At 34.2% G+C, this 461,373-nt stretch carries 401 protein-coding genes, 3 tRNA genes and 2 pseudogenes; 190 read left to right on the top strand and 216 right to left on the bottom strand.

Annotation, left to right across the window (positions count from 1 at the left end):
- The first annotated feature begins 276 nt into the window (after positions 1-276).
- The 14 genes from V7719_RS02025 (at position 277) to V7719_RS01960 (ending at position 17,841) form a co-directional block, all read left to right on the top strand.
- Positions 277-900, top strand: coding sequence for a GNAT family N-acetyltransferase (locus tag V7719_RS02025; protein ID WP_335728187.1), 624 nt, complete (start codon positions 277-279; stop codon positions 898-900).
- Positions 897-2,081, top strand: a complete 1,185-nt coding sequence (locus tag V7719_RS02020) for an argininosuccinate synthase (RefSeq protein ID WP_335728186.1) — start codon at positions 897-899, stop codon at positions 2,079-2,081. The genes V7719_RS02025 and V7719_RS02020 overlap by 4 nt, the downstream gene beginning before the upstream one ends.
- A complete protein-coding gene (argC, locus tag V7719_RS02015; protein WP_335728185.1) occupies positions 2,078-3,055 on the top strand; it encodes an N-acetyl-gamma-glutamyl-phosphate reductase in 978 nt (325 codons plus the stop codon). The genes V7719_RS02020 and argC overlap by 4 nt, the downstream gene beginning before the upstream one ends.
- Before the next feature lie 72 nt (positions 3,056-3,127).
- Positions 3,128-3,928, top strand: a complete 801-nt coding sequence (gene proC, locus V7719_RS02010; protein WP_335728184.1) for a pyrroline-5-carboxylate reductase — start codon at positions 3,128-3,130, stop codon at positions 3,926-3,928.
- On the top strand, positions 3,925-5,052 hold the full coding sequence (locus V7719_RS02005; RefSeq protein WP_335728183.1) for an aspartate aminotransferase family protein: 1,128 nt from the start codon (positions 3,925-3,927) through the stop codon (positions 5,050-5,052). The genes proC and V7719_RS02005 overlap by 4 nt, the downstream gene beginning before the upstream one ends.
- A gap of 1 nt (position 5,053) precedes the next feature.
- Positions 5,054-5,989, top strand: a complete 936-nt coding sequence (locus tag V7719_RS02000) for an acetylornithine carbamoyltransferase (RefSeq protein ID WP_335728182.1) — start codon at positions 5,054-5,056, stop codon at positions 5,987-5,989.
- A gap of 1 nt (position 5,990) precedes the next feature.
- A complete protein-coding gene (gene argB / locus V7719_RS01995) occupies positions 5,991-6,767 on the top strand; it encodes an acetylglutamate kinase (RefSeq protein WP_335728181.1) in 777 nt (258 codons plus the stop codon).
- Positions 6,764-7,828, top strand: a complete 1,065-nt coding sequence (locus V7719_RS01990) for a M20 family metallo-hydrolase (protein WP_335728180.1) — start codon at positions 6,764-6,766, stop codon at positions 7,826-7,828. The genes argB and V7719_RS01990 overlap by 4 nt, the downstream gene beginning before the upstream one ends.
- 44 nt (positions 7,829-7,872) lie before the next feature.
- The gene (gene argH / locus V7719_RS01985; RefSeq protein ID WP_335728179.1) at positions 7,873-9,147 is read left to right on the top strand and encodes an argininosuccinate lyase; all 1,275 of its coding nucleotides are present in this window, start codon (positions 7,873-7,875) and stop codon (positions 9,145-9,147) included.
- A gap of 526 nt (positions 9,148-9,673) precedes the next feature.
- Complete coding sequence (locus tag V7719_RS01980; RefSeq protein WP_335728178.1) at positions 9,674-12,994, top strand: chemotaxis protein CheB; 3,321 nt, start codon at positions 9,674-9,676, stop codon at positions 12,992-12,994.
- An 85-nt stretch (positions 12,995-13,079) separates the two neighbouring features.
- Positions 13,080-16,187, top strand: a complete 3,108-nt coding sequence (locus V7719_RS01975) for a sigma 54-interacting transcriptional regulator (protein ID WP_335728177.1) — start codon at positions 13,080-13,082, stop codon at positions 16,185-16,187.
- Positions 16,188-16,558: 371 nt separating this feature from the next.
- Positions 16,559-16,828 carry a hypothetical protein gene (locus tag V7719_RS01970; protein ID WP_335728176.1) on the top strand — a complete coding sequence of 90 codons (270 nt, stop codon included), beginning with the start codon at positions 16,559-16,561 and terminating at the stop codon, positions 16,826-16,828.
- 45 nt (positions 16,829-16,873) lie between these two features.
- The gene (locus V7719_RS01965) at positions 16,874-17,104 is read left to right on the top strand and encodes a hypothetical protein (protein ID WP_335728175.1); all 231 of its coding nucleotides are present in this window, start codon (positions 16,874-16,876) and stop codon (positions 17,102-17,104) included.
- 446 nt (positions 17,105-17,550) lie between these two features.
- Positions 17,551-17,841 (top strand): HU family DNA-binding protein, encoded by a 291-nt coding sequence (locus tag V7719_RS01960; protein WP_335728174.1) that lies wholly within the window; start codon positions 17,551-17,553, stop codon positions 17,839-17,841.
- Positions 17,842-18,248: 407 nt separating this feature from the next.
- Here V7719_RS01960 and V7719_RS01955 read toward each other — a convergent pair whose 3' ends face one another.
- Together V7719_RS01955 and gltB are read right to left on the bottom strand one after the other, a co-directional pair.
- The gene (locus tag V7719_RS01955) at positions 18,249-19,715 is read right to left on the bottom strand and encodes a glutamate synthase subunit beta (RefSeq protein WP_335728173.1); all 1,467 of its coding nucleotides are present in this window, start codon (positions 19,713-19,715) and stop codon (positions 18,249-18,251) included.
- Between the two features lie 3 nt (positions 19,716-19,718).
- Positions 19,719-24,218: a glutamate synthase large subunit gene (gene gltB / locus V7719_RS01950; protein ID WP_335728172.1), complete on the bottom strand. Its 4,500-nt coding sequence runs from the start codon at positions 24,216-24,218 to the stop codon at positions 19,719-19,721.
- 440 nt (positions 24,219-24,658) lie between these two features.
- Between gltB and V7719_RS01945 the strand changes: the two genes are divergently transcribed.
- Genes V7719_RS01945 through V7719_RS01935 form a run of 3 tightly spaced genes read left to right on the top strand, consistent with a single transcriptional unit; the run spans position 24,659 to position 27,257 of the window.
- A complete protein-coding gene (locus V7719_RS01945; RefSeq protein WP_335728171.1) occupies positions 24,659-25,645 on the top strand; it encodes an outer membrane beta-barrel protein in 987 nt (328 codons plus the stop codon).
- Positions 25,646-25,671: 26 nt separating this feature from the next.
- Positions 25,672-26,010, top strand: a complete 339-nt coding sequence (locus tag V7719_RS01940) for a P-II family nitrogen regulator (protein ID WP_335728170.1) — start codon at positions 25,672-25,674, stop codon at positions 26,008-26,010.
- Positions 26,011-26,015: 5 nt separating this feature from the next.
- Positions 26,016-27,257, top strand: a complete 1,242-nt coding sequence (locus V7719_RS01935; protein ID WP_335728169.1) for an ammonium transporter — start codon at positions 26,016-26,018, stop codon at positions 27,255-27,257.
- Between the two features lie 178 nt (positions 27,258-27,435).
- On the opposite strand, the gene V7719_RS01930 is transcribed toward V7719_RS01935, so the two are convergent.
- The 5 genes from V7719_RS01930 to V7719_RS01910 are packed head-to-tail and all read right to left on the bottom strand — an operon-like array spanning position 27,436 to position 34,312.
- Complete coding sequence (locus V7719_RS01930) at positions 27,436-30,015, bottom strand: phosphoenolpyruvate carboxylase (protein WP_335728168.1); 2,580 nt, start codon at positions 30,013-30,015, stop codon at positions 27,436-27,438.
- Positions 30,016-30,019: 4 nt separating this feature from the next.
- Positions 30,020-31,138, bottom strand: a complete 1,119-nt coding sequence (gene leuB / locus V7719_RS01925) for a 3-isopropylmalate dehydrogenase (protein ID WP_335728167.1) — start codon at positions 31,136-31,138, stop codon at positions 30,020-30,022.
- Between the two features lie 8 nt (positions 31,139-31,146).
- Complete coding sequence (gene leuD, locus V7719_RS01920) at positions 31,147-31,737, bottom strand: 3-isopropylmalate dehydratase small subunit (protein ID WP_335728166.1); 591 nt, start codon at positions 31,735-31,737, stop codon at positions 31,147-31,149.
- A gap of 1 nt (position 31,738) precedes the next feature.
- Positions 31,739-33,136: a 3-isopropylmalate dehydratase large subunit gene (gene leuC / locus V7719_RS01915; RefSeq protein WP_335728165.1), complete on the bottom strand. Its 1,398-nt coding sequence runs from the start codon at positions 33,134-33,136 to the stop codon at positions 31,739-31,741.
- Positions 33,137-34,312 carry a 2-isopropylmalate synthase gene (locus tag V7719_RS01910; RefSeq protein WP_335728164.1) on the bottom strand — a complete coding sequence of 392 codons (1,176 nt, stop codon included), beginning with the start codon at positions 34,310-34,312 and terminating at the stop codon, positions 33,137-33,139.
- Positions 34,313-34,459: 147 nt separating this feature from the next.
- On the opposite strand from V7719_RS01910, the gene V7719_RS01905 reads away from it, so the two are divergent.
- The 5 genes from V7719_RS01905 to V7719_RS01885 all read left to right on the top strand — a co-directional run bounded on the left by V7719_RS01905 (position 34,460) and on the right by V7719_RS01885 (position 40,508).
- Positions 34,460-36,007, top strand: coding sequence for a hypothetical protein (locus tag V7719_RS01905; protein WP_335728509.1), 1,548 nt, complete (start codon positions 34,460-34,462; stop codon positions 36,005-36,007).
- Between the two features lie 84 nt (positions 36,008-36,091).
- Positions 36,092-37,108, top strand: a complete 1,017-nt coding sequence (locus tag V7719_RS01900; RefSeq protein ID WP_335728163.1) for an XdhC family protein — start codon at positions 36,092-36,094, stop codon at positions 37,106-37,108.
- Complete coding sequence (locus V7719_RS01895; protein WP_335728162.1) at positions 37,109-37,690, top strand: nucleotidyltransferase family protein; 582 nt, start codon at positions 37,109-37,111, stop codon at positions 37,688-37,690.
- 110 nt (positions 37,691-37,800) lie between these two features.
- Positions 37,801-38,262 carry a (2Fe-2S)-binding protein gene (locus V7719_RS01890; RefSeq protein WP_335728161.1) on the top strand — a complete coding sequence of 154 codons (462 nt, stop codon included), beginning with the start codon at positions 37,801-37,803 and terminating at the stop codon, positions 38,260-38,262.
- A gap of 11 nt (positions 38,263-38,273) precedes the next feature.
- The gene (locus tag V7719_RS01885) at positions 38,274-40,508 is read left to right on the top strand and encodes a xanthine dehydrogenase family protein molybdopterin-binding subunit (RefSeq protein ID WP_335728160.1); all 2,235 of its coding nucleotides are present in this window, start codon (positions 38,274-38,276) and stop codon (positions 40,506-40,508) included.
- 13 nt (positions 40,509-40,521) lie between these two features.
- On the opposite strand, the gene V7719_RS01880 is transcribed toward V7719_RS01885, so the two are convergent.
- Positions 40,522-41,289 carry a zinc-dependent peptidase gene (locus V7719_RS01880; RefSeq protein WP_442969042.1) on the bottom strand — a complete coding sequence of 256 codons (768 nt, stop codon included), beginning with the start codon at positions 41,287-41,289 and terminating at the stop codon, positions 40,522-40,524.
- 412 nt (positions 41,290-41,701) lie between these two features.
- Between V7719_RS01880 and V7719_RS01875 the strand changes: the two genes are divergently transcribed.
- The 10 genes from V7719_RS01875 (at position 41,702) to V7719_RS01830 (ending at position 53,038) form a co-directional block, all read left to right on the top strand.
- Positions 41,702-41,923, top strand: coding sequence for a hypothetical protein (locus V7719_RS01875; RefSeq protein ID WP_335728159.1), 222 nt, complete (start codon positions 41,702-41,704; stop codon positions 41,921-41,923).
- 163 nt (positions 41,924-42,086) lie between these two features.
- Complete coding sequence (locus V7719_RS01870) at positions 42,087-42,560, top strand: nucleoside deaminase (protein ID WP_335728158.1); 474 nt, start codon at positions 42,087-42,089, stop codon at positions 42,558-42,560.
- Between the two features lie 3 nt (positions 42,561-42,563).
- The gene (locus V7719_RS01865; RefSeq protein WP_335728157.1) at positions 42,564-43,976 is read left to right on the top strand and encodes an FAD binding domain-containing protein; all 1,413 of its coding nucleotides are present in this window, start codon (positions 42,564-42,566) and stop codon (positions 43,974-43,976) included.
- Complete coding sequence (locus V7719_RS01860; protein WP_335728156.1) at positions 43,969-46,302, top strand: xanthine dehydrogenase molybdopterin binding subunit; 2,334 nt, start codon at positions 43,969-43,971, stop codon at positions 46,300-46,302. Before V7719_RS01865 ends, V7719_RS01860 begins: the two co-directional genes overlap by 8 nt.
- Positions 46,303-46,308: 6 nt before the next feature.
- Entirely contained in the window at positions 46,309-46,878 is a 570-nt protein-coding gene (locus V7719_RS01855; RefSeq protein ID WP_335728155.1) for a GNAT family N-acetyltransferase, read from the top strand.
- A gap of 13 nt (positions 46,879-46,891) precedes the next feature.
- Entirely contained in the window at positions 46,892-48,232 is a 1,341-nt protein-coding gene (gene allB / locus V7719_RS01850) for an allantoinase AllB (RefSeq protein ID WP_335728154.1), read from the top strand.
- The gene (gene alc / locus V7719_RS01845; RefSeq protein WP_335728153.1) at positions 48,229-49,227 is read left to right on the top strand and encodes an allantoicase; all 999 of its coding nucleotides are present in this window, start codon (positions 48,229-48,231) and stop codon (positions 49,225-49,227) included. The genes allB and alc overlap by 4 nt, the downstream gene beginning before the upstream one ends.
- A gap of 5 nt (positions 49,228-49,232) precedes the next feature.
- Entirely contained in the window at positions 49,233-50,636 is a 1,404-nt protein-coding gene (locus V7719_RS01840; protein WP_335728152.1) for a urate hydroxylase PuuD, read from the top strand.
- Positions 50,637-50,641: 5 nt separating this feature from the next.
- Entirely contained in the window at positions 50,642-51,511 is an 870-nt protein-coding gene (uraD, locus tag V7719_RS01835; RefSeq protein WP_335728151.1) for a 2-oxo-4-hydroxy-4-carboxy-5-ureidoimidazoline decarboxylase, read from the top strand.
- A gap of 93 nt (positions 51,512-51,604) precedes the next feature.
- Positions 51,605-53,038: a DUF6986 family protein gene (locus tag V7719_RS01830; protein ID WP_335728150.1), complete on the top strand. Its 1,434-nt coding sequence runs from the start codon at positions 51,605-51,607 to the stop codon at positions 53,036-53,038.
- A gap of 8 nt (positions 53,039-53,046) precedes the next feature.
- Here the strand turns inward: V7719_RS01830 and xdhC are convergent, their stop codons facing one another.
- Positions 53,047-53,817, bottom strand: a complete 771-nt coding sequence (gene xdhC / locus V7719_RS01825; RefSeq protein WP_335728149.1) for a xanthine dehydrogenase accessory protein XdhC — start codon at positions 53,815-53,817, stop codon at positions 53,047-53,049.
- Between the two features lie 341 nt (positions 53,818-54,158).
- Here xdhC and V7719_RS01820 point away from each other — a divergent pair, with 341 nt between their 5' ends.
- From V7719_RS01820 to V7719_RS01780, 10 genes and pseudogenes are all read left to right on the top strand, one after another.
- A complete protein-coding gene (locus V7719_RS01820) occupies positions 54,159-54,494 on the top strand; it encodes an arsenosugar biosynthesis-associated peroxidase-like protein (RefSeq protein ID WP_335728148.1) in 336 nt (111 codons plus the stop codon).
- A gap of 118 nt (positions 54,495-54,612) precedes the next feature.
- Positions 54,613-55,677 carry an arsenosugar biosynthesis radical SAM (seleno)protein ArsS gene (gene arsS, locus V7719_RS01815; protein ID WP_335728147.1) on the top strand — a complete coding sequence of 355 codons (1,065 nt, stop codon included), beginning with the start codon at positions 54,613-54,615 and terminating at the stop codon, positions 55,675-55,677.
- Between the two features lies 1 nt (position 55,678).
- Positions 55,679-56,188 (top strand): rhodanese-like domain-containing protein, encoded by a 510-nt coding sequence (locus V7719_RS01810; protein ID WP_335728146.1) that lies wholly within the window; start codon positions 55,679-55,681, stop codon positions 56,186-56,188.
- Positions 56,188-56,799 carry a TIGR04282 family arsenosugar biosynthesis glycosyltransferase gene (locus tag V7719_RS01805; RefSeq protein ID WP_335728145.1) on the top strand — a complete coding sequence of 204 codons (612 nt, stop codon included), beginning with the start codon at positions 56,188-56,190 and terminating at the stop codon, positions 56,797-56,799. Before V7719_RS01810 ends, V7719_RS01805 begins: the two co-directional genes overlap by 1 nt.
- Positions 56,792-57,604 (top strand): purine-nucleoside phosphorylase, encoded by an 813-nt coding sequence (locus V7719_RS01800; RefSeq protein ID WP_335728144.1) that lies wholly within the window; start codon positions 56,792-56,794, stop codon positions 57,602-57,604. Before V7719_RS01805 ends, V7719_RS01800 begins: the two co-directional genes overlap by 8 nt.
- Positions 57,605-57,606: 2 nt before the next feature.
- A complete protein-coding gene (gene arsM / locus V7719_RS01795) occupies positions 57,607-58,575 on the top strand; it encodes an arsenosugar biosynthesis arsenite methyltransferase ArsM (RefSeq protein WP_335728143.1) in 969 nt (322 codons plus the stop codon).
- Between the two features lie 121 nt (positions 58,576-58,696).
- Positions 58,697-59,812: an inorganic phosphate transporter gene (locus tag V7719_RS01790; RefSeq protein ID WP_335728142.1), complete on the top strand. Its 1,116-nt coding sequence runs from the start codon at positions 58,697-58,699 to the stop codon at positions 59,810-59,812.
- 15 nt (positions 59,813-59,827) lie between these two features.
- Positions 59,828-60,061 (top strand): annotated as a pseudogene (locus tag V7719_RS18780) (sterol desaturase family protein); the annotation flags it as partial.
- Between the two features lie 41 nt (positions 60,062-60,102).
- Positions 60,103-61,023, top strand: a complete 921-nt coding sequence (locus tag V7719_RS01785) for a DUF547 domain-containing protein (protein WP_335728141.1) — start codon at positions 60,103-60,105, stop codon at positions 61,021-61,023.
- Complete coding sequence (locus V7719_RS01780; protein ID WP_335728140.1) at positions 61,016-61,756, top strand: TIGR04283 family arsenosugar biosynthesis glycosyltransferase; 741 nt, start codon at positions 61,016-61,018, stop codon at positions 61,754-61,756. The genes V7719_RS01785 and V7719_RS01780 overlap by 8 nt, the downstream gene beginning before the upstream one ends.
- Here the strand turns inward: V7719_RS01780 and V7719_RS01775 are convergent, their stop codons facing one another.
- From V7719_RS01775 to V7719_RS01755, 5 genes are all read right to left on the bottom strand, one after another.
- On the bottom strand, positions 61,757-62,488 hold the full coding sequence (locus V7719_RS01775; protein ID WP_335728139.1) for a metallophosphoesterase family protein: 732 nt from the start codon (positions 62,486-62,488) through the stop codon (positions 61,757-61,759).
- A gap of 53 nt (positions 62,489-62,541) precedes the next feature.
- Positions 62,542-63,801, bottom strand: a complete 1,260-nt coding sequence (locus tag V7719_RS01770; RefSeq protein WP_335728138.1) for a POTRA domain-containing protein — start codon at positions 63,799-63,801, stop codon at positions 62,542-62,544.
- 62 nt (positions 63,802-63,863) lie between these two features.
- Positions 63,864-64,859 (bottom strand): glycoside hydrolase family 113, encoded by a 996-nt coding sequence (locus V7719_RS01765; protein WP_335728137.1) that lies wholly within the window; start codon positions 64,857-64,859, stop codon positions 63,864-63,866.
- A 36-nt stretch (positions 64,860-64,895) separates the two neighbouring features.
- Positions 64,896-65,765, bottom strand: a complete 870-nt coding sequence (locus V7719_RS01760; RefSeq protein ID WP_335728136.1) for a hypothetical protein — start codon at positions 65,763-65,765, stop codon at positions 64,896-64,898.
- 30 nt (positions 65,766-65,795) lie between these two features.
- Entirely contained in the window at positions 65,796-66,503 is a 708-nt protein-coding gene (locus tag V7719_RS01755) for a DUF547 domain-containing protein (protein WP_335728135.1), read from the bottom strand.
- Positions 66,504-66,708: 205 nt separating this feature from the next.
- Between V7719_RS01755 and V7719_RS01750 the strand changes: the two genes are divergently transcribed.
- The 6 genes from V7719_RS01750 to V7719_RS01725 are packed head-to-tail and all read left to right on the top strand — an operon-like array spanning position 66,709 to position 73,686.
- Positions 66,709-68,007 (top strand): NAD(P)/FAD-dependent oxidoreductase, encoded by a 1,299-nt coding sequence (locus tag V7719_RS01750; protein WP_335728134.1) that lies wholly within the window; start codon positions 66,709-66,711, stop codon positions 68,005-68,007.
- 2 nt (positions 68,008-68,009) lie between these two features.
- Entirely contained in the window at positions 68,010-69,599 is a 1,590-nt protein-coding gene (locus V7719_RS01745; protein WP_335728133.1) for a 4Fe-4S binding protein, read from the top strand.
- A 10-nt stretch (positions 69,600-69,609) separates the two neighbouring features.
- The gene (locus tag V7719_RS01740; protein ID WP_335728132.1) at positions 69,610-70,086 is read left to right on the top strand and encodes a toxin-antitoxin system YwqK family antitoxin; all 477 of its coding nucleotides are present in this window, start codon (positions 69,610-69,612) and stop codon (positions 70,084-70,086) included.
- A complete protein-coding gene (locus V7719_RS01735) occupies positions 70,083-70,781 on the top strand; it encodes a glycosyltransferase family 2 protein (protein WP_335728131.1) in 699 nt (232 codons plus the stop codon). Before V7719_RS01740 ends, V7719_RS01735 begins: the two co-directional genes overlap by 4 nt.
- A complete protein-coding gene (locus V7719_RS01730) occupies positions 70,778-72,268 on the top strand; it encodes a cellulose synthase family protein (RefSeq protein ID WP_335728130.1) in 1,491 nt (496 codons plus the stop codon). Before V7719_RS01735 ends, V7719_RS01730 begins: the two co-directional genes overlap by 4 nt.
- Positions 72,268-73,686, top strand: coding sequence for a glycosyltransferase 87 family protein (locus V7719_RS01725; protein ID WP_335728507.1), 1,419 nt, complete (start codon positions 72,268-72,270; stop codon positions 73,684-73,686). The genes V7719_RS01730 and V7719_RS01725 overlap by 1 nt, the downstream gene beginning before the upstream one ends.
- A 19-nt stretch (positions 73,687-73,705) precedes the next feature.
- Here the strand turns inward: V7719_RS01725 and V7719_RS01720 are convergent, their stop codons facing one another.
- Positions 73,706-74,020 (bottom strand): hypothetical protein, encoded by a 315-nt coding sequence (locus V7719_RS01720; RefSeq protein WP_335728129.1) that lies wholly within the window; start codon positions 74,018-74,020, stop codon positions 73,706-73,708.
- Positions 74,021-74,357: 337 nt separating this feature from the next.
- Between V7719_RS01720 and V7719_RS01715 the strand changes: the two genes are divergently transcribed.
- Positions 74,358-74,783 (top strand): carboxypeptidase-like regulatory domain-containing protein, encoded by a 426-nt coding sequence (locus V7719_RS01715; RefSeq protein WP_335728128.1) that lies wholly within the window; start codon positions 74,358-74,360, stop codon positions 74,781-74,783.
- Between the two features lie 30 nt (positions 74,784-74,813).
- Entirely contained in the window at positions 74,814-75,821 is a 1,008-nt protein-coding gene (locus V7719_RS01710; RefSeq protein ID WP_335728127.1) for a transglutaminase domain-containing protein, read from the top strand.
- A gap of 131 nt (positions 75,822-75,952) precedes the next feature.
- On the opposite strand, the gene V7719_RS01705 is transcribed toward V7719_RS01710, so the two are convergent.
- From V7719_RS01705 to V7719_RS01665, 9 genes are all read right to left on the bottom strand, one after another.
- Entirely contained in the window at positions 75,953-76,822 is an 870-nt protein-coding gene (locus V7719_RS01705) for a pseudouridine synthase (protein WP_335728126.1), read from the bottom strand.
- A 39-nt stretch (positions 76,823-76,861) separates the two neighbouring features.
- Positions 76,862-77,812, bottom strand: a complete 951-nt coding sequence (locus V7719_RS01700; protein ID WP_335728125.1) for a carbon-nitrogen hydrolase family protein — start codon at positions 77,810-77,812, stop codon at positions 76,862-76,864.
- Positions 77,813-78,670: a geranylgeranylglycerol-phosphate geranylgeranyltransferase gene (locus V7719_RS01695; RefSeq protein WP_335728506.1), complete on the bottom strand. Its 858-nt coding sequence runs from the start codon at positions 78,668-78,670 to the stop codon at positions 77,813-77,815.
- A gap of 55 nt (positions 78,671-78,725) precedes the next feature.
- Entirely contained in the window at positions 78,726-79,631 is a 906-nt protein-coding gene (locus tag V7719_RS01690; protein ID WP_335728124.1) for a hypothetical protein, read from the bottom strand.
- 9 nt (positions 79,632-79,640) lie between these two features.
- Complete coding sequence (locus tag V7719_RS01685) at positions 79,641-81,089, bottom strand: MBOAT family O-acyltransferase (protein ID WP_335728123.1); 1,449 nt, start codon at positions 81,087-81,089, stop codon at positions 79,641-79,643.
- 55 nt (positions 81,090-81,144) lie between these two features.
- A complete protein-coding gene (locus V7719_RS01680) occupies positions 81,145-82,074 on the bottom strand; it encodes a mevalonate kinase family protein (protein WP_335728122.1) in 930 nt (309 codons plus the stop codon).
- Between the two features lie 34 nt (positions 82,075-82,108).
- A complete protein-coding gene (locus V7719_RS01675; protein WP_335728121.1) occupies positions 82,109-83,197 on the bottom strand; it encodes a diphosphomevalonate/mevalonate 3,5-bisphosphate decarboxylase family protein in 1,089 nt (362 codons plus the stop codon).
- Between the two features lie 93 nt (positions 83,198-83,290).
- A complete protein-coding gene (locus tag V7719_RS01670) occupies positions 83,291-83,827 on the bottom strand; it encodes a DUF1697 domain-containing protein (protein ID WP_335728120.1) in 537 nt (178 codons plus the stop codon).
- On the bottom strand, positions 83,824-85,038 hold the full coding sequence (locus tag V7719_RS01665; RefSeq protein ID WP_335728119.1) for an NAD(P)/FAD-dependent oxidoreductase: 1,215 nt from the start codon (positions 85,036-85,038) through the stop codon (positions 83,824-83,826). Before V7719_RS01665 ends, V7719_RS01670 begins: the two co-directional genes overlap by 4 nt.
- A 147-nt stretch (positions 85,039-85,185) precedes the next feature.
- On the opposite strand from V7719_RS01665, the gene V7719_RS01660 reads away from it, so the two are divergent.
- Positions 85,186-85,995 carry a hypothetical protein gene (locus V7719_RS01660; RefSeq protein ID WP_335728118.1) on the top strand — a complete coding sequence of 270 codons (810 nt, stop codon included), beginning with the start codon at positions 85,186-85,188 and terminating at the stop codon, positions 85,993-85,995.
- A 1-nt stretch (position 85,996) separates the two neighbouring features.
- Here V7719_RS01660 and V7719_RS01655 read toward each other — a convergent pair whose 3' ends face one another.
- The 15 genes from V7719_RS01655 to V7719_RS01585 form a co-directional block, all read right to left on the bottom strand.
- On the bottom strand, positions 85,997-86,668 hold the full coding sequence (locus tag V7719_RS01655) for an ion channel (RefSeq protein ID WP_335728117.1): 672 nt from the start codon (positions 86,666-86,668) through the stop codon (positions 85,997-85,999).
- A gap of 9 nt (positions 86,669-86,677) precedes the next feature.
- Complete coding sequence (locus V7719_RS01650; protein WP_335728116.1) at positions 86,678-89,788, bottom strand: efflux RND transporter permease subunit; 3,111 nt, start codon at positions 89,786-89,788, stop codon at positions 86,678-86,680.
- Positions 89,789-89,851: 63 nt separating this feature from the next.
- Positions 89,852-90,937, bottom strand: a complete 1,086-nt coding sequence (locus V7719_RS01645) for an efflux RND transporter periplasmic adaptor subunit (protein WP_335728115.1) — start codon at positions 90,935-90,937, stop codon at positions 89,852-89,854.
- 19 nt (positions 90,938-90,956) lie between these two features.
- Complete coding sequence (locus V7719_RS01640) at positions 90,957-93,299, bottom strand: TolC family protein (protein ID WP_335728114.1); 2,343 nt, start codon at positions 93,297-93,299, stop codon at positions 90,957-90,959.
- 192 nt (positions 93,300-93,491) lie between these two features.
- The gene (locus V7719_RS01635; RefSeq protein WP_335728113.1) at positions 93,492-97,193 is read right to left on the bottom strand and encodes a metallophosphoesterase; all 3,702 of its coding nucleotides are present in this window, start codon (positions 97,191-97,193) and stop codon (positions 93,492-93,494) included.
- Positions 97,194-97,274: 81 nt separating this feature from the next.
- Positions 97,275-98,222, bottom strand: a complete 948-nt coding sequence (locus V7719_RS01630) for an L-histidine N(alpha)-methyltransferase (RefSeq protein ID WP_335728112.1) — start codon at positions 98,220-98,222, stop codon at positions 97,275-97,277.
- Positions 98,223-98,225: 3 nt separating this feature from the next.
- Complete coding sequence (gene egtB / locus V7719_RS01625; RefSeq protein WP_335728111.1) at positions 98,226-99,371, bottom strand: ergothioneine biosynthesis protein EgtB; 1,146 nt, start codon at positions 99,369-99,371, stop codon at positions 98,226-98,228.
- A 24-nt stretch (positions 99,372-99,395) separates the two neighbouring features.
- Positions 99,396-100,613: a bifunctional alpha/beta hydrolase/OsmC family protein gene (locus V7719_RS01620; protein WP_335728110.1), complete on the bottom strand. Its 1,218-nt coding sequence runs from the start codon at positions 100,611-100,613 to the stop codon at positions 99,396-99,398.
- 7 nt (positions 100,614-100,620) lie between these two features.
- Positions 100,621-101,151 carry a peptide-methionine (S)-S-oxide reductase gene (locus V7719_RS01615; protein ID WP_335728109.1) on the bottom strand — a complete coding sequence of 177 codons (531 nt, stop codon included), beginning with the start codon at positions 101,149-101,151 and terminating at the stop codon, positions 100,621-100,623.
- A complete protein-coding gene (locus tag V7719_RS01610) occupies positions 101,151-101,432 on the bottom strand; it encodes a DUF427 domain-containing protein (protein ID WP_335728108.1) in 282 nt (93 codons plus the stop codon). Before V7719_RS01610 ends, V7719_RS01615 begins: the two co-directional genes overlap by 1 nt.
- Positions 101,413-101,685, bottom strand: coding sequence for a peptide methionine sulfoxide reductase (locus V7719_RS01605; protein WP_335728107.1), 273 nt, complete (start codon positions 101,683-101,685; stop codon positions 101,413-101,415). Before V7719_RS01605 ends, V7719_RS01610 begins: the two co-directional genes overlap by 20 nt.
- Positions 101,685-103,247, bottom strand: coding sequence for a protein adenylyltransferase SelO (locus V7719_RS01600; RefSeq protein WP_335728106.1), 1,563 nt, complete (start codon positions 103,245-103,247; stop codon positions 101,685-101,687). Before V7719_RS01600 ends, V7719_RS01605 begins: the two co-directional genes overlap by 1 nt.
- 266 nt (positions 103,248-103,513) lie before the next feature.
- Positions 103,514-104,920 (bottom strand): FAD-dependent oxidoreductase, encoded by a 1,407-nt coding sequence (locus V7719_RS01595; RefSeq protein WP_335728105.1) that lies wholly within the window; start codon positions 104,918-104,920, stop codon positions 103,514-103,516.
- Positions 104,921-104,998: 78 nt separating this feature from the next.
- Positions 104,999-105,355 (bottom strand): hypothetical protein, encoded by a 357-nt coding sequence (locus V7719_RS01590; protein WP_335728104.1) that lies wholly within the window; start codon positions 105,353-105,355, stop codon positions 104,999-105,001.
- A gap of 403 nt (positions 105,356-105,758) precedes the next feature.
- Entirely contained in the window at positions 105,759-106,604 is an 846-nt protein-coding gene (locus tag V7719_RS01585; RefSeq protein ID WP_335728103.1) for a helix-turn-helix domain-containing protein, read from the bottom strand.
- Positions 106,605-106,862: 258 nt separating this feature from the next.
- Here V7719_RS01585 and V7719_RS01580 point away from each other — a divergent pair, with 258 nt between their 5' ends.
- Complete coding sequence (locus V7719_RS01580) at positions 106,863-108,071, top strand: Pycsar system effector family protein (protein ID WP_335728102.1); 1,209 nt, start codon at positions 106,863-106,865, stop codon at positions 108,069-108,071.
- A 19-nt stretch (positions 108,072-108,090) separates the two neighbouring features.
- On the opposite strand, the gene V7719_RS01575 is transcribed toward V7719_RS01580, so the two are convergent.
- The 12 genes from V7719_RS01575 to V7719_RS01520 form a co-directional block, all read right to left on the bottom strand.
- A complete protein-coding gene (locus tag V7719_RS01575) occupies positions 108,091-110,466 on the bottom strand; it encodes a GAF domain-containing protein (protein ID WP_335728101.1) in 2,376 nt (791 codons plus the stop codon).
- Between the two features lie 101 nt (positions 110,467-110,567).
- Positions 110,568-110,984, bottom strand: a complete 417-nt coding sequence (locus tag V7719_RS01570) for a hypothetical protein (protein WP_335728100.1) — start codon at positions 110,982-110,984, stop codon at positions 110,568-110,570.
- A 4-nt stretch (positions 110,985-110,988) separates the two neighbouring features.
- Positions 110,989-113,106: a glycoside hydrolase family 97 protein gene (locus tag V7719_RS01565; protein ID WP_335728099.1), complete on the bottom strand. Its 2,118-nt coding sequence runs from the start codon at positions 113,104-113,106 to the stop codon at positions 110,989-110,991.
- Positions 113,107-113,154: 48 nt separating this feature from the next.
- The gene (locus V7719_RS01560) at positions 113,155-114,816 is read right to left on the bottom strand and encodes an alpha-amylase family glycosyl hydrolase (protein ID WP_335728098.1); all 1,662 of its coding nucleotides are present in this window, start codon (positions 114,814-114,816) and stop codon (positions 113,155-113,157) included.
- A gap of 1 nt (position 114,817) precedes the next feature.
- Positions 114,818-116,698 carry an alpha-amylase family glycosyl hydrolase gene (locus V7719_RS01555; RefSeq protein ID WP_335728097.1) on the bottom strand — a complete coding sequence of 627 codons (1,881 nt, stop codon included), beginning with the start codon at positions 116,696-116,698 and terminating at the stop codon, positions 114,818-114,820.
- A 6-nt stretch (positions 116,699-116,704) separates the two neighbouring features.
- Positions 116,705-119,083 (bottom strand): TIM-barrel domain-containing protein, encoded by a 2,379-nt coding sequence (locus V7719_RS01550; RefSeq protein ID WP_335728096.1) that lies wholly within the window; start codon positions 119,081-119,083, stop codon positions 116,705-116,707.
- 67 nt (positions 119,084-119,150) lie between these two features.
- Positions 119,151-120,119 (bottom strand): alpha/beta hydrolase, encoded by a 969-nt coding sequence (locus V7719_RS01545; protein WP_335728095.1) that lies wholly within the window; start codon positions 120,117-120,119, stop codon positions 119,151-119,153.
- A 1-nt stretch (position 120,120) separates the two neighbouring features.
- Positions 120,121-122,091: a glycoside hydrolase family 13 protein gene (locus V7719_RS01540; protein WP_335728094.1), complete on the bottom strand. Its 1,971-nt coding sequence runs from the start codon at positions 122,089-122,091 to the stop codon at positions 120,121-120,123.
- Positions 122,092-122,122: 31 nt separating this feature from the next.
- Positions 122,123-124,429 (bottom strand): glycoside hydrolase family 65 protein, encoded by a 2,307-nt coding sequence (locus V7719_RS01535; protein ID WP_335728093.1) that lies wholly within the window; start codon positions 124,427-124,429, stop codon positions 122,123-122,125.
- Between the two features lie 42 nt (positions 124,430-124,471).
- Positions 124,472-125,140: a beta-phosphoglucomutase gene (gene pgmB, locus V7719_RS01530; protein WP_335728092.1), complete on the bottom strand. Its 669-nt coding sequence runs from the start codon at positions 125,138-125,140 to the stop codon at positions 124,472-124,474.
- Positions 125,133-126,518 carry an MFS transporter gene (locus tag V7719_RS01525; RefSeq protein WP_335728091.1) on the bottom strand — a complete coding sequence of 462 codons (1,386 nt, stop codon included), beginning with the start codon at positions 126,516-126,518 and terminating at the stop codon, positions 125,133-125,135. The genes pgmB and V7719_RS01525 overlap by 8 nt, the downstream gene beginning before the upstream one ends.
- Before the next feature lie 130 nt (positions 126,519-126,648).
- Positions 126,649-127,701 carry a LacI family DNA-binding transcriptional regulator gene (locus tag V7719_RS01520; protein ID WP_335728090.1) on the bottom strand — a complete coding sequence of 351 codons (1,053 nt, stop codon included), beginning with the start codon at positions 127,699-127,701 and terminating at the stop codon, positions 126,649-126,651.
- Between the two features lie 315 nt (positions 127,702-128,016).
- On the opposite strand from V7719_RS01520, the gene V7719_RS01515 reads away from it, so the two are divergent.
- From V7719_RS01515 to V7719_RS01445, 15 genes are all read left to right on the top strand, one after another.
- Positions 128,017-130,920, top strand: coding sequence for a SusC/RagA family TonB-linked outer membrane protein (locus V7719_RS01515; RefSeq protein WP_335728089.1), 2,904 nt, complete (start codon positions 128,017-128,019; stop codon positions 130,918-130,920).
- A 5-nt stretch (positions 130,921-130,925) separates the two neighbouring features.
- The gene (locus V7719_RS01510) at positions 130,926-132,524 is read left to right on the top strand and encodes a RagB/SusD family nutrient uptake outer membrane protein (protein ID WP_335728088.1); all 1,599 of its coding nucleotides are present in this window, start codon (positions 130,926-130,928) and stop codon (positions 132,522-132,524) included.
- Between the two features lie 11 nt (positions 132,525-132,535).
- Positions 132,536-133,672: a SusE domain-containing protein gene (locus V7719_RS01505; protein ID WP_335728087.1), complete on the top strand. Its 1,137-nt coding sequence runs from the start codon at positions 132,536-132,538 to the stop codon at positions 133,670-133,672.
- Between the two features lie 11 nt (positions 133,673-133,683).
- Positions 133,684-135,486 (top strand): SusE domain-containing protein, encoded by a 1,803-nt coding sequence (locus V7719_RS01500; protein ID WP_335728086.1) that lies wholly within the window; start codon positions 133,684-133,686, stop codon positions 135,484-135,486.
- Between the two features lie 66 nt (positions 135,487-135,552).
- The gene (locus V7719_RS01495) at positions 135,553-138,423 is read left to right on the top strand and encodes an alpha-amylase family glycosyl hydrolase (RefSeq protein ID WP_335728085.1); all 2,871 of its coding nucleotides are present in this window, start codon (positions 135,553-135,555) and stop codon (positions 138,421-138,423) included.
- 297 nt (positions 138,424-138,720) lie between these two features.
- The gene (locus V7719_RS01490; RefSeq protein ID WP_335728084.1) at positions 138,721-139,908 is read left to right on the top strand and encodes a glycoside hydrolase family 53 protein; all 1,188 of its coding nucleotides are present in this window, start codon (positions 138,721-138,723) and stop codon (positions 139,906-139,908) included.
- A 9-nt stretch (positions 139,909-139,917) separates the two neighbouring features.
- Positions 139,918-142,365, top strand: a complete 2,448-nt coding sequence (locus V7719_RS01485; RefSeq protein WP_335728083.1) for a DUF4982 domain-containing protein — start codon at positions 139,918-139,920, stop codon at positions 142,363-142,365.
- A 137-nt stretch (positions 142,366-142,502) separates the two neighbouring features.
- Positions 142,503-142,904 (top strand): MarR family winged helix-turn-helix transcriptional regulator, encoded by a 402-nt coding sequence (locus V7719_RS01480; RefSeq protein WP_335728082.1) that lies wholly within the window; start codon positions 142,503-142,505, stop codon positions 142,902-142,904.
- A 52-nt stretch (positions 142,905-142,956) separates the two neighbouring features.
- Positions 142,957-143,241, top strand: coding sequence for a hypothetical protein (locus V7719_RS01475; protein ID WP_335728081.1), 285 nt, complete (start codon positions 142,957-142,959; stop codon positions 143,239-143,241).
- A 4-nt stretch (positions 143,242-143,245) separates the two neighbouring features.
- Positions 143,246-144,118, top strand: coding sequence for an alpha/beta fold hydrolase (locus V7719_RS01470; protein ID WP_335728080.1), 873 nt, complete (start codon positions 143,246-143,248; stop codon positions 144,116-144,118).
- Between the two features lie 215 nt (positions 144,119-144,333).
- Complete coding sequence (locus V7719_RS01465; protein WP_335728079.1) at positions 144,334-145,131, top strand: SDR family NAD(P)-dependent oxidoreductase; 798 nt, start codon at positions 144,334-144,336, stop codon at positions 145,129-145,131.
- A 14-nt stretch (positions 145,132-145,145) separates the two neighbouring features.
- On the top strand, positions 145,146-147,476 hold the full coding sequence (locus V7719_RS01460; protein WP_335728078.1) for an efflux RND transporter permease subunit: 2,331 nt from the start codon (positions 145,146-145,148) through the stop codon (positions 147,474-147,476).
- Between the two features lie 35 nt (positions 147,477-147,511).
- On the top strand, positions 147,512-148,315 hold the full coding sequence (locus tag V7719_RS01455) for an outer membrane lipoprotein-sorting protein (RefSeq protein WP_335728077.1): 804 nt from the start codon (positions 147,512-147,514) through the stop codon (positions 148,313-148,315).
- A gap of 32 nt (positions 148,316-148,347) precedes the next feature.
- On the top strand, positions 148,348-149,685 hold the full coding sequence (locus tag V7719_RS01450) for a DUF1302 family protein (protein WP_335728076.1): 1,338 nt from the start codon (positions 148,348-148,350) through the stop codon (positions 149,683-149,685).
- Between the two features lie 43 nt (positions 149,686-149,728).
- Positions 149,729-150,613 carry an NmrA family NAD(P)-binding protein gene (locus tag V7719_RS01445; protein ID WP_335728075.1) on the top strand — a complete coding sequence of 295 codons (885 nt, stop codon included), beginning with the start codon at positions 149,729-149,731 and terminating at the stop codon, positions 150,611-150,613.
- A 213-nt stretch (positions 150,614-150,826) separates the two neighbouring features.
- Here V7719_RS01445 and V7719_RS01440 read toward each other — a convergent pair whose 3' ends face one another.
- The 16 genes from V7719_RS01440 to V7719_RS01365 all read right to left on the bottom strand — a co-directional run bounded on the left by V7719_RS01440 (position 150,827) and on the right by V7719_RS01365 (position 165,226).
- The gene (locus V7719_RS01440; RefSeq protein WP_335728074.1) at positions 150,827-151,939 is read right to left on the bottom strand and encodes a DUF2911 domain-containing protein; all 1,113 of its coding nucleotides are present in this window, start codon (positions 151,937-151,939) and stop codon (positions 150,827-150,829) included.
- Positions 151,940-152,016: 77 nt separating this feature from the next.
- The gene (locus V7719_RS01435) at positions 152,017-152,823 is read right to left on the bottom strand and encodes a DJ-1/PfpI family protein (protein WP_335728073.1); all 807 of its coding nucleotides are present in this window, start codon (positions 152,821-152,823) and stop codon (positions 152,017-152,019) included.
- 24 nt (positions 152,824-152,847) lie between these two features.
- Positions 152,848-153,948 carry a hypothetical protein gene (locus V7719_RS01430; protein ID WP_335728072.1) on the bottom strand — a complete coding sequence of 367 codons (1,101 nt, stop codon included), beginning with the start codon at positions 153,946-153,948 and terminating at the stop codon, positions 152,848-152,850.
- Positions 153,949-153,972: 24 nt separating this feature from the next.
- Positions 153,973-155,106, bottom strand: coding sequence for a DUF2911 domain-containing protein (locus V7719_RS01425; protein WP_335728071.1), 1,134 nt, complete (start codon positions 155,104-155,106; stop codon positions 153,973-153,975).
- A gap of 32 nt (positions 155,107-155,138) precedes the next feature.
- Positions 155,139-156,218, bottom strand: a complete 1,080-nt coding sequence (locus tag V7719_RS01420) for an Ig-like domain-containing protein (RefSeq protein ID WP_335728070.1) — start codon at positions 156,216-156,218, stop codon at positions 155,139-155,141.
- An 83-nt stretch (positions 156,219-156,301) separates the two neighbouring features.
- Positions 156,302-157,261 (bottom strand): GlxA family transcriptional regulator, encoded by a 960-nt coding sequence (locus tag V7719_RS01415; RefSeq protein ID WP_335728069.1) that lies wholly within the window; start codon positions 157,259-157,261, stop codon positions 156,302-156,304.
- Between the two features lie 283 nt (positions 157,262-157,544).
- Entirely contained in the window at positions 157,545-158,783 is a 1,239-nt protein-coding gene (locus V7719_RS01410) for a M1 family aminopeptidase (RefSeq protein WP_335728068.1), read from the bottom strand.
- Between the two features lie 207 nt (positions 158,784-158,990).
- Positions 158,991-159,425 carry a DoxX family protein gene (locus V7719_RS01405; RefSeq protein ID WP_335728067.1) on the bottom strand — a complete coding sequence of 145 codons (435 nt, stop codon included), beginning with the start codon at positions 159,423-159,425 and terminating at the stop codon, positions 158,991-158,993.
- A gap of 46 nt (positions 159,426-159,471) precedes the next feature.
- On the bottom strand, positions 159,472-160,194 hold the full coding sequence (bshB1, locus tag V7719_RS01400; RefSeq protein ID WP_335728066.1) for a bacillithiol biosynthesis deacetylase BshB1: 723 nt from the start codon (positions 160,192-160,194) through the stop codon (positions 159,472-159,474).
- On the bottom strand, positions 160,191-160,550 hold the full coding sequence (locus tag V7719_RS01395; RefSeq protein ID WP_335728065.1) for a cupin domain-containing protein: 360 nt from the start codon (positions 160,548-160,550) through the stop codon (positions 160,191-160,193). Before V7719_RS01395 ends, bshB1 begins: the two co-directional genes overlap by 4 nt.
- A 28-nt stretch (positions 160,551-160,578) precedes the next feature.
- A complete protein-coding gene (gene gap, locus V7719_RS01390) occupies positions 160,579-161,574 on the bottom strand; it encodes a type I glyceraldehyde-3-phosphate dehydrogenase (RefSeq protein ID WP_335728064.1) in 996 nt (331 codons plus the stop codon).
- Positions 161,575-161,588: 14 nt separating this feature from the next.
- Positions 161,589-162,206 carry a pyridoxamine 5'-phosphate oxidase family protein gene (locus V7719_RS01385; RefSeq protein ID WP_335728063.1) on the bottom strand — a complete coding sequence of 206 codons (618 nt, stop codon included), beginning with the start codon at positions 162,204-162,206 and terminating at the stop codon, positions 161,589-161,591.
- A 369-nt stretch (positions 162,207-162,575) separates the two neighbouring features.
- Entirely contained in the window at positions 162,576-163,562 is a 987-nt protein-coding gene (locus tag V7719_RS01380; protein WP_335728062.1) for an alpha/beta fold hydrolase, read from the bottom strand.
- A 383-nt stretch (positions 163,563-163,945) separates the two neighbouring features.
- Positions 163,946-164,356 carry a nuclear transport factor 2 family protein gene (locus V7719_RS01375; protein ID WP_335728061.1) on the bottom strand — a complete coding sequence of 137 codons (411 nt, stop codon included), beginning with the start codon at positions 164,354-164,356 and terminating at the stop codon, positions 163,946-163,948.
- A 51-nt stretch (positions 164,357-164,407) separates the two neighbouring features.
- On the bottom strand, positions 164,408-164,965 hold the full coding sequence (locus tag V7719_RS01370; protein WP_335728060.1) for a TetR/AcrR family transcriptional regulator: 558 nt from the start codon (positions 164,963-164,965) through the stop codon (positions 164,408-164,410).
- Positions 164,966-165,144: 179 nt separating this feature from the next.
- Positions 165,145-165,226, bottom strand: a tRNA-Leu gene (locus tag V7719_RS01365).
- Between the two features lie 107 nt (positions 165,227-165,333).
- Between V7719_RS01365 and V7719_RS01360 the strand changes: the two genes are divergently transcribed.
- Complete coding sequence (locus V7719_RS01360; protein ID WP_335728059.1) at positions 165,334-166,725, top strand: dipeptidase; 1,392 nt, start codon at positions 165,334-165,336, stop codon at positions 166,723-166,725.
- Positions 166,726-166,795: 70 nt separating this feature from the next.
- On the opposite strand, the gene V7719_RS01355 is transcribed toward V7719_RS01360, so the two are convergent.
- Entirely contained in the window at positions 166,796-168,172 is a 1,377-nt protein-coding gene (locus tag V7719_RS01355; protein WP_335728058.1) for a M28 family peptidase, read from the bottom strand.
- A 125-nt stretch (positions 168,173-168,297) separates the two neighbouring features.
- Here V7719_RS01355 and V7719_RS01350 point away from each other — a divergent pair, with 125 nt between their 5' ends.
- The 4 genes from V7719_RS01350 to V7719_RS01335 all read left to right on the top strand — a co-directional run bounded on the left by V7719_RS01350 (position 168,298) and on the right by V7719_RS01335 (position 172,455).
- Entirely contained in the window at positions 168,298-168,663 is a 366-nt protein-coding gene (locus tag V7719_RS01350; RefSeq protein ID WP_335728057.1) for a BlaI/MecI/CopY family transcriptional regulator, read from the top strand.
- Positions 168,664-168,665: 2 nt separating this feature from the next.
- The gene (locus V7719_RS01345; protein WP_335728056.1) at positions 168,666-170,423 is read left to right on the top strand and encodes a M56 family metallopeptidase; all 1,758 of its coding nucleotides are present in this window, start codon (positions 168,666-168,668) and stop codon (positions 170,421-170,423) included.
- A gap of 418 nt (positions 170,424-170,841) precedes the next feature.
- Entirely contained in the window at positions 170,842-171,942 is a 1,101-nt protein-coding gene (locus V7719_RS01340; protein WP_335728055.1) for a DUF4407 domain-containing protein, read from the top strand.
- A gap of 33 nt (positions 171,943-171,975) precedes the next feature.
- Positions 171,976-172,455 carry a YybH family protein gene (locus V7719_RS01335; RefSeq protein WP_335728054.1) on the top strand — a complete coding sequence of 160 codons (480 nt, stop codon included), beginning with the start codon at positions 171,976-171,978 and terminating at the stop codon, positions 172,453-172,455.
- Positions 172,456-172,617: 162 nt separating this feature from the next.
- On the opposite strand, the gene V7719_RS01330 is transcribed toward V7719_RS01335, so the two are convergent.
- Complete coding sequence (locus V7719_RS01330) at positions 172,618-172,899, bottom strand: STAS domain-containing protein (protein WP_335728053.1); 282 nt, start codon at positions 172,897-172,899, stop codon at positions 172,618-172,620.
- 339 nt (positions 172,900-173,238) lie between these two features.
- Here V7719_RS01330 and V7719_RS01325 point away from each other — a divergent pair, with 339 nt between their 5' ends.
- On the top strand, positions 173,239-174,558 hold the full coding sequence (locus tag V7719_RS01325) for a S28 family serine protease (protein WP_335728052.1): 1,320 nt from the start codon (positions 173,239-173,241) through the stop codon (positions 174,556-174,558).
- Here V7719_RS01325 and V7719_RS01320 read toward each other — a convergent pair whose 3' ends face one another.
- From V7719_RS01320 to V7719_RS01290, 7 genes are all read right to left on the bottom strand, one after another.
- On the bottom strand, positions 174,559-175,806 hold the full coding sequence (locus tag V7719_RS01320; protein ID WP_335728051.1) for an NAD(P)/FAD-dependent oxidoreductase: 1,248 nt from the start codon (positions 175,804-175,806) through the stop codon (positions 174,559-174,561). It lies immediately after the preceding gene.
- A complete protein-coding gene (locus tag V7719_RS01315) occupies positions 175,807-178,065 on the bottom strand; it encodes a S9 family peptidase (protein WP_335728050.1) in 2,259 nt (752 codons plus the stop codon). It abuts the gene before it with no gap.
- Between the two features lie 11 nt (positions 178,066-178,076).
- On the bottom strand, positions 178,077-179,087 hold the full coding sequence (locus tag V7719_RS01310) for a 4-hydroxyproline epimerase (RefSeq protein ID WP_335728049.1): 1,011 nt from the start codon (positions 179,085-179,087) through the stop codon (positions 178,077-178,079).
- Positions 179,080-180,801, bottom strand: coding sequence for a DUF885 domain-containing protein (locus tag V7719_RS01305; RefSeq protein ID WP_335728048.1), 1,722 nt, complete (start codon positions 180,799-180,801; stop codon positions 179,080-179,082). Before V7719_RS01305 ends, V7719_RS01310 begins: the two co-directional genes overlap by 8 nt.
- A gap of 16 nt (positions 180,802-180,817) precedes the next feature.
- Complete coding sequence (locus V7719_RS01300) at positions 180,818-182,401, bottom strand: aldehyde dehydrogenase (NADP(+)) (RefSeq protein ID WP_335728047.1); 1,584 nt, start codon at positions 182,399-182,401, stop codon at positions 180,818-180,820.
- Complete coding sequence (locus V7719_RS01295; protein WP_335728046.1) at positions 182,398-182,664, bottom strand: DUF1272 domain-containing protein; 267 nt, start codon at positions 182,662-182,664, stop codon at positions 182,398-182,400. The genes V7719_RS01300 and V7719_RS01295 overlap by 4 nt, the downstream gene beginning before the upstream one ends.
- A 130-nt stretch (positions 182,665-182,794) precedes the next feature.
- Entirely contained in the window at positions 182,795-183,709 is a 915-nt protein-coding gene (locus tag V7719_RS01290) for a dihydrodipicolinate synthase family protein (RefSeq protein ID WP_335728045.1), read from the bottom strand.
- 159 nt (positions 183,710-183,868) lie between these two features.
- On the opposite strand from V7719_RS01290, the gene V7719_RS01285 reads away from it, so the two are divergent.
- Positions 183,869-184,726, top strand: coding sequence for an AraC family transcriptional regulator (locus V7719_RS01285; protein ID WP_335728044.1), 858 nt, complete (start codon positions 183,869-183,871; stop codon positions 184,724-184,726).
- Here V7719_RS01285 and V7719_RS01280 read toward each other — a convergent pair.
- Positions 184,713-185,291 carry a PhnA domain-containing protein gene (locus V7719_RS01280; protein WP_335728043.1) on the bottom strand — a complete coding sequence of 193 codons (579 nt, stop codon included), beginning with the start codon at positions 185,289-185,291 and terminating at the stop codon, positions 184,713-184,715. The two genes, V7719_RS01285 and V7719_RS01280, sit on opposite strands and share 14 nt — an antisense overlap.
- A gap of 61 nt (positions 185,292-185,352) precedes the next feature.
- On the opposite strand from V7719_RS01280, the gene V7719_RS01275 reads away from it, so the two are divergent.
- Positions 185,353-185,829, top strand: a complete 477-nt coding sequence (locus V7719_RS01275; RefSeq protein WP_335728042.1) for a GNAT family N-acetyltransferase — start codon at positions 185,353-185,355, stop codon at positions 185,827-185,829.
- Here V7719_RS01275 and V7719_RS01270 read toward each other — a convergent pair.
- Genes V7719_RS01270 through V7719_RS01235 form a run of 8 tightly spaced genes read right to left on the bottom strand, consistent with a single transcriptional unit; the run spans position 185,824 to position 190,616 of the window.
- On the bottom strand, positions 185,824-186,186 hold the full coding sequence (locus V7719_RS01270; protein ID WP_335728041.1) for an MmcQ/YjbR family DNA-binding protein: 363 nt from the start codon (positions 186,184-186,186) through the stop codon (positions 185,824-185,826). The genes V7719_RS01275 and V7719_RS01270 overlap by 6 nt on opposite strands.
- Positions 186,183-186,584 carry a GNAT family N-acetyltransferase gene (locus V7719_RS01265; RefSeq protein ID WP_335728040.1) on the bottom strand — a complete coding sequence of 134 codons (402 nt, stop codon included), beginning with the start codon at positions 186,582-186,584 and terminating at the stop codon, positions 186,183-186,185. The genes V7719_RS01270 and V7719_RS01265 overlap by 4 nt, the downstream gene beginning before the upstream one ends.
- Positions 186,581-187,192, bottom strand: a complete 612-nt coding sequence (locus V7719_RS01260; protein ID WP_335728039.1) for a DUF4230 domain-containing protein — start codon at positions 187,190-187,192, stop codon at positions 186,581-186,583. The genes V7719_RS01265 and V7719_RS01260 overlap by 4 nt, the downstream gene beginning before the upstream one ends.
- A 2-nt stretch (positions 187,193-187,194) precedes the next feature.
- Positions 187,195-187,548, bottom strand: a complete 354-nt coding sequence (locus tag V7719_RS01255) for a DUF4260 domain-containing protein (RefSeq protein WP_335728038.1) — start codon at positions 187,546-187,548, stop codon at positions 187,195-187,197.
- A 2-nt stretch (positions 187,549-187,550) separates the two neighbouring features.
- On the bottom strand, positions 187,551-188,300 hold the full coding sequence (locus V7719_RS01250; protein ID WP_335728037.1) for a cyclase family protein: 750 nt from the start codon (positions 188,298-188,300) through the stop codon (positions 187,551-187,553).
- Positions 188,300-189,430 carry a radical SAM family heme chaperone HemW gene (gene hemW / locus V7719_RS01245; RefSeq protein ID WP_335728036.1) on the bottom strand — a complete coding sequence of 377 codons (1,131 nt, stop codon included), beginning with the start codon at positions 189,428-189,430 and terminating at the stop codon, positions 188,300-188,302. Before hemW ends, V7719_RS01250 begins: the two co-directional genes overlap by 1 nt.
- Positions 189,427-189,981, bottom strand: coding sequence for a crossover junction endodeoxyribonuclease RuvC (gene ruvC, locus V7719_RS01240; protein ID WP_335728035.1), 555 nt, complete (start codon positions 189,979-189,981; stop codon positions 189,427-189,429). The genes hemW and ruvC overlap by 4 nt, the downstream gene beginning before the upstream one ends.
- Positions 189,981-190,616 (bottom strand): outer membrane beta-barrel protein, encoded by a 636-nt coding sequence (locus V7719_RS01235; protein WP_335728034.1) that lies wholly within the window; start codon positions 190,614-190,616, stop codon positions 189,981-189,983. Before V7719_RS01235 ends, ruvC begins: the two co-directional genes overlap by 1 nt.
- Positions 190,617-190,662: 46 nt before the next feature.
- Here V7719_RS01235 and V7719_RS01230 point away from each other — a divergent pair, with 46 nt between their 5' ends.
- From V7719_RS01230 to V7719_RS01215, 4 genes are read left to right on the top strand one after another with little or no spacing between them, the layout of a single operon-like run.
- On the top strand, positions 190,663-191,634 hold the full coding sequence (locus tag V7719_RS01230) for a lysylphosphatidylglycerol synthase transmembrane domain-containing protein (protein WP_442969041.1): 972 nt from the start codon (positions 190,663-190,665) through the stop codon (positions 191,632-191,634).
- Complete coding sequence (locus V7719_RS01225) at positions 191,634-192,761, top strand: glycosyltransferase (RefSeq protein ID WP_335728032.1); 1,128 nt, start codon at positions 191,634-191,636, stop codon at positions 192,759-192,761. Before V7719_RS01230 ends, V7719_RS01225 begins: the two co-directional genes overlap by 1 nt.
- 50 nt (positions 192,762-192,811) lie before the next feature.
- Positions 192,812-193,687 (top strand): hypothetical protein, encoded by an 876-nt coding sequence (locus V7719_RS01220; protein ID WP_335728031.1) that lies wholly within the window; start codon positions 192,812-192,814, stop codon positions 193,685-193,687.
- Positions 193,687-194,424: a Bax inhibitor-1/YccA family protein gene (locus V7719_RS01215; RefSeq protein ID WP_335728030.1), complete on the top strand. Its 738-nt coding sequence runs from the start codon at positions 193,687-193,689 to the stop codon at positions 194,422-194,424. The genes V7719_RS01220 and V7719_RS01215 overlap by 1 nt, the downstream gene beginning before the upstream one ends.
- On the opposite strand, the gene V7719_RS01210 is transcribed toward V7719_RS01215, so the two are convergent.
- From V7719_RS01210 to V7719_RS01195, 4 genes are read right to left on the bottom strand one after another with little or no spacing between them, the layout of a single operon-like run.
- Entirely contained in the window at positions 194,411-194,887 is a 477-nt protein-coding gene (locus V7719_RS01210; protein WP_335728029.1) for a hypothetical protein, read from the bottom strand. The genes V7719_RS01215 and V7719_RS01210 overlap by 14 nt on opposite strands.
- A 51-nt stretch (positions 194,888-194,938) precedes the next feature.
- Entirely contained in the window at positions 194,939-196,075 is a 1,137-nt protein-coding gene (locus V7719_RS01205; RefSeq protein WP_335728028.1) for a tetratricopeptide repeat protein, read from the bottom strand.
- An 18-nt stretch (positions 196,076-196,093) separates the two neighbouring features.
- Positions 196,094-198,181, bottom strand: a complete 2,088-nt coding sequence (locus V7719_RS01200; protein WP_335728027.1) for a M56 family metallopeptidase — start codon at positions 198,179-198,181, stop codon at positions 196,094-196,096.
- Between the two features lie 2 nt (positions 198,182-198,183).
- Positions 198,184-198,546 (bottom strand): BlaI/MecI/CopY family transcriptional regulator, encoded by a 363-nt coding sequence (locus V7719_RS01195; RefSeq protein WP_335728026.1) that lies wholly within the window; start codon positions 198,544-198,546, stop codon positions 198,184-198,186.
- 484 nt (positions 198,547-199,030) lie between these two features.
- Between V7719_RS01195 and V7719_RS01190 the strand changes: the two genes are divergently transcribed.
- Complete coding sequence (locus V7719_RS01190; RefSeq protein ID WP_335728025.1) at positions 199,031-199,528, top strand: DUF456 domain-containing protein; 498 nt, start codon at positions 199,031-199,033, stop codon at positions 199,526-199,528.
- A gap of 234 nt (positions 199,529-199,762) precedes the next feature.
- Here the strand turns inward: V7719_RS01190 and V7719_RS01185 are convergent, their stop codons facing one another.
- The 11 genes from V7719_RS01185 to V7719_RS01135 form a co-directional block, all read right to left on the bottom strand.
- Positions 199,763-200,431 carry a response regulator gene (locus V7719_RS01185; RefSeq protein WP_335728023.1) on the bottom strand — a complete coding sequence of 223 codons (669 nt, stop codon included), beginning with the start codon at positions 200,429-200,431 and terminating at the stop codon, positions 199,763-199,765.
- 5 nt (positions 200,432-200,436) lie between these two features.
- Positions 200,437-202,359: a tetratricopeptide repeat-containing sensor histidine kinase gene (locus tag V7719_RS01180; RefSeq protein WP_335728021.1), complete on the bottom strand. Its 1,923-nt coding sequence runs from the start codon at positions 202,357-202,359 to the stop codon at positions 200,437-200,439.
- A 212-nt stretch (positions 202,360-202,571) separates the two neighbouring features.
- Positions 202,572-202,745 (bottom strand): hypothetical protein, encoded by a 174-nt coding sequence (locus V7719_RS01175; protein WP_335728020.1) that lies wholly within the window; start codon positions 202,743-202,745, stop codon positions 202,572-202,574.
- Between the two features lie 363 nt (positions 202,746-203,108).
- Entirely contained in the window at positions 203,109-203,354 is a 246-nt protein-coding gene (locus tag V7719_RS01170) for a hypothetical protein (RefSeq protein ID WP_335728019.1), read from the bottom strand.
- A gap of 246 nt (positions 203,355-203,600) precedes the next feature.
- The gene (locus tag V7719_RS01165; RefSeq protein ID WP_335728018.1) at positions 203,601-204,593 is read right to left on the bottom strand and encodes a hypothetical protein; all 993 of its coding nucleotides are present in this window, start codon (positions 204,591-204,593) and stop codon (positions 203,601-203,603) included.
- Positions 204,594-204,820: 227 nt separating this feature from the next.
- A tRNA-Asp gene (locus V7719_RS01160) sits at positions 204,821-204,894 on the bottom strand.
- Between the two features lie 80 nt (positions 204,895-204,974).
- Positions 204,975-205,904, bottom strand: a complete 930-nt coding sequence (locus V7719_RS01155; RefSeq protein ID WP_335728017.1) for a DUF58 domain-containing protein — start codon at positions 205,902-205,904, stop codon at positions 204,975-204,977.
- Between the two features lie 143 nt (positions 205,905-206,047).
- Positions 206,048-206,590 (bottom strand): ClpP family protease, encoded by a 543-nt coding sequence (locus V7719_RS01150; RefSeq protein WP_335728016.1) that lies wholly within the window; start codon positions 206,588-206,590, stop codon positions 206,048-206,050.
- A gap of 100 nt (positions 206,591-206,690) precedes the next feature.
- Complete coding sequence (trxA, locus tag V7719_RS01145) at positions 206,691-207,014, bottom strand: thioredoxin (RefSeq protein ID WP_335728505.1); 324 nt, start codon at positions 207,012-207,014, stop codon at positions 206,691-206,693.
- A gap of 251 nt (positions 207,015-207,265) precedes the next feature.
- Positions 207,266-211,651: a DNA polymerase III subunit alpha gene (gene dnaE, locus V7719_RS01140; RefSeq protein ID WP_335728015.1), complete on the bottom strand. Its 4,386-nt coding sequence runs from the start codon at positions 211,649-211,651 to the stop codon at positions 207,266-207,268.
- Positions 211,652-211,817: 166 nt separating this feature from the next.
- On the bottom strand, positions 211,818-212,507 hold the full coding sequence (locus V7719_RS01135; protein ID WP_335728014.1) for a DUF6252 family protein: 690 nt from the start codon (positions 212,505-212,507) through the stop codon (positions 211,818-211,820).
- 268 nt (positions 212,508-212,775) lie between these two features.
- On the opposite strand from V7719_RS01135, the gene V7719_RS01130 reads away from it, so the two are divergent.
- From V7719_RS01130 to V7719_RS01120, 3 genes are all read left to right on the top strand, one after another.
- Positions 212,776-213,306 (top strand): 30S ribosomal protein S16, encoded by a 531-nt coding sequence (locus tag V7719_RS01130; protein ID WP_335728013.1) that lies wholly within the window; start codon positions 212,776-212,778, stop codon positions 213,304-213,306.
- A gap of 103 nt (positions 213,307-213,409) precedes the next feature.
- Entirely contained in the window at positions 213,410-213,940 is a 531-nt protein-coding gene (gene rimM / locus V7719_RS01125) for a ribosome maturation factor RimM (RefSeq protein WP_335728504.1), read from the top strand.
- 106 nt (positions 213,941-214,046) lie between these two features.
- Positions 214,047-214,760: a tRNA1(Val) (adenine(37)-N6)-methyltransferase gene (locus V7719_RS01120; RefSeq protein ID WP_335728012.1), complete on the top strand. Its 714-nt coding sequence runs from the start codon at positions 214,047-214,049 to the stop codon at positions 214,758-214,760.
- Here the strand turns inward: V7719_RS01120 and V7719_RS01115 are convergent, their stop codons facing one another.
- The gene (locus V7719_RS01115; protein WP_335728011.1) at positions 214,761-215,639 is read right to left on the bottom strand and encodes a dimethylarginine dimethylaminohydrolase family protein; all 879 of its coding nucleotides are present in this window, start codon (positions 215,637-215,639) and stop codon (positions 214,761-214,763) included.
- On the bottom strand, positions 215,640-216,947 hold the full coding sequence (locus tag V7719_RS01110; protein WP_335728010.1) for an amino acid permease: 1,308 nt from the start codon (positions 216,945-216,947) through the stop codon (positions 215,640-215,642).
- 73 nt (positions 216,948-217,020) lie between these two features.
- Here V7719_RS01110 and V7719_RS01105 point away from each other — a divergent pair, with 73 nt between their 5' ends.
- The 3 genes from V7719_RS01105 (at position 217,021) to V7719_RS01095 (ending at position 220,514) form a co-directional block, all read left to right on the top strand.
- A complete protein-coding gene (locus tag V7719_RS01105) occupies positions 217,021-218,109 on the top strand; it encodes an SRPBCC family protein (protein ID WP_335728009.1) in 1,089 nt (362 codons plus the stop codon).
- Between the two features lie 102 nt (positions 218,110-218,211).
- Complete coding sequence (locus tag V7719_RS01100; RefSeq protein ID WP_335728008.1) at positions 218,212-219,390, top strand: acyl-CoA dehydrogenase family protein; 1,179 nt, start codon at positions 218,212-218,214, stop codon at positions 219,388-219,390.
- Between the two features lie 227 nt (positions 219,391-219,617).
- Positions 219,618-220,514: a metallophosphoesterase family protein gene (locus V7719_RS01095; RefSeq protein ID WP_335728007.1), complete on the top strand. Its 897-nt coding sequence runs from the start codon at positions 219,618-219,620 to the stop codon at positions 220,512-220,514.
- 5 nt (positions 220,515-220,519) lie between these two features.
- Here the strand turns inward: V7719_RS01095 and V7719_RS01090 are convergent, their stop codons facing one another.
- The 7 genes from V7719_RS01090 to trmB form a co-directional block, all read right to left on the bottom strand.
- Positions 220,520-220,852, bottom strand: a complete 333-nt coding sequence (locus V7719_RS01090; RefSeq protein ID WP_335728006.1) for a ferredoxin — start codon at positions 220,850-220,852, stop codon at positions 220,520-220,522.
- A gap of 32 nt (positions 220,853-220,884) precedes the next feature.
- Positions 220,885-221,946 carry an NAD(P)/FAD-dependent oxidoreductase gene (locus V7719_RS01085; protein WP_335728503.1) on the bottom strand — a complete coding sequence of 354 codons (1,062 nt, stop codon included), beginning with the start codon at positions 221,944-221,946 and terminating at the stop codon, positions 220,885-220,887.
- Between the two features lie 178 nt (positions 221,947-222,124).
- Positions 222,125-222,367, bottom strand: a complete 243-nt coding sequence (locus tag V7719_RS01080; protein WP_335728005.1) for a NifU family protein — start codon at positions 222,365-222,367, stop codon at positions 222,125-222,127.
- Positions 222,368-222,370: 3 nt separating this feature from the next.
- A complete protein-coding gene (locus tag V7719_RS01075) occupies positions 222,371-223,510 on the bottom strand; it encodes an Mrp/NBP35 family ATP-binding protein (protein ID WP_335728004.1) in 1,140 nt (379 codons plus the stop codon).
- 265 nt (positions 223,511-223,775) lie between these two features.
- The gene (locus V7719_RS01070; protein WP_335728003.1) at positions 223,776-224,105 is read right to left on the bottom strand and encodes an MGMT family protein; all 330 of its coding nucleotides are present in this window, start codon (positions 224,103-224,105) and stop codon (positions 223,776-223,778) included.
- A complete protein-coding gene (locus V7719_RS01065; RefSeq protein WP_335728002.1) occupies positions 224,102-224,734 on the bottom strand; it encodes a lysine transporter LysE in 633 nt (210 codons plus the stop codon). Before V7719_RS01065 ends, V7719_RS01070 begins: the two co-directional genes overlap by 4 nt.
- Before the next feature lie 2 nt (positions 224,735-224,736).
- Complete coding sequence (trmB, locus tag V7719_RS01060; RefSeq protein WP_335728001.1) at positions 224,737-225,411, bottom strand: tRNA (guanosine(46)-N7)-methyltransferase TrmB; 675 nt, start codon at positions 225,409-225,411, stop codon at positions 224,737-224,739.
- A gap of 249 nt (positions 225,412-225,660) precedes the next feature.
- Between trmB and V7719_RS01055 the strand changes: the two genes are divergently transcribed.
- Complete coding sequence (locus V7719_RS01055) at positions 225,661-226,590, top strand: glycosyltransferase (RefSeq protein WP_335728000.1); 930 nt, start codon at positions 225,661-225,663, stop codon at positions 226,588-226,590.
- On the opposite strand, the gene V7719_RS01050 is transcribed toward V7719_RS01055, so the two are convergent.
- Together V7719_RS01050 and V7719_RS01045 are read right to left on the bottom strand one after the other, a co-directional pair.
- A complete protein-coding gene (locus V7719_RS01050) occupies positions 226,564-227,607 on the bottom strand; it encodes a sensor histidine kinase (RefSeq protein WP_335727999.1) in 1,044 nt (347 codons plus the stop codon). The two genes, V7719_RS01055 and V7719_RS01050, sit on opposite strands and share 27 nt — an antisense overlap.
- Positions 227,607-228,290 carry a response regulator transcription factor gene (locus V7719_RS01045; RefSeq protein WP_335727998.1) on the bottom strand — a complete coding sequence of 228 codons (684 nt, stop codon included), beginning with the start codon at positions 228,288-228,290 and terminating at the stop codon, positions 227,607-227,609. Before V7719_RS01045 ends, V7719_RS01050 begins: the two co-directional genes overlap by 1 nt.
- A 345-nt stretch (positions 228,291-228,635) precedes the next feature.
- Here V7719_RS01045 and V7719_RS01040 point away from each other — a divergent pair, with 345 nt between their 5' ends.
- The 3 genes from V7719_RS01040 (at position 228,636) to V7719_RS01030 (ending at position 231,966) form a co-directional block, all read left to right on the top strand.
- Positions 228,636-230,429, top strand: coding sequence for a T9SS type A sorting domain-containing protein (locus tag V7719_RS01040; RefSeq protein ID WP_335727997.1), 1,794 nt, complete (start codon positions 228,636-228,638; stop codon positions 230,427-230,429).
- A gap of 76 nt (positions 230,430-230,505) precedes the next feature.
- A complete protein-coding gene (locus V7719_RS01035) occupies positions 230,506-231,486 on the top strand; it encodes a LuxE/PaaK family acyltransferase (RefSeq protein WP_335727996.1) in 981 nt (326 codons plus the stop codon).
- 30 nt (positions 231,487-231,516) lie between these two features.
- Positions 231,517-231,966, top strand: a complete 450-nt coding sequence (locus V7719_RS01030) for a YHS domain-containing (seleno)protein (protein ID WP_335727995.1) — start codon at positions 231,517-231,519, stop codon at positions 231,964-231,966.
- Positions 231,967-232,061: 95 nt separating this feature from the next.
- On the opposite strand, the gene tyrS is transcribed toward V7719_RS01030, so the two are convergent.
- Positions 232,062-233,354 (bottom strand): tyrosine--tRNA ligase, encoded by a 1,293-nt coding sequence (tyrS, locus tag V7719_RS01025; protein ID WP_335727994.1) that lies wholly within the window; start codon positions 233,352-233,354, stop codon positions 232,062-232,064.
- Between the two features lie 85 nt (positions 233,355-233,439).
- On the opposite strand from tyrS, the gene V7719_RS01020 reads away from it, so the two are divergent.
- A complete protein-coding gene (locus tag V7719_RS01020; RefSeq protein WP_335727993.1) occupies positions 233,440-234,456 on the top strand; it encodes an NAD-dependent epimerase/dehydratase family protein in 1,017 nt (338 codons plus the stop codon).
- On the opposite strand, the gene V7719_RS01015 is transcribed toward V7719_RS01020, so the two are convergent.
- The 3 genes from V7719_RS01015 to V7719_RS01005 are packed head-to-tail and all read right to left on the bottom strand — an operon-like array spanning position 234,435 to position 236,978.
- Entirely contained in the window at positions 234,435-234,911 is a 477-nt protein-coding gene (locus tag V7719_RS01015) for a DUF4296 domain-containing protein (RefSeq protein WP_335727992.1), read from the bottom strand. The two genes, V7719_RS01020 and V7719_RS01015, sit on opposite strands and share 22 nt — an antisense overlap.
- Positions 234,908-236,254: a dihydroorotase gene (locus V7719_RS01010; protein WP_335727991.1), complete on the bottom strand. Its 1,347-nt coding sequence runs from the start codon at positions 236,252-236,254 to the stop codon at positions 234,908-234,910. The genes V7719_RS01015 and V7719_RS01010 overlap by 4 nt, the downstream gene beginning before the upstream one ends.
- A 1-nt stretch (position 236,255) precedes the next feature.
- Positions 236,256-236,978 (bottom strand): polyprenol monophosphomannose synthase, encoded by a 723-nt coding sequence (locus V7719_RS01005; protein WP_335727990.1) that lies wholly within the window; start codon positions 236,976-236,978, stop codon positions 236,256-236,258.
- A gap of 164 nt (positions 236,979-237,142) precedes the next feature.
- On the opposite strand from V7719_RS01005, the gene V7719_RS01000 reads away from it, so the two are divergent.
- Both V7719_RS01000 and V7719_RS00995 read left to right on the top strand, forming a co-directional pair.
- On the top strand, positions 237,143-237,796 hold the full coding sequence (locus tag V7719_RS01000) for a DUF4271 domain-containing protein (protein ID WP_335727989.1): 654 nt from the start codon (positions 237,143-237,145) through the stop codon (positions 237,794-237,796).
- 15 nt (positions 237,797-237,811) lie between these two features.
- Positions 237,812-238,564 carry a uroporphyrinogen-III synthase gene (locus V7719_RS00995; protein ID WP_335727988.1) on the top strand — a complete coding sequence of 251 codons (753 nt, stop codon included), beginning with the start codon at positions 237,812-237,814 and terminating at the stop codon, positions 238,562-238,564.
- A 70-nt stretch (positions 238,565-238,634) separates the two neighbouring features.
- Here the strand turns inward: V7719_RS00995 and pckA are convergent, their stop codons facing one another.
- Both pckA and V7719_RS00985 read right to left on the bottom strand, forming a co-directional pair.
- Positions 238,635-240,251, bottom strand: coding sequence for a phosphoenolpyruvate carboxykinase (ATP) (pckA, locus tag V7719_RS00990; protein ID WP_335727987.1), 1,617 nt, complete (start codon positions 240,249-240,251; stop codon positions 238,635-238,637).
- A gap of 60 nt (positions 240,252-240,311) precedes the next feature.
- Positions 240,312-240,707, bottom strand: a complete 396-nt coding sequence (locus V7719_RS00985) for a DUF423 domain-containing protein (RefSeq protein ID WP_335727986.1) — start codon at positions 240,705-240,707, stop codon at positions 240,312-240,314.
- A gap of 156 nt (positions 240,708-240,863) precedes the next feature.
- Between V7719_RS00985 and V7719_RS00980 the strand changes: the two genes are divergently transcribed.
- Together V7719_RS00980 and V7719_RS00975 are read left to right on the top strand one after the other, a co-directional pair.
- Positions 240,864-242,228 (top strand): saccharopine dehydrogenase family protein, encoded by a 1,365-nt coding sequence (locus tag V7719_RS00980; RefSeq protein ID WP_335727985.1) that lies wholly within the window; start codon positions 240,864-240,866, stop codon positions 242,226-242,228.
- 4 nt (positions 242,229-242,232) lie between these two features.
- Positions 242,233-242,703 carry an Lrp/AsnC ligand binding domain-containing protein gene (locus V7719_RS00975; RefSeq protein WP_335727984.1) on the top strand — a complete coding sequence of 157 codons (471 nt, stop codon included), beginning with the start codon at positions 242,233-242,235 and terminating at the stop codon, positions 242,701-242,703.
- A 64-nt stretch (positions 242,704-242,767) separates the two neighbouring features.
- Here V7719_RS00975 and V7719_RS00970 read toward each other — a convergent pair whose 3' ends face one another.
- Positions 242,768-243,580: a T9SS type A sorting domain-containing protein gene (locus V7719_RS00970; protein ID WP_335727983.1), complete on the bottom strand. Its 813-nt coding sequence runs from the start codon at positions 243,578-243,580 to the stop codon at positions 242,768-242,770.
- Positions 243,581-243,772: 192 nt separating this feature from the next.
- On the bottom strand, positions 243,773-244,297 hold the full coding sequence (locus tag V7719_RS00965; RefSeq protein WP_335727982.1) for a phage tail protein: 525 nt from the start codon (positions 244,295-244,297) through the stop codon (positions 243,773-243,775).
- Positions 244,298-244,476: 179 nt separating this feature from the next.
- Here V7719_RS00965 and V7719_RS00960 point away from each other — a divergent pair, with 179 nt between their 5' ends.
- From V7719_RS00960 to V7719_RS00950, 3 genes are all read left to right on the top strand, one after another.
- On the top strand, positions 244,477-244,884 hold the full coding sequence (locus tag V7719_RS00960; RefSeq protein WP_335727981.1) for a hypothetical protein: 408 nt from the start codon (positions 244,477-244,479) through the stop codon (positions 244,882-244,884).
- A 627-nt stretch (positions 244,885-245,511) separates the two neighbouring features.
- Complete coding sequence (locus V7719_RS00955) at positions 245,512-246,315, top strand: sensor histidine kinase (protein WP_335727980.1); 804 nt, start codon at positions 245,512-245,514, stop codon at positions 246,313-246,315.
- Entirely contained in the window at positions 246,308-246,985 is a 678-nt protein-coding gene (locus tag V7719_RS00950; RefSeq protein WP_335727979.1) for a response regulator transcription factor, read from the top strand. The genes V7719_RS00955 and V7719_RS00950 overlap by 8 nt, the downstream gene beginning before the upstream one ends.
- A 61-nt stretch (positions 246,986-247,046) precedes the next feature.
- Here the strand turns inward: V7719_RS00950 and V7719_RS00945 are convergent, their stop codons facing one another.
- The 4 genes from V7719_RS00945 to leuS form a co-directional block, all read right to left on the bottom strand.
- A complete protein-coding gene (locus V7719_RS00945) occupies positions 247,047-247,742 on the bottom strand; it encodes a zinc metallopeptidase (RefSeq protein WP_335728502.1) in 696 nt (231 codons plus the stop codon).
- 83 nt (positions 247,743-247,825) lie between these two features.
- Positions 247,826-248,185, bottom strand: coding sequence for a hypothetical protein (locus V7719_RS00940; RefSeq protein ID WP_335727978.1), 360 nt, complete (start codon positions 248,183-248,185; stop codon positions 247,826-247,828).
- Positions 248,185-248,490, bottom strand: a complete 306-nt coding sequence (locus tag V7719_RS00935; protein ID WP_335727977.1) for a DUF6370 family protein — start codon at positions 248,488-248,490, stop codon at positions 248,185-248,187. Before V7719_RS00935 ends, V7719_RS00940 begins: the two co-directional genes overlap by 1 nt.
- Positions 248,491-248,505: 15 nt before the next feature.
- Positions 248,506-251,331: a leucine--tRNA ligase gene (gene leuS / locus V7719_RS00930; RefSeq protein ID WP_335727976.1), complete on the bottom strand. Its 2,826-nt coding sequence runs from the start codon at positions 251,329-251,331 to the stop codon at positions 248,506-248,508.
- A 241-nt stretch (positions 251,332-251,572) separates the two neighbouring features.
- On the opposite strand from leuS, the gene V7719_RS00925 reads away from it, so the two are divergent.
- The 6 genes from V7719_RS00925 to V7719_RS00900 all read left to right on the top strand — a co-directional run bounded on the left by V7719_RS00925 (position 251,573) and on the right by V7719_RS00900 (position 255,739).
- The gene (locus V7719_RS00925; protein ID WP_335727975.1) at positions 251,573-252,451 is read left to right on the top strand and encodes a cell division protein FtsX; all 879 of its coding nucleotides are present in this window, start codon (positions 251,573-251,575) and stop codon (positions 252,449-252,451) included.
- A gap of 56 nt (positions 252,452-252,507) precedes the next feature.
- Complete coding sequence (locus V7719_RS00920) at positions 252,508-252,771, top strand: DUF3098 domain-containing protein (protein ID WP_335727974.1); 264 nt, start codon at positions 252,508-252,510, stop codon at positions 252,769-252,771.
- 84 nt (positions 252,772-252,855) lie between these two features.
- Complete coding sequence (locus V7719_RS00915; protein ID WP_335727973.1) at positions 252,856-253,653, top strand: undecaprenyl-diphosphate phosphatase; 798 nt, start codon at positions 252,856-252,858, stop codon at positions 253,651-253,653.
- A 3-nt stretch (positions 253,654-253,656) separates the two neighbouring features.
- Positions 253,657-254,349 carry a tRNA pseudouridine(55) synthase TruB gene (truB, locus tag V7719_RS00910; protein ID WP_335727972.1) on the top strand — a complete coding sequence of 231 codons (693 nt, stop codon included), beginning with the start codon at positions 253,657-253,659 and terminating at the stop codon, positions 254,347-254,349.
- A gap of 37 nt (positions 254,350-254,386) precedes the next feature.
- Positions 254,387-254,926, top strand: coding sequence for a hypothetical protein (locus V7719_RS00905; RefSeq protein WP_335727971.1), 540 nt, complete (start codon positions 254,387-254,389; stop codon positions 254,924-254,926).
- Between the two features lie 57 nt (positions 254,927-254,983).
- Entirely contained in the window at positions 254,984-255,739 is a 756-nt protein-coding gene (locus tag V7719_RS00900) for a hypothetical protein (RefSeq protein WP_335727970.1), read from the top strand.
- Here V7719_RS00900 and V7719_RS00895 read toward each other — a convergent pair whose 3' ends face one another.
- On the bottom strand, positions 255,740-256,360 hold the full coding sequence (locus V7719_RS00895) for a thioredoxin family protein (RefSeq protein ID WP_335727969.1): 621 nt from the start codon (positions 256,358-256,360) through the stop codon (positions 255,740-255,742).
- Between the two features lie 146 nt (positions 256,361-256,506).
- On the opposite strand from V7719_RS00895, the gene V7719_RS00890 reads away from it, so the two are divergent.
- Positions 256,507-257,070, top strand: a complete 564-nt coding sequence (locus V7719_RS00890; protein ID WP_335727968.1) for a DNA-3-methyladenine glycosylase I — start codon at positions 256,507-256,509, stop codon at positions 257,068-257,070.
- Here V7719_RS00890 and aat read toward each other — a convergent pair.
- From aat to V7719_RS00875, 3 genes are all read right to left on the bottom strand, one after another.
- Positions 257,067-257,699 carry a leucyl/phenylalanyl-tRNA--protein transferase gene (gene aat / locus V7719_RS00885; RefSeq protein WP_335727967.1) on the bottom strand — a complete coding sequence of 211 codons (633 nt, stop codon included), beginning with the start codon at positions 257,697-257,699 and terminating at the stop codon, positions 257,067-257,069. The two genes, V7719_RS00890 and aat, sit on opposite strands and share 4 nt — an antisense overlap.
- Before the next feature lie 291 nt (positions 257,700-257,990).
- Positions 257,991-258,362, bottom strand: a complete 372-nt coding sequence (locus V7719_RS00880; protein WP_335727966.1) for a DUF3127 domain-containing protein — start codon at positions 258,360-258,362, stop codon at positions 257,991-257,993.
- 40 nt (positions 258,363-258,402) lie between these two features.
- The gene (locus V7719_RS00875; RefSeq protein ID WP_335727965.1) at positions 258,403-259,272 is read right to left on the bottom strand and encodes a flavin reductase family protein; all 870 of its coding nucleotides are present in this window, start codon (positions 259,270-259,272) and stop codon (positions 258,403-258,405) included.
- A 152-nt stretch (positions 259,273-259,424) separates the two neighbouring features.
- Between V7719_RS00875 and V7719_RS00870 the strand changes: the two genes are divergently transcribed.
- Both V7719_RS00870 and V7719_RS00865 read left to right on the top strand, forming a co-directional pair.
- Positions 259,425-260,630: a sensor histidine kinase gene (locus V7719_RS00870; RefSeq protein WP_335727964.1), complete on the top strand. Its 1,206-nt coding sequence runs from the start codon at positions 259,425-259,427 to the stop codon at positions 260,628-260,630.
- 9 nt (positions 260,631-260,639) lie between these two features.
- Positions 260,640-260,990, top strand: a complete 351-nt coding sequence (locus V7719_RS00865) for a hypothetical protein (protein ID WP_335727963.1) — start codon at positions 260,640-260,642, stop codon at positions 260,988-260,990.
- A gap of 22 nt (positions 260,991-261,012) precedes the next feature.
- Here V7719_RS00865 and V7719_RS00860 read toward each other — a convergent pair whose 3' ends face one another.
- Positions 261,013-261,402: an HIT family protein gene (locus V7719_RS00860; protein ID WP_335727962.1), complete on the bottom strand. Its 390-nt coding sequence runs from the start codon at positions 261,400-261,402 to the stop codon at positions 261,013-261,015.
- Between the two features lie 94 nt (positions 261,403-261,496).
- A complete protein-coding gene (gene greA / locus V7719_RS00855) occupies positions 261,497-261,970 on the bottom strand; it encodes a transcription elongation factor GreA (protein WP_335727961.1) in 474 nt (157 codons plus the stop codon).
- A 205-nt stretch (positions 261,971-262,175) separates the two neighbouring features.
- Between greA and V7719_RS00850 the strand changes: the two genes are divergently transcribed.
- Positions 262,176-262,604, top strand: coding sequence for a Rieske (2Fe-2S) protein (locus V7719_RS00850; protein ID WP_335727960.1), 429 nt, complete (start codon positions 262,176-262,178; stop codon positions 262,602-262,604).
- An 87-nt stretch (positions 262,605-262,691) separates the two neighbouring features.
- Here V7719_RS00850 and V7719_RS00845 read toward each other — a convergent pair whose 3' ends face one another.
- From V7719_RS00845 to V7719_RS00815, 7 genes are all read right to left on the bottom strand, one after another.
- Complete coding sequence (locus tag V7719_RS00845; protein ID WP_335727959.1) at positions 262,692-264,920, bottom strand: TonB-dependent receptor; 2,229 nt, start codon at positions 264,918-264,920, stop codon at positions 262,692-262,694.
- Between the two features lie 288 nt (positions 264,921-265,208).
- Complete coding sequence (gene arfB / locus V7719_RS00840) at positions 265,209-265,616, bottom strand: alternative ribosome rescue aminoacyl-tRNA hydrolase ArfB (RefSeq protein WP_335727958.1); 408 nt, start codon at positions 265,614-265,616, stop codon at positions 265,209-265,211.
- A gap of 1 nt (position 265,617) precedes the next feature.
- Positions 265,618-267,174: a DUF4301 family protein gene (locus tag V7719_RS00835; RefSeq protein WP_335727957.1), complete on the bottom strand. Its 1,557-nt coding sequence runs from the start codon at positions 267,172-267,174 to the stop codon at positions 265,618-265,620.
- A complete protein-coding gene (locus tag V7719_RS00830) occupies positions 267,171-267,737 on the bottom strand; it encodes an ATP-binding protein (protein ID WP_335727956.1) in 567 nt (188 codons plus the stop codon). Before V7719_RS00830 ends, V7719_RS00835 begins: the two co-directional genes overlap by 4 nt.
- Entirely contained in the window at positions 267,698-268,408 is a 711-nt protein-coding gene (pnuC, locus tag V7719_RS00825; RefSeq protein ID WP_335727955.1) for a nicotinamide riboside transporter PnuC, read from the bottom strand. Before pnuC ends, V7719_RS00830 begins: the two co-directional genes overlap by 40 nt.
- The gene (locus V7719_RS00820; protein ID WP_335727954.1) at positions 268,401-269,138 is read right to left on the bottom strand and encodes a geranylgeranylglyceryl/heptaprenylglyceryl phosphate synthase; all 738 of its coding nucleotides are present in this window, start codon (positions 269,136-269,138) and stop codon (positions 268,401-268,403) included. Before V7719_RS00820 ends, pnuC begins: the two co-directional genes overlap by 8 nt.
- Positions 269,139-269,765 (bottom strand): 4'-phosphopantetheinyl transferase family protein, encoded by a 627-nt coding sequence (locus tag V7719_RS00815; RefSeq protein WP_335727953.1) that lies wholly within the window; start codon positions 269,763-269,765, stop codon positions 269,139-269,141.
- 69 nt (positions 269,766-269,834) lie between these two features.
- Here V7719_RS00815 and ahcY point away from each other — a divergent pair, with 69 nt between their 5' ends.
- From ahcY to V7719_RS00795, 4 genes are all read left to right on the top strand, one after another.
- Positions 269,835-271,151 (top strand): adenosylhomocysteinase, encoded by a 1,317-nt coding sequence (gene ahcY / locus V7719_RS00810; RefSeq protein ID WP_335727952.1) that lies wholly within the window; start codon positions 269,835-269,837, stop codon positions 271,149-271,151.
- 120 nt (positions 271,152-271,271) lie between these two features.
- Entirely contained in the window at positions 271,272-271,736 is a 465-nt protein-coding gene (locus V7719_RS00805) for a DUF1569 domain-containing protein (protein ID WP_335727951.1), read from the top strand.
- A gap of 226 nt (positions 271,737-271,962) precedes the next feature.
- Positions 271,963-273,105, top strand: coding sequence for a methionine aminotransferase (locus V7719_RS00800; RefSeq protein WP_335727950.1), 1,143 nt, complete (start codon positions 271,963-271,965; stop codon positions 273,103-273,105).
- Positions 273,106-273,117: 12 nt separating this feature from the next.
- Positions 273,118-273,897: an amidohydrolase gene (locus V7719_RS00795; RefSeq protein WP_335727949.1), complete on the top strand. Its 780-nt coding sequence runs from the start codon at positions 273,118-273,120 to the stop codon at positions 273,895-273,897.
- Here the strand turns inward: V7719_RS00795 and V7719_RS00790 are convergent.
- Together V7719_RS00790 and V7719_RS00785 are read right to left on the bottom strand one after the other, a co-directional pair.
- Entirely contained in the window at positions 273,884-275,491 is a 1,608-nt protein-coding gene (locus V7719_RS00790; RefSeq protein ID WP_335727948.1) for an Ig-like domain-containing protein, read from the bottom strand. The two genes, V7719_RS00795 and V7719_RS00790, sit on opposite strands and share 14 nt — an antisense overlap.
- Positions 275,492-275,555: 64 nt before the next feature.
- The gene (locus V7719_RS00785; RefSeq protein ID WP_335727947.1) at positions 275,556-276,236 is read right to left on the bottom strand and encodes a ComF family protein; all 681 of its coding nucleotides are present in this window, start codon (positions 276,234-276,236) and stop codon (positions 275,556-275,558) included.
- Between the two features lie 69 nt (positions 276,237-276,305).
- Here V7719_RS00785 and V7719_RS00780 point away from each other — a divergent pair, with 69 nt between their 5' ends.
- Positions 276,306-277,190: a hypothetical protein gene (locus V7719_RS00780; protein WP_335727946.1), complete on the top strand. Its 885-nt coding sequence runs from the start codon at positions 276,306-276,308 to the stop codon at positions 277,188-277,190.
- 63 nt (positions 277,191-277,253) lie between these two features.
- Entirely contained in the window at positions 277,254-278,795 is a 1,542-nt protein-coding gene (locus V7719_RS00775) for a glycine--tRNA ligase (RefSeq protein ID WP_335727945.1), read from the top strand.
- Positions 278,796-278,933: 138 nt separating this feature from the next.
- Here the strand turns inward: V7719_RS00775 and V7719_RS00770 are convergent, their stop codons facing one another.
- The 4 genes from V7719_RS00770 to V7719_RS00755 all read right to left on the bottom strand — a co-directional run bounded on the left by V7719_RS00770 (position 278,934) and on the right by V7719_RS00755 (position 288,341).
- On the bottom strand, positions 278,934-280,079 hold the full coding sequence (locus tag V7719_RS00770; RefSeq protein WP_335727944.1) for an efflux RND transporter periplasmic adaptor subunit: 1,146 nt from the start codon (positions 280,077-280,079) through the stop codon (positions 278,934-278,936).
- Positions 280,080-280,081: 2 nt separating this feature from the next.
- Positions 280,082-284,395, bottom strand: a complete 4,314-nt coding sequence (locus tag V7719_RS00765) for a CusA/CzcA family heavy metal efflux RND transporter (protein ID WP_335727943.1) — start codon at positions 284,393-284,395, stop codon at positions 280,082-280,084.
- Positions 284,396-284,472: 77 nt separating this feature from the next.
- Positions 284,473-284,862 carry a hypothetical protein gene (locus tag V7719_RS00760; RefSeq protein ID WP_335727942.1) on the bottom strand — a complete coding sequence of 130 codons (390 nt, stop codon included), beginning with the start codon at positions 284,860-284,862 and terminating at the stop codon, positions 284,473-284,475.
- 53 nt (positions 284,863-284,915) lie between these two features.
- A complete protein-coding gene (locus V7719_RS00755; protein ID WP_335727941.1) occupies positions 284,916-288,341 on the bottom strand; it encodes a hypothetical protein in 3,426 nt (1,141 codons plus the stop codon).
- Between the two features lie 111 nt (positions 288,342-288,452).
- Between V7719_RS00755 and V7719_RS00750 the strand changes: the two genes are divergently transcribed.
- The 3 genes from V7719_RS00750 (at position 288,453) to V7719_RS00740 (ending at position 291,418) form a co-directional block, all read left to right on the top strand.
- Positions 288,453-289,214 carry an exodeoxyribonuclease III gene (locus V7719_RS00750; RefSeq protein WP_335727940.1) on the top strand — a complete coding sequence of 254 codons (762 nt, stop codon included), beginning with the start codon at positions 288,453-288,455 and terminating at the stop codon, positions 289,212-289,214.
- A 73-nt stretch (positions 289,215-289,287) separates the two neighbouring features.
- The gene (locus V7719_RS00745) at positions 289,288-290,247 is read left to right on the top strand and encodes an OmpA family protein (protein WP_335727939.1); all 960 of its coding nucleotides are present in this window, start codon (positions 289,288-289,290) and stop codon (positions 290,245-290,247) included.
- Positions 290,248-290,380: 133 nt separating this feature from the next.
- The gene (locus tag V7719_RS00740) at positions 290,381-291,418 is read left to right on the top strand and encodes an aldo/keto reductase (protein ID WP_335727938.1); all 1,038 of its coding nucleotides are present in this window, start codon (positions 290,381-290,383) and stop codon (positions 291,416-291,418) included.
- Positions 291,419-291,480: 62 nt separating this feature from the next.
- On the opposite strand, the gene V7719_RS00735 is transcribed toward V7719_RS00740, so the two are convergent.
- A complete protein-coding gene (locus V7719_RS00735) occupies positions 291,481-293,025 on the bottom strand; it encodes a ribonuclease E/G (RefSeq protein WP_335727937.1) in 1,545 nt (514 codons plus the stop codon).
- A gap of 316 nt (positions 293,026-293,341) precedes the next feature.
- Complete coding sequence (locus V7719_RS00730) at positions 293,342-293,632, bottom strand: HU family DNA-binding protein (protein WP_028870804.1); 291 nt, start codon at positions 293,630-293,632, stop codon at positions 293,342-293,344.
- Between the two features lie 134 nt (positions 293,633-293,766).
- Here V7719_RS00730 and mutY point away from each other — a divergent pair, with 134 nt between their 5' ends.
- The 4 genes from mutY to gldD all read left to right on the top strand — a co-directional run bounded on the left by mutY (position 293,767) and on the right by gldD (position 297,274).
- The gene (gene mutY / locus V7719_RS00725) at positions 293,767-294,807 is read left to right on the top strand and encodes an A/G-specific adenine glycosylase (RefSeq protein ID WP_335727936.1); all 1,041 of its coding nucleotides are present in this window, start codon (positions 293,767-293,769) and stop codon (positions 294,805-294,807) included.
- An 88-nt stretch (positions 294,808-294,895) separates the two neighbouring features.
- On the top strand, positions 294,896-295,348 hold the full coding sequence (locus V7719_RS00720) for a single-stranded DNA-binding protein (RefSeq protein WP_335727935.1): 453 nt from the start codon (positions 294,896-294,898) through the stop codon (positions 295,346-295,348).
- A gap of 25 nt (positions 295,349-295,373) precedes the next feature.
- Positions 295,374-296,678, top strand: coding sequence for a gliding motility-associated protein GldE (locus V7719_RS00715; protein WP_335727934.1), 1,305 nt, complete (start codon positions 295,374-295,376; stop codon positions 296,676-296,678).
- A 14-nt stretch (positions 296,679-296,692) separates the two neighbouring features.
- A complete protein-coding gene (gene gldD, locus V7719_RS00710) occupies positions 296,693-297,274 on the top strand; it encodes a gliding motility lipoprotein GldD (protein WP_335727933.1) in 582 nt (193 codons plus the stop codon).
- A gap of 76 nt (positions 297,275-297,350) precedes the next feature.
- Here gldD and V7719_RS00705 read toward each other — a convergent pair whose 3' ends face one another.
- From V7719_RS00705 to V7719_RS00665, 9 genes are all read right to left on the bottom strand, one after another.
- On the bottom strand, positions 297,351-299,021 hold the full coding sequence (locus tag V7719_RS00705) for a choice-of-anchor J domain-containing protein (RefSeq protein WP_335727932.1): 1,671 nt from the start codon (positions 299,019-299,021) through the stop codon (positions 297,351-297,353).
- 11 nt (positions 299,022-299,032) lie between these two features.
- A complete protein-coding gene (locus V7719_RS00700; protein WP_335727931.1) occupies positions 299,033-301,606 on the bottom strand; it encodes a TonB-dependent receptor in 2,574 nt (857 codons plus the stop codon).
- Positions 301,607-301,790: 184 nt separating this feature from the next.
- Complete coding sequence (gene pgi / locus V7719_RS00695) at positions 301,791-303,437, bottom strand: glucose-6-phosphate isomerase (RefSeq protein WP_335727930.1); 1,647 nt, start codon at positions 303,435-303,437, stop codon at positions 301,791-301,793.
- Positions 303,437-304,741, bottom strand: a complete 1,305-nt coding sequence (locus V7719_RS00690; protein ID WP_335727929.1) for a M23 family metallopeptidase — start codon at positions 304,739-304,741, stop codon at positions 303,437-303,439. The genes pgi and V7719_RS00690 overlap by 1 nt, the downstream gene beginning before the upstream one ends.
- A 66-nt stretch (positions 304,742-304,807) precedes the next feature.
- Positions 304,808-305,740 (bottom strand): tryptophan 2,3-dioxygenase family protein, encoded by a 933-nt coding sequence (locus V7719_RS00685; protein WP_335727928.1) that lies wholly within the window; start codon positions 305,738-305,740, stop codon positions 304,808-304,810.
- A gap of 6 nt (positions 305,741-305,746) precedes the next feature.
- Positions 305,747-306,526, bottom strand: coding sequence for a DUF3108 domain-containing protein (locus V7719_RS00680; protein WP_335727927.1), 780 nt, complete (start codon positions 306,524-306,526; stop codon positions 305,747-305,749).
- Positions 306,527-306,713: 187 nt separating this feature from the next.
- On the bottom strand, positions 306,714-307,874 hold the full coding sequence (gene hppD, locus V7719_RS00675; protein ID WP_335727926.1) for a 4-hydroxyphenylpyruvate dioxygenase: 1,161 nt from the start codon (positions 307,872-307,874) through the stop codon (positions 306,714-306,716).
- Positions 307,875-307,914: 40 nt separating this feature from the next.
- Positions 307,915-308,415 (bottom strand): CCC motif membrane protein, encoded by a 501-nt coding sequence (locus tag V7719_RS00670; protein WP_335727925.1) that lies wholly within the window; start codon positions 308,413-308,415, stop codon positions 307,915-307,917.
- 9 nt (positions 308,416-308,424) lie between these two features.
- Positions 308,425-309,585, bottom strand: a complete 1,161-nt coding sequence (locus V7719_RS00665; RefSeq protein ID WP_335727924.1) for a homogentisate 1,2-dioxygenase — start codon at positions 309,583-309,585, stop codon at positions 308,425-308,427.
- Positions 309,586-310,106: 521 nt separating this feature from the next.
- Here V7719_RS00665 and V7719_RS00660 point away from each other — a divergent pair.
- The 4 genes from V7719_RS00660 to V7719_RS00645 all read left to right on the top strand — a co-directional run bounded on the left by V7719_RS00660 (position 310,107) and on the right by V7719_RS00645 (position 314,921).
- The gene (locus V7719_RS00660) at positions 310,107-310,679 is read left to right on the top strand and encodes a T9SS type A sorting domain-containing protein (RefSeq protein ID WP_335727923.1); all 573 of its coding nucleotides are present in this window, start codon (positions 310,107-310,109) and stop codon (positions 310,677-310,679) included.
- 468 nt (positions 310,680-311,147) lie between these two features.
- Positions 311,148-311,471 carry a hypothetical protein gene (locus V7719_RS00655; RefSeq protein ID WP_335727922.1) on the top strand — a complete coding sequence of 108 codons (324 nt, stop codon included), beginning with the start codon at positions 311,148-311,150 and terminating at the stop codon, positions 311,469-311,471.
- A gap of 44 nt (positions 311,472-311,515) precedes the next feature.
- Entirely contained in the window at positions 311,516-312,247 is a 732-nt protein-coding gene (locus V7719_RS00650; protein WP_335727921.1) for a GLPGLI family protein, read from the top strand.
- Between the two features lie 31 nt (positions 312,248-312,278).
- A complete protein-coding gene (locus tag V7719_RS00645; RefSeq protein ID WP_335727920.1) occupies positions 312,279-314,921 on the top strand; it encodes a carboxypeptidase-like regulatory domain-containing protein in 2,643 nt (880 codons plus the stop codon).
- Here V7719_RS00645 and V7719_RS00640 read toward each other — a convergent pair.
- Positions 314,918-317,107: a patatin-like phospholipase family protein gene (locus tag V7719_RS00640; protein ID WP_335727919.1), complete on the bottom strand. Its 2,190-nt coding sequence runs from the start codon at positions 317,105-317,107 to the stop codon at positions 314,918-314,920. The genes V7719_RS00645 and V7719_RS00640 overlap by 4 nt on opposite strands.
- A gap of 44 nt (positions 317,108-317,151) precedes the next feature.
- Complete coding sequence (uvrC, locus tag V7719_RS00635) at positions 317,152-318,945, bottom strand: excinuclease ABC subunit UvrC (RefSeq protein WP_335727918.1); 1,794 nt, start codon at positions 318,943-318,945, stop codon at positions 317,152-317,154.
- Positions 318,946-319,064: 119 nt separating this feature from the next.
- Between uvrC and rimK the strand changes: the two genes are divergently transcribed.
- Genes rimK through V7719_RS00620 form a run of 3 tightly spaced genes read left to right on the top strand, consistent with a single transcriptional unit; the run spans position 319,065 to position 321,516 of the window.
- Positions 319,065-319,940: a 30S ribosomal protein S6--L-glutamate ligase gene (gene rimK / locus V7719_RS00630; protein WP_335727917.1), complete on the top strand. Its 876-nt coding sequence runs from the start codon at positions 319,065-319,067 to the stop codon at positions 319,938-319,940.
- Positions 319,941-319,982: 42 nt separating this feature from the next.
- A complete protein-coding gene (locus tag V7719_RS00625) occupies positions 319,983-320,954 on the top strand; it encodes a succinylglutamate desuccinylase/aspartoacylase family protein (protein ID WP_335727916.1) in 972 nt (323 codons plus the stop codon).
- A complete protein-coding gene (locus V7719_RS00620; RefSeq protein ID WP_335727915.1) occupies positions 320,947-321,516 on the top strand; it encodes a 5-formyltetrahydrofolate cyclo-ligase in 570 nt (189 codons plus the stop codon). The genes V7719_RS00625 and V7719_RS00620 overlap by 8 nt, the downstream gene beginning before the upstream one ends.
- Here V7719_RS00620 and V7719_RS00615 read toward each other — a convergent pair.
- The 11 genes from V7719_RS00615 to panC form a co-directional block, all read right to left on the bottom strand.
- Positions 321,513-323,396 carry a hypothetical protein gene (locus tag V7719_RS00615; protein WP_335727914.1) on the bottom strand — a complete coding sequence of 628 codons (1,884 nt, stop codon included), beginning with the start codon at positions 323,394-323,396 and terminating at the stop codon, positions 321,513-321,515. The genes V7719_RS00620 and V7719_RS00615 overlap by 4 nt on opposite strands.
- Positions 323,397-323,420: 24 nt before the next feature.
- Positions 323,421-324,074 (bottom strand): lipoprotein signal peptidase, encoded by a 654-nt coding sequence (locus V7719_RS00610; RefSeq protein ID WP_335727913.1) that lies wholly within the window; start codon positions 324,072-324,074, stop codon positions 323,421-323,423.
- A gap of 87 nt (positions 324,075-324,161) precedes the next feature.
- A complete protein-coding gene (locus V7719_RS00605; RefSeq protein ID WP_335727912.1) occupies positions 324,162-324,545 on the bottom strand; it encodes a TraR/DksA family transcriptional regulator in 384 nt (127 codons plus the stop codon).
- A gap of 3 nt (positions 324,546-324,548) precedes the next feature.
- Entirely contained in the window at positions 324,549-327,953 is a 3,405-nt protein-coding gene (ileS, locus tag V7719_RS00600) for an isoleucine--tRNA ligase (RefSeq protein ID WP_335727911.1), read from the bottom strand.
- A gap of 309 nt (positions 327,954-328,262) precedes the next feature.
- Entirely contained in the window at positions 328,263-332,468 is a 4,206-nt protein-coding gene (locus tag V7719_RS00595) for a LamG-like jellyroll fold domain-containing protein (protein ID WP_335727910.1), read from the bottom strand.
- A gap of 292 nt (positions 332,469-332,760) precedes the next feature.
- Positions 332,761-334,119 (bottom strand): DNA repair protein RadA, encoded by a 1,359-nt coding sequence (gene radA, locus V7719_RS00590; RefSeq protein WP_335727909.1) that lies wholly within the window; start codon positions 334,117-334,119, stop codon positions 332,761-332,763.
- A gap of 198 nt (positions 334,120-334,317) precedes the next feature.
- The gene (locus V7719_RS00585) at positions 334,318-335,502 is read right to left on the bottom strand and encodes an alpha/beta hydrolase-fold protein (protein ID WP_335727908.1); all 1,185 of its coding nucleotides are present in this window, start codon (positions 335,500-335,502) and stop codon (positions 334,318-334,320) included.
- A 148-nt stretch (positions 335,503-335,650) separates the two neighbouring features.
- Positions 335,651-336,796 carry an alpha/beta hydrolase gene (locus V7719_RS00580; RefSeq protein ID WP_335727907.1) on the bottom strand — a complete coding sequence of 382 codons (1,146 nt, stop codon included), beginning with the start codon at positions 336,794-336,796 and terminating at the stop codon, positions 335,651-335,653.
- Positions 336,797-336,832: 36 nt separating this feature from the next.
- Positions 336,833-337,786, bottom strand: coding sequence for a lysylphosphatidylglycerol synthase transmembrane domain-containing protein (locus V7719_RS00575; protein ID WP_335727906.1), 954 nt, complete (start codon positions 337,784-337,786; stop codon positions 336,833-336,835).
- A 4-nt stretch (positions 337,787-337,790) separates the two neighbouring features.
- Complete coding sequence (gene panD / locus V7719_RS00570) at positions 337,791-338,141, bottom strand: aspartate 1-decarboxylase (RefSeq protein WP_335727905.1); 351 nt, start codon at positions 338,139-338,141, stop codon at positions 337,791-337,793.
- A 13-nt stretch (positions 338,142-338,154) separates the two neighbouring features.
- A complete protein-coding gene (panC, locus tag V7719_RS00565) occupies positions 338,155-339,006 on the bottom strand; it encodes a pantoate--beta-alanine ligase (protein ID WP_335727904.1) in 852 nt (283 codons plus the stop codon).
- A gap of 108 nt (positions 339,007-339,114) precedes the next feature.
- Here panC and V7719_RS00560 point away from each other — a divergent pair, with 108 nt between their 5' ends.
- From V7719_RS00560 to V7719_RS00530, 7 genes are all read left to right on the top strand, one after another.
- Positions 339,115-339,924, top strand: coding sequence for a glycogen/starch synthase (locus V7719_RS00560; protein ID WP_335727903.1), 810 nt, complete (start codon positions 339,115-339,117; stop codon positions 339,922-339,924).
- 11 nt (positions 339,925-339,935) lie between these two features.
- The gene (locus V7719_RS00555) at positions 339,936-341,579 is read left to right on the top strand and encodes a DUF4270 domain-containing protein (protein ID WP_335727902.1); all 1,644 of its coding nucleotides are present in this window, start codon (positions 339,936-339,938) and stop codon (positions 341,577-341,579) included.
- A 6-nt stretch (positions 341,580-341,585) separates the two neighbouring features.
- Complete coding sequence (gene glmS / locus V7719_RS00550) at positions 341,586-343,433, top strand: glutamine--fructose-6-phosphate transaminase (isomerizing) (RefSeq protein ID WP_335727901.1); 1,848 nt, start codon at positions 341,586-341,588, stop codon at positions 343,431-343,433.
- A gap of 198 nt (positions 343,434-343,631) precedes the next feature.
- Positions 343,632-346,436 carry a TonB-dependent receptor gene (locus V7719_RS00545; RefSeq protein WP_335727900.1) on the top strand — a complete coding sequence of 935 codons (2,805 nt, stop codon included), beginning with the start codon at positions 343,632-343,634 and terminating at the stop codon, positions 346,434-346,436.
- Positions 346,437-346,447: 11 nt separating this feature from the next.
- On the top strand, positions 346,448-348,076 hold the full coding sequence (locus V7719_RS00540) for a G-D-S-L family lipolytic protein (RefSeq protein WP_335727899.1): 1,629 nt from the start codon (positions 346,448-346,450) through the stop codon (positions 348,074-348,076).
- Positions 348,077-348,245: 169 nt separating this feature from the next.
- Complete coding sequence (gene atpD / locus V7719_RS00535; RefSeq protein WP_335727898.1) at positions 348,246-349,754, top strand: F0F1 ATP synthase subunit beta; 1,509 nt, start codon at positions 348,246-348,248, stop codon at positions 349,752-349,754.
- A 17-nt stretch (positions 349,755-349,771) separates the two neighbouring features.
- Positions 349,772-350,047, top strand: coding sequence for a F0F1 ATP synthase subunit epsilon (locus V7719_RS00530; RefSeq protein WP_335727897.1), 276 nt, complete (start codon positions 349,772-349,774; stop codon positions 350,045-350,047).
- Positions 350,048-350,133: 86 nt separating this feature from the next.
- Here the strand turns inward: V7719_RS00530 and V7719_RS00525 are convergent, their stop codons facing one another.
- The 6 genes from V7719_RS00525 to V7719_RS00500 form a co-directional block, all read right to left on the bottom strand.
- Positions 350,134-350,301 (bottom strand): hypothetical protein, encoded by a 168-nt coding sequence (locus tag V7719_RS00525; RefSeq protein WP_335727896.1) that lies wholly within the window; start codon positions 350,299-350,301, stop codon positions 350,134-350,136.
- Between the two features lie 370 nt (positions 350,302-350,671).
- Positions 350,672-352,045 (bottom strand): glycoside hydrolase family 113, encoded by a 1,374-nt coding sequence (locus tag V7719_RS00520; protein WP_335727895.1) that lies wholly within the window; start codon positions 352,043-352,045, stop codon positions 350,672-350,674.
- A gap of 53 nt (positions 352,046-352,098) precedes the next feature.
- Positions 352,099-352,539 carry a LexA family protein gene (locus V7719_RS00515; protein ID WP_335727894.1) on the bottom strand — a complete coding sequence of 147 codons (441 nt, stop codon included), beginning with the start codon at positions 352,537-352,539 and terminating at the stop codon, positions 352,099-352,101.
- Between the two features lie 202 nt (positions 352,540-352,741).
- Positions 352,742-352,957, bottom strand: coding sequence for a helix-turn-helix domain-containing protein (locus tag V7719_RS00510; RefSeq protein WP_335727893.1), 216 nt, complete (start codon positions 352,955-352,957; stop codon positions 352,742-352,744).
- 2 nt (positions 352,958-352,959) lie between these two features.
- Positions 352,960-353,430 (bottom strand): hypothetical protein, encoded by a 471-nt coding sequence (locus V7719_RS00505; protein ID WP_335727892.1) that lies wholly within the window; start codon positions 353,428-353,430, stop codon positions 352,960-352,962.
- 30 nt (positions 353,431-353,460) lie between these two features.
- On the bottom strand, positions 353,461-354,708 hold the full coding sequence (locus V7719_RS00500) for a hypothetical protein (RefSeq protein ID WP_335727891.1): 1,248 nt from the start codon (positions 354,706-354,708) through the stop codon (positions 353,461-353,463).
- 189 nt (positions 354,709-354,897) lie between these two features.
- Here V7719_RS00500 and V7719_RS00495 point away from each other — a divergent pair, with 189 nt between their 5' ends.
- The 13 genes from V7719_RS00495 (at position 354,898) to V7719_RS00435 (ending at position 366,094) form a co-directional block, all read left to right on the top strand.
- Positions 354,898-355,428 carry a hypothetical protein gene (locus tag V7719_RS00495; protein WP_335727890.1) on the top strand — a complete coding sequence of 177 codons (531 nt, stop codon included), beginning with the start codon at positions 354,898-354,900 and terminating at the stop codon, positions 355,426-355,428.
- A 9-nt stretch (positions 355,429-355,437) separates the two neighbouring features.
- A complete protein-coding gene (locus tag V7719_RS00490; protein ID WP_335727889.1) occupies positions 355,438-356,574 on the top strand; it encodes an aminotransferase class I/II-fold pyridoxal phosphate-dependent enzyme in 1,137 nt (378 codons plus the stop codon).
- A 15-nt stretch (positions 356,575-356,589) separates the two neighbouring features.
- Positions 356,590-356,967: a putative signal transducing protein gene (locus V7719_RS00485; RefSeq protein WP_335727888.1), complete on the top strand. Its 378-nt coding sequence runs from the start codon at positions 356,590-356,592 to the stop codon at positions 356,965-356,967.
- The gene (gene bioD, locus V7719_RS00480; protein WP_335727887.1) at positions 356,968-357,579 is read left to right on the top strand and encodes a dethiobiotin synthase; all 612 of its coding nucleotides are present in this window, start codon (positions 356,968-356,970) and stop codon (positions 357,577-357,579) included. It abuts the gene before it with no gap.
- 37 nt (positions 357,580-357,616) lie between these two features.
- Entirely contained in the window at positions 357,617-357,790 is a 174-nt protein-coding gene (locus V7719_RS00475; RefSeq protein ID WP_335727886.1) for a GIY-YIG nuclease family protein, read from the top strand.
- A 42-nt stretch (positions 357,791-357,832) separates the two neighbouring features.
- Positions 357,833-359,098 carry an adenosylmethionine--8-amino-7-oxononanoate transaminase gene (gene bioA, locus V7719_RS00470; protein ID WP_335728501.1) on the top strand — a complete coding sequence of 422 codons (1,266 nt, stop codon included), beginning with the start codon at positions 357,833-357,835 and terminating at the stop codon, positions 359,096-359,098.
- Positions 359,099-359,122: 24 nt separating this feature from the next.
- The gene (locus tag V7719_RS00465) at positions 359,123-360,265 is read left to right on the top strand and encodes a beta-ketoacyl synthase N-terminal-like domain-containing protein (protein WP_335727885.1); all 1,143 of its coding nucleotides are present in this window, start codon (positions 359,123-359,125) and stop codon (positions 360,263-360,265) included.
- A gap of 71 nt (positions 360,266-360,336) precedes the next feature.
- On the top strand, positions 360,337-360,963 hold the full coding sequence (locus V7719_RS00460) for a hypothetical protein (RefSeq protein WP_335727884.1): 627 nt from the start codon (positions 360,337-360,339) through the stop codon (positions 360,961-360,963).
- The gene (locus tag V7719_RS00455) at positions 360,938-362,368 is read left to right on the top strand and encodes a flotillin family protein (RefSeq protein ID WP_335727883.1); all 1,431 of its coding nucleotides are present in this window, start codon (positions 360,938-360,940) and stop codon (positions 362,366-362,368) included. Before V7719_RS00460 ends, V7719_RS00455 begins: the two co-directional genes overlap by 26 nt.
- Before the next feature lie 76 nt (positions 362,369-362,444).
- Complete coding sequence (locus tag V7719_RS00450; protein WP_335727882.1) at positions 362,445-363,413, top strand: alpha/beta fold hydrolase; 969 nt, start codon at positions 362,445-362,447, stop codon at positions 363,411-363,413.
- A gap of 32 nt (positions 363,414-363,445) precedes the next feature.
- Positions 363,446-364,540, top strand: a complete 1,095-nt coding sequence (bioB, locus tag V7719_RS00445; RefSeq protein WP_335727881.1) for a biotin synthase BioB — start codon at positions 363,446-363,448, stop codon at positions 364,538-364,540.
- A 135-nt stretch (positions 364,541-364,675) separates the two neighbouring features.
- Entirely contained in the window at positions 364,676-365,539 is an 864-nt protein-coding gene (locus tag V7719_RS00440; RefSeq protein ID WP_335727880.1) for a cupin-like domain-containing protein, read from the top strand.
- Between the two features lie 63 nt (positions 365,540-365,602).
- A complete protein-coding gene (locus V7719_RS00435) occupies positions 365,603-366,094 on the top strand; it encodes a DUF6646 family protein (RefSeq protein ID WP_335727879.1) in 492 nt (163 codons plus the stop codon).
- Positions 366,095-366,148: 54 nt separating this feature from the next.
- Here V7719_RS00435 and V7719_RS00430 read toward each other — a convergent pair whose 3' ends face one another.
- The gene (locus tag V7719_RS00430; protein ID WP_335727878.1) at positions 366,149-366,622 is read right to left on the bottom strand and encodes a regulatory protein RecX; all 474 of its coding nucleotides are present in this window, start codon (positions 366,620-366,622) and stop codon (positions 366,149-366,151) included.
- A gap of 124 nt (positions 366,623-366,746) precedes the next feature.
- Here V7719_RS00430 and V7719_RS00425 point away from each other — a divergent pair, with 124 nt between their 5' ends.
- Positions 366,747-371,999 carry a lamin tail domain-containing protein gene (locus tag V7719_RS00425; protein WP_335727877.1) on the top strand — a complete coding sequence of 1,751 codons (5,253 nt, stop codon included), beginning with the start codon at positions 366,747-366,749 and terminating at the stop codon, positions 371,997-371,999.
- A gap of 63 nt (positions 372,000-372,062) precedes the next feature.
- Here the strand turns inward: V7719_RS00425 and V7719_RS00420 are convergent, their stop codons facing one another.
- The 4 genes from V7719_RS00420 to gdhA form a co-directional block, all read right to left on the bottom strand.
- A complete protein-coding gene (locus V7719_RS00420; RefSeq protein WP_335727876.1) occupies positions 372,063-374,477 on the bottom strand; it encodes a TonB-dependent receptor plug domain-containing protein in 2,415 nt (804 codons plus the stop codon).
- 1 nt (position 374,478) lies between these two features.
- Positions 374,479-375,198, bottom strand: coding sequence for a DNA repair protein RecO (gene recO, locus V7719_RS00415; RefSeq protein ID WP_335727875.1), 720 nt, complete (start codon positions 375,196-375,198; stop codon positions 374,479-374,481).
- A gap of 7 nt (positions 375,199-375,205) precedes the next feature.
- Positions 375,206-377,581, bottom strand: coding sequence for a type IX secretion system anionic LPS delivery protein PorZ (gene porZ / locus V7719_RS00410; RefSeq protein ID WP_335727874.1), 2,376 nt, complete (start codon positions 377,579-377,581; stop codon positions 375,206-375,208).
- A gap of 126 nt (positions 377,582-377,707) precedes the next feature.
- Positions 377,708-379,051 (bottom strand): NADP-specific glutamate dehydrogenase, encoded by a 1,344-nt coding sequence (gene gdhA / locus V7719_RS00405; RefSeq protein ID WP_335727873.1) that lies wholly within the window; start codon positions 379,049-379,051, stop codon positions 377,708-377,710.
- Between the two features lie 222 nt (positions 379,052-379,273).
- Here gdhA and V7719_RS00400 point away from each other — a divergent pair, with 222 nt between their 5' ends.
- A complete protein-coding gene (locus V7719_RS00400; RefSeq protein WP_335727872.1) occupies positions 379,274-380,089 on the top strand; it encodes a THC0290_0291 family protein in 816 nt (271 codons plus the stop codon).
- Positions 380,090-380,161: 72 nt separating this feature from the next.
- Here the strand turns inward: V7719_RS00400 and V7719_RS00395 are convergent.
- Positions 380,162-381,307 (bottom strand): annotated as a pseudogene (locus tag V7719_RS00395) (cystathionine gamma-synthase); the annotation flags it as partial.
- A 124-nt stretch (positions 381,308-381,431) separates the two neighbouring features.
- On the opposite strand from V7719_RS00395, the gene V7719_RS00390 reads away from it, so the two are divergent.
- Positions 381,432-382,178 carry a DUF3298 and DUF4163 domain-containing protein gene (locus V7719_RS00390; protein WP_335727871.1) on the top strand — a complete coding sequence of 249 codons (747 nt, stop codon included), beginning with the start codon at positions 381,432-381,434 and terminating at the stop codon, positions 382,176-382,178.
- Here V7719_RS00390 and V7719_RS00385 read toward each other — a convergent pair.
- On the bottom strand, positions 382,175-383,422 hold the full coding sequence (locus V7719_RS00385; protein ID WP_335727870.1) for a cation:proton antiporter: 1,248 nt from the start codon (positions 383,420-383,422) through the stop codon (positions 382,175-382,177). The two genes, V7719_RS00390 and V7719_RS00385, sit on opposite strands and share 4 nt — an antisense overlap.
- Positions 383,423-383,537: 115 nt before the next feature.
- On the opposite strand from V7719_RS00385, the gene V7719_RS00380 reads away from it, so the two are divergent.
- The gene (locus V7719_RS00380) at positions 383,538-383,897 is read left to right on the top strand and encodes an arsenate reductase family protein (protein WP_335727869.1); all 360 of its coding nucleotides are present in this window, start codon (positions 383,538-383,540) and stop codon (positions 383,895-383,897) included.
- Complete coding sequence (locus V7719_RS00375) at positions 383,890-384,783, top strand: DMT family transporter (protein WP_335727868.1); 894 nt, start codon at positions 383,890-383,892, stop codon at positions 384,781-384,783. Before V7719_RS00380 ends, V7719_RS00375 begins: the two co-directional genes overlap by 8 nt.
- On the opposite strand, the gene V7719_RS00370 is transcribed toward V7719_RS00375, so the two are convergent.
- Complete coding sequence (locus V7719_RS00370) at positions 384,775-385,251, bottom strand: acyl-CoA thioesterase (RefSeq protein WP_335727867.1); 477 nt, start codon at positions 385,249-385,251, stop codon at positions 384,775-384,777. The two genes, V7719_RS00375 and V7719_RS00370, sit on opposite strands and share 9 nt — an antisense overlap.
- Positions 385,252-385,349: 98 nt before the next feature.
- Between V7719_RS00370 and V7719_RS00365 the strand changes: the two genes are divergently transcribed.
- The 3 genes from V7719_RS00365 (at position 385,350) to nadD (ending at position 387,429) form a co-directional block, all read left to right on the top strand.
- Positions 385,350-386,207 (top strand): YicC/YloC family endoribonuclease, encoded by an 858-nt coding sequence (locus tag V7719_RS00365; protein ID WP_335727866.1) that lies wholly within the window; start codon positions 385,350-385,352, stop codon positions 386,205-386,207.
- A gap of 67 nt (positions 386,208-386,274) precedes the next feature.
- Complete coding sequence (gene gmk, locus V7719_RS00360) at positions 386,275-386,847, top strand: guanylate kinase (protein ID WP_335728500.1); 573 nt, start codon at positions 386,275-386,277, stop codon at positions 386,845-386,847.
- A 3-nt stretch (positions 386,848-386,850) separates the two neighbouring features.
- Positions 386,851-387,429: a nicotinate (nicotinamide) nucleotide adenylyltransferase gene (gene nadD, locus V7719_RS00355; protein ID WP_335727865.1), complete on the top strand. Its 579-nt coding sequence runs from the start codon at positions 386,851-386,853 to the stop codon at positions 387,427-387,429.
- 2 nt (positions 387,430-387,431) lie between these two features.
- On the opposite strand, the gene V7719_RS00350 is transcribed toward nadD, so the two are convergent.
- The 3 genes from V7719_RS00350 to V7719_RS00340 all read right to left on the bottom strand — a co-directional run bounded on the left by V7719_RS00350 (position 387,432) and on the right by V7719_RS00340 (position 389,528).
- Positions 387,432-388,022 carry a hypothetical protein gene (locus V7719_RS00350; protein ID WP_335727864.1) on the bottom strand — a complete coding sequence of 197 codons (591 nt, stop codon included), beginning with the start codon at positions 388,020-388,022 and terminating at the stop codon, positions 387,432-387,434.
- Between the two features lie 130 nt (positions 388,023-388,152).
- Positions 388,153-388,512, bottom strand: a complete 360-nt coding sequence (locus V7719_RS00345) for a YraN family protein (protein WP_335727863.1) — start codon at positions 388,510-388,512, stop codon at positions 388,153-388,155.
- Positions 388,513-388,514: 2 nt separating this feature from the next.
- Positions 388,515-389,528: a S66 peptidase family protein gene (locus V7719_RS00340; protein ID WP_335727862.1), complete on the bottom strand. Its 1,014-nt coding sequence runs from the start codon at positions 389,526-389,528 to the stop codon at positions 388,515-388,517.
- A gap of 220 nt (positions 389,529-389,748) precedes the next feature.
- Between V7719_RS00340 and metG the strand changes: the two genes are divergently transcribed.
- Positions 389,749-391,800 carry a methionine--tRNA ligase gene (gene metG / locus V7719_RS00335; RefSeq protein WP_335727861.1) on the top strand — a complete coding sequence of 684 codons (2,052 nt, stop codon included), beginning with the start codon at positions 389,749-389,751 and terminating at the stop codon, positions 391,798-391,800.
- 4 nt (positions 391,801-391,804) lie between these two features.
- On the opposite strand, the gene V7719_RS00330 is transcribed toward metG, so the two are convergent.
- On the bottom strand, positions 391,805-392,149 hold the full coding sequence (locus tag V7719_RS00330) for a T9SS type A sorting domain-containing protein (protein ID WP_335727860.1): 345 nt from the start codon (positions 392,147-392,149) through the stop codon (positions 391,805-391,807).
- An 88-nt stretch (positions 392,150-392,237) separates the two neighbouring features.
- On the opposite strand from V7719_RS00330, the gene V7719_RS00325 reads away from it, so the two are divergent.
- Together V7719_RS00325 and V7719_RS00320 are read left to right on the top strand one after the other, a co-directional pair.
- Positions 392,238-394,367, top strand: a complete 2,130-nt coding sequence (locus V7719_RS00325; protein WP_335727859.1) for a Tex family protein — start codon at positions 392,238-392,240, stop codon at positions 394,365-394,367.
- Between the two features lie 286 nt (positions 394,368-394,653).
- Positions 394,654-395,463: a T9SS type A sorting domain-containing protein gene (locus tag V7719_RS00320; protein WP_335727858.1), complete on the top strand. Its 810-nt coding sequence runs from the start codon at positions 394,654-394,656 to the stop codon at positions 395,461-395,463.
- 57 nt (positions 395,464-395,520) lie between these two features.
- On the opposite strand, the gene V7719_RS00315 is transcribed toward V7719_RS00320, so the two are convergent.
- The gene (locus V7719_RS00315) at positions 395,521-398,049 is read right to left on the bottom strand and encodes an alkaline phosphatase family protein (protein WP_335727857.1); all 2,529 of its coding nucleotides are present in this window, start codon (positions 398,047-398,049) and stop codon (positions 395,521-395,523) included.
- Positions 398,033-398,179 carry a hypothetical protein gene (locus V7719_RS00310; RefSeq protein ID WP_335727856.1) on the bottom strand — a complete coding sequence of 49 codons (147 nt, stop codon included), beginning with the start codon at positions 398,177-398,179 and terminating at the stop codon, positions 398,033-398,035. The genes V7719_RS00315 and V7719_RS00310 overlap by 17 nt, the downstream gene beginning before the upstream one ends.
- A 293-nt stretch (positions 398,180-398,472) precedes the next feature.
- On the opposite strand from V7719_RS00310, the gene V7719_RS00305 reads away from it, so the two are divergent.
- Together V7719_RS00305 and V7719_RS00300 are read left to right on the top strand one after the other, a co-directional pair.
- The gene (locus V7719_RS00305; RefSeq protein WP_335727855.1) at positions 398,473-400,896 is read left to right on the top strand and encodes a hypothetical protein; all 2,424 of its coding nucleotides are present in this window, start codon (positions 398,473-398,475) and stop codon (positions 400,894-400,896) included.
- Positions 400,897-401,117: 221 nt separating this feature from the next.
- Positions 401,118-402,437, top strand: a complete 1,320-nt coding sequence (locus V7719_RS00300; protein WP_335727853.1) for a T9SS type A sorting domain-containing protein — start codon at positions 401,118-401,120, stop codon at positions 402,435-402,437.
- A 74-nt stretch (positions 402,438-402,511) separates the two neighbouring features.
- Here the strand turns inward: V7719_RS00300 and V7719_RS00295 are convergent, their stop codons facing one another.
- Positions 402,512-402,844: a single-stranded DNA-binding protein gene (locus V7719_RS00295; protein ID WP_335727852.1), complete on the bottom strand. Its 333-nt coding sequence runs from the start codon at positions 402,842-402,844 to the stop codon at positions 402,512-402,514.
- A gap of 108 nt (positions 402,845-402,952) precedes the next feature.
- Here V7719_RS00295 and V7719_RS00290 point away from each other — a divergent pair, with 108 nt between their 5' ends.
- From V7719_RS00290 to V7719_RS00280, 3 genes are read left to right on the top strand one after another with little or no spacing between them, the layout of a single operon-like run.
- Entirely contained in the window at positions 402,953-403,546 is a 594-nt protein-coding gene (locus tag V7719_RS00290) for a GNAT family N-acetyltransferase (RefSeq protein WP_335727851.1), read from the top strand.
- Entirely contained in the window at positions 403,527-403,877 is a 351-nt protein-coding gene (locus tag V7719_RS00285) for a hypothetical protein (protein WP_335727850.1), read from the top strand. The genes V7719_RS00290 and V7719_RS00285 overlap by 20 nt, the downstream gene beginning before the upstream one ends.
- A 56-nt stretch (positions 403,878-403,933) precedes the next feature.
- A complete protein-coding gene (locus V7719_RS00280) occupies positions 403,934-404,623 on the top strand; it encodes a hypothetical protein (RefSeq protein WP_335727849.1) in 690 nt (229 codons plus the stop codon).
- A 2-nt stretch (positions 404,624-404,625) separates the two neighbouring features.
- On the opposite strand, the gene V7719_RS00275 is transcribed toward V7719_RS00280, so the two are convergent.
- The gene (locus tag V7719_RS00275) at positions 404,626-405,090 is read right to left on the bottom strand and encodes a CBS domain-containing protein (protein WP_335727848.1); all 465 of its coding nucleotides are present in this window, start codon (positions 405,088-405,090) and stop codon (positions 404,626-404,628) included.
- A gap of 109 nt (positions 405,091-405,199) precedes the next feature.
- On the opposite strand from V7719_RS00275, the gene V7719_RS00270 reads away from it, so the two are divergent.
- Both V7719_RS00270 and V7719_RS00265 read left to right on the top strand, forming a co-directional pair.
- A complete protein-coding gene (locus tag V7719_RS00270) occupies positions 405,200-406,006 on the top strand; it encodes an NAD(P)H-binding protein (protein WP_335727847.1) in 807 nt (268 codons plus the stop codon).
- A 69-nt stretch (positions 406,007-406,075) separates the two neighbouring features.
- Positions 406,076-406,765 (top strand): hypothetical protein, encoded by a 690-nt coding sequence (locus V7719_RS00265; RefSeq protein WP_335727846.1) that lies wholly within the window; start codon positions 406,076-406,078, stop codon positions 406,763-406,765.
- A 68-nt stretch (positions 406,766-406,833) separates the two neighbouring features.
- Here V7719_RS00265 and V7719_RS00260 read toward each other — a convergent pair whose 3' ends face one another.
- Together V7719_RS00260 and V7719_RS00255 are read right to left on the bottom strand one after the other, a co-directional pair.
- Complete coding sequence (locus V7719_RS00260) at positions 406,834-408,900, bottom strand: M13 family metallopeptidase (RefSeq protein WP_335727845.1); 2,067 nt, start codon at positions 408,898-408,900, stop codon at positions 406,834-406,836.
- 112 nt (positions 408,901-409,012) lie between these two features.
- The gene (locus V7719_RS00255) at positions 409,013-409,531 is read right to left on the bottom strand and encodes a hypothetical protein (protein ID WP_335727844.1); all 519 of its coding nucleotides are present in this window, start codon (positions 409,529-409,531) and stop codon (positions 409,013-409,015) included.
- A 154-nt stretch (positions 409,532-409,685) separates the two neighbouring features.
- On the opposite strand from V7719_RS00255, the gene V7719_RS00250 reads away from it, so the two are divergent.
- From V7719_RS00250 to V7719_RS00235, 4 genes are all read left to right on the top strand, one after another.
- A complete protein-coding gene (locus V7719_RS00250) occupies positions 409,686-410,651 on the top strand; it encodes an NAD-dependent epimerase/dehydratase family protein (RefSeq protein ID WP_335727843.1) in 966 nt (321 codons plus the stop codon).
- A 68-nt stretch (positions 410,652-410,719) separates the two neighbouring features.
- Complete coding sequence (locus V7719_RS00245) at positions 410,720-410,902, top strand: hypothetical protein (RefSeq protein WP_335727842.1); 183 nt, start codon at positions 410,720-410,722, stop codon at positions 410,900-410,902.
- A 129-nt stretch (positions 410,903-411,031) separates the two neighbouring features.
- Positions 411,032-412,348 (top strand): vanadium-dependent haloperoxidase, encoded by a 1,317-nt coding sequence (locus V7719_RS00240; RefSeq protein ID WP_335727841.1) that lies wholly within the window; start codon positions 411,032-411,034, stop codon positions 412,346-412,348.
- A gap of 4 nt (positions 412,349-412,352) precedes the next feature.
- Entirely contained in the window at positions 412,353-415,709 is a 3,357-nt protein-coding gene (locus V7719_RS00235; RefSeq protein WP_335727840.1) for a VCBS repeat-containing protein, read from the top strand.
- Here the strand turns inward: V7719_RS00235 and V7719_RS00230 are convergent.
- Positions 415,655-416,014, bottom strand: a complete 360-nt coding sequence (locus V7719_RS00230; protein ID WP_335727839.1) for a hypothetical protein — start codon at positions 416,012-416,014, stop codon at positions 415,655-415,657. The genes V7719_RS00235 and V7719_RS00230 overlap by 55 nt on opposite strands.
- A gap of 176 nt (positions 416,015-416,190) precedes the next feature.
- Here V7719_RS00230 and V7719_RS00225 point away from each other — a divergent pair, with 176 nt between their 5' ends.
- Positions 416,191-417,063 (top strand): AraC family transcriptional regulator, encoded by an 873-nt coding sequence (locus tag V7719_RS00225; protein WP_335727838.1) that lies wholly within the window; start codon positions 416,191-416,193, stop codon positions 417,061-417,063.
- A 14-nt stretch (positions 417,064-417,077) separates the two neighbouring features.
- A complete protein-coding gene (locus tag V7719_RS00220) occupies positions 417,078-417,251 on the top strand; it encodes a hypothetical protein (protein WP_335727837.1) in 174 nt (57 codons plus the stop codon).
- A 45-nt stretch (positions 417,252-417,296) separates the two neighbouring features.
- Here V7719_RS00220 and V7719_RS00215 read toward each other — a convergent pair whose 3' ends face one another.
- The 5 genes from V7719_RS00215 to V7719_RS00195 form a co-directional block, all read right to left on the bottom strand.
- Positions 417,297-417,956: an HD domain-containing protein gene (locus V7719_RS00215; protein WP_442969037.1), complete on the bottom strand. Its 660-nt coding sequence runs from the start codon at positions 417,954-417,956 to the stop codon at positions 417,297-417,299.
- A 57-nt stretch (positions 417,957-418,013) separates the two neighbouring features.
- Positions 418,014-419,003 (bottom strand): acyl-ACP desaturase, encoded by a 990-nt coding sequence (locus V7719_RS00210; protein ID WP_335727836.1) that lies wholly within the window; start codon positions 419,001-419,003, stop codon positions 418,014-418,016.
- 11 nt (positions 419,004-419,014) lie between these two features.
- A complete protein-coding gene (locus tag V7719_RS00205) occupies positions 419,015-419,758 on the bottom strand; it encodes a lysophospholipid acyltransferase family protein (RefSeq protein WP_335727835.1) in 744 nt (247 codons plus the stop codon).
- A gap of 87 nt (positions 419,759-419,845) precedes the next feature.
- A complete protein-coding gene (locus V7719_RS00200) occupies positions 419,846-420,256 on the bottom strand; it encodes a BrxA/BrxB family bacilliredoxin (RefSeq protein WP_335727834.1) in 411 nt (136 codons plus the stop codon).
- 128 nt (positions 420,257-420,384) lie between these two features.
- Positions 420,385-420,795, bottom strand: a complete 411-nt coding sequence (locus V7719_RS00195; RefSeq protein WP_335727833.1) for a hypothetical protein — start codon at positions 420,793-420,795, stop codon at positions 420,385-420,387.
- A gap of 126 nt (positions 420,796-420,921) precedes the next feature.
- Here V7719_RS00195 and V7719_RS00190 point away from each other — a divergent pair, with 126 nt between their 5' ends.
- Positions 420,922-421,710, top strand: coding sequence for a DnaJ domain-containing protein (locus V7719_RS00190; protein ID WP_335727832.1), 789 nt, complete (start codon positions 420,922-420,924; stop codon positions 421,708-421,710).
- Positions 421,711-421,953: 243 nt separating this feature from the next.
- Positions 421,954-422,277 carry a TraR/DksA family transcriptional regulator gene (locus tag V7719_RS00185; protein WP_335727831.1) on the top strand — a complete coding sequence of 108 codons (324 nt, stop codon included), beginning with the start codon at positions 421,954-421,956 and terminating at the stop codon, positions 422,275-422,277.
- 231 nt (positions 422,278-422,508) lie between these two features.
- Here the strand turns inward: V7719_RS00185 and V7719_RS00180 are convergent, their stop codons facing one another.
- From V7719_RS00180 to V7719_RS00155, 6 genes are read right to left on the bottom strand one after another with little or no spacing between them, the layout of a single operon-like run.
- On the bottom strand, positions 422,509-423,669 hold the full coding sequence (locus tag V7719_RS00180) for a metal ABC transporter permease (RefSeq protein ID WP_335727830.1): 1,161 nt from the start codon (positions 423,667-423,669) through the stop codon (positions 422,509-422,511).
- Complete coding sequence (locus V7719_RS00175; protein WP_335727829.1) at positions 423,662-424,789, bottom strand: metal ABC transporter permease; 1,128 nt, start codon at positions 424,787-424,789, stop codon at positions 423,662-423,664. The genes V7719_RS00180 and V7719_RS00175 overlap by 8 nt, the downstream gene beginning before the upstream one ends.
- A complete protein-coding gene (locus tag V7719_RS00170; protein ID WP_335727828.1) occupies positions 424,789-425,526 on the bottom strand; it encodes a metal ABC transporter ATP-binding protein in 738 nt (245 codons plus the stop codon). The genes V7719_RS00175 and V7719_RS00170 overlap by 1 nt, the downstream gene beginning before the upstream one ends.
- Complete coding sequence (locus V7719_RS00165; RefSeq protein ID WP_335727827.1) at positions 425,526-426,437, bottom strand: metal ABC transporter solute-binding protein, Zn/Mn family; 912 nt, start codon at positions 426,435-426,437, stop codon at positions 425,526-425,528. The genes V7719_RS00170 and V7719_RS00165 overlap by 1 nt, the downstream gene beginning before the upstream one ends.
- A 19-nt stretch (positions 426,438-426,456) precedes the next feature.
- On the bottom strand, positions 426,457-427,263 hold the full coding sequence (locus V7719_RS00160; protein WP_335727826.1) for a transporter: 807 nt from the start codon (positions 427,261-427,263) through the stop codon (positions 426,457-426,459).
- Complete coding sequence (locus tag V7719_RS00155; protein WP_335727825.1) at positions 427,253-427,909, bottom strand: metal-dependent transcriptional regulator; 657 nt, start codon at positions 427,907-427,909, stop codon at positions 427,253-427,255. The genes V7719_RS00160 and V7719_RS00155 overlap by 11 nt, the downstream gene beginning before the upstream one ends.
- A 116-nt stretch (positions 427,910-428,025) precedes the next feature.
- Between V7719_RS00155 and V7719_RS00150 the strand changes: the two genes are divergently transcribed.
- Positions 428,026-428,460: a hypothetical protein gene (locus V7719_RS00150; protein WP_335727824.1), complete on the top strand. Its 435-nt coding sequence runs from the start codon at positions 428,026-428,028 to the stop codon at positions 428,458-428,460.
- Between the two features lie 52 nt (positions 428,461-428,512).
- Here V7719_RS00150 and V7719_RS00145 read toward each other — a convergent pair whose 3' ends face one another.
- The 4 genes from V7719_RS00145 to V7719_RS00130 all read right to left on the bottom strand — a co-directional run bounded on the left by V7719_RS00145 (position 428,513) and on the right by V7719_RS00130 (position 431,752).
- Entirely contained in the window at positions 428,513-428,656 is a 144-nt protein-coding gene (locus V7719_RS00145; protein WP_335727823.1) for a FeoB-associated Cys-rich membrane protein, read from the bottom strand.
- A 30-nt stretch (positions 428,657-428,686) separates the two neighbouring features.
- Positions 428,687-430,786: a ferrous iron transport protein B gene (gene feoB, locus V7719_RS00140; RefSeq protein WP_335727822.1), complete on the bottom strand. Its 2,100-nt coding sequence runs from the start codon at positions 430,784-430,786 to the stop codon at positions 428,687-428,689.
- Positions 430,779-431,012 (bottom strand): FeoA family protein, encoded by a 234-nt coding sequence (locus V7719_RS00135; protein ID WP_335727820.1) that lies wholly within the window; start codon positions 431,010-431,012, stop codon positions 430,779-430,781. Before V7719_RS00135 ends, feoB begins: the two co-directional genes overlap by 8 nt.
- Positions 431,013-431,083: 71 nt before the next feature.
- A complete protein-coding gene (locus tag V7719_RS00130) occupies positions 431,084-431,752 on the bottom strand; it encodes an SCO family protein (protein ID WP_335727819.1) in 669 nt (222 codons plus the stop codon).
- A 116-nt stretch (positions 431,753-431,868) separates the two neighbouring features.
- On the opposite strand from V7719_RS00130, the gene V7719_RS00125 reads away from it, so the two are divergent.
- The 3 genes from V7719_RS00125 (at position 431,869) to V7719_RS00115 (ending at position 435,393) form a co-directional block, all read left to right on the top strand.
- Positions 431,869-433,812 carry a M1 family aminopeptidase gene (locus V7719_RS00125; RefSeq protein ID WP_335727818.1) on the top strand — a complete coding sequence of 648 codons (1,944 nt, stop codon included), beginning with the start codon at positions 431,869-431,871 and terminating at the stop codon, positions 433,810-433,812.
- A gap of 58 nt (positions 433,813-433,870) precedes the next feature.
- On the top strand, positions 433,871-435,214 hold the full coding sequence (rseP, locus tag V7719_RS00120; protein WP_335727817.1) for an RIP metalloprotease RseP: 1,344 nt from the start codon (positions 433,871-433,873) through the stop codon (positions 435,212-435,214).
- 105 nt (positions 435,215-435,319) lie between these two features.
- Positions 435,320-435,393: transfer RNA gene (locus tag V7719_RS00115), tRNA-Asn, on the top strand.
- 51 nt (positions 435,394-435,444) lie between these two features.
- Here V7719_RS00115 and V7719_RS00110 read toward each other — a convergent pair.
- The 9 genes from V7719_RS00110 to V7719_RS00070 all read right to left on the bottom strand — a co-directional run bounded on the left by V7719_RS00110 (position 435,445) and on the right by V7719_RS00070 (position 446,619).
- Positions 435,445-436,518, bottom strand: a complete 1,074-nt coding sequence (locus tag V7719_RS00110; protein WP_335727816.1) for a PA0069 family radical SAM protein — start codon at positions 436,516-436,518, stop codon at positions 435,445-435,447.
- A gap of 81 nt (positions 436,519-436,599) precedes the next feature.
- Positions 436,600-437,382, bottom strand: coding sequence for an enoyl-CoA hydratase/isomerase family protein (locus V7719_RS00105; RefSeq protein ID WP_335727815.1), 783 nt, complete (start codon positions 437,380-437,382; stop codon positions 436,600-436,602).
- A 15-nt stretch (positions 437,383-437,397) separates the two neighbouring features.
- Positions 437,398-438,852: a sensor histidine kinase gene (locus V7719_RS00100; RefSeq protein WP_335727814.1), complete on the bottom strand. Its 1,455-nt coding sequence runs from the start codon at positions 438,850-438,852 to the stop codon at positions 437,398-437,400.
- Positions 438,853-438,897: 45 nt separating this feature from the next.
- A complete protein-coding gene (locus V7719_RS00095; protein WP_335727813.1) occupies positions 438,898-439,446 on the bottom strand; it encodes a CopD family protein in 549 nt (182 codons plus the stop codon).
- Entirely contained in the window at positions 439,446-442,538 is a 3,093-nt protein-coding gene (locus V7719_RS00090) for a VPS10 domain-containing protein (protein ID WP_335727812.1), read from the bottom strand. Before V7719_RS00090 ends, V7719_RS00095 begins: the two co-directional genes overlap by 1 nt.
- 47 nt (positions 442,539-442,585) lie before the next feature.
- Complete coding sequence (locus tag V7719_RS00085) at positions 442,586-443,938, bottom strand: MATE family efflux transporter (protein WP_335727811.1); 1,353 nt, start codon at positions 443,936-443,938, stop codon at positions 442,586-442,588.
- Entirely contained in the window at positions 443,938-444,969 is a 1,032-nt protein-coding gene (gene hemH, locus V7719_RS00080; protein WP_335727810.1) for a ferrochelatase, read from the bottom strand. The genes V7719_RS00085 and hemH overlap by 1 nt, the downstream gene beginning before the upstream one ends.
- A gap of 51 nt (positions 444,970-445,020) precedes the next feature.
- Complete coding sequence (locus V7719_RS00075) at positions 445,021-445,617, bottom strand: hypothetical protein (protein WP_335727809.1); 597 nt, start codon at positions 445,615-445,617, stop codon at positions 445,021-445,023.
- A gap of 81 nt (positions 445,618-445,698) precedes the next feature.
- Positions 445,699-446,619 (bottom strand): helix-turn-helix transcriptional regulator, encoded by a 921-nt coding sequence (locus V7719_RS00070; RefSeq protein ID WP_335727808.1) that lies wholly within the window; start codon positions 446,617-446,619, stop codon positions 445,699-445,701.
- A 170-nt stretch (positions 446,620-446,789) separates the two neighbouring features.
- Here V7719_RS00070 and hemA point away from each other — a divergent pair, with 170 nt between their 5' ends.
- The 12 genes from hemA (at position 446,790) to V7719_RS00010 (ending at position 458,141) form a co-directional block, all read left to right on the top strand.
- Complete coding sequence (gene hemA, locus V7719_RS00065; RefSeq protein WP_335727807.1) at positions 446,790-448,052, top strand: glutamyl-tRNA reductase; 1,263 nt, start codon at positions 446,790-446,792, stop codon at positions 448,050-448,052.
- The gene (hemC, locus tag V7719_RS00060; RefSeq protein WP_335727806.1) at positions 448,045-449,619 is read left to right on the top strand and encodes a hydroxymethylbilane synthase; all 1,575 of its coding nucleotides are present in this window, start codon (positions 448,045-448,047) and stop codon (positions 449,617-449,619) included. Before hemA ends, hemC begins: the two co-directional genes overlap by 8 nt.
- A 1-nt stretch (position 449,620) precedes the next feature.
- Complete coding sequence (hemE, locus tag V7719_RS00055; protein ID WP_335727805.1) at positions 449,621-450,646, top strand: uroporphyrinogen decarboxylase; 1,026 nt, start codon at positions 449,621-449,623, stop codon at positions 450,644-450,646.
- A gap of 145 nt (positions 450,647-450,791) precedes the next feature.
- On the top strand, positions 450,792-451,559 hold the full coding sequence (locus V7719_RS00050) for an EI24 domain-containing protein (protein WP_335727804.1): 768 nt from the start codon (positions 450,792-450,794) through the stop codon (positions 451,557-451,559).
- Positions 451,559-452,092, top strand: a complete 534-nt coding sequence (locus V7719_RS00045) for a GNAT family N-acetyltransferase (protein WP_335727803.1) — start codon at positions 451,559-451,561, stop codon at positions 452,090-452,092. Before V7719_RS00050 ends, V7719_RS00045 begins: the two co-directional genes overlap by 1 nt.
- Positions 452,093-452,098: 6 nt before the next feature.
- Positions 452,099-452,446: a 5-carboxymethyl-2-hydroxymuconate Delta-isomerase gene (locus V7719_RS00040; protein WP_335727802.1), complete on the top strand. Its 348-nt coding sequence runs from the start codon at positions 452,099-452,101 to the stop codon at positions 452,444-452,446.
- A gap of 1 nt (position 452,447) precedes the next feature.
- Positions 452,448-453,350, top strand: a complete 903-nt coding sequence (gene hemF / locus V7719_RS00035) for an oxygen-dependent coproporphyrinogen oxidase (protein WP_335727801.1) — start codon at positions 452,448-452,450, stop codon at positions 453,348-453,350.
- Between the two features lie 62 nt (positions 453,351-453,412).
- A complete protein-coding gene (hemB, locus tag V7719_RS00030) occupies positions 453,413-454,402 on the top strand; it encodes a porphobilinogen synthase (RefSeq protein WP_335727800.1) in 990 nt (329 codons plus the stop codon).
- 31 nt (positions 454,403-454,433) lie between these two features.
- Positions 454,434-455,561, top strand: a complete 1,128-nt coding sequence (locus V7719_RS00025) for a hemolysin family protein (RefSeq protein WP_335727799.1) — start codon at positions 454,434-454,436, stop codon at positions 455,559-455,561.
- A 2-nt stretch (positions 455,562-455,563) separates the two neighbouring features.
- Positions 455,564-456,037, top strand: coding sequence for a methylated-DNA--[protein]-cysteine S-methyltransferase (locus tag V7719_RS00020; protein ID WP_335727798.1), 474 nt, complete (start codon positions 455,564-455,566; stop codon positions 456,035-456,037).
- 182 nt (positions 456,038-456,219) lie between these two features.
- Positions 456,220-457,380, top strand: coding sequence for a serine hydrolase domain-containing protein (locus V7719_RS00015; RefSeq protein ID WP_335727797.1), 1,161 nt, complete (start codon positions 456,220-456,222; stop codon positions 457,378-457,380).
- A 47-nt stretch (positions 457,381-457,427) separates the two neighbouring features.
- On the top strand, positions 457,428-458,141 hold the full coding sequence (locus V7719_RS00010; RefSeq protein ID WP_335727796.1) for a 3'-5' exonuclease: 714 nt from the start codon (positions 457,428-457,430) through the stop codon (positions 458,139-458,141).
- A 314-nt stretch (positions 458,142-458,455) separates the two neighbouring features.
- Here V7719_RS00010 and V7719_RS00005 read toward each other — a convergent pair.
- A partial coding sequence (locus V7719_RS00005) for a T9SS type A sorting domain-containing protein (protein ID WP_335727795.1) occupies positions 458,456-461,373 on the bottom strand: 2,918 nt, incomplete at its 5' end.

The following is a 461,373-nucleotide window of genomic DNA, read 5'->3' as shown; positions in this document are numbered from 1 at the left end:
CACCGAGACCCACAGCACTTAATTTGGTCAAACGCCGTCGCTAATTCTACAGTTTAGCATCAAACTCTATATTCATTTTTATTATATTATTGTGTACAACTCAACTTTCGAATATCATTTACAAACGCTAATTATCTCAACAGATAATTCAAGTCTTGTACGCCGCTTTTTTCCGCGTCGCCCGTAAGGGCATATATCTATTTATAGAACTTAGGTGAGTCCGGTTCTGATTTCGAAAAAAATAAATCATATTTTTTAATTAAAAAATCAATTACAATGAAAATTGTTATTGCTGATAAATCACATAGTATTTACGCAGACATTATTTGCGAAACTATTGCTGATGCCGCACAAATTAGAGGTACAGGAATCGCCAAGCGAAAACCAGAATACATCATTACCAAAATGGAAAACGGTAATGCTGTGATCGCCTTAGATGGAGATCTATTCGCTGGCTTTTGTTATATCGAAGCTTGGGGCCATGGAAAATTTGTTGCTAATTCTGGATTGATTGTACATCCAGATTATAGAAATAAAGGTCTAGCCAAACAAATTAAAAAAGTAGTTTTCGAACATTCTAGAATTAAATTTCCAGATTCCAAAGTATTTAGTATTACAACTGGTTTAGCCGTTATGAAAATGAATAGCGACTTAGGCTATAAACCTGTGACGTTTTCAGAATTAACTGATGATCAATCCTTTTGGAAAGGCTGTCAAACCTGTAAAAATTTCGACGTCTTAACTAGAACTGAACAAAAAATGTGTTTGTGTACTGGCATGCTCTATGATCCTTCTAAAAAAGAGGAATCCAAAACTGCAGAACATAATTATGATAAAAAAGTATGGACAAGATTGAAAAACATCAAACAGTCAATGTTTCTAAAAAAAGATAAAAAATGAGCAAATTAGTAATTGCATATAGTGGCGGATTAGACACATCATATTGCGCTGTAAGTTTAAGTAAAGCGGGTTATGATGTTCATGCTGTAAGCGTAAACACTGGCGGTTTTTCTTCCAGCGACATCAAAACTATTGAAAGCAACGCCTATAAAATGGGTGTATCAACTTATAAAAACATTGATGCTATTGCGTCATACTATGATAAAGTCATTAAGTATTTAATCTTCGGAAATGTACTCAAAAATAACACCTACCCTTTGTCGGTAAGCGCAGAACGTATCATTCAAGCGATAGAAATTGTCCAATATGCAAAAAGCATAGATGCGAAGTATATTGCTCATGGAAGCACAGGGGCCGGAAACGACCAGGTTCGTTTTGATATGATTTTTCAAACCTTAGCACCAGAAATCGAAATCATCACTCCTATAAGAGATGGGAAGTTAACTAGACAACAAGAAATCGATTATCTTATTGCTAATGGTATAGACGCGTCATGGAACAAAGCCAAGTACTCAATCAATAAAGGACTCTGGGGAACTAGTGTTGGTGGAGAAGAAACATTAACTTCTGAAAAACCATTACCGGAATCTGCTTATCCTTCGCAATTAGAAAAAGAAGGTGAAGATAAAGTAACACTAACTTTTGAAAAAGGCGAATTAATCGCATTAAACGGAACTTCAAATGCACCGGAAAAGAATATAGAATTATTGAATCATTTGGCTTCTGCTTACGCTATAGGAAGAGACATTCATGTTGGCGACACCATTATTGGTATTAAAGGCAGAGTTGGTTTTGAAGCTGCTGCAGCATTAATCATTATTAAAGCGCACCACTTATTAGAGAAGCACACCTTGACCAAATGGCAATTACAACACAAGGATTATTTATCGAATTTCTACGGCATGCATTTACACGAAGGACAATATTTAGATCCTGTGATGCGAGATATGGAAGCGTTTTTACAAAGTAGTCAAGATAAAGTTTCTGGCGATGTTGTGGTGACTTTAAAACCTTATCATTTCAGTTTGGATGGCATCAAATCAAAACACGATTTAATGAATGCCAAATTTGGAAGTTATGGTGAAGAAAACAAAGGTTGGACTGCCGATGAAGCTAAAGGTTTCATTAAAATAAATGGCAACCAAAACAAAATCTATCAACAGGTAAATTCAGAATTATGATTAATGCGGGAATTATTGGAGGAGCTGGCTACACAGCAGGAGAATTGATTAGATTATTACTAAATCACAAACAAGCAACCATCGATTTTGTATATAGCACATCCAATGCTGGCAATAAAATCCATAAAGTACATCAAGATTTAATTGGCTCTACTGAAATGGGGTTTACCAGTGAAATCAACCCGAATGTAGATGTATTATTTCTATGTTTAGGTCACGGAAACTCCAAAGAATTTTTAGAACAACATACGTTTTCGAAGGATACAAAAATCATCGATCTAAGTAATGATTTTAGATTAGAACCTGATAAGGATTTTAATGGAAACGACTTTGTTTACGGTTTACCAGAATTACAAAAAGAAGCCATCAAAAAAGCAAATTATATCGCAAATCCAGGATGTTTTGCTACTGCGATTCAATTGGCATTATTGCCATTAGCTGATGCAAATTTAATTACAGAAGATGTTCACATCAATGCAGTTACTGGAGCTACTGGAGCAGGAACATCGCTATCTAAAACTACTCATTTCACTTGGCGAGACAACAACTTTTCGCATTACAAACCTTTTACACATCAGCATTTAGGAGAAATTAATCAAACGGTGTGTCAGCTGCAACATAGTTTTAATTCAGAAATTCATTTTATGCCAAATCGCGGCAACTTCTCTAGAGGTATTTTTGCTACAGCCTACACTGCATTTGAAGGTACTCTTGAGGATGCCAAAACGCTCTATAAAACGTATTATGAAGATGCCGCTTTTACATTTGTTTCAGATGAAGACATTCATTTAAAGCAAGTAGTTAATACGAATAAATGTATCATTCATTTGCATAAACACAATAACAAGCTGCTAGTTACAAGCATTATAGATAATCTATTAAAAGGGGCTTCCGGACAAGCCATTCAGAATATGAATTTAGCTTTTGGTTTAGATGAAACAGAAGGATTAAAACTTAAAGCTAATTATTTTTAAAAATAGCACTTGTGAACCGAGCATTTTTTAATGCGAACACATTTTACATTTAAAGACAATAAAAACACAAAAATGAAAATCGCAATTATAGGAACAGGAAATCTAGGAAAGTCTATCGCAAAAGGGTTGATTACCAACAATGCTATTACCACATTGTATTTAACAAAACGAAACTTGAGTGATATTCAGGAATTTGAAGGCTATAATAATGTTGTATTGACCACTGATAACACTGAAGCTGTAAAACAGTCTGATATATTAATTTTCGCAGTACAACCAGCACATTTTGAACAGATTTTAAATGACGTAAAACCCTATCTCAATGAAAATCACGTATTGATTTCAACCATTACAGGGTTCTTAATTCCAAAAATTGAAACTCAAGTTGGTAGCGATCAGTTTATTATTAGAGCTATGCCAAATACAGCGATTGCTGTTGGTAAATCTATGACCTGTTTATGTAGTAATAAAAAAGGAGAGAAGCGTATTAAAGTTGCTGAAGCTATTTTCAATAGACTTGGTCACACGTTAGCGATTCCAGAATCTCAAATGCAAGCAGCAACAGTGGTTTGCGCTAGTGGAATTGCTTTTTGGATGCGGTTGATACGCGCTACAACTCAAGCAGCAATCCAGTTAGGCTTTGATGCTAAAGAAGCTCAAGAATTAGCGATGTTTACTAGTGAAGGTGCTGCCAATTTATTAATAACAAATGGCGATCATCCAGAAGAAGAAATAGACAGAGTAACCACTCCAAAAGGCTGTACCATAGAAGGTTTAAATGAAATGGAACACAAAGGATTGAGCTCGTCTTTAATACAAGGAATGGTGGCTTCATTCAATAAAATCAACAATATTAAAAAGGAACAGATATGAGTTTATTTAATGTCTATCCATTATATAATGTCACACCAGTAAGCGCAAAAGATGTTTACGTTTACGACGATAATGATGTCGAGTATCTCGATCTTTATGGTGGTCATGCTGTGATTTCTATTGGGCATTCACATCCAAAATATGTGTCTGCAATTTCTAATCAGGTTGAACAATTAGGCTTTTATAGTAATGCCGTTCAAAATCCCTTGCAAACCCAATTAGCCGATAAGTTAGAAGTATTATCTGGATGCAAAGACTACCAGTTGTTTTTATGCAATTCTGGCGCTGAAGCCAATGAAAACGCATTAAAGCTAGCCTCGTTTCATAATGGTAAAACCAAAATTTTAGCTTTTAAAAATTCCTTTCACGGAAGAACCTCTGCAGCTGTCGTAGCAACAGATAATCCCAAAATAGTCGCACCAATAAACGCTCAGCAAGATGTGGATTTTGTAGAGTTAGGCGATTTAGATTCCGTAGAAGAAATCCTAAAACAAAACAAAACATGTGCCGTCATTATCGAATGCATTCAAGGTGTTGGTGGATTAGATGAAAGCACAGCAGAATTTTATGAAGGAATTGACATGCTTTGTAAAAAATACAATACATGTTTTATTGCAGATGAAGTGCAATCGGGTTTTGGTAGAACAGGTGATTTTTTCGCCTTTCAAAAATACAATATTACACCAGATATTATTTCAATTGCTAAAGGTATGGGGAATGGATTTCCAGTTGGTGGAATTTTAATTCATGCTTCAATTAAAGCGTCTTATGGTTTACTTGGAACTACGTTTGGCGGAAATCATTTAGCCTGCGCTGCAACACTTTCTGTATTAGATGTCATTGAAGAAGAAAACCTGATGCAGAATGCTTCAGACATCTCAGATTATTTTCGGGAGAAAGCAAAAGAATTACCAAAACTAAAAGCTATTAAAGGAAGAGGATTAATGTTAGGATTGGAATTTGATTTTCCAATTTCCGAACTTCGAAAGAGTTTACTTTTTAAACATCACATTTTTACAGGAAGCGCAAAAAACACAAACCTAATTAGAATTCTTCCACCACTAACGGTTCAGAAAAAACATATTGATAGCTTTTTTGATGCGTTACAAAAAGAACTAATTTAACATGAAAAATTACACAACTTTAAAAGATATACCGAACATTTCAGAACTCATAAAGGAAGCCATTTTATTAAAAATGAACCCTTTTGAGTATTCAAAATTAGGGCAACACAAAACTGTAGTCATGCTGTTTTTTAATTCGAGCTTGCGTACACGTTTAAGCACAGAAAAAGCAGCAAAAAATTTAGGAATGGACGTGATGATTCTCAATGTTAATGACGCATGGAATTTAGAGTTTGAAGATGGCACTGTTATGAATGTGGACAAATCAGAACACATTAAAGAAGCCGCTCAAGTCATTTCTCAATATGCAGATATGATTGCGGTTAGAGCATTTCCGAGTTTACAAGATAAAGCCAAAGATGAATCGGAATATATTCTGAATAGCTTCAAAAAATATGCAACGGTTCCTATTGTAAACATGGAATCTGCCACAGCCCATCCATTGCAAGCTTTGGCTGATGCGATTACCATTTCAGAATTAACAGAAAAAAAGACACCAAAAGTGGTGTTGTCTTGGGCTCCTCACCCAAAAGCTTTACCACAAGCGGTTGCTAATTCGTTTATTGAAATGATGCAGCATTTAGATGTCGATTTCTGCATTACGCATCCTGAAGGTTATGAACTTAATACTGAAATCACTCAAAACACACCTATAAATTACAACCAAGAAGCCGCTTTACAAGATGCCGATTTCGTCTATGTAAAAAACTGGAGCAGTTATAATGACTATGGGAAGATTCTAAATCAAGATGCGAAATGGATGATGACCAAAGAAAAATTAGGCAAAGCAAAATTTATGCATTGCTTACCTGTGAGACGAAATGTCGTTGTTGAAGATGCTGTTTTAGATGGCAATCAATCTGTTGTGATACAACAAGCTAACAATAGAACCTTTGCGGCACAAGTCGTATTGAAGCAACTATTAGAAAACCTATAAAATGAAAACACTAAAAATCATAAAAATAGGTGGAAACATTATTGACGACGGTAAAGCATTGGCATCTTTTCTAAGTCAGTTTGCACAGCTTGAAGGCCCGAAATTATTGGTTCATGGCGGTGGAAAACTAGCTACGCAATTGGCTCAAAAAATGAATGTTCCAGTACAAATGAATGAAGGTAGACGTATCACAGATAAAGACACTTTAGATATCATCACCATGGTATATGCTGGAAAAATTAACAAAACCATTGTCGCTCAATTACAAGCAAACAACTGTAATGCCATTGGGTTTTCTGGTGCTGACGGAAACTCTATTGTTTCAGTAAAAAGACCTGCTAAACCAATAGATTATGGCTTTGCAGGCGACATCAAACAGGTGAATACAAAAATATTAGAAGTTCTTTTGCATCATAACATCACTCCTGTTTTTTGTGCCATTACTCATGATAAAAACGGACAATTATTAAATACTAATGCAGATACGATCGCTTCAGAATTGGCTGTTGGTTTTGCAAAACACTTTAAAACAGAATTGTATTATTGTTTTGAAAAAAATGGTGTTTTAAAAGATATTACTGATGAAAATTCAGTAATTGAAAACATAAATACCGAAACCTATACAAGATTAATTGACGCTAGCATTATCGCAGATGGGATGCTACCAAAACTAAACAATTGCTTTCATGCTATAAACAATAATGTAGACAAAGTATGTATAGGAAAACCAGACATGCTTTTTAAAACTCATTCACTTTATACAACCATTCAAAAATGATAGAAAGACTTACAACAGAAGCTATTGCTTTATTGAAACAGCTCATAGAAACGCAGTCATTTTCTTCGGAAGAAGATAACACAGCTTTGTTAATCGAAAATTGGTTTTCAACGTATAAGATTCCTTTCAAAAGAACCAAAAATAACGTTTGGGCAACCAATAAACATTTTGATGAGAAGAAACCAACATTATTACTTAACTCACATCACGACACTGTAAAACCCAATAACGGTTACACCAAAGATCCATTAAAAGCCATTGTTGAAGACGGAAAATTATATGGTTTAGGAAGTAATGATGCTGGTGGTTGTTTGGTGTCTTTAATTGCGACGTTTACGCATTTCTATAGCCAGAAAAATCTAAATTACAATTTGGTAATTGTTGCTTCGGCTGAAGAAGAGAGTAGCGGCCCAGATGGTTTAAATAGCATGTTATCTGTCATTCCAAATGTAGATGTTGCTATTGTTGGAGAGCCTACATTAATGAATTTAGCCATTGCCGAAAAAGGCTTGGTGGTTTTTGATGCTAAAGTAAAAGGAACAGCCAGCCACGCTGCTCATCCCAATACTGATAATGCGATTTACAATACTATTGATGTCTTAAAATGGTTTCAGGATTTTAAGTTTGAAAAAAAATCACCGGTATTAGGCGATGTAAAAATGACAGTCACACAAATTAATGCTGGTAAACAGCACAATGCGGTTCCTTCAGAAGTGGACTTAGTGATTGATGTTCGTGTGAATGACAAATACAGTAATCAGGACATTGCAGATATTCTGACTAAAAAATCACCATGTACAAGTATTGAAGCGCGGAGTTTAAGATTGAATTCTTCATCAATTCCTATGCATCACGACTTGGTAAAAGCTGGTATCGAACTGGGAAGAGAAACTTACGGCTCACCAACTTTATCAGATCAATCCGTTTTGACTTGTTCATCATTAAAACTTGGCCCAGGAGATAGTACGCGTTCGCATACAGCAGATGAATTTATTTATCTCGCTGAAATTGAAGAAGGGATTAAAATATATATTGAATTGTTAAATCGAGTAATCGTTTAAACACTTCAACAATTTCACAATTAAACGATTAAACCACAGAAAACATGAAACTTTGGGATAAAGGATTTTCAATCGACAAAAAAATAGAACAATTTACTGTTGGTAATGACAGAGAAATAGATATACATATTGCCAAATATGATGTACAAGCCTCATTAGCACATGCGATTATGTTAGAATCGATTGGCATATTAACTTCGGAAGAGTTAGCGCAATTAAAAAAAGAATTACTATCGCAATCAGAATCTATTGAAAATGGGAGTTTTGTTATTGAAGATTCTTTTGAAGATGTACATTCAAAAATTGAATTTGAGCTCACAAAAACATTAGGCGACGTCGGAAAGAAAATCCACACAGCACGTTCGAGAAACGATCAAGTATTGGTAGCACTTCAGCTATATTACAAAGACAACCTAAAGCAGATTAACGATAAAACAAAAATGTTTTTCGATACGCTTTTAGGTTTAGCTCAAACTCATAAATCCCAATTAATACCTGGCTACACGCATTTACAAGTAGCTATGCCTTCTTCCTTTGGATTGTGGTTCTCTGCCTATGCCGAATTATTAATCGATGATGTGTATGTGCTCAACGCCGTTTCAAAAATTGTTGATCAAAACCCATTAGGCTCAGCTGCTGGCTATGGGAGCTCATTTCCTATTGATAGAGATATAACTACAAAGGAACTTGGCTTTTCAACCTTGAAATATAATGTAGTTGCTGCACAATTAAGTAGAGGAAAAAGTGAACGCGCAATTGCTAGTGCTCTTGGCGGATTATGTAATACCATGTCACGTTTTGCCATGGATATTTGTTTGTATATGAGTCAGAATTTTGGTTTTATCGGCTTTCCTGATGAATTGACGACTGGAAGTAGCATTATGCCACATAAAAAGAATCCTGATGTTTTTGAACTCATTAGAGGTAAGTGTAATAAAATCCAAGCATTACATACTGAAATGCTATTAATCACAAACAACTTACCAAGTGGTTACCATAGAGATTTCCAGTTATTGAAAGAGAATATCATCAATGCTTTTGAAGATGTAAAAGACATTCTAGACATCTTTAATTATGCTATTCAACAAATCATTGTAAAAGACATTGACCTCAACGATGACAAGTACAAATACTTGTTTACAGTAGACAGTATTAATAATTTAGTAGTTGAAGGGATGCCTTTCAGAGATGCCTATCAAAAAATTGGTAGTCAGGTGCAAGATGGCACCTATCAACCAGATTTAGGAAAAGAACATTCTCATATTGGGAGCATTCACAATTTGTGTTTAGACAAGATTAGGGATAAATTTCCAAGTTAGTTTTCAGGCAATATGAACATTAAACTTAATCTTAAGTAAATATAATCATTAAGTTAATGAGTAAATAAAATCAGTTAGTAAAAGTGGCTTAGAACTGGTTAATGCTTCTAAACGGCCAGGAAACATTAAAGAGCTCAAGGATATTATTGAACGCGCTTTTACTATAAATATTGGAAGCCAACTTCGTATAGTTAAATTGGTTTATTCACTTAAATAGGTGAAGAACCCCTAAGTGATGACCTTAAAACTGATTGCTATCTTTTTTGGAGTAGTAACACTCTGCATAATTGTTTCGGGTTATTAGTTTAATATAATTTGATAATCGAAAAAGCCCGCGAATAAGAACCCTTATAATTATTAGCTGGGATTTTCCTCTGGCCCCTTTCCTCTTTACTAACTTAGTTTTAGCCAACATAACTAAACATTCGTGAATACGTTATAACCAAAGCAAAAACAATAACATTTTAACCTAATTTTTTAACTAAAATAGCCTTAAATTGTTGGTAGTTATTTCACAACAAAAACTATGAAAAAACCAACTAAAGGAAAAATAGCAACTAATGAAACATTAGATTCATTAATAGATAAGACCATTAATTCAAAAAGTGGCCAGTTCCCAATTGTTGGTATTGGCGCATCTGCCGGCGGATTGGAAGCCTTGGAACAGTTTTTTGGAAGCATGCCCCAAGACAGCGGAATGGCTTTTGTTGTCATTCAGCACCTGGATCCCAATCATAAAGGCATGATGCCCGAGATATTGCAGCGAATTACTGAAATGAAGGTAATTATTGTTACCGACCGCCTTAAAATTAAGCCAAATTGTGTTTATGTAATTCCACCAAACAAAAGCATGTCGATATTAAAAGGTGCATTGCATTTATTTGAGCCGATTGAAACACACGGTTTGAGGTTGCCTATAGATTTATTTTTCCGTTCGCTTGCAGATGACCTCTCGGAACAAAGCATCGGAATCATTCTTTCAGGTATGGGTTCAGATGGCAGTTTGGGATTAAAAGCAATAAAAGAAAAAGGAGGAATTGTGTTGGTACAAGAACCTGAATCAGCCAAATTTGATAGTATGCCGCATAATGCCATTGAAGCGGTAACTGTTGATTTTATTGCTCCCGCCAACGAATTGCCTTCGAAGCTGTTAAGCATTGGCAAAATAGTTATAAGAAAAAATGGTATTACTAAATTAGAAAAAGACAGTAGCTCACTCGATAAAATAATTATTCTTTTACGCGCACAAACCGGAAACGATTTTTCGCAATACAAAGAAAATACGATTTATCGGCGCATCGAAAGACGCATGAGCATTCATCTCATAAGTACAATAGCGTCCTATGTAAAATTTTTGCAAAAAAACCCTGCCGAAATCGAAATTCTTTTTAATGAATTACTAATTGGTGTTACCAATTTTTTCCGCGATAGTGCTGTTTGGGAACACTTAAAAAATAAGGTTTTACCCAATATGTTTGCAGAATTGCAGCACAGTCAAGTACTCAGGGCTTGGGTGCCAGCCTGTTCTACCGGCGAAGAAGCATTTACACTGGCCATTATTTTTAAGGAAGCTGTTGAAAAATCAAAACTTGATAAGAATTTTACCCTTCAAATATTCGCCACCGACCTTGATAGTGATGCAATAGAACAGGCACGAAAAGGAATTTATCCGACAAGTATTGCTTCCGATGTATCGGCAACTCGATTGAATCGCTTTTTTGTAAAAACCGACAACCAATACAGAATAAACGCCGAAATAAGAGAAATGGTGGTGTTTGCTCCTCAAAACGTAATTAAAGACCCGCCGTTTACGAAGCTAGATATTCTTTCGTGCCGTAATATGCTAATTTATATGGATACCGATTTACAGAAAAAATTATTGTCGCTTTTCCATTATAGTTTGAATCAGAAAGGCATTCTGATATTGGGCACTGCTGAAACCAATAACGATAGGAAAGAATTTTTTACTAATGTTAATTCAAAATTGCGAATTTATCAAAGTACAGGTTCTCCAAAATCAGAAGAGCTTTTTAATTTCCCCAGCTCATTTTCCCAAACTAAAAAAAATAATGTAGAAAATAAAACTAAGGTTAAAACTTTAGATAATATTGAAGCCATTGCCAACGATTTGCTTTTACAACAATTTTCGCCTGCCAGCGTAGTCGTTACTAATATGGGCGACATACTTTATTTAACCGGTAATACCGGCAAATACCTTACGCCAGCAGCAGGTAAAGCAAGCATGAATATTTTTACGATGGCAAGAGAAGGCCTCCTAAACGAATTACCTGTTGCCTTTAGAAAAGCAATGCGGAATTACGAAAAAATTATTTTGCATAACGTAAAAGTAGGAACTAATGGCGGAACGTTAATCGTCGATGTTACCATTCAACAAATAGAAAAACCTTTGTCATTAAAGGGGAAAATAATTGTGATATTTAATGATGTTCCTTTTGATAATCAAAAAACGACACGGAATAAAAAAATAAAAGATACTTCCTCTGCCTTACAAACAGAATTTGAATTAAACATACAACGTTTAACTGAAGAATTGCAAACCACACGCGAAGAAATGCAGACGTCGCAGGAAGAACAAAAATCTACCAACGAAGAATTACAGTCCTCAAACGAAGAATTGCAGAGTACCAATGAAGAGCTTACCACATCCAAAGAAGAAATGCAAAGCCTGAACGAAGAGCTACATACGGTGAACGCTGAACTTCAAAGCAAAATTAGTGATTCGATACGGATAAATAACGATATGAATAATTTGCTAAACAGCAGCGAAATAGCAACTTTATTTTTAGACAAAGAATTGAAAATAACTCAGTACACATTTCATGCAACAAACATTTTCAAATTAATACGCAGCGATATTGGTCGAAATTTTACCGATTTGGCTAACAATCTGAATTATCCAGAATTAAACAGCGATGCCAAAGAAGTATTGCGCACGCTGGTGTTTAAAGAAAGAACTATTTCTACTAAAAACGGTCTTTACTATACCATTCGCATTATGCCTTATCGCACTATTGATGATAAAATTGAAGGTTTGGTTATTACGTTTATTGATATAACAGAATCTAAATTGCTAGAGATTGAATTGTTGAAGACTAAAAAACAATCCCAAGAACTTTTTGATTCGATGACAGAAATGGTGGAAACAATAGAACTTATTTATGATAAGCATGGTAAACCTATTGATTTTTATATTCGTGAAATGAACCTGTCTTTTGTAAAGTTTCTTGGCAAAACCAAGGATCAAATAATAAATAAAAAAGCATCCTCAATTATTGGTACCATAGAAGAACATTGGCTGACCTCATTTGCTAATGTTGACAAAACGGGAACATCAAGTAGTTTTGAAGATTATGGGGTTGAATTTGATAAGTATTATTACGTTACCGTTTGGAAAGTCTCTAAGAACATGGTGGGTGTGTCATTTACAGATGTTTCCCAACGTAAACTTTCAGAAAATATCTTGCTAGAGACCAGAGTATTGCTTCAAACATTCATAAAGAAAGTGCCAAGTGTTATTATAGGTTTGTCTTCCGGTGGAGAAATTATAGAGTTTAACCCCAAAGCTGAAGAAGTTTTTAAACGTAAACGTACTGATGTAATCCATAGAAATTATTTTGATTTGTTTATTCCTGAAGGCCATCGAGAACAAGTGGAATCGGATATGAAAGATATGTTAGCGGACGCTTTACCCAACAAATTTGAAAACCTTGTGAAATCGGCAACCGGCGAGCAACTTAAAATTGAATGGACAGCACATAAACTGTTTGATGAAAAAGGTGTTTTAACAGGGGTTATTACCATTGGCGAAAATATTACAGCGTTATGAAACGAGCATATACAAAATTTTATCAGCAAGTAAATGATCAATAGCGAACAGCATGTGACTATTGAAAAACAATAAATGTAAACACATGAAAAAGGAAACCAAAAAATCTATCGATGCTAAGGTAATTCGACGGAAAGCTGAAGAACTATTGAAAAAAAAGCACAGCAATAAATCAGTTGCGTTAACAGAAACCGAAACAATAAAGCTGGTGCATGAGCTTGAAGTGCACCAGATAGAATTAGAAATGCAGAAGGAAGAACTGGAACTTGCAAAGGAAAAAGCAGAAACCAATGCTGAAAAATATACGAACCTTTATGATTATTCTCCTGATGGAAAATTTACACTTAACAGCAATGGTGAAATTTGCGAGTTAAATTTTAACGCCGCAAAAATGCTCAACAAGGAGCGTTCAAAATTGATAAATAGTAACTTCAATTTTTTTATTGCCTTGGAAAACCGTTCCCTTTTTATAGATTTTTTAGACAGAATATCAGGTACCAATACCAAACAAAACTTTGAAGCAAGGCTCGTTATAAATGAAAAGCCATCTACCTTTATACATATTGAAGGAATTCTATTAGAAAATGAGAAGAAATACCTTTTAACGGCTTTTGATATAAGCAAGCAGAAGCACGCCGAAAATGAGCTCATTAAAGCTAAAGAAAAAGCAGAAATAAGTGAGAAATATCTTGATAATATCATCAACAATATTGGTGATCCTATTTTTGTTAAAAACGAAAATAGCATTTTAACTCTTGTGAATGATGCGTTTTGCACACTCTTTGAAAAGGAAAGAGATGACATTATTGGTAAAACACTTGCAGAAGATGTTGCACTCGATGAAAAGGAAGAGTTTTTAAAGATAGATAAGCAAGTCTTAAGGACCGGAGAGGAAAATATAAACGAAGAGTCAATTACGGTTAAAGGGAAACCAACCAGAACAATTTCTACAAGAAAAGCGAGATATATTAATCCCAATAATGAAAAGTATCTTATTGGCGTAATTCGAGATATTACCAAAAGGAAAGAATCTGAAAAAGAATTAAGGGCAAGTGAAGAAAGAATCACGATATTTACTCAAAACGTCCCAGATTTTTTATTGCAAATCGATAGCACTGGCAAAATTAATTATATAAATAAAACGCTTGAGGGTTTAACACAAAAAGATGTAATTGGGTCTTCTGTGTATTCTTGGATTCCAGAGGAATTTTCCGAAGAGTTTAAAGATAAAGTGGCAAAAGTTTTTAGATCTGGAGGGAGTGAAATTATGGAATATCGTGGCAATGGATTAAAAGGTGAACCTATATGGTTTGAATCCAAAATAGGTCCATTTGAAAAATCTGGTATAATAACTCAGGTGATAATTGTCTCAAGGGATATCACTGAACGTAAAAAAGTGGAAGAGGAATTGCGAAAGACTGCTCAGTTGCTCGAAGCTTCACAGACTGTTGCGAAGCTAGGGGGATGGGAACTAGATTTAGCGACTAAAGATCTGTTTTGGACCTCCGAGACCTACCACATCCACGAAACATCTCCTGATGAGTTTAATCCAACGGTAGATGCTGGTGTCTCCTATTTTCTACCCGAATCACGCCAAATCATCTCTGAAGCCTTGCAAGTAGCAATGGAGCGTGGAGAAGGCTATGATTTAGAACTCGAAACCTATACCACAAAGGGCCGACTTATCAGTGTTCGTACTACATGTGAAGTGACATTAAAAGAGGGAAAACCAGTTAAGTTAACTGGTATTTTTCAAGATATTACTGAAAGGAAAGCTGCTGAAGAACATCTTAAAAAAACGTTTTCACAGCTTAATCTGGTGGTAAAGACGGCCAAGTTAGGTGTATGGTCTTTTGATGTAAATACTGGTGAAGTGACTTGGAATGATAGACAGTATGAAATACACGGAATAGCTCCGTCTGAATTTGATTTAACCTTGGAATCCTATAATAATTTTGTGCATCCAGAAGATTTGGAGTATTTGTTTGATCAACAGGCAGAGGTATACAAAAATAAATCAGTTTATGATATTAATTTCAGGATCATTCGCCCTGACAAAGAAGTTAGATATATTAATGCATCTGCAACTCCTGTTAATATTGATGGTGAACTGGATAGAATAATTGGGGTCAATGAAGATATTACAGAACGTAAAAAATCTGAAAAAGAATTAAAGAATGCGTTAAATAAGCTGACAGAATTAAAACAGGAAATCGAAGCCGAGAATATTTATTTAAAAGAAGAATTAAAACTGGAAGGCAGTTTTGATGAAATTGTTGGTTCTAGCAAATCCTTGAGAAAAGTGCTAAAGGAGGTAGAACAGGTAGCCAAAACGGATTCGACAGTTCTTATCTTAGGAGAAACTGGCACTGGAAAAGAGTTAATTGCCAAAGCCATTCACGAAGCAAGTGAAAGAAAACACAAGCCCTTGATTAAAGTTAATTGCTCCGCACTTCCGGCAAATTTGATAGAAAGCGAACTGTTTGGACACGAAAAAGGCGCTTTTACTGGTGCTATAAATCGAAAAATTGGACGATTTGAATTGGCTAATGGAGGCACACTATTTCTTGATGAAATAGGTGATTTACCAGTTGGCTTACAATCACGTTTATTGCGTGTATTGCAGGAAAGTGAGTTTGAACGGGTAGGCGGTGAAAAGACCATAAAAATTGATGTTCGTATTATTACTGCAACTAACAGAAATTTGGCTAATCAGGTATTGGAAAATAAATTTAGACAAGACCTCTACTATCGTTTAAAGGTTTTTCCAATTACGTGTCCACCGCTAAGAGAGCGTATTGATGATATCGCGAGTCTGGTTCATCATTTTGTAAATAAATACAACCATAAAGTAAATAATAAAATAAAAACGGTAAATCAAAAAACCATTGAGCGATTAATGCATTACAATTGGCCTGGAAACATAAGGGAACTGGAGCATGTCATCGAACGTGCTGTTATAGTTAATCAAGGAGGGCAATTGCGATTGGGCAATTGGTTTATGGATGGTAAGTTTGATAATGTAGTCTCCGATGATCTAACAACTTTGGAAACTGTGGAACGGGATTATATCATTAAAGTATTAGAGATAACCAATTGGAAAATACGGGGTAAGAATGGGGCTGCCGAAATATTAGGACTAAAACCTACAACGTTAGAATCACGAATGAAAAAAAGGGATATCAGAAGGTAAAAATAAGATTGAAATAGATTATTAAAACTCCGATATTTCGTGTAAACACGAAATATCGGAGTTTATTTTTGTAATACAGACAGCAATCTGTTTTTTACTGAAATTTATTTGATTGATATTCAATTAGATAAAGGCCAACATTCTTATTAATGAAGGTTTGGCATTTTTTTTGAACAGACATAATTAATATAGCACCAATCTATTATCATGAAGACTGTCCAATATTTGAAAAAATAAAAATATTAAGCTTAAAATCGTTTTAGTTAATTCTTGAGTTATAGCAGACAATCTCTAAAAGCCCTTAACCACTTATATATTATAAGATTGAAACATCCTTATTAATTAATTCATAAAGTTTAAAACTTTCAATCATGAAAAAACTTTATGCAATTTTATTTTTAGCGGTTAAAATTAGTAAAATGGACATAAATAAGGGTGATATGCAAAAACCTCAGGATCAATCAGCTGGAATGGGGTTCATAGGGACTAACGAAAATGAGATATGCCAACGAGAGTTAATAGCAGATTACATAGTTAAAAAACTAACCAATGTTAGCGAGAATCTTGTTTGCTACATAAACGGCTGCGTGAACATTAGAAATAAAGACAAATGTTTATGTGACGAACATTTAATTGGCTAGATTATATCTAAATCATGGCTATCCATATGAAATAAATATTTTATTATGAAAACTAAAGAAAGAACTATAGCAGTTATTTTATTCGGTTGGTCTGTTGTTCACGGCTTTTTATATTTTAAGAGTAACGGTTATTACAGTCGTAACTATTTTTGGCCTTTTGATAAAGAACCAAGTTTTTATAGTCAGTATAATTTTGATGAGTTTTTTGCATACGCAGTAGTGCCTTGGTTAGCTTTTTTATTTTATAAACTTCTCTACCGATATTTTAAAATATAAAATAATACACAAAAAGCATTAACAGTAATTTGATTACCTCGTTATATTAATAAGAACCATTAAATATTAATAAAGTGATGAGACAACAAAACCAATTGGAAAATACATGATAAGAATGGGGCTGCCGAAATATTAGGACTGAAACACACTACGTTAGAATCACGAATAAAAAAAAAAGATATATCAGAAGGTAAAAATAAGATCGAAACAGATTATTTAATCTACGATATATCGTGCATATACGAAATATCAGAGGTTATTTTTGTGATACAGGTTGTCATATAATTTTTTATAAAATATTTATTTTATTGATAATCAGCCTATTAATATTTTTTCTTACTAATAATGACGACTTGGCATTAAAATTGACACTGATACAAAAGTTATAGCTAAAATAGCACAAACTATTATTATAAAGACTGACCAACATTTAAAAAATAAAAATAATGACTAAAGCTGATATTGTAACTAAAATTTCTGATAAATTAGGAATTGAAAAAAATGATGTGCTGGCAACTGTAGAAACATTAATGGCCGAAGTTAAATACTCACTAGAAAGTGGTGATAACGTTTATTTAAGAGGATTTGGTAGTTTCATTGTCAAAACCAGAGCAGAAAAAACAGGTAGAAATATTTTAAAAAATACGACTATTCTAATTCCAGCTCACAACATTCCAGCATTTAAACCTGCAAAAGTATTTTTGGAAGCTATAAAAGCTAATGTTGAAGTAAAATAAAAACATATTTAATTTTCTCATTAAATCAGTATTGAATTAATATAGATATTGTTAAACCCTAGATTAATTAATAGCAGAACGACAAGTTCGTTCATTACCCCCTGAGAAGTGCACTAAAAATAGTGCACTTTTTGTTTTCATAAAAAGGACTGCATTGCCATAATCTAAAGCTAATTTACTGCTTTATATTTTCGCTGAAAGCGATCTAAATGCAAATGACTTTAACAATTATTACAAGGTCTAGGAACAGAACACTCACCTATTGGAAGCATCCATAATTTATATTTAGAGGAGATTAGAGCCAAGTTTCCAAAATAAAAAAAAGCATCTAAAAATAGATGCTTTTAACTCCACTAAAATAATTAGACTCAACCCTAAAACTTAATCATAGTAGAAATATTTTTGGTTTACACTCTAGGCAAATCACTATCATCTTTCAATGGCAAATGTGATTCTCCCATTAAATAAGCATCCACGTAATGTGCTGCTTGACGCCCTTCAGAAATAGCCCAAACAATCAACGATTGACCACGACGCATATCTCCTGCCGCAAAAACCCCTGGAACATTCGTTGCATAATCTTTTGTTGACGCTTGAATATTAGTTCTGAAATCCATGTCTAAACCAAATTGTTCAGCTAATGTTTTTTCTGCACCCGTAAATCCTAATGCCAATAAAGCTAACTCACAATCCCACTCTTTTTCGGTATTTGGTATTTCTTTTAATTGCGGACGCTCACCTTCCTTAAAAATCCATTCAACTTCAACCGTTTTCAAGCCTTTTAAATTTCCGTTGTTGTCACCAATAAATTCTTTAGTTGAAATGCTAAAAAAGCGTTCAACACCTTCTTGGTGTGATGATGTTGTTTTCAACCTCATAGGCCAATATGGCCATGGCTGATTTGCAGGACGACCTTCGGTGGGCTTACTTAAAATCTCGAAGTTGGTTACTGATTTTGCGCCATGACGATTAGATGTTCCTATGCAATCTGAACCCGTATCACCTCCTCCAATCACAATAACATTTTTATTTTCAGCAGAAATGATAGCTTCAAAAGCTACCAATCCATCAACACATTGATTATTCAACTTTAAGAAGTCCATCGCTTGTGTAACGCCTTTTAAATCCGCACCAGGAATGGGGATACTTCGCCTAACGGTTGCTCCACCACATAACACAATAGCATCGAATTCGTCTTTCAATTTATTAGCATCAACATTTTCTCCAACATGTGCATTAGTTGTAAACGTAATGCCTTCTTCTTCTAAAACCTTTACACGCCTATCAATTACGGTTTTCTCCATTTTAAAATCTGGAATTCCATAACGTAATAAACCACCAACTTTTTCATCACGTTCAAAAACCGTAACGGTATGACCTGCCCTATTTAGCTGTTGCGCTGCCGCTAATCCTGCCGGCCCAGAACCGATTACAGCAACTGTTTTCTCTGTTCTCAATTTTGGCGGATTTGCCGTTATCCATCCTTCTTCAAAAGCTGTTTCAACAATGTTTTTCTCAATATTCTCAATCGAAACAGGATCTTCATTGATACCTAATACACATGCTTCTTCACATGGCGCAGGGCATAAACGACCTGTAAACTCAGGGAAATTATTAGTTCTATGTAAAATTTCAGCAGCTTCCTTCCACTTGCCTTTGTAAACTTTATCATTAAAATCTGGAATTAAATTCCCCAACGGACAACCACCATGACAAAACGGAATACCGCAATCCATGCAGCGTGCGCCTTGATCTTTCAACTTATCCTCTTCAAGCGGAATGGTAAATTCTTTATAATTTTTTATACGCTCTTTTGGGGATTGATATGATTCATCCTGACGCTTATACTCTAAAAATCCTGTTATCTTTCCCATGGTTTAAGCTGTTTCTAATTGTTCTTTTTCTAATCTTAATAAGGCTTGTCTGTATTCTTCTGGAAGTACTTTTTTGAACTTCGGAAGATAGACTTCCCAATCTGCTAATATGCGTTTTGCTAACGGACTTGTCGTCGCCATATAGTGGCTCTCTATCAATTGCCTAAGCTGATTAGCATCAGCTTCAAATTCTATTGGATCAATATTTAAATCTGCCGAGTTACAGTTTTGCTTGAAGGCATCATCACTATCTAAAACGTAAGCAATTCCACCACTCATTCCAGCTCCAAAATTTCGACCTACTTCTCCCAAAATTACTGCAATCCCTCCTGTCATATACTCACAACCATGATCTCCAATACCTTCCACAACAGCTTTAGCTCCTGAATTTCTTACACAAAAACGCTCTCCTGCTTTTCCGTTAATATACACTTCTCCAGCAGTTGCCCCATATAGAGTTACATTTCCTGTAATGATATTATCTTCAGGAACAATAGTGCTTTCTACTGGGACTTTGATAATCAATTTTGCTCCAGACAAACCTTTTCCTAAATAATCATTAGTATTACCATGTACAGTAAAACTCAATCCTTTGGTAGCAAACGCCCCAAAACTCTGTCCGGCAGAACCGTTAAAATCAATATTTATAGTCTCTTCTGGCAAACCATCTGCTCCATAAATTTTAGAAATTTCATTACTTACAATAGCTCCCACAGCACGATCTACATTTGTAATTGGTAATTCTAAATGTGTTTTTTGTCTTCTAAATAAAGCTTGATGCGCTTGCTTAATAATTTTGAAATCTAAATGCGCCTCCAAATTATGATCTTGCTGTTCGGTATTATATAATTTAGTACCTGCTGGCACATCAATTTTATGCAAGATTGGTGTTAAATCAATACCTGAGGCTTTATAATGTTCAATGGCTTTATTTCGATTTAACTTTTGCACTTGACCAACCATTTCATTAATCGTTCTAAATCCGAGTTTCGCCATAATCTCACGTAATTCTTGTGCTACGAAATACATATAGTTAACCACATGTTCTGGTTTTCCTTTGAACTTTTTACGCAATTCTGGATTCTGTGTTGCGATACCAACTGGACAGGTGTTTAAATGACACACACGCATCATAATACAACCTGAAGCCACTAAAGGCGCCGTTGCAAAACCAAACTCTTCCGCTCCAAGCAAACAGGCTATCGCTACATCACGACCCGTTTTTAATTGTCCGTCGCACTCTAAAACTATTCGATTTCTCAAATCGTTCATTACTAAAGTTTGTTGTGCTTCAGCAATTCCTAATTCCCAAGGCAAACCTGCATGTTTTTGTGAAGTTAAAGGTGTCGCTCCTGTTCCGCCATCAAAACCAGCTACTAAAATAACATCGGCTTTGGCTTTGGCAACTCCAGCAGCTACTGTTCCTACACCAATTTCTGATACCAATTTCACATTGATTCGCGCTTCGCGATTTGCCGATTTAACATCATAAATTAATTGTGATAAATCTTCAATAGAATAAATATCGTGATGTGGTGGTGGTGAAATTAAGCCTACATATGGTGTTGAGTTTCTTGTTTTAGCAATTTCCGGATTTACTTTCGGACCAGGTAATTGACCACCTTCTCCAGGCTTAGCTCCTTGAGCAATTTTTATTTGAATTTCACTTGCACTGGTTAAGTAATTTGATGTGACACCAAATCGACCAGATGCGACTTGCTTAATGGCAGAGTTTTTCCAATCCCCTTGCGAACTCTTATAGAAACGTTCTTGATCCTCTCCACCTTCACCAGAATTAGATTTCCCACCAATTCTATTCATAGCGATCGCTAAATTCTCGTGAGCTTCTTTACTAATAGAACCATAAGACATCGCTCCAGTTTTAAAACGTTTTACGATTGCTGTCCAAGGCTCTACTTCTTCTAATGGAATAGGGTCAAATTGATCAAACTCAAACAAACCCCTAATCGTCATCAAACTTTCAGATTGGTTATTAATCAATTCTGAATACTCTTTGAAAGTAGATGCTTTATTAGTACGAACAGATTCTTGAAGTTTAGCAACTGTTAACGGATTAAACATGTGTTTTTCTTGTCCGCGTCTCCATCTGTATTCACCTCCAACTTCAATATCAACATTGGTGTCATTAACCTGAAATGCTTTTTTGTGACGCTTAACTATCTCTTGCTCAATCTCTCTTAAACCGATACCCTGAATACGAGTTGGTGTATTTGGAAAATACTTTTCTACAGTCGCTGTGTTGATTCCAACACATTCAAACAACTGTGAACCACGATAAGAGTTTAAGGTTGAAATCCCGATTTTGTTCATCACTTTTAGAATGCCTTTTCCAACTGCTTTATTGTAATTTTTAATCGCAGCCAAATATTCTAAATCAGTAACATCTTTACTGTTGATTTGTTCTTGTACAATTTCGTTTACGATATATGGATTTACAGCACTAGCCCCAAACCCAAATAACAAAGCAAAATGATGTACTTCACGAGGTTCGGCAGATTCAATAATTAAACTAATCTTAGAACGTTTTTTTAATTTGTGTAAGGCATGATTTAAATACGAGCATGCTAAAAGCGCAGGAATAGGCGCATGATTCTCATCAACATACCTATCAGATAGGATGATAATATTAGCGCCTTCGTCAATCGCTTTAGAAGCCTTAGTTACTAAATTTTCTAAAGCAACTTCTAGCTCATTTAAACCCCTATTCACTTCATAAAGCATAGAAATCGATTCTATATTAAAATCCGGATTAGAATCGTAATTTCTAATTTTGTCTAAATCATGTTTTGAAATTACTGGGTTTTGAATTTTCAGTTTTTTGCAATGTTCAGGGTTAATATCAAATAAGTTAACATCGCAACCTAAAGTGAGACTGATATCTGTAATTAACTCTTCTCTAATTCCATCTAAAGGCGGATTAGTAACCTGAGCAAATAACTGTTTGAAGTAGTTATAAATTAATTGTGGACGTTCAGACAAAATCGCAATAGGCGTATCACTTCCCATAGATCCAATTGGCTCTTTTCCCAATTGTGCCATTGGTCTAATGATGGTATTTAAATCTTCCTCTGTATATCCAAAAACAATTTCTCGCTTTTTTAAATCAATTTCATCGTATAGAATAGGTCCCTTTTTCGCTGAAATATCACGTAAATGAATCAAATTATCATCAAGCCATTCTCGGTAAGGATGCCTCGACGCGATTTCTTCTTTTATTTCTTCGTCGTTGACAATTCTTCCTTCATTCATATCTACCAAAAACATTTTTCCTGGCTCTAAACGACCATGAAACTCAACATCTTCGGGTTTAATATCAACGACTCCTGTTTCCGAAGACATAATCACATTACCCTTCTTAGTAACAGTATATCGTGAAGGACGCAAACCGTTTCTATCCAAAACAGCACCAATAAAATTACCATCGGTAAACGGAATAGAAGCTGGTCCATCCCAAGGTTCCATCAAACAAGAATTGTATTCGTAGAATGCTTTTTTAGCATCAGACATGCTTGGGTTTTTCTCCCAAGCTTCTGGCACGAGCATCATCATGGTTTCAGGCAATGAACGCCCAGACATTAATAAGAGTTCAACGACCATATCTAAAGTTGCTGAATCTGATTTCCCCTTTAAAATGGTAGGAATGATTTTTTTGATATCATCACCAAAGGCATCACACTTCATGATCTCTTCACGCGAAAACATGCGAGAGACATTTCCCCTTAAGGTATTGATCTCACCATTATGACAAATGTATCTAAACGGTTGTGCTAAATCCCAGGTTGGAAATGTATTGGTTGAAAAACGCTGATGAACTAATGCTAAACGCGTGTCTAATGCCGAATTAAATAAATCCAAATAGTACTCATTAATATGTTCTGGTTTTAATAAGCCTTTAAAAATGATGATTTTTGTGGACAGACTGGGCACATAAAAGAATTGAGATTCTGATAATTTAGAATCATATATGGTATGCTCTGCAATTTTTCGTGCAGCAAACAATTTCAGATTAAATGCTCTTTCTGATTGGCTTTCATCTGACTTCCCTATGAAAACTTGTCTCACAAAAGGCTCTGTCGTTTTTGCGATTTCTCCTAAAACCCCACTATTCACCGGAACATCTCTCCAACCAATGAGTTTAAGACCTTGGTTTTTAATTTCGGTTTCAAATATATTAATACAATAGTCTCTTTGATTATCCTTTTTAGGAAGGAACACATTACTAACAGCATACTCACCTGCCTCTGGCAATTCAAAATCACAAAATATTTTAAAAAACTTATGCGGAATATCAATTAAGATTCCTGCTCCATCACCAGTTACACCATCAGAACTGACAGCGCCTCGATGTTCTAGTTTCACTAGAATTTCAAGCGCTTTATGAATAATATCATTAGAACGCTTACCTGTTAAACTACATATAAATCCTGCACCACAATTATCATGTTCAAATTCTGGTAAATAAAGTCCTTGTTTCTTCAGCATAATTCAGAAAAATTTAAAGGCTTCTTCAACCTTATTATACAACTAATATAGCCCCTTGAACTTGATTAAAAAAAAAGCGGAAACACTTTTCAAGAATTCACAAAAGGACTCTGTTTAATTACACTATACACAATGAATATGTTACCTAGCTGATAAATCAACAATGAAAAAAATTCAACAAACATCACCTTTTTTTGCGAAAACGTTTTCGTAATGGACTTATTTTTAAACATTATTCAAATTAATTGCGATTATTGTGTAATTATTCTAAAATCACGATTATTGATTTTACAAAAAATGATCCAAAAAAATTTTAACCCATAAATTTATAGGGTTATAAATTCAATATTCACAAAAATTCATATATGACCCCTATTTTTTTAAGGGTACATTAACTTTTTATATAGATTTGCTTCAAATAATCTATAAATATTAATTTTATGAAACATTTATTTACTTTTACTTTATTATTGATTTCAATAATAGTAACAGCACAAGAAACAACAGAAGACACTCCAGATAAAAAATTCTCTTTTGAAGGCAGTGTCGATGCTTACTACAGAACCAATTTAACGGCTCCAAATGACCAAGATCAAATTGCACCCGGAACATCATTTGCAGATACTGCAGGATTTTCATTAGGTATGGCAAATATTATTGCCTCTTACGAAAAAGGCAAAGTTGGAGGTGTAGCAGATTTAGTATTTGGCCCTCGTGGTGAAGCTGCTAGTGCAACCGTATTAAATCAATTATTTGTATTCTACAATATAAGCGAAAACACGAAACTTACTTTTGGAAAGTTTAATACTTTCTTAGGATATGAAGTAATTGCGCCTGCAGGAAACTTCAACTACTCTACATCATATTTATTTTCTAATGGCCCTTTTTCTCACACAGGTTTGAAAGTAGATTTTACATTATCTGAAGATTTAAGTTTAATGTTAGGTGTATTTAATCAAACAGATGTTACCGAATTCAATCCAGATGGCAGCTACGCAATAGGAGCTCAATTAGGTTATAGCGGACAATTTTTAAATCTACTATACGATGATGCTGGCTTAGGATTTGAAGTCGATTATACTGGTGGATTTGATGCTTCAGATGAGTTCTTCATAGGTTTAAATGCAGCTTACGCAGATAATGATGGTGAGGGTTTTTACGGTGTAGACCTTTATCCTCAATATAGCTTTAGCGAGTCTTTCTCTTTAGGTTTAAGAGGGGAATATTTTGAAACTATGAGTGAATTTGTAGAAGATGATCTTAGCGTAATTGGACTAACGCTAACAGGAAGTTACACTGTAGATGATCTAACAATCAAACCTGAATTAAGATTAGACAGCGGATCTGAAGACATTTTTATCGATACAGATTTAATGAACACAAAAAGCTTAGCCTCTTTTGTAGTAGGTGCGATCTACACGTTTTAATTGAAAATAACTAATACCAAATAATTATGAAAAAAGTTGAAGCAATCATCCGGAAATCAAAGTTTTCCGGAGTAAAAAAAGCATTACACGAGGTAGGGGTAAATTTCTTCTCTTATTGGGATGTTACCGGATTAGGCAACGAAAAAGAAGGCCACGTTTACAGAGGTGTTTCATACAGCACAAGTGACATACAACGTCGCTATCTCTCAATAGTTGTGAATGACGATTTTGAAGACGTCACCATAAAAGCCATTCTTGAAGCTAGCGTTACAGGTGATGTTGGTGATGGCAAAATCTTTGTCTCAACAATTGATGAAGTATACAGAATACGAACAGGAGAAAAAGGAGGAAACACTTTAAAATAAAACATATGGAATTACTTACTACAAATAATGTATGGATGATGATCTGTACAGCACTCGTTTTCTTTATGCATTTAGGATTTGCATTTTTAGAAATCGGATTGACACGTCAAAAAAACACGATAAATATCTTGTTTAAAAATATCTTTATAATCACAATTGGATTGTTATTATACTGCTTAATAGGTTTTAATTTAATGTACCCAGGAAGCTTTAGCTTAGGAGGTGTATTACCCGACTATTTTGTTGATCTATTTGGCTTATCACTACCTGAAAATGGTCTTACTGTTGAATACGCAGATGGAGGTTACACATACTGGACTGATTTCTTATTCCAAGGCATGTTTGCAGCAACAGCTGCAACCATTGTTTCTGGAGCAGTAGCAGAACGTATGAAAATCGGCCCTTTTATGGTATTTACTGTAATTTATGTTGGTTTAATCTACCCAATTGCAGGTTCTTGGCATTGGGGAGGTGGATTTTTAACATCTTTAGAAACTCCTTTTTATGATTTCGCGGGTTCAACACTAGTACACTCCGTTGGTGGCTGGGCAGCTTTAGTCGCTGTTTGCTTGTTAGGTTCTAGGATTGGTAAATTTAAAGACGGTAAACTACAAGCAATTCCTGGACATAATATCCCTTTAGCAACAGCCGGAGTTATAATTTTATGGCTAGGTTGGTTTGGATTTAATGGAGGCTCTGTATTATCTGCAGATCCAGGATTAACATCATTAACTTTAGTTACAACATGTTTGGCCGCAGCTGCAGGTGGTGTTATAGCTGCATTGGTGTCTTATTTAAAATTTAAAAATTTGGATCTAACCATGTTCTTAAATGGAATTTTAGGAGGTTTAGTTGGTATTACTGCAGGAGCAGATCAAATGAGTCCTACAGATGCTATTATTATTGGAGCCATTGCAGGAACTATTATTGTATTTGCAGTGTCTTTAATTGACAGATTAAAATTAGATGACCCAGTTGGTGCTATCGCAGTACACTTGGTATGTGGTATTTGGGGAACACTAGCCGTTGGGCTTTTTGGCGGACTTGCAGGAGGCGCACAATTTGTTAGCCAACTTATTGGTGTAGTCTCTTACGCTGGCATATGTATCGTCTCTTCATTCTTGATTATTTTCATTATGAAGAAAACTGTAGGTATTAGAGTTTCAGAACGCGAAGAATTAGAAGGCCTTGATGCTCACGAACATGGAATGGATGCATATCCAGACTTTAGATTGAATGAGCACTAAGATTGTTATTTTATTAGTTAGTTAAGGAATAAACCCTCAAGAAGAAATTTTTGAGGGTTTATTGTATTCTAAAATGAAATGGGCAAACAAAACCACATTAAAATCACTTACTAGAACAAAAAAATCGCATGGCAATTTAAAATTGCCATGCGATTTTTATATATTCAATTAATGAACTCTAGGCCGAATTTCGGCTAGCATTAATATTTCCAAATAATGAACGTGTTACCATTTTTTGATAAACTTCAATCTCATCACCAGATGCAACGCCTTCTTTTTCCAACTCTTGAATCTTCTTTAAAGCAAACTGCTGAATCGTTAATAAGGGCAAGACAATAGACTCTCTAACCGCAACAGATGCTTTTCCTGCAGGTTCTTCTTCCATAAGCTCTTTATAGCCTGTAAGCTTTAAAAGCAAACGTTTAGAAGTTTGATATTCTTTATAAATAACATTCCAAAACTCACCATACTCAGTATCTTCACTCATGTATTTTGTTAAATCGAAAAACGATTTAGACAAGGACATCATACTATTTTCAATAAGTGTCTTAAAGAAATCTGACGTTTGAAACAATAGTTGGGCTTTATCAAATTGATTTGTATCCTCATAATGCTTGAGCGCAGTACCAACTCCAAAAAACCCTGGGACATTTTGTTTTAATTGGCTCCAAGATCCCACAAACGGAATTGCTCTTAAATCTTCAAAAACCAAGCCTTCTGCCTTTCCTCTTTTTGAAGGACGACTCCCAATATTAGTTTTAGCGTAATATTTCAAGGTACTCATGTGCTCTAAATACGGAATAAATTTAGGATGTGCTTTAAAATTCCGATAAGCTTCATAGCTTAATGTCGCCAGGTCATCCATGACCGCTCTATTATCCGGAAGCATTCTTAAATCCTTATCACTTAATCCATTATAAATCCCAGAACTTATCAATTGTTCTAAATTATATTGGGAGGATTCTAATGTTCCAAAATTAGAACTAATAGTTTGACCTTGGATAGTCAACTGAACCTCATCATCTTCAATTGTTGGCCCTAAAGACGCATAAAAGTTATGTGTTTTTCCTCCTCCACGTGCTGGTGGACCACCACGACCATCGAAGAAAATTACAGTAACACCGTGTTTTCTTGAAACCGTAGTTAAATTTTCCTTGGCTTTATAAATTGCCCAATTCGCCATTAAATAACCTCCATCTTTAGTTCCGTCACTAAACCCAAGCATAATCGTTTGCTTATTGCCACGAGATTTTAGATGCGTAGCATATTCTGGATTTGCATACAACTCTTCCATTACAGATGGGGCATTTTCTAAATCGGTGATAGTTTCGAATAATGGCCCGATATCAACGGTTAATTCCTCTTGAAATGCAACCAAATTAAGCATTGCAAACAATTGCATAACATTTAAAGTTGTTTGATTGTTACTTATAATGTAACGATTTGCAGCTTGCTCACCATTCGTTTCTTGAATAACTTTAATAGCTTTCATTGTATTTAAAGCCTTCAAGGTTTCTTCGTCTGTTATTAAAGATAAATCAACTGAACCTTCAACTTTAGACAAAATCTTGATTTGTTCTCCTTCTGATAATTCGTGGTAATTCTTCGGAAAAACATCACTTCCGCTTTTAATGAGTGCATTAACCATATCATTAAAGAATTGAGCATGCTTTCGGCTGTCTTGACGGATATCAAGATTCGCAAAATGAAACCCGAAAAGATGAATCTTATTTAAAAGACTATTTACTTCTGAAACATAAAGCGAATGATGGTCTTTTATAATGACGTCCTTAATCGCTTTTAATTCTGAAGCAAAACTCTCCACAGTTAAACTCGACTTTTTATTGGTAATCATTTTATACAACTCTGTTTCTAAAACAACAATTCGTTGCTCAACACCTTGAAATGTTAATTTACGTCTCAATCGTCGAACGTCTCTATAATAGTTTTTAATAATCGTTTCACGTAATCTATTAGCAACTTTCAGAGTTATTTCTGGTGTTACAAACGGATTTCCATCTCTATCACCTCCAGGCCAAAACCCGATATTAATGATATCGTTATCGATTTGCTTTCCGTCAAAAATATTGTGTTGAATATAATCGTAAATCGTTCCGAAGGATTTATAGAATACATTTTCCAAATACCAAATTAAGCTTACCGCCTCATCGTAAGGTGATGGTTTTTTATCTTTGAAAAATGGCGTTTTTCCTAATTGTGCTAATAAATCATTAATGCGAAGCAAATCGTTTTCACGAACAGCTTCGGTTAGATCTGTAATAATTCCTAAAACCGAACCTGGATAAAACTGTGTTGGATGTGCTGTAAGAACAATTCTAACCTTAAATTCTTCAAGATATTTCTGAAGTGTTTCTAGTTTGTTTTCAGCAGAGGCAGATTCTTTTAAACTTCGCAACGTTCCGATACCATCCATATTATTTACAATTGGAAATGCGGCATCTTCAACAGCATCAAACAATACAACTTGACGTTCTATATACTGAATAAATCTAAACAAAAGATTAATCTGACTTTTAGGCGAACGACGTGCTTGATACTTTTTAAAAAATCTATCAACTATAGTTGTTGGATCGTCTCCATTTGCAAAACCTTTGCTACACGTCTCATGAAATAAAGGCAAGAGCGCTCCTGTTTTAGTAATTGTATCGAAAGGCAAAGTCATAAAAATACTGTTGTAAATCTGATATTTAGACAGTACATTTTGATTAAATCTCGTAAGTTTTGGCTGTGTAGGCATTTAATTATATGATTGTTGATTGCCCCAAATGAATGTTTGTAAAATTCATGTTGGTATCATCAGGATTATTAATGAAATCCTCAATAAAATCACCAACCTTACTTGTGGTTATGTTATCGTATTTCGAATTGATATCTGGAGTTGAAATATGTAATTTCAATGATTTTTCTACAGCAATTTTGATGAATTGAGCTTCATTAAACAATTCAAAATGCTCTAGTAACATTGCAGCAGATAAGATTGATGCAATTGGATTAGCGATGCCTTTTCCTGTTGCTTGCGGAAATGAACCGTGAATGGGCTCAAACATTGCATATTTTTTTCCAATTGAAGCTGATGCTAGCAATCCTATTGAACCTCCAATCACACTGGCTTCATCACTAATAATATCTCCAAACATATTTTCAGTTAAAATAACATCAAACTGTTTTGGATTAAGAATCATTTGCATGGCAGCATTATCAACAAATAGGAAATCTAATTCTACGTCTTTATAATTTTCAGCAACTTCAGTAACAACTCTACGCCAAAGCCTAGAGCTTTCAAGAACGTTCGCTTTATCTACTAAAGTAACCTTATTTCTTCTATTTTGAGCAGCTTCAAATGCTAAATGTGTAATGCGCTCAATCTCAGGTCGTGAGTACTCACATAAATCTGAAGCAACATTACCATCTTCGCTTAGATATTTTTTTCCGAAGTAAATACCTCCAGTCAACTCACGATAAATAACGATATCGACACCTTTAATAATGTTTCGCTTTAAAGGCGATTTGTCCAAAAGCGTATCATAAGCCTTTACTGGTCTAATATTAGCAAACAGACCTAGCTCTTTTCTAAGCTTGAGCAACCCTTGTTCTGGCCGCACTTTTGCCGAAGGATCATTATCATATTTTGGATGACCAATAGCACCAAACAAAATAGCATCTGTAGATTTACATATATCTAAAGTTGCATCTGGCAACGGATCATTATGCTTGTCTATCGCAATAGCTCCAACATCGGCATTTTTAAACGTGAAATTATGATCAAACTCTGAAGCAATAGCTTTTAAAACTTTAATAGCTTGATTCGTTACTTCTGGACCAATCCCATCTCCTGGTAATACTGCTATATTTAATTTCATTTCGTGTATTAGTATGTTTTTTGAGCTTCAAAAGCTTCAATTATTTTTTTATTATTCACTAAGTAATCAATATCATCGTAACCATTAATCATGCAAGTTTTTTTGTAGGCATCAATATCAAAGGTTTCAGATAATTCTGAGTTTTTAACTGAAATCGTCTGGTTTTCGAGATGGACTTCCAATTCTGTTTCTGGATTATTTTCGACTAAATCTAGTAGTGTCTTCAGAAACTCCTCAGACACTTGAACAGGCAACAAACCATTATTTAGTGCATTGCCTTTAAAAATATCTGCAAAAAAGCTCGACACCACGACTTTGAAACCAAAATCGGTAATCGCCCAAGCAGCATGCTCTCTGCTCGATCCGCATCCAAAATTATCACCTGCAATTAGTATGCGACCAGAGTATTTTGGGTTATTAAGCACAAAATCTGAATTCACAGAACCATCATTATAAAACCGCCAATCTCTAAATACATTATCACCAAATCCTTTGCGATCTGTTGCTTTTAAAAAACGTGCAGGAATTATTTGATCGGTATCTACATTAGCAATATCTAATGGAATAGCAGTAGAATTTAGTGTTGTGAATTTTTCCATGTTATACAGCTTCTAGTTCTTCAATATCTTTTGTTATATCTATAATTTTCCCAGCCACTGCTGTTGCCGCAGCAACTAATGGACTAGCCAATATGGTTCTCGACCCTTGACCCTGTCGTCCTTCAAAGTTTCTATTGGATGTTGAGACACAATATTCGCCTTTTGGAATTTTATCATCATTCATTGCCAAACATGCAGAACATCCTGGCTGTCTAAGTTCAAAACCAGCAGCTTCAAAAATAGGCTTGAGACCTTCTTCAATAATTTGAGCTTCAACTTGTTTACTTCCTGGGACTAACCAAGCTGTGACGTTATCTGATTTTCGTTTTCCTTTGATGTAATTAGCGGCAATTCTAAAATCCTCAATTCTAGAATTGGTACAACTCCCAATAAATACATAATTAATGGGTTTATCTATTAAGCTTTCTCCAGCTTTAAAATCCATGTACTCCAAGGATTTTTTAAATGATGCATCTTCATTTTTAGGAATAGATTCTGAAATTTTAATACCCATTCCAGGATTAGTTCCATAGGTTATCATGGGCTCAATATCTTCCGCATCAAAAACGTATTCTTTATCAAATTGAGCATCTTTATCTGTAGGCAAGGTTTTCCAATAGGCTACTTTTTTATCAAACTCACTTCCTTTTGGTGCAAACTCTCTACCTTTAATATAATTATAAGTCGTCTCATCTGGAGCAATCATACCGCCTCTTGCTCCCATTTCAATACTCATATTACAAACGGTCATTCGGCCCTCCATACTCATGTTTTCAAAAACATCTCCAGCATACTCACAGAAATATCCTGTCCCTGAATTTGTTCCTAACTTCGAAATAATGTAAAGGATGACATCTTTTGGCAAGACGCCACGCTGTAATTTACCATTAACCAAAACTCTTAAACTTTTAGGTTTTGTAAGCAACAAGCATTGACTAGCAAAAACTTGTGCCACTTGACTTGTACCAATCCCAAAAGCAATTGTACCAAAAGCACCATGCGTTGATGTATGACTATCACCACAAACCATTGTCATTCCTGGTTGTGTGATACCCAACTCTGGAGCCATTACGTGAACAATCCCATTATATTTGTGACCTAACTCGTATAATGTAATATTATTTTCTTCGCAGTTTTTAGATAGCTGCTCTAGCTGATTTCTTGATAATGCATCCTTAACAGGTAGATGTTGATTTTCTGTAGGCGTATTATGATCTGCTGTAGCAACAATCTGATTTGGTCTAAAGACAGGAACCTTGCGATCTTTTAATTCATTAAAAGCCTGAGGACTTGTCACCTCATGAATTAAATGCTTATCTATATATAATATTTGTGGTCCATTCTCAATAGAATCAACCACATGCGCATCCCAAACTTTATCGAATAATGTTTTCCTCATCTAGGCTGAAATTATTTGTTGATACACTTTACTTGTTTCGATAATTTGATGAATATCACTATCGTTAATCTCTTTCTTTTTATCTGCAAAACTTAAAAAATTCGCATAGACATCATCCAATTGAATTTTGGTTAACTCATAACCAACATGCTTTGCTCGATAAGCCAATGCAGCACGTCCACTCCTAGCAGTAAGGATGATTGCAGACTCGGTTACACCAACATCTTTTGGATTAATAATCTCATAGGTTCCGCGGTTTTTAATCATGCCATCTTGATGAATCCCAGAACTGTGGGCAAAAGCATTTGCACCTACAATAGCTTTGTTTGGTTGCGTATAAATTCCCATACTATCACTTACCAATTGACTCATTCCATAAAGCATGGATGTATTGATATTTGTATCTAACTCAAGATATGGATGCTGTTTTAAAATCATTACAACTTCTTCTAAAGCTGTATTTCCTGCTCGTTCACCAATACCATTAATCGTACATTCTATTTGACGAGCGCCATTGATAACACCTTCAATCGAGTTTGCTGTAGCCAAGCCAAGATCATTATGACAATGACATGATAAAACTGCCTTGTCTATACCCCTGACATTCTCTTTTAAGTATTTGATTTTTGCGCCATATTCGCTTGGCAAACAATAACCAGTCGTATCTGGAATATTTAAAACAGTTGCCCCAGCTTTTATAACAGCTTCACAGACTCTTGCTAAATATTCGTTATCTGTTCTACCAGCGTCTTCAGCATAAAACTCTACATCTTCAACAAATGACTTAGCATATTTTACAGCTTTAACTGCACGTTCAATAATAGCTTCTTTATTGCTTTTAAATTTATGCTTAATATGCGAATCTGAAGTACCGATTCCTGTATGAATTCTAGCATGCTTCGCATAAGTCAAAGCTTCAGCAGCCACTTTGATATCATTTTCAACTGAACGTGTTAAACCACAAACCGTAGCGTTTTTCACCATTTTAGAAATCGCTTCAACAGATTTAAAATCACCTGGACTTGAAACAGGAAACCCTGCTTCAATCACATCGACACCTAGTATATCTAGTTGCTCAGCAATAATAACTTTTTGGTCGGTATTTAATTTACAACCCGGAACTTGCTCTCCATCGCGAAGTGTTGTATCGAAAATTTTTACGTTTGAATCAGACATTTTTCTAAATATATTTTTCTATTGTCTTACGAATGTATATTTTGGAAATGTTTTAACAGGTATAGCACTATTTAGTTTTACGATGTTCAAACAAAAGTTTATAATTTAATTAACTGATTTTCAATCTATTAAAATAGTATTCGTTTGATGACTAAGGATCAAAAAGATAATTTGTTTTTACTTATTAAGTCGCTTTCAAAATCTGAAAAGCGTCAATTTAAATTATATGTTGGTCGTTTGGGCGTAAATTCAGATTCAAAATTTTTAAATCTTTTTAACCTTCTTGATAAATCTAATGTTTATGACGAAGCGCTAATTCTAAAAAGTGGCATTGTAAAGAAACAGCAACTTGCTAATGTGAAATCGCATTTGTACAAGCAGATTTTAATTAGCCTAAAACTCAATCCTTCACATCAAAATATCAGATCTCAAATTAGGGAGCAATTAGATTTTGCGTCTATCTTATACCACAAAGGTTTATACAAACAAAGTTTAAAAATTTTAGATAAAGCAAAAGATGTTGCCATTCAAAATGAAGAGAAGAATCTAGCTTTTGAAATTGTAGAACTCGAAAAAATCATTGAAGCGCAATACATCACCAGAAGTATTAGCACAAGAGCAGATGAACTAACCATACAAGCGAAAGAATTGAGTACTCTAAATGTAATTGCTAGTAAACTCTCAAATCTATCGCTTCAACTTTATAGCATCATATTAAAAACAGGATATGTAAAAAATGAAGAAGAGAGCAAAGAAGTTACCAAATATTTTAATGACAGGCTTCCCAAAATAAAATTGTCACAACTAGGATTTAGAGAAAAACTCTGGCTATACAAGACACATTTGTGGTATAGTTTTTTAATGCAAGATTTTTTAAACTGCTATAGATATGCAGCAAAATGTGTGAATTTATTTTCTCAGTATCCTAAAATGGTTAATTTGAATCCTGTTTTTTTCTTGAAAGCAAACAATTATTTATTGGAGTCTATTTTCTTTATAAAGAACAAACCAAAATTTATAGAGGTATTCTCTAATTTGAAATCAAAAGTTGAAGATGAATCTTTCCCAAAGGATGAAAACATTCTAACACTAACCTTCTTATACTTAAACTTTCACGATATCAATAAGCATTTTATTGACGGAAGTTTTCATGAAGGCTTGGTTTTAATTCCGAAGATAGAAAAAGATTTAATTCAATATCGAAATCGAATAGACGAACACCATAAAATGATATTTTATTACAAATTTGCCAGCATGCATTTTGGTGCTGGAAACAACAAAGAATGTATAAAATATCTGGATAAAATTATTTCAAATAGATCGTTATCCATGCGTGAAGACTTATTATGTTTTTCAAGGGTTTTAAATCTTGTAGCACATTATGAAGCTGGATTAGATTACCACCTAGACACCTTATTAAGAACGACTTATAAGTTTTTAATCAAGATGAATGACCTTCACGAAGTCCAAAAGGAAATGATAAAATTCATCAAAGGATTGCAAGACATTTATCCTCATGAATTAAAAAAGGCGTTTAAAGAATTACATACAACACTCAAGCAGTATGAAGATCATCCTTTTGAAAGAAGAGCATTTTTGTATCTAGATATTATTTCTTGGTTAGAAAGCAAAATAAGCAACACGCCTGTCGACCAAATTATTAGAACTAAATATTTAGAAAACTACGCCTCGTAAACAACTTAATCTCAATTTCTTTAAATTCAATAGAGTACTTATTTATTAAAATAGTATTTTAGTAAGCGCTGACCAATTATAATAATGACACACGAATTCAAAGACATTGTATATCGCGCTAAAATCAATCAACAAAACGGATTGAAAAACGTATTGGCGACTGTGGTATCCCTTGAAGGATCATCTTACAGAAAACCAGGTGTAAGAATGCTTATTTCTGAAGATGGAACAATGATTGGAGCCGTAAGTGGTGGTTGTGTAGAAAATGAAATACTTCGAAGAGCACAATCTGTTTTAAAAAAAAATAGGGCTAAAGTTATGACCTATGATGGTCGCTTTCGTTTGGGATGCGAAGGCATCTTATATATTTTAATTGAACCGTTTCATATTTCTGATGAATTCCTGAAATCCTTTCAACATATTTTAGAAACACGACAGCAATTTGATATTTCAACTTACTATCAGAAAGAAGATAATACAACTGGTGATTTCGGAAGTATTTTTCGAATAAATGACAATTTAAATTATACATTTTCCGCAGGTTTCAAACCTGAAAACAAAGAAGACTTAGACGTATTTTTACAGACTTTGCAACCAAGCCTTAAACTCTTAATTATTGGAGGTGAGCATGATGCTGTAAAACTCTGCACAATGGGAAGTATGCTTGGATGGGAAGTCGATGTCATGACATCAATTAAAGACCCCAAATCCTTGTCAGATTTCCCAGGAGCTAAATTGGTCACAGCACAAACTCCAGAAATCGCTGATTTAAAAATAGACAAAAAAACCGTTGTAGTATTAATGACACACAACTATGTGCAAGATTTAAAATACCTACTGAAATTGGAACCTTTACAACCAAAATATATTGGGGTTTTAGGATCTTCAAAACGCCGAAATCAGTTACAAGATGAGTTACTACATTACCTTCCTGAACTCTCTGAAACTTTTCTAAACTCTATTTATAGTCCTGCAGGATTACACATTGGCGCCATTACTCCAGAAGAAATTGCTTTGTCTATTTTATCTGAAATTCTAATGGTCATTCGAGAAACCGAACCGATGTCTTTGAGAGCTATACTAGGTAAAATCCATAAATAGATGACTATTTCTATTTTAATTCTCAGTGCAGGAAGCTCGAGTCGAATGGGAACTACAAAACAATTACTGCCTATTGGAAAGACGACACTCTTAGGCATTAGTATTGAAAACGCTATTCAATCTAAAGCCAACAAAATATTTTGTGTGTTAGGTGCTAATGCTAAAAACATTCAACAATCTCTTGTACAATATGATATTGAAGTTATAACTAACAATAATCACAATGAAGGATTAAGCTCAAGTATTATTGAAGGCATACAATACATCGAAGACAAAAATTTCGATGCGGTTTTAATTATGCTTGGCGATCAACCAAAGGTGGATTCAAATTATCTCAATGCATTAATCAGTTCTTTTAAAAAAAATCCAACTAAAATTTCAGCTTCAGATTATTCAAACAACATTGGTGTTCCAGCAATTTTCCCGAAGACCTTCTTTAAACAACTTCAGTGTCTAAAAGGCGACAAAGGCGCAAAAGACTTTTTAAACACTCATAAAACACAAGTTATTCCAATTAAGAGTGACAAATTAGTAGATATTGATACACAAGAAGATTACCTTAATTTTTTGAGATCTTTATAGTACTCATGGCTATAGCAAAGCAGAAGTTTTGAGTATAAAAATATCATTATCAGCATATTTCAGCTAAATATTTTTTAACTTTAGCAGACCAACATATAAGTCTATAGTCTATGGCAAATTATAATTTAAAGATTAATGGAAAAGCACTTACTGTAACTGTTGACGAAGACACACCTTTACTTTGGGTGCTTCGTGACGAACTCAATTTGGTAGGCACCAAGTTTGGATGTGGAATCGCACAATGCGGCGCTTGTACAGTTCACCTCGATGGCATTGCCGTTAGGAGTTGCTCAATTCCTGTAGCGAGCCTGGAAGGTGCCAACATTACAACTATCGAAGGGCTGGCAAACGATAAATTACATCCAGTACAAGAGGCTTGGAAAGAGCTAGACGTACCGCAATGTGGTTACTGTCAGGCTGGTCAAATCATGACAGCAACATCGTTTTTGAAACAAAATCCGAATCCCAATACCGAAGAAATTAGAAATGCCATGAATGGCAATTTATGCAGATGCGCAAGTTATAACCGAATAGAAAAAGCAGTCGCATTAGCTGCTAAAAAAATGTCTTAAGCTAAAAACTCATGGAAAACCAAAATAAATTTACTTTTAGCAGACGTAATTTCATTCGTACTTCTGCGCTTGCCTCTGGCGGACTCTTAATTGGATTTAACTTCTTTACATCTTGTGAAGACACTGTCGTTCCTCCAGTTGACATTTCAAAATTAAACTTTAAAGATTTCAATGCCTTTATAAAGATTGCTGAAAACGGCTACGTGACTATTTTCTCTCCTAATCCTGAAATTGGCCAAGGTGTAAAAACATCGATGCCAATGATTATCGCCGAAGAACTAGACGTTCCATGGGAACATGTAACCGTTGAACAAGGTGCTTTAGATACTACCAATTTTAGCAGACAAGTTGCTGGAGGTAGTCAATCGATTAGGTTTGGATGGGATGCTTTACGTCAAACTGGAGCAACAGCTAAACACATGCTCATCAATGCGGCAGCTGCAAAATGGGGTGTTAATGCCTCTTCATGTTCTGCTTCCGATGGTATAATAAAAAATGCTAATGGCGACAAACTCGGCTATGGTGATGTTGTAAATGATGCTGCCCAACTTGAAGTTCCAGAAGATATCACTTTAAAAGCAACTACAGATTATAAAATAATTGGCAAAGACGTTGTTAATGTCGATATCGATAAAATCATAACTGGCAAACCATTATTTGGTTTAGATTATAAGGTTGATGGAATGTTGTATGCCGCTGTACTGAGACCTCCTGCTTTTGGGCAAATTTTAGAATCATATGATGCTTCCCAGGCAAAAGCCTTGCCAGGTGTTATTGATGTAATTACTATTGGAGAAAAGGCGAGAAACTATTTAAATCAAGACAGTTTTGACCGATCTGCACATTGGAGTGTGCGTTTAAGCGAAACAGATAAAGTCGTAGTGATTGGAAAAACCACTTGGGATGCTATAAAGGGGAAAAATGCCTTAAAAGCCATATGGAAAGATAATTCCTTGGCTGAGAGCACTGAGATGCATGATAAGAAATTGAATGATTTGCTAAATGGAAAAGAATTTAATACCATGAGGTCGGATGGTAATGTAAAACAAGCTTTTGCAAGTGCTGATAAAGTTCTTGAGCGGGTTTACGAATCGCCTTTCTTACCCCATAACTGTATGGAGCCTATGAATTTTTTCGCTGATGTTACAAATGAAAAAGTGCATTTAGTTGGTCCTATACAAACTCCAGAAGCAGCAGCAAAGGTTGTAGCTTCATTATTAAATCGCAATCTTGAAGATGTACATGTAGATATGACGCGTATGGGCGGAGGCTTTGGAAGACGCCTCTATGGTGATTTTGTTTATGAAGTAGCCGAAATTGCCGACAAGATTAAACAACCTGTTAAGTTGATTTCTACCAGAGAAGATGATATGTCATTAGGCGTTTATCGACCAGCTATTAAGTACAAAATTGCGGCAGCTATAAAAGATGGCAAAATCTCTGGATATCATTTAAAGGAAGCTGCTGTCAACTCAAATATGTACGGTTTAATTCCGCACTTTTTTCCAGCTGGAGCCATAGAGAATTATCAGGTAGACACGGCTAATTACCAAAGTAATATCACCACAGGTGCATGGCGTGCACCTTATACAAACTTTTTAGCCTTTGCTGAACAAAGCTTTTTTGATGAGCTTGCTGAACTTCTTGAAACAGATCCAATACAATTACGTTTAGACTTACTCAAGAATGTCAAGGATGGTGAAGATTCAAATATTCAATATTCAGCAAAACGTATGATAGATACCATTAAACTCGCTGCAGAAAAAAGCAATTGGGGAAAAACCAAACAAGGTGTACATCAAGGATTCGCGGCTTACTATAGTCATAATACACATGTCGCAGAAGTCGTTGATATCACACTCAAAAACGGCTTACCATTAGTGGAGAAAGTTACGGTTGCAGTCGATTGCGGAATTGTAGTGAACCCAACAGGCGCAAAAAATCAAATTGAAGGCGGTGTCATTGATGGCATTGGTCACGCGATGTATGGCGACTTTTCTTTTAAAAATGGAAAACCTCAAGATGTTAACTTTAATACCTATCGCTTAATTAGAATGAACGAAACACCAATCGTTAATACGTATTTTGTTGAGAGTGGCTTACCACCAACTGGATTAGGAGAACCAGGATTACCACCAGCTGGAGGTGCGCTAGCCAATGCGATTAAAGCAGCTACAGGACAACTATTAACCAAGCAACCATTTGTGAAATCAATACAGAAGCACGAAGCTAATTTGAAGGTTTAAAAGAAACATGTAACTAAATCTTAACCCTAAAACACTCCGCCATCATTTGATACAATTCAGGATGCTTGCGTTTCATGAGTCTTGGATTTTCAAAAAAGTATTCTGAAGCGACTGCTAAAAATTCAGCTTGATTGGTACCACCATAGGCTCTAATATCAGATTTATCATCGTTAATAGCTTCCATTTCGTCATGTACTAATTTCAACCAAGGAATCGTGTAAGCATTTTGCATTAATATTTCAGGAATACCATCTATCTTATCATCCATTTTATCAATAAGGTGTACAAACTCATGAATAGCTGTATTCCGTTTATCATTTGAATTCTTAAACCCGTGATACAAGGCTTTTCTGGATAAAATCATTTTCTTTTCTAAGCGACCTGTACCAACCACACCAGCAATTTGTTTAGATTTACTCTTATCGGAAAACTCAAAATCTTCATTAAAACTATCTGGATACAATATAATTCCGCTAACTGTTGGATAATGCCATTCTTCAAACGAAAACACAGGAATCACAGCACTCGATGCGATTAAAATTTCATCTAATTCTTCAATTTCAAAATCAACACTATCAATATACACTTCCCCTAAAAACTGCATCATTCTGTTTTGAAAACGTTTCTGCTCTTTAGGTTCTAGCCGCCTATAAAATTTGACTTCCTTGAGTAATATATCATGCCAATGTACTGGGAATTGCTCTGTTTTTTTTGAATACATTTTGTAGAATACATAGCCAACAAAAGCAAAAAGACCAATAAAGATGACGATATAAAGCATAAATAAGTTTACGTTAACCAAGTTTTCTAATCTAATGATTTTCAATCATATTAAGTCCAAAACAAACAAAAAATGAATATCTTTAAATGAATACTCTTCCTACAAAAAACAAAAAAGTCAGTGACAAACTTTTAGACAATACCGGAAACAAACGTCTTCTCATAGACGTAAAGCATATGAGTAAGAACAACGCATTATAAGCTTTTAGAAACCACTTATATTAATGAAGATATTCTAAAACTTGTAAGTCATGGAACAGCAAATGGCAAACGCTCCATTGCCGAACCAAACAATTCAGACTCTGAGCAAAGTCAGTATTTTAGAGAAGACGATAATAATTTTTATAATCTAGAAATCTTGCGTATTGCAAAGTCAAAAGGTATTTTTGGATTACAGTTAGACGATCGTCGCATTGCTAATAAAAAATCCTAGAATCTATTGGCCAAGTAAAAAGAGACGTTATAAAAACAAATCGGATTTAATTTGGAGACAAATTAGACATATTGCTGAATTATTAGATAAAAACAACTTATTTTGCTGGGAAACTTTAACAATAAGTTCTGATTTTGATGGTATTGTAACCACAATCAAAGGACTTTTGACAGCTGAAGGCATTAAAGATATCAAACCGTAATTGGCTGAGAAAGCTGAAGACTATCTTAAAAACCATATGACTAAATTGCAATTACATAATTAAATTTCAGCAAATGAAATTATAGATTGTGAGTTATTTATAAATGCTAATGAATTTTTGAAGAAACACTTCAAATAGCAATATAATTATTCAGAATAAAAATATGACAGATAAAGAGAAATTCATGAAAGAGGCAGTTAATTCTGCTCTAAAAGGAATGAATAATAATGAAGGTGGACCCTTTGGTTGCGTTATAGTAAAAGACGGAAAAATTGTTGGCCGAGGCAACAACAAAGTCACCTCAACAAATGATCCAACGGCACATGCCGAAGTCACAGCGATTAGAGATGCTTGCAAAAACCTCGGGTCATTCCAATTAGATGGTTGCGACATTTACACCTCTTGCGAACCTTGCCCAATGTGTTTAGGCGCTATTTATTGGGCACGACCAGACAAAGTATACTACGGAAGCAATCAAATAGATGCCGCTAATATTGGCTTTGACGACGAGTTTATTTATAAGGAAATTCCGTTACCTTATGCCGAAAGAAGTATCCCATTTGAACAATTAGCTCGTGAGATTGCTTTGGAGCCATTTCAAGAATGGTCAAAAAAAGAAGATAAAACTGAATACTAGTCAATGATAACCTTCATCCTCAATAATAAAACCATTAAAACGTCTGAACATTCTGGGATGACCTTACTGGATTTTGTGCGATACGAACAACGTCTTACAGGAACTAAAATAGGCTGTCGTGAAGGTGATTGTGGTGCATGTACAGTTTTGGTTGGGACGCTACAAAATGACACTATTCAATATCAGAGTATCACCTCTTGTATTTCTCCCTTAGGAAATGCGAATGGCAAGCATATTGTAACCGTTGAAGGCACCAATTTGAAAAACAAATTGACGACTGCTCAAGAAGCCATGAAAGCTAATTATGCGACACAATGCGGATTTTGCACACCTGGATTTGTGGTATCTCTCACAGGTTTCGCCTTATCAAATTCTGAAAAAAATTACAACAATGCTCTTGATGCAATAAGTGGAAATATCTGTAGATGCACAGGGTATAAAGCCATTGAAAAAGCAGCGCATCAAGTGGTTCATAAATTAAAAGAACATAAAAATGACAATTCATTTATTTGGTTAATTGAAAACGGATTTGTTCCTGAATATTTTGCTACAATTCCTGAGCGATTAAAAGATTTAGAATCTAAAGACTTACATCAACCAAAAGGAAAATATGTCTCAGGCGGGACCGATTTATATGTACAGCAAGCCGATCATTTTATAGATAATTCGGTACATCTTATTGCTGATAAAGAGTATCTAAAAGGCATTAGTATTGAAAATAACGTTTGCACGATTGGAACGAATTCAACCGTGTCCGATTTATGGAATCACAGTGAAATAAATACTTATTTTCCAAATCTAAAAAAGCATCTAAAACTAGTCTCTTCAGAGCAAATTAGAAACATGGCTTCTTTTGGTGGCAATTTGGTCAATGCCTCTCCTATTGGTGATATGACCATTTTCTTTTTAGCACTTGATAGCGATATCACTATAACAAATGAAGACGGAAATGAACGAACCCTTCCACTGAAGAATTTCTATCAAGCTTATAAAAATTATGATTTAAATGAAGGTGAACTTTTGAAAGACATCAGCTTCAAACTACCAACAAAACAGTCGTTTTTCAACTTTGAAAAAGTTTGTAAGCGTACACATCTAGATATTGCAAGTGTGAATTCTGCTATTCATATGGCTCTTGAAAACGGTATCATTTCAGAAGCTCATGTGTCTATTGGTGGCGTTGCTGCTATTCCAAAGTATTTGCATGACACTTCAAAATTTTTAATTGGAAAATCACTGTCTTCAGAAACGATAATAGAAGCCAATAATGTACTACAAAATGAAATTTCACCAATAAGTGATGTTCGTGGCACAAGTGATTATAAACGTTTACTGGGACGACAATTATTCTTTGCACATTTCACTGAATTATTCCCGAAGCAATTCACCTTAAACGACTTTGTTCAGCATGCATAAACATAAATCAAATAGTGCTTTAGAGTCTAAATTAGATGCGGTTTCCATGTCGATAAAGCAAAGCATCAAAAACTTAGATTCGTATACGCATGTGAGAGGAGAATCCTTGTATGTCGATGATATTAATATAAGACAAGGCACATTTCACGCTGTTGTTTTTGATTCGCCAAAAGCTCACGGAAAAATAAAGCATATCGATTATTCAAAAGCAGAAGCTCTGGAGGGTGTTGAACGTATCTTTACCTATAAAGATGTTCCTGGAAAAAACCAAATTGGTGGCATCATACCAGACGAACCTTTGTTTGCTGAAGATGAAGTCCATTTTTGGGGAATGCCAATCGCATTAATTGTTGCCGAATCTGAATTTATCGCAAGGCAGGCAAGGCAATTAATCGATATTGAGATCGAAGAACTACCAGTCATCACCACAGCAAAACAGGCAAAAGCAAAAGGGAGTTTTATCAATGCGCCTCGCTCTTTTAGTTTAGGTGATACTGAAAAAGTATTTAATGACTGTGAGTATATTTTTGAAGGTGAAACATTTTCAAACGGACAAGAACATTTATACATCGAATCTCAAGGTGCTTATGCTGAACCTCTAGAAAATGGAACCATAAAAATCACCTCATCAACACAAGGCCCTACAGCAGTTCAAAAAATTACTGCTCAGGTCTTAGGCATTGCCATGCATAAAATCGAAGTTGATGTCACTCGTCTTGGTGGCGGATTTGGCGGCAAAGAAGACCAAGCGACACCTTGGGCTGTAATGGCAGCTTTGGCGACTTATCATTTAAACCAGTCGGTGAAATTGATATTGAATCGTCACGACGATTTGCGAATGACTGGAAAGCGACATCCCTATGAAAGCATCTATAAAATTGGCTTATCAAAAGATTTGAAAATTTTAGCTTACGAAGCAGAATTTCTTCAAAATTCAGGAGCTGCAGCCGATTTATCACCTGCAATTGCTGAGCGGACTTTGTTTCATGCGACGAATAGTTATTTTGTCCCGAATGTAAAAACCACAGTCATCAGTTGCAAAACCAACTTACCGCCTAACACAGCTTTTAGAGGCTTTGGTGGACCACAAGGGATGTTCGTTATTGAATCTGCCATTGCAAAAGCAGCAAATGAGATAGGTGTATCTCCTAGACAAATTCAGGAAACGAATTTATTAGATGAAAACGACACCTTTTCTTATGGTCAAATTGCTAAAAAAGTAGAAGCCAAAAACACATGGGATTCGGCGAAATCTATTTACAATATTAAAGCCTTGGAACAAGAGATTGAGGACTTCAACAACGCGAATTCTAACTTCAAGAAAGGTTTGGCTTTAATGCCAATTACTTTTGGAATTTCGTTTACCAATACACCAATGAATCATGCTCGTGCTTTGGTTCATATTTATCTCGACGGAAGTATTGGAATTAGCACAGCTGCTGTAGAAATGGGACAAGGTGTCAATACTAAAATGATGCAAATTGCAGCACAAGTGTTTTCGATTCCTATTGAAAAAATTAAAATTGAAACGACGAATACAACTAGAGTTGCGAACACCTCACCTTCTGCTGCGAGTTCTACGGCCGACTTAAATGGAAAAGCCACATTGAAAGCTTGTAAAGCTTTATTAGAACGACTGAAAAAAGTAGCTTCAGAAGATTTAGACGTTTCCGAAGAACATATTCAATTGAAAGATGAGTTTGTATATGTCAATAATGAAAAATCAGATTTATCTTGGACAGATCTCATCAGTAAAACCATGTTGAACCGTGTGGCTTTAACTGAAAATGCTCATTATGCAACACCTGAGATTCACTTTGATAAAAGCAAAGAAAAAGGGCATCCTTTTGCTTACCACGTTTATGGAACTGCAATCATTACAACCACTGTAGATTGTACTCGTGGCACTTACGAATTTGATTCGGTTAAAATCGTTCATGACTACGGAAAAAGCATGAGTGAAGGCATTGATTTAGGTCAAGTTGAAGGTGCATTAGTACAAGGGATTGGCTGGATGACCATGGAGGACATTGCCTATAATGATGAAGGTCGCTTACTCTCAAATGCATTATCGACCTATAAAATTCCAGATATTTTTTCGGTTCCTAAGGACGTTGAAGTAATTCCTTTAGAAACTGATGGCAACGACATGGCTATCTTAAAATCTAAAGCTGTAGGAGAGCCACCTTTAATGTATGGCATTGGGGCTTATTTTGCCCTTCAGAATGCGGTTAAAGCGTTTAATCCAAATTACCATTTGAAGTTTCATGCGCCAATGACTCCTGAAAAGGTATTGATGAGTTTATATGAAAATAATCCTATTTAGACTAAAATGGAAACACCAATAAACGAATATGTTTTTGACACATTTCCAGAATTAGAAAGTGAACGACTATTTTATAGAGCCTATAAAAAAGAAGATGCTGAAGTGCTATTAAATATGAGAAGTCACAAAGCCGTTTCAACTTACATGGATACTGCAATACCGAAACGAATTTTGGATACAGAAAAGAGAATCGAAGGTTATCATACAGCATTTGCAGAAAACAGAGGAATCACTTGGACCATTATAGACAAAAATAGTCATCAACTCATTGGTGATTTTGGTATTTGGCGAATTGATAGACAAAATTCTAGAGGCGAAATTGGTTATATCTTACATCCTGACTTTTGGGGAAAGGGTTATATGACGGAAGCCTTTAATACATTAATCCGTTTTGGCTTTAATGATATAAACCTTCATAGTTTTGAAGCCAATGTAAATATTGAAAATGAAAATTCGAAAGCGCTTTTGCTTAAGTTTGGATTTAAATTAGAAGCCTGTTTTCGGGAAAATTTTTACTATGATGGTCGCTTTTTGGATAGCGAAATTTATTGCTTATTGAAATCAGATATCACATAATTAGCATTAGTCTATGACAGAATTTTTAATATACAGCAAACGTTGCTTTCTTGTCAATTTTTTTACAGAGGCAACCATTCATGTTAAAAACCACAAAATTTATAACATCTACAAAGGCTATCATAAAATTGAAAATGTTCCTTTTTTAGATTATAAAAATCTCATTGTCATGCCAGGTATAATTGATGTTCACGTTCATATTAATGAGCCAGGACGGGAAGACTGGGAAGGCTTTGATACTGCCACAAAAGCGGCAGCCATTGGAGGAATCACAACACTTATTGAAATGCCACTTAATGCAAGTCCAGTTACAACAGACTTAAGAGCATTCCAACTAAAACAAGAAACTTCAAAAGATAAACTACACGTGAATTGTGGATTTTATGGAGGAATTATCCCAACAAATATAAATGACATTGAAGACTTAATAAATGAAGGCGTTTTTGGCATCAAAGGTTTTTTAACACATTCTGGAATTGATGAATTTCCTAATGTTTCAAAAATAGATTTAGAAGCCATTGCTCCTATTCTAAAAAAATACAACATTCCATTACTACTGCATTGTGAATTGACTGATGATAATGTTCCTGAAGTAACAAATTCGAAAAGCTATAAAGAATATTTACAATCACGACCTCAACATTGGGAAACCAATGCCATTGATTTGGCTATAGATATTCAAAAACGATTCGATATAAAAGTACATATTGTACATCTTTCGGCTTCTGAAGGTATTGAACGAATTAAGCAACGTCAGCAAGAAACCAATAAATTGACAGTTGAAACTTGCCCTCATTATTTATATTTTAATGCCGAAGCTATTCCAGACGAATCACCTGTTTACAAATGTGCACCTCCAATTAGAGAACGCACTAATAATGATAAACTTTGGGACTTTTTATTAGACGATGGTTTTAATTTTTTAGCATCCGATCACTCTCCTGCTCCACCAGAACGTAAACAATTAGAAAGTGGCGATTTCTTTAAGGCTTGGGGAGGGATTTCAGGATTACAATTCACTCTTCCAATTCTATTTTCAGAAGGTAAAAGGAGAGGGTTATCTACTGAAAAATTAATCCTATTACTCACAAAAAAACCAGCAGAGTTTTTAAGTCTAGATTATAAAAAGGGTTCTTTGATTGTTGATTTTGATGCCGATATTACTGTTTGGGATGACTCTCAAAGATTTCAAATCACAGAAAATTCTATTCATCACAAGCACAAAGCAACACCTTACTTAAACGAAACGGTTTTTGGAAAAGTAATTCATACATTTGTTAATGGTGTCCAAGTGGTTGAGAATTCAAAGTTAAAAACACTTCAACAAGGAAAATTATTATTAAAAGATAGATGATAGAAGAAAAACTAAAACAGTATACAGATTTAGCATCTGAGAAAATTGGTGGACAAGTATTGTATTCTACTGATGATTTTTTTGCTGAAAAAGAAAATCTAATCAAAGAAGGACGTGGCGTTTTTATTGCAGATAAATATACCGATCATGGAAAATGGATGGACGGCTGGGAATCTAGACGTAAACGAACTTCGGGACATGATTGGGCAATTCTTAAACTAGGTGCTGAAGGAAAAATCAAAGGTTTCGATATAGATACCAATCACTTTTTAGGAAATCATCCTCCTTTTGCTTCTGTTGAAGCTATTAATATGGGAAATTCTCATGTGTACTGGAGTAAAGCTGACGAATTAGAATGGGAAGAAATTTTACCTAAATCGCCTTTAGACCCTGGAAGTCAGCATTTTTTTGAAATTGATTCAGATAAAGTTTACACACATGTTCGCCTTCATATTTATCCTGATGGTGGCGTTGCTCGCTTTAGGGTTTACGGTGAAGTTTATAAGGATTGGTCTAAAGTAAACCCACAAGAAATCATTGATTTGGCATTAGTAAACAACTGTGGAAAAGCTTTGCATTGCAACGATATGTTTTTTAGTGTTATGGATAATCTTATTTCTCCAACCAAAGGCAAAAATATGGGAGATGGCTGGGAAACTAAACGTAACCGAACACCTAATAATGAAGATTTTGTAATTTTAAGATTAGGTCACCCTGGAACAGTTCATAAAATTATAGTAGACACCAAACATTTTAAAGGGAACTATCCTGATTCTTGCGCTATTGATGTTTGTAATTGCGATAGCGATGATGATGTTCTAAGTGGCAATCATGAATGGAAACCATTATTACCTCAGCAAAAACTAGAAGCAGACAAAGAACATCATTTCGAAAAAGAGATTATACAAACAGAACAACCTGTAACGCACGTTAAGTTGAAAATATATCCTGATGGTGGCATTAGTAGATTACGTATTCTTGGAACTATTAAATAAATTGAATGATTGAAGTATTTTTACTTATTGCTTGGCTTGTTATTTTTTCAGTAATTGTTGCTGTTACTTATAAGTTACACCATTCAATCAAAGAACTAAAAATTCAAGGAAATGATGAAAAGGCAGATGCAATTCAAACATCTCAAAATTGGTTTTATGCCTTAATTGTTGTTGCTTCAGTTGGCGGAATTGGAATTTTGTATCTATTCTTAAAAGGAACAATTTATGAAAGTCACTTTTTTGAATGGTTAAATTTGAGCGTTAGGTTAATCCACATAACCTTTGGAATCGCTTGGATTGGAGCTTCTTTCTATTTTGTGTTTTTAGAAAATGCATTAAACAGAACAGAGGACGTAAGAGATGAATTAGCCGGGAATCTTTGGGCTGTTCATGGTGGTGGTTTTTATTATGTTGAAAAATACAAATTGGCACCTAAAAAAATCCCAAAGCATTTACACTGGTTTAAATATGAAGCTTATTTTACATGGCTCTCTGGATTTTGTTTGCTCGCAATAGTGTATTATTTTAATGCAAGTTCCTATTTAATCGACCCTGAAGTTTTAGACATTTTACCCTCTACAGCAATAGCAATTAGTATAGGTTCTTTAATCATTGGCTGGGTTTTATATGACCAAATATGCAAGCGATTAAGCGACAATAAAGTAGTCTTCACTTTTGCGATAACAGCACTAGTATTCCTTTTTGCTTGGTTCTACGCACAAGTATTTAGTGGTCGTGCTGCTTATATTCATTTTGGAGCTTTTCTTGGAACTTTAATGGCTGCCAATGTTTTCTTTATAATAATCCCTGGACAAAAACGCATGGTTGCCGCTGCCAAAAAAGGGTTACAACCCAATCCTGCAGATGGAAAAGCCGCTTTTTTAAGATCATACACAAATAATTACTTTACACTTCCAGTACTATTTGTGATGATAAGCAATCATTTTCCAAGTACTTTTGGAAATACGCACCAATGGTTAGTGCTTATTGGTATTACTTTAGGAACAGCCGGAATAAAACATTATTTAAACATTCGTGAGAAAGGGGGACTTTCAGTTTGGGTTATGCCAATTTCTGTGGTTATTTTATTTGGTATGGCATTTATGACTGCTCCTACACCTCCAAAATATGAAAATTGCCAAGAAATTGTTTCCTTTACAGAAGTTCAAACTATTATTAATAACAGATGTACCAATTGTCATTCATCAAACCCTACAGATGCTGTTTGGAAAGTAGCACCTAATGGCGTAAAGTATGACACGGCAGAACAGATTTATAATTTAAAAGATAAGATCTTTCAACGTACAGTAGTGAGCAAAAACATGCCGTTTAATAATAATCAAACTGGCATGACGCAAGAAGAACGCGATATGATTAATTGCTGGATCAATCAAGGCGCACCAAAATAAAGATTATGATAACACTAAATCAACTTAATTCATTTTCAGACCAAGAAGCGTTTTCCAAACTAGAACAATGCTGTGTCTCTAACACTTGGATTAATAAAATGGTTCAAAGCAGACCTTTTTCTTCTGAAAATGAAATGATTAAAACAGCGGCATCGATTTGGTATAATGACTGCACAATAGAAGATTTTAAAGACGCCTTTACTGGTCATCCTAAAATTGGAAACGTAGACAGCTTAAAAGAAAAATTTGCACATACAGCTGAATGGGCAGGAAATGAACAATCAAAAGTTACCGAAGCTAATATAGAAACGATTGAAGCTTTAGCCAAGGCAAATGAGTTTTATGAAGATAAATTCGGTTATATTTTTATTGTAAGTGCTAGTGGGAAATCTGCCAAAGAAATGTTGGCTATTGTAAATTCAAGATTAAATCATAATATTGAAGATGAAATTCATGTAGCGATGAACGAACAGCATAAAATTACTGTAATTCGCTTGGCTAAACTCATTGAAGATTTACCCAAAAACGCTGATTTAAGCAGTCATTTAACCACACATGCTTTAGACACATCTATTGGTGTTCCTGCAAAAAATATGATCATTACATTAAAAGGATTACGCAATAACCATTGGAAACCCATGAGTGTTGGTATCACAAATGCTGATGGTCGAATTCCTGATGTATTACCTCCTGGAAAACTTTTAATTCCTGGTATTTATACGATGACTTTTAACACAGCAGACTATTATAAAAACAATAATCAAAATGGTTTTTATCCTGAAGCCTCAATACAATTTGAAGTTACAGATAGTAGCCATTATCATATTCCGTTACTAATTAATCCATTTGGATACTCAACCTATAGAGGAAGTTAGAATTTTAAAAAATGAGGTCTCGACTGCGCTCGAACTGACCATACTATTGTCTCTTCAAGCGCAGTCGAGAGGTTAATAAATAAAGCATACATTATGAATTTAAGTATTTCAGAAGATAAAAAATCACATATTTTTGACGATTTAGAAACGGCAAATCAAGCGTTTAATAAAATATATAGAGGCGATAGAGAAGATAGACAACCTATTCATACAGTTTATGGTGGCGCAAATCTTTTCAAGTCTAATACAACGCAAGTTTTAGGAAATATTGCATTAAAATCATTGTTGCATTATGCGCCTAATTTTATTGAATTTGGCAAGGCTTTTAAATTAAAAGGAAGTAAAAAATTACCATCAAAAAACAAAAAGCAACAAAAACTCATAAAAGAGTTAAAGGGTTTATCTAAGGACGAATTAAAAAATCATCCTGCTGGATTTTCATATAACATCTATCAAAAGGTAATTGCTAAATTAGAAGAAGAAGGCGTAGAAGATTTTAGAATTGATTTTGAAGATGGCTTTGGTAATCGTTCGGATAAAGAAGAAGATGAAACCGCTGTTTTTGCCGCAAAACAAGTCGCTATTGGGCTAAACGAAGGAACCCTTTCTCCATTTATTGGTATTCGTATTAAACCATTTACTGAAGAATTAAAACATCGCGGACAAAGAACACTCGATTTATTCTTAACAACATTACTAACAGAAACAAACGGAAAACTACCAAACAATTTTGTGGTGATGTTACCTAAAGTGACTATTCCGGAACAAATCATAGCATTAGTCTCCTTTTTTGAAGTGATTGAAGATAATTTCAAATTAGAATCTGGAACCCTAAAAATGGAAATGATGGTGGAAACCACACAATCCATAATGGATCATAATGGGACAAATCCACTATTCCGGTTTATTGCCGCAAGTAAAGGACGTTGTATTGCAACTCATTTCGGAACTTATGATTATACGGCTTCTAACAATATTACAGCGTCGTATCAAGAAATGGATCATGACGTTTGTGATTATGCGCATTATACAACAAAAGTGGCATTAGCTCATACAGGAATTTGGCTATCAGATGGCGCAACTAACACTATGCCTATTGGACCTCATCGTGGAGATTTAACCGAAGCTCAAGAGCAAGAAAACAAAGACGTGGTACATCGTGCTTGGTTAAAAGGTTATGAGCATATTCGTCATTCATTATATAAAGGTTTATATCAAGGTTGGGATTTAAATCCTGCACAATTACCAATGCGTTACACAGCTGTTTATGCGTTCTTTTTAGAGAGTTACGATGATGCTGTTTTACGTTTAAAAACCTTTGTTGAAAAAGCAGCTCAAGCGACTTTAATTGGCGATACGTTTGATGATGCAGCAACTGGTCAAGGTCTTTTAAATTATTTCTTAAAAGCCTTAAATAGTGGAGCTATTACAATTGATGAAGTATTAGTAACTGGATTAACTTTAGATGAAATTAGAACACGTTCGTTTGCTAAAATTTTAAAGGATAGACGCACGAAATTGAAGTAATGGTTTTATCATTCCTTATAATGCACTTCTAGTAATTGTGCAGCAACACTAATAGCAATTTCTTTAGGCGTATTACCGCCTACTTGTAATCCAATTGGGCAAACCACATTGCTCATTCCTTCTTCTATATTCATTTCTTTTATGAGCATATTATTAAATCGAACGCGTTTGGTTTTACTGCCTATTAAACCTAAAAATTTAGTTTCATTTTGAAGTGCCATCGCGATAATCTCAAAGTCGATAGTATGATCATGAGTCAACACTAATACATAGCTGTTTTTTCCCCACTTCACAACATCTCTAAAGGATTTGAAGTTGTCTACATCAACTTGACAGCAATTAATACTGTCATCCAATGTTGAGGTCTTAAACCAGTCGTGCCGAGAATCGATAAGATTGACTTTAAATGGCGTATCGACTAATATTTTGGCAATTTCATAACCAATATGTCCTGCGCCAAATAGAAATAGTTCTGGTGATTGATTCATAGGTTCTATTATAAATTCTACTTTTCCGCCACAGCATTGTTCAAACTCTGGCCCTAAGGTATAACTGGATTCGATGATTCTATTTTCACAAAGTGCATTCTTAGCCTCTTCTGTAGCTAGGAATTCTAATTTCCCGCCTCCTATGGTACCATGAAGCACACTATCATTGGTAATAATCATGCGAGAACCCAAAACACAAGGTGTTGAACCTAAGCATTTTGTAACTGTAATTAGAGCAACAGGTTGCTGCGCCTTTTTAAATTCTGATAAAAGTTCAATCCAATTCTTCATTCTTAACAAAAAGAGAATTTAAAAGTAAGACTTTTTTAGTGCAAACCATATTTCATTTCTGTGATAAAAAATAAATTAGTATTCGGCTAAATTTTCTGTTAAGTTTGATAATTAATAGCGACTCATACCTATTAAAGAGGATAATATCGGCTAAATAAATTTAGATAACTTTAAGTCAGAATGAAGCAAAAATCAAAAGCATAGCCTGAGTTACAGTTTTTATTTTTAACGAAATAATGGCTAAAAAGAAGCAATTTATTGGCGTTATTGCACTTTTATATTGGTGGTAAAACTTAATATCTACTTTTTACGTAGATAGATTAACTCTTTAAATTTTAAACATGTCAAAAACATATTACGATCCTGCAGACCTTAGAAAGTTTAGTAAAATCACCGAATGGGGCGAAGAATTAGGGAATAAATTCTTTGACTACTACGGAAAGGTTTTTGAAGAAGGCGCACTTACAGCTCGTGAAAAATCATTGATTGCATTAGCTGTTTCACACACAGAGCAATGCCCGTATTGTATTGATGCTTACACCAAAGATGGTTTGCAAAGAGGTGTTACCAAAGAGGAAATGATGGAAGCCATTCACGTTGGTGCTGCTATAAAAAGTGGCGCTACTTTAGTGCATGGTGTTCAGATGATGAATAAAGTAAATAAATTAGACGGTTAATATTTTAGCGTTACCTGAAGGTCAGGCTCTCGGCAGTCGCTCTCATTGAGGAGCTCCAACAAAGCCTCCATCCTTAACGCAGATTATAACAAATAGAAACTTTTGTCTTAAGATTAATATGACGAAATTAAAGACCCAATCCCTACAAAAAAAAGGAAGCGATTTAGCACAAAGCAATCGGCAACTCGAAATCTTATCCAACGGTATTTTTCAAAATGGAGAGTTACCAACATTTAGAGCTAAAATTTCCGAAACTAGCCAATTTCCGCTTAAAGCAAAAAAATTGGAAATTCTACAAATCAACGTAGGTTACATGTGTAATCAAGTTTGCGAACATTGCCATGTTGATGCTGGTCCAGACCGAAAGGAAATAATGACACGTGAGACGATGAAGCTATGTTTGGCAGTCATCAAAAACTCTGGTGCGCATACCTTAGATTTAACTGGTGGCGCTCCAGAAATGAACCCAGATTTTAGATGGTTTGTTGAAGAAGCTTCAAAAGTTGGTATCAAAGATTTTATTGTGCGTTCCAATTTAACAATAATTCGCGCCAACAAAAAATATTACGATTTACCTGAATTCTTTAAAAAACATAACGTTCATGTCGTGAGCTCAATGCCACATTGGACACGAGGAAAAACTGACAAACAACGTGGCGAAGGTGTTTTTGATAAATCTATAAAAGCCTTACAAGAACTCAATGCTGTTGGCTACGGAATGCCAGATAGCGACTTGCGATTAGACTTGGTTTACAACCCCTCTGGAGCCTTTTTGCCAGGCGACCAAATGTCTATGGAGAAAGACTTTAAAAAGGCATTGATGGACGATTTCGGAATTCAATTCCACAATTTATTTGCTATAACAAATTTACCAATAGCACGTTTTCTGGATTATTTAATAGCTTCCGAAAACTATGAAGATTATATGTATCAATTAGTAGATGCCTATAATCCAGCTGCCGTTGCGAATGTTATGTGTACAAATACACTTTCGATTAGTTGGGACGGCTATTTATTTGATTGTGATTTTAATCAAATGTTAGAATTGCCTGTGAATAGTAAATCTCGGCATATTTCAGAATTTAACGAAGAACTATTAGAAGGACGTAACATCGTCATTTCACAACATTGTTACGGTTGTACTGCTGGCGCAGGAAGTAGCTGTCAAGGTGTTGTTGCTTAATATGAGAACATTCTTATTTTACATATTTGTTTTATTTTCTTTCTTTGGATTTTCTCAAGAATCACTGGATGATATATTAAAACGCTACAACAACAATACTGTACCATATATTTCGGTTCAGGAATTGGCAAAGTCAAAAACCCAAGCGCTCATTTTAGATGCTCGAGAGCAGGATGAATTTGAAGTCAGCCACCTTAAAGATGCGATTTATGTTGGTTACACTAATTTCAAATTAGAACCTTTTGAAAAGCAATTCCCAAATAAAAAGAAAGCTATTGTTGTCTATTGTTCGTTAGGCGTGAGGTCTGAAACAATTGCCAACAGATTAAAAAAAGCAGGCTATACCAATGTGCGAAACCTTTATGGAGGCATTTTTGAATGGAAAAACAAAGATTTCGATGTTTATAATTCGAAAGAAAAAACAACAGACAGTGTTCACGTGTACTCTCGTACATGGAGCAAATGGTTAAAAAAAGGGAAAAAAGCATATCCAAAAAGCAATCAAAACTAATGACTAAAAACGCATTAATAGTTTTTGCTAGAAACCCGGAATTAGGAAAATGCAAAACACGTTTAGCTAAATCTCTAGGAGATCAATCTGCTTTGGATATTTACAAGTATTTGCTTCAGCATACAGCTAATATTGCTAAAAATGTAGATGCGAGTCGCTATGTGTTTTATTCGGACGAAATCAATCTAAATGATATTTGGAGCAATACCTATTTCAGTAAAAAACTACAAACCGGTAATGATCTTGGCCGACGCATGCATAATGCCTTTGAAGAACTATTAAATTCTGGTTATGAAAAAGTAATTATCATCGGTAGCGATTTATTGGATTTAAGTGAAGATATTATCGAACAAGCCTTTCAAAAACTAGAGACTAATGAGGTTGTTATTGGTCCTGCTGAAGATGGTGGATATTATCTTTTGGGAATGAAAATACTACATTCTGAAGTTTTTAAAAATAAAGCTTGGGGGAGCGAAACTGTGCGAAAAGACACCTTAAAAGATTTACGAAATAGTCATGTGTATTTACTAAAAGAGTTGAATGATATTGATACTTTTGAAGACATGAAACATTACGAACAACTTAAACCATTGTATAAAACTCATGATTAAACTTATAACAGAATCAGCCGAATATCTACAATCCAAAGGTTTTGATAACCCGGAAGTTGGTATCATCCTTGGAACAGGACTTGGTTTATTAACCGACGAAATTGAAATTCTTCATGAAGTGAGTTACAAACAGATACCAAATTTTCCGACAGCCACAGTAGAATTCCATAAAGGAAAGCTCATTTATGGCAATCTAGCTGGAAAAAAAGTGCTTGTGATGCAAGGTCGTTTTCATGTTTATGAAGGGTATTCGCTTCAAGATGTTACCTATCCAGTTCGTGTTATGGAGAAACTAGGGATTAAAACTTTATTAGTTTCTAATGCTTCTGGCGCAATTAACCTAAATTTCAAAAAAGGAGAATTGATGTTAATTGAAGACCATATTAATTTACAAGGAAGCTCTCCTCTAGCCTTTAAAGGTGTTGAAGAATTAGGCGAACGCTTTACTGATATGAGTGCGCCTTATGATCTTGAGATCAATGCTAAATTCAAAGCCATAGCTAAAGACCATAATATTAAATTACACGAAGGCGTTTATACTAGTGTCGTTGGACCTCAATTAGAAACCAGAGCAGAATATAAAATGCTTAAAATTATTGGTACAGATGCCGTAGGTATGAGCACAGTTCCAGAAATAATAGTTGCAAATCATTTAAACTTAAAAGTAGCTGCAGTGTCAGTTTTAACAGATGAATGCGACCCAGATAATCTCAAACCTGTAAATATTGCCGAAATTATTGCCATGGCAGGAAAAGCAGAACCTGATATGATTACACTTTTTAAAGAATTAATAAAAACGTTATAATTATGAGCTATTTAAATGCTACAAACGATTTATATAAAGAAGCAGCACTAACTCCAGATGTAGGTCTATGCTGTACAACCAATCCTATTTGGGAATTACCCGGACTTAAAATTCCAAGGATTATGCAAGAAATGAATTATGGTTGTGGAAGCACTGTTCATGCTCGCGACTTAACTAATAACCCAAAAATGTTATACGTTGGTGTTGGTGGCGGAATGGAGTTGTTACAATTTTCATATTTCAACCGTCAAAAAGGGGGTGTTATTGGTGTTGATGTTGTTGACGAAATGTTAGAAGCATCGCGCAAAAATTTTATCGAAGCCGAAGCACAAAATGATTGGTTTAAATCTGAATTTGTTGAGCTTAAAAAAGGTGATGCAATGAATCTTCCTGTTGAAGACAACAGTATTGATGTAGCCGCTCAAAATTGTTTGTTTAACATCTTTAAAGCTGAAGACTTAAAACGTGCCATTGATGAAATGTATCGTGTTTTAAAACCTCATGGTCGTTTAGTGATGAGTGATCCTACTTGCGAGCAACCAATGAATGACACCTTACGAAATGATGATCGACTTAGAGCTCTTTGCCTTAGTGGAAGCTTACCTATAGACCAATATGTCAAAGCACTTACTGATGCCGGTTTTGGTACTATTGAAATTAGAGCAAGGAAGCCTTATAGAATCTTAGATCCTAAAAACTATCCAACCAACGAATTGATTTATATTGAATCTATTGAAGTTGCTGCGATTAAAGATCCAATGCCAGAAGATGGCCCTTGCATTTTTACTGGAAAAGCGGCTATCTATTATGGAGATGAAGATTACTTTGATGACAAGGCTGGTCATATTTTAATAAAAAATCAACCGCTAGCCATATGCGATAAAACGGCTGGAGCTTTACAAGCTTTAGGGAGAGATGATATTTATTTTAGCGAATCTACCTTTCATTATGATGGTGGAGGCTGTTGTTAATTACAAAACAACCTTAAAACAAAAAAGAGCGTCCATTAGACGCTCTTTTTTTAATGTTAAATTCTAAAAATAGTAGTAAGTAATAAATTACTATTTCGTCAAAATCATAATAAACTACTTTATGATTCTAATCCTACTTTTTATTTCAGCCTGTTTTTTAGCCTATAGTAATGGCGCTAATGATAACTTTAAAGGCGTCGCTACACTCTTCGGAAGCGGAACTACCAATTACAAGAAAGCGATAAACTGGGCAACTCTAACGACGCTTTCCGGATCTATAGCTGCTATTTTTTTAGCAAATGAATTAGTAAAAAACTTTTCTGGAAAAGGATTAGTTCCCAATGAACTCATCACAATGCCCATTTTTGCAATATCTATTGCATTTGGCGCGGCTTTAACAGTATTTATAGCCACCAAAATAGGAATGCCAATTTCAACAACTCATAGTTTGGTAGGCGCATTATTTGGCGCAGGTGTTATGGCTGTTGGCTCTCAATTTAATTTTGAAAAACTTGGAGGAACATTTTTAATGCCTCTAATAGTTAGCCCGCTTATGGCAGCAGCTGTTAGTTTTATTGCCTATCTCATCTTTAGGTTTTTCAGAAAACGATTAGGGATTACAAAAAAAACAACTCTTAATATTCACGAAAAGCAAACGGCTACCGTAGCTGCGTTTAACATGGATAATGTAGCCACATTAAAAACTAAAAGAACAATTGAAGCTACTATTCAAAATAAAATAGAAACTTACTATGGCGAGATTTTTGGTTTAAGCTCACAAAAAGTATTGGATACATTACATTTCCTTAGCTCTGGGATTGTAAGTTTTGCTCGTGGCTTAAATGATACACCAAAAATTGTTGGATTATTATTAATTATTAATGCCATTGATATTGAATGGAGTATGATTATTATAGCGATTATTATGGCTATTGGCGGTCTACTTAATTCAAAAAAGGTAGGTATAACAATGAGTAAAAAAATTACGCCTATGAATTCCGGACAAGGATTTACTGCAAACATGGTAACTGGTCTATTGGTAACAACAGCAAGTATACATGGCTTACCCGTTTCTACAACACACGTGTCAGTTGGTTCCATTTTTGGAATTGGAACTGTCACAAAAAAAGCCGATTATAAAATGATTGGTAAAATATTATTATCTTGGTTGCTAACACTTCCAATCGCCGCTATTGTTAGTGGTTTATTATTTAAACTATTAGAAACATTCTCTTAATTATAGCCTATCGAAAAGTATATATTCAATAATCCGAAGATGCATATTTGGCATCACGCAAAAGAACTTCCTAATCATGTTAGGTTTAGCGCAAACTTCAGACTAACATTGAGTCTTTGGGATTACATTTTCAAAAATAATTATATGCCGTTCAGCGCAATAGACATAGAACTTGGCTTTGAAGGTGATGAACACTTCCCAATGGTTTTTTTACATCAAGAGTTATTTCCACTTAAAACCAAAGGTTGAAAATTGTCGCAAGTATATATAACAGTAAATTAAATTCAGGCATGAACTACTTAAAATTTGTTATGGCTCTGTGTATGAGTATCAACGCTTATGGTTGTTGTGCTACAAAGACAGTCGTTACTGAAAACGTCGAGAATAATACTCAAGTTGTTGAATCCACTACCGAAACAGAAGTTGAAATTGAAGTCATAGAAGTCGTTGAAGAAGTAATAGAAACCGAAGTTGAAGTTGAAGTTGAAGTTGAAAATGAAGTGGGTGATGACGTAGTAACTGAAATCAAAGAAGATATTCAAACTGATGATATAACTATCCATACTGTTATTGACCATTCTGAATGGGACGAATTACTTCAAAAACACGTATCAGACCAAGGCAATGTCAGCTACAAAGGTTTCAAAGCCGACAAGACGAAGTTTAATGCTTACTTAGACATGCTTTCTAGAAATCCACCAGAAGACACTTGGAGCAAAGACGAAACCTTAGCCTATTGGATGAATGTTTACAATGCATTCACGGTTAAACTCATATTAGATAATTACCCAACAAAAAGCATTAAAGATATTAATGGTCCATGGAATCATCGTTTTATAAAAATCGACGAAAAATGGTATACCTTAAATGATGTTGAGCATAAAATTATTCGAAAAATGGACGAACCTCGAATTCATTTCGCCTTAGTTTGTGCTGCAGTATCTTGCCCAAGACTATACAACAAAGCGTTTACAGCCAAAACTCTAGAAGCCGATTTAGACCTTTTAACCAGAGGGTTTTTAAGCGACACTTCAAAAAACGAGTTTAGCGAAAATGCTATCAAACTGTCGAAAATATTTAAATGGTATGGTGGTGATTTCAAAAAAGGTGGAAAGAATTTAATTGATTTTTTAAATCAGTATTCTGAAGTTAAAATTTCATCTAAAGCCAAAAAAAGTTACAAAGACTATAACTGGACTTTGAATGAGTGAAATTTCTATCATAATCCCTGTTTTAAATGAAGAAAAAGACATAGGAAAACTCCTTGTTCTTTTAAATGAACATTCTTCAAAATCTAATATTAGCGAGATTATTCTGGTAGATGGCGGAAGTCAAGATAAAACAGTGAAAGTCATAAATAATGTCTCCTCGAGCGGAGTAGAAAGGTCTCAAAAAGGTCTCAACTGTGCTCGACCAGACATAAAGCTTTTACATTCTGAAAAAGGAAGAGCCAAACAAATGAATCTTGGTGCAAAAAAAGCTACAAGTAACATTCTTTATTTTTTACATGCCGATTCGTTTCCACCACAACATTTTGATACACTTATCATTTCCGAAGTGAAAAAAGGAAATCAAGCAGGTTGTTTTCGTATGAAATTTGATAGTAACCATTGGTGGTTACGCCTAGCAAGTTGGCTCACTCAGTTTAGCTGGAGAGCTTGTCGTGGTGGTGACCAAAGTCAGTTTATCACGCGAGAACTCTTTGACGAAATTGGCGGATATGATGAGAGCTTCACAATCTATGAAGACAATATTTTAATCAATGAACTTTACTCTAGAAAGCAATTTGTGGTAATTAATAAAAAGGTGCAAACTTCTGCTAGACTTTATAAAAGACATGGTATTTGGAAGCTGCAATACCATTTCTGGACTATCTATGTAAAAAAATGGTTTGGTGCTTCGGCTGATGATTTATTTGCTTATTATAAGAAGCATATTTGTTGATTAACTCTTATTTCTTCCTAACTCATTTGGATATAAATCTTTTAAAGTATCGCTTTGGAAAACTTCTTTTGTTTCAATATCTATAGCAGATAACTTCCCGGTAAATGCAGCTCCAGTATCGACATTCCAAACATTTACAGCATTCATGGGTTGATCTTGATTATAATTGGTAGTTGGTGTATGTCCAATATAAATTTCAAGGTAGTGCTTAAGTCGGTTTGGGTATAACTCAGAATCCTTTTTAATACGATCATCCATGGTTAAAGCCAATTCCCAAAGTGTTCTGTCGAAATAGCAATTCTCTTTGTGTACTTCTCGTTCTACGCCATGCATTGACGTAAATCCTGCGTGAATAAACAATCGGTTTTGTTCATCAATATGATACAGCTGCATATCTTCAAAAAAGTATAAATGCCGTTTCTTGTCTTCTTCGGAAAACGTCTCATAACTATCAACTGTTTCTTTTCCGCCATGCACTAACCAAACCGGTTCACCTTGTCCTGTTCGCAACCAATCCTCACACCAGACATCGTGATTTCCTTTAATGAAAACACAATTATTAGTTTTTGACAACTCGATTAAATACTGAATCACTTGAGCAGATTCACTCCAACCATCCACATAATCGCCAACAAATATGAGTGTATCACTTTCCGTTACCTTAGCACGCTCTAAAAGCTGCGTCAAACCTTTAAGTCCGCCATGAATATCTCCTATAGCAAATGTTCTCATACAGATTATTTTTTGTGCAAATCTATAGGAATAAAGGACGTAAAAAAAGAAAACTAGAAATATTGCCCAATCCCAAAAACCAATCCTTGAGTAGCATCATCGGTCACACCAAATCCGTAATCAATTCGAAATATAGCATTGAAGATTTTTTTATGAATAAATCGCAAGCCAACTCCTGGATACACACGTATATTTTGAGAATCACTAAAATCACCGAAATTACCTCCTGGATTTCTCCAACTTCCTGCATCTACAAAAGCATTTCCCTGTAATGAAAACCAATCTTTTTCATAGAGTGTGTGACGGTATTCGGTATTTAAAACAATAGCGGCTGTTCCTCTATCGATGGTATTCCCAACACCTCTAATATTTAAATTATTATCTACCGAAAAAGGAGCGAAAGGGGTATCGTTATTCGTTGCAATTCCCAATCTTAAACGGCTAGCCCAATTCCCCTTATTTCCGAAGCGTTTGAAATATTGAAAATCGTTCCATCCAATTAAAAATGCAGGCAATTGTGTTTCATTTCTGGAGGTTACATACTGAAAATTAAAAATGCTTCTAAAGCCTTCTAAATATTGAAAATCGTAATCTAGGTTATTGTATTCATAAATTACTTTGTACAGTAGCTTATGCACGCGCAACTCTTCGGGTACATTCGGATTTGTTGCACCTGATTTGTATTCATAATCTTCGGTAAAATAATTAAGTCCGAACTCAAATCGATTATTAAAATCAAGCTGAAACAAGACTAGAACTTCTGTAGACTCATTGTTGTATTTGTAATCTGCTATGGCATTATCAAAAAACACTGGTTCTTGTGTGGTTAAATCTTGGTAATTAACAGCTAAACCAAACTGTCTTGAAAACAAATAAGGTGCCCTAAAATTCAGCGCATACGAGCTGTAAATATCCATTTGATAGAATCCCCCAAAGGTCATGTTTTGACCAAAGAGATTAAACTCATACACGCCTAAACGATAGGCAAATTCATCATCATTTGTCGTATATACATTTGCTGAGGGAATGATGGTAAAGTTCTCTTCAATATTATAAAACACATTATAGGTATTGTCTCCATCTGGAAAGACTTGATAATAAGCATGTGCTATAGACGGTAAGCGTTTTAAGAGTTTTATATCTGCTTCAATAACTGTAGAATCGAGCTTCACACCTGCTTTGATATTCGCTATTTTTCTAACGAAAGACGATTTTAGCTTTTTATTTCCTTGAACTTTTAAATCGGTCACAATCGCATCTTGCGCATTGGCAAAAGTTGTGAATAAAAGAATTAAAGCAATTAAGGTTTTCATGTGATTGGTTATTAGTATACTTTGTCTGTTACACCACATATCCTCAAGGTAAATTAGAAGTTTTATTCCTTTTTATAGAATGATTTAATCACAATCTCCGCAGGTTTGTTTTGAGGCGTAAACTGATTGCAGTTTTTACCTCCAACTGTGTCATGAGCATGAAACCATTTCCAAACAAAACCTCCAGCAAACCAATCTTCATTCCAAAATTCTTCAAACAAGGCTTGTGTTGCGTTTGATTGGCCTTCAAAGTTTAATGATTTTAAAGTATGATCGCTTTCCCAAGGTTCTTTTCCTGTATAATCCATACTTCGGTAACCATACTCAGTAAATAAAATAGGTTTACCATGTTTTTCTGAAAGTGCTTTGATGACTGCTTTGTGCTTTTGCCATCCAACTTTACAGTCTGCAACAGTTGGTGTTTGATTATCACTTAAAGGAAAATATGCATCAACACCAATGAAATCAACATCGCTCCAAAATGGTGTACGTTTAAACTCATCCCAATTGGCTGCATAGGTTAATTTTCCTTTGTAAATAGTTCTAATTTCTTTAATTAGATGATGCCAATAATCAGGACGTTCTTTGATGAAATTTTCTAATTCGGTACCAATGCATAAAAGTTCAGCTTGTGTTTCTTGTGCTAATTGGGCATATTCCAAGATAAAACTTGAATAAGAGTCTTCTAGGGTTTTCCAATCTTCCTCATTAGTCATTTTGATATAACCAGTAAACTCTCCTCGCCAAACCCAAATTTGAGGTTTGACCATAATTTTAATGTTTTTCTTTCTGAGTTCTTCTATGTATTGCTTACCTCCTGCTCTCGTTTCTCCAAACCATTGTCTTTCGGTATTATGCTTAATCTCAGGGTTTTCTAGGGTTCTAATAAATCCAAAGGGCATAATTGCTGCATAATTCGCGCCAACATTAACGGCAGGATTGGTATGTGTTTCATCAATTTTAACTCGAGATGCTACAAAACTTACACCGTTGATTTTCTCTTGCTGTGCAGAACATGAAGATAGAATACAACATATAAAAAGGAATCTTATAATCATAAGTTATCATTTAGACTCCTAATTTAACACTAAAGACTAAAACAAAGCTCTTAAGCCTATGTTAAATGTTTGTCCTAGACCCGTATTATTTCCTCGAACAAAGTTGGTATATAAGGTTTCAATATTCAAAACTTTGGTCAATTGATACTTCGCTCCTCCGCCAATAGCAGTGAAATCTTGTTCAAAATCATTCCCTGTATCAATACGTTGCGAGTGTTGTACCAGTCCTAAAATTGTAAATTTCTGACTCGGGAAATAACTTAAAAATACACCTGGTGTTAATGATAAGCTATTGTTTGCAAAGCTATCTTCTTTTTTTCCGAAGTTATATTCGGTGTTCAGTTCTGTGAATAATTGCCAATTTCCGCTTGGGAATGTGTAATCATAGAAGAAACGATTCTGAAAAACAAATCCCTTTTGATCTAGAAACACACCATTTTCAGTTTCACTATCAACTAACGGAATATGAAAAGCGGTTTGAATTGTGAAATTACTAATGCTTTTTATTGGATTAAATTTTACAGCAGGCGCAAATGAAGTAAATCCAGAACGTGCTGTTTCACTATCGCCATCAAACGAAAATACATCCAAAGCATTTCTACCATTGATGACATTTGAACGAAATTCTAATAACAATCCAACATTAAAACTGCTACTATCTGATAAACCTGTAAAAATGTCTATCGTAGAGGTAAAAAAGGTTTGACGTGGTTCATCACCATCTGAAAACGTGCTTTCGGTTTGCGTATATAGATTATTAAACCACTTGATATCCCACTGACCTTTGTTCAATAATTTTGAAGGTGTATATTCTTGAATTACACTTTTCTGCGTGTCTTGATCGTCTTGTGAAAATCCTGAAAACGTAAAACTTATGATGGCTATTAAGGTGATTACTTTTTTCATTTCAGTTTTTATATGGTTGCTTAATTTACTTTATTGTTTATTTAAATTCCAGTTATATGAGTAATAAGACACCTTGGATTTAAAAGGGATTTTTTCTATTCGAAAGGTATTAATGTAATCTATTTCATTTCCGTTTTTCACAAAATCCTCTTTATACCATTTAAAAATTTCAGAAAGCTCTACGTTGTTTTTCTTAATCTTTATAAAACTTGGATTATTGAGTGCAATCTCAGCTTGTCTTTGCAACTGAGCTTCCAACGTATTTGGTTGGTATGCTTTGTTTATTAATGGTGGACAACCAACAGCGCCACATACAAGTACAAAGTGAAAACGTGCATCAGAGAATTGTGCTCTCAACTTTTTATTTTCAATATCGTTAAGCGTTATAGATTCTCCAGCAATTTTATATTTTGTTTTATCAAAAAACCCAGCTTTATCTAAAGGTGATTTCATTGGGAAGTTTTTGACAATCCCTTTAATAACTGAAATGTTATAAGCATTAATCCAAAAAGCTTGATACGTTTTAACGTCATTTTTAGATACTGAAACTGTTTCAGCTAAGGCTACTAATTTATTTAAGGCTTCAGGGTTATTGTGTATTTTAGAGTAAGCGACTTTTCCGTTGGACACATTTTCATTAAAAAAGGCATTTGCAGCTTTAAAATATTCTGAAGCGTTTTGAGAAAACCCAAAACTAATTGCCCCAAAAAAAGCTATTAAGATTATTATCTTTTTCATTATTATATATTCTTAATTAAAAATCCCACTATCGCTAAGTCGATTAAAACCTCTTTACTTACAAGGATTTTTAAAAAATTAACATGTCTAACTTCCGCAGAAAACCTTACAAAAAGACTTTAATTTAAAACAGATATAAATAAGAAAGCACAATTAAGTTCTTATCTTTAGTTTCGACAAAATCCTCATAACAACCAAAAAAAATATGGAGCACATCGTTATCATTGGAAATGGCATTTCAGGTGTCACACTTGCTAGACACATTAGAAAACTTTCTGATAAGAGAATTACCATCGTATCGGCAGAGACCGACTATTTTTTCTCACGTACTGCACTCATGTACGTTTATATGGGTCATATGAAATTCGAACATACACAACCTTACGAAAATTGGTTTTGGGAAAAGAACAGAATTGAACTTGTTAATGCATATGTTGAACACATAGACACCAATAATAAAGTATTAAAATTTGCTGATGGCGAAAACCTCAGCTATGACAAATTAGTGATTGCTACAGGTAGTAAACCGAATAAATTTGGTTGGCCAGGACAAGATCTTGAAGGTGCTCAAGGACTTTATAGCAAACAAGATTTGGATGAATTAGAAAAAAACGCACCCAATAAGGAAGTATGCAAACGCGCTGTCATTGTTGGTGGTGGATTAATTGGTATTGAATTAGCTGAAATGCTTAATTCTAGAAACATTCCTGTTACTTTTTTAGTTCGAGAATCTAGTTTTTGGAATGGTGTCTTACCAGAAGGCGAAAGCCAAATGATTAACAGACATATTAAAAATCATCATATCGATTTACGTTTATCTAATAATTTAAAGGAAATTAAAAGTGATGAAAACGGCAGAGTGAAATCGGTAATTATAGAAGAAACAGGTGAAGAAATCTCATGTAGTGTTGTTGGACTCACGGCTGGTGTATCGCCTAATATTGATTTTGTAAAATCTTCAACTATTGAAACCGGTCGCGGCGTTAAAGTCAATCACTACTTAGAAACCAATATTCCAGATGTGTATGCTATTGGTGATTGTGCCGAACAGCATGAAGCCATTGGCAATCGCAGACCTATTGAAGCTGTTTGGTATACAGGTAGAATGATGGGAGAAACTTTGGCTCAAACTATTTGTGGCAATCGCATTGAATACAAACCAGGACATTGGTTTAATTCAGCTAAGTTTTTAGATATCGAATATCAGACTTATGGTTGGGTGTTTGCAAAACCGAGAGCGCATGAAGCACATTTTCATTGGAAACATGAAGATGACACTAAATGTATTACAGTTGCTTACAATGAAGACACGAATGAATTTTTAGGGATTAATATCTTCGGAATACGTATGCGTCAAGAAACGTTTGACACATGGCTTACCGAAAAACGAGATGTCGACTATGTCATGAGTCATCTTGCTGAAGCTAATTTTGATCCAGAATTCTATAGTCATTATGAAGCTGAAATTTTATTAGCTTATAACAACCAACTACAAACTGCATAATCATGAGTAACAAAATAAATCATAGCATGTCTTTAGCAAAACCAGATGCTGTAGACATTTCAACCAAACAAAAAGTAGCATTGGCTATAGGGATTGTAGGCTTATTAATTTTAGCATTGGCTCTTTTTAATACCAATTTCCCAAACAAAGGCATGTTCTTAACCACAGCTTTAGGACTAATAATAGTTGGGATCATCATCTATTCTAGAGATGCTTATTTAACCAAATTAGAAGGCATCAAAAATGATGGTGTTTGGTTTAAATCCATTTCATCACGAGGAGTTTGGGGCTGGATAGTTGGTATTATACTTACTACATTTTATATTGTACTTTATTTCTTTCCTAAGTATTTAGGTTTAGGAGTAGATGGCGCAGCCAATACTGGATTAATTAGTTTCTTTGATCCTTTAAGCCAACTACTAAGTGGGCGAAATGCTAGTCAGTGGTTTGTTTACGGCACCTTATATACTGTAGCTATTTTAGCCTTTGGTTATAAGTTTATACTCAAATACAGACACAATCGCTATCAACAAGTACGTACAGTATCAGTCATGTTTTTTCAATTAGGATTTGCCTTTTTGATTCCTGAATTCATGTATGTTATGAATAACGATTTACCATACTACGATTTAAAAAGTGTATGGCCGCTTAACTATTATATTTTTGATGAATGGTCTGTAAAAGGTTTCCTTTCTACTGGAAATATTGGATTGGCTTTAATCATATTTGGTATCATTTCAATCTTTGTCATAAGTCCAATTTTAACTTACAAATTCGGAAAACGTTGGTATTGTTCTTGGGTTTGCGGTTGTGGTGGACTAGCTGAGACTGCTGGAGATTCGTTTAGACATTTATCATCTAAAAAAATGTCGGCTTGGAAATTAGAACGCTGGTTAATTCATTTAGTTTTAGTCTTCTCAGTTGTCATGACCACAGCGATGGTCTACACCTATTTAGGTTATGACAGTAACAACTTCTGGTTAACTAGAGGTGTCTTTATCGCTTTGGTTATCGGGTTTTTAACTTTAGTATTTGCTGGCATCATGTTCTTTAGAGGAAAAGAACTTGGTAAAGATGCAAGATATGGTGCGATTGGATTATTTGCAGCTATTGCTTTACTAGTAATAATGCACTTTAGTGGCACTACAGATCATGTATTTTACATCAAATCTGGAACCTTAAGATCAATCTACGGTATTTATATTGGTTCGATATTCTCTGGTGTTATTGGTACAGGTTTTTATCCGATTTTAGGAAACCGCACTTGGTGTCGTTTTGGTTGCCCAATGGCTGCTATTCTAGGCTTTCAACAACGTTTATTTTCAAAGTTTAGAATTACTACCAATGGCGGACAATGTATTTCATGTGGAAATTGCTCCAACAGTTGTGAGATGGGAATTGATGTAAGACATTATGCACAAAAAGGCGAAAACATTGTACGTTCTAGTTGTGTTGGCTGCGGAGTTTGCTCTGCCGTTTGCCCAAGAGGTGTGTTAAAATTGGAGAACGGTAGTATGGATGGACGAATTAATCCGACTGAAATATTATTAGGAAACGATGTTGACTTAATGGATTTAGTCAATCAGAAATAATTCTTAGCCAATGAAATACATTGCTATCATAACTATAATGTTATTAAGCATTAATCTTAACTCGAAAAAAACATATCAAAAAAACTATTTTGATGATGGTACAATAGCTTCAGAAGGTTGGTTACTTAATAACCAAAAAACAGCCTATTGGAAATTCTACCACACTAATGGAACTATTAAAAGAGAAGGGCATTTTGTTAAGGGTAAAGAAACAAAGTATTGGCACTTTTACAGAGACAATGGCACTAAAGAAAGTGAAGGCCATTATGATAATGGTTATAAAAACGGGTGGTGGCTATTTTATGATTCCAAAGAAAAAATAAATCATAAATGTCAGCTAAAAAATAATCAAAAAAACGGATATTGCCTCATGTATAAAAATGAGAAGCTGATATCTGCTGTAAAGTATTCCGAAGGTAAAAGAATAAAGGAATGGACAGATTATCGCTCATTTAGAAAAGAGAATAGCTTAAAAGACCTTCAATGACCAAAATAAAAGTCATCATACCAGCCTATAACGAGGCCGATTCTATTGCTCATGTAATTAAAGACATTCCAAACACTGTAAACGAGGTCATTGTTGTGAGCAACAACTCTAATGATGATACCGAAATTAATGCCAAAAATGCTGGGGCAACGGTTTTAAGTGAGCCCGTCAGAGGCTATGGCAATGCGTGTTTAAAAGGCTTAGATTATATCGCTCGCTTAGACGACGACCAGCGACCAGACATTATCGTTTTTTTAGATGGCGATTACAGTGATTATCCTGAAGAACTCACTAAAATAGTAAACCCTATTATAGAAGATAATATTGATTTTGTTATAGGCGCACGAGTGAAAAGTTTAAGAGAAAAAGGATCGATGACTGTTCCTCAAATCTTCGGAAATTGGCTAGCAACAACACTTATGACTATTATGTTTAGAGCAAAATTTTCAGATTTAGGCCCTTTTCGAGCGATTAAATATGATAAGCTCCTTCAACTCAACATGGAAGACAAAACCTATGGTTGGACGGTTGAGATGCAACTGAAAGCCTTACGTCAAAAATTAACTTACACCGAAATCCCTGTAAATTACCGCAATAGAATAGGTGTCTCAAAAGTTTCAGGTACGGTAAAAGGTGCTATATTTGCAGGCATAAAAATCTTAAGCTGGATTTTTAAATACAGTTTTAAAAAATGATTCTCGAAACCATAATTATAGTCATATATACGATAGCTATTTTGCTCATTTTCATGTATGCATTAGCTCAATTAAATTTGCTCTATAATTATCTGTCATCAAAAAAAACTATTGACGATTGTGAGACCTTTGATTTATCTAATCCAGAGGAAGTTCCTTATGTAACCATTCAACTTCCTGTATTTAATGAGATGTATGTGATGGAGCGTTTGCTTGATAACATTGCACTCATTGATTACCCAAATGATAAATTAGAAATACAAGTGCTCGACGATTCTACCGATGAAACGGTTAAAACTACACGTGAGCAAATAGAAAAACTTCAGGCTACTGGTCTTGATATTACACATATTACCCGAACCGACAGAAGCGGCTTCAAAGCTGGAGCGTTAAAAGAAGGACTAAAAATAGCTAAAGGTGAATTCATCGCTATTTTTGATGCCGACTTCCTTCCACAGAAAAGCTGGTTAAAACGTACCATTCTTTATTTTAAAAATGCTGAAATTGGTGTTGTACAGACGCGTTGGGGACATATTAACAGGAACTACTCTATCCTGACTAAAATTCAAGCGTTTGCTCTTGATGCACATTTCACCTTAGAACAAGTAGGGCGTAATAGTAAAGGTCATTTTATCAACTTTAATGGTACTGCAGGTATTTGGAGAAAAGCATGCATTATCGATGCCGGAAATTGGGAAGGAGACACGCTCACTGAGGATTTAGATTTAAGCTACAGAGCTCAACTTAAAAACTGGAAATTTAAATATTTAGAGAATGTTGAAACTCCTGCAGAGTTGCCAGTCGTTATCAGTGCAGCACGTTCACAACAATTTAGATGGAATAAAGGTGGTGCTGAGAATTTTAGAAAAATGCTTTGGCGCGTCTTGAAATCTAAAAACATTTCGACCAAAACTAAAATCCACGGATTACTACACTTACTCAACAGCACGATGTTTCTAAACATCTTTATTGTTGCCATTTTAAGTATTCCGATGCTGTATATAAAAAATGAATATGCGCATTTACGTTTCTACTTTTACTTTATGAGTTTCTTCGTAATGAGCACAGTGATTTTCTTTGTCTGTTACTGGCATATGTACAAACAAATTTATGGTAGCGGATTTAAAAAATTCTTTGGCTATGTTGCTATGTTTTTTACATTTTTCTCCATAGCGATGGGCTTTTCGTTACATAACTCTATTGCTGTTATAGAAGGTCATATGGGTAAACGTAGTGAGTTTGTTAGAACACCAAAATTCAATATTAATACCTTAAGAGATTCTTGGAAAGGCAACAAATACCTTAGAAAAAAATTGTCACCTCATGTGATTATTGAAGGCATATTAATGCTTTATTTCGGGTTTGGTCTATACTATGCATTTGTTGTTGGTGATCAAGGTGGTGATTTTGGGTTATTTCCTTTCCACTTAATGCTATTCATTGGATTTGGATATGTATTTTTCAAATCTCTAACGTCCAAGGTTTGATACAATTCTGGAAACTTTATAAGGTTCCGTTATTGCTTACAATTGTTAGCCTCTTTCTCTATTGGCTTTTTGCTTACGATTTAATTAGAACAGAATATACTAAGCTTATAACATTATATAGCGCGCTTTGGCTTGTTTATATTTTACTTCTGAAATACGCCAAAGACAATTTAAGATTTCTAACTATTATTGCTTTTTTAAGTCGTGCTATCTTCATTCTGGCGATTCCTAATTTATCTCAGGATTTCTATAGATTTATTTGGGATGGTCGAATGATTTTAGAAGGATTAAATCCTTATCTCTACACTCCTGAATCTTTCATACATGCTGGAGGAGATTTACCTGTTACCGAAGCTAATGCACTCTATGCAGGCATGGGAGAGCTCAATGGAAGTCATTATACCAACTATCCGCCAATCAATCAACTCTGTTTTATGATTGCCGGTTTGTTTTCTGGGCATAGTATTTTGGGTTCGGCTATTGTATTTCGTTTACTCATTATTGTTGCAGACTTCGGAACGTTTTTCTTCGGAAAGCGTTTGCTAGAGCGACTAAATATTCCCGTTAAAAATATCTTTTGGTATATCCTCAATCCGTTTATTATCATTGAATTAACTGGCAACCTTCATTTTGAAGGTGTTATGATTTTCTTCCTTATATGGAGCTTATACCTCTTACATTCAGGCAAGTGGAAATGGGCAGCCGTTGTTTTTGCCTTATCTATTTCTGTGAAATTAATTCCGCTTTTGTTTTTACCCTTACTGTTTTGCTATTTTAAAAGAAATGGGATTCTGAAACAAGTTCAGAATGACGATTCAACCACTGCTATAGATTATAAAAAATTAATTTCTTTTTACGTAATTGTTGGTATTACAACGGCACTATTATTTGTTCCTTTTTTCTCTTCGGAATTTGTAAATAACTATGCACAAACTGTCGGGTTGTGGTTTCAGAATTTCGAGTTTAACGGAAGCATTTATTATTTAGCTCGTGAAATTGGATTTGTATTTACAGGCTATAACGAGATTGCAATCATTGGAAAAATTTTACCGGGATTGGTGTTTTTGTTTGTAATGGGATTGGCGTTTTTCCGTAGAAAAATTGACACCAAAATACTCATCACGAATATGCTTATTGCTTTTTCATTTTATCTCTTTTTAAGCACAACTGTCCATCCTTGGTATATTGCAACGCTTTTAATTTTAAGTGTATTTACGAATTACAAATTCCCATTGGTTTGGAGTTTTGTAATTATACTAAGCTACTTAGCGTATATCAACCTCAACAAAGCTGATAAATCTGAAAATCTATGGATTATCGCTTTAGAATATATAGTTGTATATAGCGTATTTATTTGGGAAGTCTTCATAAAAAAATCAACTCAAAACCGTTGGTCTCGTCATAAGATTTTAAAATAGATTCTTCTATTTCTATTTGCTAATCATCAGACTCATCGTCTGTCAAATCAGGATCTTGAACAGCATCTGGATCATCTTCATCAAAATCCTCATAATCATCTTCATCATAATTTTCCATTGTCAATTCTAATTTCGTACTCACTTTAACTAAATACTTTGTATCTTCAGTGGTGACCTCAACAGCTTCAACAATTTCATTATTGGCATTTCTAAATGAGATAACGTGATCATCATCATATCCATGAGGATACTTGTCTACCAATAAAGCTAAAATTTCTGGTGTCAATTTTTTAAAATCAACGATGACACGTTTTAAGTTATCTCTTTTGTTCATAATTGTATCTCTAGTAGGATTTAATAAAGATGTAAACCTTTTTGTTGTGGTCTTTGTAAATCATATTAATAGCTGGATTAAAATTATAAAAATAATTTGAGCTAAAGTATATTATTATAAGTTATAGTCAAAAATTAAAGATTAATTCTATGATAAGATTATTTCATCACACATAGTTAATATTTCTTTTTTTAATGCTTTTTATTTTTTAATTCATTAATTTAGTTTTCCCTCACTGAAAAGACGGTTTCACTAAGTCAATTGTTGTGATAACTCAATGTCATTTGATTGCCTAATGATTAGTATATAGATTTGATGTAAACAAACAATTATAATTATGAAAACACTAACGATGAAAAAAATAGCAAAAACTTTGAGTTTTATGGCTATTGCAGTGATTGCCACACTTATCGCTAATCCTATGTATGCACAAATGCAAAATGTTGCAACTGCAACTATTGTTGACCAACAATTAACCGTTAAAGGAAAAGTAAGTGATAAGAAAGGTCCGTTACCAGGCGTTAATATTGCACTTAAAGGCAGTGAGATTGGTGCTGCTACAGATGAAAATGGTGCGTTTACATTTCCAAAGTTATTAAGTTCTGGTGATGTTTTGGTATTTAGTTTCTTAGGATTTGAAAAACAAGAAATTAAAATCGACGCCAACACAACGTTTATCAATTTGGTAATGTCTTCTGACCTTATTGAAATTATGGGTGCGCCAAACACAGACAAACCTTACAAATCTAAGCGCTCAAATTAAGGGCTACTATATACCTTTTATATAGAAACAATGAGATACTTATTGCTCTTCATAGTTGTATTCCAATCTCATGCGCAACTATCCGATTTTAAAAATATTGATTTTAAAAAAGCAGATAGTCTAGCGGTGGCGTGCAAAGATGAAGGGCTTGATAATTTACCTCAATTAGCCTATAAGCTAACCGAAGATTTAACTACAGATGTTGAGCGCTTTAGAGCCATTTATAAGTGGGTTTGCTCTAATATTGCAAACGACTATAATCTCTATTTAAGAAATAAAAGAAAAAAAACGAGATTTAAAAACGATACTCTCAAACTTGAGGCTTGGAATAACCGTTTTAAGAAAGAGATATTTCGGAAACTTCTTAAACAGGAAAAAACGATTTGTACAGGCTATGCTTATATTGTACAAGAACTTTCAAAATTGGCGAATCTCAATTGCGAGATCGTACATGGCTTTGGCAAAACAAGCACCACGAATATTAAAGAATCCGATCCTCCAAATCACTCTTGGAATGCCATTAAATTAAATAACAAATGGTATCTCTGTGATCCAACTTGGGCAAGTGGTATCCCAGACCCTGAAACTAATGCGTTTTCATTTCAGTATAATGATGGATACTTTCTTACCAATCCGAAGCTCTTTTCCATTAATCATTTCCCCATAGATAAAAAGTGGTCACTTTTAGAAGAAGAAGAATCGCCTTCTTTTGATGAATTTTTAGCTGCGCCAATACTTTACGGTAAGGCTTATACCAATTTAACTGTTCATGATGCACCCAAACAAATGCATCATTCGATACAGAAAAATGAAAAGGTGATATTTAAATACAAGCTTCAAAAACCAGTAGATTTAGACCAAATTACGTTTTTAATTGATAATGGCCATACGAACAGAAAAACACAACCTACATCTACCAAAATAGAAAATCGATCCCTTATCTTAGAACAGCAATTTGACACCAAAGGCTTTTATGATGTGCACCTTTATATTGGTGAAGATCTTATTTCTACGTATACTGTTAAGGTGAAAGGGTGAGTTTAAATCACTATGCTTTTATATTTAGTAAATTAGTTTTAGAAAAGCACCAGCTAAAAAAACAACTATAACCAATACACAAACACATTAAATCAGGCCATTAAGCCCTTCTCTCTGTTGTATAAAGTAACCTACAGCATCTGTAAATTACTCACCTCTAGCTCTGTGAGATGTTTCCAGTGGCCACGAGGTAAATCCTTTTTAGTAAGATGACCTATTTGAACACAGTCTACACGTACAATTTCATATTTAAGATGATCAAAAATAGTATGTAAAATAGAATTTCCTGTGTTTTTAATTCTAAGTCCTATCTGAGTTTTAGGAGCTCCATCAATGTAGCTAATTTCTTCAACTGCTACTAGTTTACCCATTGGCTTAATCCCTTCTTGAATTTTTTTGAAATCCTCATGTTTCAAATCTTTATCCAATTCAATTTCAAATAATCGAGACACACCAGTTTTAGAATTAGTGAATTTTTTCACAATCACATCATCATTAGTGAACAGTAATAATCCCGTTGAACCTCTACCTAATCTTCCAATTGGTTTTATACGAGCAGTTGTTGAATTAGCAACAAGATCCATAACTGTTTTTCCTTTACTGTCACTTGTCGTTGTTGCAAAACCCTTCGGTTTATTTAGCAATACATAAGTTTTTTTCTCAGGATTTATTCGAGCACCATCAAAACGAACTTCATCATCAAGTTTCACTTTGTAGCCCATTTCATTGATTATTTTTCCATTAACAGTGATACTGCCAACCGCAATATGCATGTCTGCATCTCTACGAGAACATACACCAGAATTGGATATATATTTATTTAATCTAATTTCATCAGGATTAGAAGGCTTCTTTGGTGCTGAAGGTTTAGACTCCTTTTTCTTAATAGGTGTATTTTCCCGAGCAGAACTTTTATCAATTGCATCGTCGCGTCTTCTACCTGATTTTTTATTAGTAGGCTTACTGCTTCCTTTTCCTTTCTTTCCTTGCTGTCTGCTCATGATAAGTAAATTTTGCGCAAAGGTACTATATTAGTTGAATTAATCTACAAATTTAGTCGTAGATTGACGTTCACGATTAACTCTTAATTGTGTGACATCTGGTCTTGAGTAATGCCCTACAGGATCAAAACTCTGGCGTTCTTCAAGTACACGATTAAAATCTATAGTATGATAAATCAAACCTTCTTTGTGCAATACTGGTTCTATAATCCATTCGCCATCTGGTCCAGCAATACAGCTTCCTCCGTTGGATAGAATCTTAGGAGCTTTGTCTAGAATACGATTTAGGTGTGGTGTGTCCTTCGGAAAATCATCGGTAGTCATTAAACTCGATACCGAAATCACATAAGAACGCGACTCTCTTGCGATAAAACGTGTGATATCTTTAGTGTTGTGATCACTTCCAGGCCATACAGCTATGTGTAAATTCTCCCCTAAACCATAAAGTGCAGCTCTTGGTAATGGCATCCAGTTTTCCCAACAATTTAATCCACCAACTGTAAATTCTTTAAGCGCATGAACCTGTAAACCGTTGCCATCACCTGGAGCCCAAGTGAGACGTTCGTCATAGGTAGGTTGCAATTTTCGGTGAACAGATTGGATCTTACCTTGTTGATCAATATACACCAACGATGCATAAACGCTATGACCACCACGATCAAGCGGACGCTCAATAATTCCTAAATAAACTGCCATACTGTGTAGCTTTGCCAATACACAAATAGCATCTAAATCTCCCTTTTCAATGGTTATAGAGTTGCTAACATAATGCGCATGTAATTCTTTATTCACTTTGGTGTTCCATTCAGCGCCTCCTGTTAAAGCTAACCAAAACGGATATCCTGGCACCAAACCTTCTCCAAAAACAATCAGTTCAGCGTTTTCTTTTGAAGCGTCTACGATCGCCTTTTCGACTTTCTTAAGCGTTTCCTTCTTATTTAACCAAACAGGTGCTATTTGAGCAAGTGCAACTTTAAGCATGTGATTCATTTAAATCCGATTTAAAACAACATTGATATTAATTAGAACAATGCAAAATACACCAGCTACGATAATAAATTTCAGAATATTATGCAGTATTAAATAGTGGGTTTTGGTTTTAGATTTCCAAAGTAATAGTAGAAAAATGAAAAGTAAAACTACAGAGAGATAGAAAAATAAATACATGTGACCAACATCGAAGTGATTCAGTAACAAATACACAGGTATACTTGTTAATACGATTAAAATCGAGAGCACAATCTTTGAAGCTTTTTCTCCATAAATGACTGGTATGGTTTTATAATTCAGTAACAAATCGCCTTTCATGTTTTCCAAATCCTTTGTCAATTCGCGCATGGAAATCATTAAAAACAAGAAAACAGCATGAACAAAAATAACCGATTCAAAGTTTTTGTAATAAAGGAAAATAGCAAAGAATGGTAATATGGTTAATACTGCAGAGGTTAGATTTCCAATAAACGGAAGTTTTTTCAGCTTATGTGAATAAAACCATATTCCGAAGATATAAAACGAAAAAAACAACACTGCATTAAACGACACATAACTCGCCATCACGACTGCCGAAAAATTGAGCACGAAATAAAACGAGAGCTTAGTGTTTTGACTAATCAAGCGGTCAAGTTTAGACTTATTAGGACGATTAATTAGGTCCTTTTCAGAATCGTAAAAATTATTAATGATATATCCCGCTGCTATTGTTGCTGCAGAAGCCAAAACCAATAGTAACAAGTTAATATCAAAAAGCACTTTTTTTAAAGGCTTATTATGTGCTAAAATATAGATAGAAGCCAGGTATTGTGCAATAACAACAATAAGAATGTTGTAACCACGAACCACAGAAAACATGCTGAAAAACTTCAGTAAGATATGCTTTTGTTTTCTTGAAAAAAGAGAGCTCAAGTTATTGATTTAATGGTTTAATTCTCGTTGCAATTTCTAAAGATAGCTTATTTGCAGATTCAGGGAATAAATGATGACCATCAATGTAATGATAATCGTTAACTTCATTTGTAAAATTTAGATATGAAATATTCATTTCACTAGTTAAATCATGCATCATTTCATCAAAATTTGGCATGAATTCTTTTTCAACATTAAATAAACCTTTGCCAATTGGCATCCTTAACACATAGACATCACCATAAGGTTTTAAATATAAAATAGTTTCTTTTAAATAAGACAATCGCAATGTTGAAAACAAGTAATCATTTGAAACCTCAGTGAAATTGGCAATAGATTCTTGTTCCTTTTCCAAAGCTCGCTTAGCAGTCAGGGGTAATATTAACTTTAAATAACCATCGTCATCTACAATAAATGGTGTTCTATTATATAAAATCTTAATATATGGCTCAGAATAATTATGAATTAAATAGTTAAAATTAGGATTAGAATTGACCGTTGTTAATGTTCCTAAAAAACTGTTTTTTTCTAAAAACAGATCAAGATCATTAGGGTCTTCACTATTATTTGACAACGCCCAAGGGTTCACTCCTAAAATAAATATTTGGTCTTTAACTGTCGTGTCCAACTTTCGCTTGATACTGTTTAAATAGGTTGGACCATAACCACTTGTATTGTACGTAAAAGCATAATTATAGCTCTTTATCTCTTTTAATTCATTATTTATCACCGAAGGAATTATACCATGAGCAACTCTTGATGAACCCAGAAATAATGAAGATTGCTTACTTGTCGTAAACTTTTTATAAAATGGGTCTGATTTACCATCTGCATTTAAGAACACTAACAGCATACTAGATAGTATCACTACACCAAATATTGTTATTTTAATTAAAAATCTTTTCAAGTCTTTTTTTTAAAATTGGAAGTATATAAAGGTTTGATCTCTAACTCCGAATAAAAATATAATCATGACCAACAGATAATAAAATGTATATCGTATTGGTTTTGAAAATCGTTTATTTATATGTTCTAAGGTATGGTTATTTTCTCTACCTAACCAATCTAGACATAATAACACGCCTATAAAAAAGAGGCTAATAACCATTTTCGGTTCAAAAATAAAAGCTGGCTTTGAAATTAAGGAAGCTGAGAAAATGGTCTTAAAATATGCAAATGCTTCGCTAAGGCTCTCTGCTCTGAAGAAAACCCAAGCTAAGGTCACAATAGTAAACGTATAAAGGATTGATAATAATTCTTTAGGTTTTGGCAGAAACCGACCTTGTGATGCGACATTCAAATACTTTCGATTCGCCTTAAACAAAAATAATGGCACAAAAAACAGAGCATGTAAAAATCCCCAAAATATAAACGTCCAATTAGCACCATGCCAGAAGCCACTCACAATAAATATGATAAATATATTTCTTAAGACATGAATTTTTGAACCTCTGTTTCCACCTAAAGGGATGTAAAGATAATCTCTAAACCATGTTGATAAAGAGATATGCCATCGTCTCCAAAACTCGGCTATATTTCTTGAGAAATAAGGGACTGCAAAGTTTTGTTTAAAGTTGAAACCAAAGAGTTTCGCACTACCAATTGCAATATCCGAATAGCCCGAAAAATCACCATAAATTTGAAAAGAGAATAATACAGCTCCCAATAATAGTGTGCTTCCAGATAAGTCATCGGCACCATCAAAAATGAGTGTTACATATCTGGCACAATTGTCTGCAACAACCATCTTTTTAAAAAACCCCCAAAGCATTTGTCGTATACCATCTGTTGCTTGCTTGTAGTTAAATTTCCGAAGCTCATAAAACTGTGGTAATAAATTTTTAGCACGTTCAATAGGTCCTGCAACTAACTGTGGAAAGAAACTAACATAACATAAAAACGACAACCAATCTTTTGTAGGCTCGAGTTTTCTTCTATACACGTCTATGCTATAACTTAAACTTTGAAAGGTGTAAAAACTTATACCAACCGGGAGTATAATGTCTAAACTATCCAAACTAATTGATTTCCCAAATAATGTAAAAGCTTCAACAAAGTTTTGAGCAAAGAAATTATAGTATTTAAAAAGTGCAAGCACACCTATATTGACTAAAATACTCAACCAGAGTAATTGTTTGCGCTGTCTCTCTTGCGTTGTTTTCTGAAGTTGAAGACCAATTGCATAATCTACAATCGAACTAAATAGAATTAAAAATAAAAATCGCCAATCCCACCAACCATAGAATACATAACTCGAAATTAAGATAAGTATGTTTTGAAACTTTACACGCTTTGGCGCGATAAACCAATACAAGAGAAAAATGAAAGGTAAAAAAATAGCAAACTCTAGTGAATTAAATAACATGCTAGTTTATCGTTTAGTATGTTATAATCATTGAATAGGATTATTTTAAGGGCTTTTAGAAGTTGTAAACCACTTCTAGCTTATACCCTGAAAGAGATTGTTTGGCAGTTTCTATATCTTCTGTAAAACCTAAGATGTAACCTCCACCTCCAGAGCCACAAAGTTTAAGATAGTATTCGTTGGTTTCAATTCCTTTTTTCCATAGTTCATGAAATTGCTTCGGAATCATAGGTTTAAAATGGTTCAATACCACTTTAGATAACTGTTTTGTGTTTTTGAACAATGATTTAACATCACCTTTCAGGAAATCATCCACACAAGCATCAGTATGTTTAATAAACTGATCTTTAAGCATACTTCTGAAACCTTCTTGCTTCATGTTTTCCATAAAAATACGAACCATTGGAGCGGTTTCACCAATAATACCAGAGTCTAATAAAAATACCGCACCTTTACCTTCGGTTTGTTGAGCTGGAATTCCAGTTGCTTCGATATTATCTTTTGAATTAATCAAAATTGGAATACTCAAATAGCTATTCAAAGGATCTAATCCAGATGATTTTCCATGAAAAAACGATTCCATTTCAGAAAAGATTACTTTCAGTTTTAATAACTTTTCTCTCGTTAAGTTTTCTAAAACCGTAATTTTATCATGAGCATATTTATCGTAAATCGCAGCAACTAAAGCACCACTACTTCCAACACCATAACCTTGAGGAATTGAAGAATCAAAGTACATTCCTGCTTCCACATCACTGGCTAAAGTCTCCATATCGAAAGTCACCAACTCATCATCAATACCTCTTAAATAAGATACAAATTGTTTTAAACTTTCATTAGATTTTATAGCCTCTTGTGACGGATTTTCATCAGTCTTTAAAGCGCCATTATAAAAATTGTAAGGGATAGATAAACCTTTAGAATCTTTGATGATTCCGTACTCACCAAAGAGTAAGATTTTTGAGTAAAAAAGAGGTCCTTTCATATATTTCGGGCAATTCCTATAACAAATATACGTATTATAATTGTATTTGGTTCGCGCCAAACCCAATTTGGTCACTAATATAATGTTCGTTTTGACAATGGGTAACCAATTCATTTTTAATGAATTCCATTACACTTTCTTTTTCACTTTCTGGATATAAGACATGTACATTGGCTCCTGCATCTAATGTAAAACAGACTTTTGAATTAGTTTCAATTCTGTAAGCCCAAATTTTATTGATAATTTCTAAGGTATTTGGCTTCATCAAAATAAAATAAGGCATACTCGTCATCATCATCGCATGCAAGGTCAATGCTTCACTTTCTACTATTTTGATAAACGCATCCAGATCTCCAGTTTTGAATATTGAAATGAGCTTTGACATATTCTCATGCGCCTGTTCAAAACGGCGTTCTGCAAACGGATGGTCATGCATCAAGTTATGACCAACAGTACTGCTCACCTGCTTTTCGCCTTTATCAACCAAAAGGATGCTGTCTTGATAATTCTTGAAATTTTGGTGAACATCAAATGGATATTTGATTCCGAAAAAATCTGAGCTTCCATCAATCTCTTGATGTGTTCCCCAAACAATTACATCGCCTTCAATACTACGACATGCACTTCCAGATCCTAATCGTGATAAAAATGATGCTTTTTGGTTAAAGTAGGCTTCGGTCACTTCGACTTCACCCAATGACTGTTCTACACTCATTAAACATAATGCCAAAGCACTCATACCAGAGGCTGATGATGCAATTCCGGAACTATGTGGGAAAGAATTTGACGTTTCTATTTTGAAATGATAATCTTTTAAAAAAGGCATATAACTTTCAATGCGCTTAAAAAACGTTTCTATTTTTGGTTTGAAATCGTCCTTCTGTTCATTCTCTAAAAACACATCAAAAGAAAAGGTATCATTGTTTTCTTTTTTAGAAAAACTAAGCGTTGTTGTTGTTTTGCAATAGTCAAGTGTAAAACTGACAGATGGGTTTTCCGGAATTTGATGTTCCTTTTTTCCCCAATACTTTACTAAAGCAATATTACTAGGAGACGACCATGTGAAACTTCCGTTTTCTAGAGTTTTTGAATAGGTTTTAGGAATAAAATGTTCTTCTGTCATGAATTAATCTTCTAACGACAAAGACTGTTTAAAACAGACTTTTAAAATTATTAGTTTATGTTTAGCAAAAATAAGAAATATCTAATGGTCTTTTTAATTTTCCGAAGACATTGCTAGTAATTTTACCATTGTTTTATAGTTTCTCGATGTCGCTTTCACCTCTAATTTTTTCTCAAACGAATTCATATTAAATTTTGCCTGACCATAACCTTTAGACGCATAAAAATATAGACAATCATTTATAATTTGAAATTCTTCGTCCTCATAAGTAATTTGCGCAACTCCTTTAACCAAGTTAGCATCAGGAATAGTATTAAGCAAAGTAAAATAACTGTTCTCTTTTTTTTCCTCGGAAAATGGGCAGGTATCAAAAATTAATTGCAATTCGCCTCTAGTTCTAGCAATTACCGGAACTTCAAATCCGAAATGGGATTTAATCGCCACATGAACGGTGCTTTCTATTGTGGCATTTTTCTTTTCCAAAGATTGCAGAATCACATTGCCACTTTGAATATAGGTTTTTACTGTTTCAAAACCTGTTTTAGCCAGTAATTCTCTTAACTCAGCCATAGGAACTTTTTTGTGTCCACCAACGTTAATTCCTCTTAAAAGCACAATATATGTATTCATGATTGTGACATGTGTTTAGCAGCAATATAGGCACCTGACCATGCATTCTGAAAATTAAATCCACCAGTCACTGCATCAATATTTAATATTTCACCGGCAAAATATAGATGTTTATGGTGCTTACTTTCGAAGGTTTTGAAATTGACTTCTTTTAAATTAATGCCTCCTGCAGTAACGAATTCTTCTTTAAATGTACTTTTTCCACTCACATTAAAAATAGCTTTTGTCAATTGCGAGGCTAATTGTTCGGTTTGAGACTTACTAAGATCTGCCCAGCGTGTTTCATCCGTCATTTGTGAGGCCAATACGAGTTTTTGCCATAAGCGCTTTGGTAGTTCAAACTGCGCCGATTTGAATACCGTTTTCTTAGCTAAATCTTGCTTCAACTGTTTTAAAGTCTCCATACAATCTTGAAAAGGTTGCTTAATAAAGTTGACCTCAATTTGAAATTTATAATCGCGTTTAGCCAATTCAATCGCTCCAAAAGCCGATAGTTTTAAAATGGATGGAGCACTCATTCCTACGTGAGTGATGAGCAAAGGACCTTCACTCCAAAGATTCGTATCGACGACTTTAACTTCAACATCTAATGCTACAACGCCCGGAATATCTGCAATACGTTCATCTTTGATATCAAAAGTAAACAACGATGGAACAGGCTGAGAAATGGTATGACCTAGATCTTCTAGTAGTTTCCAAATTTTAGGATTACTTCCAGTTGCCATCATAATTTTATCTGCTAAAAAATCGCCTTGAGACGTTTCTAATAGCCACTTTTCATCTGACTTAGTAACAGATTTCAAGGCGTGATTATATAAGACGTCAACCTTATGTTTTTTGGCTTCATTGAGAAAGCAATCGATTATAGTTTTTGAACTATTCGTTATAGGAAACATTCTACCGTCTTCTTCAATTTTTAATGCCACTCCCCTATCTTCAAACCATTGAATGGTATCACCTGTCATAAATTGATGAAAGGGTCCCAAGAGCTCTTTTTCACCTCTTGGATAGTTCAATACAAGTTCTGAAGGGATAAATTCGGCATGCGTCACATTACAGCGTCCGCCTCCAGAGATTTTCACCTTTTGGAGTCCTTCTTTTCCGCGTTCGAGAATAGCGACTTTCAAATTAGAATTTTGTTCAGCGATATTAATAGCAGCAAAAAATCCTGCTGCTCCTCCTCCAACTACAATAACATTATACTGTTTCATAGTCTATTTTAAGTGGTTTTTGCATACGATATAAAAGTATTAATTTCAGATAAGAAAAAGCATCAAATCAATTTTTATAATAGCTTTATGAGTTTTGATTTTTGATTCCGAAGAAAAACGCATTAATTTACCTAAAATCTATCATTCATGTCTCATTATTTTAATCTGGTTTTTCTTTCAATTGCATTAGCTAGCTCATGCGATTCTGGTAAGCTTACTGTTATAGCCGACTTACCTGCTAGCATAAAAGAAACCTCAGCGATTGAGAAAACAATAACTTCTGATCTGCTATGGGTAATTGAAGATGCGGGGAACAAAAACAATTTGTATGGATTAAATGCCAAAGGTGATATCATTAAGGATATTAGCATTGGTAATATTCAAAATATTGATTGGGAAGATCTAACTTCAGATATCAACGGAAATATCTATATCGGTGATTTTGGAAACAATAGTAAGAAACGAAAAAACTATGCCATATATAAAGTAACAACACCTGAAAATGCCGGGGCTTCTGCTAATGCTGAAGTAATTAGTTTCAAACTTCCAAAGGATATAAAATCTGAAGACTTTGAATCTTTTTTTCTTTATAATAACGCGTTCTATCTGTTTAGCAAAACACATAAAAAATGCAAACTTTATAAAGTACCCAACCAAATAGGTGATCATGTTGCTGAATTTATTTCTGAGTTTAAACTAGAAGGCAAAAGCACGAAAGTCACTTCTGCAGATATTAGCGATGATGGCAAGACAGTTCTTCTACTTAATCATAATAGGTTATGGAAACTAACTGATTTTACTTCTGAAGATTTCTTCAGCGGAACAATTGAAGCGATTGAATTTGACCATGATTCTCAAAAAGAAGGAATCAACTTTATTGGTCCAAATGAAGTTTTAATTACTGATGAAAGAACTAAAAGTGTGGGTGGAAATTTATATAAATTAAGCTTGAAATAGTTTAATCTTTATTATTATTATACTGAATATACTTTCCGACAACAACCGCTGTTATGATTACCAAATAAAATTGTCCAATCAAACCAATAAACATTGCTGCTTTTTGCGCAATTGGAGTCACAGGTAAAATATCTCCGTACCCTATAGTCATTAGTGTTATGTAACTATAATACATAAGCTGCTCTGTTATGTCACCATTTGCCGCCCCAGAACCAACTAAACCGGAAAATGAATTGGGATCGATAACCTCAATGGTTAAACACAAAAAAAAGGCAAGAAATCCCAATGAAATATAGCCACTAATTACACCTAAAATGACATTTTTACCTATGACTTTGGCTTTCCAAACTTGTTTTATGATTTCCCATGTTACAATTACATAAAACAAAAAATAAGATCCCAACTTTAAGTAATCAAAGTTTTTATCAATATCTGGATCTAGCATGCCAACAACTACAATTAGAGCTGTTATAATCAGAAATGTGAGTAAAAATCGAAATAGGTATTTATTCTTTGAAACCAATACTACACCAAACACAAGATTACCAGTCAATAAAATTGGTGTCATCCAATTTTCAAATAAGGCATTTGGGATAATGATAGAACCAAACAATACTGTTAGTTGTGTAGCAAAGAATAATTCAAACCGATATGGATAGAGTTTATCTAACATTTTTTATATTTAATCATCCATTATAGACTCGTCAAATTCGTACTCTTTGTAATTAACTCTAAACAGAATACTATAAAATATTGGAATAAAAAATAGCGTAATTACAGTACCAAAAAGCAAACCTATCATAATTGAAACAGCCATACCTTCCCACATCTCTCCTCCAGTTAAATATAGCGGAATTAAACCTAAAACAGTTGTAAATGTAGCTAATAGAATTGGTCTAAAGCGTTGTAGACAAGCTGTAATCACTGAGTCTTCTTCTTTTCTCTTCAGTACGTTTTGTTCAATCTCCATTCTGTCAATTAATACAATTGCATTATTAATGATAATTCCTGCCAATGCTATGACTCCTAAAAAGGGCATAAAACCAAAAGGTTCCTGAAAAACTAATAAACCAATAACGACTCCAATAATAGCTAATGGAATAGTACAATACACCATTATCATTTTCCTGAACGAGTTAAATTGTATTATCAATAACAACATAATGATAAAACCACAAAGTGGTAAATATTTAATTACGGCACCCATATTTTCGGCTGTATTCTCGGCATCACCACCAAATTTATAACTATAACCAGGACTCCACTTTACAGTCTGTTCGTTTAACCAAGGTGTAATTTCGGCGGTTATTACAGAGGCATTTCCGCTTTCACGCAACTCACTTGAAATAGTTATCGTTCGGTTAATATCTAAACGTTTTATCTTTGCATATTGCCAAACAGGTTTTATCGCTGCTACTTGTAGTAATGGCACATTTTTACCAGTAGTCTGTGAAAAAATATTAAGCGTTTCAATAGATTCTAAGGTTTGTTGCTGGCTCTTATCGCTTCGCATCACAATAGGTATCGATTTATCTCCTTCTCTATATTCTCCTGTAGTAAAGCCATCTAAAACGGTCTGTAATGAAGTTGCAATATCTTGACTAGAAACGCCTGCTGTTTGCGCTCTAATTTGGTTAATATCTATAATAAACTTTTTAGTTTTTGGTCCCCAATCATCTTTGACATTCTTAGTACCTGAAATACTAGTTAGCTTTAATTTTATTTGTTCAGCAATTGCAGAAAGCTGGTCTGGGCTATCACCAGTGACTTTAATTTCGATAGGAGTTCCGCCACCACCAGATGCTAATGCACCAATCTTAATATCGGCATTTGGAAAATTACCAAAGCAAAAAGCATCCAATTGATTAATCATATCTTGATTAGCCTTAAAATTGGAAGTATTTACTAAAATATGGGCGTAACTTGAATTAGCTTCGTCTGGTTGATACCCTTGATCATATGACTCTGGACCTTCACCAATATAGGACGACCAATCAACAATACCCTCTGTTTTTGCCTCAGACGTTTTTAATGTTTCCGTTATAAAAGCTTCAATATCAGATACCACTTGTGTGGTTCGTTCTATTTTTGTTCCTAATGGCAAATTAATATCTACCGTAATCATATTTCTATCACTATCTGGAAAGAATAAAAATTCAATTTTTGTAAAGCCAAATAGGGCAACTACAAACATAACGACTATAAACAGCATTGTTTTTACTTTATTCCGTAATGCTATTAAAATAAAATCCTTGTAATATCCCTTTAACCATTCAATTGACTTATCAATGAGACTCATTTTAGCATCTTTAGGTTTAGCCTTCATAAATAAATAAGACAGTAACGTAATTATGGTAAGTGATATCAGCCAAGAGGACATGAGTGCAATTGTTATCACAAGAAAAATAGGTCCAACAATGTCTCCCATTGCAGATTCTGCCAAATAAAAAGACAAAAATGCTACGGCTGTTGTTAGTGTTGAAATTAGAAGTGGTGTAAATAATTCTGAACAGGCTTGAATGGCAGCTTCTTTTCTATCGATGCCTTCTTCTAGTTTTACAACGATAGTTTCGGCTACTACAATACCATTATCAACCATCATTCCTAATGCCATAATTAGTGCTGCTAACGACACTTGATTAATACCAATATTCATAAGCCCCATGATCATAAATGTGGTAACAATTACTATTGGAATTAAACTGGTAATTATTAATCCAGTTCGAAAACCTAAAAAGAACAACATAACAACTAATACAATGATTACCGCCTGCATAAGATTCACCATGAAAGCGCCTACCTTCTCATCTATATAGGTATCCATTGATGATAAGGCACGAAGTTCTAAACCAACGGGTAATAAGGCTTCCCATTTTTGTTTTATTATGTTTACTTCTTCTCCTAAAGCGATAATATTGGCGTCGTCCTTTAGCGATACATGCAAACTAATTGCATCCATACCATTAACACTTACTTTTTGCTTTGCTGGAGAAATGTATCCTTTTTTTACGTTGGTAATATCTTTTAAATAGACCAATTGACTACCATCTCCAACTGGAATAAGCATGTCGCGAATATCTGAAAGTGAATCAAAATTCCCAGTAGGCTCTAAAACAATGCGTTCGTCTTCAACATTAATTTGCCCACCAGAACTTAAAATATTTTGTGCCGAAATAATACCACTTAATTTTTGAGCAGAAAGCCCATACTCCTTCAACCTAGAATCATCAAATTCTATAAAAATACGTTCATCTTGTTCACCTCCTATTTCAACTTTAGCTGCATTATCTAATTTTATTAAATCATCTTTAATGTCATCTACATATTCTTTCATTTCGGCATACGAAAAACCATCACTTGTAACACCTAAAACAATACCAAAAACATCACCAATACCATCATCATCTAAATTAGGATTTACATTTGCTGGCAAGCCTTGAATAACATCTAATTTGCGGCGCAATCTATCCCAAACACCTTGTAATTTTTCTGGCGTAACTTCATCCTTAAGTGTCACACTTATTACTGATATACCTGTTCTAGAGGTACTCGTCACTTCTTTTAATTCTGGCAATTCCTGAACTACTTTTTCAATTTTATCGGTAACCAATTCCTCAACACGTTCTGGCCCAGCTCCTGGAAATTGAGATACTATAGTTGCGACCCTAATCGTCATTGGCGGCATACTATCCCTTGGTAACGATTGGTATAGAAAAACACCTAATAACATAATAGTAGCCAGAGCCATATAAGTGATTCTGTTTTTTTCTATGGAGAACTTTGTAAGATTCATAGTTTGATGGTTGATATTTTTATAAGCCCAAAAATCAAGGCGTGCAATTTTAATTATTTAGAACTACTGTAACTTCACCTCTTGTCCGTCAAGTAAGGTTTGTAAACCTGCAATCGCAATTTTTTGACCTGCAGACAAACCTGATGTTACCGCAAAACCTTCGGAACTTAATTTACCTACTTTTATATGTTGTTTCTTGGCAATTACTTTTTCGCCAGATTCTTCAATTAAAAACACAAAATTCCCTTTTGCATCTTCACCTACAGATTTTGCAGGAATCACCAATATTTTGGTTATTGTTTGTTTTTCTCCAAACTCAAACGTCACATTAGCTGCCATTCCAGATTTAATCTCCTTTGTCGGATTTGTGATTTTTACACGCACTGGATATGTTGATGTATTTGGATCAATAGATGGTGAAACTTCGGTTATTTTACCGCTAAATGTTTTATCCCTAATCGATGACATGTTAATAGCTACAGTCATATTCTTCTTCACTTGATTGATCATATTCTCTGGGATACCTAACTCAATTTGCATATCTGTACCTGCATTTAAAACAGCAATATTCTGTCCTGTAGTTACATTTTCATCAATTTCAGCATTAACGGCAGCAATAACTCCATTTTCTGAGGCGTATATATACCCATATCTGATTTGTTCTTGTTGAATAGCAACACTTCGCTTTGCCGATTCAAAAGTATCAACAGCAGTTCTGTACTGGTTCTTCGCAGCTTCATAATCACTTAAGGATGTGCTTCCTTTTTCATAAAGTGACCGCACACGATTTAGACTTAATTTTGCTGTGTTCATTTGCGATTTCGCACTGTTTAATGAAGACAATGAGTTTTCATAATTAAGGCGTGATTGCACATTATCTAGCTTTGCCAAAAGCTCTCCTTTTTTTACGGTCTGACCAATTTTTAAATTAAACTCAGTAATAATACCATTATTTCTAAAGCTTAAATTTATAACCTTATCCGTATTGGCTGTCCCACTAAAGGTACGTTTAGCTTCACCTCCTAAAAAGCTAACTTCTTGATAGGACACTGGACGTACAGGTGACTTCTCCTCTTTCTTTTCTTCGTTACAAGACATTAAAGAAACGGTAACTAAAAGTAATCCAAATGTTAATATTTTATTTTTCATTTTAAAAAATGGTTATGTGTTAGTTTCTATTTTGTAAATACGCGTTAAATGCTTGCATAAAAGCTAGATTTTCTTCTGGTGAATGCAATAAAAAATAATGACTTAGATAGCGCTCTAACTGAATAGAACTCAACAAATAGTTATATACCGCAGTTATTTGAGCTTGTTGTGCAGACAAATAATTATTTTGTGCATCTAGTAGTTGAACAATATTTACAGCACCATTAGAATAAGAGACTTGTGTGAGCTCTAAACTTTCCTTGGCAGCAGCCTCAGATACTTTTGAAATTTCAATATTGGCAATCTGGTTAATTAAATCCAGTATAGCAGTATTAACATTAGCTTCAATACTTAATTCTACATAGTCTTTATTAATATTAAGTTGGTCTTGTTGAATGGTCGCAATTTGCTTATTAATATTGGTTTGTGTCCTATTAAAAATTGGAATGGAAAGACTTGCGCCAACATAGTAATCATTTGTTGGATAGCCAGCCATCGAATAATCGACTCCATTTCCACTTCTACTAAATTCATTATTATATTGTGCTTGTAATACTACGGTTGGTAAAAAACGACCAGAACCGTTAAGTTCTATATTACGTTTGGTGGCTTTCAAATTATAATCTAATGATTTTATTTCTGGTGCGTTTTCTTTCGCAACCTTCACTAAATATTCTACAAATGGCTCTCGTAGTTTTGGGTCATCTATAAGGTCACGTAATTGCTGATAGTTATATTTTTTTAAAATGCCTTCCCCTAATTCGGCTTCGTTTACATCAATTTCATAATTAATTGGATTGTTAAGTAATTGGTTCAACACAAAATAGGTTTGTCCTAGTTGGTTTGCGGCTTCAACTAGTGCTTGCGTGTTTTGTGCTGCCTCACTTGTGAATCGTAAAACATCTGATTTCCCTGATTGCCCAGCTTCAAAATTTTGTTTTGCAATTTGTAAATTCTTCTTTGTTAGATTCAAATTCTGACTCTGAATCTGCAAATTTGCTTTTAAGATTAACGCATTGAAATAGACGTTTGACACATCAAATATCGCATCCAATTCATCTGTATTGTAGACTTCTTTTTGCGCTTTTAATAATTCTTTTTGAATGGTAATATTGGCATTTGCTGATTCAGAAAACAACGTTTGTTCTAAAGTAATAGCACCTGAAGTTGAAAACTCCGGAGCTTGACCAAATGATACTTCTGCTAAATTTGGATCCACATAAGTACCACTTGCACTTGCAGTCACGCTTGGGTAGTAATTACTTTTAGATGTTTTCACATCCTGCTCACTTAATGCAATATCCTTTTTACTAGACTGTAAACTTAAATTTTCGCCTACGACTGTTTTCATAACATCTAGTAGGTTGTATTTTTTTTTAGAAAGCACATTTACAAAATCTCCTACAAAATTGGTATTGGCTATTAAGCTATATTTTATAGACATACCAACACTTTCTGCCGTATTATAATTTACAGTAAGTTTATCGTCATATTGAATAAATACTGGTGAGTTTGAAAGATTTTCTCCATTAACATAGGATTCTACATTTAGTGCAATACGTCTAAAAAACTGCTGTAGATTGTCTTCAGAATTGTTTGTCGCCATTAAACCATTTTTAACATCATCAATTGTAGTGTTAGTAAACGATGGGATTTTTTCTTCGATAAGCTTAGCTGCAATTTTAGCAATATCATTTTCATTCAGAAAAAAACCACTTGCTAAATAAAACGCATCAATATCATTGCTAATCGCATTTGTAATGTCGTCACTGGTGGTGAAAGGAATTATTTTATAACTAACACCTAAAGCTTCAGCTTCTTTATCAAATATGGCTTTAAAAGGCAAAACATCTATTAAACCTTCCTCTATAGCAATCCCCACTTTAGTAAAACTTGTGAGTTCTTTTAAAGCACTTAGATCTTTTTTAAAGGACTGTGGAACAATTAAATATGTAAAATTTGGGGTTCCCGACGTTTCCTTCTCTACTTCAAAATAGTTGAAGTCTTCATTAATTGATCCAAATAAAATAGTGGGTTTTTGGTATGTCTTTAATTTAGAAATAACGACATTGTTTATTAAACCAAAAGCAAGAATAATATCTGCGTTACTACTTAAAAGTGTATTATAATTTGCCGCTGCTTTTTCTAAATTAAAGTCATTAACTAATAAGTTCGCTTCAGAAAAACTAATGCTAGCATCCTCTCCAACAACAGCCTTTATTTCGTTTTGCAATGCTGAAAGAAGCACCTTTGATTCTGAAGTTTGATTATCAAGCAGAATACCAATATTATAGATTTTTTTAGTTTGTGAAAAGACTAATGTTGTAACCATTAGCGAAAAGGCTATGATATATGTTTTCATTGATTGGTTAGTTTTAACTTTTTATGGGAAGTTACGTTATTGCATTGAATAAGGCAACTATGAAAAGTCATGTATTCTATTGACAAATGCATCAAAATACTCTGACAAAGCATAAGTCTAGTTTTTAATCAGTTTTAAAATGCTTCATGATTTTATGAAATGAATTGGAACACATATAGATTAAAAGTGCTTCTAAAATTGAAATCCAAAACCGAAGCTAAATCGTACACCATCATCAGAGGTAAATAAGCCCATATTTAATGATATCATATCGACTAAATTCAAAAATAACCCACCTCCAATTGAGGTATTTAAGCCGTCTTTGTTGAAGGCCTGGTCTGTTACTAAACTATCGCCAACCCAAACACGACCATAATCAAATCCACCATAAATTCCATATTCAATAGGCACAATAGATGTTTTTTGTCGTCTAAGGTTATACCTTAGGTCTGTACTCTGAAAAAATGCTCGCTTACCAGTAAAACGTTCATTTCTATAACCTCTTAGACCATTATTCGCTCCTATATTAGCGGCTTGATAAAACTCAAATCCATCACCAAAATTGAAATGCCCTTTCACTCTAGAGGTCAAAACTAGATTTCCACTTGGATTTAATCGATACGCGATACCTAAGGTTGGAATAAAATAGCTAAAATCATTAGAATTAGTCATATTGTTCGTGTATCCTAACGTCATTTTAAAATCTAAACCAAGTGTGGGAAATGCAGGTTCATCAATATTAGTAAATCCATATGAGACTTCTGCATTTATAAAATTGTCTCGATCTGGTTGAATGTCATTTTGAAAAAATTCATTGATAAAACGATCTTCACTATTTTCAATTTCTATAGATTCAAAGTTAACACCTATAGACAGCTCACTTCCATACTCACCTCTTCTAATTAATGAGGTTCCAACAGCATAGGTAGATTGTCTTACTCTATTGTAATCAATGTCCTCTTCTTCTCCATCTGGATTTTCTGTATTTAGATTTGGTGTTGAATTTCCAAATCCAAAAAAGTTAATAGCAAAATTATGACTTGCAAATCTTGCTTTTACACCAAGATTAACATTATCGGCTATTTCTGCGATTTCGCCTTTATAATTAAAATCCACACCACCTGTTGCAAAAAACACATGACCGATTATTGAATGCTGCGAAGAAAATTTTTCGCTATCGTAGCCATTTTTCGTGAATAGACCTCCTACACCTAATTTTAATCCGTCATCTGGATTAAATCCAAAAACGGGTAGAATGACTTTTGAATTATACTTTATTTTTTTGTAATCATAAAGGTTGGTAAAATAATCGTCTTTAAGATGAAGATGCCCTTTATTGGTGATGAATTCACTTTCTTTAGATTTATAATCATAAATATGAACTCGTTGAGAATTTATGACGTTGTAGGTATCTTTATTTTGGCCACCAACTAAGCGTAGTTTTATTTTGCCTTTACCATTTCCTTTAACCTCAAAATAATCGTCATCATCTAATCCAAATACCCAAATTTCATCATGCTCTTCTGGTTTATAAATACGTTCATGAAATAAGTCCTTTTTTTCACCTTTCTTAATCCTGAATACTTTCACAGATGTACTTCCATTTTCAAGACGTTCAATTTCAAACCAATCATCTTTATCAGTACCTCTGACGGTTGCATATTTATTTACAATAGCGAAATATTCATCTGAAATCAAATTGAGATTTTCACGTCGCTGAATAAGTTTTTCTTTAATAATTTGAATGGTTTCATCTCTAACTTCAATAGGAAACTTTAAAAACGCCTTATCGATAACAGCTTCAGTCAAATTATTTTGAATAAGTCGCATTTCTTTATCCCAATCGGCCTTAGTTGATTTTGTAAGTAATGCAACATCTAAAGGAAAAGGTTCGACATTAAACCACTTCGGGTCTTTGAGTTCACCTTCATAAGAGCGTAATAATCTAATTGGTGGTACCAGAAAGGTTGCTGCATTCATCAAATAACCATCATCCATAAGTGAAAACGCCTGATCTCGATCTCTTGGCACTGGTCTATAAATGGTATTACCATCTTCTTTAAACACAGCCCATCTCCATTGATCTTGATGTCTATCCCAATCGCCTATCACCATATCGAATAGTCGTGCTCTTATATATGCCGATTCATCAACAACTTGAGTCTCTTTCTCTCTTATCTCCTCTAGCATGTCATGTGTACTAATCAATTCGTTAGCATATCCAAAGCCTTCTTTATCACCGTGACCATCGGAAGCACGTTCCTCAATCATATAGATTTCATCTCCAAATTCATCATTATACTTCCCTATTGCTTTTTGTTTTGGAACATAAAATAATTTAGGATCTGCATAAAAAACGTTTACTGCTTTTGATAATTCGGCAATTGTAAAGGGTGCATATGGATGTGACGCCGTAAAAGCATCTAATAAAAAGGCCTCAGTTTTTGTGCCTTCAAGATCTGGAGTCACATATTGGTCTCTAAAAAGTATCGCTTGTAAATATTGAACACCATTTTTACGTAATGCTCTCATCACATACTGTCTGCCCTGAGAGTCCTCCAAACGCAATGATTTAGATTGGTGACCTCCGCCCTTTCTCACGGGTTTTAAACCACCATAAAGAGTATCTAAATTAACTGTTGGTAATTCAACTTCGGCACTAAAATATTTTCGATAGCGCTCACCCCACGCTTTTTGATATCCAATACTTTTCTCTGTTTCCTCCTTAGAGTAAATGGATGCCTTAACCGTTTTTGGCATTGACTGAGCAAAGCTATTTACAACACTTTCATTAGCTTTTAATACTTCGGTTTCAAAAACAACTTTATCAGTCCCTACGGCATAAAATCGAACCCATGATGATCCATCACTAAATACATCCAATCGTGCGTATCCCTGATGTCCATATGAAAATTTTCCACCTCCAACATTTTTAGTTGCAGTCACTTTAGAACCAGAACCACTAATAATTTGAGGTAAATTATTTTCTATTATATATTGCAAACTATGCTCATGACCAGAAACAAAAAGTGCTTTATCATTTTCTTGAGCTAGTGTCACTAGTAATTCTTTTAATTCACGATATCTCTTATTATTTAAATCTGCATTAGATGCACCACTGGTTGTACGTAGTACATTTTTTAAGGTACCCAGAACTGGAAGAGGTGTCATATGAGATCCAAAACTATACTGGCCTCCATGAGGTCCATTTGAAAACATCGGATGATGAATCGCAATAATCGTTGTCTTTCCGCGTGCTTTTTTAACTTCGCTTTCAAATTCATCAATAAAACGTGCTCTTGTTTTAAATTCACATTCGTCATTTAACTTAGGATGTTTATCCCAATCAGTAATGTACCATTGAGAGTCTACCAGGATTAATACGATATCTTCAGAAACATCTACCTTTTCAATTGGACAACCGTTTTCTGGCAAAAATGTGTTTTTACCTAAAGCATCTTCTATATATTTTTCTTGACGTTTTAAACCTGAAACACCATCGCTGTACCAATCGTGATTTCCCGGTATAAAAATTGTTTTTCCTTTAAAATCAGAAACTGCGTCGGTTTGCATATTAAGCTGGTGTTCTGCAAAAGCTCTGTTTTCATTACTTTTTTTAGGCAATCCATTTTCATAGATATTATCACCAAGAAAAATAGCTGTACTATTTTTTGAAGCATTACTTAATTCTGTTGTAAAAGCTTGTAATGCTTCAGACGATTCACCAATTGGCGAATTCCCTCCATCTCCAATTAAATAAAACGAATGTTCGATTTCTTTATCTGGAAATGAATTGGAAGTATTCTCACTTTTAAATTGAGGCATAAATGTAGCACAGGCATTACATAAAAGACTTATTATGAAAATAACTACTAGTCGGTTGGTGTTTTTCATTTTAAAGAGTTTGAATTATAAAGAGTTTGAATTATACAGAGTTTGAATTATACAGAGTTTGAATTATAAAGGTATCGATTCTTATGTTAACTTCTCCCACAGACTATCAGTAAAATAATGTTTGCAATCTAAAAAATGATGCTTAACACTGAAATTGGCTTGATGAGCTAATGTTTCTATTTCTGAAAGTGCGTATTTTTTTGATAACTCTGTCCATATTAATTCGTTATATTCAAATTCGAAATAACGGTCTAATTTTCTCAAATAGACAGATTGCTTCTTTAGACTTACAATATAACTTTTTACATCTCCGTTTACCGGATTGTAATGACAATAAAAATCGAAATCGTCGATCTTAAAATCACCTTCAAACTCTCTATTTATTCTTACTAGTAAATTTAAATTAAATCGTTTTGTAATGCCATGTTTATCGTAATAGGCGTTATGGATTGTGATTGGGTTTTTCTTCAAGTCAAAGCCCGTTAATAATTTATCTTCCTCTTTCATGGAATTATTAAAAAGAGTCAACAAATTTTCAGCACTTTCTTTGTTATAATTACCTATGTTTCCGCCTAAAAAGAGGAGTAAACTTGGGATTTTTGTTTGTAGGTTTTCACTTTGTAAAACTTCAAAATAGTCGCCAACACGAGGGTGAATATTTAAATCTGGTATACGCTTTTTGAGGTTTTCTGTTAAACTATCCATTGCGCCTTGCGAAATATCTATTGGTACATAATAAAATTTTATATTAGTATGGACCAAATACTCCAGAAGTTTAAAGGTTTTAAAACCGTCACCAGCTCCTAATTCTATAATATTGAATGGTTCTTTAAATTCTAAAGTTTCAACAATTTGTTGTGCTTGCAGTGAGAGTATCTCAAATTCAGAATCGGTTAAATAATACTCTGGCATTTGCATAATTTCCTGAAATATGCGACTCCCATTATCATCATAAAAATATTTTGAAGATAGGTGCTTATGTTCAGAAGTAAAGCCTTCTATAATGTCTTTTGCAAAAGTGTTGTTCATGTTTTATTTTACGAGTCTAATTCCTGAAAATTGCCATCTCATTTCTGGATGAAAAAAATTGCGATACGTTGGTCTACTATGATTGTTTGCCGTGACTACCGAAGCACCTCGAAGTACCATTTGATTAATCATAAACTTACCATTGTATTCTCCTAAGGCTCCTGATGCCTTTGAAAAATTAGGATATGGCAAATACGCACTATTGGTCCATTCCCAAAGCACCCCATAGTTTAATTGCTTAGAAGCGACTTCCCATTCAAATTCAGTAGGTAATCGCATGTGCTTCCATTCGGCAAAGGCATAAGCTTCATAAAAACTCATATGACTTACGGGCTCTTTTAGGTTTACTTCTTTAAACCCTTGAAGCGTATAGTGATGCCATTTGCCATCAACTTTATACCAATATTCTGGTGCTATTATCTTTTTCTGTTGAATAAAATCCCAGCCTTCCGCATGCCATAAGTTGAAGTTCTCATATGCTCCAGATTCGATAAATTCAATATAGTCTTCATTAGTAACGAGTTGATCTGATATCTCAAATTCATGCAAGAACACCTTATGTCTTCCTAGTTCATTATCATAACAAAACGAGTCATCATTATGTCCAATATCGTAAAGACCTTCTTCAATTTTTAACCATGTCGAAGGCTGTTCAATTTCAGCTAAATGAATCGTGTTTTCAATCGCAGGAAATGTGGGTTGGTTGCCCAAAATATATTTAATGTCATAGTAAAACAACTCTTGATGTTGCTGCTCATGTTGCATACCGAGTTGAACAATGTGGCTAATTTCTTTTGAAGGGTTATCAGCTAAAAAATCGATCATTTGTTCATCTACATAAGCTCTATACCTATAAACCTCATCAACTGTTGGCCGCGTCATTAAACCTCTGTTTGGACGTAACACGCGATGACCTGCGTTATTATAATAGCTATTAAACAAATAGGCAAAATCATCGTCAAAAACTTTATAACCTTCTTTAAATTCTAAAAGCACGAACTGCTCAAAAAACCAAGTACTATGTGCTAAATGCCATTTTGGAGGCGACACAAATATTTTAGGTTGAACCGAGTAATCTTCAGTTTTGAGCGGTTTACAAATAGATATAAAATGATGTCGAGTATTTATATATGAATCTTTTAAAGTCATTGATTGATGCTGAAAAAAGTTTATTTAAATTATTTCGGTGTCAATAATTATTTCGCTTAGTAATGTTTTATGAACAGGACATTTAGAAGCAATTTCTTTTAATCGTTGTTTTTGCGACTCGTCTAAATCACCAATAAAAGTCAACTTTTTTGATAAATGATCGATACGAGTCGGTTTCTCTATGTCTAACATTAAATCGTCACTATGTTTCTTAGAGTATGTAATGTGTGCATATACTTCTTGCAAATCCCATTGTTTACGTTCGGCATATAATTTCAATGTCATTACTGTACAAGCTGCCAAACCTGCACTGATAAAATCGTAAGGTGAAGGACCAAAGTCATCTCCTCCAATCGATTCTGGTTCATCTGCAATAAAATTATGCTTCGCCGTTTGAATGGTCGTCGTGAAATTATCTTCCTTTAAATTTAAATGCGCAACCAATTGCTCTCCCGCTGTATCCAACATTTTGTTTTCATGTTGTGGAAAATAACGTTTCACCCAAACACCAATCATATCTCCAACATAGGAGCTGTCTTGCGATTTACTTAACAAATGATCAGCATTATCTAAACTCACAAAACTTTTAGGATGATGTGCATTATGATATAATTCATGGGCGTTTTTAATACCAACAATGGTATCTATTGGCGAGTGCAAAATGAGTAATGGTTTCCTGAGTGATTTTACTATCGAAGGCAAATTGGTTTTATCAAAATCTGACACAAACTCTTCGTCAATTTTAAAAGGTCGTCCTCCAATATTAACTTCAACTCTTCCTTTGTCTTTAACATCCTCAATACTATGTGAAAACAAATGCTTAACATGACCTACTGTTGAAGGAGCTCCGACTGTAGCCACTGCTTTTATATTGTCTAGTTTAGATGCAGCAACTAAAACTGCCGCACCTCCAAGAGAGTGACCAACTAATAAAGATGGTGCTTGGTAATGTTCTTTTAGAAAATCATTAACGGCTATTAAATCGTCTACATTTGCAGAGAAATAACTGTCGGCAAATTCGCCTTCACTTCTTCCTAGTCCCGTAAAATCAAATCTCACGACTCCAAAACCATAATTAGTAAGTGATCTACTAATTTGTTTTACTGCATTTAACGAGCTACTGCATGTAAAGCAATGCGCGAAAATGGCAAAATAGTTTGGCTTTTGGTTTGCAGGTAATTCTAAATAGGCTTGAAGCTTATGACCCTTTTTATTTTGAATTTTTAATCTCTCGTTATTCATAATCGTTTTATTGTAATGTAGACGCTACATTTAGATGACTGAGTTTATCTTGATTGACAAAATCGCTATAATCCTCTAAAAGTAACTTTAATTTAGGGTTTATAAACGTTTCGCAAAATGGTTTTTCAGGATTGTTATAGTAATAATTAGTAAACGCTTCTCCTGAGGCTTTAAACTCACTAAAATCTAAAATAAGCGTGATTATCTCATTTTTGTTTTGCTTATTCAGCACATTCAAAACAAGTTTAGCCTGGGATTTTTGCTCTTTGGAAAACGTATAAATCGCAGAACGATACTTTTCTCGCATAGAGTGATTTTTAGTGCTCTTATGCGTCAATAAATGAATTTCTATGAGCAACTGAAGGTTTATCTTTTCTGGATGAAATGCCACTATAACACCTTCAGAAAAACTTGAAAATTCATCATTTGAAGCCAGAAAACCTTGTTCAACAGAAATCACACCTTTCAACGATTGAAAAACCGCTTCGGTACACCAATGACAACCGCCACCAAATCCTATTTTCTTTATTTCACTCATTATTTTACGACCTCAACGCCTTTCCAAAAAGCCACATGGCCTTTAATAGATTTTGCCAATTGGGAGGCTTCCGGATAGAACCATCCCGCATCTCTATTTTCTTTTCCGTCAACTTGCAACGTATAATAGGATGCTTCACCTTTCCATGGGCAAGTGCTATGTGTATCATTAAGTTTAAAAAAATCTTTTTTGATACTCTCTGGCGGAAAGTAATGGTTGTTTTCTATGACCACTGTGTTATCACTTTCTGCGATGACTTGATTATTCCAAATGGCTTTCATTATTTAATAGTTTATAATTATTTAAAAAATGAATTACTTTTTCATGAGGCATTTCACATGGTTTCAGTAATTCTTTATCTAATGTTATGTAATAATTTAAGCTGATAAAATCGTTTCCGGCTAACTCTTCAGCATAAATTTTTATACTTTTCCCGTTGTTGAAGTCGGTTCTTGTGACTCCGTATTTTTTATTCTGAAATGTAACCTCGCTATACCCTTTTGGTAATTCTTTTATTTGTTTTAAAATTGACATTATGAACTACAAGATAACATAGAACAACCTACTTTGTGTCTTGCCCAATCTGGTCGTTTTGCGAACCATTTTTCTTGTTCTTGCTGCTCAGCATAAGGTTGTTTTAAAAGCTGGTACAACTCATCAATTAATTTGTAATCTCCTTTATTGGCATCATCAATGGCCAATTGTGCCATATAATTTCTGAGCACATATTTTGGATTTACAGCATTCATTTTTACGTTCCGATCAGCATCTGAGAGCAGTTCTTTTTCTAATCTTAAATCATAGCTATCAAACCAATTTCTCCATTGTTGAGCAATAGTATCAGCTAGGTCATTAGACACATAAAACGCGTCCTTCACAATCTTCAATCCTTTTTTAGCATCCCCTTTTTTGAAGTTGCTCAAATTTCTGAAAAATATGGTCATATCTGTTTCCGTGAGCAATAAGGTATTCTCTAAATTTTTTACCAATTCATTGTCTTTGTCGTCAACTTGTAACAATCCTAATTTAGATCTCATCATTTCTAGAGATTTCTTTTCAAACCCGGTTTTATAATCCTCTAAAATAGACTCAAGTGCTTCCACTTCTTCAATTAATGGATATAAGGCATTGGCTAATTGGTATAAATTCCAAAGTCCAATATTTGGCTGATTACCATATCTATAGCGTTTATGTTGCTCATCGGTTGTATTTGGCGTCCATCCAAAATCGAAGCCTTCTAACCATCCGTAAGGCCCATAATCTATAGTTAAGCCCAAGATGGACATATTATCTGTATTCATTACACCATGAACAAAACCAACACGTTGCCAATGAATAATCATATCTAGTGTTCGTTGCGACACTTCAGCAAAGAACTTAATATAGGTGTCTTTTGAAGGCGTTCCTAAATGGGAAAAATGTTGCTTTATGGTATAATCAACTACCGTTTTTAGTGTTTTATGATCTTGTCTCGCCGCAAAAATTTCAAAACTTCCGAAGCGCAAAAACGAAGGTGACACACGAGACACGATTGCTCCTTTTTCGTAGGCTGAATTCCCATCGTAGAGCATATCTCTCATTACTTCATCTCCAGACAACGCCAACGATAATGCTCTCGTGGTTGGTATTCCCAAATGAAACATGGCTTCGCTACATAGATACTCACGAATAGACGAGCGCAAAACGGCTAAACCATCAGCAGTTCTAGAGTATGGTGTTTCGCCAGCTCCTTTGAGCTGAACTGCCCATTCCTTATCATGATGTTCGACTTCAAACAAATTTATGGCTCTGCCGTCACCTAGTTGTCCTGCCCAATTTCCAAATTGATGTCCGCCATAACACATTGCATATGGCTTTGTGTTTGCTAACATTTCATTACCTGTAAAAACTTTGATGAATTTTTCACTAGAGATTTCAGCTTCAGAAATACCCAAAGCCGCAGCCATTTCTTTCGATACATGAAGTATCTCAGGGTTTTTTGTTAGCTTCGGATTGGCATATGAAAAACAAGCTTCCTTGACTTGACGTCTAGAATTTTCTATAATAGGGTCAGCTGGAAGCTCTTTTGTAAATGTCCTTTTTAAGTTTAGATTCATATTTAATTTATGGTCTGTTTTAAAAGCTTACTTGCATTATTTTTACAAACATATAAGTTACATAATTCTTCTCTATCAAAAAAAGCATGCACAAATTATAATAATCATAGTTCCAAATTATGATTGTTCTCAAATTGATCTTTCCTTATTTTTACTGCTTTAAAAGCATAAATAACTAATAAACTAATGGCTACAAATACCAGTTCCTAATATTGATTTTGTTATTTATCAAAACGAATTATTCAATAGTATAAAGCTGTTAGTTTCTATTTCAAATAATTTCTAATTCCGTAGCTCGCCAAGACACCTTCACCTGTTGCTGCTGCGACTTGAGCAATTGCGCCTTCTCTGCAATCTCCTGCCGCTAAAATGCCATCTACAGAAGTTTGGGCTAAACCTGTTGTTTGTATAAATCCACGTTCGTCAAGTGCAACTATATTTTTAAATGATTTTGTGTTTGGTATTAATCCAATAAAAATAAATGCGCCATCTGCTTCAATAATTGATTCTTCATTAGTCGCATTATCTTTCACTTTTAAACCTTTAAATAGATCGTTTTCATTTGACACAAACTCAAGGGAGCTTTTATTCATGTATGTTGAAATATTATCAATAGATTTCAACTTTTCGACATAAGTTTCAGAAGCGCTAAAGTTTTCAGAGCGATGAATAATTTTAACGCTCTTACAAAAACCGGCTAAAAAGATACCTTCTTCTAGTGCCGAATTTCCACCGCCAACAACAATAATATCTCTATCTCTATAGAATGCACCATCACAAGTTGCACAAAAATGAATTCCAGAACCTATCAATTCTTCTTCATTCGGTATTCCCAACTTTCGATATGTAGAACCTGTCGATAAGACGACTGTTTTTCCTAAATAAGTAGTGCTTTTCGTTTGTATTGAGAATAAGTTATCACGCTTTTCAATACCAATAACTTCTTCGCCTGTTTTTATTACTGCCCCATAGGTTTTAGCTTGCTCTTCCATTTTCTCCATTAGTTTTGGACCAGAAATGGATTGAAACCCTGGATAATTTTCAATTTTCTCTGTTAAAAATGCGTTCCCACCAATTGTTGATTTTTCTAATATTAAAGAATCAAAGCGATCTCTTTGTGCGTAAATCGACGTTGTTAATCCAGCGGCTCCTCCTCCAATAATAATGGTATCGAAAATTTTATGCTCTTTCTCAACGTTTATTGAAAGAAGACGTGTTAATTCAACATTATCAGGATTGGTATAAGGTACATCATCAATCAAGATTGTTGGAATAATCCGTTTTCCGTTATTAATTTCTTCAACTTTCGCTGTTGCCCAATCATTAGAATCTACATCAATAAATTCAAAATTAACACCATTATCTCTTAAAAAGCTTTTAGCTCTTCTACAATCTGGACACCAATCTGCTCCAAACAACTGTACTCTACCTGCTTCATTTATTCCTAAAACAGAGGCTATTTCAATATTATCGGGATTTGTATACGATTTGCCTTTAATAATAACAGTTGGAATAATTCGCTTCCCATTATTAATAGCTTCAACTTTTGCTGTCGCTTCTTTATCTAAATCAACATCAACAAACGTGTAATCAATATTATTTTCTTTTAAAAATGCTTTAGATCTTCTGCAATCGGGACACCAATCTGCTCCATACAATAAAATATCTGTCATTGGTTTTGTGGTTTTGTGAGTTTTCTAAATTTAAGAAATAGAATCTCAAATTATTACAATTTGAGATTCTATTTAATTTTATGCGTGGTAGTATCTTTCTCTATAAATTTGACCATCTTTCCATTCTGTAACAACTACTTGCTCTGATACCATTGTGCTTCCATCTTTTAATTTTAAAGTCATTACCGCATCATAAAAAGAATGGTTACCATTAACAGCATAATTTCCAGCTTCGTAACCAATAAATTCTTCTAAGTCATTATTAATAAAGTCCTCTTCAAACTTAAGGCAGTAAGCTTTTCCTACTTTAGGATCTCCGTTTGCTTCCCTTAATTCTACTTCGTCATGCAAGTAAGTTTCCATTGCTTCCATAAATTCGCCTTTAGCCAATAGGGCATGAACGTGTTTTAGGTTGTTTTCGATTTGATTTTCCATTTGATTTTACTTTTAGTTATTAATACCACAAAATTATGGCACAAAGGAGCAATTAGAAATATCTATTTTTCCCAATGAGATGTACTTTTTCCTTAAATTCATAACTGAGGTAATAAAACAATACTATTAGATGGAATAACCATGACTTGATCAATTATACTGTGTTTTAAACTACACTTAACGTCCAACATTAAATTTGCAGAAAGAAACACTTTTAAAACTTAAAGCCATTATGTTATAATTCTTATAACATATGTAAAGGTAATTAAGTAATCACCTTGTTTTTGGTTTTATGAATCCGCTATTTTTTAGAAACACAAAATTAGAAGAGGCAAGAGCTTATGGCGATAAACATAGGGTCCAAAAAAAAGGTCTATTTTCTTTATTAGAAAATAAATGAACTTTAATAAATATTTAAAGTGTTCTTTTTGAAGTGAATTGGAGAGACTCCTGCTTGGTTTTTGAAAAATTTAGAAAAATGAGAAGCTTCATTAAACCCTAATTCAAAGGCGATTTCTTTTGAAGACTTTTCGGAAAGTAACAATAATTTTTTCGCTTCAAGTATAATACGATCATTAATAACTTGTAAAGGTGTCTTGTTATTATACTTAGTAAATAGGTTGGAAATAGTCTTTGGTGATTTATTTAATAGTTCTGCATATTCAGATACTTTATGCTTTTCCCTAAAGTTGGCCTCAACCAATAAATTAAACTGCCTTATGATATCAACTTTAGATTGCTCCATTGTAGGATCAATGATCGTTTTCTTTAAAAGTCTTACCGATTTTATGAGCAACCTTTTAAGTAATACACGCAACATTTCTCCTTGAATATGATCTTTTGTTTCAAACTCTTCTTCAAAAAACATAAAAAGTAATTCAAAACTCTTTATTTCTTTTTCGGTTAACTCCACTACAGCTGGAGCAGAAGATCCTAAAAACAAAAAACCATTACATGACACTTCATGATCATGGTCTCTTATGCAGTAAAACTCTCGATCAAAAATTATAGAACTAGCCCCTTTTAAAAAAGGTTCTACTTGAATCATATTGAATGGAGTACAGAACAAAACCTGATTTTTTTCTAAGGCAACAGAGTAACCGTCAATACCAAGTGAAACCTCATTATCTTTAGCCCAAATTACTTTGTAAAAGTCCCCTGTTCCAAGTCTATTTTCAAAAGAAGCGCAATTAAAATCTGTTAAAACGAGGTTTCCTTGTTCAGGACGTTTTGAGTATCTAAAATTCATTTAACAATAAATTTGATAGAGGTTAGGTTAAAAAAAAGCAGAAATATACGCAATAAACTTACATTATATTTATCACAAAATTATTAAACATAAATTTGATGTATAATATCGTAGAGTTATTGTCGTTAGCTCTTCTTAAGAATTGCAGATTTTCAGATTTGATGTAATGAAAGAATATAATTAATTTACGACAAATCTCATTGTTAAACCATCATTAATTAAAGTTTAGTATTTTTACTAAATAAACATATCGTCTTTATGGATACTCTTATTATTGAAGCAGAAAAACATGTTATTAACATTCTAAACGAAACATTAGATAATACATTTACATATCATAATTTACCACATACACAAAGAGTGGTACAAAAGACTAAAGAATTAGCTGAAGTTGCTAAATTGGACAATACTCAAGCAAGCCTTCTAACTATTTCAGCTTGGTTTCACGATACAGGTTATACAAAAGGGAACGAAAGTCATGAAGAAAAAAGCGTGAAAATTGCTAGTGTTTTTTTAAAGAGTCATAATGTATCCCAAGACCATATCGATATTATTTCGCAGCTAATTTTAGCCACAAAAATGGGTTATGAACCCAAAAATGAATCAGAAAAAATCATTAGAGATGCTGATTCGTCACATTTAGCTAGTAAAAACTATAAAGACACCTGTGAATTATTGAGAAAAGAATGGGAGCTAACTTGTGACAAGACTTTAACTGAATCTGATTGGTTAAACGAAAACATTAATTTTTTAAGTAATAATCATCGATTCTATACTGATTTTGCTTCGGCAAATTGGGAAAAGCAAAAAGGAAAAAATTTATCTCAATTGCTTAAAGATAAAAAGAAAATTGAGATTTTGAGCTCTAAATTAAAACAGAAAAAGGAGGAGTTAGATTTTAAAAAGAATAAAATAGAGCTCCCAGAACGTGGTATTGAAACAATGTTTAGAGTAGCGCTTAAAAATCATATTACACTAAGTGATATTGCAGATACAAAAGCTAACATTTTACTATCTGTAAATGCCATAATTTTTTCGTTAGTATTATCGAATCTAGTATCTAAACTTGACAACCCTTCAAATGATTATTTGATTTGGCCAACCGTAATTTTTACGACCTTCACTGTCGCTTCAATTATTTTATCTGTTTTAGCGACACGTCCAAATGTGACTCAAGGAAAGTTTACTAAAGAAGATGTTGCCAATAAAAAAGTAAATCTATTATTCTTCGGAAATTTTCATAAAATGAATCTCGATGAGTTTGAATGGGCCATGACAGAAATGATGCAAGACAGAGACTACCTATACAGTTCACTTACCAAAGATTTATATTTCCTTGGTTTAGTGCTAAATAGTAAATACAATTTACTGAGAATCACCTATACCGTTTTTATGATTGGCGTTATTGTAAGTGTAATTTCCTTTGCTGTAGCCTTTATATTATCAGGAGGAAATACAGGCGTGTAATTTCAGATTAACAAAAAATTTAAACCTTAATTTCTCTCAATAAATCATCGTAAGTATGAAATGATTTATCATCTTTTTCTTTATAATATAACACGCTTACTCTAATTGCCTTTAAACCAGTTACAGCCTGTAAATCTTGTAGCTCAACAATTTCAACATCATCATCTAAGCACTTTTTAGACTGTAAGAATTTAATATATCTTAAATATTCTATCTCATCTTGTTTTTGAGAATAGACGATACTTATTTTCCCTTTTTGAGTAACACGCTCAGTCGTACCTTTAATGTATGCTTTATCAACACGTTTTTTTACAATTTCGTATCGAGCATTGTAAGTACCATCCACGTCAAATTGCTTTTCATCCATTCTAAAACTAATAGATAAGGGTTGATTAAACACCAGAATCATTGAAGCCACATCTAATTTTACTGGGAAATCAGATTGCATTAAATAGAACGAATTTTCCATCTCGCACATCACTTGTAACTGCCACAGCCTAAGGTTGTACAAATAGATAGGATTAAAAGAGTCTTCTTTAGTAATAGATTCTCCAATGTACATATTATGTTCCACACCATCAGTTTTGAAACGCTCAAAATAATGTGGATACATGGCTTGTGCTTCAACCTGTTTTTTATCTAAAAGTGAAGCCATCTCTTTATTAATTAAAGTGATAGTATCATCGTAATCTTTTCTGTGTTTATATAAAACGTTTACCTTATCATCTATACTATCAAAGTAAGATTCTACTTGGGGTTTTAAAGAATCTATTTCTAGTAAATGCCCTAATAAAGGATCAATATCTTGTTTAATAAATGCTGAAATTTGCTGCTCACTATCCACCTGAAAATGCAAATTCAACCCTTCTAAATAATCATTTATTTGATACAAATACTGCTCGTAAATTGGCAAGTTTTCAATATCAAAAGCACTTTCGATTATCGCTTTAATAGCACTCAGCTGAATGTTTAAATCTAGCTGTGTAGCTGAATTTCTAGCATCTGAAGAGCCTTTAATATCGATTTGACCATATAATGGGTAAATATTTTCGAAAGCAATCTTATTAAAGCTAGGTTCTTTACCGTTTAATTGATCTTTAATAAAATTCTTAGCTTCTTTTTCAAAACGCCAATTCACACTAGGATGAATAGAAGTACATTCCTTTTGAATAATTGCTTCTATCAAATTCTCTTCTTCTTTTTTTGAACGTTCTACCGCCGAAACGATAAAAGGCATCACATCTATCAATTTATTAGCATTGATGCTATTTAATACTTTAGGTTGTTCTGAAACAATTTCGAGAATTCCCATTAAGCCATCTTCATTAGCTAATGGAGCTAAAATGGCACTTTTAATATTTTGTTCCTTTAGTGTTTTGTACTGTGGCACTTTCCCTTTTGAAAGCTCATAAAATTTATCCACATCAGAAATGGCGTAGAACTTTTTTTCTTTCAATAATGTATTGTAGGACTTACTACAAAGAGCTCCAGAAGTGCGACTAGCATCTAAATGATTTAGTAAATAACTATTCATCCCAACGCCATAAACACGTTCAAAAGTGTCATCCTGTTTATTATATATAGAGAATCCTACTTTTATATCTTTAAGACCTAAAAGGGAACGAAAAATTTCATGAAAATCTTCCATAAATCCTTCCGTTTTTCTCCGATCTTCTCCAATAAGGGTAGATTTGATATTTGAAATCGACTGATCATCTGTTACATTAAAAACATTAGATATTACAAAGCCCTTAAATGTGTAACTATTTGGTGGAAACTTTGCTTTCCACAATTCCATATTTTCAAAATTATCTAATAATTCATCAACATCTTCTTGCGAAATTTTTGGAGCATCCTTAGATGGAATAATTTCAGTGAAATCAGCATTATACAAAATTTTGTAGTACTGCATTATCCCACTAGCATCAGGAATTTCGTAATAAAACGGTCGTTTAAAATTGATATGATGATCATAGCAAAATGCCAATATTATAGTACATGCAATGATGTATGTATCATCTTTCGGCATGTTCTTAATCTCTAATTCAAAATCATCTCCAGCAGTCTTGATGATAGATTTAAAACGTTCGGAAGAATTAAAAATTAGATTATGAAATGGTACCGAAGCTGTTTTAATCTCGTTTTTTGTTAAGACAGGACTAAAGGAATCTTGAAGAATTATGCTGATTTCTTTTTCCCTCTCTACTAAAATAGAAGGATCACTAAACCCATCACGTAATACGGGATAAGCATCAGCCGTCTTTAAAACACGTCGTGCTTTAGCTGCAATGAATTCGTCTTCATTTTGAGACAAGTCTTCATAGTGCTTAAGTAATTTATCAAAACTGACCTTTAATTCAAAGGGAGACTCAATATTTTCATTAATATCGCTCATAACAACTGTTTGGTACATGCAAAGTTACAAATTAATAGATTAGTCGCTACTAATAAGACTTTCTTACCATAAGAATGTTACAACTAAAACACAAAATTTAGCTATTCAATAAAAGTCCAATTAACACCATCGCTAATAACGATGAGTGTTCTTCTGTTGTTTTCATACATAAAAACTTCAACTGTGCCCGTTGTAGTGCCTTTCGGAAATAATAAACCTGCAACAGTAGTAAGCTTGGCCGTTATTGTATTATTGATATTTCTAATAATATATACTCTTCCTGGAAATTGAGTAGGATCGGGAAGTCTGAATTCTTGATCTGTTGCTTGAGGGTTAACTGACAGATAAACTCCGTCGTCAATTAGTTTTGCTGTTGTATCACCTACTAAAGTCAGGTGCTTAACAGATAAATTCCCATTAATATCTAAGGTACTCTTAGGATCCGTAGTTCCAACACCAACCTGAGAAAAACTCATTACAGAACACAAAAAAATCGTTATTAAAACTATCCTTTTCATCTCCTTAATTTTTAATTATACTTATAGCGCAACCACCACCTTCAGCAAGTTTTAAAGTGATCTTACTGTCACTATTAATCTTTGTTTTTTCTATATCTAATGCTAAAGGATTTTTATCCCAATGCGCATCTTCTGCGTCTTTATAAATTGTGGCCGTATACTCTTGATTATCATCTAGAAAATCAAAATTTATTTCAAACTCTCTTGTGTTTTCATCAGTAATACTACCTAAAAACCAGTTCCCTGTTAGACGTTCTTTCCTCGCAATCGTCACATAATCGCCTACTTCACCATTTAAAACCTCAGTAGTTTCCCAATCGACACCAACATCTTTTATAAATTGTAAGGGCTCTGGATTCGCTTCATAATGCTCAACTAAATCTGCTGCCATTTGAATCGGACTATAAATCACAACATACAATGCCAATTGCTGAGCTAATGTCGTGTTAACTTGGTTTTCGGTTTTATATTCGTTGAATTTGATATTAAAAATTCCTGGAGTAAAATCAATTGGACCTGCTAACATCCTTGTAAATGCTACTATTGGCAAATGCTCTGGTGGATTTCCTCCATCTTCAGCCCAAGCATTGAATTCCTGACCTCGCAGTCCTTCCCTAGAAATAACATTAGGGTATGTTCTACGTAATCCAGTAGCTTTTATTGGCTCATGTGCATTAACAGCAACCTCATATTTAGCTGCATTTATTGCCGCATTGTTATATTGATTGACCATGTATTGCCCATGATGATATTCTCCTTTTGGCAGTATTTTACCAACATAACCAGATTTTACAGCATGCATGTCATATTTCTGCATTAATGCATAAGCAGCATCTTGTTGTTTTTCATAAGTTTCCGTAGCAGCAGAGGTTTCATGATGCATGATAATAGCCACCCCTTTTTCTTTTCCGTAGCGAACTACTTCATCTATATCATAGTCTGGATAAGTTGTTACAAAATCAAAAACGCCTTCTCTATCGTCGAAGCCAATCCAACGTTCCCAACCTGTGTTCCAACCCTCAACCAAAACGCCTCCAATATTATTTTTTGCAGAAAAATCAATAAAACGCTTCACATTTTCGGTCGTTGCTCCATGTCGTCCATGCGCTTTTCCTGTATCTGCCCATTCACCATCAACCATTTCCATTCCGTAATCCCAAGACGATTTTCCTAAATGCATTTCCCACCAAACACCTGTGTATTTCATAGGTTTAAACCAAGATACATCACCAATTTTATTAGGCTCATTGAGATTTACGATGAGATTAGATTCTATTAAATCTGGAGCATTATCAGCAATCTGAATGGTTCGCCAAGGCGTGTGAAATGGTAAGCTTCGCTTCACTTTATAATCGGCGTTTTCTGAACCCACAAGATGACTTTCAAGATTTAGGTTTTCGGTATCCACTTTTAAGGTCATCCCAGAATAATCGATTAATGCTGCTTCATGAAAACTTAAGTGCAAACCATCTTTCCCAACCATAGTTACAGGTGTATTGACAGCATTCTCTGGAATGTAGGTTTGTGCTAAATTGACGTGACCAACATATTTTAAAGCATCAATTTCTGAAAGTTTACTCGTACTATATAAATGCTCATAGATATCCCAATCTCCAGGAATCCAGAATGTTTTATAATCTTGAGTTAAATTGAATTGGGTATGTTCTTCGGTAATTTCTACGTCTTTTAATCTGGCTTGTTCAGGAAATTCATATCGAAAACCTACACCATCGTCATAGACTCTGTACACAATATTGAGAAAACGTTCTGGAGATACTTTTTCTTGCAGCATCACCTTAAGTTCTCGATAATTATTAACCACATCCTGCTGTTCTCCCCAAGGCATTTGCCAAGTTTCGGTAAAGGTTTTGGTTTCTGAATTTTTAATAATGAAATTTTTCTCAAATGCAGGTGCATCCTTAAATTCAAAACCCAAAAAAGATGTATCAATTACTGTTGAATTATTACGTATTACCAAATAATATGGCTGGCCTTCTTCAGAAAGATTAAAACTCACCTCAATAGTTCCATTTGGAGATACTGCTTTTAACTCTCTTTTTTCTTCGGAAGTATTGCAGGACAGGAACATGACAAATGCAAATACTGTAAATAAAGCTTTCATATAATTTATTTTTAAGCCTTCTTGACTCCGGTCGAAGTATCAGAAGATTCATTTTTGTTCTAATAGAACAATATCAAATTCAGAATTTAGTTTTATTTTTCCACTAGTAACAATGGCATCTAGGTTTGAATAGGCATCATGAACTACAACGCCTTCTTCAAAAACTTTGGACACATCTATTATTTTTTTTCCTTTATTTAAATCTAATCCAACAACAACCATGTCTATAAACTTTCCGTCGGTAAAACTTCTGGAAAAGGTATAAGGTGTTTCGGTAATCATTTGATGGATTCCTGCACCAACTGCTGGATGTGCATTTCTAAACTTTCCTAGTTTTTGCCAATGGTCTAAAACGGACTGTGTTTTTAGGTCATTTTCGATTGCGCTCCAATTCATCTTTGAACGCAAGTTCGCATCACCTTCAGCACCTTTAACAACTAGAACTCTTGCCGATTCATCTCCATAATAAACTTGTGATGTTCCAGGTGTTAATAATAGTTTAGTCGCAGTCTCATATGGCTTTTCTCTGGCTGGGTCGAAGGGTTGACCATCATCATGCGAGCTTAAATAATTAAGAATACCAAAGTCTTTTAGTTGGTTATGTAAAATGTCATCATAGGTTGAAAACACATCTTCAATAGGCATTTGTTTGGCATTCCATTTAAACTCAAAATTGATTTGACTCGTAAACTTATCATCGTAATAATTGACTTTTTTATCTCCAAAATCAAAAAATTTCCCGCCACTAATTCCATAGTTATACACTTCACCAACGAGGTAAAAATCGTTGTCATCTAAAACTTTTTCTGGATTGTTCTCTTTAAATTCTGAAAACGCATAATCACATTCTGTTTTAAATTCCTGCCATACATACTCTTCAGTGTGTTTTACGGTATCGCATCTGTAACCATCAATTCCATAATCTTTGATATAGTCTGCTAACCATTTCATGATATAAAAACGTGGTGCCCTCGGATGGCCTGTTCTTTCAAAAAACGCATCGAGTTCTTCCACTTCCTGCTCATAACGACCTTCAGCTTTCCATTTTTCTACTAATTGAGGTGGTAAGTCGACAGCTTCATTACTTTCGGTTTTAATATCTGGTAAGTTCTTCACCAAGGTGCAAGTAATTGTATTTTCGTAATTGTTATACTGGCATTGCGGTCTTGTTCTCACCCAATCACTTGGCCAAACTGGATCTTTTTCGGTAACAGGACCTGTGTGATTAATAACGGCATCAAGTAAAACGCGAATCCCCTTTGCATGAGCTGCATCAACCAATTGCTTTAAATCTTCTTTTGTTCCATAGTTTGGATCTATTGCTGTCCAATCTTTTGCCCAATACCCATGAAAACCGTAAGTCACTCCAGTACCTTCATCTGTTCCGCCGTGAATTTGTTCTACCACAGGAGTCATCCAAATGGCATTGATTCCTAAATCTGAAAAATAGCCGTCTTCAATTTTTTTAGTTATTCCTTTGAGGTCACCGCCTTCAAAACCACGAAGCGTTGCTGTTTCTTTTGTGCGATCAAAATTAATATCGTTTGAAGTATCCGAATTATTAAAACGATCGGTTAATAGAAAATAAAGGTTCGCGCCTTCCCAAACGAAAGGTGTTTCTAGTTTTACGACTTCAATGTTTTCTTTTGACTGGGATTTACAACTTAGAAACGTCGCTATTATTAAAATTAAAAGGGTTATTTTTTTCATGCTATTTTTTCAATTTAAGTATTAACGATTGCAATGGTTCCAAGGTAATCTTAGCAAGACCCTCTCCATTTGCAACCGTTAATTCTGTTGTATATGTATTGTACAATTGATCTGATAATTCATACGATTGGTTATCTAATTCCCATGTTTCGATGATGCCTTCAGGAAGCTTCAAATCAAATTCTTGACTATTTTCAGCATCAAAATTTGAAATAACAATAAGCTGCTCATCAGCACTCCAACGCACAAAAGACAGAACTTTATCATTATAATTTTGAGTGTGTTCTCGATTATACAGATGGATATCCTGATAGTCTCCAGCCAATGCATTACTATTAATTGTGAAGTTCAGCAGGCGCTTATAGAAATCACGAAGCTCTTTTTCTTCAGACGTCGATTGTCCTCCATCAAAGTTCTTGTTATTTACCCAACGAACGAGGCTTGGCACACTTCCGTAGTCAAAAATAGACGTACGCGTTGGGTCACCATAACCTAAATCTTCTGTTCCAGGCTCTCCGAATTCTTGTCCGAAATACACCATAGTTGGTGCTGTACTAATTGTTGTTGAAACCACCATCGCTGGCTTTCCTTTTTGGGCACTTCCTGCAAAATCGGGACTTGCAATACGTTGCTCATCGTGATTTTCTAAGAAGTGTAACATATGATGTTCAATATCGTTTAAATCGTCTAAAATTGGTGGGATATTGTCAGTCTTGCCATGACCTTGCATCACGTGTTTGATTGTGTCATACAATTGCACTTTATCATACAAATAATCCATTTTCCCTTTTTTGATATAATCTCTATACAAACTCGGATTATATACTTCGGCCAATAAAAAGGCATCAGGATTTTTCATCTTGATATGCGAGTTCATATAACTCCAAAACTCGACTGGCACCATTTCGGCCATATCGTAGCGAAAACCATCAACATCCTTTGCTGTCCAATACAAGGCAATATCCTTAAACTTAATCCATGAACTCGGAACGCTTTTATCATTCCAAAATTCGAAATGCGCTTTGTAATCTTCATTATCAAAACCATCTGGTAGTTCGTCAAAACCTTTTTCTCCGTCAGGAGATACACCATAATTCACTTTTACGGTTTCATACCAATCGTTCATATCAGGCTGTGAAGCTCGCGAACCGTTTCCTGTCCATTTTGCAGGGTTCTCATCAAATTTACTATCTACCATAGTATGATTTTCACCACCTAATGGCTGGTAATCGTTTTTCCAATTAGGTACTTTGAAAGCTTGTCCTGGGTTATAATAGAAGTTATTATTCACATCATACACTACTGTTTTATCATCTTCGGCTCCAAAATCGGAAGCCCCTTCAGGGTTTGATACACTTTGGTAGTTTCTAGCGACGTGATTAGGAACAATATCTATAATCACTTTAAGTCCTGCTTTATGAGAACGTTCAATTAAAGCTTCAAACTCTTGGATACGATTTTCGCCATTATCAGACAAATCAGGATTTACATTATAATAGTCTTTTACGGCATAAGGCGAACCAGCGCGACCTTTTACGATATCTGGATCATCGTTTGAAATACCATATTTGGTGTAATCTGTAATCACATCATGATGCGGAATACCAGTATACCAAATGTGTGTTACGCCCAAATCTTTAATTTCTTTTAATGCTTTTTCGGTGAAATCACTGAATTTACCAACACCGTTTTCTTCGATAGTTCCCCAAGGTTTATTGGTAGTATTTGTATTTCCAAAGAGTCTTGTAAAGACTTGATATACGACTTCTTTTTTCTTCAATTCTATTATTGTTTTAGGGGATTCTTGTATCGTTTTTTCCTCGTTTTTACATCCAAAGACACTAACCAATACGATCAACATGCTAATTTTTAAGTGTTTCATTTTGGATTATTTTTTGAGTTTGATTTTGATGTTTATATCTTCGGGAGTATTCCATGTTACAGGAATAGTTAGCGTCTTTTTTTCTGAATCCCATTGCACATTAACTTTCTTTCCATCTATTTTAATTCGCTTAGGTTCATTTTGAATATTATGGACTACTAACTCGATAGATTTATCAGTAAAATCAACATCCAATTTAAGTTCAAATTCAAATTTGAGGTTACTTCCTTTATATTCAGATTTATATTCTATGACTTCATAAGAGCCTTTTTTAATAGCATTTACATCATTATTATCATTGTAGAATTCACGCTCACTTTCATTCACTGATCTATCGAAATAGTAATGCAACTGAAATTCATCAGCATCATATTGCTTAGTTGACTGAACTACTTTTCCCATAGGAATAAAAGCACCTCCTCTTACAAACGTAGGTATCGAATTTTCTTTAGTTTGAATGGTTTTTGTTTGTCCGCCTTCAAATTGTTCATCGGTATAAAAATCAAACCAGTTTGATGCCTTCGGAAAATAAACGTCTTGTTCTTTTTGTCCAGCTTTTAAAATTGGAGCAACCAAAATATCATTTCCCCACATATAGGCGTCTGAGTACGTAAATAAGTATAGATTATCCTGTTCTTCAAAAAATAATGGTCGCATTAGAGGTGCTCCTGTTTGATGGTTTTCATACATCAAATTGTAATTGTAAGGAAGCATCTTATAGCGTAATTCAATCGCTTGTTTTGCCAGGGCTTTGGCTTTTTCGCTTCTAAATACCGGTTCGCTAGCGACATCTTCTTGAGCATGCGGACGATAGATAGGCTGAAATACGCCATACTGTAACCATCTCGCATAGAGTTCATCATCAAGATTTGCACCTGCAAAACCTCCCAAATCACTATGCATATAGGCCAAACCTTGCATTCCCATTTGGAGTGCAATTTTGGGTTGCGCTTGTAAACCTCCCCAACTTCTACTCACATCACCAGACCAAGGCACTAATCCATAGCGCTGCGAACCTGAATAACCAGCTCTCATGAGAATAAATGGTCTCATATCTGGATTGGCTTCTAAACTAGATTCATATACCAATTTTGCCCAATCGTGACCATAGATATTATGAACTTCATCAGCCGTACCTGTGGCGTGAATTAATTTTGATGGATGTACTTCTGGCTCACCTAAATCTCCCCAAAACCCGTTGACACCTAGTTTTGCTAAGTCCTTATAAATGTTTTTAAACCATTGATTTCCTTTATTACTATAAATATCGATGAGTCCTGTATTTCCGAAGTAAAAATCATAAATGAATGGATTTCCAATCGAGTCTTTAGCTAGAATATCTTTCTCAACAGCCTCATCCCAGCGCTTAGAAGTCGTCAACATAAAAGGTTCTGTAATCAAAATCGTTTCTATATTCTTTGCCTTTAAATCCTTTATCATTTGACGAGGATTAGGAAAGGAATCTCTATCAAAAGCTAAATTCCCCATAGTCCCTTTCACCTCTTTTCCAAACCAATACAAATCGAGAATTATAGCATCTACAGGAATCTCTTCTTCTCTAAATTTATCGATTGTTGCGATCACTTCCTTTTGAGAATGGTATCCAAATCGGCTTGAAAAATTACCTAAAGCCCATCGTGGTAACATGGGTTGTTTTCCAGTTAAATCGGTGTAATTATCTACGATATCATACCATGAATCTCCAACAATAACCTGATAGGTTTTACGACCTGAAATGGTTTCATACTTCAGTGTATTATCACCTGTGCTATCTAAATCTAAAAAGCCAATTGGCGCATTATCAAAATGAACCATGTATTTATTAGAAGACATGACAATTGGCAAGGAAAAGTTCATTAATTCAGAACGTGTTTCATAACCATAATGCGCTCTGTTGTATAGTTGCAATCGATTACCTCGTCGATTCATACCTAAGGCTCTGGCACCTCCACCATATAAAACTTCGTCTTTAGTGAGTTCAAATTGTATGGTTTCTAAGCTATCATTTTTAACATAGCCGGCTTTTTCTGAAATGACATGTTTTGTCTTATAACTATAACTTATTTTAAAGGGATCAATTGTAATAGTTACAGCTAAACCAGATGAGCCATATGTAATATTATTTCCAACATATGAATATGATGTTTCAATGGCTTCAGGTTTCATTATAACTGCATGCGAATCCTTGTTATGAGATTCTCCTTCAGGAATAAAGTTGGTTTCTATAATCTCATCAGAATAAAATTGAAAAATATATTTACCTTCATTTGTAACTACCTGAAATTTCCTTCCTTCTTCTCTATGAGATTCGTAGACACGTTCAGTGTTTTGTGCAGTTAACGAAACCGTTAAAAAGAATAGTATGTATGATAAATAATATTTCATATTCGTTATATGTGAGATTCTTAATTAGCACTTGGACTGAGCTCAGTGTTAGATTTAGAATGACGATCTATTTTATTCCTAGTAAAAAAGTTAATGGTTGATCCAATCGTTGGTTCCATGAATTTTCTGAATGATTGGTTCCTTCAAAAAATAAGTTCTTAGAATTGCCATTTGTATAACCTTTTTGCTTTAAAATTTCATCTACTCTTGGTGCATATTCTGGATAATATTGATCTAGGGTTTTGTTGCCATAATCAAAATACACTTTATGGTCTTTAGATGACGGAAAATGGTCTTCCATATAATCAAAAATCGCATCTGGGTATGGATTTTTTGGCATTGGCATTACACCAACCCAATGTGTCGAAATACAAGCTGCGCCTCCAAATACTTCTGGATATTCTGAAATGGCATACATCGACATTAATCCGCCCATACTAGAACCTGCAACGAAAGTGTTCTCCTTTTTAGTAAAAACAGAATAAGTATTATCAATAACTGGTTTTAACTCTTCAATAATAAATTTCAAGTAGTTATCGCCATTGAGATTGCCATTAAAATTCTTTGCTTTTGCCAATGCAACTAAGGAATCTCGTTTTTCTTCATTGATATACTCAAAGGCCTTTTGCGGAAATAAATCTTGCCATCGAATCTGAGGAATATTATGTACTGCTACCACAATAAAGTCTCTTGTTTTCTTTTCATTCATTAACTTCGAAGCCCATTCATCTACTTTCCATTCTTGCTTATTCCATGTGGTATTGGCATCGAATAACATTTGTCCGTCGTGCATATATAGAACCGCATACGTTTTCTTATCAGAATAGTTTTTAGGCAACCACACATCAACAGGTCTTGGTTTGATATATTTTGAAGGAAAACTATCCACACGATTCAACGTTCCTTCATATAATTGTGCTTCTTTTAGTTGCTGAAATGTAATGTCAATACTGTCTTCAGACTTAGTCATATTGTCTGATTGTCCTCTACAAGATAAAACGAATGTTGCTAACAGAATTACTATGATTTGTTTCATGTTACTTTGTTTTAGTAGTTAGTAAAAGTGGCCCTTTGGCTGATAAATCAATAGCGTCACTCCAAGTAAAAGTTTCTCCAGAAATGACATTTTTAAATGTTCTACCATCCAATCCCATTTCAGCATAACGCTTTAAATCTATAGTGATTGGTTTTTCATTTTTATTGACGATAAGCACAACCGTTTCATCTCCATGAGTTCTAAACAAAAAGTAAGTTCCCTTAAAAGGTGCAAAATGAACCGTTTTTCCTTCATGAATGGCTTTACTGTTTTTTCTATAATTGAGAAGCTTACTCATATAAGTTTGCATGGCTTTTTGTTCGGCAGATAGGCCTTCACCGGAAAATGCATTAACTTGATCTCCATCCCAGCCACCAGGATAATCGGTACGAATCAAACCATGGTCTCCAGGTTTTTCGAAATCGTTCATTAAGATTTCTGTACCATAATACATTTGTAAAATTCTAGGGAGCATTGCATAGGTTGCCAACGCCATTTTTGTATTGGCGACATCACCATTCATTTGTGTAAAAATGCGACTCATATCATGATTATCTGGAAATACCATAATATCTTTAGGACTTGCATAATGGAAATCATTAGCTAAACCTTCATAGATTTTCACCAAACCTTTATCCCAAGATTCTTCTTCATTTAAGGCTTCAACAACTTTAACTTGCATCGCAAAATCCATTGACGACTTTAAATTAGAATCATAACCATCTCTGTTATTTGCACCATCTTGCCAGTAACCAATGAGTAATGGGTTATAACTCCATTCTTCACCTACAATACTAAAATTAGGATATTCAGTCATAATCGCTCCAGCCCAATCACTCATAAAATCTTTATCAGGATATGGATAGGTATCTTGACGAATTCCATCCAATTGTGCTGTTTCTATCCACCAAATACTATTTTGAGTAATGTATTTTGCCATAAACGGGTTACGCTGATTTAAGTCTGGCATTGTTGCTACAAACCAACCTTGAGAATTCCCATCACTATCATATTGTGATGCATACATATCTTGATTAGTTGTACGTCTATGATTAGAGTTTATAGTAGCTCTCCAATCCCAATTATCAATATTTTTTTCATAATTATCTTGAAGGTTTACCCAATCGCTGAATGGTAAATCTTTCATCCACCAGTGTTCTAATCCGCAATGATTTGCTACTTGGTCCATGATGAGTTTCATCCCTTTTTGCTTTGCTTTTTGTGATAATTCTTGATACTCTTCAAGTGTTCCAAAACGCGGATCAATTTTATACAAATCTGTAATCGCATAACCATGATAAGAACCTTGTTCCATATCATTTATTAGCATTGGCTGTGGCCAAACAGCTGTAAAGCCTAAATCTTGAATATAATCCAGATGATTCGTTATCCCTTCAATATCACCTCCATGACGCGCATAATTATTGGCTCTATCAATGGTTTGTTCTAGCAAAGGTTTCTGACCTTCTATAGCAACAGGCGTATCGTTATTAGGGTTTGCATTTGCAAAACGGTCGGGAGTAATAAGATAAATAGCATCGCTACTATCAAAACCGATATAATCTTCGGCAGGTTTTAAGCGTTCTTTTAATTCGTAAGTATCAATTAATTCGTCACCATTATCGTTTTTGAATTTGATATTGAATATTCCAGCAGAAGTGGTTTCAGAAATCACCACATCAATAAACAAATAGTTATTGCTTTTGTTTCCTTTACTTACCTTTTCAATAGAAACTCCTTCAAACGAAATACTAGGTATATAATCTCCAATATTACTGTGTTTAACTAATAATTGAAGGGTGTCGTTTTCAAAACCCACCCACCAATTTGGTGGCTCCATACGTTCGATATCGCTTTTGTCTATGAACTCTGATTCGACCTGTTCAGTAGAAACACCTTCAGATGAATTGTCTTTACAAGACACACTTAAAACGATTATACATAAGAAAAATAAATAACTACGTTTTTTCATATCAAAGAATTTTAAGTGTGTTTATTATATTTTATACAGTCACCAAATTATTAGGACTTATCATTACAGGTTTACCGTTGACTAAAATTTCTAATTCACTATGTCCTTCTAATTCAAATTCGGTTTCTTTTGCAGTGACATTAATCTTTAAAATCTGATTTCTAAAATTCACTTTAAACGAATAGCCTTTCCATTCATTTGGAATTTTAGGTTCAAACGACAGTTTATCATTTACAATACGCATACCTCCGAAACCTTCAACAATACTCATCCAAGTTCCTGCCATTGAAGTAATATGTAAACCTTCTTCTACTTCGTGATTATAATCATCTAAGTCTAGACGAGACGTACGTAAATAAAATTCGTAAGCCTGTTCCATTCGGCCTAGTTTAGCCGCTTGAATACTATGTACACAAGGTGATAATGAGCTCTCATGAACTGTAAAAGGTTCATAAAAATTAAAATGACGTTCTAACTCTTCTGTAGAAAAATGATCTTCAAAGAAGTAGAACCCTTGTAATATGTCTGCTTGCTTTATGTATGGTGAACGTAAAATTCTGTCCCAAGACCATTTTTGATTGATTGGTCGTTGCGATTTTGGTAAATTGGCAACTGTAATCAATTCTTTATCTAAAAAACCATCTTGTTGTAGGTAGATGTTTTTTTCTTCGGAAAACGGAAAATACATATTGTCTGCAACGGTTTTCCATTGTGTTAATTCAGTATCTGAAATTTTAGTTTTTCCTGAAATTCTTGAATAATCATCAGGATGACCTTCCTTAACTTTTGAAATAGTTTCTAAGGTATAATCAATACACCACTTTGCGATGTAGTTGGTATACCAGTTGTTATTAACGTTGTTTTCATATTCATTTGGGCCAGTAACTCCAAGAATGACATACTTCTGTTTTGCTTCGGAAAGCGTCGCACGTTGATGCCAGAATCTAGCGATGCCTATTAATACTTCTAGTCCTTTTTCAGGAATGTAACTAAAGTCACCTGTATATCTGTAATAATTAAAAATAGCAAATGCTATGGCTCCATTACGATGAATTTCCTCAAAGGTAATTTCCCATTCGTTATGGCATTCTTCACCATTCATAGTTACCATTGGATATAGAGCAGCGCCATTTGAAAATCCTAATTTTTCGGCATTTTCAATAGCTTTTTCCAAGTGATGGTAACGGTATTCTAATAAGCTCTTGGCTACGTTTTGATCTTTGGTAGCCATGTAAAATGGAATACAATATGCTTCGGTGTCCCAATAGGTGCTTCCACCATATTTCTCTCCTGTAAAACCTTTTGGACCAATATTTAATCGTGCATCTTTACCTAGATACGTTTGGTTTAAATGAAAGATATTAAATCGAATACCTTGTTGTGCAGCAACATCACCTTCTATAGTAATATCTGCCATATCCCAAATCTTAGCCCAAGCTTGTTTTTGCTTGTCTAGCAACGCATTAAACCCAAGTTCTGACACTTTATTTAGTGTTTTGTTTGCAACAGAAATCAGTTCATTTTTATCATGATTTCTATCAGACGTATAACCGCCAAATTTTGTAAGTGTGATTGTATTACCCTTAACGACTTGATTTTGATATGTAAATGAAATCTTATCTATAGTATTATTAACTGTTTTGTCTTGCTTTACAACATGTCCATTCAATGACACTTGTGTTTGCATTGACGTACACACATAAAAATGCGTTTTCATCGTTTTTGAAACGATGAATGCTTGTTCTTGTTCGTGATTAACACTTAATACATTCCAAAACTTATCGTCCCAATTAGAATCTTCGTTAGTAATACCATTATCTAAGTAAGGTGAAAAATCTATTTGTGCATCATTATTTGTTGGCGTTACATGATATTCAATAGCACCAACCTCATCAATATCCAGACTTAAGAAACGTTTGGTTTCCACTTTAATTTCTATAAAGTTTTGAAGTGTAGCCGTAAAACTTCGAGACAACCAACCCTCTTTCATGTTAAGTTCTCTCCTAAAGTTTTCTACTTTATTACACTTTGCTAAGTCTAGCATTTCGCCATTGACAGTCACATTAATGCCTATCCAATTTGGAGCATTCAATACTTTTGCAAAATATTCTGGGTAGCCATTTTTCCACCAACCTACTCTGGTTTTATCTGGATAATATACGCCTGCGACATAGCTTCCTTGAAAAGTTTCACCAGAATAGTGCTCTTCAAAATTGGCGCGTTGCCCCATGGCTCCATTACCTAAGCTCATTAAACTTTCTGAAGACTTGACGCGATTGGCTTCAAAACCTTCTTCTATGATTGACCAGTTATCTGGTTGTATATAATTATTATTCATTTTTCTTTACGAATCAATTATTGATTGATAAATTCATTTTTGTTATTTTTTTATATCTCCTGATATAAGCCCTTCTACAAAGTCTGAAGACATTTCAGTAAAGTCCTTAAAGATATAATCTGCTTCATGTAGCACCTCTTCTTCACCAATACCAATAGAAATCATATTGGCTGTATTGGCAGCTTGAACTCCGGCAACTGAATCTTCAAAAACAATACAATCTTCAGGTTTCATTTTTAAGAGTTTCGCTCCAATTAGAAATACTTCAGGATCTGGTTTAGCTTTTGAAACATCATTACCATCAACGATGGCTTCAAATTTCTCTAAGAGATGTACTTTTTGTAAAATTGGTGTTGCATTTTTACTTGCAGATCCTAAGGCGATAGCTTGACCTTTTTCAATTAAGACATCAAGCGTTTTTGTAACGTCAGGAAGAATCTCAGATTCGTCCATCTTATTAATATAACTGAGGTAGTCATCGTTTTTTAAGTCCATGAGTCCCGAGAATTCAGCTTCAGACAGAGTTTTATTTCCCCATGCTAATATTTTTTCTAATGAACGTACTCGGCTTACACCTTTGAGTTGTTCATTTTGTGCTTCGGAAAAATCAACACCAATACTGTTGGCTAATTTTTTCCAAGCTAAAAAGTGATACTTAGCTGTATCAACGATAACCCCATCTAGGTCAAATATGAATCCTTTTTTATGCATTGGTTTCTGATAATTCTGGTTGATAAGAGATTGCATTTTTATTTGTGATCAGTAAGTTACAGAGTCCCGCAATTATTAAACTAATTCCAGCAATAGTCATTGCATTAATAGCCTCCTCACCTAAAAGTCCTGAAATAAAATTAATTCCTCCAATTGCTGCAATAATTTGTGGAATCACAATAAACATATTGAAGATGCCCATAAACATTCCCATTTTTTTAGGATCTACCGAGCTTGATAACATGGCATAAGGCATTGATAAAATGCTTCCCCAAGCAAAACCAATAAGCACAAAACACCATTTTAAATTTTCGGGAGATGTATAATTCATTAATAAAAAGCCTAATCCTCCTACTATCAATGAACCCATATGTACATACTTTCTATTAATATTTCTTTTAGAAGTATAAAAAACAAATAATAGTGCAAATACCATAGAGGACAAGCCATAAACTCCCATAGCTGACCCTACCAGATTTGACGACTTTTGAAATGCTGTATTGGCTACATCAAATGCGCCTGCTTGAACAGCATTTGTCATATCATAAACAGATTGAACTGGAGCAGGTGTATTAAAGACATGCTCCGTTAATGCAGGATTAGCCATACTCCACATCGTAAAAAATGCAAACCATGAGAAAAATTGAATAACACCCAATCTTTTCATTGTAAGTGGCATATTTCCAATATTATTTAATATATCTGGAATGAATTGATTTTTCTTAGCTTTCTCACGTTTAAATTCTTCCATGTCTTCTGGCGGATATTCAGAAGTTGTAAAAATGGTATATAAAATACTGACTAAAAACACAAATGCACCAATTGCAAATGCAACTTTTACTGAATCTGTAATAACCCCAGAATCAGCAGAATCACTTACACCTAGTTTTGAGACCATCCATGGTAAATTACTCGCAATCCATGTACCAATCCCTATAATTAATGTTTGAATAACAAAACCATATGTTCTTTGAGATTCGGTGAGTTTATCAGCCACCAAAGCTCTAAATGGTTCCATAGAAATATTAATTGACGCATCTAATATCCATAGAAATCCTGCGGCAATCCATAGTGCTGGTGAATAGGGTACAAAAAACAGAGCTATGGAACTCAAAATCGCTCCAATTAAAAAATAAGGTCGTCGACGTCCTAATCTAGAATGCCAAGTTCGGTCACTCATGTAACCAATTATGGGCTGAACAAGTAAACCTGTTAAAGGTGCAGCAATCCAAAGAATAGGAATGTCTTCAACTTCTGCTCCTAAAGTTTGAAATATTCGAGACATAAAGCCTCCTTGTAATGCAAAACCGAATTGTATTCCTAAGAAACCGAAACTCATGTTCCAAATTTCCCAGAAACTAAGGGTGCGCTTTTTCATAATAGTATGTGTTAATTAATACTATTGACAAGCGATAAAACTTATCAAAACTTAAATGTAGAAGTGAAAATATAAGTTTTGATTAGGCTGTAAATATAATAAAGTTTTTAATTAAAAAAAGATAAATCTATTATTTGGTAGATTCTCTTTCTATCAAATCGGTCTCAATGACAACTGTTTCGTAGACTTCTTCTACCTCTTCATCGACTTCATCCAATTCCAATCTATTGATTAATAAGTCAGCCGCTTTTTCTCCAATTTTTTGTCCGTGTTGACTCACTGTCGTTAGGCTTGGCGTAGAATGTTTAGACAATACACCATCAGTAAAACTAATGACTTGAAGAGATTTCGGGATTTCTAATCCCAGTTTTCTTGCGACTTTAATCGCAGTGACTGCATACAGTTCATTGACTGCAAAAACACCATCAATTAATTTATTTGACTTAAACAATAATTCAATTTCTTTTTCTAATTTATCTAAATCATCATCTGAAAGAAGTTTATCTTCAATTTTTAAAATCAAAGATCCTTTAAGATGTATTTTGTGTTCTTCTAAAGCTTCTAAGTAACCTTGAGTTCTCAGTTTTCCAACGCTAACATAATCTCTAGTAGTAATAATTGCTATGTTTTTACACCCATTTGTAATTAGTTTTTCAACGGCGTGTTTTGCCCCTTTAACATCATCGACAATAACTTTGTCACAAGGAATTTCATTAACGACACGATCGAACATAACAATAGGCATGCCTTGATTAATAGTCTCTATAAAATGATGATAATCCTGTTGTTGCAAAGTTTCCTTCGCAATAGATAAGATAAAACCATCGATACTCCCGTTTGCTAGCATTTCCATGTTAATGACTTCTTTATCAAAAGATTCATTAGACAAACCAACAATAACATTATATCCTCTTTTATTGGCCACCAATTCGATACCAGTAATTACCTTAGAGAAAAAGTGATGTACAATCTCAGGTATAATAATACCAATAGTTTTTGTTTTTCTGTTTTTTAGGCTCAACGCAATATTGTTTGGCCTGTAATTATATAGTTTGGCAAATGCCTGAACTTTTTGTCGTGTATCTTCACTAATCTCAATACTATTCCGGAGTGCTTTTGAAACCGTTGAAATAGAAACATCTAATTCTTTTGCGATTTGCTTTAACGTTACTTTTCTTTTCATTAGAGGAATTTATAGAGATTTAATTTGTTCAGTTTATGAGCGTTAAAACTAAACAAACATTTGCTTTATTTGATCAAAATAGTTATTTTCAATTCAGAAGTTGACAATAAAGATATCATTTTATTACAATATCCATAATTTGAGGTTCAATTCAGCTTGTTAATGTTAAAAAAGAAAAAGTTCTTAACACGAAAACGTTTGCGTTACCCAAAAACAAAGGGATAACAAAAAATACACATAAATTTTACATAGATTTAACATCAGAAGTGAAAATATAAACAAATTAACCAAAGCAACTAACTTTAAAAATATTTTATGAAGACATTTTTAAATAGCTTATTGTTACTAGCATTTTTAATACCTGCAACGACTTTTGGTCAAACCATAGTCACAGGTGTAGTAACTGATGAAGCTAACGCATTACCGCTTCCTGGAGTTAACATTCTTATTAAAGGAACTACCACAGGAGCATCAACGGATTTTGATGGAAATTATTCCATAACAGCTAATGATGGAGACATTATAGTATTCTCTTATCTAGGGTATGCTTCAAAAGAAGTTACTTACACTGGACAATCACCGCTAAACGTAAGCTTAGCAGAAGATGCTGGTCAATTAGATGAAATTGTATTGATTGGTTATGGAACCACAACAAGGAAAGATGCTACAGGTTCTATAGAATCTGTTACCTCTGAAGATTTCACAAAAGGAAACATTGTAACACCAGAGAACCTATTACAAGGTCGTGTAGCTGGTGTAAGTGTTAATACGAGTGGAGCTCCAGGTTCTGGATCTGAAATTAAAATTAGAGGCGGATCTTCTATTAACGCATCCAATAATCCTTTAATCGTTATTGATGGATTACCAATTACGAATGATGGCGTTGGAGGTTCTAGAGGTATTCTAGCAAGTATTAACCCTAACGACATTGAGTCTTTTACCGTTTTAAAAGATGCATCAGCAACTGCTATTTATGGTTCGCGAGCATCTAATGGTGTCATTATTATTGTCACTAAAAAAGGTAAATCTAATTTTAGTGCAGATTATGATGTACAGTTTACATTTGGAGATATTGACGAACAAGTTGATGTATTTTCTGCTGATGAGTTTAGAGCACTTGTGAATTCACAACCTATTAATGGCACAACATTAAATACAAACTTATTAGGTGACGCTAGTACAGATTGGCAAGATGCTATCTTTAGAGAAACCGTTTCTGCTACACATAACGTTACTCTAAGGGGTTCGTTATTTGACGTTTTACCAGCACGTTTTTCTTTTGGTGTTACAAAACAAGAAGGAGCGCTTTTAACATCTATATTTAATAGACGTAACTTATCTGTAGCGTTAAACCCAACGTTATTCGACAACCATTTAAAAATTAATGTAAACGCTAATCTAGCTTATGAAGATAGTAGATTTGGTGATTCTGGACAGATTGGTGCAGCATTACGCTATGATCCAACTCAAGCTATTTATGATCCTAGTTCTCCTTTTGGCGGTTTCTATCAACATAGAAACGGAAATACATTATTACAAGGAACAAGCAATCCAGTAGCATCTCTATTGCAAACAAATAATCTAGGTGATGCTAACAGGTTTTTTGGTAATATTAATTTTGACTACAAATTTCATTTCTTACCAGAATTAAGAGCAGTCCTTAATCTAGGTTTTGATCAAACAGATGGTAACACGGTTAACCAGTCTGTATTTGCTACAAATGATGATGTCTCTGGTAATAATTCTAGAAGTTATCAAACAAGAAAAAATGAATCTCTTGATGGTTATTTAAATTACAAGAAAACATTTGGTGATATTGGTACAGATTTTATGGTAGGTTATTCTTACCAAGAATTTACTAATGATGGTTCCTTCACAGGAAATCTTTTAGACCCTTTAAGTATAGGTGATACATTTGCTGACCCAGATGTGGTATTAATTGGTTTCTTTGGTAGAGCCAATTTCACGTTTTTTGAAAAATACTTAGCTACATTTACTTATAGACGTGATGGTACATCTCGTTTTGGCCCAGACAACCAATGGGGTGACTTTTATGCAGGTGCTGTAGCATGGCAAATTAGTGATGAAGATTTCCTTAAAGATTCTGAAACCATATCTAACTTAAAGTTAAGAGCAAGTTATGGTGTTACTGGACAACAAGAAATTGGAGAACGTGATTTATTTTTAAGTCGCTATAGAGCAGGAAATGAAAACTCACAATTCCAATTTGGAAATACCGTTATACGATCATTGATTCCTTCAGAAATCAATCCAGATTTAAAATGGGAAGAAACCAAAACTATAGAATTTGGTCTTGATTATGGTTTATTTGACGATAGAGTTAATGGTAGTATTAATGTATTCCAAAAAGATTCTGAAGATTTACTGTTTAATGCTCCTGTACCAGATGGAAGTAACTTCTCTAACCGTATTGTACAAAACATTGGTAACTTACGAATTCAAGGTATAGAATTTACAACAAACGTAGATGTTATCCGAAAAGAAGATCTTAATTTAAATTTCAACTTTAATGCAACATTCCTTGATAGAGAGATTACAGAATTGGCGTTTGGTCAAGATGTAACAACTGGAGGTATTGCAGGTGGTACTGGAAACTTTATCCAGTTATTTCGTGAAGGTGAAGCACCTAACTCTTTCTATGTTTTTAAACAACTAAGAGATGAACAAGGTAATTTTATTGAAGGCGCTTATGTTGATTTAAATGGTGACAATATCATTAACGATGAAGATCGTTATCTTAAAGCTGATCCCGATCCGGATGTCATTTTAGGTTTCCAATCCAATTTGGAGTATAAAAATTTCGACTTCGCATTCAACTTAAGAGCTAACATCGGGAACTACGTTTATAACAATGTAAATTCATCAAGAGCTCAGTATGAATTACTACAGGACAATGCCGTATTAGGAAATATTCCTTCTTCTGTGCAACAAACAAATTTCCAAAGAACATCAGATGTTATTATATCTGATGTCTATGTAGAGAATGCTTCATTTTTAAAGATGGATAACATTACTCTGGGGTACACATTTAAAGGACTATCAAACGTTGTGAAATCTGTTAGGATTTGGGGTGGTATTCAAAATGTATTTACAATAACAGAATATAGTGGTTTAGATCCAGAAGTGTTTAACGGTGTTGATAATACAATATACCCTAGACCTCGCAATATATTAATTGGTGCTAATATCAAATTTTAAAGACTATGAAAAAAAGAATTAAAAACATTAGTGTCCTTGCATTATTAATGATATTTACATTTGTCTCTTGTACAGATGATTTAAATATCACGCCAAATGATGACGACACACTATTAGGCGAAGAACTTTTTGAAGATGAAAGTGCTTACAGACAAGTAATTGCTGGTGTATATGCCAATCTTGCCTTAACAGGTACTGATGGCGCAGGAACATCAAACATTGAAGGTATTGATGCTGGTACAAGCCAGTTTGGTCGTGTATTATTATATCTCCAAACTTTATCTGCAGATCAAATGATTTGGTCTTATGAAAATGACCCTGGAACTAGAGAAATCCAAAGAAATATCTGGACGGCTCAAAACCCTCTTATCTTAGGAATGTTTAGTAGAACACACTTAACTATTGCATTTGCAAACAATTTCTTAAGAGAAACTACAGATGAAAAGTTAAATAGTAGAGGTGTTTCTGATGCTATTCGTTCTGATATTGTTGAATATCGTGCTGAAGCAAGATTATTAAGAGCTTTATCCTATTATTATATGATGGACCTCTTCGGAAAAGCAAACTTCGTAAGAGATACCGATGCTTTAAATTCAATTCCGCCTGTTTATGACAGAGCGCAACTTTTTGATTTTATTGAAAGTGAACTATTGGCTATTGAATCTAACCTAGTACCTGCTGGTGACAATGAGTATGGTAGAGCAGACAGAGGTGTTGCACATATGATTCTTGCAAAAATATATCTTAATGCTCAAGTGTATACTGGAGCAGATAGATATGCAGACTGTATGAACTACTGCCAACAATTATTAAACTCTGGTTATAGCTTAGCTAACGAATACAGACATAACTTCTTAGCCGATAACAATACAAATTCGGCTAACAATGAAATCATTTTCCCTATTGTATCTGATGGATTTACAACTCAAAACTTTGGACCTACAACTGTTATGATTAATGGTTCTGTTGGAAGTATTGAAGTTAATGGCACCGAAGTTGGTGTTAGCGAAGGTGGCTGGGGAGGCGCTTTAAGAGTAAGAAAAGAATTTGCCGAATTATGGCAAGGTGGTAATTTTATTGATGATGATAGAAATACAATAATATCTGGCGATAGACCAATTGGTATTGTGGATATCTCAGATAGAGACACTGGTTTCATTATTCAGAAATATGCAAATGTAACGTCTACTGGTGCTTCTGGTATCGATCAAACTTTTGTTGATACAGATTTCCCGTTATTTAGATTAGCAGATGTAAATTTAATGTATGCTGAAGCTCATTTAAGAGGTGGAGGTGGAATGTTGTCTACAGCTGTCGACTTAGTAAACGAATTAAGAACTCGTGCTAATAATCCTAATCTTATTTCTAGTGATGATATTACCTTATCTTTTATTTTAGATGAAAGGTCTAGAGAATTACATTGGGAAGCCCACAGAAGACAAGATTTAATTCGTTTTGGATTATATACTGGTGGAAACTACAACTGGGCATGGAAAGGTAATGGAAGTAATGGTATTGCAATACCATCAAACTTAAACCTATACCCTATACCTAGTTTAAGTCTGTCATCAAATCCAAATCTTACTCAAAACCCTGGATACTAAAAAATAACACAATGAAAAAAATATTAAAATTTAAAGTTTTATTGTTAGCTGTAATATCACTGGGTTTCTTTTTGAACTCATGTGAGGATGATACATCCGTATTTACCGTGACAGAAACACAAGCTATAACGCTTGCCGATCTTCCATTTACCATGATTGAGCTCGATGCCAGTAACCCTGGAAATCCTGCAATCACGTTCAATTGGAACGAAGCTGATTTTGGACAACAAGCATCAGAGAACTACAGGGTAATCGTATCTTCTGATGACGCATTTACAAACCCTATAATTGCAACTTCAGTTGTGGGAACAACGTCTGCCACATTATCGGTAAACGAATTGAATTCCGCTGCAGGATTAGCAGGTTTACCTCCTTTCACGTTTAACACGTTATACGTTAAAGTAGAAAGTTCAATCGGAACTCAAAATGGCCTTCCCGTAAGTTCAAATACAATCAATTTTGAAGTTCAACCTTTTTTCAACTATGTTTTTGAAGATTTCTATCTCGTAGGAAATGGAACTTCTGCAGATTGGAATAATAATAACAATAACCCACCATTATTTAGAGATGCTGAAAACGGCAACTTGTATAGTTATACAGGTTTCTTTACCAAAGGTGGTGGAGGTTTTGATGATGGTCGATTTAAAATCTTAGAACTAAGAGGACAATGGCAGCCACAATGGGGAACTGCTACAGCTGAAGGAAGTGATGATATTGAAGCTTCTGGAGACATCGCTGGAAATCCTGGAACTCAAGCTGACGATCCTGGTCGATTTGGTGTAGCATCAGACGGATACTATACGTTTACAATCAACTTTTCATCTAATACCTATACAATGAATACTTTTAATGATGCAGGTGCTGCAACATTTACTAGTATGACCTTACAAGGATCAGGCGTAGGCTCTGACACTGCTTTTACACAATCTAGTTTTGATACCCATTTATGGTTTATTAATAGCGTAAATCTTCAACCTGGTGATTTACAGGTTATGACAAATGCTGGATCTTCATGGGCTGGCTCAACATCTTTTTCTGGAGTAGCTACTGAAGGTGGTGGAAGCATTCCTGTTGTGGTTCAAGATGATTATGAAGTTTGGTTCAACGACTTAACTGGAGATTATATTATGATTCCTCTTAACTTATAAAAATTAACACTATGAAAATCAATAAAATCAGTGTGCTAATATTAAGCTTGTTCTTAGTATTTGTAGCGTGCGAAACAGAAGAAAGTATTGATATCACATCTCCTGATGCTTCATTTAGACTTTTGGAGCCTGCGATATCTAATATCAACTTAAATTACAATGTACCAGATAATGAGGCTTTCACAATTGTATGGAACGATCAGTTAACAACTGGAGGAAATTACATGATTGAATTATCTCCTGATACTTTGTTTGAAACCCCAACAGTAATTGGATCATCTACAACGGATAGATTTACAATGACAGTTGCCGAATTTAACAATACGGTATTGGATGCAGGAGCAGATGCTTTTGAACCATTCACCGTATTTATGAGAGTTGTTTCAGGATCTGAAATTTCTAACAGCATTAGCTTTAGTGTCTCATCATTTGCTGAATCTGAACCAGAAACTACAATAGCAGAGGAATTTTTAGAGATTGTGCTTTTGGAGACTAATCCAAATGCTGAAGCCTTCCGTATTGAATGGGAAGACCCCGATTTTGGAGATAATAGCTCAGCAACCGTTAGCTATGAAGTTCAGTTCGTTGCAACAGGAACAAGTTTTGAAAGTGCTGTAAGCGTTAGTGTCCCTGAAGGGCAACTATTCTTAAGCCTAACTACTTTAGAGTTTAATGATATAGCTCTTAATGCAGGATTAGCCGCTGAAGAAGCTGGAAGTTTAGATGTTAGAGTTAAAGCTACTATAGAAATGGAGGCTGGTAATTTGGAACGTTTTTCTGAAGTTGTTACTGTTACTGTAACACCATACAGTATAGAATTAGCCCCAATATTATATGTTGTTGGTGCTGGAGCTCCAGATGCTGGATGGTCTTGGGACACTCCAATAGAATTACCATTACAAGGCACTAAATACTCTGGAAATATCAACTTAGTAAATGATGCATTTAGATTCTTTACCGTTAATACTGACTGGGGTTCTGGAAGAAACTATCCTTTTTATGAGTCATCAGGTTACACTATTGATTCTAACCTAGCGAATGCTTTAGATGGTGATAGTAATTTCCAATTTGTTGGTACACCAGGTGAATACTTCATTGAAATAGATACAGACGCAAAAACGATAACATTGGGACCTCCTGTCATAGGACCAAACTGTAACTTCGACCAATTATGGTTAGTAGGTGCAGGTATTGTTGATGCTGGTTGGTCATGGGATACTCCTGTGGCATTACCATGTACTGGAAATGGAACATACTCAGGAAATGTAGCTTTAACAAATGATGCATTCAGATTCTTCTCAGTGAATAGCGATTGGGGAACTGGAATTAACTATCCAGCTTATGACGGAAATGGATACACAATAGATTCTAATTTCAACGATGCAATGGATGGTGATAATAATTTCTTCTTCAACGGAACACCAGGAACGTATTTCCTAACAGTTGATGATATTAATAAGACCATTACTTTAGGACCTGAACAACTACAATGTGATTTTGAACAATTGTGGTTAGTAGGTGCTGGTGTTGTTGATGCTGGATGGTCTTGGGACACTCCTGTAGCCTTACCATGTACTGGTGCTGGTATTTATTCTGGATCAGTTGCATTAACAAATGACGCATTCAGATTCTTTACAGTCAATAGTGATTGGGGAACTGGAATCAACTATCCAACTTACGAAGGTGATGGTTATACTATTGATTCAGATTTATCTAATGCTGGTGATGGAGATAGTAATTTCTTCTTCGATGGCACACCAGGAACTTATACTGTAACAGTAGACACTGGTAACTTAACAATTACTGTGGAGTAAATTATAACATTCTTAAAAAAGGCTATGTGTAATGCATGGCCTTTTTTTTAAAAATTACATGTCACTATGAAAAAAATATTATACTCTTTAATAACTCTTATTTCCTTAAATACATTTGCTCAAGTAACTTTGAGTGTTGGTGCTATTGAAGTAGATCAGTCGGTTACCATAACAGTTGACACCAATAGTTCAGACACGAATTGTAATGGGTTTATTAATCCTACAAAAGTTTATATGCATTCTGGTATTGGTGACAATTCAGACGCTTTTGGTTTTAATGTTATAGGTAATTGGGGACAAGATGATGGTGTTGGTCAAATGACATCTAATGGAGATGGAACATTCAGTATCACTATTACTCCTCAAACGTATTACGGTATTACTCAAATGCAGGCAGATAGTGCTACTCAAATAGGAATGGTTTTCAGAAATGAAGATGGCTCACAAGAATTAAAAGATGATGGTTGTGAGGATTTCATCCTCCCAATTGGTAGTGTACAGATTACTATTTCGCAACCTTCAAATGATATTGTAGTTTTAAATTCTGGTGATAATTTATCAGTAAGTGCTACAATAGTTTTTCAAGGTGGCACGACTGTTCAAGGCAGCTTTGAAATCTTTTATAACGATGTATCTATTATTACTGGATCGTGTGGATTTCCTGCATGTAATACCACTATTAATAACATTACTCAAAGTGGTACTGTGAAATTTGTTGGAACACCTCCTGGTTCTTCAGAAACTGGAGAAGCTAGTTTTGAAGTTGTGGTTGCTCCTACTGTTGTAGAACAAGCACTTCCTTCAGGTGTTGAAGATGGTATTAATTATAGTTCTGACGCAACTAAAGCGACATTAGTACTTACTGCTCCTGGCAAGGAGTTTATTCAGATAGCTGGAAGTTTCAACAACTACACACCCACGAATGCTGATGTTATGAAACGCGATATTTCAACAGGAAAATATTGGTTAGAATTAACTGGTTTAACCTCTGGTCAAATCGAAACTTATCAATATTGGGTATTTGATACTAATCCAGTTGCTGATTCACCGTCATTGGTGAAAACCGCTGATCCGTTTTCTACATTAGTACTATCACCTTTTGATGATCCTTTTATCCCTTCAAATACATATCCTAACTTACCAACATATCCTGCTGGTCAAGAACGTGAAGTAACCGTGTTGCAAACAGGCCAAACATCATATAATTGGCAAGTAGCAAATTTTAATGCTCCAAAAGAGGAAGATTTAATTGTTTATGAAGTGCTTGTTAGAGACTTTGATGCCAACAGAAATTATCAAGATTTAATAGATAGAATTGATTACTTCAAAAATCTTAATGTAAATGCTATTCAATTAATGCCAGTCATGGAATTTGAAGGTAATGAAAGTTGGGGTTATAATACAGCATACCATTTAGCATTAGACAAATACTACGGAACAGAAAACAAGTTCAAAGAATTTGTAGATTTATGTCATCAAAATGGCATTGCTGTAATTCTTGATGTAGCGCTTAACCATGCCTTCGGAAGAAACCCTATGGTACGTATGTGGATGAACGATCCTGATGGTGATGGTTGGGGTGGACCAAGTAGTGCTAACCCCTATTTTAATGAAACTGCCAGACATAGTTATAGTGTTGGTGATGATTTTAATCATCAAAGCGCACTAACTCAAGAATACACAAGACGTGTTATTAAACATTGGGTTGAAGATTTTAAAGTTGACGGTTTCCGTTGGGACTTAACAAAAGGATTTACTCAAAATTGTTCAGGGAATGATGAAGGCTGTACAAATGCTTATCAGCAAGATCGTGTTGATATATTAAAGGCTTATGCTGATTATTCATGGTCTTTAGATCCAGATCATTATGTGATTTTTGAGCACTTAGGAACTCAAAATGAAGAAAAAGAATGGGCAAATCACCGTTTAGGAGAAGGCAAAGGCATTATGATGTGGGGAAAAATGACAGATCCATATAGTCAATTGTTAATGGGCTTTAACTCCAATAATAATATCAATGCAATTGGTCACAAGTCTCGTACACAATTTAATGGACCTCGAGTGATGGGTTATCCAGAAAGCCATGATGAAGAACGTATAATGTACAAAGCAGTAGAATTCGGAAATGATGGTGTTGGATCACATAATGTTAGGGATTTAAATACAGCTTTATCAAGAATGTCTGCCATAGGTGCTGTTACTTTAACGGTTCCAGGTCCTAAAATGATATGGCATTTTGCTGCATTGGGAATGGATAATTCTTTATTCACATGTCCCGATGGAAGTGTGGACGATGATGGCTGTAAATTAGACACAAAACCGCAACCCCAATGGACAGAAAACTGGTTGGGCGATTCTAATAGGAATCAAATCTATGATGATTGGGCAAGATTAATTGAGTTGAAAATCAGCGAACCCGTTTTTGAAGGTGATTACACAATCACTTCTGGCAACCTAACACCTAGAATTGATGTTTTCGATACTAGTCTTCCTGCTACAGAAATACGAAACGTTATTGTATTAGCAAATTTTGATGTAGTTACTCAAACCGTAAATACAAATTTCCCGACTGGTGGAAATTGGTTCGATCTTATGGATCCAACTGGAAATACAACTTATAGTTCTGGAACAGTAAATATTCCTGCAGGTCAATTTAGAATCTTCGGAAATATGCCAGCGACTTTAAGTACAGATGACTTAAATGCTAACAATACATTTAGTATTTATCCAAATCCCGTAAATACATCATTTAAAACAAATAGAGCTTTAAACGGCCTACATATATTTGATATTACAGGTAAATTGGTAAAGTCTTTTAATGGAGATTTTACTGAAATTGACACTTATGATATTTCAGATTTAACGCAGAGTATCTATTTCGTTAGAATTGAAAACAATAATGGTCAAACATTAACCACGAAGCTTATTAAACTTTAATACAGATTAATTAGTGATTTGAATTAGTCTAAAAACCTCCAAGTTATACTTGGAGGTTTTTTTGTAGTTTATTGGTGCTTGATATATTCCGATTTAATGGAGTAAAGACATATTGAATCACTTATTTAAATGTAGTTACACCTTATTTTTTACCACAACATATCCTATTAGGTTAATATAAAAACAAACTGGTAGGTACTGATAGATCTTTTTGTGTTTTTTAATTAGCTTAGCAAAGTTAATAGGGCTTTTATTGTTTAGGCTATTACCTTTAATAAGAATTTTATCCACTTAGTCATGAAATTAATTAACACAAGATATATACTCTTCATATCACTATTGACTGTTTTAAATATTTCATGTAACTCGAACAACAATAATCAACAAAACAATAATGACATCCAAGATGAAGATGTTGCTGACGACGATATCATACCAGAAGAAACCATCAACTTCTATTATGGAGCTGATTTGTCTTATGTTAACGAAATGGAAGACTGCGGAGCTGCATATAAAAACTCCAACGGTACAACATTAGATGTATACGATATTTTTAAAAATGCAGGAACCAATCTAGTAAGAGTGCGGTTATGGCATAATCCTGATTGGACCAACTATTCCAATTATAATGATGTGAAAAAAAGCATTCAGCGGGCTAAATCGAAAGGCATGAAAGTACTCTTAGATTTTCATTACAGTGATACATGGGCTGATCCTTCTAAACAAGAAATTCCAAGTGCTTGGTTAAATGATATCAATAATACTGAAGCCTTAGGAAATCTACTATATGATTATACCTATGAAACTTTAAACAATCTTGCCTCTCTAAATCTCTTACCAGATATGGTTCAAGTTGGTAATGAAATTAATGGCATGATTCTCCAACAAGGAGAACTAGAATGGCCTATCGACTGGACTAGAAATTCTTTCTTATTAAACAAAGGCATTAAAGCTGTTCGAGATATTTCAGAAGCACATCATACAGACCTTGAAGTTATGCTCCATATTGCACAACCAGAAAATGGCCTTTGGTGGTTTGAACAGGCAATACAAAATGGCGTAACAGATTACGATTGGATTGGTTTGTCTTACTATCCCATATGGTCAGAATATAGTTTAGAAAATGTTCACATCCCATTGACGACTTTAAAAGAAACTTATAATAAAAAATTAATGATTGTTGAAACTGCATACCCATTCACACTCAACAATGGAGATTCAGCAAATAATATTCTGGGGTCAGATGCTTTAGTAAATGGTTATCCTGCTTCACAACAAGGTCAATTAGATTATCTCAATCAACTCCGATCTATTATTGAAAACGTTGGCGGACAAGGTTTAATCTATTGGGAACCTGCTTGGGTGTCCACAGACTGCTCTACAATTTGGGCACAAGGATCACACTGGGACAACGCTACTCTGTTTGACAACAATAACCAAGCAACTCTAGGAATACAATTTTATAATAATGCACTAAACGACTAACTCCTAAAGATGAATTTCAAAACTCACGTCTTATCGCTCTTTATCTTCCTATTAGTAATTCCTTTTTTTACTGAAGCACAAACCAGAGACGTCCTTACTTTGCGTGATGGATGGAAGTTTAGCAAAGGCAGTTACCCAACAGCCCAAACAACCAACTACGATGATTCTCAATGGGAGAATGTTACAGTTCCTCATGATTGGGCGATTTATGGTCCTTTCGATAAAGAAGTTGACAAACAAACGGTAGCCATAGAACAAAATGGTGAAAAAATAGCTTCTGAAAAAACCGGCAGAACAGGTGCATTGCCATATATAGGAGAAGCTTGGTACCGCACATCGTTCTCTCTTCCAAATTATGATGATAACAAAAAAGTCTTGATTGTTTTTGAAGGCGCCATGAGCGAACCTGAAATCTATTTAAATGATGAAAAAGTTGGAGAATGGAAATATGGCTATAGTTACTTCTATTTTGATATTTCAGACTATATAAACGCTAAAGAAAAAAACACACTTGCTGTAAAATTAAATAACCTTGGTTTATCCTCAAGATGGTATCCAGGAGCTGGCTTATACAGAAAAGTTCAAGTCATTGTTAAAGACAAAGCGAGCATTGATCAATGGGGAACGTTTATTACAACACCTTTAATTACTTCGGAAGTAGCTCAAGTTAACGTCAAAACACAAGTTTCAGGTGAAAATTTACGTCTAGTAACTGATATTTTAGATGCCGACGGCAAGACACTAATTTCTAATGAAACTAAAACCCTGTTTGGTCATCAATTTGAACAAAATATTGCAGTTAAAAACCCCAAACTTTGGAGTCCGGAAACGCCATATCTTTATACTGCAATTTCACGATTATATTCTGGAAATGAACTAATAGATCAAATCACCAAACGTTTCGGAATTAGACATATAAAATATGAAGCCAATAAAGGGTTTAGCTTAAATGGTGAGGTTAGAAAATTTAAAGGTGTTTGCTTACATCACGATTTAGGTCCAATAGGAACTGCCGTTAATAAATCGGCTTTGAGGCGGCAACTAAGAATTTTAAAAGATATGGGATGTGATGCCATTAGAAGTTCTCACAATATGCCTTCTATAGAACAATTAGAATTATGTGACGAAATGGGTTTTATGTTTTTAGCCGAAAGTTTTGATGAATGGGCATTGCCAAAAGTAAAAAATGGTTACAATCGTTTTTTTGATGAATATGCCGAGAAAGATATTATTAATCTAGTACATGCGACACGAAATCACCCTAGCATAGTCATGTGGAGTTCAGGTAATGAAGTCCCTGATCAATGGGGAACCGAAGGTGTAAAACGCGCCAAATGGTTGCAAGATATTTTTCATCGTGAAGACCCAACAAGACCTGTTACAGTTGGTATGGATCAAGTAAAGGCAACGATGGCGTCTGGATTTGGAGCAATAATGGATATTCCTGGTCTTAATTATCGTGTACATCTATACGATGAAGCTCATGAGAAATTTCCACAAGGGTTTATTTTAGGATCTGAAACGGCTTCTACAGTAAGTTCTCGAGGTATTTATAAGTTTCCTGTGGAAAAAGCTAGTATGAAACAATATGATGATTTTCAGTCATCATCCTATGATTTAGAATATTGTAGCTGGTCAAACGTACCAGATGATGATTTCGTATTACAAGATGATAAACCTTGGGTTATTGGAGAATTTGTTTGGACTGGTTTTGATTATTTAGGAGAACCTACACCTTATGACGAATCTTGGCCTTCACGTAGTTCGTATTTTGGAATAAATGACTTAGCAGGGTTGCCTAAAGATCGATACTATTTATATCGAAGTCGATGGAATACAACCGACGAAACTTTACACATGTTACCGCATTGGAATTGGGAAGGTCGCGAAGGGCAAACAACTCCTGTTTTTGTCTATACTAGTTATAATAGTGCCGAATTATTTTTAAATGGAAAAAGTTTAGGCATTCAAAAGAAAACGAAAGAAACACCGCAAAACCGATATCGCTTAATGTGGATGGATGTCAAGTATGAACCAGGCACTTTAAAAGTGGTCGTTTTCGATAAGGACGGAAAAGCAGTTTCCGAAAAAGAAATCAAAACTGCTGGAAAACCTCATCAAATCATTCTTGATTCTGAAGTAAAAACCATTAAAGCTAACGGTGAAGATTTAGCATATGTAACGGTTTCTGTGGAAGACAAATACGGCATTCCTTGCCCAACAGCAACCCATCAATTAAAGTTTAAAGTCAAAGGAAAAGGAACCTATAGAGCTGCATGTAATGGAGATGCAACATCTCTTGAATTATTTCATCTACCCACTATGAAGTTATTTAGTGGAAAACTGGTAGTACTCGTTCAATCTACAAATGAAGAAGGCAGCATGGAACTCTCAGTAACTGGAAAAGGATTGAAAACAGGGAAAGCTACTTTAAAAACAAAAAGAGCAAGTGATTAACAGTTTGGTATTTGAATTTCCGAATTCTTTATAGTTTTAATATCAAGTCTCATTAATTGAACTCAAAAAACAGCCAAATAATTGTTAAAATCAAATTATATGTTGCATATACAACATATATATCTTATGTTTGTCTCATGAAATATAACGTAGAACATTGTATTGGAAATAGATTAAGATGTTTATCTCGAATTGTGGATAAAGATTTTAGATCAAGCTTGAAAGATTTTGATATTACTGAAAGCCAATTAAGCATTTTATTTGCTTTAACAAAGTTAGGTAAAGTAGAGCAAGGAAAAATTGGTGAGGCTTTAGTTTTGGAGAGATCAACTGTCAGTAGAAACGTAAAGCTACTTGAAAAAAGAGAAATTCTAACAAAAACTACAGACTATCGTCCCGAGATTGAATTAACAACAAAAGGACATAATTTGATTCAAGCAATAATGCCAGTATGGGAATCTTTAATGGACACTTTCATGGCCAAAATAGGAAATGAGGGTCTGGAAAACATCAAATCCTTAGAAGAAAAACTAAAATAAAAAAAATTTGATGGTCATGTTGTATATACAACTTTATAGCCTATCCAAAATTATGAAACAATCAAATAACAAATTCAACTCAGAAAATTCGGTCAAATCAGTTTCACAAATGCAGCCCCAAAGACCAATTTATTGGAAACAAGTTTTAATAACGACTTTCACAGTATATCCATTACTTATGATAATACAGTGGCTTTTAAAATTACTAACTCCAATGCAAAGTGTACCAAAAGAATTAGCTGTATTAATAGCAGTTTTTGCTGTAGCATCATTAATGGTTTTTCCCGTAATGCCATTAACTATAAAGCTTTTAGGGTCATGGTTATACAAAAAATAATAAAATGAAAACAGACAACAAAACAAATCAACTACTGGTCACCAAGACTGTTAAGTTGAACAAAAATAAGAGCATAATTCGCTATGCTGAATTAGGTGACATATCAAAACCGACAATTATATTATTACATGGCGTTCCTGAAAATTTACATGCTTGGTATGCTGTTGCACCTATACTTTCCAATAATTATCACGTCATAGCATTAGATTGGCCAGGTTTTGGTGGAAGCGAGCCCCTTGATTCTTTTGAAGCCTATAATTCAAATAATTTCGCGGATATAGTTATAGACTTTATGGGCACTTTAAGGATAAAACAATCCATTATTATGGCTCCGGATATTGCCCTTTTACCAGCATTTTTAATTGGTCTTAAACGACCTGAACTAGTTTCGAAACTCATCGTTATGGATGGTATTCCCTTTCCTAGAAAACAACATGCATCCTGGGAGTTAAATAGTTTTGCACGAAAGGGTTCTATTATAGGAAAAGCTCTAGTTCGTTGGTTTCCCGGCATATCAGCTGAAATTGCTTATCTCAAAGGATTTTACAGAGGGCACTCTATTCCAAAAGAAATTCGTAAAGAATTTTCGATAGATGGTAAAAACGAAAATACCAAAGATGCTTTTTTGTCTTATTTTCAAAACTTTCATATAGGACAATCGTATTTTGAACCAATTGCTCACAAACTACTTACACCAGTATTAGTTATATGGGGCAAATATGACCGCTTCATTAATGTCAAACTGGCGCACGAGATTGTTGAAAAGCTCCCTAATGCTGAACTCGAAATAATTGATAAATCAGGCCATTATGTGCATATGGATAAGCCCGAAGCGTTGGTAAAAGCAGCCACAACATTTATTGAACTAGATCAATAATAAAACACACTAATTTAAATTAATTAAGGCAATTAAAGTATGCTAACAACAGCAACACAAACAAAAAAGTTAAGCATTATAGGCAATTATGAATCAAAGTGAATTGTCTGGAATAACAAACGACGATTTTACTAGGAAATACAGTTTAGCGTAGCATAAAACCAAATTAAAAAATTTAATATAAATGTTGTATATACAACTTAAATTAAGCAAAAATGAAAACATTTAATAAAAAATATGGTAGTTGGGCTTTAGTAACAGGAGCGTCATCAGGTATTGGAAAAGAATATGCAACACATATTGCATCACAAGGGCTTAACATAGTCCTTGTGGCTCGAAACGAGAAAAAATTACGCTCTATAGAAAAAGAACTCATCTCTATATACCAAGTAAATGTTGAAGTTATAGTAGCAGATTTAACTATTGAAGCTGATATCGAAACATTATTTAAAAAAACAAATGATTTAGAAATAGGTCTATTAGTCAATAATGCTGGTCGCGAAGATTCCAATCATTTTATAAAGATTCCTGTCAAACAACATTTGGGCACTATCGATTTAAATATTAAAACGCCCTTAGTATTGACACATCATTTTGGAGTAAAAATGATAGAAAGAAAAAAAGGAGGCATTATCAATATGTCATCAATAGTAGCTTTTCAAGGTGTGCCATACATCGCAAACTATGCCGGAACAAAAGCCTTTAACCTCATCTTCTCAGAAGGGATTGCCTCCGAGTTCAAAAAATACAACATTGATGTTTTAGCAGTAACTCCAGGCTTCACAAAAACCAACCTTGCAAAGGTATACGATTTTACAGGAACCCCGTTTAAGCCCTTAGAGCCCGGTTTCGTTGCTAAAAAGGCACTAAAATACCTAGGAAGGAAAAGACTATGTATCCCTGGTTTTATAAATGCATTCCTATACTGGAGTGGGAAATTTTTATTCACCAGACATATGAATACCACCTCCTTCGGTATGGTATTTAAAAAAGTATTAAAAAACACCCTTTAAAATAATTAGAAATCATGAAAAACCAACAAAGTAAAGCCACAAAGTTCTTTAATAAGGTGACTTCACATTACAAAATCATACTAACATTAAGCATTTTAGTCATAATAGGAGTCTCTTTATTTATTCCAAAAATGACTAAGGACACAAGCTATGATGCGTTTCTGCCAAAAGACGATCCCATCCTAGTTTTTAGAAATCAGGTAAAAGAATCTTTTGGATTAAAAGACCCAATGGTCATAGCTATTGTAAATGAAAAAGGAATTTTCAATAAAAAAACACTCGCATTAGTTCACGAATTAAGCGAAAAAATCAAAGCTATTCCTGGCATAGATCCTGATCAAATCACAAGCTTATCGACAGAAAGCAATATCGTTGGTACAGATGAAGGTCTCGAAGTTGATCCATTTTTTGAAATTGACGAATTAACTGATGCCAAAGCGCTGGACGTTAAAGAAGCCATTGATGATTTTGAGTTATATCAGGGCAGTTTAGTTTCCAAAGATCACACAACAACCTTAGTTATAGCAGAAATGCTTGATAGCTATGACAAAAGGCAACACGAGGTCTATAAAAGTTTAATCGCCTTGTTAGATGAATATAAATCTAGAAATGAACAATTTTATCTGGCCGGTGAAGGTGCTGTAAGTGGTTACCTCATTAGATACATTGATGAAGATGCTATGAAGACGAATCCTTTTGCGGCTTTAATCATTTCAATTATCCTAATCATAGCTTATAGAAGATTGCGAGCTGTTGTTTTGCCTAATATTATGGTATTAGCCTCTGTGGGTATTACACTTGGAGCCATGGCTGCTTTCGGAGTCGACTTCTATGTAATAACAAATGGATTGCCTGTCGTATTAATAGCCATAGCTGTTGCTGATGGTATTCATATTCTAGGAGAGTATTATGAGATTGCTGCAAAACATCCTAACTATACTCAAAAAGAATTAGTTGTAAATACGATGGTTCAAATGTGGAGACCTGTTACCATTACTTCAATTACGACCGTAGCAGGATTTTTAGCCATAGCCGCATCATCCTATATGCCTCCTATGATGTACTTCGGTTTGTTTGGCGCTTTAGGTGTTGTTGTTGCACTAGTTTATGCTGTATTCATGATTCCAGCTGCAATGATGCTATTAAAACCACAATTAAGTAAGGCATACAAACCAAATCAGGACATTGATTGGTTCGGGAAGTTGATGCAATTCATCGGTGAAATTGTAGTCAAACACCCTAAAAAAATCGTAATAATATCCATCATCATAGTTGCCTTTGGCATTAATGGAGCAACGAAACTTGTCATTAATGAAAATCGCATTCATAACTTTCAGTCTGAAGAGCCTATTGTAAAAGCAGATGCCTTGATTAATAATAAAACAGATGGCACCTCTTATTTAGACATCTTCATAGAAACGCCGGAAAATGAAGATTTATTCGAACCAGAAAACCTTCGAAAGATTGAAGCATTACAATCCTATGTTGAAACTCTTCCTCATGTTAAAGGAAGCACTTCTATCGTTGACTTTCTAAAAAAAATGAATCAGTCGCTAAATGAAAACCAAAAAGAATTTTATACACTACCTGATAATAAAAATCTAATAGCACAATATTTTCTTTTGTATTCTGCAAGTGGAGACCCAACAGATTTTGACAATTATATAGACTATGACTACCGACTTGCCAATGTTAGATTTAGAATGGATACTGGTGAATATTTACTTGAAAAACCAGTCGTTGAACAAGCCAATATATATATCGAAGAACACTTTAATAATGATATTATTAAAGCAACAACTAGCGGAAAAGTAACTGTAGATGACTATTGGATTGGTGGCTTAGCCTATAATCATTTTCTCGGTGGGATATTAGCTTTGTTAGTCGTATTAATATTTGCTGCTTTAAGTTTTCGCTCTATATGGGCTGGTGTTTTAACTATCATTCCTGTTGCGATTTCTGTGTTATTCATTTACACAGTCATGGGTCTAATGGACATATGGTTAGCTGTTGGAACTTCAATGTTTGCAGCTATTGCCATTGGGGTTGGGGTAGATTTCGCAGTACATACAGTTGATCGTCTCAAATATTTATTGAAAGAAAAAGAATTACCTATAAAAGAGGCTTATAGCGAGTTTTACAAATCGGCAGGTCGTGCTTTACTTTTCAATTTGCTTGCATTAGCACTAGGATTTGGTGTATTGATGACTAGTTCAGTCCCACCATTAAGCAAATTCGGGTTTTTAGTCGCGGTTGCTGTATTGGTTAGTTTTATTGGAAGCATCACCTTACTGCCAGCACTAATTTACTTAATTAAACCAAAATTTTTAAACAGTAACAAATAGATACGAACGTATCATAACATTAAAATTATAAACACATGAAAACAAAATTAATAATAGGACTTCTAGCAATTGGATTGCTATTTCCTGCAAAAAGTAACGCACAGTCTTTGCCATCTGGAAAAAGTATTGCTGACAAAACACATGCTAGAGACGAAGGTGTCTCAATGAGTAGAACATTAACCATGGAACTCAAAGATAAGAGAGGTAAAGTTAGAATACGCGAAACTACATCTCTTCGTAAATACTTTGGTGAAGAAAAACGTCTTGCTATTTTTTATCTAACACCCAAAAGTGTTATGGGAACAGCGTTTTTAACTTACGATTATCCTGATCCATCTGTTGATGATGACCAATGGTTATATATGCCTGCATTGCGTAAAACGAGACGTATATCTGCAGCAAACAGAGGTGATTATTTTCTAGGAACCGATTTAACCTACGAGGATATCAAATTGGAGACTAGAATAAGTCGTGACGATTATAACTATAAAACTATTGGTAAAGAATTAATTAACGGTCATGAATCTTATGTTCTAGAAGGGAATCCAATAAATGACAAAATAGCTAAAGAACTAGGATATAGTAAAGTGAAACTATGGGTAGATGCAAAAATTTGGATGCTGAGGAAAGCAGATAGTTGGGATATTGCCGGTAATTTTTTAAAAACGACTGAAATCACAGACATTAAACAGGTTCAAGGTATTTGGACTTACCATCAAATCCATGTGAAAAATCATAAAACGAATCACCAAACGTATTTCCGTATTAGTGATATCGACTATCAAACAGAGATAAGTGATGACACCTTTACTAAAGAAGCTTTGGTAAACGGTTTATAACAAAATATTTACAACTCTTAAAACGAAATATCATGTTACAAAAATATAAAATAGCCATTGTTTTACTGCTTTCATTAGCAGGAGCGAATGCTCAAGAAAAACAAAATAAGTTTAAGGAATCATTTAAGGCAAGCCTTGTTGTAACCTCTGATTTTTCGTATGAATTTAATTCAGAAAGTCTTCAAAAATCAGAAATTATTTTTAAACCGGAGTTCTCATATAGACTCAATAGAAAGTCAAAATTCGTTTTAAAAGGACAACTTTATACTGAATTAAACGACAACTTAGAAGCGGGAGTTCCTAAAGAAAACACCGTTTCTAATATGAGTAAACGCCTTTTTATTGGGGATAGAACAAATTTAGAATTAAGAGAGTTTTATTTCTATACTAGCATTAAAAATATATTGCGATTAACTATTGGTAAACAACAAATTGTTTGGGGAGAAACTGATGGTTTAAAACTATTGGATGTTGTCAACCCTCAAAATTTTAGAGAATTTATTCTAGATGATTTTGAAGACAGTCGGATTCCGCTTTGGTCCCTAAAAGCAGAGTTCGATATAAAGACCATTGGCGTACAATTTGTTTGGATTCCAGACAATACGTATCACATAACACAAGATTTTGATGCACCGTTCTTTACTAAAAGTTTATTTCAAACGCCACCCGAAGGTGTTTCAGCAGTGTTCAATAAAACTTTGAAACCAAATCGTTTTATAGCCGATTCAGATATTGGTCTTAAATTAAGCACGTTCACGAAAGGTTGGGATTTATCATTAAACTATTTTTATTACTATGACGATTTACCAGTCTTTTACAGTCAACTAAATATCTCAGAAACCAACAGTCCCTTTATTGAGATAAACCCAAAATTTGAACGACAACATTTAATTGGAGGGACATTTAATAAAGTGATTGGATCATCAACCTTTAGAGGTGAAGTTGCCTATATATTCAATCAGAATCTCTCATCTACAAATTCTAATGCCTCTCGTGGAATAGAAACGAGTAATGTATTTAAATCTGCCATTGGAATAGATTATATAAAAGGCGAAAACATTATTAGTGCACAATTATTTAGCGATATCATAACTGATGATATTTCACCTTACAATCGAGATAAATTTGAAACAAATACATCCTTAAAAATTTCTAGGGAAATGATGAACGATAATCTTACCGCCGAAGTCCTCTGGGTCCATAATGCAAATCATGGTGATGGCTATGTTAAACCACAGGTAAGCTATTGGATAAATACGAATACTCAACTATTTCTAGGAAGTAGCATATTCTATGGAAACGAGACGCAACTCTTTGGACAATTCAAGGACAAAAGCAGAATTTCCTTAGGAATGCGTTGGGGGATTTAATAACTAACATAAAATGACAATTACTAATAATTTATAAAAAGAAATGAAAACAGAAATTTTAATTACCGGAGCAACCGGAACAACAAGTCAATATGCCATCCAACATTTAGTTGATAAAGGCATAAAAGTTAGAGCTATGGTAAGAACTATAGATGAAAGAAGCAAACAACTTGAAGCACTAGGTGTAGAAGTTGTAAAAGGTGATTTTATGGATATAAATTCGTTAAGATTAGCCTTAAAAGATATTAAAAGAGCCCTCTTTTGTTATCCTTTTACAGATCATTTACCAAAGGCTGCCGCTTATTTCGCTAAAGTAGCAAAAGAGGAAAATGTAGAAATGGTTGTAGAAATGTCTCAAATGGGTGCTAAAGAAGATACGCCAAGCCCAGCTACACAAAATCATGTGATTACAGAAAGCATATTCGATTGGGCCAACGTTGGAGCCGTACATATTAGACCAGGATTATTTGCATGGAATTATTTAGGTTTTGCCGCACCAACTGTAGCTAGTCAACAGAAATTTTACTATCCTAATTCCGAAGCTAATTATACTATTATTCATCCTAAAGATATTGGTGAAGTTGTAGCAGAAATTTTAAGTGATGATAAGAAGAATAAACATATTGGAAAAAGATATGATCTTACTGGAAATAAAACTTATAGTGCTTCCGATGTCGCTAAAAGCATTGGTGACGTTTTAAATCAGGATATTGAATATATCCCAATTACTGTTGATCAATGGATTGATGCTATCAAAGATCACCCAACTATTAATCCGTTTTTAGCAAAACACTTGCGAGAATTCAGTAGTGAAGTTTCTGATGGAAGGTTTAATAGAACAACTACTATTGTTAAAGATATTACTGGTCATGAACCTCGTTCTTTTGAGGAGTATATTGCAGAACATAAAGCCGTTTTTTTGAACTAATATTTTTGTTTCATAAAAAAACCCCTATTGATTGACAGGGGTTTTTTCTTATTATAAAGATGAAATAATATTTGTTATGTTAAAGTACATTTATGTGATAATCGGTTGTGTTTCTTTCGTATTCATTTTACGGACACTAAAATTTATCTTAAGGTAAAAATCAACCCAACTTGATATTCTCTATAAATGCTACTTCATTTATCCAAGAATGAATTATTTTATTTTTGCAATTACACCATCTAAATATGCATGTTGTGAAACAGGTGCTTTCTCTTTTGCTATTTTATAATACTTTAAAGCCATTTTTTTATTTCCATCTTTTAAATGCGCTTCAGCTAAACTGTCTGTATGTCCCCAAATAAAAGGGTCATTTGGATATTTTTTTATATTTAAAGCGAATATTTTAATAGCCTCTTTTACTTTATTATCTCTTAGCAATGAGTAACCATACGCATTTAACTCGGGAGAAGATGCTATAGGTACTATTTCATCCATAATCTTCTCAGCGGCTTCATTTTGACCTTTCACTGCAAGTAATCTAGCTTTAGCAATCAAGCCGGCAGATGTCCTGTTTCTTGTTAATAATTGTTCAACCCAAGTCATTGCTTCTTCTAAGTTAATTTCATTGTTAATACAGAAACTTATTGCTCCAAGTAAGCTTTCATTACTCCATCTTGCTCCAAGTTTTAAATCACTTCTAAGACGCTCAACATATAATTCTTTTGAGTTCGGAACTGTAATTTTGATAGGTAGTTTAAGTGAGTCCCATTTTAATACAACTGTACTTGTATTTTCTTCCTTTTCTGTAAACTCGTAGGCCAACCATTGTGTAAATTCATTGGTTTCAGGTTTTACTTTAATTCGTAAAAAATCTTCTTTTTGATCGTAGGCAAATGCTCCCCAAGATCTAGATTCTTTAGAAAAAATAACGGTCCACTCATTATCAGTTGGAATCATAAAGACCCCATATTTACCTGCAGGTAATTTATGTCCATTTACCAACACGTCATGAGAAATTGAAAAAACAGTATTCGCATTTGCTCCAGCTCTCCATACATTTATAGCATCATTTTTTCCTGTACCATAAGGAACTAATTGCCCCCATATTTTGCCTTTTCTATTTTCTTTGGTAGAAGGACTGATAATATTTGGACTGTGATAGGTGACTTTTGCTTCCACTAACCCAATGTATTGCGTGGCAACTGATTTTTGATTCCCACCATTAGGTGGTAACCAAATTCCTCTCATTTGTGCGCTTAATGCAAAGCTCCCCAATAGAAAACAGATAATTGTAATAATTTTAAGGTGTTTAAAATAATTTTTCATGATATGTATAAATTTAATTAAGCAGATTTTAATGCTGTTCCTTAATGGCTTAACATTTAGCTTTATGTTTTTTTTATTTATTTATAAGGATTCTCTTTTGTTAGTATTAAACCTTCTCCTGGTTTCCATTTGTCATATTCCATATAAAAAGCAACTTCCTTTGCTTTTTCTAGTCCTTGAAATCTTGCAACCAGATGCAGAGCTCCATCTATTCCTGCAGAAACTCCTGCCGTTGTAATTACCTTGCCATTATCTACAAATCGGACATCTCTTCTAACTTTTACTTTTGGATAATTTTTCTCTAATCCCTCTAAGGCTGAATGAAAAGTTGTTGCAGTATTTCCATCTAAAACTCCAGCTTTTGCTAGAACTAAAGCTCCTGTACACACCGAAAAATACAAATCGACATTGGTTCTGTCTTGTACCCATTTCATCACCTCTTTATCCTCATAAGCATTGTGAGCATTCCCTCCAAAAAAAGCAAGAACATCAGCTTCAGGAGCATCTTTAATACTGTAGTCAGGTTTTATTTTTAAGATCCCTTGAGAGATTATATATTCTTTTGTTTTTGACACTGTAAACACTTTGTAACCAGCATAGGCAAACACTTCCATAGGTCCTGCGAAATCTAGAACTTCTACACCATCCTGTAGATAGAAAGCAATGGTCTTAATTTCAGTGTTTTTCTTATTCTCCATATCCATTTGTAATTGTTCTTTTGTAATTAATTTCATGTGACACACGTCACATAGTCCTCCTTTTTTAAAAGTTTTAGTATCACATGTATTATCACAAGGCGGACAAACGTAGGTGCTCGTCGCATGTTGTGCATGACTTGTAAGTGTAATTAAAAATGCGACAAAAACGATGACTTCCTTTAACATTCTATTTCTGTTTTGCTTGAAAGATTAGATATTATCTTTTGATACTTTTTTTAAGGTGTACACTTTTTTATCGCTACTTCTTGTTATCACTAATACATTTTCACCATAGTCTGCAAGATGTAAAACGCTACCAATGTTTATCGTTTTACGTTGGACACCTTTTTCTCTTGAAGGAGATTTGATGGCTTTCGCATTTAATATATCTTTCCCTTTAAACCTAGTCAAAGAGTATCTGTTGTTACTTACTAATACATAATCTTCATTATTGTATCTATATGAAATGATCCCTGTTGGAGCATTTCCTGCACCAATTTCTGCAACTGTCTTTCCAATCAGTTTATTATTACCATCTAATTCGTTTAATTTAAAAGTGACTAGCGGTGTACACATATAACCAGCAACAATTGTCCATTGATTTTCTAATTTAACAGGTAAAAAGCGATAGATTGGTGCATTTGTTTCGTTAGCTGAGTGAGAAACATGATATGCTTGTACATTGGTAGTAACTATTCCTTTATTAAAAGGAAAAGCAATTTTTCTTAAACCTGAAGAAAACTCTTCATTTGAAAGTCCAGATACAATAACATTGCCATTTACATAGTGTAAATCTGTTACCGTATAAGTTTTAGATGGTTGTCCCCAAAATTTGGCACTTGTAGCTGGCGTATTCTCTATTTCCTTTTTAGAATAGTTTACCTGTTCTAATGAAAACTCCTGTAAACCATTATCGCCTAATTTAAATAAGGCACTTTTAGTACTCCCTCTATTTGCTCTACTCACAGCAAAGAATACATTATTAGATAAAGGATTTACTGCCATATCTAATATTTTAATGTCTTTTGCCGAAGCGCCCATAACAGCTCCAATTTTTGCTGTTATGTCATCTATATTAAAATTAATTTTTGAAGCATTCTTCTTATCATTAATTTCAATCGCATAAACCATTGACCCTGTATTGCCGCCAATAAAAAGGATGTTTTCTGGTCCGAAGGCAATAGCTTGTATTGATTTTATTACTGGACTTCCAAAGGTAAAGCCATCTTTTAAATTAACACCGTCGTTTGCGTAGCTATTTGATACTATTGCTAAGCAAAGTACCAGCATTCCTATTAGTCTTGATTTCATTTTCATTTGTTTTAATTATTTATTTTATATACTTTCTTTTAATGTTTTAAGCAACTTTTCATATCGAGGCAAATAATACTGATGATCTGTTCTATTTGGCATGTTATTCAAAGCTATCTCCCAATATTTAATTGCTTTCTTTTTATTACCTAATGCCGTATAAACATTTGCAAAATCTTTATTGATCATGAAGATCTCTTCAGGGAATTTTTTAGAATTAAAAGTGTATAATTTTAAAGCCTCTTTGTTTTTGTTTTTTGAAAGTAATCTTCTTCCTTCTTTAGAAATCTCTTTTGCATTTGCTGTTTTAAGTGCTTTTTCTCTTAGCTTTTCTGCCTCTTCATTTCGACCTAACTTTTCTAAAACATTTGCTTTTGCAGAAAATGTTCCGTAATTTTTATTACCAAACCATTGTCTATTAATTGCATAATCTGCCCATGTTAAAGCTTCTTCTAAATTGATATTGTTATTTACACAAAAATCGATTGCATCTATCCAATTGCGATATTCAAAACCAGCTCCATTGCGTAAATCGCTTCGCAACTTTTCTACATATAACTCATTAATATTTGGCACCTCAATTTTTACTGGAACAGACAAATATTCCCATTTCAAAGCCATGACCGCATGATCACTTTTTCTTTCAATAAAATCGTACGTTAGCCATTCTGTAAAAGCTGTTTTAGTTGGCTTCACTGTTACTCGTAACACATCTTCTTTTTCGTCATAATACAAAGCTCCCCATGAATTGTAGTTTTTTGAAAAAATGATTGTCCATTCCTCTTTATCTGCCAACATGAAGAGTCCATACTTACCAGCGGGTAAATCTTGCCCTTCAATTTTAACATCATGACTTATCGTAAATACAGTGTTTGTTTGAGCACCTGCTCTCCAAGGAATCATTTGGTTAGCAAATGTTACAAAGTGAAATCCATAAGGAACTACCCCACCCCAAATCTTACCGGTTCTGTCTTCTCCTGTCCTTGGATTCGTAACATTTGGACTATTGTAAGTCACGTTTACTTCTACTAAACCAATCCATTGACTAAGGCTTACTTTTTGATTTTGGGATTCAGGAAGTGTAATCCCATTTTGAGCATTTAAATTTAAATTACTAATCAATAACACAAGTGTTACTTTTAGGATACTTAGCTTCATTTTAATATATTTTTTACTTGAATAATTAAATTTTAATTTATCTCAAAAGGAATTATTACCTCTTTAATATTTTTTGGTTTATCATTTTCGCTGTTTAGGTTGACATCAAATTTTCTGTTTAAATTATTACCCGCTAAATCTTCAAGCCAAGCATTGATTATCATTTTATATTTTCCTTTTGTCCATTGCTTTTTTGGTGTAAACATCCATTTATTTTCGCTCTCAGAAAGTCTAACAACCCCTTCAACATTAGTATTTGTTTCATCAACTATTCCAATTGCACTATGCAATAGTCCAAAATCCATTGCTTCATTGAAATCAATTTTTAAGGATGATTTATTTTTTGTGTTTGGAAAATCAATCTTCCATTTTTTAGGGTTTGGTGATTGTCTATCAACTGAAATCACATCAAATGTTTTCTCAAAACCTTTAATTAATTTTACATCATTTATATCCAACCAACCTTTATCAATTACTAACTTATAGGTGTTTCCTTCAACCAAAGGCAAACCTAATTGTAGGTTTGGTTGCACACCACGCTTAATGCGTCCCGGATCAAAGAAAATGGTAACTCTTGTATTGTCTGGATTCCAAAGCTCTTCAGCAGTTACTAAAAAGGCTTCTGATTCTAATTTACCTTCTGGTAGTTTATACAATCGTACATGCTCAAATGCATCTCCTAATCTCATCGGAGCTGAAAACTCTATATAGAATTTCAGTTGATTCATAGGTAATTTTGAAGAAGTAGGATAAACGTTCTTTATATAAGTGCTAGGTTTTAATTTAATTTCAGGAACCTTAACTATAAAACGTTGCTCTACAGTTGAATTACTCTTTATAAAAACAGTATAAGAAGCACCAGTTGAAAACCCGTATTTCGATTTAAAAAAAAATTGAGAATCAACACATTCAAAAATCCCAATTATTTTTGATATATCAGGATTAGATGGGACTTCTCCAAAGTAAACAGACACATCATAATAAGACGTAGCCTCATTTGAATCGAATCCACTCATAACAATGGCTTCTAATTCTAGATTGTATGCTACGTTTATCTCGCCTGAAGGAGAGGTCCAAAAAAGAGAAAATAAAATCGCTATTAAATTAACCACAACTTTGATTTAGTTATTAAAGTCGCAAAGGTATAAGATACAGCTATCCACAAAAGGACAACAAAGCGCAGAATTAGGACAGTTTAGTTAATAGCGTTTAAATCTGTAGGTATAACACCTTTAAATTTTTTTAGCAATGATCGAAGTTGGTTTGTGCTCTTTAAACCACACTCTATTGTGGCGTATTCCAAAGTATAACCCTCGGCAAGAAGGTGTACAGATTGTTCAACTCGTAATTTTGTAAGATAATCTCCAATGGTAATTCCTGTAGTTTTTTTGAATTGTCGCGTCAAATTTCTAGCGCTCATATACACCTTATCCGCTAAATCTTCTATAATAAAAGGTCTTGCCAAATTATTAGCTATAAAATCTTGTACTGTATGAATTCTAGTATCCAGGTGATTCCTATATTGCAGAAAAATGCTCAATTGTGGGTCAGATTCACCACGCCGAAAATACATTACCACCTCTTTGGCTACTTCTATTGCAAATTTGATTCCGTATTCTTTTTCTACAAGATACAAGCATAAGTCAATACCTGAAAGCATTCCTGCGCTGGTATAAATACGTTCGTTTTCTACAAATAATCTGTTTTTTAGTAATTCAGTCTCTGGGAATTTCTCCTCAAACTCAGCAAACACTTTCCAGTGTGTCGTTGCTTTTTTTCCTTTAAGTAAACCCGCATCCGCAAGTATAAACGCACCTGTACAAATTGACACTAAAGTTGCGCCATTGTTATATTGAGTATTCAACCAATGATAAAATAACTGATTTCCTTTTTTGAAATTGGAATCATTTAATAATGAAAAATCAATACCTGGAATAACTATAACATCATCCTTTTCAAGTTCAAATTCCCGATAGGGTATCAACTTTGAAAATCCTAAACCCAAAGAACTATCTAACTCATTATCTAAAGTGCTTGACACAAAATGCAGGTTTAGATTCGCACCGTTCTCTTTAGCTTCAAAAAACAATTGCGCTGGCCCAAGACTATCTAATGGATGTGTTTGTGGAACGATTAAGAAATAAATATTTTTCATTTTACAATGCTTTAATTTATTGATTATTAGTCGATTAATTAATTGCCTTGCTTAATAAATCCATCCATATAACTCATGCAATATAGAAAAAAGTTCTTGTACATCGATATTTTTTGTAATCCCTATTTTATGTTTGATTAAGTTAGGTACATCTTCAACTTTGTCAATATGATGCCAAAAAAAATGTAATTGGGCGTCATCGTTCAATAATGTTTTTGCCGTTGTATACCACTGGAACCTCTAATAATCAAGGCTGTTTTGTTTTTAAATTTTATCTAAAGTACTAATTGATACCTTTCAATTTTCTAATTACAAAATCTTTTATTTCCTTTCCCAATTCCTTCTCTATAGTATTGAGAAGTTCTGAGGTACTCGTTATTTTATTTTTGTATACTACTTTTAATAAATCGACAAAAGCAACTCTTCCAATTTTGAACTCTAATCCATATAATATGAATGCGCCCTTATAGGTAATAACATTTTGGTAATCGTTATTACTTTTTTCTATTTGGTATAATGTCGGTAAATCTTTAGTTTGCTTTTTTAACCTAACTATATTTTTTGTGAAATTATCTTCTCCGTATAAATCACGCTGTAGTATAATTGCCGAATATTCTGCAAAAGATTCATTTAGCCAATCTTCCCAGGTATTTACACTGGCATTATTCCACCATAAATGAGCTAGTTCATGGGCCAATATTTTATCATAAAATGAATCAAATGAACCATCAATAGATAATGAAATAAAATTTTTCCTAGCATAAGACGTTGTGTGATCTAATTTATTTACCGTCAAAACAAGATTATTTGAATTGGAATTACTAAACATTCCATTCAAATTCTCAAAATGAAATATTGTGTTTCCTTTAATTGTATTTACACTTTCCTGATCTAAACCAAAATGATAAATTTTGACTTTTCCATTGCCTATGGATTCATGATTTAATTGAGGCAAAATAATAATCGGTATACCTACAGAGGGTATTTGTTGACTAATTTTCCATAAATTATGACTGTTTGAAACTTTACCAGAACTGATAATATTATAGCCTTCTGTCAGGTTTACATCAACATTGTAGGCAAAAGTTCCATATTTAGTATTAAAAGGAAACCAAGCAGTATATAAGTTAAGCTCGAGCCAATTCTCATTAAACGTAAATCCGTTATTTTTAAGACTATCTAAACTAAGGGAATACTGCAATCCTACTGTATTCTCTTTAATATCGGCTGTAGGTAGCGAAATATATTTATCATCACCAATAAATGATTCCTGTATTACTTTGTATGGAATCGGTTTAGAATTTGAATAAACTTCTGAGATTTTAGAAGATTGATGCAGATATAATTTTAATGTATCTATTTTAGATAAATCATGTAATGTGATTTTAAAATCTGCAATAAGGTTCTTGCTATTCATATCTATTGAAATACTCCCATCATATTGTTTTAAATTTTGGGCGAAAAAAGCAAAAGAGTTAAGGGCAATAATAGTTACGAAAATGATTTTTTTAAGCACATTCATTTGTTAAAGAATTATTTATTAGGTTCTATCTATGAAATTTTGTTCAATCTCATCTCGTTTTTTTGATACAAATACGTTTCATTCTTTATCTGAAATCGGATAGCCACATAAGCGCTATTTTTCTTGATATTCACAGAGAAATGCGTATCACTGAGAGTAGAATATTTTAGAGAAATTAAGATGTGATTTTATTAGTTTTTAAATTGGTTATTTTCTTTTTTTAGCAATAATAATGTCTATTTCGAGGTATTTATCTTTCATTAAGCTTAATGCAAAAGCACCAGCAGAAGCAGTAAAAACAGAATAGTCAAATGCTCCTTTTAGTCCCGTTGAAAAGGTCATTGCTAAAGCAAAAAATAATAAAAGAAATCCACTCAATTTGGCAAAATATTCAGTTTTATATCCAATGATCATACATAGCGCAAAAATTATTTCTGCAGTTGTGGCTATAATTCCTAAAGGAGAAATTAGAACGTCTGGGATTAATGGATTTATTAAACGTGTGTATTCTATAAAATTATTCCAGTTTCCCCAAGCCGAAACTTCAACGCTCCAAAACCCAAATCTATCTGCAACTGCTGACAAAAATCCAATGGATATTGCAAGTCTTAAAAATAATTTAATTGATTTATGTGTTCTCATTTATTATCTTTTTAACTGTTTAACTTTTATTTAATATGTGTTGGATTTAGCTTAATTGAAAAAAATCATGAACACCAATATATTTATTTACGGTAAATCCCTCAGCATATTTCGCATTTATAGGTCTTCCATAAATACTGTTCGTGCTTTTTATCTGATTTAACAAGCCTAAAATAGAACTAGGCTCATTCTCCTTAGGCTTTACAAATTGTGATCTAAAAGCTTTAATCGCTTCTGTTTTTTTATCCATTTCGGATGAAATATCAATCACAAAATCAGGTTCAATAAAATAATCTTGTATGTAATTGTAAACAGCTTTTGGCCTCCAAGGTTCTTGAGTATCTCCTTCATAAAAAGTTTCCTTCTTTTTGAGCCCCGATAAAAATGCGGCATCAGCAACTAGTTTCGCGGCATTGGCATGATCTGGATGACGATCATGAATGGCATTAGCTAATACAATTTCTGGTTGGTATTTTCTAATGGCTTGAATGACCAATAATCGACTTGCTTCATTATTTTCAATAGAACCATCTGCTAAACCTAATTGTTCTCGGTATTGAATTCCCAGAATTTTTGAGGAGATTTCGGCCTCTTGTTTTCTGGTTTCTGGCGTTCCAAAAGTGCCCATTTCACCAGCTGTTATATCTATAATAGCAACGGTTTTACCTAAAGCAATATGCTTCAATAAAACTCCTGCTGCTGCACATTCCACATCGTCAGGATGTGCACCAAAGGCTAGAATATCGATCTTTTGTGATAGCTTTTTCAAATTTCTTCGTAATTATCTATTGTTAAATGAGATTTCACACCTCCTGTATGCTTAATGTTTTTGGGTTCAAAAAGCATCATCCAAACTTCTTGTTTAGCTACTGGTTTATGCTCTACACCTTTAGGGACCAAAATCATTTCTCCCTCATTTACAATTTCTGTACGATCTCTAAACATCATTTTCAAAGTGCCCTTTAGAATTATGAATAATTCATCTTCCTCTTTGTGATCGTGCCAAACAAATTCCCCTTTTACTTTAGATATTTTTACTTGTTGCCCATTTAATTCTGCTAGAACTCTTGGTTTCCACAAGTCATTAATAACGCTAAATTTGTTATTTATGTTGATTGCTTTCATTGGATTAATTAATTTTCTAATATCACTATTAACTCTTTTTTATTTCTAGAATTTGACGTATCATTTGATTAGTAAAACCCCATTCATTATCATACCAGGTCATCACTTTAAGCAGATCTCCATCTACAACACGCGTCATGTTCAAGTCAACGGTTGATGCATAGGGACTCTTCACAATATCTGAAGAGACTATGGGCTCAGTTGTTGTGGTCAATATATTCGTATACCGGTTTGTTTTGGATTCCTCCTCAAAAATGGCATTTACTTCTTCTACGGTTACGGGCCGTTCTGTCACAAAAGTCAAATCAGATATAGATCCAACAGGAATGGGAACACGAAGTGCGACGCCGTCAAATTTTCCTGCATATTCTGGTAAAGCCTTGGTTGTTGCAATTGCTGCACCTGTTGATGTTGGTATAATATTGGCAGCTCCGGCTCTACCCATTCTAAAGTTCTTTTTAGAAGGACCATCAACAATGCCTTGAGAGGCTGTATAGGCATGAACTGTTGTCATAATTGCCTTTTTAATTCCAACTCGTCGTCCTAAAATTTCGACTATAGGGCTTATATTATTGGTTGTACAACTTGCACAAGAAAAAATATTGGTCTTACCGTGTTCTGAATTAACACCATGAACTACAGTAGGCATATCAATACTACTTGTTGGAGCTGAAACTACCACTGTTTTAGCACCTGCTTTGATATGCTTTTCAGCACCTTCCGTTGTTGTAAATAAACCTGTACTTTCAATAACAAGCTCTATATTATTTTCTTTCCATGGTAATTCTTCAGGATTTCTTATGGATGAGTATTTGATCTTTTTACCATCGATTACTAAATTGTGATCGTCAAATGAAACTGTTCTTTCATATATTCCATATACCGAATCATATTTTAGTAAATACGCTGTATTTTCTGCTGTAACAATATCATTCACTGCTACCAATTCTAATTCTGGTGTTTCTAAAATTACTTTTAGAGCCGCTCTTCCGATACGTCCCATTCCGTTAATTGCTATTTTCATTTTTATGAGTATTTTTATTGTTTGATTTGTTCTTTTAGTTCTTTAACTTCTTTTTCTAATGATTTTATATATTCTTGTTGAGGCGAAAAAGCCTTTTCAATTTCCCCAGTAGTATATCGTGGAGTAATATGTTGAGGGCAGTTCCAATCATAAGCCTCAATATTGAACACCATCATTCGTTCTGGTCTGAATTTATAATCGTCTAAATTTAAAAGTTCATATAATTCAGGATCATCTTTAAGTTGGACGACCTCAGCTTTGGCAAAAATTTTAAGTCGAGTTTTAGAAGGATAATCAATCGCAATAAGCGAAACATTATTGTTGGTTGCTATGTTTCCAACAGAAACATATTGCCTGTTGCCAACAAAATCAATAAAACCTATCCGTTTTGAATCGAGTACCTTCAAAAATCCTTTAGGACCTCCACGATGTTGGATATAAGGGAACTCTTTAACACCTATTGAAGCAAGATAAAAACTGTCAAGGTTTTGAATAAATGTAACTTCATTTATCGTCAGTCCATCAACAATGTTAAACTTTTCCATGCGTTCATAAGCCTTACGACTTCCATGTTGCTCCTGTAGATTTTTAACCTCATCTGTAAATGCGATTTCTGCAAAGTTTTTAGCCATGATTACTATAATTAAATGTTGAACCAGGTGTAAATTGAAGAGTGGAATCTTTAAAAATGCTTACAATTTCTTCTGGAGTATTATTTCTTTTATAAATATATATCGATAAAAATTGGAAATGACAAAAAGTTCGGAATTCTTGAAGTATGGGCGAGTAAATAGTGTATTGTGATTTCTTTCCCTGCTGTTTTCAGATAATCGTACCCTTTTTATTTCGTTAAAAAAGAACATGGAAGTATAAAATAACTGCCATGTTCTAAATACTATTCGTTAATAAGTCGTTATTTAGTGTGAATACCAGTTTGAGTGTTGCTATTAATCTCAATCTTTTGTCACCCAAACTGGCATAAAAAACAACCAATCACACTATTACTTTATGTTATTCTTATCTAAGAAATTCAAAATATAGTTCGCTATTTCATCTCCTTTTTCTTCCAAAGCAAAATGTCCAGTGTCTAATAAGTGAATCTCTAAATTCTTTAAATCTCTTTTGTAAGGGTGAGCACCATCTGCCGGAAATATATAATCATTCTTTCCCCAAACAATTAATGTTGGTGGTTGATGATCTCTAAAGTATTGTTGCCATTCTGGATATAAAGGCACGTTTGTTCTGTAGCTGTAGAACATTGCTAATTGAATCTTGTCGTTTTCTTCTCGCGTTAAGTGTTGTAAATCGATATTCCAATTGTCAGGACTAATTTTAGAAACATCTTGCACACCATGTGTATATTGCCATTTTAAACCATCAGGTGAATGAAATCCTTCCAAGGGCTTTCCATTTTCTACAGTATAATCATTCCAATATTTTTTAATAGGAATCCAGAAATCTTTTAAACCTTCATCGTAAGCATTTCCATTTTGTATGATTAACGCTTCTACTCTTTCAGGATATTTAGCTGCAATTCTAAATCCAATTGGAGCACCATAATCCATTAAATAGATACTGTATTTTTCAACTTTCAATTCTTTTAGAAAGCCTTCAACAATATTTGCCATATTATCGAATGTATAGTCAAAGTCTTTCATCAAAGGTTGATCGCTTCTACCATACCCAGGATAATCTGGAGCTAACACGTGATATCGATCAGACAAGTCTGTAATTAAATTACGAAACATATGTGACGATGTTGGGTAACCATGTAATAATAGAATGGTTGGCTTGCTGATATCTCCAGCTTCACGGTAAAAGATATTTAATCCATTTACTTTGACTGTTTTATGAAGTGTCGCTTGTGTTTTTTCTAGAACGTTAACTACTACTTCTTCGTTTGTTGGGTTTTCAAAAGAAAGTAATCCCATCGATAGTACAGCTAAAGCTGCAATTCCTAATACTGATTTCAAAATTTGTGTTTTCATAATTGTTTAATTTAAAATGATTAATAATAAAATTCCAGTTAATAATGGTAGTGTTAGAAATAAACTTATTAACCCTAATGCTACTTTTGAATTATTACTTAATCTCATTTTTTTTATTTTAACTGTTAATTCAATTTGTGTTTTGATAAGGTTTTCTTATCGGTTTCTTCTTTTACTATTCCATACATAACTTTTTGTTTGTGTGGATGTCATCGAAATTTGATTACTATTTAAGGTTCTCATGATTTTTGTTTTTTAATAATTAGTGTTGAAAAAATGTGTTTAATTAATGCGTCTTCAGTACATGTTTCTTTTTAGAGGAGATCGTTTCTTAATCTCTTACTTTATGTTTCATTTACCATTTGGTTGTTTTTATTTTGTTTCTATTTAAATTTACGCTGTGACTCTTCTATCTCAGTATCATTGGCGCTCATGTCTCTTATTTCCATTAACCCTTCGTTGTCGAATTGCCAATGTTCATTCCCATGAGTTCTATGCCATTGTCCAGTCAAACCATTTTGCCATTCATATTCAAACCGAACAGAGATTCTATTATCGGTAAAACTCCATAGGTATTTTTTTAACTTGTAGTGCAACTCATTATCCCATTTATCAGAAAGAAATTCAGCTATAGCAGCTCTACCTGTAAAAAATTCATCTCTGTTTCTCCAGTTGGAATCAATGGTATATGCCATTGACACTCTTTCTGGGTTTTTGCTGTTCCAAGCATCTTCTGCTGCTTGCACTTTAGCCTCTGCTGTTTCCTTGGTAAAAGGAGGTTTTATTTGTTTCATTTGTTTGTTTTTTAGTACAGACAAGTCTGTTTTATTGATGTAAAAAATATATTATAATAATTTAATACATGTTCTTTTAGCTGAAATTATTGGCCAACTATTTTTTTGTATTTGAGACAATATTATTGCGCCTTCCATAAGCACTAAAATTTCATCTCCTAATTGTTCTGCGCCTTCGGTTGTATATTGATTTTCTTCTTTTAATAAATCGTGAATCAAGTCGCGTAATTCATTTTTATGCAAGGCTACCTGATCCTTAATTTTTTGTTGATCTTTAGGTAAATCACAAATTATATTTTGAAAGCCACACCCTCTAAACTCCACATCAGCCAACCATTCATTCAAATAATCAAAACTTGCGATTAATTTTTCTTTGTTCGTTTTTTTAGACTTTATATAACTTAATAAGTTGCCTACCCACATAATATGCCTGTCTTTCAGATAGGTAACAGCGATATCTTCTTTTGAATTGAAATGTCTATACATACTATCTTTAGACGCTCCTGACTCCTTTAAAATTTGATTTATCCCGGTTTGATTATACCCTTCAAAATAAAACAAATGTGATGCTGCTTCGATTATTCTTTCTTTGGCTCCTTTTCTTTCCATGGTACAAATATACAATGCATTTTCAGAAGTACAGACAAGTCGGTACTTATTTAACATTTCTTTAACACTTACGGAAATCTTTCCTCACCAACAATACCAAAGTAAATGATCTATAAAAACAGTAGAACGTTGAAGCTAAACAAAAAAGCCAACTCGTTTGAGTCAGCTTTTTTATTAAGTACAGGCGGAGAGACTCGAACTCTCACACCTTGCGGCACTAGATCCTAAGTCTAGCGTGTCTACCAATTCCACCACGCCTGCATTTTGGTCTGCAAATATAAACAATAGTTTGAATATTCAAATAACTTTAATGCGGAAAAACATATGCCAATTTTGTACTTTTGAAAAAATTAAAAAAATAGACTCGCATGCAACATATTCAATCTTATATTGAAGAACATAAAGACCGTTTTCTAAATGAACTTATTGATCTGCTTAAAATACCATCAGTAAGTGCTGATTCTGCCTATAAGGATGATGTTATCAAAACGGCAGATGTCATTAAATCTAGTCTTGAAAAAGCAGGTTGTGAACATGTTGAAATTTGTGAAACTGAAGGATTTCCAATTGTATATGGTGAAAAAATGATAGACGAAAGTTTACCAACTGTTTTGGTATATGGTCATTATGACGTACAACCAGCTGATCCTCTCGGACTTTGGCATTCTCCACCTTATGAGCCTGTTATTAAAAAAACAGACATCCATCCTGAAGGGGCCATTTTTGCTCGTGGTGCTTGCGATGACAAAGGTCAAATGTACATGCATGTAAAGGCTATGGAGTTTATGACGGCTACAAATCAATTACCATGTAATGTGAAGTTTATGATTGAAGGTGAAGAAGAAGTTGGTAGTGTGAACCTTTCAAAATTCGTAAAAAACAACCAAGAAAAACTTAAAAATGATGTCATTCTAATCTCTGATACCGGAATGATTGCTCAAGATGTTCCATCAATCACAACTGGTCTTCGCGGATTGAGTTATGTGGAAGTAGAAGTCACTGGGCCTAATAGAGATTTACATTCTGGATTATATGGTGGAGCTGTTGCCAATCCGATAAATGTCCTAACTAAAATGATTGCGTCGTTACATGACGACAATAACCATATAACAATTCCTGGATTTTATGACAAGGTTGAAGAGCTTTCCGAAGCCGAAAGAGCAGAGATGGCAAAAGCACCATTTTCTCTTGAAGATTATAAAAAAGCTATAGATATTGATGCTGTATATGGTGAAAAAGGATATACTACAAATGAACGCAACTCCATTAGACCAACACTAGATGTCAACGGAATTTGGGGAGGCTACACAGGGGAAGGCGCAAAAACGGTAATTGCTAGTCAGGCGTTTGCTAAAATATCGATGCGATTAGTACCACATCAAGATTGGGAAGAGATTACAGATTTATTTAAAGCCCATTTTGAAAGCATCGCTCCAGCTGGAGTCACAGTAAAAGTCACACCACATCATGGCGGACAAGGTTATGTGACGCCAATTGATAGTATTGGGTATCAAGCTGCTTCCAAGGCTTATCATGATACATTTGGGGTAAAACCTATACCGCAACGCAGCGGTGGAAGTATTCCAATTGTAGCCTTATTTGAAAAAGAGTTGAAAAGTAAAACAATCCTGATGGGATTTGGTTTAGACAGTGATGCTATTCATTCTCCTAATGAGCATTTTGGTGTATGGAATTACCTTAAAGGTATTGAGACTATTCCTTTATTTTATAAGTATTTCACTGAATTAAAAGAAGCTTAAAGATCCTGTAAATAACAAAAAAAGCCGCCAGATTATATGATTTGGTGGCTTTTTTGATTTTATCAATTTGTTATTCTTTTACAACCTTGTATGTTCCTGTTTTTTCTGAAGATTTAATATTCAAGAAATAAATTCCTTGAGGTATTTTCTTAATGTTCAAAGTCGTAATATTTTCAGAAGAACTCGAATTCAGTATAAGTTTCCCTGAAACATCGTAAAGTTGAATATCTATATCTCGTATGTTACTATTGGTTTCAATATTAAGATTTGATTTTACCGGATTTGGATAAACATTAACTTCATCATCTAGAAAGGACTCCAAACCAAGCGAATCGAAAATAATACACGTACTACGTTCTACACATGTTCCTGAAGTCACTTCAACAGAATAAGTCCCATTATTATTTGGCGTAAATGATTGGTTCGTTGCGCCTGAAACTGCAGTATCTGTATCACAATTATACCATTGATATGACGTTGATGACTGATTTGAAGTAAGCATTGTACCCGTTTGCGTAACCGTATTATCAACAGCAACCAAACTTGCTTTAGTTGCCATATAAGCTGTAACCAATTTCACCATTTCTCCATAGTATTGTAAATCTAAAGTAGCTACAGTATCTTCATTTGAGTGATAAAAAGGTGTTTCATCATTGGTTTCCCAAGACTCTCCTAACAATAAAGCGGTGAACCCTTGTGCCCAAAAACTCGCGTGATCACTTGCGGTAGTTCCTGGATTAACTTCAATAACATTTAAATCAAATGTATAGGAATTTAAAACTGTAATAATATCATCTTTCATAGCAGCAGAACCAGCGATATTACGGTAATCAATATCAAATTGGTTATCTCCAGGTTGTCCTGGAGCATCTCCGTCATAACCCATCATATCCATATTTAAAACCCCTAAAATATTATCACCATTTGCTGCAGCCAAATTCGCATAAAATGCAGAGCCACGTAGTCCAATTTCCTCTTCATCCCAAAGTGCATATACAATTGTATTATCCAAACACTGCTTTGATAAAATTCTTGCTACTTCGAGTACAGCAACAGTACCTGTTGCATTATCATCGGCACAATAGAGATCTACTGTATCATAATGAGCACAAACGACATAAATATTATTAGGATTAGTCTTTCCAAGTTGAGTAGCAATAATATTTCGACCGGCAGTATTAAATGGTTGGTCTGTAATTGTTACATTATCCAGCGCTTCAAATTGCTCAACTAAATAATTGGCAGCTACATCATTATTAGCCTGTCTCCTATCATCAATTTCTTCTAAGTTACCAGCAACTAATACCATTTCTTCTCCCGTAAACTCATTGAGAGTTAATGTCAATCTATTGATATCAACCTGATTAATAATGTCCTGAATATTTTGTCCGTAAGAGAATATAGAACAAAATAGAAGACAAATTAGAGTAGTCTTAATTACTTTCATTGTGGGCGTTTTTCTTGTAATTTTTTATCAAATATAGTGGATTTTAACAAAATAGTAATTGAAGATCCTTGTAAATCAAATTTTTTGTTCTACATTTGTAGAGTTAATTCTAAACTTGTAGAGCAATGCAATTACCTAAAACAGAAGAACAACTCATGCAATATCTTTGGAAACTCGAAACCGGTTTTATGAAAGATCTTCTTGAAGCCTACCCTGAGCCAAAACCAGCAACCACAACTGTTGCCACGCTTTTAAAGCGAATGATTGACAAAGGTTTTATTGCTTATAAGCTCTACGGAAAATCCCGAGAATATTACCCTCTGATTAAGAAGAAAGACTATTTTTCTAAACATGTTAATACCCTTATAAAGACCTTTTTTAATGACAGTGCTTCACAGTTTGCTTCTTTCTTTACTAAGGAAACCAATTTATCAAAAAAAGAATTAGAAGACCTAAAAGCTTTAATCGATAACGAAATTAAAAATAAATAGTCATGCTTATCTATATCTTAAAATTCAGTGCTTGTCTTGCCATTTTCATGGTTTTTTATAAACTGTTTTTAGAAAAATCTAGTATCCATAATTTCAAACGATTTTATTTATTAGGCGCCTTAGTTCTGGCAGTAGTTATTCCATCATTAACCTTTGTAGAATATATTGAGCCCATTGTTTTCGAAAATCTTAAAATCGTAGAACCAATGACCTCTATTGAGATTGGTGATACAATTCTTCAAGGAACACTAATACAGTACACGCCAATTATTTTGTGGAGTATTTATGCTTTAGGTGTTTTTGTTTTTCTTCTGAAATTTTTCCTCAACCTATATCGCATGATCTCAAGAATTAGGAATAGTCCTAAATATAAATCGGCAAGTTTCATCAATGTATTAGTCAAAAACCTGATGATTCCACACACGTTTTTTAGCTATATTTTTTTAAACAAATACAAATTTGAAAATGCCGAAATTCCAGAAGAAGTCATCCTTCACGAACAAACCCATGCCAAACAAAAGCATAGTATTGATATTCTTATTTTAGAAATTTTGCAAATCCTATTTTGGTTCAATCCACTTATCTATTTTCTAAAACGAGACGTTAAACTTAATCATGAATTTCTAGCAGATCGCGCTGTTTTACAAAACGGAATTCAGCCATCAGTATATCAACAATTATTATTATCATTCTCATCTAGTGCTAGCGAACCTCAATTGGCAAATGCCATCAATTATTCATCCATCAAAAAACGATTTACAGTTATGAAAACAAAAACATCAAAAACATCTATTTGGCTTCGAAGCTTATTAGTTTTACCACTATTAGCCCTTTTACTCTTCAGCTTCACAGACCGCAAACAAGTTATTAAATCGGAAATAACAGAAACGAACACATCAGATGAGTTTATACCAAACAACGTTTACGCCGGCTCATCAGGAATAATAGAAAGACAACAAACTGCAACACCAAAACAATTGGCTGAGTATAACAAACTTGCTAAACAATATAATAAGCAACCATTAAAGCAACGCATAATTAAGCTTAAAGACATTAAACGCTTAGAAGGTTTGTATAAACTAATGAGCGACGAGCAAAAGAAAAATGCACAACCATTTCCGGAATGCCCACCTCCACCACCTTCACCTGTATCCATTGAAGTCATAGAAATAGAAGAAGTGCCGTCTCCTTCACCAGTATCTATTGAGGTAAGAGAAATAAAAGACGTACCTCCACCTCCACCTTTGCCTAAAAATGCAACCTTAGAACAAAAGAAGAAGTACAAGCGTGCTATTAAGAATTATAAAACAAAAAAGCTTGCCAAAGTTACCAAGCTGAAAAACAAAAAAGGAGAACTTGTAGAAATAGTAGAGATCCCAGAAGTTATTGAAGTTCTGTCTCAAGCGCCTTTACCTAAAAACGCTACTTTAAAACAAAAGAAAAAGTATAAACTTGATGTCGAGAATTATAAAGCAAAAAAACTTACTAAAGCCACCAAACAGAAAAAAGAAAAGGGAAAACTTATACAAATAGTAGAAATTCCACCTCCACCACCTCGAAAGTCTTCTTTAGATTTTGCCATAGATCTTGCTAAGAAAAATGCTAAGTTCTATTATGAAAATGAGGAAATTTCTTCCGATAAGGCCATAGCACTTTTAAAAAAGAATCCTAAATTAAATTTACTCGCAAAAAACGCTACGAAAAAACAACCCTTAGTCTATATTTCTAAAGCACCAATCGTTTTAAAAAAAAAAGAGTAAAAAGCCAGTTGGTGATAAATTGACACTAAAAGAACACATTTTAAAAAATAAAAATTGACTTTAGATGATTCTGAAGTAACGTGTTTTAAATTCAAATTTCCAGATTAACCATGACAAACTATTAAGGGCAAGCCTCTAAATGAAGCTTCAAAAGCATATATAAAAGAGGCTTCTAAAGGCAGTTTTGTACAGTTTTTTGATATTAAAGATTCAAAAGGTTTAATTCATCCACCAGTAATTGTAAAAATTTCCGACTAGCTTGTTGCGTTAAAGGAAACTAGCGTTTCATGATACAAATAAACTCAGCTCCTAATTTTAAACTTCAGAAATAGTTTAGAATTAGGAGTTTTCTGTTAAAATATGTAACAATCATGGTGGTTTTGCGTTCTAATAGACAATCAATCAAAAATCAATCATCATGTTAAAAAAATTCTTCATCATCTGTTCTGGAGCAGACACAGATATTCTCGAAAATTGTGGTCTAGGCGAACAAAACAAATATGCGGGCATTGGAGCTACAGTTTTCTTTACCGCAGTTATGGCATTTATAGCCAGTAGTTATGCACTATATACTGTTTTTGATAATTATTTTACGGCAATAGCATTCGGGTTTATTTGGGCATTATTAATTTTTAATCTCGACCGTTTTATTGTGTCTACCATTAAAAAACGAAACAATATTATAGATGAAATTATCCAGGCATCACCAAGATTAATTCTTGCTGTGATAATAGCAGTAGTGATTTCAAAACCTTTGGAACTTAAAATTTTCGAAAAGGAAATTAACCAAGTCCTTTTAGAGCAAAAGAACGATTTAACCTTAGCCAATCAAAACCAAATAGCAGATCAATTCACACCTAATGTTGAAGCGCTAGAAAGTGATATTGCTACATTTCAATCACAGATAGTAACCAAAGAAACGGAAGTGAACGCACTTTATGATGTTTACATTACTGAAGCTGAAGGTACTGCCGGAACTCAATTATTAGGAAAAGGCCCTGTTTATAAAGAAAAGCGTGATAAACACGATGCTGCACTTGCCGAGTTACAACTATTAAAGACAAGCAACAAAGCCAAAATTGAAGCTACTGAAATCCAAATTGCTCAATTAAAAATCGATTATGACACTCAAGTTGCGACCACACAACCAATCATTGATGGATTTGATGGTTTAATGGCTCGTGTGAATGCCTTAGGTGAATTACCGTGGCTGCCGTCATTGTTTATTTTACTATTATTTTTAGCTATTGAAACCTCTCCAATTTTTGCTAAACTAATATCACCTAGAGGTGAATATGATTATAAACTAGAAGATGCCGAAACAGCTGTTAAAACTTGGGTAGAACAGAAAGTCAGCGAGCGCAAAATCTTATTGCAGACCGACCAAACACTCAATAATAGAATCTACAATGATATTGCCGAAGAAGACGAACTCTACAATTATAAACGTAAAAAAGCACGCGAATTAATGCAATTGCAAGCTGATGCTTTCTTTAAACATCAAAAAAACGCATTGTAATTTTAAGTATATTTAGAATCTAAATATATACTTATGAAATTAAAATTTGCTTATTACCTGTTAGTGATTCTGTTGATGTCTTGCCAATCCGAGACTAAAGATGTCCATGCTATAACTGCTACTGAAGTTATTTCCGAAGAAAGTGTTGAAGATGCCATGGCTGCTATAAAAGAAGTCATGTCTGCTCAAGAAATTGCATGGAATAATCATAACCTCGAAGGTTTCATGAAAGGTTACTGGAATGATAAAAACCTTAAGTTTTATGGCAGTAGCGGGCTTACCAAGGGCTGGAATAACACACTAGACAATTATACAAAAGGGTATCCAACGAAAGCTGAAAGTGGCACATTACATTTTGTTGTCAATGACATTTCTAAAATTGAAAATGATAATTATTGGGTCATGGGTGAATACCATTTGAAACGAGAGGTAGGCGATGCCAATGGTATCTTTATGATTATCTTTAAAAAGATTGATGGGCAATGGAAAATCGTTGCAGATATGTCCTGTTAATGACTTTTATCGTTTGACTTTGTTGTCAAAAAAATGAGTGGGTTTTTCTAAATATGAAATATAAAAATAAAGCATAGCCCCAGCCAGGGTTCCTTTTCCTATTGAAATAGTGAGAGAAAAAGAGCGTTCTCTTACATTAAACCTAAATGGTAAGAGGCTCCTTTAGGCTGCCGTCTCTTCAGACTTAAAATGATTATATAAGTTGCCTTGACCTAGTCCAATAATTGACAAACGTTTGTTTTTAACCAAAGCTTCATTATGTAATTGAGCAATTGCGCTTACGCCATAACGATCAATACTGGTCAAATTTTCAATGCTTACGGTAATAGTATTTGCTTTTTCAAAAACATTTCTAAATTGTTTTCTAAATAGGTGAATGTTGTGTCTGTCTAAAGACCCTTTAACTTTAAAAAAGTTATTTGCTTGTGTAATTTCTAGGTTCATAATAATATGATTTAAGTTAATGTTGAAATAACTCTACTTTGCTATTAATCAATATCATTATTCATGCCGTTTTATTAAGTTTCAAATAAAAGCTAGCATTGTAAATATCAGAAATAAAAAAGGATAACTATTATATTTTCGATTAAATGTATAATTGGTTGGTTTTAGATTATAAATAGTCTTTTTAAACCGATAAACAACACATTTTGAATAAATTGCAACAATCCTTCTTAAGGTATTTGAAGTGTTTTTCTGCCCAAAAACACTAAACTTATGTCATATTCTTTAGAGAATAACTATTTTTACTATCAATCAAATTTCAAAAATAAAATACCTGTTATGAAACCAAAGCATCTTTTTTATGCCCTACTTTTTACTATAGCTATAGTAAGTTGTAAATCAACACAACAAGTTATAACACAAACGCCTACAAAGGATATTTCAAACTTTGAAAAACTTGCGTCTATAAAAAATGTCGTCAGCATCGAAAAAAAAGAACCAACAAGTCACTTTGATGAAAATTATGAACTATGGTTTGAACAACCTGTAGATCATAATGACGCTTCAAAAGGCACATTTAGACAACGTGTGTTTTTAGGCTATGAAAGCCAAAACTTACCCGTAATTGTAGAATTAAGAGGCTATGGCATTGGATCTGAAAGCGCAGGTGAACTGGCAGCACATTATAAAGCCAATCAGTTAAGCATTGAACATCGTTACTTCAATAATTCTCGTCCAGATGCTATTGATTGGAATACTTTAACGGTTAAAAATGCTGCTAAAGACCAAACCAACATCATTAATGCTATTAGAGATGCTATATTTCCAAATGCCAAATTTGTAACAACAGGTATTTCTAAAGGATGCCAAACGACTATGGCACATCGTCGGTTCTTTCCAAATAACGTAGATGCTAGCGTATGTTATGTTGGGCCCTTAAATTACAAGCGTGAAGATCCAAGAGTGTATCAGTTTTTAAAAACCGTTGCTACAAAAGAAGATAGAGACAAAGTTAAAGCCTTTCAAAATTTATGTTTTGAAAATAGAGTCGCATTATTACAACTTATGAAAGATGAAGCAACTAAAAAGAACATGTCTTGGGAGTTTGGTGCGCAAAAAGCCATTGATTATACCATTCTAGAATATTCTTTCGCATTCTGGCAATGGGGAATTTCTGTTAGCAGTATTCCTCCTCAAGATGTATCAGTAGAAAACATATACAAGCACCTCATTGATGTTGTTGGCTATGGGTTTTTTGAAGAAAAAGCAGTTGATGATCTTCAACCCTATTTCTGGGCTGCACTGACAGAGCAAGGTATTTATGGTTATGAAACGGCACCCTTTAAAACCTACTTAAATACTGAAGAAATCTACAAATTTGATTGGGCTTTGCCTGAAGGCATTTCTAAGGAATACAACTTAAAACCAATGCAGGAGATTAAATCGTTTTTAGATAATTCGGCAGAAAAGATGTTGTTTATTTATGGAGAATATGATGCATGGAGTGCTACTGCTGTGGAATTAACTAGTACTGCGAAAAATAGAGAGTTGTACAAGTTTGTAAAACCTAAAGGCGATCATAGAACACGAATTAAAAGTTTTTCTACTGAAACGCAACAATCCATTTATAATATCATTGATGGTTGGATAGAGAACTAATTAAAATCGTCTATCTGGATTAAAGTGAGTTACTGGAATTGATGTTGTTTTATCTGCTATAATTTCTGAAATTAATTTACCCGTAGCTGTTGCCATACTCCATCCCATCATAGCATGTCCAGTAGCAATTGTAAGATTTTCACACTTTGAAGATTTCCCAATATAAGGTAATCCATCAGGAGATACTGGACGCAAACCTGAAGCCGCATTGTCTTTTTCTTCGGAATTTAAAGTGATTTCTGGATAATATTGGCTGGCAGCATCGGCAATGGCTTCAACTCTAACTTTATTAATAGTATGGTTGATTCCAGCGATTTCCATAGTACCAGCAAAACGTGTAAAACCATTCATTGGTGTCACTGCGATTTTAGCTTCGGCCAGAATTGCAGGAACAGTTATTCCCGTTGATTGGGTTGTATTAATTCGATAACCTTTACCAGCTTGAAGTAGCAAATTTAATCCTAATTTTTTACTCAATAGATATGACCATGAACCTGCTGCTAAAACAAATTCATCTGCGTTTAAAACTTGCTTATCGGTTGAAATTGAAATTACTTTTCCCTTAGAAACTTCTAAATCTTGAACTTTTTCATTTTTATAAAACTGAACACCAACAGCAGCCAAATGTGCTTTCATGTCTTCCATAAATTCATGTGGCGTTGAATGTGAATCACACTCATAATAGGTAGCGCCTTTAATATTCATTTTGACATTGGGTTCGATATGTTTCAATGTTTCCAAACTGATAGCTTTAGCATCTAGACCTTCGGCTTTAGCTATCTCTGCAGTTTTCAGTTCTTCTTCCAACACTTTTTCTGTCTGACACAGTATTAAAAGTCCTTTATTTTCATAATGAAATGAGAAATTTTCATTGCGCCTAATATCTTCATATAATTCCTGACTCAACAGCGTCATAGACTTTATTGCTGGAATCGCTTTGGCAACATTTGTTGGGCTACACGATTTATTGAACGCCCAAACCCATTTTAAAAAGTCCTGTTCAAGTCTTGGTTTGATATATAATGGACTGGATGAATTGAACATCCATTTCAATCCTTTTTTCATGACACCTGGAGCAGATAATGGGATAATATGACTTGGTGACAAATAACCTGCATTAACATAAGATGCGCCTGCATCCAAATTAGATTGATCCACAATCGTGACCTGACACCCTTCTTTTTGAAGATAATATGCAGAACACAATCCAATAACTCCGCCTCCTATAACAATTACTTTTTTACTCATTTATTCCCATTCAAAATTCCAAATTGGCTCTGATTCTAATAGATACTTTATAAAATAATTCCAACGTTTTTTAATAAAATATTTTCTGTGTTCGCCTTGATAACCGTGTTGTTGGCTAGGTAAAATTAGCAAATCAAATTCTTTATCTGCTTTCACTAATGCTTCAGCCAATTTAAATGTTGCTGAAGGGTTTACATTATCATCCAATCCACCATGAACCAATAATAATTTGCCTTTTAAATGCTTTGCATTGGTAATATTTGATGCGTTTTGATAGGTCGAATCAACTGGCCAGCCTTGATACATTTCTGGCCACCAAGCTTTCTCCATTCTAAAATCGTGATCTGCAGAACTTGCTACACCAACTTTATAAACATCTGGAAATCCTAACATAGCTCTTCCTGCATCATATCCACCAGCTGAATGTCCAAAAACTCCAACTTTATCTGTATCAATCCAAGAATACTTATCGCCTAAAAATTTAATAGCCAACACATGATCTTCCAGGTTATTTTCCATGTTTTTATACGAATGGTCATGAAATTCTTTTGAGCGTCCAGAAGTTCCTAAACCATCCACCATCATAACAACAAACCCTAACTCTGCTATAGATTGATTCATAAACCCTCGATTAAATGTTTTTGGAAAGACTTGCGTGTGAGGCCCAGTATATGAATGATCAATTATTGGATAAGATTTTGAAGGATCAAAATTTGTTGGCTTCCAAAGCGCTCCATAAATTGTGGTTTTACCATCTTTAGCTGTTAATTCGAATGTTTCTGGAACTTTCCAGCCTTTTGACAACGCTTCATCTACGTTGGCATTCGTCAATTTTGTCAATACGCTTCCAGATGTCGACGTTCTTAAAACAGTTTTTGTTGGAATACTTATAGTTGAATAGTTATCTACAAAATGCTTACCATCTTCAGAAAAACTAATTTCATGATGCGCTAATTCTGGGGTTAACAAAGTGGTTTTACCACTAAAATCTACTTTGTACAATTGCTGATGATATAGATTGTTATTTGCTTCTTTTCCTGATGCTAATACATAAATTGCCTCATTATCTTCATCAGTATGAACAACGGCATTAATATAATAATTGCCTTTGGTTAGAGCAGTTGTCTTATCCGTTTTTAAATCAACCATATACAGTTGTCGCCAACCGCTTCTTTCTGATAAGAAAACAACTTTTTGTTTGTCTTCAAGTTTTCTAAACCAAAAATTATCAATATTAGTTTTACTTGTTTCTTCAACAATAACTTGTTCTACTCCAGTGTTAAGATCAACCTGTTTTAAGATTTCCTTCTTATAACCACGTTCAGAATAATTTGCTAATAATTGCCCTGACTTCTTAAACCACTCAACACCAACAGAATTGATATGAGTTCCTCTTGGCAAACTTGTTTTAACTTCTTTCTTTGTTTCTATACTATAAAAAACGGGTTGAACATGTACCATTGTTGTATCTCCAGGAGAACCACGATAATAAGACACTAATTTGGGTTTATATAGTGAATCTATGCTATAATCTAAGAGATACATTTTTTCAGCATTACGTGTATCTACAATTGGAGCTACAATCCATTTTGAATCTTCAGACCAATTCACAAAAAATCGTTTCGGTCGTTCTCCATTTTCGCCTTCCATTTTATCATCCCATCCATACCAAGAAGCATATTCATAATGCTTTTGTCCATCAAAACTTAATTGATGTACTTCTTCATCTTCCGTAGATTTTATAAACAGGTTATAATCTTTAGTATAAGCAATCCATTTACTATCAGGAGATTTTGTTTCAAATGGATTATTCTCTTCCTCTTTTTCATCCTCTACGATAAGTAACGTATATGATTTTAAATCTAAAGTATAGGTTTTGCTATCTATACTAATTGTTAGGTTTCCGTTGTCTGTTTTTTGAATATTAGACAGTGAAAGATCATTGCCTTTAATGTCATTTTCCATGACCTTACTCAAAGCTGCTGCTAATTTAGCATGATCAAACAACACTTCAACTTTATAATCTGAAAAGGAAACTGTTTTGTAGACTTTTGATTGTTTAGAATACTCAATAAACCAAATTCCGGATTTATCCTCAAACCAATTTGCATTTGTATTTAAATTAAAAACTGTTTTATTATTGTAATTATCATAGATAAAACTAACCGCTCTTTTATAATCATCTTTTGTGATTTTTTGAGCTTGTACTGATCCTATTGAAAAGCTCATTACAATAAGAAAATAATGCAATTGTTTCATCTGTTTCGTTTTTAAATTACCTGAAATCCGAACGCATACGGATCATTTTCAGGATCAATTGTTATAGTATTATATCCAAAGATTTTCGCCCAACCTTGAATGCTTGGGATTATGGCTTGTTGTCCTGCTATGGTTGTTTCTTCTTCAACAAGTCCAATAAATTTTGAACCAATAAAACTTTCATGAATAAATGGTTTTCCTAGATCTAATTGTCCTTTAGCATATAATTGCGCTAAGCGTGCTGATGTTCCTGTTCCACACGGACTTCTATCTATGGCTTTATCTCCATAAAATACAGCATTTCTACCAGAAGATGATGTATCAATTGGATTACCTGTCCACAACATGTGTGTTACATCGCGTATGGTATCATTTTCTGGGTGAATAAATCGATTTGGATATTTTTTATTGATTCGGTCCCTAACGACTTGCGAGTATTGGACAATCTGACTAGCTGTGAAATTATGAACTCCTGAAAAGTGCTCTTGCTGATCAACAATCGCGTAAAAATTTCCACCATACGCGACATCAAAGACAATCTGACCTAATTCTGGACAATCAATCGATAAGCCTTCAGCAGCCAAATAACTTTTCACATTGGTTAATTTCACCCAATCTACTTTATTTCCTGTTTGCTGATAGTCAATTTCTACAAGACCTGCTGGCGCTTCCATCCTTATTTTTCCAGGTATTTTTGGAATGACTAGACCTTCTTCAATAGCGATAGTAATCGTACCAATGGTTCCATGGCCACACATAGGTAAGCAACCCGACGTTTCGATAAACAAAATGGCAAAATCATTATCTGGATCATGTGGTGGATACAAAATACTTCCGCTCATCATATCATGGCCACGAGGTTCAAACATCAAACCTTTACGAATCCAATCATAACTTTTCAAAAAGTGTTGACGCTTTTCACTCATAGAACCTCCTATCAATTCTGGTCCTCCTTCTTTAATTACTCTTACAGGATTTCCACAAGTGTGCGCATCAATACAAACAAAAGTTGATTTACTCATTCTTAAGCTTTTCAATATAAGTGTTCACTCGTCTTTCAAGAATTCCTAAAGTAACTGTACCTTGTTCTAATATAATTTCATGGAAGTCACGAATATCAAACTTTGAACCTAATTCGGTTTCTGCTTTTTGTCTCAACTCTCTAATTTTGAGTTCTCCGATCTTATATGATATTGCTTGTCCAGGCCATGAAATATAACGGTCTGTTTCTGTAGTAACCTCATGGATTGACAAAGCCGTGTTTTCAGACATATAGTCAAGCATTTGCTGCCTCGTCCAGCCTTTTGCATGAACTCCAGTATCAACCACTAAGCGACAGGCGCGCCACATTTCGTAAGTTAACTGACCAAATTTTTCGTAAGGCGTTGTATAAATATTCATTTCATCGACTAAATATTCTGAATATAATCCCCAACCTTCTCCGTAAGCTGACAAATACAATCCTCTTCTGAAACTTGGAATCGATTTAGGCAATTCATTATTCAATGAGATTTGTAAATGGTGTCCAGGAACTGCTTCATGTGCTGTTAAAGCAGGAATTGTATACAAAGTTCTACTCGGTAAATTATACGTGTTTACCCAATAAAATCCAGCAGTTGTTTCGCTATACGAACCTGAATACCGTCCTACTGTGTAGTTTGGAGCAATGTCTGCCGGAACGGGGACAACACCATAAGGTTTTCTTGGTAAAGTTTTAAAGAACCTTGGTAATTCTGCATCTATCCGTTTTGCAATGTCTCTTGCGAACATCAATAACTCTTTTGCTGTTTTTGGATAAAATTGTTCGTCAGTTCTAAGAAACTCTATGAAATCTGCGAAGCTACCTTTGAAACCTAAATCATCAATAATACTTTGCATTTCTGCTCTGATTCTTGCCACTTCTTTTAATCCGATTTGATGGATATCATCAGCTGTGTATTGATTACTTGTAGTGAAATAATTGATTCTATTTTGATAAAACTCTTTACCATTTGGAATGGTTGATATGCCCAATCCTTTTCTAGTATTAGGGAAATATTCATCTTCAAAAAAGCTTTTAATTTTTTTATATTGATTAACCCCATTTTTTTGAACACTTGCTTTTGCAGCTTTAACAATAGAGTCTTTTAATGGTGTTGAAAAGGATTCTGGTAAATTAAGAAATGGTTTATAAAATTCACTTGTTGTAACATCTGTAACGATATGTTTGTCATAGGTATCTTCATAGTTATTAAAAACCACTCTAGGCTGTGCCATGCCTTCTTTTATTGCTGTTCTCAATATATTGATATTGTAATCAACCCTTTTTGGCAAATCCTCAAGGCCTTTTAGATAGTCATTTACTTGTTTCTTAGTTTCAAGTGTTCTATTCCCCATTCTGCTTAGATTCAAATGAAAAGCAGCCTCGTTTGTAATCGTATTTAAGAATATTTTGTAAGTATTTGTGTCCATTTTATCTTGCAACTCAAACAGTAATAATTCTCTTGAAATTTTTTCGGTCTCAGATAAGCCTTCTTCTGAAACGGTTTCTAATTCTTCCTTTAGGTTCTTTGCAAAATCAGCTTCAGCTTGATAATATTTTATGGTACTCTCAACAGATTCATTCATCTTAAACCCGTGATCTCTTTCTGCTTCATATTTTGCAATAATTGCATTTAACTTATCCGAATTTGAAAGTGGTTGAAAGGATAGTAATCCTAAACATATAATGATTAATAAATACCTGAAGCTTTTCATAAAAACATATTAAAAATTAAATTTTTTGATTCGTAAACTTGCCATTTAAGGTTCTAGTAATCTCTAAAGGGTTTTCATTTTTGAGTTCACTTGGTAATAATTCATTGGGCCAATCTTGATAGCTAAATGGTCTCACCCAACGTTTTATAGAATGAATACCAACTGCAGTAAAACGACTATCTGTAGATGCTGGATATGGACCTCCATGGACCATTGACGGACAAACCTCAACACCAGTTGGAACGCCATTATAAATGATACGACCTACTCTATTTTGTAATGCTGAAATGACCTCTGCATAGTTTGCGGCCTCGGTGTCATCTGCTATAACAGTTCCTGTCAATTGTCCTTCTAATTTTGAAATAACCTGTTCTAGTTGATTTGCACCTTCACATTGAACCACTATAGAATATGGTCCAAATACCTCTTGATGAAGTGTTGGATTCTCTATGAAAGTTGAGCCTTTAACTATCGTAATCGTTTGTTTCGCATAATTTGGTTGGACTTCCGAATTATAATCAACACCAACAGTTAAATCAGTTTGTGCAATGGCTTTCGCTTTATTCGTTTCGTAAGCCCCAACAATATTTGGATGCAACATACAGGATGGCTCTATGTTTACTATTTCTTCGGAAAGTGTCGTAACAAAGTGTGACAAGGCATCACTTTCAATTCCTAATAGCAATCCAGGTTTCGTGCAAAATTGTCCCGTTCCTAAAGTAATGGAGCTGGCATATGTTTTAGCCAAAGCTTCTCCTCTATTTTTTATGGCTTTTGGTAATATAACAACGGGATTGATGCTTCCCATTTCAGCAAATATTGGAATAGGTTCTTCACGTTGCGCTGCCAAATCATAGAGTGCTCGACCACCTTTTATACTTCCAGTAAAACCAACGGCTTTTACTTTGGGATGTTTTACCAATTGCGTTCCAACTTCTATTCCGCGACTATTTAAATTAGAAAATACACCATTAGGCATTCCCGTTTTATCTGCTGCTCTTATAATTGCAGATGCCACTAATTCACCAGTACCTGCATGCATAGGATGTGATTTCACAATAACTGGACAACCAGCAGCCAATGCTGCAGCTGTATCGCCTCCAGCAGTAGAATAGGCCAAAGGAAAATTACTAGCTCCAAAAACAACAACAGGTCCTAAAGGCACCATGAGTTTACGAATATCCGATTTTGGCATAGGTTGACGTTCTGGTTCTGCAGTATCAATTGTTGCTTCAACCCAAGATCCTTCTCCAACTAATTCGGCAAAAGTTCGTAATTGCCCAACAGTTCGTCCACGTTCACCTTTTGCTCTTCCTTCAGGCAAGCCTGTTTCTGAACAATAGGTTGTGATAAGTTCGTCATCTAACGCTAAAATTTCATCGGCAATGGCATTTAAAAAATGAGCCTTTTTTTCTCCAGATATACTTCGGAAGGTCTTAAAAGCTTCAGAAGCTAAACGGGTTGCTTCATTAATTTCATCAACAGTTGCTTCTGTAAACACGTGACTGTTTTCAATATTTAACTGTGGATTGAAGGTTGTGTACGTTGTTTGTCCGTTGGCTGATTGTTGATCGCCTATATAGTTTTTTCCTGTTATCATCTTTTCTTAATTCGTTTTTGGTGCAATTCTAGATCTACAGGTTTATGAACCACTTTTGTAGATACTGGATATTTTTTTAATAATGCTTCTGGTCGGATAGGTCGTTTTTCAAATCCGCCACCACAATTTGGACACACATGCTGCAATATAGTTTCGACGCAATCGATGCAATAGGTGCATTCAAATGTGCAAATCATAGCGTCTTCTGAATCGAATGCCAAGGCTTTGTTACAATGTTCGCAAGTTGGTCTTATGTCTAACATTTATTATGTTTTAATCTATTTTCTTGTTACCCAAAACTCGTGTTAAGGATTGCAGCGACATCCTTTTGTTTTCACAAAAGATATAGCGTAAAGCCTGACCACGGCAAAGCGTGGTAACACCCAAACTATATTATAAATTTTTATAATCTGGAAGCGTCGGTCTCGTTTTCAAACCATCTTCAATCACTTTAAGCACATGTTTGCGTTCTTCGCCATACAAAGGTAAGCGTGGCGCTCGAACGGTTTCGGTACCGATACCTGTAGCAACTTCGGCTAACTTTATGTTTTGCACTAATTTAGGGTTTATATCTAACTCTAGCAATGGTAAAAACCAACGGTAGATATCTATGGCTTCTTTAATTCGTCCTGCTTTTTGGAGTTCATAAATGGCAACCGTCTCAGCCGGAAATGCGCATACCAAACCAGCAATCCAACCATCTGCTCCCATAAGTAAACTTTCTAGAGCTACGGTATCAACGCCAGTCATGATTTTGAGTCGGTCACCAAAACGGTTTTTGATTCTTGTCACATTAGACACATCTCTAGTTGACTCTTTAACCGCTTCGATATTATCACATTTTAGCAGTTCATCAAACATCTCTAAAGTCACTTCGATATTATAATCTACTGGATTATTGTACACCATAATTGGTAAAGATGTGCTATTAGCAACAGCTTTAAAATATTCAACTGTTTCTCGGTCTCCAGACTTGTAGCGCATAGGCGGCAACATCATAAGGGCTTTCGCTCCATCTTCTTCAGCATTTAGCGCTGCTTGAACAGCACTTTTAGTAGATTGTTCAGCAATATTAATTAGTACAGGAACTTTACCTTTTACAATATCTACAGTGGTCGTTGTTAGTGTTCGTTTTTCATCATCACTCAACGTACTCGCTTCTCCAAGTGTTCCTCCTAATACAATGCCATGCACACCAGCTTCTAACTGTGCGTTAATATTATGCTCAAACATTTTTAAGTCTAATGTATCTGATGCTGTGAATTTTGTGGTTACTGCAGGCATAACACCTTTCCATTCTATGCTCATAAATTATGTCTTTTTAATACTGTAAAATTAGTGTAGTATTTCAAAACTAAATAATGGCTATTTATCCATTATTGATACTATATTATTCCTAATACGCCTAAAAAACAATAAATAGAATAGTATTTGCGTATATTAGATATTGAATTTAATTCTGAAAACATGAAAGTTTTACCATTTAAAATCCCGAAGCCTGACTTTGATGCCCTAGTTTTTCAGGAAGATAAAGGCACTATTTTTTTTGACAAATTGCATCAGCACAAAGAAATACAGTTGAGTTTAATTATTGAAGGCGAAGGCACATTAATCGTAGGAGACACTATAAATTATTACAAAACCGGCGATGTCTTGGTGATTGGCAGCGCTATTCCTCATGTATTTAGAAGTGAGGCTTCTGCAAACCTTAACTCGCATATGTTAACCTTATTTTTTACTGAAACATCTTTTGGCTCCAGCTTTTTTAATCTGGAAGAATTGAAAGAACTGAAGTCTTTCTTTAAACGCGCAAAACAAGGGTTTAAAGCAACATCTCATAGAAAGTTAATTGCAAATTTGTTTGAACAACTAGAAAGTGCTTCAAAACTTCAGCGTTTTATCGTATTACTAGAACTCTTACAATTACTATCTAAGTCTAGTTATACGAGTTTGTCGTCTTTCATATACAATAAAACCTATACAGATATTGAAGGAAAACGCATGCGAGATGTTTTTGAGTATACGATGAATAATTTTGATAAAGACATACCGCTTTCAACAATTTCTAACGTTGCCAATATGACTAGAAACGCCTTTTGTAAGTACTTCAAAAAACGCACAAATAAGACTTATATTTCGTTTTTAAATCAACTAAGAATTGAGCATGCTTGTAAGTTACTCTTGACAAATAAGGATATGACTATTGGTGAAATCGCTGAAGGAACAGGGTTTCAAAACATATCTAATTTCAATAGACAATTTAAAGCTGTGAAGCTGATGAGTCCTTCAGAATTTAAACGCTCAAAAAGGGCTAAAGCTTTTTAACGTATTCTGTTATAATAACAGTTAGCGTCGGACCTACTTTACCTTCAATAAATGTTTCGTTTTCATGATCTAAACGAATGTTTCTAACAGCAGTGCCTTGTTTTGCAACTTGACTAGACCCTTTTATTTTAAGATCTTTAATCAATACCACAGAATCTCCTGCTTGCAATACGACACCATTCACATCTCTGTGAATTAACTTTTCAGGATCTGCTTCACCTTCTCCAGTAGCTTTGGCAAACTCCAATACCTCATCTTCCATATACATCATATCTAGCAAATCTTGAGGCCAGCCTTCATTTCGTAATCTTGATAACATTCTCCAGGCTGCAACTTGCACAGATTGATGTTCGCTCCACATACTATCGTTTAAACATCTCCAATGGTTAGCATCAGTAGTTTCTGGATCTTCAATTTGACTCACACAGATTTTACACCCTAATAAAGATTTATTTAAACTCTCGTCTTTTGTAGGAGCAAGTGTATAGACTTCCAAGTGTTCATCATTACCACATAATTCACATTTGCTATCTGCTCTCTTATTTAATTCTCTTTCTAAACTCATACATCTGAAATTTTTATTGCTACAAATGTATTGTTTTAATTTTATCTACTTATTTTTAAATATGCAAAAATTAATTGTCAGGAATGCCACACTAGCAGACATAGAAACTTTAAAAATATTTAAGCTCGGATTAATTCAAGCAGAGCTTCCTATGGATGAAACTATAAAGGAAGACGCCATTAGTTATTACGATTTAGAAGAATTAATTACAAATGACAGTTCCGAATTATTGGTTGTAGATATCGCTGGTGAGCTTGTTGCTTCAGGTTATGCCAAAATCATTCCTGATAGACCTTACTTAAAACATGACTTTCAAGGTTATTTAGGTTTTATGTTTGTACCAAAAAAGCATCGTGGAAATGGTTATAATAAATTAGTTTTAGATGCTTTATTAAAATGGTGTAAATCTCGAAACGTATATGAAATAAGATTGGATGTTTATGATACTAATCCACCTGCTATAAGCGCATATGAAAAAGCAGGATTTAAAAAGCATTTAATAAATATGCGTTTGGATATTAAGGACTTTGAATTATAAAAGCTGATCTCTCATTTTTTTAGTCATGCCCTTCACAACCATATCATAAGAATGATCAATGAGTTCGCAAACAAACTGTGGTTGCAATTCGCCTTTGTAGATGTAAACCGAGTTCCAATGTTTTTTACTCATATGCCAACCAGCAGTAATACTATCATAATCAGCACGTAGTTCACCGGAATAATCTGGATCACATTTTAAATTGACCGAGCCTTCACCTTTTTCCCATTTTTCTAACGGAAAAAGTGCAAACATCTTACCTAATACTTTAAAGACTAATGTATCTTGATCGAATGGAAAATCTTCGGTTACGGCTTTTTTCTGAAGGCAATATGCTCTTAGTTGTTCTATGTTCATTTTAATAAACGTTCCATGACTTTTTCAGGATGTTTTAACTCTGTATATCCAAATTGCTGATACAGCTTATGAGCATCAGATGTTTTTAACATCCATACCTTGCAGGACTGAAGTATAGGCTCTTCATTTATCCTTTTCATTAATTGTTTAGAATAACCTTTCCCTTTGTATTCTGGAAGAATAAACACATCCATAAGATAAGCAAAAACGACATAATCTGTAGCTATACGTGCAAATCCAATTTGTTTGTTATCTATATAGACCCCAAAACAAAAACAATGCTCAATAGATGTTTTGACTTCATCTTTCGTTCGACCTTTAGCCCAATAGGTCTCCGTTAAAAACTCATGAATTACATTGATGTTTAAACGGTTTTTATCAGTTGATATCTCAATCACTCCTTAAGTTTTTTAGATGTTTTTTCCGCAATCTTTAAAGCCGAATAATCTAGTTTCCAGCCGATAGTCTCGACAATACTTTCGATAAGCAACACCGAATCTAAAGCTTCGCGTTTGGCAATCTCATAGAGTCCGCTTTCTGGAACTTTATTCATGATATGAAGTTTGGCTTCATTGTGTAACTCAGTTAAATCTGAGGCTTCAAACTTATTAAACATACCATCAGATTTATCGTAATAGTTTAAATCGGTTTCAATACTCAGTACTTCAGGTTGTGGAAAATGAAATAATTTTACCGTTTTAGTTTTGACATCAGAATCCATTTGGATCTTGGACAAATCAAACCCTACATGTGCTTTGGCCTTGATTACTACTAAAGCTTTCTTTTTACTAGTAATGAGATTTAAAAAACGTTGTTTAACGTCTTCGTAATGATAGATTTCAGCAAAGTCTCCTTCTACTGTAATAAATTTGCAAACCTTTTTAATCTTGTCTAATAAAATTACTGATTGGGAGTTCGTTTGGCTCTTTAATCTAAATTGCTTAACAAGAGTCACAATACCTAGGGTGACTAATATGCTCAAGATGATTATAAAAAATGTATCCATAGTTAGTTTTTTCCTATACGACCTAAGTGTGTATTTGTAAATGCATCGTCAAATTTTAAGCCATAACCAAAAATTCTATCCATTGATGCATGTGCAAATAAAATGGTGCCTATTAATTTTAAAATTTCAGTTTCAAAATATATGCCAAGAAAATAAATGAGGATTGCTAATCCTTTATGATGACATATATTATAAGTAAATGCTCCTGTTTTAGGACTTATAAGATAACCCAACATACCAATATCTGGCAACAAAATTAGGACTAAAAACCACCACCAAGCATAGCTCAATTGACTAAAAAGAAAGATGCCAAGTCCTAACATTGCCAATTCTTCTATTTTAATTAATGATTTCATTTTCACTCTAATATTTTATACAAAATAGGTTTACTAGGCGTCGCATCGTTTTCAAAAGGTGCAATTTGAAGATTTAAAAAATATTCACCGTCATCAACATTATTTGGAACATAAATTAGCTCAGTAATCGTAGCATCCTTACGTAATTTCCCATTGAAATTCCAAAAGGCTTTATGTGCTTTTAACTCGCCTCCATCTTGCTCTTTATCAACGCTTGGCAAATCAATAAGCAAGTGTTTTATACCTTTCTTAACCAGAAACTCAACAGCATCTTCTTTTAAATACGTCCAATTTGTATTTGAATACTGTTGTGATAGTTTTTCTTTCAAATTAGGCATAGTTCTTATAACGATCGCATCGCGTTTCTTATTACCTAAAGCAAATTGTAATTGCGCTTTTGAGATCACGGTATCTTCACCAAATTCTTCTGGAGCAACGGTAATGACTTCAGCTAAGAAGAAAAACTGTTTTAAATTCTGATTAATCGAATGGAATTCCTTCGTGATATGACCCACACATTCGGTATGTGTGCCATGTGCATGTGGATTGAATTGAATAGTATTAAAATTCACAGCTGCACCTTCGGCAACGCTTATCACATCTTGATCGAATTTAACCGCTTCAATAGTTGGTTCATCAATATACCATGCATTCACATTAGACTTTGAAGCACGCATTGGGATTGAAATATCCAAAGGTTGTGATAAATCTATTTGCAATTTTCTAGAATTATATTGTATTGTTGTTAGCACTATAAATTAATTTTAAAGAGGTCCGACGCGATACCATCGCTCAAAAATTTTCCTTTTTTGGTGACCAATAACTTTTCATCTTCAATATACAATAAATGTTGATTTATGAAGGGTTCGGCTTGTAGTAAAAGATAGTCTTTATAGTTTTTTCCGTAGTCATTATTGACTTTTAGTAATGAAACTCCCCAAACTGTGCGCAAACCTGTCATCACATATTCATTGTATTTGTCAGTTATGCTTAATATTTCGGTTTCATTCGGAAGACTATTATCTTCAATGGCTTTAATGTATTTTGAATTGTTACGAATGTTCCAGCTTCGCTCATTTCCGTTGAATGAATGTGCAGAAGGTCCAATCCCTAGATATGATTTTGCTTGCCAGTAGGCCGAATTGTTTCTGCTGAAATAGTCAGCTTTACCAAAATTAGACAATTCATAATGCACAAAATCATGTGCTTCTAAAGTGTCTATCAACATATGAAATTGCTCTTGTGCCATATCATCGTCAACATTTTCTATCACGCCTTTTTTAATAAAACTCTCTAAAGCTGTTTTGGGTTCGACTGTTAAGGCATAACTTGATATATGGGGAATATGATAACTTAAAGCGATGTCAATATTTTCTTGCCATCGTGTATTACTTAAGCCTGGAATCCCGTAAATCAAATCAACAGAAATATTATCAAAGTGTCGTGTTGCTTCTTCCAAACACGTCTTTGCTTCCTCAGAGTTATGAGCACGATTCATAAGTTTAAGGTCTTCTTCGAAGAAGGACTGGATACCAATACTTAATCTATTAATAGGACTTGAAGCGAGCTTTAATATAACGTCTTTAGACAAGTCATCTGGATTGGCTTCGAGGGTAATTTCTGGTGCTTCGGAAACCTTATAATTTTGGTAGACAGTATCTATTAAAAATTGTAATTCGGTAATCGTCAATAATGAAGGTGTTCCGCCTCCAAAATAAATGGTCTCAACTGCGATGTTTTGAAACTCAGATTTTCGCATTTCTAATTCTTTGGCTAATGCATTTATGAGGACATCTTTCTTTTTTAAGGACGTTGAAAAGTGAAAATCACAATAATGACATGCTTGTTTGCAGAATGGTATGTGGATGTAGATGCCGCTCACTTTTTTACACGATCTTCGTTCTGCTTCACAAAGGCAGACCAACCTGAATAACTTTTACCAACTTCAACGCGACCTTGGTTATAAAAATGGCATACTGCTGCTGCTAAACCATCCATAGAATCCAAATTTTTAGGCAAGGTTTTTAAACCCAGTAAACTCTGTAACATTTTTGCCACTTGTTCTTTACTTGCATTTCCACTTCCAGTAATAGCCATTTTTATTTTTTTAGGTGCATACTCTGTAATTGGAACTTCTCGAGATAAACCTGCTGCCATGGCAACACCTTGAGCTCTTCCCAATTTAAGCATACTTTGTACGTTCTTACCGAAGAAAGGTGCTTCAATAGCAATTTCATCTGGATGATGCGTATCAATAAGTTCTATCGTTCTCTCAAAAATAAGTTTTAGTTTTAAGTAATGGTCAGAGTACTTTTTAAGGTCCAATTCATTGAGCTGAAGAAAGGACATTTTTTTACCAACCACTTTTATGAGTCCAAAACCCATGATAGTTGTTCCAGGATCGATCCCTAATATGATTTTTTCGTTACTCATTAATCGCAGTATTGACATCCACTAATGGAGAATGTAACTCCAAAAGTTAGGGTTAAAAGGTTTCCGTTAAATGAACCAAAACCTTCTGTTTCTGGCTCAAAATCTTTTCCGAAGCCAAGAATATATGACGTGTCTGCAAAAACAGAAATCTCTTGTGTAATTCCGTAATGCACTTCAAAACCAGCCATAACATTTAAAAACGAAATCTTATTTCCTCCAAAGTTCCCTAGAGGTTTTACAAAACTATAACCTGGTCCAGAATGAGCAACCAAACCCATTCGTGGAGGCAAAAATGGAATAGATTCTGTTGGATCGTAAACCAATTGTGCATTGATTCGTGTATAATTAGTTTTAAAATCTACAGAATTATCATCACTAGAAAATCGATTAAATCCAAAGTCTAATTTTGCTCCCACCTGAGGTTTAAACATGTGTTGAATTCCCAAATTTACTGTTGGGAAATTAACTGATTTCGCCTGAAAACCCTCAACAAAGCCAGACTGCGACGGACTATTTACACCGAAGGCGACTTGTGCTTTCCATTTATTTGTATCCTTTTGCGCATATGAATTAGCAAAACATGCAAACGCAATCATTAAAATAGTTAATTTTTGAAGTCTATAATTTGAGGTCATATCATTTTAATGATTTAATTTGTACCAAGAACTCATTTTCGCTTTTATGCATTTTGGTAGCCTTCCTTACAAAACTAAACAATTCTTTTTTGTACTTATTAAATTAAGTATTGTAGTTGGTGCTTTTTATTTTATCTATCGGAAATTGGCAACCAACGAGAATTTGGATTTTCATGAATTTTGGTTGTTTTTAATAGAAAACGAGTCATTTTCATTCAAAACCGTTAGTTTTTTAATCATTTTAACTGGTTTTAACTGGTTTTTCGAAGTTGTGAAATGGAAGACTTTAATAAGTTATATCAAAAATATTTCATTTAAAAATGCTTTAGAACAAAGTTTAGGCGCGTTAACTGCTTCACTTTTTACGCCAAACCGAATTGGAGAATATGGCGCAAAAGCAATTTATTACCACTCTTCAAAACGAAAACGAGTCATGCTTCTCAATTTATTGAGTAATATGATGCAAATGACAGTTACTGTTTTGTTTGGCATAATTGGCTTATGGCTTATGTATACTAAATACGATCTCAATGTCGATGTTTATAAAGTCTCAAGATTTCTGTTAATTATTATTGTTATTGGTCTTTTTTCTGTTTTGGGACTAAAGCAAAACAAGTTCATGATCAAGGGTTTTTCTATAGAAAGATTAAAAGTGTTTTTTAAACATATTCCAACCAGAATTCATGTTTTGGCTTTTGGGATTTCAATGCTTAGATATCTCATTTTCTCATTTCAGTTTTACTTTTTATTAGAACTGTTTGGCATCAGTGTGAGTTATTATAATGCTATGATTGTTATTACTAGTATGTATTTACTAGCTTCTGTGATTCCGTCGATTTTTGTTTTCGATGTTGTGATCAAAGGCAGTGTTGCTGTTTATTTATTTGCTTTAGTTGGTGTTAATGAATTTACAACACTTGGCATCGTCACCATTATGTGGCTTCTTAATTTTGTGCTTCCAAGTGTATTTGGAAGTTATTATGTGCTTAATTTTAATCTTACAAAAACCAACGATTAATGCTAGTCATCATTCTCATTATAACTGTTTTATACCTTTTTTTAATAGGAAGCCTTATTTATGGTTTTGATAAGGTTCAACCTTTTAAATTGGAAGATATTACTCCAAAAACAAAGTTTTCAGTTGTCATTCCGTTTAGAAATGAAGCTGAAAATTTACCAATACTTATAGAATCAATTTCAACATTGAATTATCCAAAATCTATGTTCGAAATTATCTTTGTGGATGATGAATCGACTGATGATTCCGCTGAAAAAATCAACAAGAATTCTTTCGATATTAAATCCATAGATATTTCAGTTATAAAAAATAAGAGAACCTCTAAATCGCCCAAAAAAGATGCGATTACTTCTGCTATAAATTCCGCAAAATATGACTGGATTGTCACTACTGATGCCGATTGCTTGTTACCAAAATATTGGTTGGATGTGTTTGATGGTTATATTCAGAAAAACAGTCCAAACCTGTTGGTTGCCCCAATAAGTTTTGGAACAGTAAGTTCATTTTTTGAACGCTTCCAATTATTAGATATCTTGAGTCTGCAAGGTGCATCTATTGGCGGTTTTGGCATTAAGAAACCATTTTTATGTAACGGCGCCAACTTAGCTTATAGAAAAGATTTTTTTAAGGACATTAATGGTTTTGAAGGCAATGCTCATATTGCCAGTGGTGATGATATTTTTCTGTTGGAAAAGGCTGTTAAGCACGATATTAATAAGGTAAAGTATATAAAAAGCGAACAGGTTATTGTACAGACCAATCCAGAATCTAATTTTAAAAGTTTAAAATCTCAGCGTGTCCGTTGGGCAGCAAAAACATCGAGCTATAAAAATCTTTTTGGGAAATTTACTGGACTTGTGGTACTGCTTATGAATGCGCTTTTGGTTTGTCTGCCCGTGCTATATCTTCTGCAAATCGTCAACCTAAAAACCGTCATTTATATTGTCTTTATAAAGTTTTTAATAGATTTTCTATTGGTATTTAAAACCGCTCGTTATTTTGGTCAAGAACACTATTTATCATCCTATTTGTTTTCAAGCTTATTATATCCTTTTTTTAGTGTATACATTGCATTTATATCAATGTTTAAGGGCTATAAATGGAAAGGCAGAACACACACCAAATAATACTATCATTTATTTTTGTTAGATTTACACAAACTGTAACCCATATCGCAATGCAAAAAATTATCTGTTTATTTTGTCTCTTATTTTGCTTTTCTTTCATGCAAGCTCAAGAGGACACTTATATGGTTAAAGGAGAACAACTCGTATTAAAAAGTGAAGTAAATGGTAAGTTGGATTTACTTTGGAACATCATCGACACAAAATATCGTTACTTCGTAAGAACTGAAACGAATACCATTATTGAGCTTAAAAACACAAAAAAGGACGGTAAATATCAGGAAGACTATAAGACATTACTTAATGAATTGACTAATGCGAGCATGTCAACAAAGCGTTTAAACCTGACGCTTTTTAGTCTCAAAGAATTTATAGACACTTACAATAGCACTGTTGATTCTAGTTACCAATCAACAGCTAAAAGAAATAAATTACAGTATCGGCTTGGCGTTTTTGGTGGCTTAACTAATAGTCCGTTTATTTCCAATCCGGACAATCTTACTACACCGTATTTTGGCGGAGAATTTGAAATTCTTGACGTTGATCAAGTATCAAGGCATGCTGTTTTCTTGCAATTTAAACATGTTACCGAACAAGATGAGCTACAATATTCTACTACAGAGTTAGCTTTAGGTTACCGTTTTAGATTTATCAATAAAGCATCTTTTAGTCTCTACGGAAATGTCAAATTCGCCACTCTAAATTTCTCTAATGCGGTTGTGATTACCGATAATAATGGTACAATAACTACCGAAGAATTTAATGAAACTGCTTTTGATGTGCCATTTATTTTTGGTGTAGGAGCAGACATAAGAGTGACTAAAAATAGTTATATCACCTTAGCGTATAACGAGTTATTTGCATTATTACTTGACAATCAAGGTAATTTCTCAACAGATTTCTCGATAGGCTACAAGTTCAATTTATAGTGAAGCTCTCTAATTATAAATCAAACAACCCCGTGTTTTCAGGTTATTTTTGGCAGGATCAAAAAACGTCCTCCAAAAAAATGACTATCACAGGAATTTTTATCAAATCTTTAAGTTGCATCATAGTCATTGCAGCGATTACAGCTTATATATGGAAGCTTAACCAAGAAGGCATGCCTGTAAAATGGTTTACACTTGGCGGAATGCTTGCAGCCATTGTTATTAGTATTGTGATATCCGTTAGACTTCATTGGGCACCATATCTAGTTCCGTTATATACTATTGCTAAAGGCTTATTTTTAGGTGGATTTTCGGCATACGCACATCAAAATTATCCTGAGCTACCTTATCAAGCTATTGGTGTGACCATCATTACTTTTTTTGTAATGCTCCTGCTGTATCAAACACGAGTTATTGTTGTGACCAAAAAATTGCGAAGCGTCATTATCACTTCTGTAGTAAGTGTTTTTGTAGTGTATATCATCTCTTGGGTTTTGGGGTTCTTCGGAATCGAAAGTTATATTTGGGGAACATCTTGGTTCGCCATTATATTTAATTGTATTGTGATTATTGTCGCTTCTTTTTCGTTGCTTTTAGACTTCGATTATATCGAACGATACAAAAACAAAGCTCCAAAATGGAAAGAATGGCTGGCCACTTGGGGACTTTTAGCAACAATCATCTGGTTGTATGTGGAAGTCTTAAGATTGATGCAGAAGTTCGCTATTCGATTTTAATAATTACCGGGAAAACAAACTGTGTTTTCACGTGCTGACTTCTCTTAATTGCTGGGAGAATTTTAGGTAATGAATCTAGACTTTTCCGAAGCAAACTATCTAATTGTGGAATTAGGGCTCTTGTAGTTTCACTACTCACAATAGCATCGATAAAAAATTGGCCTTGATTATCAATGGTGATTTTAAGTTGAACCGTATCATTAATTTCTTCGGAAACTACAATTTGATGCGAAGAAAGGTTAGTATTAAGAATGTCTCGCAATGTGTTTTCAAAACATGCTTTTTTATTTTCTTTTCCTAGAGTAGAGTCACAAGACTCGAATGTTGGATATTCGTCCACGTCCTTCCAATTGAAGGTTTGCAGTTCTTCTTCAAGAATATCTTCGGTATAGACCTTCTTCTTCTCGAAATAATCGCAAGAACAAAAAGCAAACAATACAACTAAAAGAAATAAGCGGTTCATTATGTTAAAACTGAAACTGAAAAGTACAATTTTTTTGAATATAAGAAGCGTTTAGTTTTTAGCCTTTAAAAATTTCTCTTCTTTAAGTTCAGAGATACGTCGTGAAGCAAAACTCGAATAGAAACTCTTGGGATACTTTTTCTTAAAATCTTCATAGAGTTTAATCTTGGTATCTAAATCTGCATAATATCTATCCTTAGTGGTGATTATAAAAAATGCGGTTTGCATGTTTTCCGGGTTTTCCTTTATAGATTTCTCAAGGACTTCTATCGCTTCTTTATGTTTGTTCTGCCAGTTTAAAGCAATGCCTAACCTTTGATATTCATAATCCAAAGGAACATCTTTCATAACCAGCGCTTGTCTAATATACTTTTCGGCATTTACAAAGTCTTGAAATTCTAGATAATATGTTCCAATAACGAAAATAGCGTTGGCATCAAAAGGATTATACTTTAATGCTAATTTTCGCTGCTCTATAGCTAGCTCAAAATCGGAGTTTTGTGCATAACATAAACTTAATTTTTCATGAATAAACTCTGAAGATTCACCCAAATCAATCAGCTTTTGAAACCAGTCTCTTGCTTTGAAATAATACTCTCTGAAGAAATAGCTTTGTGCTCTTAAACTGATAAGTTCTACATTGTTTTCATATGTTTCCAAGCCTATATCGGTGTATTTATCGACCAAGGAATGCCTTCCTTTTTTTAAATAATTTTTGGCTAATTTATAAATGGCTTTTTGATGCGTTTTATCTAAGTCGTAAGCAGATCGATATCTATTAATGGCTGTCGAATCCTTATTACGTTCCATAGCCAATCCCATTTCGTAATGGTAATTGGGATTGCGATAATCGATGTTCATTAAATTGTTAAACACTTCAATAGACGCTTCAAATTTTTTGGTCTTCGAGAGTAGTTTCGCATATTCATAAAGTACCAATGCGTCTTTGGGATGCGCTTCTACACTTAATTTATAATGCTGTAATGCCATATCATAGTTTCCAATGGCTAAAAAAGCTTTAGCAATGTTATCATTAACTTCTGTTTGGTCGTCGTAGGTTTTGTAAGCAACAATAGCTTTACTATAATTACCATTACTGTATAGACTGTCTGCTCGATTTAAAACCGAAGTCTGGGCTTCGGTTTTAGAAATTAATATCAGAAATAGTAGGACTGGGAGTATTCTCATTAATATGGTTTTGATGATTTAATTTGATACTTGAAATGTAATAGGCAAACTATAAGGTACTACAACCGGTTGTCCTTTTTGTTTTCCTGGAATAAACTGTGGCAACGTGTTAATCACTCGTATGGTTTCTTCTTCTAATTTAGGATGTGGTGCTCTTGCTTTCACATCAATCACACGTCCTTCTTGATCAATTTTAAAAATAACATTAATACGTTGTCTTCCAGTTAAACCCAATTTGGCAGCTAAATCCATATTGAAGTTTTTATTAACGTGTTTTGCAACGTTATCCATCATACATTTTTTACGTTCTTCTTCTGAAGTAAACGTATCACAAAATGAAAATGTTGGCACTTGCTCGATAATAGCAAACGGGACTTCATTAGAAGCATATTTAAAGCTCTCTTTTGGTTTTTCTAAATCAACCTTACCCAAGTTACTATTTGAATTTCCATGCACCTGAAAAATAATTGGTAAACTATAAGGCACAATAACAGGTTTTCCTTTTTGTTTTCCTGGAATAAACTGAGGCAAGGTATTAATGACTCGTATGGCTTCTTCTTCTAATTTAGGATGTGGCGCTCTTGCTCGAACTCCAATGACATTACCTTCTCTATCAATTTTGAAAATGACATTAATTCGTTGTCTTCCTACTAAACCTAATTTGGTAGCTAAATCCATATTGAAGTTTTTATTAACGTGTTTTGCGACATTATCACTCAGACATTTTTTGCGCTCGTCGTTAGTTTTAAACGTATCACAAAATGTAAATGTTGGGGTTTCTTCTACTATGGAAAATGGGACTTCGGCATGAGAATCGATGATTTTTGTTTCAACATCTTCATTTTCTGTTTTAATAATTTCAGTTTTAAACTCTTCATATCTCGTGCCAGAAGCTTTAGATTCGGTTTTAAAAGCTGTACCATAATTCATGAATGACACATAAGATGCCCCATCTTTAAAGTTAACTTCGTGCATTGAGTAACCTTCAGGAATTTTCTCATCAATAGAATGTACCGAATAACATACTCTATTATTTTTCTTATCATAAGTTGCCCAACTCACGTAATTAGAATTAGATTTTAAAAAAGCTTCATAAGATTCGTGAATAACTTTAGTCTTTTCATTCATATCACTATCACCTAATCTCATGGTAAAAGAGTATTTACTTAAATCTTGTGTTTCTGAATTTAATTTTTCTACTACTTTATTAACAACCGTTTTTTGTGCATATGACGATGTATAAATGAGCATCGTAAATACCAGTGGCAACAAAAGCACATATTTTATCATATTGATTTGTTTGGATTTCGATTTACTTAACATAAGAATTCGTTTTTTAATTAATGAGTGTTTAAAAAATGGGTTGACAAATGAAAACTGCTGTGTCTCAAAAACCTGAGCCAACAAGTTGTCATAATAATCTGCTTTATTAGATTGTTTTACCGCTTTGGCATCTGCAATATATTCATGTAATGTGGCGATTCTATTTTGATAGATATAGACCAATGGATTGAACCAAAATGCAATTCGGAAGAGCTCGAAAAACAATAAATCTAAAGTATGCTTGTGTTTCACATGTACGATTTCGTGCTCTAGTATGGACGACTTTTCTTGAGCGTTTAACTTTTCGCCTAAAAAGATGTAGTGAAAAAATGAAAACGCTTTGGTACTGTTCATCAAATTAACAATTAAGAAATTTCCTTTCCATTGTTTTGGATGTTGAGATGCTAACCAAAATAGTTTAGTGATTTTAATGAGCAAAAGAAGCGTTGCAATACTCATTCCTGATATCAAAATGATGTTCCAAATTGACATTGATTCAGGTCCTAAATTGAAACCTGCTTGCATGGCAATTTGCGGATCTATTGTGCTTATGTTTTCTGAAGGGTTACCTATGATCACTTCAGGTAAGCGAATTACAAAATCCTTGGCGACAATTGTTTTTATCTGTTCGATTTTTATAAATGGAATCACTACTGAAAGTGCTGCTGTTACCAATAAATAAGCTCTGTTTAAATTGAAAAACGTTTCTTTCCGAAGAAAAACATCGTAGATGATTAAAAACAATAGTTGAAACGCAACAACTTGTAGAATATAATGTAGCATAACTAGTGTTTTGTTTTATTAATGTCCTTTAAAATGGCTTCCATATCTTTTAAATCTACGTCGTTTTTCTTGACAAAAAATGACACCATACTTTTAAACGATCCTTGAAAATAGTTGTCGACCAAGTTGTTAATGGACTGATTGCTATAGTCTTGTTTTTTAACCATTGGAAAATATATATGTCCTTTACCTTGCTTTTGGTAATCTACAAACCCCTTGTTTTCTAAGATTCTTACAATTGTAGAAACGGTATTGTATGCTGGTTTAGGCTGAGGAAGCTGTTCAATAATAGCTGCAACATTAGCTTTTCCTAGTTGCCAGAGGATGTGCATGATTTCCTCTTCGGCTTTTGTGAGTTGTTTCATTTGGTCACTTTTATTGTTTTAATATTGTCAAATGGTGCATCCATATATCATATACATCTATAAATTAATATTCTAGAGTATGGATGGTTCATTTGGTCACTTTTATTGTTTTAATATTGTCAAATGGTGCATCCATATATCATATACATCTATAAATTAATATTCTAGAGTATGGATGGTTCATTTGGTCACTTTTATTGTTTTAATATTGTCAAATGATGCATCCATATATCATATACATCTATAAATTAATATTCTAGAGTATGGATGGTTCATTTGGCCACTTTTATTGTTTTAATATTGTCAAATGGTGCATCCATAAATTTTAAGCATCTATGAATTACTATTTAAGAGAATGGATGGTACTTATGATAATTCAATATTCAAATATAACTAAAAACTTAGTTCAAACTAAACATTTAGTTTTAAAATGTAACAATTTTAACTTTTGTGCGTCTACTAAGTAGAATTTTAAATCGTTTTAATGGACATATTTCTAGTCATTTTAGCTGCCTTTTTTATGGTTTTAGGAATCGTTGGTAGTTTCCTCCCTATTTTACCAGGACCTCTAACTAGTTGGGTTGGGTTACTCATTTTTCATCTAACAGATGTCGTACCTATGAACTGGACATTTTTAATTATTACACTAATCATTGCCATTGGTATTTGGATATTGGATTATATTATTCCTGCTATGGGAACTAAGCGCTTTGGAGGCACAAAAGCTGGAATGATAGGCACCTCCATAGGTTTGTTAGTTGGATTATTTGCACCAATACCAGGCGGCATAATTATTGGCCCTTTCTTTGGTGCATTAATTGGTGAGCTAATAAATAAAAGTGAGTTTGATAAAGCGCTTAAAGCTGCGTTTGGATCTTTTTTAGGTTTTATTGCTTCTACGTTTATAAAGTTTATAGTCGCCATAATATTTATGGGATTCTTTATAGTGAAAGTTATAGATTATAAAGACGTATTGTTTTAAAAGAAAAACCTAACACCTGTTGAGAAGTGTTAGGTTTTAATTCTTTGCTATTAACTCAACAAATTACTTAGAGGGATTAATTAATTTTGTTGACTTATCAAATATATCTATAGTTTTTAACTTTTTGTTACGGAAAAACCGTAGACTTGATGCGGAAAAACCGTAGTTTCCAGCAGAAATAAGCCTTTCAAGAGCACTTGAAATCACGAAAAACCGTAATTTTAACAGTATCTTTTAAAGAAAACCTTTTTTTCGAGCCTCATTAATTAACGATTCGTCTTTCCCATCGGAAATAGAGAACAGAATTTTAAGTTGCTTTTTACGCTTTTCTATCGCACTCATAGACAGATCGATATACTCTATCAAGCTTCTTGTTTTAATTCCGTTAGATAGAAGATGTAGAATTTTTCGATTGATTTCATCAACATAAATTTCGTTGATTACCGATTTATTTAAGTAGTTACTCACAGTACTACTGTAGTATGGAGGATCTTGTAAAATGTGTTGAAAGGCTTCAGCCAACTCACTAGAGGTTAAATCACTCTTTATTAAAAACCCATCAGGATTAATCTCTTTAACAATGCTATGAATACGATAAGATTCATTAAACATAGTAAGAATAATGACTTTTGCATTGGGAAGGATAGCTCGTGAAATTTTTGCTAAATCTTCACCTGAAGTTATTTTTCCGTCGGAAGAAGCTGGTAAACTAATATCAAAAAAACAAACATCATAATGCTTTTGGTTCGCTGCCTTTTGCATTAATAAGTTTGCAGAATCGCATGTATTTGCCGTATCAATGACTAACGTTTGATTGTCTTTTTTGGTTGCCATCAACGTATTTTGATACCCTTCAATAATGATTGGATGATCATCAACCATCAATATATGAATCTGTTGCATTGTCTCTAATTTTTGTAAGGTATTGTAATACTAACTTCGGTCCCTTTATTTATAATAGAGTTAAATTCAGCTGTCCCTTCAACCTCATTTACTCTCGAATTTATATTTTTGATGCCAATCCCTTTTTTACTTTTATTGACATCAAACCCTTCTCCATCATCAATTACTACTAGGCAAATTACATTATTTTTTAATTGAATGCTAATATTTACAGCCTTAGCATTGGCATGTTTATAAATATTTTGAAGCGATTCTTGTATGATCCTGTAGATATTGATTTTAGTTTTGTTAGGTACAACTTCCCAATTGATATCATCTGTATAATTAAATGAAGATCCTAATTGATAGGCTTTAATTTGCTTTTCTATCAATTCTGAAACGATATCCATAAACCTAGAACCAGAAACAAAATCAGTATTTAAATCATGTGAAATTTTACGAATATCATTTTCAATAGTCATAAGTTCTTTAATATAGGTTGACCTGTTCTGTACGGCTTCTTTTCCTTCGGAAAAATTTAAGCTATCCAAGCTTAGTCTGGTACCAAAGAGTCGACCTAACACACCGTCATGCAACTCTTCAGAAATTCGTTTCTTCTCTCCTGCTCTAGCTTCATCGACTTTGTCTTGTTGCGATAACATGAGGTTATAAATCTCTTCGTTAGCTTTTTGTTGGTCTTTTTCAAACTTTAGTTCTTTGTTTTTTGAACGTTGAGTGATAATAATGTATAATAAGAATAAGGTGACAAGTAAACCACCGGAAATAGCCAGCAGCCACATTAACTGCTGAGACATTCGTGCGTTTTCCTGTTCTACAGTATCAGTATCGTATTTTATTCGTGCAAATTTGTCTCTTACTTTTCGTTCAACATCAAGTAAACTATCGGTTAATCGTATATGTTCTTTAAGATAGAACTTACCTTTTTCGCCATCATCAATTTCAGACAGCATTAATAAAGCCTCTTGTCTCAATTCATTTGCTGACGCATTAGTTGCAATTTCATAAGCTTCATTTGCATATTTACTAATAGAATCTCTTTGGTCAATTTCTTTGTATAGTTTTGATAAATCTAAAGCAACATTCATTTTTAGGAATTCATCATCTAATTTTTCGCCCATTGCATAGGCTTCTTCAAATTTATTTTTTACAGTATCAAAATCATAGTTTCCAAATTCCAATTGAATATCTGCTATATTAGCTATGATTGCCGGATAAAATGCTGGATCTTGTTCCTCATATCTTGATCTTAACGGTATAAGGCTTTCATAAAGCTCAATAGCTTTTTTAAAATCACCCATTTTCCTGTATACGAATGCTTTATTATTTATGGAATACACCTCATTAATAAATCCATCATCAATACGTTTAGCGTATTCATTAGATTTATCATAATACTCAATAGATTTCGGATAGTTCCCTAGTTCTCTTGAAATAATACCCATAAGGTTGTATACATCCCATAGTTTACTGAGTTTATTTTGTGTTTCTGGCAATTGATTTAATATCAATATTGATTGTATTGCTGCCTCTTCGGCTCCAGCATGAATTTTTTCAATTTGCTGTATGTCGGCTAAATAAAGTAATGCTGTTGCTTTTGCTTCAGAAATTTCATTTTTAGGATAAAACTTGAGAGCTTTAGAATAAAAATAATAGGAACTATCATTTTTCTCTAAATACCTATAGAAAGAGCCTAAGTTAGATGTAGCTACTGTTATTGCAGAAGAGTCTTGTAGTTTTTGTGCCAATTTAAAATTAGACCTATTCAAACTTACATATTTGTCATACTCTTCGGTATGGAAGTACATAAGTGATAAATTTCTATGCGCTAATAAAAGAATTGAGTCATTTTTAATATTTTTTGCTATTTCTGAAGACTTTAAAGCAAAATTTAAACGGGATTCCAGTGGTTTATTTTTGTCCTTTGACAATTCAATCAATTTATTTATTGAATCTAGTTGTTTGCTCTGCGCAACAATAGTTTTAGCACCAATTAAAATTAATAAAAATGATAATATTATCGCTCTATACAAAATGAAATACTTTTATTTCAAAAATAGACTAAAAAAACAAATTAATTACATCTCATAAAAAAAGCTCTTGTTAATTAACAAGAGCTTCTTAAATTCGTAAATAGGACCTATTAACCTTGAGATTCCAATTTTTTGTTCTTTTTTTCTATAACTGCTACGTCTTGCTTGTTATACTTTTTAAAAGTAGGTTCGTCAGAATTATCAGCAAGAGCTTCACTGCTCTGTCCAGAAACGGTTAATAATAATACTGTAAATAGTAACAAAGTAATTTTCAGGGTCTTCATGTTTGTTAATTTTAGGGATTTATAAATTCAATTTAATTATGTTAATAATAAAACAGCATCAAAAATGCCAATTCGAGGGAAGAATGGATTATTAACTTTTGGGTGCAAAAAAACCCAACTAAATTGAGGGAAATCTAAATACCAAATGGTACTTAAACATGAATGGATTAACTAAGATTCCTTGAAAAGTGATTTTAGGGGCTTAAGAAGGACTCCAAACATAATACTTTTTAGGTGACAAACAAAAATAAATCCGATTAAATGTGTTTTTTTGTCGATGAAATACATAAAATAGATTTAAAATTGTTGATTACCTGTTAATAACTCCGTTTATTGGACGTTCGGATTAAAAGGAACTGTGTCTTAATTATCTGGTGTACCATCTATATCTGAATCTCTAACATCCTGAGAAAGAACTAATAACTGCCTATGAAATGGAAAATAGGTTTCCATTAACAGTTTATCATATTCTGCTTTTAGCCCAATGACATTATTACAAAGTTGAGAATTGGATTGGTTTAATCCTTGACTGCCTCCATCGTCATTGTGGCTGCAAGCGCATAATAAAGAAATGACGGCTAAAAAAATAATGAATCTAAATGATTTCATGATGTAATTGTTTTTAATAACATCGGAATGCATTAGGAATGTCATCATAAATTACCCTAAAACAAAAAAGCATCCCAATTTTCAATTAAGAAAAAGGAAAGCTATCTATTGGTTTAATAACTTAACCAACCGTGTTATCAAGGTCTCGCTTGGTTTGTCAAATAGCCTGCAGAACGTTTATGGCAAGCCCCTATTTCCCCTATGAATTAAAATCGTAGTTGCCTTAATAAAACAGAAAAGAAGTATTTATAATAATAAGTCTAGTAAATAGAATGCACCAGTAAATAATAACAACCCGACCAAACCAGCTACAAGAAATGTTTTGATATACACCAACACAAGTTTAAAAAATCCTGTATTGTGCGTATACTTAAAAATACTAAATATGCGATATAAAAGAAAAAGGGATATTCCGAAAATAATAATCGTTCCAGCACCAAGAGTCGCAACATGATCTTCTGAGGCACCTGCAATAGCTATAAAAGGGATATAAACAAAAAAAACAAGCATGCCCAAACCGTACATAAAAACAAATACGGTTTCTCTCGAAGTTCGTTTCGCTTTCTTAAAAAGTCGATGCGCAATAAGCCAATACAACATACACCACAACACGAAAAGGTTTAAGTAAACGACTTGTTCAATTTCTCCAATTTCTAACTCCTTCTGCTCCTTATCGTGCTCTACCTGACGTTTCAAAAGCACATAATCTGCTCTAGAGGCGAGCAAATATTTTTCTTCTTTTTCAAAATAGTCCTTGAGTTGTGTCACGGTTAAAGGCGTACTTTGCCCGGTAACCGTCATTAATTCTTGCTCAATATATTCAGAATATAATGAGTTATTGGTATTCTCATCATATTCTGGAGGATTATTTGTCTTGAATTCATCATACCATTGCAACTTAAAGACACTCATGAATTCATATTCTTCTTGCTCTCCCATGGAGTCTATGATTTGATCCCAAGCGGCTGGTTCTGGACTAACTTCTGATTTTAATCCCCAAGGTGAAATTGCTCCAATAATTAATGATACACCAATAGCAGTAAATAAAAAGGCCATGGGCTTTACTTTATTGTCCCATTGCTCAGAGAACACTTCATCAAAAAATTGCTTATGATTAAAGAAGTAATTTTTAAATGTAAGTACGAAATCGCGAGGACACATCTCTTCCCACCAATCGCGAAAAAGATTTGTTTTTTTGGCAGGCGGATTTGATTCAGGTAAATTATTTTGATCTTGCATAGTTGGCTTAAAATCTATAACAAGAAAGGTAAGAATAAATTACTAATAGCTAAAAACAAAAAAGCATCCCAATTTTCTTATTCAGAAAAAAGGAAAGCTTCTCATCGGTAAGAACTCAACAACATTGAGTTTCTCACAACTCTCAGATTTCTCTGAGAACAACACAACTATCTTTATTGCTTAAAAAAAGCCCCAATTTCTTGAAGCTTTAGTTTTGCAATTTTTAGCGGTCTGGACGGGACTCGAACCCGCGACCTTCGCCGTGACAGGGCGACATTCTAACCAACTGAACTACCAGACCGTTGCTTTATTGCGAGGGCAAATATACGTTCGATTTTTAATATCACAAACATTTTATAAAGAATTTTGACAAAAAAATCATTAAATAAATTTTTGTCGCTCTACCATGTAAGTTGTCAATATTTTATCGAATGGTTTATTGATGTCTGCCTCAACATATTTAATTTGATATTGACCACATTTTAATCGAATACTCTTAAAGTAATTTTCGACTGCAGTCTCATATCCTGCCTTAACTGTATCTGGATACAAATTGATAAACTCATTCGTCTCCACATCAATAAAACACTTAGGTGTATTGTCGAAATCAAACTTGAGTTCCTTATCCTTATCAATCACATGAAACAAGACCACTTCATGCTTATTATGTTTTAAATGTCGTAAGGCTTCAAATAACTTCTCCTCATCAGTAGATGTCTGAAACATATCCGTAAAAAAGAAAATCAGAGATCGTCTGTGAATATTTTCAGCAATCTGATGTAAATAGGTATAGGTTTCGGTTTGCTTATTGACCTGTTTTGAAACCACCATATTCCCCAACTGACTCAACAACATTTGATGATGACGTTCACTCCCCTTTTCTGGCGCATAATAATCGTAAGCATCACTATAAATACTCAAACCTACGGCATCACGTTGCTTTTTTAAGATATGCATTAACGCTGCTGAAGCCAATGCAGAAAAGCCAATCTTATTCAAATGAGAAATACTGAAATCTTTTACTTCAGGATAGTGCATCGAACTACTATTATCTATAATAAGATGGCAACGTAAATTGGTTTCGTCGTCATAACGCTTGGTATACAACTTATCTGTTTTGGCATACAGTTTCCAATCGATATGACGCGTGCTTTCTCCTTGATTGTAGATTTTATGTTCGGCAAACTCTGCAGAGAACCCATGAAATGGACTCTTATGCATTCCTGCAATAAAACCTTCCACCACTTGTTTTGCAAGTAGCTCTAGGTTTTTAAAGCCGCCTGCTTTATTGAGTTCTGCCTGTAGATTCATTTCTTTTAATATTAGACCGCTTCGGTTTTATAATCAAGAACAAAGACTTAAATACGTTTAAATTGGGTATTAACCTCTTAAATAAAATAACGTCTTTTACTTAGTTTTATTAAGTCTATACTCTGTTTTCTATAATCTTAACTCTAGATAATTCCGTCTACAATTCCGTAAGCTTTAGATTCCTCTGCTCCCATCCAATGGTCACGATTAAAATCTTTCATCACTTTATCAAAATCTTGTCCGCAATTATCAGCTAAAATTTTAGCGCTCAACTCTTTGGTCTTTACAATTTCTTGTGCTGTAATTTCAATATCACTTGCTTGACCTTGTGCGCCACCACTTGGTTGATGAATCATCACTCGTGCATGTGGTTGGATAAAGCGTTTACCTTTAGTTCCAACAGATAATAATATAGATCCCATTGATGCTGCCAATCCTGTACAAATCGTCGATACATCACTATTTAAGGATTTAATGCAATCGTACATCGCAAATCCAGAAGTGACATAACCTCCAGGGCTATTTATATATAAATGAATGTCTTTAGTTTCTAAAGCGTCTAAATACAATAACCGATCAATCACATGCTTTGCCGATTTATCATCTACCATTCCCCAAAGAAACACTTTACGCTCTTCTAATAATTTACTATCTACTATATCTTGTGCTTTTGCTTGCTTGCTCATATATGTTTTGTCTTATATCTTAATATTAGATAAAAATAAAAAAAGGTTCACCATAATGGCAAACCTTTTATCATTTCTTTTAGATTATATCTGATAATTCTTATAATAAAGAATCGATTGCGTCCGTATAAGCATTTTTAGGAGCTACTCCTACCTGACGACCAACAACTTCTCCATTTTTGAATACCAAAACTGTAGGAATGTTACGTACACCATATTTAGCAGCAAACTCTTGATTAGCATCAACATCTACTTTACCTACAACGGCTTTACCATCGTATTCTGTGCTAATTTCATCAATGATTGGCCCAACCATTCTACACGGTCCACACCAAGCAGCCCAAAAATCAACTACTACTGGTTTATCACTCTTTAATACTGTTTCTTCAAACGTCGCATCTGTTATTTCTAATGCCATAATTATATTGTCTATATGTTTAACTTTATTTTAATTTAATACACAAAATTAGTCAAAAATTTTGCCAAACCTTACAGTGGCAGTATTTGTTTTGATTATGAGGTCATTGACGCATTGTATATTACTTTTTTGGGCGCATAAAACAGGCTCTCACTGCTCGCTCTCTTTGAGGAGCTCAAACATACCGTTCCATCCTTTGCGCAGAGGAAATAATCGATTATGCAACCAATAAGCTGTGTATTTAAAAAATGGCGCACTTAATTCAACTTATACCTCACATCATTGGTATCCAATTCATTTAAAAGCTCTTGAGAAATCTTTACTTTTTGCTTTCGGCTTGACATATTCAACTTAATTTTCTCATCGTTGTCATAGACAATAAAACTTAATGCTTTTTCACCTTGATGCATCCTAAATAAATCCTGTAGTATGGAAATACGTTGCTCTTTTAAATCTTTAATATTTAATTGTATGGAAAGTTTCCTAGCATACGTATCCATAACATCATGCAACAATTGAAAACTATTAAACTGTAATCTAGGATCTCCTTTTTTACCTGTATCTCGATTGACCCAACCTTCTCTGATAAAGGACTTCACATATACAAAACTATTTTTTACCAAAAAGTGACGATACTTGAGATACTCTTCTCCAAAAATTCTGAACTCAAAACTATCGGTATAGTCTTCAACCATAAAAATGGCCCAACCTTTACCTTGTTTACTTACACGATGTTGTATGTCTGTAACGACACCTCCAAAGGTTACTTCACGATTCACATAAGTTTCCAATTCATTAAACATGGCTAAATTACCATTACAAAAGGTTTTCATTTCCACCTTAAAATCATCTAAAGGATGTCCAGAAATATATACACCTACGACTTCTTTTTCTTGAGCCAATTTTTCCATGGTTCCCCATTCTTCACTTGGCGGAACTTCAGGTTCAGCAATTTGAACATCACTTGCAGCACCAAACAAACTTACCTGAGCAGAATTTTCATTCTCCTGATGTTTAGCACCATACTTTATCGCTTTTTCTAAAAATGTAATTCCGTCACCATCATCATGAAAATACTGAGCACGATGTGCTTCTCCAAATCCGTCAAATCCTCCAGCTAAAGCTAGATTTTCAAATGCTTTTTTATTAGCAGCCCGTAAATCAATACGCTTGGATAAATCAAAAATCGATTTATAATGACCATCTTCTTTACGATTTGCAACAATCGTTTTTACGGCACCATGACCTACCCCTTTTATGGCTCCCATTCCGAAGCGAACTGCTCCATCTTGATTCACAGAAAATTTATAATACGATTCGTTAACATCTGGACCCAAAACAGCCATTCGCATACGTTTACACTCTTCCATAAAGAAAGTCACCTGCTTGATGTCATTCATATTGTTAGACAGTACTGCAGCCATATATTCGGCCGGATAATGTGCTTTTAGATATGCTGTTTGGTAAGCAATCCATGCATAACACGTGGAGTGCGATTTATTAAAGGCATAACTCGCAAAAGCTTCCCAATCTTTCCAAACCTTTTCTAGAACTTTAGCATCATGACCATTGGCACTTGCTTGCTCAATAAATTTAGGTTTCATTTTATCAAGGACCGTAATTTGCTTTTTACCCATAGCCTTTCGGAGGACATCAGCTTCACCTTTGGTAAAGTCAGCCAGCTTTTGTGATAGCAACATCACCTGCTCTTGGTAGACTGTAATTCCGTAGGTTTCCTTGAGATACTCTTCCATGGCTGGCAAATCGTATTCAATGTCTTCATCACCATGTTTACGACGAACAAAACTTGGAATATATTCCATAGGCCCTGGACGATAGAGTGCATTCATCGCAATCAAATCTTCAAAAACTGTTGGTTTTAAATCTTTGAGGTGTTTTTGCATTCCAGGCGATTCATATTGGAATACACCAACCGTTTCTCCTTTTTGAAACAACTCATATGTTTTTTCATCATCTAATGGAAAGCTATCTGGATCGAGCAAAATATCATGCTTCGCTTTCACGATTTTAACCGTATCCTTAATTAAAGTCAAGGTTTTTAATCCCAAGAAATCCATCTTCAGTAATCCTGCATCCTCAACTACAGAGTTATCAAACTGAGTGACATACAAGTCTGAATCCTTCGCTGTTGCTACAGGAACAAACTTGGTAATATCGTCTGGCGTAATAATAACACCACATGCATGAATACCAGTATTACGAACTGAGCCTTCCAGTGTTCTTGCCAAGTTTACGGTTTCGGCTTCAAGGTCATCGCCATCAGCAATATTTAGAAGTTGATTGACTTTTTCTAAGTCTTCGGCTCTAAACTTCTTGCCTAATTCCTTTTCATCGAGACCGAAAATCTTACTCAGTTTAGACATGGTTGGAATCAACTTCGCAATCCGATCAGCATCAAATAATGGCAAATCTAAAACCCTTGCTGTGTCACGAATAGATGATTTGGCAGCCATGGTTCCGTAGGTAATAATCTGAGCAACCTGATTGGATCCATATTTTTCAATCACGTAATCCATAACACGACTTCGACCTTCATCATCAAAATCGATATCAATATCTGGCATACTGATACGATCTGGATTCAAGAAACGCTCAAAAAGTAAGTCATACTTTAGCGGATCAATATTGGTAATCCAGAGACAATAGGCCACCACAGACCCTGCTGCCGAACCACGACCAGGCCCAACGGACACATCCATATTTCGTGCTTCGCGAATAAAATCTTCAACGATCAAAAAATAACCTGGATACCCTGTATTTTCAATAACGCTCAACTCAAAATCGAGACGCTCTATAATATCATCTGTGAGTTCATCATAACGTTTTTTTGCGCCTTCGTAAGTTAAATGTCTTAGGTATGAATTTTCACCTCTTTTCCCACCATCGGCCAAATCGCCATCATCTTTAAATTCATCAGGAATATCAAAAGCTGGTAATAATACATCACGAGCTAGCTGAAATGCCTCAACCTTATCAACGACTTCTTGAATATTAGTAATGGCTTCAGGAACATCTTTAAAGAGCGCTTTCATCTCTTCAGATGACTTGAAGTAGTATTCTTGATTTGGCAATCCGTAACGATAACCTCGACCACGACCAATTGGTGTAGCTTGTTTTTCACCATCTTTAACACATAATAAAATATCATGTGCATTCGCATCTTCTTGCTTACAGTAATACGTATTATTGGTAGCAACAAGTTTTATATTATGCTTTTTAGCAAAGCCGATTAGGACAGGGTTTACGCGATTTTCATCCTCCTGATTATGACGCATGAGTTCTATATACAAATCATCACCAAATTCCTGCTTCCACCAAAGCAAGGCTTCTTCAGCTTGATTTTCACCTACATTTAAAACTTTGCTTGGCACTTCTCCATAGAGATTTCCGGTCAAGCAAATCAAATCCTCTTTGTATTGCTGAATTAATTTTTTATCGATTCTAGGCAAGTAGTAAAACCCATCGACAAACGCATGTGATGACAACTTAGCCAAATTGTGATAGCCATTTTTATTCTTGGCAGTCAATACAATTTGATAGCCATTATCTTTTCGGGTTTTATCAGTATGATCTTCACAAACAAAAAACTCAACACCAATAATGGGTTTAATTTCTTTTAAGTCTGAAGTTTCTCCTTTCTCTTCAGCTTCAGCAATTTTATCTTTTACTGATTTATTGTGATTATTAACCGCTTTCACAAAATGAAAAGCGCCCATCATGTTCGCATGATCGGTCAGCGCAACTGCAGGCATATCATGCTCTGCAGCAACAGCAACTAAATCTGTAATACTTATAGTAGACTGCAATACCGAAAACTGAGAATGATTATGGAGATGTACAAAATCGACATCTGCTAAGCCTGAAATATTTTGATTTATTTCAGCTTCGGAAATATCATTGGTTTGCAACTTCTGAAGACGCGCATTAATCTTCGCGCTTTCCTTCTTGAGGTTGATATGCTTTAATCCAATAAGTTGAATCGTTTGCGAATTCTTCTCGTTAAAATCCTGAAAGTAATCAGGTTGAACGTCTAGTTGCTCTTTGGTATACTCTCCCAATCGAACTAACTCAAAGAAGCAACGCGTGGTAGCCTCAACATCGGCCGTTGCGTTGTGTGCTTCCGAAAAGGGTTTGTTGAACAAAAACTGATGTAACTCGGTTAAGGTTGGTAGTTTAAACTTTCCGTAGCGACCTCCAGGGATTTGACAAAGCGATGCCGTGTGCTCTGTACAAGTATCTAAAACTGGAAGTTCTTGAAGCTGATTTGCAACAGTTTCCCTTACAAATTCAGCTCCCATAATATTGAGATCAAATTTCACGTTTTGACCAACTACAAACTTAGTCTTCGACAACGCACTATTAAATTTCTCTAATACATCTTGAAGTGGTATACCCTGTTCTTGCGCCAATTCGGTAGAAATTCCATGAATCTTTTCGGCATCATAGGGAATATTAAACCCTTCAGGTTGCACCAAATAATCTTGATGATCGACACAGTTACCCATCTCATCATGTAATTGCCATGCAATTTGAATACATCTTGGCCAATTATCAACATCTGTAATTGGTGCATCCCATCGTTTTGGTAATCCTGTGGTTTCGGTATCGAAGATTAAATACATGTAGTTCTTTGCCCTTTAATTGTATAAACTTCAGAAGAAAAATCTCTAGAAGTAAGTCCATAAAATTACGAAGAAACTTCTCTTTTTTAAAGCTAAAGTTATGAACAGTTTTAAACAAAAAAACAGCCTTAAAAGGCTGTTTCTGTATAAGTCTTTTTATCTACATTTATGGAATACAAGTTCCTAAACCATCAACTATTAGTTGCTGGCTTCCATCTAGATCACCACAGGCATCTATTTTACCAACTAAAGCTGTCTTATAAGCGCTACATGCATCTGTATAATCAGGCATAGTAGTACTTGTTGCATTAAATGCAGCCTGAGTAATATTTACTTGTTGAGTCGCTTGTAGACAACTACTTCCGTTATTAATTACAACCAAACCGCCCACAATTGGCACTTTATGAAATACACCCTCATTAAAGTTTACTGTTTGCAATCCATCATTTGTGAAAGCATAAAACCAAAACGTTCCTGTCATAGTCTTAGGAGTTGTATTAATGATGCTCTCAACAATAATTTGCCCCTCAACTGGATAAAGTGAAAAACTTGGATCTGGGTCATTTGCCGTAGAATAAACCACTCCGTTAGCATCTTTAACTATTGCAACATTTGGACTATCACCGCCTAAATTATAGACTCCCGCTGTATCATCTTGAGTTATCAATTGCAAGGTTTCAATATTATTAGATCCTTGAACTAAAAATCCTCCAAAGTCAATATCTGCAGCGTAAGATCTTGCTCTCCAAAGATTCCCGTTATAATTTCCTTGAATTGCTGGGGAGTTAAATTCTACTTCATCACCACAACTAAATACTAATAATATGGTAACAAGAATTAAGGCTAATTTTTTCATTTCAATTTGGTTTCAATATTGTTTTCACAAATTTAATAACGTTTAAAGAGCCCCAAAAGTATAATAAAATTTCAATATGAACTCAACTTAGGTTTTTTATTAGCCGAAAAGCAATATGATAGGACGAAATCATAGGTTAAAGATTAATCAATAAAGACCGGAAGCGTTCTTACTTAATTTCAAATAAAATGTTGAGAATTAAATTATTGTATTATCTTTGCGCCTCATTAATAATAGAGGTCGCGAACCTCACAAATTAATTAAATATATGCCTGTAAAAATTAGATTACAAAGACACGGTAAAAAAGGGAAACCTTATTATTGGATCGTTGCAGCAGATGCACGATCAAAAAGAGATGGTAAATACTTAGAGAAATTAGGTGCTTACAATCCTAACACTAATCCAGCAACTGTAGAATTAAATGTTGATGGTACAGTACAATGGTTACAGAATGGTGCTCAACCAACTGATACAGCCAGAGCAATTTTATCTTATAAAGGTGCAATGCTCAAAAACCACTTAGCTGGTGGTGTATCAAAAGGTGCTTTAACTGAAGAACAAGCAGAAGCAAAGTTTGATGCTTGGTTACAAGAAAAAGCAGGAAAAGTACAAGCTAAAGAAGCTGGTTTATCTGAAATACAATCTAAAGCTAAAGCTGATGCGTTAGACGCTGAGAAAGCAGTTAACGAAGCAAGAATTGCAGCTGCGGCTCCTGTTGTTGAAGAAGAAGCAACTGAAGAAGCAACTGAAGAAGCACAAGTTGAAGGTGAAGTTACAGCTTCAAACGAAGAAGAATAGAAAATTATTTTTTATACTTTTAAACCCAGACCATTTGCGTCTGGGTTTTTTATTTTAAAGTCATACGCTTTCCAATACTTTGGAAAACAAAATCACACTTCAAATGCAAAAAAAAGACTGCTTCTTTCTTGGTAAGATTGTCAAAAAATACAGTTTTAAAGGCGAACTATTAGTCAAATTAGATACTGACGAACCTGAGCTTTATGAAAACATGGACTCTGTTTTTATAGAAGTTCGCGATAAGCTCCTTCCCTTTTTTATAGAATCCTCTCAACTGCACAAATCTGAATTATTACGTGTCAAGTTCGAAGATGTAGATACGGAAGAAGATGCAGATGCACTTATGAAAAGTGGTTTATACTTACCTCTTGAATTTTTACCAAAACTTGATAATGATAAGTTTTACTTTCATGAAATTATCGGATTTAAAGTTGAAGACAAAAATTTTGGCCATGTAGGGATTATCAAATCTATTAATGACTCTACCGCGCAATCACTTTTTGAAATTGATAGGGACGGAATAGAGATCTTAATTCCAATGAATGATGAGTTTATCTCCAAAGTAGATAAGACAAATAAAACCATTTTTATGAATACTCCTGAGGGCTTGATTGATTTGTATTTAGAAGAATAAATCTATCATTCAGAGTAAAGCGACGAATCTCACAAATAAAAGAACTAGATTCTTCAGTTACTCCGATAGTTATCGGTGCTCCTTCTGAATGACAAAACAATGAATTATGGACAAACCATTCCAATTCAAACAATTCTCAGTCAACCAAGACCAATGTGCCATGAAAATTGGTACAGATGGTGTGCTTTTAGGCGCATGGACAACAATTGAAAACAATCCATTTTCTATTCTAGACATAGGTGCAGGAACAGGTGTTCTATCATTAATGTTGGCACAACGCTGTGACGCTCAAGTTATCGAAGCTCTAGAGATTGACGACAAAGCGTACGAGCAATGTGTTGATAATTTTGAACAATCACCATGGAATGATCGCTTGTTTTGTTATCACGCATCATTAGAGGAATTCGCTGAAGAGATTGAAGACACATACGATTTGATAATTTGCAATCCGCCTTTCTACGCTGAAAACTATAAAACTAAAAGCGCACAACGTGATCTGGCACGATTTCAGGATGCAATGCCTTTTGAACATTTATTACAAAGTGCTGTAGCTTTACTTTCAGAAGACGGAATGTTATCAGTCGTTATACCATTTTCTGAAGAAGACCATTTTATAGAATTAGCGTCTAAAACCGGACTTTTTCCGAAGCGAAAAACACATGTCAAAGGCACACCTTCCGCAGAGACAAAACGCAGCCTTATAGAGTTCTCTTTTAAAGAATACGATCTAAATATTTCAGAATTAATCATTGAAACTACTCGTCATCAATATACAGATGACTATACCAATCTGACTAAGGATTTTTATTTGAAAATGTAGTTAATACCGTCGCAACAAAGGACGGGTCAAACAGGTTGGGCCTCCTCCTCCTTTTACACTAATTTCATCTCCCTTATAAGCAGTAACTTCACACCCTGCTTCTTCCAATAATTTTCTAGTTTGCGGATTACCATCAACCATTATGCATTTTCTTGATGCAATGGCCAATACATTACAACCCATAGATTCAAACTCTTCTTCTGGTACTTCAACCAATTCAAAACCTCTTTCAAGTAACTGATTTCTAAATTTAATAGGCATTAACGGCGAATAAACAACCGCCAAATTCTTATCAACTGGACTCAAAATTGACATTAAATGAAATACATCTTCTTTGCCTTTGTAATGTGGTAGTTCTACAACTATCACTTCTATTCCATTGGGCTCAAGATATTGTCTTAATTGTTTTATTCCGTCTACATTCGTTCTATACGTATGACCCACAGCTAATGTTTTTTCATCCAACCAAGCGACATCGCCTCCTTCCAGAGTTCCTGGAGCCGTTATTTCGCCAAGAATTGGAATATTACTTTTAAGGAATTGGAGTTTCTGAGATAGTGGTTCATTAATGCGTCCGCCTTTGCCCATATTACAAATGATCATTCCAAAATCTGTAGCAATGGAAGCATCTCTGCAATACACCGAATCAATTTTCACAGTAGCATCTTGTGAAAAATATTTCAATTCAATTTTTGAAGCCTTAAACAATTCTTCGAATGCTTTATACTCTTTAATTGACTTATCAAAATCTGGCCGAGATAAGTAATTAAGTTCCTGCCATTGCTCTACTAATTCATCATCAGAAACAAAAGCATTTTTTGCTGGTTTTATAAAAACAGATTGTAGGTTTAGATATTCTGAATGATGTGTCGTTTTCATTTATTTTTTTCTTTTATTCCACTGCATTAAAACATAGAATGGAATTCCTGCTAACAATAATAAAAACCCATAAAATACCGTTTCTGATCCTGATCCGAAAATTGCCCATATCGAATACGCAAAGCCTAAACTACCCAATACAAATGTTTTAAGAAAGCTATTAATGTGTGTTTTCTTTTCAATTAGGACAATTATATAGGACGCTGAAACAAAAAGATACGGCACTAAACAAGCAAGAACAGTTAGGTTTACAATAAATGTAAACTGTTCAACTAACCCATCAGAAATATTAAGTAGTAAGATTATTGTAGTCAATACACTCCCTATAACTATCCCAAATATTGGTGCTCCATTTTTATTCTCTCTAGCAAAAACTCTTGGAAACATTTTATCTTTGGCTACCGCCAAGGGTAGTTGAGCAGACATTAATATCCAACCATTCAAACATCCTATTGCAGAAATAGCGGCTCCTGCAGCCACAAAATAACCAGCATACTTACCGCCTATTATTTCTCCTGCTTCAGCAAAAGGCGCTGGTGAATTTGCTAAAACATCTACAGGTAAAATTCCAAATAAGACTATTGTACTCAAAATATAGACTAATACTACGATTATAGTCCCTAACATCGTTGCTCTAGGAATCGTTTTTTCAGGGTTTTCAACATTTTCTGCTGGTATTGTAGCGCCTTCTATACCTAAAAACGCATAGAGAGTTAATGCTGCAACTACTGGTATTGTAGCAAAATCACTTTCACCAGTTAAATTAAATGCTGGAAAATTATCACTATCAAAAAAGAAAATACCCGCTAAAATAACAAATGCTAATGGCAATAATTTTAGAACTGTAGTCACCACTTGCACCTTTCCAGTTGCTTTAATACCTCTAGAATTAACCCATGTAAAAAACCATATCATTCCTAATCCTACGCTAACTTTCAATATTGGGTCCGTATTTAACGCAGGAAAAAAGACACTTAAAGCACCTACAATTGCTAAAGCTAGTCCAGCGTTACTTATCCAACAAGATATCCAATATCCCCAAGCGACTAAAAAACCAATAAAATCTCCAAAACCAGCTTTTGAATACGTATAAGGGCCACCGCTTTTATTGACAATTATTTTACTGAAATTGCTAAATATTTTGGCAAGGATCAACGCTCCTGTTGCTGTGAACAGCCATCCTAAAATACTGATACTTCCATACGCCGCTAATGATGATGGTAACAAAAATATGCCAGCGCCAATAACGCCTCCAACTACTAATGACGTTGTGGTAATTAAACCGATCTTTTGTTCTTTTTTTGCCATTTATATTCTTTTAAAAAGATAGATTTAATTGTGTAAATTTAGGAGCGTCAACGAAAATACAATTATATTTTTTATGAAATCGAATTATTATATTGATCCAGATATCACAAAAGCAGAGACGTTACCTGCTTCTTTTTATAAAGACAAAGCAGCATATGAAACCACTAAAGAACTTGTTTTCTTGAAGTCTTGGCAGTGGATTGGCGATGAGAGTTTAGTTCCCTTTCCTCAGTCTGTACATCCTTTTGTATTGTTAGATGGATACCTAACAGAGCCACTAGTATTGACAAAAAATGAGCAAGGCGACATTAATTGTTTAACAAATGTATGCACACATAGAGGGAATCTTGTTGCTTTAAATCCGGGGAAATCTAAAAAATTAACTTGTTTTTACCATGGGCGACGATTCAATCTTAAAGGTGAATTTGAACATATGCCTGAATTTGAACAAACTGAAGATTTTCCCAGACCTTGTGACAACTTACATCAATTTCCATTAAAAAAATGGGGGCCTTTTTTGTTTGCAGGATTAAATCCAACTTTTGATTTTCAGCAGGTCATTGACAAAATGAATGAACGTGTAGGTTTCCTTCCTTTTAATGATTTTGAATATAATGCATCTCTATCTCAAGATTATTTAGTACACGCCAATTGGGCGCTTTACTGCGATAATTATCTAGAAGGTTTTCATGTTCCTTTTGTGCATCCTGGTTTAAATGCCGTATTGGATTATGGGAGCTACAAAACAGAAGTTTATGACTATTGTAATTTACAAATTGGATATACTGAGGAAGCTACTGAGGTTTTTGATTTACCAGAAAATCATATAGATTACGGAAAAAATGTTGGGGCTTATTACTATTGGGTATTTCCAAATATGATGTTTAATTTCTATCCATGGGGTTTATCTGTAAACATTGTAAAACCTTTGGATATGAATAGAACCAAAGTGTCCTTTCTATCCTATGTATTAGATCCAACAAAATTAAATCAAGGCGCTAGTCAAGATTTAGAGAAAGTCCAACGAGAAGATGAATTTGTTGTTGAAAATGTTCAAAAAGGCGTAAAATCCTCTTTTTATAAAGCAGGGCGATTTTCTCCAACAAGAGAACAAGGTGTACATCATTTCCATAGCTTATTAGCAAAGTTTTTAAATTCTTAAATCGCTTTCGTTTTTATTATTTATCAGCTAAAACCTCATCTTTAAATTGCCAACTGAAAACGTTTTCGTTACTTTTGTAATTCAATCAAATTAAACCACATAATGAAGCCAGATTTATTTGAAGCACCTGACTATTATAACCTTGATGAGTTACTTTCTGAAGAACATAAATTAGTGCGTGACGCAGCCAGAGACTGGGTGAAACGTGATGTTTCACCAATTATTGAGGAGTATGCACAAAAGGCTGAATTCCCAACTCAAATCGTTAAAGGTTTAGCTGAAATTGGTGCTTTTGGTCCTTATATTCCTGTTGAATATGGAGGTGCCGGATTAGACCAAATTTCTTATGGCCTAATCATGCAAGAAATTGAACGTGGTGATTCTGGTGTGAGAAGTACAGCTTCTGTACAATCGTCTTTAGTCATGTATCCCATTTGGAAATATGGTAACGAAGAACAACGTCAAAAATATTTACCAAAATTAGCTAGTGGAGAATGGATTGGAAGCTTTGGTTTAACAGAACCAGATCACGGAAGCAATCCTAGTGGAATGGTGACCAACTTTAAAGATATGGGTGACCATTATCTTTTAAATGGTGCTAAAATGTGGATTTCAAATTCGCCATTCTGTCAAATCGCAGTTGTTTGGGCTAAAGATGAAAGTGGGCGTATTCATGGTTTAATTGTTGAACGTGGAATGGAAGGATTCACTACACCTGAAACTCATAATAAATGGTCACTTCGTGCAAGCGCAACTGGTGAACTTATTTTTGATAACGTAAAAGTACCTAAAGAAAATTTATTACCTAACAAGTCTGGACTTGGAGCACCACTTGGTTGTTTAGATTCAGCACGTTTTGGTATTGCTTGGGGTGCTATTGGAGCGGCTATGGATTGCTATGATACTGCTTTAAGATATAGTAAAGAACGTATCCAGTTTGGGAAACCAATTGGACAGTTTCAATTACAACAAAAGAAACTAGCAGAGATGATTACAGAAATCACGAAAGCTCAATTATTAGCTTGGAGACTTGGTGTAATGCGTGAAAATGGAACAGCAACTTCTGCTCAAATTTCTATGGCGAAACGAAACAATGTGGATATGGCTTTGAAAATTGCTCGTGACTCAAGGCAAATGCTTGGTGGAATGGGAATTTCTGGCGAATATTCTATCATGAGACATATGATGAACTTAGAAAGTGTAGTCACTTATGAAGGGACTCACGATATACATCTACTAATTACTGGTTTAGACATTACAGGACTCAACGCCTTCAAATAGTGGCTGAGCCACATCTAACAAATCACTCAGATGTGTGGCTTTGTATAATAAGCGACATATAATTATTTCACTCTTGCGGAATCGTTATGTGCAAAATTCAAGAAATGCTTCTCACTCCTGAGAAGCATTTTTTATGATTACGTATTGTCTTTGAATAACTCTCGAAAAAATTGAATGAGGTATCTCAGGTTGATTAATTTCTGCTTATTTTAGTTGAAAGTTTATTCATGTCTTCAAAAAAGAGATTAGATCATGCTTATAAAAATGCTAAAGTTGTCAACTTTGATGACTCTAGTAAACTCATTCTGTTTAGCGATTGCCATAGAGGCGACAATAGTTTCGCTGATGATTTCGCGAATAACCGTAACATCTATTTTCATGCTCTAAAGCATTATTATGCTGAAGGTTTTAGTTATTGCGAATTAGGTGATGGCGACGAACTCTGGGAAAACCTATCTTTTGATTCCATCTTTAATGCACATAAAAATGTGTACATGTTGATGAAGTTGTTTCATGAGCAAGAACGACTGCATATGATTTGGGGAAATCACGATATGGTCTATCGCGATCCAAAATATGTTGAGAAATATTTATCAGCTTTTTTTGATCCTAAAACAGGTGAAAACGTTGAACTCTTTTGTGATCTCCAATACCATGAGGCCGTCATTTTAAAATATTCTGAAACAGGACAAGAATTATTCTTAACGCATGGTCATCAAGCCGATTGGTGGAACTATCTCTTCTGGAAATGGAGTCGGTTTATGGTTCGTGTGCTTTGGAAACCATTAAACGTTATGGGCATTGCTGATCCTACTAGTCCTGCGAAAAACTACAAAGAGTTGATAAAGGTAGAGCGACGCACAAAAAAATGGATTGCCGAAAATAATAATCTAATTACGATTGTTGGTCACACACACAGACCTCGTTTTCCAGAACCAGGAGACATCGCTTTTTTTAATGATGGAAGTTGTGTACACCCAAGAAGTATTACAGGTATAGAAATTGAAAATGGTGAAATCTCACTCATTAAATGGCAAATTGCTACTTCGGATGATGGTACGCTGAAGATTGTTAGAGTTTTGTTGGAAGGTCCTCGGAAATTAATAGACTATAAGACTGAATAAATTAATTACGATTCTGGAGCTAACTCAACCTCTAAACCTTCCATCTCTGATGTCATTTGAATCTGACAGCCTAAACGAGAATTATCTTTAACGTAAAATGCTTCGCTTAGCATGGCTTCTTCTTCATCATGCATTTCGGGAAGTTTATGATCAGAATTCACATAACACTGGCAAGAGGCACACATAGCCATGCCACCACAAATACCAATAGTGCCTTCTGGCGCTAATTCGTAAGAACGAACAACCTCCATGAGGTTCATCGCCATATCTGTAGGGGCTAACACGTCGTGAGTAACACCATCTCTATCTATTATTTTTATGTTTACGTCTTGTTCCATTTTATTAGTAATTAGTACCCCGTTGATAGTAATTATTCTATTGCTTTTACAACTGCTTTTGGCGCTTCTTTTCGAGTACCATCAAATCCATCGACTCCACTTACAGTTGTATATTTTAATACGTAACGTTTTCCTGGATTGATAATTTGGTAAGCCGCTTGACACATTAATGTCGCTTCATGGAAACCACATAAAATCAGTTTCAATTTCCCTGGATAGGTATTAACATCTCCAATTGCAAAAATCCCAGGAATATTAGTTTGATAATCTAACGCATTATTAACTACAATAGCATTTTTTTTAATCTCTAATCCCCAATTTGCAATAGGACCAAGTTTTGGCGATAGTCCAAAAAGTGGTATAAAATGATCACACTCTATCTCGAACTCTCTTTCAATATGTTGTGCTTGTTTTACAACAACGGCTTTCACCTTATTATCACCAACGATTCCAATAACTTCAGCAGGTGTAACAAGGTTTATTTTTCCATGGTTTTTTAATTCTTGAACTTTTTCTACGGAATCAAGATGTCCACGGAATTCATTACGTCTATGAATTAAAGTCACTTTACTCGCAACATCACTTAAAAAGATACTCCAATCTAATGCCGAATCTCCTCCACCTGAAATCACTACGTTTTTATCTCTATAGATTTCAGGGTCCTTAATGATGTACTCTACGCCTATATCTTCAAAATCGGTAATATTATGAATTAAGGGTTTACGAGGTTCAAAACTCCCTAACCCACCAGCAATAGCCACTACAGGCGCTTGATGTTTTGTTCCTTTATTGGTTGTCACAATAAATGTTCCGTCTTCTTGTTTCTCTATTGTTTCAGCGCGTTCACCAAGTGTATAACCTGGTTCAAATTGCTTAGACTGTTCTATTAATTTTTCGGTAAGATCACCTGCAAGAATTTCTGGGTAGGCAGGAATATCGTAAATCGGTTTTTTAGGATATATTTCTGAACATTGTCCGCCAGGTTGTGGCAAAGCATCAATTAAATGGCATTTTAATTTAAGCAGACCTGCTTCAAAAACTGTAAAGAGTCCTGTTGGTCCTGCACCAATAATGAGTATATCTGTTTTAATCATAGTAATGCCCATGACAATGGGTATCTCTTTAATTTAACTTTGATTTCTGATTACAAAGTTTTATGAATTTAATTCTAAATTTTATGACATTTATCAATTTGCGTGAAGGATTGAGGTTTTGTTGGAGCTCATCTTTGATAGCGACTACCGAAAGCCTGACCCTTGTGGTCACGCCAAACTAAGCCTCTATATTAACAACGTGTTCAATTTGAGGCGCATACTTTTTAATAGTCATTTCCACACCAGACTTGAGTGTCATTTGGTTCACACTACATCCAACGCAAGCACCTTGCAATTGCACTTTTACCAAATTATCATTTTCAATGGACAACAGTGAGATATCACCGCCATCACTTTGTAAAAACGGACGAATTTCATCCAATGCTTTTTCGACATTCAATCTTAGTTCTTCTGTACTCATGTTCTATTTCTTATTTACTGCTGAACATCCAGCCATCGTGGTTATCTTAATTGCTTCTGTTGGCGGCAAGTCATCATTACGTCTGACGACTTCTTCAACAACGTTTTGGGTTAACTTCTCAAAAGCTTGCTCTAATTCCGTTGCAGTTTGCAATGCTGCTGGTCGGCCAACATCTCCAGCTTCTCTTATGCTTTGCACCAAAGGTAACTCTCCTAAAAAACGTACGTTTAAGTCTTCAGCAAGATTTTTCGCCCCTTCCTTTCCGAAGATATAGTATTTATTATCGGGAAGTTCATCTGGAGTAAAATAAGCCATATTTTCAATAATACCCAACACAGGCACATTAATGCTTTCTTGTTGAAACATGGAAACACCTTTCTTGGCATCTGCCAGAGCCACATTTTGTGGTGTACTTACAATAACAGCTCCAGTAATTGGAAGTGATTGCATAATACTTAAATGAATATCTCCTGTTCCTGGAGGCAAATCCAATAACATAAAATCAAGTTCTCCCCAATCAGCATCAAAAATCATTTGATTTAAGGCTTTAGATGCCATTGGACCTCTCCAAACAACTGCTTGATCTGGTTTTGTGAAAAAACCAATAGAAAGAATTTTGACCCCATAGTTCTCTACAGGTTTCATTTTAGATTTTCCATCGACATTAGTTGCTAATGGTCGCTCTAATTCTACATCAAACATAATAGGCATTGATGGCCCATAGATATCTGCGTCTAAAATCCCAACTTTAAAACCCATTTTTGCTAAGGTCACAGCCAAGTTAGCGGTTACAGTAGATTTACCGACACCTCCTTTTCCTGAAGCAACGGCAATAATATTTTTAATTCCAGGGATAGTCTTCCCTTTAATCACATTAGGTGCAGATTTAGTTGGTGCATCAACTTTTATATTTACCTTAATTTTTGCTTTCTCATAAACCTTATCATGAATCGTTTTCATAATCTCGACTTCGGTTTTCTTTTTAGCCTGTAAACTAGGGTTTGTAATTGTAATATCAACAATAACCTCGTCAGCAAATGTGACCACATTCGTTACTGCTCCACTCTCTACCATATTTTGTCCTTCGCCAGGTGCAGAAATGGATTCGAGTGCTTTAAGTATATCTTGTTTATTTAATTTCATGTGTTTATACGTAATGTTTTTTAACGGTCACATGCTGTTCGCTATTAATCATTTCCTTCTATGATAATAGTTTTAACATGCTCGTTTCATAGCAATTTTTAAATTCTTGAATGTTTTATTCAGAATCATTCTAAATGCAAATATACTTAATAAAGCTTGAAGTTTAAAGTCTTGGGATTGCTATTTCTTATGGTGAGATTGCGTTGAATTATGGGAGTAAAAAACATCAAATAATGAGGTTCTGAAACAAGTTCAGAATAACGAGTTATAATTCTTTAGCTGGATCCCAATACACCCTTTCCAAATCTTGAATTTGATTCTCAATAACAGTAATACCTTCGCTTTCTAAAAGTTGCTGCATAAGGTTTGTACCATCGAAATGATGCTTTCCAGTAAGTAGCCCTTTTCGGTTTACAACACGATGTGCAGGTACATCTTTACCATGCGAACCATTCATTGCATATCCTACCATTCTGGCACTGCGTTTTGCTCCTAAGTAGTTGGCTATTGCACCATAGCTAGTAACTCTTCCGTAGGGAATGAGTTTCGCTACCACATAGACTTTATCAAAGAAATTTAAAGTCTCTGTCTTCATTTCCAATCCATGACTATGTTAATCAAAGTAATACCTGCTACAATTCCTGTAATTGTACCAATGATATAATTCATGTTTTTTTGCGATGTAAAGTTCTTATTCTTGATTTTATCAAAAAAGAATATGTAGACATACAACATTACAAAGGTTCCCATTGCCGCTCCTGTAACATAGGTAAGAATACTTGATTTTTCAAAATCAAACCATCCAAATCCAGCAATTGTAATGGTCATATAAGCGTGATAAGGAACTGGAAATACATTTATTGCCGATAAAAACATACCTTGAAAAAATCGACTTTGGCCACTTTTAGTATGAGCCTCTACTTCTGGTTTTGCAGGTACCTTCGCTACTAATAAATAATAGATGGTAATTAAAATGAAAATAACAAAAGCAACACGTTGTAAAATTTCAACAACATAATAATGATTGCTTAAATATCGTGCAAGCATTGCTGCAATATAGGTTTGCAAAAATACAATCAAACACACACCAATGGAAAAGACAATACCTCTATTAGCACCTTCCTTTAAACTTACTTTTGCTGCTGTCATATTCAATAAACCAGGAGGAACCACACCAACGAGTGCTATAATTAATCCGAGAAAAAAAATGACAGTAATGTTCAATTCTAACTAATTTTAAACCTAATATACGTAATTGGTTTGTTATGCTCTAAATACTGAGACTCGTAATAGGTTTGAATGCTGGTAACTTCATCAGGACTACCCTCTTGTTTATAAACATCATGATTGGCATACAAAACTTCATGACCTTCACCATGTAGGAGCCCGAGAGTATACCCATGCATAAACTCACTATCTGTTTTCAGATTAACCACACCATCTGGTTTTAAAATAGTTTTATAGCGTTTTAAAAAATCTGAATTTGTCATTCTATGCTTGGTACGCTTATATTTTATTTGAGGATCTGGAAATGTGATCCAAATTTCATCCACTTCATTCTCAGCAAATGCAAAGTCAACCAATTCTATTTGTGTACGTATAAAAGCAACATTTGTAATGTTTTCTTCGATTGCTGTTTTGGCACCTCTCCAAAATCGAGCACCTTTGATATCGATACCTATGAAATTTTTCTTTGGAAATTTCTTTGCTAATTCTAAAGAGTATTCTCCACGACCACATCCCAATTCTAATACCAAAGGATTATCATTTTTGAATACCGAGGTTCTCCAATGTCCTTTTAATTCATATTCTGAATTAACCAATTCATCTCGTTTTGGCTGAAACACATTCGTAAATGTTTCATTCTCTTTAAATCGCTTGAGTTTGTTTTTACTTCCCACTTTAAAAAATTAACACTTTGTTATTCTTAACATTTAAAGCGGTAAAATTAAGGAAACATTTTAACCTTATCTTTGTTTTTGAACATAGACTCATTAAAATAAAAAATACTGAAACAAGTTCAGCACAAGAAACGAATACTCATCGCGCCTTTAAATTGGGGATTAGGTCATGCAACGCGTTGTATCCCAATTATCAATGCACTAATTACACATCAGTTTGAACCTGTTATAGCAAGTGATGGTATTGCCTTGTCGCTTTTAAGAAAGGAATTCCCTGAATTAGAATCCATTGAACTTCCATCGTACAAAATCACCTATCCGAAAAAAGGAAAACACTTTAAATTAAAAATGCTACAGAATTCTCCTAAGATGGCAAAAGCCATTAAAGCAGAAAAAAAGAGTGTCGCTTCCATTATTGAAGATTACCACATTGATGGTATCATCTCTGATAACCGTTTAGGTATCCATAACAAAAAAATACCTTGTGTTTTTATAACACATCAACTTCAGGTTTTGAGCGGAAATACAACTTGGTTGAGCACAAAATTACATCAAAAAATTATCAAGCGTTTTCACGAATGTTGGGTACCCGATAATCTAGGAAATGTCAACCTAAGTGGGATATTAGGTCACACACATATGCATGAAATGCCTATAAAATTCATTGGTCCTTTAAGCCGGTTTTCAAAAGAAGATAGACCTATTAGATATGATGTAATGGTATTGCTTTCTGGCCCGGAACCTCAACGTACGTTTATAGAAGACCAGCTCCTCTGCGAGTTTAAGAAACATAAAGGCAAGGTAATTTTTGTTAGAGGTCTGATTGAAAAGGAGCAGCATATTTCCGAAGAAAACAACATGAGGGTTTATAATTTTATGACTTCTGAAGAATTAGGAAATGCGATTAACGAAAGTAAGACTGTTGTGGCTCGTTCTGGCTACACCACCATTATGGATTTAACAAAATTAAGTAAAAACGTATTTTTTATTCCTACACCTGGTCAATTTGAACAAGAATACCTTGCCGAACGATTAACCAATCTTGGTTATGCAGCAAGCTGTAAACAAAAGGATTTCACAATTGATAAGCTCAGTCAAATTTCAGAATATAAGGGATTGAGTATAATGGAATATGAGGTGAATTATAGAAAATTATTTCGCCTTTTCGAGGGTAAATGAAAACTCACTGCCAATACCTATTTCACTTTCAATGTAAATTTTTTCGTCATGAGCTTCAATAATATGCTTCACGATGGAAAGTCCAAGTCCGGAACCACCTTCTTTACGTGAACCACTTTTATCTACTCTATAAAAACGTTCAAATAAACGTGGTAAATTAGTTTCTAAGATCCCTTCACCATTATCTGTAACTCTCACAATAGCTTTGTTTTTGATGAGATCTTCTATACTGACTTCAGTAGTCCCTTTTTCTTCGCCATATTTTATAGAATTAACGATAAGATTTGTTAAGACTTGTTGGATACGTTCTCTGTCTGCCAAAACCATAATTGGCTCTGTGTATTCCATGTCGAAAATGAGAGATATTTTCTTCTTAGCAGCTTTCATTTCTAAGAGGTCAAACACGCTTTCTACTAATTCTACAATATTAAATGCTTCGATATTTAATCTCAAATCACCAACCTCTAATTTGGTAATCATATCCAAATCTTTGACGATGTATATCAAACGCTCTAAACCTTTGTTAGCTCTATTGAGATATTTTTCACTAACTTTTTTATCATCAATAGCACCATCTATTAATGTCAAGAGATAACCCTGAACTGTAAACAATGGTGTTTTTAATTCGTGAGACACATTACCTAAAAACTCCTTACGGTATTCCTCTCTTACTTTAAGCGTTTCTATTTCGAGCTTTTTGTCTTTGGCATACTTTTCAATTTCTTCGGTAAGCGTTGCCATATCTGTAGTTATAGGTTGTTTGCGCAAAGAACTAGATTCTAGAAGCGTTAAATCATCATAGATTTTTTTTACACGTCTGTAAATAAATCGTTCTACTCTGTATTGAATGACTATAAATGTTAGCACATAGGTAAAAACAGCGAAAGAGATTAAATAAAGGACGTCTACGGAATGAAGTATGTACAAAAAAACACTCGATAAGAACGTTAAAAAAATAGTGATATACAGTGATGTTATGAAAGAAAACCTGTATGTTTTTTTTAATTTGTTCTGCATCAATCTACAAATTTATACCCAACACCTTTAATAGTTTTAAATTTCTCATCTCCTATTTTCTCTCGTAACTTTCTAATGTGAACATCAATGGTACGGCCACCAACAACCACTTCATTTCCCCAAACTTTATCAAGGATTTCTTCTCGTTTAAAAACTTTATTAGGTTTTGTTGCTAACAAATATAGCAATTCAAACTCTTTTCTTGGCAGCACCATTTCTTCTCCCTTGATCATGATTTTGTACTCTTCCCTATTAACCGTTAGGTTTCCTATTTTAATGATATCTTCTACTTGTTCTTCGTCCTTAATACGTCTTAACAAGGCTTTTACCTTACTCACCAAAATTTTTGGCTTAATTGGCTTTGTAATATAGTCATCTGCACCAGCATCAAAACCAGCCATTTGTGAATAATCTTCACCTCTTGCTGTTAGAAACGTAATTATAGTATCACTTAAATCTGGAACTTTCCTAATAAGTTGACACGCTTCTATACCATCCATTTCAGGCATCATAACATCTAAAATAATGAGTTGAGGCTTCTCTTTTTTTGCTTTTTTTACGGCCTCAACACCATTTTCTGCAGTGATAATTTGATAGCCTTGAGAAGACAAATTATAACCAACAATCTCTAGAATATCTGGTTCATCGTCGACCAACAAAATTTTAATATCTCTCTCTTTCATGTGATACTATTTATTGCCTTTTTAAGGTTATATGCTACATCTATAAAATCATCTCCGAGTTCAATTGGATCTTATACTTATAGATGTTTCATTATTTTTAGTTTAAAAAACTTAGTGATGTAAAGATAAGATTAATAACAAAAATTCATACGAAAGCGATAATTGATAACATTAAGTTAACCTAAAAAAAACATTGTAACATTATTTTTTAGACATTTAAAAAACAATGTTATTTAATTGTAAAATACCGTTTTAGTAGTTAAAATATTCGTTATAAACACAAAAACTGAGTATATTTGATTGCTATTTTTATTAAATACTTAATTTTTAACAAACTATATAATTATGAAAAAACTTTACTTTTTATTTATTTTATTAATTTCTTTCGTTTCTTTTGGGCAAACTACTGTTTTCTCAGAATCTTTCGAAACAGATGGAAATGGTACTAGATATGCTTCTTCTGTTCCAGAATTTACTGATGGATCTGGAGATTTCTTTATAAGAACTGATGGCACAGGAATTAATACTTCATATGTAGTAACTGGCGAAGATGGTTCTTTTTACTTTGCAGCAATGGATACAGATGGAGATGGAAATCCTGCAACCATTACTATAGATTTTGACGATATTGACATCTCTACTTTTACCAATTTAACTTTTGCTATGCTTGTTGCTGAAGATGATGATGGCACAAATGAAGATTGGGATGATGGTTCTAGTTTTACTGTTGAAGTTGATATTGATAATTCTGGTATGTTTACCACGTTATTACAATTTGAAGCTATCGAATTGAGACCTGATGGCAGTTCAAGCTCTTCAAACAAAGAACCTGCTTTAGACACAGACAATGATGGTGTTGGAGACGGAACACGTTTAGCTCCAAATTTTCAAGAATTTACAGCTGCAATGAGCTCTGGTTCTCTTGTAGATATACGTCTTACTTTTACTGATTTAAAAAATGGAGATGAAGATATTGCTATAGATAATATTAGACTAATTGATGGTTTTGTTTCAAATCCTACCGTTAGTGTTACAGCTCCTGCTGACGGAACTGTATTTGCTCCTGGAACATCTTCTGTAGATGTAGAGTTTTCTGCTACAAATTTATCTGGAGGCGAGACATTTGATATAGATGTTAACGGTTCTCTTTTCACAGGCGTAACAAGCCCTTACCCTGTACCTACAGTAGATGGACAATCGTACAACATTACTGTTAACCTAATGTCTGGAGCCACTGTTTTAGATTTTGAAGGTGTAGATTTTAGTGTTGGTAATTTAATAACTGTAGCTGATATAACAGCTTTAAGAGCTGATGTAACAAATAATGGCCTTGGAAGATTTTATGAAATCACTAATGGCTCACTTGTAACTCACACTGATGGGTTTAGAGATAGAAAATGGATTCAAGACACAAATATCTCAGGAGTATTAATATATGATCAAGCAGATGTTTTAAACGCAAGTCCATATGCTGTTGGAGATATGGTAACTGGACTAAGAGGCACAACTGAAGAAAGTAATGGCATATTAAGATTTGTTCCTACTTCAGATTCTGGAACTCTTGCTTCTTCTGGAAATCCTGTAACACCACAAGTGGTTACTGTTCCTGCTTTTAATGCAGCACCAAATGATTATGAATCTGAGTTAATAGAGCTTCAAAATGTATCATTCCCAATTGGTGATGGAATGGAAATGTTTGCAACTGGACAAAATTATGATATTAATGATGGAGCTGAAAATACAATTATGCGTACAGATTTCTTTTCAGCAGATTATATAGGTACTATTATTCCTATGTCTACTACAACACTACCTCGTGTAATTGGTGTAGCAGGAGAATTTAATGGTACTTCACAAATTTATGTGAGAAGTCTTAGTGATTTAATATTAAGCACTCCTTCGTTCGAAACGACTGGGTTTAAGGTATATCCTAACCCAACAGCAACAGGATTTGTAAATATTGTAAGCGCAAACAATGAAAATATTGCTGTTACAGTTTATGATATCCTTGGAAAACAAGTAATCAGTGAAACTGTAAGTAACAACCGTTTAAATGTTTCTGCATTAAACACGGGTATTTACATCTTAAAGATTTCTCAAAATAACGCTTCGGTTACTAAAAAATTAGTGATTAAGTAATTCGTTATTATAAATAACTTTAAAAGCGTCCCGATAATTATCGGGACGCTTTTTGTTTTTCCATACTTTTGCAGTAATGATAAACACAACTGATATATTTTCTGTTTCTTCGGAAGATGCATTCAATAGATTAGCATTAGATGTTTTTAAATTTCAGTTTGAGAACAATACTGTGTACCGTTCCTTTTGTGATTTGTTATATAAAAACCCAAGTGATATCAATTGCATTGAAGACATCCCGTTTTTGCCTATTCAATTTTTTAAAAGCCATCGTGTCCTCAGTTCTCAGGCTCAAATTGAAGACACCTTTTCAAGTAGTGGAACTACTGGCTCTATAACCAGCAAACACTATGTCACCAACTTATCGATTTACGAACAAAGCTTTCGTAAAGGATTTAATGCCTTTTACGGAACTATTAGCGATTATGTTATTCTGGCATTACTTCCTAATTATTTGGAGCGCAAAGGTTCTTCATTGATTTATATGGTTAATGATATGATCCGTGAGTCTCAACATGCAGAAAGCGGATTTTACCTCGACACTATTCACGAACTAAAAGAGCAACTCATCACATTAGATGCTAAAGGAAAAAAAGTATTACTCATTGGTGTGTCCTTCGCATTATTAGATTTGTTAGAACTACATCAATTCCAGCTAAAAAACACCATCATTATGGAAACTGGCGGAATGAAAGGTCGCAGAAAAGAACTCGTAAGAGATGAACTGCATTCTGTTTTAAAATCGGGATTTGGTGTCTCGAAAATTCATAGCGAATATGGCATGACCGAATTACTAAGTCAAGCGTATTCTTTAGGTGATGGAAGATTTAAATGCCCCTATTGGATGCGTATTCTCACTCGTGATCCTGAAGATGCTCTTACACTACAGAAAACAAAAAAAACTGGTGGTATTAATGTTATTGATTTAGCGAATATCAATTCGTGTTCGTTTATTGCTACACAAGATTTAGGTCGTGTTTATGATGATCATAGTTTTGAAATTATTGGTCGTTTTGACTCCAGTGATATTAGAGGCTGCAATTTGATGGTCTTGTAAACTTTAGAAATTTTAATCGACTATAGATTAATGAAAACCAAAATTCTAAGTGTTATTTTTTTCTTCGGAATGATAACCACATTCGCACAATCCGCAGATTATAATACTAAAAAAGATTACGTAGCCAAAGGTTATGATGTTGTCGCTTATTTTGACAACCAAGCTGTAGAAGGTAAAAAAGAGTTCACAACAACTTACGATACCGTGAAATTTAAATTCTCTTCAGAAAAGAACCGCATCACATTTAAAAGTAATCCCGAAAAATACATTCCGCAATATGGAGGCTATTGCGCATATGCCATTGCTGTAAAATCTAAAAAGGTTGATATTAATCCCGAAACCTTTGAAATTAGAGATGGAAAGCTCTATTTATTCTATAATTCTTGGGGAAATAACACTTTAAAGACCTGGCAAAAAAATAATGTGAAAGGTTTACAAACTAAAGCCGACAAAAACTGGGAAGCTATGAACTTGAACTAATAGTTTAGAGTTCTATGAAAAAGAAGGATTAGCTTCTAATAATAGTTGATTGGTTAATGTTAAGCGTCCTATCTTACGATAGGACGCTTTTCTATTTAGGATACTTTAATGATATAGGTATTCTTTTTTCCTTTATTAAGAATAATATATTTATCATTAATTAAATCATCGGTTGATAACTGATATTCTTCTTTTACCTTTTCTTTGTTTACTGAAACTGCATTTTCCTTCAGCGCACGACGTGCTTCACTATTAGAAGCCAAGAAATTAGTTTTGGCGGCTAAAGCACCAATCATATCTAGTTCAGATAATTCATCTTTAGAAATTTCAGCTTGCGGGACGCCTTCAAACACATCTAAAAATGTTTTCTCATCTAAGGTCTTGATATCAGCCTTAAACGATTTACTAAATAAAATATTAGATGCCTTTTCAGCATTTTCAAAATCAGCCTTCGAATGTACCATCGTCGTCATTTCTTCAGCCAAACGTTTTTGAAGTCCGCGTTGATGTGGTACTTCTTGATGAGTAGCAATAATAGCTTTAACCTCATCTTCGGTTAAAAACGTGAAAATCTTGATGTACTTTTCGGCATCTTCATCGCTAGAATTCAACCAGTACTGGTAAAACTTGTAGGGTGATGTTCTGTTAGGATCTAACCAAACGTTTCCACCTTCTGACTTTCCAAATTTTGAGCCATCGCTTTTGGTAATTAACGGACAAGTAATCGCGAAGCCTTTTCCTTGAGCAATACGTCTAATTAATTCGGTTCCGGTTGTAATATTTCCCCATTGATCACTTCCTCCCATTTGAATCGTACAGTTGTTTTCTCTGTATAAATGCAAGAAATCATAACCTTGAACGAGCTGGTATGTGAATTCTGTAAAAGACATTCCGTCGCTTGAATCGGAAGAAATTCTATTCTTAACCGAATCTTTCGCCATCATGTAGTTTACTGTGACATGTTTACCAACATCACGAATAAATTCTAAGAATGAAAACTCCTTCATCCAGTCATAATTGTTAACCAGAACTGCCGAATTTGCCACATCACTTTCAAAATCTAAAAAATGAGACAATTGTTTTTTTATCGCTTCCTGATTATGACGCAGTGTTTTTTCATCTAATAAGTTACGCTCACTAGATTTCCCTGAGGGATCACCAATCATTCCTGTTGCCCCTCCAACCAAAGCAAATGGCTTGTGACCACAACGCTGGAAATGCGCTAATAACATGATTGGCACAAGGTTACCTATATGAAGAGAATCTGCAGTTGGGTCAAAACCAATATAAGCAGATCGCATGGCTGCCATTAAATGTTCTTCGGCTCCAGGCATAGTATCGTGGATCATTCCTCTCCATTGCAATTCTTCTACAAAATTCTTTATCATAACATGTGTATTAGTAATCTTTCGCAAAGATAGATTTATACCTTAAAAGACAAAAGACAAATAGAAAAAAGAGTAATTTTACATTATGATACTCGTAACAGGTGGCACAGGTTTAGTTGGTTCTCATTTATTGTTCAAATTGGTGAGCAATGGCACGTCTGTTAGAGCCATATACAGAAGGTCTCATAAGCTAGAATCTGTAAAAAAAGTATTTGGTTATTACACAACTGATGTTGAAGCCCTTTACAATAAAATAGAATGGGTTGAAGCCAATATCAATGATATTCCTACTTTGGAAATTGCTTTTAAAGGCATAACACATGTCTACCATTGTGCAGCTTTTATCAGCTTTGAGCCTGATAAATATTATGAGCTTCGCAAAGTCAATATTAAAGGAACGGCAAACATTGTCAATCTTTGTATCTCTAATAAGGTTGAAAAATTATGTTATGTAAGTTCGTTAGCTGCCATTGGGAATGAACCTCTTCCTGAAACACCAATTACAGAACAAACAGAATGGAATCCTGAACAAGATAATAGTGTCTATGCCATCACTAAATATGGTGCCGAAATAGAAGTATGGCGAGGTACTCAAGAAGGTGTTGATGCTGTGATAGTAAACCCTGGAATAATTTTAGGGCCTGGATTTTGGAAAGGTAGTGGAAGTGGCAGTCTTTTTAAGAAAATACATAAAGGACTCAAGTATTACCCTCAAGGCACTTCGGCATATGTTGATGTTTGGGATGTTGTAGATATCATGCTAAGACTTATGGAAAGTAGCACCAAAAATGAACGTTACATTTTGACTTCGGAAAACTTACCGTTTAAGACATTTCAGGAGCAAATTGCTAAGGCACTAAATGTGAAACCTGCAAAAAAAGCAGCCTCATCATTTTTACTATCTATCGTTTGGAGATTAGATTGGTTGAGCCACAAACTTTTTGGAAAACGTAGAATGTTATCAAAACAAATGGCCAAATCTATTTCCACCAAAACTGTTTATGATAATTCTAAAATAAAATCTGAACTGAATTTTGAGTTTACAGCTATAGATCAATCTATTTCCAAAGTATCAAAATACTATTTAGAATCGTCTGGATAATCTTTGTACTCCAATTTTTTTATAATTGTCGTCGTGTCTTTTTTCTTGTTTTTATATTTGTCGCTAAGCTTTTTTATGGAGTCTCGCTTTTCTTGTTTCCGATTCTTTTCATCATCAATACGCTTTTGATATTTTTCCTTATCATTATTGATACGTTCCTCTACATTAGCTAAAATAGATTGGTATTCTTCAACATGAAACCCATAGTATTCATTGCTTTTAACAAACTGTAAGCTATCAATTTTGTATTTCTCAAACACATAATCTTCGGGAAGAATACCATTGTTTTCCAAAACACCTTTACTAGAACCTTTTGCAGCATTTAAAATAAAAACATCATATATGATATCTTCCATTTTATCTTTAGGAATAAGATTGTCTGGTTTTTCAAGTTTGTCAAAAGAGTTGCAACCTATACATGATAATACTACAAAAAGAATTACGAATATTCTCATCTGTTAAAAGTTAATCGTTTAGCTGCCTTTACATCTAAAACCTTAAAATTGTTATATACTAATGAACCATTTAAAAAGGTATGTGTTATTCGCGATCTAAATGTAGTTCCTTCAAATGGTGACCATCCACATTTATAAAGGATATTGTCTTTTTTCACAGTCCATGGATTATTGATATCAACAATAACCAAATCTGCAAAATACCCTTGCTTGATATAACCTCGTTTTTCAACCTGAAATAAAATTGAAGGATTATGTGCCATTTTTTCGGCAATTTTTGGTAATGAGATTTTATCCTTATGATACATTTCTATCATTGCCACTAATGCATGCTGTACCAATGGACCTCCAGATGGTGCTTTGGTATAACTGTTATTTTTTTCTTCTAAAGTATGAGGCGCATGATCTGTAGCGATGACATCAATTCTATCGTCTAATAACGCTTTCCAGAGTTGATTTCTGTCTTTTGCCGTTTTCACCGCTGGATTCCATTTAATATGCGTCCCTTTTTTAGCATAATCTTCATCACTAAACCAAAGGTGGTGAATACAAACTTCGGAAGTGATTTTTTTATCCTTTAAGGGAATCTTATTACTGAATAACTTGGTCTCCTTGCCAGTAGACAAATGAAATACGTGTAATCTTGCTCCCGTTTTTTTAGCAAGTTCTATGGCTTTAGAAGATGACAAATAGCAAGCTTCTTCGCTTCTAATAATCGGATGTTTTTCAATAGGAATATCCTCACCAAATTCGTCGATATGCGCTTGGGTATTTTTTCTAATGGTAGCTTCATCTTCGCAATGCACAGAAATCACCATATCTGTACTACGAAAAATTTTCTCCAAAACTTTAGGGTCGTCAACAAGCATGTTTCCTGTAGATGAACCTAAAAATAATTTTAAACCTGCAACGGTTTTTGGATTGACTTTTAATATTTCATCCAAATTGTCATTTGTACCACCAAACATGAATGAATAATTTGCATGAGATGAGTTCGCCGCGATTTCAAACTTCTCTTCCAATTTTTCAACTGTGGTCGTCTGCGGATTGGTATTTGGCATTTCGATAAAGGAAGTTACTCCTCCTGCAAGTGCTGCTCGTGATTCGGTTTCTATATTTCCCTTGTGTGTTAATCCTGGTTCTCTAAAATGCACCTGATCGTCAATACAACCGGGAAACACATAGTTTCCTTCGGCATCTATAATTGTAACGTCTGCAGATTTTGCACTAATTGAATCTGAGACTTCTTTTATGATCTCTCCTTCAATTAAAATATCGCCTTCTGTAACTTTCCCTTCGTTTACAATTTTAGCATTTTTAATAAGTATGGTTTTCTTTTGCATCTTATTTACTAAATAAACTTTTTAATTTCATATTAATAACACCAAAAATCGCTTCTGAAATAATACTTCCGCTCATTTTTGATTTTCCTTTAGTTCGATCGGTAAAAATCACCGGAACCTCAACTATTTTAAACTTTTGAAGATACGCTTTGAATTTCATTTCAATTTGAAACGCATAACCTACAAACTTGATTTTATTTAAATCGATTGTTTCCAATACATGCCGTTTATAACACACAAATCCTGCTGTTGTATCACAAATCTTCATTCGTGTAATTAACCTCACATATTTTGAAGCTCCATACGACAGTAACACACGACTCATAGGCCAGTTTACCACATTTACACCATCTACATATCGTGAGCCAATAGACATATCTGCACCACTAATTGCACAAGCATTATAAAGGTAAACGAGATCATTTGGATCGTGAGAGAAATCGGCGTCCATCTCAAAAATATAATCGTAATGTTTTTGCAAACACCACTTAAACCCTGCAATATAAGCCGTACCTAACCCTGTTTTATCTTGTCTAGACAATAGATGAAGTCCATCTTTAAATTCATTTTGCAAGTCTTTTACTTTAGCACCTGTTCCATCTGGGGAGTTATCATCAACCACCAAAATATCAAAGGCCTTGTTCTGGGCAAAAACGGCTCTTACAATAGCTTCAATGTTTTCTATTTCATTATAAGTTGGTATGATGACAATAGCATCTTGCATGTAAACTTATGTTAGTTTTTCTTTGTTAGATAAAGGCAAAAGTAAGTTTTTTATCGTTTAAAAGTAAGTGTTAAAATCATAAACAATGTTAATCTTGTCGCTCCACTTTTAAGTTGCTCCCAATAAGGTATACAATCGTCAATTTTTCTTTATAATTTTACAACATGCTAAGAGACGTCTTTTCTAATGATTGGTTTACGGTATTCCTTGTTTTAGGATTACTTTGTATTACACTATCTAAATACGTTTTCGCACATCGGTTTAAAGATTTTTTAGCGGTTATAGGAAATTCGAAATATTTAAAAATCTACGCTAGAGAACAAAAATTCATAGACAGATTTGATGCGCTTCTATTTTTTAATCTTATAATCTCTGTTTCTGTTTTTGCTTATGTATGTTATTCTACATTAGTAAACCCTTCAGAATTTGAAATCAATCAGTTTTTTAAATTATTATTTGGTGTCGGCGTTTTGGTCTTGATAAAAGTATTGTTGGAACGTTTAATTGGGAGTCTTTTTGATATTGATGAACTTATTGATGCCTACTTATTTCAAAAAACCACGTTTAAAAATTACACCGGTTTTGTTTTATTTCCTATTAACTGTATTCTGATTTACGCTATAAATCCTTCAAAACCTATTATTTATGCAATTTTAGGACTCATTATTTTAATAAACTTAGTTGGATTTATCTCTTCATTCAAGAATCATCAAAAATTACTTTTAAATAACATATTCTATTTTATTTTGTATCTTTGCGCACTTGAAATTGGGCCCTATCTGATTTTATATAAGTTAATTAAAGATTTCAACGCTTAAAACACTTTATGTAATATGACGAAAGTGAAAACAATTTTAGTATCTCAACCAGAGCCTAAAATAGAAAATTCGCCTTACTTTGATCTTCAAGAAAAGCAAAAGGTAAAAATAGATTTCAGACCATTTATTCATGTTGAAGGTGTAGAAGCTAAAGATATTAGACAACAAAAAGTTGACCTTTCTAATTACACGGCTATCATATTAACAAGTAGAAACTCTGTAGATCATTTTTTTAGAGTTGCAGATGAAATGCGCTTTAAGGTTCCCGATTCGATGAAGTATTTTTGTCAATCTGAAGCTGTAGCATACTACCTTCAAAAATATGTAGTGTACAGAAAACGTAAAATTTATGTAGGTAAACGTACGTTTGCAGATTTATCGCCTTTAATCAAGAAGTATAAAGACGAAAATTTCTTATTACCAACAACCGATAAATTAAAACCTGAGGTTCCTCAAATTTTAAACAGTTTAACTGTTAAGTGGAAAGAAGCAGTATTTTACAAAACAGTGATTAGTGATTTATCAGACTTAGCTGATGTCTACTATGATATTTTAGTGTTCTTTAGTCCGTCTGGAATTGAATCTTTATTTAAGAACTTTCCTGAATTTAAACAAAACAGCACACGTTTAGCAGTTTTCGGAAATACAACGATCAAAGCTGTAGAATCTCACGGTTTAAGAGTCGACATAGCAGCTCCAACACCAGAGACGCCTTCTATGACAATGGCTTTAGAAAAATATATTAATCAAGTAAATAAAGGAAAGTAATTTTCTTATCAAGCATAAAAAAAGCGTCCCGATAATTATCGGGACGCTTTTTTATTACTCTTATTTATCTTTAGAATGCATAACGTTGTGGACCTCCTCTTCGAATTTCCTCGGTTGCAGATTCTTCGAACTCTTTAAAATTTTCTCTAAAAGCATTTGATAGTTTAAATGCCGTTTTATAGTAAGCTTCATCGTTATTCCAAGTTGTTCTTGGGCTCAATACTTCTTTTGGCACACCTGGACAAGATCGTGGTTGCGCTACTCCAAATACCGAATGAATATGATAATCTTCATAGGTATATGACCCTAAGTCTCCGTTTAGAACAGCATTAATCATAGCACGCGTATATTTTAGCTTCATACGTGTACCAACACCATAAGGTCCAGCAGTCCAACCGGTATTAACTAACCATACATTTACACCAGAATCAATCATCTTTTTGCTTAACATTTCAGCATATTTGGTCGGATGCAACGGCATAAAAGGTGCTCCAAAACACGCCGAAAAACTAGGTACTGGCTCTACAACACCAGCTTCTGTTCCAGCGACCTTGGCTGTATAACCAGAAATAAAGTGATACGCTGCTTGGCTAGGTGTCAATTTTGAAATTGGAGGTAATACTCCAAATGCATCAGCAGTTAGGAAGAATATATTTTTTGGGTTTTTTCCAATTGATGGCACTTTAATATTTTCGATATGGTGAATTGGATAACTCACTCTTGTATTTTGAGTAATTGATGTGTCTTCAAAGTCTACAACTCCATTATCATCCAAGATAACGTTTTCAAGAATTGCTCCTTTTTTAATAGCGTCGTAAATTTCTGGTTCTTGATCTCTAGAAAGATTGATGACCTTAGCGTAGCAACCTCCTTCAAAATTAAAGACTGTATTTTCATTAGTCCAACCATGTTCATCATCACCAATTAAACTTCGTTCGGCATCAGTAGATAATGTTGTTTTACCTGTCCCTGATAATCCAAAAAAGATAGCAGTATCTCCATCTTTACCAACATTCGCACTACAGTGCATTGGCAAGGTGTTTTTGAATACTGGTAGAATAAAGTTCAATGCAGAGAAAATCCCTTTTTTGATTTCTCCAGTGTAACCTGTTCCTCCAATTAAAGCAATTTTACGTGTAAAATCTAATATCGCAAAGTTATGTTGTCTAGTGCCATCTATCTCTGCATCTGCCATAAACCCTGGCGCATTGATGACTGTCCATTCTGGAGTGAAGTCTTTTAGTTCATCTTCGGTAGGACGTAAAAACATATTGTAAGCAAACATATTACTCCATGGATATTCATTGATTATACGAATATTCAATTTGTAATCGTCATCTGCACAAGCATAGCTATCTCTTACAAATACTTCTTTATCTGACAGATAAGCTGTGACTTTGTCATACAATTTCTGAAACTTATCAGATTCAAAAGGGATATTGATATTTCCCCACCAAACACGATCTTTTGTAATATCGTCTTTAACGATAAATCTGTCTTGAGGAGAACGACCAGTGAACTCTCCAGTTTGCACTGCAATGGCACCTGAAGATGACTCTTCACCTTGTTCTTTTGAAATTGTAAGCTCATGAAGTTCGTCTGATGACAATTGATATCTTACTTGAGCATTTTTAATACCGTAGGCATCTAACGAAATCGTTTTCGTACAATGTGTATGGTCTACCATAATTTGTTTGTGTTGTTTAAGGTGCAAAGTTAAATATTATTTTAAAGTAGACTGCTTATTTTAAGATTTATCAGCCTTGATTTTAAAAAAGTTTATCAACAATACCATCCAAGCCGTAATTAATAATAAACCGCCAATTGGTGTAATGAATCCAATATGTTTAAAATCAAAACCTGAAAGGTCGTTTGTTGCTAAACCATAAATAGAGCCTGAGAAACACAAAACACCAAATATGACCAAATAAAAAATGGCTTGCTTAGCCTTTTTATTGAGTGCAGTAAAACTTCCTATAAACAAAAGAAATAAAGCATGATACATTTGATAACGAACTCCTGTTTCAAAAGTTTGCTGAGATTCACTAGAAATTAATGACTTAAGGCTGTGAGCTCCAAAAGCACCTAGACCAATGGCTATAACTCCAAAAATACATCCAGTAATAAGAATTTTTTTGTTCATATATAAATTGAATTTTGGTTTTTATAACCCTTTCTATTTAGTAAATTCGTCTAGAAATTTCTTTGAAGTTTTTTTAAAAACATTAAATTGGTAGTTAAAACTTTCTTTTAAACCTCAAAGAATTTTAAATAACAAAATTACTCAACTCAACCCATTATGCGAAAGATTTTAATCATAGGTTCTGGAAAATCTACTTCATACCTTATAAAATATTTATTAGATAAATCTACCGAAGAAGACCTTCACATCATTATTGGAGATATTAAAATACAGAATGCTAGAAAATTAATTGGCGACCATGAAAATGCAAATGCCATTGCCTTAGATGTTTTTGATAAATCATCTCGACAAGCAGCCATAGAAAATGCGGATATTGTTGTGTCTATGCTTCCTGCGAGATATCATATTGAAGTAGCAAAAGATTGTATTACTTATCGTAAAAATATGGTCACTGCCTCTTATGTAAGCGAAGACATGCAAAAACTCAACAAAGCTGCAACCGAAAAAGGTTTGGTTTTTATGAACGAGATAGGTGTAGATCCTGGCATTGACCATATGAGTGCTATAAAAGTGATTGACAGCATTCGTGCTAAAGGTGGAAAAATGATTTTGTTTGAATCTTTTACTGGAGGGCTTGTAGCTCCTGAGAGTGATAATAACTTATGGAATTATAAGTTTACTTGGAATCCAAGAAATGTTGTTTTGGCTGGACAAGGTAGTGCTGCAAAATTTCTACAAGAAGGTTCCTATAAATACATCCCATACAACAGACTCTATAGACGAACCGAATTCTTAGAAATTGATGGATTTGGTCGCTTTGAAGCCTATGCGAATAGAGACTCTCTTAAATACCAATCGGTGTATGGGCTAGATAGTGTTGAGACCTTATACAGAGGAACCATGCGTCGTGTTGGCTTTAGTCGTGCTTGGAATATTTTTGTACTGTTAGGTTTAACGGATGACAGCTACGCTATTGATGATAGTGAAAACATGAGCTATCGTGATTTCGTAAATGCATTTCTTCCATATAGTCCTACAGATTCTGTCGAATTAAAATTTAGACACGCACTTAAAATCGATCAAGATGATATTGTTTGGGACAAATTAGAGGAAATTGATATTTTCAGTAAAACGAAAATGGTAGCACTCAAAAAAGCAACACCTGCCGAAATTCTTCAGAAGATATTAATGGACAGTTGGACACTTCAAGAAGAGGACAAAGATATGATTGTCATGTACCATAAGTTTGGATATGAACTCAATGGTAAGCGATATCAAATTGATTCGACTATGGTGACTATTGGTGAAGATCAAACTTATACTGCCATGGCTAAAACTGTTGGATTACCTGTAGCTATTGCCACTTTAGCAATACTGAATGAAAAGATTACAAATCCTGGTGTTCAAATACCGATTAGAAAAGAAGTATATGAACCTATTTTGGATGAGTTAGAAGACTTCGGAATCCAATTTACTGAAAAAGAAGTGCCGTATTTAGGATATAACCCATTGAACGTTTAAGCGTATGAAAATAGTCAATCAAAATATTCAAATAGACGGGATCGATAAAAAGATATTACGTGCATTGATGTCAGATGCTAGAACACCTATTTTAGAAATTGCAAGATTGGTAGGTATTTCTGGTGCAGCGATACATCAACGGCTTAGGAAATTAGAAAAATCGGGTTTAATTTCAGGCTCAAAATTTGTAATTAACCCAAAAGTCCTGGGTTATACAACAATGGCTTTTATTGGTATTTTTCTTGATAAAGCCATTAGCAATCCAGAAGCTGTAAAACAATTACAAAAAATTCCTGAAGTATTAGAATGCCATTACACAACAGGAAACTGGAGTATCTTTTGTAAAATCTTATGTAAAGATAATGAGCATTTAATGCATGTGCTCAACAGAGATATTCAATCGATTACAGGAGTTTCAAGAACAGAAACCTTTATTTCTCTAAATCAACAAATAGATCGACAGATTAAAATTTAGAAATACACATACAAAAAAAGGCAACCTCATAAGGTTGCCTTTTTAGTTGTATTAAGATTGGTGACTATTTAATAGTTAGCTTTTTAGTGATTGAGCTCTTTTCTGAAGAAATCGTTATCAAATATAATCCTGTAGATAAGACCGAACTTAAATCTAGGACTTTATCCTCTGTAATTCCATTTAAATTATAAGAAGAAATCGTTCTTCCATTTAAATCTGAAACGATAACGTTATTTAAAACAACTCCCGCATTTTTAATTGTAATATTTCCGTCGGAAGGATTTGGAAAAATTTCAATATCACGCTCTAAAGAGACAATATCATCTGTACTTAACGTATTTAGAATTACGACATTAATATTATGAAACCCAAAATCATTTAAATCATCGTTATCGGCAGGTATGATATTGATTTGAGTTATACTTAGCGCATTTGCAGGATTAGTAATCGCTAATGTTCCAAATCCCGTCGGATAATTTGTAGGACTAGAAATAACATCACTATCTTGGTTAGTTAGAGATATAAAACCTGCTTCTAAAGTATCATAATCAATACTATTAAGATCAAAAATAGCAGGATCTCCATTCTTTGTAATGGTCAACATGTGAGGTGTCAATGGATCGATAGCACTATGGAAAAATATAAAGTCTCCTCCTCCTATGTCGACCAATTCCTCATTTCCAGAATGGAAAACGGTTAAAATAAAAGTATCTGGGCCACTTACAATAGTTTCTGTAATTGATGTCCCATTATCTATCGCACCATCAATAGTAAAGTTTATATTTTGAGCAATACTATTAATGCTTGATAATAGTAGGCCACACCAAAGCATAGTGTTTTTTAAAAATTCGGATTTTAAAGTGTAATTTTTTTTCATAGTAATAGGTTTTTAGTAATTAATAACTTTTGATTTTTTTAAGGCACTACTAAACCCTTATAATCATCTAATAATTAGCTGCTTATTGTTAAGGTGAATCAAATATTAGTTCAACTTAATTTTTTTCAACAAAAAGTAACTTTAAAAAAAGCAGAGTACACTAAAAAAGTATACTCTGCATTGTTATACTGATTAGCTTCTCGGTGGAAAAAGACCTTCCAAAGCAATGATATAATTTACCACTTGAAAAGGCTGCATATTATTAATAGCTTGGTTACTTCCTGTTTGCCCAATGACTACAGAATCTGCCGCCATAGCTACATTTTTTGCAGTTGCATAATTACCTCCTTCAGCAGGATATGCATTAGTTGGATCAGTTGTGCCTTCACCACGACCTACTGGATTAGTTGCTCCTAACCCAGCAGTATGATTGTGCGAAGGTAATTGGCCTACAGTTAATGTGTTTGTAGGCGCTCCTCCTTTTTGACCTAATCTTGTTGCTGGTAATCCTGCTCCATTTCCAGCATGTACTGGCACTCTACCTTGTAAATCTGGCAATCCAAATGTTGTTCTACCATCTCCACCATAAGTGGTTCCCAAAATTGAGAATAATGCTGAGTTACTAGAAATTGCTAATAATTGTCCGTTACATAATGCCCAACTTCTTGGCGCGAAGTTCCCTCCAAACATCATAATTTGTCCGATGTACTGTTCCATAATAGTCTAATTTTATAATTTGATTAATATGTTTCAAATTTCAGTTTAAACTCTTTGAAATTTTAACGCAAAATCACTTCAACTTAAAAACAGGTAGAATTACCTGTTTTTAATATGCAAGTATTTTTTTTAAAACTATTGATGTAGCTTTAAGGATTATTAATCAATAAAACAATATAATGAACAATCCAGTACCAATTAAAGATGCAGAAGCATGGACACTCAAATGGCAAACAGAGAATCCTAAACACGCTAAGGCCTTCTTAATTCCTGTTGCCGACCTATTAGGTTGCATGACAGAAATGGGACTCACTATTTCTAAAGATGCAAATGGCAATCTTGTTGCTGACAAACCAGATACTAATGTACGCGCCTATATGGGTGTTGACGTCAATCAATCTGAAGGTTTTGGAGAAAAACTAGTGATTGTAGGCACAGTTAAAGATGGAAGCGTTCATAGTGACATTGTAGAAGGTGGCTCGTTCCCTAAAGGTGGTGGTGTAAAACTAATAGGCAGTGGTGCTTATGATTTCACGACACCTTGTCCTGCTGATTGTGATCCTAAAAGTTCTTTAAATCACAATTAAAAACTGATATTTTTAAATGAATTTAATAAATTCCTTTTTTTTATATGCAGGATTTATATTAATTGTTATAAACGCATTATTATATCTTATAGGCTATAAGCAAAATAAAAAAGCTTTAGCCTATAAGTTTTTTACTGTCTATTTAATAATTTCAATTATCATATCACTTTCCGCTTTTATTCTTGCCAAACAACAAATACCAAACTTATATCTTTCACACGCCTATTTTATCGGTCAGTTTATAATCTTATCATTGTTTTATTGGTCACTATTCAAATCAAATCAAAAGAAATATGTACTATTAACAATAGCACTAGTTAGTATGATATTAGTTATTCAATATGCATTGCAACCTAGTTTGTTTTATACGTTTAATTTATTTGAAATATTCATTACCTCATTACCTTTAGTGGTTTATGCCATTATTTATTTATATAACTCGTTAAATAAAACCAATAATTATTTAATTATAAATTCTGGTATTTTAATCTATATTACCTCAAGCACACTTATATTTATTCTAGGTAACTATTTATCCTACGTAGACATTAACAACGACGTTAAAAGAAATATATATTTAATAAACAAAATTCTATATGTCGTTTATTTAACTTTAATTTTGATACAATGGAAAACCAGTTTTCGACCGATCAACAACAAATTATAGGTGCACTTGTCTACGGGATTATATTTTTACTCTTAGTCACATTAGGGCTTATCTTGTTTTTTTACTATTCTAGAAAAAAGATTATCGAAAAAGAGGTTGAAAAAATTAATATAAAACTCGATTATCAAAAGAAAATATTACAAAACACCATCAAAGTACAAGAGGACGAACGCAATAGAATTGCACAAGATCTGCATGATGCTATAAGTTCTAAATTAAATGTTGTAAGTTTAACTACGAACGTTTTAATTGATGACGAATCTTTAGATGCTGAACATAAGGAAGCCTTAAACCATATTCTAGATATTACAACAAGAACTTTGGAAAGTTCAAGAAGAATTGCCCATGAGTTAATGCCGCCAATACTGGATAAATTTGGCCTCAAGGTTGCGTTGGAAGAATTATTTGATGAGTTTACATCGAATACATCAATCAAAATAAAGCATGATATTGACACCATTAATCATCTGGATAAAAGTAATGAACTGCATGTGTTTAGAATTGCTCAAGAGCTAATTAATAACGCACTCATTCACGGGAAAGCAGATGAATTACAAATGGTACTAAAAAAAGAACAAAACGGATTTGTATTAGTGTTTAAAGATAACGGAGAGGGATTTGACGTTAACAAAAGCAGTAAGAAATCTGGAATAGGATTACAGAATATAAAGAGTAGAGTTGCTATTTTAAATGGACAACTTTTTGTTGAGAGCTCTGAATTGACAGGAAGTGTATTTAAAATAAATTGCAACTCATATGGATAACAAAATTACGATTGCAATAGCAGATGATGAGCTATTGTTTCGACGCGGACTTATTTCGATATTAAACAAAGAAGAAGATCTTGATATTCTTTTTGATGCCGAAGACGGTAATGATTTGATGAACAAATTAAGAGCCACTAAAAATATTCCTGAAGTCATTATAACCGACCTCAAAATGCCAGAACTTAATGGTGTAGAAACAACTAAACTCATCAGAAAAGAATTTCCAGATATTAAGATCATCGCTCTCACTAGTTATTTTAGTAAACCGTTTATCTTAAACATGATCTCTATTGGTGCTGTAGCTTACCTGGCAAAAAATAGCACTCCTAAGTTAATGCTAAAAACAATAAGAGAAGTCGCAGATAAAGGCTTTTATTATGACGAACAAGTCTTGAAATTTATACATGAAGGCTTATTAAACACTCACGATCAATTCAAAAAGTCCAATTTTGATACGACGTATTTTACAAAACGTGAAAAAGAAGTACTAGATCTCATTTGTCAGCAATATACGACTAACGAAATAGCGGAAAAGCTATTTATTAGTCCGAGAACAGTTGATGGTCATCGCAATAATTTACTCCTAAAAACTGAAGCTAAAAATCTTGCTGGCTTGGTGGTTTATGCGATTCAAAATAAACTAGTGAATCTCGAAGAACAGTTATAAATCAAATAAATATAAAAGCACCCTTTTCAGAATGCTTTTATATTTATTTGTCTTTAAAAACTTAATCTCTTCCTCCAAATACTTGAAGTGCCCAGTACAGAAGTGATGCTAATGCACCAATTGCAGCTACAAGATAAGTTCTTGCTGCCCATTTTAGCGCATCTTCAGATCCCTTATATTCTTCTGGAGTAAGCATATTTTTATTCTTTAACCATGCCAATGCCCTATTACTGGCATCATACTCTACAGGTAAAGTAATAAAACTAAATACCGTCGCAAATCCCATAAATACTAATCCTGCTACAGCAACCCAATAGCCCATACCAACACCAACAGCACCACCAAGAATCAAACCACCAATGACTAACCATTGTGACATTCCAGATGTGACACTTACAATTGGCACCAACGCCGAACGCATACCTAAAGCACTATACGCTTGTGCATGCTGAACAGCATGACCAACCTCATGAGCTGCAACAGCTGCAGATGCAGCATTGCGCTGATTATAAACAGCTTCACTTAAGTTAACTGTTTTATTTTTAGGATTATAATGATCTGTTAACTGACCTGCAACAGAAATGACTTCTACATCAGAAATACCATTATCGGCAAGCATTTTTTCGGCAATCTCTCTACCACTCATGCCATTGCGTAATTGTACTTTGGAGTATTTTGCAAATTTTCGTTTTAATTTATTACTTACCAACCAGCTAACCAAAGCAATGGCGCCAATTAGCACATAATATCCCAACATTCCGTTCATATTTTTTTAATTAAAATTGTTATAATAAAGATAACAAAAAGTGAGCCAATTTGTAATTAGGAAATTTTGTCAGTTCAATCTTCAGAATGTATCACCTTGGTGACGATTTCATTTTCAAAAACAACAAATAGTCTCTCTACTTTAGACTCAAAAAAACTAGGTGCTTTGCCTAATTTATAAATGATATTATCTTTTCCGTTGGGATTAGTATCGTAAAATGTTCCTAATAACACTATAACATCGTCTTTGGATTTCCCAATAAGCAGCTCACTATCAATAAGGTCTTCTGCCATTTTGTATCGTGTTGACGGACTTGACCTCCAATCATCTTGGTCAAACCGTTCTTCGAATGCCCAAATTAGAAATGAACTAATAAGCATGGCAACGAAAAACACAAAAAGAACCTTATCATATTTTTTGAGAATAAATCGCATCAATCTTTGAGTTCTACAGTACTGACTTTAAAACGATCATCAACTATTTCTCCAGATACTTCAGCAGTTCTAATCACTTCACAAAATCCAGTTTCTTTATCGTGAGCGTCACCAAAATCATCAATTTCGGCACCATCTACGAAATACGCTTTATCATCTATGCGAATCGCTAAATCACAACCATCTTGAGATGTTAATCCAAATTGACATTGGCCACAAGATAACTCGACAATTTGTTTCTCAGTTTTAGATTCAGCGCAGGCTATGCTTAAAGCAAGTATACAAATAAGACCTATTTTTTTCATAATATTATATATTAATTATCCAACAATGTTAACAATTTTTCCTGGTACAACAATCACTTTTTTAGGTTCACGACCTTGCAATTGTGCTATGGTTTTCTCGTGAGCCATGACCGTTTTTTCGATATCATCTTTACTCATATCTAAAGGTAACTCTAAGGTAAAACGCGTTTTACCATTAAATGATATCGGATAATTTTTGCTGCTCTCTACCAAATACTGTTCTTCAAACTTCGGAAATGGAGCAGTCGAGATCGATTGATCATTCCCAAGTCTGTTCCATAATTCTTCAGCGATGTGAGGCGCATAAGGAGATAATACAATTAGTAAGGGTTCAAGAATCGCTTTACTCGTACACTTTTGAGCCGTTAATTCATTGACAGCAATCATAAAGGTAGACACCGATGTATTAAACGAGAAGTTCTCGATATCCTCTTCTACTTTCTTGATCGTTTTATGCAATGTTTTAAAGGCCTCTTTTGATGGTTCAGCATCGTTAACTTTTAAACCATTATCATCGATATACAATTTCCAAAGTTTTTTAAGAAAACCATGTACTCCTGTAATACCAGCAGTATTCCACGGCTTGGCTTGCTCTAATGGTCCTAAGAACATTTCGTAAAGACGAAGGCTGTCGGCTCCATATTGTTCGCAAATCGCATCTGGATTAACCACGTTGTATTTGGATTTGGACATTTTTTCGACTTCACGACCAACTTTGTAAACACCATCTTCTAAAGTAAATTCTGCATCAGCATAATCTTCTCCAAACTCACTATCCTTTTTTAATCCTTCAATATCTAATTCATCTGATGCGTTTATATACTTCACTTTTACATGAATAGGATGAACATGTTTATCAGCGATTAATCCTTTTGAAAAATATTTATTTGTTCCATCTTCTCTGTAAATAAAAGCACTCGTCCCCAAAATCATCCCTTGGTTAATCAACTTTTTAAAAGGTTCTTCAACATTAACGAAGCCTCTATCCTTCATAAACTTCACCCAAAAACGTGAGTATAATAAATGGCCTGTGGCATGTTCGCTTCCGCCAATATATAAATCGACATTTTCCCAATAGTTGAGTGCTTCTTCACTTGCAAACGTTTCATCACGCATGGCATCTTCCATATATCTAAAGAAATACCAAGAGCTTCCTGCCCAACCTGGCATGGTGTTGAGTTCTAAAGGATGAATTGTTGTATTATTTATCTTGGCATTTGAAACAACAGAGTTAGTTTCTGTAGACCAAGCCCAAACATCGGCACGACCCAAAGGTGGCTCGCCTTCTTCGGTTGGGAGATACTTTTCAACTTCAGGGAGTATGATTGGTAAATGTTGTTTTTCTATCATTTGCGGCTTTCCGTTCACATAATACACAGGAAACGGTTCTCCCCAATATCTTTGACGTGAAAACACCGCATCACGTAATCTATAATTCGTTTTTCCTTCCCCTTGACCTAATTGCTCTAATTCGTAAATCGCGCGCTTAGTTGCTTTTTTGTAGTTCATTCCGTTAAGGAAATCGCTGTTTGCAATTTTTACATTGTCTTTAGACCCATAAGCTTCTTCGGAAATATCAACACCTTCAAAAATGTTCGGTATAGCAATATCAAAATGCTTAGCAAAATCATAGTCACGTTGATCACCACAAGGCACAGACATAACGGCTCCTGTTCCGTAGCCAGCTAAGACGTAATCACCAATCCAAATCGGAAGTGGCTCTTTGGTGAATGGATGTTCTGCATAAGCACCAGTAAAAACTCCTGAAATCGTCTTAACATCTGCCATACGTTCACGTTCACTGCGTTTGGCTGTTGCTTCGATATAAGCTTCTACATCTTCTTTTTGATCTGCAGTTGTGATTTTTGACACCAAGTCGTGTTCTGGCGCTAAGGTCATAAATGAGACGCCGAAAATCGTATCAGGACGTGTCGTGAAGACTTCAACCACCTCATCATGATCACTCACATTAAAAGTTACAGATGCTCCTACTGATTTTCCTATCCAGTTGCGCTGACTTTCTTTCAATGAATCCGTCCAATCAATCGTATCTAAGCCTTGAAGCAAACGTTCGGCATATGCCGAAATGCGCATACTCCATTGCGTCATTTTCTTTCTAATTACAGGATGCCCTCCACGTTCAGACACACCATTAACGATTTCATCATTTGCTAAAACAGTTCCCAATGCAGGACACCAGTTCACTTCTGTTTCAGCCAAATAAGTCAACCTATATTGTAATAAAACGCTTTGTTGCTGTTCTGAAGACATGGTATTCCATTCCTTTGCAGTAAATAGTTCAACATTTTCATCACAAGCTGGATTTACACCTGAGTTCCCTTCCTCTGAAAATAACTTTTCCAATTCAGAAATCGGAAAGGCACATTGATGATTCTTACAGTACCAAGATTCAAACAGTTGGATGAAAATCCATTGTGTCCATTTATAATACTCAGGACTACTTGTACGTACTTCTCTACTCCAATCGAATGAAAATCCAATTTGATCTAACTGACGACGATAGGTTTTTATATTCGTTTCAGTGGTAATTGCTGGATGCTGCCCGGTTTGAATTGCGTACTGTTCGGCAGGCAAGCCAAAACTATCATACCCTTGAGGATGTAATACATTAAATCCTTTATGACGCTTATAACGTGCATAAATATCACTTGCGATATAGCCTAATGGATGACCAACATGCAAACCTGCTCCACTTGGATAAGGGAACATATCTAACACATAATATTTGGGCTTGTCACTGTTATTTTCAGCTTTAAAGGTTTGGTGTTCTGCCCAATACTTTTGCCATTTGGCTTCAATAGCGTTAAAATGATATTGCATTTTTATGTTTTTTTCTTTTTAAACCTTTCGACTGCACTCTAACTCTAGGAGATAACAGTTCGAAATCTTAAAGGATAATTATAAATTGAAAACTATAGTAACTAATTACATACTTCTAGTGCCTAGTCACTTTTTAAAGGCACAAATTTAAAGGTATTACAACACAATTAAAAGTTTAAGCGTTGTAATCCTTATACAAACAAATTGTTTTTTATTTTTACAGCATTAATCCAACACTTTTATGAGTACATCTTTTGACAGATATCAAAAACGAAAATTAATTTCTTCATACTTTTCTGTAGTGATTAGTATTGCTTTGGTATTATTTTTACTAGGATGCTTGGGATTATTGGTCTTGAACGCCAAAAAAGTAGCCGATCATTTTAGAGAGCAGGTCGTTGTAACTATTTATTTAAATGATTCTGCCAAGGATGTTGAAGTGAATCAGCTTCAAAAAAGCTTGGCTATGTCAGAGTACACAAAGGATGCTAAATATGTATCCAAAGAGGAAGCTGCTCAAATTGTAAAGTCAGATATAGGTGAAGATTTTATGGAGTTCTTGGGTGTAAATCCTTTGCAAAATTCGATTGATGTATATCTCAAAGCCGATTATGTTACTAACGAAACCTTAGACGGCATTACTGAAGAATTAGCTAATAAAGCCTTTATTGAAGAGATTAAATACGATAATGATCTTGTTGAAATCATGAATGAAAACGTAAAGAAAATCACATTTTGGGTTTTGATTCTTAGCGCTTTATTCACACTCATTGCAGTGTTACTTATCAATAGTTCTATTCGGTTGGCGGTATATTCTAAGCGTTTTATCATCAAAACCATGCAGATGGTTGGAGCGACAAAACGTTTTATTAGAAAACCATTCGTGCTAAAGAGTATCCAATTAGGAATTATCGGAGCTGTTGTTGCTTTGATAGGAATGGGCATTGTTTTATATTACCTCAATCGAACGTTCCCAGAACTTGAGTTACTACAAAAACCCATATTGATTGGTTCTTTATTTCTTGGTATTTTTCTCCTTGGAGTTCTCATCACATGGATAAGTACATTTATTGCTACACAGCGCTTCTTGAACTTGAAAACGGATCAATTATACTATTAATATTTAATTAAGAATTTGCACTAAAATTTCTTTTATATTTACACCTTACTAAAATCATGGGAGAACAGAAACGTAAAGACACATCTAAAGACGAATTTATCTTCGGAAAGAAAAACTATAAGTTTATGCTCATAGGCTTAGCTTGTATCGTTGTAGGTTTTATTTTAATGTCTGGCGGCGGAAGCGACGACCCAAATGTATTTGATGAAAGCATATTTAGTTGGAGACGTATCCGTTTAGCACCAACTCTGGTTCTGATTGGTTTTGGCTTTCAAGTGTATGCCATTTTGTTAAATCCGAATAAAGGATCAAAATCATAAACACAAAATCATAAACACAAAATCATCTCAAACAAATTCTTAATCTTTCATCAATTGGTAAGCCTATTTTGATATTTTTGCCCCATGGATATTATCGATTCAATTGTATTAGGAATTATTCAAGGACTTACCGAGTTTTTACCAGTCTCTTCTAGTGGCCATCTCGAACTAGGCAAAGTCATTCTTGGTGATGATTCGGTGCCAAAAGAAAGTCTAATATTTACAGTCGTACTGCACTTTGCAACAGCTCTAAGCACCATCGTCGTATTCAGAAAAGACATCTTAAGTCTTATTAAAGGTGTTTTGAAATTTGAATGGAATGAAGACCTTCAATTCGTTTCAAAAATTGCATTATCAATGATTCCTGCAGCAATTGTTGGACTCTTTTTTGAGGAGCAACTCGAGAAATTATTTGGCGGAAATATATTGCTGGTTGGATGCATGCTTTTAGTAACTGCCGCACTACTCTTTTTAGCAGATAGAGCCAAAAATACAAGTAAAAAAGTGAGTTTCTCAAATGCATTCGTGATTGGTATTTCTCAAGCCGTAGCCATGCTACCAGGAATTTCTAGATCTGGAGCAACAATTTCAACATCTGTATTATTAGGAAATGATAAAACCAAAGCCGCTCGATTTTCATTTTTAATGGTTGTTCCACTAATCCTCGGAAAAATTGCTAAAGATGTGCTGAGTGGAAACATCACTTACGAAAGTTCAAACTTCACTAGTTTAGGCGCTGGGTTTGTAGCAGCATTTATTGCTGGGTTATTCGCTTGCACTTGGATGATAGCCTTAGTAAAGAAAAGTAAGCTCTCATACTTCGCTATTTATTGTGTTGTTGTTGGCATCGTTGCTATTATATTTGCTTTACTTAATAACTAAAATATGACTACCGAAGACTTTCAATCTGGTCAAGTTTTACTCATCGACAAACCGTTGACATGGACCTCTTTTCAGGCGGTAAATAAATTGCGTTGGGAAATCAGGCAAGCATTCAACATTAAGAAAATAAAAGTTGGTCATGCAGGAACACTCGATCCCTTGGCAACAGGATTACTCATTATTTGTACTGGAAAAATGACCAAACAAATCCACACATATCAAGGTCAGGATAAAGAATACACTGGCACTTTTGTATTAGGTAGTACAACACCATCATATGACTTAGAGACTGAAATAGATCAAACATTTCCAACCGAACATATTTCCGAAGCATTAATTCATGAGGCTACAAAACAATTTATTGGTGATATTGAACAATTTCCGCCTGTATTTTCAGCATTAAAAAAAGATGGAAAACGTTTATACGAATACGCTCGCGCAGGAGAAAGTGTTGAGATTAATTCACGAACAGTTCGTATTTCAGAATTTGAAATCACCAAAATAGATGGCCAAAATATCTCGTTTAAAGTCGTTTGTAGTAAAGGAACTTATATTCGTTCGTTAGCTCACGATTTTGGAAAAGCATTAAGCTCTGGAGCACATCTTTCGGTCTTACGACGCACAAAAATTGGTGACTTTAATGTTGCAAATGCGGTTTCCCCTGAAGATTTTATTGCATCCTTGTCTTCGGAATAATTATTGATAACACTATTGCTTCTAACTAAAATTAATCATGAAGCAATTCTCAACATTACTCCTATTATTGTTTTTTACACTAGTAAACGCACAAGACGAGGAAAAAACTAGCGGCTTATTTTACAAAGCATCTTTATCTGCAACCTTAACGACTAATGAAGATTATACCATTGCCAATGATGATGGCGAGACCTTCATTAATATCAACGGAATCTTCATTAGCAATACGCTTGGTTACCAATTTGATTCGAGATCGAGTATTGGACTCAACGTTGAATACGATCGCTACATTGATCAGGACTTAAACTTTCTACCCGTATTTTTAGATTTCACCTATAATATCTTTGATTTTGATGATCAAGTTTTTATTCGTGGTGGTTACGGAAAACTTGTCGACTTGGGAAAAACTTTTGAAAATGGCACTACTTATAAAGTAGGAATAGGATATCGGGCTTATGACGATGACTTTAAAAACTCATTGTTAATTGGATTTGATTTTAATAGAAAACGCTTCGGATTTAGGCAAAATGAAAAGCTCTCAAGCTTTGCGATTTTTCTAGAGTTTATGATATTCTAATCTTTTTTCGTTAATTTAACGTATATAAGACACCAACTTAAATTAAAATACGCCTAATTGAACTTTATAGAAAAAAATAAAGCACTTCTCATTACGTCCTTACTTACAGGAACGATAGTTCTTGCTTTGTTCAGTTTCAGTATTAAGAAAAAGGCAGGATTTATTACTGAAAGTTATTATGAACTTGAACCTCAAACCATAGAGGAACTTAAAAAACTAGAACTCTTAAAAGCACTTGAAGCGCTTGAAAACGCAAATCCAAAAACCAATCAAGCCTTTAATGAAGATGAAGAGTTTAAGGAGATGATGCGTAATTTTAAATCAATGAGCACTCAGCATGACGATGAGGTATCCAAAGAACCCGAAGAACTATCTAAAGACACTTCGGAAAATCCAGAGGATGTGATGACGTCTAACTCATCGAGCACCATAGCTAAAGATTATGCCTTAAAAGAAAAAGAACGCAATACATTTAGTAAGGCCAATGACGTATTGGCCATGCATTCTCCAAAAAAGAATACTAAAAATAGCAAGGGTAATTCAGCAAGTAGCGTGTCTTTTTCACTATCAAATAGGTCAAAAGTAAAACTGCCACCACCAGTATATTTATGTGAAACAGCTGGCAAGATTGTGGTGAATATTACTGTAAACCATCAAGGTCAAGTGACAGACACTTATATCAATTCGTCATCGTCTAGCAACAATCAATGTTTAATTGAAACTGCACTAGAATATGCAAAAAACGCTGTGTTTTCTTCGGCAGAACGTAAAAGTCAGATTGGATCTATTACGTACTATTTTCAAGGAAAATAACTACAACCCTAGAAGTGTCATTACATTTTCAATGATATTCTGACCTTTATTCTTATTATACCAAACTTGTAAATCTTCTTTAAATTCTGGAGTTAGCTTACCATGTTCAGCTTTATAATCATTTACTAATTTAGTCGCTTCGCTTGGTCTTGGACCAAAGGTATTCACCACCTCATTTGTAGTATTATCAATCATGATTAATTTTGCAATAGCTCTTCCTCCATTGGTTAAAAACTGATCCATTAAAGTTTCATTTTCATCTCTAAAAACGAGTTTTAGTTCTATGTTTTCTGAAAATTCAGCAAGTTTATTTAGTACAGGGATCACATGAGCCGCATCACCACACCAACTTTCGGTAATGACCAACCAAGTTACATTTCCGTTGAAATGAGATACTTTTTCTATTACCTCCTCGGAAATTTTAACCGTTTTATCCCAACGCTTCATTCGCCTATCGTTAAGCATGGTATAATTAATCAAAGCTTCGGTTTTTTCATTTCCAGATGTAGATTCTTCTGAAACTAATTGTTTCACTAAATCGCGATACTCCTGATATGAAATTGCTTTTTGTAAACTTTCATCTATAATGTCTTGTACTGATATATGTTCTAATGTAATCATCTTATTATTTTGGTTTGTAATTTAAGCTAAACTCCTAATGTGGAAAATGATTTAAATCATAAAATCATTACTCAAATTGATTTGTCTAACTCTAAGACGAAGTATTGGGCAAAAACTTACTATTTTTAAACTTCAATCGAATTATTATGGAAAAACACAGATGTGGTTGGTGCTCAGGTAATGACTTATACAAAGCGTATCATGATGAAGAATGGGGTGTTCCTGTAAAGGACGACGATACCTTATTTGAATTTCTAATATTAGAAACCTTTCAAGCAGGTTTGAGTTGGATTACAGTTTTAAAAAAGCGTGAAAACTTTAGAAAAGCACTTGACCATTTTGATTATAAAAAAATCGCAACATACGATCAAAGAAAAGTAGATAGCCTACTTCAAAATGAAGGTATTATTAGAAACAAATTAAAGGTCAACGCTACCATTACTAATGCACAAGCCTTTATGAAAGTACAGGACGAGTTTGGGTCGTTCTCAAAATATATCTGGGAATTTATTGATGGAAAACCTATCAAAAACAAATTTAAAGATTCCAAAAATGCACCAGCAAACACACCTTTAAGTGATGCTGTTAGTAAGGATTTGAAAAAACGCGGATTCAAATTTGTGGGTTCCACTGTAGTCTATGCACATATGCAAGCTACAGGAATGATTAATGATCATGAAGTTAGTTGTTTTAGATATGACGAAGTTTAACGCTTACCTAAATACTTTAAAAACTCATCTCTAGGAATGTCTTCTGCTCCTAAACTCTCTAGGTGGTTGGTATAAACTTGGCAGTCTATGAGTTTATAATTCGAATTCTGAATAAATGTGATAAACCCAACTTTACTGGCATTACTAATAAGACTAAACATACTTTCTCCACAAAACACGCCATTATTTAAGTCAACACCATATAAACCTCCAATAAGCTGATTGTCTAACCAGACTTCAATAGATTTTGCATGGCCTAATTTGTGCAAATCCATATAGGATTCCTTCATATTCTGTGTAATCCATGTTCCTTGCTGACCATCACGTCTTACTTTTGAACACTGATCCATAACCGCTTCAAAATCCTGATTTATAGTCACTACAAAATCAGTATTCCTAAGGACTTGTTTCATGCTTTTGGAAACTTTTAGTTTCTTAGGAAATAAGACAAACCGAGGGTCTGGCGACCACCAGATAATAGGTTCTTCGTCATCAAACCATGGGAAGATTCCGCTTGTATAGGCAAGCAACAATCGCTTAGGCGATAAGTCTCCTCCAATGGCAACAATCCCTTCTTTTGAGGCCAACGATACATCGGGAAATTCTATGTTATGATTTAGAAAATGCATATAAAAACTACATCGTGATAATTCATCAATAGTGTGTTAAATCTAAGTATTAACTTTGAATACTTGAGATTTTTCTTCATATTTGATATGACCTCTATGAATTAAATTTTGTTCATCATTGCTTTTTTTTGAGTTTGTTTGTAAAGGTCAAACCTAAAACCACAATACTAAGTCCCGAAGAAATTTGGGGCTTTTTTAATTTAAAGAGCCTCAATATAATTGAGGCTCTTTAATATTTTCACTACGACTACACTTCGACATAGCTCAGTGTCCGTAAATCAGAAATTCAGATTAAAACGGTAAATCGTCGTGATCTTCTTCGTTTAAATTTGTTGCTGGTTCAAAAGCTTCTGTTGGTGCTACAGGAGGCACATTGTCACCTTCAGCCTGAGCTGCTTCGATTCTCCATCCTTGAACAGAGTTGAAATATTTAGTTTCTCCTTGTGGATTAACCCATTCTCTACCTCTTAAGTTGATATTTACTTTTACAGCTTGTCCAACTTGAAAACTATTTAATAAATCGGTTTTGTCTTGAACAAATTCAACCAAAATATGTTGTGGATATTGTTCTTCTGTAGTTACTACCAATTCTCTCTTTCTAAACCCATTACTTCCAAACGTTTGAGTTTCTCCAATCATTTTGACTTTTCCTTGTACTTCCATTTTTGTATTACTTATATTAAATTTAGATTGTTTTTTATTATTATGATAGCAACAGTTTCCATGCACTATCTACATCACCATAACTCAAATAGTTTCTGGCAATTTTATGTTTTTCACGATGAGACATTTCTTTTATGTTAGGATAACGCTCACTCACATTGTTGATAAATTCGTCAATATTATTTTGATTTGGCAGCGCTTCTACATTCCCAAGCATTCCTAAATCGTTTCCCGTTAAAATCATACTGTTCTTAACTTGTGAAGGCATAGCATCAACTCCAATTCCAATAGTTGATAAAGGTTTTGGTATTTCAAAAAAGCCCTTCTTTGCTCTATTATAGTAGCTTCCGCCAGCTCTTGCTACGAGGTCTAATTTTTCTTGAACAATAACCTCCTTATCATCGAGAACATCATCTGAAATATGAAGTTTCACAACTTCGCAAATGATTAAATTTCCTGCGCCTCCTTCGGTTCCTAAATGTACAATCTCATTGACTTTACATTCGAATTGAACAGGAGATTCAGCAACTCGAAATGGTTTTACAATATCAGACTCCAACATGGTCAATCCAGCTTTTTCAAACTCGTTGACGCCTTTGGCATATTCGGTACTGCTCAGTGACATTTGCTGTACGATATCATAGTTGACTACATTTATTACAACTTCTTTTGTCGCCTCAACATTTTGCAACGTATGCTTTGTGGTATTATCTCTAACACGACGTGCTGGAGAAAATATCATAATTGGCGGATTGGCGCTAAACACATTAAAAAAGCTAAATGGCGATAAATTAGGGTTTCCGTCTTCATCCATCGTACTCGCAAAAGCTATAGGTCTAGGAGCCACAGCACTTAATAAGTAACCATGTAATCGTCCTGTAGATAAGTCTTTTGGAGTAAAAGATGCCATTTTCTTGCTGTTTTCATCTTAAACGCAACCGTTTCAAGATATTGAAATGCAAATGTAACCATATTGAATATGTTATAAAAATGAATTCACCCTATCACAAGACAATATTATTAACATAAATCGTTTATATTTAAAAATCAAAATTTAACTTAATGGCACTTACCATAAATCGTAATATGACACGATGGATTATTATCGTGGCTTCATTCATTATTATCTCTCTTATTCTCTGGAATACCTATGTGTTTTTTCAAAATTTTAAGGCTGAAGAACGCAGCAAAATGGAAATTTGGTCTTTAGCTCAAAGGGATATGTTTAAGGCTCTCGAGGAATCTGATAGCAATAAAAGTGATGATATCTTCGCCGATTTAGACCTCGCTTTTGAAATACTTGGCAATAATAATACGACGCCTATGATTCTTATGAATTCGGATTCAACGGTTGGGAGTTTCAGGAATATTATTAACAAAACAGAGATTGATTCTATACATAACATCAAAGAATCAATGTATGTCAATGAAAACCTCAAAACGCTTATTTCAAGGTATGGCAAAGAAAATATCCCAATTAAAATTGAAACCAATAATCAAACGCTTTACTACGGAAATTCCCCATTGTTAAATAAACTAAAATATTATCCATTAGCATTACTACTCATTATAATTCTATTTGCGGCAGTAGTCTATTTCTTCTATAAAAGCTCCAAAACAGCCGATCAGAATAAACTTTGGACAGGTATGGCAAAAGAAACAGCTCATCAAATAGGAACTCCGTTGTCTTCTTTAATCGGTTGGGCCGAAATTTTAAGAAGCGAAAATGTGAATCCAGAATACATAGTTGAAATAGAAAAAGACATTTCCAGATTGCAAACCATAACCGATCGATTTAGTAAAATAGGTTCTATGCCAACATTGAAAAAAACAGATGTTGTTAAAGAAACTTTAGATTCGTTTCAATATCTCAAAGCGCGATCTTCAAAATTAATTGCCTTCGAAATCACAACTCCAGAAGAAACACTTTATGTTGACCTTAATCATCAATTATATAGCTGGACAATTGAGAATTTGGTTAAAAATGCTATCGATGCTATGAAAGGCAAAGGCAGTTTAAAACTCGCCATTACCAATGATGATAAATATGTAAAAATAACTGTAGAAGATTCTGGAAAAGGAATTTCAAAACAAAACTTTAGTTCTGTGTTTCAACCTGGTTACACGACAAAAAAGCGTGGTTGGGGATTGGGATTATCATTAGCAAAACGTATTATCGAAGATTATCACAACGGAAAAATTAAAGTACTCCATTCAGAAATTGGAAAAGGCACAACCATGCAAATTTCACTAAAATTGCTGGCATAATTTAAAGCTATGAAACACTACTTTACATTAAAGGAAGTCCAACTTAATAATAATTGTCCGGAGTGTTATTCTAACGAAGGATTAGAGCTCACATTTAAACAGCAATTTATTGAAAATGCATTCTATAAATCTATAACTCAAGAAACCATTCATAAAATGCAATGCAATACATGCAATACCACTATTTTTCCAGTACGATGGACCAATGATATTGAACAAGTTGTTGCCTATCAAAAACGCGCTGTAGTTCCAAAGCCAAAATCTTTGAAATTAAAGCAACTAGCTTGGGTTGTAATTATTGCCGATGCGGTTTTGTTAATTGTGGTGCTGCTTTTCGTTACAGGACTTTTGAAGTTTTAATATCATTTACCAAATGGTATTGCTACAAAAACGAAGCAATCCTATTGGCAATCGTTTCAAATTCTTCTTTTTCTAGCTGTGTTTTATTTATAAACCGTGCATCTTCCATGGAAGTTAACGGAATCAAATGCACATGAGCATGTGGTACTTCTAATCCAATAACAGTCATTCCTACACGTTTGCAAGGGACTGCTTTCTCTAAGGCTATAGCAACCTGTCGCGAAAATTCCATAAGCCCATGATAAGCCTTTTCATCTAAATCAAAGATCTTGTCAACCTCTTTCTTCGGAATGCAAAGCGTATGTCCTTTAGCATTTGGATTAATATCTAAGAAAGCCAAATAATCTTCAGTTTCTGCTATTTTATAACACGGGATTTCGCCATTAATTATTTTTGTGAATAGGGATGCCATGGCTTTAATTTTTAGAGTCTATGTAAATATAAAAAGATTCCTCTTTTGAAGGAATCTTTTCTATATTTATATATTAACAAGTTAATAGGTGTTGTTATCTGGAAATTTCCAAGACATCAAACTTCATCACTCCATTTGGCACTTGTACTTCTGCAACTTCTCCAACAGATTTTCCTAAAAGCCCTTTTCCTATAGGTGAATTCACAGAAATTTTACCTGAAGCTAAATCGGTTTCTCCGTCTGCAACCAAAGTATATGTCATTTCCATGCCATTAGTTTGGTTTTTTATTTTCACTTTAGACAATACTAGTGCCTTAGAAGTGTCCATTTGCGACTCGTCAATTACTCGTGCTCCAGCTAAAGTGTCCTCTAGTTTAGCAATTTTCATCTCCAACATTCCTTGTGCTTCTTTGGCTGCATCGTACTCTGCATTCTCACTCAAATCACCTTTGTCTCTGGCTTCACCAATTGCATGAGATGCTCTTGGACGCTCTATATCTTTCAACCGTTTAAGTTCGTCCCTTAACTTTTTTAATCCTTCAGGAGTATAATAAGATACTTTACTCATAATTCATTCGTTTATTAATAAAAAGATTCCGAAAATATACTTCGACTTCGCTCTGTACAAGTAGTCGGAATAAAAAAATCCCGCTATCACGAGATTTCAAATACAAAGATACAAAATATTTAATTCAACCTTTTAAAATATTGTAAATTGCAACCCATAAATGAGTTTTTAACAAAAAAACTCAGTGATCTGAAAAATTTAATTCATGAAGAAAATCTTAATCGTTTTATCACTCGTATTCTTAACCAATTGTGGAGATGATGATAATATAAATAATTGCAATTTTTTACTCAATGTTGGTGTCAATGCAACTCTTAATTTAAACTTACCAGAGTTTAGTCAATTGATGTTTACTAGCAATTCAGTTTATGTGTCTAACCAAGGAGGTAATGTAGGAATTATTGTGACCAATGTTGGTAATAGCAATTACAGAGCTTGGGATGCAGCAGATCCAAATCACGTGCCTAGTGCTTGTTCTCTATTGCAAATTGATGGTGCTAACGCCATTTGTGGTTGCACAGACCAAAATGAATACAGCTTATTTACTGGACAAGCTATTGGAGATCCATTACCATGCGGACTTAAAGAATATCGTGTCACAGTTAGTGGTTCTAATATTGTGATTAGCAATTAGAATTGCTTCAAAAGTATAGATCATAAAAAACTCCCATATCAATTGATTGGGAGTTTTTATTTTGAGATTCCTGTTTTCGTAAGACTATTAGAACTTCAAAGTAACACCTGCCAAAAAGTTAGTAGTTGCTTGCGGATAAAACCCTGAAAAGTAGCCTGTAGTCGTTCCTGTTGGACTTGTTGAATCATCAAAATCGAATGATCCAAAATAGCCGTTAGACACATATTTTTCATTGAAAATATTATTTACTAATCCTGAAAACACAATAGATTTAAAAATCGTTTTAGGCTTCCACTCGTAAGTGATACTAAAATCGTTTATAAAGTAGCTTTCCAGCTTTGAGTCTGAGTTTTCAGTATTTCCCATAAATTGTTCACCAACATACTTACTTAAAAGTGATAGTTGAAATCCTTCTTTGGGTTGAAATACTAAAGCATTAGCTGCAATAAATTCTGGAGAAAATGAAATATCCGTTTTTCCTAAATCTAACAATTCACCATTAACAGATGCAAAGGTTTGCTTATTTTTATTAGAGCTTATGGTGAAGTTGGGTTGCACAGAAAATTTATCTGTAATGGCTACGGCTGCATCTACTTCAAGACCTAAACGAAAACTGTCTCCATTATTTGTTCGAACAGGGTCTCCAGTATTATCAATTTGACCCGTCAATACCAACTGTTCATTATAGAGCATGTAATAGCCATTGATATTCAACCTGAATTTTTGAGTGTCATGTCTCCATCCTAATTCAAAATCATTTAGTTGCTCTGGTTTTACATTAGCATTATTCTCAAAATCACTTCTGTTTGGTTCCCTATTTGCTCTAGCATATGAAAAATATAAGCTATTATTTCCATTTACTTTAAAAGTGATTCCTGCTTTAGGATTAAAGAAACTGTAATTTTCATCTACATTAAACGGAATTCTATCTGAGGTCAAACCAGAGGTTTCATAACCTACCAAACGCAATTGTAAATCGCCATACAAACTCACTTTATCAGTAACGCGATAGGTCGCCTTAGTGAAAAAACTCAAATCTGATTTTTGTCCGTTACCTTCATAATAACGATCTCTAATTTCGCTATCGCTTGCAAATTCTGCCCAAATGATTTCTCCGAAATGATCTCCATCATAGAAACTATACGAACTTCCGAAGGTTAAATTCACTTCATTGTTTTTATAGTTTGCACTAGCATTCAGTACATAAAAGTCATTGTCTAACCAACGACGTCTAATTAAATTGGTAGTATTAACCGTTTCACCTCCAATGTCTAAAGGTGTTAAATCGTAATCTGCGAAATCTTCATCTTCTTTGTATTGTTCAAAATATCCTCTTCCGTAGGTATAATTTAAACCCATATTTGTGGACCATCGATTGTTGTAACGTTGATTCCAATGTAATTGATAATGATCTTGATTGTAATTATCAACTTCGTTATCATAAAATTGTGTGTTGCCATCTGCATCCGTGTAAATCCCTGACGGATTAAACGTTCGATCATTCTCCAAGGTTTCTGCATCAATACCATTCCAAGCTTGATACGTCACTTCTTTTCCGCCAAACGTGATCGCTTTAATTAAGGTATTATCATCAATATATGACCCTTGTAAGAAGTATGATTTTAAATCTGTTGCTGCTCTGTCAATGTATCCATCTGAAGAAATGTTTGATAAACGACCAGCAATTTCTATATGGTCATTTAATAAACCTGTACTGAATTTCACCGTATGCTTTCTTGTATTAAAACTTCCGAAGGAATTAGAGATTTCTCCATTAGAATTAGTAGAAATAGCGTCTGTTAACACATTGATACTTGCTCCAAAAGCGCCAGAACCATTGGTTGATGTTCCAACACCACGTTGCAGTTGCAAACTCTCAACAGAGGATGCAAAATCTCCTAAGTTTACCCAAAAGGTTCCTAAAGATTCCGCATCATTATACGGAATTCCATTAATGGTTACATTGGTAGATTGCGCATTAATACCACGAACCCGAATTCCGGTATAACCTACTCCTCCTCCTGCATCAGTCGTTGTAACTACTGAAGGCAAGAAGTTTAACAAGACAGGAATATCCTGTCCCAAATTACGTTTTGTCAATTCCTTTTTGGTCACATTACTATGTGTAATGGGAGATGTAGCATTAACTCTTACGGCGTTCACTAAGACTTCGTCTAGCTTTTCTATTTTGGTAGAATCTTGTTGTTTTTCTTGTGAAAAACTTAAAAAAGTAAACCCTAATAAAAAGGCAAAAAGCAGACTAGCATGAGATTTCTGCCTTCGCTGAAAGGACAAATAATTGAATAAAATTTTCATACGACTATATATTTATAATCGAATAAAAAGAGGTCATTATTCTTGGTTAATAATGAGTAACTATAAACGTTAATACTAATTTGATTAGAAAAATGCTATAAGCATTTTTCTGCACTCACTAAAAATCTCCACAGGACATTTTATTAACGTTCGCTTTCCTTAGCAGCATTACCTGCTCAGGTTCAATGGGTATGATCTCAGCCGATAATAGGCACCCCTTTTTTGAGAACGTTGCAAAGATAAAATAGATTTACCGTTTGTACATCAAGAATTACTAGATTTTTTTATTCAATCGACTTCAGGGGGTTTTCGATTTGTTTTTTTTACGGAATTTTTGCGTTTATTGGTGAGTCGTTTCCTCACAACTGCTCTTGGAATTTTCGTAGGAATACGTTCTTTGTCTTCAACTAGATTAGCCTTGAGTAACTCTAAAAAACGATGTATAATAATGGATTTATTTTTATGCTGACTCCTACTTTCACCGCATTGCATAATGAGCACATTCGCTTTTGTGAGCCTCGTTAAAAGATTCGTTCGAAGTACTGCTTTTTGCTCTTCTAAAAGCACTTGTGAATTTTCCAAATCAAAAGTTAGTTCCACCTTAGAAGATGTCTTATTGACATGTTGTCCTCCAGCTCCAGAACTTCTAATTGCCTTGAAGCCTAACTCATGTAGTATGGCGTGTTCATCAAACATCTTATTTGATTTGATGAGGCCCTTTAAGTAAATCATTAACCGTTTTCACAGGACTAAACGTAATCAATGGTACTTCAACAAAAATAGTATTCCAATTAGCCATACTACCATTCCATAGTCCAGGAAGCTCAAGTGCTTTAAGATCTTTTCCTGTTTTGGTTTTCATGGTAATAAAGGCTGTTTTTGCATCTACAAATTTCTTGAGGTCAAACTTTTGACCTTTATAATTTTTAATCCCACAAACCAAATCTACCGGATTAAAATGTGTCGCATTCTTTAAAATTTCCTTCTGATGTTTACTCTTTCTGTTGATTTGTGCAGACTCTACAATTTGAAGTGAGATATTTCCGCTTTCGTCTTTAACCCAAAATGGCCCACCTCCAGGTTCACCTTCATTTTTTACCATTCCGCAAACACGAATAGGACGATTTAATTTCTCTGTTAGATATTCAACTTGATATTTAAGAGAGTATTTTTCAAACTCAGAACTAATTTTTACGTTCACCCTGTTAACTAGAAATTCGGCAATTTCAATAAGTTGTTCTTCGGAAAGATGTCCGGCTTCAAGTAAATCAAGATATTTAAATGCTTGTTCTTGAACTTCCAATAAAATACCTGCCAATATTTTTTTGTACTTCGCAACTTCTTCTTTGTATTTATAAGTAACGACATTATCAATATTCTTAATAAGAATAACGTCTGCTTCCAAATCATTGAGGTTTTCTATCAAAGCTCCATGTCCAGATGGTCTAAAATACAAGGATCCATCATCATCTCTAAATGGTTTGTTCTTAGAGGTAACAGCAATGGTATCTGTAGATTCCTTTTGATATGAGAATGATATGTCAAATTTTGAACCTGTTTTATCTTCTACTTTTTCCTCTATACGAGTAAATTCTTCATCAAAATTATGATTATGTTTTTCTGAAATGGTAAAGTGCAACTTTGTAGTTTCACCTTCGGAAGCATATAATGCCGCCTCGAACAAGTGTTCTTCAAATGCCGTTGATATGACTTGATTTTTATATTCGTGAAATGGGAATAAACCTTTAGGGTAATTTCCATAATTTAGATGGTCAGAATCTAACATCATTTCGACAAATTTCAAATGTTGTTCATTAATAGATAACATGCTGAAGCTTGGGTTGTCTTCCTCAAGTTTTTCCAATACAATGTGATAAAACGGAAACTTTTCAAGACCGATAAAAAAGATCGATAAATCTTTATTATCCTGGTTATTAATATAAGAGTTAATGCTCTCTTTTTTAATATCATACCCCTCCAAAAACGCAAATAAAAACTTAAACATTCGCGTTGCAGCACCAGAAGCTGGTATGAACTTTAAAATTGAAATTTTATTCTTATTCTTTTCAAAATTCGAAATATAATGTTCGCTTTTATCATTTGATAACCTTAAAACTCCATTATCAATTGTCGCTGCTGAAACTAGGTTAGAAAAAGGCAATCCATTTTCAAAAAGTTGAATTTGCTGTTCTACTTTTTTCACAGTTAACCCTTTACGCTCTATTTGTTGTATGTCTTTTTTAGAGAAATTCAATACGTTCTTTTTAAAAGTTTATCAATATGTGTTCTACAAGTGTCAAATCGGTTTTCAAAACCTCCTTTTACAACGATATAAGGCTTTTTAGCATCGATTAATGCGCGTTCAAAATGATTAAATAATTGCAACCTGTTATTGGGTTGATCACGAATACCATCGGCTTCCCATACTGTGTCAATATAAGTTAAAAAATACAAATCGTAAGTATTTTCATGCGCATATTTTTTTACTGGTTCTGGACAAAATCCGTTGTAATAAAATTCAGAATACACTTTAGTCTCTAACAAATCTGTATCACAAATCAATAGTTTTTTAGCGATTTCTATCTGTCTATTTTCTGAGGCCATCTGCCCGACAGCAATAGGTAAAACATCTTTTTTAGTTAACTGTAGATTGTCATGTGCTTTAGTTTCAGCATAACCACGTGAAAACTCCTCAACATAAACCGTATCATACCAATTAGCCAGTTCTTTAGCTAAAGATGATTTTCCAGTAGACTCCGGACCATATAAAACAACTTTTATACAGTTGCTAGGTTGCTGTTTAAGCTTTTTTTCCATTGTTTATATGCTAGAATTGCTAGAATTAAAAAAACAAAATATTGAATTCCGGTAAAACCATATCCTTTCACAAAATATAGAGGTATAGATGCTATATTACCTATTATCCATAATGTCCAGTTTTCTATTTTCTTAAGAGCCATCAACCACATGGCAGCAAAAAATATGCCTGTTGTAAAAGTATCAATAAATGGTATTGCTAATCTAAACTTTTCTAAATTACCAGAAGCTAAATTTTTGAAAGCATATTGTATGCTTTCGGTAAAGTTTAATGTGTTTGGCATCACATTATAATAGCGATATATAACAATTACAAAAATGGAAGTGAATAAGAATATACCTATTGCTTTTAGTTTATCTTTTGTATTTGTTCTAGAAATTGGAATATGATTTTTTTTATCATCAATCACTTTACTCCACATATACCAGCCAAAAACGCTCATTAAAGTGTAATAGATGTTAATGATTAAGTCTCCATATAAATTCCATTGTGATAATAAATACACATAGATTGCTGTGCTGATAATTCCTGTTGGATAGACAAGAATATTTTCTTGCTTAGCAAAAAAAACACTAGCAACTCCAAATGAAGCAGCAATGAACTCTAAAATAATATTTAAAGTAGAAGCTGTACGATAAGGCTCTAAAAAAAAGTCTAAAATATCATTCAAGTGTGTCTTTTTTTAATTCATCAAAAAAATTCTCGTCGTCTTCAAAGGCTGTACCAATAACAACAAGATCTGCTCCAGAATTATAGGCGTTTTCCAATTGTAGCTTACTTCTAATACCTCCTCCAACAATTAAAGGAATTTCTAACTCTTGCTTTACAAAACTAATGATTTCTGTTGGCACAGGATGTATCGCACCACTGCCAGCCTCGAGATATATCAATTGCATTCCTAGGAGCTCTCCCGCTTTTGCCGTATCAACTATATGCTGAGTATTATGTCTCGATAAAGGTTTCGTTTTTGTTACTTTTTCTACTGAAGTTTGCTTTCCATTTTCAATCAAAACATAACCTGTAGGGATCACTTCTAAGTCAAAATACTTGAGTTTTGAAACGGCTTTAATATGCTTTCCGATTAAATACTCAGGATTATCACCAGAAATCAATGACAGAAACAATACTGCATCTGCATGATTTGTGATTTGTGTCACATCTCCTGGGAATAACACGATTGGTAAATGGGTATACCTTTTAATTTCAGCCACTAAAATCTCTGTAGCATGTTCATTAACAGCGCTTCCGCCAACAAAAACATGAGTCGCCACAGATTGATTTAATTTTTGCATAAAACCAGATAAGTCTTCAGGCTTCATTTTATCTGGATCTATTAAAACAGCCAACAGTTTTTTACCTTCGGATATTGAGCCTAATATGTTATTATATATCGCTTTCATTTAAGTCGTAACAAAAGCACAAGTAAAACCTTCAAATTCTAGGAAGTGTGTATTGTATCTGTATTTTTTATCCTCATAATCAATCCAAGCAACCGTTTCACCATGGTCCAACATAAATGGGATGACCAAAAAATGCTCTCTAAACAACATCCCAGGTGTTGCAAATAGTTTGTAGAGCGATTCTTTAATTCCCCAAATTACTGTGAGCTTTTTGATGTAGTCGTCATCGTCTTCAGACAAGTATTGAAACTCATAATCCACAAATTTATTAGCGATAATCGTTATCTTTTGTCGTTGCTTTTCAATATCAATACCAACTTCAGAATCACTAACAATCACTCCTGAAAACGTAAACGAATGTGTAATCGATATATATTTGCCGTCCTTTAAATGTGGTTTCCCGTTGTCATCATAGTATAAATCCTGATCTGTATATCCAAAATCTCTTAGTAAATGGCGAACACTAAGAAATCCGCGTTGATGTAGCTCGCTTTTCATTCCTAAAACGCGCTTTAAACTATTAGGTTTTAAATCTAATGGACTCATTAAATCATCATAAGATTCGGTAATCTTCCAAACTTTAACTGTAGTTTGTGAATTTGGTTGAATAATTTTATAAAGTGGCATTTAATTATCTGAAACTTAATAGTTATCTTTGCATTCGCTAATCGCAAATATAGATAGAAAGATATAATTATGAATACAAAAACATCGACTTACGTGCCTAATAAAGTAAAAGACATGTCTCTTGCTGCTTGGGGAAGAAAAGAAATCGAATTAGCCGAAGCTGAAATGCCAGGATTAATGAGTCTTCGTGAAGAATACAAAGACACACAACCTTTAAAAGGTTCTCGTATTGCTGGATGTCTTCACATGACCATTCAAACTGCGGTTTTAATTGAAACCTTACAAGCTTTAGGTGCTGAAGTGACTTGGAGTTCTTGTAATATATTCTCTACACAAGATCAAGCTGCTGCTGCAATTGCTGCTGCTGGAACTGCCGTTTACGCATGGAAAGACATGACCGAAGAAGAATTTGATTGGTGTATCGAGCAAACCTTGTTTTTTGGTGAAGATAAAAAGCCATTAAACATGATTTTAGATGATGGTGGTGATTTAACGAATATGGTTTTAGATAAATATCCTGAATTAGCCGAAGGTATTAATGGTTTATCTGAAGAAACAACAACAGGTGTTCACCGTTTATACGAGCGTGTGAAAAACGGAACTTTACCAATGCCTGCAATCAATGTTAATGATTCGGTTACAAAGTCAAAATTTGATAACAAATACGGTTGTAAAGAAAGTGCTGTAGATGCGATTCGTCGTGCAACAGACCTAATGCTTGCTGGAAAACGTGTCACGGTTTGTGGTTATGGTGATGTTGGTAAAGGTACTGCTGCCTCTTTTAAAGGTGCAGGGAGTATTGTAACCGTTACTGAAATTGATCCAATTTGTGCGCTTCAAGCTGCAATGGATGGTTTTGAAGTTAAAAAATTAGAAACTGTTATTGGAAATTCTGATATCGTGATTACAACGACAGGAAATAAAGACATCGTTCAATCGCATCACTTTGAAGCTTTAAAAGACAAAGCCATTGTGTGTAATATTGGTCACTTTGATAACGAAATTGATATGGGTTGGTTAAATGACAACCATGGTCATACTAAAAATACGATCAAACCTCAGGTTGATAAATATACTATTGACGGTAAAGATGTGATCATTTTAGCTGAAGGTCGTTTAGTAAACTTAGGTTGTGCAACAGGTCACCCTAGTTTTGTAATGAGTAACTCATTTACGAACCAAACTTTAGCACAAATTGAATTGTGGAATAACATTGAAGCTTACGGAAACGATGTGTATATGTTACCAAAAGAATTAGACGAAAAAGTAGCAAAATTACACTTAGAGAAAATTGGTGTAGAGCTTACTGAATTAAGAGAAGACCAAGCGTCTTATATTGGTGTAAAGACTGAAGGTCCTTACAAACCTGAGCATTACAGATACTAACAAATTCCTGCGAAGGCAGAAATTTTAATATAATTATAAACCCAAGCTTTCAATTGAAAGCTTGGGTTTTCTTTTTTGCGTGAAAAAGTTCTTACCTTCACATTTGAAAACACTAACTTCATGAGCTTAGAAAAGCTAAATCTTGTACTTAGAACCCTAGAAGAACATATAGAAAATCATAGTGTTTCTAATCCAAAAATATCTAAAAGCGATGTCGCTTGGCATATAGATCATAGCCTTAAGGTTATTAATAAAGTAATCGCTACTCTGCAATCATCAGACCCTAAGATTTATAAAGATAATTTTAGTTTTTTAGGAAAGTTGTTCTTTAAGCTTGCTTTCTTTCCTAGAGGAAAAGGAAAAGCTCCAAAACATGTGAAACCACCTGAATTCATTTTAAAAGAAGATCTTATATCACAAGTTGAACTGGCTAAAACTAATGTTGAAACAATAGCTAGTTTAGATAAAAATGCTTATTTCAAACATCCTTTGTTTGGTAATATTAATACCACAAGAGTTTATCGATTTTTAGTACTTCACACCAATCATCATTTAAAAATTATAAATGATATCATGGTGAAATAAGGTTTTCTTTAGGGCAATCTTGTTTTGTTAAAAAAAGTCAAAACAAATCACGCTTTCCGTTATATCTTTTTCTCGTTCCCAAAAAAAGAATGCCACTGCAAATGCAAAGCATTCACGATTTCATATTTATCAAAACAAGAATGTATGAGTAATCGTTATTACGTAAAATCTAGCTTAATTGATTTTAAGGCTTCAAAAATAGTATCTTTATAATTCAACACTTACTATGCAACTCACACCAAAACTTACCAATGTAGAAACATCGATTTTTACAGTCATGAGTGCATTGGCAAATGAGCACAATGCGATTAATTTATCACAAGGTTTTCCAAATTTCAAAAGTGATCAAAAACTGATTGATGCAGTTTCCAAAGCCATGAATTCTGGCTACAATCAATATGCGCCAATGGCAGGAAGTTTAGATTTACGACAAGCCATCGCCAAAAAATTTGAGTTATTATACAACACGTCTTATCATCCTGAAACCGAAATTACTGTTACTGCAGGTGCAACACAGGCCATTTTTACCATCATTTCAACCTTTGTAAAACCTAATGATGAAGTTATTATTTTCAAACCTGCATATGATTGCTATGAACCAGCGATAATGCTTAACGGAGGAAAACCAATTGCTATAGCACTCGAAGCACCTGACTATAAAATGGATTGGACACAGGTCGAACAAAGTATCAACAGCAAGACCAAACTCATCATCGTTAACACACCTCACAATCCGAGCGGAACAGTAATGAGTAAAGCCGATATGCTAAAACTTCAAGAGTTAACTAATGGGACAGATATCATCATATTAAGTGACGAAGTCTATGAGCATCTTATTTTTGATGGAGAGCAACATCAAAGTGTGTGTTTGTTTTCAGAATTGAAAAAACGGAGTTTTATTACAGCGTCCTTTGGAAAAACATTTCACAATACAGGTTGGAAAGTCGGTTATTGTTGCGCACCAACGGCACTCATGGAAGCTTTTAGAAATGTACATCAGTTTAATGTGTTTTCGGTACATCATCCTACGCAAAAAGGCTTAGCCGATTACTTAGCTGAACCTAAACATTACCTAGATTTGCCGGACTTTTATCAGGCTAAGAGAGATACCTTTTTAAACCTCATCAAAGATTCGAGATTTAAATTCACACCATCAAAAGGCACGTATTTTCAGGTATTGGATTTTTCTGAGATCACTTCGGAAACCGATGTCGATTTCGCAAAACGTCTTACCATAGAAAAAGGCCTTGCCTCCATTCCGTTGTCTGTATTTAATGATCATCAACGTGATGACAACGTGCTACGCTTTTGTTTTGCAAAAACGGATGACACACTAAAAAAGGCAGCAGATATACTAAACAGAATTTAGATATTTTAGATCATGCAAAACGAATTAAAAATAGCGCTTATACAATCGCCTTTGGTTTGGGAAAACCCAGAACAAAACCGGATTAATTTCACCGATACAATTTCAGCAATACAAGAACCTGTTGATCTTATTGTTCTTCCTGAAATGTTTACTTCGGGTTTTACAATGAATGCCGAACAGGTTGCCGAAACCATGTCTGGTGAAACCGTGTCTTGGATGCAACAATTAGCGAGACAAAGAGGTACGGCTATTACAGGTAGCCTAGTAATTACAGAAAACGACTCGTTTTACAATAGGTTATTGTTTGTGTTTCCGGATGGAAAAATCCTTCACTACGACAAAAAACACAGCTTCACTTTAGCTGGAGAACACAAAGTGTATCAAGCGGGAAAACACACTTTAATTGTCGATTATAAAGGTTGGAAAATTAAGCCATTGATTTGTTACGACTTACGCTTTCCTGTTTGGGCAAGAAACACCGAAGATTACGACGTATTGCTTTATGTTGCCAATTGGCCAAAGGTGAGAATTTCGGCTTGGGATACATTGTTACAAGCAAGAGCTATTGAAAATATGAGTTATTGTATTGGTGTCAATCGTGTTGGATTAGATGGAAACAACTATGAGTACTCTGGGCATTCTGCAGCCTATGATGTTTTAGGTAATCGATTAGATGACATTCCGTTTGGAAAAGAATTTGTAGACATCGTGACCTTAGATAAAGATCATATATCTAAATACAGAGAAAAGCTTGGCTTTTTAAACGACAGGGATCGTTTTAATCTAAAATAAACACCTCTTCTGGATAATCCCAACCTGCTCTGCCATCAATTAAACCTTTCGCGTAACTCACACGTTCGGCTTGTCGCTGCAATAAGAAGTTTCCAGAATCCCACTTTTGGTTGCCATTAGCATCAAAAACGACTTTTATGTAGTAATTCCCAGGTGTTAAATTTCTAAAATCAAACAAGCGTTCTTCTGTAGCAAACTGTTCGTATTTGACATCTCCTTTTTCATTGGTAAGCTGAACAATCACAGGATAAACGGCTTTTTCTAATCGGACTCTTATATTTGTATAATCAGCGTAGGTTTTTGTTCTCAAGTTGTAGTTGAGTGTATCGTTAACATTTCCGAAGAAATCCTCAAATGCTCCAGGTAACATCTGGATATTATATTTTTGTGATTCTTCCTTTTTAAACTTAAAGTTATAAGTGTTATCCAACTTGGCATATGAACTTTCAAAAGGCACATTAACCGAATCATTATCCAAAATTGTGATTTGTTGTACATTGATTTTTTCTAACGGAATACTTCCTGAAACGCCAAAATCATCACTAAAATTTAAGGTTCCAGAAGTATTGGCTTTTATAACCAAGGAGTCTTTATCAATAGTTCTAAATCTGTGTTTGAGGGTATCAATATAGGTTTTGTTTTTTACAACAAACTTCGCCGAATCCAATTCTATCTTAGGCTTGTACCAATATAAGAGCGTATCAGCTTTCTCCATTTTGGTGATTCTAGTTTTAAAACCTTCTGGTTTATCTCCTAAAAGTTCTATTTCCATCGACTTGTAATCCCCTTCATACGCAAAAGCAATTTTCTGACCTGCAACTTGCTTGGGTCTTTTGGCATCAAAATCGAGTTCTTCCTTAAATAGCTTTATAGTATATAAGGAATCTGTTGGTGCTGTTATAAAGTCTTCGTAAAATCCTATTTTATCTGAATCTTGCTGAAATGTAAAATTCCCGTTTTCATCCTTTAAAGCTACCAATTTATATGTTCCAGGTTTTATATTATCGATACTGAAGGTTGTTAAACTATCCAAAGTATTTGTGATATATTTTGGTCTTTCTTTAAAAACCGTAGAGTCTGTATACGTCGAATCTATTTCATACAACATCACTGAAACAAAGGCATCTGATTCTCGATTTTCGGCATCTAAAATTTGCCCTTTTACTGAAAGTGAATCGATATAGGCTCCTGTAGAAAACACATATTTATAATAATCGTATGGATTCCCTTCATTGTTATCAACGATACTTTGTCCGAAGTTAAAAGCATAAGTGGCATTATCTTCTAAAGTATCATTAATAGTAATTTTAATGTATTTGCTCGCGGTACCTAAAGGGGTAACCGATGGTTCAGGATCCATTGGAGGTGAGATAATGAGCTGTTTTTGAAGGTCTTTAATTTTAACGTACTCATCAAAATAAATTTTGATTTCCTTTCCTTTAAAATTCGTTGTGTAATTTTCTGGAATTGCTTTTATAATTTTAGGAGCTTCTTCGTCCAATGGTCCGCCAGATGGCCTTCCTCTATTAGCACAACTAGCTAAAAGTGCAATAACTGCTATTAAAACTAATCCTTGTAAAATGTTTTTATGCATTCTCGCTTCAAATTTCGACAAATTAACAACAAACCTCTTTATCCTCAAAACAATTAACGTCGTTTTAAGCTGTAATAGCCATCGTGGCCATACTTAAGGTAATCCCATTAATAAGTAATAACCTATTCGCACAATCTTCAATCGTGGCTCCAGTTGTAATAATATCATCAACTAAGAGAATATGTTTCTTCTCGAGAGAACTCCCGTTTATGATTTCAAAATTACTATGATCACTTAAATTTCGTTTTAATCGATCTTTAAATACTTGAGTTTTGGTATTGGTCGTTTTTACTAACACAGCCGTATTGTAATCTGCGTCCAAGGCTTTTGCTATAGCCTTACCAAATTCATCGACTTGGTTGTAACCTCTAGATTTGAGTTTTGATTTATGCAATGGCACAGGAATCACAACATCAACATTTAAATATCCATCTATATGCCTAAGTTCCTCACCTAGCCATTCCCCTAGAAATTGACCAATCTCTTCTTGTCCACGATATTTTAAGTTATGTATTAGTTGTTGAACAATCCCCTTTTTTGAAAAATATAAAAGCGCAGTAGCTTGTTCCAATTTTACTCTTCCGTAGAGCATTTTATGAACTGTATTATCCTTGTCACTATGAAAATTTGTTAATGGCAATTGATGTCTGCATGTTGTGCAAATATTTAATTCATTATCTGATAAATGGTTATTACATGCACTGCATAACTTTGGAAAAAATAAGTTTAACAAGTTTTTTATCATTTCAACGATTAAAATCAGTTATCAATAACATATTAATTAGTTTCGCAAGATAAAATAACGATATTAATAATGATAGTTAACCCTCAATCATTTAACTACAGATTAATAATTGGTTCTTTAATAGTTGCGGTCGCAGTTTTAACTGTTTACAGTTTTACGAGTTATAAATCCATTGTAGCGCACCAGAACTTTTTAGAACAAGAAAAGAAACTAGTTGAAAGTGAACTCTCCCAAATGATCACTCGCTATGATGACGTTTCGATTTCAAATGATCTGATTTCTTCCCAACTGGAAGACGCTAAAAAAAGAACCCAATTAACTTTGGATTCTCTTAGAATGCTCCGCAGTGAACTTTCTGTAATATCAAAATTCAAACAACAAGTATTCAGCTTAAAGTTTAAAAATAAAACTTTATTTAATGCCATTGATTCTTTAGATCAAGCAAATAAGGGTTTAGAAAGAGAAAAACTTTTGGCTTACAACGCATTAAGAAAGCAGAAACGCGAAAATTCTACATTATTAAAGGAAAACGAAAACCTAGAAAAGAGTCTTGAAAAAGGAGCTTTACTAACGGCAAACTCTTTTAAAGCTAGAGGTTATGAGAATTTCTTTGGTACTAAACGATCCAGCATTAAGGCAAAACGTGTACACAGTATAGAAGTTTGCTTTACACTTGCTGAAAATTCTTTAACTCGAGCGGGAGAAAAAGAATTATACATTCAAATCTTGAATCCAAGAAATAATGTCATTGCAGATAAAGGCGCTGTTACTTTTGGTGATTCGTCACTAATTTATAGTGCTAAACAAATGATAGATTATTCTAATCAAGTTGTCGAAGTTTGTATCGATGTTGATGCAGATATTGATGAGCAGCCTTTAGTTAATGGCACTTATTATATCTCTATTTTCCATAAAGACAGAAAACTTGGAAGCACCGAAGTGAAATTAAAATAACCTTAACGATATAAATTCTTAAAAACCGCTCTATTAATTGGAGCGGTTTTTTATTTTTGCAACATGGCAAACGACGATAAATTTAAAAAAGTAATCTCTCACGCAAAAGAGTATGGTTACGTGTTTCAGAGTAGTGAAATCTACGACGGACTTAGTGCAGTTTATGATTATGCGCAAAACGGAGCAGAGCTCAAGAAAAACATTCGTGACTACTGGTGGAAAGCCATGGTACAAATGAATGAAAATATTGTAGGTATCGATGCCGCTATTTTTATGCATCCTACAACATGGAAGGCTTCTGGTCACGTCGATGCATTTAGTGATCCCTTAATTGACAATAAGGATTCTAAAAAGCGTTATCGTGCTGATGTTTTAGTAGAAGACTATTGCGCTAAAATCGAAAACAAGATAGAAAAGGAAGTTAAAAAAGCTGAAAAACGCTTTGGTGACACTTTTAATAAAGAAGAATTTTTAAGTACCAACGGAAGAGTTGTTGGGTACCAAGAAAAGATTAATACGATTTTAAAACGATTAGGTCAATCTTTAGAAAAAGAAGACTTAGCCGATGTAAAAGCGCTAATCGAAGAATTGGAAATTGCAGATCCTTTATCAGGTTCTAGAAACTGGACAGATGTCAAGCAATTTAATTTGATGTTTGGAACTAAGTTAGGAGCAAGCGCAGAAAGCGCTATGGATTTATACTTACGTCCAGAAACAGCTCAAGGAATTTTCGTTAACTTTTTAAATGTTCAGAAATCGGGTCGTATGAAAATTCCGTTTGGAATTGCGCAAACAGGAAAAGCCTTTAGAAATGAAATTGTAGCTAGACAGTTTATTTTTAGAATGCGTGAGTTTGAACAAATGGAAATGCAATTCTTTATCAAACCAGGAACTCAAAAAGAATGGTTTGAATACTGGAAAGAAACCCGCATGAAATGGCATTTATCTCTCGGAATGAGCAACGATAATTATCGTTTCCATGACCATGAGAAATTGGCACATTACGCAGATGCTGCAACAGATATTGAATTTAAGTTTCCGTTCGGATTTAAAGAATTGGAAGGCATTCACTCTCGTACTGACTTTGATTTAAAACAGCACGAAGAATTCTCTGGTAAGAAATTGCAATATTTCGATCATGAAGACAATGCAAGTTATACACCTTACGTTTTAGAAACTTCTATTGGTTTGGATCGCATGTTCTTGGCTGTATTCTCTAATTCATTACAAGATGAAACTTTAGAAGATGGAAGCGTGAGAACTGTTTTAAAATTACCAGCCGTTTTAGCTCCAACAAAAGCAGCTGTGTTACCATTGGTTAAAAAAGATGGTTTACCAGAAATTGCTAAAGACATTATAGAAGAGTTGAAATGGGATTTCAATGTAGTTTATGATGAAAAGGATGCAGTAGGCAGACGTTACAGACGTCAAGATGCCAACGGAACACCATTTTGCATTACTGTAGATCATGATACCTTAAAAGATAACACAGTGACTATCCGTCATCGTGATACTATGGAACAGCAACGTGTGAAGATCGAAGATTTACGAGATATCATTAAAAAAGAAGTTGATGTAAAGTATTGGCTTCAAAAAATGAAATAAATCTGGATAAATATCATGCTGAACTTGGTTCAGTATCTCATAAAAACTCCCAAACTAATTAGTTTGGGAGTTTTCGTTTCGCATGTCTTCTATACTTAAAATTGATAGCCATAAGGTTCCGTATTAACAATCCTATTTTTAATGATCGTTTCCACCTTCACCTTCATTAAGTAACAGACTTGTTCCCTTAATTATAATTTGTTTGTTTTTTAATAGTTGAGGATTTAAAACTTCAACATTTACTTCTGTTCGTTTTCCAAGGTCCAATTTTACTTTTTCTAAATAAAATTCATCACCATGTTTTTCTTCCAACACCAAAACATAGGCTTCATCATCAACCTCAATAATCGCTTCAGTAGCTAAACCCATACCCTTTGTTCCAGAGATAATAATATCAGCTTCTACAAACATACCAATGATAAAATTTTCTTCGCCGTTATCTAGATGACCATGTACTTTTACACGTCTTGTTTGTTCATCAATCGTGGTGCCTACTAAATGAACTTCAGCTTCATATATATCTTCCGAAGCTTCCGGGGTTTTAAACAAGATTTTCTGGTCTTTCTTAACTTTCATGATATCCTTTTCAAAGACCGATAATTCTAAATGTATATGGTCTGTATCTACAATATCCATAATCACATCGCTTGCTGAGACATAACTGCCATTGCTCACATTTACCTTGGCCACATAACCATCAATTGAAGCATAAAGATTGATGGTAGATGAAACACGACCTTGTTCAACGTTAGTTGGATTAATATTAATCATTAATAGTTTTCTACGTAATCCATTATAGTGTGCTAGATTACTTTTATAAGCACTTTCAGCTTTTAGATAGTTTTTTTCTGAAGTAATTTGCTCATCAAAGAGTGTTTTTTGTCGGTTAAACTCAGACTTTAAGTAATTGATCTGCTCTGCAACTTCAAGATACTCTTGTTGTAGTTCTACAAACTCTGTATTTTCAAGTGTCACCAAAAGTTGTCCTTTCTTTACTTTGTCACCAACCAACAAAGGTGTTTTGGTAATATAACCTCCAATAAAGGTAGTAACACTAGATTTGTTATGTGGTGGCACATCAATTATTCCATTGACTTTTACTATGTCGTAAAAATCGAGTTCCTCCAGACTTCCGAAAGCCATTTTTTCGCCTTCAAATTGAGCTTTGGTAATGGTGATTTTGTTTGAAAATTCTTCAGTTTGAAAACTCTCATCTGCTTTTTTTTCTGAATTTTGGCAGGCCACTAGAACCATTGTAAATAATAGGATATATATATGTTTCATTGTTATAAGGTTAAATAATTGATTGTAATTACTGTTTGATTGTATTGATTAAGTTGCTCTAGATAATTCAACTGAATTTCTTTAGCAGTCTCTAAACTTTGGATATATTGAAAAAAGTCAATCTCACCTTCCTTAAAAGTGCGATTTGCTGTTTTTATAATTTCTTCAGAAAGCATTTTTCCTTGCGTTTTATAATAGCGAATACCTTCTTCATACCGCTGTAGCTTAGCCAAGAGTGATTTATATTCTGCGTTTAACTGATTCTCGTAACCCGTTTTCTGTTCTGCGATAATATCTTCAGAAATTTCTGATGCTTTTATTCTAGACCGTTGACCACTAAATAATAAAGGAATTTTTAATCCAAATTGATACCCACTAACAGTTTGATTTAGAGCTCTGTTTGTACCTTGAAAATATTCAGCACTTAAATCCGGCAGTAAACTCTGCTTCTCTAATTTGGTTTGCGCTTGCTGGTAATTTATGGACGCATCAAAAAAGGACAAACCTAAATGAGTATCTACCGATAAATTTTGAAGTTCTAATTTTTGAAGTTCAAAATATTGAATTGTTATAGAATCAACTTGAACCACTTTTTCGAGTTGGTATTTAGATAGGTTAACGTCTTGTAATGACTGTTCATATAAGGTTTCTAATTGTTTCTGTTTAGAACGAGCCGTAATCATTTCCAGATAATTGGTTTCACCCAATTCAAAACGTCTTTCCGCTTTTCTAGCAAAATCCTTATACAAGCTATCCAAATATTTATAAGCTAAAGCCTTATTTTTCGCATAGCTTAACTGATAGTAATTGGCATAAACATCTCTTTTGACTTTTAGCAATTGTAAGCTAAACTTAGCTTCTTGCAAACCTAATTTTGATTGGTTTAGTTTTTTTTCAGCAAAATAAACCGTCGGAAATTTAAAATCTTGCGACACACCAAAAACCTTGAGTGGTACATTATTTATCGCCAAATTATTCTCATCATACTGATAATAAATATTTGTTTTATCAAAATTAAAAGCACTACCAACCAATGCGCTAGATTTTTCGATTTTTAATAGTTCAGCTTTGAGATGCCCATTATTTTCAATCGCTAATGATAAGGTCTCTTCAACCGTCAATGGGCTATTTTGAGCATTTACACTAAAAGTCAATGCCAAAATAACAATAGTCATTATAGAGGTTTTATTCATTTTTAACTCTTTTTTATTTTCAAACCACGCATATAAAACAGGTAAGACGATTAAGGTTAAGAGCGTCGCAGTTATTAAACCTCCAATAACGACAGTTGCCAACGGTCGTTGGACCTCAGCACCTGCGTTTGTTGAAATCGCCATAGGCAAAAATCCCAAAGCTGCTGCAGAAGCAGTTAATAGCACAGGTCTCAAACGTTCGCTGGTTCCTTTTTTGATGCGCTCTTCTATGTTTGAAAAACCTTCTGCTTTAAGCTCTTTAAAATGTTCTATGAGTACAATTCCGTTTAGGACTGCAATCCCGAAGAGTGCAATAAAACCAACTCCTGCCGATATACTAAAAGGCAAATCCCTAACCCATAATAATAAAACGCCTCCTACTGCTGCAAGTGGAATAGCAGAATATACAATCAAGGCTTCTTTAACAGAATTAAATGCGAAATACAGCAGTAAAAATATGAGAATTAATGCAACTGGAACTGCCACCAATAATCGATCCTTAGCGCTTTGTAAATTTTCAAATTGTCCTCCATAGGTAATAGAATAACCCACTGGCAACTTGAGTTGATATTCTATAATTTGTTGTATATCATTAACTACAGATTGTAAATCTCGATTCCTCACATTAATCCCAACAACAATGCGTCGTTTAGTATCATCTCTAGAAATTTGTGCAGGACCTGTAGTATATTCAATTTCTGCCAGTTCACTCAAAGGAATTTTGTTCCCATAAGGTGTGTCAACATATAAATTTTTCAGGCTTTCCAGATTTTTTCGATTGCTTTCTTGTAATCGAATAACTAAATCAAAACGTTTTTCGCCTTCAAATACACTACCAACAGATTCTCCTGCAAAACCCATAGAAATTATCCGATTCAAATCAGAAATATTCATGCCATAGCGTGCAATTTTACTCCGATTGTATTTGACACTCATTTGTGGTAAACCTTCTACTTTTTCTACGGAAATATCTGCGGCACCTTCTACATCCTTGATTAATTCTTTGATTTCATTGGCTTTATTAGCTAAAACGGTTAGATCTTCACCAAAAATCTTAATCGCTACATCTGCCCTTACACCTGTCACCAATTCATTAAAACGCATTTCAATAGGCTGTGTGAATTCTACTTCCATGCCTGGAATTACAGACAAAGCTTCTTTAAATTTATCTGCCAGTTCATCTTTATTATCTGCGGAAGTCCATTCTTTTTTAGGTTTCAGCTTAATGATAACGTCACTTTCTTCCATAGACATCGGGTCTGTAGGTACTTCTGCTGCTCCAATTCGAGATACCACTTGATCAACTTCAGGAAAATCATCCAATAAAATTTGTTCTATACGAGTTGTGATACGAACTGTTTTTGCTAGTGACGTGCCTGTTTTTAGAACCGGTTGTATTACAAAATCGCCTTCATCAAGCGTAGGAACAAATTCGCCACCCATTCGGGTAAAAATCCAAACACTCATCGCTAATAAAATTGCAGAAAACAGAACAACCATTTTTTTATGGTCCAGTGACCAATTAATAACTGGTTGATAACGTTTATTCAAAAAGTTCATCAATCTAGAAGACACATTTTTACTTGATGCTTTACTAGCTCTCAAAAACAAGGAGGAAACTACTGGTACATAAGTCAAGCAAAGCAACATTGCTCCAATTAAAGCAAAACTAAATGTCATGGCCATAGGCTTAAACATTTTGCCTTCAATACCACTCAAAGACAGAATAGGTATAAAAACGATTAAGATGATTAATTGACCAAAAATGGCAGAATTCATCATTTTTGAAGCACTTTTAAGTGTAATATGGTCAATTTCTGCTTGTTTTTCGTGTTTATCGGTTGTTGAAATATGGGAGGTTTTGGACATAATTTGAAAGGCAATGAACTCCACAATAATGACAGCACCATCGATAATGATGCCGAAGTCAATGGCGCCTAAACTCATCAAATTAGCATCCACTCCAAAAAAGTTCATAAGAATAATGGCAAACAATAAACTTAAAGGAATAACCGAAGCAACGATTAATCCAGAGCGCCAATTCCCGAGTAAAAGAACGACCACAAAAATGACAATAAGAGATCCTAAAATCAAGTTTTCAGCAACAGTAAATGTTGTTTTAGCAATGAGTTCACTACGTTCTAAAAAACCATTAATGTAAACACCTTCGGGCAATGTACTTTGTATAAAGGCAACGCGTTCTTTTACGGTATCAATGATAGCTTTAGAGTTACCATCTTTGAGCATCATAATTTGACCTAAAACTTTTTCACCTTCGCCATTTCCTGTAATCGCTCCAAAACGTGTCGCGCTACCAAATCCAACATTTGCGACATCCTTAATAAAAATAGGTGTACCATCATTTTTTACAACTATGTTCTCAATATCTTCTAACGAGCTTACTAAACCCTCTCCACGAATAAAAAAGGCTTTGTCATTTTTTTCTATATAACCACCGCCAGCGACGCTATTATTTTTTTCTAATGCTTCGTATATTTCTGATATCGAAATGTTCATTGAAGCCAATTTACTTGGATTAATAGCGACTTCATATTGCTTTAAAAATCCTCCCCAAGTATTGACCTCAACTACACCTGGAATTCCTGACAGTTGACGTTTTACAATCCAATCCTGTATGGTTCGTAAATCGGTTGTAGTGTACTTATCTTCGTAACCAGGTTTTACATCTAAAATGTACTGGTAGATTTCACCTAAGCCAGTGGTAATTGGCCCCATTTTTGGTGTACCAAACCCTTCTGGAATTTGCTCTGAAGCTGATTTTATTTTTTCTGCAATGAGCTGCCTTGGAAGATAGGTTCCTAAATCGTCTTCAAAAACGATTGTGACTACAGACAATCCGAATTTTGAAACTGAACGTATCTCTTTAACTCCTGGTAAATTAGCCATTTCTAATTCAACAGGATACGTAATAAATTGCTCCACATCTTGTGTTGATAAATTTCGAGATGTGGTAATGACTTGTACTTGATTATTGGTAATATCTGGAACTGCACCAATTGAGATTTCGGTTAACGAGAAAATTCCGAAACCAACAATAAATGCTGTAAAAAGGAAAATAATCAGCTTATTTTTTAAGCTAAAATTAATAATGTATTCTAACATAATTCGATATAATTAAGAATTAATAATTCCACAAAAAATACTATATAATGCGGATTTTAAAAAAGCTTGAAAATGAATTATGCTAATTTTGGTGGTAGAAAAACAGTAGGTCTTTCAAATAAAGAAATTGATTCTTTGTAGAAAAAATTAAACGGGATCTCTATAAATGATTCGTAATTGAGATTGAATGTTATAATATCAAAGGTAAATGCTGCACTAGCATGGACGCAGGATTGGTGATTATGCTTAAAAGGCAAATCCTCATGTTCTTCATGATCATTACCATGGTCATCTTTCACATCACCATAGTGCTCTCCTAGGAACTGAAAAAAAGAATCTCCGTAGGTGTCTTGATGATATTCTGCATGTTCCAGCAAAACGCTGAATTTAGATATATCTTCAACTCCAATATTGAGGCTCTGAAAAAGCACCAATAAAGAAAATACTATGCCAAACACTTTTTGCATAGAGCAAAGTTATAAAAAAAATATGCTTTAGATATTAATTAACATATAATTCATTAGAAATAAGCCTTCAACTGAACTGTTCCTGTATGAATGGTCTTGCTGCTTTCTGTTTTTCTTCCGAAGTAATTAAAATTCAAATCCAAGAATTTGGTAAGTTTCTTTTGTGCTAATAACGTCCACGTGAAATTATTCCCAGATTGTAAGCCTTCTAATATCTGATATGCTACAGGCGTGTTTGCATTTCCTGTAAATTCATTTTTAAAGAAGTTCACTTCACCTGTCAATGCTAATTTATTGGCGTTGTTATATGTAAATGAGAGTCCGTAATTATTTTGAAGCAATTGCTCCATATTTCCAACCACATTATCTTTAGAAGTATATTGATAAAAGATATCGAAACGTGCATTTTCATTAAAAATATAGGATAGTTTTGGTTGAAATCTCACTTCATCCAATTCAAAATTTCTCGAAGTGAAATTCTCATTGAGGCTTTCATTCTTTTCGAGGCTCGTTTCAAAATTAAACAACCAATTTGTCGCAAATTTATGATTGAATTGTAATTGATGACTATTGATTTTATTTTGCAATAACCCAATAGATAATAAGTTTCTAGTCTTGTTAGACAAAAATGTGTAAGACGCTGTATAACGCTGTTTTGACCTGTTAAAGAACAATACGTTTCTAATACTTTGATTGATTAAAAAATAGTCATCAACATCTAAATCTTCTTTTAATGCTTCAAATGGATTTAGATTAAATTTATTGCCTTCCCTAATCTTTTTACTTTCTACCAAAAACGACGTTTGGTTGTAAAAATGTGACCAGAGTTTCTTGGTTTTATCTTCGGAAACTGACCATTGCTGAGGATTTATAGTCAAGGTTTGGCTAAATCTATTTTGATGGGTTTTTACAAAAACCTGATTGGGTAACAACACACGAATATAACTACCTTGGTCTGCAAATTGCGCGACTTCAAACTCATTGAGTTCCTGAATTCCGTTCTCGTTATAATCAATCCACGTATAAGCACCTTGACCGGGTTCTACTTCTACATAGGTAAAATCTTGTTGCGGTAAGGTTCCCGAATTGGTTTCGTAAACGGTATTCCAAAGCACTAAATTATTCCATAGCTTTTGATTGAAATTCAATCTAGAATTGAGTGAGTTCTCATCTTCAATAGTGTCATCGGCACTTTTTAGTTTTCGGTAATTGGCATAAATACCCAAATTGGTCGTTGCATTCTGAATGATTTTCGATTTCAGATAAAATGTATTAGAGGTATTCACTCGTTTCACTTCATTAGCTCTCAAACTGTCATTCGCTCTATACTTATAACCAACTTCGACAAAAACCCCAGTACTATCTCCATAACCTGTAAAGGCTTCGTAGGAGCTAAAACGCTGACTCAAATTCGTTAACAAATCGGTTTCCCGTTCACGTTGCTCATTATCTTCTAAAGCGATTCTTGTCCCAACCCATTGCTTATTAAAACTGTAAGTAACGCGATTAAATGAACGCACAAAAGTCGACGTTGACACGCTACTTTTATTGTTTAGAAAACTTGAACTAGAAAATATATTGAACTGATTTAACTGAAGGTTTGCCAACACATTATGTCGATTTCCATTAAAATTCTCTGAATAATTCAAATGTTCAAACTTGTAAGTTGCAATTCCTTTTTTAGGATGAATAAGCTCTAATCCTGAAGACAATAAGGCTTGATTACCTAGTGGGTTTTCCAAATTCCAATCCCGATTAAATTCGGCTCTATACAAACGCTGAATGGTTGTAAAGTTCTTGTTGATGATATCGGCGTCTGCATAAGCGTTCAAATCCCATAAACTATCCGTTTTAATAAGGTTTTGGTTAACTTTCAACTTTCCAGCAAAACCATCATTATTGCCATCGTCTAGACTTGAAAATAAATTCAAGTCATTTTTACTTCCGGCGAGCTCAAAATACACATCTGTTTTTTCTGTAGGTTTATAACTTCCATTAACGACAGCAACTTGCAATTTTTCTGGAGCTATCAATCTTACAATCGGTTCATAATTTCCTTGTAGAATCCCATTTAAAGGAGCAACATACTCAAAAATATTTTCGATAGCATTGCTATTGATAAGAATATAATTCCCTTGATTTGGACCTACAAGCGTGAATCGCACGCTAAATAATTCATCGTCAGGATCGTTGGAGAACACAAATATTTCGATACCACCAACGCTCACTTTTTTATATAAAATTCGGTTGTCGTCAAAAGCTTGAGCTATGTCTGAAGGTGCCACCATTAAGGATTGGTCATCCCCTGCATTTGATAGAATTTCTATTTGTTCTGAAGACAAGTTTTGTTGTAAAGGTTGGTTCTTCGCATCTGCTTCAGAATAGACCGAAACGCCCAATTTTAATTTTTCAGATTCATACGATCCGCCACCATAAATGGTAAATCTCGAAAAATTCCGTTCACTAAACTGATAATCTACAGTGATTCGCATTTCCGAAGTGATAGAATAGGTCGAATTAAAAACAATCTCACCAGCATTATAATCGATAATATAATCTTTGTTCTCACCGCGTTCTATTGGAATTCCGTTAACATAAACCGTTTCACTTCCCGAAACAATCAAAACGAACAGTTCGTTGTTTGGCCCAGTGAGTTTATAAGGCCCTTGATTCCCTTCTTGGGCAATAAATTGACTCGTCGTAAACTGACCTCTAACCAAAGCACCAGATGCAAATAAACTGGTTTTAGAATCCTCACCACCTAAATTGGCAGCGACTTGTAACCCTTGTACACGCTTCGTGAAATTTGCAAAGTAACTAGTGGTATTCGTCAAATCGATATCACCAGCTCTTATGTTCCAATTATCACTAAACAGTTCAATAAACACTTGATCAAACTCATCTAATCGTTGGGAATACCCACTTTCTTGCAACGGAATATTAGCATCTTGAATCGAGGCTCGTAGCGAGACCTTATCACTTAATTTTCCCGAAATCTGCAAATCCAATTCACTGTTCAAAACCGAATTTTGATTATTACCAAGCGTAACCCCTCTAGAGATGCTTCCAGAAGTACTCAAACCATCAAAAGGCGTGAAATTACGTTCGATATTAGATTGATTGAGTTTATATAAACGCTGAAGGTTATCCGTACTCTCAACAATGATTTTATCGTCTAGCTGAAAATATTTCCGAGTTAAAAAATAGGGATAACGTAGATAACTTATTTCAACTGAATCCTGGTCAACAGGTTTTTTAAAGGTTAGCAAAGCTTTTGCAAAATCTACTTTATAATAAGAGGAATCGATAATGGTCTTGTCTTTTCGCTTCAACTTAAACCAACTGGCATTGATACTTACAGTGTCAATTTTAATGGAGTCTCTAACCGCCACTTTTTTTGTTTTATAGTTAGAGCTTTCCTCTTGTGCAAAGGCACAAAAAGACAACATAAAACAGATAAGTAAAGTAGCAATTCTCATTCAGTATATAAACTTCTAAAGGCGGAAATTATTTTATCCTTAAAATCGGGTTAAAATAGTAGTGTAAAAGTACAGTATTATTTAATTTAGCTGAAACCTTAACTTATTAGAATGAAAATCATCTCATACAACGTCAATGGCATACGAGCAGCAATGAATAAAGGCTTTGTCGATTGGCTTAAAAGCGCAAATCCTGATGTGATTTGCCTTCAGGAAATCAAAGCTATGAAAGAGCAAGTCGATATCGAAGCGATTGAAAATGCCGGCTACAAGTATAACTATTGGTTTAGTGCTCAAAAAAAAGGCTATAGTGGTGTTGCTATTTTAAGTAAGGTTGAACCCAACCATGTGGCATACGGAACGGGAATCGAATCTATGGATTTTGAAGGTCGAAATATTAGAGCCGATTTTGATGGATTATCTGTAATGAGTATGTATTTGCCTTCTGGAACTAATGATGCGAGATTGGCGCATAAGTTTGAATATATGGATATGATTCATCAGTATTTAAATAACTTGCGGAAAGAACTTCCAAATCTAGTTGTTCTTGGTGATTATAATATTTGTCATGAAGCGATTGATATCCACAATCCAAAAATGAAAGGTGTTTCAGGGTTTTTACCTGAAGAACGTGAGTGGCTTGGCAATTTTATTAATAGCGGATTTATAGATTCATTCAGACATTTACATCCTGAAAAGCAAGAATATTCATGGTGGAGTTACAGAGCCAATTCTAGAGCTAATAACAAAGGCTGGCGCTTAGACTACGCTATGGCAAGTGAACCATTACAAGAAAACATCAAACGAAGCGTTATCCTATCGGAAGCGGTTCACAGTGACCATTGTCCGATTTTAATAGAGATAGAGAACTAGTTGACAGTCGAAATTTTCAGTAGGAAGTCAAAAATAAATATCAAAAAATAAATAAATTCAAATTAAAAATATCATGATTAAAAAATTGTCATTAATAGCACTCACTCTAGTATTAAGCACCTCTTGTGTCTCTAAAAAAATATATACAGATTTAGAAGACAAGTATGCCAATCTAAAAAAGGAAAACCGAAAATTAGCCGATAGCAATAGAGATTTAGAAACGACTCTAAATAAAGCCAAAAATGATTTATCAAAACTTCAACAAGATTATGATGCAACCTTGGCACAACGCAATACGTTGCAAAGTGATTATGATGCTACCAAATCTAATCTTGATAATTTGAAAGCTTCCTATGACGCTTTGGAAAAAAATAGTAGTGCTGCTATAGCTGCAAATTCAAAAAAGAACAGAGAGCTATTAGCGCAATTGGAAGCTAAAGAACAGGCATTAGCTACTGAAAACGCAAGACTAGAACAACTCAAAAAAGAATTAGAATCTAGATCTCAACGTGTGGCCGAATTAGAAAACGTAATTGCTTCTAAAGATGCAGCCATGACTAAGCTAAAAAATGCGATTTCTAAAGCCTTAACCAATTTTGAAGGTAAAGGATTAACTGTAGAACAACGCAATGGAAAAGTTTATGTCTCTATGGAAAACAAATTGCTTTTTCAATCTGGAAGTTGGGCTGTTGGTACTCAAGGAAAGCAAGCCGTAAAACAACTTGGAGAAGTACTTGCCGAAAACCCTGAGATTGCTATTCTAATAGAAGGCCATACCGATAATGTACCTTTCAAAGGCAATGCGCAATTGAGTGGAAATTGGGATTTATCAACCAAACGTGCAACTGCTATCGTTAAAATTTTGAAAGAGAATGCATCGATCAATCCTGAGAATTTAACAGCTGCTGGTCGTGGTGAATTTGCGCCAATCGCTAGTAATGATAATGCTGAAGGCAAAGCGAAAAACCGTCGTATTGAAGTGATATTAACACCTAAGTTAGATGAGATTTCTAAGTTGCTGAATGAGATATAAACCAACGTCATTCTGAACCAAGTTCAGAATCACATAAGAGTCATAGAACCTTAACACAGAATTAGACCAATCTGCTTTTATAAAGCAGATTGGTCTTCTTATCTTTACACTTCTTAAAAACTAATCTGAACGTATGAAATACACGACTTTACCTAAAACCGATATAAAAGTTAGTAAAATATGCCTTGGCACAATGACGTGGGGAAACCAAAATACCCAAGATGAAGGTTTTGCGCAAATGGATTTAGCACTTGATAAAGGGGTTAACTTCTTTGATGTTGCCGAGTTGTATCCAGTTCCAGCAGTAGCAGAAACCTATGCCGAAACCGAACGTATTATTGGGAATTGGTTTGAAAAAACCGGGAATAGAGATAAAGTGGTATTAGCTACTAAAATTGCTGGACCTGGAGATTATACTGCTCATATTAGAACCAACGGGTTTAGTAAAACCGCACTTAATGAAGCCGTAGATAATAGTTTAAAACGTCTTAAGACCGATTATATCGATTTGTATCAATTACATTGGCCAGAGCGTCAATCCAATACCTTTGGCGTAAGAGATTATAACCATAATTCTAATGATCCATGGACAGATAATTTTAATGAGGTTTTACATAATCTAGATGACATTATCAAATCTGGAAAAATACGTCAGGTTGGTATTTCAAATGAAAAAGCTTGGGGAACGATGCGCTATTTAGAAGAATCTAATGCGCACGATTTACCAAGAATGATTACGATACAAAATGCATACTCGCTGTTAAATAGAGTCTTTGAAGGCGATATGGCAGAAGTTGCTATTCGTGAAGAGATCGGGCTTCTAGCCTACTCTCCTATGGCATTTGGTGTGTTATCTGGTAAATATGTGAAAGGTACTGCGGGAGATAATGCACGATTAAAGTTATTCCCTAGATTTGCAAGATACAGTAGTGATAATTGCACTGAAGCCACAAAACGTTACCTGAAAATTGCTGAAGAGAATAATATGACCTTAGCTCAAATGTCTTTAGCATTTGTGTCTCAAAGACCTTTTATCACGAGTAATATTATTGGAGCAACCTCTTTAGAACAATTAGAAGAAAATATAGATAGTATCAATATCACCTTGAGTGACGATATTTTAAAAGCGATAAATGAAGTGCACGCAGAGATTCCTAATCCTGCGCCTTAATATTCATATAATAATTAAAAACAAAAACCCCTTTCCACATAAGTGAAAAGGGGTTTTAGATATTATTTGATTTCCTTACCATTTTTGTCATAAAAATGATATTCAAGATATGTGTAAGCATCTCTAGGTAAAACTTTTACCCATTTTTTGTGTTCCATAAACCATTTAGAACGTACTGATGGAAACCCTTTGGTTATAAAGGCTGCTATAAACGGATGCGCATTTAAGGTTATCTTTTTATAGTCTTTTTTGAAAAGCCTTTCTAGGTCTTGGGTAATGTTTTGAATCACTTTAATTGGTGCTTCAATCTCACTACCTGCAACGCCATCAGGATTTACTTCTTTTGTTTTAATATTGCGTTCTGGGCGAACACGTTGTCTGGTAATTTGTATCAAACCAAACTTACTAGGCGGCAAAATTTTATGTTTTGCCTTATCATCTTTCATTTCGTCACGAAGATGATTGTACAATTTTTTTCGATTCTCTGCTTTATTCATGTCGATAAAATCTACAACGATAATTCCTCCCATATCACGTAAACGTAACTGACGAGCAATTTCAGAAGCAGAAATCATATTGACTTCTAGAGCAGTATCTTCTTGATTTTTTTCTTTGTTAGATCTATTCCCACTATTGACATCAACAACATGCATCGCTTCGGTATGTTCTATTACCAAATAAGCACCTCTTGCCATGGATACTGTGCGACCGAAAGATGTTTTGATTTGACGTTCTATTCCAAACTTTTCATAAAGTGGTACGCCATTTTTATACATCTTGACTATTGACTCTTTTTTGGGAGCGATTTCTTGAACATAATCTTTGATTTGTTCATAAAGCACTTCGTCATCTACTGTAATGCCTGAGAATGAATCGTCAAAAATATCTCTTAAAATAGAAGAGGCTTTGTTCATTTCACTCAACACCTTACTAGGATGATGTGCTTTGTTTAATTTTTTACACATTGCTGTCCATCTATTCAGCAAATTTTGTAAATCTTTGTCGAGTTCGGCAACTTTTTTGCCTTCTGCGACTGTACGAATAATAACACCAAAACCTTTAGGCGTAATACTCTTGACCAAACGTTTTAAACGTTCTTTTTCTTCCTTCGATTCAATTTTTTGAGAAATTGAAATTCGGTCAGAAAATGGGACCAAGACAATATAACGACCAGCAATGGAGAGCTCGCTACTAATACGAGGTCCTTTGGTTGAAATTGGCTCTTTTACTATTTGTACTAATAGAGATTGATTTGATTTTAAAGCGTTAGCAATGCTCCCGTTTTTATCAATATCTTTCTCAAACTGAAAATTTTTCAGTAAAAAATCGGTATGTCTACCTGTGCTTACACGTTTAACGAATTTTAAAAGTGAAGGTAATTTTGGTCCTAAATCATGATAATGCAAAAATGCATCTTTCTCATAACCTACATTTACAAATGCAGCATTTAGACCAGGAACAGCTTTACGTACTTTGGCAATAAAAATATCACCAACCGCAAATTTGTTATCATCTTCATCTTTGTGTAACTCGATAAGTTTTCCATCTTTTAATAAGGCAAAATCAACAATATCAGAACTCGATCTTATAATCAATTCTTTTTCCATGTTGTTCATTTTAATCCATTTTGATTCATTTCAAAATAGATGGATAATTACTTTATTTTGACACAGGACAATTAATCCAGCAAACTCATGTATTACGAAGGTAAACGTAATAAACTCATGAATTTTATATCAAAGAACGTTGTTTTTAAAATTAAAGAAAAGTAGTTAAAAAACTACTTTTCTTTAATTTATTTCTTTTTGTGACGATTAGCGCGTCTACGTTTCTTACGCTTGTGCGTCGCGACCTTGTGTCTCTTCCTTTTTTTACCACTTGGCATAAATAAGTCTTTTTTAAATTAATATTAGTTTGAATGTTTTAGTTGACCTCAACGTTGGTCTTAACACCTTCAACAAATACTTTTGCAGGTTTAAATGCAGGTATATTGTGAGCAGGTATCTTAATCGTTGTGTTTTTTGAAATGTTACGTCCAGTTTTTTCAGCTCTTGTTTTTACAATAAAACTTCCAAAACCTCTAAGATATACATTGTCTCCACCTTCTAATGAAGACTTCACTTCTTCCATGAAAGTTTCAACTGTTGCTTGAACATCTCCTTTTTCAATTCCTAACTTATCAGAAATCTTAGCTACTATATCAGCTTTTGTCATTGTTGTTAATTTTTAGGGTTATCTATTAATTATAAGGGATGCAAATATAGGGATTTTAATTTCAATATTTCATGCGTAATTAATTAAAATTTAACCTAGTAAAGAATTATTTTTGCAAATATTTATTCTTTTAAATGAATTTCTCAAAAATTTTAACATACTGGTATTCAGCAAATAAGAGAAGCCTCCCTTGGAGAAACACCAAAAACCCTTATCATATTTGGTTGTCTGAAATAATTATGCAACAAACTCAGGTTAAGCAAGGTTCTCCATATTATGAAGCTTTTGTTACTCATTTTCCAACAGTTTTTGATTTAGCTAATGCCAATGAAGAGACCGTTTTAAAACTATGGCAAGGTTTGGGCTACTATTCCAGAGCTCGAAATTTACATGCTTCTGCAAGGTATATAGCTCAAGAACTAGCCGGACAATTTCCTTCGACATATTCTGAACTATTAAAACTCAAAGGTGTTGGTGATTATACCGCAAGTGCTATCGCTTCCATTTGTTTTAATGAACCTACAGCTGTTGTTGATGGCAATGTCTATCGCGTCCTTTCTCGTTATTTTGGAGTAGACATACCGATTAATTCTACGCAGGGCATTAAAGCGTTTAAAACCCTTGCAACCTCCTTAATAGACACCAAAAACCCTGGTGATTACAATCAAGCTATAATGGAGTTTGGTGCTATACAGTGTAAACCCAAAAACCCATATTGTAGTGATTGTCCGCTAAAAGATAGTTGTGTCGCTCTTCAAAAAGGAAAAGTTAATGCACTACCAGTGAAACTGAAGAAAACAAAAGTGACCAAAAAGCACTTCAACTTTTTAGTGGTGATTTCCGAAGACAAAAAAACTATTTTCGAAAAAAGGAGCTCAAAAGGGATATGGCAAAACTTATATCAATTTCCACTTATAGAAACGGAAGATATATTAGTTTCCGAAGGATTTAAAACAGAGCCCAAAATTCAATCCTATTTCAAAGATTTAGATTTTGAATATTGTCTTTATAATACTAAAGAACTTGTTCATAAACTTTCACATCAACATCTATATACTAAGTTTTGGATTATAGAAGTTAATCAACTACCTAAAGAAGGGATTCCTATTTCAGACCTAAAAACCTATCCTACACCTATATTAATTAGCAATTTTATAGACGCCTTTGATTTTTAAAGAACTCATAAATTTTTCTTACTTTTATTAATGAAACTATTATTTGATTTCAAAATGTGTAATTTTGTAATCTTAAACAACACATATTATGTCAGGAACATTAAATAAAGTAATGCTTATAGGGCATTTGGGAGATGAAGTAAAGATGCATTATTTTGATGGTGGCAATTGTATTGGCCGTTTCCCATTGGCAACTAACGAGACTTACACTAATAAACAGACCAACGAACGTGTGACTAATACAGAGTGGCATAATATTGTCGTGCGTAATAAGGCTGCTGAGATTTGTGAAAAATATTTATCTAAAGGTGATAAAGTCTATATTGAAGGCCGTTTAAAAACCAGAAAATGGCAAGATGATAAAGGTAACGATCGTTACTCGACCGAAATACAATGTACAGATTTCACGTTTTTAACTACTAAAAATGAGAATCAAGGTGGAAATACGTCAACTCCAAACCCTCAACAAGCTGCTCAAAACCAGCCTAACAATACCGTATCTGAACCTATTACTGAAGACAATGATGATCTTCCGTTTTAAATAAACTAAACTTAAAGTATTTATCTTGGATCCTGAACCCACGAGTTTAATAATTATGCTTAATACGAATGTGTCTTTTTTTTTCGGACTCATTTTACTTTTTATTTTACTGCTTTGTTCAGCACTAATTTCTGGTGCTGAAGTCGCATTTTTCTCATTAATTAAGTCAGATATTGATACTGGCCTTGAGAAAAATTCGAAAAAATTTAGCATCATTTCAAAACTACTTGAACGACCAAAAAAACTATTAGCAACGATACTTGTGGCTAATAATTTTATAAATATTGGTATTGTTATCCTGTTTGCATATTTAGGAGAGACCATGTTTGAGGATATCGAAACCACATGGGTGAGATTTACTTTAGAAGTTATTGTCATTACCTTTTTAATTTTACTATTCGGTGAAATTGTGCCTAAAATTTATGCCAGTAGAAATCGCATCAAGTTTTCCGCGTTTATGGCGATTCCATTGAAAATTTTGGATGTTATATTTTCACCTATAAGTTTACCAATGCGTCACATGACTTTGGCTATTCACAATAAATTAGGAAAGCAAAAATCAAATCTTAGTGTCAATCAATTATCACAAGCATTAGAGTTAACGAGCGATAGTGACACCACAGATGAAGAACATAAAATCTTAAAAGGTATTGTTTCCTTCGGAAATACAGACACCAAACAAGTGATGCGTCCAAGAATGGACATTTTTGCACTCAATGAAGGCGCCAAATATCCCGAAATTATTCAAGAAGTCATCAATAACGGTTACTCGAGAATACCGGTTTATAAAGACAGTATAGATAACGTCACAGGTATTTTATATGTTAAGGATTTATTGCCTTACATAGAACGAGAACAGTTTGATTGGACGACTTTACTTCGCGATCCATTTTTTGTTCCTGAAAACAAGAAGTTGGATGACCTTATGGTAGAGTTTCAAGAAAAGAAAGTGCATCTCGCTGTGGTTGTAGACGAATATGGTGGCACTTCTGGTGTTGTATCTTTAGAAGATATTATCGAAGAGATTGTAGGAGATATTAGCGACGAATTTGATGATGACGATGTGATTTACACAAAGATTGACGATAAAAACTATTCTTTTGAAGGCAAGACCACACTCAAGGATTTTTACAAAATTGTACAACTTAAAGATGAATCAGATTTTGAAGATAACAAAGGTGAAGCTGAAACCATTGCTGGATTTCTTTTAGAAATTTCAGGTATTTTTCCTAGACGTCAAAGTGAAATAAATTTCAAAAATTACGTTTTTACTATAGAGGCTATTGATAAAAAACGAATCAAACAGATTAAGTTTACCATTTTAGACTAAAACCGTCAGCTTATATGACTATCAAAAAACTATTTATTCTCTCAACTGCAGTTGCTTTTTTTTCCTGCGGAAATGACCCTTTACCAAAACCTAAGGCCATGTTGAGACTAGAATATCAAAAACCTGCATACTCTAAAGTAGATGTACGCTTACCTTTCACTTTTGAAAAAAATCGAGCTGCAGACAAAATATCCAATATAAAACTCGATGGTATTAATGACTCTTATGGTGTAAATATTAATTACCCAGAAATGAAAGGCACAATCTACTTAACCTATAAAAAGGTGAATGAGACTAACCTAAACAACTTATTGAGAGATGCTCAAAACATCACTCAAAAACACACCATGAAGGCTGATGAGATTGAAAGCATCATTTATGAAAACCCAGAACAAAATGTATTTGGAATGTTTTATGAAGTAGGTGGCAATGCAGCATCGCAATCACAGTTTTATGCAACAGATAGTATTAACCATTTTTTGAGTGGTTCCTTATACTTTTATGCAAAGCCAAATTATGATTCGATATATCCAGCTGCTGTTTATCTAAAAAACGATATCAGGCGTATTATGGAATCTATTGAATGGAAAGAATAATATTGTTTTCTTCGGAACATAAAAAAGCCTATCAAAATTGATAGGCTTTTTATTTAATATTGAATTGCTATGTACGTTAGTTAGCAACCCATTCTCCAGCTGATTTTATTAGGTTAAAATCTTCTGTTGCATTACTTCCAATATATACATCTGCAGTAACAGAATACTTTTGCCCTTCAGCGGCAGATGGATCTAAGTTCTCTAATACAATTCCTAATGCAGTAATCATCATTTCATCACTCCAATTTGTACTTCCACCAGTTCTATTAAAGTTACCGAAATTATCTAAATTTCCAGCAGCAGCCTCAAAACCTTCCGTCAGTAATAATGCCGAAGCAACTAATGAATAATCAGACCCTAATAAGGTATATCTAATTGTATTATCTGGAACCCAAACACCATCTTCAAGACCAAATTGTAATGACGATATGCTTGGAAGCCAACTTCCACCATTAAATGTATATAAGTTTCCTTTAGTAACAGTTCCAACAGCACTTCCACCGTAATATCTATAAACAACAAACAACTCATCTTCATCTTGAGCAAATGGATAGTTGATACTTAAAAATTGTGGTAAATAATCAGCTGGTAATACAGAGCCACTAAAGTTATTGAATTGACCTGGTTGTCCCGATCCTTCACCCATAGAATCATAGTCTGCACTATTTAAGTAATACACACCATCTACATCATCCCATTCGCCTTCAGAGTATTCATAATATGAAGATAATGATGCTGTATCACCAGAAAAACCTATAGTTCTAATAGCAAAATCTTGAACTCTCCATCTTGGTGAATCAGAATCTGTAGAACTATATTTTAAAGCAACATGAACATTTTGTCCATCGTAGTCAGAAAAATCAAAATCTTCTGATGTCGTTAAACTTCCGAAGATCGTTTTATCAAAAGCTATTGCTGTCCAAGTTGCGGCTGCAACATCTCCACCTGTTGTATAATCAGTTGAAACTAGAATATCTATTAAGTCAGGATCGCCTAAGAAATCAATTTCTTGAGTAATTTGAAAAGATACACCTGCACTGCCTGATAAATCGACTTGAGGAGAAATAAGCCATTCTTCTGTAGCCACAGCTCCACCATCAAATCCAGAACCTGTGACATTAGCAGATTCTTCAGTCCATCCTAATTCATCTGGACCTGAAACAGAAATCAATTCAAAATCTCCAAAATTTGCTGGAAATGCAGCTTCATAAATGCTCGCTAAGCCAACTTCTGGCACTCCTGTAAATTGATTATATCCAAATCTCACAACTTGCCCTTCAGTAGGAAAATCAAATTGACCTGCTAACAAACCTTCTAATGTAGACTCAACATCTTCTTCTAATAAAAATGCATTACTGTTACTTGTTGGGTAATCACTAGATTCAAGAAAATATACATCTGCATTTGTAAAAGCACTTACGTCTTCTGGGTTACCATCATTCAAATTAAAACTAACCGTAACTGATGAACCATCGCCCCAAAAAGGGTATCTATTGGTTAAAAACGGAGGTAAAATCACTTTAGCATCTTCTAAATCACTGAACGCTTCAAATGTTTCGTAGTAATCTGGATCTTCTTCGTCTCCTTGTTCAACAAGTTCCGCATAATCATCTGACGATAATGTAAATTCGTCAAATCCTATTACTGGATTATCTTGATTACCAAGGTCATTATTAATATCTTCTATAGGATTACATCCTGTGAAGATTGCTGCCATAAAGGCTAATACATAAACTATTCTTTTCATTGTTCTATTTTTTAAAATTTAAACTTAGCTCCAACACTGAATGTTCTACCAAAACCGTAATAAACTAAAGCTGTTTCAGCATTTGAATCTGTACCATCTAAAGCATCAGAGATATACTCTGTATCCAAGATATTGTTCATTCTAGCTGTTAATACCATTTCAAATTCACCAAGTGTGAAACCATGTGACATTGCTGTGTCAAAAATACCATAAGCAGGAACTTTCCATGCATCTGGAGCACCTTCTACACCTCTATCACTAGGATTAAAATCTGCATATAAATTATCAAAATAATTATAATCTACAGTTAATCTTGTTTTAGGTGCTAATCTATAGTTAGCTCCTAAAGCAAACGTTGTTTGAGCTGCATCACCAACATGTAAATCTTCGATAAAAATATCTACAGTATCAACTACTTCTTGTTCTTCATTTAAAATATTAACATCTGTCACATTATCTTCCCATTTCCAGTCTCCTAAAGATGCCATACCTGTAATATTTAATTTGTCTGTTGCTTTATAAACAAAATCAACTTCAATACCTTGGTGAATTGCGTTTACTCCTAAAATATTAGCAAATCCTGTTTCGTCTTGACTTAGTTGGAAACTTTCAGTCTCTGTTCTATCTCTCCAAGCAGTTCTATATAAGTTTACATTAGCTGAGAATTTATCTCCTCTAAAACCGTAACCCAATTCAAAACTTAAAATCTTTTGATTTTCTGCATCTGCATTAATGTCTTCATTATTAAAGTTAGGGAAAACGGCATCAAAATCTGGTGCTTTTTCAAAATACCCTAAGTTAACAAACACATTATGGTTGCCATCAATTCTATAGTTAGCACCACCTTTAGCACCAAAACCAAAGAAATTATAACGATCTGTTTCTCTTAAAGAATCATTAGGAGTATATTGAAAATAATCAACTCGCTTATATGATGTATTAGAAGCTGAAAGAGAAATGAACGTGTTGAAGTTTTCATTAACATCATATTCTAATTGTGCAAAAGCACCTAACCAACCAACGTGACCATCATTAAAATAAGATACTTTATCTCCAACTCTAGCAATTCCTGTTGGGTTGTTGACATTATCTTCATTAATAATGAATTGACCTCCTAATAAATCAGTTACTTCTCTAAAGTGAATTCCTTTATAGCTTCTCCAATCTAATCCTCCTAAAAAGACTAAATCATCAGATAAATCTGTTTTCAAGGTAGATAATATTCCAAACCAATTATGATCATTACGAGATGCTCTTAATGCTGCACTAGAACCATCAGCTCCATTAGCAATATTTTCGTCAACGATTCGATCTAAATCTAAAGGCCCGAGTTCTCCTATGCGATAATCTGGGTTAGTGAATTTAAATCTGCCGTCACCTTCAAATCCTGGATTTTCACCATCACTACCAAGAGTTCCACCTCCACCACCAGAACCAAATGATGCATAAGCCGCTGTTGAGATACTTGTCTTTTCGTTAAGGTCCCAATAATGGTTTAAAGAGATTTGTGGTTTGTGGTAAAAATTATCTTCCACATGTGTTACTTCTCCATTTTTATAACCCCAATCTGAGTTATATTTAATACCGTCTTCACTTCTTCTGTAGGTATCAATTAACTGTCTGTTTTGCCTTTGACCGTGGCGTTGTTTTGCTCCAAAAGCAGTAAATGATAATTTATGAGAATCATTAATTTCTTTTGAGACATTAATAAAATAATTTACTGAGGTAAACTGAGTTCCTCTTACGAAACCATCACCATCAGTTTTTGCTGCAGAAATAGTAGCTGCAAAACCATTTTCCATTAATCCAGTAGAGTAAGTCATTCCGAATTTCTCGTATCCATCATTACCAAGTGTAGTATAAACATTACCACCTTGTTCCATATCTGTTGTTTTAGATATAATATTAATCGTTCCACCAACAGATGGTACAGCAACTTTAGAAGCACCAAGACCTCTTTGTACTTGCAATGAACTAGTCACATCTCCTAATCCAGCCCAGTTAGACCAGAATACACGACCGTTTTCCATATCGTTTACGGGAACACCATTAATCATAACAGCAACGTTCTCAGAATTGAATCCACGTAAGTTAATACGTCCATCTCCAAAACCTCCACCTGCTTTTGTAGCGTACACACCAGGTGTGGACTTTAAAACTTCAGGAAATTCTTGAGTTCCTAATTTAAGTTCAATGTCAGCAGCTCTTACCGTTGATACTGCAACAGGTGTTTTTCTGTCTACAGCAACAGATGCTATAATTTGAACTTCTTGTAAACCTACTTCGCTAGAAGTTAGGGTAATTGTACCTAAATCTTGATCTCCAGAAAATGAGATTGTTTGAGAATTGTATCCTACAAAACTAATCACTAGTTCTCCCGAAGCAGCATCTGTTTTAAAGGTAAAATTACCATCAAAATTAGTTGTAGTACCATTTGAAGTCCCTTTTTCTAGGATGTTCGCTCCTGGCAAAGGTTCATTCATATCTGAACCGATAACCTTACCGGTAATTGTGCTTTGTGAAAAAGCAATTGTAGTGCACAATAAGACCACAAAAACCAATAAACATTTTGAGATTTTTTTCATTGTTTAAGAATTATTTAGAGTTTTTAATTTTTGGCAAAAGTACAATCGAATAAGTGATACTACATTACCATTACGTTAAGAAATATTAACTTTTTGTTAAGATTTTTTAACTTTTAAAAATACTTAAAATTTTCTTAAAATATGAAATTAGGACTTATTTTAAATAAATATTTATTTAACAACACTACTCTAGATTTTGGTAGTGTTTAATGAGGTTCTGGGTGGACACATCGTGATTGTTAACAATCTTTTCGTTTTTTAATTCCTTCAAAATAGAATTTGCCAATTGTTTTCCTAGTTCTACACCAAATTGGTCGTAGCTAAAAATATTCCATATGACACCTTGAACAAAAATTTTATGCTCATACATCGCAATTAACTTTCCAAGGCTTTCAGGAGTTAATTTATTGATCAAGAATGTTGTTGTTGGCTTATTTCCGTCGAAAACTTTAAAAGGTGCAATTTTCTTTATTTTTTCTTCGGAAAGTCCTTGTGCTTCCAATTCTTTTGTAGCAGTTTCCATGGATTTACCCTTCATCAATGCTTCAGTCTGTGCAAAGAAATTAGACATGAGTTTATCTTGATGATCTTGATTGCCATGTAGTGATTTTGCAAAGCCGATAAAATCTGCTGGAATTAATTTAGTGCCTTGATGAATTAATTGAAAAAAGGCATGCTGTGAATTGGTTCCTGGTTCGCCCCAAATAATAGTTCCTGTCTCATAGTTAATTTTCTTCCCACTTCTATCAACACTCTTTCCGTTGCTTTCCATAATACCTTGTTGTAGGTAGGTAGCAAACTGATTTAAATATTGGGAATATGGTATAATAGCTTCCGTTTCGGCATCGAAAAAGTTATTGTACCAAACACTTAAAAGCGCAGTGATAACAGGTATATTCTTATCAAAATCTTCATTTTTAAAATGCTCGTCCATTTTATGAGCACCTAAGAGTAGCTTATCAAAATTATCAAAACCGGCAGCAAGACTAATAGACAAACCAACAGCACTCCATAACGAGAAGCGACCTCCTACCCAATTCCACATTGGGAAAATATTGTTTTCATCAATACCGAAGTCTTTAACCTTTTCAATATTTGTTGACACCGCAACAAAATGCTTTGAGACAGCATTTTGAGGTGCGTATTTTAAGAACCATTCTCTTAAGGTATTGGCATTAGACAAGGTTTCTTGCGTTGTAAATGTTTTTGAAACGATAACAAAAAGGGTTGTTTCTGGATTCAAGTTTTTAATCACTTCGTTGACATGATCCCCATCTACATTACTCACAAAATGTGTTTTTAAATGATTTTTGTAGTATGCTAAAGAATCTACGACCATTGCTGGACCCAAATCTGATCCACCAATTCCAATATTAACAACATCTGTAAATGGCTTATTGGTATGACTTTTTAATTCGCCATTAATAATTTTATTTGCAAAGCCTTTAATTTTTTGTTTGACTTCAAAAATTTCAGACATTACGTTTTCACCTTCAACAACAACTTCAGCATTTTCTGGATTTCGCAATGCGGTATGCAATACTTCGCGCCCTTCAGTTTGGTTGATAGCATCACCTCCAAAGTATTTGTTCATGGCATCTTTTAAATCGACTTCATTTGCCAATTCTATTAACAAATCAAGAGTCTCTTTAGATATACGATGCTTAGAATAATCAACATAAAAATCATCCCATTTAATGGTCATATCATTTGCTCGATTAGTATGCTCTGCAAATAATGTTGTGATAGGTTTGTCTTCTATGGTTTTGAAATGCGCTTGTAATTTACTCCACGCTTTTGTAGTTGTTGGATTAATCGTTTTTAATGCCATTATTGTAGTTGTAAAATTGAATCTTCTTCTATGTTAATTGGGAACTCGTTAAAACTGTCTTTAATTTTTATGTCATCGAGTCTTATTTTTATAGGCGCTATAAAATCTAAATATCTCACTTTTAGACTATCTGAAATAGGTTTGGCCTCAGGAAGTTTTTGTCTTAATGGATCGACTTGCTTTCCATTTTTCCAGAACCGATAACACACGTGTGGTCCACCTGTATTCCCAGTCATTCCAATCCAACCTATCACATCACCTTGTTTTACAAAATCACCTTTCTTTACATTTTGTGCTTTCATATGCAAATACTGCGTACTGTAAGTTGCATTATGTCTTATCTTAACATATTTTCCATTCCCTCCTCGTCTTGTCGATTCGGACACTGTTCCGTTGGCTGTTGCTAAGATTGGTGTTCCAATGGCAGCAGCAAAATCAGTCCCTTTATGCGGTCTCAATTTATAACCGTAGTATTTGATGCGACGATTGAGATTGTATCGTGACGAAATGCGACTAAATTGCACAGGCCCTTTTAAAAATGCTCTTCTTAAGTTTTTAGCTTCATCATTAAAGTAATCTATAACCCCTTTAACAGAATCTGTTTCGAACTGAAAAGCATAGAAGGGTTTTTTTTTGTGCTCAAAATACACCGCCTTAATGTCATGAACACCGACATAAATAGAATCATCTATGTATTTATCAGTATAAATTACTTTAAATCGATCTCCTTCTTGAAGTCTTCTAAAATCAATAGTCCAGGCATATATTTCATCGGCCATTTTATAGGCTAACCTTGGACTTAATCCTTGTTCAATCATTAATTGTGAAATTCCCATACCATCAGGAATTATTCCTGTAGCGGTTTTCTCAACATATTTAATGTCCTTTCTACTCGTATAGGCATGAATAGAATCAGCAAAGCTAATTACAACATAATCAACACTATTAGGTTGATAAATAAAACATTGTGGTGTTTGCAAAGAATCATTAGTACATAATAGCGTATAAGGTTTACCAATATTTAAATTTCTAATATCGAAGCTATCTTTAGCTTTTTCAGCAATATTAAAAATCCTTGGATAGCCTATCTGGTTACGTTCTAGGATTTCGCCAAAGCTATCGCCTTTTCTTATTGTATCTCTCTTTACAATGTAGTCTTCTAGAACAAAACCAAATTCTCTTTTTGGTTCTGGCTCAACTAGCGTTTCTAAATCTTCTATTGTCCCTACTTTTTTATCGTCGTCTTTACAAGACCATAAACCAATACAGATGAAAAGTGCTATTAATATTTTTTTTGGTTGCATTAAGTTATTCCGTTTTAAGAACTCATTTTAAAAAAAATTGGTTTTTGCGAAAAGTCAAATTCAGTTCTATAAGTTGTCTCCCCAATTTTCTATTTCTTGTTCGCTCCAAAGTTCTGGAAAAAATATGCGTTTTTGATATTTAGGATGCATATATTTTTTCCAATCGCTTCCTCCTGTTGCTTCACCATCTCCTGTTCCGCTTTCAATATAATGTCTTGCTGCATTATAATGCGCCATTACCCAAGTGATATTCACTGTGTAATCGTAGTGTCTCATGGCTTTAACTAAATTTTTATTTTCTTGATCTTTCTTAGGAAGTTCTTTGAATCGTGACCATAAATTCTTAGTATTATAGGTTTGCATAAAACGAATAAAATCACCTTTGTAGCGTTTTTCAAAATTGACTAAGAGTGTTGATTTTTTTCCTGTTTTATAATCTTTCCCAGCAGCTTGCCAATACAAATGTTCAAAAGCATGTTCAAATGGCGTGTTGCGATCTATCGTTTTTCTGAATCTGTAATCTATAAGGTTTATGAGTTCTGTAGAAGAAAATTCAATCATCCTATATTGTGCACTTTGAAATCCACTAGCTGGTGTCAATGTATATCGAAACTTCATGTATTGCTCAATTTCCATACCTTCTCTCATAATATTGAAAGAGGTGGTAAGCATGTCGAAATAGCGACTAATACGCATGAGTTTATTCTCAAAATATTCGACATTCAAATCCTCCTTTTCGGCGACTTGTTGAATTTCCCACAAAATCATTTTAAAATTGAGTTCATTAATTTGATGGTAAGCAATAAAGACCATCTCATCTGGAAGTGTTGTACGCTGAGTTTGAAGATTTAAAAGCGCGTCTGTTTGAATATAGTCCCAATATGTAATAGGTTTACTGTAAAGCAAGCCATATAGGTGGTCATGAGTATCTTGGTCTATTGATGTATATTTCTCTTGAAGTTGTTTTATAATGTCGTCAAAATTCGGTGTGTCTTTCATGTTTTGTTAGTCAAATTGAATAGGAAAATAATGTTTTAATCCTTTGTAAGATTCTAGATCTGCTCTTAATGAGCCTACTGCCAAATCGGCTTTAATTTTTAATGGAATCTTATTCTTATCTGCGCTCACCCAAAGGGTTAAACTTTCTTGTTCTTTAAACACGCGTCCAGCCATTACGTATGGTCTAAACTTAAGTGTTTTAATTTTACCAAATTCGGTTTTTATGGTTTCACGACCTAAAAACTTGAGTTTAAAATTGTAATTCTCTTCATCAAAAAACATGTTGAGTTCTACAATATCTCCTACTTTAATATTGTTAGTTTCATAGTTATTCCGGAGATAGTAAAAAGCAGAGACCATATCTTGCACATCTTGTGCTGTAGCGACTGTTTTTTTTGTTTTATATTTTTTGTTTTCAACAAAGGCTTCCTTTTTATTGTGATCAAAAGCAATCTCTATGTCCTTGGTATGACCACCTTCGTCTATTTTTCTAATAAACTTGTATGGCATGCCCGTTTCTTTATCAAAATAACTTTCGTAGCGATCTTTAACTTTAAAAAACCATTTGATAGCACCTGTAGTCCATCCTTTTCCAACAACATGGTATACAGGCTTTCCTTTTAACTTTGTTTCTTTAATCGATAGTGTAGCGTTTCCTGCTTTTAGAAATCCGCTATAACTCATTCTAAATTTAAACCATTCACCATCTTGAAATGCGCTTTCCTCTTGGGCAATAGAGCTTTGCATACAAAATAGAACACTAATTATAAGTAGTACGTTTTTCATCGTTTCAAAATATTGTAAATGTAACTTATAGCATTACATTTTATTGTTTGTAATGAATATTTACAATTACTATTCCAAAAATATAAATTTTATTGAAACCATTATAAACAAAGGTGTTATAGTTCTGTTAGATTTTATAGAAAACTCCATCAATTGAGATGGAGTTTTCTTTTGGAGTTAAATATTATTATAGCGTTCCGCGTTTGGCTTGTTCTCGTTCTATAGATTCAAACAATGCTTTAAAGTTACCTGCGCCAAAGCCTTGTGCTCCCATTCGTTGAATAATTTCAAAGAACAAGGTTGGTCTATCCTCAAGAGGTTTGGTAAATATTTGAAGTAAATAACCTTCCTCGTCTGCATCAACAAGAATAGATAATTTTTGAAGTTCTTTAATATCTTCCTTCATCATTTCCATATGCACTCCTAAACGTCTCGGAATATCATCATAATACGATTGTGGTGGTGGTGGCAAAAACTCCACACCTCTTGCTTTAAGTTGTGCAACAGTTTTAATGACATCATCTGTTGCAACAGCAATATGTTGCACACCAGAATCTTCATAAAAATCGAGATACTCTTCAATTTGCGATTTCTTGGCTGCTTTTGCAGGTTCATTAATTGGGAATTTGATACGACCATTACCATTACTCATCACTTTACTCATGAGCGCCGAATATTCTGTATGAATTTGTTTGTCATCAAATGATAAGAAATTTACAAATCCCATCACATCTTCATACCACTTTACCCAAGTATTCATTTGTCCCCAGCCTACATTACCAACCATGTGATCTATATATTTTAGTCCAACAGCTTCTGGATTATAATCTGATTCCCATTTTTCAAATCCTGGCATGAATGTTCCTTTATAATTTTTACGTTCAACAAACATATGCACTGTTTCTCCATAAGTATAGATACCTGCTCTAACCACTTCGCCAAACTCATCGGTTTCAACTACTGGCTCCATATAAGACTTTGCTCCTCTTTTGGTGGTTTCTTCATATGATTTTCTAGCGTCATCAACCCAAAGTGCAACAACTTTAACACCATCACCATGTTTTACAATATGATCGTTAATTGGTGATTTGCTATTAAGTGGTGTGGTTAATACCAGCCTAATTTTATCTTGTTTTAAGACGTAGCTCACAGAATCTCTTGACCCTGTTTCCAATCCTTTGTATGCATACGATTGAAATCCAAATGCCGTTTTATAGAAATGAGCCGATTGCTTCGCATTTCCAACGTAAAATTCTACGTAATCCGTTCCTAAAAGCGGTAAAAAATCTTGAGCATCTTCAAAGATTTTTTCTAATCCGTAATCGACACTTTTTACTTCTTTTGCCATAATGTTTAATATTTATTCTCCCTAAGGAATTGTAATTATTTTAATTAGTAATACTGTCTAGTGTTGGCGCTTCTACTTCTATAATTTCTCCTTCATCTATTCGAATCGAATCAATACGAATCGTATCTCTTTCGTATTCGTAATCACGTTCATCTTCATACAAACTGTCATTTTCCCATTCATAATAGAAATCATCTCCATTTTGTTCAATATTATAGGCTTCTTTAAATATCTGAGAAACCATAACGCCATAAAAGACAAAATATAAGATATAGCCTATCGTTACTAATGATCCTAAAATTATAGCTATAATATTCAAGACCTTGGCAGTACTTACATTGGTTCTACTTTGAGGTGCGTAAACATCTGAATTTAAATGGTATGCTCGCAAACTTTTGTTTGCCATCACCAATCCGATGATACCCATGATTACTGGGACAACGGCAAAAACACCGCAACAGCAACCTGCTAACGCGATCACTAATCCTATAATTCCTAAAATCATTGCAGTAGGGTCTGCAGGCAATTTATTGTATGACATATTCTATATCTAGTGTTCCAACCAAGATTTAAAGTAATCTTCATCTGCTATTTTAAGCGCTTCTTCCGTAATCTGTAAAGGCTTGAACGTATCAACCATTACGGCTAATTCATCGGTTTTCACTTTACCAATACTACGCTCTGTAGCTCCAGGATGTGGACCATGTGGTATACCTGCAGGATGCAGACTAATATGCCCAGCATCGATATCGTTTCGACTCATAAAATCACCATCTACATAATATAAAACCTCATCACTATCTATATTACTGTGATTATAAGGTGCCGGAATGGCATCTGGATGATAGTCATACAAACGAGGCACAAAACTACATACAACAAATGCATCGGTTTCAAAAGTTTGATGCACAGGAGGTGGTTGATGAACTCGACCTGTGATAGGCTCAAAATCATGAATTGAAAATGCATATGGATAATTAAACCCATCATAACCCACAACATCAAAAGGATGTGACGCATAGACCATTTCAAAGATATCATCTTGCTTTTTAACTTTCATTAAAAACTCACCTGACTCATTGTTAGTTTCCAATTCATAAGGCTGTCTTAAATCACGCTCACAAAATGGGGAGTGTTCTAGCAATTGACCAAACCAATTTCTATAACGCTTAGGTGTGTAAATTGGTCGGCGAGACTCTACAATAAAGAGCCTATTATCTTCCGTATCGAAATCTATCTTGTAAATAATTCCTCTAGGAATTACGAGATAATCGCCATATTTAAAATCTAAATTACCTAGATGAGTTCTCAGTTTACCCGTCCCTTTATGAACAAAAATGAGTTCATCAGCATCAGAATTTTTATAGAAATAATCAGTTGTAGATTGCTTTGGTGCAGCAAGAATAATAGTGCAATCACTATTAGTTAATACCGCTTTTCTGCTTTCTAAGTAGTCATTCTCTGGTTTTACTTTAAAACCATGTAAACGATAAGATTGTATATGATTTGCTTTAGCGACTTTAGGCGCAACACTGTACTGCTTATTAATTGCTTTAACTTGTGTTGGCCGTTGCTCGTGATAACTATTGGTAGACATCCCATCAAAACCAATAGTACCAAACAATTGCTCATAATACAAGCTCCCGTCTTCTTTACGAAATTGGGTGTGTCGTTTTGGTGGAATCTTTCCTAATTTATGATAAAAAGGCATCTTTTTTAAGTTTAAAAAGTTGATTTGTTATACGTTAATACGCATAAAATAAGTGTTTTTAAAGATACAAAAAATGCTTACTTATTCAGAATTTTATCTGATACATTTTATTGTTTTCGATAAGACAGATAGAACACAAATATAACCAAGAAATTAAAATTAAATTAGCACTCATTGTGCTTCTCTTGATAAGCAAATGAAGATGGCTTAGTAAATCTTTGAAGACTAGATTTGACATGTTTCAAATATTGAAAAATTTTGTATCATGATTTAAACTAATTTTTAAATAAAGTGTAGAAAATTTTCTATATTTAAATAATTTTATCTATATTTGGAATAGACAGTAATGAAATTTGGGTCATAAAGAAGTCTCCCATTTCAAATTGCAGTCGAGTTGCAACGTAAACAAGCGCTTGTTTTATTATTAAAAAAATACTTCTTAATTTAAATTTGACTTCTAATGACTTCTTGAATTATACATTAATCAACCTAGATGATTAGGTTATAAATTTTTAGAAATCATGAAAAAAGCAATAACACTATTTTTTTTACTTATTGGATTAAGCCTTAACGCACAAGAATTTAGCATGTGCAATTTAACTATTACTAGTGTGTCAATTTCAGGAGATGTTAGTTTTGGCGCAAAAGGATTGGATCTATCCAAAGCATGTATAACACTAACTGGGACTTCTGATATATGCGATAGTAACGGCAAAGTTGTTTCTTCTGGACTAACAGTCACGGTTACGTCATCGGCCTGTAGTGAAGATAGAATGGCTGGTTCTGGTATGTCGGGAGATAAAATATTCATTCCTTTTGAACTTTTAGGTGAAACACCAAAGTTTGAAGGACAGGAAATTCCTTTGGTATATCCAAATCCAAGCAAAGGTAAATTTACCTTAAAAACTAGCAAACAAAACTTGAAGGATTCAATAAAAATTATATCCATATCAAATGGAAAAACTGTAAACGCGAGTCTAATTAAAGTCAATAACGGTTATAGTATTGATTTGACTAGATATCCTCATGGCATTTACCTATTAACTTACAACAAAGATGGACAAGAGTTTTCTCAAAAAATAATCAAAAATTGATTTTAATAACATCGCGTATTTTATGTTCAAAAGACTTATTTAAAAACAAATAAACTCATATTTCTTTAGTGTATTCAAACGCACAAAGTCTTCAGTTTATGATGAAAATCACACTAGAATAATCTTTCTATTAAAACCCAAAAATAAATATCAAATACTTTTACGATGTTCTGGTGAGTCGCATATTTTGACATGTCTCAAATATTGGAAAATTTAGATTATAACGTAAACAAAAATATTGTAGAATATTTTCTATATTTAAATAATTTCATCTATATTTGGAATAGACAACAATGAAATTTGGGTCATTAAGAAGTCTCCCTTTTTAAATTGTAGTCGAGTTGCAACGTAAACAAGCGCTTGTTTTATTATTAAAAAAGTACTTCTTAATTTAAATTTGACTTCTAATGACTTCTTGAATTATATATTAATCAACCTAGATAATTAGGTTATAAAATTTCAGAAATTATGAAAAAAGTAAGTTTAATAATTATAGCTACGCTAATTATTGGTACTGCATTCGCATTTGAAACGAATCACAAAACCGAAGAAAACATCAACAATAAAGCTCCAATTGAAATAAACTCAAATGAGAATCTAAGCTCACCTCGTATGTGCTGTAGAAGGACAGCAAGTAATGAAGAAGGCGAATCATGGACTGCCACAAGATGTTACACTCATGCCGATGGAGCAATAGCCAAAGGAAGAGCTTGTGCTTTAGCTCAAAGTGATGCAAATAAAGCCCAGCTACAAGCTGCTGAATACATTTTTACGGACAACTCTGGCAATTGAAATAATTAAATTGTTAATTTAAAATAAATTTTAAGGGACACATCATGAAGAACATCATAATTACAATACTTTCATTTTTCATTTTTCATTTTTCTTATTCTCAAAAAGAAACCATTGAAGTCAACTATGATTCCAATTACTTAGATGAGAAAGATAACTACGGATCATTTAACTTTTTTAACGGAATATTGACCACCGATGGTAACAAAAGTGTATATGCTATTACTTTAAAAGACACTATTGCTGAATCTGACTTTTTTGGTCTTATTGATAATACCGAGTTCAATTATTCAAATAATTACTACAAGTCAAATTTGAATCAAGTAACATATTACAGAGAAAAAAGAGGTTTAAAAAAAGCGAAAATCATTAAAGATAATTACAAACATAATTGGCAATTGACAGAAGAAATCAACTACATTCTTGATTTTACTTGCCAAAAGGCTACGACGTCATTTAGAGGTCGAGATTATGAGGTTTATTTTACCAAAGATTTGGCTTACAATGATGGTCCCTTTAAATTTAACGGATTACCTGGATTGATTCTTCAAGTCAAATCCATAGATGGCACTGTAAATATCACAGCTAAATCAATAACTTATATTGAAGAAAAGGTTCCTTTAAATCCGTATTTGAGCATAGAGAACACCATAGATTTTACGGATTATAAAAAACTTTATAAAAAATACTTTAATAATATGACAGGGTACAGACCTGATATAGATTCTGAAATATCTGTTCCTAATAGGTATATTGAATATCTGATTGATGAATAAAGCCTTTTTTCTATTGTTAAATCCAAAAACTATGGCGTTTAACTGCATCATGGTTTTTTTTCTTTTTACAATTTCCTTTTCGTTTTCCCAAACCATTCGAGGTAGAGTAAATGACAGCATAGGTCAACCGTTGTTTGCTAATATATTAATTAAGAAAACATCTAATCTCGAAAACATTATTCAATATACAACTACAGACAATGATGGAAATTATAATTTGGAGTTGAGGTTTCCAAAGGATTCTTTAATACTTGAATTAAGCTCACTAGGTTTTGAAACACAGATTAAACATTTATATCTCCTTAAAGACAGAAATAATAAATTGAGAATAGATTTTGTATTAAAAGAAAAGTTAAATCAACTTGATGAAATCGTTTTAAAATCAATGGAACGTATCAATTTAAAAAAAGATACAATTACCTACAATGTTGAAGCGTTTAAGGATGGTACAGAAAAGAATATTGAAGATCTTCTAAAAAAGCTTCCAGGCATAAAAGTTGAATCGAACGGTGAAATACGATTTAAAGGAAAAAGCATTAAAAAACTTCTCCTTGATGGTGATGATTTATTTGGAGCTAATTATCTGATAGGCTCAAGAAATATAAACGTTGATATTATTGAAAAAGTACAAGGCATAGAAAATTTTGAAGAAAACCCGCTATTAAAGGGGTTAAAAGACTCAGAGGACGTTGTATTGAATTTGACACTAAAAGAAGACAGAACAGATGTTTCAGGAAATACAGAATTAGGTTATGGCTATAAAAACCATAAGGACGCATACGCAACTAGTATAGTTGCAAGTAAAAAGCTTAAAGCATTTAGTATAGTATCTTACAACGATATTGGGAAAAATAATTCACCATATAACCTTAATGGCGCATCGTTATTAAGGAATCAGAGTAACCTTCTTATCAGCGCAAAGTCTTTGTTGTCTGAAGGTAATTTCAATTCTATCCTTAACAATAGTTTTCATGTTAATAATAGCTCTCTATTCTCCAGTACAAATGGCATATATAAAGTATTAAAAAAATCTTCTATTAAATTAAATATTGGTGTTTATAATGACAAGCTTGAAAGATTGAATAAAAATAGCACTGAGTTTAGTAGCAACAGTAATGAAATAAGCCTTAACAACACTGAAAAATTAATAAAAAAACCAACCGTATTTTCAAGCCAATTCTTATTTACAAATCAAGAGAAAGATAGTTTAAATTGGAACTATAAAGGATTGATTAACATTAGAAAATCCCATTTAACGAATATGAGTAATAACAATGGGACATTGACACAGCTAGGAGAATTGTCGACTAATACATTTACTACATCTCACGAGGTAAATTTAGTTTCAAGATTAGATAAAGAAAAGGCTATAGAAGCAACTCTCAAGTACAGTTCAAGTAGTGCTCCTCAAGAACTTAATTTACTTCCAGGCTCTATTTTTGAAACCGATCAAAGTGAGCAATTTGAATTAAATACACAAAATAGTGAGTTTAAAAAGAACATTTTTCAATCGAAAATTAATTATACAAGGAAAAAAAATAAAATTCAATACACAATAAACTCGGGATTTAATCATTTCAATAACCGGTTACAATCTTCGCTTCATAATTCAGAAAATGAATTCAATTCAAATTTCACTAATAATATGAGTTATAAAATCAACTCGATTTATATTTTTCCGAAACTAATTTACAATAACAAAAGGAGCAAATTTACCTTATCTCTTAATTTACAATATAACACCTTAAATTATGATGACTTTATCAACGACACAAAAATAAAAGATGTAGGCTTAGTTTTATCTCCTAACATTCAATACAATTATAAGTTTTCAAAAAAAATAAGTGCTTATGTTTATTATTCGTATAATGAAACTTTACCTGAAGAAGACAACTTATACTCTAATATCATACAAACAGATTTCAGGTCTTTCTCTAAAAACGAAGTAGTTCTAAACTACATAAAATCTAATTGGTTTGATCTGCGTTTTAAATATTATGATTTCTATAGCAGAACGACTATTAACTTGGGCGCTACACATGTTATTAGAGATGGGAATTACTTTAATGAATCATTTATAAACCAAAACTTAGTAATTGATTCAAATTTTTATAAACTTGTAACGACCAAAAACTACAGTCTATTCTTCTCTTTTGAGACCTACCTGCATTTTTTAAAAAGTACTTTGAAATTAAATACAGCGTATAATCTTTCCTTCGACAAAAATGTTATCAATAATTCCGAATTAAGAAATATTACAAACAAAAACCTACAAACAAATTTCATCATTCGTACAGGTTTTAAATCTAAATTAAACTTTGAAAATAACTTAAGTTTTGAAAATAATAGATTTGAAATTTCAAATCTGAACAACAACTTAAATACCCTTACTAACCAACTAAAAGCAGTATACAAAATTAATAAAAGCGTCTATTCAAACACTATTTTAAGTTTTATATCTCCAAACTTATCAAACAATAGTAATTATACATTTGTAGATACAGAATTAGTTTTTATTCCAGAAAACAAAAATCTTCAGTTTTCTATTGTTGGAAAAAACTTGACCAATGTTAAGAATTTTGAAACCACTTCAATCAATGATTATTCAGAATCTAGTCTTTCCTATAATTTAATTGAACGATATATAATGATTAAAACATCTTTCTCATTTTAAAACCAAAACCCAATATTAAAATACCAAACACTTTTACGCTGTTCTGGTGAGTAGCTAAATTTTGCCTGAACTGGTCCTAAAAATGTTTCAACGCCATAACCCAAACCATAACCTCTATAATCAGGTAAAGTAAAGGCTTCTGCAGATTCGAAAATATCTTCATCTATATTTGCCCAGTTAGCCTCTAATGTCAAATGATGTTTATGGAATAATTCATAATCTGCACTCGCATAGGCTTTCACAAAACTGTTTCCGGTTAATGAAATAAAGTCGTAGCCTAAAAACGGAATGAAATTATTAATCAAATTATTACCATATCCACCTAATACAAAATCTAAAGTATTAGTTGAATTGTCTCCAAATTTAAAACCACCACTAGCCTGAAAATTAAAACTCATCTTATCAGAAATACTAAACGCATAGCCTATATCAGCTTTAGCAATTGAAAAATGATCAAAGTCTTTATTAAAATTTGATGCAAACAAATAAGAATGAACATCTCCATTAAAATAAACACCGCTAGACGGATAATATTTATCATCATAAGTATCGAGTTTCAAATTTGCGAAGGCACTAAAATAATCGGTGTTCTCAAATAGGAACTCGTCGGTCTCATTATCTATGGTAATCGTTTCCGATTTAATCGTCAATCGTTTGTGCTCTGCTCCTATACTCAAAGCAAAATCCTTTCTAAATAGTGTCTGCAGATAAAATTGATTGGTTTGATCTCTTAACTTAACCTCTAGTTTATTAATTCCTGAAGCTATAAGTTGTGCTTCATCTAATAGTAATTCGGCAGGAATATTTTTTTCAAATTGATTATATCGAGATCGTAACCCTACACTCCAATAAAACCCTTTGTCTATGAAATACTCAAAGTTATATCTCACATTATCACCCAAAATTAAGTCAAAAGAGACTACATCGTTATTAAAAAGCAAACGCTTTTTTGTTAAATTGGCTAAAGCTGCACTTTTGTATAAATCATCAAAGTGTATACCTAATTTCAGAAATGTAGCTACGGAGTTTTCAGTAAGTTTTGCGCTCAAATCATAACCTTCCTTGTCTTTAGACTTTTTAAATTCATATTGAAATGCATCAAAATTATTGGTGGCAACTAAGTTGTTTACACCCTTACTAAAATTGGAATAGCTCACTTTTTCGTTGCCTTTAAGTTTTAGTTTTCCCAGAATATATGATCGTGTGTAGCGTTCATTACCTCTAACACTTATCCCATTAATTATAATGCTATCCTTATAGGTTAAATCTAGCTCGGAGTGTTTATCATTGGCCATTATTTTTGGCAGTTCTTCTAGTTGTCTCAACTTCTCTAATGCTGCTTTTTTTCCGTTTTCTACAATTTTTTCCCCTTCGCTAAAAGAGACGACGCTAAAACCCTTAATATCTGGTTTGATATAAATATCTGTCATTTCAGACTTCAATTTCATGTCATTTATTGTTCTAAAATTATTGATTTGCAAGAGTACATCAGGTGCAGAAACCATTTCCTCACGAGTCGCTAAATCGTCTTGTACATCGACACCAATAATGATATCCATCCCTTTAGCTTTAAGCTCATCAATAGGGTAATTATTAGAGACTCCACCATCAATAAGCACTTTATCATCAATATTTACAGGTTGAAATAACGTAGGAAAAGCACCACTTGCCGTAATGCTCAATGGTAGATTCCCTGAATCCAAAATCACTTGCTCTCCTGTTTCAATATTGGTTGCAATACAAAAAAACGGAATTGGCAACTTCTCAAAATTATCAATTTCACTGACATGCAAAGTCAATTTTGATAATAAATTGAATACATTTTGTCCTCGAGATAATGCTGATGGCAACTTGAGTTTAAACTTATTGAATGGTAACGAAATTGCATACTTCTCGGTATTGTCTCGTTCATAAAAATTCTTTGACGAACGAGGTAAATTATCACTAATTACAGTGTCAAAATCTAGGTTTCCAAAAATAGAATCCAATTGCTTACCAGAATAACCTGAAGCATAGAGCGAACCTACAATGGCTCCCATACTTGTACCAGCTATATAATCGATTTTAATACCAAGGCTATCAATAACCTTAAGTACACCAATATGTGCAAATCCTTTTGCCCCTCCACCACTCAGCACCAAACCAACTTTAGGTTGCTTTTTGCCGTTTTCTGTTTGCGCTTTCAAAGAAACCGTACAAAAAAGAACTAATATGATTATAATTTTAAATTTCACTTCTTACTGTAATACTCTATTATTTTTTGTGCTCTGGATAACCCAACCACTTTTTCTAAATCTTCTTTTTTTGCTTCGGAAATACGCTTAACCGATTTAAATGTTTTCATCAAAGCTACAACCGTTTGCTCACCTATTCCCGATATCGTATCCAACTCTGTTGTGAGCGCACTTTTACTTCGTCTATTTCTATGATGTTCAATACCAAAACGATGCGCCTCGTTTCTTAATTGTTGAATCACCTTAAGTGTTTCGCTTTTCTTGTCTAAATATAACGGAATTGGATCATCTGGATAAAATAATTCTTCCAAACGCTTCGCAATTCCGATTATGGCAATTTTATTTCGGAGATTTAAAGCATCCAAGCTTTTTAATGAAGAGGAGAGTTGCCCCTTTCCGCCATCAATAATAATTAATTGTGGTAAAGGTTGTTCTTCATCAAGCAAACGTTTATAACGTCTATAGACCACTTCTTCCATAGATGCAAAATCATCGGGACCTTCAACTGTTTTTATATTGAAATGACGATACTCTTTTTTACTTGGCTTTCCATCTTTAAATACCACACAAGCTGCTACTGGATGTGTCCCTTGAATATTTGAATTATCAAAACATTCGATGTGTCGAGGTTCTCCAGATAAGCGTAAATCGACTTTCATTTGTGCCATAATTCGGTTGGCATGACGATCTGGATCAGTAATTTTTACTTGCTTGAAACGCTCCATCCGATAATACTTAGCATTCCGAAGCGACAAATCTAATATATGTTTTTTATCTCCTACTTTCGGGATTGTAAGCTTAATTTCATCTCCTAAATCAACTTTAAATGGTACGTAAATCTCATTGGATTTTGAGTTAAAACGTTGCCTAATTTCAGTAATTGATAATTCTAGAAGGGCTTTATCTGTTTCATCTAACTTCTTTTTAATTTCAAGTGTATGGGATCTAATAATACTTCCGTAGGACAACTGTAAAAAATTAACATATCCGAAGCTTTCATCACTCATAATACTAAACACATCGACATTACTAATCTTAGGATTTACAATAGTAGATTTTGCTTGGTAATTCTCTAAAACTTCAATTTTTTCTTTGATGCGTTGTGCTTCTTCAAATTGCATCTCTTGAGCCAATTGCTTCATTTGGACTTTAAATTGAGATAATGAATCTTTAAAATTTCCTTTTAAAATTTCTCTAATAGCAACAATACCTTCGCTATAGTCTTCTTCAGTTTGCAAGCCTTCACATGGTCCCAAACAATTCCCTAAATGATATTCTAAACAGACTTTATATTTTCCTGCAGCTATCTTTTCTTCGGAAAGATTAAAATTACATGTTCGTAATTGATATAATCCTTTAATTAAATCGAGCAAGGTGTGTACTGTTTTCATACTCGTATAAGGTCCAAAATACTCTGAACCATCTTTAAATACACGCCTTGTCGAAAACACTCTTGGGAAGCGTTCTTTTTTTATGCAAATCCAAGGATAGGATTTATCGTCTTTAAGCAAAACATTATAACGTGGTTTGTATTTTTTTATCAGGTTATTCTCTAATAAAAGCGCATCGGTTTCAGTCTCAACCACAATATGTTTTACACTTGCAATCTTTTTTACAAGAACCCTGGTTTTACCATTCTCATGAGTCTTTGTGAAGTATGAACTCACTCGTTTTTTGATGTTCTTGGCTTTACCTACATATATCAATTTATCCTCCGCATCAAAATATTGGTAAACACCAGGTTGATGAGGCAAGGTTTTTAATTGAATATCTAATGTGGGTTTTTGCATTACTCAAAGGTAAATGAAAAGGGAATACTGAAAAAATTAAATACTAACGTTTTAGTATATTGCGCTTAGTTAATATGGTTTTGGTTTAAATTATAAACAAAATACATTAATTGCTTTATATGAATATTGTTATTTTATCAAGAAATTCTCAATTATATTCTACACATAGACTGGTAAAGGAAGGTGAAGCAAGAGGCCATGAAGTGGAAGTTATTGATCCTCTAAATTGTGATATCATCATAGAAAAAGAAAAGCCAACTATCTATTATAAAGATCGCTATTTAGATTATGTCGACGCTATTATCCCTAGAATTGGCGCTTCTGTTACTTTTTACGGCTGTGCCGTTTTAAGACAGTTTGAAATGATGGGTGTGTTTACGATAGTAACTTCAGATGCTATTTTACGATCTCGAGACAAACTGAGAAGTTTACAACACTTAAGTAAAGTTGGAATTGGGATGCCCAAAACCGTTTTCACAAATTACTCACGAGATGTCGAAGAAGTTATTGAACATGTTGGAGGAACTCCTGTAATCATAAAACTTCTAGAAGGGACCCAAGGTCTAGGCGTTGTTTTAGCCGAAACAAAAAATGCTGCCGAATCTGTTCTAGAAGCCTTCAATGGGTTACAAGCTAGAGTGATAGTACAAGAATACATCAAAGAAGCCAAAGGTGCAGATATTAGAGCATTAGTTGTTGACGGACAAGTCGTTGGCGCTATGAAGCGTCAAGGTAAAGAAGGCGATTTTCGATCTAATCTTCATCGTGGCGGAACTGCGAATATTATTAAATTAAGTGAAGCCGAACTAAAAGTTGCCATGAATGCCTCTAAAGCCTTAAAACTCCCTGTTTGTGGTGTTGACATGTTACAATCTGCAAGAGGCCCTTTACTTCTCGAAGTCAATTCAACTCCTGGTTTAGAAGGTATTGAAGTCGCCACAGGGAAGAATATAGCTGAAGTAATTATCACTTTTATTGAACGTAACAGAAATTAATACCTATTCAACTTCAAAATATCACATGTAAATTGATTTAAAATGAGCGAAAAAGATATTTTAGAGATACTGGGTAAAAAAGTAGCTCTAGGTAAAAGTGCAACGGTTAGCTTTAATGTGGCAAAATTACACACCCAGAACACTATAGATGTTCCTGTTATTATTGAACGCTCAAAAAAACCTGGACCAACAGTTTTAATTACTGCTGGTATTCATGGAGACGAAGTTAATGGTGTAGAAATTGTTAGACAGATTATTTCTAAAGGGATTAACAAACCTAAAAAAGGAACCATAATATGCGTTCCAGTAATCAACGTTTTTGGTTTTATACATATGGATCGTGAGTTTCCAGATGGTCGTGATCTCAATCGGGTGTTTCCAGGAATGAAAACCGGTTCTTTAGCAAGTCAGGTCGCTTTTAAATTGGTCACTGAAATAGTACCACATGCAGACTTGGTGATGGACTTTCACACGGGAGGTGCAGATCGTTTTAATGCGGCACAAATAAGAATCATTAAAGGTGAAAAAAACCTAAAGGAACTTGCTGAAATATTTGGAGCTCCTTTCGTGCTGTACTCAAAAAACCTCAACAAATCCTTTAGAAACACGTGTTATAAATTAGGAATTCCTGTGCTTCTCTTTGAAGGTGGAAAATCCTTCAATATAGATAATACCATTACCAATACAGGTGTTAATGGCATAAAGCGTGTCCTAGATCATTTAGAGATGCTAAATAGCAAATTTAAAGTCTCTCAACCCAAAAAACCTTGTGTATTTATTGCAGAAAGTAAATGGATTCGCGCAAGTCATTCTGGAATGTTCAAACATACGGTCACCATAAATTCTCACGTGGATAAAGGTGATGTTATTGGTCACATTACAGATCCTTACGGAAGCTTTAATCACTCTGTAAAAGCACCAAATAAAGGTTTTGTGTTTAATATCAATGAGTCGCCTATCATCTATCAAGGTGATGCAATTTTCCATATAACAACAGCTTTAAAAAATGACTAAAAACGAATTGCGAAAAACCCATAAACGACTTCGGAAGACTATTTCCGAAGAACAAATTGAAGACTTCAGTTTAGACATTGCCAACCAACTACTAACCTTACCGATTTGGGAACATGAATTTTATCACCTCTTCTTATCGATAACCGAACATAAAGAAGTCAATACCGATTACATCTTAAATATCCTCTCAGGAAAAGATAAACATATTGTCATTTCTAAAAGTGATTTTACGACACTAGAAATGTCACATTTTCTGCTAACCGATAGTACGAAAATCATAAAAAATGAATGGAATATCCCTGAACCGGTTAATGGCATCTCTATTAGTCCAGAACAAATAGATGTCGTATTTATCCCATTATTAGCCTTTGATAAATCTGGAAATCGAGTGGGTTACGGAAAAGGATATTATGATAAGTTTCTATCTAAATGTAGACCTAAAACCATCAAAATCGGACTCTCATTTTTTGAAAGCACAGAGCATATTATTGATGTGTATGACGGTGATATTGGCTTGGATTATTGTGTAACGCCTAATAAAATTTATTCTTTTACAGACTAATTAGCACAACTTTCACAATAGGCACTTCTCAAATAATTATCTTCTAACAATTGAAAAGTGACACCTCCTTCTCCAAAGGGATCAAAAAGTTTGCAATAGCGTGATTTATTCATGTTTAATGCATTCAACATGATAGTCCTGTAATCTGAAGTTTTCGTTAATTCAGGATCAATAATAGTTAAATTCAAATAATAGAATAATAGATTTTCATCAATATCAATACGCTTTACTTTATCTTTCAAAAGCTCCACAGATAAATCTGTATTAGCATAATAGCTAAAAAACTGTGCCAGACTCAAATAATCATAATCTGATAGCTTAAAATTTTTATAATTATTTTTTATAAACTTTACTGCCTTATCCTTATTTGCATAATCGCGTTTGCGCATCAAGTTTTGGGCAATAACGATATGATAGTTCACTAATATTCTTGAGATTAGATCGTCACTTATTCCATAATTTTTTAGAGCTTTAATTTCTGCTTTCAGTTTCTTCTCATCAACCTTAATTGCATTTTGTCGCCATAACTTTAGTTTGGTAACAGCAATATTGTATTTGACTCGTTTATCTTTTGGTGCCAATTTTTCAAGTTCGAGTAACTCATTATGAACTATCAAAATCTGAGGCTCCTCCAATAGATATTTATATGCTGAATTTTTATTTAAAAAGGTCGTGTATTTTAACTGGTTAGGCACTTCCATTTGATTCAATAAGTCGGGAGATACTTCTTTGTTTTTGAGCTTTTCAAACAACGAATTTTGAATTTTTAATGCTTCATCTAAATCATCTGAAGTAATAGACGTATTAAATTTATTTAAAAGTTCTGTGGCATCCAAATCTTTATAGACATCTTTCTTTTCAAGCTCCAAAGTGATTAATGCCTTCCTATGCTGTTTTAAAATAGGTTCCATTTCTGAAGATAATGCACCCACAAGTTTTGCTTTAACTTGCGCTTTGCTTAAACTCTTTAAATTTTCATAGGTTGTGTTTTCAATATCATTTAAAAACTCTACCCAATTCTCAGACGATGATATTTCATTTTTAATAGAAGGTTTTTGAAATGTTTGAAGCGCAGTTACAATACTAGCAGCTCTTTGTTCTTGGAGTTTTACATTACGCTCTAAACTTCCTTCTACCGAAGAGTAGGCTTTAATTTTAACTGATTTTATATTAAAATCGGTTAAGCGCAAAGAATCGTAAAGTGGCTTAATATCTTCTTGTGAATACTCTGATTTATTTTTCTCAAACGGAATTTTAAACTTTAGCGTTTTGTATTTCAAGACGTAAGCATCAGTAGAAGCCGTTTTTATTTCTTTGTCTTTATAGGTTATCGAATCAAGATACATTCCCATATCCATCAAATCCCATGGATAAGACTCCAAATCGTAAATCACATAATACTGACAGAGATTTTTATTACTTAGAAACAGTGTATTAAATTCGAGTTCTTTTTTTAATAGGTTGGCAGGAATACGTCCAACTAAAACACGATACATAGTTTGTCCCGATTTTTTAAGACCGCTTTTAAGTCGCTTTGAATACACAGGTGGCAGTAATTTACCTTTTATTTGAATGCGCTCTATGTCGTCAACATCACAAGCGTAGCGGTCTTTAGAGACAACATCAATTGCAATACCATCATTAGCATTCACAAAAAGGCTCTTAAACCACTCTTTATCATTAGTTTCAAAAAACAGACTGGCATTAACTCGTTTTATCCCAAACTTCACCTCTTTCGGTCTATTATTAAACGCCTGATTAAACTTTTGACAAACTTGGCTATTATAATTTGTAAAATCAATTCCAAATTGATTTTGGGCACTAATTATGTTTGACAAACACAAGGCCAAAAGCAAAATAACAAGACTTTTTAATTTCATAATTAGTATCTAGTTTTAAGAGTTTTAATCTTCTAATGCTACTTCTTCAACTTTCTTTTCAGAAGGTCCAAAAGCACGCTTATTAAAAAATATTAAGATTCCAATACCTGTACTTATCGCCATATCTGCAATATTGAACACCGGATCAAAAAAGCTAAAGGAGTCGCCTCCAATAAACGGTATCCAACTGAATAAATTCCCTTCCCATATAGGAAAGTGCAGCATGTCTACAACATTACCATGAAAAAGCGTATCATAACCTCCATCAGCTGGCATAAAAGTAGCGACTTGCCCAGAACTAGAATCGAAGATAATCCCGTAGAAAGCAGAATCGATAATATTCCCTAAAGCTCCAGCTAGAATAAGAGAAATCGCAAAAATTAAAGTTCTTGAACTCTTGTTTTTAATCGATATGTTTAGCCAATAACCAATCCCAAACACTGCTAAAATTCTAAAAACAGTCAAACAAACTTTAGCCGTCCTATCAGAAAGAAAAGACACAAAATCACTCAATTTTGTTCCCCAAGCCATCCCTTCATTTTCCACAAAAGCAATATGAAACCAATCAAAAACAATGGTCTTGTCATTTAAAGCAAAATGTGTTTTGATGTAGAACTTACTTATTTGATCAACAAGTAAAATAAGTATGATTAGAACTGTCGCTTTTTTTAAAGACATACATAAGGTTTAAGTCTTCTGATTAATAAAAAAACGTCTCTAAAGAGACGTTTTGTATATGTGAGGTCCTCTTTTTCTAAAGGGATTTTACTTCTGCATGTTTTTAGCTTCAATACTCAAAGTGGCATGAGGCACTAGCTCTAAACGTTTTTTGTTAATGAGCTTTCCCGTAACTCTACAAACACCATAGGTTTTATTTTCAATACGTATCAACGCATTACTAAGATCACGAATAAACTTTTCTTGTCTAATGGCTAATTGCGAATTAGACTCCTTACTCATTACAGCACTCCCTTCATCAAACGCTTTAAACGTTGGTGAGGTATCATCTGTACCATTATTATGATCGTTCATGTAAGCACTTTTGATTAATTCTAAATCGTGTTGTGCTTTTTCTATTTTTTCATGAATAAGTCTCTTAAACTCATTTAAGTCTTTATCTGGATATCTTACAGTGTTATTGGTTCCCATTTTTTATATTTTTTTAATAAACAATTTGGTATTTACATCATCAAAAGTAATTTCTATACCATTGTTTACAGTTTCTAAAATCTCTAATTCGTCGGTTAAGGTTTCGGTTTTAATATAGTCGATATTTGTTTTAATTGCACTTTCAATTTGTTCATCTTTTTGAAATTGAACTGCAATTCTATCCGTTAACTGAAATCCAGAATCTTTACGCAGGTTTTGAATTCTATTTACCAATTCTCTTGCAATACCTTCTTTCTTTAATTCTTCTGTTAGTGTGACATCTAAAGCAACGGTTATCGCTCCCGAACTTGCTACAAGCCAACCTTCTATATCTTTAGAGGTAATCTCAACATCTGATTGTTCTAAAGTAATCTTTTTTCCGTTAATTTCAACATCTAAACTTCCTTTTTGCTCAATTTTTTTGATGTCTTCAGCTCCTAAACCCTTAATTACCTGAGCAACAGCTTTCATATCTTGTCCAAAACGTGGTCCCAAAACTTTAAAATTAGGTTTTATTTGTTTGACTAATATATCTGAAGCATCTTCTAAAACCTCAACATCTTTAACATTTACTTCAGTCTTAATCAAATCTGAAACGGCTAAAATCTCTTCCTTCTGTTCTTTTGAATCAATTGGAATCATAATTTTTTGAAGTGGTTGACGCACTTTAATCTTCTCCTTAGCTCTTAACGATAATACCAACGAAGAAATTGTTTGGGCGCTTTCCATTTTGTGTTCTAAATGTTTATCAACAAAAGTCGCGTCAAATTTTGGGAAATCAGCTAAGTGTACACTTTCAAATGATTCTTTTTTCGTTACCGAATTTAAATCCAAATACAAACGATCCATAAAGAAAGGTGCAATTGGCGCTCCTAACTTTGCAATGGTCTCCATACATGTATAAAGCGTTTGATATGCTGAAATCTTATCAGATTGGTAATCGCCTTTCCAGAAACGCCTTCTGCTCAAACGCACATACCAGTTACTTAAATAATCCTGTGTAAATCCTGAAATAGCTCTCGCTGCTTTTGTCGGTTCGTAATCAGCATAATATTCATCTACCTTCAGGATCAATGTATGCAATTCAGATAAAATCCAACGATCAATTTCAGGTCGTTCTGCTAACGGGATATCTGCCTCTGCATAGGTAAACTTATCTAAATTAGAATATAATGTAAAGAATGAATACGTGTTGTATAAGGTTCCAAAGAACTTGCGCTTCACCTCTTCAATTCCTTCTAAATCAAACTTAAGGTTATCCCAAGGGTTGGCATTCATAATCATATACCAACGTGTGGCATCTGCACCATAAGTATCCAAAGTTGTAAATGGATCTGTCGCATTACCTAAACGCTTCGACATTTTCTGTCCCTTCTTGTCTAACACTAATCCGTTAGACACCACGTTTTTGTAAGCTACTGAATCAAATACCATCGTACTAATCGCGTGCATCGTATAGAACCATCCGCGAGTTTGGTCAACACCTTCAGCAATAAAATCCGCTGGAAATGATTTATTATCGTCAATGAGTTCTTTGTTTTCAAATGGATAATGCCATTGTGCATAAGGCATAGAACCTGAATCGAACCATACATCTATCAAATCGCTCTCACGTTGCATTGGTTGCCCACTTGGCGAAACCAGAACAATCGCATCAACAATGTTTTTATGTAAATCTATTTTAGCATAGTTCTCTTCGGAATTGTTTCCAACTTCAAAATCTTCATAAATATCTTTTGAAAGTACTCCAGCTTGAACCGCTTTTGCCATTTCATTCTTAAGTTCTTCAACAGAACCGATACAAATTTCTTCTGTACCATCTTCGGTTCTCCAAATTGGTAACGGAATCCCCCAATAACGTGATCTCGATAAATTCCAATCGTTTGCATTCGCCAGCCAGTTGCCAAAACGACCTTCGCCAGTTGATTTTGGCTTCCAGTTAATCGTTTTGTTTAGCTCATGCATTCTATCCTTAACATCAGTTACTTTGATAAACCAAGAATCTAACGGATAGTATAAAATTGGTTTATCTGTACGCCAACAATTTGGGTAACTATGCTTATATTTTTCAACCTTAAAGGCCTTATTTTCTTCTTTTAATTTAATAGCAAGCTCAACGTCAATTGAACGTTCTGGTGCTTCACCATCATTGTAATATTCGTTCTTTACATACTTGCCTGCAAACTCTCCTAGTTCTGGTCTAAAACGACCTTGTAGATCGACAAGTGGGACTAAGTTATCGTTTTCATCTTTTACTAATAGTGGTGGGATTTCTGGTGTTGCTTGCTTAGCAACCAAAGCATCATCGGCTCCAAAGGTTGGCGCTGTATGAACAATTCCGGTACCATCTTCAGTCGTTACGAAATCTCCTGAAATGACTCTAAACGCATCTTGCGGATTATCATTTGGCAGGGCATAAGGCAATAATTGTTCGTATGTAATTCCGACTAGATCGGCACCTTTAAACTCTTTAACAACATAATACGGAATCTTCTTATCTCCCGAATTGTATGCTAATAAATCTGATTTCTCTTCAACCAAATTAAACTTTCCGGCGAATTGATAATTCACTAACTTTTTAGCTAGTATCACATTCATTGGTTTGAACGTGTATTGATTATAAGTTTCAACCAATACATAATCAATCTTTGATCCAACAGTCAAGGCTGTATTACTAGGAAGGGTCCAAGGTGTCGTTGTCCAAGCTAAGAAAAAGATATCACCCTCGTCTTGTAAAAAATCTGGCAGTGAATCTGGATTTGCTTTAAATTGAGCTACAACCGTTGTATCGGTCACATCTTGATACGTCCCAGGTTGATTAAGCTCATGAGAGCTTAAACCTGTTCCTGCTTTTGGCGAATAAGGCTGAATAGTATAGCCTTTATACATTAATTTTTTGGTATAAATTTCTTTTAGCAACCACCAAACACTCTCCATGTATTTTGGGTCGTAGGTAATGTATGGATCATCCATATTTACCCAATAGCCCATTTTTTGTGTGAGGTCATTCCAAACATCAGTGTAACGCATAACTGCTTTTCGGCAAGCTGCGTTATAATCTTCGACAGAAATTGTTTTACCAATGTCTTCTTTGGTAATGCCTAATTCTTTCTCGACACCTAATTCAATTGGTAAACCATGTGTATCCCAACCCGCTTTACGCTTTACTTGGAATCCTTTCATGGTTTTATATCTCGGAAAAATATCTTTAATAGCACGTGCTAAAACGTGGTGTACTCCAGGTAGTCCATTTGCAGAAGGCGGTCCTTCAAAAAAGACAAAAGGCTCATTACCTTCTCTTGTAGAAATACTCTTTTCAAAGATGTTGTTTTCTTGCCAAGAGTTAAGAATTTCTTCTGCAACTTTTGGTAAGTCAAGTCCTTTGTATTCAGGAAATTTAGCGCTCATGATATCAGTGTTCTAATCGAGTCGCGAAATTAAGGAATTTTAGTAAAATTATGAGTGTCTTCTAGGCAAAAAAGAGAATACAATAATAGTAGTGAGGCCAGGATTATTTTGACACCTTATCTGATAATGATTTATTCTATAAAAAACACTTAAAAAAACACAATCTTAAATACAATTAATAATGCTAGTAGTAATAAGATTCTTTTTGTGTTTTTCATTGTAAATACGAAGAATTAGTGTTCAATAATTAAGACACTACAACCTCCGAAAAGTCACATAAATATTGAAACTAATAAAGTAATTAATAGGTTAATTAATAAGAATCTTCTTAGTTTTTACAACATTTGCAGTTTTGAGATACACAACATAAGTCCCAGTACTAAGGTTAGAAATCTCTAATCCATTCTCTAAATCTTGAGAACTTACACTCGTATACTCTCTAACAGATTGTCCTAATATATTAATCACCATCAATTGCTTAACATCTGTTTGTAGGCCTTTAACAAATAACTTGTCAGAATCGTTATTAAAATAAATCAAGTTATATTGATAGTCATCTTCTTCAGTAGACAATGATGCTTCTGTTTGAAACACAATTTCGAATCTATTGTTAAATTCGCCTTCTTCGGAAGAAAACCCATAAGCTTGGTCATTTTTCAAATCGAAATAGGTTCCTGTCAAATTATCTTTTAAATAAATCTCTTGATCTTCAGCTATGTATTCTATTTCAGTGATTTTGATTTCATAGGTATAATCTCCTGAAGTCGTTAAATTAAGAGGGACAACTTTATTTGCTGATATTGAAGCATAGGCTTGCATTAACATATTCTGATCTTCAAGAATTAAGTTTAAATCATTAGCTAACACATCTGTATTTTTAGCATCATATCCATAGTCATATGCATCTGAAGTGAAATTACTGAATCCTAATAATAATTCTCTTCGTGTTACAGGACCTGTTACTGCATTAAACTCTAAACGAATTTTTTGCATGATGTCCTCTGTGTTTTCAACAGTATCTTCTTGATCTGTTTCACTTAATCTGAAAAATGAAGATCCATTGTTATATGTTCCATCCGCATCAGCTTCTTTAATGAACACTCGTTGGCCATTATTAAATACAATATCACCACTGTTAACAATTTCTGTCATAAATCCCTGACCTACAGGAAGGTATTTAGATGGTGTCACTGTTCCGTCTTGGGAACCGTTAGTAGCGCCTTCTTCGCCGACAAATTGATAGGCTCTGATTGATCCTAATTTGTTCACTTGAGCATATCCTCCATCATATTCATCTAGGTTGTGAGAAGTTCCACTCCATTGTTGCCATAATTGCAAGGTCCCATCAATTACACTTTCATTATCATCTATAAATTGATAAATATCTAATGCGGAAGGATAAGGATTTCCTAATAGGTAATCTGTTTTTGATACAGAAGGTACTGAACCGGCTCCACCTATATCGTTTACTGGTATAATAATAGTCCCATTATTCGGCTTTCCTTCAAAAATATATTGTTGCTGAGCACCAGTATTTCCAGTTCCTTTTTGAGTATAACCAACTCCTGGCTCTATAGCTGAAGTTGGTGCTAATGAGGCCCATTGATAGTAATTCAATCCATTTTTATAACTATACAACCATCGTGTGCTTATCTTACCAACTTCATTATAGGATGCGGTAAATTGAACACTATTTTCATTTCCTTCTTTAAGTGTATTTAAAGTAAAAATTGAGTTATTCACATTATTAGTAGAAGCGTTATTATCTAATAGTGTTGTTGCTGATTGAGCACCAACAGGTGACGCCCAATAGTTGTACCAATACACACTTGTATTTCCTTCTTGTCTTCTACGTATTTTACCATTTGCACTCGTTACTAGATCACTATTAATCCCTTGGATTAACTGAGAATCATTATTTAACTCTAAAGTACCATCTAATTCTAAATACCAACTGTTATTTATCTGTTGATCTCCATTTACAGTCAACGACTTGTTTTCATCAATAATAAGTCCTAAATTCTTATGTGAACTTGAGGTTGTAACATTACTTTCAATCTTTACAATACTCCAATCTTTATTAATGTTTACAGTTTCAATATCCCAAACATCTCCATGTAACCATGTGCCTTCTGTAGACCAATTTCCATTACTTGTTGCGCGATAAGGCATTGGTGCTGTTTGTCCTTGAAACGTAGTAATGTTATTTAATCTTAAAGTATTACTGTTATTAGAAAAATCAGTTGTAGTGCTATTTTTTATATCTGTCATCGGGAAATAGGCAATTAAATTAACCCATGGAATAGTAGCGTTGGAAGTAATATCTACAATGTCTTTCCCAATAATTGTACCCCTTACATTACCAGAGCTATTTTCAATCTCTTGGTATACCATACGTTGAATTTGGTCCTTGGTTAAATCTATATCAAAGACTCTTACTTCATCAATTTCGCCTTTAAAGTATTCTCTATCGGTAACATTACTAGAAACCCTACCTACTTCAAAAGCACCATTACTATCGGAAGTCATCTTAATTTTGTCGCTTGTTATACCAGTATCTAATTCATTTTCTTGTTTGCCATCCACAAAGATTCTTAACATCCCTGTTGCATTTGAATATGTTCCAGAAATATGATGCCATTCATTAATAATAAGAGCATTTGAACTAACCACACTAGTGGCATTACCATCTGTTTTGATTGAAAAACAAGGCTCCTTTCCGTTTTGAAGATAGAGTTTACATGAGACATCTTCGCCTGCTATTGTTATATATCCAGAATTTCCTGAGGCAATCTTTACCCATGCCATTATAGTTACCTCATCTTTCCCATCAATAAATGAATCTGTTGCTAAGTAATCATCAACGCCATCAAAATCTAAAGTGGCGGAAGGTGGTGGATTTGTATTGAACAAATCTCTATAATCAACATCGCCTCCACTAAATACATCACCATCTAAATCCGGTAATATTGAAGAGGAAGGTGTATTTATTTCGTCATTGGCATCCAAAGGATCACTTAAATTAGAGCCTTCAAATAAATCATCAAGTCCATCGGAATCAGAATCAGCAAATGTAACTATGGTATTTGCCATTCCATTTTCTTCAATATCTGGTAACCCATCATTATCTGTATCTAAATCCAAAACATCTGGATACTTATCATTATCAGTATTAACAACATCAATTCCAGTTCCATAAACGACATCAATACCTGTTTTAACATTAACATTCATTGAAGGTGCTAAATATCCTAAAGTCGATTGGCCTTCAACATTATCAGGAATACCATCATTATCACTATCTAAATCTAAATGATTGTAATCCCCATCGCCATCAAAATCCTCACCTGTAATAATGACTAATGAATTGGCGTTAAAATCTAAAAATTCACATTGCGTGAAAGACATACCAAATTGACGCAATCTGGTTCTAGTTGTAGTTTTAAAAGCCTGCATACGCATAGAAAACGAATTTCCAATAAATTGATAATACGCACGTAACCATGGTAGTGTAGAGAAACCATTAACTGTGATATCTCCTGAAGTGATTTCAATGTTATTTGACCCAAGATCATTAATAACAAGATCGGAAGGGTTTTCAATTCCATAAGCAGCAGGGTTATAATATATAACCGATTCTTGTAAATCACTTGTTCCATCGCAATCCCATGTAATTCCGTTAATTCTAAAAATTTCTGTTGACGGCGTAGTTGTATCTGCATCGACAATTGTAAATTGAAAAGTTGCTCCAGGTGTACCTGTTCCGGTAAGATTAAGTTCGGTTTGTAAATAGGTAGGATTATCGATAGTATCATTATCAATATTGGCAACGGTTGCATTAGTTAGCTCCATAATTTCCATTAAGACATCATATCCTTGAATGGCATTGCTAAATCTATAAACAGCACCTACATTTCCAGCGGAAGCTGTACTGGCTCCAGCATCATAAGTTCCGTTTTCAAATTCAAGAGGAGGTAATGTGCATTCAAAACGGTCTTGCCCTAAATTTTCAGCTGCATCCGTTATACCATCACCATCATCATCATAATCTAAATAATCGGCAATGCCATCACTATCTGTATCTAGTTCACTATTACAGCCAACATCTCCACCAGTAACATTAAAATATATCGTCTCTCCTGAGGAATTAGCACCACTACCATCATCATTAATTACCTCAACTCCAGCAACATATACTTTTACATGACTATCACTGCTCCAACCATCATTAGCGATATCATACATTTTTATATAATAGTTATTACCGTTTGTAACACAGCCCAAATTATACTTTGAGCCGTATCTGTCTTGTAAATCTATTTGAGTTTCAGAATAACATTGAGAATTATCACAAACTGTTGTAATTAAGTCATGAGCCGTATTGTAAACCTCGACTTTATTCTCGTACGAATTACTAGGCCATCTTACATTAATCTGTAATTTCGAATTCTGCGCCAACGATATATTTGTAGCACATAAAAAGGTAAGAATACCTATAAGTAATTTTGTTTTCATGACTTTTAGATTTGGGGTAAATCGTAAACTAATTAATCTGATTATTAAGTATCTACATGATTTTTATCGTTAAAAATTCAAAATAAATCGATTAGGACCACTACAGTACTTAAATAATCAATGAAATACATACAAAATGTATTGAAACTAAACTTGAGGGAAGAGTGATTCGGTTAATGGACTCAAATTAATGTTTTGCATTGAGACACAGGACAATAGTAAAACAAAAAATCGATATAACCAAACAAAAATCCGTTGAAGTGGTTATTTATACCGATAAAGTGTTCGATTTTTAAGCTAAAAACCCAACTAAATCTTCAATTTTAGAAATTAATTGAACCTTAATTGCTGTGTGTTTTAAAGAAATTTTATTGTATTTGGACACAAAAATGGTTGAAAACCCTAATTTTTCGGCTTCTAAAATACGCTGTTCTACACGTTGTACTGGACGAACTTCTCCAGACAAACCTACTTCGGCAGCAAAACAAAAATCTTTTTGAATAGCAATATCTTCATTTGATGATAGAATTGCAGCGACTACAGCTAAGTCTATTGCTGGGTCGTCAACTGTAATTCCTCCAGTAATATTTAAGAAGACATCTTTTGCTCCTAGTCTAAATCCGGCGCGTTTTTCTAAAACCGCAAGCAGCATGTTGAGTCGTTTGGCATTAAATCCTGTAGCACTTCTTTGTGGTGTTCCATAAACCGCTGTGCTTACCAATGCTTGCACCTCAATCATTAATGGACGCATGCCTTCCAAAGTTGCAGATATCGCGTTTCCAGATAATTCCTCGTCTTTTTGAGATATTAAAACTTCCGAAGGATTAGAAACTTCTCTAAGGCCAGAACCTTGCATTTCATAAATTCCTATTTCATTTGTAGAACCGAAACGATTTTTATTGGCACGAAGAATTCTAAACACATGATTACGATCACCTTCAAATTGCAAAACAGTATCAACCATATGCTCTAAAATTTTAGGCCCAGCAATGTTTCCGTCTTTTGTAATATGGCCTATTAAGACCACAGGAGTAGATGTTTCTTTTGCAAATTTGATAAGCTCTGTGGTACATTCCTTAATTTGAGAAATGCTTCCTGAAGACGACTCAATATAATCACTATGTAGTGTTTGAATAGAATCTATAACCACGATATCGGGTACAAGTGCTTCAATTTGCTTAAATATATTTTGTGTTTTTGTTTCGGTAAGTATGTAGCAATTATTGGTGTTTGGATTTATGCGTTCGGCTCGCATTTTTATTTGCTTCTGACTTTCTTCGCCAGACACATATAATGTTTTGTAAGGCAACTTTAATGATATTTGAAGTATTAGCGTACTTTTCCCAATACCTGGCTCTCCTCCTAAGAGTGTTAATGACCCAGGAACTAAGCCGCCTCCAAGCACACGATTAAACTCATTATCTATTGTGTCTAATCTTGCTTCTTGAGACATATCTATCTCATTTATTTTAAGAGGTCTTGAAACACGTTTAGTAGCTGACGAAGGTGTTTTCCAGTCGCTTTTTTCTGGCTTTTGTATTACTTCTTCAGTTATGGTATTCCATTCTTTGCAAGCTGTACATTGCCCTTGCCATTTGGAGTATTGAGAACCACAATTTTGACAAAAAAAAGTTGTTTTTAGTTTAGCCATATTCATTTTCCGAGAAAACGGAAATTATTGAATTTAAATTTCAGCTAAATTAAGATTTTTTAATTGATATCTTTAAACCAACTTATGATAGATATGATTTTAATTGTAGCTATTTTCGATTGTAGATTCGAAAACACATATCGCTTTATTTTGTGATATAGCCATTCAAAAAAGTAGTCGGTCGAATATATGCTTAGCTTAGTTTTCTTCATCTTCTGTTTCTGTTTCTGTTTCTGTTTCTTCTTCAACTAATTTCAAACCTTCTACATGAGACATAATAAATTCTCTATCAATATGAACCATATCCTCCAAAGCCAATGCAGATTCGTATAACTTCACTGCTTTTTTGGTCTTCCCCAGTTTTTCTGCATGCAGTCCCATATAATAGGTCCCGAAGGCAGAATTAGGATTTAACTTATTCGCAAGTTTACCAATTCTATAGACCGATTCTAGATCTTCCCGCTTTTCAGCAACATCAATTAATTGTTGGAGTTCTTCTTCGGAAATAGGCTTGAAAATTCCGAAGAGCTCATCAATACGATTGTATCTATCAACTATATAATCATCTAGAGATCCCTCATATGGAAACACCTTTTCTTTAAGTTCTTTCTCATCAAGAGGTTTGTATAATTCAAAAATTCTATCCATAGCTTTAGACAAAGCTCCTGTAACCAATTGATAGTGTGTATCTCCTTTTAATTCATCGAAATAATACGTTAAGTGTTGGTTGTCTAAAGATTTTAAACTCTCATTAGTTGATCTAACAGTCGCTCTAATAGACTTTATATCATTATCTGATGTTGCCATGTAGTAAAATATATCATCCTCTAACCATTCTAATCTCGTCGTGATATTTTCACTCATCACCCCTTTAAAATCTGGACTTATGTTAATGTAAGCTTGAAAAACAGGTTTTTCATGAAATAAAAACGCATTTATGAAATTACCCATAAGGTCATGACCTACTGCCACCTTAAACTTACTGGTGTTATAAGTAGCATCTAAATGCGGAATCAATTCTTGCTCAATAAACTTATAAAAACGATCACCGGACTCAAATGGTAATCCAGTCACTTCATCAAAATAGCTATCGTAAAAACGTTCCTCACCTTGAATAATACCGACAATTATAGATTCGGGCATTTCATCAAAATGTGTTTGAAAACTTACTTGACCTACTACAGGTTCAAATAGATATTCGCCATCAAAAACAATAATTACTGGATGTTTTAACTCAGACTCAGGGTCATAATTTTCAGGAAGCTTAATCTTTAATTGCCGCGTAGAATTTAGCTTTCGGGATTCAAATTTCTCATACGTTACTTGTGCAGAAATTTGTGCACAACATAATAATGAGATGATAAAGCATATGGCGTTTTTCATCTTAAGTAGGTTTAATTTAGGGACTGTAAATATACCTAAAATAAGTTAAAATGCTAATTTATTCGACGAAATGCATGTTTTCGTTCGAATAAAGCTACGACTTGTTCAATTTAGTGAGGCCTTATAATGAAATTCAATTGGACTTTGATTAATCTTGATCTTGAATATCGTAGATTTTATCTAACAAAACATCCTTAGATATAAACTCAGATGCTTCTAACAACAAACCCGATTGATAGCTTTGAAGTGCTTTTTTTGTATTTCCTACGAAATCATAATATTGTCCAGCGTAATAGGCACTAATCATAGATTCTGGGTATACTTTTCTAGCCAATTTTGATAAATTCTTTAGTGATTCGTCATCGTTTTTCTTCTTACTAGCTGCGAGCACAGCTTTTAAATCGTTTTCGACAACCTTTTTTTCAAATCCGTAGAAAAACTCAATATCATCATATTTTTTAATCAGATAATCATAAGGGCTCCCTTCAAAAGTGAGCATTTTTTCTTTGTATTCTTTTCTACTTATCGGTTTAAATAATGTGAAGATCTCATTAATAGCTTTAGGAATCCCTAAACCAACAAGTGAATAATGATCGGCATCTGTAAAATCATCAAACCTATAATGTAATTTAGAATTTTCAACTGAACTTAGAATTGTATTAAATGCTAAAATAGAATCTCTCAGACTTTTGACATCATTATCGGCAGTTGCCAAATAGTAAAAAGTATCTTCGGTAGTTGTCGTTAGTCTTTCTTTCAAACGATTTGCCATTTCAGGTGATAGGTCTGGACTAAAAGCAATATAACCTCTAAACAAGGGCTTATCCTTGAACAACCAATAATTAATGAAATTAGCGCTTTGATCATGGCCAACTACAATTCTAAAATTTGATGTTAAATAATTTTCATTGATATAAGGTATGAGTTCCATACCAATAAATTCAAAAAATTGCGAACCACCTTCATCTGATGGAAAATTAGTTTCGTCACTATAGGACAAATCTGAGTCTCTAGTTTTTACTTGGTTAACACCAACGACTATAGATTTTGGCATATCTCCCCAATACGAATGATAATCTGTATTACCAATTGTAGGTTCAAACAGATAATCACCATCTAAAACAACAACTAATGGATACAATACATCACCTTCAGGGTCATAGTTTCTTGGTAACTGAATTTTAATCTCTCGCGATTCTCCAATTTTTGAAGACTCGATTTTTTCATAAATGACTTGAGCTGTGGCTGTTTTAATAAACAAACCACATAATATAAACAAGATAATTTTATTCATGATAAGCTAGGTTTATAATATAGGCAAGGTAAAAAATTATTTAATTCTATTGTAAATTGGCAAGTAAATTAAAGATAATCCTCCTAATACAATTATCATAAAAGTTTGAGAAGACCACATAATCCACCCAAAAGCAATACTTGGTTCTTTAGCGATTGCAAATATTGAGAATGCTGCATAAACAGCTACAGGATAAGACCCTATGCCTCCATTAGTTGCGGCAATACTAAAACTAGCAGATATAAAGCCAATTAAAATAGCAGCTAAAGGTAAGTTAGCCGTTTCTGGAATCGCCAATGTTGTAACATAAAACATAAGCATGTACATTCCCCAAATAAATAAAGTGTGGAAAATGAAAGCCCATTTATGCTTCATTTTAAAAATACTCAAAATACCTTCAACCAATCCATTAACGAATTTACGCACTTTGGTTGCGAATTTTGACTGACTTTTTTTAAGAAACAAAAAGAAAAGACTTATCAACACTAATAGACTTACAATTCCAATTATAATTTTATAAAGATCAAATCTTTCGGCAAAAAATTGATAAATAAAATCAAACTCTAAAAATAAAGTGACAGCAATTATGCCAAGCATGACAACCATATCTGCAATTCGTTCTGCTACGATGGTACCAAATCCTTTCTCAAATGGCACACCTTCATAATTAGTCAATATGGTTGCTCTTGTAATTTCACCCGCTCTGGGAATCGTGTAATTAACCAAATACGTCGCAAAAACTGCCATAATACTATTTGGTAACCTTAACGTATAACCCAAGGGCTCAATCATAAATTTCCAACGATAGGCTCTAGATAAATGGCTTAAAAGCCCAAAAAACAACCCCAAACTAACATAAGTATAATCTGCGTTTTTGAAATACTTAATTAACTCGTCTATAGAAATTTTAGACAAAGAATACCACACAAGAGCCACTCCTAATAATAAAGGGAGTGTTATTTTTAGGATTTTACCAGTCTTTTTGTCCAAAAGTTTATTTTAAAAGATTAGTCGCTTCATCAGGAAATACCAAAGAAGGCTTGAAAACTTTAGCGTCTTCTATATCCATAAACGCATAAGTAATTAAGATAAGTGTATCACCAACAGCAACTTTACGAGCCGCAGCGCCATTTAATGTGATTTCACCACTATGTCGTGGTCCAGGAATACAATAAGTTTCTAAGCGTTCGCCATTATCGTTATTAACGATTTGAACTTTCTCACCCTGAATAATATTTGAAGCTTCCATTAAATCCTCATCAATAGTAATACTACCAATGTAATTGAGATCTGCTCCAGTTACTTTTACCCTGTGAATCTTAGATTTTACTACTTGAATTTGCATGAGGCAAAGATAATTAATTTAGTGCGATATTATCTATAAGTCTAATATCATCTGCATACACAGCGATAAATGCTCTATAAGACTTTTGGTTTGATTTTCGCTTTGCAGTTTTAAGGGTTTTAGTATCTGCTATGATGAAATATTCTAATTCTAATAACTCTTGTTTAGCAAATTGCTTAGTGACCCATTCTGTAACCTTATTAGCGCTTTTTGCGTCAAATTTTTCTTTGGCCAATTTTAAGGTTTTGTAGATAAAAGGAGCTGCTTTTCTATATGCAGGTTTTAATCGTGCATTACGCGAACTCATGGCTAATCCATCATTAGTTCTGTGTATTTCACATCCAATTACATTGACGGGTAGGTCATGTTTTTCAACCAGTTTTTTAATAATCATCAATTGCTGAAAATCTTTTTCTCCAAAATAGGCAGTGTTAGGCCTTACAATTTCAAAAAGCCTTTTTACAATAGTACCAACACCATCAAAATGACCATCTCTAAACTTCCCTTCCATTTCGTGCTCCAAACCATCATAGGAAAAAGACGTAGATAAAACATTAGTTTCATAAATATCTTCTACAGTTGGAGCATAAATTATGATCTTTTCTTCTGAAATTTCATTAAGTAGATTAACGTCGCTATCCAGTGTTCTTGGATATTTTACCAAATCCTCGTTGTTATCAAACTGAGTAGGGTTTACAAAGATACTAACCGCTACAAAGTCATTCTGCTCTAAACCTTTGCGTATTAATGATCCATGCCCTTGATGCAATGCTCCCATAGTTGGAACAAAACCAAGTGTGTTTCTTTTAGACTTTAAGGTGTCGACGAAAGCGATTAAGTCTGTTTTGTTTTTAAAAACGGTCATGTGATAACAAAAGTTTAACAGCCTGCAAACTTAATATTTTACTGGCAATCTGCATAAATTTTTGTAATTTTGCATGTTTTTTATTTATAATTCCAAAAACGCAGATTTATGAAAGATAAGAGAATATTGTATGTATCATCTGAGGTTGTACCATATTTACCAGAAACTGAGATTTCTTCAATGTCCTTTGAAGCTCCAAAAATGGTAAACAAACAAGGAGGGCAAATACGAATATTTATGCCTCGATACGGAAACATAAATGAAAGAAGGCATCAGCTTCATGAAGTGATTAGACTTTCGGGTATCAATTTAGTCATAAATGACTTAGATATGCCTTTGATTATCAAAGTAGCTTCCATTCCTAAGGAAAGAATACAAGTATACTTTATAGACAACGAAGAATATTTCAAAAGAAAAGCAACGCTTACAGATGAAGACGGAAAATTGTTTCCAGATAATGACGAACGTGCAATTTTCTTTGCAAAAGGCGTTATTGAAACTGTAAAAAAGCTAAACTGGTCTCCAGACATTATACATGTTAATGGTTGGTTGGCATCTTTGCTTCCACTTTACCTAAAAGAGTTTTACAAGAATGAGCCTTTATTCACCGAAAGTAAAATTGTGACTTCTGTATACAATCAAAGCTTTGAGGGTACGTTAGATAAGAAGATGATTAACAAAGTGAAATTTGATAATATAGAAGATAGTAAAATTGAATCTTTGGCTAACCCTACTTATAATAATCTTATGAAGATAGCCATAGACCACTCTGACGCCCTAATTAAAGGGTCTAATGAATTACCTAAAGAGCTTGATGAGTACTTAAATTCTGTTGATAAACCTGTTTTAGAGTATTTCCCACTAGAGGATTTCGCAGAGCATTATACCGAATTTTACAATACTAAAGTTTTAGATTAGTAAATACATTTATGAAAAAAAGAAAAATTGCCCTTAGAAACCTTGCGGTATTAACTCTTTTAGTAAGCTGTTTTATAGCTTGTGATAAAGACTTTGCTGATATCGATTCTGATATTATCAATAATGACACTGCTACCCATTTTGATACAGATTCGAGAGATTTTGATGTTATTGCCTATACTAAAGTCCTGGATCCCGTTCAAACAAATGGTCTTCCTGTGAATTTACTTGGTGTCTACAACGATCCTATTTATGGGGTTTCGACAGCAAGTATTGTCTCTGAAGTTGAATCGTCAATCATCAATCCTACGTTTGGAGAAAATGTTGTTATGGATTCTGTTGTTCTAAGTATCCCTTATTTTAGTACACCTACAGAAGTAACTGATGACGGCGCAACGATTTATGAGTTGGATTCTGTTTTTGGAAGCTCTGCAATAAAACTATCTCTTTTTGAGAGCAATTACTTTTTAAGAGACTTTGATCCTTCTGGAGAAATTAGCGATGTACAAAAATATTATTCTAACATGAGTACTGGGCTCGATTTTATTGCATCTAGTCAGTTAGAAGGGACTCCATTAAACCTTGAAGGTGATGGCGAAGATAATGTTATAGAAGAATTCACTCCTAGTAATGTACAAATAAGACTTCTAGACGAAGAGGGTGAATTAAGCAATAGGCTTATTCCTGGCTTAAGAGTAAAACTCGATACCACATACTGGCGAACTAAGATTGTTGATAAAGAAGGGGAACCTGAATTGAGCAACCAGAATAATTTTAACGATTACTTTAGAGGAATTTATTTCAAAGCTGAAGGGATTACTGCTGACGGTAACATGTCTATTTTAAATCTAACAGCACCAACAACAAACATTACGATCTACTACACGAGAGATAGTGACATTGAAGATGCAGACCCAGTTATTTCAACGTATGCCATCAACTTTAGAGGTAATCGCGTGAACTTTATATCTAATGAGGATCCTATTCTACCAGGAAATGAAACTACAGGAGATGAATTACTGCGTTTAAAAGGCGGTCAAGGTTCTGTTGCACAGATTAAACTGTTTAATGGAGAAGATATTGATGAGGATAATTCTATCGATAATGTATTCGAAGCTTTTAAAAATGAGTTTGTTGAAACTGACGAAGACGGTAATTTTGTAAGCATTAAAAAACTGGTTAATGAAGCGAACCTCGTTTTTTATGTCAATCAAGAAATGGTCGATTCTAACGAACCTGAAAGACTCTACATATACGATACAGAAAACCAAGTCCCTTTAACTGATTATTTTCTAGATTTTGCCAATACAACTTTCCCGGAATTTTCAAGAATCAGCCATTTGGGTCGATTACAACGTGTTAATGACGAAGCAGATGGAGATGGTATTAAATATAAAGTTAGAATTACCCAGCATATCAATAACTTATTGTTAAGAGATTCTACAAACGTTAAGCTTGGATTAGCCGTTTCTGGGAATATAAACCTCGAAAGTAATACACCGCAATTTGATGTCCTTAACGGAACTACTACAGAAGAGTCAATTCCGGTTAGTATGATAGTTTCTCCAAAAGGCACAATCTTATATGGAAACAACACCTCAAACGAGGAAAAAAAGCTATATTTAGAAATATTTTTTACTGAACAAAACAACTAAATCGATATGTGCGGAATTGTCGGCTACATTGGACATAGAGAGGCTTACCCAATCATTATTAAAGGCCTAAAGCGCTTAGAATATAGAGGTTACGATAGTGCAGGAATCGCACTTTTTGATGGTAATGACATTAAATTATCTAAAACCAAAGGGAAAGTTGCTGACTTGGAAGCGATACTTGAAAAAGAAATTACAACAAGTGGTACTTTAGGAATTGGTCATACACGTTGGGCAACTCATGGTGTTCCAAATGATGTAAATTCTCATCCTCATTATTCAAATTCTGGCAATCTAGTTATCATCCATAATGGTATTATAGAAAACTACGAATCTCTAAAAAAAGAATTAATTAAAAGAGGCTACACTTTTAAATCAGATACAGATACCGAAGTCTTAGTTAATTTAATTGAAGACGTCAAAAAAAATGAAAACATAAAACTTGGTAAAGCCGTTCAGATTGCCTTAAACCAAGTTGTAGGTGCTTATGCCATTGCGGTATTTGATAAAAACAAGCCTAATGAAATAGTTGTTGCACGTTTGGGTAGCCCATTAGCAATTGGTATTGGAGAAGACGAATTCTTTGTTGCCAGTGATGCCTCCCCATTTATCGAGTACACCAAAAACGCAATTTATCTAGAAGATGAAGAGATGGCTGTTATACGTCGTCATAAAGGTGTAAAAATTAGAAAAATCAAGGATGATTCTCTTGTAGCTCCTTATGTCCAAGAACTTCAACTAAATCTTGAACAGATAGAAAAAGGAGGTTACGAACATTTCATGCTTAAAGAAATTTATGAGCAGCCTAGTGCTATTCTAGACACATTTAGAGGGAGACTTTTAACTGATAAAGCCATTATAAAAATGGCAGGTGTTGAGGATAATATGAAAAAATTCCTCAATGCTAATAGAATAATTATTGTTGCCTGTGGTACTTCGTGGCATGCTGGATTAGTCGCTGAATACATATTTGAAGATTTGACTCGTATTCCAGTTGAAGTAGAATATGCATCAGAATTTAGATATAGAAACCCAATTATTCACGAAAATGATGTGGTTATCGCTATTTCTCAATCTGGAGAAACAGCAGATACACTTGCGGCTATTAAATTAGCCAAGTCTAAAGGCGCTTTTGTCTTTGGGGTATGTAATGTGGTAGGCTCATCTATCGCAAGAGAAACACATGCTGGAGCTTATACACATGCTGGACCAGAGATTGGAGTTGCTTCTACAAAAGCATTTACAACTCAAATTACAGTATTAACTTTAATCGCGCTTCGTTTAGCTCGAGCAAAAGGCACAATATCAAGTTCAGACTTTAGACATCATTTAATTGAGTTGGAATTAATTCCAGATAAAGTTAAAAAAGCACTCGAGTCTGACGACTATGTAAAAACAGTAGCCGCCATTTATAAAGATGTCCATAATTTTTTATATTTAGGTAGGGGTTATAATTTCCCTGTTGCTCTTGAAGGTGCTTTGAAACTTAAAGAAATTTCATATATCCACGCCGAAGGTTATCCTGCCGCAGAAATGAAGCACGGACCTATAGCATTGATTGACGAAAATATGCCAATCGTAGTTATTGCTACAAAAAAAGGGCATTATGAAAAAGTGGTAAGTAATATACAAGAAATCAAGTCTCGTAAGGGTAAGATTATTGGAATCGTTACCGAAGGTGATGAGCAAGTTAAAGCACTTGCAGATCATGTTATTGAAGTTCCAGAAACAATTGAGTCTTTAACTCCTCTATTGACTACAATTCCTTTACAATTGTTATCGTATCACATCGCGTTAATGTTAGGAAAAAATGTAGACCAACCTCGTAATCTTGCAAAAGCAGTTACAGTGGAATAAAACCAAACCAAATTATCATTAAAAATAAGGCTGAAAATGTAATATATTCATTTTCAGCCTTATTTTTTATAAAAAACGCATATTTAGCCAGTTTTTTTTGTTAAAAACTATTATGCATGCATAATTTTTGTGTTTTTTTCCATTTCTGTATCATATAATTATTTATATTGCTTTACTAAATATAACTAATTCCCTAAAATGAAGACAATTTTAAAGATTATGATGCTGTTTTGTTGCGCATATACTTTTGCACAAACAACAGTTAAAGGTAAAGTTACAGACAATAATGGCATCCCTTTGCCTGGCGCAAACATTATTGTTGTAGGAACGACTTCAGGTACAATTTCAGATTTTGATGGAAACTATACCTTAACGATAGATCAAGCACCTCCATTTACTATTCAAGTAAGTAGTATTGGTTTTGAAACGGTTGACAAAGAAGTCACGACAAATCCTCAAACTATTGATGTTACATTAGCAGAAGGAACATCTCTTGATGAGATAGTAATTTCGGCTTCAAGAACACCAGAGCGTATTTTTGAGTCACCAGTTACTGTAGAGCGTTTTGGTATAAAAGATATCAAAAACACGGCATCTGCCGATTTTTATGATGGTTTAGAAAATCTAAAAGGTGTTGATGTTAACACAAACAGTTTAACGTTCAAATCTATTAATACAAGAGGTTTTGCAACTTTTGCAAATAATCGTTTTATGCAATTAGTAGATGGAATGGATAACGCTACACCAGCATTAAACTTCCCAATTGGAAATCTAGTTGGTATGATTGAAACTGATGTTCAAAGTGTTGAATTACTTCCTGGTGCGTCTTCCGCACTTTATGGAGCGAATGCCTTCAACGGTATTTTATTCATGAGAAGTAAAAACCCTTTTGATCATCAAGGAATTAGTGTCTCCTTAAAACAGGGTATTACTTCTCAAGAAGCTGCCGGAGATAATAATTATACAGATGTAGGAATCAGAATGGGTTACAAATTCTCAGAAAAATTTGCAGCAAAAGTGAATTTTGGTTATTTAAAAGGAACAGATTGGTATGCAGTAAATGAAGACGATAAAAACTCTGAAGGAGGAACAAGAGCTTCTAATTTAAATTATAACGGTGTTAACGTCTATGGTGATTTGGTAAGTGCAGACATAAAAAGTGTTGCAGTATTACTTGAATCTACTATTAATCCAGCAACAGGTAATCCTTTTTTGCCAGCAGGCGCTAATGCATTAGTACCTTCGGTTGATGTGAGTAGAATAGGGTATGATGAACGTGATTTAACGAACTATAAAGCAGAAAGCATTAAAGCAGATTGGGGGTTTTATTATAGACCTTGGGAAAATGATATAGAGTTTTCTTACGTTGGTAAAGTGGGTACAGGAACTACAATATATCAAGGTTTAAACAGGTATAATATTAATAACTTCTTCCAAGAACAACATAAATTAGAAATTAGAAGTGATAATTTTTTTGTGAGAGGTTATGTAGTTGCTGATAAGGCAGGAGACTCTTATGACATGGTGTTTACGGCTATTCAGATTTTAAACGATTGGAAAGCTCATTCTACTTATTTTGGAGAATATACAGGTGCTTATGTGCAAGCAACTCTTGGGGGTTTAACTGATGACCAAGCTCATGCAGCTGCAAGAACACAAGCAGAATCTGGTCGTTTTGAACCTGGAACACCAGAGTACAAAGCATCATTTAATAGAAGTATCAATGATCCTGATTTACTTACAGGTTCTAAATTTCAAGATGCCTCTAAATACTACCATGGAGATGCAAATTACAACTTTAGCCACTTAATTGATATTGCCGATATACAAGTTGGTGGTTCTTACAGACGATACAGTTTAAATTCTGGAGGCACCATCTATACTGATGGCGATGGTCCAATCGATTATTCAGAGTTTGGTGTTTACACTCAGGTTCAAAAGAGTTTAGAATTAAGCGAAAACATGGAGTTGAAATTAACAGGATCTGCACGTTATGATAAATCTGAGTTTTTTGATGGCTTTGTATCACCAAGAATATCAGCTGGGTTAACAGTTAATAGAAATCATAATATTAGAGCCTCAGTACAAACAGGATTTAGAAACCCAACAACTCAAGATTTATTTATTGGATTAGATTCTGGACAAGGATTTTTAGTTGGTTCCTCTCCAGATAATTTAGAACGATGGTCAAGAGATCTACCTGTAAGTGGTCCTGGTCAAGTATTAGGTCAACCAGCTACCATCACACAAACAGGTGCTGCTCCTTATACTAATTCGTATACTGGAAGTTCACTAGAAGAATTCGCTGCTACTGGAAATCCTGCTGTTTTAACAGTTGCTAATCCAGATTTAGTAAAACCTGAGCAAGTAACTTCAGCAGAAATAGGTTATAGAGGTAAACTCGATGGGTTAATTGTAGACTTAAGTGTATACTACAACAGCTATAAAGATTTTATTTCTCAAGAGCGTGTTGCTTCTCCTTTATATGGTACTGCTGGCGATGGATCATTATCCGTTGCAGCAATTGTAAATGGAGATTTTCAAGGTTATAGTGCATACACAAATGCTGAAGCCGAAGTTAACTCCTTTGGTGGTTCTATTGGACTATCAACTAAAGTATTCCAAGATTTTGATTTAAGCGGAAGTTACACCTTTACCAGATTGGATTTCGATCAAAATAAGTTTCCAAATTTTGTGACGAACTTTAATACGCCTGAGCATAAGTTTAAAGCTTCATTCGGTAATACTGATTTATTCAAAAACTTTGGATTTAATATTTCTTACAGATTTAGCGATGATTATTTCTGGGAGGCAACTTTTGGAGATGGTCTTGTACCAGAGTTTCATGTTGTTGATGCACAAATAAACTTAAGAGTTCCTTCATTAAAATCAGCTTTTAAAGTTGGGGCAACAAATCTTTTAGGAGATGAGTACTTTACTGCTTTTGGTACAGGTCTTATTGGATCACAATACTATGTGTCTTGGACAATTAATAACTTATAAAAATTACGATAATGAAAACTATAAAATATATATTACTGTCGGCCATCCTTATTGGATTTACAGCTTGTAATGACGAGGAAGATTTCGACAGGTCTGAAGCAGAAGTCGTACTTCCTGAATTAACAGTTGGATCACTTGATTTATCCAACTATGTTGCAGTAGGAGCTTCTTTTACTGCTGGTTTTACAGACAATGCATTATTCATTGCTGCTCAAGAAAATTCGTTTCCTAATCAACTTGCAACTCAATTTGCAAAAGCTGGAAGCGGAAGTTTCTCACAACCTTTAATGAGTGATAATACTGGAGGGTTACTATTTAATGGTATGCCTGCTCCTGATGGAAGTTTTGGACCAAGATTATTTTTAAATGACGCTGGACCTGCTGTTTTACCTGGTATGTCAACAACAGAAGCTACTAATAACTTAGGTGGAACCTTTAATAATGTAGGTGTCCCTGGAGCTAAAAGTTTTCATGTCCCTTTTGAAGGCTATGGTGCACTAAATCCTTATTTTGGACGTATGGCATCTTCTCCTACAGCATCTATGCTAGGAGATGCTTTAGCACAAAGCCCTACCTTTTTTACATTATCAGAAATTGGAGGTAATGATGTTTTGGGTTATGCGACTTCTGGTGGAATTGGTGTGGACCAAACAGGTAATATAAACCCATTGACTTATGGTAATAACGATATTACAGATCCAAATGTTTTCGCCCAATCATTTACTGTAATGGTTACCGCATTAACTGCAAATGGAGCTAAAGGTGTTGTAACCACAGTACCAGATATTACAAGCTTATCTCATTTTACTACTGTACCTCACGATCCATTTGATCCAAATAATCCAACTACTGGACCAGCACTTGTGGCTCAAATACCAACATTAAATCAAATATATGGTGCATTAAACCAAATATTTGCAGTAGTAGATCCATCACGTATTATTACATTTTCTACAACGGAAACTAATCCTGCAGTAATGAAGGACGAAAACTTAGCTGATTTATCTGCTGTCATAGCAGGAACTTTAGGCCCAGATCCTGCTTTTGCTGCGTTTATTGGACAGTTTGGATTACCACCTCAAGCCGCTCCATTAGTTGCTGGTTTTTTAGGAGCTACATATGGACAAGCAAGACAAACGACTGAAAATGATTTATTGGTTTTACCAAGTAGCTCTATTTTAGGACAAGTAAATGAAGATGTAGCGACAGCATTAGCTGCATTATTACCACCTGCAGTAGCTGGTCAATTTTCAGTTGAGGGTATTACATTGCCTTTAGAAGACAAGTGGGTATTAACACCTCAAGAACAAGCATCTATAGCTGCAGCCACTGCTGCTTATAATTCAACAATTCAAACTGTAGCAGACGCAAATCCAGATGTTGCTGTTGCAGATTTAAGAGCCGTTCTAGAACAAGCAGCAACTACTGGATACCCTTATGATGACTATACAATGACTACTGATTTAGTTTTTGGTGGTTTGGTAAGTCTTGATGGTGTGCATTTAACAGCAAGAGGTTATGGATTAATGGCTAGAGAATTTTTAGTAGCAATGGATGCTGCTTTTGGATCTAATTTTATAGCGTCTGGTAGTACACCTGCAGCTGGTCCTTTACCAACTAATTACGGACCAACATTATAATAAAACAATATAGAATACCATATAAAAAACATCCTCAGTTTGAGGGTGTTTTTTTATGCACAAAAAAGCATCAAAATTTACTTTAGTTTTCAATTAAAAACATATATCTTTGCAGCGCGAAAAACGAATGTTTTTCAATTGAAATATCTAAACATTAAACACATAAGTAATGTCAAAAGTTACAGGTAAAGTTGCACAAATAGTAGGTCCAGTTATCGATGTTGAATTCGGAGCTGGTGCTGAACTTCCAAAAATCTACGATTCTTTAGAAATTAAAAAAGCAGATGGGTCGCTTTTAGTACTAGAAGTACAATCTCACATTGGTGAAGATACTGTACGTACAATCGCTATGGATTCTTCTGATGGTTTAAGTAGAGGAACTGAAGTTCTTTCAACTGGTGCTCCTATCCAAATGCCAATTGGTGGAGATATCTACGGACGTCTTTTCAATGTAATTGGAGATGCAATTGATGGTATTGGAGATTTACCTAAAGCTGGAGATGCTGGTTTACCAATTCACAGACAAGCACCGAGATTTGAAGATTTATCGACATCTACTGAAGTTTTATTTACTGGTATTAAAGTCATCGATTTAATTGAGCCTTATGCAAAAGGTGGTAAGATTGGTTTATTTGGTGGTGCTGGAGTAGGTAAAACAGTATTAATTCAAGAGTTGATTAACAACATTGCAAAAGGACACGGTGGACTTTCTGTATTTGCTGGTGTAGGTGAACGTACTCGTGAAGGGAACGATTTACTTCGTGAAATGTTAGAATCAGGAATTATCAAATATGGTGATGACTTCATGCACTCTATGGAAGAAGGCGGATGGGATTTATCTAAGGTTGATAAAGTTGCGATGAAAGAATCTAAAGCAACTTTCGTTTTTGGACAAATGAATGAGCCTCCTGGAGCTCGTGCTCGTGTAGCGCTTTCAGGATTAACTATAGCAGAATATTTCCGTGATGGAGCTGGTGATGGACAAGGAAAAGATGTTCTTTTCTTCGTAGATAACATCTTCCGTTTTACACAAGCTGGATCTGAGGTATCTGCACTATTAGGTCGTATGCCTTCTGCGGTAGGTTACCAACCAACATTAGCAACCGAAATGGGTGCGATGCAAGAACGTATTACGTCAACTAAAAAAGGATCTATTACATCTGTACAAGCGGTTTATGTACCTGCAGATGATTTAACCGATCCTGCTCCTGCAACAACCTTTGCTCACTTAGATGCAACAACAGTATTATCTCGTAAAATTGCCGAGTTAGGTATTTATCCTGCGGTAGATCCATTAGATTCTACATCTCGTATTTTAACGGCTGATATCTTAGGTGATGAACATTATGACTGTGCTCAGAACGTAAAAGAATTATTACAACGTTATAAAGAGTTACAAGATATTATTGCCATCTTAGGGATGGAAGAATTATCTGAAGAAGATAAAATGGCTGTAGGTAGAGCAAGACGTGTACAACGTTTCTTATCTCAACCATTCCATGTTGCTGAGCAATTTACAGGACTTAAAGGTGTTTTAGTTGATATTAAAGAAACGATTAAAGGATTTAACATGATTATGGATGGTGAATTAGATCACTTACCAGAAGCAGCATTTAACCTTAAAGGAACTATCGAAGAAGCTATCGAAGCTGGAGACAAAATGTTAGCAGAAGTTTAATCTAAAATTACAGAGACATGCATTTAGAAATTGTATCACCAGAAGCTACCTTATTTAGCGGAGAAGTAACTAGCGTTACTGTTCCAGGTGTTATGGGTGAATTTGAAATGTTAAACAATCACGCACCTATCATCTCTTTATTAAAAGAAGGTAATGTTAAAATTAATGGTGACATTAGCTTAGAAGAAGAGGTTGAATCATTATTCAACAAAACTGATAAAGGATTTTGGTTGCCAATCACTTCTGGAACCATTGAAATGAAAGATAATAAAGTAATCGTATTAGCCGACTAAGACATTATTTTATTTATAGATAATAAAAAACACCAAACAATTTAGTTTGGTGTTTTTTTGTTTTTAATCCTGATATAAAACATCTGCTACATGCCGCTTAATCCAGCGACAACATCAGAATATAATTCTGATTGGAAACCATTAACAACAGCCATAATCGTTTTAACGAAAAAAGCTGCAAATAATACCAATAGAAAAAATGCAGTGATATCTAAAGCCCTTAAAAACTGGAAATTTTTGTTCTTTGCTTCCATTTTTAGTTGAGTGAGTTGGTTAGTATTACTCCCAATATACTGAATTATTTTAACACATCCTTAACTTTTGTAATATTATTCTATTGATTCTCAAATATTTACAGATTTAGTTCTGCTTTTAATTCCTGAAACATCGCCATAATGCTACTTAGTTCTAACTCATTTCATCATATGCTTTTGTATTGATACAACAGGCAAACTCCGTAAGATCTATGATGTATTCTTTAGATAATAAATAGGTCGGATTGCCTTATTATTTGCTTTTAATAACTAGACAAGTTTCTAAAAATAGTATTACATCCGCTAGGCTAAACTTTCCTAATCACATTGGTAACAATGCTCAAAATCATAAAGCTACTGTCCTAACTGATTATTCTTCCTTAGTCTCTCCAAACCATTTGGCAATGACATTTTCGGCAGGTTTAAAACGTGGCGAAAAATCCATACTTTCTTTGGCATTCTCCTTTGATGAATTAACATCCCATTGCCAAAAATAACAGCCAGCAAACCATTCTTTATCCCATAATGATTCAAACATAGCCTCATACGCTAATTGTTGTGTTTTATCTGATTTTTTATTGAAGAAGATATTAGAAATTGAATTCCATTCCCATGGTTTTATTGTAGTGGAAGCATCACTTCTGTAACCAATTTCAGTGAATAGAATAGGTTTGTTATATTGTTTTGAAAATGCTTTTAGTTTTTCAATATGGTTTTGCCAACCTTTTTTAATAGCCTGTTTATTGGGATTCTTTTCTGGTGTTAACGGAAAATATGCCTGAACACCTATATAATCTAATTCGCTCCAAAATTCAACCGTTTCAAATTCATTATTCCAATTAGCAGCATAGGTTAACTTTCCATTATATACGTTTCTAATTTCATGTATTAATTCAATCCATTTCTGTGATTGAACAGCAATAGATGACTCCAGTTCTGTTCCTATACAAAAAACAGTCACCTTAGTTTCAGTTGCCATTTTAGCATAATGCAAAATGTTAGTTCTATAGTTTTCAAACCAAATATTCCAATCTTTTTGAGATGACATATTTAAATTAGACCGCCATCCACTGGACAACCATAAATGTGGCTTTAACATCACTCTCAACCCTCTTTCTTGTAATGCGTCAATTGTATTTATAAACAATGAATCTCTTTTAGACCAGAATCCAATTCTTTTAGGCTTACTTAGATCAAATGATTGTTCATCTTTTTGATGTAAAAAAGGAATAACTGCAATCCACTCCGTATTGTTTTTAACTAACTCATCAATTGCTTTTTCTGGATCTTCGTTTTTCCTCCAACCAAAAACACTCATGCCTCTTTGCTTGTTATCAAAAGCATAACAATTAGTGGCTTGTTTGCTATTGTTTTCCGCAGAATAATCCCATTTATAATGATAAATTTCCGACGTATTAGTATTCAAAATAAATTTCAAACCAAACACTAAAATTGCAATTGGAATTACTGCCCTAAAAATAAAACGCGTAAAAGATGTAGTAAATCCTTTGCTTTTATAAACTCTAATAAAATATCGGATGAATAAAAATAGTGCATATAAAGTCACAAATATTATATGAATACCTATAATGACCTGCTTATAAGCCAATAAATCAAGTAATCGATTTAAAGCAAATTTAAAAGTCGCTCCATCATTGAGTATATTAATTAGAATCCACAAGATTATGATAATCCAAGTGGGTATATATACTTTAAAAGCGTTTATGAATTCTTTTCGTTTCAATATGAACTTTAATAACTAGACGAGGTTTTAAAAATAGTGTTACATTTCCCAAGCTAAACTTTCTTGATCACATTGGTAACAATGCCCCAAATTAAAAAGTTATTATCCGCTGTTATATTTACAATTGGGTAGTTTGGGTTTTCTGGTTGTAACCAAACTTCATCATCGCTCACACGTAAGCGTTTTACAGTAAACTCACCATCAAGAAAGCAAACCGCTATTTTATTATTTGTTGGCTCAAGGCTTCTATCAATAACCAGCAAATCATTATCCTCAAGCCCTGCTCCAATCATAGATTGTCCACTAACACGTGCATAAAATGTAGCTTCCTTGTTTTTAACGAGTTCTTCATCTAACGACAATCGTTCTTCGTTAAAATCGTCTGCTGGTGATGGAAAACCTGCGGAAATTCCTGTATCAAAAAATTGTGCTGCTGCACCTTCAATGGTTTCTGGTGTAAAGAAGCTTAAACTTCCAGATTCATTTGTTATCATTTTACTACTATAATATCGTTAATATTCGTGGCATATCTTGGCGATAATCGTTCTTGCAAATTAGGGTTAAAAACACGTCCGCAGGAAGCAAAGAAATTATTAAAATCTACAAGCATAAACATATGTGTGAATATACAACAAATGTTTGAATGTTGTGATCATTAAATGACAATGACTCTAAATATGTAGAACTTCTTATTGATTAATTATTATCGTCTTCTATATACTCTAATATATCTGCAGGCTGGCAGTCTAAAGCGTCGCAAATGGCTTCTAAGGTAGAAAACCGAATGGCTTTGGCTTTACCAGATTTTAGAATAGAGAGATTTGCTGTGGTAATACCAATAATCTCTGCCAAGTCTTTGCTTTTCATTTTTCGCTTAGCGAGCATCACATCAAGATTAACTACTATTGGCATAATTATATGGTTAAATCATTTTCTTCTTTAAGAACTCCGCCGTTTTTAATAAAATCGGAAAAAATAAATAAACCCATTCCTACTAATACGACTAAAAATGCCATAACTAAGTTGTTTATCAATTCACTTAATTCAAATTCACTCATAATAATAAGAACATAAACAATTCTGCAAATTGCAAAAATGATAAAAATTAAGCCTGCGCTTCTAAATTTAAACTCACTAACGCTATTAAAAAATCCCTCGTTAATAATATATTTTATGCCTTGTTGTATTTTAAAAGATCCGGTCACAATTATAACCAAAAGCCCCGTTAAGATTAGATTATTAAACGACCCTAAAACATAGTCGTCATAAGGTTTAGAATTGTATAAATCTGGAATTACAAGCATAATAATCTGGATCCCTATTAAGACGGTAGTCGATAGATTTATAAAAATTAGTAAGCGATATAATAATTTTACGTTCTTCATCTTTTTTTATTTATAAATAATGCAGATTTATTAGTAGTTATATGTAGATTCATTTACCCAATGAAATTTTCGATTGATGAGTTTAAAATCGGTTTCAAGTTTTCTATTAAAATGAATCTGAAGCGAATCGCCATCTAAAACACCATTTAGTTTTAATGCTTTCGGGTTATCAAAACTATATAAAAAATGTTGTGGAACAGAATCTGTTTCACGATTAAAAACAATTTCTTTTTGATTCGTATTAAACTCAAATTGATACCTATCTATAGAATCATTCATCTTCTTTATTACTGCCTTCTCCTTATAATTTACTATTAAATATCGCCATCTATAAGCATCTGATAGCAGTGGCGCTAAAGTATCACCATTCTTTATAAATAATTGAGATTCCCAAATTCCATAAAACTCTGATTTTGATTTTAACTGGTCTTTAATCTCAAATTGAACTAAACATTGAACAGCAATAATTAGAGTTAGCAAAATTACAGCGAAACCCTTACTTCCTGTTATTATTCTTTTTAAAGTTCTATGAATAGAGGGCACATAATAAACTGCTTTCTCTACGGCTTCATTTCTAAAAAACATATTAATCACACGATGTCTATCTGGCCATAATAAAACAAATGCCATCAAAACAAGATGCATCGAAAATAGTTTTACAGGAACATCATAAGTGAGATTCATCATAACGACATTAGTCATTACACCAATAACGATAAGGCTTCCTATCGTTAATGTTTTACGATAAAGGAGTAATACTCCTCCTAAAACTTCAGTAAAACCAATAAAAATATTATATGCCATAGAATGGCCCATGAAAGTCCATGCCAATCCCATAGGAGACATCTCACCAACAGGCTGTACCAATAGTTCTAAACTAGGATCTCCAAACTGACCATTAAATATTTTAGCGAAACCATAAAGAAGCATTCCAAAAAACAAGAATACCCTAACAACAACCTGAAGCCAGTAGAATAAAATAGGATAGGATGATCTCTTTCTATCTGCAATAGTCCAAATCACGCTTACAAGCAGCGCTAAAATTACATTTAATCCTAAACGAACATAGTCATAAGAGCGATCGCCACTTCCTGTACTGTGCATTTCGAAATTGGCTCCCCAATTGAGAATATTGCTGGCAAACCAACGTAAAAAGCTTTCAAATAATGGCGCTAAAAACAATAACAGAATGAATAAAGTCACATATGCGAAAACAAATCTAAAAACTGTTTTACTTATAAAACTCCAATTATTATTTTGTGCTTGAAAAAGATTCATCTTGAGTGGTTTTATTTTTAATAATTAAATGGTTAATTCGTTTTCTTGCTTTGTCTGCATTTTATTATCGTTTAACAATAACAAATATATAAAAATTATTGATAAACAATAATTTTTTATTAAAAAAGAGGTGTTTTTAATCCTCAAAATTACTCCGTATTCAATATTTCATTATCTATATTTGTAGCTATGGATGCAATAATAAGATATACTAGAAAGGTACCTTCTTGGAAAATGATAATTGGTATTGGTTTTCTATTAGCAAGTGTTTACGGGATCATATTTGTTAGCATACTAAATGGATTAGTTCTTTTTGTTATGTCATTTATATTAATGAAAACTGATGGTTCTGAAATTGATCTAGAATCAAAAACGTATCGAAAAACACATTCTTTTTTAGGTCTTAAAATTGGGAAATGGCAACCGTTGTCTCAAACAGAATATGTCTCAGTCTTTGCAACTACTGAAGATATTACAGTAAGAGCAATTTCTGCAGAAACAACGAATAGCAGAGATGTCATTTTACTCAATATTTTTTATGACAGAAACAAAAACTTCACAGCCTATGCTGCGACAAATTTAAAAGATGCTTTCGACGTTGCTTCTCATATTTCAGATGCTTTATTAATTGACCTTTTAGATGCCACAGAAAAAGGAAACTTTAAATGGGTTGATAAAGATATTTATAGAGAAAAAGGTGAAATCCTGTATATTGACTAACTTCTATCGATGCTTCCTAAAAAACTTCAAAATAAACTCAACACACGAAAGCAAGACAATGCTTTTAGACAATTAGGACAAACTAATGGTCTCGTCGATTTTTCGTCTAATGATTATTTGGGGTTCTCGCAATCAAAATCAATATTTAATCAAGCACATCAATATCTTCTCGACAACAATCTAGCCCAAAACGGAGCAACTGGTTCGCGTTTACTTTCAGGAAATCATAGTTTATATGAAAACGTTGAGCAGCAGATAAAGGATTTTCACAACGCAGAAAGCGCACTGATTTTTAACTCTGGTTATGATGCCAACTTAGGCTTTTTCTCATGCGTACCTCAACGAAACGACATTATTTTATACGACGAATTTTGCCACGCATCTATTAGAGATGGAATTTCAATGAGTAACGCCAAATCCTTTAAGTTTAAGCATAACGACTTAACTCATTTAGAAGAGATACTGAATCAAGTTCAGCATGACAACGACATATACATCGTCACAGAATCTGTCTTTTCAATGGATGGTGATTCACCAGATTTGAAAGCGCTTACCAAATTATCAAAACACCATCATACGCATCTTATTATTGATGAAGCACATGCCTTTGGTGTCTTTGGAAAGCTTGGTAACGGACTCATAAGCGACCTACAACTTGAAGATTCGGTTTTTGCAAGGATTATCACCTTCGGAAAAGCATTGGGTTGTCATGGTGCTACAGTTTTAGGAAGTAAAGATCTTAGAGACTATCTTATTAATTTTTCTAGACCATTTATTTACACAACGGCATTGCCTCCTCATTCGTTAGCCACTATAAAAGCCTCATATGATGAGATCCAGAAACAAGCTCAGCAAGACATAGTTAATCTTCAACAAAACATTATAGTCTTTAAATCAGAATTAAAACGATTACACCTTCAGCAACTATTTATCGATAGTAATTCTGCGATACATTGTTGTATGATAACCGGAAATGATACTGTCAAACAGATTTCCGAAGCACTAAAATATAATGGTTTTGATGTTAGACCCATCCTCTCTCCTACTGTTCCGAAGGAAAAAGAACGCTTGCGGTTTTGCATTCATAGTTATAATTCTCAACACGAGATAACGAAAGTCTTACAGTTACTTGCTACTTTTGTTTAAAATCAATTCATTATTATGATAGATAACTACACGATACTTACAACGTTTCCTTATTCAACAGAGGCACAAATCACAAAGTCTAAACTCGAAGCAGAAGGCATTTCAGTTATGTTATTAGACGAAAAAACTATTGATTCTGATCCTTTGATAAGTCAGGCTATTGGAGGCGTAAAACTTTTAGTAGCAAACGATGATTTTGAAAAGGCATTAAACATCTATAACGAAATAAGACCCTATGAAGTTGATACAAATGGAAACCCAATACAGTGTCCGTCTTGTAATTCTAATCATATTTTGATTGCGCCTTTAGAACGCAAGAATCTATTTTATATGCTGTTTCCGTTTTTTGAAAAGACAAAACACATTTGTAACGATTGTAAAACAATTTTTTAAATGAACACATATTTCATCACAGGAATTGGTACAGATGTAGGAAAAACTGTTGCAGCCGCAATCGTTACTGAAGCTTTAGAAGCCGACTATTGGAAACCTATTCAAGCTGGAGATTTAGACCATTGTGATACTAAAAAAGTCAAACGTTTAGTCTCAAATACAAACTCCAAATTCCATGATAATAGTTATGCGTTGAACACTCCAATGAGTCCGCATGCAGCTGCAGATATTGATGGAGTTATTATAGATATAAAAAAAATAAAAAAACCAAATACTCAAAACCACTTAGTGATTGAAGCCGCTGGAGGTTTATTGGTTCCTATCAATACTAAGAACACAATTTTAGACCTCATCCAACCAAATTATAAAGTGATTGTGGTATCAAGACATTACTTAGGCAGTATCAATCATTCCCTATTAACCATTAATTTGCTGAAAGAGAAAGGATTTGTTGTCTCTGTCATTTTCAGTGGAAATGAGCATAAAACCACTGAAGACATCATTAAAAAAATGACTAATATTAATGTGATTGGCCGTATAGACGAAGAACCTTATTTTGATAACAATGTCATCAAAGAATATGCTGGTATTTTTAGAAACCATTTAATCTAGTCGTCACCCTGAACTTGTTTCAGGGTCACATAAAGTTGTGAAAAAAAGTTATGTTTACATATTATCAAACCCATATAGAACAACCTTTTATATTGGTGTTACAGCTAATCTTCATAATAGGTTAGGAGAACATTACGATGAAACAGCTTCAAAATTCACTAAAAAATATAATGTTAAGGATTTAATATACTTAGAAACATTGAACTACTAATAAATAATGAGATGCTGAAACAAGTTCAGCATGACGAAAAAAATGACACTAAAAGAAAGAGATAAAAAACACCTTTGGCATCCATTAACGCAACACAAAACACACCCAGAAACGATTGCTATTGTAAAAGCTAAAGGATGTGTGCTAACAGACGAAGATGGTAACGAATATATAGACGCCATCGCCTCGTGGTATACCTGTATGTATGGACATTGCAATGACGATATAACTAGTCGGGTTTATGAGCAAATGCAACAATTAGATCAGGTTGTGTTTTCCGGATTTACACATGAACCAGCCGTTAAACTTTCCGAAGCAATAATTGAGATCCTTCCCAAAAATCAAAACAAAATATTCTTTAGTGATAATGGCTCAACTAGTGTCGAAATAGGTATTAAAATGGCGCTGCAGTATCATTTTAATAAAGGGGATAAACGCAATACTTTAATTGCTTTTGAAGATGGTTTTCATGGTGACACGTTTGGAGCTATGAGTGTTTCTGGATTATCGGTTTACAATGGTCCGTTTGAGGATTTCTTTATGGATGTTAAACGCATTCCGACGCCTAATGGCAAAAATAACGATGCTATTTTAAATCAACTAAAAGACATTGTCTCACAAGATAAAGTGGCAGGTTTTGTCTACGAACCATTAGTACAGGGAGCGGCAGCAATGAAAATGCACACTGCTGAAGGCTTAGACATGATTCTAAAATTCTGCAAAGCCAATAATATCATAACGGTTGCAGATGAAGTCATGACCGGTTTTGGTAAAACAGGACACTATTTTGCTTCAGATTATGTAGACACTAAACCAGATATCATGTGTTTGAGTAAAGCATTAACAGCAGGTCTATTGCCCATGGCGATTACAAGCTGTTCACAAGATGTTTACGATGCTTTTTATAGTGACGAGATGAGCAAAGGCTTATTTCATGGTCATACTTATTCTGGAAACCCATTGGCTTGCACAGCGGCTTTAGCCGGCATTGAATTATTGAAATCGGAAGAGATTCAAAGCAATATCAAACGTATTATTAATTCTCATCAAAAGTTTGGAGCGCGCATCAAAACCCATCCTAAGGTTTTATCGATACGACAAACCGGAATCATTTTCGCTTTAGATTTAAATATTGAAATGGAACGCTACGGAAATTTGCGTGATAAACTATTTCATTTCTTTATGAAAAATGGTGTGTGCTTAAGACCTTTAGGAAACACGGTTTATATTTTAGCGCCTTATGTGATTACTGATACCCAATTACAAAAAGTGTATCAGGTTATTGAGGATGCTTTAGAAATAGTTTAGCTTTGCCATTATAAAATTTGACACTTGCATCAACCCATTTCCATAACTGCCATTTCATCTATTTCACCTTTAGGTTCAAATCCTAAAGACATATGGAAAAGCTATAAAAACGACCATCATTTTTTTACTGAAAAGCATAGTGCTCTAGTTGCCGAACTATCTTCAGAATTAAAAAAAGAGATCGATAGTTTAAGGCAATCCAATTCAAAATATAAAGGCTTAGATAATTCTGTATTATATGCTATTTATGCTTCAAGACAAGCCATAAAAACTGCAAAATGGGATGCTTCTGATAATTTCGGAATCAACATTGGCTCATCTAGAGGAGCAACCGAACTATTTGAAAACTATCATCAGGAATTTCTTAGGAATAAAAAAGCTGATACTTTAACATCTCCAACAACAACACTAGGAAACATATCCTCTTGGGTAGCTCACGATTTACAAACCAAAGGTCCTGAAATCTCACACTCTATCACCTGCTCTACAGCTTTACATGCTATGCTTAATGGCATTGCTTGGATTAACTCTGGTATGTGTAATCAATTTTTAGTTGGCGGAAGTGAAGCACCATTAACACCATTTACTATTGCCCAAATGCAAGCCTTGAAGATCTACGCAAGTGCTAAAGACGTCAATTATCCAAACCAAGCCCTAAACCAAAGCAAAACTGAAAACACCATGATTCTTGGGGAAGGCGCAGCTATGGCTTGTTTAGAATCTGGAGAGACCTCAAATGCTTTAGCCAAAATTATCGGCATTGGCTATGCTACTGAAATTTTAGAACACAACGCTTCGTTATCAACTAACGCCATTTGTTTTCAACGTTCTATGAAAATGGCTTTAGGAAATCTAAACCCAGAAGACATCGATGTTATCGTCACTCATACACCGGGAACAATTAAAGGTGATCAAGCCGAATTAAATGCGATTAATACGATTTTTTGTAACAAAACTCCTTCATTAACTACTAATAAGTGGAAGATAGGTCACAGCCTTGGTGCTTCCGGACTTTTAAATATTGAAATGGCCATTATGATGTTGCAACATCAGGAGTTTATTTCAATACCTTACCTAAAAACCCAAACACCTAAACACATCAAAAATGTCCTAGTAAATGCCGTCGGATTTGGTGGAAATGCAGTATCTATTTTACTTTCAAAATAACATTTATTATATCTTGTAAGACAGGTTTAATGGTCTTATATTTCAGTATTAATTTTTAACACTTCTCAACTATGGAATGGTTTTCAGCTTTAGATGGATTCTCTCAATTCTTTTGGATTATTGCGCTTACGGGCTCATTGATTTTCGTTTTTGTAATCATCACAACCTTTATGGGAATGGATGGTGGAGATGACTTTGATGGTGTAGATTCTGAAATGGATGGCGATGCAGGAATCGGATTCCAATTTATAACGTTCAAAAATCTTGTGGGCTTCTTTACCATTTTTGGATGGATAGGCATCGCATGTATCAATTCGGGCTTTTCAAAACCTGTAAGTGTTATCGTTGCTTTAGGTTGCGGACTCCTAATGATGAGTATCATGGCTGCCATGTTTTATGGGATGCAAAAATTATCAGATAGTGGAACATTAAACTATAAAAATGCGATTGATGCGATTGGAGAAGTATACCTTACCATTGGGGCAAATCGTACTAAAATGGGAAAAGTAAGTGTAAGAGTTCAAGGAACTTTAAGAGAACTTGAAGCACTTTCAGATTCACTTTCAGAATTAAAATCAGGTACCATCATTCAAGTGGTAGATGTGACCACTAATGGTATATTAATCGTAGAACAAACAAAAAAACCAATAGAACCAATTAAAACAGAAACATATGAACTACCTAGTAACACAAAGTAATTTTGATTTAGGCTTTCCTATTGCAGCAATTGTTGCAATACTTTTTGTCTTTGTCTTTCTAATCATTCTTATAAAACGCTATAAGCGTTGCCCTTCAGATCGTATTTTAGTAGTCTACGGAAAAGTAGGTGGAGGTCAATCGGCGAAATGTATTCATGGTGGAGCAGCCTTTATTGTTCCTGTTTTCCAGGATTATGAATTCTTAGACTTAACACCAATCTCTATTGAAGTTAATCTAGTAAATGCCCTTTCTAAACAAAATATTCGTGTCAATGTACCATCACGATTTACGATTGGTATCTCTACAGAGCCTGGTGTCATGCAAAATGCTGCCGAACGTTTATTAGGCTTAGGTCAAAATGAAATTCAAGAATTAGCTCAAGAAATTATTTTCGGACAATTACGTTTAGTAGTCGCTTCAATGGATATTGAAGAAATTAATAACGATCGTGATAAATTCTTAACCAACATTTCACAGAGTGTTGAAACCGAATTAAGAAAGGTAGGTCTCAAGTTAATCAACGTAAACATCACAGATATCGTCGATGAGTCCGGTTATATTGAAGCTTTAGGTAAAGAAGCTGCCGCACATGCTATTAATGCAGCACGTAAATCGGTTGCAGAGAAAACTAGAGATGGTTCTATTGGTGAAGCCAATGCAGTACAAGACGAAAGAACTCAGGTTGCTGCCGCAAACGCGCAAGCAGTAGAAGGTGAGAATACAGCAAAAATTGCAGTAGCAAATTCAGATTCGTTACGTCGTCAACGTGAAGCAGAAGCTGAACGTGTAGCGATTGCTTCAGAAAAAGTACAAACGGCAAAAGCATTAGAGGAATCTTATGCAGCAGAACAAAATGCGGAAGTTGCAAGAGCAGAGCGTGAACGTTCATCTCAAATGGCAGATATTATTGTTCCTGCTGAAATTGATAAACGTAAAGTTGAAATCGATGCAGAAGCAGAAGCAGAACGCATTAGAAGACGCGCAAAAGGTGAAGCCGATGCAATCTTATTTAAAGCACAAGCCGAAGCTCAAGGTCAATTTGAAATTTTGACCAAACAAGCTGCTGGTATGGAAAAAATCGTAAAAGCTGCGGGTAATAATAGTAGAGATGCGGTGTTATTATTAATTGCAGACAAACTACCTGAATTGGTGAAAATACAAGCCGATGCGATCAAGAATATCAAGATAGACAAAGTAACCGTTTGGGATAATGGTAGTAATAGTGCAGACGGTAAATCGTCAACTGCTAATTTCCTTTCAGGAATGTATAAATCTGTTCCACCATTACAAGAAATGTTTAATATGGCTGGTATGGATTTACCTGAGTACCTCAAAGGCAAAGACAAAATAGAGCCTGAAGACGCAAAAGTTCTTCCAAAGACAACCGAAGAAGACGAAAGTTAATAATTAAAAAATCCGCTACTCAGCGGATTTTTTTTGTTAGTCTGTTTATAATTATATTTACGATAAATTCATCATTATGACATCTACACTAAAAGCATTTATTGTCTTTACATGTTTTTCTTTTTTATCGCTTCAAGCTCAAACCGATCCAGATATCTTTGAGAAGTTCGAATCTAAATTTTATACTATCGATGGTTACAAAATCAATGTTGAAGTTTTAGGCGAAGGTGACCCTATATTTTTTCTACCTGGAGGTCCAGGAAATTCTCATGATTATATGCAAGGTGCTTTTGGGCACTATTACAAAACTAATACCGTCGTGTTTTTTGATTGGTTAGGTCGTGGCAAAAGTGATAATGCCAAAGCCCTTTCAGAATATAGTGTAGAGAATGACGTGGAGATGATTGAAAAGCTACGTAAGCTTTTAAAATTTGATAAAATATCGCTTGTTGGACACTCGTATGGAACTGTTCCCGCACAAGCCTATGCCATTAAGTATAAAGATAAGGTTGATAAAATGGTACTCATAAATGGGTTTCATTCTGGTGCAATGTGGCAAGCCAATTGTGATAGTTATAACCACTATGCAAAAACCCATTTTCCTGAAAAATGGAAAGCCGTAGATTCACTGCGTTCGTTAGGTTACCTCTCTAGTCAAGAGCCTCTCAAAACTGTTTATGGGAACTTCCCAACAAAATATATTTACTACCACAATACCAAGTTAACATCTAAATCTCCAAAAACAAAACACAAAAGTTGGGCTGGAGATGTCTATACGACAATTATTGGAGTGGATGGCGATTTTGATGTGTCTGGAAGTATGATTAATCAAGATTACAGGCAACAATTAAAAGATGTCAACGCAAAAACATTAGTCGTTGCAGGTCGATATGATGGCGTCTCAACACCAGAATTTGCGGTGCAATACAAAATCTTTATGCCAAAAGCGCGATTTGAAATGTTTGAACAAAGTGGCCATAACCCATACCTCGAAGAACCTGAAAAATTTTATGCTCTTTTTGATAATTTTATGAACATAAAATAGGTATTTTTGAATCTAGAAAGACAATAAATCACATGAGCGAAACGAGACATAACTGGACCACAGAAGAAATTCTAGAGATTTACAACAAACCTCTAATGGAGTTGTTATACGATGCTGCGACTATACATCGTAAACATCATGATCCAAATACAGTTCAAGTGTCCACTTTATTGTCTATAAAAACTGGTGGATGTCCAGAAGATTGTGGCTATTGCCCACAAGCCGCTAGATATCATACCGATATTGAAGGTAATGACCTCATGACAGTTCAGCATGTGAAAGCTCAAGCCTTACGTGCAAAATCTTCAGGAAGTTCTCGTGTTTGTATGGGAGCAGCTTGGCGTAATGTAAAAGATGGTGAAGAGTTTGACCAAGTTTTAGAAATGGTTCGTACGATCAATAAACTAGAGATGGAAGTCTGTTGTACGCTTGGTATGATTACAGAAAATCAGGCACAGCGTCTTGCCGAAGCTGGTTTATATGCTTATAATCACAACTTAGATTCTTCCGAAGAATACTATAAAAAAGTCATTTCTACTCGTGGCTACGAAGACCGATTGGAAACCATAGATAATGTTCGCAAAACCAATGTGACTGTGTGTTCTGGTGGTATTATTGGTATGGGAGAAAAATCCGAAGACAGAGCAGGAATGCTAGTGGCTTTATCGACTTTAAATCCGCAACCAGAATCTGTTCCAATAAATGCATTAGTTGCAGTTGAAGGCACGCCATTAGAAGACCAAACACCCGTTTCTATTTGGGATATGGTTAGAATGGTAGCAACGACAAGAATTGTAATGCCAGAAACTCAAGTGCGTTTAAGTGCTGGTCGTACCGAAATGACACGTGAAGGTCAAGCGATGTGTTTCTTTGCTGGCGCCAACTCTATTTTTGCAGGTGACAAGTTACTCACAACACCAAATCCAGATGTTAATGACGACATGGAAATGTTTAAACTCTTAGGTTTAAATGCCCAACAGCCCTTCATTAAAAAAATGCAACCCGAAACCATAGAAGCTAAAGACTCTCAATATCAAGCTTTAGGTGAAAAGCCAAGATGGTCAAGACCAGAGCATACAATTGATCGAAATGAAGAGGCTAAGCAAAAATCAAAAGTGCTTAAATAACTCCTGTTTTATCGTTTTTTAATTCTTAAAAGGGAAGCTTTAAAGTGTCTCTCTAGTCTTTGAATTGCCAAATTTTAATAAACAATTAATTCGGTTTCGCAACGTTTTATTACCTTTGAACACTAATTTTTTTTGATGCCTACATTGAATCTTCAAGAGATTCCTCGTGTGAAGAACATCACCAAAGAGGATTTTATCGCTAACTACTTCAAACCACAAAAACCTGTGGTTATTGAACGTTTTACCGATGATTGGCCTGCACATAAAAAATGGAGTTTAGAGTACATGAAATCAATTGCTGGAGATAAAGTTGTACCGCTTTATGATGACAGACCAGTAGATTACAAGGATGGTTTTAATGAGCCTCACGCCAAAATGAAAATGAGCGATTATGTTGATTTGCTCAAAAGTAAACCCACAAAATACCGCATTTTTCTTTGGAATATTTTAAAGGAAATCCCACAGTTACAAAGCGATTACACCTATCCTGATTTTGGTTTAAAATTTATGAAGAATTTACCGATGCTTTTTTTCGGCGGAAGAGATTCACACACGTTCATGCATTATGATATCGATTTAGCCAATATCTTCCATTTTCATTTTGAAGGCAAAAAGCAATGCATCCTATTTGATCAAAAACAGAATGAATATTTATATAAAATTCCGCACTCATTAATCACAAGAGAGGATATCGATTTTTCAAATCCGGATTTTAATAAATGGCCAGCACTCAAAAATGCAAAAGGCTGGCAATGTGAATTACAACATGGAGATATATTATATATGCCTGAAGGCTATTGGCATTACATGAAGTATCTCACACCAGGCTTCTCTATGAGTTTAAGAGCTATTGCAAAACATCCAAAAAACTTAGGTAAAGCAGTATACAATGTTTTGATCATGCGCCATTTTGATAATTTGATGCGTCGTATGAAAGGGCAAAAATGGATCGATTGGAAAAATCAGCAAGCTATTTCTCGCACCAATAATACTTTTTAGCAATAAAGCTTCAGTATTAAAAACTTATAATATATTTACCAGCTCAAATTTTAGACAAAAAAAATGAAAAATTTACTTTTAATTATTGCATTAACCTCTGTTTCACTAGTTAGCGCTCAAGCGTTCAAAGGAAAAGGAGATCAAAAATTCCAGGTTGGAGCTAATATTCAGGATGAAGCAACAGGGATCAACGCTAGTTATGATTATGGCTTAGGTGATAACCTTTCAGTTGGTATTTCTTCTACCTATGCTTTAGGAGTTGACGATATATTTGATGCTGATTTTGGCGATCGTTTCGATTTAAAAGCTAGATTCAATGCTAACTTAGGTAGCGTCTTAAATATCGATGAAAATTTTGATTTTTATCCTGGTTTAAGTTTAAGTTTAAAAAACTTTGGAGGTCATATTGGTGCACGTTATTTCTTTAGTGATGGTTTTGGAATTTTCACTGAAGCCGCATTCCCTTTAGCCAAATATGATGAGGACAAGGCAGATATTGGGAACTATATCCACAATCAATTTACTGTAAATATTGGAGCGACTTTTAACATATAAAAAGATCAATCAACTTATAAAAAACGTCATTTAATACAATTATAGGACGTTTTTTTATGGAATTAATTCTCGCACTTTTTCATAAACCATCGGACTCTCCCAGCCTCTGTACAGCAGGTAGTCTGCTAATTTTTTGCGTTTCTTATAAAGATTAGACTCTCTAATAAACTCAACCCTTTTTTCTGCTAAAGCATTAAATGTGTCGTAATAGTCATCAAAGTCTATTTCTTTCATTGCCAAAGAAATAATGGTCTTATTGATATCTTTCCGTTTTAATTCTAGTTGAAGACGTTGCTTGCCCCACTTTTTTATTCTGAACTTTCCCCGAACAAAGGCTTTTGCAAATCGTTCTTCATTTAAAAAATTATGCTGAAGCAAATGCACAATAATTAGATCTCTCGCTTCAGGAATCATACGCATCTCATATAACTTTTGAGTCACTTCTTTATGACAACGTTCTTGATATGCACAGTAGTGTTCTAGTCGCTTTTGCGCTTCATCGACAGTATAGGTTTTTGGTGGATGCATTGTGCAAAAATATAACAATTTGTTAATAAAACTGTGGCATTCAACGACTAACAACAGCGTAATTTTGTATATTAGCACGTTTGCGTTTTAAGTTAGCGCAAACGCTTTAGTTAATTCATTCCCTATGAAGAAAAATTACGCCCTCACCTTAATAGCATTCCTGTGCTTTGTCTTGTCTGGTTATGGGCAAATTCCAACGACAATCGATTTTGAATCAAATTTATCAGGTTATTCACATACACCTTCTCAATTACCATCAGCAGATCCTAGCGATCAATATTTTTACAGAGCGATCCCATCTGATGCAGCGATTTATGAAGGCAGTGTTGGTCCTTATACTAATGTTACAGGAAGTTGGATGTTCGTTGGCTCAAATCCTAATACCATTAATTCAAGTAATCCTGGAATTCTAACCCTTAATGCAATAAATGTATCTGGTTATACAAATTTAGAATTGAGTATTGATTGGGGAGCTGTACCAAATGATTGGGATAGTGTTGACGGCATTACCGTAGAATATAGATATGATGGTACTGGTTCTTGGTCAACCCTTTATAGTTTTGGTCATAATAACGGAACAAATGACCCTCTAGTTTTATCCGGGAACGCTATAGGCGGAAGTAACACAATAAATGGAGCTGTACTTACTTATGCCTTGCAAACTATTACTACAGAAAATTTTGCTGGCTCGGGCACTAATTTAAACCTAAGAATCGTTTGTGATTCAGGAAATAATTATGAAGCATTTGGTTTAGACAATATTGTTTTGAACGGTACAGCGTCTTGTACAGACACTGTTGATTTTAATAATGCACAATCACCAGCCACTGGAAATATAACTGTTGGTGGTGTGTTTAATGTTTATGCACAAGTGTTTGAGTCTGGAGTTACAGATAGTGCTGGTCAAGGCGCTAATATAGAATCTTGGATTGGTTATAGCTCATCAGACACAGATCCAAGTGGTTCTGGATGGACGTGGGTTGTAGCAAACTATAACATTGATGTTGGTAACAATGATGAATATGCTTTAGATTTAGGAGCACAAATTTCTACTTCTGGAACGTATTATTATGCTAGTCGTTTTCGTTTAAATAATTGTGGATTCACCTATGGAGGTTTCGATTCAGGAGGAGGTGATGGCTTTTGGGATGGTACAAATGATGTCAATGGTGTGTTAACTGTAAATCCTGATCAAGTAGATTTTTGTAATGTCGACTTCCCTAAAACTGGAGCTATTACAACAGGAGATAATTTTAATGTTTATGCTCATGTTTATGAACCTGGTGTAACAAATGCTGCTGGCCAAGGAGCTAATGTTTTAGCATGGATTGGTTATAATACTATCGGCATTAATCACCAACCTTGGGTTGATTCTGGTTCTGACTGGACTTGGATTCCTGCCACATATGATTCAGATATTGGAAATAACGACCAATATGTAGCAGAAATCGGTTCTGGAAGAACAGCGGGAACATATTACTATGCAAGTCGATTTCAACTTAATGGTAGTGATTATTCATATGGTGGAATAGCGTTAGATAATACTGGTAATTTTTGGGATGCAACAAATAACAATGGAACATTAACAGTAACAGATCCTCCACCTGCAAATGTGGTGATTACAGAAATTATGTACAACTCAATTGGTACTGATGATGAATGGATTGAAATATGTAATGAGTCAGGGGCTGTTCAAAACATAAGCGGTTATATTATTAATATTGGCGCATCTGCTGTCTTTACTTTTCCAGCACTTACTAACATTGCAAATGGTACATGTATAACTGTATCATTAGGTAGTGATGGAGATGGCTCCTATAATAATGATGATTGTGTATTTACACCTGATTTTGGCATTCTAGCTGTAACAAACAATTCCAACAACCTTGTAAATGGTAGTAACTCTATTACGTTATATGCTTCTAATGGTTCAACTGTTGTAGATGTTGTAACCTATAGTACTGCGAATGGTGCAGATGGCAACGGAAGTTCTTTACATGTGATTGATATAAACGCAAATAATTCAAATACTGGAACTAACTGGCAAGAAGTAGCTTATGGTGGAACCCATCATGTAAATGATCTAGTTCCTATATGTGTTCCTATGGATCCAGATATTAACGTTGAAGGTAATGTAGGAACGTTTCCAGATATTGCTGGCGATGGATCTAACATTCCTGTTGGATTTAACAACACGCTTTTTGCAGCCACTCCAATTGGAACTGCGACACCTCCAACGAAATCCTATAGAATTCAAAATACTGGAACTGTTGTTTTAAATATTAGCTCCATTACATTATCAGGAGCAAATTTTGGAGATTTTACAGTTTCTAGTATGCCAACTACTGTAAACCCTGGTTCATTTGAAACGTTTGATATTACTTTTAATCCATCTGGCACAGGAGCCCGAACTGCACTAGTATCCATAGACTCTGATGATCCTGACGCTTTTGAAGATCCTTATGAATTCAATATCAAGGGTACGGGAGTCTGTACGGCATCAACGATAAGCGTGTCTGGTTTTGCCCCTTTAGAGGGACCTGCAGGAACAGAAGTTACCATTACAGGTAATGGCTTTTCGGCGACTTCAACGGTAACTATTGGTGGCTTATCAGCAACGGTTCTTTCAGGAACAGCAACCCAGCTTGTTGTAGAAATACCCGCTATTACGAATTCTGGGCCTTTTACTATTACCGAAGGGGCCTGTTTTACAATCTCTTCAGACTTTATATTAACTTCTGACAATGCAAATTGCGGTCTTTCAGAATTAATTATGTCAGAAATCTATGATCAAAATGGAGGTAGTTTAGGTTATATTGAAGTTTATAATGGCACTGGTAATACCATTGATTTATCAAGTTATTATGTGAGACGTTATGGAAACGCTCAAAATATTATAGATGACTTTTATACAGACTATTATTTTTCTCCTAATCAAGATTTTATAGATGATGGTGAAGTCATTTACGGAAAAATAAGTACTGATACAGATACCGCTACTCCTGATTTTGCCTTTACGAATGTGAATGGCTTTGCAGGTATTAATGGTGAAGATATTTTTCATTTGTATAATGCAACGACCTTAATCGATGTATATACAGTTCCAAATAATGGTGTTGGTTATACAGCCACAAGAAACACAAACACACTTGGACCAAACGCAACTGAGAACCCTACAGATTGGACGCATAATAATATAGAATTCACAAGTAATTTAGGGACGTTTAACTATGTTCAAGTTATTGATATCCCTTTAATAATTGATCCAGTAGATTTTTCAGGATGTAGTAGTGATGCTGCGGACTTTCAAGTAACTGCTACAGCTGGCAACAATGGCAACACCTTAACTTATCAATGGTATTATAATGAAGGTAATGCGACAGATTTGGATTGGGAAGTTGTTACTGGAGGTGCATTCCCTCTAGTCACAGTTTCTGGCATTAATGCAAATACCTTAACTTTGACTGGAGAATTTTATGACTATAACGGCTATCAATTTTATTGCTTAGTTACTGAAGATGGTGCTTGTGGGATTGCTTCAAATGCTGCTCAATTAAAAATAGAAACTGCAATTTGGTCAAGCTCCGCTTGGTCTACACCTCCAACCATTGACAAAATCGCCATAATAAATGACGATTACGATACCAGTATTGGTGGTACTGGGCTTAATGCCCAAACAAGTTTTGAGGCCTGCCAACTTATCGTAAATTCAGGGAATACCTTAAGCATCGAAAATAATACTTATGTTAGAGTCCAAAACAATCTTACTGTAGATGGTCAAATTGTTGTAAAAACAGATGGTTCATTTGTTCAAGTTGATGATTCATCTATTATAGATGGAGCTGTATTAACTACAAGAAATAAAATTTCTGTAGAAAAAGAAACTGCTCCTCTAGCAACATATCAAGAGTACACGTATTGGAGTTCTCCAACTTTTGATGAACTCATAAATAATGGCCTTTCTGAAGCTTCAGCAACAAGACGTTTTTGGTTTAATGCACAGAATTTCTTAGATAGTTGTGCAGAAAGCGGAAATGATGATGTACTCGTTTGTGATATTTTGGGTGTAACACAACAAGACGACATAGATGATGATAATAACGATTGGACATTTGCTTCTGGCGTAATGACACCTGGAGTTGGTTATGCTTCAACACATAATAGTATTGGGTTTATCCCTAATCAATATATTTATATTTTTGAAGGCCCTTTCAATAATGGCGCTTACAATATTCCTATTTATAGAAATGATGCTGAGGATAGAGATAACAACTGGAATTTTATAGGTAACCCTTATCCTTCAGCCATAAGCGCAGACTTGTTTTTAGCCGCAAATGGAAGTATAGACCAGACTGTAGGCCCTACCAATGGCGCCATTTTCTTCTGGTCGCATAATACTGGTGCTGATGGTGATACAAACGGTAACCAAGTACAAAACTACTCACAGAGTGATTACGCAATTATTAATGGCTCAGGGCAAACAATGGGTGGAGATATGGTGATGCCAACAAGACACATTCCATCTGGACAAGGGTTCTTTATATCTATGGATCATAATGCTCCTTCAACATCTGCAGGAGGTACTATAAGAACTACAGATGTTATCTTTAACAATAGCATGAGGGTTACAGGAAATAATAATCAGTTTTTTAGAAATTCAAACATTTCTGAAGACAACAAACTATGGCTAGACTTAACATCAGACAATGGTGTTTTCAATCAAATTCTTGTAGCTTACGTAAACGGTGCTACAAATGACGATGATGGTATGTATTATGATGCACATAAAAATTTATCGGCTAATGCAAATTCAGTTATCTATTCCTTCATAGAATCAAGCGATAAGAAATTTGCCATTCAAGGTAAAACACCAAGTAGTTTAACACTCGAAGAAGTGATCCCGTTTGGTTTCCATACAATAATTGAAGATCCTACAATTTATTCAATTTCAATTCATCAATTAGAAGGTGATTTTTTATCTGGAAACACTATCTACCTCAAAGACAGACTCTTGAATGTTGTTCATAATCTTTCTTTAAATACTTACAATTTCACTTCGGAAATAGGAGAATTCAACGACCGTTTTGAAATTGTATTCCAACCGCAAGCGCTTTCAGTTACTGAAAATGAAGTGTCGCCTAACGATGTGTCAATCGTTGAACTAGGTGACGGAGACGTTAAAATTTCAGTAGGCAATAGCCATGTGATTAAACATGTTGACATTATTGACGCTTTAGGAAGAACGATTTACAAACTCAAAGGAAACAACAATGTTGAGGTGTATAACTTATCGCGATTAAGTCAAGCCATATATATGGCAAGAGTGACACTTTCTAACGGACAAATTATTACCAAGAAAGCAGTGAAAAGAAATTAAACGCTAGATATAGACGTTAAATGAAAAGGTTTTGATGTCATGTCGAAGCCTTTTTTTGTGTTATCATTTGATACTATAACGTAATGTCAAAATTAAATTTCTTCCAGGAGCAGCGATTCCAGAAGAATACGTTTGATAACGTTGATCTGTAATATTCTCTAGTGATGCAATAACCGTTGTTGTTTCTGAAATTTTATATTGTGCTCTTAAATTAAAGGTATACCATGACGGTGAATATGGGTTACCATTTTCATCTAAGGCATAGATATAATCTTTAACTTGTTCTGATAAGGCTAATTTTTCAAATGATAACTCGTTATTATATTCGGCAAAAGCATCTATCTGAAACTTTTCAGTCTGCCAAACAAAATGTGTGTTCCCGAAATTTGGGGCAATATGTCTTACAGGAACTTCGATACCGTCATCATCTTCTGTTCCTCCAATGATATTATACTGAGATGTAAATTTAAAGTGTTCAGAAATATTAAATAGGACACCAGCTTCAAATCCATAAATCCACTCTTTTGACGCATTTTGTATGGCTTGCACATTACTTAATTCACCATCATATACTACTTGTGACTCGCCATTTATGGTAAAATCTCTTCGTATAAGGGCATTGTCTAAAAACGTATAATAGGTGGCCATGTCGATAATAACAACATCATCAAAATTTAATTTGAGCCCTAATTCTCCACCATAGGCATATTCTGGTTTCAAGTTTGGATTTGGCACAACTACCGAACCAGGTTCAGAATCAAATACCTTTCCAATATCATCAATATTTGGAGCTCTAAATGCTGTAGATGCATTGAATTTCCATTGCATCATGCTATTTGGTATCCAACTTATTCCAGCGGTTCCTGTAACGGCTCCTGAGTTGAGCTTAGCACTATCAAACGGAAGGTTTAAAAACTCATTATTCTCAGTAAAATCGGCATTGCTAATAATATGGTTAAATCGCAATCCAGATTGAAACACAAACTTCGTATTTGGTTTGTATTTATAACTAGCATAAGCCGCAATGGATTGCCAACTAGAACCATTAGGATATCTTGAGACGGTTGGACTTGTCGTGTTCGTTTCTATATTTGTTTCTTCTCCTGTGGAATTTATTTTATTATAGACATATTCTAACCCATAAAAGAATTTACTTCTTTCTCCAAGGTCTTTTTCAAAATCGACATTTAATGAATACGCATCTACAGATTCCTCTCTAATACTTCTAATGCTCGATTGAAAGTCTCTATCAAATCGACCTTCTTGAAAATTTTGATAAGCAGCTGTAGCTTGAATTTTATCATATAAATTTGAGCTACTACTCAACTTGGTGACTTGAAAATTACCCATAAACCAACGTTGCGGACCATAATTCCATTCGGCTGAACGCAAATTTTCACCTCTATATCTTCTCAATCTATCGTATCTCGCATACTCCGATGTGGTCGTATAGTACAAGCCTAAATCAAAACTCAAATCTTCTTTAGGTTCATATCTCACTTTTTGCAAAAAATTGATTTGATCATAACCAGTAGGGTTTTGAATTCGAGGATTCTCATTTTCAACGATGACATCTTCTCCATTTATAGTTTCAACATATTCTAATCTTAAGTAATCATCTGGACCATGTCTACCCATTCTCAAATCATCAAAATCCGTATAACTCAAACTGCTTAAAAAGGCCCAGTTTTTTAATCCGAAATTAAAATCTAAATGGCCCGTTTTTTCTTTATTAGCCGATGCATATCTCACAGCTGCATTCGCATTAAAGTATAGAGAATCCTTATAGGATAGCTGTGGTTTTTTTGTGTAAAAACTCATGACACCACCAATAGCATCACTCCCATAAACCACTGAGCCTGCTCCTAGTGTAATTTCGGTGTTTTGAATGGTGAAAGGATCGATAGAAATCACATTTTGAAGATTCCCTCCTCTAAAAGTGGCATTGTTCATTCTAACACCATCAACTGTAATTAAGAGCCTATTAGTAGAAAACCCTCTAATCATTGGACTTCCTCCTCCAAGCTGGCTTTTTTGAATATAAACATTTCCTGTGCTTTCTAATAAATCGGCACTGGTTTGCGGGTTTTCAAACTGAATATCGCTAGCATTAATATTAACGATGGTTTGTGGTATATCCCTTTTGCTTTGTTCAAATTTTGATGCCGAAATAATAATCTGATTAAGATCCTCAATCCTTGGCGTCAAATAAACGATAAAGTCAACCCCTAATTTAGCTATTTTTATAGCTCTCTTTTTGTACAATATATTCTGAAAATAGATGACTTCATCATCAGTAAATTTAGCAATAGATGCTTGTCCATCTAAATTAGTGATTACAGATTTATCCTTTTTAAAATTGAATATCGTAACACCAGATATTGGTATTTTCGTGGCTTCTTCTAAAACTGTTATGGTTTGAGAGTGACAGAATAAAAAGGAAAAAACACATAAAATTGAAAGCGTAAACTTGATCATATTACTTAAATACCTGATTGAATATTTGTAAAGATTTAGGTTTTTTAAAACTGCCCAAATGTAATTCAAAATACAGCAACAGCATCGTCAGAAATGATTGTCTTTGTTTTGAATTTAATTTTACACTATTAAGTGTATCAAAATTTATGCCTAAGAGCTGTTTTAAAGTTGCTAAATTTTCTCCATAAACACTGTAAACATCTCGTTTTTTTGATTCAAACAACCCATTGTTTAGATTGAAATACATTTTATTGGTATCTGACACATCTGGATAGAAACCCAAATGTTTGGTGAGATTAAGTAAGAACAGCAAATGAAAATTAGAAAATTCATCTTCAGCATCTAGCCATCTAAATGTGGTTTCCAAATAATGATATAACTGTTGATTTTCTTCCTCTTCTCGTAATACCGATGATAGCACTTCGGATAAAAACATAACAATAGAGCTCTTATAGACATTCGTATGCAAACTGGTGTAACTAAAATCTAATCGGACTTCCTTAATGGTTTGTAAGGATTGATTTTCTCTATAGTTTTCTTCTATTTGAAGCTGAGATAACAACTGATAGTAGGCAGCCTTAGAGCTTCCTTTTTTACTACTCAAGACACCTCTTAACAGATAACTTACAACGCCCTTATGTAGTGTAAAACATTTTACGATAAGATCATTATCTCTGTATCTAAGCTTAGAGAGAACAATAGCTTTAGTTTTAATAAGCATATTGAGTTTATTGTCTAACTATGAGTAGTTTTAAAACTTTTGTTTCGAAAGAGTCCAAATCTGATATGAGAAACAAATAAACCCCAGAGGCAACTACATTACCTCTCATGTTTTTTCCATTCCAAATACCTGTACCACCATCAATTGCAAAATTATAGTTGGCTTTTGATATTCTCTGATTAACTCTAGATTGTGCCTCTGCAACAAGGTTTCCTTCGATGTCTGTGATTTTTACGTTTACATTTTCAGTTAATCCTGAAATTTTAACTCCGTTATTAATATCATTTAAATCATCAAATCCTAAAATATTGTATTCCGGTCTTACTGGATTTGGATACAAAAAGACTTCTTCTAAAGTTTCCTTTGGTTTCGATCCTCCAGAAGAGAATGAGACCAAGCCTTTAGTTGTGGCTATAAAAACTTTACCAGATGCAGGATCTATAGAAATATCTACAATACTATTTGATGGCAGTGGAGAGTTATCTGTTGTAAATTGAAATATGGTTTCTTGACCATCTGGAGAAAAATAAAAGATCCCCGAATCTAATGTTCCAACCCATTTATTATCTGATCCATCTACCTTAATATCGGTAATGTATTGATTAGAAAGCAACTCTGTAGGTATCCCATTTTCTAAAATGACAATTTCATTAACTCTTGGTTCTGGGTCGTCAACAAAATTTGAAGTATTAAATAGTACTCTTAAACCTTTTATTGTACCTATCCATAATTGGTTTCTACTGTCTAACGCAATGGCTCTTACATGGGCAGAAGGCATATTTCCATCTTCCTCTGCAACAAAATTAATTGCTCCAGTATCTGTATTAATACCAATTAAACCATGACTGAGGCTTGACAACCATTTCATTCCACCCGAACCAACTTCTAAGTCGATAGATCCATTTTCGTCATTCAATGCATCTGGAATTATCTCTGAGAAACTGAAGCCTTGCCATTGATTTGTTGCTGGATCAAATGATTTTAAAGAACGATCAACCTTAGCTGTTGCTGCCCATATTAGTCCATTATTATCAAATTTAAGAGGTCCTTGACGTATCCCAATAATATCTGGAGCTCCAGGAACTATTAGTGATTCTAGACCACTATTATCTTGATTATATAGAACATCTGCAACTTGATTATTCATTTCTAGAATTCCATCCTTAAAAGAGCTAATAAATACTTGGTTAGGGTTGATTGGGTTTATAACTATGTCGCAAAGGTTTCGAGCTGTGAGAAGGCTATCAAAAGGAATATTATTCCACTCTTCATCTTTTAAGACACTAATCCCTCGACTGTTTAAAGGGAAAGAGTTAAGAAATATCGAATACTCTCCATAGGTCACCCATACTTGACTATCGCCTGCTTGAATTTTAAAGGCGCTATTACTTGAAGGCCCTTCAGGCAATATAACTTCGTACTCTGTTGAACTATCTGGAATAGTTTTTAGTACGCCTGTATTTATTGTCCCTATATATAAATTACCTTCTTGAATTATAGCAGATGTGAAGTCGGTATCGAAGGTTGCATTTGTTGATGCACTTTGAATTTGAACAAAATCTTCAGTGTATACAAATACAGTCTCAGGAAGTGTTACAATCAAATTTTCTTCAACAGATCTTACATCTACTGGTAACGTTGGATACGTTAATTGAGGGGTTAGATTATCATTTACAACTTCATGCAAGACATTGTTAGATTGTAAGGTATACAGTTTGCTTCCTACACTTTGAACCGCACTAAAATTACCATTATTCGTGGTCGTCCATTGTTGAAAATCAATTAAATTGGGATTAGCTAAGTCTGCTTTTCTTAATCCGTTATTAGAACCACAAGCCGCATATATAGAGCCCTCAAATATTGTGGTTTGGTTTATTGTGATCTGACTTCCGCCATTACCGAGAAAATAAGTATCACCAAACTGTAAATTAGTTAAATCATATACTGAAATCCCATAATCTGTTGAGATATATAAAAGCCCTTCGAATTCATAAAAATGGTTGATCCTTTTTAATGCGGGAGAAATGGTTTCTTTTTCAAGAATATCTACAACAGATAAAATTTCAGAATCTGCATCAAAAATCACCTCAATTAAACCTGTATCATATCCAACCACTAATACATCAAAATCTTCACTGTAGGTTATCGTTGAAATAGATTCGCCAGACAAACCATTAATAGTCGTTATGGTCTCAATTTCATTAGAGAATAAATCATAACTAAAAATAGCATTTTCTGATGCTGCAAAAATCTTGTCCTCGCTTTTAGTAATGTCTCTGATTTCAAAATATGAAAAATAGCCTTCCCAGAGTGTTGAAAAATCTTGGGAAACTCCTTTAAAAGAAACTAAAGTTAAAAGGACAACTACAATTCTTTTTAACATATCAATTATTTTTTGTTAAATATATTTATATCTAACGACATTTTCTTCAATATCATATAAGGGATATCAATAAAAAGAGCTTTCAGGTAAAAACTGAAAGCTCTTTTGTGTCATTTTAGAGGGTTATTAAACTACACCTTGGGCAAGCATTGCATCCGCTATTTTAACAAATCCAGCAACATTTGCGCCTTTCACATAATCAACATATCCATCGGCCCCTGTTCCATATTGTACACAAGATTCATGGATATCATCCATAATTTTCTTCAGCTTCTCGTCAACCTCTTCTCTTGTCCAGCTTAACCTAAGTGAGTTTTGGCTCATTTCCAATCCAGAAGTAGCTACTCCTCCAGCGTTAGATGCTTTTCCAGGAGAGAATAATACTTTAGCCTTTTGAAGTGCTTCAATAGCCTCTGGAGTTGTAGGCATATTAGCGCCTTCGGCAACAGCAATCACATTATTATTGATTAATTGCTTAGCTTCATCTCCATTTAATTCATTTTGAGTTGCACATGGTAAAGCAATATCACAATTTACAGACCATGGTCTATCCCCAGCATGATATGAAGCAGAAGTGTATGTATCTACATATTCACTTATTCTTCCACGTTTCACATTTTTAAGATTCATGATAAACGCCAATTTATCAGCATCAATTCCATCTGTATCATGAATATATCCTCCAGAATCTGACATTGTAACTACTTTAGCGCCTAATTGCGTTGCTTTTTCACAAGCATATTGGGCTACATTACCAGAACCAGAAATCACAACGGTTTTTCCTTCAAACGACTCACCACTAGTAGCTAACATGTTTTTCGCAAAATACACACAACCATATCCTGTTGCTTCTGGTCTAATTAAAGAACCTCCGTAGCTTATGCCTTTACCTGTTAAAACTCCTGTAAATTCGTTTTGTAGCCTTTTGTATTGACCAAATAAATATCCTATTTCTCGTCCTCCTACTCCAATATCACCAGCAGGGACATCGGTATTAGGTCCAATATGTCTATATAATTCTGTCATAAATGATTGACAAAAACGCATCACTTCGTTATCACTCTTTCCTTTAGGATTGAAATCAGCCCCTCCTTTTCCTCCACCCATTGGTAGCGTAGTTAAAGAATTTTTAAATACTTGCTCAAATCCTAAAAACTTAAGAATGCTTAAATTAACTGATGGATGAAAACGCAAACCACCTTTATAGGGTCCAATTGCAGAGTTGAATTCAACTCTAAATCCACGATTTACCTGAATATTTCCTTGGTCGTCAATCCATGGCGCTCTAAAAATAATTGTGCGTTCTGGTTCAACCATACGCTCTAAAAGCATTTTACCCTGGTACTTTGAGTTCTCTTCTATAAAAGGAATCACAGTTTCTGCAACCTCGTGTACAGCTTGTAAAAATTCAGTTTCGTGACTGTTTTTATCTTTTACAAGTTTTAGAAAAGCTTCAATTTTATTTTTCATTTATTAAAGTATTAACAATGTATTTTGATTTTTACAGCACAAAGATACATTATCTTTAAAATGTTACCACTTTTTTTTTGATATTCTCAATAGTGGTTTAATAAACCGTTAAATTACCATTATGCTGTTGTTCAGATATTTTTACATTTCGTCTAATAACTTGGTGGTTTATCTAGTTTTTATATATTTGTTAACAAACAAGCCCTCAACAAAATTGGACCTATGACGCTTAATTTTAAACAATTAACATTTATCTTCCTTTTTATACTTGGTATAAACGAGTGTTATTCACAGCTTGGCTTTTCTCACGAAATAGGTGTTATAGCAGGCCCAGTTGCGTTCCAATCAGATTTCGGGGTAAGACGAGACTTTGAAACCAATGCAGGTAACACTGGTTTCGGTGTAGGAATAATTCATTACATAAATTTTGCATACAGAGCAGATTGTAACTGTTATTCGACAGATACATATTGGAACGATCACTTTAAATTACGAAATGAAATTTCTTGGAATAAGACTACATTAAATCACTTTGGGAAATGGGTTGATGCTTCGAGAACTAGTGAGAATGCCGAGCGTTTACGTCGTCATTCTGGTATCGCTCAAAATTTTGATATTGGTACTCAGATAGAATTTTTCCCTAAGAGTATTCGATCTTTTCAAGCGTTTAGTTATTCTTTCGCTCCTTTTATAAGCTTAGGTGTTCACTTTACAGCGTATAACCCTAGAGTTGAAACAACTTATGGTGATGGTAATATTGAAAACATGAATAACTTCTTTCAACCATGGGTAAATGCTGCAAATCCTAATACTAATGAAGATCCGTTTTTACTTAATGGGAATGGCACAACTTGGTCTATGGTTGGAAGTATAGGTACTCGATATAAATTAACTATACTTTCAGATTTAATGTTGGATTTGAGATGGCAATATTACTTTAACAACGAAATTGATGGGTTAGACCATAACTTAAAGTCAAACAAGGCTAACGATTGGTTGGTTTGGTTAAACTTTGGCTACATTTATTATTTAAACTAAGACTAAAAAAATTACATATAAAAAAAGACCAAGTTTAAACTTGGTCTTTTTTATTTTTCATAAAGTCAATTATTAACCTATTGCTTGTTTTAAATCGGAAATTAAATCCTCCTCATCTTCAATACCAACACTTAATCTAATTAAAGAATCAACAACGCCTGTTCTTTCTCTTTCCTCCTTCGGAATACTCGCATGCGTCATACTTGCTGGATGTCCAGCTAAAGACTCTACACCTCCTAAAGATTCAGCTAAAGTAAAAATCTTAAGATTTTCAACAATTTTAATCGCTTCCTCATAGTTATTCCCATTAGTTGTAAAAGAAACCATCCCACCAAAATCATCCATTTGTTCTTTAGCAATATTATGATTCGGATGACTTTCAAATCCAGGCCAATACACCTTTTTAATTTTTGGATGATTGGCTAAAAACTCAGCAACAGCTTTACCATTTTCACAATGACGTTGCATTCTGATATGTAAAGTTTTGATACCTCGTAAAGCCAAGAAACTATCTTGAGGTCCACAAACTGCTCCACTTGCATTTTGAATAAAATACAAACGATCTGCTATATCTTTATCCTTTACAATTAATGCTCCCATGACCAAATCACTATGTCCTCCTAAATATTTTGTAGCAGAATGCATCACGATGTCGGCTCCCAAATCCAGTGGACGTTGCAAATAAGGTGTTGCAAACGTATTATCTACAGCCAATAGTACATTGTGTTTTTTAGCAATAGCTGCAGTAGCTTTTACATCAATAATATTCATCATTGGATTTGTAGGTGTTTCAACCCAAATCAACTTTGTGTTTTCGTTGACATAGCTTTCAATATTAGAAGCGTTTTCCATTCCAATGAAATGAAACTTGATCCCAAATTTCTTAAAAATACTCGTGAACAAACGATAAGTCCCACCATATAAATCATTTGTAGAAATCACTTCGTCACCTGGTTGCAATAATTTGATAACAGCATCAATAGCAGCTAATCCAGAACCAAAGGCTAGACCATGATTTCCATTCTCAATACTAGCAAAAGCATTTTCTAATGCATTTCTGGTAGGATTATGAGTTCGTGAATATTCATAACCTTTATGACCTCCTGGAGTAGATTGAGCATAGGTTGATGTTTGATAAATTGGTGGCATGACACTTCCATAAGCTGGATCGTGCTCTTGACCTCCATGTATTGTTTTTGTGTTAAATTTCATTATTGTATCTCTATTTTTTTTCTGAAAATCATCAGTCGGAAACCAATTGAGAACATTTCAATGTCATGTAGTGAGCAACAAATTTAAGGTTTAATTCGTTGTATTCAAATCTATATAATACCTTTATTGAATGTCTAACAGAATCTTAGAAATTTTGAAAAAATACAGTTTCCTAATCCTCATATTAACCTTAGTTTCTTCTTGTAATGAAGAAGTGAAAATCGATTTTACAGAGCAAAACATTGAAAGTTCTGAAGTTACTGAAATCTCTATTAATTTACCTGTAGCAGAAGGCACAAATGAAATCGCAGATCGAATCAACAAGACCATTAATAAATATAGTGTTAATCAAATGAATTTGGGCGAAGATATTCTTACAAACATATCTATTGATGATGCTGTTGCAAGGTTTAATTATGAGTTCGAAAGTTTTAAAAAAGATTTCCCAGATGCTGCTCAAAAATGGGAAGCGTTTATTGATGGTGAAGTAACCTATCGTTCTCCACAAGTTATCAGTATTGCTATAAATTCATATCTAGATACTGGAGGAGCTCATGGCAATACCAATGTGAGGTTTTTCAATTTTAATCCTCAAACCGGAAAATTACTGACTAAAAAGGACCTTATTAGTAATTCTGAAGGTCTTTCAAAAGCAATTGAAATTCATTTAAAAGAAAAGATTGAGGCCACTTCCAAAAATCAACCTGCAGAAGATTTGTTCTTCGGAAAAGGTTTTCAGCTACCAGAATCTATAGGGTATAGTGACGAAGGAATAATCATATTATATAATCCATATGAAATAGCCTCCTATGCTCAAGGTATTATAGAATTTAGGATTCCTTTTGAAGAGGTCAGCTCGTTTTTAACAGTGAATTAATCTGCGTTTTTTGACAATCGTTTAATGATTGGTTCAACGGTAAGCCCTTGACCAATGATAGAGAATACTACAATAATGTAAGTAATTACTAAAAACAACTCGCGATGCATTTCTTGAGTTAAGCTTAGCGCCAATGCAATTGATATTCCTCCTCTTAATCCTCCCCAAGTCATAATTAAATTGGTGTGTTTTACAAATTGCAATTTTTTTGAAAAGAACTTTATAGGCAACCATAAGGATATATATCTACTTAACAACACTAGCGGAACCGAAATTAAACCAGCAACTACATAGTTAAACTCAAAATTAAGCACTAGCATTTCCATCCCAATCATTACAAATAAAATAGTGTTCAATAAAACATCAATAAGTTCCCAAAATTTATCGACGTAGGTTTCTGTAATTTTAGACATAGCAGATTCTCTTACCGTATCATTACCTACTATCAATCCTGCTGTCACCATTGCTAAAGGTGCCGATAAATGCCAATGATGTGCCAATAAACTACCTCCCATAACAGTCGCAATCGTAATAATAACTTCAACTTCATAATCATCAATAGACTTAAGTAACTTATAAGTGATATAACCTAAAATAATTCCTAAACCAATTCCTCCTAATACTTCTTGCCCAAATAATTTAGCGATTTCAACAAACTCAATGGCTACATCAGGTTTTGCTGCAATAGCAAATATGGTTAAAAACACAACAACACCTACACCATCATTAAACAGGGATTCTCCTACAATTTTAGCTTCCAATTTTTTAGGTGCGCCAGCTTTTTTTAGTATTCCTAAAACTGCAATTGGATCGGTTGGAGATATTAGAGCACCAAACAATAAACAGTATATAAATTGTACGTTAAGCCCTAATATTTGAAGTAGATAGAAGGTTAAAATTCCCACTAAAAATGTAGACACCAAAACACCTAGAGTAGCAAATACTAAAACTGGCCATCGCTGAATTTTGAGTTGGTTGAAATTGGTATGTAAAGCACCTGCAAAAAGCAAGAAACTTAGCATAATCTGTAATAACACTGTTTCAAAATCAATTTGAGAAATCAGTTCTTTTTCTCGCAATAACAAGGTGTCATCAAATTGCCCAATAGCCACGACAATAATTGTAAACACAATAGTAATAAGCATTAAACCTATGGTTATGGGTAGCTTTAAAAACTTAACATTGATATAGCCAAAAAGTGCAGAAAGAACAATTAATACTGATGCAATTGCATAATAATCCATACGAGCCTAAATTTTCGATAAAAGTAACTAATTTTCTTTTGAAATCCGTTTACTTTGCAACTTGCAAACCCACAAATGATCTTCTTGACCAATATTGAGATTTGGAAAAATAAGCATGAAAAAAATATACCATCTAAAAACGTGTAGCACTTGTGTAAGAATCATTAAATATTTGGATTTGCCTGACGATGTTATTTTTCAGGATATTAAAACCGAAGACATATCAGTAAAACAACTTGAAGAATTAGCAAAACTTGCTGGTAGTTATGAAGCTTTATTTAGTAAAAGAGCAAAGCTTTATAAGGAAATGGGGTTAAAAGATCAAAACTTGACCGAAAAAGATTTCAAACACTATATTTTAGAACACTACACCTTCTTAAGTAGACCGGTTGTGGTTTATAATAATCATATTTTTATTGGAAACAGTTCGAAAACCGTAGAAACTGCTAAAGCTTTTATTCATTCACATGAATAGCAGAAAATTTGCAATAATTGCGCTATTTACAGTTCAACTCCTATATGGTTTGAACTATACCTTTGCAAAATTGATAATAAACGACGGTTTTATACAACCGTTTGGATTAACACTTTTACGAGTTGGTGGAGCCACTATTTTATTCTGGTTTTTTGGCCTCTTTTTTAAAAAAGAAAAAATAGATCCAAAAGATTATTTTATCTTCTTTCTTGGCGCTGTGTTTGGCGTGGGTTTAAACATGTTATTATTTTTAAAAGGATTAGAATTAACAACTCCTATTCACGCTTCAGTAATCGTTACAATAACACCAATCATCATCTTAGTTTTATCCTCTTTTTTCCTATCCGAAAAAATAACTAAACTCAAAGTTGCAGGTGTTTTTTTAGGATTTTGTGGCGGTATATTGTTAACTATTTTAGGAAAGTCAACACGAATTGGAGATAATGTTATTCTAGGAAACACATTTATTTTCTTAAATGCTATTGCATTCAGTATCTACATCATTATCATTAAAAAATTAACTGCTAAATACCACCCATTTACCTTCATAAAATGGCTGTTTTTATTTGGTTTCTTTTTGGTTTTACCTTTTGGATATACTGAAACCACAGAGATTGAATGGCATTCGTTTACACCTTATGTCTGGTTCTCGTTCCTATTTGTGGTTATAGGCGCAACCTTTGCTACGTATGTATTAAATCCGTTAGCCTTAAGATCACTAAAAGCTTCAACGGTTGGTGTCTTTATTTACTTACAACCAGTAATTGCAGGAGTATTTGCTATTGTTATGGGTGTTGATGTTGTAAGCCCTGTAAAGCTTATGGCCATGTTATTAATTTTCTCAGGCGTGTATTTAGTCACTAAAAGACCAAAAGTTTTAGCTTAGATTTTTAGGCGTTTTACCTGGTTTTCGTGTATCCTCTTTGGTGAGAATTTTGAAATTTTCAGCCTTGGGAAACTTCTTTATCAAGGCTTGCAATTGCTCTGGCAAAGCGATCAATCGTCTCTCTTTCAGATCTATCCAAGCTCCCAAAATATCACATGTTGCCAGATGTTGTCCGTTTTGATTGTAAAAATTATGTTCAAACTTAAATAACATTCCATCTTCACTTAATCCTGAAACGGCCAATGTCACGGTTAATGTTTGTCCTAAAAATGATTCTTTAAAATAATAAATCTGTTCAGAAAACACCACTGGTCCAATACCATGTTCAATTAGTTTTTTCATAGAGAACCCATGCTCATTTAAAAAGCCAACTCGTGTGTGGCTCATAAAATTCACATATGCAGAATTTGCTAAATGACCATTTGCATCCACATCACTCCATCGTATTTCAAAATCTTTTTTGTACATGTTTATTTATTTGAAGCTGCAAAGTTATTGTTTTTTATAATCAACACATCTGGACCTTACGATTTTCCTTACCTTTGCTCAACTTTTAAAATTCGTTCATGATACAATCAATGACAGGTTACGGAAAATCTGTAATACAGCTTCCAACCAAAAAAATATCTATTGAAGTCAAATCACTCAATAGTAAAAATCTTGACCTTAACACACGTATGCCTTCTATGTATCGTGAAAAGGAATTGAGCATAAGAAAACTCATCGCTTCAAAATTGGTGAGAGGGAAGGTTGATTTTTCATTATATATGGAAATTACTGCTGAAGAAACTTCTACGCAAATCAACAAAACGGTTGTTAAACAGTACATTAAACAATTAAAAGAAGTCGTTGATGGTGATGATACCGAATTATTAAAAATGGCAATTCGTTTACCAGATGCCGTAACTACAGAACGTGATGAAATTGATGAAGGCGAATGGAAACAGATTGCTGATGTGATAGATAGTGGTATAGAAAAAATACTAAAATATCGATTAGACGAAGGCAAAAGCTTGGAAGATGATTTCGTAAATCGTGTGGAAAATATTTCTGGGTTATTAGATGAGGTTATTGCTATGGATCCTGATCGTATTGAAGGTGTTCGTGAACGCTTGGCTAAAGGTATTTCAGAAATAAAAGAAAAAGTAGATGAAAACCGTTTTGAGCAAGAACTCGTTTATTACATTGAAAAATTTGATATTACTGAAGAAAAAGTACGTTTAACAAATCACTTAGATTACTTTCAAAAAGCATTACAATCTGATGATTCAAACGGAAAAAAATTAGGCTTCATCTCTCAGGAAATGGGACGAGAAATCAATACTATAGGTTCCAAATCAAATCATGCTCCAATGCAAAAGTTGGTCGTACAAATGAAAGATGAACTCGAAAAAATTAAAGAACAATTATTGAATGTACTATAATTAGTAAGCAGTGTTCAGTCACAGTTGACAGTAAAAAACAAAACTATTGGCATCAATAAAAGATACTATTAAAAAAGGAAAACTAATCGTGTTCTCGGCACCTTCTGGTTCTGGAAAAACGACTATTGTTAGACATTTGCTCAAACAAGAAGAGCTCAATTTGGAGTTTTCAATTTCAGCCACTTCAAGAGAAAAACGCGGAAAAGAAGTTCATGCTAAAGACTATTATTTTTTAAACTTAAGAGAGTTTAAAAATAAAATCAAAGGTGATGAATTTCTAGAATGGGAAGAGGTTTACAGAGATAATTTCTACGGCACATTAAAAACAGAAATTGAGCGTATTTGGGCAAAAGGGAAACATGTTATTTTTGATATTGATGTTTCTGGCGGACTTAGAATTAAAAAGAAATTTCCTGAAGAAACCTTGGCCATTTTTGTAAAACCGCCAGACCTCAACGAGCTCATTATAAGACTTAAAGAGCGTGGTGAAGAAAGTGAAGATAAGATTAGTATGCGTGTAGCAAAAGCACCTGCCGAACTCGCTACTGCGCCATTATTTGATGAAATTGTTCTCAATAAAGATTTAGATAAAGCATTAGATGATGCTTATACCTTAGTCTCAGATTTTATTAAGACGTAAATTATGAAAATCGGACTCTATTTTGGCACTTTTAATCCCATTCACGTTGGTCATCTAACGATTGCAAATCATTTAGCTGAGCATAGCGATTTAGATAAAATCTGGTTTGTCGTAACACCTCATAGTCCGTTTAAAAAGAAAAGTTCATTGTTGGATAATCGCCAACGCTATGAAATGGTCTATCGCGCTACCGAAGATTATAACAAACTTGAGCCTAGTGATATAGAATTTAATTTACCGCAACCTAATTACACGATAAATACCTTAACCCATCTGCAAGAGAAATATCCTGAACATGAGTTTTCTTTAATCATGGGTGAAGACAACCTGAACAGTTTTCACAAGTGGAAAAACTACGATCTCATTTTAGAACATCATGATATTTATGTGTATCCTCGAATTCCTGAAGGAAAGATTGAGACACAATTTACCAAAAATAAAAAGGTGCATTTTGTAAATGCACCTATTATGGAATTGTCATCAACATTTATAAGAAAATCCATCAGTGAAGGCAAAAATGTACGACCAATGTTACCAGAACATGTTTGGGAGTATGTGGATGAAATGAATTTTTATAAATAGTTTTAAAAAGGTGTATTGTTGCCTCCATCATCTTCTTCACATTCAGACAAAAACGATTCAACAAACATTGCCCATCCTCGTCCATCAAACTGTGAACCTTCAGCCCATGCAGTTTCTCCACCAGTTGGTCCTTCAACTTCGGCGTGTGCCGCAAAACAATAATTATCATCTAAACCTTCTAAACTAATTATGTAAACAACTTCATATAGTGTAGATGAATATGGCTCTGTATATTCAAATTGCCCTACTTGAGGATTACCTGAGCCTGTTAGTGGCGCCCAATCTTCATCGCAATTTCCAATACTTAAATGAGTAGTACCTATAGTCCAATCTCCATTACTGGAATACGTAATTATTAAATTATCACCCTCAATATCTACTGTTACCGATCCTGCAACATAATGTTGACCTGCAATAAGATTGGTTTCAAAACAATGTTCCTCTGAAGTTGCTGTTGTAGAAGTTTCAATTAATGTAATTTCTTTTTCTATTTTCTTTTGGGCTCTAAATTGAGATTCATCCAATTGGTCATCTGTACATCCGAATAAAACAGATAACATTATCAAGCTTATAAGTAGATTAATACCTTTCATAGTATAAAATTTTTGGGGGTTAAGAATCTTAAAACTAGATAAAAATCTGCTCAAATATCTTTTTATTAGATGAAATACAATTAACTTTCACAAATTGGAGTTTTTTCTTACATTTTTATGTATTTTATAGTTAGAAATGATAAAAGGCATTTTCCAAATGCTCTAAGGTCATCCCTTTTTTGTTTAGTACAATAGCAACTATATCAAATCGAACTTCAACATCCATGTCATTTGTATTGACAAATTGATCTACTGCCTTAATGATACGTTGTATTTGCTTAGGTTTTAAAAATTGTTGTGGGTCACCAAAATTGGCACTCGTTCTTGTTTTCACTTCTACAACAGCAAGAATTTCTCCTTTTTTCGCCAAAATATCCACTTCGGCTTTTTGATACGTATAGTTTCGAGCAACAATATCATAACCGTTTTTTAACAAAAAATCGACCGCTAAGTCTTCTCCTTTCTTTCCTAATTCGTTGTGGTTTGCCATAATTAGTTTTCAAAAACAACCGTAGACTTCCCTTTCTCAACCTTCAAGGCAATCGTATGTCCTAAAATCAAAGCACGATTATCTTTTTCATGTCCAGCAGGCATCCCAAAAGCAATTGGAAAATCATACTCTGCTAACGCATCTAAAATGAGTTGCTCTACAGAAGTTCCCCAAGGTGTTGTATTCTTTCGCATTTTACTCATGTCACCAACTAAAATTCCTGCACAGTTATCAAAATAGCCTGCACGTTTCATACTTTGTAACATACGATCGATATGATACTTGTATTCGCCAATCTCTTCTATAAATAAGATTTTACCTGAGGTATCAATACTTGTTTTAGAACCCAACATCGTATGGAGTATTGTGAGATTTCCGCCAACTAATGGTCCACTTGCTTCACCCACTCTATTGTAGGTTGAGCCATCCAAAATATAATTCACTGGATTCCCAAAGATGGTCGATTTAAAGGTTTCTAACGTTTCCTTTATTTCTGAAATATCTTTTGGCAAACTCACACACATTAAGGCATGAATGGATTGAAACCCTTCATTGTGAACCTGATTGTGCAATGCTGTAATATCACTATAACCAATCAGCCATTTAGGGTGTTTTTTAAACTTGGTATAATCTAATTTGTCTAAAATTCTAACTGTTCCGTAGCCGCCTCTTGCGCACCAAATCGCACTAATTGTTGGGTCATCTAAGGCTTTTTGAAAGTCTTCACAGCGTTCAGCATCAGTTCCTGCAAAATGATCGGCTTTACTAAACACATGTTTACCTATAACGGCATGTAAACCCCAACTTTTTAATAATGTTATCGCTTGATTTACTTCATCATTTCTGTTTTTCAGTATTCCTGAAGGCGCAACAATAGCTACTGTATCTCCAGCTTTTAAATAGTGTGGTTGTATCAAAACAGTTTGGTTTTTTTGAACAGATTTGTCTTGAGCATTAGCATTTCCGAAGAAAAAACAGACTAAAATCAAGAGTAAGGAATAACGAATTTTCGACATAGTGTAAATGTACATTTTTTTTCACATGTTCGGAATTACAAATTTTAAACGATTCTTAATAAAAACGATGTCTAAAATTTATAAATACTCGCTTCTAAATCGCCTGCAAAATGTGTACTTTTGTGGCTTGTTAAAACGAATACATTTGTCATTCAGAAGGAAGTAGAGAATCTCCATAGAGGTGTTTCGACTGCGCTTAACGTGACACAATTCAAAATATATGAGTACTCCAAAACGATATACAATTACTGCCGCTTTACCATACACTAATGGTCCTATTCATATTGGCCATTTAGCTGGTGTATATGTGCCTGCAGATATTTACGCACGTTACAAACGCTTAACAGGAAATGACGTAGCTTTCATTTGTGGAAGTGATGAACATGGTGTACCTATTACGATTAAAGCGAAAAAGGAAGGTGTAACACCTCAAGATATCGTGGATAAATATCATGCGATTATCAAAAAATCATTTGAAGACTTCGGAATTACGTTTGACAACTATTCACGTACATCTGCCAAAATTCATCATGATACCGCTTCAGAATTCTTCAAGACCTTGTATGATAAACATGAATTTGTAGAAGAAGTCACAGAGCAACTCTATGATGAAGAAGCTAATCAGTTTTTAGCCGACCGTTTTGTGACTGGAACTTGTCCAAAATGTGAAAATGAAGAGGCTTATGGTGACCAATGTGAAAACTGTGGATCGAGTTTAAATGCGACAGACCTCATTAATCCAAAATCGGCAATTACTGGTAATGTGCCAACTTTAAAAGAAACCAAACACTGGTTTTTACCTTTAAATAAACATGAGAACTTTTTAAGAGAATGGATTTTAGAAGGTCATAAAAAAGATTGGAAGCCTAATGTTTACGGTCAAGTAAAATCCTGGATTGATGATGGCTTACGACCAAGAGCTGTAACTCGTGATTTGGATTGGGGAATTCCTGTTCCTGTTCCTGGAGGCGAAGGCAAAGTGCTTTATGTGTGGTTTGATGCGCCTATTGGATATATTTCGGCAACCAAAGAATGGGCTGCAAGAGAAGGAAAAGATTGGGAATTGTATTGGAAAGATGAAGACACCAAATTGGTTCACTTTATAGGTAAAGATAATATCGTATTTCACTGTATTATTTTCCCAGCAATGCTAAAAGCTGAAGGCTCATATATATTACCAGATAATGTACCTGCCAATGAGTTTTTAAACTTAGAAGGTAACAAACTATCAACCTCAAAAAATTGGGCGGTTTGGTTGCCAGACTACTTAGAAGATTTTCCAAATCAGCAAGACGTCTTACGTTATGCCTTGACTGCAAATGCCCCAGAAAGTAAGGATAACGATTTTACATGGAAAGATTTTCAGGCGAGAAATAATAATGAATTGGTGGCTATCTTCGGAAATTTCATAAACCGAGTGGTTGTACTAACCAATAAATATTACGACGGAATTGTTCCTGAAGCTTCTGAATTTTCAGAAATTGATAACCAAACATTAGCCACAGTTAAAGCTTATCCATCAGTGATTGAAAGTTCTATTGAACGTTACCGTTTTAGAGAAGCGAGTCAAGAATTGATGAGTTTGGCGCGTTTAGGAAATAAATATTTAGCAGACGAAGAGCCGTGGAAACTCATAAAAACAGATGAAGTAAAGACAAAGACCATCATGTTTGTCGCGCTTCAAATTGCTAGTGCTTTAGCAACGTTGTGTGAACCGTTTTTACCATTTACTTCAACGAAATTGAAAGGCATTTTAAATGCTGATGATAATTCTTGGAGTGACATTTCAACTAAAGATGTACTCCTTCCATCAGGACATCAAATCGGAAAAGGTGAATTATTATTCTCCAAAATTGAAGATAAAACTATTCAAGAACAATTGGATAAATTAGTCGCCAGTAAGAAAGCTAACGAAGCTGCTAATAAAGTAATCGAGCCACAAAAAGAGATCATTACGTTTGATGATTTTACTAAACTCGATATGAGAGTTGGGACGATTCTTGAAGCCGAAAAAATGCCTAAAACCAAGAAACTTCTCATCTTAAAGGTAGATACAGGTATCGATACAAGAACTATCGTTTCTGGGATTGCCGAAAGCTTTACTCCTGAAGAAGTTATTGGAAAGCAAGTAACTGTTCTCGTGAACTTGGCACCAAGAGCTTTACGAGGTGTAGAAAGCGAAGGTATGATTTTAATGACCGAAACTCCTGAAGGGAAATTGGTGTTTGTCAATCCGGATACAACGGTTAGTAGTGGTTTGCCGATAAGCTAGACTTCTATTTCACAACCAATTTTTTAATGTCCTGCTTGTCGTTCTTGTCTATTACTTTTAAAAGATAAATGCCGCTTTTTAACTGGGAGACATTCATTCTAATAATGCTTTTGTCAAATTGATAGAGGGCAACGCTTTTGCCTAATGCATCGATAATTTCAATACTTTTTATTTTATGGGTTCCTATGACAAATAATTCATCTTCAACAGGATTTGGATGAAATTTGAATACAGTTTCTTCCGTGGTTTTAATACGCTGATTTTCTAGAGGTAATTCAGGCTTTTTTTCTTGAGAAAATGATATATTACAAACGATTAAAATCAAAAAAACAGGGAGTGCTTTTTTCATAATTTTAGACTTAGTGATTGATGAGATAGGACTATCATTAACGATTTAAAAAGCACTTAATTATACCTTATACCAAATGAATTTTAAAATGATTCAATTAGTACCATACATAATCTCAAAAACCAAACTGTCAGAATCTTCAGTGAAAAACACAGTTAATTTACTAAATCAAGACTGTACAATTCCATTTATTTCAAGATATCGAAAAGAAGCAACTGGAAATTTAGACGAAGTTCAAATTGGTGATATTGTTAAATACAAAGCATTATTTGAAGCCTTAGAAAAACGAAAAAAAGCAATTCTAAAAGCATTAGAAGAACAAGGCGTTTTAACTTCAGAATTAAAAGCAAAAGTTAATGCTTGTCAAGATAACACAACACTTGAAGACTTATATCTTCCGTATAAAAAAAGCAGAAAAACAAAAGCCGAAACGGCTCGTAAAAACGGATTGGAGCCTTTAGCAAAAATCATCATGTCACAAAATGCAAATGATTTAGATAACATCGCTCAACGCTATGTGAAAGGATCTATTTCTTCTTCGGAAGGGGCTTTGGAAGGTGCACGACATATTATTGCCGAGTGGATTAACGAACGATCAGATATTAGAACTAATCTTCGAAATCAATTAGAACGTCATGCTATGATTTCAACTAAAGTTGTCAAAGCAAAAAAGGAAGATGAAAACGCACAAAAGTTTAGAGATTATTTTGAATGGGAAGAGGCATTAAGTCGCATTCCTTCTCATCGATTATTGGCAATTTTAAGAGCAGAAAATGAAGGTTTTATTCGTGTCAAAATTGAGATTGATAATGATCGTGCTTTAGATTATATCGATCGTAAACTTATTAAAAGTGAAAACGCATGTGCAGATCAAATTGAATTAGCCATTTCAGATGCCTATAAACGTCTGCTATTCCCTTCATTAAGTAATGAAGCGTTACAAAAAGCAAAAGACAAAGCCGATGAAGCTGCCATTAACATTTTTGCAAAAAACTTAAAACAATTACTTCTTGGTTCACCATTAGGAGAAAAGCGTGTTTTAGCGATTGATCCCGGATTTAGATCAGGCTGTAAAGTCGTATGTTTAGACGAAAAAGGCGATTTAAAGCATAACGAAAACATATATCCTCATGCTCCAAAAAACGACCAAATTGGTGCCATGAAAAAAATAAGCTTTTTAACCGAAGCGCATAATATCGAAGCCATTGCTATTGGAAACGGAACAGCTTCTCGTGAAACCGAAGCACTGATTAGAAAAATAAGATTCAAAAACGATATCCAAGTTTTTGTTGTTAGTGAAGCTGGTGCGAGTATTTATTCAGCATCAAAAATCGCACGTGAAGAGTTTCCAAATTATGATGTTACGGTTAGAGGTTCTGTTTCTATTGGAAGACGTTTGCAAGACCCTTTGGCCGAATTGGTAAAAATTGATGCCAAATCTATTGGTGTTGGGCAATATCAGCATGATGTAGACCAATCCAAACTCAAAAAAGAATTAGATGTTGTCGTTGAAAACTGTGTGAATTCGGTTGGTGTTAACATCAATACGGCTAGTCATAGTTTATTAAGTTACGTCTCTGGAATTGGTCCCAAGTTGGCTGAAAACATTGTTAGTTATCGAAGTAATAATGGTTCATTTACATCAAGAAAAGAGATAAAGAAAGTACCGCGTTTAGGTGATAAAGCATTTGAACAAGGTGTCGGTTTTTTAAGAATAAAGGATGGTGAAAATCCGTTAGATGATTCTGCTGTGCATCCAGAAAGCTATGCTATCGTTAAAAAAATGGCAAAAGACGAAGGCGTTTCACTTTCAGAATTAATTGGAAATAAAACAATACTTCAAAAGATTAACTTAAAAAACTATTGTACGGAGACTGTCGGATTATTAACACTTCAGGATATTGTAAAAGAACTTGAAAAGCCTGGTTTAGATATTCGAGAACAAGCCAAAGTATTTACATTCAATCAAAACATTAAAACAATTACAGACTTGAAAGAGGGCCAATTACTGCCAGGCATCGTCAATAATATTACTGCTTTTGGTTGTTTTGTGGATGTTGGAATTAAAGAAAGTGGTTTAATTCACGTGTCTAATTTATCCGATAGCTTTGTAAAAGACGTAAACGAACATGTACACTTACATCAGCAGATTGTTGTTAAAGTTTTAGAGGTTGATATTCCTAGAAAACGTATTCAGTTAAAATTACATACGAAGTAAATGCTAAAAATAGCTTATCATCTTATTTATAGATGACCTTCAATTCTAGGTAAATCGGTATTCGTGAATTTGAACTCAATCCTTGACAAAATACTGAAATACAACCAGTTACCATTCAAAATATCAATCAGAATTCATGATATAAAAGGGGTGATATTAGCTAATTTGAAAATTTTAATACTTCATTTTTATCAAATCAATAAAAATTGTATACAATTCTCAGGATTGGCTTAGGTGAAATGATAAATATTGTATATTAACCGTATTAACCAATCCAATTTTTTATATGAAAAAAACTACTTCTTTAAAATTATCGAAACAACTTACTAAATATGGAGCTTTAACAGCTGTCATTGTAGGAGCAGCTGATGTTAACGGGCAATCTATCGTCTATGACGATATTGCAGATTTCACAGGCGGTGTTGGAGACACATTTCTTATAGACATAGACAGTAATGGAACAGATGATTTCCAAATAAGACATAATGGAAGTTCTAATTTATATCTTGACCCATTAACTGCAAGTAATGATGCTTTAGGTTCTGGGGGAGCTAGTTTTGCCTATCCATTTGATCTTACCAGTGGTACTGCGATTTCTAGTGGTGCTGGATCTTGGTTTAATAATGGGTTTTCTGGTGGCTTTCAATCCTTAAATTATGGGTCTTGTAGCTTTGGGAACTGGTGTAGTGTTAGTGACGGGTATATAGGTCTTCGTTTTAATATTTCTGGTAGCATTCATTATGGTTGGGTACAACTTGATGTTGATCAAAACGGAGATGTATGGACAGTAAAAGGATTTGCTTATCATGATACTGCTGGAATGCCACTTAATGCAGGACAAGAAACATTGTCTATTGGAACAAGTGTTTTAGAGGACATTAAAATCGTAGCTCTAAACAAAAGTATCGGGTTATACAATTTACCTGAAGCTACTAATTATAGATTAGTTAATATGACTGGAAAACAAGTTCTGGATGGTACAACTACAGGTTCTAGTTTTGTTGTTGAAGCAAACGCTATGGCAAACGGTATTTATATCATAGAATTAACTGATGCAAATTCTAAAGCAGTAATTAGAAAGAAACTTGTACTTTAATTAATACACTATTTATATAATTTAAAAAGCGTTTACAAATTGTAAACGCTTTTTGTTTTAATTCTTATTTCTATACAATGTTTTATCAACACAAGATTCCATATCTTCTTCATTCATCTCTTTTCCAATAAAAGAAATCACCTTTTTTACTGCAGTATTTGTATCATTTAAGGCATCTTTATAATCTACATAAATTAATTCTACACTTGGCTCTTTATCTTTCCAGTCTTCAACTTGTTTTAAATGTTTTTTATATGTTTCAAACAATTTTACAGGAAATGTTTCGACATCTCTACCTATCATTTTTTGTTGAGATTTTACAACTTCATTTAAATCCCGATTCATAAAAATTACTTTATAACGAAATTTGGGATCTAGAAATTTTAAAAGTGGTGCAACAACTTTAAGTGATTTATTTTGAGCTTTATCCAGCCAACTATTGTCTTTATGTAAAGCCATTACAGGATCATATTCTAAATAGCCTCTGGGGTTAGATTCATCAGCTTGACGGTTAGAATCAGTCAAAGCTTCTAGACCACCTTTATCTAGCATTTGCATCATTAAAGAGGTCCCTGATCTTGGTAATCCAGAGACAATAACAATTTGATCTTTTCGGTATTTAAAATCACTTTTGTCTTTAAACTCAACAGGAGTTTCTAACTTCTCTTGAATATTCTCAATAGCTTTTTCTGCGCGATGATGCGTTTTAGGCTTTAATGCTGCTGCTGTTTCATATGCTTTTTTTGCATTTTCCATATCCCCTAATTTTTCAAGCGCTTCACCTAGTGTATAATGTGCCTCTGGGAAATATTTAATCAATTCAATAGCTGTTAAAGCATGTTCTGCGGCTTCTTCAAATTGATTTGTTCTATTTAAAGCAACGGCAAGTGCTTGATGATATCTAGCATTATCTATTTCAAATTCTAAAGCCGTCTCAAAAGCCTCTTTAGCATTTTCAAAACGGTTTAAACGTATATATATCTTTCCTATTTGAAACCAAACTTCACCATTTGGCTTTCTGTTTTTGGCTTTCGTTAAAAGTTCTAATGCTTCGGTTACTTTATTTTTACTTAATAAAATTTTAGCTTCAGCGAAATAGGTATTAATTTCAAATTTCTTATCACGTGTTCTCAATTCGTTGAGATAACTTTCAGCTTTATCAAATTCTTGTTCCTCTATACTAATTGATAATAAATCCATAAAATATGGAATGATATCTACAGGTTCTTTTTCTTGAATAAGTTCCAGCAATATGGGTTTAGCATGCTTATACTCTTTTTTACCAAGATAGACACGTGCTAAATTATGTTTTAAATCACATTTAGTTTTTAAAATAGAAACCTCTATTTTTTCATCTGGACGATCGATATAGCCCAAATCAATTAATTGTTGCATGGCTTCCTGATCATTTAATTGATCGTTGTTATCGTGCTTTAAGTGTTCTCCAAAATCACCTTCGATGGTTTCCCAACTATCAATAAATTGAGGTGGTTTTACTTCTTCAAAAATATCTAATGCAATTTTACCATCCATATCTTTACCAATAGGCAAATCAAACATATGCAATATAGTAGGAGCAACATCGACTAGCCCTAATCCAAAAATCTTTTCGTTCTTTTTAATATTTGGACCAGCTGCAACGAATATTCCAAATTGCCTATGCTCTAAAGAAGGTGCCGCTTGATACTTTGGCATTTTAAGAATTCGTTTATTTCCAGACTCATAACCGTGGTCAGACATCACAATAACGGTTGTGTCATCATCTACCAAATCCAACATTCTTCCTAACATCATATCTTGAAAACGATAAGCGCTAAAAATACACTCATTATATATTTCATATAACTCTTGAGGAATTGGTGCTAATTTAGGTGGATGAAATTTCATAAAGGCATGACAAAAATGGTCTATAAAATCAAAATATACACCCATAAAATCCCATTCTGTGGTGCGCATTAAGTTTGTGGCTGCCGCATGTAACGAAACGTTTTCTGCCATAACCTTTGCAAACGTTTGTAATCCTTGATCTTTTTCTTGATCAATTTTTCCGGCTTTTGGGATAAAAGGCAAAATATGGGCTTCTGTTATTTCAGAAGGATGCAAACGCAAATCGTACAAGTCTTTAACTAAACTATTTGGATGAATTGTACCTTCTACAATTGGGTTTTTGACGTTTGGGTTTATATTAACTTTTTGAAATTTATCTGTTACAATGACTCCATTTATAGGTTCTGCTGGAAAACTGGGCCACCAACCTACTAAATTACTTTTAAGACCTTGATTATGAAAAATATTCCATAATGCTCGAGACTTTCGTGAAGAAACAGTAACAGGTCTTATCCCTTTTAAATCTGGCATGAGTTCCAAAAAACCTAGTACACCATGCTTGTCGGGAGTTTTACCTGTAGCTACAGTAGACCATAACATTGGAGAATATGGCGGATTCATAGTCGCCATATTTCCATAAACACCCTTATCAATTAACTTCTTTAGGGCTGGCATTTGTCCTTTAGCTAGTAGAGGTCCAATAATTTTCCAATCGGCCGCGTCCCAACCTATCAAAAGGACTTTACTTTTTTTCTTCATCTTCTCTTTTTTGTCGTGCTTCTTTTTTCACTTGCCTCCATGCTCTCAAACCTACATCACCTAAAGCTAATAAGCCAAGTGACCCTTTTTCGGTGATTTCAATGGGTTTTATTTTTGATTCTTTACTCATGTAATTTGAATTGATACGCCTAAAAATAGAACAATTCTTACACGTATATTTACATTTTTTAACATTTAAATGCTTAAAGTAGGAAACCATCCTATTCACAAACATTCTCTACCAGAAGACCAATGGGTTCCAATGGTTAAAGAATGCGTTGTTACCTTAGATATTCTTATGCGAAGAGACATACACAAAAGACAATTTCTTTTAGTCTTATTTTGAGGTTTTTAACTAGAATTTAATCATTATTTTGTGAGAAATTTAATCGTTTTGACGTAAATTTATGTTCAAAACACGCCATGAAGACAAAACCACATCCGAAGATAAAAGCCAAGTTCCTATTTTTATCATTATTCATCTTAATAACGATTTCCGTTTTTTCAAATCTTAATGCACAAAACACTTCTGAAGATGATGAAGATTTGTTGGACATGTACGAGAATTATACCGAATCACCAAGAGAGGTCGTTTATGTCCATTTAAACAAATCCACTTATGTTAATGGAGAAATGCTCGGTTTTACGGCTTATGTATTTGATAAATTTGCTAAAAAAAGATCTGTTTCAACTACAAATTTATACTGTACGCTGTCTGACCTTGACGGAAATGTGATCAAACAAAAATTGGTACATATAAAAGATGGTGTGGCTTCTAATGTATTCTATTTGGATGAAAATCTATTGAGTGGAAGTTTCATGTTTAAAGCCTATACGAATTGGATGTTCAATTTTGAAGAACAAAACCATTTTCAGCAAGTATTTAATGTGTTGGACGCAGATAAAGAATCAGAAATTGAATCCAAAACCACTGACAATCAACTCGATATTCAGGTGCTCGGTGAAGGAGGTCATTTTATCTACAACACACTTAATACCGCTGGAGTTATTGTTAAAAATAAATTCGGGAAAGGGTTACCAAATGCTACCGCAGAGGTTATCGATGATAACGAACTGGTCATTAACACCTTTAAGCTTAACCCTTTTGGAATCGCAAAAATCATTCTTACACCAGAACCAAAGCGTCGCTATTTTTTAAAGGTATATCATAATGACAGCTTTGAAAAAATCGAAATCCGAGATATTAAAAATATGGGGTTCAATATGTCTGTTACAGATTTAAAAGATAATATATTAGTCACGTTTGCAACCAACAAAAGCTCACTAGAACCATTACAAACCAAACGTTTTAAGCTAGCGATTCACAATGGCGGAGACATGCTTATTGTGCCTTTTTATATGACTGACCTTTCAGAAAAACTGATGGTTTTTAAATCCGACTTATTTTCAGGTATAAATATGTTAACTGTTTTTGATGAAAACAACAAACCTATTCTAGAGCGTTTGGTGTTTAATCATTTAGGTATTGAAAAAGGAAAAACCAAGTTTGTCTCTTCCACTGCAGAAAAAGATTCTCTACTGGTAAAACTGAAGGTTGACAACCATAACTTAAACAGTTTTCAAAATGTGAGTATTTCTGTCTTACCATCAACGACGAAGAGTTATAACCATCAACATAATCTCATCTCGCAAATCTATTTGCAACCTTATATCAAAACCCCTATTGAAGACGCAGGTTATTATTTTAAAGAGGACAATAGAAAAACGAATTACCAGCTAGACAACTTACTACTCACTCAAGGCTGGAGCAGCTACAATTGGACCACCATATTTAATTTTGACAATATTTACAAGTATCCTTTTGAACAAGGCATCAGTGTAACATCAAATATCAATGGTAAAACCGAAGCGGGAACCTATATTAGCTATCCACTAAAATCTAGTTCTTCACAAATTTATACGATATCAGAAGATGATAAAGCGATACTCTCAAACAATTTGATACCTACCGATGAGGAAGTTTTCAGGATTGGTTATATCAATAGAAAAGGAGAACCGAGAGCACCAACAATTTATCCGCAATTCTACCCATCTGTTTTTCCCATATTAAATAAACCTTACAGTTATATACAACCCGATCAATCAGAATTAACACCAGACTTAGTCATTCCTAAAACACCAAGTTCTTGGAGTGAACTTGAAAAACTCGAGGAGATTGTTATAAATGCAAAGAAAAAGAAAACAAGACTTCAAAAATTACAAGAGAAAAAAACCAAAGGCAAAATTTTTGAAATAAACGATGACCAACGACTGAGAGGTACTCCTTTATATATTTACTTAAATGAAATTGGTTTTGTAGCAAATTATGATTTACAGAATGCGAAATTCACGGTTACAAACCCAAGAGTGAGTTGGGGCAATAATAAGCCTATTATATATCTAGATGGCGCATTGCTACAAGAGGACAGTATAGATTTTTTGGCACTTATGACTATAGAAACCATAGACTATATCGATGTTGAATATCAAGGCTTTGGAGGAGGTATTAGAGGTCAAGCCGGATATATAAAGATATACACGAGCAGTGAATTTTTCTATAGAAATGGGGGTAAAAATAATACGGTTTCAAGTTTTGAATTTCCTTTGACTTTTGATGAAGAAAAAGAATTCTATACCCCTAAATATCAATTTTACAACACCACATTCTTTAACGAATATGGTACTATAGATTGGAAACCGAATCTAAAAGTTGGTAAGGATGGTATAATTAGTTTTAAAATTAAAAATTCAGACAACCAAACCATTAACCTTTACATTAATGGTATCGTAAATGATAATGGTCTCGTATCTGAAATTAAGACTATAGAGGCAGCCAATTCTAATTAATACTTAATTTTAATGTAATGTTTCTAGATGACATGAGACCATTAATCATTATTATTTGATATTAACTGAAATATGTTTTATTAAAAACACAAAGGCTTCCATTATGTAAGCCTTTGTTTGTGATTTACGCCGAATTGTAATTTTGAGCGTTTCATTGCGACTTTTAAGTAATACGCGCTTATTATGTGTTTTTAGACAAAAAAAATTAAAAAGAAAAGTAAATGAAACAAAAAACTACCCACATTCGAGATTTTTTTACAAAAGCAATTCATAAGCGTTTTACGCTTACTTTTATATTTATACTAGCACTTACGACGTTCTCATCTGCTCAAGAGTATCAAATTACTGGAGAAGCTATACAAGTTGAAGGGCCAATCTGCGAATACTATCCAGCTCCTAATCAAGATCCTTATTCTATTCCTAATCAATTTATTACAGCAAGAGAAGGTACAGACAGTAATGGAGCAGAGTGTTCTATCTTTATTGTGACTTATAATGGTTTTACACCTCAAGCACAAGCTGCTTTTCAATTCGCTGTAGATATTTGGGCAAATACCTTAGCCTCAGATCAACCTATAAGAGTTGATGCCACTTTTGCCCCTTTAGGCGCTGGAGTATTGGGCAGTGCTGGACCAACTGGGTTTATTCCATTAACTGGACCAGGCATACCAGCAAACACTGCTTTTGCAAGAGCATTAGCTGAGCAAATTACTGGTACAGATAGCAATGCTGGAGGTGCTGACATCTCTGCGAATTTTAGTAGTACAGCGAATTTCTATTTTGGTTTGGATGCTAATCCACCTTTTAGTCAAGTTGACTTCGTTTCTGTCGTATTGCATGAATTAGGTCACGGACTTGGTTTTCTTGGTTTTGCGGGTACAGATATAACAAATACTCAAGGCGTATTAAGAAATACTGGTTTTGTTCATAGCTATGACAATTTTGTTGAAACTCTAAATGGAACTTCAATTTTGACATTTGCCGACCCTTCTGTTGCACTATTAACTCAATACACTAGTGGAAACCTATTTTCTAATAGCCCATTAGCATTAGCAGCCAATGGAGGTCTTGTACGACCAGAAATATGGGCGCCAGCAACTTTTAATCAAGGCTCAAGTTATAGCCACTGGGACGAATTTATTTTCCCTGCTACTAACATTAACTCATTAATGTCTCCAAGTATTGGATTTGGGCAATCCAATCATAATCCAGGACCAATAACTATAGCGCTTTTTGAAGATATGGGATGGGCAATTTGTCCTTCTCTTAGTGTAAATGACTTCACATTGGAAAGCTTACAAATTGCACCTAACCCATTTAATGATGACATTAGAGTTACGCTTCCAGGAAATTATAATGATAGTGATTTTAATATTTCTATTTATGATGTGAATGGTAGAGTGGTTTTTGAAAAAGAAATCTCTAGCAATAATAGAACAATTGATATCAACCTATCTCAATTAAGAGCATCTATTTATTTTATGCAACTAGAAGACAATGCCAATGGAGTAACAATTACAAAAAAGATTGTTAGACAATAAGTCTCCAAAACATAATAATCAAAAAAAACCCACGATGTAATGTCGTGGGTTTTTGATTTAAAATCTATTGTTTACTACTTACTCAACAAGAGTAGTTCATTACAAACTACTTCAGTCGTATAGCGCTTATTTCCATCTTTATCATCCCAAGCTCGTGTGGTTAATTTGCCTTCGATAGCAATCTCTTTTCCCTTGGTGACAAATTTCTCTACAATTTCAGCTGTTTTACCCCAAGCCACAACATTGTGCCATTGTGTGTCAGTCACTTTTTCGCCTTGTGCATTTTTATAGCTTTCATTTGTTGCTATTGAAAATTTGGCCAACATTTTTCCTGATTCAAGATTGATGATTTCTGGATCGTTTCCTAAGTTACCGATCAATTGTACTTTGTTTCTTAACGTATTCATAAGATAAGGTTTTAATTATATTGAATGTCATTAGTTCAATTCAACACTGCAAATATGAAACAGTCTCCAAATATTAGTCGGTAGTTACTTATTTAAAATCGTTTGTAAATGCTTGTAGTCGTTTGTAAGTGGTTTTATGTATATTTGCCTATGGAATTTTATATAGAAACTGAGCGACTAATTATGCGTGAGCTTTTACCTTCTGATGTTGACGGCATTTTTGAGTTAGACGGTAACACTGAGGTACATAAGTACCTTGGAAATAATCCCATTACAACAAAAACGCAAGCAGAAAAAATCATTGCATTTATTAGAGAACAATATCTAGAGCGCGGTATTGGTCGATTTGCAACCATTGAAAAATCATCAGGAGATTTTATTGGTTGGTCTGGTTTCAAACTCAACACGGGCGATAATGAAACTTTAGGTTCGAAAAGAGATTTTTACGATATTGGATATCGGTTTATACCAAAATATTGGGGGAAAGGCTATGCTACAGAATCTTCATTAGCGGTATTAAATTATGGTTTTCAAAAATTAAAATTAGATGTCGTTTTTGGTGCTGCCGAAGTTGATAATATTGCATCTAATAAAATATTACAAAAAATAGGGTTGCAACACATGGAACAGTTTCCTTATAAAGGCAACATGATTAATTGGTACAAACTAAAAAAAGAAGATCATGCAAAAACAATGTCCTGAATGTGGCGATAAAATAGTCGGTAGAATCGATAAAAAATTCTGTAGTGATGCCTGTCGTAATTCCTATAACAACTCGATTAACAAAGACTCTAAGAACCTTATTCGAAATACGAATAATCGCCTTCGAAAAAACTATCGCATCCTGGAAGAACTCAATCCAGATCAGAAGAAAAAAATCTCACGAGCACGACTCATAGAAAAAGGTTTTGACTTCAATTATTTTACAAGTATCTATACTACCAAAGCTGGAACCGTTTACTATTTTGTTTATGATCAAGGCTATCTACCTTTAGAAGGTGATTATTATGCACTAGTAAAACGTGACAGTTAGTAGTGTAACATTGTTATAAATTTTACTACTTATAATTACGAACCAATCCATCAAAAATGAATACGCCTTTTTTCATATTTATAATTATCGCTATTATCGGACTCATTGGGTTTTTAGCGTATTATTTTAATGGTAAAAATGTAATCATTAGAACGCTTTCCAAAATCCCACACAAACCTGCATCAAGTTTAAAAACCAACGAACTCTCTAAAGTAAGCGGTAAAGCATTGCATGTAAAAGCCCCATTAATCGCACCATATACTGGACGAAAATGTGTGTTTTATCAAATACTAATTCAACAAAAAGTAAGTACTGGTAAAAGTTCACATTGGAAAACTTTGGTTAAAGAAGAGAGTTTTCAGGAGTTCTTTGTAGATACTAATGGTGATTTTGTGATTGTAAAACCGCAATCACAGCCTCAAAATTATATCTGTCATTTAGTAAAAGACCAAAAACAATCTTCAGGATCATTTAATGACCCAACACCACAATTTGTTTCGCTTTTAAAGCGCTATAATATTAATCCTGAGACTTACTTCGGATTTAATAAAAGCCTGCGTTACAGCGAAGGTGTGATAGAAATTGGAGAGCGCATCACAGTTGCCGGAGTTGCAAAATGGAAAACGTTAAGTGAACCGTTGCCAGAATATCCATACTCTAAAATTGCAGCTTTAGAAAGTGAAGGCAAAACAAAACTGATCATCACAGATTTACCCGAAGTGTTACCTAATCATGGTAATCGATAACCTTATTTCCAATTCTGTCCTTTTAATTCAAGGGCAGCTATTAAAATATCTTTCTGACTTATTTGCCCAACCAATTTTCCGTTTTCCACAATTGGAAAACGTCGTATTTTAGATTCCAAAAACTTATTAGCTGCATCAAAGACATTCATGTTACCATCAATGGTCTCTACATTTTTTGCCATTCTGTTTTCAACCGTGTGATGTTCCATTGGCATATTGTAATAACGACTTTCACTAATTTGTTTGAGGCAATCGCCTTCAGAAATAATACCAACCAGTTCATTGTGACTATTAACCACTGGACCACCAGAAATTTTATTTTTTATCAATGTTTGAATCACTTCTTCAACTGTCTGTTCAGGTTTAAAGGTGATTAAATCTCGTGTCATAAAATCCCTTACCCTAATTGCAGACGCTTCAACAGTACCTTGCTGCTTTCTTGCGCCTTGAAAACTTTTAATGCCCATAATCATTTTTTTTTGTATTGATTTAAAGTTACTGAAAATAAGTGAATTATACCAATTCCTAATTCAGAGCAATAATTCGTAAATTTCGGCAGACTTAAAAACAATAAAGTTGAATCAGAAAATTGGCATTATAGGTTGTGGATGGTTAGGCCTACCATTAGCAAAATTACTTATCGAAAACGGCTATGAGATTCATGGTTCAACCACTACTGAAGCTAAAATAGCAATTCTTGAACAGGCTAAAATCACTGCCTTTTTACTTCAATTTTCTTCGGAAGGAATTGTAGGTAACATCAAAGCTTGTCTTTCTAATTGTCAAACACTAATCGTTAACATTCCTCCAGGTCTGCGTAAAAACCCTGAGCATAATTATGTGCAACAAATGAAACATTTAGTAACACATGTTGAAACGTCTTCAGTAAAACAGGTGCTCTTCATAAGTTCAACATCTGTTTATGATGATGACGAAAGCTTTCCAATAATTACTGAAATATCACCAACCTCAACCTCAAAAACGGCATTGCAGTTATTGGAAGTAGAAGCCCTTTTTCAGCAGAATAAAAACTTTGAAACGACGTTATTACGATTTAGCGGACTCTTTGCTGAAGATAGACATCCAGCACGATTTCTTTCAGGAAAAACGAATCTTAAAAATGCCAACACACCTGTGAATTTGATTCATCGAGACGATTGCATTGCTATTATATTTGGTATCATAAAGCAAGATCATTGGAGTGATATTTTCAATGCTTCTACCACAGCTCATCCAACAAAAAAAGAGTACTATACTTCGGCTTGTAGAGCACTTCAAATTCCTGTTCCTAAGTATGATGAGCACTCGGTAAACAAAGGAAAAATTATCGATTCTAAAAAATTGGTACGCATTTTGGACTATGACTTCAAGATAAAACTATAAGAATTAGCAGACTTTTAAGAGTATATGCCATTTAATTTTTTAGTTTTGGCGCAATAAATTATGAATATCATGAAAAAAATTTTACTCCTTTTAGGACTTGTTATGACGTTTAGTGCAACAGCACAAACAAAATCGGAACTTATAAAGCACTTTGAAGCTTACTACAAACAAATGAAAGGCCAAGGTGACGTGCAAGGCGTAATCAATGCCATGACACATCTTAATGTCTTACAGCCTAATCAAGCACGATTAGACACATTAGCTTATATCTATGCTTCGGAAAGCAGAAGCCTAGAGGCTTTAAACACCGTAGGTATAGATCAGAATCCTACAGATACCGATATGAATACAGAGGTTAAGGCTATTTCATTAAAGGCTTTAAATCAACCTGAACGTGCATTAGTATTTTACGAAGAGTTATTTAAACGCAGTTCGAGCTCCTATTTAGCTTACGAGATTGCAGATCTTAAAATCCAAACTAAAGATTTGGGAGGAGCAAAAGCAAAGGTTGATTTTGGTTTAGTAAATGTAAAACCCGATCAAAAACGCGCTTTCTACGAATCTCAAAGACCATACGAAGTATCTCTTAAAGGTGCTTTAACCTACTTAAAGGCATTAATTTTATTTAATATGAACCAAATTGATAATTTAGACGAATCTATTGCTATGCTTGATGAAGCGCTTGCAATGGATGCTAACTTTAATCTAGCGAAAATAAGTAAAGATGCACTTATTGCTAAAAAAGAAGGAAAGCAATAGTATTGTTTTTTTAGTATAAAAAAAGCACCCAAATTGGGTGCTTTTTACATTTTATATATTAGGTGTTATTACCAAATTCTAACACGCTTTTCTGGAGCTAACCACATTTTATCACCTTCTTTAATATCGAAGGCTTCATAGAAAGCATCAATATTTTTAAGCGGTTGTGTTGCTCTTACAACTCCTGGAGAATGTGGATCTGTTTTTACTTGAGTCTCTAATGCATCTGCTCTGCTTAATGTTCTCCAAACAGTAGCCCAAGACATAAAGAAACGTTGCTCTGCAGTAAATCCGTCAATATCTTCTGGTCGTCCATTTTCTTCAAAATATAATTGCAGTCCATCATAAGCTCCAAGAACCCCACCTAGATCACCAATGTTTTCACCAATAGTGTTACGACCATCCACAAATAAACTATCCCCTAATTGTATAGCAGAATATTGTTCAACAAGTGCATCTCCTCTTTTCGTGAATTCAGATAAATCTTCTGGTGTCCACCAGTTGATTAAATTTCCGTCGCTATCAAACTGAGACCCTTGATCATCAAAAGCATGAGAAATCTCATGACCAATTACGGCTCCTATTCCTCCATAGTTTACAGCTTCATCTGCTGTGTAATTATAGAAAGGTGGCTGTAGTATAGCAGCTGGAAAAACAATCTCATTATTTAATGGATTAAAGTAAGCGTTAACCATTTGTGGTGGCATTCCCCATTCTGTTTTATCAACTTTCTGACCTAAATCTGCCATCGTTTCTTTTAAATTCCAATCAGAAAAAGCCATCATGTTTTCTGCATAACTATTTCCTTCTTTAATCATCAATTCAGAATAATCTTTCCACTCATTAGGATATGCAATCTTAACCGTAAACTTATCAAGCTTTTCTATCGCTTTTGCTTTAGTCTCAGCACTCATCCACTCTAGCTTATTAATTCTAGCTTTGAATGCAGTAATGACATTCGCAATCATTTTTTCTGCTTTCTCTTTGGCCTCTGGCGGAAACTTAGAATCTACATATAGTTTACCAATAGCTTCTCCAACACGTCCAGTAACATGGTCCATTGCACGATCTTGGGCTGGTCTTTGAGTTTCAGTTCCTCTTAAGGTTTTGCTATAAAATTCCCAATTTGCTGTTTCAATTTCAGTACTTAAAAACCCTGAAGAACCATTTAAGGTATTCCATTTCATTATCGTCTTAATATCATCGATGCTCGTTGATGATAATATGTCTTGAAGCGCCTTCATATATCTAAGTTCAACCACGTAAACCGTATCAAGTTTTTGTTCTACACCTGAATCAGCTATAAACTTACTCCAGTTAACAGCCGGTGTTAATTCTGTAAGTTGTTCAATGCTTCTAGGATTATTAAAATTATTGAAATTACGTCTTTCCGTTTTGTCAAATTGTGGCTCTGCTAATTTAGTTTCTAAGGCTAAAATCATTTCTGCAGCTTTTTTTGCTTGATCTTCACTGTAATCAACATACTGCATCATTTTAGTAACATGATCAACATATTGTTGACGACGCTCTTTAGACTTTTCATCTTGAAGTACATAATAATCACGATCTGGTAATCCTAAGCCTCCTTGAGTAATATATGGTGCATAGACACTACTGTCATTGATGTCTGGAAATATTGCAAGATTAAAAAATGGTGCTCCTACTCCAATTGTTTTAGCATAAACCTCTTGCATATCTGAAAGACTATTAATACCATCAATCGCTTTCAATAAAGGCTCTAATGGTTTAGTTCCTAATTCATCTCTTGCAATAGTATCTAGCTCAGATTCAAAAAACAAAAGCGCTTTTTTCTGATCAGTACCTTCTTCGTAAGCATTTAATTCTTTTGAAGTTTTAACAATATCCAACACATCGTTTCGTGTTGATTTACGTAATACTCCAAATCCACCCCAACTTGCTTCTTCTTTTGGGATTGTTGTTGTTTTCATCCAACTACCATTAACGTAATTGTAAAAATCATCTTTCGGGTTCACCTCAGTGTCCATGTTTTCGAGATTAATTCCAGGAATTTTCTCAGCCATAGCAATTTCCTCTTTTGGTTCTTCTTTACATCCTAAAAATGCAAAAATCACCAAAACAGAAACCACCAAAATACTTTTGATATTGGTTTTCATAGTGTGTTTAAAAATTAAGTTTGATTAAAATTAGTTATTAGTAAGAAGTCTTAAAGGCATATTTGTTACATATTAACAAAACATTAAGAAAAAATTCAACTTATGAGTAAAATTATTCGGGTTTTAGGACATTATTTTTCTCAAACTCAAACTTCTTATTAATTTGTAGATTGAGGTTAGAAACTGTAATCAAAAACTCCTTTATCGCTTGAAGTCGTTCTGCTTTGGCAATAGTACTTAATAATAAAAGACTATTCAATTTTTGAGCTTTAGTATCTAAAGCCGTAATTCTTGCCAAAATTTCATTGGTTTGCAATGGTTTTGGCATCTCGGTCATAAACTCTAACAAAAACGTTTTTAATAACAAAGCCTCCCCACCAAAATAAGCCAAATCTCCTTTTTTTAGTAATTCGACTTGAGTATTAAGTTCTTGAAATTTTTGCCAATCGTTTACGGCCTTTTGAGAATCCATACTCAGTCCAAAATCTGTATATCTTAGCACTTCAATATCTTTTTGAGAGATGGTCTTAGCATCAATTTGTTCTTGAGTTTCTTTGGTTACTTCGGAAACTTCATCGCCTTTACAATTAGTTAGTAAAAGAAAAAAGAAAAAAAGCGTTATAATGCGCATGATGAGGTACATTCAATTTAGCGTAAATATAGGGAAAGCCCTTAAATCTTAAATGTAATTAACAAAAATTAATGACTTGTTAATTTTATCATTTTATGTTTTTTGTACTCTTTATTCTTATTACTTTTGATGAACAATTAAACATCACACGTCTATGCCTAAAGTATTAATTATTGGAGCCAACGGACAAATTGGGTCTGAACTTACTTTTAAATTAAAAGACATTTATGGTACTGAAAATGTTGTAGCCACTGATATCAACTTTAATAATTTAGACGTTGTGAATTCTGGGGTGTTCGAAATTGTTGATGCACAAGACTATAATTCTGTAAGAACTTGTGTAGAGAAACATCAGATAGACACCATTTATTTAATGGCTGCAATGCTAAGTGCAACTGGCGAAAAGTACCCCATGAGAGCTTGGGACTTAAACATGAACTCCCTTTTTCATGTATTGAATCTTGCTAAAGAAGGTTTTATAAAACATGTTTTCTGGCCTTCAAGTATTGCTGTTTTTGGACCTACTACTCCAACTGTAGATACACCTCAATATACTATTATGGAACCTACGACGGTTTATGGTATCACAAAACAAGTAGGCGAACGTTGGTGTGAATATTATCACAAAAAATATGGTGTAGATGTTAGAAGTTTACGTTATCCAGGAATTATAAGCTGGAAAACCATGCCTGGAGGAGGCACCACAGATTATGCTGTAGAAATTTACCATCAAGCCATACTTAAAAAACAATATCAGTGTTTTTTATCTGAAGACACTCGACTTCCAATGATGTTTATGGATGATGCCATTGATGCTACCATTAGTTTGATGCAAGCACCTTCTGAGCATATAAAAATTCGCTCTTCATATAACTTGGCAGCTATAAGTTTTACACCCAAGGAAATTTCCGAAGCCATAAAAAAACACATTCCTGATTTTAAAATCAGCTATAAGCCAGATTTTAGGCAACAAATAGCCGACAGCTGGCCAAAGTCTATAGATGATACTTCTGCAAGAACAGATTGGAACTGGAACCATAAATTTGATATAGAAAAAATGACAACTGAAATTATTACGCAGTTACGCAAGAAATATCAAGATTCGGAAATAAATTCTTAAAAATCTGATGACATTTTAGATGTTTAAAGATGCACCTGTAAGGCGGTATCAATCTTAAACGTAATAAAATGAATTCAAAACTTATTCCTTTAGCAATAACTTTAGTTGGAGCACTTTGCTTTGATGGAAGTTTATTTATCCTATACAATTTAGGCATAATACCCGTTGTATTAGCATATGAGAAAAATATTACAAATAAAATTTTCCCTAATTTAAATACTCCATATAATAAGCTCCTCAATTTTACATAGACCATCAATAATCATGAGATCATTATCTGGTTTCTACAGACACATCGAAACGATTTTAAAATGTGAGCAAAAAAACGAATAAATAATTTTATATTTATTTACACCAAACTTTATATATTGCAATTAATCATGACATCTAAACTTTTTATACTAATCGCTTACATACTATTGATTTCTTGTAATAATGAGGTCAAACAACAGTCTTATGAATCATTTGATTCTAAAGATTTAAATTACGCAAACAAAGTATTGCTAGAAAGTGTCATGGAAGATGCTTTTACTCCTCCTGTAGCAAGTAGAATTTATGCATATGCACATCTTGCACATTATATTACTTTGCAAAGTGTTTACATTGACAGTTTGCCAGAAATAACCTCCAAAATAAATGGCTTAGATAATTTTACTGCTCCTGTAAACACTAACGTAGATGCAAAACTTTCAGCATTACTTGCTTTTTCTACAATTGGAAAAAAGCTGATCTACTCTGAGCAATTTTTTAATGATCTTAGCGAGCATTTAAAAGATTCAGCTTTAAAAAAAGGGTTCTCTGAAGAGCTTGTAAAAAGTTCTGAAGATTATGCGCTAAATATTACCAAACAACTTAGTGATTGGATAGATAAGGACATGTATATTGAAACTAGAACTTACCCTCGCTTCACCAGTACCAAAAAACCTGAAAATTGGAGAGAAACTCCTCCAGATTATACCACAGGGTTAGAACCATACTGGGATAATATTAGAACCTTGATTATAGATAGTGCTAACGTCTATAAACCTAAACCGCTTCCTGTATATGATATAAATAAAAACTCTGACTTCTATAAAATGGTATATGAGGTATATGATGAGTCACTAAATACAACTGACGAAAAAGGTAAAATTGCCTGGTTTTGGGATTGTAATCCTATAATGACAGTACATAAAGGCCATATGATAACAACCATTCATAAATTTACACCACCTGGCCATTGGCTAAATATTGTGAGTCAGATTACTGAAAAAGAAAACTCTGATTATTATACTGCCACAAAAGCGTACGGATTTACAGCTACTGCAATGTTTGATGCTATTATTGGAGCATGGCATGTCAAGTATAAAACCGATTTAGTAAGACCTGTTACTTATATCCAAGAGTATATTGATCCCGATTGGAATCCTATTTTACAAACACCTCCTTTTCCTGAATACACTAGTGGTCATAGTGCTACATCTGCTTCGGCAGCCGAAGTTTTAACAAATATCTTTGGAGAAAACTATGCCTTTACTGACCATACACAATTGCGGTTTGGCTTAGAAGAACGTTCTTTCCTTTCATTTAAGAAAGCTGCTCACCAAGTCAATTTGAGTCGCTTTTATGGTGGAATACATTACGTGCAAGGTGTTGAAGAAGGCGGCAAACAAGGAGCTCACATTGCAAATATTATATTAAAAAAACTTCAACCATAAAATCGTGTATCATCTCAGACTTCTAATTGTTTTAAGTGGCCTTATTTTTCTTTTTAATTGTAAGAAAGACGAAAAAAATAACGCAAAAAACATTCAAATTGAAAGCGTAAATTCCAATTCTGAGCCTGCTTTATTTGAATTTTTAGAGTTTTCTCAGACAAATATTGATTTTAAAAATGAAATTGTTGAGACCGAAACATTTAACATTCTTTTCTATGAATACTTATACAATGGTGGTGGAGTTGCTATTGGTGACATCAATAATGATGGCTTAGATGATATTTATTTTTCAGGAAATACAGTTGAAAATAAGCTATATCTAAATTTAGGAGAATTTAAATTTAAAGATATTACTGATTCAGCTCAAGTTAATGGTGGAAATGGTTTTAAAACAGGAGTGACCATGGCAGATGTCAACAATGACGGCTTTTTAGATATCTACGTTTGTAAATCTGCTGTTAGTGAAGCGGACTTTAGAAGAAATTTACTTTATATCAATAATGGAAACTTAACATTTACTGAAAGTGCAAAAGATTATGGTTTAGATGATACTGGTTATTCTGTTCAAGCCTATTTTTTTGATTCTGATGGTGATAATGATTTAGATGCTTATGTATTAAACCACCCAAGCAACATGACGGAAGCTAATAAGATAAATATCACACAAGATAAGAGTGGAAAACTAACAATGGCAAAGCCAAAATCCTATGCTGATATTTCTAACCGTCTTTATGAAAATAAAAATAATAGATTTAGTGATATTTCTGAAAAATCAGGTGTGTTAAATGATGCTTTTAGTTTAAGTGCTGTAATAGGTGATTTTAATAACGATTTTAAACCCGATATTTATGTATGCAATGACTATATAAAACCTGATAGGTTGCTTATCAATAAGGGAGGTAATCTATTTGAAGATGAAATTGAATCCTACTTTAGCCATACTTCATTCTCATCTATGGGATCTGACTTTGCAGATGTTAATAATGATGGCCATTTTGATTTATTTACTCTAGACATGTCTCCCAAAGAAAATTACAGGCGTAAAATGATGATGATGGCTCAAAACTATGACAAGTTTGAGAAAATGACAACATATCATTTCGGAACGCAATACTCAGCTAATGCCTTACAACTAAATAAAGGTGATGAACATTTTTCAAATATTGCTTTCATAGATAATCTTGCACAAACCGAATGGAGTTGGAGTACTATTTTGGCAGATTTTGATAATGACGGCCTCAAAGATATTCACATTACCAATGGCTATAAAAGAGATGTTACTAATAACGACTATGCTCGGTACAAAATGGATGTACTTCAAAAACAATTTAATGCCAAAGAAATCACCTTAAAGAATTGGATAGAAGAAATTCCTAGTCATCCTGTTTCTGCATTCTTATTTAAAAATCAAGGAAACAGTAGGTTTGAAGACGTTTCAAACACGTGGTATAGTGGTAAACCAACATTTTCAAATGGATCAGCGTATTCTGATTTAAATAATGATGGTTATTTAGATGTTGTGGTTAACAATATCAATGAATTACCATTCATCATGAAAAACAATGGAAGTAAATTACTAGATAACAATTATTTAACCGTTGAACTCGAATATAAAAAAGGAAAGACAAATATAGGTGCCTTAGCAAGTCTAACATTATCAGATGGAACAATCTTATCAGAATCATATCATCCTACACGTGGATTTCTTTCATCATCTCAACATAGATTTCATTTTGGCATAAAAAAAGATTTAATAGCTGAAAGATTAGAAATTATCTGGCCGGATAAACAAGTTCAGATTATTGAAAACCCAAATTTAAATCAAACCATAAAAATTAATAGAACAACAAATTCAACATATAAGAACCCAAAAATTACATCTAAATATTTTGAAGATGTAAGCTCAAAATTAGGAGCTGCTTTCACACATAAAGAAAATGAATATATCGATTTTAAGCGCGAAATTTTACTCCATCATAAATACAGCGAAGATGGCCCTGCAGTGGCAATAGCAGATGTTAATGGAGACGGCTTAGACGACATCTATTTAGGAGGTGCTCTAGGTTTTTCTGGCAAATTACTATTGCAAACACCTTCAGGAAATTTCAAACTTCAACCTATAACAGATTTCGATACAGATAAAATATTTGAAGATACTGATGCTGTTTTTTTTGATGCTAACTCAGATGGTCATATCGATTTATATGTCGTTAGTGGTGGAAATGAATATGAAGCAAATTCTAAAAATTATAAAGATCGCTTGTATATTAATGATGGAAATGGCCAATTAATAAAGGACATAAATGCCATTCCCGATATTTTTGTGAGTGGCTCGGTTGTTAAATTTCACGATGTAGACAACGATGGTCAATTAGATCTTTTTGTTGGTGGACGCGTTAGGCCTGGTCGCTATCCTGAAATTCCAAAAAGTTATTTATTAAAAAATAATAATGGAAAGTTTGATGAAATCACACCGCAATGGTCTAATGGACTTTCAAACATTGGAATGGTCACTGATGCTGAATTTTCAGATATAAATAATGATGGTATCAAAGAACTCATTGTTACAGGAGAATGGATGCCTATTTCAGTATTTCAAATGGAAAAAGATCGCTTTGTCAATACAACCAAAAGCTTTGACTTAATAAACAAAACAGGTTGGTGGAGATCAATTACAATTGACGATGTTAATAATGATGGTTACAATGATATTCTTGCAGGAAACTTAGGCCTCAATTCTTTTTTTAAGGCTTCAAATGAAGAGCCAGCTACACTGCATTATAAGGACTTTGATAATAACGGAAGTGTTGACGCAGTATTATCTACTTATGTTAACGGTGTGAGCTATCCTGTTCATAATAGAGATCGAATGCTCAGTCATATGGTGATGTTAAAAAAGCGTTTTACACGTTACGATCCTTATGCAAATGCAACGGTAAATGATTTATTTACTGCTGAAGAATTAAATAATGTTAAGGTTTTAAAAGCCAATCATTTTGAACACACACTATTTGTAAATAATAATGGTAAATCCTTCACTCCAAAAGCACTAGCTAATGAAACTCAGATATCTGTACTAAATGATGCACTCATACTCGACCTAAATAATGACGGTAAAAAAGATATTATTACAGGCGGCAATTTTTATGGAACAGATGCCGAATTTGGAAGATATGATGCTTCAGTTGGTTCGGTTTTAATAAACACTGGAGATTCTAATTTTAAGGCAATTACTACTTCTGAAAGCGGATTAAAAATTCCTGGCAATGTGCAACACATTAAGTCGCTTACAATTGGCCAACAAAATTATCTCTTAATCGTTAGAAATAATGATCGGTGTAGTTTGTTTAAAATAAAATAATCCGATAAAAGGTTCATCGAGTAGTGAGCCGTTTTTATTTCTCTCCATCCCATTCGGTATAAAACTGATCTAAAAACTGCTCCATTTCTCTCAATGACTTCTCTATGTAGTACATACCCATGATGATCTTTAATAATAAATTGATGCCCTTCTTTTACATCAGAAAATTCAACGTTAGTCATGAGATTTACTGAGGCATTCTCTCTAATTACGTCTGCGTAGCCGCTTACTATCGTTAACATTATTGCTACAAATACCATTTTTTTTATTGTTTTCATCGCTTCAAAAGTTTTAATTATTACCATGACAAATGTAAAGTACTATGCGCGCATAGAAAACAACAAATTTGGCGCATTTATATACTCAATTAACCGTAAATTTAATGTTAAATAATTGTAAAGTTAATTTAGCATACATTTAAGCTAATTCTCTATATATTATTCAATATAAATATAATACCTTTGTAAGTATCCAATAGTCTATGAATCAGAAGAAACCTACTTTAGAAAAGATAAGTCCAGAGTTTGGGAGTTCGGTTTTTGTAAAAAAGCACACTTCTCAACAATCTCATACAAAAGCCTTTTGGCATTTTCATCCAGAAATTGAGTTAGTTTATGTCGATAAAGGCCAAGGAAAACGTCATATCGGTAATCACTTATCTTATTTTAATAATAGTCAGTTACTAATGTTGGGCTCTAATTTACCTCACAATGGCTTTACAGATCGCCTCACTGAAAAAGGTTCTGAGATATTAGTTCAGTTTAGACCTGAATTTCTGGGCGAAGTGTTTTTTAATATTCCTGAGATGCAAACCATCAATGCCTTGTTTGAACGTGCTAAGAATGGAATTCTTTTTAAGATTGAAAGCAAGCAAAAAGTGGGATCTAAACTTCAAAGATTGGATGAGCTAAAAGGGTTTGATCGCATTATACTGCTCTTAGAAATATTATCCGATTTGGCAGAAGCCAAAGATTATGAATTATTAAATGCTGATGGGTTTGTTTTTGAAACCGAATTACAAGACAGTACAAAAATAAATATGATCTATAATCATATCAATACTAATTTTAGAAATCACATTTCTTTAGACGAGATAGCTGATAAAGCAAGTATGACCGTTCCAGCGTTTTGTAGATATTTTAAAAAATCTACAGGAAAAACATTTACCAAACTTGTAAATGAATATCGTGTGGTTCATGCGACCAAACTATTATCAGAAAGCCAAATGAGTATTGCAGATGTGGCTTTTGAATGTGGATTCAATAATTTTTCCCATTTCAATAAGCTATTTAAAGAGTTTACTGGCAAGAGTGCCTCAAAATATAGAGGTGAGCTTAAATTAATGGTTAAATAATTATAACAAAAAAAATGAACGATAAAATAGAGCTTACTTTAGAATACTACCATAAAAAAGAAGAGCAAATACTAGAAGCTGTCAATTCTAATAAGAAATTAACTGCGGAAGAAATTATTCATTACGGTGAAGAAATGGCTATTGTCATGTATAAAATTACAGCCTTAGAAATTGCAAAAGAAAATTAAGCTACATTATAATAAATATCAGTTCATGTCAAAATAGGTTCGTTTCTATTTTTCGCCATCCCACTCGGCATAAAACTGATCTAAAAACTGTTCCATAAATTTATGTCTACTCAAGGCTATTTTTTTTCCGGTTTTGGTATTCATTCGGTCTTTTAAAAGCAACAGTTTTTCGTAAAAATGATTAATCGTTGGCGCAGTAGAAGCTTTATACTCCTCTTTAGTCATTTTTAAGCTAGGCTTAATAGATGGATCAAATATTTTTCGGTTTTTAAACCCTCCATAATTAAATGTTCTAGCTATACCAAGAGCGCCAAGAGCATCCAAACGATCTGCATCTTGAATAACATCTAATTCTGCCGACTTAAATTTTTGAGCCTCATTTCCGCCTTTAAAAGAGATATGCTTTATAATGTTTAACACATGTTCTATAACTGCCGAATCTACATTCATTCCAAATAAAAACACTCTTGCCTTCTGTGGCCCAACCGTTTCATCTCCATCGTAAAATTTACTATCTGCAATATCATGCAATAAAGCACCTAGTGCAACTACAAATTCATCAACTTGTTCGTCCTTAGAAATAAGTAACGAATTATTGTAAACCCTTAGAATATGGAACCAATCGTGACCTCCTTCGGCATTTTTAAGTTCGCTTTTTACAAAGTCTTTCGTTTTTTTTATAATATGTTCGTAAGTATGCATCATCTAAAATTAAAAAATCTCTTCAGAAACTGAAAGGGTTTATCTGTATTACATTTAGAATTATTTCAACCGTGCGGGTTCAACCCATTTAAATTGATATGAATTTTCTGGGATGGTCATACGTTCAGCTATGCGCAACATTCTTGAAGGTAGTTTCATTAAATAGTCTCTTGCTTTTTCAGCTTCATCGGAAAGGTTATTGATATTACCAATATCCCATCTATCAATTAACTTTTGTAAAATATCAACATAATCGGTTGATGTGTACACCCCAATACGTTGAGCAGTATTAGAAAACTCTTCAAATGCTGTGCTAATTTTATCTCCAGACTCTCTAAGGAAATGTGCTGGCATTGCAATTTTTTGTTTCATCATATAGTGAAACGCCATCATCATCTGGTTAGGATCAACAGCAAAAATGCGTTCTACAAACTCTGAGTATGCATGATGATGCCTCATCTCATCTCCAGAAATAATTTTACACATCTTTGACAATTGCTTATTGCCTTTCTTTTTAGCCATTTTCGCAACTCTATTATGGGAAATATAAGTCGCTAATTCCTGAAAACTAGTATATACAAAGTTCTTATAGGGGTCTTGACCTGTTCCAATATCAAAACCATCAGCTATTAAGTGTTGTGTCGTTTTTTCTATTTCTCGCATATTGACGCGACCAGATAGATATAGATATTTATTGAGAACATCACCATGACGATTTTCTTCAGCAGTCCAATGCCTCACCCATTTTGACCAACCATTTCGTTCCATTTGACCAACACCTTCAACATCCATCAACCAAGATTCATAAGTTGGTAGTGCTTCTTCGGTAATCATGTCTCCAACTAAAACTACCCAAAAATCATAAGGCAACTCTTTTGAAAGTTCGCGAATTTCTTTGACCTCATCATAAAAATTGTCGCTTTCAGAATTAGGCAAAAAATCTGTAGGTTGCCATATATTATCGACAGGAATGAGGTATTTTTCTATAAGTTGATCAACATCTTTTTCGAGATGCTGCATCACTTCCAATCGAATATTTTTCAACGACATGTTACTGTGATTTAATGGTTAATGTGGATAGCGTCAACAATTGTTTTTTCAACACTAGTAACTAAAGCTTTCTTATCGGTAAAAATAGCTATTTCTAAAGGCTTATGGACAGTAAACTTAATATGATTTCCAATTCCCATCGGGAATTTTCCGTAGCGTAACATTTTCCAAGAATTATTAACTGTGATAGGAACAATAAATGCTGAAGGTGCTTTCTTTATTAAGATTTCAAGTCCTCTAGTTTTAAATGGTTTAGGATGACCATCTTTACTACGAGTCCCTTCAGGAAAAATAACTGCAGTACGATTGTTTTCTTCAATATATTTACCAAAAGCTGACATTGCTGATAAGGCTTGTCTCGGATTTCCGCGATCTATCAAAACCGAACCTCCATGCCGTAAATTATAAGACACACTCGGAATCCCCTTTCCTAATTCTTTTTTGGCAACGAACTTGACATGGTGTTTTCGCATAAACCACATGATTGGCGAAATATCATACATGCTTTGATGGTTGGAAACTACAATTAATGATTCATTTTCAGGAATTTCGTATTGGTGATCCCAACTAAATCGCGTGCCTAATATATGTAAACAACGTACTAAAGAAAACTGAAGTGCATCAACACTCTTTTTATGTGCTTGATATCCTAAGACATTAAAGCAAAACCACTGTATGGGATGAAAAAATAGCAAAGTCATTCCGAAGACAATAAAATAGATGACCGTTAAAGGATAGGCTAGAAATTTTCTCATGGCATAAAAATACTTCAATGTGGATTATACACAAAAAAACCACGAATAAATCGTGGTTTTAAATTATCTGATTTTGTTAAAAAAATTTTAGCAATGATCATTGTAAGCATCCATTAGGTTTTCAGCAATTAATTCTGCTGGACGACCTTCAATATGGTGACGCTCTAACATGTGTACCAATTCGCCATCTTTAAACAATGCCATACTTGGTGAGCTAGGAGGAAAAGGTGCCATTTGTGCTCTTGCTGCATCAACGGCTTCTCTATCAACACCTGCAAAAACAGTGACGATATGATCTGGTCGTTTAGCATTCTGTAAACTTTCTCTCGCTCCAGGACGAGCATTGGCAGCTGCGCAACCACAAACCGAATTCACAACAACTAATGTTGTACCTTCTTTTCCTAAAGCAGCTTCTACAGCTTCTGCTGTATGCAATTCTTCAAAACCAACTTTGGTTAAATCCTCACGCATTGGTTTTACTAATTCTGCTGGGTACATATATTTTTAATTTTAATTACTATTATTGAGTTGCAAAGATACGCAAAAATAGTAGGAAGAAAACCAAATTCAGTAAGCTGTTTGAATGATGCCATTCATGTTTTTAATAGTATCAACGGTTTAAAAACTTATCTTGTAAACGAAAGTAAAAAACCATCTGCAGCTACACCTTCATCTAAAACAAGAATAGTAGATGTTAACGTTGCTACAGCCAAATTTTGATTATTGATAACTATTAATGCGTTACTACCGGTAATAGTTTCTATAGAATAATCATAAGTACCTGTTGGTAGGCCATCATAAATGACAAGCTCAACATTGGTGTTAGTTACTGTAACTTCTTGAGTCTCTAGATTAAAATCCCAAATAATTAATCCGTTTTCATAATCATCATCTATTCCAGCAAAACCACCAGAAACATTTATTAAAGACCATGGACCATTAAGCATGAATTCATCATTATTTGGTGAACTATCATCATCGTTGTTACAGGCAAATGCAAACAAGGCAAATACCAATAGATACATATACTTTTTCATAATTAGATTGATTTTATATTATGAAGATGCATAAACATTAAAAAGGTTGCGTGGATAAGTAACAAAACCAAATAATAATCTACTAACAAATAGTATATTTGATATTCACAATAAATAAAAACATACATGAGTTTTGCAAAATGGATAGGAGGCGCTTTAGGTTGGTCTTTTGGAGGACCAATTGGAGCGATTATTGGTCTGGCAATTGGAAGTTTAATCGATGGTGCAACTGAAGGTGGAGCCTCTTTATTAGGAGAAGGAAGTAAGCAAGGCCGAAGTAATACAAGACGCACAAGCTCACGCCCAGGAACGCAAACTCGAACACGACCTCAGACACGTTCTGGAGATTTTGAAGTGAGTCTCTTAATTTTGGCTTCTGTTGTAATTAAAGCAGATGGTAAACAAGAGCAAAGCGAACTAGATTTTGTACGCAAGCAGTTTGTGAGCATGTATGGAAAAGATAGAGCTAATCAAGCGTTTAAACTATTTAAAAATATTAGTAAGCAAAATATTCCCACACGTAAAGTTTGTTTGCAGATTAGAGAAATGATGGATCATTCGTCGCGTTTACAATTGCTTCATTTTCTCTTCGGAATAGGTAAAGCAGATGGTATGGTTACCGATGATGAAGTCTCACAAATTTATATGATTTCGGGGTATTTAGGTATTAGTTCTCGTGACTACGGAAGTATAAAAGCGATGTTCTATAACAGCAGTGATAATGCCTATAAAATTTTAGAGATCACCAAAGAAGCAACCGATAATGAAGTCAAGAAAGCCTACCGGAAAATGGCTAAAAAATACCATCCTGATAAAGTAATTCATCTAGGAAAAGAACACCAAAAAGGCGCTGAAGAAAAATTTAGACAGGTCCAAAATGCATATGAGCAATTGCAGAAAGAACGAGGCTTTTAATTATCTACCGACTATCATCCTTCTTATTTATTCGTCTCTCAATGTCCCTAAAGTAGCGTTTTTCTCTATATTTTCTGTAGATAAATACAGCGACGACAATTAGGCCAAGAATCATTATTCCGCCTTTACCTGTCATATATTCAATTATTTTCATACTAGTAGATTAAGAGCATTATAGTCGGCAAGAAAAGCAAAACTTTCATTTAAATCGCTTATTTTAGATGAATTACATAATTATACGTTATGGATAAAGCACACGTAAAGACTACAATTCTAGATGAGATTTCAAAAACCGAAGCATCCATAGGAAACTATAAAGAGCTCACCAAACCTATTGCTCCTAACGATGCTATTGGTCGTGTAAGCAGAATGGATGCCATCAATAATAAAAGTGTTAACGAGGCCTCTTTGCGACAAGCTGAAATTAAACTCAAGAATTTAAAACGCGTATTAGCTAGTATTGACCATGACGATTTTGGGGTGTGTTTAAGATGCAATCAACCCATTCCTGTTGGGCGAATACTAATTAGACCTGAAAGTTTACTTTGCGTGAACTGTGCTCGATAAAAGCATCCATTATTCAACTATCACATCCCTTAAGTGCTTTCTTATATGCCATTTCCAACGGAATTGAATGAGCATCTTATTACGGCATTCGTTCCATATTGATCCTATATATGGTTGGCGAAAGCCTACAAATACCACGTATTTATGAGTTAAAAAAAGAACTAGAGAAATTAAAAAATACGTTTAATTGGGGTTCTTCGCTGCACACTGAATGACAATAAAATGAATAATCTACCCTCTAAACAAAAAGAAATCATCTTTCATCCCTTCAATTTGTGCATCTTCATTGGTGATGATATAATCGATAGCTTGCGTGGTAAATTTATCGCCTTTTGAAGTTAAAGACACGATGTTATTGTCAATAACAATCATGTTATTTTTTAAGGCTAAATCTAAAACGGTTTTAGAACGTACTTTCTGCCAATTGATATGCTCATTTAAATGATTCACGTGACGTTCCTCCTCTTCATCATGGTTTTTTAAATGAAGTAAAAATGTCAATAATGATACTTCGGTACGTTGCTGTCTTTCTCTGTACATTACTGCTATGACACCTTTGCTTGGCGCGAATAAATACACGACCAAAAATAATAGTCCGAGCATTGTTGTGATAGATCCTGCAATCGATGCATCTAACCAATGTGCAAACCAATAGCCTGAAATGGCACTAAATACACCAAATACAATCGATAGCACCAACATCTTCTTTAAATCGGTAGTCAACAAGTAAGCTGTAGCTGCAGGAGCAATCATAAGTGCAACAACCAAAATAGCGCCTACGGCATCAAAAGCGCCAACAGTAGTTATAGATGAAACGGTCATCAATCCGTAATGAATAATAGCCGGAGAAAACCCTAATGATGCTGCCAAGCCTTTATCAAACGTGCTTAATTTTAGTTCTTTAAAAAAGGCAATTAACAATATAATGGTGATGATTAGAATAGTACCAATGATCCATAAGGATTTCGGACCAACATCTACACCGGAAATCATTAAACGATCAAAAGGAGCTAATGCTAATTCGCCTACCAAAACAGCATCGATATCGAGGTGTATATCATTGGCTTTCTTTGCAATCATTAACACACCAATACTAAACAATACAGGAAAAACTAAACCTATTGCCGTATCTTCTTTTACCAATCCCGTTTTCTGAATGTACTCCACCAAAACAACAGTAATCACCCCAGTCAAGGCAGCCAATAAAATCAATACTGGTGAATTTAAATCTTGAGTTATAAAAAATCCAACAACGATTCCAGGCAATATTGAATGACTAATAGCATCGCTTATCATAGCCATTTTCCGAAGTACTAAAAAGGTTCCCGGAATGGCACATGCAATGGCAACCAAGCTTGCAATAAGTTGTATTTCTATTTGTGCACTACTCATCGTTCTTAGTTAATTGGTTATACAAATTTAACGCCGATTTAAAACCTTCGTTAGTCAAACTCCACGTAGAACCTTGTAGCGTTACATAGTTTTTCTCGACCAATTTTTTAAGGGTTCCTTTAGTAAACCCTTGAAAGTTATTTAAGATTTTAATCTCGTGAGGATGCGAAATATCGTCATGTGTTTCGGCAATATTATACATAAAAGCAAGTGTCTTATGTAATTCTAAATCTCGACGATTTTTTATGAATCGTATCTGTTTAAATAATAAACCTCGGCTTGGTGAAAACACAAATGAGATAAACACAAAAACAGCAGCAACAAGCACAATTACTGGGCCTGTAGATAAATTGTTCTGACTTGCGCTAATAGCTGTTCCGAAGACCCCGGAAAACGCTCCAAAAAGTGCAGCTAAAAATACCATTGTCGCTAAACTATTTGTCCATTGTCTAGCTGCGGCTGCAGGCGCTAAAAGCATAGCGCTCATTAAAACCACTCCTACCGTTTGAAGCCCTAATACAATGGCTAATACGATAAAACTTGTTATAAGAATGTCTATAGCTTTGGTATTAAACCCAAGCGTTTTAGCATAGTCTTTATCGAATAATAAAATTTTAAACTCTTTCCAAAAGAGTAACAATACAAAGAGGCAAATTCCTGTGACAATAGCCATCATCCACACATCACTTTCAACAAGAGTTGCAGCTTGCCCAAACAGATATTTATCCAAACCTGCTTGATTGGCATTTGGTTGCTTTTGTATGAAGGTCAACAAGAGCATACCGAAGCCAAAAAACAAAGACAAAATTAGTCCAAGAGCAGTATCCGATTTGAGGTGTGTTTTATTGACAATTCCCCTAATCCAAAATGTTCCAATCAATCCACTTACCAGAGCGCCTAACAATAATGTGTTACTATCTTTTGCGCCTGTAATTAAAAATGAAATGGCTATTCCTGGCAAGGCCGCATGAGAAATAGCATCTCCTAAAAGGCTTTGCTTTCGCAATACAGCAAAACTACCTAACATACCTGTTACAGCTCCAAGAATTGCCGTTCCCAGCGTTATGGTTCGTAAGGTGTAATCTGAAAACACTAAAGAAAAATATTCTTGAATATCCATTATTCTTGTATACTTACTTTATAGTTTATTCCATAGGTTTTAGTCAAGTTATCATCATTAAAAATATCCTTCACTGGACCTGTGGCAATTTTTTTAACGTTCAAAAAGGTCACCCAATCAAAATATTCGGGAACGGTTTGTAAATCATGATGCACTACAATTACCGTTTTTCCGGCTTTTCGCAGTTCTTTTAGAATATTGATAATAGCTATTTCGGTTGTAGCATCGACACCTTGAAACGGTTCATCCATAAAATAGATTGAGGCATCTTGTACTAAAGCGCGCGCTAAAAATATACGTTGCTGCTGACCGCCAGACAACTGACTTATTTGCCGGTTTTTAAATGATAACATTCCTACTTTTTCTAATGCCTCTAAAGCGGCTTTCTTCTGTTTTTGACGCGGACGTTTGATCCAACCTAAACTTCCGTAAGTCCCCATTGTCACAACATCGAGTGCGGTCGTAGGAAAATCCCAATCGACACTTCCTTTTTGAGGAACATAGGCGACTAAAGAACGTTGTTTTTTATACGGTTTCCCATAGATAGACACACTTCCAGCTATAGGTTTTAAAATCCCTAAAATAGATTTAATGAGTGTAGATTTTCCAGCACCATTTGGACCAACAATAGCCATTAATACACCTTCTGGGATTTCTAAATCGATATCCCAAAGTACAGGTTTGTAGTTGTATGCTACGGTTAAATCGTCTACTTGAACTGCTATCTTACTACTCATTATTTTAATGCATTTACTATGGTATTCACGTTATATTCAAACATTCCAATATAAGTCCCTTCTAGAGTTCCAGCGTTTCCTAAAGCGTCAGAATATAATGTACCTCCAATTTCTACTTCATGACCTTTAGATTTTACTGCCGCTTGTAAGGCTTCAATAGTTCGCCTTGGAACTGAACTCTCTACAAAAATAGCTTTGATATCCTTTTCAATAATAAATGCTGAAAGCTTCTGCACATCTTTTACTCCTGCTTCAGTTGCCGTAGACAGCCCTTGTAAGCCCACCACTTCAAAGTCGTATGCTTTTCCGAAGTAATTAAAGGCATCATGTGCTGTAACTAATATTCTTTTTTCCTTCGGGAGGGTTTCTATGGTTCCTTTTATTTTAGTTTGAAGTGCCTCTAATTTACTTATATAAGTCTCTGCATTTACCTGATAGTTTTCGGTATTTATAGGATCTTTTTCAGAAAGCACATGAGTCACTTTTGAAGCAAACTGCTTAAAATATTCGATATCAAACCACACATGCGGATCATAATTAGAGGCAAAATAATCAGAACCTATCAAGGTGCTTTTATCTAATTCTTCACCTAAAGCAATTGGCGTTTTGGTAGCACTTCCCATCTTTTCGAAGACCTCAACAAGCTTTCCTTCGAGATGCAATCCATTATAAAAAATTACATTCGCTTCTACCAATTTAGTCACATCACCTTCGCTAGCTTTGTAAAGGTGTGGATCTACACCACTTCCCATTAAACCTTGAATATTTACATAGTCGCCACCAATGTTTTTCACCAAATCGGTAATCATTGATGTTGTGGTCACGATATTTAGTTTCCCGTTAGATTTAGTCTCGTTTTTACAGCTGAAACATGTGATGATGATTAATACTATTGAAATTTTATTTATCATAATTATTTTTAATTCTTTGTTATCTAGTCGGTAATCTAAAACTCACACCAGCACTTAATAATAAATCTTGCCCTTTGGTAATACTTGATCCTACAGTCGCATCTAATTGAACATTGTTTGAAATCAAATAGGTTAAGCCTGCATCCCAAAGATGATTGGCTTTGTTATCTTCAGGTAGATCTCCGTAGAGTTCTAAATAAGCTGCTAGTTTTTCACAGATGCTATAACCGTAAGCTAATGTATAGACGTAAGCTGCTTCGGGTGAATCATCTCGCCATTGGGCACCAAGGTTATAGGCAAGGCTTGATTTTTCATTCAAAGTATGTGCGAACGAAAATCTAAAATCGACTCCAGTTGTTTCTGGTCTGTAATCGCTACTTGCAGTGAATGGCAAATACATATGACCAAGAACACCAATTTCAGGAAGCCATCCTTTTTCTTCGGAAATTGCAATTTTGGTTCCTAATAACAATGGATTAAAACCACTGGTGACATCACTCAATCGATTTCCATTTACAGAGGTTTTTCCTTCGACAAAATCCCATCCAATACGTAATTCGAGGTTATCTAATAATCCTAAACGCAGCAATGTAGTATTATAAGTGAATGTTTCAGACTTGATATTATTGTCTTCAAAACTCTCATAAAATCCTCCTGTTTCTACTTGAATAAAACCTGGAGCAATAGTACTTGGAGATTCTGTAGCATCTGGTCTGTCTGTGATAAGAGGTAACATTGTTATATCTGATTGCGTCTCATCCTGAGCGAACCCAACTCCTGAGCATACTATTAATATCCCTAGTATAGATGTACTTTTAATTTTCATCAACATAAATAATTTTAGTAAAATCTTCATTCAACACAAGTGTATTAGAGCCAACCGAAATTTGGGTCATTTTGTTACTAATAAACTGCTTTGAAACGGTTAATGTATTTCTATATTTAATTTGGTTATGTGCACAAAAATCAAAGAACTCTTTGTCGTCACTCATTAATCTTGAAATGGTATACGTTTTTCCTTCGATTGCCTCAGCTAATGAAATGGATGTGTCTTTAGTAGTAATTTCTCCGTCAGCATTTGGGATAGGATCACCATGAGGATCAAACTTTGGATGGCCCAAATACTCATTTATTTTTTCTGCTAATAAATCTGACGTTTGATGCTCCAATAATTCGGCTTCTTGATGAATATCATGCAATGACATATCAAACATTTTAAATAAAAACGCTTCCCAGAGACGATGTTTCCTCACAACATTGAGTGCCATTTTAGTCCCCTTTTCTGTAAGTTGGAGTTTTTGATATTTTTCGTAGTTCAATAAATCTTTGGCTGCTAATTTCTTAGCCATATCTGTTGCAGCTGCATTAGAAATACCAAGTTTTTTGGCAATATTACCTGGCTTGGTGTCTTTAATATCATGCTTATCGTTGTTGTAAATTGCTTTTACAAAGTTTTCAATTGCTACAGACATTTCTAATTGCTTTAATTAATTTTTAAGTAAGCTTAAATATTTTACAAATGTAACTAAAAATTTAATATTCTGTTAATCATACTATGATTAAAGCTCTATTTAGCTAAATTCATTTCATGAAAAAATTAATATTCTCTCTTTTATTAAGTGCTGCATGTTCTATGGCGTCTGTACAAGCACAAACGCCTTTTGCTAAAGACTCACTAAGCGTGAGTTCTTTTGTAAACTTTCAACAGAAAGTAGATTTTGAAGATTACCAAGTCAAATTCAAGAAAGTAGTTTCAGATTCAAGATGTCCAAAAGACGTGATGTGTATTAGAGCTGGCGAAGCAAAAGTATTGTTATCAATCTACAAAAACGGGAAATTCATTAAGGACAAAGAAGTAACTATTGATGCCAGTGGTTATGTTATGGAAGAAAACAACCTCGCATTTAATACAGACGATTTTAAAATCTACGGAATGACCTTAAAGCCATATCCAAAAACATCAGATGGGATTCAGGATGAGGATTATAAATTAGAAATTGTATTTCAGCCTAAACAACTTTAACAAATAATGAGTTTATCACTTCGACGTCGCACAATGACTAGAAAGGAATTAGTTAGTGGCAACCACAGTCGTCCTGACCACAAGCTTTGGTAGTTGCTGTTTTTTTCTTCGGAAGAATACCAAACTTATGCAATAAAAACCATATCGCTAAAGCGATTGAAGTAAAGACTAATATGTTTTGAACTATGCTATTCATAATAGGTTTGTCGTTTGTTTAGCTAAAACTTTACTTTAAAAATTGATATGCGATTAAAGCAACAAGGTACGCAAAAGCAGTCATAATTACTAGTTGATACATTGGCCATTTCCAAGAGTTGGTTTCACGTTTTACAACAGCCAGCGTACTCATACATTGCATGGCAAAAGCATAGAAGAGTAAAAGTGAAATTCCGCTAGCGAAATTAAACAATGGACCGCCTAAAATAGGATTGATCTCTCCTGCCATTCGGTTTTTTATCGTTTCTTCTTCATCGCTTCCTACACTATATATAGTCGCTAATGTGCCAACAAAAACTTCACGAGCTGCAAATGAACTTACGATAGCAATTCCAATTTTCCAATCGTAACCTAATGGCCTAATGGCAGGTTCAATAGCATGGCCAGCAATACCAATAAATGAATGCTCCAATTTATGAGATGCTATTTTTTGATCCAATTCGGCTTGCGCTAAATTTTCCGAAGCATACTGAGTTGTTACAATCTCTTGGGCATTATTAAATTGATCTCCAGGACCATAGGATGCTAAAAACCACAACACAATTGATATGGCTAAAATGATTTTACCTGCACCAAAGACAAAGGATTTAGTCTTTTCCAAAACCGTTAAAGCCACGTTTTTGAACATTGGCAATTTGTAATTAGGCATCTCGACTACAAAGAAGGTTTTACTTTTAATCTTTAAGATTTTGTTTAAAATCCAAGCCGAAATAATAGCTGTACCAAACCCAATCAGATAGAGTAACATTAAAGTCAACGCTTGATAGCTCAATCCGAAGAAACGTCCTTCAGGAATCACTAATGAAATAATAATTAAATATACTGGTAATCGCGCTGAACATGTTGTAAAAGGCGTAACCAAAATAGTGATTAAGCGTTCTTTCCAACTTTCAATATTTCGAGTTGCCATAATTGCCGGAATAGCACAAGCTGTACCAGAAATTAATGGAACTACACTTTTTCCGCTCAACCCAAAACGCCTCATAATGCGATCCATTAAGAAGACTACACGACTCATATAACCACTTTCTTCTAACACTGAAATGAATAAAAATAGAAACGCAATCTGTGGAATAAATATCACAATACCACTTAACCCTGGAATAATACCTTCAGCAATTAAATTTGTAAAAGCACCTTCTGGTAAACCGTTTTTGGTCCACTCACTAAAGGATGCAAACGTACTATCTATAAAGTCCATTGGAATACTTGACCAATCGTAAATGGCTTGAAAAATGGTCAAGAGAATAATCCCAAAAATCAAATAACCCCAAACTTTATGGGTCAAGATTCTATCCAGTTTAATACGCAAGTCTTTGGCTGAGCTCAAGTCGATAGTCTGTCCTTTTTTGAGCGAATTATTTATAAACTGGTAACGTTTAATAGTTTCTTTTTGCTGTAATCGCTTGAGGTCTGCTTTACTTTTGGTTTTAAAACTATCAATGGCATCAACTTCGTTTCTATCTACTTTTCCGAAATTAACATCTTGCGTAATCACCAACCAAAGTTTGTATAGTAATTGATTTGGAAACGCCTTTCGTAGCTTATCAAAATAGTCTTTGTCAATTTCCGAAGCATTTACGCAAGGTGCAATTGAGAGGTCTTTATAATTCGCAATAAGCTCTTTAAGACGATCAATACCTTTATTTTTTCTAGTGCTTATGAGCGCAATTTTAGTCTGCAATTCTTTTTCCAAATAAGGAATATCTAACTGAATGCCCTTATAGGTCATCCTATCAGACATGTTTATAACTAGAATTGTAGGAATCTCAAGATCTTTGATTTGCGTATAGAGCAGTAAGTTTCGTTTTAAATTTTCAACATCACTAACCACAACTGCAACATCCGGAAAGTCTTTGTCATTTTTATTTAAAAGCAATTCAATCACCACATTTTCATCAAGCGAAGATGCATTCAAACTATAAGTTCCAGGCAAGTCAATAATATGTGCTTTAACGCCTCTTGGAAGTTTGCAAATACCTTCTTTTTTTTCAACCGTAATTCCTGGATAATTTCCTACTTTTTGATTTAAACCAGTAAGTGCATTAAATACTGAGGTTTTTCCCGTATTTGGATTTCCAATAAGTGCAACATTAATTTGTTTAGGCATTAGAAATTTCGATTAAAATGTGAATTGCAGTTTCTTTTCTAATAGCCAAATGTGTCCCGTTGATATTGAGATACATTGGATCTGCAAAAGGAGCGACTTGCACAAGCTCAACCGAGTTACCAGGTAAACATCCCATTTCTAGGAGTTTAAGAGGAATATGAATAGAGGAAACGTCAGTAATTATACCCTGTTGACCTCGTTTTATATCTGCTAAAGTGAGTTGCAAGCTTATTTAGATTGATTTTAAGTAAGCAAAAATAAAGTAAAATTTCAGTGTAAAAAAATTGTAGTCCGTTTTTATTGATATTCCTTTTTGAGTCGTATAATATCTTGTATTAATGAGTCTACAGATGTTGGGCTAATTCCGTTATATAAACCTCTAATTTGCTTCTTTTTATCAATAAGCGCGAAGTTTTCGGTGTGCACCATTCCGTATGGTTCAGAGCCATCATCTTTAACCACTAGATACGATTTTCTAGCCAAGTCGTAAATTTGCTTTCGGTCACCAGTAACCAGATTCCATTTCTTGTCGTTCACACCTTTTTCGATGGCATAACGTTTCAATTGTTCAACCGAATCTATTTCTGGTGTCACAGAGTAAGATAACAGCATCACTTCATCATCATCTAAAATTTCCTTCTGAACACGATACATCTGTGTGGTCATAATTGGACAAATGGTTTGGCAGGTCGTAAAAAAGAAATCGGCTACATAGATTTTATCTTCATAATCTGCTTGCGTAATCGTATCTCCATTTTGATTAATAAGCTTGAAATCTGCAATAGTATGATATTTCTTTTTGTGCTGAATTGTGCTGTCTACCAAAGATGTATCAACCCTATTGGGTTGATAAATTGGCAATGGTTTTTCGTTATCTAAAGCAGTATAAATTAGGTAAATAATCACACCTGACACTACTGCTAATACTAAAAAAAATATTTTGAGTTGTTTTATATATCGCAACATAAACTGATAATTAAGGCTTTATATACTGTAGAATTATAAGTTTCGAGTGCAAAAATACGACACAATAGCAACAAAATGACTACTTTTAACATGCTATATTGTTAAAAAAAGAAAAAATGACCTTTTTGAAATTACGTCTATTCCTACTACTGGGACTGTTTTCTACAGTGTCATTTTCGCAAGATTATAACGAAACCTTAAATACAATTCGAGAGGCAGAGGCAAAATCTGCGTTAACTCGAATCCTACATCGCGCCAACCTTAATACTGGTAACTACGATTTAAAATACCATCGTCTAGAGTTGAATGTTGATCCTTCAGTAGCCTTTATTTCGGGTGATATCACGTCTTATTTTGTGGCGAAAAGTAATATGAGTACTGTTACTTTTGATTTGGCTTTAAATATGACCGTTAATCAAGTGATGCAACGTGGTAATCTATTATCATTTGTACATAATTCTGACGAGCTAGTCATCACATTGCCTTCTACTCAAGATACAGGCGTTTTAGATTCTTTGACTGTCACTTACTCTGGAAATCCGGAATTTTCGGGATTGGGTTCTTTTGAACAAAATCAGCACAACGGAGATCCTGTAATCTGGACCTTATCCGAACCCTATGGCGCCAAAGCTTGGTGGCCTTGCAAACAGGATTTGATTGACAAGATTGATTCTATAGATGTGTTCATGACGACGCCTAGATTTAATCCATCAAACGAAGAATATATTTCGGTATCTAACGGACTAGAGCAAAGTCAGATGGTCAACGGAAATCAAAAAACCACACATTTTAAGCATCGCTATCCAATTCCAGCATACCTTATTGCCATAGCAGCAACAAATTATGAAGTGTATAATCATACTGTTCCGAATAACGGTAATCCGTTTGAAATTGTAAACTATGTCTATCCTGAAAGTTTAGCATCGGCACAAGCCAGCACACCAGTTACTGTAGATATCATGAATATATTCATCGATTTGTTTGAAGAGTATCCGTTTTCAGATGAAAAATATGGACATGCACAATTTGGTTGGGGAGGCGGAATGGAACATACTACTGTTTCTTTTATGGGCAGTTTTAATCGTAACCTAATCGCACATGAATTGGCACATCAATGGTTTGGAAATAAAATTACTTGTGGAAGCTGGAAAGATATTTGGCTTAATGAAGGTTTTGCAACCTATCTTTCTGGACTCATTTATGAAAACTTAGATGGCAATAACACCTTTACGACTTGGAAACAACAGCGAAATAATTCGATTACTTCATCTCCCGATGGCGCTGTTTACTTAACAGATACTGATACAACTAGTGTAGGTAGAATTTTTAATGGCAGACTTAGTTATAATAAAGGTGCAATGGTATTACACATGCTTCGGAAAAAACTTGGAGATGCCAACTTTTTTCAGGCCTTACAAGATTATCTTGCGACAGCAACACATGCCTATGATTATGCTAAAACAGCAGACTTTATCAATATTGTAGAAACCTCTTCAGGGGAAGATTTAACTGAGTTTTTTAACGACTGGATCTATAACGAAGGCTATCCAAGTTATTCGATTGGATGGAATCAACCTACCGCAAATCAAGTTTCAATAACTATAAACCAAACACAAAGCGATCCTTCGGTTTCATTTTTTGAAGTTCCAGTGTCTTTGCGATTAATAGGAACTCTTGGAGAACAAATGGATATTGTTTTAGACAACACCCAAAACCAAGAAAACTTTCTTGAGTTGGTTGGTTTTACAGTAAATGACATTCTGTTTGATCCAGAATCTGATATAATTTCCGCAAATAATAATGTGCTATTGAGTACAGATGAATTTGATATAAATAATCAACTTATTGTGTATCCTAATCCGACTTATGAAGTCCTTCATATCGAAAAACCTGATGCATTAACTATTTCAGAAATAAAAATCTACAACACACTTGGTCAATTGATTAATCGACTCACATGGAATTCAACCATAGACACCTCGTCGTGGTCTTCTGGATTATTGTTTATTCAATTTCAGACGAACGATGGCGTGATTACTAAATCGGTGTTAAAAAAATAAGCATAAACCATGCTAAAACACTACTTTTGTCGCTTAGAATTTTTATGATTTAAGATACATGGAGTTTGTAATAAAAATATCTCAATTTTTATTGAGTCTTTCACTACTAATCGTATTGCACGAATTAGGACATTTTATACCAGCAAAATTATTTAAAACGAAAGTAGAAAAGTTCTACCTCTTTTTTGATATTAAATATTCGTTGTTTAAAAAGAAAATTGGTGAAACCGTCTACGGAATAGGTTGGCTACCCCTTGGTGGCTATGTGAAAATTGCTGGAATGATAGATGAGAGTATGGACAAGGAGCAAATGGCTCAACCACCTCAACCCTGGGAGTTTAGATCTAAACCAACTTGGCAACGCCTCATTATTATGCTAGGAGGTGTTACAGTAAACTTTATCTTAGCCTATTTCATTTATGTCTTTATGTCGTTTACTTATGGCGATACAGATATTACCTCTGAAAGCTTAAAAGATGGCTATTGGATAGAGAACCCATTGCTTAAAGAATTGGGCTTTCAGACAGGAGATAAAATTGTTGAAATAGATGATATCAAAGTTAATGCACATTCTGAAATATTAAAGAACATTGTAAAGACAGAAAAATATACCCTTGATAGAAAAGGAGAAGAAGTAACCATTCAATTACCACAAGATTTTTTAGGTCAATTGACATCAAGAAAAGTTAGAGGAGGTCTCTTCAACTTAAGATTTCCATTTATGGTTAGTCAGGTCTCAGATACCATGATCAACAAAAATGCTAAGCTCAAAGAAGGTGATATTCTATTATCTGTTGATAACAAGAACGTACGATATTTTGATGAGTTGGGACCAACACTATTAAATTATAAAAATCAAACAATCACTTCAACTTTTTTAAGAGATAACGATACTATCGTTAGAGAATTAAAAGTCAATAGCGAAGGAAAAATTGGAATATTCCCTGCTATAAGCAGAAAGCGATTTGATGAGTTAGGTTATTATAATTTAACGTTAAAAGAATATACGTTTCTTGAAAGTTTTGGTGGAGGTAAAGATAAGTTTGTTGAAACAGTCTTTAGCTATTGGGATCAATTAGGAAAGATTTTCACACCAAGCACTGGAGCATACAAAGGTGTTGGAGGGTTTAAAGCGATTTTCGACATTTTTTCAGACACTTGGGTATGGGAAGACTTTTGGAGAATTACTGCCTTTTTATCTATCATGTTAGGTGTACTTAACTTATTACCTATTCCTGCTTTAGATGGTGGTCATGTGATGTTTTTATTATTTGAAATGGTATCTGGACGTAAACCTAGCGAGAAATTTTTAGAGCGTTCGCAATTAGTAGGATTTATCATCCTTATTGCACTTGTTCTTTTTGCTAATGGAAATGATATATTTAAAGCTTTTTCCGGTTAATTTAAAAAGAGATTTTATTATACATTTTAATTTAAAAAAAAAATTAAAAATCTTTTTTTAAACTTAAAAAATAGTATATATTTGCGCTCGCAAAAGCGACAACACTCCTCCTTAGCTCAGTTGGTTAGAGCATCTGACTGTTAATCAGAGGGTCCTTAGTTCGAGCCTAAGAGGAGGAGCAAACAAAAGTTCAACAGCAATGTTGGACTTTTTTTGTGGATTATATTTCCTCAAAACAATCGCATCTGTCCATCCTTGAAAGGTTCGTGAAGTTCCGTATTTAGCTTCGGCATTGCTTTGCCTTTAAAGTATTTAAGTCGTGCTAATTTTACCAAGTCATTAATATGTTTGGCTATTTGTCCTTCGCCTCTCATGCGTTGTCCAAATCTAGAATCGTTGAGTGTGCCTCCATGACAGTTTTCGATTTGGTGTAGTACTTTATCGGCTCTGTCTGGCATCGCTTTCTTGATCCAATCTGAAAAAATTTCACCTATAGCTCCATTTAATCTTACAATGGTATGAGCAATGCTTAATGCGCCTGCTTCGGAAGCTGCTTGTGCTAATGATAATATTTCATGACTATTTATTGATGGAATTATTGGAGCCAACATGACATTTACAGGAATTCCGTTTTCACTTAAAACCCTTACTGTTTCTAAACGTTTTTTTATTGTTGCTGTTCTTGGTTCCAGTATACGTCTTGTGGCTTCAGATAAAGAGGTGATAGAAACATTAACACCCACTAAATTATCTTTAGCCAATGCTTTTAAGAGATCCAAATCACGAAGAATTAATGCGTTTTTTGTAATAATACCAACAGGATGTTTATATTTCAAAAACACCTCTAAACATTGTCTTGTAATTTCAAATTGTTGCTCTGCTGGCTGATAGCAATCGGTGTTTCCAGACATTATAATTGGGTATGCTTTCCATGTTTTACGTTTAATGAAGGCTTCTAATAATCTTGGTGCATCTTTTTTAACTAAAATTCTGCGTTCAAAATCTAAACCTGCACTAAATCCCCAAAACTCATGACTGTTTCTGGCATAACAATAAATACATCCATGTTCGCAACCTTGATACATATTCATTGAATAGGCCATACCAACATCTGAACTTTTGATTTTATTGACTATAGTCTTTGGAAATACAGGGAGATAAAGTGTTTTATTTTTATCGACTTCCTCGCCTTCTTTGGCACAATATTCTAAAAAATCATCTCGCTGTTCATGACTCAGATCAAAAAAACGATTGTGAACATTCTGTTGAGCGCCACGACCTTTGATAATTGATTTTTTAAACATATATTATAAATTTTTGTAAAATTACAAAATTATAACAATCAAATATTAATGCATTAATCCTTTTATCAACAAACTCGAATATTATTTTCCTGGGAAATCCGCTTTTCGTTTTTGTAAGAACGCGGTCGTACCTTCCTTGAAGTCTTCGGTACCAAAACATTTACCAAATTGTTTGACTTCAGTTTTATAACCGTTAACACCATCTTTAAAATTGGCATTAATCGATTTTATGGCTGCCTTTATTGCTACCGTAGAATTTCGCATGATTTTACTTGCAATTTTTTCGGCTAAAGCCATCAGTTCACCTTCTGGAGTCACATGATTTACCAATCCATATTCTAATGCTTTGTTGGCATCAATCATTCCTGCTGTCATTACCATTTCCATAGCTCGCCCTTTACCCACTAATTGTGGCAAACGTTGTGTACCACCATAACCAGGAATTACCCCCAAAGACACTTCAGGAAGTCCCATTTTAGCATTAACACTAGCAATTCTAAAATGACAAGACATGGCTAATTCTAAACCACCTCCTAGAGCAAAACCATTTACAGCTGCAATGACAGGCGTTGATAAATTTTCAATATAATCAAATAGAAGCTCTTGACCTTTTGCTGCCAATTTCTTTCCGTTTTGGACATCAAAATCAGCAAATTCACTAATATCTGCACCTGCAACAAACGCTTTTTCACCACTTCCTGTGATGATGATGACTTTCGTTTCTTTGCTTTTATTAGCATCTTCAAGAGCATCATGCAGTTCTTGAATTGTCGCTCTATTTAACGCATTAAGCTTTGTTGGTCTATTGACTGTAATTGTTGTAATTCCGTTGCTTGTATCGCTTAAAATATTTTGGTAACTCATAATATTAATGTCTTATTATTTCTGCGGAAATGTAACTGTAAAAGTGGTTCCTATACCTTGTTGAGATGTAAAGGTAATATTTCCTTTGTAAGTTTCTACGATATTTTTCACCATCGCTAAACCCAATCCCATTCCGCTAGTTTTGGTCGTAAATTTAGGTTCGAAAACTTTGCTTTTATTCTCTTCGGAAATTCCTATACCGTTATCCTCTACTGTAATGTTAACCATATCATTTTCTGAAGAAATATTAACTTCAATTCTAGGGTTTTCTCTATCATCAGGAATGGCTTGAATCCCGTTTTTAACCAAATTTGTAACGACACGGATTAACTGTGTACGATCAAAATTTGCGAAAATTTCATCATCTTCCGAAGAAAATCTAATATAATCTTCGCTAAAAATATCTAAACCTAATTTGACGATGTTTGAGACATTTAAAGTCTCGTTTTGTTGCGCTGGCATTTTCGCGAAATTTGAAAACGCTGATGCTATAGAACTCATCGTATCAATTTGCTGAATGAGTGTCTGACTATATTCATCTACTTTTTGATGAATCCGCTCATCTTCTGGATCAAACTTACGTTGAAAACTTTGTACACTAAGACGCATGGGTGTCAATGGATTTTTAATCTCATGGGCAACTTGCTTTGCCATTTCTCTCCACGCTTGTTCCCGTTCATTGGTTGCTAGTTTAACTGCACTTTCCTCCAACTCATCAATCATACTGTTATAGGAGTTAACCAATGTGGAAATCTCTTCACTAGATGAGGATATATCTATTTTTTTATTTCGCTTTTCAAGACGTGTTTCATTGATTTTATCTGAAATTGTTTTTAATGTACGTGTGATATATTTTGACAGTAAGAGTGCCAAAATTATGGCAATTAACATCATAAATAAATAGGCATAAGCCAAGCGTTCTAAAAACTCACTAAGCTCTTTGTTTAGAAAATCGTCGTTCTCTAAATAAGGTAAATTAAGGATGGCCAAAGGCTTTGACTTGGTATCATACAAATAGGTATATGACGACTGAAACGTTTCTCCGTTTTTTTTATTTTTTACAACAAATCGATGCTCGGCAGTATTAGAAATCTCATTCAAGACATCGGTAGCAATGCATTTAGAAATAGAATCATTTGTGAAGCTTGCTTTAGATGTAATAAGCAAGGTGCCGTCTATATCGTATAAGTTAATTCTTAAACCATGAATCTCTGCAACTCTATAGATTTCTTCTTTGAAGATTAACGGGACTTTTACTGTTTCTACAGGATAAGTCGTTTCTCTTATAACATAGTTAATATCACTAATTATCGCTCTTTCTTTACGCTCTAAACGCTCCTTGTGGTAGTCTCTAGCTTCTTCATTGTATTGATAAATGGTCACACCAGCAATTAATATAGATGCGATGATTACCAATAAAATCATGGCTAGAAATATACGAACTCGTAAAGACAGTTTATTTAATCTCATTTTGAAATTTGTAGTGCACTAAATGTAACAATAATTAAGCCAATGTTATGCATCTGGGTTTTTGCCTCTTATGTTTTTATAAATTTTAAAGCCTAACATTAATAGCACGCCTAAAACTAGAATTCCAATAACACCAAATACCCAATTAATGGCACTTTTTAGAATCACCAAGAACACAACAGCAAATAAAATAAAGGTCGCCCCTTCATTCCAAAGGCGCATAAAATTAGAGGTTTTTTTGACCTCATCGCGTTGCAATTGTTTGTAGAACTGATGTGTTTTAAGCTGATACAAAATAAGTGCTACTACAAAAACGAGCTTGACATGCATCCATGGTTGCTGCAACCAAATAGGCTGAAGCACCAACAACCAAACAGCAAAAACCGTTGCCAAAATAGCAGAAGGCCATGTGATGATATTCCACAAGCGCTTGGCCATTAATTTGAGTTGCTTACCTAGAATTTCCTTTTCAGGTGAGGGCTTATGAAATGCTTCTATTTGATATACAAATAGTCTTGGAATATAAAATAAGCCTGCAAACCAAGTGATAACAAAAATTAGATGCAGTGATTTAACGTAGTTGTAATATTCCATCAATCTTCAACAAACAAATAGTTTAACTTTTTTTCATTAAATGCATTATTAAATGCAGTTATTTCATCGCTAACCAATGTGTTAAACGCATCTAATTGCTCTTTAATCTTAGCGGTTAATTCATTTTTAACAACGATGTCTTGATCTGTAGGTGCAAAATCCCCCATACTAACTAACGAATTTAAATGCCCTAATTTATTGGTTAACCGAATGGGGAAATTCAAAGGGTCTTGTACACTTCGGTTTTTAGTTTGATACAAAGCTTCTTCAATCTTGGTAAATTCATCTTCAAGCTTTTTTGCGTCTTCTAACAGTTGTTCCAAGCTTTCATCTCCCTTATATTGGGTTTCAAAAGCTGAAAGTTGTTTTTTAATATTTCTAATTTTCTTGATGGATTTATGCGCATCATCCATAGTTTTATTGATGTCTTTTATAAAATCAAACTGCTTTTGCATATCCGCCTGAGAACTTTCTGCTCTTGGGTCTGCAATAATAGTAAACGATTGGGATGTTGCTGTTCCATTAACATTGAGATGCGCTTTATAGGTTCCCGGAATCGCCTGAGGACCAGTCAAACTTGCCCACCAAAGAATCATTCCGTCTAATTTTTCGGCACCATCATAAGTCATGTTCCAAACAAACTGGTTCATTCCTTTTTTCACTTCTAATTTATCTTTCTTTTTGTTTTTTGTGGAAAATATCTTTATCGTGTCACCTTTAGGATCAAAATAGGTTAGTGATACCTCATCGTTTTCCGCATCATAACTTTTTAAATTGAAATACGTCATCACGCCACTAGGGTGATTCGTTCCTGCTGTTTTACTCCCTTTTCTAGAACCACCATCCATTCGGTAGGTGTCTTTTGGTTTGAACAATTTATCCTCTTCCAAATTAGAACCGTAAAGTTGATGTAAAACTGTTAAATCGTCAATCATCCAAAGGCTTCTCCCTTGTGTAGCCACAATCAAATTATTGTCTTTTAAAGCTAAATCCGTAATAGGTACTATTGGAAGGTTCAACTGAAATGGTTTCCAGTTTTTTCCATCATTAAACGAAATATACATTCCCGTTTCGGTTCCTGCATACAACAAACCTTTTCGTTTTGGGTCTTCTCGTAATACTCTTGTAAAATGCTCAGGATTGATACCATCTGTGATTTTCTTCCATGTCTTTCCGTAGTCTGTCGTTTTATATAAATAAGGTGCAAAATCACCAGTTTTATATTTCGTTCCTGCTACATAACAGGTTCCTGCATCAAAAGCACTTGGCTCTATACTATTAATCATCATCCATTCTGGCATACCTTTAGGCGTCACATTTTCCCAGTTTTGTCCGCCATCCTTCGTCACGTGAATCAATCCATCGTCACTTCCAACCCAAAGCAAACCTTCAGTCACAGGAGACTCTTGAGCTGCAAAAATGGTACAATAGTATTCTACCGATGTATTATCTTGTGTAATTGGTCCTCCTGAAGATTTTAATTTTTCAGGGTCGTTTCTGGTTAAATCCGGACTAATAATCTTCCAGGATTGACCTTCATTTTCGGTGACATGGACATGCTGTGAAAACGTATACAAACGGTCAGGATTATGTTTTGAAAATATTATAGGAAAATTCCACTGAAAACGATATTTCATCCCTTCAGCGCCATGACCCATTGGATTGTCTGGCCAAACATTAATAGCTCTAACTGTTCCGCGTTTATGATTGACTCTGGTTAAGAATCCGTCGTAACTTCCACCATAAATAATGTCATTATCCTCAGGATCTATAGCGATATGAGCCGATTCTCCTCCAGCTGTACCTTCCCAATCGTCTTCAGTAATTGAACGGCCATCGGTTCTATGCGGAATTCTAACTGTAGAATTATCTTGTTGAGCTGCGTAAATACGATATGGGAAATGATTATCTGTCGTTACACGATAAAACTGAGATGTTGGCTGATTGCGATAAGAACTCCAAGTTTCGCCTCCATCGTAAGTGATTTGAGCACCTCCATCATCGCCAATAATCATGCGGTTAGGGTCTTCTGGAGCAATCCATAAATCGTGATGATCTCCATGAGGCGCATTGTAAGTACTGAACTTTTTTCCTCCATCTGTACTTTTGTGATAACGCACATTCAATACATAAACCACATCTGCATCTTTAGTATCTGCATAAAGCCTCGTATAATACCAAGCGCGTTGTCGTAATTTACGTTCGCTGTTGACCAGGTTCCAAGTTTCTCCTCCATCGTCACTACGATACAATCCGCCTTTATCTTTATTCTCTACAATTGCCCAAACACGTTGATTGTTTACTGGCGAAACTGTAACGCCAATAATACCTAAAGTTCCTTCTGGAAAACCTTTATGAGTTGAAATCTCTGTCCAAGTCTCACCTTTATCTGTACTTTTCCAAAGTGCTGAACCATCACCTCCAGAACTCAAACTATAAGGCGTACGTTGTACTCTCCAGGTCGATGCATATAGAATTCTTGGGTTGGTTGGATCAATCAATAAGTCGACAACTCCAGCTTGCTCATTGGCAAATAGAGTTTTCTTCCAAGTCTTTCCACCATCTACACTTTTATAGACACCTCTATCTTGAGTAGGTTTATAAATATTTCCTAAAACACCTGCGTAAACGACATTATGATCTGTTGGATCAACAGCAATTCTAGGAACATGGCGTGAGTTTTTTAAGCCTGCGGAAGTCCATGTTTTTCCTGCATCGACACTTTTCCAAATACCATATCCTGAAGATACATTTCCACGAACGGTTTTTTCTCCTCCACCAACATACATTACATTCGGATCACTTTTGGACACTGTAATTGCTCCAATACTTCCACCGAAAAATCCATCAGAAATATTATCCCAACTACGTCCTCCATCTAAAGTTTTCCATATACCACCACCTGTCGAACCAAAGTAATACAGATTAGGTTTATTTGGAACACCCGTTACTGCTGCGCTTCGTCCACCACGAAAAGGACCAAGTAATCGATACTCTAAAGCATCGTATTGGGATTCATCGAAAGATTGGGCTTCTAGTTGCGTCAAACTCCCGAAGAGAAAAAGACACAATAGTGTAATAATAAGTCTCATTGTTTGGATGGTTTTATTAATAGCTTAAAAATAAGCATAAAAAAATATTATGCTGTGGTCTTATTCAATTTTAACTTGACCTCACGACGTAAAAAGAAAGCCGTTACAATTGTAGATAGAACATCTGATATTGGAAATGACATCCAAATCCCTAATTCTCCAAAAAATACGGGCATGATATACATGAGTGGAATAAAGAAAATGGCTTGCCTAGTCAATGTTAATAATAAGGCTGGTAATGCTTTTCCAACGGCTTGAAAATAAGCAGCACCTATAAGTTGTAGTGCTAAAATAGGCACAGCAGCAAATGCCCATCGCATATTATTTGGCGTAATTCTCAGTACATCTACGTCATTTGTAAACCATTTTGTAATCACTTCAGGAAAGAACATTAAACCCATAAATACAATAGTACCTAGAATAGTTGCGTATTTAATTGCTGTGAAAATCACTTCTTTAACACGCTGGTGCTGTCCGGCTCCATAATTGTATCCTGCAATAGGAATAAACCCTTGTGTGATTCCAAAAACTGGAAATAATGCAAACATCATCATTCTACCAACAATAGCATAAGCGGTCACAGAGGTCTCACCACCAAAATTATAAAGCGCATTATTAACCAATAAGAATGTGACACTTACGATGGCTTGTCTTGCTAAGGTAACAGACCCTAAAGAGCCAATTTCGGATACGATGGATCTATCTAATCCGAAATGAGATAAATTGATTTTCAATTCGGAGTTCTTCGATAGAAAATACCAAAATATAAATAGGAATGATACAATATAAGATCCAGTGGTTGCCCATGCAGCACCAGCCATTCCTAAATCAAATACATTAATAAAAAGGTAATCAAATACTAAATTTCCAATAGATGGAATAAGCATTGCATACATGGCATATTTTGGATTTCCCTCGGCACGAATAACAGTATTCCCCATCATAACAAATCCTAAAACAGGGACGCCATAGAGAATGATTTCGTAATACTCTTTTGCTGGCTCAAAAATGTTTCCTTTTCCTCCAAAGGCAGGAATGAGTGAATCCACAAAATAAAGTCCGAAAACGGCAAATGTAATCGTAAACAGAAAGGTTAACGTCAGTTGATTCCCAAATGTTTTTAGGGCTTTTGGCTTATTTTCGGCTCCTAGAGCTCGAGAAATAATAGAAGATCCACCAACACCAATTGCCATTCCTAAAGCCGCAATAAAAAACGATACTGGAAGTACAACGTTAATGGCAGCAATAGCTGTAGACCCAATCCATTGGCCAACAAAAATGGTATCGACCAAAATATTGAGTGACATTACCAAGATCCCTATCGATGCAGGAACGGCTTGTTTAATTAAGAGCTTGCTTATAGGTTGTGTTCCTAAATCTTTAGAATTGGTTTTTGCCATTAAATAGCAACGGTTTCAGACATTGCCCATTCGTTAATCCATTTAGATAATACATCTACAAATTCTTTGTCGTCATTTAAACACGGAATTGTCGTAAAGTCTTTTCCTCCCATTTCATGGAAAATTTCTTCGCCCTCCATAGCAATTTCTTCAAGTGTTTCTAGACAATCACTTACAAATGCAGGAGTTACTATGGCCAACTTTTTGATGCCTTCTTTTCCTAAACGTTCGATCGTTCGATCTGTGTAAGGTTGTAACCATGGATCAAATCCTAAACGGGATTGGAAAGATGTAGAAAACGCACCTTCCTTGAGGTTCAGTTTTTCACCGACTAATCTGGTCACTTCTTTACATTGATGTCTGTAGCAAAACTCATGGGCTGGAGAAGGTGTTGCACAACAACTTCCATCGATTTTACAGTGCGATTTAGTCACGTCACTTTTTCTTATATGTCGCTCTGGAACGCCATGATATGAGAATAATAAATGCTCGTAATCTTTTCCTTCTAAATGCTTGGCAATAGAATTTGATAAGACCTCAATATAATCTGACTTATTATAAAATGATTTTAAATCGTTGATGGTTATCTGCGGAAAATGTGCTTGTCTAATCTCTTCAGCAAGCACTACGATTGTTTCTGTTGTAGCCATAGCAAACTGTGGATATAACGGAATTAAAAACACCTCATCCACGCCCTTATCTACCAGTTCCTGAAGTCCTTTTTTAATGGTCATACTTCCGTAGCGCATGGCTAAAGCAATCGGCAAAGTAGTTTGCTTTTGTATTTTATTTTGAAGACGCTCAGAAAGCACAATTAAAGGTGAACCTTCATCCCACCATATTTTTTTATAGGCAGCGGCTGACGCTTTTGGGCGTGTGTTTAAGATGATTCCTTTAACAAGCAATGTTCTTGCCCAAAGCGGAACATCAATCACACGTTCATCCATTAAAAATTCTCCCAAATATTTCTTAACATCTTTTGGTTCTGGGCTTTCTGGCGAACCTAAATTAACAAGTAAGACTCCTTTCATGTGTTTCCTTTTCTTTTTAGCAATTTTTATAAAAATAAGCTAAGACCTACCCTATTTTTCATTTAGTAATTCTGTTCTGATGCTTTCAGGAATTACTGTATCAACCAATTGTTTCATAGAATCATCATTCCCAATAAATTTCCACCCTTTATATTTAGGATCTTTTATAGCAAACATATTTGAATCCAATGTGATAATTAATGACATCGTTTTTAAGTCCGAAGTCACATTACCTTCACCAAATTGCGCATCCATGGTTGTTTTCATATGCTCTAAAAACCCTTTTCTGTCTTCTTCAGGTTTATCCATTTCAGAAACAAATGTCATTTTCATTTCACTATTATAAAAAACTGCTGCATAAGTAACACCATCTACTTCTTTCTCATCTGTAACACTGGTTACATCGTTGGAGATAAACTCAATTTTCATTTCTTCAGAATTAAACATTTGTTCCATTCCTGCTTTCATCTGTTCTCTTGAAGCCATTTCAAATACCTTTGGATGCATATAATCTAATACACTATCAAGATTTAGATTGGTCATGTAGTCAAAATAGACTTGGGCATGTTTAGTGATTTCTGCTTGTGACTGCGCAAAGCTGGAACATGTAACTAATAAAGTAACTGCTACTGTGCTAAGAAATTTCATAGGATACTTTTTATTGTTTGTTTTGCAAAAATACGATAGTATTTTTTATGCTAAATTAAATTGAAAACTGTTAATATACATTTAACCCAAAGCCATCAAATATTTCTTTGGTGTGGTTCCATATTTCTTTTTAAAAGCCGAAATAAAATGACTCGATGTGCTGTAACCGACTTTGTGCCCAACTTCATTGACATTATGGTTTCCTGCCTCTAGAAGTTTTCTAGCGACTTCCATTTTGTAGTCGAACAAGAAACTGAACACAGAATCGCCATAGATTTGTTTGAAACCTTCTTTTAGTTTTTTAAGACTCAATCCTATTTCTTCGGAAAGTTCTTGTAAGGTTGGTGGTTCAGCCATTCTAGATATGATGATGTCTTTGGCTTCACGGATTTTAATTACGTTCGTTTCGTCTACCAAAAACGGACATTGCTCAATATCGGCATCTTCGCTCCTATTGAAATATAAGCTCAACAGCTCCAATGCTTTTCCTTTAAAATAAAGCGTTTTGATAGATGAATTGAGATTATAATTAATCAATTGATTGAGCGCAATAGCCATAGATGGTGTAATCTTTCCATCTTTATAATATTTTTTATCTTTATTCTCATCACTCAAAAAGGGAATATAATCGGCTTCTTGTGAAAACAAACCATGAAACTTTTTAATAGATACCAAGATAGAAACCAACCAGGACTTAGAGTGCACTTCTAAATGAATAGGCAAATCACGTTGCGGGTTGTATAATAACAGCGAGTTTTCGGCTTCTATTTTCAATCGGTAATTACCATTATTAAAGATAAATTCGCTAGATCCCTTGATACAAAAGTGAAACTGAATAAACCGATTATCAATATTCCGTTCAACCGTTTGAATATCATTGGACTCATTACGATACGTGAGTACTAAAAAGCCGTCATCCAATTTTGTTTCTGCAAACGAACCTCTAGCGGTGTTTTTCGAAACAGAAAAATCAGAATTATTTTTGTTGTTATTTAGATTCATTCTAAACTAAAGTGTTTTAAAGCCTTGATTTCACTACAAAAGTATGATATTTATCATATTATATTAAGAAATACCATTAAAAAACCACAAACGATACTTAAAGTTCTTCCAGCGTTGTTTTTTATCAACAGTCCTCAATATATTTGCTTGAGTAATTTTCCAAATCAGGTATGGAGCACTACAATAGGTCGAAAGGCACAACATTTTATTCTATTGGTCTCAGCTATAAAAAAGCTGATGCCGAAATTCGTGGTCATTTTAGTTTAGATGATACATCCAAACTTGCTGTATTAAATCAGGCCAAGCAAAATGGTATCGAAAGTCTTGTGGTCACCTCCACTTGTAATCGAACTGAAATATATGGTTTTGCAGAGCATCCCTTTCAATTGATTCAATTGCTTTGTGATAATACTAAAGGTACGGTTGAAGAATTTCAAAAAGTCGCTTACGTTTTAAAAAACAAAGATGCCATCTCTCATATTTTTAGAGTAGGTTCTGGATTAGATAGTCAAATCCTTGGTGATTTTGAGATCATTAGTCAGTTAAAAATCAGTGCAAGACTATCCAAAAAAAACCAATTACTTAATCCATTTTTAGAGCGTTTAATCAATGCCGTCATTCAAGCATCTAAGCGTATTAAAACTGAAACTGAAATTTCATCAGGTGCAACATCTGTATCTTTTGCTTCTGTTCAGTATATCATGAACAACATCAAAAACGTTTCAGAAAACAATATTTTACTCTTCGGAACCGGGAAAATTGGAAGAAATACATGTGAAAATTTGGTAAAGCATACCAAGAATGAGCACATCACTTTAATCAATCGAACTAAAAATAAAGCAGAAGCTGTTGCTGGCAAATTCAATGTCCTGGTGAAAGACTATGCAAATCTACAAGAAGAAATCAATATTTCAGACATTCTGATTGTTGCCACTGGAGCTCAAAACCCAACAGTTGACAAACATTGTATTCAAACCACTAAGCCTTTATTGATTTTAGACTTGTCTATTCCGAAGAACGTGAATTCAAACGTCACCGATTTAGATAATGTGACGCTCGTACATTTAGATGATTTATCTCAAATCACAGATGAAACTTTAGAGCGCAGAAAAACACATATTCCAGTTGCCGAAGCCATTATTGAAGAGATTAAAACTGATTTCAATGCTTGGCTATCTACACGGAAATTTGCTCCTACGATTAAAGCTTTAAAACATAAATTAGCAGATTTTGCTTCTGCCGAATTAGATACACAGCGCAAAAAAATGACTAATTTTAATGAAGCGCAAGCCGAATTAATTAGCAATAATATCATTCAGAAAATCACCAATCACTTTGCACATCATTTAAAAGGCGATGATGTTTCAACCGACGACAGCCTTGAACTCATAAAAAAAGTGTTTCAACTAGAAGCGACTAAAGACAATGTCTAAAACAATCAGAATTGGAACACGTGATAGCGAACTTGCGCTATGGCAAGCCAAAACCGTACAACAACAACTCGAACATTTAGGTCATAAAACACAACTCGTCCCTGTAAAATCCACAGGGGATATCGTTCTTGACAAACCTATTTACGAACTAGGAATTACTGGTGTTTTTACCAAAACATTAGACATAGCAATGCTTAACGAAGAAGTTGACATTGCAGTACATTCTCTTAAAGATGTGCCAACAGTATTACCAAAAGGTATTGTTCAAGCAGCTGTTTTAAAACGTGGTAATGTTAGAGATTGCCTAGTATTTAAAGATAACGAAGAGTTTTTATCACAACGTGAGGCCATTATTGCAACAGGAAGCTTACGTCGCAGAGCACAATGGTTAAATCGTTACCCAACACATACTATGGTTGGTTTGCGTGGTAATGTAAACTCTCGTTTAGATAAATTGGAAGACAATGATTGGAATGGTGCCATTTTCGCAGCAGCTGGATTGGGTCGACTAGACATGAAGCCTGAAGAAAGTTTCAATCTAGAATGGATGATTCCTGCGCCTGGTCAAGGTGCTATTATGATTACAGCCTTAGAAAGTGATGAAGAGATTCGTGCCATTTGTGCAGAAATCAATTATGAAGAGAGCGAAATCGCTACGTCTGTAGAACGTGAATTTTTAAATCGTTTAGAAGGTGGGTGCTCTGCTCCAATTGGTGCTTTAGCTTTTGTAAAAGATGAAGAGGTGCACTTTCAAGGTGTTTTATTAAGCCTTGATGGAACCAAAAAAATAGAAGTGCAGCGTACAGTAGCTTTAGGTTCGCACCATGAATTAGCTCAGTTTTGTGCAGATTATATTATCGAGCGAGGCGGAAAACGTTTAATGGACAATCTTAAAAAATCGTCTCAAGGTGTAAATATCTATTCGACCAAAACATTAACTGATGACCAGAAGCAATTGTTTCATGATGATGTGGTTTCTGAAAGTTCCGATTTCATAAAGATAAGTTTGAATCGTATGACACCTAAAGTCTTACGACCAATGCCAAAAAATGTTATCATTACCAGTAAAAATGCTGTTGAAGCTTTACTAACGAATTTCGCAGCTCAAGAATTACAATTTGAAAACATCTATTGTGTTGGACGACGCACAAAACGTCTCGTAGAACGAAAAATCGGTAAGGTTAAACACACTGAGAACAATTCTAAAGCTTTGGCTGAATATCTCGTAGACTATATTGAAGGCACTGAAGTGACTTACTTTTGTAGCGATATTCGATTAGACGAATTACCAGAGATTTTAAAAGAAAATCACATAGAGGTTAATGAAGTGACGGCTTACGAAACCAAATATGATTCGGCAAAAATTAATGATAATATAAAAGGTGTGATGTTTTACAGTCCGTCAACAGTGCAAAGTTATAAGCAAGAAAATGATGACAATGTAATTGCATTTTGCATAGGAGAAACTACAGCAAAAGAAGCAAGCAAGCATTTTGAGGATGTTAGAATTGCAAAAGTTCCAACAGTAGAGAGTGTTGTTGAATTAGTAAATGAACATTACGTTTAATATGATTAAAAACGATTTATTTTTAAGAGCGTTAAAAGGAGAAACTGTTGAGCGTCCACCTGTTTGGATGATGCGTCAAGCGGGCAGATACCTTCCAGAATTCATGCAAATCAAAGCCAAGTACGATTTCTTTACACGATGCCAAACACCAGAATTAGCAAGTGAAATTACTGTCCAACCGATCCGTCGTTATGGTATGGATGCCGCGATATTGTTTAGCGATATTTTGGTCATTCCGCAGGCTATGAATCTTGAAGTACAAATGAAACCAAACTTTGGTCCATACTTACCAAATCCAGTTCGCACTCAAAAAGATGTCGATAACGTGATTGTTCCTGATGTAAAAGTGGCACTGAATTACGTTTATGAAGCCATCAAAGCGACGAAAGAAAAATTGAATGATGAGATTCCTTTAATTGGTTTTGCAGGATCACCTTGGACAATTTTGTGCTATTGTGTGCAAGGACAAGGCAGTAAAAACTTTGATAAAGCCAAGGAGTTTTGTTTTACAAACCCAATGGCCGCACATCAATTATTGCAAAAAATCACAGATACAACTATCGCATATTTAAAAGAAAAAGTGAAAGCTGGTTGTGATGCAGTGCAGGTCTTTGATTCTTGGGGAGGCATGTTATCTCCTGTTGATTATCAAGAATTTTCTTGGCAATATATTCAGCAAATTATAGATGCATTAAAAGAGGATGCTCCTGTAATTGCCTTCGGAAAAGGCTGCTGGTTTGCATTAGACGAGATGGCAAAATCTGGAGCGTCTGCTTTAGGTATAGATTGGACGTGCTCTGCTAAAAATGCGCGTTATCTAACTGGTGGAAACATCACCTTACAAGGTAATTTTGACCCAACACGATTATTTTCTCCACCTTCAGAAATTAAAAAAATGGTACACCAAATGATTGATGAGTTTGGTAAAGACAGATATATTGTAAATTTAGGTCATGGTATTTTACCTAACATTCCGTTAGATCATGCGAAAGCATTTATTGATGCTGTCAAAGAATATAAAGCGTAAATTATTTTTTGTAGCGTTACCACTAGTGGTCGCGCTCTCACAAGTCGCTATCAAAGATGAGCTCCAACAAGTGCTCCATCGCTAACGCAAATTGTGAGACAATTAATACTATAATTTAAAGATTCCTGCCTTCGCAGGAAATGTTATGATAAAGAATATTTTAAAAGGCATCCAGGCATATACAGGTTCTTTGGCATTAATCTCAAAGCTCAAACTTTGGAAATACTTTTTTATTCCTATAATCATTAGCATTGTCACAGCAACACTAATTGGATTGTCTGCTTATGGCTTATCAGATAATCTTGGACGCTTCTTAGCAAAAATTTGGATTTGGGATTGGGGAAAAGAAACGTTCACTTCAATAACAAGCTTTATTGGAGCAATCATCATCATAGCAATCGGTTTAATTCTTTACAAGCATATCATTATGGCATTATCTGCGCCATTTATGAGTCCGGTTTCCGAAAAAATAGAAGCACATTTAACAGGTGTAGAAAAACATCATCACAGAAAAACAACTTTTCAAGAACAGCTTTGGAGAGGGATTAGAATAAATATGAGGAATTTAGGTAAGGAGTTACTAATAACCATTCCTATCTTACTGCTAAATTTTATTCCAGTGGTTAATATATTTTCTACCGTACTGTTGTTTTTAGTACAAGCCTATTACGCGGGTTTTGGTAATATGGATTATACGCTGGAACGACATTTCAAGTACCGAGAAAGCATTCAGTTTGTTAGACGCTATAAAGGTGTTGCTATAGGAAATGGTATTGTTTTTATGTTGTTTTTATTAATCCCTGTTATTGGTGTTATCCTCGTATTGCCAATGAGTGTAACCGCCTCTTCATTAAATACAGTGAATATTCTTAAAGAAGAAAACCGTCTTGGAGAACATAAAACCTTAGCCTAATGATACTTCAGTTTAATAATTTCGAAATTAATGCCATCCATGAAGGAGATGCCTGGAAAATTTGTGATTTGATGGTCGCAAATGCTGATCGTTTTAAACATTACTTCCCTGGAACTTTAGCTCAGAATTTAAACCCTACACTGTCACAACTATTTGTAGAAAAAAAGATTAAGCAGTTTGAGAAAAAAGACGAATTTTTATTCACATTAAAACATTCTGAAACCAGAGAACTTGTAGGTCTAATTTATATAAAGGAACTCGACTGGAATAAAAAACAAGGCGAGTTTGCTTATTGCATCGGTTACACCTTTAAAGGTCAAGGTTTAGCTTCTAAATCCATTAATGCGCTATCAAAACATGCGTTTAATGATTTAGATATAGAAACGCTTCAAATCATAGCCCATAAAGACAATCTACCAAGTGTGAAAGTAGCTTTGAATAATAGCTTTGAATGGCAAAAAACATTGGAAAAAGAATTCACGCCTACAGGTGAACAACCTTTAGATATGGAGTTATACGAATTATATAAATAAATTATTATGCCACATTTTGTAATAGATTGTTCAGAAAATATTTTGAAATTAAATGCTCCAGAAGACACACTTTTAGCAGTACATGAAGCAGCAGAAAAATCTGGTTTATTTGATAAAGGCGATATTAAAGTACGATTAAATCCATTTAAGGAAAACTATTTAGTTGGAGGGAAAAAAGACGATTTTATTCACGTTTTTGCAAACATTATGGAAGGAAGAACTACTGAACAAAAAGCAAATCTTTCGCAACAAATTGTAATCCAATTGAAACGGATTTTTCCTTCAATAGATTTTATTGCTATCAATATAAGGGATTTCGAAAAAGCAACGTATTGTAATAAATCAATGGTATAAAATGAAGGATCAGTTCTTTAAATACATACACGAATTACAAGACACTATTACTTCTAAACTAGAAACTATTGATGGTAAAGCCAAGTTTCAAGAAGACCTATGGAAACGTCCTGAAGGTGGAGGTGGAAGAACTCGCGTGATTGAAAATGGTAATGTGTTTGAAAAAGGTGGTGTTAATGTTTCTGGTGTTCATGGTAAATTACCAGAGGCAATGCAAAACTATTTTGGCGTTGAAGATGCCGACTTCTTTGCCTGCGGTTTAAGCCTGGTACTCCATCCTAAAAACCCAATGGTGCCAACCGTTCATGCGAATTGGCGTTATTTCGAAATGTATGACCAAGATGGTAACATTGTGGATCAATGGTTTGGTGGTGGACAAGATTTAACCCCTTACTATTTGTTTGAAGATGATGCTAAACATTTTCATCAGAGTTGTAAAACAGCTTGCGACAAGCATAACACAGAATTTTATCCAAAATACAAAGCGCGTTGTGATGAATACTTTTACAATGCTCACCGAAATGAAGGTCGTGGTATTGGTGGTTTATTTTTTGATTATTGTAAAGCTTCCGAAGCTATGAACATGCAAAACTGGTATGATTTTGTCACTGAAGTCGGCGATAGTTTCCTGGATGCCTATGCTCCGATTGTTGAAAAACGAAAAAACTTAGAGTATACAAAAGCCCAACGTAATTGGCAGGAAATTCGTCGCGGTCGTTATGTTGAATTTAATTTGGTTCATGATAAAGGCACCTTATTTGGATTAAAAACCAACGGAAGGATTGAAAGTATACTCATGAGTTTACCTCCTCATGTGCAATGGGTATATGATCATCATCCAGAAGCTGGAAGCGAAGAAGAAAGATTAATAACCATATTACAACATCCAATTGATTGGGTTTAGTAAAGTAAATGTCAGGTTGAGCACTGTCGAAACCTCAATGAATAATTAAAACATAGTATATTATGTTCCCATTAAGAAGAAACCGAAGATTAAGAACCAATGAAGTAATTAGAAGCTTAGTTCGTGAAACGATTATTACACCTAACGATTTCCTTGTTCCATTGTTTATAGTTGAAGGAAAAGGCATAAAGCAAGAAATCGCTTCGATGCCTAATTATTATCGTTTCAGTTTAGACTTGCTAGAAAACGAAGTAAAAGAGCTCTGGAAACTCGGTTTAAAATCAGTCTTACTATTCGTAAAAGTGCCTGATAACTTAAAAGATAATAAAGGCACAGAAGCCTTGAATCCCAACGGACTGATGCAACGAGCGATTAAAACCGTTAAGAATGTGTGCCCTGGTATGTTAGTGATGACAGATGTCGCACTCGATCCTTATTCATCTTATGGTCACGACGGTATTATACAAAACGGAAAAATCGTCAATGATGATACGGTCGATGTGTTAGCGGAAATGAGCCTGTCTCATGCTCAAGCTGGAGCCGATTTTGTGGCGCCAAGTGATATGATGGATGGACGCATTTTAAGTATTAGAGAGGCTTTAGAAGATGATGGATTTACAGATACAGGTATCATGAGTTACTCGGCAAAATATGCCTCTGCTTTTTATGGCCCTTTTCGTGATGCTTTAGATTCTGCTCCTGCTAATGTTAAGGACATTCCGAAGGATAAGAAAACCTACCAAATGGATTATGCTAATCGTTTTGAAGCCATCAAAGAAACCGAAATGGATATCGATGAAGGTGCAGATATCGTCATGGTAAAACCTGGTTTATGTTATTTAGATATTGTTCGTGAGATTAAAAACGAAGTCGACGTTCCTGTTGCAGTATATCAAGTCTCTGGAGAATATGCTATGCTTAAAGCTGCAGCCCAAAAAGGTTGGCTAGATCATGATGCTGTGATGTTAGAACAAATCACAGCCATTAAACGTGCTGGAGCAGATGTGATTGCTTCTTATTTTGCTAAGGATGTTGTAAAATTATTATCGTAAATTCGTAACAAAGCTAACATAAAACCACCTGATGGGATTACTTCTATTATTCGCATTCGTTTCCATTTTCTTTTCTTTTTTATGTTCTATTCTTGAAGCGGTATTATTGAGCGTAACACCCACTTTTATTAATGTTAAGAAAAAGGAAGGTAAAGCCTATGCCGAATCACTTGAGGCTTTAAAAAAAGATGTAGACAGACCTTTAATTGCTATTTTAACCCTAAACACGATTGCGCATACTGTTGGAGCAATTATGGTTGGCGTACAGGCCAAAGTGGCTTATATAGAATTATACGGTTCAAAGACGCGATCAATTTTTGGCATTGAATTTACAGAAGACTTAATGGTTGGTGTTGTATCGACTATAATGACCATTTTAATTTTAGTGGCTTCGGAAATTATCCCTAAAACAATTGGCGCTACCTACTGGAAACAACTCGCTAACTTTACAACTAAAGCCCTAAAACTTTTAATCACTCCATTAAAATACACAGGGATTCTATGGATTTTACAGCTCACTACAAAATTAATTGGAGGCAAAGGACATCATGGAAGTGTATTAAGTCGTGAAGATTTTCACGTTATGGCAGATATGGCAGAAGCAGAAGGTGTCTTTCAAGAAAATGAAAGCAAAATCCTAAAAAACTTACTGACGTTTAAGGACGTTTTCGCAAAAGACGTCATGACACCTAGAACAGTGATGAAAGCTGAAGACGAAAACACAACCGTTGAAGACTTTTTTAATAAAAACATGAATTTGCGTTTTTCAAGAATTCCTATTTACTCAGATAATCCAGACAATATTAAAGGTCTTGTTTTAAAGGATGAGATTTTTAAAGAAATGGCTTTAGATAATGGGTCTAAAAAACTGTCCGATTTGAAACGGCATATTATCGTTGTTGATCGTAACTTACCCATTCCGAAGTTATTCGAACAATTAGTAGAAAGTAGAAATCATATGGCCTTAGTGGTTGATGAATATGGCTCTGTAAGTGGTTTAGTCACTATGGAAGATGTGATAGAAACCTTACTTGGTCTTGAGATTATGGACGAAAGTGATAATGTTTCAGACCTTCAACATATGGCGAGAAAAAATTGGGAAGCCAGAGCTAAAAAACTGGGAATTCTCGACGATAAACCTTCGGAAGAAAACGAATAAGTATGGAAACTTGTATCATCAAATCTCCCCTAGGGTTTACCAAAATTGTTGGTGATGATGATGGTATCTCCCAAGTGACTATATTAAATTCCGAAGAAAAAGAAACCGATATCATTCCCATAGTACTTGAAGATTGTGTCATTCAACTTCAAGAATATTTTGAAGGCGTTCGCACTCAATTTGACTTAACATTGAATCCACATGGCACGGACTTTCAGAAATCAGTTTGGAAATTGTTGAAAAAAATTCCTTATGGAAAAACAAGGTCATATCTAGAACTTTCTAAACAACTAGGAAACGTCAAAGCTATTAGAGCTGTAGCTAATGCCAATGGTAAAAATCCGTTTTGGATTATAGTGCCTTGCCATCGTATTATTGGAAGTGATGGTAGTTTAACTGGTTATGCTGGAGGACTGCATAGAAAACAATGGCTACTAGAGCATGAGAGCCCGTATAAACAACAATCTTTATTTTAATGTACAAAGTTACCAAGTTTTTAGAACGGTTTTTGAAGACTGCTACCATTTATAAATATGCACCTTGTTGATGGCAAACAAAATATTATTGCTACTTTTAATAAAACACTATATATAGCAGATAAACGTTTTTATAAAGAGAAACTCAAAGAGCGTAGCACAAACAAATAATTGATATCCCAATGAAATTCCTTAAAAAATTCCTTAAATTCCTAATTGTATTTTTCGGCTTAATCATACTTGTACTTTACATTACAGATACCGATTACCTCATCAAAGCGGTACGAACCATTTATCTGAAAGGTTACACCACAGCTTATTTAGAAGACTACAAAGAATTTGATAATCAAGCCATTGAAGCTGCAACGTCTCAACCATGGAGCAATCATAAAGATTATAACTCGGCAACTACAACACCTAAACTCGAAAAAGTGAATCAAGATTGGGGAACCATAGCATATGTTATCATTAAAAATGACAGTATTTGGTTTGAAAAGTATTATGATGGCTTTGATGAAAATTCAAAATCTAATTCCTTTTCTATGGCGAAAAGCTATGTGTCTGGATTAATGGGAAAAGCTATTTTGAATGGTTATATCAAAAGTTTAGATCAACCGGTTTGTGATTTTCTTCCTGCATTTTGCGATGGAAAAGCGGCTAAAATGACTGTAGGTGATTTATCATCAATGTCATCTGGAACCAATTGGGATGAAGCTTATTATTCACCATTGTCAATAACAACTCGCGCTTATTTTGATGATGACTTAGCAAAAGTGATGAATGGTTTAAAGGTTGTTGACGAACCTGGTCAAGGCTTTAAATATGCTAGTGGCGATACACAAATGCTTGCTATGGTCATTGAAAAAGCGACTGGTAAAAAACTATACAATTATTTTGAAGACAGTTTCTGGAAACCTCTAGGTTCAGAAAATTCTACTCTATGGCAAGTTGATAGTGAAGACCACGATTTAGTTAAAGCCTACTGTTGTATTGCGAGTAATGCTAAAGACTTTGCACGCTTTGGAAAACTGTATAAAGACCACGGAAAATGGAACGGACAACAACTCCTAGACTCTGCTTTTGTCTCAAAATCTATTAAACCTCGTTTTCCTGAAAGCCCTGAATATGGTTACGGTTGGTGGCTACGCAAAGTTGGTGATAAGCAATTTTTTATGATGCGAGGGCATTTAGGACAATACGTCTTTGTAGAACCTAACGACAACATCATTATTGTAAGACTAGGACATCAAAAGTCTCCAGATATTGGCACAAAAACCTTCACTGACGATATTAGTTTGTATATTGAAGAAGCTTATAAAATGTTAGGCCAGCCAATCAATTAAAAATCTCAATTCCCTAAAGCACGTTTAATTATAAAACAGGAAAAGGCATGATTACAAAATTAAATATAGAAAATATTCTCTTTTTAGATATTGAGACGGTACCAGAAACCGAACATTTTTCGGAGTTAGATGAGACGAAACAAGAGCTTTGGGAACATAAATCCCAATACCAAAGACGTGATGAATTTACTGCAGAAGAATTTTATGATCGTGCAGGTATTTGGGCAGAGTTTGGTAAAATCGTCTGTATTTCGGTTGGGTATTTTAAAACGGAAGGTGATGTAAGAACATTTAGAGTCACTTCTTTTTATGGTCATGAAGTTAAGATTCTGAAAGATTTCAAAAACCTCTTGATCACACATTTTAGCTCAAACAAACACTTACTTTGCGCTCATAATGGAAAGGAATTTGACTTCCCATATATCGCTAGACGCATGATTATTCATAACATCGAATTACCTTATAAATTAAATCTCTTCGGAAAAAAGCCATGGGAAGTTCCGCATCTCGATACGTTGGAGCTCTGGAAATTTGGCGACTATAAAAGCTATACCTCTTTAAAATTATTGACTAATGTTTTAGGCATCCCATCACCAAAAGATGATATTGATGGCAGTGAAGTCTATCGCGTATACTACAAAGAAAAAGAAGTCGATCGTATTATTACCTATTGCGAAAAAGACACCATTGCCGTCGCTCAGATTTTCTTGAGACTACGTGGTGACGAGCTACTGCATGATAATGAGATTATTCATGTATAAGTTGTGAATTATTAAAACTAACTATATGATAATGAGTTTTTAACTTTAATAAGATATGTTCTAGAGCTATTACTTTCTGCTGAAAAGCTCTAATTGCTTGAATTAAGCAGCGTAAATGTGTTAGAAATAGTATCCTTTATATAAACCTCTTAGTTACCAGGTAAGTGTATTGATAATCTAGTTAATAGACACTCGGTTAAGTTATCGATCACAAATAAAAGTCCAGACATCATATCTGGACCTTTTATTTTTTGTTACTCTGTTTTACTTCTTCATAATCTATATCGTGAAAATGTCATTATTTCCAATACTAATTATTTGATTACAACTTTCTCGGTCTTCTCTTGCGAATCGTTCTCTAAAGACACTATATAAACACCTGTGTTTATTGATGATACATCTATACGATGTGTTGTTTGGCTATTGCTTAAAGTCATCGTTTTAATCAATCTACCTTGTAAGTCAAAAATTGATAATTTGGTGTCTTCAAATAATTGCCCTTTAACATAAAGCATCTTTGGTTGTGTGGTTGTATAAACCTCAATTTTATTTGTCTCATTATTTGAGGTGTTTAACGTTGTTTCGGCAAATCTTAAAAAGAAGCGTCCTGTTCCTGTAACATTTGTATTTGCAGTAAAGGTATAATCCAATGTATTTAACAACGTAAATGTATTAGTAAGCGTGTCTTCTAAATAGACTTCTATGCTTTCTGAAAGTGTTGTTTCTGAAATACTTATTGTGACTTGTTGCCCTTCGGAAACATGAACACCAAGAGGTATGGCAACATCAGATAAATTAGTTGTCCCTATAGATTGAACTCCATAATTACGTCCTACATTCTCTTGAACCAAATGAGAATAGATTGAAAATGGAGGTGCTGATCCAAATAGTCCTGAGTCATAGTTATAATCTAATCCCAATGATGCATTTTCTGTAAAATAAAAATCTGTCATATACAGTTTTGAACTGCTAGTCATCTCTAATTTTAAATGTGAAATTGCGTTACTACCATCCTGTCTTCCAAGAATAAAGTCATCATCACTTCCGATTGAGCGCATATTAGGTGTAAACTCTATCTCTGCTTGGTTTGTTGCAGAAGCAATTAAAAACCCTTGTCCAGGTGTGATTTTGGCGTTTGGATTAGCATCTGAATATGCTTGATTCCAAATGACCCAACCATCAGAAGCATTGCCATCATAACCATAAACTCCAGATCGTTGACTGTCAAATTTAGAGTTATTGGCACTTAAGAAATCGGATAGATTAATGTATGAAGGATACGGATTCCCAATTAAGTTCCACTCAGGATTTCCTGGTCCAGATATAACTACAGGAGCATTTAAATTTCCTGTTTCTACTAATCCAGTAAATGTAAACGTACTAGCATCTGTAGATGCTGTTCTATAACCTGTTCCTGCATTCAATGATGCAGTCTCAGTATTCGTATAGAGGAGATACGACGCTGTAATTTTATCAAATGGTCCAAACAAAAACAATGTGTTGGTTGAATTACTCAAAATATTTGGATTTGCCACCCTAAAATCTATAAACGACTCTCCATAAACTGGTGGAGCAATTAAATCATTGCCTCCTGAGCTCGCTGTTGTGTTAACATGTCGCTTATATTGTGCCTCTCCAATGACAAGATTATTCACAATTAAACTAGCGTACTCATCTGAATCTGATTCTAAAATGACATTATCATTAGTAACTATGTCGCCATTAACCGTTAAGGATTTTGATTTTTCTATAATTATTCCAGCGCCATCATCAACTCTTACATTATTAATTTGAATATCATCAATTATACTATATGTTCCATCTAAAATTATGGCGTTATCTGTTCCTGTTATAGGTGAAGGTGCGTAAGGTGTCCAAGCGCTATTTGAATAAATCAAATCATCAGAACCATAAAGCGTTACTGAATAGTCTTCGACTTCTCCAAAATTAAAGATTTCGCAAGGCGTTGGTAGTGCATTATATTTCATAGAAATACGCATTCTAGTTTTTTGTCTTGAAGTACCTGTTGGAATTGTAAAGCTTCCATTTATTATCGGTGCCTGTGTATTCCCTTGAGTAAACACCTGTTCTCCTGCATCCTCAAAATCACCATCTTTATTGAAATCAATCCACACCGAATACGCTTCATTATAAACTGTTCCCGTCCAAATTGGTGTAATTGTAATGTTATACTGTTCTCCTTCAGTTAACGCAGTTGAAATACTTGTAAAATCTGAATAGGTTTGCGATCCAGAAGTATTATCTATAGTATTTAATTGCACGCGACTAATATATTCTTCGCTCGCATTATTACTTGCAGAACCACAATAGTTGAGTACAGTATCTAGGGTCGTGAATGTAATTGCAGTGGTATACTCTGATGGAGATTCAATTGAACATTTACTTCGAACTTGAACCACATATTGTGTAAGCGGTGTAAGCGCCGTTAAGTTTTGTGTATTTGTTGTTATATCTAGAATATCAATCCAAATAGAACTGCCTACTTCACGATATCTTAAGTCAAAATCTAAAGGTGGTGAAGCATCCCAATTTATAGTTGCTCCTGTGCTAGTGATTGAAACAGCAATTAATCCTGTTGGTTCTGAAGGTTCTGTCCCTTGGTTTTCCCATACACACGTTATTGTGTTAAATTGGTAATCATCCCAACAATTTATGGCTGTTGGCTCTAAAGGTTGTGCACCACTTACTTCCCATAAACATGTTGTGTTATTGAATGTTGTTATTTCCCAGCATTCTAAACCTGTCGGTTCTGTCGGTTCTGACCCTTGGTTTTCCCATGCACAAGATGTTAAATTGAATTGATAATCATCCCAACAGTTTGTGGCAACTGGCTCCAAAGGTTCTGACCCTAAGTTAACCCATGTACAGTATGTTGGTGAAGTATCATCAACATCAATTTGATAATTATCCCAACAGTTTGTGGCTACTGGCTCCAAAGGTTCTGACCCTAAATTAATCCATGTACAGTATGTTGGTGAAGTATCATCAGTATCAATTTGATAATTATCCCAACAGTTTGTGGCTACTGGCTCTAAGGGTTCTGATCCTAAGTTAATCCATGTACAGTATGTTGGTGAAGTATCATCAGCATCAAATTGATAATTGTCCCAACAGTTTGTCGCTACTGGCTCCAAAGGTTCTGATCCTATATTAACCCATGTACAATATGTTGGTGAAGTATCATCAGTGTCAATTTGATAATTATCCCAAC

This window comes from Psychroserpens sp. (genome assembly GCF_036960315.1).
Lineage (GTDB): Bacteria > Bacteroidota > Bacteroidia > Flavobacteriales > Flavobacteriaceae > Psychroserpens.
The sequence above is the reverse complement of the archived record's forward strand: the minus strand, read 5'-3'. Positions and strand labels throughout refer to the sequence as shown.

Coding starts and splice junctions, on each gene's coding strand:
- V7719_RS02025 (WP_335728187.1), top strand. CDS start 277: ATGAAAATTGTTATTGCTGATAAATCACATAGTATTTACGCAGACATT.
- V7719_RS02020 (WP_335728186.1), top strand. CDS start 897: ATGAGCAAATTAGTAATTGCATATAGTGGCGGATTAGACACATCATAT.
- argC (WP_335728185.1), top strand. CDS start 2,078: ATGATTAATGCGGGAATTATTGGAGGAGCTGGCTACACAGCAGGAGAA.
- proC (WP_335728184.1), top strand. CDS start 3,128: ATGAAAATCGCAATTATAGGAACAGGAAATCTAGGAAAGTCTATCGCA.
- V7719_RS02005 (WP_335728183.1), top strand. CDS start 3,925: ATGAGTTTATTTAATGTCTATCCATTATATAATGTCACACCAGTAAGC.
- V7719_RS02000 (WP_335728182.1), top strand. CDS start 5,054: ATGAAAAATTACACAACTTTAAAAGATATACCGAACATTTCAGAACTC.
- argB (WP_335728181.1), top strand. CDS start 5,991: ATGAAAACACTAAAAATCATAAAAATAGGTGGAAACATTATTGACGAC.
- V7719_RS01990 (WP_335728180.1), top strand. CDS start 6,764: ATGATAGAAAGACTTACAACAGAAGCTATTGCTTTATTGAAACAGCTC.
- argH (WP_335728179.1), top strand. CDS start 7,873: ATGAAACTTTGGGATAAAGGATTTTCAATCGACAAAAAAATAGAACAA.
- V7719_RS01980 (WP_335728178.1), top strand. CDS start 9,674: ATGAAAAAACCAACTAAAGGAAAAATAGCAACTAATGAAACATTAGAT.
- V7719_RS01975 (WP_335728177.1), top strand. CDS start 13,080: ATGAAAAAGGAAACCAAAAAATCTATCGATGCTAAGGTAATTCGACGG.
- V7719_RS01970 (WP_335728176.1), top strand. CDS start 16,559: ATGAAAAAACTTTATGCAATTTTATTTTTAGCGGTTAAAATTAGTAAA.
- V7719_RS01965 (WP_335728175.1), top strand. CDS start 16,874: ATGAAAACTAAAGAAAGAACTATAGCAGTTATTTTATTCGGTTGGTCT.
- V7719_RS01960 (WP_335728174.1), top strand. CDS start 17,551: ATGACTAAAGCTGATATTGTAACTAAAATTTCTGATAAATTAGGAATT.
- V7719_RS01955 (WP_335728173.1), bottom strand. CDS start 19,715: ATGGGAAAGATAACAGGATTTTTAGAGTATAAGCGTCAGGATGAATCA.
- gltB (WP_335728172.1), bottom strand. CDS start 24,218: ATGCTGAAGAAACAAGGACTTTATTTACCAGAATTTGAACATGATAAT.
- V7719_RS01945 (WP_335728171.1), top strand. CDS start 24,659: ATGAAACATTTATTTACTTTTACTTTATTATTGATTTCAATAATAGTA.
- V7719_RS01940 (WP_335728170.1), top strand. CDS start 25,672: ATGAAAAAAGTTGAAGCAATCATCCGGAAATCAAAGTTTTCCGGAGTA.
- V7719_RS01935 (WP_335728169.1), top strand. CDS start 26,016: ATGGAATTACTTACTACAAATAATGTATGGATGATGATCTGTACAGCA.
- V7719_RS01930 (WP_335728168.1), bottom strand. CDS start 30,015: ATGCCTACACAGCCAAAACTTACGAGATTTAATCAAAATGTACTGTCT.
- leuB (WP_335728167.1), bottom strand. CDS start 31,138: ATGAAATTAAATATAGCAGTATTACCAGGAGATGGGATTGGTCCAGAA.
- leuD (WP_335728166.1), bottom strand. CDS start 31,737: ATGGAAAAATTCACAACACTAAATTCTACTGCTATTCCATTAGATATT.
- leuC (WP_335728165.1), bottom strand. CDS start 33,136: ATGAGGAAAACATTATTCGATAAAGTTTGGGATGCGCATGTGGTTGAT.
- V7719_RS01910 (WP_335728164.1), bottom strand. CDS start 34,312: ATGTCTGATTCAAACGTAAAAATTTTCGATACAACACTTCGCGATGGA.
- V7719_RS01905 (WP_335728509.1), top strand. CDS start 34,460: ATGACTAAGGATCAAAAAGATAATTTGTTTTTACTTATTAAGTCGCTT.
- V7719_RS01900 (WP_335728163.1), top strand. CDS start 36,092: ATGACACACGAATTCAAAGACATTGTATATCGCGCTAAAATCAATCAA.
- V7719_RS01895 (WP_335728162.1), top strand. CDS start 37,109: ATGACTATTTCTATTTTAATTCTCAGTGCAGGAAGCTCGAGTCGAATG.
- V7719_RS01890 (WP_335728161.1), top strand. CDS start 37,801: ATGGCAAATTATAATTTAAAGATTAATGGAAAAGCACTTACTGTAACT.
- V7719_RS01885 (WP_335728160.1), top strand. CDS start 38,274: ATGGAAAACCAAAATAAATTTACTTTTAGCAGACGTAATTTCATTCGT.
- V7719_RS01880 (WP_442969042.1), bottom strand. CDS start 41,289: ATGCTTTATATCGTCATCTTTATTGGTCTTTTTGCTTTTGTTGGCTAT.
- V7719_RS01870 (WP_335728158.1), top strand. CDS start 42,087: ATGACAGATAAAGAGAAATTCATGAAAGAGGCAGTTAATTCTGCTCTA.
- V7719_RS01865 (WP_335728157.1), top strand. CDS start 42,564: ATGATAACCTTCATCCTCAATAATAAAACCATTAAAACGTCTGAACAT.
- V7719_RS01860 (WP_335728156.1), top strand. CDS start 43,969: ATGCATAAACATAAATCAAATAGTGCTTTAGAGTCTAAATTAGATGCG.
- V7719_RS01855 (WP_335728155.1), top strand. CDS start 46,309: ATGGAAACACCAATAAACGAATATGTTTTTGACACATTTCCAGAATTA.
- allB (WP_335728154.1), top strand. CDS start 46,892: ATGACAGAATTTTTAATATACAGCAAACGTTGCTTTCTTGTCAATTTT.
- alc (WP_335728153.1), top strand. CDS start 48,229: ATGATAGAAGAAAAACTAAAACAGTATACAGATTTAGCATCTGAGAAA.
- V7719_RS01840 (WP_335728152.1), top strand. CDS start 49,233: ATGATTGAAGTATTTTTACTTATTGCTTGGCTTGTTATTTTTTCAGTA.
- uraD (WP_335728151.1), top strand. CDS start 50,642: ATGATAACACTAAATCAACTTAATTCATTTTCAGACCAAGAAGCGTTT.
- V7719_RS01830 (WP_335728150.1), top strand. CDS start 51,605: ATGAATTTAAGTATTTCAGAAGATAAAAAATCACATATTTTTGACGAT.
- xdhC (WP_335728149.1), bottom strand. CDS start 53,817: ATGAAGAATTGGATTGAACTTTTATCAGAATTTAAAAAGGCGCAGCAA.
- V7719_RS01820 (WP_335728148.1), top strand. CDS start 54,159: ATGTCAAAAACATATTACGATCCTGCAGACCTTAGAAAGTTTAGTAAA.
- arsS (WP_335728147.1), top strand. CDS start 54,613: ATGACGAAATTAAAGACCCAATCCCTACAAAAAAAAGGAAGCGATTTA.
- V7719_RS01810 (WP_335728146.1), top strand. CDS start 55,679: ATGAGAACATTCTTATTTTACATATTTGTTTTATTTTCTTTCTTTGGA.
- V7719_RS01805 (WP_335728145.1), top strand. CDS start 56,188: ATGACTAAAAACGCATTAATAGTTTTTGCTAGAAACCCGGAATTAGGA.
- V7719_RS01800 (WP_335728144.1), top strand. CDS start 56,792: ATGATTAAACTTATAACAGAATCAGCCGAATATCTACAATCCAAAGGT.
- arsM (WP_335728143.1), top strand. CDS start 57,607: ATGAGCTATTTAAATGCTACAAACGATTTATATAAAGAAGCAGCACTA.
- V7719_RS01790 (WP_335728142.1), top strand. CDS start 58,697: ATGATTCTAATCCTACTTTTTATTTCAGCCTGTTTTTTAGCCTATAGT.
- V7719_RS01785 (WP_335728141.1), top strand. CDS start 60,103: ATGAACTACTTAAAATTTGTTATGGCTCTGTGTATGAGTATCAACGCT.
- V7719_RS01780 (WP_335728140.1), top strand. CDS start 61,016: ATGAGTGAAATTTCTATCATAATCCCTGTTTTAAATGAAGAAAAAGAC.
- V7719_RS01775 (WP_335728139.1), bottom strand. CDS start 62,488: ATGAGAACATTTGCTATAGGAGATATTCATGGCGGACTTAAAGGTTTG.
- V7719_RS01770 (WP_335728138.1), bottom strand. CDS start 63,801: ATGAAAACCTTAATTGCTTTAATTCTTTTATTCACAACTTTTGCCAAT.
- V7719_RS01765 (WP_335728137.1), bottom strand. CDS start 64,859: ATGATTATAAGATTCCTTTTTATATGTTGTATTCTATCTTCATGTTCT.
- V7719_RS01760 (WP_335728136.1), bottom strand. CDS start 65,765: ATGAAAAAAGTAATCACCTTAATAGCCATCATAAGTTTTACGTTTTCA.
- V7719_RS01755 (WP_335728135.1), bottom strand. CDS start 66,503: ATGAAAAAGATAATAATCTTAATAGCTTTTTTTGGGGCAATTAGTTTT.
- V7719_RS01750 (WP_335728134.1), top strand. CDS start 66,709: ATGGAGCACATCGTTATCATTGGAAATGGCATTTCAGGTGTCACACTT.
- V7719_RS01745 (WP_335728133.1), top strand. CDS start 68,010: ATGAGTAACAAAATAAATCATAGCATGTCTTTAGCAAAACCAGATGCT.
- V7719_RS01740 (WP_335728132.1), top strand. CDS start 69,610: ATGAAATACATTGCTATCATAACTATAATGTTATTAAGCATTAATCTT.
- V7719_RS01735 (WP_335728131.1), top strand. CDS start 70,083: ATGACCAAAATAAAAGTCATCATACCAGCCTATAACGAGGCCGATTCT.
- V7719_RS01730 (WP_335728130.1), top strand. CDS start 70,778: ATGATTCTCGAAACCATAATTATAGTCATATATACGATAGCTATTTTG.
- V7719_RS01720 (WP_335728129.1), bottom strand. CDS start 74,020: ATGAACAAAAGAGATAACTTAAAACGTGTCATCGTTGATTTTAAAAAA.
- V7719_RS01715 (WP_335728128.1), top strand. CDS start 74,358: ATGAAAACACTAACGATGAAAAAAATAGCAAAAACTTTGAGTTTTATG.
- V7719_RS01710 (WP_335728127.1), top strand. CDS start 74,814: ATGAGATACTTATTGCTCTTCATAGTTGTATTCCAATCTCATGCGCAA.
- V7719_RS01705 (WP_335728126.1), bottom strand. CDS start 76,822: ATGAGCAGACAGCAAGGAAAGAAAGGAAAAGGAAGCAGTAAGCCTACT.
- V7719_RS01700 (WP_335728125.1), bottom strand. CDS start 77,812: ATGAATCACATGCTTAAAGTTGCACTTGCTCAAATAGCACCTGTTTGG.
- V7719_RS01695 (WP_335728506.1), bottom strand. CDS start 78,670: ATGTTTTCTGTGGTTCGTGGTTACAACATTCTTATTGTTGTTATTGCA.
- V7719_RS01685 (WP_335728123.1), bottom strand. CDS start 81,089: ATGTTATTTAATTCACTAGAGTTTGCTATTTTTTTACCTTTCATTTTT.
- V7719_RS01680 (WP_335728122.1), bottom strand. CDS start 82,074: ATGAAAGGACCTCTTTTTTACTCAAAAATCTTACTCTTTGGTGAGTAC.
- V7719_RS01675 (WP_335728121.1), bottom strand. CDS start 83,197: ATGACAGAAGAACATTTTATTCCTAAAACCTATTCAAAAACTCTAGAA.
- V7719_RS01670 (WP_335728120.1), bottom strand. CDS start 83,827: ATGAATACATATATTGTGCTTTTAAGAGGAATTAACGTTGGTGGACAC.
- V7719_RS01665 (WP_335728119.1), bottom strand. CDS start 85,038: ATGAAACAGTATAATGTTATTGTAGTTGGAGGAGGAGCAGCAGGATTT.
- V7719_RS01660 (WP_335728118.1), top strand. CDS start 85,186: ATGTCTCATTATTTTAATCTGGTTTTTCTTTCAATTGCATTAGCTAGC.
- V7719_RS01655 (WP_335728117.1), bottom strand. CDS start 86,668: ATGTTAGATAAACTCTATCCATATCGGTTTGAATTATTCTTTGCTACA.
- V7719_RS01650 (WP_335728116.1), bottom strand. CDS start 89,788: ATGAATCTTACAAAGTTCTCCATAGAAAAAAACAGAATCACTTATATG.
- V7719_RS01645 (WP_335728115.1), bottom strand. CDS start 90,937: ATGAAAAATAAAATATTAACATTTGGATTACTTTTAGTTACCGTTTCT.
- V7719_RS01640 (WP_335728114.1), bottom strand. CDS start 93,299: ATGAAAACATATATCATAGCCTTTTCGCTAATGGTTACAACATTAGTC.
- V7719_RS01635 (WP_335728113.1), bottom strand. CDS start 97,193: ATGAAAAACACCAACCGACTAGTAGTTATTTTCATAATAAGTCTTTTA.
- V7719_RS01630 (WP_335728112.1), bottom strand. CDS start 98,222: ATGAACAACACTTTTGCAAAAGACATTATAGAAGGCTTTACTTCTGAA.
- egtB (WP_335728111.1), bottom strand. CDS start 99,371: ATGACTTTAAAAGATTCATATATAAATACTCGACATCATTTTATATCT.
- V7719_RS01620 (WP_335728110.1), bottom strand. CDS start 100,613: ATGAATAACGAGAGATTAAAAATTCAAAATAAAAAGGGTCATAAGCTT.
- V7719_RS01615 (WP_335728109.1), bottom strand. CDS start 101,151: ATGAGTGAAATAAAGAAAATAGGATTTGGTGGCGGTTGTCATTGGTGT.
- V7719_RS01610 (WP_335728108.1), bottom strand. CDS start 101,432: ATGAAAGCCATTTGGAATAATCAAGTCATCGCAGAAAGTGATAACACA.
- V7719_RS01605 (WP_335728107.1), bottom strand. CDS start 101,685: ATGTCAATTTTAAAACAAATAAAAGAATTACCAAAAGGGTATAGCGAG.
- V7719_RS01600 (WP_335728106.1), bottom strand. CDS start 103,247: ATGAATCTAAACTTAAAAAGGACATTTACAAAAGAGCTTCCAGCTGAC.
- V7719_RS01595 (WP_335728105.1), bottom strand. CDS start 104,920: ATGACAGATATTTTATTGTATGGAGCAGATTGGTGTCCCGATTGCAGA.
- V7719_RS01590 (WP_335728104.1), bottom strand. CDS start 105,355: ATGGAAAATCAAATCGAAAACAACCTAAAACACGTTCATGCCCTATTG.
- V7719_RS01585 (WP_335728103.1), bottom strand. CDS start 106,604: ATGAATTTTAGATACTCAAAACGTCCTGAACAAGGAAACCTCGTTTTA.
- V7719_RS01580 (WP_335728102.1), top strand. CDS start 106,863: ATGGATACTCTTATTATTGAAGCAGAAAAACATGTTATTAACATTCTA.
- V7719_RS01575 (WP_335728101.1), bottom strand. CDS start 110,466: ATGAGCGATATTAATGAAAATATTGAGTCTCCCTTTGAATTAAAGGTC.
- V7719_RS01570 (WP_335728100.1), bottom strand. CDS start 110,984: ATGAAAAGGATAGTTTTAATAACGATTTTTTTGTGTTCTGTAATGAGT.
- V7719_RS01565 (WP_335728099.1), bottom strand. CDS start 113,106: ATGAAAGCTTTATTTACAGTATTTGCATTTGTCATGTTCCTGTCCTGC.
- V7719_RS01560 (WP_335728098.1), bottom strand. CDS start 114,816: ATGAAAAAAATAACCCTTTTAATTTTAATAATAGCGACGTTTCTAAGT.
- V7719_RS01555 (WP_335728097.1), bottom strand. CDS start 116,698: ATGAAACACTTAAAAATTAGCATGTTGATCGTATTGGTTAGTGTCTTT.
- V7719_RS01550 (WP_335728096.1), bottom strand. CDS start 119,083: ATGAAATATTATTTATCATACATACTATTCTTTTTAACGGTTTCGTTA.
- V7719_RS01545 (WP_335728095.1), bottom strand. CDS start 120,119: ATGAAACAAATCATAGTAATTCTGTTAGCAACATTCGTTTTATCTTGT.
- V7719_RS01540 (WP_335728094.1), bottom strand. CDS start 122,091: ATGAAAAAACGTAGTTATTTATTTTTCTTATGTATAATCGTTTTAAGT.
- V7719_RS01535 (WP_335728093.1), bottom strand. CDS start 124,429: ATGAATAATAATTATATACAACCAGATAACTGGTCAATCATAGAAGAA.
- pgmB (WP_335728092.1), bottom strand. CDS start 125,140: ATGCATAAAAAAGGATTCATATTTGACCTAGATGGGGTTATCGTTGAT.
- V7719_RS01525 (WP_335728091.1), bottom strand. CDS start 126,518: ATGAAAAAGCGCACCCTTAGTTTCTGGGAAATTTGGAACATGAGTTTC.
- V7719_RS01520 (WP_335728090.1), bottom strand. CDS start 127,701: ATGAAAAGAAAAGTAACGTTAAAGCAAATCGCAAAAGAATTAGATGTT.
- V7719_RS01515 (WP_335728089.1), top strand. CDS start 128,017: ATGAAGACATTTTTAAATAGCTTATTGTTACTAGCATTTTTAATACCT.
- V7719_RS01510 (WP_335728088.1), top strand. CDS start 130,926: ATGAAAAAAAGAATTAAAAACATTAGTGTCCTTGCATTATTAATGATA.
- V7719_RS01505 (WP_335728087.1), top strand. CDS start 132,536: ATGAAAAAAATATTAAAATTTAAAGTTTTATTGTTAGCTGTAATATCA.
- V7719_RS01500 (WP_335728086.1), top strand. CDS start 133,684: ATGAAAATCAATAAAATCAGTGTGCTAATATTAAGCTTGTTCTTAGTA.
- V7719_RS01495 (WP_335728085.1), top strand. CDS start 135,553: ATGAAAAAAATATTATACTCTTTAATAACTCTTATTTCCTTAAATACA.
- V7719_RS01490 (WP_335728084.1), top strand. CDS start 138,721: ATGAAATTAATTAACACAAGATATATACTCTTCATATCACTATTGACT.
- V7719_RS01485 (WP_335728083.1), top strand. CDS start 139,918: ATGAATTTCAAAACTCACGTCTTATCGCTCTTTATCTTCCTATTAGTA.
- V7719_RS01480 (WP_335728082.1), top strand. CDS start 142,503: ATGAAATATAACGTAGAACATTGTATTGGAAATAGATTAAGATGTTTA.
- V7719_RS01475 (WP_335728081.1), top strand. CDS start 142,957: ATGAAACAATCAAATAACAAATTCAACTCAGAAAATTCGGTCAAATCA.
- V7719_RS01470 (WP_335728080.1), top strand. CDS start 143,246: ATGAAAACAGACAACAAAACAAATCAACTACTGGTCACCAAGACTGTT.
- V7719_RS01465 (WP_335728079.1), top strand. CDS start 144,334: ATGAAAACATTTAATAAAAAATATGGTAGTTGGGCTTTAGTAACAGGA.
- V7719_RS01460 (WP_335728078.1), top strand. CDS start 145,146: ATGAAAAACCAACAAAGTAAAGCCACAAAGTTCTTTAATAAGGTGACT.
- V7719_RS01455 (WP_335728077.1), top strand. CDS start 147,512: ATGAAAACAAAATTAATAATAGGACTTCTAGCAATTGGATTGCTATTT.
- V7719_RS01450 (WP_335728076.1), top strand. CDS start 148,348: ATGTTACAAAAATATAAAATAGCCATTGTTTTACTGCTTTCATTAGCA.
- V7719_RS01445 (WP_335728075.1), top strand. CDS start 149,729: ATGAAAACAGAAATTTTAATTACCGGAGCAACCGGAACAACAAGTCAA.
- V7719_RS01440 (WP_335728074.1), bottom strand. CDS start 151,939: ATGAAAAATTATTTTAAACACCTTAAAATTATTACAATTATCTGTTTT.
- V7719_RS01435 (WP_335728073.1), bottom strand. CDS start 152,823: ATGTTAAAGGAAGTCATCGTTTTTGTCGCATTTTTAATTACACTTACA.
- V7719_RS01430 (WP_335728072.1), bottom strand. CDS start 153,948: ATGAAATCAAGACTAATAGGAATGCTGGTACTTTGCTTAGCAATAGTA.
- V7719_RS01425 (WP_335728071.1), bottom strand. CDS start 155,106: ATGAAGCTAAGTATCCTAAAAGTAACACTTGTGTTATTGATTAGTAAT.
- V7719_RS01415 (WP_335728069.1), bottom strand. CDS start 157,261: ATGAAAAATATTTATTTCTTAATCGTTCCACAAACACATCCATTAGAT.
- V7719_RS01410 (WP_335728068.1), bottom strand. CDS start 158,783: ATGAATGTGCTTAAAAAAATCATTTTCGTAACTATTATTGCCCTTAAC.
- V7719_RS01405 (WP_335728067.1), bottom strand. CDS start 159,425: ATGAGAACACATAAATCAATTAAATTATTTTTAAGACTTGCAATATCC.
- V7719_RS01395 (WP_335728065.1), bottom strand. CDS start 160,550: ATGAAAGCAATCAACATAAATAACAAATTTAGCGTTATTAATGACTTG.
- gap (WP_335728064.1), bottom strand. CDS start 161,574: ATGAAAATAGCAATTAACGGAATGGGACGTATCGGAAGAGCGGCTCTA.
- V7719_RS01385 (WP_335728063.1), bottom strand. CDS start 162,206: ATGGCTAAAAACTTTGCAGAAATCGCATTTACAGATGAGGTTAAAAAT.
- V7719_RS01380 (WP_335728062.1), bottom strand. CDS start 163,562: ATGAAAACACAAATTTTGAAATCAGTATTAGGAATTGCAGCTTTAGCT.
- V7719_RS01375 (WP_335728061.1), bottom strand. CDS start 164,356: ATGAAACAAATAAAACCTCCTTTTACCAAGGAAACAGCAGAGGCTAAA.
- V7719_RS01370 (WP_335728060.1), bottom strand. CDS start 164,965: ATGGAAAGAAAAGGAGCCAAAGAAAGAATAATCGAAGCAGCATCACAT.
- V7719_RS01360 (WP_335728059.1), top strand. CDS start 165,334: ATGCAACATATTCAATCTTATATTGAAGAACATAAAGACCGTTTTCTA.
- V7719_RS01355 (WP_335728058.1), bottom strand. CDS start 168,172: ATGAAAGTAATTAAGACTACTCTAATTTGTCTTCTATTTTGTTCTATA.
- V7719_RS01350 (WP_335728057.1), top strand. CDS start 168,298: ATGCAATTACCTAAAACAGAAGAACAACTCATGCAATATCTTTGGAAA.
- V7719_RS01345 (WP_335728056.1), top strand. CDS start 168,666: ATGCTTATCTATATCTTAAAATTCAGTGCTTGTCTTGCCATTTTCATG.
- V7719_RS01340 (WP_335728055.1), top strand. CDS start 170,842: ATGTTAAAAAAATTCTTCATCATCTGTTCTGGAGCAGACACAGATATT.
- V7719_RS01335 (WP_335728054.1), top strand. CDS start 171,976: ATGAAATTAAAATTTGCTTATTACCTGTTAGTGATTCTGTTGATGTCT.
- V7719_RS01330 (WP_335728053.1), bottom strand. CDS start 172,899: ATGAACCTAGAAATTACACAAGCAAATAACTTTTTTAAAGTTAAAGGG.
- V7719_RS01325 (WP_335728052.1), top strand. CDS start 173,239: ATGAAACCAAAGCATCTTTTTTATGCCCTACTTTTTACTATAGCTATA.
- V7719_RS01320 (WP_335728051.1), bottom strand. CDS start 175,806: ATGAGTAAAAAAGTAATTGTTATAGGAGGCGGAGTTATTGGATTGTGT.
- V7719_RS01315 (WP_335728050.1), bottom strand. CDS start 178,065: ATGAAACAATTGCATTATTTTCTTATTGTAATGAGCTTTTCAATAGGA.
- V7719_RS01310 (WP_335728049.1), bottom strand. CDS start 179,087: ATGAGTAAATCAACTTTTGTTTGTATTGATGCGCACACTTGTGGAAAT.
- V7719_RS01305 (WP_335728048.1), bottom strand. CDS start 180,801: ATGAAAAGCTTCAGGTATTTATTAATCATTATATGTTTAGGATTACTA.
- V7719_RS01300 (WP_335728047.1), bottom strand. CDS start 182,401: ATGATAACAGGAAAAAACTATATAGGCGATCAACAATCAGCCAACGGA.
- V7719_RS01295 (WP_335728046.1), bottom strand. CDS start 182,664: ATGTTAGACATAAGACCAACTTGCGAACATTGTAACAAAGCCTTGGCA.
- V7719_RS01290 (WP_335728045.1), bottom strand. CDS start 183,709: ATGAGCATAGAATGGAAAGGTGTTATGCCTGCAGTAACCACAAAATTC.
- V7719_RS01285 (WP_335728044.1), top strand. CDS start 183,869: ATGAAAGTTTTACCATTTAAAATCCCGAAGCCTGACTTTGATGCCCTA.
- V7719_RS01280 (WP_335728043.1), bottom strand. CDS start 185,291: ATGAGTTTAGAAAGAGAATTAAATAAGAGAGCAGATAGCAAATGTGAA.
- V7719_RS01275 (WP_335728042.1), top strand. CDS start 185,353: ATGCAAAAATTAATTGTCAGGAATGCCACACTAGCAGACATAGAAACT.
- V7719_RS01270 (WP_335728041.1), bottom strand. CDS start 186,186: ATGAACATAGAACAACTAAGAGCATATTGCCTTCAGAAAAAAGCCGTA.
- V7719_RS01260 (WP_335728039.1), bottom strand. CDS start 187,192: ATGGATACATTTTTTATAATCATCTTGAGCATATTAGTCACCCTAGGT.
- V7719_RS01255 (WP_335728038.1), bottom strand. CDS start 187,548: ATGAAATCATTAATTAAAATAGAAGAATTGGCAATGTTAGGACTTGGC.
- ruvC (WP_335728035.1), bottom strand. CDS start 189,981: ATGAGTAACGAAAAAATCATATTAGGGATCGATCCTGGAACAACTATC.
- V7719_RS01235 (WP_335728034.1), bottom strand. CDS start 190,616: ATGACCTCAAATTATAGACTTCAAAAATTAACTATTTTAATGATTGCG.
- V7719_RS01230 (WP_442969041.1), top strand. CDS start 190,663: ATGCATTTTGGTAGCCTTCCTTACAAAACTAAACAATTCTTTTTTGTA.
- V7719_RS01225 (WP_335728032.1), top strand. CDS start 191,634: ATGCTAGTCATCATTCTCATTATAACTGTTTTATACCTTTTTTTAATA.
- V7719_RS01220 (WP_335728031.1), top strand. CDS start 192,812: ATGCAAAAAATTATCTGTTTATTTTGTCTCTTATTTTGCTTTTCTTTC.
- V7719_RS01210 (WP_335728029.1), bottom strand. CDS start 194,887: ATGAACCGCTTATTTCTTTTAGTTGTATTGTTTGCTTTTTGTTCTTGC.
- V7719_RS01205 (WP_335728028.1), bottom strand. CDS start 196,075: ATGAGAATACTCCCAGTCCTACTATTTCTGATATTAATTTCTAAAACC.
- V7719_RS01200 (WP_335728027.1), bottom strand. CDS start 198,181: ATGCTACATTATATTCTACAAGTTGTTGCGTTTCAACTATTGTTTTTA.
- V7719_RS01195 (WP_335728026.1), bottom strand. CDS start 198,546: ATGAAACAACTCACAAAAGCCGAAGAGGAAATCATGCACATCCTCTGG.
- V7719_RS01190 (WP_335728025.1), top strand. CDS start 199,031: ATGGACATATTTCTAGTCATTTTAGCTGCCTTTTTTATGGTTTTAGGA.
- V7719_RS01185 (WP_335728023.1), bottom strand. CDS start 200,431: ATGCAACAGATTCATATATTGATGGTTGATGATCATCCAATCATTATT.
- V7719_RS01175 (WP_335728020.1), bottom strand. CDS start 202,745: ATGAAGACCCTGAAAATTACTTTGTTACTATTTACAGTATTATTATTA.
- V7719_RS01170 (WP_335728019.1), bottom strand. CDS start 203,354: ATGAAATCATTTAGATTCATTATTTTTTTAGCCGTCATTTCTTTATTA.
- V7719_RS01165 (WP_335728018.1), bottom strand. CDS start 204,593: ATGCAAGATCAAAATAATTTACCTGAATCAAATCCGCCTGCCAAAAAA.
- V7719_RS01155 (WP_335728017.1), bottom strand. CDS start 205,904: ATGAATCTACAGGCAGAACTCAATAAAGCAGGCGGCTTTAAAAACCTA.
- V7719_RS01150 (WP_335728016.1), bottom strand. CDS start 206,590: ATGAGCAAGCAAGCAAAAGCACAAGATATAGTAGATAGTAAATTATTA.
- dnaE (WP_335728015.1), bottom strand. CDS start 211,651: ATGTATTTAATCTTCGATACCGAAACCACAGGATTACCAAAACGATGG.
- V7719_RS01135 (WP_335728014.1), bottom strand. CDS start 212,507: ATGAAAAAATTAGCCTTAATTCTTGTTACCATATTATTAGTATTTAGT.
- V7719_RS01130 (WP_335728013.1), top strand. CDS start 212,776: ATGCCTGTAAAAATTAGATTACAAAGACACGGTAAAAAAGGGAAACCT.
- rimM (WP_335728504.1), top strand. CDS start 213,410: ATGCAAAAAAAAGACTGCTTCTTTCTTGGTAAGATTGTCAAAAAATAC.
- V7719_RS01120 (WP_335728012.1), top strand. CDS start 214,047: ATGGACAAACCATTCCAATTCAAACAATTCTCAGTCAACCAAGACCAA.
- V7719_RS01115 (WP_335728011.1), bottom strand. CDS start 215,639: ATGAAAACGACACATCATTCAGAATATCTAAACCTACAATCTGTTTTT.
- V7719_RS01110 (WP_335728010.1), bottom strand. CDS start 216,947: ATGGCAAAAAAAGAACAAAAGATCGGTTTAATTACCACAACGTCATTA.
- V7719_RS01105 (WP_335728009.1), top strand. CDS start 217,021: ATGAAATCGAATTATTATATTGATCCAGATATCACAAAAGCAGAGACG.
- V7719_RS01100 (WP_335728008.1), top strand. CDS start 218,212: ATGAAGCCAGATTTATTTGAAGCACCTGACTATTATAACCTTGATGAG.
- V7719_RS01095 (WP_335728007.1), top strand. CDS start 219,618: ATGTCTTCAAAAAAGAGATTAGATCATGCTTATAAAAATGCTAAAGTT.
- V7719_RS01090 (WP_335728006.1), bottom strand. CDS start 220,852: ATGGAACAAGACGTAAACATAAAAATAATAGATAGAGATGGTGTTACT.
- V7719_RS01085 (WP_335728503.1), bottom strand. CDS start 221,946: ATGATTAAAACAGATATACTCATTATTGGTGCAGGACCAACAGGACTC.
- V7719_RS01080 (WP_335728005.1), bottom strand. CDS start 222,367: ATGAGTACAGAAGAACTAAGATTGAATGTCGAAAAAGCATTGGATGAA.
- V7719_RS01075 (WP_335728004.1), bottom strand. CDS start 223,510: ATGAAATTAAATAAACAAGATATACTTAAAGCACTCGAATCCATTTCT.
- V7719_RS01070 (WP_335728003.1), bottom strand. CDS start 224,105: ATGAAGACAGAGACTTTAAATTTCTTTGATAAAGTCTATGTGGTAGCG.
- V7719_RS01050 (WP_335727999.1), bottom strand. CDS start 227,607: ATGCAGAACAAATTAAAAAAAACATACAGGTTTTCTTTCATAACATCA.
- V7719_RS01045 (WP_335727998.1), bottom strand. CDS start 228,290: ATGAAAGAGAGAGATATTAAAATTTTGTTGGTCGACGATGAACCAGAT.
- V7719_RS01040 (WP_335727997.1), top strand. CDS start 228,636: ATGAAAAAACTTTACTTTTTATTTATTTTATTAATTTCTTTCGTTTCT.
- V7719_RS01035 (WP_335727996.1), top strand. CDS start 230,506: ATGATAAACACAACTGATATATTTTCTGTTTCTTCGGAAGATGCATTC.
- V7719_RS01030 (WP_335727995.1), top strand. CDS start 231,517: ATGAAAACCAAAATTCTAAGTGTTATTTTTTTCTTCGGAATGATAACC.
- tyrS (WP_335727994.1), bottom strand. CDS start 233,354: ATGATAAAGAATTTTGTAGAAGAATTGCAATGGAGAGGAATGATCCAC.
- V7719_RS01020 (WP_335727993.1), top strand. CDS start 233,440: ATGATACTCGTAACAGGTGGCACAGGTTTAGTTGGTTCTCATTTATTG.
- V7719_RS01015 (WP_335727992.1), bottom strand. CDS start 234,911: ATGAGAATATTCGTAATTCTTTTTGTAGTATTATCATGTATAGGTTGC.
- V7719_RS01010 (WP_335727991.1), bottom strand. CDS start 236,254: ATGCAAAAGAAAACCATACTTATTAAAAATGCTAAAATTGTAAACGAA.
- V7719_RS01005 (WP_335727990.1), bottom strand. CDS start 236,978: ATGCAAGATGCTATTGTCATCATACCAACTTATAATGAAATAGAAAAC.
- V7719_RS01000 (WP_335727989.1), top strand. CDS start 237,143: ATGCTAAGAGACGTCTTTTCTAATGATTGGTTTACGGTATTCCTTGTT.
- V7719_RS00995 (WP_335727988.1), top strand. CDS start 237,812: ATGACGAAAGTGAAAACAATTTTAGTATCTCAACCAGAGCCTAAAATA.
- pckA (WP_335727987.1), bottom strand. CDS start 240,251: ATGGTAGACCATACACATTGTACGAAAACGATTTCGTTAGATGCCTAC.
- V7719_RS00985 (WP_335727986.1), bottom strand. CDS start 240,707: ATGAACAAAAAAATTCTTATTACTGGATGTATTTTTGGAGTTATAGCC.
- V7719_RS00980 (WP_335727985.1), top strand. CDS start 240,864: ATGCGAAAGATTTTAATCATAGGTTCTGGAAAATCTACTTCATACCTT.
- V7719_RS00975 (WP_335727984.1), top strand. CDS start 242,233: ATGAAAATAGTCAATCAAAATATTCAAATAGACGGGATCGATAAAAAG.
- V7719_RS00970 (WP_335727983.1), bottom strand. CDS start 243,580: ATGAAAAAAAATTACACTTTAAAATCCGAATTTTTAAAAAACACTATG.
- V7719_RS00965 (WP_335727982.1), bottom strand. CDS start 244,297: ATGGAACAGTACATCGGACAAATTATGATGTTTGGAGGGAACTTCGCG.
- V7719_RS00960 (WP_335727981.1), top strand. CDS start 244,477: ATGAACAATCCAGTACCAATTAAAGATGCAGAAGCATGGACACTCAAA.
- V7719_RS00955 (WP_335727980.1), top strand. CDS start 245,512: ATGGAAAACCAGTTTTCGACCGATCAACAACAAATTATAGGTGCACTT.
- V7719_RS00950 (WP_335727979.1), top strand. CDS start 246,308: ATGGATAACAAAATTACGATTGCAATAGCAGATGATGAGCTATTGTTT.
- V7719_RS00945 (WP_335728502.1), bottom strand. CDS start 247,742: ATGTTGGGATATTATGTGCTAATTGGCGCCATTGCTTTGGTTAGCTGG.
- V7719_RS00940 (WP_335727978.1), bottom strand. CDS start 248,185: ATGCGATTTATTCTCAAAAAATATGATAAGGTTCTTTTTGTGTTTTTC.
- V7719_RS00935 (WP_335727977.1), bottom strand. CDS start 248,490: ATGAAAAAAATAGGTCTTATTTGTATACTTGCTTTAAGCATAGCCTGC.
- leuS (WP_335727976.1), bottom strand. CDS start 251,331: ATGCAATATCATTTTAACGCTATTGAAGCCAAATGGCAAAAGTATTGG.
- V7719_RS00925 (WP_335727975.1), top strand. CDS start 251,573: ATGAGTACATCTTTTGACAGATATCAAAAACGAAAATTAATTTCTTCA.
- V7719_RS00920 (WP_335727974.1), top strand. CDS start 252,508: ATGGGAGAACAGAAACGTAAAGACACATCTAAAGACGAATTTATCTTC.
- V7719_RS00915 (WP_335727973.1), top strand. CDS start 252,856: ATGGATATTATCGATTCAATTGTATTAGGAATTATTCAAGGACTTACC.
- truB (WP_335727972.1), top strand. CDS start 253,657: ATGACTACCGAAGACTTTCAATCTGGTCAAGTTTTACTCATCGACAAA.
- V7719_RS00905 (WP_335727971.1), top strand. CDS start 254,387: ATGAAGCAATTCTCAACATTACTCCTATTATTGTTTTTTACACTAGTA.
- V7719_RS00895 (WP_335727969.1), bottom strand. CDS start 256,360: ATGATTACATTAGAACATATATCAGTACAAGACATTATAGATGAAAGT.
- V7719_RS00890 (WP_335727968.1), top strand. CDS start 256,507: ATGGAAAAACACAGATGTGGTTGGTGCTCAGGTAATGACTTATACAAA.
- aat (WP_335727967.1), bottom strand. CDS start 257,699: ATGCATTTTCTAAATCATAACATAGAATTTCCCGATGTATCGTTGGCC.
- V7719_RS00880 (WP_335727966.1), bottom strand. CDS start 258,362: ATGGAAGTACAAGGAAAAGTCAAAATGATTGGAGAAACTCAAACGTTT.
- V7719_RS00875 (WP_335727965.1), bottom strand. CDS start 259,272: ATGGCATCTTTTACTCCAAAAGACTTATCTACAGGACGATTACATGGT.
- V7719_RS00870 (WP_335727964.1), top strand. CDS start 259,425: ATGGCACTTACCATAAATCGTAATATGACACGATGGATTATTATCGTG.
- V7719_RS00865 (WP_335727963.1), top strand. CDS start 260,640: ATGAAACACTACTTTACATTAAAGGAAGTCCAACTTAATAATAATTGT.
- V7719_RS00860 (WP_335727962.1), bottom strand. CDS start 261,402: ATGGCATCCCTATTCACAAAAATAATTAATGGCGAAATCCCGTGTTAT.
- greA (WP_335727961.1), bottom strand. CDS start 261,970: ATGAGTAAAGTATCTTATTATACTCCTGAAGGATTAAAAAAGTTAAGG.
- V7719_RS00850 (WP_335727960.1), top strand. CDS start 262,176: ATGAAGAAAATCTTAATCGTTTTATCACTCGTATTCTTAACCAATTGT.
- V7719_RS00845 (WP_335727959.1), bottom strand. CDS start 264,920: ATGAAAATTTTATTCAATTATTTGTCCTTTCAGCGAAGGCAGAAATCT.
- arfB (WP_335727958.1), bottom strand. CDS start 265,616: ATGTTTGATGAACACGCCATACTACATGAGTTAGGCTTCAAGGCAATT.
- V7719_RS00830 (WP_335727956.1), bottom strand. CDS start 267,737: ATGGAAAAAAAGCTTAAACAGCAACCTAGCAACTGTATAAAAGTTGTT.
- V7719_RS00820 (WP_335727954.1), bottom strand. CDS start 269,138: ATGAAAGCGATATATAATAACATATTAGGCTCAATATCCGAAGGTAAA.
- V7719_RS00815 (WP_335727953.1), bottom strand. CDS start 269,765: ATGCCACTTTATAAAATTATTCAACCAAATTCACAAACTACAGTTAAA.
- ahcY (WP_335727952.1), top strand. CDS start 269,835: ATGAATACAAAAACATCGACTTACGTGCCTAATAAAGTAAAAGACATG.
- V7719_RS00805 (WP_335727951.1), top strand. CDS start 271,272: ATGAGCTTAGAAAAGCTAAATCTTGTACTTAGAACCCTAGAAGAACAT.
- V7719_RS00800 (WP_335727950.1), top strand. CDS start 271,963: ATGCAACTCACACCAAAACTTACCAATGTAGAAACATCGATTTTTACA.
- V7719_RS00795 (WP_335727949.1), top strand. CDS start 273,118: ATGCAAAACGAATTAAAAATAGCGCTTATACAATCGCCTTTGGTTTGG.
- V7719_RS00790 (WP_335727948.1), bottom strand. CDS start 275,491: ATGCATAAAAACATTTTACAAGGATTAGTTTTAATAGCAGTTATTGCA.
- V7719_RS00785 (WP_335727947.1), bottom strand. CDS start 276,236: ATGATAAAAAACTTGTTAAACTTATTTTTTCCAAAGTTATGCAGTGCA.
- V7719_RS00780 (WP_335727946.1), top strand. CDS start 276,306: ATGATAGTTAACCCTCAATCATTTAACTACAGATTAATAATTGGTTCT.
- V7719_RS00775 (WP_335727945.1), top strand. CDS start 277,254: ATGGCAAACGACGATAAATTTAAAAAAGTAATCTCTCACGCAAAAGAG.
- V7719_RS00770 (WP_335727944.1), bottom strand. CDS start 280,079: ATGAAACATATATATATCCTATTATTTACAATGGTTCTAGTGGCCTGC.
- V7719_RS00765 (WP_335727943.1), bottom strand. CDS start 284,395: ATGTTAGAATACATTATTAATTTTAGCTTAAAAAATAAGCTGATTATT.
- V7719_RS00760 (WP_335727942.1), bottom strand. CDS start 284,862: ATGCAAAAAGTGTTTGGCATAGTATTTTCTTTATTGGTGCTTTTTCAG.
- V7719_RS00755 (WP_335727941.1), bottom strand. CDS start 288,341: ATGAGAATTGCTACTTTACTTATCTGTTTTATGTTGTCTTTTTGTGCC.
- V7719_RS00750 (WP_335727940.1), top strand. CDS start 288,453: ATGAAAATCATCTCATACAACGTCAATGGCATACGAGCAGCAATGAAT.
- V7719_RS00745 (WP_335727939.1), top strand. CDS start 289,288: ATGATTAAAAAATTGTCATTAATAGCACTCACTCTAGTATTAAGCACC.
- V7719_RS00740 (WP_335727938.1), top strand. CDS start 290,381: ATGAAATACACGACTTTACCTAAAACCGATATAAAAGTTAGTAAAATA.
- V7719_RS00735 (WP_335727937.1), bottom strand. CDS start 293,025: ATGGAAAAAGAATTGATTATAAGATCGAGTTCTGATATTGTTGATTTT.
- V7719_RS00730 (WP_028870804.1), bottom strand. CDS start 293,632: ATGACAAAAGCTGATATAGTAGCTAAGATTTCTGATAAGTTAGGAATT.
- mutY (WP_335727936.1), top strand. CDS start 293,767: ATGAATTTCTCAAAAATTTTAACATACTGGTATTCAGCAAATAAGAGA.
- V7719_RS00720 (WP_335727935.1), top strand. CDS start 294,896: ATGTCAGGAACATTAAATAAAGTAATGCTTATAGGGCATTTGGGAGAT.
- gldD (WP_335727933.1), top strand. CDS start 296,693: ATGACTATCAAAAAACTATTTATTCTCTCAACTGCAGTTGCTTTTTTT.
- V7719_RS00705 (WP_335727932.1), bottom strand. CDS start 299,021: ATGAAAAGAATAGTTTATGTATTAGCCTTTATGGCAGCAATCTTCACA.
- V7719_RS00700 (WP_335727931.1), bottom strand. CDS start 301,606: ATGAAAAAAATCTCAAAATGTTTATTGGTTTTTGTGGTCTTATTGTGC.
- pgi (WP_335727930.1), bottom strand. CDS start 303,437: ATGGCATTAAAAACGATTAATCCAACAACTACAAAAGCGTGGAGTAAA.
- V7719_RS00690 (WP_335727929.1), bottom strand. CDS start 304,741: ATGCAACCAAAAAAAATATTAATAGCACTTTTCATCTGTATTGGTTTA.
- V7719_RS00685 (WP_335727928.1), bottom strand. CDS start 305,740: ATGAAAGACACACCGAATTTTGACGACATTATAAAACAACTTCAAGAG.
- V7719_RS00680 (WP_335727927.1), bottom strand. CDS start 306,526: ATGAAAAACGTACTACTTATAATTAGTGTTCTATTTTGTATGCAAAGC.
- hppD (WP_335727926.1), bottom strand. CDS start 307,874: ATGGCAAAAGAAGTAAAAAGTGTCGATTACGGATTAGAAAAAATCTTT.
- V7719_RS00670 (WP_335727925.1), bottom strand. CDS start 308,415: ATGTCATACAATAAATTGCCTGCAGACCCTACTGCAATGATTTTAGGA.
- V7719_RS00665 (WP_335727924.1), bottom strand. CDS start 309,585: ATGCCTTTTTATCATAAATTAGGAAAGATTCCACCAAAACGACACACC.
- V7719_RS00660 (WP_335727923.1), top strand. CDS start 310,107: ATGAAAAAAGCAATAACACTATTTTTTTTACTTATTGGATTAAGCCTT.
- V7719_RS00655 (WP_335727922.1), top strand. CDS start 311,148: ATGAAAAAAGTAAGTTTAATAATTATAGCTACGCTAATTATTGGTACT.
- V7719_RS00650 (WP_335727921.1), top strand. CDS start 311,516: ATGAAGAACATCATAATTACAATACTTTCATTTTTCATTTTTCATTTT.
- V7719_RS00645 (WP_335727920.1), top strand. CDS start 312,279: ATGGCGTTTAACTGCATCATGGTTTTTTTTCTTTTTACAATTTCCTTT.
- uvrC (WP_335727918.1), bottom strand. CDS start 318,945: ATGCAAAAACCCACATTAGATATTCAATTAAAAACCTTGCCTCATCAA.
- rimK (WP_335727917.1), top strand. CDS start 319,065: ATGAATATTGTTATTTTATCAAGAAATTCTCAATTATATTCTACACAT.
- V7719_RS00625 (WP_335727916.1), top strand. CDS start 319,983: ATGAGCGAAAAAGATATTTTAGAGATACTGGGTAAAAAAGTAGCTCTA.
- V7719_RS00620 (WP_335727915.1), top strand. CDS start 320,947: ATGACTAAAAACGAATTGCGAAAAACCCATAAACGACTTCGGAAGACT.
- V7719_RS00615 (WP_335727914.1), bottom strand. CDS start 323,396: ATGAAATTAAAAAGTCTTGTTATTTTGCTTTTGGCCTTGTGTTTGTCA.
- V7719_RS00610 (WP_335727913.1), bottom strand. CDS start 324,074: ATGTCTTTAAAAAAAGCGACAGTTCTAATCATACTTATTTTACTTGTT.
- V7719_RS00605 (WP_335727912.1), bottom strand. CDS start 324,545: ATGGGAACCAATAACACTGTAAGATATCCAGATAAAGACTTAAATGAG.
- ileS (WP_335727911.1), bottom strand. CDS start 327,953: ATGAGCGCTAAATTTCCTGAATACAAAGGACTTGACTTACCAAAAGTT.
- V7719_RS00595 (WP_335727910.1), bottom strand. CDS start 332,468: ATGAAAACAAAATTACTTATAGGTATTCTTACCTTTTTATGTGCTACA.
- radA (WP_335727909.1), bottom strand. CDS start 334,119: ATGGCTAAACTAAAAACAACTTTTTTTTGTCAAAATTGTGGTTCTCAA.
- V7719_RS00585 (WP_335727908.1), bottom strand. CDS start 335,502: ATGAAAAACGCCATATGCTTTATCATCTCATTATTATGTTGTGCACAA.
- V7719_RS00580 (WP_335727907.1), bottom strand. CDS start 336,796: ATGAATAAAATTATCTTGTTTATATTATGTGGTTTGTTTATTAAAACA.
- panD (WP_335727905.1), bottom strand. CDS start 338,141: ATGCAAATTCAAGTAGTAAAATCTAAGATTCACAGGGTAAAAGTAACT.
- panC (WP_335727904.1), bottom strand. CDS start 339,006: ATGACCGTTTTTAAAAACAAAACAGACTTAATCGCTTTCGTCGACACC.
- V7719_RS00560 (WP_335727903.1), top strand. CDS start 339,115: ATGAAAGATAAGAGAATATTGTATGTATCATCTGAGGTTGTACCATAT.
- V7719_RS00555 (WP_335727902.1), top strand. CDS start 339,936: ATGAAAAAAAGAAAAATTGCCCTTAGAAACCTTGCGGTATTAACTCTT.
- glmS (WP_335727901.1), top strand. CDS start 341,586: ATGTGCGGAATTGTCGGCTACATTGGACATAGAGAGGCTTACCCAATC.
- V7719_RS00545 (WP_335727900.1), top strand. CDS start 343,632: ATGAAGACAATTTTAAAGATTATGATGCTGTTTTGTTGCGCATATACT.
- V7719_RS00540 (WP_335727899.1), top strand. CDS start 346,448: ATGAAAACTATAAAATATATATTACTGTCGGCCATCCTTATTGGATTT.
- atpD (WP_335727898.1), top strand. CDS start 348,246: ATGTCAAAAGTTACAGGTAAAGTTGCACAAATAGTAGGTCCAGTTATC.
- V7719_RS00530 (WP_335727897.1), top strand. CDS start 349,772: ATGCATTTAGAAATTGTATCACCAGAAGCTACCTTATTTAGCGGAGAA.
- V7719_RS00525 (WP_335727896.1), bottom strand. CDS start 350,301: ATGGAAGCAAAGAACAAAAATTTCCAGTTTTTAAGGGCTTTAGATATC.
- V7719_RS00515 (WP_335727894.1), bottom strand. CDS start 352,539: ATGATAACAAATGAATCTGGAAGTTTAAGCTTCTTTACACCAGAAACC.
- V7719_RS00510 (WP_335727893.1), bottom strand. CDS start 352,957: ATGCCAATAGTAGTTAATCTTGATGTGATGCTCGCTAAGCGAAAAATG.
- V7719_RS00505 (WP_335727892.1), bottom strand. CDS start 353,430: ATGAAGAACGTAAAATTATTATATCGCTTACTAATTTTTATAAATCTA.
- V7719_RS00500 (WP_335727891.1), bottom strand. CDS start 354,708: ATGAATCTTTTTCAAGCACAAAATAATAATTGGAGTTTTATAAGTAAA.
- V7719_RS00495 (WP_335727890.1), top strand. CDS start 354,898: ATGGATGCAATAATAAGATATACTAGAAAGGTACCTTCTTGGAAAATG.
- V7719_RS00490 (WP_335727889.1), top strand. CDS start 355,438: ATGCTTCCTAAAAAACTTCAAAATAAACTCAACACACGAAAGCAAGAC.
- V7719_RS00485 (WP_335727888.1), top strand. CDS start 356,590: ATGATAGATAACTACACGATACTTACAACGTTTCCTTATTCAACAGAG.
- bioD (WP_335727887.1), top strand. CDS start 356,968: ATGAACACATATTTCATCACAGGAATTGGTACAGATGTAGGAAAAACT.
- bioA (WP_335728501.1), top strand. CDS start 357,833: ATGACACTAAAAGAAAGAGATAAAAAACACCTTTGGCATCCATTAACG.
- V7719_RS00460 (WP_335727884.1), top strand. CDS start 360,337: ATGGAATGGTTTTCAGCTTTAGATGGATTCTCTCAATTCTTTTGGATT.
- V7719_RS00455 (WP_335727883.1), top strand. CDS start 360,938: ATGAACTACCTAGTAACACAAAGTAATTTTGATTTAGGCTTTCCTATT.
- V7719_RS00450 (WP_335727882.1), top strand. CDS start 362,445: ATGACATCTACACTAAAAGCATTTATTGTCTTTACATGTTTTTCTTTT.
- bioB (WP_335727881.1), top strand. CDS start 363,446: ATGAGCGAAACGAGACATAACTGGACCACAGAAGAAATTCTAGAGATT.
- V7719_RS00440 (WP_335727880.1), top strand. CDS start 364,676: ATGCCTACATTGAATCTTCAAGAGATTCCTCGTGTGAAGAACATCACC.
- V7719_RS00435 (WP_335727879.1), top strand. CDS start 365,603: ATGAAAAATTTACTTTTAATTATTGCATTAACCTCTGTTTCACTAGTT.
- V7719_RS00430 (WP_335727878.1), bottom strand. CDS start 366,622: ATGCATCCACCAAAAACCTATACTGTCGATGAAGCGCAAAAGCGACTA.
- V7719_RS00425 (WP_335727877.1), top strand. CDS start 366,747: ATGAAGAAAAATTACGCCCTCACCTTAATAGCATTCCTGTGCTTTGTC.
- V7719_RS00420 (WP_335727876.1), bottom strand. CDS start 374,477: ATGATCAAGTTTACGCTTTCAATTTTATGTGTTTTTTCCTTTTTATTC.
- recO (WP_335727875.1), bottom strand. CDS start 375,198: ATGCTTATTAAAACTAAAGCTATTGTTCTCTCTAAGCTTAGATACAGA.
- porZ (WP_335727874.1), bottom strand. CDS start 377,581: ATGTTAAAAAGAATTGTAGTTGTCCTTTTAACTTTAGTTTCTTTTAAA.
- gdhA (WP_335727873.1), bottom strand. CDS start 379,051: ATGAAAAATAAAATTGAAGCTTTTCTAAAACTTGTAAAAGATAAAAAC.
- V7719_RS00400 (WP_335727872.1), top strand. CDS start 379,274: ATGACGCTTAATTTTAAACAATTAACATTTATCTTCCTTTTTATACTT.
- V7719_RS00390 (WP_335727871.1), top strand. CDS start 381,432: ATGTCTAACAGAATCTTAGAAATTTTGAAAAAATACAGTTTCCTAATC.
- V7719_RS00385 (WP_335727870.1), bottom strand. CDS start 383,422: ATGGATTATTATGCAATTGCATCAGTATTAATTGTTCTTTCTGCACTT.
- V7719_RS00380 (WP_335727869.1), top strand. CDS start 383,538: ATGAAAAAAATATACCATCTAAAAACGTGTAGCACTTGTGTAAGAATC.
- V7719_RS00375 (WP_335727868.1), top strand. CDS start 383,890: ATGAATAGCAGAAAATTTGCAATAATTGCGCTATTTACAGTTCAACTC.
- V7719_RS00370 (WP_335727867.1), bottom strand. CDS start 385,251: ATGTACAAAAAAGATTTTGAAATACGATGGAGTGATGTGGATGCAAAT.
- V7719_RS00365 (WP_335727866.1), top strand. CDS start 385,350: ATGATACAATCAATGACAGGTTACGGAAAATCTGTAATACAGCTTCCA.
- nadD (WP_335727865.1), top strand. CDS start 386,851: ATGAAAATCGGACTCTATTTTGGCACTTTTAATCCCATTCACGTTGGT.
- V7719_RS00350 (WP_335727864.1), bottom strand. CDS start 388,022: ATGAAAGGTATTAATCTACTTATAAGCTTGATAATGTTATCTGTTTTA.
- V7719_RS00345 (WP_335727863.1), bottom strand. CDS start 388,512: ATGGCAAACCACAACGAATTAGGAAAGAAAGGAGAAGACTTAGCGGTC.
- V7719_RS00340 (WP_335727862.1), bottom strand. CDS start 389,528: ATGTCGAAAATTCGTTATTCCTTACTCTTGATTTTAGTCTGTTTTTTC.
- metG (WP_335727861.1), top strand. CDS start 389,749: ATGAGTACTCCAAAACGATATACAATTACTGCCGCTTTACCATACACT.
- V7719_RS00330 (WP_335727860.1), bottom strand. CDS start 392,149: ATGAAAAAAGCACTCCCTGTTTTTTTGATTTTAATCGTTTGTAATATA.
- V7719_RS00325 (WP_335727859.1), top strand. CDS start 392,238: ATGATTCAATTAGTACCATACATAATCTCAAAAACCAAACTGTCAGAA.
- V7719_RS00320 (WP_335727858.1), top strand. CDS start 394,654: ATGAAAAAAACTACTTCTTTAAAATTATCGAAACAACTTACTAAATAT.
- V7719_RS00315 (WP_335727857.1), bottom strand. CDS start 398,049: ATGAAGAAAAAAAGTAAAGTCCTTTTGATAGGTTGGGACGCGGCCGAT.
- V7719_RS00310 (WP_335727856.1), bottom strand. CDS start 398,179: ATGAGTAAAGAATCAAAAATAAAACCCATTGAAATCACCGAAAAAGGG.
- V7719_RS00305 (WP_335727855.1), top strand. CDS start 398,473: ATGAAGACAAAACCACATCCGAAGATAAAAGCCAAGTTCCTATTTTTA.
- V7719_RS00300 (WP_335727853.1), top strand. CDS start 401,118: ATGAAACAAAAAACTACCCACATTCGAGATTTTTTTACAAAAGCAATT.
- V7719_RS00295 (WP_335727852.1), bottom strand. CDS start 402,844: ATGAATACGTTAAGAAACAAAGTACAATTGATCGGTAACTTAGGAAAC.
- V7719_RS00290 (WP_335727851.1), top strand. CDS start 402,953: ATGCTTGTAGTCGTTTGTAAGTGGTTTTATGTATATTTGCCTATGGAA.
- V7719_RS00285 (WP_335727850.1), top strand. CDS start 403,527: ATGCAAAAACAATGTCCTGAATGTGGCGATAAAATAGTCGGTAGAATC.
- V7719_RS00280 (WP_335727849.1), top strand. CDS start 403,934: ATGAATACGCCTTTTTTCATATTTATAATTATCGCTATTATCGGACTC.
- V7719_RS00275 (WP_335727848.1), bottom strand. CDS start 405,090: ATGGGCATTAAAAGTTTTCAAGGCGCAAGAAAGCAGCAAGGTACTGTT.
- V7719_RS00265 (WP_335727846.1), top strand. CDS start 406,076: ATGAAAAAAATTTTACTCCTTTTAGGACTTGTTATGACGTTTAGTGCA.
- V7719_RS00260 (WP_335727845.1), bottom strand. CDS start 408,900: ATGAAAACCAATATCAAAAGTATTTTGGTGGTTTCTGTTTTGGTGATT.
- V7719_RS00255 (WP_335727844.1), bottom strand. CDS start 409,531: ATGCGCATTATAACGCTTTTTTTCTTTTTTCTTTTACTAACTAATTGT.
- V7719_RS00250 (WP_335727843.1), top strand. CDS start 409,686: ATGCCTAAAGTATTAATTATTGGAGCCAACGGACAAATTGGGTCTGAA.
- V7719_RS00245 (WP_335727842.1), top strand. CDS start 410,720: ATGAATTCAAAACTTATTCCTTTAGCAATAACTTTAGTTGGAGCACTT.
- V7719_RS00240 (WP_335727841.1), top strand. CDS start 411,032: ATGACATCTAAACTTTTTATACTAATCGCTTACATACTATTGATTTCT.
- V7719_RS00230 (WP_335727839.1), bottom strand. CDS start 416,014: ATGGTAATAATTAAAACTTTTGAAGCGATGAAAACAATAAAAAAAATG.
- V7719_RS00225 (WP_335727838.1), top strand. CDS start 416,191: ATGAATCAGAAGAAACCTACTTTAGAAAAGATAAGTCCAGAGTTTGGG.
- V7719_RS00220 (WP_335727837.1), top strand. CDS start 417,078: ATGAACGATAAAATAGAGCTTACTTTAGAATACTACCATAAAAAAGAA.
- V7719_RS00215 (WP_442969037.1), bottom strand. CDS start 417,956: ATGATGCATACTTACGAACATATTATAAAAAAAACGAAAGACTTTGTA.
- V7719_RS00210 (WP_335727836.1), bottom strand. CDS start 419,003: ATGTCGTTGAAAAATATTCGATTGGAAGTGATGCAGCATCTCGAAAAA.
- V7719_RS00205 (WP_335727835.1), bottom strand. CDS start 419,758: ATGAGAAAATTTCTAGCCTATCCTTTAACGGTCATCTATTTTATTGTC.
- V7719_RS00200 (WP_335727834.1), bottom strand. CDS start 420,256: ATGTACCCAGCAGAATTAGTAAAACCAATGCGTGAGGATTTAACCAAA.
- V7719_RS00195 (WP_335727833.1), bottom strand. CDS start 420,795: ATGAAAAAGTATATGTATCTATTGGTATTTGCCTTGTTTGCATTTGCC.
- V7719_RS00190 (WP_335727832.1), top strand. CDS start 420,922: ATGAGTTTTGCAAAATGGATAGGAGGCGCTTTAGGTTGGTCTTTTGGA.
- V7719_RS00185 (WP_335727831.1), top strand. CDS start 421,954: ATGGATAAAGCACACGTAAAGACTACAATTCTAGATGAGATTTCAAAA.
- V7719_RS00180 (WP_335727830.1), bottom strand. CDS start 423,669: ATGAGTAGTGCACAAATAGAAATACAACTTATTGCAAGCTTGGTTGCC.
- V7719_RS00175 (WP_335727829.1), bottom strand. CDS start 424,789: ATGGATATTCAAGAATATTTTTCTTTAGTGTTTTCAGATTACACCTTA.
- V7719_RS00170 (WP_335727828.1), bottom strand. CDS start 425,526: ATGAGTAGTAAGATAGCAGTTCAAGTAGACGATTTAACCGTAGCATAC.
- V7719_RS00165 (WP_335727827.1), bottom strand. CDS start 426,437: ATGATAAATAAAATTTCAATAGTATTAATCATCATCACATGTTTCAGC.
- V7719_RS00160 (WP_335727826.1), bottom strand. CDS start 427,263: ATGAAAATTAAAAGTACATCTATACTAGGGATATTAATAGTATGCTCA.
- V7719_RS00155 (WP_335727825.1), bottom strand. CDS start 427,909: ATGTCTGTAGCAATTGAAAACTTTGTAAAAGCAATTTACAACAACGAT.
- V7719_RS00150 (WP_335727824.1), top strand. CDS start 428,026: ATGAAAAAATTAATATTCTCTCTTTTATTAAGTGCTGCATGTTCTATG.
- V7719_RS00145 (WP_335727823.1), bottom strand. CDS start 428,656: ATGAATAGCATAGTTCAAAACATATTAGTCTTTACTTCAATCGCTTTA.
- feoB (WP_335727822.1), bottom strand. CDS start 430,786: ATGCCTAAACAAATTAATGTTGCACTTATTGGAAATCCAAATACGGGA.
- V7719_RS00130 (WP_335727819.1), bottom strand. CDS start 431,752: ATGTTGCGATATATAAAACAACTCAAAATATTTTTTTTAGTATTAGCA.
- V7719_RS00125 (WP_335727818.1), top strand. CDS start 431,869: ATGACCTTTTTGAAATTACGTCTATTCCTACTACTGGGACTGTTTTCT.
- rseP (WP_335727817.1), top strand. CDS start 433,871: ATGGAGTTTGTAATAAAAATATCTCAATTTTTATTGAGTCTTTCACTA.
- V7719_RS00110 (WP_335727816.1), bottom strand. CDS start 436,518: ATGTTTAAAAAATCAATTATCAAAGGTCGTGGCGCTCAACAGAATGTT.
- V7719_RS00105 (WP_335727815.1), bottom strand. CDS start 437,382: ATGAGTTACCAAAATATTTTAAGCGATACAAGCAACGGAATTACAACA.
- V7719_RS00100 (WP_335727814.1), bottom strand. CDS start 438,852: ATGAGATTAAATAAACTGTCTTTACGAGTTCGTATATTTCTAGCCATG.
- V7719_RS00095 (WP_335727813.1), bottom strand. CDS start 439,446: ATGGAATATTACAACTACGTTAAATCACTGCATCTAATTTTTGTTATC.
- V7719_RS00090 (WP_335727812.1), bottom strand. CDS start 442,538: ATGAGACTTATTATTACACTATTGTGTCTTTTTCTCTTCGGGAGTTTG.
- V7719_RS00085 (WP_335727811.1), bottom strand. CDS start 443,938: ATGGCAAAAACCAATTCTAAAGATTTAGGAACACAACCTATAAGCAAG.
- hemH (WP_335727810.1), bottom strand. CDS start 444,969: ATGAAAGGAGTCTTACTTGTTAATTTAGGTTCGCCAGAAAGCCCAGAA.
- V7719_RS00075 (WP_335727809.1), bottom strand. CDS start 445,617: ATGAAATTTCTTAGCACAGTAGCAGTTACTTTATTAGTTACATGTTCC.
- V7719_RS00070 (WP_335727808.1), bottom strand. CDS start 446,619: ATGAATCTAAATAACAACAAAAATAATTCTGATTTTTCTGTTTCGAAA.
- hemA (WP_335727807.1), top strand. CDS start 446,790: ATGGAGCACTACAATAGGTCGAAAGGCACAACATTTTATTCTATTGGT.
- hemC (WP_335727806.1), top strand. CDS start 448,045: ATGTCTAAAACAATCAGAATTGGAACACGTGATAGCGAACTTGCGCTA.
- hemE (WP_335727805.1), top strand. CDS start 449,621: ATGATTAAAAACGATTTATTTTTAAGAGCGTTAAAAGGAGAAACTGTT.
- V7719_RS00050 (WP_335727804.1), top strand. CDS start 450,792: ATGATAAAGAATATTTTAAAAGGCATCCAGGCATATACAGGTTCTTTG.
- V7719_RS00045 (WP_335727803.1), top strand. CDS start 451,559: ATGATACTTCAGTTTAATAATTTCGAAATTAATGCCATCCATGAAGGA.
- V7719_RS00040 (WP_335727802.1), top strand. CDS start 452,099: ATGCCACATTTTGTAATAGATTGTTCAGAAAATATTTTGAAATTAAAT.
- hemF (WP_335727801.1), top strand. CDS start 452,448: ATGAAGGATCAGTTCTTTAAATACATACACGAATTACAAGACACTATT.
- hemB (WP_335727800.1), top strand. CDS start 453,413: ATGTTCCCATTAAGAAGAAACCGAAGATTAAGAACCAATGAAGTAATT.
- V7719_RS00025 (WP_335727799.1), top strand. CDS start 454,434: ATGGGATTACTTCTATTATTCGCATTCGTTTCCATTTTCTTTTCTTTT.
- V7719_RS00020 (WP_335727798.1), top strand. CDS start 455,564: ATGGAAACTTGTATCATCAAATCTCCCCTAGGGTTTACCAAAATTGTT.
- V7719_RS00015 (WP_335727797.1), top strand. CDS start 456,220: ATGAAATTCCTTAAAAAATTCCTTAAATTCCTAATTGTATTTTTCGGC.
- V7719_RS00010 (WP_335727796.1), top strand. CDS start 457,428: ATGATTACAAAATTAAATATAGAAAATATTCTCTTTTTAGATATTGAG.